Raw genomic sequence first — 445,735 nt, 5'->3', positions numbered from 1 at the left:
CTGGGCGTGGAGTTTCGGTCCGGCGACCTCGGCGGCTTCCTGACGGCCGCCGGGGCCGACGGCACGGTCGAAAGTCTCTACGCCGGCCTAACCTGCTTCTTCCGCTAGGCCGGGACGGCCGCTATGGGCCGGCAATGACGATTCTGATTGCGATCACCGGCGGCTCCGGCTCGGGCAAGTCGACCCTGGCGGAGACGGTCGCCGCCGCCCTGCCCCCCGGCACCGCCGTGCTGATGCGCGAGGACTCCTACTATCGCGACGCCGCCTCGCTGCCGGGCTTCGACGCGGCGACCTTCGACTTCGACGACGTCGCCGCCCGCGACCACGACCTGCTGCGCGACGACCTGCTCCGGCTGAAGGCGGGCAAGCCGGTGACCGCCCCGGTCTATTCCTTCCTCCACCACGGCCGCGAGCCCGAGGGCGAGCCGATCCCCGCGGCACCGGTGGTGATCGTGGAAGGCACCCATGTCCTGTGCACCCCGGACGTGGCCGCCCTGTTCGACATCCGGGTCTTCGTCGACACCCCCGCCGACATCCGCTTCATCCGCCGCCTGCTGCGCGATCAGACGGAGCGCGGCCGCACCCCGGCCTCGGTCATCGACCAGTATCTGACCACCGTACGCCCCGGCCATGAGCGTCTGACCGAGCCTTCACGGACCCGGGCCGACTTCGTCATCGCGGACGCGACGGCCGCCGTTCGGCTGGAGGATCCCCAGGCCATCGTGCGCCTGGCCGCCCCCCTGCTGGCCCACCCCCTGCTGGCGGGCCTCGCCACTAAGCAATTCTAACAGGGGTCTATGCGGTTTTCGCGAGACAGCCTTTCGCGCTACAAAGACGTCGATGAGCGACAAGACTACCCCAGAAACACCGGCTTTCGGCCTGGACGATCCGCGCGTCCTGACCATCGTGCGCGAAGCGCGTCGGCACTTCATGGCCGAGGGCTATGCCGCGACCCGTATGGAGCCCATCTCACGCGGCGCCGCCGTCTCCACCGCCACCCTGTACGGCTTCTTTCCGTCGAAACAGCATCTGTTCAGCGCGGTGATCGCGGATGCCTCCGGCGACTTCTCGGCCCAGATGGAGCATGTCAGGGTCGCCAACGGCGGGGCGCGCGAGCAGCTGACGCGGTTCGCCACCGCCTATGCCGGCTTCATGGGCGACCCCTTCGTCCGCTCGGTCTTTCGTCTGGTCATGGCCGAGCGGCCGCGCTTTCGCGATGTGGCCCAACAGTTCTTCGACAAGGGCCGCAGCGACTTCGGCCGCCCCCTGATGGCGGCGCTCCAGACCTTGACCGACCGCGGCGAACTGAAGATCGAAAAGCCGTCCTGGGCCGCCGGACAGCTGATGGGCATGATCGAACATCCGGTCTTCTTCATGCCGCTGGTCACCGGCGACGAGGTCCAGGCCGCCCGAAGCCCGGAGCAGATCGCGGCCGACGCGGTCGAGACCTTCCTGGCCCGGTACGGCGTCTGAGGATCAGGGCTGAAGCCGGGTGCGCGCCCAGCGGTCACCGTCCCGTCGAAACTGCAATCGGTCGTGCAGCCGGAACGGCCGGTCGCGCCAGAACTCGACGGTCTCGGGGATGACCCGCCAGCCGGTCCAGCGCTCGGGTCGCTCGACCTCCTGCCCCTCCAGCCGCGCCGTTTCCCGGGCCACGGCCGCCTCCAACGCCTGGCGACTGTCGAGAGGCCGCGACTGGTCCGAGGCCCAGGCCCCGACGCGGCTCTCGCGCGCCCGGCTGGCGAAATAGGCATCGGCCTCGGCCGCGGTCACGGGCTCCACCGCACCGCGGATCCGCACCTGCCGGCGCAGGCTCTTCCAGTGGAACAGCAGGGCCGCCACCGGACGATCGGCCAGCTGCAGACCCTTGGCGCTTTCGCGATTGGAATAGAAGGTGCAACCACGCGCATCGACATCCTTCAGCAGGACCATGCGGCTGTCCGGCGCGCCGTCGGCGTCCACGGTCGAAAGGGCCATGGCGTTGGGGTCGTTCGGCTCGTGCGCCCGCGCCTGCGCCAGCCATTCGACGAACAGGCCGATCGGCTCGTCCCGCTCGAAGATCGTCTCGTCGCCATTGGCGGCCAGGGCGGCGGCATAGTCGCGGGCGTAGTCCTCGCGAGTCGGACTGGACGGGATCACCGAACTGGTCATCCACGGAATATAGCAAGCGTCGCCGGAACCCGCACGGTTAACCCGTCCTTGACCATGACGCGGGCCTATTGGTCGCATGACCGCGCCCGGCCTGACCCTGACCGAAGCCTACGCCGTCCTGGGCCTGCGGGATCCGGCGGACCGGGCCGATCTGACTTGCGCGTTTCGTCTGGCCGTCAAGAGCGCGCGCCCGGACCTGGCCGGTGGCGACGAACAGCGCTTCCGCGAGGTCATCGCAGCCTACCGCCTGATCCAGAGCCAGACGAGCCGGCCCGCCGCCCTGCCCGCCCCGTCGTTGCGTGCCCCGGCCCCGCCTGTGGTCGGGCTGACACCGATGCAGGCCCTCGCGGGCGGTGAGGTGACCGTGCATCTGGGTGGAAGGACGCTCAACGTCCATGCCCCCGCAGGCCTGCGCACGGGCGACCATCTGCGGCTGAAGGCGGCCGGTGCCGACGGGTCCGATCTGCATCTGCCCGTCCTGGTGCGGCCCGGCGACGGTCTGGTCGTCCTCGGCGATGATCTGCACATGCGCTGGGGGGCCTCGCCCCGCCTTCTGGCCGATGGCGGACGGGTCGAGATCGAGACCCACGCCGGTCTCCGCTCGGCCTGGCTGACCCCCGGCCTGCAATCCCCCGTCCGCCTGCGGTTGCGCGACCTGGGCCTGCCGGCGCGCGGCAATCGCCAAGGCGGCCATCTGTTCGTGACCCTGTTCCCGTCGGAGGACGTGCCGTCCGCTGCGGAGGATCTGCTGGCGCGCTTCACCCGCGTGTGGACGCCGGACCGGCTGGCGGCTTGAGTTGCACCGATGCATCAGGAAATGCATACTCTATGCAATCTTTGATGCGAGCCTGGTATGAGGACCACGATCACGATTGACGATGCCCTGCTGGCTCGAGCCGCGGAATATAGCGGTCTGGAGGAGCCGTCGGCGATCATCCGGCATGCGCTGCGCGAGTTTGTCTCGACCGAGGCATCGCGGCGTCTCGCCAAGCTAGGTGGAACCATGCCCGATTTCGAGGCCGGCCCTCGCAAGCGCTATTGGGGCGTTGAGGAAGATTGACGTTCGTCCTCGCGGACACTTCGGTCTGGGTCGATCATTTTCGGTCGCGCGACCCCATGCTCGACCAAATGCTGGCCGATAGCCGGGTGCGTATGCATCCCTTCGTGATCGGCGAACTGGCGATGGGCAGCCTTCCACGGCGCCCCCAGGTCATGCAGCAGCTCTATGATGTTCGACGGATCCGGAGCGTGTCCGAGGAAGAAGTCTTGCATCTGGTCGAAAGTGGCCCCCATCACGGGACGGGCCTCAGTTGGATTGATGCTCATCTCCTGGCAGCGGTTCTATTGGTCGAGGATTTGTGTCTCTGGACCCGCGACCGACGCCTGAATCAGGCCGCAGCCCGCTACGGGCGGGCCCTAGCGCCTCACCACTGACATGTCCCACAACACCTTCGGCCATCTGTTTCGCGTCACCACCTGGGGGGAGAGCCACGGCCCGGCCATCGGCTGCGTCGTCGACGGCTGCCCGCCGCGGATCCCCCTGACCGAGGCCGACCTGCAGCCGTGGCTGGATCGGCGCAAGCCCGGCGGCAGCCGTTTCGTGACCCAGCGGCGCGAGAGCGACACCGCGCGCATCCTGTCCGGCGTCTTCGACGACGGCGAGGGCCCGGTCACCACCGGGGCGCCGATCGCCATTCACATCGACAATGAGGACGCTCGCTCCAGGGACTATGGCGAGATCGCCCGCGCCTATCGCCCCGGCCATGCGGACATGACCTATCAGGTCAAATACGGCGTCCGCGACCCGCGCGGCGGGGGGCGGTCATCGGCGCGCGAGACCGCCAGCCGCGTCGCCGCGGGGGCCGTGGCGCGCAAGCTTCTGGGGCCCGGCATCGCCATCCGCGCCGGCGTCGTCCAGCTGGGCCCTCACAGGATCCCGCCGGAAGCCGTTGATTTCGGCGCGGTCTATGACAATCCGCTGTTCGCCGCCTCGGCCGGGGTCGTGCCGGCGTGGGAGACCTATCTGGACGGCGTGCGCAAGGCCGGCTCCTCCATCGGCGCCGTCGTGGCGCTGGAGGTCACCGGCCTGCCCGCCGGCTGGGGCGCCCCCCTGTACGGCAAGCTCGACGCCGAGCTGGCCTCCGCCCTGATGTCGATCAATGCGGTCAAGGGCGTGGAGATCGGGGCCGGCTTCGCCTCCGCCGAACTGTCCGGCGAGGACAATGCCGACGAGATGCGTCTGGGACCGGACGGAGAGATCGTGTTTCAGTCCAACCACGCCGGCGGCGTCCTGGGCGGCATCTCGACCGGCCAGCCGCTGACGGCGCGCATCGCCTTCAAGCCGACCTCCTCGATCCTGACGCCGCGCCGGACGGTGACCCGCGACGGCACCGAGACCGACCTGCGCACGACCGGCCGTCACGACCCCTGCGTGGCCCTGCGCGGCGTGCCGGTGGTCGAGGCCATGGCCGCCTGCGTCCTGGCCGACGCCTTCCTGCGCCATCGCGCGCAGGTCGGCTAGCCCGGGTCATATTCCCTTCACCCCGATGGGCTTAGGTGGCCAGATGATCCGATTGATCCAGAAGACCTCCGTGCTCGCCGCCGTTCTCGCCGGCGCGCTGACCCTTCAGGGCTGTCTCGTCGGGGCGGTCGTCGGCACGGCCGGGGCGGTCGTCGGTGGCACCGCCAAGGCGACGGGGGCCGTCGTCGGGGCCGGCGTCGACGCCGTCACGACGTCCGATGAGGAAACCCGCGCGCGCCGCGAGCGCGAGCAACGCGACTACGAACGCCAGCAACGCCGCTGCGAACAGCGCCGCGCCAACGGGCAGAGCTGCTGAGCTAGCGCACGCCGATGTATTTGTGCGTCTGCACGCTCAGCCGCCACTGCGGATGGCGCAGGCAATAGTCCAGCGCCGCCGCCGTATTGGCGACCTGATCCGGCCCGTCCATCGGCTGCAGCCAGAACCGCTCGAACACCAGGTCCTCGAACCGCTCGGGCATGGCCAGGGGCTGGGGATAGACCAGTTTCAGCTCCTGACCCGAGGTCTGGACGACGGGGGCCGCCGCCTTGGGGCTGACGCAGATCCAGTCGACGCCCGTCGGGACGTCCAGCGTCCCGTTGGTCTCGACCGCGATGTCGAAACCCCGGTCGTGCAGGGCGGCGATCAGCGCCGTATCCAGCTGCAGCAGCGGTTCCCCGCCGGTGCAGACCACCAGCTTCGGATCCCCGTCGCGCCCGATCCAGAACGAGGCGACGTGGCCGGCCAGCGCCCCGGCATCGGCGAACTTCCCGCCGCCGTCGCCGTCCGTGCCGACGAAAAGGGTGTCGCAGAACGAACAGACGGCCGTCGCCCGATCCTGCTCGCGCCCGCTCCACAGATTGCACCCCGCGAACCGCAGGAAGACCGCCGGTCGCCCCGCCTGCCCGCCCTCCCCCTGCACGGTCAGGAAGGTCTCCTTGACGGCATAGGTCATCGACCGGCCGCCCAGTCGCGCCAGCCCGCCGCCCGCAGGTCGCAGGCCGGACAGTGGCCGCAGCCATAGCCCCAGTCGTGCCTGTGGCTCCGGTCGCCGCGGTAGCAGGTGTGGCTGTCCTCGACGATCAGCTGGACCAGCGGATCGCCGCCGATCCCGTCGGCCAGGGCCCAGGTCTGGGCCTTCGTCAGCCACATCAAGGGGGTCTGGATCGGCACCGCCTTGTCCAGCCCCAGCGACAGGGCCCGCTCCATCGCGTCCATGGTCTCACGCCGGCAATCGGGATAGCCGGAGAAGTCCGTCTCGCACATGCCGCCGACCAGAACCTCCAGCCCCCGCCGGTCCGCCAGCGCCGCCGCCGCGGTCAGGAAGATCAGATTGCGTCCCGGCACGAAGGTGGTCGGCAGGCCGCGCGCCCCGACCTCGATCGCCCGGTCGGTCGTCATCGCCGTCTCGCCGATGGCTCCAAACCCCGTCAGGTCGACGACATGGTCAGGCCCGAGACGATCGGCGAGACCGGGCAGCACGCCGGGCAGGCCCGTCCGCACATTCAGCCGCGCCTCCATCTCGACCGCATGGCGCTGGCCGTAGTCGAAGCCCACCGTCTCGACCCGATCGAACCGTTCCAGCGCCCAGGCCAGGCAGGTCGCGCTGTCCTGACCGCCCGAGAACAGGACGAGGGCGCTACGGGGGGAAAGGGTTTGGGTCATGGCAGCCCTGCGGTCGGCCACGGCCGCGCGCATCGTGATTGGTATTCGGTTTTGGAGGTTCGACGATCTTACACCAACCGGCCGAGGGCCGCAAAAGGATTGGTTCCCGCCTCGCGGTGCGGCAGCCTGCCGCACTTAACGATTCCGAAGAAGATTTTGCCCTACAACTCGGCCGGTAGCACGGAGTAACGGCAGTATGCCGACGATCGAGGTCCTTGCGGAGCGGGTCGAGCCAGTCTCGTCCACTGTTCCGACCGCCGAAGTGTTCGCTCGTTTCCGCGACGAGCCGGATACGCTCGTCATCCCGGTCGTGGACAACGACCGCCCCGTCGGCCTCGTCGAACGCAACGCCTTTCTGCTGAAGATCGCCGGGCCCTTCGGCCACGCCCTCTACGCAGCCCGCCCCGTCGCCATGATCATGGATCCCGAGCCCGCCGTGGTCGAGGCCGGGGTCAAGATCGACGCCTTCTGCGACATCCTGCTGCGGTCGGGGCCCGGGGCCCTGATGCGCGGATTCATCGTCACCCGCGACGGCCGCTATCGCGGCGTCGGCACCGCCATCTCCCTGCTCCAGGCCGTCAACGACCAGCAGCGCAGCCAGAACCGCGCGCTGGAGGACCAGGCCCGCGCCCTGACCGACAGCCGCACCCAGGCCCTGGCCTCCGCCCGGGCCAAGAGTCAGTTCCTGGCCATCATGAGCCACGAGCTGCGCACCCCCATGAACGGCGTCCTGGCGGTCGCCGAACTGCTGCGCCGCCAGCCCCTGACCGACGCCGCCCACGCCCACGTCCAGACCATCGTCGATTCTTCCGAGACCCTTCTGCGGATCCTTCAGGACGCGCTGGACCTGTCTCGCGCCGAGGCCGGCGAGCTGGAGCTGACACCGGTTCCCACGCCGCTGCGCGCCTTGGTCGATGACATCGAACAGATGTGGGCTCCGCGCGCGTCGCAGGACGGCGTGCGTCTGCTGGTCGGCTACGAGGGTGACACCGAGCTGACCGCCGACCTGGACTGCGTCCGCATGAAACAGGTGTTCAACAACCTGATCGGCAATGCGCTGAAGTTTGCGCGCAACGGCGTGGTCGAGGCCCGTCTGAAGGCCTGGTCCAGGGACGGCATCGTCCATATGGAGGCCCGCGTCCGCGACGACGGCCCCGGCGTCGACGCCGACCGCGTGGACGAGATCTTCGAGCCCTTCGTCCACGGATCGGGCCCCGACGGGGCGGGTCTGGGTCTGTCGATCTGCCGCCAGGTGATCGACAACATGAACGGCCGCATCTGGGCCGAGAACAACAAGGGCCGCGGCGCGACCTTCGCCTTCGACATCTCCGCCCCCCTGTCGGCCGTCGCCGTGGACCATCCCTCCAACGTCTCGGCCATGGCGGATCTGGAGCTGCAGTCCAATCCGCACATCCTGATCGTCGACGACAACGCCACCAACCGCGTCGTCGCCCAGGCCCTGTGCGAGATGTTCGGCTGCTCGTCCGAGACGGCCGAGGACGGGCTGGAGGCGCTCGAGGCCGTCCAAGCGCGCCCCTTCGATCTGGTCCTGATGGACATCAAGATGCCGCGCATGGACGGCGTCCAGGCGACCAAGGCCATCCGCGCCCTGGGCGGCCCGGTGCGCAACATCCCCATCGTCGCCCTGACCGCCAACGCCGACCCCGACGACGCAAAACACTATCTGTCGATCGGCATGGCCGCCGTGGTCGAGAAGCCGATCAAGCCGGAGCGCCTGCGCATGGCCATGAACACGGCCCTGACGGAGCCGGCGGACATCGAGACCGCCCTTCCGGCCCGCCGCGGCCGCGCCGCCTAGGTCGAGCGGTCACGTCAGCCAGGGCGGCGGCGCATGTCGCATGGTTGGCGCACGTCGGACCGTCACCGGCCCGCCGCCCGTTCGTCAAGCGCGCTGAGGATGGTGATCTTCTGCCAGATCTTACGACCCAGGTCGGTGCACAGGCCCTCTACGTCATTGACCGCCGCGACCACCTGCGGGTCCTGCGTCCGCGCGGCGTAGAGGGCGGCCAGCTTTCCGATCAGGGCCAGCATCTCCGCGCAATAGTCCAGATATCGGGTCAGCAGGAACTGATCCATCGACCGGACCGGCGACGCCGCCGTGGTGGGGGCTTGCGACAGGACGACGGTCGGGTCCTTGGTCAGCTGGTGCATGTCGATGACATGGGCCAGGGACCGCAGACCATGCAGCGCCTCCAGCGTCCGCTTCCGCTTCGCCCGCGCCTCGGCGTTGATCAGAAACCACAGGGCCAGGGCCCCCAGGATGGCCAGGTTGACCAAGGCCTCCAGCCCCGCCGCCAGCCCCAGCGGATCGAAACGCACACGCTGAAGCCCGCCGGGCGGCAGGGCCAGCAGCCGGTCCAGCCCCGGTGCCCCGCCCAGCCACCAGAGCTCGACGCCTGTCGCCACGATGGCCAGGATCACCAGGCCGGTGAACGCCCGGGTCACATAGAAGGGCCGGGCGATGGCCGCCGCCTGGTCCGCCGTGCGACGGGCCTCGACGACCAGCTCGTGCGCCACCCCGCCCAGGCCCGAGTTCGGGAACCGGGCGTCGACGCGGGCCTGCAACCGCTCCAGCGTCCGCACGACCTTATCGGCGTTCAACGTGGCCATGGCCGACCGTATCGCGTCAGCATGACAAGACAACCGCTCCCTGGCGTTAGAACCAGCCGGCCGCCTTCAGCACGGGGCGATAGGTCCGGCTGACCGGCGTCGTCAGGCCGCCGAGAAGGCGGATTTCCCCCCGGCCCCGGTGCCAGCGCACCGCCTCCACGGCATCGGCCGCCACCCACCAGGACCGGTGAACGCGCCAGCCGTGCGCCCGTCCCAGTTCCTCCAGCGCATCGGCGAACCTCAGGGTGATCAGCTCGGCTCCGGCGTCGGTGTGGACCTTCAGGTAATGGTCGTGCGCCTCGATGGCGATCAGCCGCGCCGTGCGGCACCGGGCTGACAACCGCCGGCGGAAGGCCGCCTCGGCCTCCGGCAGGGGCGGGGCGATGATCATGCGCGTCTCGACCCGCGCGGCTGCGCGCCGCCAGACCAGGGCCCGCACGATCATCACCGCCAGAAGGATCGGTCCGACCTGCACCAGCAGCCCCCCATAGCCCCCCAGACGAAGGGCCCGCCCATCAGCAGACGCTCGGTGGTCATGACGAACAGGGTCACCAGCGGCGTCATCGCCGCCGAAACCACGACGGTCCGCGTCCAGGCCCCGGGCAGGCGGCGCTTCAGCAGGTCGTCCGCGACGAAGCCGATCACACCGCCCCCGACCATGCAGATCATCCAGTAAAGGTAGCGCGCGGCGATCGGCACATGGTCCGAGGAAAAAGGCCCCAGGAATCCCATCAACAGGCCGATCGCGACCAGGATGGCGACGTCGATCCCCCATCGCCGCCCGGCCTCCCTCCCGGTCCGTGTGTCCGCCCCAGCGCCCATATCGTCCCGTTCGCGCAGCCCCGGCGCCGTTCACGAAGGCAGGCCTAGCCACCCCGGGCTCGGCTCGCAATGGCGTTCGGCGACACCGCTGAACAGGACACGCCGATGACCACCGCCGACACCCTCCCGCCGACCCGAAACCGGTCCTGGCTCACCCGGATCGGCTGGACCCTGGTCGCCATCCTCTGCCTCGGGATCGCCGCCTATTCCGCCCGTTACCTGCTGGACCCGCCCCGGACGCCGGCGCAGGCCCTGGGCAATCCGCTGGGCGTGCCGTGGCTGGTCATCCACGTCGCCGGCGCCGTCACCGCCCTGCTGGTGGGTTCGTTTCAGTTCCTGCCCGCCCTGCGCAGAGGCTCCAGCCCGCCGCACCGGTGGACGGGACGAGTCTATGTCGCCGGATGTCTGGTCGGCGGGAGCGCGGGCCTGATCCTGGCGCCGGGGTCTTTCGCGGGCCCGATCGCCACGGCGGGCTTCGGAATCCTGGCCGTCCTATGGATGGCCTTCACCCTCATGGGCGCGGCGGCCGCCATGCGGGGCCGAACTACCGCGCACCGGCGATGGATGATCCGGTCCTGGGCCCTGACGCTGGCCGCCGTGACCCTGCGGATCTACCTGCCCCTGGTCGCGATCCTGGGTCTGGACTTCCTGCCTTGGTACCGCGCCATCGCCTTCCTCGCCTGGGTGCCGAACCTGATCGCCGCCGAGCTCTGGCTGCGACGCAAGCCGGGTCCGGACTAGGCGGTGGCCTCCGCGGGATCGGCCAGGGCCTCCTCATCCTCATCCTCATAACCGACCAGTCGCAGCGCCCGCGCCCTCAACCCGTTGATTTCCGCCCAGCGCAGCAGCCCCTCCTCGCGGCCGTGGGTGATCCACAGCTCCTCGGGCCGGACCTCCTCGAAGGTCTGGATCAGCTCGGGCCAGTCGGCGTGGTCACTGATGACCAGAGGCAGCTCCACCCCCCGCTGCTTGGCCCGCGCCTTGACCAGCATCCAGCCCGAGGCGAAGGCCGTCACCGGATCGGCGAAGCGCCGGGCCCAGCGGTCCTGGATGGCCGACGGCGGCGCGATCGCCACCTCCCCGCCCAGGGCGTCCTTCTTCAGCCCGGTGGCCGGCAGGATCGGGCCCAGGTCGACGCCCTCGCGTTCGTAGAGCCGGTTCAGCCGCTCCAGCGCCCCGTGGACATAGATCGGCCGCTCCCACCCCGCTTCGCGCAATAGGCGAATGACCCGCTGCGCCTTGCCCAGCGCATAGGCCCCCACCAGGTGCGCGCGCTCGGGGAACTGGCCCAGCGATTGCACCAGCCGCCCCACCTCCTCGGCGTCCGGCGGATGGGTGAAGACCGGCAGGCCGAAGGTCGCCTCCGAGATGAAGACGTGGCACGGGACCGGCTCGAACGGCAGGCAGGTCGGGTCGCGCCGGCGCTTGTAGTCGCCCGACACCACCATGGTCAGGCCTTGCCAGGTCACCACCGCCTGGGCCGAGCCCAGCACATGGCCCGCCGGCACCACCCGGATCTCGACGCCGTTGTGCGAGGCCGTCGCGCCATAGGCCAGGGGCTGGCGCAGCACGGTGAAGTCCTCGCCGTAGCGCTCCGCCATGATGGCCAGGGTCTGGTCGGTCGCCAGAACCGCCCCGTGGCCGGCGCGCGCGTGATCGGCGTGACCGTGCGTTACCACTGCCCGGTCGACCGGGACGTTCGGGTCGATGTAGAAATCTCCCGGCGGGCAGTACAGCCCGGCCGGCGTGGGCCTCAACAGGTCTTCGGGTCGGATCATGGGGGCGATATGGGCATGCTGCGGGGCTTGCGCGCCAGTCCGCGCCCGATAAGGACGGTCGAATGAGCGATCTGTTCCTGACCGACATCCTGCCGCAACTGGCCACGGGGGCCTCCCACACCCATGCCCTGGGCTTCGCCTATGCGGGCGTCGAGGGCGATCGCGTGCGCCTGCGCACGCCGTGGCGCGCCGATCTGGTCGGCGATTCGGAAACGGACATCTTCGCGGGCGGGCTGGTCACGACCATGCTGGATCATGTCGGCGGTCTGGCCGTCTGGGTCGCCATGGGTCGGTACGTGCCCATCGCGACCCTGGACCTGCGGGTCGACTATATGCGCGCGGCCCGCCCGCGCGTGGATCTGCTGGCCGAGGCCCGGTGCTACAGGCTGACCCGCACGATCGGCTTCGTGCGCGCCTGGGCCTTCGAGGACGACCCCGCCGATCCGGTCGCGGCCGCCCAGGCCACCTATGTCATCAACTCCAGCGACGGTCGCCCGACCCGCTCCAATCTGGCGTCACCGGAGGACGCGGCGTGACCGCCCTGCTCGACACCCTGCCCTATGCCCGCTTCCTGGGTTTGCGGACCGAGCAGGAGGGCGAAATTCTGACCGTGATCATGCCCTTCGCCGACCATCTGATCGGCAATCCGATGCTGCCGGCCCTGCACGGCGGCGCCACCGCCGCCCTGCTGGAGATGACGGCCATCGCCCAGATGGCCCTGGTGTGGCCGCGTCTGCACCTGCCGCGCCCGATCACGGTGACCACCGCCTATCTGCGCTCGGGCAAGCCGCGCGACGTCCATGCCCGGGCCCGCATCTCGCGTGCCGGCCGCCGCGTCGCCCATGTCCTGGCCGAGGCCTGGCAGGAGGATCCGGCGCATCCGATCGCCAGCCTGACGGCGCATTTCTCGCTCGACGACAACCGCGACTTGCCATCCTGAATAACTCATGGTTGCATTCTGCGTGGCCTTCCGCCACGGGGGAACGATCATGACGAACCATGCCACCGGCGCGGCCCTGGCCGAGCGCCTGTACGCCGCCGAGGCCGCCATCGACCTGGCGCTGAGCGAGACCGCGCAGCTGGCCGCGATGTTGCCCACCGCGCGCGCCCAGGCCTACCTTTCGGCCGTGACCGGCCAACGGGCCTTCGACGGTGCCGCCGCAGCGATCGGAGCCCTCACCTCGGCCCGCTCCAGCATCGTCGACACGCACAATGTCCTGGCGTCCCTGGCGCGTCGGCTGGGCCTGGAAACCCTGGCGGCGGGCGGGTTGGACAAGCCCGAGGATCGGCCCCCGGTGGGCGGCGAAGGCGCGCGGGGCCAGCGCATCAATATGGTTAATGAAAGACTACCGCCGGCCTAGAAGCCGTGTTAAGCCTTTGTACATTGTTGTTTCAGTCAGGGGTTACATATGGACAAATCTCAAGTCATCACCAGCGTCGCGGGCGATCTCAACGCCACCGAAAAGGCGATCGACGCGGCCATCACGGCCTCCACCACGCTCGTGCAGTCCATGATCGGGGCCCGCACGCTTCTGAAGGTCTCGCCCGTCTCGGGCGCGGTCGCTCAGGCCAAGGCCATCGAAACGATCGCGGCCCTGTCCACGGCTCGTGAGGCCATCGTGGCCTGCCATGCCGAGCTGCAGAAGGACCACCGCCGCCAGGGTTACGGCGTCTACAACGCGGGCGGCCTCGACAAGCCCGACGACTGGGAGACCCCGATCGGATCGGAAACGCGCGGCCTTCACACGGTCCGCGTCGCCTGATCTAGCGGGCCGAATGCGAGGGCACGATTTCCCTTCGCGTTAGACTCAAATCATAATCGCCCCCGTGCCTAGTCGCGCGGGGGCGATTTCATGTTGGATACCCTTTACGGAAAAGCTGTCCTGGCAGTGACCGTCATGGTGGCCGTCTTCGTCTTCCTGAAGGGCGGCGAAGCCGAACGGCTGGCGATGGGCGGCTATCTGCTGGCCTGGCTCGCCAGTGTCCTGGTCCAGGACGATGGCCGACTCTTCCAGGATTTTCAGTGGAAGCTGTTCCTGATCGACATCGCGGTGTCGGCGTTCTTCGGCTTCATCGTCTGGCGCTATGCGCGGACCTGGGCGGTTTGGGCCACGGCCCTGCAGTTGCTCACGGTCATGAGCCACATCGTCTACCTGATCGACGTGCGGCCGTCCGTCGCCGCCTTCTATACCGTGCTCAACCTGGTCAGCTACGGCATCATCCTGTCCATCGCCGTGGGCACCTTCTGGGCCTGGCAGGAGCGACGCGCCGCGGGGCTGGAATAGGCAAATCTTCCTAGGTATAACGGCGTCCAGTCCTAGGAGCGCGACCCCTTGCCCCTCTCCCACGCCCGCCTTTGGGCCGCGCTCGATGCCCTGGCCCAGCGCGAAGGGCTATCCGTCTCGGGACTGGCCAAACGCGCCGGCCTCGACGCCACCGCGCTCAATCCGTCCAAGCGATTCGGCCCCGGCCGCCCGCCTCGGCCGCGCTGGCCCTCGACGGAAAGTCTGAACCAGATCCTGGAGGCGACCGGCGTGTCGCTCGGCGCCTTCGCCGCGTTGGCCGGCGACGCCCCCGACCCGGCCCGGACGATTCCCCTGCTGGGCCTGGCCCAGGCCGGGGCGGACGGGTTTTTCGACGACGCGGGCCTGCCGACCGGCGACGGGTGGGATCAGACCGACCTGCCCGCCCCGCGCGACAGTCTCTTCAGCCTGGTCATTTCCGGCGACTCCATGGCCCCCCTGTATCGCGAGGGCGATCGGGTGCTGGTGGATCGCGATCGGACGGACGTGCGCAAGGGCGACCGCGTCGTCGTCCGCACCCTGTCCGGCGAGACCGTCGCCAAGGAAATCGCCGGCCTGGGCGCCACGGCCGTCACCCTCGCCTCCATCAACCCCGCCTACCCCGATCGCGTCGTTGCGCGCGCCGACATCGACTGGGTGGCGCGCATCCTCTGGGTCAGCCAGTAGGTGCGAAAAAGCCGCCCCTCTCGGGACGGCTTCGTCGGGATCATGCGGCCAGCGACGGACCGCGATGCCTGATCCTAGTATTGGGTGACGTAGTTGGCGTTGACCCAGCCACCGCCCGCGATCTGCACCCACTCGCCTTGCGAGCCGACGGCGGTGAAGGGCTGGCCCGCCGACAGGGTGCCGGCCTGGCGATAGTTGGTGCCGGGGCCGCTGCGGATGCGCAGGTTGGACGAGGCGCGGTACTGGGCGCCCGACGAGCTGGCCTGACCCTCGGCGCGCGCGCGTTGCTGGTTGCAGCCGATATACGACCCGGCGGCGGCGCCGGCACCGGCACCGGCGAGGGCCCCGAGGCCGCGTTCATTGCTGGAAATCCGGCTGCCGGCCAGGGCGCCGATGGCGCCGCCGATCAGGGCGCCGGCCGTCTGACGGCCACCGGGGGCGTCGCAGCTGGTGATGCCGTTCGACTGCTGGGCCTGGGCGGCCATCGGGGCGGCGGTCATCAGGGCGGCCAGGGCAGCGGCCGTGGCCAGGGACGTGTTCATGATCTTCGACATGGGCTCTCCAATACATCGAGGTAGGTCGATGGATGCAGAATGCGCCACGCCACATGAAGGCTCCCGGAGCTTGGCCGTTATTTTCGGTTCATCTTCCTCCCCGTTCGCCGTCAGGCGAATGGGGAGGTGGATCGGCGGCGATCCGCCGACGAGACGGAGGGGGCGACCGGGTTTCGACGAGAGAGCACCCTTACCTCACACACCGTCTCGCCCCCTCCGTCACGGCCCTGAAGAAGGGCCGCGCCACCTCCCCATGCCTGCGGCACGGGGAGGAGACTATTTCACCAGTTCCCCGTTCGCGCCTGCCTCGATCAGCTGGATCGTCTGCCCCAGCCCGTAGATCGCCGCGAACGAGCCGAAGCGCGGCCCCTGGGACGCGCCCAGCAGCACCTCGTACAGCGCCCCGAACCAGCCGCGCAGAGGCTCGAACCCATGGTCCTTGCCCACCGCATAGACCTCGCCCTGGATCAGCTCGCCGTCGGTCGTGTCGGCCGGCAAAGCCTTCAGCCGCCCGGCCAGGTCCAGCAGCGCCGCCTTTTCCTTGTCGTCGGGCCGCCGATACGACTTCGTCGGCTTCACGAAGTCCTCGTAATAGTTCAGCGCCCGATCCATCAGCCCGTCCAGCACCGGCTCACTGTCCGGGGTCGCCTCCGGCAGGTATTTGGCGAAATAGGCCCACAGTTGCGCCTTGGTCGAGGCATTGGCCACGCCGACCAGGTTCAGCAGCAGGGCGAACGACACCGGGCTGGCCACCTTGGGCGGGGCGCCGGCGTGGATCGCCCAGACGGCATTGTCGATCCGCTTGGCCGGCTCCTGCGTCCGATACAGGTCGATGGCCCCTAGATAGTCGTCGATGGCCCGCGGGATGACGTTGAAATGCAGGCTCTTGGCCGACTTCGGCGACTGGAACATGTACCACGACAGGCTCTCGGGCGTGCCGTAGCGCAGCCACTGTTCCATGGTCAGGCCGTTGCCCTTCGACTTGGAGATCTTCTTGCCCTCGACGTCGAGGAAGAGCTCGTAGTTGAACCCCTCGGGCGGCACCCCGCCCAGAGCGCGGCACACCTTGGAGCTCTCGCGCACACTCTCGATCAGGTCCTTGCCCGACATCTCGTAGTCGACGTCCAGGGCGGTCCAGCGCATGGCCCAGTCGGGCTTCCACTGCAGCTTCACATGGCCGCCCGTGACCGGCAGTTCGGTGCGACCCCCCGCCGGGTCGTCGAACACGATCGTGCCCTTCTCGACGTTCCGCTCCAGCGTCGGCACCTGCAGGACGTGGCCCGTGACCGGGCTGACCGGCAGGAAGGGCGAATAGGTCTCGCGCCGCTCGGGTCCCAGCGTCGGCAGCATGATCGCCTGCACCGCCTCGAAACGCTCCAGCAGCGTCAGCAACACCGTGTCGAACCGGCCGGACCGATAGGTCTCGGTCGAGCTCATGAACTCGTAGTCGAACCCGAACCCGTCCAGGAACGCCCGCAGCCGCGCGTTGTTGTGGGCCCCGAAACTGTCGTGCGTCCCGAACGGATCGCGCACCCGGGTCAGCGACAGGCCCAGATCCTCGCGCAGCATCTCCGCGTTCGGCACCCCCTCGGGCACCTTGCGCAGCCCGTCCATGTCGTCGCTGAACGCGATCAGCCGGGTCGGCCAATGATCGCCGGTCAGGGCGCGGAAGGCGTTGCGCACCATGGTGGTCCGCGCCACCTCGCCGAAGGTCCCCATGTGCGGCAGGCCCGACGGCCCGTAGCCGGTCTCCAGCACCACCGGCCGGGACAGCGCCTCGAAGGTCGCCAGCGCATCGTCCGCCTTGCCGGCGTCGATCAGCAGCCTGGCCGCCGCCCGCTCGGCGTCCGACAGCCGCTTTTTCAGCACATGGTCCAGAAGGGCCCGCGCCTGTTCGAAGGGCCAGGACCGGGCGTCGCGCGCGAGGAGTTCGAGGTTCTGCAGCATGGGCGCGGGTTTGCCGCCTCAACGCCCCGGGGTCAACGCAGGCGGCAGATCAGCGGTCCCGGCCGAGCGCCCACCACACCACCGCGATGCCGGCGGACACGATCAGGGCGTCCTCGATCAGGCCGCTCTTGGTCTGGCCGATCTCCGCCATGGCGCGCTTGCGCCCCGACAGGGTCAGATAAGCCATCGGCACGGCCGTCCCGATCGCCAGGGCCGCCCCGGTGCGTTCGTGGCCGCGTGGCGCCAGGGCCCCGCCCGCGATCCCGGCGCTCATCACCCGCGCCAGCAGACCCAGGAAGACAGTCCGGTCCGGGGCCGACTTCATCTTGTCGCCGTAAAGCTCCCCCGCCCCCATCGCCAGGGCTCCGGCGGTGAACAGAGGCTTGTCGAGCAGCCACAGTTTGCCGGGCGTCCGCCGATGCGCCAGATGCGCGCCCGCCAGGGCGGCCATGGGGGTCATGGACCGGGCGCTGGCCACGGCGCCGATGAGGATGGAGGGGACGAAATCGAGAATGGGCATGGGGGCAGAATGTCCGAAGCGTCGTTCGGTTCGCTTCTCAAAGCCAGATGATCTTGGCCCAGCAGTCGATCAGGCCCCCGCTGAAACGGCCGTGTCCCTCACGGCCTCACGCCAGCCGCTCAGCCCCCAATGAGAGGTCTTGGTCAGCAGCTCGACCATATTGACCGGCTTGGCGACGCAATCGTCCATCCCCGCCTCGACGTAGGTCTGGATCTGAGCGTCCAGGGTATTGGCCGTCAGGGCGATGATCGGCGTGGCCGCGACCGGCCCGTCCAGAGCCCGGATCCGCCGCGTGGCCTCGACCCCGTCCATGACCGGCATTTGGATGTCCATCAGGATCACGTCCCAGTCTCCGCCGGCGGCGGCCTGCACCCCGGCGTGGCCGTCGTCGGCGGTCTCGCAGACGATGCCCATGGTCGCCAGCATGGCCCGGACCAGGGTGCGGTTGCTTTCATTGTCGTCCACGTACAGGGCCTTGAGGGCCATGGACGATGCATGACTCCCGGCCGGATCCGGCTCGGTCGCAGGCAGGGCCGCAGCGGGTCCGCCGTCTCTATCAATCTCGGTCGCTTCACCCATGGGATCGGCAATCATCCGGTTGACGACCTCCAACAGGCTCTGGCCGGCCGCGTGGATCCGCCAGGCCTGGTCCGTCGACTCCTCAGCCAACCCGGCCTCGGCCAGGAGACCTGAGAAGCCGATCACGGCGTTCAGCGGCGTGCGCAGCTCATGCGACATCTCGGTCAGGAACCGCTGTCGAGCGTCGGCCATCGTAGCCTTCTGCTCGGCCGCGCTGCGCGCCATTTCCGCCTCGACCCGGGGCGTAACGTCCTGTTCGTTCAGCAAGACGCAGGGCCTGCCGGTGACCGGATCGGGCACAGGACGTGCATCCATATGATGCCAGCGCGTCCCGTGGCGGGTGACCACGACCCGTAGCCCGGCCACCGCAGCACGACCGGCGGCGGCCAACAGGGCAAGCCCCTCGGCGCGATCGGCGAAGCGGCGCGCGAAATCGTCCTCCCCGTCGCCATAAGCGCGGAAGGCCGCGGGGTTGGAAAACAGCCGCCGTCCGTCGCCGTCGAACAGGCTGATCAGGGCCGACGCATGCCTGAGAGCTTCCGCCGCCCGCTTCTCCTCGGCGGGAATATCCTCGGGGGACGCCTCGAACAGCAGCATCGTCGCGCCCTGATCGTCCGTCAGGGCGGAAACCGTCGCCTGGGTTGTGACTGGCTGCCCGTGAGGGAAGAAGGTCCAGCGCTCGCTCACCGTCTCACCATGGGCGGTGCGGTCGACCAGTCGGCGGATGCGGGCCTTGATCGCCGGGGACCGGGCCGAGAAGTCGCGAGCTGAAAGGATATCGAGACTGGCTGCCCCAAACAGGGCCAGGGCCGCAGGATTGGCATAGGGCTTTCGCCCCGTCCGCGGGTCGTAGAGCCAGACCGGCCGGTTCAGCCGGTCCCACGCCCCCGCCCAGGGATGATCCGCGATGCCTGACACTTCGCTCATGGATTACCGGTGCGCCTGGAATCTGAACGTCTGCTTAAGCAACCGCATCTTCCGTAATTCTACTCAGCGCTGGCCGGACGTCCGCCGAAAAGACGGGTTCTCAAGTCCGCCACGCGGCGCCTGACCTTGACCCGAGCCAAAGGGCATGCGCCCTGCCCGCGCATATGAAGACCGCCGATTTCGACTTCGACCTGCCCGAGGACCGCATCGCCCTGCGCCCGGCCGACCCGCGCGAGTCCGCCCGCCTGCTGGTGGTTCGGCAGGGCTCCCTTTCAGACCATCATGTCTCGGACCTGCCGGGCTTCCTGCAGCCCGGCGACGCCCTGGTGTTCAACGACACCCGCGTGATCCCCGCCCGGCTGTCGGGCGTCCGCGAGCGGGTCGGACCGGAGGGCGAGACCCTGACCGTGGCCGTCGAGGCCACCCTGCATCACCGCGACGCCCCCGACGTCTGGTCCGCCTTCATGAAGCCGGGCAAGCGGATCAAGGCCGGGGACCGCATCGTCTTCCAGACCCTGGCCGCGACGGTCATCGCCAAGGCGGACGACGGCCTGATCGCCCTGCGCTTCGACGTCGCCGGTCCGGCCCTCGACCAGGCGATCCAGGGGGTCGGCGTCATGCCTCTGCCCCCCTACATCGCCGCCAAACGGCCCGAGGACGACCGCGACCGCTCGGACTACCAGACCGTCTTCGCCACCCACGACGGCTCGGTCGCCGCCCCCACCGCCGGCCTGCATTTCACCCCCGCCCTGCTGGACGCCGTCCGCGCCCGGGGCGTCACCACCTACGCCGTGACGCTGCACGTCGGGGCCGGCACCTTCCTGCCGGTCAAGGCCGACGACACCGCCGACCACCGGATGCACAGCGAATGGGGCGAGGTGTCGCCTAAGACCGCCGCCGCCCTCAATGCCGTCCGCGCCGCCGGCGGCCGTATCGTCTGCGTCGGCACCACCTCGCTGCGCCTGCTGGAGTCGGCCACGACGCCAGAGGGCGTGATCCAGCCCTTCCACGGCGACACCGCCATCTTCATCACCCCCGGCTACGCCTTCCGCGCCGCCGACGTGCTGATGACCAATTTCCACCTGCCGAAATCGACCCTGTTCATGCTGGTCAGCGCCTTCGCCGGCTTGGACACGATGAAGGCGGCCTATGCCCACGCGGTGGCCGACGGCTACCGCTTCTACTCCTACGGCGACGGGTCCCTGCTGTTCCGGGGGTGAGATCAATGGCTTCTCCCTCCCCCTCGGGGGAGGGTCGTCGATGCGCAGCAGCGACGGGGTGGGAACGGCCGGCGACCCTCACCTAGGCCTGCGGGGCCTTGCCCTGCCGCCCCCACCCGGCCTCGCTGCGCTCGGCCCCCTCCCCCGCGGGGGAGGGAGAGGTTCGCGCTTGACCTCCCTGCCCTGCCGTCGTGATCTGCGCCTCCCTAAAGTTGCCCGGATCCCGCCCATGTCGCGCCTGTTCGCCACCGCCTGCGCCGCTGCTCTCCTGATCTCCGTAGGCGCGGTCTCGGCCCAGACGCCCCAGACAGGCCCCGGTCCGACGACGCCGGACATCGGCGGCTTCCCCGACAGCCCGCCGATCCCGGCCCCGAGCCAGGCCACCTATCCCGGCACCATCGGCTACGAAGTCGATGCCACCGACCTGGATCGTCGGATCGTGTCCGTGCGCCAGACCATCCCGGTCCAGCCCGGTCCCCTGACCCTGCTCTATCCGAAATACCTGCCAGGCAACCACGCCGACTCGGGCCCGATCCAACTGCTGGCCGGGCTGACGATCACCGCCGACGGCCGGCGGGTCGAATGGCGCCGCGACGCGGTCGACCCCTATGCCTTCCACCTCGACGTTCCCGCCGGCACGACCCAGATCGAGGCCGCCTTCCAGTGGCTGACGCAGTCGGACAACGCCAACTGGCGCGTTGTTATGACGCCGTCGATGATGAACCTGCAGTTCGAGAAGGCCCTGCTCTATCCGGCCGGCTATGCGGCCACCGGCATCACCTTCGCCCCCTCCGTCCGCCTGCCGCAGGGCTGGCAATATGGCGTGGCCCTGGAGACGGCATCGTTCGAGAACGGCCTGGCCACCTTCGCTCCCGTGTCGCTCTACACCCTGGTCGACAGCCCGATGTTCGCCGGGGCCCACTATCGCCGGATCGACATCGATCCGACCGGCGAGGACGTGCATCTGAACATCGTCGCCGACGAAGCCGACAACCTCGCGCCCACCGCCGAGCAGCTGGGCCACTACGAGGCCATGGTGACCCAGGCCGACCGCCTGTTCGGGTCGCGCCACTACGATCGCTACGAGTTCCTGCTGGGCCTGACCAATCAGATGGGCGGCATCGGGCTGGAGCATCACCGCTCGTCCGAGAACACGCACGCCCCCGACTTCTTCACCGCCTGGGGCAAGTCGGCCGGATCCAGGGCCCTGCTGCCACACGAATACGCCCACTCCTGGAACGGCAAGTTCCGCCGCCCGGCAGACGAGCTGACCGCCAACTACAATGTCCCGACCGAGAACAGCCTGCTGTGGGTCTATGAGGGTCAGACCGAATACTGGGGCGACGTCCTGTCGGCCCGCAGCGGACTGCATACGAAGGCGCAGGCCCTGATCCTGCTGGCCGACCGCGCGGCCTTCTACCAGAACCAGCCGGGTCGCCAGTGGCGCAATCTGCAGGACGCCAACAACCACAACCTGCTGGGCTATCGCGTGCCCGGCCAGTGGACGTCGTGGATGCGCGGCACCAGCGACTATTATGACGAGGCGGCCCTGATCTGGCTGGACGCCGACACCCTGATCCGAGAGCGCACAAACGATCGCCGCTCGCTCGACGACTTCGCCCGCGCCTTCTTCTCGCCCGAGAGCACGGACGGCGACTGGAGCCCCCACGGCTACACCTTCGCCGACGTGGTCGCGGCCCTGAACGCCGTGGCTCCCCATGACTGGGCCACCTTCCTGCGCGACCGTCTGGACGCCGTGGGCCCGGACGCCACCGCCCCGCTCGACGGCCTCGCGCGCGGGGGCTACCGCCTGACCTATGTCGAGGAGCCGAACGCCGACGAGAAGGCGGTCCATTCCAACTGGGGCTCGGACTTCCGCTACTCGCTGGGCTTCTCGCTCAGCGGTCCCAACCAGAGGATCACCGCCATCCAGTGGGGCGGCCCGGCCTATGCCGCCGGCATTGGCGCCGGCTGGGATCTGATCGCGGTCGGGGACCAGGCCGCGACGCCGGAGGTCCTGCGCGACGCCGTCACGGCCGCCAAGGACGGCACCACCCCGATCCGCCTGACGCTGAAGAGCGGCACCCGGATCCGCACCCTGGACCTGCCCTGGACCGAGGGCCTGCGCTATCCGCGCCTGGAGCGGGTCGAGGGCACGCGCGACCGGATCGGCGACATCATGACGGCGCGCCGTCGCTAGAGTGTCGTCGCCTCCCCCTCGGCCGTACCGAGGGGGAGGCGTTCACGCCCCTAGGCCTTGAGCAGACCCAGCAGGGCCTCGGCCGCCTCGCGCGACGAGCCCGGGTTCTGGCCGGTCACCAGCTTGCCGTCGACCAGCACATAGGAGCCCCAGTCCGGACCCTTGGAATAGTCGCCGCCGTTGGCGATCAGCACGTTCTCGACCAGGAAGGGCACCACGTCGGTCAGGCCTACGGCCTCTTCCTCGGTGTTGGTGAAGCCCGTCACCTTGCGCCCGTCGACCAGCGCCTTGCCGTCCGCGGCCTTGACCGACTTCAGCACGCCCGGCGCGTGGCAGACGAAACCGGTCGGTTTGTCGGCCTGGGCGAAGGCCTCGATCAGGGCGATGGAGTCCGCGTCATTGGCCAGGTCCCACAGCGGCCCGTGTCCGCCCGGATAGAAGACGGCGTCGAAATCCTCGGCCTTGACCGACGACAGCACGACCGTCGACGCCAAGGCCGCCTGGGCCTCGGGGTCGGCCTTGAAGCGATGGGTGTCCTCGCTCTGGGCGTCGGGTTCGTCACTCTTGGGGTCCAGCGGCGGCTGCCCGCCCTTGGGCGAGGCCAGTACGATCTCGGCCCCGGCGTCCTTCAGCGCATAGTAGGGCGCCGCGAACTCCTCCAGCCAGAAGCCGGTCTTCTTGCCCGTGTCGCCGAGTTGGTCGTGCGACGTCAGCACCATGAGGATATTCATCTGCGGTCTCCTGTTGAGGGCGACAGATGGGGAGGCCGCACCGCTCCTGCAAAGCCGTGCGAAGACCTTTCCGGGGCTCCAGACACGAAAAGGCCCGGCGGTTTCCCGCCGGGCCTTTGATCTCAGCAGGGCTGAGACGTCGCTTACTTGATCTGGACGGTCGCGCCGGCTTCGGTCAGCTTCTTGGCGACTTCGTCGGCGTTCTGCTTGGAGACGTTCTCGACGACGTTCTGCGGAGCGCCTTCGACCAGGTCCTTGGCTTCCTTCAGACCCAGGTCCGAACGCACGCCACGGACTTCCTTGATGACGTTGATCTTCTTGTCGCCGCCCGAGACGAGCACGACGGTGAATTCGGTTTGCTCTTCGGCGGCTTCAGCCGGAGCAGCGGCACCGCCACCGGCGGGCATCGCCATCGCGACCGGAGCAGCGGCGCTGACGCCCCACTTTTCTTCCAGCAGCTTGGACAGTTCGGCGGCTTCGAGGACGGTCAGCGAGGACAGGTCGTCGACGATCTTGGACAGGTCGGCCATGGTCAGTTTTCCTTCGGAGGATTGGGTTGGTTAGAGAGGGTTTGCAGAGATGGAAGAGAGGTCGCTTACGCGGCTTCCTTGGTGGCATAGGCGTTGAACACTCGGGCCAGTTGGGCAGCCGGGGCTTGCACGACGCCGGCGATCTTGGTCGCGGGGGCGTTGAGCAGGCCGAGCAGCGAGGCGCGGATTTCGTCGAGCGTCGGCAGTTTGGACAGGCTGTCCACGCCCTTCGGATCGACGACGGTGTCGCCCATGAAGCCACCGACGATGACGAAACGGTCATTGCCCTTGGCGAACTCGGTCGTCACCTTGGCGGCCGTGGCGGGGTTGTCGGCATAGGCGATGCCCACGGGACCCTTGAACAGGCCGTGGTAGTCGCTGCCGTCGTCCGCCTCGAGCGCCTTCAGCGCCAGGCGGTTCTTGACCACCTTGAACGATCCACCGGCGGTGCGCAGACGGCCCCGCAGGTCTTCCATTTCCGCAACGGTCAGGCCCAGGTTGTGGGCCACGACCACGCTGCCAGCCTCGGCGAAGACGCCTTTCAGCGACTCGATCGACTCGGCTTTTTGTGCGCGATCCATTGCGGTCTCCAGTCTTGAGGTTCGCCGCCGGGCTTATTCCCGACGTCGAGACGACCCATGCGCCACGCGTCGCCGCGAAGCGTTCAGGCCGGGTAGCAATGTCCGAAGGAGGCTCTGACGGGGGTCCGTCCCGGAATCCCGGGCCGACCGTGCGTCGTCTGCATCCCCATCTCCCCACGGCGCTGGAGGGCTCTCCAGCATTTATGGCAAGGGTGGCCCCCTCGCCCCGAAGTTCTCGGACAGGACCGTCGGGACCGGGGTCTCGACGGGAAGTGGCGCTCTATACATGAGCGGGGCGGGAAATCAACCGACGACGCCGATGTCCGTCCTGGAAAAGTCGTTGCCCTTGAAAAGTAGAGGCACATTCAGACGACGAGCGCAGGCGTAGGCGAAACAGTCGCCCATATTCAGCGCCGCCGGATGCCGTCCTTTTCCAAATCGCTCGAAGGCTTCGACGGCAAGCCGTTGCTCCGCCATGCCGATGGCCACCAATTCCGCGTCTATGGCGTCAACAAGGGTCTCGACCATCATCGACGCCTGCTGGATTTCCCGATCAGCCTCACGGGACAGCGCCCTGACAGTCTCCCACACAGCTATGGCGGACGTGTAGGCGTGGCTGGCCGAGATCATCTGCTCCAAGAGAAGGTCGCGCTCCGGCTCTCCCAACAGGACAGCGCAGAAGGCTGACGCGTCGATGAACATCAGTCCCCGGATAGTTCATCAAAGAAGGCCTTATCGGCTTTCAGTCCCGTGCGCGGCCAGGCATCGACTTCATTGAGAAGGGCACTAACGCGCGCGCGCTTTTCTGCGACTTCGCGCCCCTGACGTGCAAGCTCCCCCTCGACGGCTAGCCTGACAGCCTCTGTCAGACCAACCCCACGCCGCAGGGCAAGCTCCCGCACCAGCGCATCGGTCTCCTTATCTCGGACGTGAAAGGCCATGGCGTTTCTCCGGCTAGCCAAAGCCTAGCTTCGTCTAGCCGAACGAGCAATACGCAAGAAAAAAGGGCGGCGACCCTGCGGTCGCCGCCCTCATATCCTATCGACCGAAGTCGATGGATCAGGCCGAGATGGAGGCCGGATCGATCTTGATGCCCGGGCCCATGGTGGACGACAGGCTGATGCGCTTGACGTAGGTGCCCTTGGCGCCGGTCGGACGGGCGCGTTGCAGGGCGTCGACATAGGCGCGGACGTTGGCCTCGAGGGCTTCCTGGGTAAAGGAGGCCTTGCCGATGCCGCCGTGAGCGATACCGGCCTTCTCGACGCGGAACTCGACCGCACCGCCCTTGGCGTCCTTGACGGCCTGGGCGACGTTCGGGGTCACGGTGCCGACCTTGGGGTTCGGCATCAGGCCGCGCGGGCCCAGCACCTTACCCAGACGACCGACCAGGGCCATCATGTCCGGGGACGCGATGACGCGGTCGAAGTCCATGAAGCCGCCGTTGATCTTCTCGTACAGATCCTCGGCGCCCACGATGTCGGCGCCGGCGGCCAGGGCTTCAGCAGCCTTGGCGTCCTTGGCGAAGACGGCGACGCGAACGTCACGGCCGGTGCCGGACGGCAGGTTGACCACGCCACGGACCTGCTGGTCGGCATGGCGGGGATCGACGCCCAGGTTGACGGCGATCTCGATCGACTCGTCGAACTTGGCCGAGGCATTGGCCTTCACGGCCGCAATGGCGTCGGAGACGGTCATCAGGGCCAGGGTGTCGGCGTTGAACGCCTTCATACGCTTGGTGGGCTTGCTCATGGTCAGGCCTCCACAATGTTCAGGCCGATGGCCTTGGCGGAACCTTCGATGATGCGCGCGGCGGCATCCAGATCGTTGGCGTTAAGGTCCTTCATCTTCTTCTCGGCGATCTCGCGCAGCTGGGTGCGGGTGATCGAACCGACCGTCTCGCGGCCCGTCAGCTTGGCGCCCGAGGTGATGCCCACGGCCTGTTTGATGTAGTGGGTGGCCGGCGGGGTCTTGGTGACGAAGGTGAAGCTCTTGTCCTGATAGACAGTGATCACGGTCGGCAGGGGCGTGCCCTTCACTTCCTTCTCGGTGCGCGCGTTGAACTCCTTGACGAAGCCCATGATGTTCACGCCCCGTTGACCCAGTGCGGGCCCGATCGGGGGGGAAGGCGTGGCCGAACCGGCCGGCACCTGCAGCTTGATATAGCCCAGAATCTTCTTGGCCATTGGTCTCTCCTGTGAATGACCCCGACGCTAGTCGGGACCGGTGAGCCGTGGTGCGGCATGGCTGCCTCCCACGGATTTGTCCCGAGGCCGGAGCCACGGGAGGCGCGCGTGTAGCAGAGGCGGCTAAGGGAGGCAATGCGCCTCTCCCTCCCCGTTCGGGGAGGGTGGTCGAAGCGCAGCGGAGACCGGGCGGGGGCGGCCGGGCGACCCGGACTCCGACCAGCAAAAAGGCGGCTCGTCGCCGAGCCGCCCCCACCCCGTCGCTTCGCGACACCCCTCCCCCGCAAGGGGAGGGAGACCGCCCCTCCTGCTTAAGCCGCGTTCTTCTCGACCTGGCTGTATTCCAGATCCACCGGCGTCGGCCGGCCGAAGATCGACACGGCGACGCGCAGGCGGGCGGCGTCCTCGTCGACGCTCTCCACCTGGCCGTCGAAGCTGGCGAAGGGTCCGTCGATGACCTTGACGGTCTCGCCGATGTCGAAGCGGATCGTGGGCTTCGGACGCTCGACGCCCTCTTCCACGGCCCCGATGATGGCCTGGACTTCGCGCTCACTGACCGGCAGCGGCTTGGTGCCGCCCGCGGCACCCAGGAAGCCCGTGACCTTGGGCGTATCCTTGACCAGGTGATAGGCGTCGTCGGTCAGCTCCATCTTCACCAGGACGTAGCCGGGGAAGAATTTGCGCTCCGAGTTGACCTTGCGGCCGCGGCGGATCTCGACGACGTCCTCGGTCGGCACCAGGATCTCGGAGAAGCATTCCTCCAGATCACGCTGCTTGGCCTGGTCGCGGATATGCTGGGCGACCTTCTTCTCGAAGTTCGAATAGGCGTGGACGATGTACCACTTGTGCCGCGGGTTCGAGGCGACTTTGGTGTCGGGCGCTGCATCCGTCATGGGCGCGTCTCCTTGTTGATTATTGGCCGATGGCGAGGATGATGGTCGACAGCCAGCCCAGGGCGGTGTCGACGGCCCAGAAGAAGACGACCGCGATGGCGACCATGATGAACACCATGACCGAGGTGATCCAGGTCTCCTTGCGGCTGGGCCAGACGATCTTCTTGGCCTCGGCCTGCACCTGATTGATGAACTGGCCGGGCGAGGTCCGCTTCTTGGGCGCGGGGGCGTCCAAGGTCACGGTCGAGGCGGCGGCGGCGTTCGCGATCTGCGGCTTGGCCCGGGCGGCCGGGTTGCCGGTGCGACGGCCGGGGAACTGGGGCTTGGCCATGATCGCCTTAAGGGTCTCGTTTCGATATTCGGTCCTGTCCCCGCAGATGGGGAAGCCCAGGCTGCGAGGACAGGGGGGAAATGGCAGGAGTTGGGGGATTCGAACCCACGACCCCCGGTTTTGGAGACCGGTGCTCTACCAGCTGAGCTAAACTCCTATGTCCGGACAAAACTAAAACGCGCCGGAGGGGCGAACCCTCAGGCGCGTTGGCTTCGCCAGAGCGGGGGCTTTAGCAAGCGGCGACCGTCGAAGCAAGACCGGGCAGCGCCCGGATCGGGCCTCCGGACCCGGCGCGTCGGAGAAAGGCGTTCTTAACCTCGGACCCGTATGAAGAAGGCCTCAAAAATGGGGGCCCTGCCTTGCTCCGTGTCCTCTCGAAATTTGGAACTCTGCGGCGGCTCTTGAAAGATCGACGGGGCAATGTCGCCTTGATCTTCGCGCTCGTCGCACCCGCGATCATCCTGCTGGTCGGCTTCGGGATCGATCTCTCTCGCTATCAGGCCCTGCGCTCCGTCACTCAAGATGCCGTCGACGCCGCGGTTCTCGCGGGCGCCGCTTCGGGGATCCAGGAGCTCGACGCGCTGGAGACCCTCGTCACCCAATACCTCGAACCGAACCTGAACCAGGGCGGCCAACGGATCAACGCGGGCTACACGGTCGCCGTGACCCAGGAGCCCGGTCAACGCCTGCAGGCGGTGCTGACGGGCGAGGTCGACACGCTGTTCGGCAGCGTCTTCAACATTCCGCGTCTGCCGCTGGTGGTCGATGCTGTCGCCGAGCGCGGGGCCGCCGACGGCGTCGAACTGGTCATGGTGCTGGACAATACATGGTCGATGTCGGCCTCGGCCGGTTCCACGACGCGGATCAACGCCCTTAAGTCCTCGGCCCGTATTCTGACGAACGCCCTGATGACCACGGACGTCGACAATGTGAAGTTCGGGGTGGTCCCCTATGCGGAATACGTCAACGTCGGCACCAGCAACCGATCCGCGTCCTGGATCAGCGTTCCGCCTGACTATTCGTCCACGTCCACGCCGTCACCCCGGGTCTGCACCCAGGTGCCCGTCACCACCACGACCTGCACCGGCGGCGTGCGCGGCACATGCACCCGTTTCAAGGATGGGGTGCCGGAATCCTATGCCTGCTGGACCACGCCGCAGACCTGCAGAACCACCCCCGTCACCCCGGCGCAGACCCGGGAAAGCTGCACGGGGGGCGGCAGCCCCGTCACGACCCGCTATAGCTGGTACGGCTGCGTCTATTCCCGCAACACCGGCACGCTGCGTCTGAACGACACCCGCCCCGAAACAGTCTACAAGGGCTTCCTGGGCACCAGTCAGACCTGCCTCAATCCGATCCAGACCCTGACGGATCAGAAGGCGACGGTGCTGACCACCATCGACAACCTCGTGGTCAACGTGGGGTCTTACCGACCGGAAACCCACATTCCGTCCGGCTTGATCTGGGGGGTGAACGTCCTGTCGCCGACACAGCCCTTCATCGAGGGCGCGGCGTACAGCCCCGGCAACCGCGCGCCCCGCAAGATCCTGGTGCTGATGACGGACGGGGAGAACACCCTTCGTTTTAACCCCGGCGATGGTCGCCACCTGACGCTGTCCACCAACGCCGCAACGGCGGCGACGCAGAAGAGGGCGACCAATGACGATGTCGCCAGCATCTGCGCCTATGCGAAGAGCAAGGAAATCGAGATCTTCACGGTCGGCCTGGCCGTCGATACAGAGGCCGCCCAAACCTTGCTGAGCGACTGCGCCAGCGACAGCGATCACTATTTCGACGCCACCGACGCGACCTCGCTGGAAGCGGCCTTCACCGGGATCGCCGCCTCGATCAACGCGGTGCGTCTGGTCGAATAGGCGGCCGCTCCGTCAGTGATCGTGGTGGGCCGCGACGGCGTCTCGCTCGTCCTCGGCCTTGACCAGCTGCTTGAAGATCAGCTTGTCGATCCGACGGTCGTCCATGTCCACGACCTCGACCTCGAACCGGCCCAGTTGCAGGATCTCGCCCTCGTCCGGCACGCGCGACAGGTGGTGCAGCACCAGCCCGGCGACCGTGTGGAAGCCTTCGGCTTCCCCGAAGTCCTCGCCCAGTTCGTCGGCCAGCTCGTCCAGATCGGTCTGGCCGTCGACCAGCCAGCTGCCGTCCTCGCGCATGCGGATCAGGGCTTCCTTGGCGTCGTGTCCCTCGTCGAAGTCGCCGGCGATCATCTCCAGCAGATCGGTGGCCGTGACCACGCCCTCGAACGCGCCGAATTCGTCGACCAGGAAGGCCATGTGGACCTTCGACGCCTTGAGGATTTCCAGCGCCTTCAGCACCGAGGTCGACTGAGGGATGAAGGCCGGGGTCTGGACGTGCTTCTCGATATTGAACTCGCCGTTGTCCAGCAGGCTGTCCAGAAGATCCTTCTTGTGAACGACGCCCAGCGGATTATCGACGTCGTTCTCGCGCGCCACGACGATGCGCGAATACGGACAGGTGCGGACCTCCTCGCGCAGGACCGCCTCGGAGTCGTCCAGGGCGACCCAGAACACCTCGTGGCGCGGCGTCATGGCGACCCGGATCGGGCGATCCCCCAGACGCAGGATCTCTTCGATCATGGTCTGCTCCTCGGGCTCGATCAGACCGGCGGAGGTACCCTCGGCGATCATGGTCTCGACCTCCTCCTGGGTGACGTCGGACCCGTCGCGATCCCTGACGCCCATGATCTTCAGGATGCCCGAGGTCGAGGCGGTCAGCAGGACCACGAACGGATGCAGCACGATCGCCACGGTCGAGATCGGGGCGGCCATCTTGGCCGCGATCGATTCGGGGAAGATCAGCGCCAGCCGCTTGGGCACCAGCTCGCCGACGATCAGCGACACATAGGTGATGCAGATGACCACCAGCAGGGTCGAGAAGATCTCGGTATAGGCCGCCAGGGCGGGAAAGGCGGCCTCGAGGATCAGGTCCAGCTCACCCGCGATCGCGGCCTGACCATAGGCACCGGCCAGAATGCCGATCAAGGTGATGCCGACCTGGACGGCGGACAGGAAATGGGTCGGGTCTTCCGACAGCTTCAGCGCCGCCCGCGCGCCGCGGTCACCGCGTTCGGCGCGGCTCTGGAGCTTGGATTTCCGGGAGGAGACGACCGCCATCTCGGTCGCGGCGAACAGGCCGTTGAGCACCACGAGGAGCAGAACGACGACGATGGCGATGAGTAACATCTTGAGGGGAAGCAGAACCGGCGCGGCGCGACAGTCGGCGTCCGCCCCCCATCGTTAGCCGAAGACGGCCGCTTTCGCCATGATTTCCTTGGGCGGGAGGATCAGCCGGTCCGGCCGGCCTCGACCGAGCCATAGGCCCCACGCGGCGAACCGCCCGCCCCGTCGGCCGTCGCGCAGGCCGAGACCCCGATCAGCGTGCCGATGAACAGACCGATGTGAAGCGCGCGCCGCATAGGGTTACCGAGATCCTAACGTTGGTCCTGACCTACACACCGATTTGCCGCCCGCGCGCAACCGTTCCCTCGTCGCGATCGCGGTCTCGCGGAACGGTCAAGGCGGCTGGGGGTTGGCTCAGTCCAGTCCTGAGAGTTGTGTTGATGATCCGCCTGTCGCTTGCCTCCGCCCTGCTCGCCTCCGTCGCCCTCTCGGCCTGCGACACGCCCGAACCGGCCCAGAGTCCGCCCACGACGCCGCCGACCCAGGCCAGCGCCCCGGCCGGGGCCTCCGGACCCCTGTCCGCCCAGGCGATCGAACGCGCCGTCTGGACGCCGGCGGAGGACCCGGCCGCGCCCGCTGGCGCCGCCGCCAGCGCGCAGGCGCCGACCGCCCCCGGCGACGAAGGGGCGGCCGCGGCCGCGACCACCCCGCCCCGCCCCGAGATCATCCGGGCGCAGATCCTGCTGGAGCGCGCCCGCTTTTCCCCCGGAGCCATCGACGGGCTGGGCGGCGACAACACGTCCCAGGCCGTGGCGGCCTTCGAAGAGGCGAACGGTCTGCCGGTCGACGGCAAGCTGGACGATCAGGTATTCGCCCGGCTGATCCAGGGCGCCGGCACGGTCATGACGACCTATGCCATCACCGCGGCCGACATCGCCGGGCCGTTCGAGCCCAATATCCCGACCGACCTCGTGGCCCAGAGCGAGCTGAACGCCCTCTCCTACCGCACGCCGCTGGAAATGCTGGCCGAGCGGTTCCACGTCACCGAGGGCCTGCTGACGGCGCTGAACCCCGGGGTGAATTTCGCCCAGGCGGGCCAGACGCTCGTCGTGCCCGCCGTGGCCGAGCAGCCCCTGCCCGCCGCCGTCACCCGCATCGCCATCGACAAGGCCGAAGGCTCGCTGCGCGCCTTCGGCGAAGACGGCACCCTGCTGGCCTTCTATCCCGCCACCGTCGGCAGCACGGCCCGCCCGGCCCCCACGGGTCGCCTGACCGTCGTCGGCGTCGCGCCGGAACCCAACTACACCTACGACCCCAGCCGGGTCAGCTACGACCGGGGCGACAAGCGGGTGGTGGTCCCCGCCGGGCCGAACAATCCCGTCGGCTCGGTCTGGATCGACCTGTCGCGCGACACCTACGGCATCCACGGCACGCCCGAGCCGTCCAAGATCGCCAAGACCGCTTCCAGCGGCTGCGTCCGTCTGACCAACTGGAGCGCCGAACAGCTGGCCAAGGCCGTCAAGCCGGGCGTCGAAGTGATCTTCAGCTAGGCTCCGCCGGCCCCAGCGCCGTCCCGCCCCAGAAGCCGCACTGATGCCGGTCGTGGAAGGTGGCATCGACCCGGTCGCCGGTCGGGTCGAACACCAGGACCGGCCCGCCACCGTCCGACACCTTCGGCCAGCGGGTCTCGAAGTCCGGATCGTGACCGAGGCCGGCCCAGAGGCCCATCATGCGGTCGGACAAAGACCGCTGGGCCGGGGTCCAGCGCCGGGTGTCGGTGAAGATCCACGACGTCCCGAACACAGAGGCCAGCTCGCTGGCGTGATAGGCCCCCATGTCCAGACCCGTGACCCAGTCCGGCAGGATGAAGGGCACCGCCCGGTCCGCGAACTCATAGCCGTGCACGGGCACGTGCCGCGCCAGCAGCCGCCGCAGGGCATCGGCCGGACAGGCGAACCGGCTGTCGGTGAAGCTCTGGGCGATCGTCGCGGCCGGTCCCTCGGCCCCGACCGGATAGCGGTCCAGCGCCCGCGCGCCGGCCTCGCCGTACAGCCAGTGCGTCTCCTTCGCGTAGCGATCCATGTCGCGCACCTCGACGGCGAACAGCCGTCCCTCGTCGGTGTTCGATCCGACGATCACCGGCACCCGGGTGAAGGCCCCCTGTGCGAAGGCCTCGGGCGGGCTCAGCGGCACCAGGGCGTCGCCGTACACGGGCCCCCAGGATCCCGGCCCGTTGATCCCCGACCGCGTCGAGGCCCCGCGCGCGATCCGCCAGGCGGGCGTCCGGCGCAGGCACGCGGCCGCATCCGGCCCCGGACATCCCAGATTGGCGGCGAACGACGCGCCCGGCCCGGCCTGGTCCGCCGCCGCGTTCAGCGACGAGGGCTCCAGACAGGGTCCGCTCTGCAGGATCACGCGGTGATACAGCCCCTCCGACCCCGGAGACGCCATCAGATAGCAGGCGCTCCACGCCCCCGAACTCTCGGCGAACAGGGTCACGTCCCCGGGGTCGCCGCCGAAGGCCGCGATATTGGCCTGGACCCAGCGCAGCGCCGCCTGCTGGTCCATCAGGCCCCAGTTGCCGCCCACGCCCTCGCCTTCCGACCCGAACGTCGGCAGCGCCAGCCACCCCAGGGCCCCGAGCCGGAAATTGACCGTGACGACGACCCGGTCCTGCTCCACCGCCAGCCGGCTGGGGTCGTAGTTGGCCCCCGCCCCGATGGTGAAGGCTCCGCCGTGCAGATAGACCATGACCGGCTTCAGGGCCTTGTCATCCCGGACGTGATCCGGGACGGGTCCATAGATGTTGACGAACAGACAGTCCTCGGACCCCACCACCAGCCCGCCGCCCCCGCCCAGGATCGCCTCGCGCCCCAGGGCCTGGGTGCAGTCCGAACCGATGCGCGTCGCGTCGCGGACACCGGTCCAGGGCTCCGGGGCGCGCGGTCCTCGCCAGCGCAGATCCCCGATGGGCGGCGCGGCATAGGGCACCCCCAAGAAAGCGCGGGTCCCCGCGCCCTGCACGCCGCGCACGACCCCGGCATCGGTCTGTACGGAAACGAACGATCGATCGGCGGCGAACCGGACGTGATCCACCGTGCCCGGGTGAGTCGCGCAGCCGCCAACGAACACGACCAGAAGCAGGCAGAATCGCAGGAACATTCGGCCTTCTAGACCAAACCCGCGCCGGCGATCCATGCGGTCATCTAGTAGCGGCGGGGACCCGGGTAGTAGCCGTAGTCGCCCCGCTGCGGCACCCGCTCATAGCCATAGCGGCCGTCGCGATTATAGCCGCCGAAGCCGTAGCCGCAGGGGTCGTCGCGCTCCGACAGCTGATTGCCCAGCAGGCCGCCGGCCAGCGCCCCGATCGCCGCCCCCTGCTCGCGGTTGCCGTCGCCGGCGATGGCCGCCCCGGCCAGGGCCCCCAGCGCCGCCCCGCTGGCGGTGGCGTAGCGCTGATTCTCCGCATAGTCCCGCTCGCAGCGCGAGGCGTAACCGTCGGTGGTGGCGCAGGCGCCGAGCAACAGGGTCGCGCCGGTCACAGCCGACAAGGTCAGAATGGTCTTCATCGCGAAGGCTCCTTCAGAAGGTTGGAAGCCGAACGTCGCCCACAGGGCCCCGTTCCCTGCCCTACCGCCCGGACGGCCCGGTGAAGGGCTGGTGGACGGCCTGGAACACCGGCAGGTCCTGGCAACGCCCGGCATGGGCGATCAGGCCCGGCCAGGTCTCCCACGCCAGTCCCGGCAGCATCGCCGTCGTCAGGGCCGCCCGGGCATGCAGCACGGCACAGCCCAGGGCGATGTCGGCATGGGACAGGGTCCCTGACAGCCAGGCGCCGGTGATCGGGGAACGGCGGGCCTCCAGCACCTCCAGCGACCGCCGCACCTGGGTCCGGCAGCGCTCCAGCCAGATGGCCGACGTCGCCTCATGCAGGACCGACTCGTAGAACAGGGCCACAACCTTGTCGGACAGACCCATGGCCAGGCCGGTGTCGTAAAGCGCCTGCCGCCGCGCCGGACCCGAGCGCGGGATCAGGGCCTCTCGGCCCTCGTCCCGCACGCGCTCGTCCAGCCAGTCCAGCACATAGGCGCTCTCGACCACCACCGAGCCGTCCTCCAGCACCAGGGTCGGAACGCGGCTGAGCGGATTGAACCGCGCGATCTGGTCCGCCTCGCCGAACGTCGACCACGGCCGATGCTCGAAAGCGAAGCCGTACAGCGTCAAGGCGATGCCGACGCGCCGGACATAGGGGGAGTCGTACTGGCCGATCAGGATCATGGGCGGCGCCTCCACCCGCCATTGTTAGCGGCCCCGGCGCAAAGAAAAAGGCCCCCCGGTTCGCACCGGGGGGCCTCTTCCAACTCAGTCCGCGCTCAAGCAGCGAGGCTCCGCGAGCCTCGCGTTAGCGCGCCATCGCCTTAGGCGATGATCTTGGCCACGACGCCGGCTCCGACGGTGCGGCCGCCTTCACGGATGGCGAAGCGGAGCTTCTCTTCCATGGCGATCGGGGTGATCAGCTCGACGTTCAGCTCGGCGTTGTCGCCGGGCATGATCATCTCGACACCTTCCTTAAGGTGCACGATGCCGGTCACGTCCGTGGTGCGGAAGTAGAACTGCGGGCGGTAGTTGGTGAAGAACGGGGTGTGACGGCCGCCCTCTTCCTTGGTCAGGATGTACGCTTCCGCCAGGAACTTGGTGTGCGGGGTGATGGAGCCCGGCTTGCACAGCACTTGGCCGCGCTCGACGTCCTCGCGCTTGGTGCCGCGCAGCAGCACGCCGACGTTGTCGCCCGCCTGGCCCTGGTCCAGCAGTTTGCGGAACATTTCCACGCCGGTGCAGGTCGTCTTCTGGACCGGACGGATGCCGACGATCTCGACTTCCTCACCGACCTTGACGATGCCGCGCTCGACCCGGCCCGTGACCACGGTGCCGCGGCCCGAGATCGAGAACACGTCCTCGACCGGCATCAGGAACGGCAGGTCGACCGGACGCTCCGGCTGCGGGATGTAGGCGTCGACGGTTTCCATCAGGGCCAGAACCATGTTCTCGCCGATTTCCGGGTTCACGCCGTCGGTCGCGGCCTTGGCCGAACCCATGGTGATCGGAATGTCGTCGCCCGGGAACTGGTAGGACGAAAGCAGCTCGCGCACTTCCATCTCGACGAGCTCCAGCAGCTCCTTGTCGTCGACCAGGTCGACCTTGTTCATGAACACGACCAGGGCGGGCACGCCGACCTGACGGGCCAGCAGGATGTGCTCGCGGGTCTGGGGCATGGGACCGTCGGCGGCCGACACGACCAGGATCGCGCCGTCCATCTGGGCGGCGCCGGTGATCATGTTCTTCACATAGTCGGCGTGGCCGGGGCAGTCGACGTGGGCATAGTGACGGTTGGCCGTCTCATATTCCACGTGGGCGGTGTTGATCGTGATGCCGCGGGCCTTTTCTTCCGGCGCGGCGTCGATGTCGGCATAGGCCATGGCCTTGGCCCCACCGGCCTTGGCCAGCGTCATCGTGATCGCCGCCGTCAACGTCGTCTTGCCGTGGTCCACGTGACCGATCGTGCCGATGTTGCAATGCGGCTTGTTACGTTCGAACTTTTCCTTGGCCATTCTCTTCTCTCCGTCCCCTGAGGTGAGGGGGCATATCCTAGGGTGTCAGGGGGTGTCCGGACGGACCAAAGTCCGCCCGGGATGTGGGGTTTAGGCGGAATATTTCTTGATCACTTCGTCGGCGACGTGCTGCGGCACCGGCTCGTAGTGGTCGTATTGCATGGTGAAGGCCGCGCGGCCCTGCGACATGCCGCGGAGCGTGTTCACATAGCCGAACATGTTGGCCAGCGGCACGAAGGCGTTCACGACGGTGGCGTTGCCGCGCATGTCCTGACCCTGGATCATGCCGCGGCGGCCGTTCAGGTCGCCGATGACCGAACCGAGGTAGTCCTCGGGAGTCACGACCTCGACCGCCATGATCGGCTCGAGCAGCTTGGGCGCGCCCTTCTCCTTCAGTTCGCGGAAGGCGGCGCGAGCCGCGATTTCGAACGCCAGCACGCTGGAGTCGACGTCGTGGAACTTGCCGTCCGTCAGGGTCGCCTTGAAGTCGATCAGCGGGAAGCCCGCCAGCAGACCGGAATCCTTGATGGAGTTCAGGCCCTTTTCGACGCCGGGGATGTATTCCTTGGGGATCGCGCCGCCGACGATCGAGTTCTCGAACACGAAGCCCGAGCCCGGCTCGCCGGGTTCGAAGGTCAGCATGACGCGGGCGAACTGGCCCGTACCACCGGTCTGCTTCTTGTGCGTGTAGTCGATGTCGACCTTGCGACCGAGCGATTCACGATAGGCGACCTGCGGCGCGCCGATGGTGGCCTCGACCTTGTAGGTGCGCTTCAGTATGTCGATCTTGATGTCGAGGTGAAGCTCGCCCATCCCCTTCAGGATGGTCTGGCCCGACTCGTGGTCGGTCGAGACGGTGAAGGAGGGATCCTCCGAGGCCAGCTTGGCCAGGGCGACGCCCAGCTTCTCCTGGTCGGCCTTGGTCTTGGGCTCGACCGAGATCTCGATCACCGGTGCCGGGAACTCCATCTTCTCGAGGATGACCGGCGACTTCAGCGGATCGCACAGGGTGTCCCCGGTGCGGGTGTCCTTCAGGCCGGCCAGGGCGACGATGTCGCCGGCATAGGCTTCCTTGACGTCCTCGCGGTTGTTCGAGTGCATCTGCAGCATCCGGCCGACGCGCTCGCGCTTGTCGCGCGACGAGTTCAGCAGGTTCTGGCCGGTTTCCATCTTGCCCGAATACAGGCGGCAGAAGGTCAGCGAGCCGACGAAGGGGTCGTCCATGATCTTGAAGGCCAGGATCGACAGGGGCTCGTCGTCCGACGCCTTGCGGACGATCGGCTCTTCCGTCTTGAAATCGATGCCCGGCGTCGGCGGGATGTCCAGCGGCGACGGCAGATAGTCGACGACGGCGTCCAGCAGCGTCTGCACGCCCTTGTTCTTGAACGCCGAGCCGCACAGGATCGGATAGAAGGCGCCGGTCAGCACGGCCTTGCGGATGCATTTCTTCAGCACTTCGGTCGAGGGCTCGGTGCCTTCGAGATAGGCTTCCATCGCCTCGTCATCGAGCTCGACCGAGTTGTCGATCAGGTACTGGCGGGCCTCGACGGCCTTGTCCATCAGATCGGCCGGGATCTCGCCGACGGTGAAGTTGGCGCCCAGGGCGTCGTTGTCCCAGATCACCGAGGTCATGGTGACCAGGTCGACCAGGCCCGACAGGCTGTTTTCCGAACCGATCGGGAACTGGATCGGCACAGCCTTGGCGCCCAGACGGTCGCGCATCGACTGCACCGAGGCGTCGAAGTCGGCGCCGATCTTGTCCATCTTGTTGACGAACACGATCCGCGGAACGTTGTACTTGTCGGCCTGGCGCCAGACGGTCTCAGTCTGGGGCTCCACGCCGGCGTTGCCGTCCAGCACGGCGACGGCGCCGTCGAGCACGCGCAGCGAGCGTTCGACCTCGATGGTGAAGTCCACGTGGCCGGGGGTGTCGATGATGTTCAGGCGCTTGCCCTGCCAGAAGGCGGTCGTGGCGGCCGAGGTGATCGTGATCCCCCGCTCCTGCTCCTGGTCCATCCAGTCCATGGTCGCGGCGCCGTCGTGGACTTCGCCGATCTTATGGTTCTTGCCGGTGTAGTACAGGATCCGCTCGGTCGTCGTCGTCTTGCCCGCGTCGATGTGGGCCATGATGCCGAAGTTGCGATAGTCCTGGAGCGCGTGCGTGCGGGCCATAAAGCGTGCCTTGAAATTTTTTCAGGGCGCTGGAGCCGCGCCCTCGGGAGATGTCGGTGTTCGGATAAGCGAACGCGGGCGATTTAACTGAAACCGCCCGCGCCGGATAGGCCTAGATAGTGTCGCGGTGAGACGCTTTGAAGGCGCCTACCAACGGTAGTGGCTGAAGGCGCGGTTGGCTTCGGCCATCTTGTGGGTGTCTTCGCGCTTCTTGACCGCGGTTCCGCGGTTGTTCGAGGCGTCCAGCAGCTCGGCGGCGAGCTTTTCCGTCATGGTGTTCTCGCCGCGCTTGCGGGCGGCGTTGACCAGCCAGCGGATGGCCAGGGCACGACGACGGTCGGGGCGAACCTCGACCGGGACCTGATAGGTGGCGCCGCCGACGCGACGCGACCGGACCTCGACCGACGGCTGGACGTTTTCCAGGGCGGTGTGGAAGGTCTGGACCGGCTCGAAGTCCTTCTTCTTGTCGGCCAGGATCTCGAACGCGCCATAGACGATGTTCTCGGCCACGGCCTTTTTGCCCTCGTACATGACGTAGTTCATGAACTTGGTGACGATCAGATCCTTGTATTTGGGATCCGGCAGGACTTCGCGTTTCTGGGCGCGGTGACGACGTGACATGAGGTGGGCCTTCTAAATCGTTCTTGGGAAGCCAGGCGGAGCCGGCTGAATCTGGGGAGGGTTCGCTTACTTCGGACGCTTGGTGCCGTAGTGCGAACGGCGCTGCTTGCGGTCCTTGACGCCTTGCGTGTCGAGCACGCCGCGCAGGATGTGGTAGCGCACGCCGGGAAGATCCTTCACGCGGCCGCCGCGGATCAGGACCACCGAGTGCTCCTGAAGATTGTGGCCCTCGCCGGGGATGTAGCACACGGCTTCGTAGCCGGACTTGGCCAGGCGGACCTTGGCGACCTTACGAAGCGCCGAGTTCGGCTTCTTGGGGGTCGTGGTGTAGACGCGGGTGCAGACGCCGCGGCGCTGGGGCGAGCCTTCCAGGGCCGGCACCTTGTTACGCACGGGCTTGGGCTTGCGGGGCTTGCGGATCAGCTGGTTGATCGTAGGCATCGTAGGGACGGTCTCGACTTCTGATGGAGGCGTGTGCCTGTCGGCCGGGGCGCCTCGGTTTCCTTCTTTTGAACGCCTCCGACGAAGACGCCCGGGATCGTTCGAGACCGGATCGCGTCCAACCAAACGAAAAAACCGGAACGCGCGCTTTGGGCGTTCCGGCGGGCACAGCCCGTCCGTTCAATTGTCACGATCAGGGTCGGCCAGGAGAAAGGCCTGCCTCGAAAGTCCGGCGCGTTTACGCTCGCGAGCCCCAGGGGTCAAGAGGCTCAGAAAGCGCGTTGACTTCCAAGGCGCGCTGAGTATGTTCCGCGCCTCTTATTTTCACGGCTTCCCCGCCGTCGCAAAGGTAATTTCCGATGGCCAAGCCCGCCTCAATCAAGATCCGCCTGAACTCGACCGCCGACACCGGCTTCTTCTACGTCACCAAGAAGAACGCCCGCACCATGACGGAAAAGATGGTCGTCAAGAAATACGATCCCGTCGTGCGCAAGCACGTCGAGTTCAAGGAAGGCAAGATCAAGTAGCAGGCTTGGTGGGCTAACGCGCCGTCGCGCGGCTTGAGCCCAGAACGAACTGAACGCCCGGCTGGAAACAGCCGGGCGTTTTGCTGTCGGCTCTAGGCGGCGCGGGCGATGACCCGGTCGCGTCCGGTGGCCTTGGCCTCGTAGACGCCTTCGTCGGCGCGCTTCATCAGGGCCTCGGGCGTATCGCTGGCCCGCGTCGTCGTCGCCACGCCGATGGAGATGGTCACGGTCAGGTGCTCCTTGCCGCCCATGACCCGGAACGGCGTCGAACCGACGTCGCGCCGGATGCGCTCGGCGATGCGGCGGGCGTCCTCCATCCCGGTGCCGGGCATGACCACGACGAACTCCTCGCCCCCCAGGCGGCAGGGCAGGTCCACGGCCCGGACATTGGTCGCCAGGCGCACGGCGAACTCGCGCAGCACCTCGTCCCCGGCGTCATGACCGAAGCCGTCGTTGACCGCCTTGAAGTGGTCTATGTCCATCACCAGCACGGAGACCGGCTCGCCCCCCAGCGCCGCGCGCCCGACGAAGGCCTGCAGCTGGCCGGCCATGTAGCGACGGTTGTGCAGCCCGGTCAGGGAGTCGGTGACCGCCATTTCCAGGCTGTAGTCCAGCTTTTCCTTGAGGAAGTCGGTATAGCGCTTGCGCCGGATCTGGGTCCGCGCCCGGGCGGACAGTTCCTCGGCGTCGACCGGCTTCATCAGGATGTCGTTGACCCCCAGTTCCAGGGCCTTCACCAGTCTCGGCCGGTCGGCGGGGTCGACCACCGCCAGGATGGGCAGATGCCGGGTGGGCTCGGCCGATCGGACCTGGGCGATCAGGCGCAGGCCATCGAATGTGGTCGCCGCCGCATTGACGATCATCAGATCGATCGGAGTCTTGGAGGCGATCAGGCCGGCGGCGGCGTCGCGCTCCATCACCGGCCGATGCTCGCGCATCAGTTCCTCGGCGATCCGCTCCGCCTGGCGTTCGTTGTCGTCGACGATCAGCACGCGCCCGCCGGACCCGCGCAGCCGCCCGGCCCCGTCGGTGGTGACCCCCAGCCGCTTGCCGCTCTCCTCGCGCTCGCGCAGCTCGTCCATGACCAGCTTCAGCCGGGTCAGGGAGCGCACGCGGGCGAACAGGATGACGTCGTCCAGCGGCTTGGTGACGAAGTCATCGGCCCCGGCCTCCAGCCCCTTGATGCGGTCCTCGCGGCCGTCCAGGGCGGTCACCAGCACGATGGGGATATGACTGCTGGCCGGGTCGGCCTTGATCCGGCGACAGGTCTCGAACCCGTCCATGCCGGGCATCATCACGTCCAGCAGGATGATGTCGGGCTTTTCCGATGCCGCCAGCCGGATGGCCGTGGCTCCGTCCTGACAGGTCAGAACGTCATAGTATTCCAGCGTCAGCTTGGCCTCGAGCAGGCGGACGTTGGCCTCGACGTCGTCCACCACCAGGATACGCGCCGTCATAAGCTACCCCACCAGGACAGGCTGACCGAGGTGCTTGCGCACGATCTCGAGGAACGGCATCACCGAGATGGGCTTGGAGATATAGGCCTCGCACCCGCCTTGCCGGATTCGCTCCTCATCGCCCTTCATGGCGAAGGCTGTCACGGCGATGATGGGGATGTGGGCCAGTTCCTCGTCGTCCTTCAGCCATTTGGTGACCTCCAGACCACTGATTTCGGGCAGCTGGATGTCCATCAGGATCAGGTCGGGCATGTGCAGACGCGCCAGGGCCATCGCCTGCAGGCCCTCGCGAGTCTGAAACGTCTGATAGCCCTGGGAATCGAGCAGATCATGAAAGAGCTTCATGTTCAGCTCGTTATCCTCGACGATGAGGACTTTCTTGGACATCATCACCTGGTCTGATCGCCTCGACTGACGCGCCCAGGGCGCACGGAGGCTTTTCGCCTTCTTCGGTTTCGATTGTGCCGACGCAGTCTTAAGTTGGCGTGAAGCCGGAAACCCAAGCGTGGCCATAACCGCCCTTTGTCGAGAATGCCTGTGGACCGGGGCGGACGCCGTGACGCGCTGCCCGGCCTGCGGCTCGCCGCGCGTCCGGATGGACCCCGAACTGTCCAGCCTGTCCATCGCCCACCTGGACTGCGACGCCTTCTATGCCTCGGTGGAGAAGCGCGACCGGCCCGAGCTGCGCGACCGGCCGGTGATCATCGGCGGTGGCGTACGGGGCGTGGTCTCCACCGCCTGCTACATCGCGCGCCAGTCGGGCGTCGGCTCGGCCATGCCGATGTTCAAGGCGCTGAAGGCGTGTCCGGACGCCGTCGTGATCCGGCCGGACTTCACCAAATACGTCTTCGAGTCGCAGCGCATCTTCGGCATGGTCGGCGAACTGACGCCCCTGGTGCAGACCCTGTCGCTGGACGAGGCCTGGATCGACCTGTCGGGCACCGACCGGCTGAACGGCGGCCCACCGGCGCTGCAACTGGTCCGGCTGCAGCAGCGGATCGAGGCGGAGACCGGCTTGACCGTCTCCATCGGCCTGGCCCCCAACCGCTTCCTGGCCAAGATCGCGTCCGAACTGGACAAGCCGCGCGGTTTCTCGGTGATCGGGGCCGCGAACGCCCAGGCCCTGCTGGCCCCCAAGTCGGTGCGCATCCTGCCCGGGGTCGGCCCGGTCTTCGGCAAGACCCTGGTCAGCGACGGCTTCGCCACGGTGGGGGACCTGGCCGCCGCCGATGTCCGGGCCCTCGTAAAACGCTACGGCGAAACCGGTCTGCGGCTTCATGACCTCGCCCACGCCCGCGACGCCCGATCGGTGAACCCCGAGCACGACCGGCGCGGCATGAGCGCGGAAAACACCTTCAACACCGACCTGACGACCGTGGAGGATCTGGAGGCCGAGCTCTGGCCGCTGTGCGAGAAGGTCGCCTCCAAGGCCCGGCGCGACGGCGTCGCCAGCCGGGTCGTGGTGCTGAAGCTGCGGCGGACCGACTTCAAGATCGTCACTCGCCGCACCACCCTGCCCGATCCGGTGCAGACGGCGCGCGCCCTGTTCGCCATCGGCCGCGACCTGCTGAAGCCCGAACTGGGCCGCCCCTATCGGCTGATCGGCATCGGGCTGGCCGACATCCAGGACGCCGAGGACATGCCCCCCGCGCTGTTCGACCGGGGCGAGGCCCGCACCCTGAAGACCGAGACAACCATCGACGCCCTGCGCGAGAAGTTCGGGGCCGGGGCCGTGGTGGCGGGACGGGCGTTGAAACGCCCTTAAGGGACCATCGGGCAGACTGGCTGCATGTCCGCCCTTCTCGACAAGATGCGTCGCCGCGCCGGCCGCTGGCTGGATGTTCACGCCGCGCCGATCCGACCCGAGCGCGGTGTCTTCAGCCTGTCGTTCGACGACATCCCCGCGACGGCCTGGACCGAGGCGGGGCCGATCCTGGCCGAGCATGGCGTCACCGCCACATATTATGTCTGCGGCGGGCTGGAGAGCGGCACCAACCTGGACCTGCCCCAGTTCACCACGGCCCACCTGCAGGCCCTGTTCGCCGCCGGACACGAGGTCGGCTGCCACACGCACAGCCACGCCAATGCGCTGCGCCTGTCACCGGCCGCCTATGCCGCCGACCTCGACCGCAACGCCGCCTGGGTGGCCGAGCGGCTGGACGGCCACCGGATGCAGACCTTCGCCTGGCCGTTCGGCGACGTGGCGCGGGCGACCAAGGCGGTCGTCGCCGACCGGTTCGCCCTGGGCCGGGGGATCCGCGACGGGGTCAACGCCGGATCGGCCGACCGCGCCAACCTGCAGGCCATTGGGCTGGAAAGCCGCCGGTTGCCCGCCTACGACCTGGAGGCGCTGATGGCCGAGACGGCCGAGCGGAAGGGCTGGCTGATCGCCTACGGCCACGACGTGATGGACGGGCCCACGCCCTACGGCTGCACCCCCGACGACCTGGACCAGGTCATCCGGCTGGCCAAGGCGGCGGGGCTGGAGATCGTGCCGGTCGGCCAGGCCTGGGCGCGGACACAGTGATCCTTCTCCCCTTGCGGGAGAAGGTGCCCCGAAGGGGCGGATGAGGGGTACGAAGACGCAGACAAGGTGATTGGAGCAGACGGCAACCGGCCGGCACCGGGCGTCACCCCTCATCCGACCTCGCTTCGCTCGGCCACCTTCTCCCGCAAGGGGAGAAGGGACGTTAAGCCGCCTCCGCCATCTCCATCGCCGCTTTCCGCTGTTCCGCCCACGGGATCAGCGTCGCCCGCGGCCAAGCCACCAGCCAGGAGCTGGGCGTGTACTCCCCACTTTCGATCAGCGCCTTACGCGTCGGCGACGAGGCGCTCGCCCGCTCCGAATGAATCGGCGCCGGGCCCTGATGGACGATGAAGGCCCCGCCCTTCAGCGGGTTCAGCCGCAGATAGGCCAGGCGAGGGCTGATCGTCTCCAGCGGCGGATCGTAGAACCAGCTCGAACCGATCATGCCGGCCAGTTCCGGCCGCGTCTTGCAGATCGCCGCCGCCGTGGCCCAGGCCCGGTCCCAGCCGGCTTCGTTGAAATCGGCCAGCTGGCGGCTCTCGGTATGGACCTCCAGCCAGGGCCGCTTCCAGCCCTGGGCCCGGATATAGGCCATCAGCGGCGACCAGCCGTGGCCGTCGCGCCCGTTCCGCACCACCTGCCCCGGCCCCATGGGCGAGGACAGGTCGATGGTCTGGGTCAGGGCCCCGGGCACGCTGAGCCCCAGGGCCATGCGCACGTCCTTGGCCCAGTGATCGGCGTCATAGGCCGCGTCCGTCTCGGCGGACGCCGCCAGGAACTCGGCCAGCCGGTCCAGCCAGTAGGGATAGAGCTCCATCACCTCGCCCGGCAGGGCCGCCGCCCTCGCCCGCCCCGGCAGCTCCAGCGCCCAGGTCGCCACCAGGGCACGGCGCATGGCGTCGGTCGCGTCCGCGCCCAGCGCCCCACCCTTTAGCGAAATTTCGGCGGCGTGGGCGGGCAGGTCGAAATTCCAGTGCGACGCGGCGGCCACCGCCGGACCCACGGCCTCGACCGAGGCGATATCGACCCGCGTCCGCTCTTCGGCGGTCAGTCGGGCCCGGACGGCGTTGAACGCCGCATGCTGGTCGGGAGAGAGCGTTTCCATTGGGCCACGATGCCACACGCCGGTTGGCGAACCTTTAAGGGCTGGCGAGGTGTCGCAGCCCCGCGCTAAACCCGCCCCATACCCCCATCTGGAGCCGCGCATGTCCATCACCGCCCGCCTGACCGAACTCGGCATCGCCCTGCCCCAGCCCGCGGCGGCCGTGGCCAATTACGTGCCGTTCGTGCGCACCGGCAATCTGGTCTTCATCTCGGGCCAGCTGTCGAACGACGCCTCGGGCGGGATCAAGGGCACGGTCGGCGAGGACGTCACCCCGGAACAGGCCAACGCCGGAGCGCGGCTGTGCGGCATCAACCTGCTGGCCCAACTCAACGCCGCCCTCGACGGCGACCTCGACCGCGTCGTGCGCATCGTCAAACTGGGCGGCTTCGTCCAGGCCGGCCCGGGCTTCACCGCCATTCCCGCCGTCATCAACGGCTGTTCGGACCTGATGGTCGAGGTGTTCGACGACGCCGGCCGCCACGCCCGCTCGGCCGTCGGCGTCTATCAGCTGCCCCTCGGCTTCGCCGTCGAGGTGGACGCCATCGTCGAGGTGCGGTGAACCCCCAGCCCGACTTCACCCTCCAGGTCCACGACAGCCTCGCGGACATCGGCCGCGAGGCCTGGGACGCCTGCGCCGCCCCGACCGGCGATCCCTTCGTCAGCTATGATTTCCTGCACGCCTGCGAGGCCTCGGGCAGCGCGGTCCCGTCGCAGGGCTGGGGCCCGCGCCACCTGACCCTGCGGGGCCCGGACGACGCCGTCCTGGGCTGCATGCCCCTCTATCTGAAAGGCCACAGCCAGGGCGAATACGTCTTCGACCACAGCTGGGCCGACGCCTATCAGCGCGCCGGCGGCCGGTATTATCCCAAGCTGCTGGGGGCCGTCCCCTTCACCCCCGCCACCGGCCCGCGCTTCCTGCATGCGCCGGACACAAGCGAAGGCGTCGTCCGGGCCGCCCTGATCCAGGGGGCCGTGGCCCTGACCGAGCGGCTGGGCGTCTCCTCGCTGCACGTCAACTTCCCGACCCGGCCCGAATGGTTCGCCATGGGCGAGGCCGGCATGCTGCGCCGCCAGGACATGCAGTTCATCTGGCGCAACGAGGGCTACCAGACCTTCGACGACTTCCTGGCGGCCCTGTCCTCCAACCGCCGCAAGACCATCCGCCGCGAACGCCGCGACGCCCAGGCCGGCCTCGACATCCGCGTCCTGACCGGCTCCGACCTCACCGAGGCCCACTGGGACGCCTTCTTCGAATTCTACCAGGACACCGGCGAGCGCAAATGGGGCCGGCCCTATCTGACCCGCGCCTTCTTCTCCATGATCGGGGAGACGATGGCCGACCGCATCGCCCTGGTCATGGCCTTCCGCGACGACACTCCTATCGCCGGAGCCCTGAACTTCATCGGCCGCGACGCTCTGTACGGCCGCCAGTGGGGCGCGCTGGAGGAGGTCCCCTTCCTCCATTTCGAGCTCTGCTACTACCAGGCCATCGAATTCGCCATCGCCCACGGCCTGTCCCGCGTCGAGGCGGGCGCCCAGGGCGAGCACAAGATCGCCCGCGGCTACCTCCCCTCCCCCGTCCACTCCGCCCACTGGATCGCCGATCCGGCCCTGCGGGCACCGGTGGAGCGCTATCTCGAGCAGGAACGACCGGGCGTGGAGGCGGAGATCGCGGCGATGACCGAGGAGCTGTCGCCGTACAGAACTTGACGTCGGCTGCGCTGACACCGCGCCGAACCTGTGCTATTTCGGGTGAATGGCTTTCCCAGCGACGGAAGCGACAATCGCCGAAGCCGAGCGTTCCATCGGCCGCAGTTTGCCGCCGGATCTGCGAGCCCGGCTCGCGCGGTCGAACGGCGGGGACATCACCATTGCCGACGATTCCTGGTCTCTCATTCCGGTGCGGGATGTCACTGACCGCAAGCGGCTTTCCCGCACCGCCAATGACATCGTGCGAGAAACCGAGCAGGCTCGAGCGTGGCGGAACTTTCCGAAGGAAGGCTTCGCCGTCGCCTCGAACGGGACCGGTGACCTGCTGATCCTGATTCCCGGCTCTCTTGACGTGCACCACTGGTGCCATGAGACCGGAGCCGTGGCTGCGGTCACTGTTGACTGGATATAAGCGAGCGCGAAAGCTGGCTGGTTCCGCAAGACCCTGTCGACGCAACGCGCTACCCTTCCGAATCCCATGCCCATCCGCCGCCTCCCCCCCGAGACCGTCAACCGCATCGCCGCCGGCGAGGTGGTCGAACGCCCGGCCAGCGCCATCAAGGAGCTGGTCGAGAACGCGCTCGACGCGGGGGCGACCCGGATCGAGGTCCAGGCCGACGGCGGGGGCCTGTCGCGCATCCTGATCGCCGACGACGGCCACGGCATGGCCCCGGACCAGCTGGCCCTGGCCGTCGAACGCCATGCCACCTCCAAGCTGGAGCCCGACGACGCCGGCGACGTCGACCTGCTGCGCATCTCGACCCTCGGATTCCGCGGCGAGGCCCTGCCCTCGATCGGCTCGGTCGCCCGGCTGACCATCACCAGCCGCAGCCCCCGCGGCGACGCCCACCAGATCACCGTGGAGGGCGGCGACACCCGCCCCGTCGCCCCCGCCGCCTTCCCGGGCCCGCACGGCGCCCGGGTCGAGGTCCGCGACCTGTTCTATGCCACCCCCGCCCGGCTCAAATTCATGAAGTCCGAGCGCTCCGAGGCCATGGCCATTTCGGAGGAGATCAAGCGCCAGGCCATGGCCCATGAAGGGGTCGCCTTCACCCTCGACCTCGACGGCCGCACCACCCTACGCCTGCCCGCCGAGCATCCCGGCGACGAAGGCCGGCTGAAGCGTCTCGCCGCCCTGTTGGGCCGGGATTTCGAGGCCAATGCCCTGCTGATCGACCAGTCGCGCGAGGGCATCCGCCTGTCGGGCTACGCCGGCCTGCCCACCTATTCGCGCGGCAACGGCGGGCACCAGTATCTGTTCGTCAACGGCCGCCCGGTCCGCGACCGGCTGCTGCAGGGGGCCCTGCGCGGGGCCTATGCCGACTTCCTCGCCCGCGACCGGCATCCGGCGGCGGTGCTGTTCCTCGAGATCGATCCCCTGTTCGTGGACGTCAACGTCCACCCGGCCAAGGCCGAGGTCCGGTTCCGCGACCCCCAGATGGTGCGCGGCCTGATCGTCGGGGCCCTGCGCCACGCCCTGCACGCCGCCGGCCACCGCGCCTCGACCACCGTGGCCGACAATGTGCTGGCGGGCTTCACCGCCCACACCGGCGCGGCCTTCAGTCCGACCTCACAGACGTCGCAGGGCTTCGCCGGCGGCTTCAGCGGCTGGACCGGCTGGGACGGTCCCGCCGCCGCCGCCCAGGAGATCCCCGGCCTGTCCGAACGCTCGGCCCGCGTCGAGCCGGGCGGGTTCGATCCCTCGACCCTCAACCCCCGACCCTCGCCCCTCCAGCCCGACCCCATCGACCAGCCCCTCGGCGCCGCCCGGGCCCAGCTGCACGGCACCTATATCGTCGCCCAGACTCGCGACGGCCTGGTCGTCGTCGACCAGCACGCCGCCCACGAACGCCTCGTCTATGAGCGGATGAAGGTCCAGATGGCCCAGGGGTCCGTCACGCGTCAGGCCCTGCTGACCCCCGAGGTGGTCGAGCTGGACCCCGCCGAGGCCGACCGCGTCCTGGCCCGCGCCGATGAGCTGGCGGAGCTGGGCCTGATCGTCGAACCCTTCGGCGGCGGAGCCGTGCTGGTCCGCGAGACGCCCGCCCTGCTGGGCGACACCGACGTCCAGGGCCTGATCCGCGACATCGCCGACGACCTGGCCGAGCACGGCGCCGCCCTGGCCCTGTCCGAGCGGCTGGGCGAGGTCTGCGGCACCATGGCCTGCCACGGCTCCGTCCGCGCCGGCCGCGTCCTGTCCGCACCCGAAATGAACGCCCTCCTCCGCCAGATGGAGGTCACGCCCCACTCCGGCCAGTGCAACCACGGCCGCCCGACCTATGTGGAGCTCAAGCTCAACGATCTGGAAAAGCTGTTCGGGCGGCGGTGAGGGGCGGGATGGCTCGCTGGTGAGCCGAGCGCGGCATGGGCGGTCTGCCTGAAGACGCGCCATTCCGTTCGCCGTACCAATGTCCGCTTTCAGGAGATTACCAAGGACCGCTCTGGACCCAAAGCGGCCGTAATCGGAACCAAAAACCCGCGCCATAGTTTGACAGCATGTTGTCGATACGGAAGCGCATTGCCATATGCACATTCACAAACCGGATGTCCGAGCGCTCGCGTTGGCGATCTTCGCCGCCAACGGTCGCTTGATCAGCGCGGGAAACGAGCTCGTTGCGCCAATGGGTCTGACGAGTGCGTGGTGGCAGGTGCTCGCCGCCCTGCGCTACTCGCCTATGCCGCTCCCTGCCGCCTCGATCGCCCGCAACATGGGCCTGACCCGGCAGGCGGTGCAGAGGATCCTCGATCTCCTGGCTGAGCATGGGCTCGTCGCCTTCAAGGCCAATCCCCATCACCAACGCGCGAAGCTCGTCGTCCTCACCCCGACCGGAACGGCGGCCGTGACGGGCGCGGAGCAGGCCGTCGCCCCGTTTGATCAGGCCATCGCGGACAGGGTCGGGGCTGAGCGTATTCGAGACGCCATCAAGACCCTCGAGGAGATGAACGCCGTGATCTCCGAGCTGCTCGACCGGCCCCTCCATTCCAACTCTCCCCACTCCAACTCCGATCAGGAAGACCCATCATGATCCTCGTTACAGGCGCGACCGGCGGCATCGGCGGCGAAATTTGCAGGCTGCTCCATGAGGCCGGCACCCCATTCAGGGCGATGGTCCGCAAGCCGGAGCAGGTCGCCAAACTGAAAGACAAGGGATTCGAAGCCGTCGTCGGCGACTTCGATCGCCCGGAAACCTTGGCCCCTGCGATGCGAGGCATCGAAACGCTGTTTCTCCTCACCGCGCCGAACCCCAAACAGGTCGAGCAGGAGACGTCCGCGATCGATGCGGCCAGGTCCGTTGGAATCCGTCGGATCGTCAAACTGTCCGCGTCCGACGCCAACGTGCGTTCGTTGATCCCATGGGCGAAATCGCACGCCCTAATCGATCACCACCTGCGTGCATCGGGGGTCGAATGGACGATCCTGAAACCCACTGGCTACATGCAGAACTTCCTTTGGTATAAGGAGCCGATCGCCAGGGGCTTCCTGCCGCACGTGGCCGGCAAGGGGTCGGTCTCCCTGATCGATACGCGCGATATCGCGCGCGTCGCCGCCACCGTTCTCAGCGAGGACGGTCACGCCGGCGCGAGCTATTTCCTCACCGGTCCCGAGACACTGGACATGCGGGAGGCCGCAGAGCGCCTGTCCGGGGTGATCCAGCGCAAGGTCCGCTATGTCGATCTGCCGACCCCCATCTATCGCGCCATCCTTCGCGTGACCGGCAATTCACGCTGGATGGCGAACGGCCTGATTGTGCAGTTCTCCAACATGGTCGCCCAGCATCACGACATCGATCCGACGGCTGAGATCGAGCGCCTGACCGGCGTTCCCCCACGCAGCTTCACCGACTTCGTCCGCGACCATCGTCACGAGTTCCTGGCCTCGCGCGCCTAGTTTTCTTGCGTCTTCATCTCGCCGTCTTCAGCAGAGTCTCATCATGCCTCGTCGATCGTCCAGCGACCTGAAAAGCTTCCTTGCGGAACTCGTCGATCGCTACCCCGGGCAACCGGAGTTCCTTCAGGCGGTCGATGACGTGGTGACCGAGGTCTGGCCCCTGGTCGAGGACACCAAGGCCTATCGTGACAACGAAATTCTGAGGCGGATCGTCGAACCCGATCGGATCGTCAGTTTTCGGGTCGTGTGGCAGGACGATCGGGGCCGGCCGCGGGTCGAACGGGGTTGGCGTGTCCAGCATTCGAACGCGATCGGCCCGTACAAGGGCGGACTTCGGTTCTCCCCGAACCTGACGGAAGGGGTGCTGAAATTTCTGGCCTTTGAGCAGACCTTCAAGAACAGTTTGACGGGCCTGCCGCTCGGTGGAGCCAAGGGGGGCGCGACCTTCGCCCCGCGCGGCAAGTCGGACGCCGAGGTCATGCGGTTCTGCCAGAGCTTCATGACCGAACTGCATCGCTACATCGGCCCGAATGAAGACGTCCCGGCGGGCGACATGGGCGTGGGCGCGCGCGAGATCGGCTATCTGTTTGGGCAATACAAGCGACTGGCGAACCGGTTCGAGGGTGCGCTGACCGGCAAGGGCCTGTCATACGGGGGCAGCGAAGTCCGGTCGGAGGCGACCGGGTGGGGCACCGTCTTCTTTCTCAAGGCTGTGCTCGAGCGCGCGGACGACGGACTGAAGGACAAGACCGTGTCGATTTCAGGAGCCGGCAACGTTGCGCTTCACGCCGCGCAGAAGGCCGTCGAGGAAGGCGCGAAGGTCGTGACCCTGTCCGACAGCGAGGGTTTGCTGCACGCCCCGGACGGGTTCGACCCAGAACTGCTCGAGCGGGTCATGACGCAGAAGCTCGAGCGGCGCGGCCCGCTTTCCGCCGTCGCCGAGGGATCAAAGACCCTCGAATTCCACAAGGGACGGACGCCCTGGGGTGTCGAATGCGATATCGCCCTGCCGTGCGCCACCCAGAACGAGCTCGACGGCGATGACGCCAAGAAGCTGCTGCAAGGGGGCGTCCGCTATGTCATCGAGGGGGCGAACATGCCCTGTACGCCCGATGCCGTGGCCGCCTTTCGAAAGGCCAAGATCGGCTTCGGGCCGGCGAAGGCCGCCAACGCAGGCGGGGTCGCCGTGTCCGGTCTGGAGATGGCCCAGAATTCCGCCCGACTGTCATGGGACGAAGCGCGCCTCACCTCGCAACTGGAGGACATCATGGTCGAAATTCATGACCGCTGCGTCGCCGACGGTGAAGATCGGAACGGCCATGTCGACTACGTCCGAGGGGCCAATATCGCCGGCTTCCGCAAGGTGGCCGATGCCATGGTGGCCCAGGGGGTGGTTTGACTTGCTAGACGGAGTGTCCTTGAGCAGAGCGGTCAGCGCGGCGCGCTTTGCGGTGAAGGCTCGATTTTCGCCCCGACGGCGGGCTCCGACCATTCGCACCTGCGTCGAAGTCAGAATTCGCTCTACACTTACGTTATGAACTCCGTCCTCTTCGTCTGCCTCGGCAACATCTGTCGCTCGCCCCTCGCCGAAGCCGCCTTGCGCGCCGAGGCGGAGCGTCTGCGCCTCGACCTCACCATCGAGTCCGCCGGCACCGGCGACTGGCATGTCGGCGAGCCGCCCGACCCCCGCGCCCAGGCCGTCGCCGCCCGCCACGGCCTCGACATCTCCGCCTACCAGACCCGGCAGGTGACGCCGGCGGACTTCCGCCGCTTCACCCACATCGTCGCCCTCGACCACGACAACCTGTCGAACCTGCGCCGAATAGCCCCCGCCGACGCCACCGCCGCGCTCAGCCTCCTGCTCGACCACGTCCCGGGCCGCGAGGGTCAGGCCGTCACCGACCCCTGGTTCGGCGACGCGGCCGGCTTCGACGTCACCTGGGCCGAGGTCACGGCGGCGGCGGCGGGCCTGGCGGGGCGGCTGACCGATCCCAACCCTCGTCCGGTCGCGACGGCGTGATGCGCTAGGGAAGCACTCGCAGAAACAGCACCCGCGCCGCCCCATAGTCCCGCGCGTCCAGCCGCGCATAGCCCGGCGTCTCGATCTCCGGCTCGTCCGAGCCCCGCTCCAGCACCAGCAGGGCTCCCGGCTTGAGCCAGCGCCCCTCGATCAGCCGGGCCAGGGCCTGCTCCCCCAGCCCCTTGCCGTAGGGCGGGTCAACGAAGGCCAGGTCGAAGGCCTCGCCATCCGATCCGGGGCGGGGCCCCAGATCGATGGCGCTGCGCCGGTGCACGCGGGTCGTGCCCAGCAGGCCATAGGCGTCGGCGTTCTCGCGGATCACGCCCCGCGCCGTCTCGTCGGTCTCGACGAACAGGGCGAAGGCCGCCCCCCGGCTCATCGCCTCGAACCCCAGGGCACCCGATCCGGCGAACAGGTCCATGACCCGCATCCCGGCCAGGGGCTCGGCCCAGGCGGCGTGCTCCAGCACATTGAACACGGCCTGGCGCGCCCGGTCCGACGTCGGCCGCGTGCCCTGCCCTTCCGGCGCGACGATGGCCCGGCCCTTCAGTCTTCCAGATACGATCCTCATGGCCTGCCTCTGGACCGGAATACCGGGTCAATGCAACGGTGGGTCATGTCGCTTGATCCTGCGCCCATGCGGTCGGTTTCCCTCGCCCTCCAGGCGGCGCGACGCTCACCGATGATCACCGGCCCCGCGGTGAATCACCCGTGGCGCAGGCTGGCCAGTTTCATCGGCCTCGCGATCCTGCTGCTGCTGGTGTCCAGCGTGGTCTTCGGCATCATCGTCCTGATCGTGCCGGATTTCGGGGCCTTGGTGCGGTGGTCCGGACCGCTGCCCGACACGCCCATGCGGCTGGTCGACGAGGCCTGGTTCATGCTGGCGATCGGCTCGGTCCTCGGCCTCCTGGCCCTGGCCCTCCTCTCCGCAGCGGCCATCACCTACCGCCTGCGGCCTACCGATTTTCTTTGGCCCGGGCGGCCGTTCAACCGTCGTGATTTCGGGATCGGCTTCCTTGCCATGGCCTGTCTCGGCGTGATGCAGATTCCGTCCTACATGATGTCGGGCGAGCCGTGGTCGCCGCCGCTGTTCGATCCGCTCTATGCCGACTGGACGCGGCTGGCCTTCGTGATCGGGGCGACCGTGGGCCTGCTCACCGCGGCCGCGGCCGAAGAGGTGGCCTGTCGCGGCGTGCTGCTGCGCCTCTCCGGCCAGGCGACCCGGCATCCCCTGATCCTGTGCCTCGTCAATGGCGTGCTGTTTTCCGCCCTGCACGGGGATCCGGACCCCGTCGCCTTCGTCTCGCGCGCTCTGTCAGGGGCGGTCTGGAGCTGGGCGGCCCTGCGGCTCGGCGGACTGGAGTTCGCGATCGGGGCGCACCTGGCCAACAACCTGATCATCACCCTGTTCTGGGAACCCCTGTCCGAGATGGAGGTCGGCCAGGACTCGGCCTGGACCGCGCTCGTGCCCGAATTGATCGTGGCCGTGGTGATCGTGGCCATCACCGAGCGGCTGGCCGGTGCGCGCCGCTTTCCGGACCTATCCCCGCGAGGGGCCGCGTGACCCACCGGGCTTGCCCCCGGCGCGCGGGCCGGCGGCGCGAGGCCCGCTCGCCCCGTCACGCGGCTTGAACTCGCGCTTGGGCCCGGCCTTGCCGGCCCTGTCCCCGTCGCGGGCCCAGGTGGCCGACTTCGGCCCGATCATCTTGTCCTCGCGTGGCTTGAACACCCGCGCCGGCCGTTCGGCGTCGGCCGCGCCTTCGCGGGGCGTCCACGCCTTCTTGGTCGAGGGGCCGCGCGGGTTCGGCGGGGCCGCCTTGGCCCAGCCGGCCTTCTTGGGCGGACGGTTGGCGCGTTCGGCGCCTTCGACCTGGGCGACCCCGGCGGCGCGGACGCGGCTGGGCTTGCGCGACGGGTCCGACATGGCCGAGCCCGAAGACCCCGTGACCTTGGGTGCCCCTGTCCGGCGGCCGGGGATGGGGGCCGGGGTCGCGACGGTGTTGCCCTCAGGCAGGTTGTCCGGGCGGATATGGTCGCCCAGCAGTTCGCGGATCACCCGGGGACCGACCTCCTCGACCGAGCCGACGGCCAGGGTGCCCAGCTGGAACGGCCCATAGGCCAGGCGGATCAGCCGGTTGACGGTCAGGCCGACCGATTCCAGCACCTTGCGGACCTCGCGGTTCTTGCCCTCGGCGATCTGGACGCTGATCCACAGGTTGGCGGCCTGGCTGCCGTCCTCCTTGGTCGTCGCCTTGTCGATGGTCGCCTCGACCGGCCCGTAGCGGACGCCGTCGACCGTGACCCCGTCCTTGAGCTTGTCGAGGTCCGCCTGCGTCACCCGCCCGCGCGCGCGGGCCCGGTACTGACGCACCAGCGCCGTCTCGGGCAGCTCCAGCGCCCGGCTCAGCTCGCCGTCGTTGGTCAGCAGCAGCAGGCCTTCGGTATTGATGTCCAGACGCCCGACCGAGATGACCCGCGGCAGGCCGCTAGGCAGGGCGTCGAACACGGTGGGGCGCCCCTGCGGATCGTTGTGCGAGGTCAGCAGGCCGACCGGCTTGTTGTAACGCCAGACGCGCGTGGCCTGGGCCGCCGCGATCGCCTTGCCGTCGACCGTGATGACGTCGTCGCGGGTCACCAGGGTCGCCGGCGTGTCCAGGATGCGGCCGTTGACCGCCACCTTGCCCAGGCCGATCAGCCGCTCGACCTCTCGACGCGAGGCGATGCCGGCCCGGGCCATGGCCTTGGCGATCCGCTCGCTGCGCTTCGGTTCGGCGAGGGCTGCGGCCTTCGCATCCCTCGCACCGGGCTTGCCGCCCGCGCGGGGCGGCTTGGCCTTGGGTTCGGGGCGCGCGCCCTTGTCGGCCGGATAGGCGCGGCCGCTGCCCGAGCCCCGGCCGCCCGAGCCCCGGCCTTCCTCGGAACTCTTGGTGCTGGACTGGAACAGGGCGGCGGAGGCCGAGCCCGGTCGCGCGGAGCCGCTTTTGGGGCGGTCCCCGGGCTTGTGCGCCCTCGGGGCTTGACTGGGGCGGGGCTTCTTGTCGTTGTCGTCGGGATGGCGGGCCATGATGAGCGGTTCATGCGCATGGCACTGGACCTTGCGCAAGCGGCGGCGGACGCCGGCGAGGTCCCCGTGGGGGCCGTGATCGTCGACGAGACCACCGGACAGGTGGTCGCGACGGGGGCCAACGCCCCGATTTCCGGGCACGATCCGACCGCCCACGCCGAGATCGTGGCCATCCGCCGGGCCGCCGTGGCCCTTGGCAATTATCGTCTGACCGGCCTGACCCTCTATGTCACCTTGGAGCCCTGCGCCATGTGCGCGGGCGCGATCAGCCATGCCCGAATCGGCCGTGTGGTCTGGGGGGCCGACGATCCCAAGGGCGGCGCCGTGATCCACGGGCCGCGCCTGTTCGACCAGCCGACCCTGCACTCCCGGCCGCTCGCGGAGGGTGGCGTCCTGGCCGAGGCGTGTGGGGAAAGGCTGCGCGCCTTCTTCCGAGCCCGACGCGCCGGAACGCGCGACGCCTGAGCCCGTTACAGTCAAGCCTGACGTCGCCGTCGCCCGGAGTTGCCATGAAGATCGTTCTCGTTCCGCTCGTCCTCGGCGGTCTGACCCTGCTCGGGGGTTGCGGCGAAACCCGCGAGGCTCCGGACAGCGCGGACGCGGTCCAGCAGCGCGCGGTCGAGGCTCAGACGGCGCGTCGGCGGACGGGGGCGGAGTTGCAGGACCGGGCCCTGAACCGCGTCATCCGCACCGTCTATCTGTGTGACAACGGCGAACGTCTGACGGTCGATTTCGACAATCCGCGCGCCATGGCCACGGTCCGCAACTCGCACGGCGAAGCCGCCGACCTGTTCCAGGAGCGCGCCGCCGACGGCATCTGGTACCGCGCCGGAGCCACCGAGCTGCGCGGCAAGGGCATTCTGGCCACCTGGACCGCCGACGGCCGCGCCGACACCCAGTGCCGGGCAATCGACTGAGGGCGGCATCCACCTCGGGCTCGTAGCGCCCGATCACGACACATTGCGAGCAACCTTAGGTTCATATATCGTCGATCTCTAAACAGGGGACGATGATGTTGAAACGCTTGCTTACGCTCGCTTTGGCCGGCGTTTTGTTCAACCCAAGCTCGGCGTCCGCCGAGCCGGGCGGAAGTTTCGAACGTCATGCTGCGGCCAGCTGCCCTGCCGCAGCCGGCGCGTATGGTCGCTTCTTGGAGGGGGACCTCAGGGCACGCGAGTGCGCGATCAACGCCATGCGCCTCTCCCTTCTCACCGCACCGGCTGAGCCGACGCCTGATTCAGACTACCGGACCTACAGGACCCAGGCCGAAGAGCTGATGCGCTACTACGAGCGACGCGCTCAACGTCAGCAGACCTTCCTGGATGGGGGATCGCTGATCACGCTGATCGGGGCGGCCGGTGCCTTCCAGGGCAACATCACGCAACAGACCCGCGAGGCGTGGGCGGTCGCCGCCTTCACGCCCAGCATCATCTCGCAGTTCAACGTCTATGAGCCGACCCGCGAGCTGTTTCACGGCGGGGCGCTGGCCGTTCAACTGATCACGCGTCGCTATGAGCGTATGTTCGAAACCCTCGACATCTTGAAAAAGCCGCCTGAGGGCCTGAGTTGCGCGCTTTATTCCTCTCTCATGTCGGAGATCGCTGGGGCGCGACAGGCGGCGAAGGCTCCGGTCGTCTATGATCCGGAGGGCGTCCTCCTGGGTGAAGTCAGGCGGATCAACGACGCCTGTAACGCCTTGGCGGCCCGCCGAAACACGATCATCGTTGTGGCCCGAATAGCGACGGATCGGCGGGCGCGGCTGGGCCGGGATTACGCTTGGGATCTGCTGACGCTCGACAACGCGCTCGTGGCCAAGGATCAGCAGATGCGGAGTACGCCGATCCAGACCTTGACCGCTCTGGTCAGCAGTCCCTTACGGGCGGTGGACTTCGCGATCACGGGCGAGAATGCGCAGAACGGGCTCAATGCACTGAAGACCCAGGTCGCCTTCGCCGGCATGAACCGTTCCCTGATGGCGTTGGATATTCCGGGCCTTCCAACACAAGGAGCCGTCGGTCCGATTGCGCCCTTGTCCGAACGGGCGCTGGCGCTCGACACCGCCGGCGCACCGACCGATCTCAAGGACCATATCGGACGCCTCCGAGCCTTGAGCGGCGCGCTGGAGGCAGCCCAGTTCGAGCAGAGCTACTATGAACGCGCGTCTTCCGTGCTGGGCCAGGCGATAAGCTCGGATCACCTGACCTTCGCCTATGACGCCACGACCAACACGACGGTGGTGAAAGTCGGACCCCGACCGGTCGAGGCCGGCGCGATCGCCAGCAGTTCCACGGGGCAGTCGGTACCGGGTGGCGGCAGCTAGCCCCTATCCCGCATCGCCACTCGGCAGCTGCAGACGTCCGTCCAGGATAGCGCACCCCTGGTCTGGGACATGACGGGCCGACGGGCACAGGACTTGATCACTTGGATCACCGAAGACCGCGCGGCTCCGTGCCGACGATCGACGGCGGTCGGGATCAGCCGGCCCCCTCCTCGATAAGGAAGGCCCGGATGGGGGTCGGGTCCTCGAACCGCCGGGTGAACGCCTGCCCGATCCCGTGCGCGAGGATCAGGGTGATCCCGCCACCTTCCGCCTTCTTGTCGCCCGCCATCCGCGCCAGCAGGGCCTCGGCCGAGAACACGCCCGCCTGCGCCAGCCGCGTCGGCAGCCCGGCCGCCGCGACCACGGCCTCGACGCGTTCGGCCTCAGGCGCCGCGCACAGGCCCTGGGCGACCGAGAAGCGGAACGCCATGCAGCAGCCGAGGGCCACCGCCTCGCCATGCGCCAGGGCGGCCTCCTCGAAGCCCAGCTCCGCCTCGATCGCGTGGCCGAAGGTGTGGCCCAGGTTCAGCAGGGCGCGCCGACCGGCCTCCCTCTCGTCCTCGCCGACGATGGCCGACTTGATCTCGACCGAACGGATCACCGCCCGGGTCAGGGCCGCCGCATCGCCCGTCGCCCCGCTGGCTCCCTCACCGGCAAGCCAGTCGAAGAAGGGCGCGTCGCAGATCAGCCCGTGCTTCAGCACCTCGGCCCAGCCGGACCGCAACTGCACAGGCGGCAGGGTGGCCAACACGTCGATGTCGGCCAACACCAGGCGCGGCTGGTGGAAGGCGCCGACCAGGTTCTTGCCGCGCGGGGTATCGATCGCCGTCTTGCCCCCGACGGAGGAATCCACCTGGGCCAGAAGCGTGGTCGGCACCTGAACGAAATCGATGCCGCGCATGTAGAGCGCCGCCGCCAGCCCGGCCAGGTCTCCGACCACGCCGCCGCCCAGGGCCACGATCACGTCCTTGCGGTCCAGGCCGGTCGCCAGAAGCCGGTCCATTAGCCGTTCCAGCTCGGCGAAGGATTTCGACCCCTCCCCGGCCGGCACGGCGACGATCTCCGTACGGATTCCGGCGGCGTCCAGCACAGCCTTCAGGGCCGGTCCATGCAGGGCGGCCACCGTCTCGTCGCTGACGATCACGGTGCGGCCCCGGGCGAAGGGCGCGATCCGCGTCCCCGCCTCGGCCAGCAGCCCCCGCCCCACGACCACGTCATAAGGGGCGAAATCGCCGCCGGAGACCGGAACAACCGTCGTCATCTCGTCTGCTCCGTCGCCCAATAGGCCTCAAGCGCCGCCAGGATAGCGTCGACGGCCTGGCCATGGGCCCCGGCCCCGACATCCACGGTCACGTCGGCCGTGGCATAGAGGGGGTAGCGGACCTCGGCCATGGCGGTCAGGGCTAGCAGCGGGTCCTTGCCGCGCAGCAGGGGCCGGGTGTCGCGCCGTTGAACCCGCGACGCCACCACCTTCAGCTCGGCCCGGAGCCAGACCGAGGTCGCGTTCGCCTTCATCAGGGCGCGGGTGTCCGCATTCAGGACCGCCCCGCCCCCCGTGGCCAGAACGATCGGTGGCCCCTCCAGCAACCGGCGCATGACCCGGGCCTCGCCGGCGCGGAACTCGGCCTCACCCAGCTGGGCGAAGATCTCCGACACGGTCATCCGCGCCGACTGCTCGATCGCGTCGTCGCCGTCGACGAAGGGCAGGCCGACCCTCTGGGCCAGCCGACGCCCGACCGTCGATTTGCCCACGCCCATCAACCCCACCAGGGCTATGGTGCGGGTCGGCCGGGGAATCGGCAGGGCGCCTGAGGCTCGGGCGCTCACCGGACGGTCGCGCAGGAAGGAGAGGCGGAAACAGACATGATCGCTCCGATCTCTACACGATGGCGAACGCTCCGCCACCGCAACGCGACGCCGGATTCGGCATGACCACGCCCCAGGTCGAGGCCTTCCTGGAAATGATGGCCGTGGAGCGGGACGCCTCGCCCCACACCCTGTCCGCCTATGCCCGCGACCTGGCCGACGCCGAGGCGCATCTGGGTGAACCGGGCCTGATGCGGGCGGACGAGGCAGGCATCGAACGCTGGTTCGCGGGTCTTTCGGCTCGGGGCCTGTCAGCGGCGACGGCGGCGCGGCGGCGCTCGGCCGTGCGACAGTTCTACCGGTTCGCCCTGGGCGAAGGCTGGCGCAGCGACGACCCCTCGCGCCGGCTCGACGCACCGAAACAGGGTCGGCCCCTGCCCCGCACCCTGACCCGCGAGGAGGTCATCGGTCTGTTGACCGCCTCCGCCGCGCGCGACGGGGCCGCGGGTCTGCGCATGATCGCCCTGGTCGAACTGGCCTATGCCTCAGGGCTCCGGGTGTCCGAACTTCTGGCCCTGCGCGTCGAGGCCGTGCGCCGCGACCCGGCCTATCTGATCGTGCGCGGCAAGGGCGGCAAGGAACGGCTGGCCCCCCTGAACGCCTCGGCGCGGGAGGCGGTGAAGGCCTGGCTGATCGCGCGCGACGCCGCACGGCCGGACAAGGCCCCGGACAACCCCTGGCTGTTCCCGTCCGGCGCGGCGTCCGGCCACCTGACCCCCCGCCGCTTCGCCCAGATGCTGGACCAGGCCGCCCTGGACGCCGGGATCGACCCGGCCCGCGTCAGCCCCCATGTGCTGCGCCACGCCTTCGCCACCCATTTGCTGGAGGGCGGCGCCGACTTGCGCGTCGTGCAGACCCTGCTCGGCCACGCCGACATCGCCACGACCCAGATCTACACCCACGTCGCCACCGACCGCCTGACCCAGGTGGTCCAGCGGCACCATCCCTTGGCGAAGGACGACTGAACCCCCGCTTGCTCCTGGGCTTCGACGCCTCTAGGTTCCGCCGCCTTGTGACAGGGCGCGTTGTGCCCCTCCGACCGGACGCCTCATGGCCACCCATTACCTCGAATTCGAAAAACCGATCGCCGAGCTCGAGGCCAAGATCGAGGAGCTGGGGCTGCTCGCGGCCACCTCCGGCTCGTTCGAGACCGAGATCGACGGGCTGAAGCGCAAGGCCGACCAGCTTCGCAAGAAAACCTACGCCGCCCTCGATCCGTGGCAGAAGACCCAGGTCGCCCGTCACCCGCAGCGCCCGCATTTCATCGACTATCTCGAGGCCCTGTTCACCGACTATGTCGAGCTGCGCGGCGACCGGCAGTTCGGCGACGACCAGGCCATCCTGGGCGGCCTCGCCCGTTTCCGCGGTCAGGCCGTGGTCGTCATGGGCCATGAGAAGGGCCACGACACCGCCACCCGCCTGACGCACAATTTCGGCATGGCGAGGCCCGAGGGCTATCGCAAGGCGGTCCGGCTGATGGACCTGGCCGACCGGTTCGGCCTGCCGGTCCTGACCTTCGTCGACACGGCCGGGGCCTATCCGGGCCTGGGGGCCGAGGAGCGCGGCCAGGCCGAGGCCATCGCCCGCTCGACCGAACGCGGCTTGATCCTCAACACGCCGATGATCGCCACCGTCACGGGCGAAGGCGGGTCCGGCGGAGCCATCGCCCTGGCCGCCGCCAACCGGGTGCTGATCCTGGAACACTCGATCTATTCGGTGATCTCGCCGGAGGGGGCCGCCGGCATCCTGTGGCGCGACGGGGCAAGGGCCAAGGACGCCGCCAACGCCATGAAGATCACCGGGCCCGACCTGCTGGCCATGAAGATTGTCGACCGGGTAATCCCCGAGCCGGTCGGCGGGGCCCATTCCGCACCGGAAGCTGCCATGCAGTCCGTCGGCGACGCCGTGTGGGAAGAGCTGCAGGCCCTGATGCCGCTGTCCCCGGCCGAGCTGCGCAAGCAGCGATCGGACCGGTTCTACGCAATCGGTCGAGCCTAGCCCTCGATCTCGGCGCTCGTCCGGCCGCCGCGCGTCTGCTTCTTCCACAAGGCGGCGTACTCGCCCCCGACCCGGGCGACCAGTTCGTGGTGCGCGCCGCGCTCGACGATGCGCCCGGCCTTCAGCACCAGGATCTGCTCGGCGTCGGCGATGGTCGACAGGCGGTGGGCGACGACCAGGGTCGTGCGGCCGGCCTTGGCCTTGCGCAGGGTCTTCTGGATCGCGGCCTCCGTGCGGCTGTCCAGGGCGCTGGTCGCCTCGTCGAGGATCAGAAGGCAGGGGTCGGCCAGCAGGGCGCGGGCGATGCCCACCCGCTGACGCTCCCCGCCCGACAGCTTCAGGCCGCGCTCGCCCACCCGCGTCTCCATGCCCTCCGGCAGGCCGGCGATGAAGTCCGACAGCTCCGCCGCCTCGGCCGCGGCCCAGATGGCGGCCTCGTCGGCGTCCGGCCGGGCGAAGGCGATATTGACCCGCAGGGTGTCGTTGAACAGCGCCACGTCCTGCGGCACCAGGGCCACCGCCCGGCGCAGCGAGGCCTGGGTCACGTCGCGCACATCGGCCCCGTCGATGACGACCCGCCCGGTCTGGGGATCCAGCAGCCGCAAAGCCAGTTTGACGATGGTCGACTTGCCCGACCCCGAGGCCCCGACCAGGGCGGTGGTGGTGCCGGGCGCGACCTGGAACGACACATCCTCCAGACCATTGGCCCGGGCGTCGTGGCGGAAGGAGACATCCTCGAACGCCAGCGCTCCGCCGCGTTGATCCACGGGCCGGATCAGGTCGGGCGCGCCCGGCGAATCGGCGACCTGTGGCGACTGCCGCGTCACCTTCAGCATCTCCTCCATGTCGATGAAAGACTGGCGGATTTCCCGATAGGCGAAGCCCAGGATGTTCAGCGGGGCATACAGGGAGATCATGATCAGCACCGCGGCGGTCACGTCGCCCGGCCCCATCCGCCCGGCCGCCGCCTCGAACCCGGCCATGACCGCCATGATCCCCAGACCGACGTTCATGATCAGGGCCTGGACCGTGTTCAGCAGGGCCAGAGAGCTGTTCGCCTTCAGCGCCGCCGCATTATAGACGCCCAGCGCCCGGTCATAGCCGTCCGCCGCCCGGGTCTCGGCCCCGAACGACTTGACGGTCTCATAGTTCAGCAGGGCGTCGACCACCTGACCGGCCGCCTCGGTGTCCGCCGTGTTCATGGTCCGGCGGTGCTCGATCCGCCAGTTGGAAATGGCGAAGGTCAGGGCGGTGTAGAGGACCACAACCACCACCGCGACCGCCGCGAATCGCCAATCGTATTTTCCCCCCAGGACGGCGGCGGCCAGCACCAGCTCCAGCAGCGTCGGAACCAGGTTGAAGGCCAGGATCCGCAGCAGGAAGTCCACCGAGCGGGACCCCCGGTCGACGGTCCGGGAGAGGGCTCCCGAGCGCTTGGTCTGGTGGAAGTCCAGCGACAGGTTCAGGGCGTGGGCGAAGGTCTCGGTGGCGGCGCGCCTCTGGGCCGCCTGGCGAACCGGGGCGAACACGACGTCGGACAGCTGGGGTGCCGAGGACGACAGCAGCCGCACCAGGGCCCAGCCCACGGCGAAGGCGGCGAAGCCCAGACCGACGGAGACGCCGGCCGGCTGGTCGCTCGCCAGGTGATTGACCGCCGCCCCCAGCACCAGGGGGGCCAGCACGCCCAGCGCCTTGCCGAGAATGGTCAGACCGATGGCGGCGAACAGCCTCAGCCGCAACTGCGGCGCGCCCGAACGGCCCACCAGCCGGATCAGGTCCATCAGGGCCGGAAGGGTCTTGGGGCCGTCCACCGGCTCGGCGGCGACCCCCGCCGCCTGCGCCTTGGCCTCGATCGAGCCTCTGCGTTGTCCCGATCGTTCGCCACGTGCCATGGCCCGCATATGGACTGCGTCGCCCGTGGGCGAAAGCCACCCTCAGGCGATGGGGCCGAACACCTTGGCGAAACTGGCCTTAAGGGCGGCATCCGCCTCGTCCAGACCGGCGATGACGCCCAGATCCAGCAGGCTGGTCACGCCGTGTTCGGCGATGCCGCAGGGCACGATGCCGTCAAAATGGCTGAGGTCCGGCTCGATGTTCAGGCTGATGCCGTGGAAGCTGACCCATTTGCGGACCTTGACGCCGATGGCGGCGATCTTGTCCTCGCGCGACCAGCCGGGGCCGCGCTGCTCGACCCAGACCCCGACCCGGCCGTCCCGCACCCCGGCCTCGACGCCGAACTCTGCCAGAGTGCCGATCAGCCAGGCCTCCAGACCGCGCACGAAGCCGCGCACGTCCCGGCCGCGCGCGTTCAGGTCCAGCATGACATAGGCCACCCTCTGACCCGGCCCATGATAGGTGAACTGCCCGCCCCGCCCGGTCCGGTGCACCGGAAACCGGCCCGCATCCAGCAGGTCCTCGTCCCGGGCCGAGACCCCGGCGGTGTAGAGCGGCGGATGTTCGAGCAGCCAGACCCGCTCGCCCGCCTCGCCCGCCGCGATGGCGGCGACCCGGGCCTCCATCTCGGCGACGGCCTGCGCGTATGGAACGTAGCCGGACGCGACCACCCATTCGACCGGGCGGCCGTCGGCGCGAATCAGAGAGGAAACGGTGGCGCTTAACGGCTCGGCAAGCATGGTGACCCCAATGTGCGCCCGAGGGCCGCCAATGCAACAGCAGTCAACAGTACCCTCCAGCGTATTCGGAGTCCCCTTGTCCCAGATCGAAGCCGTCGACGTCGAACTGTCCGTCGTGCTGGGCCGATCGGTGCTGCCTATGTCCCAACTGCTGAAGATGGGCCGTGGGGCGGTGATCCCGCTGGACGCGTCCGAGCACGACGAGGTCTGGATCCTGGCCAACAACCACCCTGTCGCCCGCGGTCAGATCGAGATCAACGACGACCGTATCGCCATCACGGTCACCCGGGCGGCGGATGTGTATGATTTCATGGCGGGAGCGGCTTAGGTTAGGCAGTAGGCAGTAGGCAGTAGGCAGTAGGCAGTAGGCAGTAGGCAGTAGGCAGTAGCGGGGGTGACGCTGTGGAGACTGTCAAAAGCTATCGCGATCTCAAGGTTTGGCAGCGGGCCATGGATCTGGCCGTTGCAGCCTACGAACTGACCCGAGGGTTTCCGCGGGACGAGCAGTTCGGTCTGACGTCGCAAATTAGGCGCGCCACGGTGTCGACGGCAGCCAACATCGCCGAAGGTTATGGGCGTTCGACGAAGGGTGCTTATCTCAGCTTTTTGCGAATAGCTCAGGGATCGCTGAAGGAGGTTGAAACCCACTTGATCCTGGCCACCCGCGTCTCCGTCTGCACGGAAACCGCCACCAAACCTTTGCTAGAAGAGACAGACGAGCTTGGCCGAATGCTCCGTGCCCTCATCGTTCGCCTGGAACAGCACGTCGATCGGTGAGCCTTGCTTCTACTGCCTACTGCCTACTGCCTACTGCCTTCCTCTATCCCCCTTCCCTTCCCCCGCACTCTCCGCTATCAGCCCCGCTCCGATGCGAGCGGTCGTGGCGGAATTGGTAGACGCGCAGCGTTGAGGTCGCTGTGGGGCAACCCGTGGAAGTTCGAGTCTTCTCGACCGCACCATCGTTAGCGCGCCAGGCGACGTGGACTTCGGTTCGCCGCGCCGGCGCGTGAATGACGAACAGGGGCTGGTCCTTCCAGCCTCCGGAACAGGACAGAATACGGCTGCTACCGAGCTGATTCACATCGAGAGAGGGAGGCCCCCCGCGTGAGCGAACGAACCGCCACTCTCGACCCTGTCGTCAACGAAGACCACGAGGCGCTGGACGAGGACTACGTCCTGACGGCGTCCTTCGTCGAAAAGGTTGTGGACGCCGCCGATGACGGCGACGGCCTGCGGCTGCGGTCGCTGCTGGAAGACCTCCATCCCGCCGACGTGGCCGACCTGATGGGCTTCCTGACGGCCGAACACCGGGGCGTCGTGGTCCTGTGGCTGCCGCCGGAACTGCTGGCCGAGACCCTGCCCGAGCTCGACGACGGCATCCGCGAAGAGGTGCTGGAGCGCGTCGCCCCCGGCACCCTGGCCGAGGCGCTGCAGGAACTGGATTCCGACGACGCCGCCGCCGTGGTCGAGGATCTGGAGGACGACCAGCGCGAAAAGGTTCTGGCCGCCATGCCGGCGACCGACCGCGCCGCCATCGAGAACTCGCTGGGCTATGCCGAGGACACCGCCGGCCGCCTGATGCAGCGGGAGGTCATGGCCGCCCCCCTGTTCTGGAGCGTCGGCGACACCATCGACCACGTCCGGGCCCAGGGCGAGGACCTGCCCGAGCTGTTCTTCGACATCTATGTGGTCGATCCCCACAACAAGCCGGTCGGCGGCATCCCCATCAGCGGACTGCTGCGGGCGGCACGGACTGTGAAGCTGTCGGACCTGATGGAGCCGGTCAACGGCATCGCCGCCGACACCGACCAGGAAGAGGTCGCCTATATCTTCGAGAAATATCACCTGATCTCGGCCCCGGTCGTGGACGCGGCCGGGCGGCTGGTGGGTCAGATCACGGTCGACGACATCGTCAACATCATCCAGGAGGAGAACCGCGAGGACATCCTGCGCCTGGCCGGTGTGTCGGACGAAAGTCGCGGCGCCGGGGTGTTCGGCGTGGTCCGCTCGCGCATTCCTTGGCTGATCGTCAACCTGGGCACGGCCATCTTCGCCTCCCTGGTGATCGGCCAGTTCGCCGACGAGCTGGAGGCCCTGGTCTATCTGGCCATCCTGATGCCGGTGGTGGCCTCCATCGGCGGCAACTCGGGAACCCAGGCCCTGACCGTGGCCGTGCGCTCGCTGGCCTCGCGCGAGCTGACCTCCGCCAATGCGCCGCGCATCCTGGGTCGAGAGGTGACGGTGGGCCTGTTCAACGGCGTTTGTATCGGCACGCTGCTGGGCGGCGTGGCCTGGGTCTGGTTCCGCGAGCCCCTGCTGTCGCTGACCATCGGGCTGGCCGTCCTGATCAACCTCGTGGCGGCGTCGCTGGCCGGCACGCTCGTCCCCCTGGCGCTGGATCGGCTGGATCGGGACCCTGCGGTGGCGTCGCCTGTGTTCGTCACCTGGATCACCGATACGGTGGGCTTCCTGTCATTCCTCGGCCTCGCGGGCGTCATTCTGATGTAGGACAGTGGCCGCGGCGCCGCTCTTGCTCCTGCTCCGGCAGGGCGAGCGCGCCCTGTCTCGTTTTGGGTCATAGCCAGTGTCCGACGCCATCAAACCGACCATGAAGGTTTCCCGCGAGGGGATCGTCCTGATCAAGAGCTTCGAGGGCTTTCGGCCCCGGGCCATCCGCCGTGAAAACGGCGGTTGGGTGATCGGCTATGGCCACACCCGGTCGGCGCGCGAGGGGGCCAGCGTCTCGGAAGCGGATGCGGAGCTGCTGCTGCGCTACGATCTGCTCCCGGTCGAGAAGACGGTGAACGAGGCCGGCGCGGCCGTGCTCAACCAGCATCAGTTCGACGCCCTGACCAGTTTCGCCTTTTCGGTCGGCGTGGACCGTTTCCAGACCTCCGACGTGCGGGCGCTCCTGAGCACGGGCGCGATCGTCCAGGCCGCCGATGCCCTGATGGGCTGGCCCGAGCCTGTGCTGCCGCAGGCGGGCCTGCGCCGACGCGCGGCCGAGCGGGCCCTGTTCGTCGCCGATCCCGACGCCCCCGTCGCCGTGTCCGACCTGCTGGCCGCGCCGGTCGGCGAAGCCCAGGCGACCGATCCCGTCCCCGCCCAAGACATGTCCGCCCCGCCGGCTCCAGCCCTCGCGGCTTCGGTGGAGGCTGCGCCCGAACCTGCAACTGACATCGCCACCGATCCCGAGCCCGAACTCGAACGCGTGCCGGAGCCCGTGCCATCGGTGGATCCGCGTGCCGCGGCCGTCTCCGCGCTGCTGGGCGAGGTCGAGAGCCAAGGCCTATCTCTAGAGCCCGCCCCGCCCAGCGTCCTCGCTGTCGTTCCGCTTCCGCCGCAGGCCGAGCCGCCCCCCCCGGCCGCCAACGACGCGCAGGCGGAAGAGCCCCCCTCGACCGAGCCAGAGCCGGTGGTCGAAGCGATGGAGACGGCCCCCGAGCGCCCGCCCGAGCCGGAGTACGAGCCACAGGCGGAACCGCAACCGGCCCCCGAAGCGGAGCCCGAGCCGGAGCCTGCGGAAGCGTCGGCACCGAACGACCGGACGCTGGACCCGCCCGCGACCGAGACCGCGGAGCTCGCGGAAACGACCCGGCCGGCCCCGACCATCGAGACCCCGGCGCCGCAATCGGCGATCAGCCCCTCGACCCTGTCGGCCCAACGCTACGCGCCATACAGCGCCGCCATGGTCGGCCCCCTGCCATTCCTGGCCCCGGCCCGGAGCCAGACGCCCGTCGATGCCCAGCCCTCGCCCGTGCCGCGGACGGAGCCGACCCAGACCGAGCGGACCGTCGAGACCCTGCCGCCCGCGCCGCCGGCCCTCGCAGAGGCCACGATCATCCAGCCCTTCGCGCCCCCGACGGACGTCGAACCCCTGGTCTTGAGCGCGCCGGAGGATGCGCCCGTGTCCGCCATGACCCGTGAGGCCTGGACGATCGAAGAGCGCCAGGAGGCCGTCGAAACGACCGAAGGCGGGCTGTTCGGAGAGGACCTGACCTTGACCCTGGGCGGGGCCCCGATCATGCGGCATGGCGACATCGAAGTGGCGACCCCCGCGTCGTTCGACTGGAGCGAGACCGGAGCCTTCATCATCATGGGCGCCGTGGGTCTGACCGCCTTCGGGGCGGCCATGGCGGCCTTCCGGTTGGCCTCCGAACAGACGGGCGGCAACGAAACCACCATCATCGCCTGGGTCCTGGCCGTCATCGGGGCCGGTTGCGTGGGCGTGTCGTCCTTCAATCTCTACCGCCGCTGGGGCCTGCCGGGCGGCGACAACTAGCCGGTTGGCCAACCCCGGCCGGCGGTGCTAGGCCGCTGGCATGAGCATCCCCAACGCGCCCCAATCCATGGAATTCGGCCTCGGCGAAACCGCCGACGCCATCCGCGACACCACGGCCCGCTGGGCCGCCGACCGGCTGGCCCCCCTGGCCGCCGAGATCGACGAGACGAACACCTTCCGCCGCGACCTGTGGCCCGAAATGGGCGATCTGGGCCTGCACGGCATCACGGTCGAGGAGGAATGGGGCGGCCTGGGCCTGGGCTATCTGGAGCATGTCGTGGCCATGGAGGAGGTCTCGCGTGCCTCGGCCTCGATCGGCCTGTCCTACGGGGCCCACTCCAACCTTTGCGTCAACCAGATCCGCCGGTGGGGCACGGACGACCAGAAGCGCCGCTATCTGCCCAAGCTGATTTCGGGCGAACATGTCGGCTCCCTGGCCATGTCGGAGGCCGGCTCCGGCTCCGACGTCATCTCGATGCGCACCCAGGCCCGCAAGGTCGGCGACCGCTATGTGCTGAACGGCACCAAGTTCTGGATCACCAACGCCCCGTCCGCCGACACCCTGGTGGTCTATGCCAAGTCGGACCCCGAGGCCGGGTCCAGAGGCGTGACCGCCTTCCTGATCGAGAAGGGCATGAAGGGCTTCAGCGTCTCCAAGAAGCTGGACAAGATGGGCATGCGCGGCTCCGATACCGCCGAACTGGTGTTCGAGGACTGCGAAATCCCGGAAGAGAACGTGATGGGCCCGGTCGGTGGCGGGGCCGGCGTGCTGATGAGCGGCCTCGACTATGAGCGCGCCGTCCTGGCCGCCGGACCCCTGGGCATCATGCAGGCGGCGCTGGACGTGGTCCTGCCCTACGTCCGCGACCGGAAACAGTTCGGAAAGCCGATCGGCAGCTTCCAGCTGATGCAGGGCAAGATCGCCGACATGTATGTCGCCCTGAACAGCGCCCGCACCTATGTCTATGCCGTGGCCAAGGCCTGCGACGCCGGCCTGACCACCCGCTACGACGCGGCGGGCGCGATCCTGCTGGCCTCCGAGAACGCGGTGAAGGTGTCCCTGGAGGCGGTCCAGGCCCTGGGCGGAGCGGGCTACACCAAGGACTGGCCGGTCGAACGGCTGGTCCGCGACGCCAAGCTGTACGACATCGGTGCCGGCACGAACGAGATTCGCCGCTTCCTGATCGGTCGGGAGTTGCTGGGGGCGTAAGGAACCTCGCTGGCCGGTGACGGTTTTTTCGCGGGAAGGAGCCACCCATGCCCGCAAGATCCGCCGCCCAACAGAAGGCCGCCGGCGCCGCCCTGTCCGCCAAGCGCGGCGACACGCCCGAGTCCGAACTGAAGGGCGCGTCGAAACAGATGGTCGAGTCGATGAGCGAAAAGCAGCTTGAGGATTTCGCCCACACCAAACGCAAGGGGAAACCCGAGCACGTCGCCGAGAACTGACCGCTCGAAAGCGTCACCCTCCAACGCTAGGGTCACGCCATGAGCCTGACGGTGACCTCGACCGGCCGACCGATCCGCTTCTCCGACACGCTGGAGCGGCTGGGCTCGCATGGCGGCGAGAAGCTGTTCATGGGCGAGGTGATCGAGGCCTTCGGAGAGCGGGCGTTCGGGGCGGTCCTGCTTCTGTTCGCCATCGTCAACATGTTGCCGTGGCCCCCGGGCGGCACGACCCTGACCGGCGCGCCCCTGCTGTTTCTGTCGGCCGAACTGGCCTGGGGCCGCGATACCTTGTGGCTGCCGAACTGGCTGGCGCGGGCCTCGGTCGCCCGCGCCACGTTCCAGAAGATGAGCGGCCGGCTGATGAAGTTGATCCGGTTCAGCGAGGCCCTGACACGTCCCCGGCTGTATTTCCTGACCGGGCGGCTGGGCCAGGGGCTGATCGGCCTGGCCTGTCTGATCCTGTCCGCGATCCTGGTGCTGCCGGTGTTCGGGGGCAATCTGATCCCGGCGATCGCGATCGGCTTCTTCTCATTGGGGATCATGCAGCGGGATGGCCTGGCCGTTCTGCTGGGCTGGATCACTACCGGCATCACGATCGCCGTGCTGGTGTTCGCCTGGCGTCTGGTCGTGGCCGGCTTCCAGCTGGGCTTCGACTGGTTCGGCCGGATCCTCTAGACATGGCGCAATGGTAAGTAGCACCCGTCACACGACGCGCCTAAATGTGGTCCGTCTTCTGCAGAGCGCCGCCTGATGCCCGACTACGACTATCAGAGCGACGCACGGCCTTTTTCCACCGTGCTCGACGACATCGGCGCCAAGACGGACGACAAGCTCTATCTGGGCGAACTGATCAACGCCTTCGGGGAGCGCGGCTTCGGGGCGCTGATGGTCTTCTTCGGCCTGATCAATGCCATCGCCTCGCCCATTCCGGGCTCGACCACCCTTCTGGGGGCGCCGCTGCTGGTGATCTGCCTGCATCTGGTGACGCGCCGCGACCAGTTGTGGATGCCGGCCTGGGCGCTGAAGACCAGCCTGCCGCGCAGCAGCTACCGCGCCACCATCGACAAGGTCAGGAAGCCCCTGATCCAGATCGAGCGGCTGTCGCGGCCGCGCTTCAGCATCATGAGCAGCGAGGTCTCCGAAGTCCTGATCGGCATCGTCACCAGCCTGCTGACCGTCATCATCATGCTGCCCCTGTTCGGCGGCAATCTGTTCCCGTCCCTGTTCGTGGCCCTGTTCGGGTTCGGCCTGATGCAGCGGGACGGAGCCCTGATCGGCGCAGCCTGGCTCGGCGTCGCCGGGTTCTGCGTCTTCGTCTGGGCGGCGTGGAGCCTGATCGTCTCGGCCACGACCTTCTCGCTGCAGTGGATCCAGCAGGTGTTCTAGCCGGCAAAAAGGGCCGCCGGATTGCTCCGGCGGCCCTCATTGTCTGACCGCGTTACGGCCGGACCGATTGTCAGTCTGAAAAGATCAGACCCGGACCTCGCCAGAGGACCAGCAACCGGTCACCGCACGGGTATGGGACAATGAGATCACTGGATCACCTCCTTTCGACTGTTAAACAGGGAGGCGTAAGCTAGGACAGCTTCTGGGTTTTCGCAAAGCCCGATGGCGCTTTCGTGATCGGCCGCGGGCTCGGGCCTAAGGCTGCGGCTGGGCGTGGGGCGCGAGCCCTTGCATCACGGACCGATTGATGTCGATCAGGGTCTCGAAATCCTCCTCACCCCGCATCACGGCCGACGAGTGGCGGCTGACGAACAGACTGATGGAGATGATCTGGGCCCGCATGGGCTTTGCCAGAGCGTTGTCCGGATCGGAGCAGTCGGTCGCCAGCGTCGACCAGAGCCGGCGGTTCCAGTCCAGGGCGTCGATGCGGGTCTTCAGATCGGATTCGTCGACGGTGGCCGCATGCATCAGCGCCCGGGTGACCTGACCGAACAGCCGGTACTCCAGCTCTCTCGGGGTCTCTGTCCGCGCGGACGCCTGTGCATAGGCCTTCAGCATCCGATCAGGCTTTCTTCATAGTCGACCAGTTTCCTGGCGGTCATCAGAGCCTTGTAATATTCGCGCGCCAGAACGTGCCGGGACACGGCGACGCAGTCGTTCAGCACCGCCGGGTTGCGGGTGGCACCCATGAACTCCGACAGACGGGTGACGAACTCGTCGTAGACCTTCGGTGCCGATGTTTCGTCGAGGTACATCATCATGACCGGGAAATAGATCCGCTTGGCGGGGGTCGTGACCTCGGACAACTGCATGATGTCCTTCTCGCGCAGGACGGAGGCCTTGTTCTGCAGGATGAGCACGCCACGGCGGTCGCCGTTCTGGACGACCGCGCCGTTGAGAACGAACTTTTCCCCGGGCTTCAAAGACAGCTTCAACGGCATCGGTGGGCCTCCCCCTGCCCGCAGTGTGTGATTAGCTTCGCGGTGACTGACGCACGCTAAAGAAACGTGGTTAAGCATGTGTTCGCTCGGCGCGGGTCCGGCGCCTGGATGCGGGCGTTATGGGCGGCCGACCTCGGAACACGGTCCATGCCGCGACGTTCATCCCGCTGCAGACAGGAGAGCAAGCCATGACCGACAGCGACAGCGGCCGGGACGATCAGGACCAGTCCGAAACCTTCGACGAGGACAATATCGACGCCTCGGAAACCGGCGGCGTCACCAATGAGTTCAAGACCTTCGAAGAGATGCCGGACGTCCTGGACGTCACCTCGGCCGACGGCGATGCCGACGAGGAAGACTTCGATGAGGACGACGCCGATCTGGAGGAGGATCTGGGCGCGGATGGCGTCGAACCCGAAGCCGACGCCCAGTACGGCGCGGACGGCACCCGGATCAATGAGATCGACCTCGGCGCCGACACGCCGGGGAACGGCGAGGTCGAGCTGGTCTACGCCGGCCTGATGGAGGACGTTCAGGGGGCTCAGGCCAGCGCCGGCCACTGGGAGTCCAAGACGCTCTCCGACGACGATATCGAGGACCTGGGCTATGCGCCCGAAGGAGAAGACCAATGACCGATGCCATCCCCGCGCCCCACGCCGCCGACGACGACGCCCCCGGCGAGCCCCGCGGCTCCGACCACGACGTCAACACTCCCTTCGCGCGCCGCATCGACCCCAGCGAAGACGCCCATGACCACCTTGAAGAGAAGCACGGCAATGCCGAGGATCGGCAGGAGGCCCTGATCGACGAAGGCGTGGAAGAGACCTTCCCGGCCAGCGACCCGGTCTCCGCCAAGCGGATCACCTGAGACAAACGCGACGTTGTGAAACGGCCGTGTCATCGGCTAGGCGTGGCGCGAACCCACGGAGCATTGGATGACACGGCCGACCGACCGGTTCGAGGGTACCTCGAACTATATCGCGACCCAGGATCTGAGGATCGCCGTCAACGCCGCCGTGGCGCTGGAACGGCCCCTGCTCATCAAGGGGGAGCCGGGCACCGGCAAGACGGTCCTGGCCTATGAGATGGCGGAGGCGCTGAAGGCCCCGCTTATCACCTGGCACGTCAAGTCCACGACCAAGGCCCACAACGGACTGTACGAGTATGACGCCGTCAGCCGTCTGCGGGACAGCCAGTTGGGCGATCCCCGCGTCCAGGACGTGAAGAACTATCTGAAACCCGGCAAGCTGTGGGAGGCCTTCACCAGCCCGGTCCGCCCGATCCTGCTGATCGACGAGATCGATAAGGCCGACATCGAGTTTCCCAACGATCTGCTGCAGGAACTCGACCGGATGGAGTTCTTCGTCCAGGAGACCGGCGAGACCATACGCGCCGCCGTCCGCCCGATCGTGGTCATCACGTCCAACAATGAGAAGGAACTGCCGGACGCCTTCCTGCGCCGCTGTTTCTTCCACTACATCCGCTTCCCCGACGACCAGACCATGCAGGCCATCGTTGAGGTCCACTTCCCCGGCATCAAGCCGCGGCTCGTTTCCGAAGCCCTGAAGACCTTCTACGAGATCCGCGACACGCCCGGCCTGAAGAAGAAGCCATCGACGTCCGAACTGCTGGACTGGCTCAAACTGCTGATGGTGGATGATGTCCAGCCCGAGACCTTGCGCGAACGCGCGCCCAACAAGTTGATCCCGCCGCTTCATGGTGCCTTGTTGAAAAACGAGCAGGATGTGCACCTGTTCGAACGCCTCGCCTTTCTCAACCGCCGAGAAGGCTCCCGGCCCGGCGGCTGATGGGGACGTCACGACGCCGTCAAAGACAGACGGCACAGGTGCGGTTACCGCGATTTCACTGGATCGACCTTGGCTTTGGTTCAGGATGAGGGCTGAAAGGACTGCCGCCATGCGCCTGCCCCTGATCGCCAGCCTTGGCGCGCTCGCTGTCCTCGCGGCGGGCTGCGACGGCGAGAACGGCGTTCACATCTCGAGCCGCACAGGCGGGTCGGACGCTCGCGGCGTGCTCAAGGTCGTCGACACGCTGCAGTGCCCCGAAACCCTCGGCGTTCTGACCCGCAAGGGCACCGCCCAGGCGGGCGGCACCGTCTGCATCTACAGCGGGCCGCGCGGGGCTGAGGTGTCGCTGCATCTCGTCGCCCTGGGTGAGGCCGATCCCGTCGAAAAGGTCCTGACCCGCTTCGAGACCCTGCTGGCCGCCGCCATGCCGCGGACGGTCGCCGATCTGAAGGTCTCCCAGGACGCCGAAGACGCCCGCATCGCCGCCGACGCCGCCCTGGTCGACGCCGACGCGGCGCGCGTGGCGGCCGATGCGGCCCTGGTCGAAGCGGACGCCGCCGCGGCGGCGGCCCGATCCGCGGGCCCGGATCGGGCCAGCGTCCGCCTGCCCGGCGTCGCCGTCGAGGCCCAGGGCGACACGGCCGATGTCCGTCTGCCCGGGCTGACCGTCAACGCCGACGGCGACCGGGCTTCCGTCCGCATCGGCAATATCAGCATCAACGCCGACGATTCGCGGCAGAGCGTGGACGTCGCCTCCAGCGACGAGAGCGTCAGCGTCCAGGCCCACGACGATGCGGCCCGGATCCGTACCCAGGCGCCCGGCGATGCAGTCCGCACCACCTACCGGCTGACCGACAGCCGCCCGTCGGACGCGGGGTGGCGGATGGTCGGCTATGAGGCGCGCGGACCGGCCGGTGGTCCCATCGTCGTCGCCACGGTCCGCTCCAAGGAACGCGACAGCGACGGCGTGTTCGACTCCGCCCGCGACCTGGTGACGCTGAACGTCGGCGAATAGTCGCCGTCGCGCTTGATCCCGCCGGGGGGATGGGTCACCTGACCTGCCGTTAGCTGTTGGACACTCCCGTCTTGGACGACCTGTCGAAGCCCGCCCCGACCCGGTCCCGTCGCGCCGCCACCTCGGCCCCGCGCGCATGGCAGCGCATGCTGTCGGGCCGGCGCCTGGATCTGCTCGATCCCTCCCCCTTCGACATCGAGATCGAGGACATCGCCCACGGCCTGGCCCGCGTCGCGCGTTGGAACGGCCAGACGATCGGCGAGCACGCCTTTTCCGTGGCCCAGCACAGCTGCGTGGTCGAGGAGATCGCCGCCCACATCAAACCGGGCCTGGATCCGAAATGGCGCCTGGCCGCCCTGCTGCACGACGCGTCGGAGTATGTGATCGGCGACATGATCTCGCCGTTCAAGGCCGCTCTGGGCGTCAGCTACAAGGCGTTCGAGGCTCGTCTGGAGGACGCCATCCATGTCCGTTTCGGCCTGCCCGCGCGCACGCCCGCCCCGGTCAAGGCCCTGATCAAGAGCTCCGACAAGGCCTGCGCCTATTTCGAGGCGACCCAGCTGGCCGGATTCACGAAGAAGGAGTCGCTGGGCTTCTTCGGCAGACCCCCGCCCGGCTACGATCTCGTCATCGAACCCCTGTCCGCGCCCGTGGCTCAGGAACGCTACCTGGACCGCTATCGCATCCTGGCCGAGGCCACCGGCATCCTGCCGGGCCCCGACGCCTGGCATACGGAATAGACCATGTCCTGGGGCGGTGAACACGGCGTGCGCATCAGCCTGTCCGCCGTGGTCATGGCCGTGCGCGAGGGCCGGCTCTGCGTCCTGACCACCGAGGACGCGGACGGCGAACTGGCCCTGCCCTCTGGCCCCTTCGATCCGGCGCAGGACCGGACGTTCGAACGCGCGCTGCGCGCCTTCGTGACGGCCCAGACCGGGTTCGGTCTGGGCTTCGTGGAACAGCTGTACACTTTCGGCGACGCCGGCCGGGGCGCGCCGCGCGCCACGCCGGGGCCCGATCTCCGCCGCGAGATCTCGGTCGGCTATCTGGCCCTCACGGCGGACGCGGTCGATGTGGCCCCGCCGGGCGCGCGGTGGACGGCCGTGCTGGACATCTTTCCCTGGGAGGACCGGCGCCAGAGCGGAACCCCCGGCGCGCTGCTCGCGGCGGTCCAGGCCTGGGCGGCGCCGGAGCCGCGACGCCTCGCCCGCGGCGACTCGGTGTTCGCCTTGAGCCCCGCGGCGCGCTGGGACGAGGGTAGCGTGCTGGAACGCTATGAACTTCTCTATGAGGCCGGTCTGGTCGCGGAAGCCCTGCGCGACGGCGTGGACGCCTGCCCCCTGGCGCTGGGCGACCGGAGCATGACGTCCGACCACAGGCGCATCCTGGCCACCGGTCTGGGCCGGCTGCGGAGCAAGCTGCGGTACCGCCCGGTGCTGTTCGAACTGATGCCCCCGACCTTCACCCTGTCGACCCTGCAGGCCGCCGCCGAGGCCGTGGTGGGCCTGAATCTGCACAAGCAGAACTTCAGACGCGGTGTCGAACGCACCGGTCTGGTCGCGGCCACCGGCCTGATGTCGACCGGAACCGGCGGGCGTCCGGCCGAACTGTTTCGCTTCACCGCCACCGAGGCCCAGGACGGTCAGGCCCCGGGCCTGGCCCTGCCCGCTCTGCGTTAGCCGATCGCCTCATATTCCGGCTTGCGATGCCGCCTTCGCGCCATTAGAGAAGCCCCTCGCTTTCGACCGAGCGTCCTACGGCCCCGCGGAGAGGTGGCAGAGTGGTCGAATGTACCGCACTCGAAATGCGGCGTGCCTGGAAGGGTACCGTGGGTTCGAATCCCACCCTCTCCGCCACCGGCCCCAGCCTGACTGATGGGCCCGTCACTGGCCGAACTTTGATCGTGTTCCGGCTCCTGACTCCTTAGCGATTTCAGGAGCGGCGGACGCCGCCGCGTCGATCGGGTCGACAGCCGGACCTCGACGATCCATGGAAGCGTATGCCTCAGCTTCAATCGACCCATCGCGCCGTCGACGCCCAGCACGTGGTGGACGTCGCCCTCGCCCGCGCGGCGGAGGGGGGCCTGGACCACCTCACGATGCGCGATGTGGCCGAGGCCATGGGGCGCAGCACCACGATCATCGTCAATCTGTTCGGAGCCAAGTCCGGCCTGATCAAGGCGGTCGGCGAAGAGGCGATGCGGCGCGATCAGGCCTTTCATCGCGCCTTCTTCGACACCTTGCCCGGTCTGCCCCTCAGTCGCGACAATCTGCTGAGCCTGATCCAGCGCTATCTGCGGCTGCGCGCTCATCCCGATGCTCAGTTCGTGCGCATCTGGGAGGCCTTGCTGGTGAACCCCGGCGAGGCGCAGCGGGACCTGATGGGACGGTGGGACGCGATGCGCCGGGCCGCCTGGGAGGAACGGCTGGCGACCCCGGAGCTGGCGGCGTTCGCCGGGCCGCTGATCTCATGCCTGACGATCGAACAGTTCTACGCCGGGGCGTTGCTGGGAAGGGCGGATTATGAGGTGATCGCGGCGGAGGGACTGGGGGCCATGGTCGATCGGATCCTGGGGCGCCCCGAGGGCGCGGCGGCGACCACGCTTTGGTACCGGGACAACCTGATCCTGCCGAAGGCGCCGGCCGACCAGCTGGATCCGGACTCGATGCGGTTCCGGCTGCTCGACATAGCGGCCGACCAGATCCTCGCCGGCGGCCTGGCCGCGATCACCAACCGATCCGTCAGCGTCGTGGCCGGCACCTCGACCTCGACCATCGCCTATCACTGGCCCGATATGCGCGGATTCGTGCGCGAGGCGGTCTGGCACAGCGTGTTCCGGGACATGCCGCGCTATCTGGCCGGCCAGCGCCCCCAGGGAGATCCGGACAAGGTCGATCTGGACAGTTGGGCGCGGGTGATGGCGCCGACCGTCTCCATCCTCCCGGCCGAGGAGGGCTTCTATGTCAAATATGCTCGCCTGATCGCCAGCGTCTGCATTCAGGCCAGGCGCGACCCCTCGTTCCAGGATCTCGCCATGCTGCTGCGCGGTCCGGAGGGCGGCGGCACCTATTACAACAGCGCCGGCGTGTGGCCGAGCGACATGGCGCTGACCCGGCTCGCCGCCACCCGTTTCGCCCTGTGGATCAAGGGCGCGGCCCTGACCTCATCCGCCGTGGGATCGGCGCTGACCACGATGGATCTAAAGGCGGCGGCGATGAGCTTGGTCGACCGGCGCTATTGACAGAACATGTGTTACCGCCGCGACAGGTATGGCCCAAGCCCGGGTCCGCCGGAAAGAGTTCTGACAAGCGTCATAAAAGCATAGTTTGCACGGTCTAAGGCCAAGGTCGTCATCGAACAGTTGTTATTTCAGCTCGCGGGGACGGCGTCGGTCATTCTCCCCAATGTCCGCGCCGCCCTGACAATCGGCTGGAAACGACCCGGTCGATGACGTCCCGAAACGCTTCGGCCCGCGAGGGAGGGGGTGTCCCCGCGCGTCGCCCGATGGATGGTCAATATGCAACGTCTCCTCTTCGGCGCGTCCAGCGCCGCCCTCGTCATGGCCGCGGCCCTCCCGGCCTCGGCCCAGACAGCGTCGCCCGGTCAGGACACTGCGGTCGACGACATCATCGTCACCGCCCAGCGTCGCGAACAGGCGAGCCAGGACGTGGGCATCGCCCTGAACGTCCTCAGCGGCGAAGACCTCAAGGAAAAAGGCGTCTCGGTCGTCAACGAGATCGAGAACATCGCGCCCAACGTCGAGGTCGACAGCCAGTTCGGCGGCGGTCAGCCCCAGTTCCGCATCCGCGGCATCGGCGCGACCCAGTATTCGGCGAACAACACCTCGTCGGCCGGCGTCTATGTCGATGAAGTCGCCCATCCCTATACGATCACGACCCAGGGCGCGCTGTTCGACCTGGCGCGCATCGAGGTCCTGCGCGGGCCGCAGGGCACCCTGTACGGCCGCAACACCACCGCAGGGGCGGTCAACATCATCACCAACGCCCCCACCGTCGACTACCGAGCAGGCGTGACCGCCGAATACGGCAACTATGATCGCTACATGGTCGAAGGCTATGTCTCGGGACAAATCGCGCCGGGTCTGCGCGGCCGTCTGGCCGCCGTCACCGAACAGGGCGGCGGCTGGCAGTTCAGCCGCGACACCGGCGAGACACTGGGCGACCGGGACAAGAGCGCCGTCCGCGGCCGGCTGAGCTGGGATCTGGGTCCAGACGCGACGGCCGACCTGACCGCCTCCTACATGGTCGACAAGTCCGAAGGCCTGGGCCTGCGTCTGCGCGGCCCCTATGCCCCGGCCACGCCCGCCCTGGGACCGACCATCCCGACCGACACCGCCTGGGGCGTCACGGGCTGGTCGCTGTCGCCCGCCCTGGCCGCCGTTTCGGGCCGCAGCGTCGGCGACAAGCCGGGCCGCGACAACGAAGGCTTCGACGCCAACCTTCAGGTCAAGGCCGACCTGGGCTGGGCCGATCTGACCTCGCTGACCGCCTATCAGACCTTCAGCCGGTCCGAGTACAACGACTGGGACGGCACCCGGTATCAGGAGTCCGACGTCTATTTCTACAACGACCTGAGCGTCGTCTCCCAGGAGCTGCGGCTGGCCTCGACCGGCGAGGGCCGGTGGGACTGGCTGGTCGGCGTCCACGCCGCCGACGAAACCATCGACGGCGGCTTCTACACCCAGTTCCGCGCCGTCCCCACCCTGATCAACACCCCCTACACCCAGCATGTGCAGGCGGCGGGGATCTTCACCCACAACAGCTTCGCCTTCACGGACCGGTTCCGCCTCATCGCGGGTCTGCGCTACGAGTACGAGGTGCGTGAACTGAAGACATCGGGCACCACCCGCGCGCCGACCCGTCCCGGACCGAGCCTGGCCTACGACAACGACCTGTCCGAAGTCAGCGGTCGCCTGGGCCTGGAGTACGATCTTACCGACAGCGCCCTGCTGTACGCCAGCCTGGCGCGGGGGGTGAAGTCCGGCGGCTTCACCACCTACAACGCCACCTCGGCCACGCCTTTCCGGCCCGAGATCGTGCTGGCCTATGAGGTCGGGCTCAAGTCGGACTGGTTCGACAACCGCCTGCGTCTCAACGGTGCGCTCTTCTACTACGACTACACCGACCAGCAGATTCAGGGCATCGAGTACGACCGCATTTCCGGCCGCCTGGGCAAGATCACCAATGTGCCCAAGTCGAAGATCTACGGCGGCGAACTCGAACTGGCCTGGACCCCGATCGACGGCCTGACCCTGACGCAGGGCTATGGCTACAAGGACGGCGAATACTCGGAGTTCTTCGCCATCAACGACGCCGCCACGGCCGCCGCCAACCCGGCGAACGGCCCATGGGACACGATCATCGCAACCGACCGCTCGGGCGAGCCGCTGCAGTTTCCGAAGTTCACCTACAGCGGCTCGGTCGCCTATGACTGGGCCCTGGCGGGATGGGCTCTGCGCGCCGAGACGAGCTACTACCAGCGCGACGACATCTACAACGCGTCTTCGGCCTCGGTCCTGGCCGGCTACACGGTGTGGAACGGCAGCGTCACCGTCGGGCCCGAGGACGCCGACTGGCGTGTCAGCCTGTTCGGCAAGAACCTGTTCAGCGAGCACTATGACGAGACCCGAAACGGCTTCAACGGCTCGGCCCGTCCGACCATGTCGCCCAACCCGCCCCGCACCTGGGGCGTGCGCCTGAGCTACGAATACTGACCACACGGGGCCCCGACCGCCGGGCGGTCGGGGCCATCGCCTTTCAGGAGCAGGAGTTCCCATGTTGAAGTCGTCGCGCCGGCTGGCGGCCGCCGTCCTCGCCCTGTCGGTCCTGACCGGTCCGGCCCTGGCCGAGCCCGAGGTCGACCGCGTCTTCACCATCGCGGTGATCCCCGACACCCAGAACTATACCGACTTCACCCATCAGCGCGCCGCCGGCTTCCCGTTCGACGCCCGCGACCTGATGATGGAACAGATGCGCTTCGTCGCCGCGAACGCGGTCTCGCGCGGCGGCGACATCGTCTTCGCCACCGGCGTCGGCGACGTCTGGCAGCACCCGACCCTGGCCATCGACCCCGATCACGCGGCGCGCGGCTTCAGCCCCCGCCCCCCGGCCGCCGGCGCGGAGAGCGCGGGCTGGGCCGAGGGGGTGCGGCAGGGCGAGATCCCCGCGGCGATCGAGGCCTATCGCCTGCTGGACGGCGTCCTGCCGTTCGCGGTCGCGGCGGGCAATCACGACTATGACGCCCAGTGGTGGGACGAGTCCTGGCCGCAGGACCTGACGGCCCCCCCGGGCGATCTGCGTCGCCTCGGCATGATCCACATCGGCGGGCTGACCGCCTTCACTGACGCGTTCGGGGCCCGATCGTCGTTTTTCCGGGACCGACCCTGGTACGTCGCCTCCCACGACGAGGGGGCCGACAGCGCCCAGATGTTCGAAGCCGGCGGCTATCGGTTTCTGCACATCAGCCTGCAGATGGCCCCGGGCGACGCCAGCCTGAAATGGGCCGAGACCGTGATCCATGCCCATCCCGGCCTGCCGACCCTGGTGACGACACACGACTTCATCGACAAGACCGGCCAGCGCCGCGCCCACCCCGTCGTCGACCTGAACGCGCTCGACCCCTTCGACAACAGCGCCCAGGGCCTGTGGGACAAGCTGATCGCGCGCAATCCCCAGATCTTCATGGTGCTGAGCGGCCACCACAACGGCCAGGCCTTCCGCGCCGATCCCAACCGTCAGGGCGGCGCCGTCTACCAGATCCTGTCCGACTACCAGGACCGCAACCAGAGCGCCCTGGACGCGGGCATGGCGACGCCCCCGGGCGTCGGCGACGGCTGGCTGCGCCTGATGCAGTTCGATTTGTCGGGCGAGGTTCCGACGGTGCGGGTCCGGACCTATTCGACCCACTATGACCGCTACGCTTCGGAGACGCCCGACTACGCGCGCTGGTACCGGCCGCGCGAGCAACCCCAGATGACCGACGAAGCCTTCGTGGCCGCCGACGACTTCGTCATCCGGATGGACGATTTCCGCGATCGCTTCGGTCACGGAGCGGCCCGATGACGACCAGCCCCCTCAGCCTGCACCGTCGCGCCCTCATCGGCGGCCTGGTCGCCGCGCCGACCGTCCTGCGGTTCGGCCTGGCCCGGGCCGAGGGCGCTTCCCTGTTCCCCCTGGGCGTCGCCAGTGGCGATCCCGCTCCCGACGGCTTCGTGCTCTGGACCCGACTGGCGGTCGATCCCGTCGCCCCCGACGGCCTGGGCGGGCTTGGCGCGCCGATCGAGGTCCAGTGGGACGTGGCAGCCGACGAAGGCTTCCGCCGCATCGTTGCCACCGGCCGCGTCACGGCCCGGGCGGACGAGGCCCACAGCCTGCATGTCGAGGTCGAGGGTCTGCAGCCTGGCCGGCCCTACTGGTACCGGTTCATCGCCGCCGGTCAGCAGAGCCCGACAGGGCTGTCCCGCACGACGCCGGCCCCCAACGCCGACGTCGATCGGCTGAAACTGGCCGTCGCCTCGTGCTCGAACTGGGAGTCCGGCTATTTCAGCGCCTACGGCCACATGGCCGACGAAGCGCCGGACCTGACCCTGTTCCTGGGCGACTATATCTATGAGTACAGCCGCACCGGCGAGCGCGCGGCGTCGAACGTGCGCAGCTACGGCCTGGAGGACGCGACCACCCTGGCCGGCTACCGGAACCGGTACGCCCTGCACCGGACCGACGCCGACCTGCAGCGCCTGCATGCCGCCGCCCCCTGTCTGGTGGTCTGGGACGACCATGAGGTGCTCAACGACTATTCCGGCGTCTGGTCCTCGGACCCCGCGGCCGCGACCGCGGACTTCCTGCAACGCCGCGCGGCGGGCTATCGGGCCTTCTACGAAGCCATGCCGATCCGCCGGACCCGCCTGGACGCCCGTCTGCAGATGCCGATCCATCGCAGCGTCCGTTACGGCCGCCTGGCCCAGTTCTTCATGCTGGACGGGCGTCAATATCGGTCCCGCCAGCCCTGCGTCGAAAGCGGGGTCGCGCGCGGCCAGATCGTCACCGACGCGACCTGCGCCGACCGGCTGGATCCATCGCGCACCTTCCTCGGCTTCGACCAGGAACGCTGGCTGTACGACGGCCTGGCCCGGACGGACGCGGCCTGGACGATCCTGGGTCAGGATCTGATCATGGCCGGGCTCCGTTTCGAGACCGGCGGCGACACCCGCTACTGGACCGACACCTGGGACGGCTTCCCGGCGGCGCGCGATCGGATGACCCAGGCGCTGTCGACCCTGCGTCCGCGCAATCCGGTCGTGCTCGCCGGCGACTACCACTCGTTCTGGACCAATGACGTCAAGCTCGACAGCCGCGACGAGTCCTCGCCGACGGTGGCGACAGAGTTCGCGGGCACGTCGATCACGTCCGGCGGGCCGCCCTACGACGGCCTGATGGCGGCCATGAAGACCAATCCGCACATCAAGTTCTTCGACAGCCGCGTCCGAGGCTACATCTCCATGGACCTCACGCCCGAGCAGATGACGGCCCGCTATCAGGCCATCAGCGACGTGCGCGATCCCTCGGCCTCTGTGTCGACCCTCAAGACCTGGGTCGTGGAGGACGGCCGTCCGGGGGCCCAGGCGGCCTGACCCGCATTGGTGCCAAGGTGTTCGTGCGGTCGCTCGAACGTGTCTGAGGCTGCCGCGGAGATCGTCGGCGTCGCAGCAGGCCGTCGTCGGGTCCTCGTCCGGTCGGCCGTGAAGTTTCGGTGTCAGGGGTTCTATGCGGCTGAGGATCGCTCGCGCCCGGACGTTGTCTGAGAAGGATCGTCGAACCCGCCGAGAGACTTTGTATGACAAATCATCACCCGACCGTTTCCCGGCAGCGACGCAGTGTCTCCGTCCTGGCCCTGCTGGGGCTGGGAGCGGGCGTGTTGGCGCCGGGCGCGGTCGAGGCCCAGTCCGAGGGCGCGCGCTGGCTCGCGGGAGATCACCACGTCCACAGCCGGTTCAGCGCCACCTACACCCCCGACCCGGCCGACCCGACCGCCCTGCCCCGCCCCACCCTGGGCGGCGACGGGCCGCATACCATCGTCCAGAATGGCGCCGCGGCGGGCCGGTTCGGGTTGCGCTGGATGGTCTCGACCGACCACGGCGGCCCCGGCCACTCGGTGATCAACGCCGAACAGGCCTATCCCGAGTTGCTGGCCTCGCGCCGCGAGACCCCCGGCGTCATCCAGTTCTACGGCATGGAGCTGGACACGCCCGGCAGCGAACACTCCAGCCTGATCATTCCGATCCACGACGGCGAACGCGAGATGCTGCGTCGGATCGAAAGCACCTATGGCACCCGCGAACCGTTCCCGGCGAACCCGGGGCGCGACACCCGCGCCGTGATGCTGGAAGCGCTGCGGGCCATGGACGCGATGGAGCCCCGCCCCATCGTCATCGCCAACCACCCGTCCCGCTCGGCCGAGGGCGTCGGGGTCTGGGGCGAACACGATCCCGTCTCGCTGCGCGCCTGGCACGACGCCGCCCCCCGCGTCGCCATCGGCATGGAGGGCGCTCCGGGGCACCAGGCGACGGGGATGAAGCCCGACGGCGCGCGCGGCATCTATCGCCGCTCGCCCACGATGGGCGGGTTCGACCAGATGACGGCCACCCTGGGCGGCGTCTGGGACGCCATGCTGGGCGAGGGCCGCCGCTGGTGGATCACCGCCACTTCCGACTCCCATCGCAACCACAGCGAGGGCGGCGACGACTTCTGGCCGGGTGAATACTCCAAGACCTATGTCCACGCCGTCGCCGCGCCGGATGCGATCCTGGCCGGGCTGCGGTCCGGGCGCGTCTTCGTCACCACAGGCGATCTGGTGTCCGAGCTGGACGTCACCGCGACCCAGGGTGAGCGGCAGGCCCAGATGGGCGGGTCGCTGACCGTGCCGGCAGGCAGCGACGTGGCGGTCACCGTGCGCCTGCGCGATCCGGCCGGGCCGAACGCCTCGGGCCGGACGGCACAGGTGCGGCGCGTCGATCTGATCGTCGGCGACGTGGAAGCGGCCACCCCGGGCGCGGCCGCCGAACGCCATCCGTCCACCCGGGTCGCACACCGCTTCGCCCCATCGGAGGGCGTGGTGGACGGCGACGTCTGGACCTTCCGGCACACCCTTCGCGATGTGCGCGGCCCCCTGTATCTGCGCGTTCGAGGCACCGCGGGCGACGAGCTGGAGCCGACCCCCGACCCGGCGGGCGAGGATCCCTGGTCGGACCTGTGGTTTTACGGCAATCCGGTCTTCATCGTCGTGGCGGACTAAAGGGCGAACTTCAGACCGAGCGAGAAGGAGCGTCCCGCCCGCGTGACCTGAAGCAGGCGGCTGGGGTCGCCGTCGTAGGCGACGTCGACTGCGTCGGTCAGATTGCCCCCCTCGACGAAGGCCGTCAGGTCCGGCCGCAGCCGCCACGAGGCCGACAGGTCGAGCACACCGGCGTCGCCGACCACGAAGGCCGTCACCCCGCCTCCCTGCAGGTCCGCGACCGAGCGGAACCGGGATCGCCAGGTCCAGGAGACATGGCCCTCGAACGGGCCGCGCTCGATGAAGGGGCTGACCGACCAGGCGTAACGCGACACCCCCTGAAGGTCGGTCGTGACCCCGGTGGTCTGGTTGCGGCTGCGGGCCTCTGTGACGGTCGCGCTGGACCACACGCCCAGCCCCGACGACAGCCGCCGGCTGAAGCCCAGTTCCAGGCCAGAGACGGTCGCCCGTCCGACGTTGCGCGGCCGCGACATCATCACCTCGGCGACGACCGGCGCGCCCAGCCGGGTCGCGAAGGTCAGGCGCTCGACCTGGTCCACCACCAGCACATAGTCGTCGATCGTCTTGTGAAAGACGGCGGCGCTGAAGGCTCCGAAACCGTCGAAATAGCGCTCCAGCGAGACGTCGAAACTGGTCGCCTGATAGGGCTTCAGATCGGGATTGCCGCCGACCCCGGTGAAGATGGTCGCGGGGTCGGGCGCGTCGATCTCGGCCTGGCCGCGTCGATAGATGGCGCTGACCAGCGTGCTGGCGGGAATCGTGGCGGCGCCCAGGTCGGCCAGGGATGGGCGGGTGAGGCTGCGCGCCGCCGCCAGCCGCAGCAGGGTGCGAGGCGTGATCTGGATGGCCAGGTTGGCGCTGGGCAGCCAGGCCTGGCTTTCATCCTGCGAGGAGAGCGGGCGCACCTCCAGCGCGCCGTTGGCGTCGACGCCCAGGATCGAACCGATCACCCCGGTTCGCGCGCCCACTATGCGAAGACCCAGATTGCCCGAGGCCGAGCGACCGAGCACATCGGTGGAGACATCCAACCGCGCGTAGAGCGCCGCGATGGACTCCATCACCTGATAGGAGCTCTGCAGGTCGGTGCCCGTGGGCTGGAGGTCATCCGCATAGAAGATCACGCCGTCCCGCTCGCCCGGAATGACGAAGGCGGCCCGAAACCGGTCGAAATCCGCCGCCGTCCAGGGGCCATCGCCGTCGCGGATCACGCCGGAGAAGGCGTTCGCCGGAACCCGGACCCCGAAGAAGCCCGCATCGAGGTTCGCGCCGGGACGGAGGGCGGCGTCGCGATCGCGCCGCTGATAGTCCCGGTCCCGGTCGCTGAACTGCCCGCCCAGCTCAAGCCGCTCCACCCTCAAAGGCCCCAGGGCGATGGCGACGTCGCGATCGGCTGCAAACAGACCGGTGACGTCGTCGTCCAGGACATCGGTGGCCCGGACGCCATAGCGCGCCCAGGTCAGGGCCGAGGCATCGGTCAGGTCGAAATCGGTCTCGAGCCGCGCGACACGCCGGGTCTCCAGCGGGTCGTCGCCGAAGTCGAAGCCGTAAGCCTGGCCCTCGGCCGTCACCGCCGCGATCCGCTGGAGCGGCACATCGAGCCGCGAGAGCGCACGGGAATAGCTGAGCCGGGGCCGCAGCCGCCAGGCCCCCGCCCGGGCCTCCAGCGACAGGCTGGCGGCGACGTTGTCGTGCGTCTGGGACGACATCTCAAGGTTGTTGCTGATCCGGCCGTTATTCAGGGTCGCCGCCGTCAACACCCCATCGCTCACGCGCACGCTGTCGGGCACCAAAGAGCCGTTGCGCAGCCGCTCGCCGAAATCATAGACGATCCGGTCCTCGCGGATGGCATTGGTGAAGCGGGACACCAGGGCGTCGAAATCCACCGTGACGGCGTCGTTCGGCCGCCACTGGGCCCCGACGAAGCCGCTGATCCGGTCCCGATCCTCGCGCTCCAGCGTGGTGCGCAGATCGTTCGGCACCGCGACGGTCACGCCGCCGATCTCCATGTCCCGATAGCGCTGGGTCTGGAACCGGTCGAACTGGACCTGCCGCTGCTGGCCCGCCAGTCCGGCGACGAGGCCGAGGTCGCGCGCGCCGTTGCGCCACCGGCCCGACAGGGTCGCATCCGGCGACAGGGCCCCGGACCGCGCTTCGTAGTGGCCCGCCAGCTGGCCGCTGACGAAGTCCGGTCCGCCCAGGCCCCGGATGGTGCGGATGTCGATGTTCGACCCGATGCCGCCGTCGACCAGATCCGCCGTCGCCGTCTTGGTCAGGGTCGCGCCCCCGAGCAGGTCGGCCGACAGGGCGCGAAAGCGGAACTGCCGGCCGCTCTGGGTCGAGTTTCGGATATTCTCGTTGAAGGCCACGGGGGCCCCGTTCAGCGTCACCGACTGGAACAGGGGGCCCAGCCCCCGGACGCTGACGAACTGCCCCTCCCCGACCTCACGCTCGATCGCCACCCCGGGCACGCGCTGGAGCGCCTCGGCCAGATTGGCCGCCGGAAGTTCGCCGATCCGGGCGGCCGACACCGAGTCCTGAATGACGTCGGCCTCTCGCTTCTCGTCCAGAGCCGTATCGATCCCGAGAGCGAACCGTCCGGTGACGATGACCGGTTCCAATGTGGTCGGTTCGTCCCTGGGAGACGGAGGCGGCTCTGGCCGCTCCGGCTCGGCCCAGACCCGCACGAACCGCCCCTCGATGCGATAGCGCAGGCCTGTGCCCTCGAGCATGGTCCGCACCGCCGCCTGCCAGCTCCGGGCCCCACGGACGGCGCGGCTGCGATAGGTGCGATCGGGCGGGGTCGCGAAGCCGACCGCGCATCCGGCGCGCACGCACAGCTCGACCAGCGCCGTGCCCACCTCGCGGGACGGCATGTCGTAGGACGTGCGTGTCTGGGCCCCGGCGGTGCCGGGCGTCGCGACCGCCAGGATCGCGGCGACGGACACGGCGAACGCGGGATGGAGCGACATGCCTGTGCTGACGTGGGCGCGACGCCCTCCGCCGCACCCTGTCCTCTATTCAGGCCTCATGACAGGCGTGCGAACCTCTTGTGCCCGGACCTCCGTGCGGTCGGCGGACACCGCGACGAGCGTGACCGGCAGCAGCCGATCGATGCTGGCGACCACCGACCCCGGCCCCTCCAGCGGCACCACGGCCGTCACCCGCATGCGCGCGACAGCCGGGTCGGCGACCACGAGGTTCTGCGTCGTGTAGCGCGACAGATCGGCCAGAACGTCCGACAGGGGCACGTCGAGATAGATCCGTCGACGCGCGCGCCAGTCCGCGGCGGTCGTGGGGTCGAACCGCGGTTGCGGCTGCAGCGGCCGTCCGGCGGTGAAGCGCATCGCCTGCCCCGGCGCCAGACGCGCGGGCCCGCCCTCCGCGCCGCGCGGTTCCAGCGTGATCGACCCGTCCAGCAGGGCGACGTGGGCGCGGCCCTGGATCAGCGAGGTCGTGAACCTCGTCCCCGTGACGACCACGGCGCGATCCGCCAGAGCCACTTCGAAAGGACGGTCGGCATCGTGGGCGACGGCGAAATAGGCCTGCCCGGCCTCCAGTTGCAGGCGACGGGCCGAGGCGCTCATCTTCACCCGGATGCGGGTGTCCGTGTCGAGCGTCACGCGCGATCCGTCGGACAGGGTCACATCGCGGATCTCGCCGACGGCGGTCGAAATCACCTGGGCACCGGCCAGGGGGTCGGACATCGCCGTCCACAACGAGGGCAGGAGCACGACGGCGGCGGCCGCCGCGGCGACCGCGCCCAGCGCAGGAGGGGCCCAGGTCCAGCCGCGGGCGCGCCGGCGACGCTGCGCCCGCGCGGGGATGGCGGCCAGTTCGGCGGTGAAGGCGCTCTTCAGGCTGCGGGTGTCCGCGACCAGCGCCTTCAGCGTCTGATACGAGTCCAGGTGCGCCGGATCCTCGTCCAGCCAGGCTACGAAGGCCGCCAGTTCGCGCGGGGTCACCGACGGCCGGCCGAGCCGCGCCAGCCAGGCCTCCGCCGTGCGGGGTCGCGGTCTGAAAAGGGCAAGAAGGCGGTCACGCATAGCGGCAGGAGACCCCTCCCAGGGCATGCGGCCTGTCGCATACTCGCGCACCGCTTGTCTTCTCAACGACCGAAACCCTCGCCACCTCAGTCATCCCGCGCCGATTTCAGCCGGCGAAGGGCTTCGGCCACATGCTTTTCGACCATGCTGACCGACACACCAAGACGATCCGCTATCTGACGATACGTCAAATCTTCGAAACGATGCAGCAGGAAGGCGTCGCGGGTCTTCGCGGGCAGACTGCGGATCACGGCGGCGGCCTGGGCCAGGTCCTGGCGCGCGATGGCGCTGCGATCGGGGCTGGGGCTGTCGCTCGCCAGGGGTTCGCCCGTGGCCTCCATGTCGTCTGGGCTCAGCGGGGCCTGGCGCGCGCGGACGCGACCGGCGCTGCGCCAATGATCCCCCATCAGGTTGCGGCAGATGACGAAGAGCAGCGGACGGGCATCGACGTGATCGGGTTGGTGGCCGGCGCGGGCGAACCGCACGAACCCCTCCTGTACGATGTCCTCCGCCTCCTCCGGCGAGGCGCCGCGCCGTGCCAGATAGGACACCAGTTCGGCGCGCAGCCGGGAAAGGGCCACGCCGGTCATGCGAAAGCGCTCGTTCGGTGCCAAGCGCGAACGAAAACGCCCCCTCGCAAGGAGGGGGCGGTTCCAGTCTGGCGGGTGGTCGGTCTCAGAAGGTTGCCCGGAGGCCGAGGTTGTAGCTCGGGCCGTATTCGTGGACCTGGAACGGACGGGTTTCCTTGCCGAAATAGACCGCCTGACGCTCGTCCATGATGTTCGTGCCCTCCGCGAACACCTGGAAGGTGTCGTTGATCTGGTAGGAGGCCCCGAAGTCCAGGGTCCCGAACCCGTCGGCCATGATGGCGGAGTTCTCGTCGATCACGGCGTTGGAGCCCGGGCTGATGTTGCCGTTGGCGGCGAAGTCAGAGCGATAGGTATAGCTCAGATGCGCCTCGAAGGGACCCCGTTCGAAGAAGGGGTTGATCGAGAAGCTCTCGTCCGACACGCCTTGCAGACCGGCGGTGGTGAAGACGCCCGGGGTGGCCTCGATCTCGGCCTCGCTGCTGGTGAAGGTGGCGCTGGCCGACAGACCCAGGCCCCAGTCCAGCTTGTAGGAGAAGCCCATCTCGAAGCCCTCGATCGTCGCGTCGCCGATGTTCTGGGGACGGGTGATCTGCAGGTCGGCCGTCAGGGTCTGGCCCGCCTGGGTGGCGAACAGGATCTGTTCGGTCCGGGCGATGCCGCCGATGAAGTTCGAGATGTCCTTGGAGAACACCGCCCCGTAAAGGGCACCGAAGTCGTTGAAATACCACTCCAGCGAGGCGTCGTAGTTGACCGAGGTATAGGGCTGCAGCTCCGGATTGCCGCCGACGCCGACCTTGGCCGAGGCCACGGCGGTGTCGAGGGCCGTCTGACCGTTCAGGAACACCTGGGTGATCAGCGAGCTGTTCGGGACGACCGCGGTGCGCAGGTCGGCCAGCGACGGCCGGGTCAGGGTGCGCGAGACGCCGAGGCGCAGCAGGACGTCGTCGCGCAGTTCGAAGTTCAGGTTCAGGCTGGGCAGGAACTCTTCGTACGAACCCTCGAACGTCTGCGGGTTGACCACGGTGGTCACGGCACCGGTCGCGGTGCGGCCGGCGGTCAGCAGGGTGCCCTTGACCAGGGTGTCGGTCGACACCCAACGCAGGCCCAGGTTGGCGTCCATCGGCACGGGGCCGAAATCGACCGAGAAATCAGCGCGACCGTAGAGGGCGGTGATCGTCTCGTCGACGCCATAGGACTGCTGCAGGTCGGCTCCGGTCGCGACCAGGTCGTCCGACTGGGCGTTGGTGTTGCCGGACTCGTTCGGGATCACGAAGGAGATGCCGTACAGTTCGCGATCGTAGGTCAGGCCCTGGGGATACAGGTTGGCGATCGACTGGTTGAAGGCGTTCTTCGGCAGCTGTTGATCCAGGTAGTTCGCGGTATTCACGTCGATGCCGGGGCGGGCCGTCAGGACCCGGTCGCGCCGCTGATAGTCGCGGCTGCGCTCGGTGTACTGGCCACCGAACCGGATCGTTCCCAGCTCCACCGCGCCGAACCGCGCATCCAGATCGCGCTGGAGGTTCAGCAGGGCGGTCGTGTCGTTGTCCTCGGAGTTGATCGGACGCGTGCGGTAGGTGGTGGCACGGGTCGAGGTCGGGCTGGACAGGTCGAGATTGGTCAGCAGCGAGGCGTACTCGCGGTTCCCGACCGGATCGTCGCCGAAATCATAGCTGTAGGTCAGGCCGGCCGGGTTCTCGGCGGTCGCGCCGCTGATCCGCTGCAGCGGCACCGGCAGGAAGGAGATGGCTTCGGAATAGCTGATGGAGGGCGTCACGGTCCAGCCGAGCACGTCCCAGTCCGCCTGCAGTTTGACGAACAGGTTCTCATGCTGCTGCTCGGAATACTCGGCGTTGCGGTCGATGCGGCCGCCGTTGATCTGGCCGGCGTAGAGGACGCCGTCCACGACGCGGGCACTGGAGGCGACGAAGCGCGTCGTGAAGTCGGACCGGCCGCCGAAGCCGAAGCTGAGGCGGTCCTCGTCGATGACGTTGTTGAAGCGCGAGTACAGGGCGTCGGCCCGCAGGGCGAAACTGTCGGTCGGCTTCCAGGACAGGCCGGCCATGGCGCTGAGGCGGGTGCGCTCTTCCTGCTCCAGCGTCATCTGGATCTCGTTCGGCACGGAGACGGTCGCGCCGTTGATGACGCGGTTGGTGTAGCCCGTGGTCTGGACGCGATCGAACTGGACGTGGCGGGTCGCCAGAGACACGCCGCCGACGACGCCGAAGGTACGCTCGGCATTGCGCCAGCCGGCCGAAATGGAGCCGTTCGGCGTGTGTTCCTCGGTCCGCTCCTCATAGTGGGTGAAGGCGCGGGCTGTGGCGAAGGGCTCGGTCGCCAGGGCGTCGGCGGTGCGGATGTCGATGTTGGAGCCGATGCCGCCGTCGATCAGGTCGGCCGTCGGGGACTTGGTCACGACGATGGCCGAGATCAGGTCGGCCGGGATGACGCGGAACTGGAACTGGCGGCCGCTCTGGTCGGAGTTGCGGATGTTCTCATTGTAGGCGATCGGCGAGCCGTTCAGGGTCACCGACTGGAAGTTCGGGCCCAGGCCCCGGACGCTGACGAACTGGCCTTCGCCGGCTTCGCGCGAGATCGACACGCCGGGGACCCGCTGCAGGGCTTCGGCGATGTTCACCGCCGGGAAGTTCCCGATGTCGGAGGCCGACACCGAGTCCGAGATCGAGTCGGCGCGGCGCTTGATCGCCAGCGAGTCGGCCAGGCTGATGGCGAACGAGCCGGTGACGACGACCTCGTCGAGGGTGGTCTCCTCGTCCTGGCGCGGCGTCGCCTGCTGGGCGGAGACGGTGCCGGCGCTGAGGGCCACGAGCGCGCTGCCGCACAGAAGGCTGGTGACGAGGCGCATGCCGGTCGCGGCGCGCACCGGGCTGGTGGTCGATTTCATCGTGGATCTCCGATTGGCGTCATCGGCGACGGCTCGTCCATAAGACGACCCCGTGCACCCCCTGCAGCGAACAACGACAGCCCTCCGGCAGCCCTCAGCGCGCGCGACACGGTTTCATGAAAACTTCATCGCCGCGCAGCGGCGGCCCGACCGGGGCATCCATACGCTCACCGGTTGACAGCGCTGTCATCCTCCCCGGATATAGGTCTAGGCTTACGGCCAACAACCATCGGGCGGACCACCGCCTGGGATCAACGTCCAGGAACGCAAATGACGACTCTCCGGAAGGTCGGCCTTCGGGCCTTGCTCATGGCCGGCGCGACCTGCGCCTTGGCCGCCTGCGCGACCGCGCCTGTGTCGGCACCCGACGGCACGGCGCCAGTGCCCGACGCCACCACGCTGGTGCCCGTCGTCAACCCCAGCGCCTGGCCCAGCGTCCCCGACGCCGGCCTGGTCGACGCCGAGGTCGAGGCCCGCATCACGACGCTGATGGCCGGCATGTCGCTGGAGGAAAAGGTCGGCCAGACGATCCAGGGCGATATCGGATCGATCACCCCCGAGGACCTGCGCCGCTATCCCCTGGGGTCGGTCCTGGCCGGCGGCAACTCCGGGCCGGGCAACAACGACCGTGCGCCACGCGAAGCCTGGCTGGCCCTGGCCCAGGCCTTCTACGAGGTCTCGACCGAGGCCCGGCCGGGCCACACCCCGATCCCGGTGATCTTCGGCGTCGACGCGGTCCACGGCCACAACAACGTCTTCGGCGCGACCATCTTTCCGCACAACGTCGGCCTGGGGGCCGCCCGCGATCCCGACCTGATCCGCCGGATCGGCGAAGCGACCGGCAAGGAGTTGGCCGCCACGGGCGTGGACTGGACCTTCGCCCCGACCGTGGCCGTGGCGCGCGACGACCGCTGGGGCCGGGCCTATGAGAGCTATTCCGAGGAGCCCGAAGTCGTCGCCGCCTATTCCCGCGCCGTGGTCGAGGGCCTGCAGGGTCCGACCGGCGGGGACGTCGGCCTGCAGCCGGGCCGGACCGTATCCTCGGTCAAACACTATCTGGGCGACGGCGGCACCGACGGCGGCCGCGACCAGGGCGACACCCGGGTGTCCGAGGCGGAACTCATCCGCATCCACAACGCCGGCTATCCGCCCGCCATCGCGGCGGGAGCCCTGACGGTCATGGCCACCTTTTCGGGCTGGAACGGCGAGAAGGTCACGGGACACCACGGCCTGTTGACCGAGGCGCTGAAGGACCGGATGGGCTTCGACGGCTTCGTCGTCAGCGACTGGAACGCCCACGGCCAGGTCGCCGGCTGCACCAACGACAACTGCGCCCGGGCGTTCAACGCCGGCATCGACATGTTCATGGCCCCCGACAGCTGGCGCGGCCTGTACGACAACACCCTGGCCCAGGCGCGCTCCGGCGAGATCACGACGGCCCGGCTGGACGACGCGGTGCGCCGTATTTTGCGCGTCAAGATCAAGGCCGGACTGCTGGACAATCCCGCGCCGAACCAGCGGGCCGGGGCCGGCGACTATTCGGTCTTCGGCTCGGCCGATCACCGCGCCCTGGCGCGTCAGGCCGTGCGTGAATCGCTGGTCCTGCTGAAGAATCAGGAGGGCCTGCTGCCGCTCCGGCCGGGCGCCCGCGTCCTGGTCGCCGGCGACGGAGCCGACGACATCGGCAAACAGGCCGGCGGCTGGACCATCAGCTGGCAGGGCTCGGGCAACACCAACGCCGACTTCCCGAACGGCCAGTCGATCTGGGGCGGCATCTCCGAGGCCGTCAAGGCCGGCGGCGGCCAGGCGACCCTGAGCGCGGACGGCAGCTTCACCACCCGCCCCGACGTCGCCATCGTCGTCTTCGGCGAGGATCCCTATGCCGAGTTCCAGGGCGACCGTCCGAATCTCGATTTCGCGCCCGAAGCCCCGCTCGAGATGCTGCGCCGTCTGAAGGCCCAGGGCATTCCGGTCGTCTCGGTGTTCCTGTCGGGTCGTCCCCTGTGGGTGAACCCCGAGCTCAACGCCTCGGACGCTTTCGTCGCCGCCTGGCTGCCGGGCAGCGAGGGGGGCGGCGTCGCCGACCTGCTGTTCCGCGCCCCGGACGGCGGTGTCGCCCACGACTTCACCGGCCGGTTGTCCTTCTCCTGGCCGCGCCGGGCGGACCAGTACCGGCTGAACCGCACCGACCCGGACTACGATCCGCTGTTCGCCTTCGGCCACGGCCTGTCCGTGCGCGACCAGGGCAATCTGGCCACCCTGTCGGAAGACGCGGGGGTCGCCGCGGCGGTGGGCGCTTCGGACGTCTTCTTCACCGCCGGACGCGTGCCCGCGCCCTGGGGCTTCGACCTGCGCGACAGCGCCGGCAGCCTGCGCGCGGATCAGGGCCGGAGCCCCGGCGGCGTGCTGTCGGCGACCGTCGCCGACGTCACGGCCCAGGAAAGCGGACGTCTGCTGACCTGGTCGGGGGCCGGGGAAGCCTCCTTCTCGGTCCAGGGCCCGCCGGTCGATCTGCAGCGCCAGGCCACGGGCGACATGGCGGTCGCCATCCGCTTCCGCGTCGATACGCCTCCAAGCGCGCCGGTCCAGCTGTCGGCCGGTTGCGGCGTCGGTTGCCGGGGTGGGGTCGACATCACCTCGCTGCTGGCCGGCGGCCAGGCTGGGACCTTCCGGACCATCCAGGTCAAGCTCAGCTGCCTGCGCGACGCGGGCGTGGATCTGTCGAAGACGGACGAACCGCTGATCCTGACGACCTCGGGTCGCCTGGCCCTGGCCATCGAGGACCTGCGCCTGGTGTCGAATACGGGCGAGGCGGTCTGCCCGGGCTGACGCCCGGCAGACCCCTTCGGTCAGGCCGCCTGGGCCGGCTGCCGTTCGCGGCAGTACCGGTCCAGGAAGGCCTCGTGCGTCGGCAAGGCGGCGACCGCCTTGTCGATGTTGCGCTTCAAGTCGCCAAGGGCGCCGGCCAAGGCGGCATCCGGCATCAGCCGGGCCATGTGGTGATACTGACGGGGCTGCATCCCCTGCCCCACCAGCACCTGAAGCCAAGAGGCGACGCGGAACAGGTCGTCCTGGGCCTGATAGGCCTGGGCCCCCTCGGCGAACAGGGCCAGTCGTGCCTTCAGCGTCTCCGGCACCTCCATCTCACGCTGGCGCTGCCAGAACGGCTCTTCGCGTTCGTTCAGATGGTAGTGGAGGATGATGAAGTCGCGGATGCCTTCCAGCTCGGCTCGCGACTGGTCATTGTAGCGCGCCACCACCGCCGGGCTGATGCCGTCGAACGGAAAGGCCTGCATCAGTCGCGTCAGGGCCGTCATGATCAGATGGATACTGGTCGATTCCAGCGGCTCGACGAAGCCGCTGGCCAGGCTCAGGGCCACGCAGTTGCCCTCCCAGGCCTTCAGCCGCCGTCCGGTCCGGAACCGGATCAACCCCGGCTCGATCAGCCGATCGCCCTCGATCGACGCCAGCAGCCGCGCCCGCGCCTCGTCGTCCGACAGGAAGTCCGAGGCATAGACCAGGCCGTTGCCGACGCGGTGCTGCAGGGGGATGCGCCAGCGCCAGCCCGCATCGTGGGTGATCGCCCGCGTATAGGGCACGGCCGGGCCGGTCGAGGTGGTCTGCACCGCCAGAGCCCGGTTGGTCGGCAGCCAGTGGCCCCAGTCCTCGAACCCGACACCCATGGCTTCGCCGATCAGCAGGCTTCGAAACCCCGTGCAGTCCAGGAACAGGTCGCCGTCGATCCGTTGCTGGTCGGCCAGGATCAGGGCGGCGATCAGCCCGGTCTCCGGATCGCGCTCGACCCGCTCGATCCGGCCCTCGCGGCGCACCAGCCCGGCCGCCTCGCTACGGCCGCGCAGGTAGCGGGCATAGCGGCCGGCATCCAGGTGATAGGCATAGTTGATGCGTGATTCCGGCCCGGTCGCGAACCGGCCCTGGGCCGCCGCCTGGTGTTCGAAACAGTAGTCCCCGAGGTCGCCGGCGATGCCGCGATCCTTCGCCTCCAGCCAGAAATGCTGAAAATCGCCCATCCAGGTCGATTTTCCGACGTCGCCGAAGGAGTGGATGTAGCGGTCGCCCGGCCGGGTCCAGCCCTCGAACGAGATGCCCAGTTTGAACGTCGCCCCGGTGGTGCGCATGAACTCGGCCTCGTCCACCCCCATCAGGGCGTGGAAGGACCGAACGGTCGGGATGGTGGATTCGCCCACGCCGACGGTGCCGATCTCCTCGGACTCGACCAGGGTGATGTCCAGCAGCGAGCCCAACTGTCGGGTCAGCACCGCCGCCGCCAGCCAGCCCGCCGTGCCGCCGCCGGCGATCACCACTCGGGTCTTGCGCGGTTCGGTCATGGCCGTCTCCTACCGGTTCAATTTCTGAAGGACGCGCGCCCGCAGCCGGCGCGCCGAGCGCTCGTCCAGCGGCGCCAGATCGCCCCGCGCGGCCTCCGGCAGGTGACGCGCCGCCGCCTCCCCCGGGCCGAAGACATAGTGGTCGAACAAGGCCCGCCAGGCCTGTTTTTCCGGCTCCGGCCGGTCGCGCAGGCTCAGCATCCCGTGCAGCAGGGTGGTCATCGGCGGGTCCATGAAGGCCGGCACCGCGTTCCACCAGTAGTTGACCATGGCGTTGAAGGGGTCCAACGCCTCGACATTGTGCCACCACAGGGCTGGGTAGAATAGGACGTCGCCGGGTTCCAGCTCGGCGATCTCGCCCGCCGCCGCCGCCGCCGCGAACCGGGGATAGCGCTCCAGGTCCGGCGCTCTGAGGTCCACCAGGCTGACCACCTGCCCGCCCGGTGTGGGATCCATCGGTCCGGGATACAGGTTGCCGATCTGATCCGGCGGAAACAGGGTGAAGCGACGGCGACCGACCAGACAGCAGGCCAGGTTGTTGGACAGGTCGAAATGGGTCGCGGCCGTGGTCCGGTTGCCCAGCCATATGCTGACGATGGCCGGATCGCAGCCCTCGGCCGGCGCGGGGAGATCCAGGCCGTTCTCGGCCCTCAGCCCGGGCAGATAGGTGTCGAGATCGGTGGACCCGACATAGATGGACGGCGGGGCCTCGACCGCCATCTGATCGGCAATCGCGTCCAGACAGGGCCCCAGCGGCACCTTCCGCGCCTCGAAATTCATCCCCGTCATGTCGCCGGTGTAGAAATAACGCCCCTTGATCTCCGGTCCGGCGGTGTAGGCGACCACGGGCAGACCGGCGTCGAACCGCTTGAGATAGTCGATCGCGGCTTGCGCCCCCTGCCGGCCGGCGACGGTCAAGGGCCAGTCGCGGGCCAGACCCCGCAGGATGACCGGCGTCTGCTGGGCCAGCAGGTCGTCCAGCGGCAGGGGCCCGGTCGGCGGGGTCTCGACCACCCGGGTGCGCCGCGTGATCACCGCGCCACCTTCCGCGCGTCCTTCATCTCGACCAGACGTCCAAGATTGGCCAGAGACGAGACCACGTGAATGGCCAGTGTCAGCCATCCGCCCCGATGCAGCCGCTCCAGGGCGGGGCCGTCCAGGGCGGCCAGACGATCTCGGCTGACGGTGAAGATGTCCTCGAGATCATAGCGGACACCGGCCGCGGTGGTGACGTCGATAGCGACCGGCTCGATCAGACCCGCCGCGTCGAGGGCCTCGAACATCGGCCCGACGGCCTTCAGCCCTTCATAGATGTCGGCCAGGGCGACGGTGATCGTGTCGAGATAGGGCGTCGCGCCGCCATGGCGGCGGAACACCGCCTCGCCCTTCCCTCCCGCGTCAGCGATGCGCGGGTGGTCCAGGTCGACATTGATGTTGGCATCGGGCTCCGAACCCGGGGTCTGGGCGCTGCGCAGACCGATGGAGAAGGGCCCGCGCCGCTGGATGGCCGGCACATAGCGCGCGCGCCATTCGGACCCGTCCAGAAAGAGGTTCTCGTCGCGGTCGAGGCCGAGCAGAGCGACGGCCTGGGGCGCCCCCTGAGGGTCCTTACGAAACAGGATGACGTATTCCCGCTGCAGCGCTTCGAACTCGGTGGGGAAGACCAGAACCTGATTGATCGCGTCGCCGAAGGCCGCGCCATAGCCCGGCGCGACGCGCAGGTCGGCATGGTCGAGATTGTTGAGCAGGACGATGTTCGTCACGGGACGCTTTCTCGCAAACCCCGATGATGATCCGGGTCCCCGCCGGGGACAATCAGGAAGTCATCAAAAAAGACGGGGCCGCCGACGCGCGGCGACCCCGATTTTCCGTTCGTGAGACTAGAACCGCATGCGCGCGCCGAGCAGGTAGCGCGGCTTCAGTTCCTGGGCGAAGAAGATCTGCTTCTCGTCACGACCATAGGTCCGCACCGTCTCGCTGGTCATGTTGATGGCCTCGAACGAGATGGCGACGTTGTCGGTCAGGTCGTAGCTGACGTTCATGTCCAGGGTGCCGAAGGGGGCGGTGAAGACCGGGTTCCGGTCGTTGCCACCCCGGTTGGTCTGGGTCAGATACTCGTCGCGCCAGTTGTAGGCGAGCCGGGCCGAGACGCCGTAGTTGTCGTAGATCAGGGTGACGTTGCCGCTGTTGCTCAGACCCAGCAGGGCGAACTGGTCGATGCTGGGGTCGGCCCCGACATCGATGTCCACGTCGCCGTTGACGATCGTATAGGAGCCGGCGATGCCGATGCCGCTGTCGCCGTAGAAATACTGTCCGGCGAGCTCGAAGCCATTGATGTTGGCTTCACGGTTGTTGACCGGCTGGGCGACCGAGAACTGGTAGAACGGGTCGTTCGCGTCACCGACGATGTCGACGGCGGCCAGGGTCGTGTCGACGAAGGCCTGATTCAGAGACCGGTTGGGACCGGTCCGCTGTGCTTCGAACTGGGCGGAAGCAGCGGCGACGTTGCCGTTGTTCTGGATCAGCAGCGCCGTATAGGTGAACAGGTTCACATCGGTGATGTCGGCGCTGAGGTTGGTCAGCTGGGTCCGCGCGGTTCCGGACCGACCGGAGACGCCCGAGGACGGGTCGCGCAGGTCGAACAGGCTGCGGGTGAAGGTCCCCTGACCGATGAAGTTACGGACCTGCTTGTCGAAGAAGCCGACCGACACATAGCTGGACGGCGCGAAATACCATTCGGCCGAGAAGTCGATGTTGTCCGACAGCAGCGGCTGCAGGTCGGGGTTGCCCGAGTTGCCGGTGGCGACGCCACCCAGAGCGATCGGGCGACCGGGCGCATTGACCGTGGTGGCGGTGAACAGGTTGCCGTAATCGGGCCGCGCCAGGGTGCGGCTGAACGAGGCGCGCAGCTTGACGTTGTCACGCGGCTCGATCGAGAAGTCGAGGGACGGCAGCCAGTAGGCATAGTCGCCTTCGCCGCTGACGGGCTGGACCTGCGAGCCGACGATCCGGGTGAAGTCGTTGTCGGCCGCCCAGACGATGGCGGTCGGGATGGCCACCAGGGAGGTCGAGGTCACGTCGGTCTGCTCGTACCGGATCCCGGCCGTCATGTTGACCGGCATCATGCCGACCTCGCCGGCCCAGGTGAACTGGCCGTAGGCCGCCCAGGTGGACTCTTCGACCGTGTTGAAGTCCTGGCCGGTGACGGCGGAGGCGTTCCCGGCCTCGGCGACGTTGTTGAACGGGTTCTTGTCGCGAGCGTAGACCGGCGACAGGGCGTTCAGCAGATCGACGGCATTGCCGCGGAAGGCGACCAGCGATGCGCCCGTCGAGCCCGGGTTGAAGGTGTCGAACTTGCAGGTCAGGCAGAACTCTTCCAGCAGCCCGGCGGCGAAGCGCTGCACGTCGCCCGGATTGGTGATGCCCCAGTCGCCCAGCGTCTGCTGCGTCTGCGTCCGCTGGCTGGTCATCGACGAGTCGATGTACTCGGTGCCGAAGTCGAAGCGGCTGCCTTCACCGAAGTCGTAGCCGGCGTCCAGGCGGATCTCCTTGACCTCCTGCTCCTGCTGCGAGGCGTTGGTCCGTGCGATCTGGGTGCCGACGTCGGCGAGGTCCAGGCGACCGTTGTTGTTGCCGCGCGCATCGTTGATCGTGATCGACTGCACCGGGATGTCGCCGCTGAAGTCGACCGAGTGGGCCGCGATGACGGGCGCGCCCATGCTGACCAGGGTCGAGCTGGAACCGTTGGGGGCGTCGGGCGTGCTCTCGGCCGTCGAGATGTGACCGTCGAGCCGGACCGTGAACCGGTCCGTCAGTTCCCACTCGGCGTTCAGGCCGAAGGATTCCAGCGTGTCCTTGGTGGCGCGGAACTGCTGTTCGAAGCCCGCGTCCTTCGGCGAGCTGAGGGTTTCCTGCAGAAAGACCGTGGTGGCCACGGCCTCGTTGTCGTCGAACCGCACCTGACCGAAGGGCCGGTTGAACCAGTTGCCCTGGTCCGTCCGCTGCTCGGTCGTGCTGTTCTCGGCGTAGAGGGCATCGGCGGTCAGCGTCAGGTTGTCCATCGGCCGCCACTGGAACACGGCCTGGCCGTTGATCCGCTCGCGCTCCGACTCGGAGAAGTGGTAGCGGCTGTCGTTCGGGAAGGCGACCAGCTGGTTGGTGGACGGGGCGTTCGTCACCTGGGTCTGCGCGTTCACCAGGCCGTTCGCCGGGTTCAAGAAGAAGTCCCGCGTGCGGATGTTCCAGGCATTGGTGGTCGAGCTGACGGCGGCGCTTTCGCGCTTCTGATAGCTGCCGAACAGCTGCACGCCGAACGTACGGTCCTCGTCGCGCCAGCTGACGATGCCCGAGGTCTCGGGCGTGATCTCCTCGCCCCCGTCGACGCTGGAGTCATGAACCGCCTTGACGCCGAAGCTGCCGTTCCAGCCCGCTTCGCGATTGGCGAGCGGCGTGCGGGTGACGACGTTGATCGTGGCGCCGATGCCGCCCGAAGGGATCTCGGCGCGGCCGGTCTTGTAGACTTCCAGCAGGCTGACCGCCTCGGAGGCGATGTTGGAGAAGTCGAACGAGCGGCTGGTGGCGGTCGAGAAGTCGACGTCCTGGTCCCCGCCCACGGCGACGACGTTGGCCGTCGGCATCTGGCGACCGTTCAGGGTCACGAGGTTGAAACCGCCGCCGAAGCCGCGAACCGTGACTTCCGAACCCTCGCCGTTCACCCGGTTGATCGAGACGCCGGACACGCGCTGCAGCGATTCCGCCAGGTTGGTGTCGGGGAACTTGCCGATGTCTTCGGCCGAGATCGCGTCGACGACGCCCGACGAGTTCCGCTTGATGTCGATGGCCCGGTCCAGGCTGGCCCGGATGCCGGTGACGACGATTTCGTCGACGGTGCTTTCCTGGGTGGCGCTCTGCGCCGGGCTCTGGGCCTGAGCGTGTGCCAGTGCCGGAAGCGCGAGGCCGCTCATCAGCGCAATCGCCGACGTCGAACGCCCAAGCGTCTTCAAGATCGAAATTCCCCGCATGATTTCCCTCCGCAACGGCTGTGCCGTCATCATTATTGAGCAGCGAACGCGCCGCCCCCGCCGTAGAACTCTCAGTGTTGTCCTACGCTGTCAACCCATATGATAGCGCTACCTTAACGCTGCGATCGATTGTGTGGCCGAGAGCACCCAGTCGCTGGATCGGCCGATGAAACCGGCTAAGGTGATCCGATACCCTTCAGGAGCCGGGCCGCTTTGATTGAAACCGTTTCGCGCACCACGATGCTCGATGTCAGTCGGCGGGCCGGCGTATCCACAAAGACCGTGTCCCGGGTCCTGAACGGCGAACCCAACGTCACCGAGCGGGTCCGCGAGAAGGTCCGGGCCGCCGCAGAGGCCTTGAACTACCATCCCAACGTTCTGGCCCAGGCCCTGGTCCGTCGCCGCTCGCATCTGATCGGACTGGTCTACGAGAACCCTTCGCCCAGCTATGTCGTCGAGCTGCAGATGGGTGTGCTGGAGCGGCTGCAGGACGAACGATACCGACTCGTCGTGATCCCGGTGTCGTCGGTGGCGCGACGCGAGGCCGAGATCGTCGGACTGCTGCGCTCCGCCGCCCTGGACGGGGTGGTTCTGGCCCCGCCGGCTTCAGACAACCCCCGCATTCTGAGCGACCTGGCGGCGGCGGGCATCCGCTTCGCCCGAATCGCCCCCACGGCCGATCCCGGGGCGGGCCCCGGCAACTGGGTCGACGACGTGGCCGCCGCCCGGGAGATCGCCGAACACCTGATCGACCTCGGGCACCGCCGCATCGCCGTGATCACCGGCGATCCCACCCATGCCTCCAGCACGATGCGCATGGAGGGCTACAGACTGGCCTTCGCGGCGGCGGACCTTCCCGTGCTCGACGCGTTGATCGAACCGGGCCTGTTCACGCGTCAGAGCGGGTACGACGCGGCAATGCGCCTGTTGGACGGGCCCGAACGCTTCACCGCCATCCTGTCCCAGAACGACGACATGGCCGTCGGCGCCCTGATGGCGGCCCGCGAACGGGGCCTGGACGTTCCGGGAAATCTGTCCATCGTCGGCTTCGACGATTCGGAGGTCTCACGGACCAGCTGGCCCGCCATCACCACGGTGCGACAGCCCGTGTTCGAAATGGCGGTCTCGGCCGCGGACATGGTGCTGGCCCAGCTGGATGGCGGCGCGGTGCGCATGCGCCACGACCACCCGCATCAGCTCATCGTCCGCGGCTCGTCCGCCCCTCCGGCCGCTTGATTCGCTTTCACAGCCGGCGCTCGATGCGCAGGACCAGGACGGCCCCGGCCACCGCGAGGGCGGCGGACAGGCCGAAGACGGTCGGCAGGCTCCAGCCGACACCGTGCAGCAGCAGGATGCCCGCCAGGGGGGCCGCGACCTGGGGCAGGGTCACCGCGACGTTCATGATCCCCATGTCGCGCCCCACCGTCATCCGGTTGGGCAGGACCTGCGCGATCAGAGCCGCGTCCGCCGTGGTGAAGATGCCGAGGCCCAGACCATAGACGATCTCCCCCACCAGGGGCCCGGGCCAGTCGGGGGCCAGGGCCAGGATCGCCATACCGGCCGCGATCAGCAGGCCGCCGGAGGCGACATAGAACTTTCGGCCGCCCCATCGATCCGATGCCAGACCGGTCGCGAACCCTGCCAGCAGCGCCACCCCGGTCGCGACGGCCAGCAGCACGCCAAGGACGGCCTCGGGACGCACGCCCGGCAAGGCGGAACCGATGTCGCTCGGCCCCTGGAGATAGACGAGCAGGTAGAGAGCATTCAGGGCGATCGCCGTCTGAATCAGCAGCCGTGAGCCGAAGGCCCTGAGAAAGTCCTTCTTGCTCAGCGCCGAGAACAGGGGGCCGGACGCGTCGCGCTTGGCCGGATAGACGCCGACCTCGCGCAGCGACCAGAACAGGACGGGAAGCACCAGGCACAGCATCGCCGCGGCCACCATCAGATAGCGGCTTCCCGAATCGCTGAGCGCCACGGCGATCACCAGCGCCGCGAACAGATTGGCCGCCGGATAGGCCACGCCGACGAAGGCGGAGACCAGTCCTTTCTGACCGTCCGGCACACGGTCCGCGAAGATCGACTGAAGCGGCGCGAACATCATGTTGAAGAAGATCTGGAACGCGATGAGGGCGCAGATCAGCTGCCATCCGGTCTGAGCCAGATAGACGCCCCCATAGCTGAGCGCGGTCAGGCCGGCGCCGAACAGGATCCAGGGCTTGCGCCGGCCCCACCGCGTACGGGTCCGATCGCTCAGCGCGCCAAAGATGAAGTGGGACAGCGCAGCCGTCGCCGCACCCAGCACGGCGGCCTGGCTCAGCAGCAGGGCGGCCGAATCCGCGCCGACGGCCCCCGCCTTCAGCGGCAGCAGCACGCCGAGCAGCGGGACGAAGCCGATGAAGGCCCCGACCTGGGCCAGGGTATAGGCCGCGATGAAGCCAGGCCCCACCCGCGTCCGACCGACCGCGCTGGATACGCTCATCGGAACGGGTCCGGGGCGGTGCGATTTGGGAGGCTGATGTCCATCGACATGTCGAGGTCATGGCACGGGCGCGCCGGATTGCCAAAGGCGGTTTTCCACGTGCTTTCACGGGGTTCGACTCGCTGCAAAGCAGGCCTATGGTCGGGCCAGCGTGTTGGAGGAGGCAGGATTGGAGCAACGAGTCGCCCGACGGCGTGGCGGGGGCAAGACGATCATCGATGTGGCTCGGCTGGCCGGCGTCTCACCGATGACGGTCTCGCGCGTCGTCAATGGCGAGGTCAACGTGCGGGACGCCACCCGCCATCGGGTCACCGAGGCGATCCGAACCCTCGGCTATTCCCCCAATCCCGCCGCGCGCAGCCTGGCCAGCGCCGGTTCCCTCAGGATCGGCCTGCTCTACAGCAACCCGAGCGCCGCCTATCTGAGCGAATTCCTGCTGGGCAGCCTGGACCAGTGCAGCCGCAGCGCGATCCAGTTGATCGTCGAGAAATGCGATGCCGAGGACAGCGAACAGGCCGCCGTCGATCATATGGTCGTCTCCGGGGTCGATGGCGTGATCCTGCCGCCGCCCCTGTGCGACTCGCGCGCGATCGTCAGCGGCCTGGCCGCCGCCGGTATCCCGACCGTGGTGGTGGCGACCGGCCGTCCCCTGGCGTCCGCCTCCGCCATTCGCATCGACGATCACACGGCCGCCGCATTGATGACCCGTCACCTGATCGCCAAGGGTCACTCCCGGATCGGCTTCGTCCGGGGCCATCCGAACCAGACCGCGAGCGAGCTGCGCTATGACGGCTATGTCGCCGCCCTGGCCGAAGCCGGCCTGCCAGTGGATGCCGCGCTCGTCGTCCAGGGCTACTTCACCTACCACTCGGGCCTGGAGGCCGCCGACGCCCTGCTGGATCTCGCCGACCGTCCGACCGCCATCTTCGCCAGCAACGACGACATGGCGGCGGCGGCCGTGGCGGTGGCGCACCGTCGGGGCATGGACGTGCCCGGCGACCTGACGGTCTGCGGCTTCGACGACACGGCCTTGGCCACAACCCTGTGGCCGGAGTTGACGACCATCCGGCAGCCGGTCGCCGAGATGTCGCGTCGGGCCGTGCTGCTTCTGCTAGAAAACATACGCCGAAAGGCCGAAGGCAAGCCCACGCCATCGGTCATCGAGGTGATGGATTTCACCCTCGTCCAGCGCCAATCCGACGGGCCGCCGGTTGGGGTGACGCACGGCGTGCGCTCGGACCAGCGACTGGGGACCACCGCGTCCGCCTCCTGACGGATCGCGTGTCGGGCCCGCCAAAGGGTTGCCAAGGCGCGAGATTGCCGGTCAAATGTCCGACAAATGATCAGCACACCTGTCCGTCTCGCGCTCACGACCGTCCTGGCCCTGGCCGCCGGAAGCCCGGTCCTCGCCCAGACCGCGCCGGCGCGGTTTGAGTCGTTCACCTATGCCGGGGCCGATCCCGCGACCTCGTCTCCTTTGGCGACCGGGTCCTATCGCAACCCGATCCTGACCGGCTTCTATCCCGACCCCTCGGTCACCCGGGTGGGCGAGGACTACTATCTGGTCACCTCGACCTTCAGCTATTTCCCGGGCATCCCGGTCTTCCACAGCCGCGACCTGGTCAACTGGACCCAGATCGGCAATGCGATCGACCGGCCGGACCAGTTGGATTTCGCCGCCCTGGGCCTGTCGCGCGGCGTGTTCGCCCCGACGATCGAGCATCATGACGGGACGTTCTACATCCTCAACACCTGCGTGGATTGCGGAGACAACTTCCTCATCACGGCGACCGACCCGGGCGGTCCGTGGAGCGACCCGGTGTGGCTGCCGGATCTGGTGGGCGGCATCGATCCCTCCCTGTTCGTCGACCAGGAAGGACAGGCCTGGATCCTGAACAACGGCCCGCCGGAGGGGGAGCCCCTCTACGAAGGCCATCGCGCCATCTGGATCCAGCGCTACGATCTGGAGCGCAAGGCCACCTTGGGGGCCCGCAAGGTGCTGGTGAACGGCGGCGTCGACATCAGCACCAAGCCGATCTGGATCGAGGGACCGCACCTGACCTTCCGCAACGGCTGGTACTATCTGACCTGCGCCGAGGGCGGCACGGCCGAGGGCCATTCCCAGGTCGCCCTGCGCTCGCGCTCGCCCGACGGTCCGTTCGAGGCGTTCGAGGGCAACCCGATCCTGACCCAGCGCGGCCTGCCCGCCGACCGCCCCGATCCGATCACCTCGGCCGGTCACGCCGACCTGGTCCAGACTCCTGACGGCGACTGGTGGGCCACCTTCCTGGCCGTGCGCCCTTATGGTCCGGACCAGTACAACACCGGCCGCGAGACCTTCCTTCTGCCCGTCGACTGGTCCGGCGAATGGCCGATCATCACCGTGCCGGACCAGGTGATCCCGTGGCAGGCCCCCCGCCCGGCCCTGCCGGAGACCCCGGCCCCCGCCGTGCCCACCAGCGGCCCGTTCACGGTGGTCGACGCCTTCGACGGCCCCGCCCTGCCGCCTTATTGGATGATGATGCGCAACCCGCGCGAGACCTGGTACGACCTGACCTCGACACCCGGCGCGCTGAGCCTGTCGCCCCGCCCGGTCGACCTCGGCGACAACGGCAATCCCTCGTTCCTCGGCCGTCGTCAGCAGCACCAGTCCGCCACCGCCGAGACGAAGCTGGTTTGGACCCCGACGAAGGACGGCGACCGCGCCGGCCTAGTCGCCCTGCAGAGCGACGAGTGGTGGTATTTCCTTTCGGTCGGCCAGGAAGACGGCGACCTGGTCATCCAGCTGCGCCGCCGGGCCGGCCCCGGAGAAGCGGCCGACGGCGTGGTGCTGGCCAGCGCGCCCCTGGCGGACCCGTCGGCCGCGACCCGCCTGAAGGTCACGGCCCGACGGGACCGCTACGACTTCGCCTATGCGGCCGAGACCGGCGACTGGACCGACCTGGCCACCGACGTGGACGGCACGATCCTGAGCACCCGCACGGCCGGCGGCTTCGTCGGCGTGGTGTTCGGCCCCCACGTCCGGTCAGGACACTAGTCCTCGTTGATCGGCAGTTTGGCGGCGTCGTAGTTCTGGCCGAAATCGAGCACCAGGGCCGGGCCCAATTCGACCGTATGGTCCGCCGTCGCCAGATGGACCGCCAGATTGGTCGTGCCCTCGGCATAGTCCTGACGCGCGACGCCTGACGCATAGACCATCTTCCAGGAGGGTCCGATCTGGCCGGTCGCCTCGGCGATCGCCGTATAGGGCGCTGTCGCCTGCTGGACGCGGATGGGGAGTGGACTGGTTGTCTGACCGGGCGCCGGCGTCGCCAGGCGCGCCCAGACCGCCAGCAGAATAGTGTCGCCCTGTTTGATGGCCCCCCGGATGGTCATCTGGCCCGCGGTCGTCCAGGGCTGCTCGGCCCGGCTGGCCCGGACGGACACCGCGCGCTCGCCCAGGACGCCTTCGGCGCGGCGCGGGCGCGGCTGGGTCTCGACGCCGTTGATCTGCCAAGACGTCACCGGCGGATTGTTGATGATATACTGGACGATGTCGTCGTCCTGCGGCGCGGGTGCCGCCAGGGCCGTGCCGGTCAACAGCACGGCGGCGATCAGTCCGATCGTGACACGCATTCTTTCCTCCCTTGTCCGAGCTCTCTGCGGCATCGCGTTGACTCGGTTGCCCGATTAACTCAGACAATTGCAAAACAGAAATCAAGAGGGAACGCCGTGCGCTCTACCAGCCTCAGGACCGGCTCGCGTCGCCGGACCCTTGCCGCAGCCTCGGCTCTTCTGGCCCTGGCACCCGTCGCCACGGCCCAGACGACCTCGATGCCGGCGCTGCGGCTGAACCAGGTCGGGTTCGAGACGACCGGGCCCAAGGCGGCAACCCTGGTCGATACCCGGACCACCCCCCTGCCATGGACGATCTCCGACGCGTCCGGCTGGGTCGTCCTGACGGGCGAAACGACGGTCGTCGGACAGGACCCGACCTCGGGCGATCACGCCCACGTCCTGCGCTTCGAGGCCCTGCGGACGGCCGGCGCCTACAGCCTGTCTGCGGGGGATCACACCCGTCGAATCCAAATCGCCGACACGCCCTTCGCGACGCTCAAGCGCGATGCCCTGGTGTTCTTCTACGAGAACCGCAGCGGCATTCCGATCGAGGCGGCCCATGTGGCTCGGCCCGACCTGGCCCGGCCGGCCGGCCACGCGCCCGACCGGGCCACCTGTCTTTCCGGCACCGATACGCGCGGCAACGTCTGGCCCGGCTGCGACTACACCCTCGACGTCAGCGGCGGCTGGTACGATGCGGGGGATCACGGCAAGTACGTCGTCAACGGCGGCATCTCGACCTGGACCCTGCTGAACGCCTGGGAGCGGGCGAGCCTCCGGGGGCTCGCCGACCCCTACCCCGACGGGGCGGCCGACATTCCCGAGTCCGGCAACGGCGTCTCCGACCTGCTGGACGAGGCGCGCTGGGAGGTCGAGTTCCTGATGCGGATGCAGGTGCCGGTGGGCGCCCGGCTGCAGGTGCCGGTGGGGCTGTTCACCCGCGACCAGCCGCTGACCTTCACCGAGATCGACGCCGGCGGGCTGGTGCATCACAAGGTCCACGACGTCAAATGGACGGGCCTGCCGATGGCTCCGGCCGACGATCCCGAGGCGCGTTTCCTGTATGCTCCGAACACGGCGGCGACCCTGAACATGGTGGCGGTCGCGGCCCAGGCCGCGCGGCTTTGGAGGACGATCGATCCCGCCTTCGCCGAGCGCGCCTTGACGGCCGCCCGACGGGGCCTCGCGGCGGCCAAGCGCCACCCGAACCTCTATGCGGTCGGCGATTTCAACGGCGGCGGCAACTACGGCGACGACGCCCTGGACGACGAGCTCTACTGGGCCACGGCGGAGCTGTTCGTGACCACGGGCGATCCGGCCCTGCTGGACGATCTCAGGGCCTCGCCCTTCTTCCTTTCCGCCCCGACGGCAGGCCCGCGGCCCACCGGCGACATCGGCTGGAACAGCGTCGGGGCCCTCGGCACCATCGCCCTGGCTCAGGCCGCCGATCGCCTGCCGGAGGCCGAGCGCGAGGCGGCGCGGCAGTCGCTGATCACCACCGCGCGGGCCTATCTCGCCGACGCGCAGGGCCAGGGCTACGGCCACCCCTTCACCGGCCCTGACTACAGCTGGGGGTCGAACGGCAATCTGATGAACCGCGCCATGGTGCTGGGTCTGGCCCATGACTTTACCGGAGAGGCCGGCTTCCGTAACGGCGTGACCGCCGCTCTCGACTATCTCCTGGGCCGCAATCCGCTGGACCAGTCCTATGTCACCGGCCACGGCGATCGGCCGATGCGGAACCCGCACCACCGGTTCTGGGCCCATTCGGCCGATCCGGCCTACCCTGCCCCGCCCGCCGGCGTCCTGTCCGGCGGTCCGAACAACACGGCCATGAGCGATCCGGTGGCCGAGACGATGCGCGGCCAATGCCTGCCCCAGACCTGCTGGCGCGACGACATCGCGGCCTTCACCCAGAACGAGGTCGCCATCAACTGGAACGCCCCCTTCGTCTGGGTCACGGCCTTCCTGTCGCCGACCTAGCCGGCCTTCTTCGACAGACCCACCAGCTGCCGCAGCTTGGGCGTGACCATGGGGATGGTCAGCATGGTCGATCCCACGGCCATCAGCAGCAGGGCGGTGAAGGTCTCATTGGTGATGATCTGCCGGTCCAGCAGGATGTTGGCGAAGATGATCATGATCAGGGCCTTGGTCTGCAGCAGCCAGCCGATGATCGAGGCCTCGCCCTTTTCCCATTTCAGGATCCGACCGGCCAGGCCGACCCCGGCCAGCTTGCCCGCCACCGAGGCGACCAGCAGCAGGGCCGCGGCTCCGAGCACCGCCACCCCGCCGACGCCCCACTGGGTCCGCAGGCCCGTCGACAGGAAGAAGACCGGCATGATGGCCAGCAGGACATGGTCGCGGAACAGGTCCATGCGCTTGCGGTCGAACCACTCGCCGTCCAGCACCGCCCCCGACAGGAAGGCCCCGACCATATAGTGCAGCCCGGCCCAGTCGGCCGCGAAGCCACAGGCGGCCAGCCAGATCAGGGCGACGTACCAGCGATCCCGCTCCGGCAGCCGCTTCATCAGGGCCCGGATGGCCCAGGTCGCCACCGCGAACCCGACCAGGAAGCTCGCCTGACGCCCCACCCGCTCCCAGTCGAGCAGGATCAGGGCCAGCACGCCCCAGATGGCGATGTCGTCCAGGCTGGCATAGCGCAGCACCCGCTGTCCCAGCGGCTGGCGCAGCACGTCCAGTTTCTCGAGAAACAGCACCAGGATGGGCAGGGCGGTAACCGCGCAGGCCATTCCGATTCCCAACACCACCTGCCAGGGCTGCCCGTTCGGGCCCGCCCAGCCGGGCCACCGCAGCATCAGCACCGCCGCCACCGCCCCGAAGGCCAGGGGCACGGCCAGGGCCAGGCCCGCCGTCACCCCGGTCTCCCCGCGCCGGGCCCAGGCCTGTTTCAGGTCCAGCTCCAGCCCGGCGATCCAGACGAAGATCATCACCGCCCACCAGGCGATCCCATTCAGGGCCGAGATGACCTGCGGATTGAAGACGAAGGCGTAATAGGCCGGAAACACCGCCCCCAGGATGCCGGGTCCGAGCAGGATGCCGCAGATGATCTGCACCACCACCAGAGGCGCGTAATAGTCGGTCCGCAGCCCACGCCACAGCAGATAGGGCACGCTGAAGATCAGCAGCAGGGCGATCAGAAAGACCTCGGTCGTGGTCATGGCGTGCATTGGTTTTCCCCCCGGCTCGCTTCTGTTTCAGGCATCCGGCGGAGACGAATCTCTGGCGTGTGAGCTCAGTCGCCCAAGGTGGCACGCGTGTCGGCGGCCGTCACGCGCAAGGACAGGCTCATCGTCTCGCCCGGCTCCAGGACGACCAGACCCTCGGCCTCCGGGGCCGCCACGTTCAGCGCGTCGGGGCGATGGGTCACCGGCTCCAGGGCTACGAAGGCCTCGCCGAGCGGCGCGAAGACATGCAGACGCGACGCCGGGCTGGACAGGCGCACCGTCCGGTCCGACCCGATCACCTCGGCCACCCCGGACCAGTCCTCATAGGCATTGTCGACGAAGGGCACGGCCGAGCGTGCGACGCCCTCAGCCCAGTCCGTCACCTCGGCCGCGGGCACCCGCCGCTCCGGGATCAGGCTTTCACCGACCCACACCGAGGGCGCCGTCAGCCGCACGACGTCCTCGGCCGCCGTCGCGAAATAGGGATGCAGCCCCACCCCGGCCGGCATGGGCGTCTGATCTTCGTTGCTCAGGGACAGGTCGATCCGAAGACCGTCCTCGTCCAGGGCGATGGTCTGTTCAGCCCGCCACGCCCAGGGCCAAAGCCCTGCCTTCTCGTTCAACGCCAGCCGCACGGAGCCCGCGTCCCGATCGACCACCGTCCATTGCGCGCGCCATCCTTGACCATGCAGCGCGTGCGGCTCGAACCCCGGCGTCGCTCCCAGATCGATCTCGCGCCCCTGCCAACGGAAGCGGCCCTGGTCGATGCGGTTGACGAAGGGCACCAGCGGAAAACACCCTGTTTCCAGAGGGCCGCTCGGTTCCGCCGGCGAAGGCCGAAACACCGCCCGGCCGCGCCAGTCCAGCCGCCCGATCGACCCGCCGAATTCGGGAAAGACCGCGGCGGTCCAGTCCCCGGCCGAAAGCGCGATCACCATCGGAACAGCGACGGAGCCAGACCTGGCCGATCCACGGCCACGCGGTACAGCCCGCCCAGGGTCGGCTGTTCGCCGCGCTTGTCGCCGTTCCCCAGCCAGGCTGTGGTGCAGTAGAGTGTCTTCAGGTCGTCGCCGCCGAAGGCCGCCTTGGTCACGGTCATGACCGGCAGGTCGATCTTGCCGATCCGCGCCCCGCTTGGGCTGAAGCGGGCCACGCCCCAGCCGTTGAACAGGCCGACGTGCAGCACGCCGTCGGCATCGACGCTGGGACCGTCGGCGAAACCTTCCTCCGTCTCGGCGAACAGCCGCCGATTGCTCAGCACGCCGTCGGCATGGTCGAAGGCATAGACGCGCTTTTCGATGGTGTCGTGGTGGTACAACGTGCGCCCGTCCGGACTCAGGGCCGGACCATTGGTGACGCAGTAGCCGTCGTCGTGCCGGGTGATCTCGCCGGCGTGATAGCGGTAGAGTGCACCCGACAGCGTCGCCTCGCTGTCGTCCATCGAGCCGAACCACAGCGATCCATCCGGGGCCACGAATCCGTCGTTCAGCCGGTTCTGCGGCCGGTCCGGCTCGACCGCCATGACGAAGGTGAACGTCCCGGTCGCGGGGTCGAACCGGTGCAGCCCGGTCCGCACGCCGCAGACCAGCGACCCATCCTCGGCCGGCAGGGCGAAGCCGATCTGGTCCGGCGCGTCGAACGAGACTTTCGACCCGTCATCCACGCCATAGCGGTGCAGCTTGCGGCCCTTGATGTCCACGAACCACACGCAGCGCTCGCGCGCCGACCAGACCGGGCCTTCGCCCAGTTCGGCCTGCACGTCCCAGATCAGCTCCGGTTGCCCCAAACCCATCAGCTCCAGCTGTAGGCGGTCTTGTGCTGGGTGAAGAACTCGGCCGCCGTATAGCCCTGCTCGCGCGCCCCATAGCTCGACTTCTTCGATCCACCGAAGCCGACGTGATAGTCGACGCCGGCGGTGGCCAGGTTGACCATGACCATGCCGGCCTTGGACCGGCGCTGGAAATCGCGGGCGTATTTAAGCGAGGTCGTGGCGATGCCCGCCGACAGGCCGAACTCGACCCCATTGGCGATGGCCAGGGCCTCCTCATAGTCCTTGACCCGAATGGTCGAGGCGACCGGGCCGAAGACTTCTTCGTTGTTGATCTGGGCGTTGGCGTCGGTGTCGGCGATCAGGGTCGGCTGGACGTACCAGCCGGGATTCTCAAGGTTCAGCCGCTCGCCGCCGGTGACGATCCGGCCGCCGGCCGCGCGGGCGATGTCGATGTATTTGTAGCTGGTCTCCATCTGGCTCTCGCTGACCGCCGGACCCATCTGGGTCGACGGATCAAGGGCGTCGCCGACCTTCAGCGCGCGCACCTTCTCGCCCAGGGCCTGGACGAAGCGGTCGTGAATGCCGTCCTGAACGATCAGACGGCTGGAGGCGGTGCAGCGCTGGCCGGTGGCGAAGAAGGATCCGTCCAAGGCGATGGCTACGGCGCGGTCCAGGTCGGCGTCGTCCAGCACGATCAGCGGGTTCTTGCCGCCCATCTCCAGCTGCACCCGGGCCTGGCGCTCCATGGCCCCCTTGCCGACGCCGTGACCCACGGTCTGGGAGCCGGTGAAGCTGATGCCCTCGACGTCGCGGTGGGCGACGATGGCGCGGCCGACGTCGCCGTCACCGATCACCATGTTGACCACGCCCTTGGGCAGGCCGGCCTCGTGCAGGATGGCGATCAGGGCCTCGGCCGTGGCCGGGGTCGGGCCGGCCGGCTTGATCACGACCGTATTGCCGAAGGCGATGGCGGGAGCGATCTTCCAGGCCGGGATGGCGATGGGGAAGTTCCAGGGCGTGATCAGGCCGAACACGCCGACGGCCTGGCGATACGTCTGGATCTCCACGCCCGGACGCGTCGACGCCAGGTTCTGGCCGTGGATGCGAAGCGCCTCCCCGGCGAAATATTTCAGGATGCGGGCGGCGCGCGCCGTCTCGCCGATGCCCTCGGCCAGGGTCTTGCCTTCCTCGCGCGACAGCAGCCGACCGACGGCCTCCTTGCGGTCCATCAGGATGTTGGATGCGCGGTCCAGGATGTCGGAGCGGACCTCGGGGCTGGCGTCCGACCAGGCCGGGAATGCCGCCTTGGCCGCGGCGACGGCGGCGTCGACTTCGTGCGCGCCGCCCTTGGGCGTGCGCGCCACCAGTTCGTTCGTGTTGGAGGGATTGTGACTTTCGCCCGTTCGATCGGCGTTCACCTTCTCGCCGTTGATCCAGTGGGACAGGTCCAGCGTATCGGTCATGGGTTCAGCCTTGTCGTGAATATGGGGCGGCGAGGGAGCGCCGCCCCTTCAAATGTCGGACGATTAGATAGGGTCAGCCCTGCATGTCTTCCAGTTCCTTGCCCTTCGTCTCCTTGATGAAGGCGCGGACGAGGAAGATGCTGATGACGGCGGCGGCGGTGTAGAGGGCGTAGGTGCCGACCAGGCCGATGCTCTCGGCCATGCCGGGGAAGCTCTGCACCACCAGATAGTTGGCACCCCACTGGGCCAGGCCGCAGATGGCCAGGGCCGACCCGCGCATCTGGTTGGGGAACATCTCTCCCAGCATGACCCACATGACCGGGCCCCAGCTGAAGTTGAAGAAGATGACGTACAGGTTGGCCGCGACCAGGGCCGTCAGGCCCGCGGTTTCACCGAGGGCCAGATTGCCCGCCGCATCCGCCGTCGCGCCGCTGAAGGCCCAGGTCATGGCCCCCAGGGTGACGGCCATGCCGACCGAGCCGATCAGCAGCAGTGGCTTGCGGCCGATCTTGTCGATCACGGCCAGGGCCGCCAGCACCGCCGCGATGGACACCGCGCCGGAGATGATGTTGCGCTCCAGGGCCACCGCTTCCGACACGCCGGCCAGACGCCACAGCGTTTCGCCGTAGTAGAAGATGATGTTGATGCCGACGAACTGCTGGAAGGTTGCGAGGATCAGGCCGGCCCAAACGATCGGGCGGAACAGGGTCTTCTTGGACATGACGTCGGCGAAGCTGGGGCGATGCCCCTCGGTGAAGCTGCCGCGGATCTCGCCGATCTTGCGCTCCGCGACGTCGGCCCCGAACAGCTTGGTCAGCACCTTGCGGGCCGCCGCGTCCTTGTTCTTCATCACCAGATAGCGCGGGCTCTCCGGGATCAGGAACAGGGCCAGCAGGAAGACGACAGCCGGGGCGGCCTGGGCCAGGTACATCCAGCGCCAGGCGCTGGTCCCGCCGATTTCGCCCAGGCTGCTGCCGGCCTGCTGGGCCAGGAAATAGTTGACCAGGAAGGCGGCCGTCAGGCCGGTGATGATCATCACCTGCTGGACCGTGCTCATCCGTCCGCGGATGTTGGCCGGAGCCACTTCCGAGATGTAGAGCGGCGACAGCACGCTGGCCGCCCCCACCGCCATGCCGGCGCCGAAGCGTGCGGCGACGAACAGGGTGTGGGTGTCCGTCAGACCCTGGATCAGGGCCCCGATGAGGAACATGACGGCGGCCACGATCATGACCGTGCGGCGTCCGATCAGGTCCGCCAGCCGGCCCGCGAAGAAGGCCCCGAAGGCGCAGCCGATCAGCAGCGAGCCGACGGTGAAGCCCAGCCCATTGGCGTCCAGATTGAACTGCGCCTGCAGGCCGGCCTGTGTGCCGTTGACCGCACCACTGTCGTACCCGAACAGCAGACCGCCGATCGTGGCGACGGCGACGATGGCGATGATGAAGCCCAGATTGACGCGATCAATCCCCGCGAGGTCGGGGCCTGTGCCCCCGGTCGGTCCTGCCATGTCTCAAATCTCCCCTTGGGCTCTCCCGGCCCGTTGTTACGCTCGTCGCGTCAGCGCCAGCCGGCGTCGACGAAATACTCGTGCCCGGTGATGAACCGCGCGTCGTCCGAAGCCAGGAACATGGCCATGGCGGCGATGTCCTCCGGCAGGATCCGACCTTTCAGGCACTGGGCCGCCACGATCTCGGCCTCCCCCTCCGGGGTGTACCATTTCTCCTGGCGCGGCGTTTTGACGTTGCCGGGCACGATACAGGCCACGCGCACGCCGTCTACGCCCAACTCGCGCGCCAGGGCCCGGGTCATGCCTTCGATCCCGGCCTTGGCAGTCTCGTAGATCGACAGGTCCGGCAGCCCCAGATGCCAGCTGATCGAACCCAGGTTCAGGATCACGCCCGCTCCGGCGGCGCGCATGGCCGGGGCCACGGCCTGGGCGGCGAAATACAGGTGCCGCAGGTTCACCGAGATCCGGTTGTCCCAGTATTCCGGCGTGACCTCGGCCAGGGTGTGGCGGTCGTCGTTGGCCGCATTGTTGATCAGGACCTCGATCGGCCCGTGGTCCGCCGCGATCCCGGCCAGGCACGTTTTCAGCGCCGCCAGATCCATCAGGTCGCATCGGCGGTACTCGGGGGCCGGGAACAGCAGCGACAGCCGGTCGCGCAGGGCGATGGAGTCCGCATCGGCCACGTCAAGAAAGACGACCCGCGCGCCCTGGCGGGTGAAGGCCTCGGTCAGGCCGGCCCCGATGCCGGAGCCGCCGCCCGTGATGACGACCAGCTTGTTCTTCAAAGACGGATAGACAGCCTTGCTCACGCGGGCACTCCAAGCAGACCGCGCGCGGCCAGGTTACGCATCAGGCCCGAGATTCCCAGCGTCCAGGGCGGGGCCTGTTCACTGGTCGTGACCGTGTTTTCAAGAACGCCCAGGCGCGCCGAGGCGACCCGCACCCGATCGCCCATATGGTGGGTGAACCCCTGCCCCGGCGCGTCGCGATCCTGGATCGGCGCGAACATGGTCCCGAGGTAAAGCGTGAAACCGTCCGGATACTGGTGGGCCGCGCCCACGGTCTGGCCGATCAGCTCCAGGGGATCGCGGCTGATCAGGCTCATGGAACTCGAGCCCGTCATGACGAACCCGTCCTCGCCCCGGACCTCAAGCGAAATCTCGGCGGCGCGGACGTCGTCCATGGTGAAGCCGTCGTCGAACAGCCGGACGAACGGACCCAGGGCCGCCGAGGCGTTGTTGTCCTTGGCCTTGCCGAGCAGCAGGGCGCTGCGGCCCTCGACGTCGCGCAGATTGACGTCGTTGCCCAGGGTCGCCCCGACCGGACGGCCGTCGGGCGCGCACAGGATGACGACCTCGGGCTCCGGATTGTTCCAGGCGCTGTCGGCCCGCACCCCGACGAAATCGCCCCAGCCGACCGAGGACAGCACCGGGGCCTTGGTGAAGATTTCGGCGTCCTTGCCGATGGCGACCTCCAGATACTGCGACCACAGGCCGTCGGCGATCAGGATGTCCTTCAGCTTCAGGGCCTCGGCCGAGCCGGGTCGCACCGCCGACAGATCGGCACCGACGCGTTCGGCCAGCTGGGCGCGGATTTCGTTGGCGCGATGGGCGTCGCCCCGGGCCCGCTCCTCGATCACCCGCTCCACCGCCGACACGGCGAAGGTCACGCCCGAGGCCTTCACGCACTGCAGGTCCACGGGGGACAGCAGATGGGTCCGCCCCCTGGAGGCCGGGTCCCAAGAGACTTCGAATGCCATCTCGTCCAGGGGTCCGAGGTCCTCGCCGGCGGCGATCGAAAGGTCGGTCCGGGCCGCTGCGTCGGCGCTGGTCGCCGCGAAGCGCGAGATGTCCAGCACACGCCCCTCGCGCACCAGCACGGGGGTGGGCCCGGCTGGCAGCTCGATACGACCCAACAGCAGCGCGTCGCGCCAGTCGGCCGGCAGATAATCGGTTACGGCTGTCATCGTCCCCCGCCAGAGCCTTGGTTAGCTCGGTCCTTCGTTGGTAGCGCTATCATCTGGGAACCCGGTACCGTGTCAAGCGGGTTCACCCGATCTCAGGCCGAAACGGTCAAGGTTGCCGTTTTCAGCTCGCGGGAGTTCGGACCCGCGCTGAGCGTGAAGGTGCCGGGCTCGACGATCCGCTTCATGTCCTCATCCCACAGCCACAGGTCGCGGGGCGCGATCTCGAACGACACCGTGGTCCGGGCCCCTGGTTCCAGGGTGACGCGCTGGAAATGCTTCAGCTCCAGCACCGGCCGGGTGATCGAGGCGAAGTCGTCGGTGACATACAGCTGCACCACCTCGTCGCCGGCCCGCCGTCCGGTGTTGGTCACATCGATCTCGACCCTGACGCGCTCGTCCCGCCCGATCGTCGCCTTGGCCAGGCGCGGGGCGGAGATGTCGAAGGTGGTGTAGGACAGGCCGAAGCCGAACGGATACAGCGGGCTGGTCTGGTCGAACAGATAGCCACGCCGCGAGGTCGGCTTGTGATTGTAGAAGATCGGCAGCTGGCCGACGTTGCGCGCGATCGACACCGGCAGCTTCCCGCCCGGGTTGACCGTGCCGAACAGGACGTCGGCGACCGCATGGCCGGTCTCCTGGCCCAGGTACCAGCCCTCGACGAGCGCGTCCGCCTCTTCCGCCAGAAGATTGACCGACAGCGGGCGGCCGTTCAGCAGCACCACCACCGTCGGCTTGCCCAAGGCGAAGATGGCGCGGGCCAGGTCGTTCTGCTGGCCGATCAGCTCCAGCGATGCCCGGTCGCCCAGATGTTCGTCGGCCCAGGCCTCGCGGCTGGTCTGTTCGTTGTCGCCCAGCACCATGACGATGGTGTCGGCATTGCGGGCCGTGGCCACGGCCTCCTCGATCAGCCGGGCATTCACCTCGGGCGAGACCAGGTCGACGGCGTCGGCGCTCCACGACCGGCTCTCCGTGATGCGCACGGCCTCGGCATAGTCGATCTGGAACCGGCCCTGGGCCGCCGCCTGCAGGCCTTCCAGCACGCTGACGACATGGCGCGGCACATCGCTGTAGCCGCCGATCGGCGTGTCGCGCGCATGGGTACCCAGCACCGCCATCCGGCGGATCCGCGAGGCGTCCAGCGGTAGCAGGCCCTTGTCGTTCTTCAGCAGCACGATCGCCTTCTGCGCCGACTTGCGGGCCAGGGCCACGGCGTCCGGCGTGGCGGTCAGCGCCTCGGCCCGGCTCGGATCGACATAGGGGTTTTCGAACACGCCGGCCTGGAACTTCAGCGTCAGCACCCGACGCACCGCCGCATCGATGGCGGCGATCTCGATGCGTCCGTCACGGACCATCTCGGGGAACTTGATATAGCCCTCGCCGTCCGGCAGCTCGATATCCACGCCGGCCTCCAGGGCCCGCGCCGCCGCCTCTTCGATGGTCTGGAACATCTTGTGACGGGTATTCAGCTCGCGCACGGCGAAATAGTCGCTGACCACCGCGCCCTTGAACGCCCACTCGCCGCGCAGCACGTCGTGCAGCAGCCAGCGGTTGGCATGCGACGGCAGGCCGTCGATCTCATTGTACGACGCCATCACCGACATCACCGGCAGCTCGGTCACCGCCCGTTCGAACGGCGGGAAGAAATTCTCGCGCAGGGTCCGTTCCGAAATATTGGCCGGTCCGACATTGGTGCCGTTCTCGGGCTGGCCGTGGCCGGTCATGTGCTTCAGCGTGACGAACACCTTGTCGGGCGCCAGCGGCAGGGTCGTGCCCTGGAAGCCGCGGATCGCGGCCAGCCCCATCTCGGCGACCAGGTGTGGATCCTCCCCATAGGTCTCCTCGATCCGGCCCCAGCGCGGATCGCGCGCCACGTCGACCACGGGAGCCAGGGCCAGTTGCGCGCCCCGGGCCCGCATCTCGCGTGCAGCGACCGAGAAGCACTGCTCCACCAGCGCCGGATCCCAGGTGCTGGCCAGGGCGATCGACTGCGGGAAGCTGGTCGCGCCGCGCGCCACATAGCCGTGCAGCGCCTCTTCGTGCAGCAGCAGGGGGATGCCCAGCCGGGTGTTCTCGACCGCCCAGCGCTGGGCCGCATTGACGTAGTCCGCCGTCTCCGCCCCGGTCCGGTTGACCGCCTCGGCCGCCGCCCCGGCCGCGCCGTTCTCGCTGGGGTCGACGCCGCGCTTGTCCTGCGGCCGGGAGATCTGGCCGAGGCCGTTGGGGAAGGCCGTAGTGGCCTTGGCGGGATCGAAATCGCCGGCCGCGTTCTGGATTTTGCCCTTGAACTCCCAGATGCCGATCATCTGGGCGACCTTCTCCTCGACCGACATCCGGCCCAGCAGGTCCTCGACCCGCCGCTCGATCGGCTGGCGCGCATCGCGATACAGGGCGTCGGCCGCGGGCTTCGACGTGTCCTGGGCCTGGGCCACGCCCCGGGTCGCGGCAATGGCGACCAGAGAGGCGAAGCTGGCCAGCACGCTGCGGCGGCCAAGCGTCAGGGTTTGGTGGCGTGGTTCGGTCATGGTTCGTCCTCCCGGCTCTCGCAGTGTGCCCCGCGATGATAGCGCTACCACAAGGATAGACAGGGATGACGAGGGGGGTCAACGGGGATCGTTGGTCCTTCAGAGGACTCATCGTAATCAGGCGCATGACCGCGCCCGATCCCCGCCCGATCCCTGACGCCCGCCCCCGTGCCGGCACCGAACGGCTTCACGGCGCGATCGCCCGCGACCTCGGCGTCGCCATCGTCTCGGGGGTTCACAAGCCGGGCGACATCCTGGGCAACGAGATCGACCTCAGCGAACGTCTGTCCGTCTCGCGAAGCGCCTACCGCGAAGCCATCCGCATCCTCGCCGCCAAGGGTCTGGTCGAGAGCCGCCCCCGGACCGGGACGCGCGTCCTGCCGATGGACCGGTGGAACCTGCTGGATTCGGACGTCCTGTCCTGGTTCTTCGCCTCGGAACCCAGCCCCGCCATCGTCGACGGTCTGTTCGAGCTCCGGATGATCGTCGAACCCGCCGCTGCCGCCCTCGCGGCGCTGCGCCGCACCCCCGAACAGGTCGTCCTCATGCGCCGCGCGCTCGAGACCATGGCGCTGAAGACCCTCAAGACCGAGGCCGGTCAGGCCGCCGATCGGGACTTTCATCAGCTGATCCTGGCGGCGACGGGCAATCCGCCCCTGATCAGCCTGGCCTCGACCATCGGGGCCGGGGTGCGCTGGACCACCCTGTACAAGCAGCGCAAGCGGACCCTGCCGCCGGACCCCATGCCCGAACACTGGGCCGTTTTCGCCGCGATCGAGGCGAGCGACTCCGATCGGGCGCGCGCCACCATGCAGGCCCTGGTGGCCCACGCCCTGGAGCAGACCCGCAGCGCCTCGGCAAAGCGCGGGGCCCGTATTGCGAAAGCGGACCCCTCCGGCTAATTGTCTGAGTATTCTCAGCCAAAGATGATTTGATGTCCAAACCGCTCCGTTCCCGCGCCTGGTTCGACAATCCCAAGAACCCGGACATGACGGCCCTCTATCTGGAGCGCTATCTGAACTACGGCCTGACCCTGGAAGAGCTGCGTTCGGGTCGGCCGATCATCGGCATCGCCCAGACCGGGTCGGACCTGGCTCCCTGCAATCGCCACCATATCGAGCTGGCCAAGCGGGTCCGCGAGGGCATCCGCGAACAGGGCGGCATCGCGCTCGAATTCCCCGTTCACCCGATTCAGGAGACCGGCAAGCGGCCGACGGCGGGTCTGGACCGCAACCTGGCCTATATGGGTCTGGTCGAGCTGCTGTATGGCTATCCGCTCGACGGCGTCGTCCTGACCATCGGCTGCGACAAGACCACGCCGGCCTGTCTGATGGCCGCCGCCACCGTCGACATTCCCGCCATCGCCCTGTCGGTCGGCCCCATGCTGAACGGCTGGCTGAAAGGCGAGCGCATCGGCTCGGGCACCATCATCTGGAAAGCCCGCGAGATGATGGCGGCAGGCGAACTGGACTACGAGGGGTTCATCAACCTGGTCGCGACCTCGGCGCCGTCGGTCGGTTACTGCAACACCATGGGCACGGCCTCGACGATGAACAGCCTGGCCGAGGCCCTGGGCATGTCTCTGCCCGGCTCGGCCGCCATCCCGGCCCCGTATCGCGAGCGGCCCCAGGTGGCCTATCTGACCGGCAAGCGCATCGTCGAAATGGTGCACGAGGATCTGAAGCCGTCCGACATCCTGACCGCCGACGCCTTCCACAACGCCATCGTGGTCAACTCGGCCATCGGCGGCTCGACCAACGCCCCCATCCACATCACCGCCCTGGCCCGCCATTCGGGCGTCGACCTGCCGATCGAGGCCTGGCAGACCCACGGCCACGCCGTGCCCCTGCTGGTCAATCTGCAGCCCGCCGGCCAGTATCTGGGCGAGGACTTCCACCAGGCCGGCGGCGTGCCCGCCGTGGTTTCGCAGCTGATGGGTCAGGGCCTGATCCGCGAAGGCGCCATGACCGTCAACGGTAAGACCATGGGCGAAAACTGCCGCGACGCCCAGATCCTGCTGCCCGACGTCATCCGCACCATGGACGCGCCCCTGGTCGAGGATGCCGGTTTCCTGGTTCTCAGCGGCAACCTGTTCGACAACGCCATCATGAAGACCAGCGTCATCGCCGCAGAGTTCCGCGAGCGCTACCTGAACAACCCCGCCGATCCGAACGCCTTCGAGGGTCCGGCTGTCGTGTTCGACGGACCGGAGGACTACCATCATCGCATCGACGACCCTGCGACAGGCGTCACCGAGCGCAGCGTCCTGTTCATGCGCGGGGCCGGCCCGCTGGGCTATCCGGGCGCGGCCGAGGTGGTCAACATGCGGCCGCCCGCCCACCTGATCCGCGAGGGCGTCCACGCCCTGGCCTGTATCGGCGACGGCCGCCAGTCTGGCACGTCCGGCTCCCCCTCGATCCTGAACGCCTCGCCCGAGGCGGCGGCGGGCGGCAATCTGGCCCTGCTGCGGACCGGCGATCCGGTGCGGGTGGACCTGAACACCTGCCGCGTCGATGTGCTGATCTCCGACGCTGAACTGGCCGACCGCCGCGCCGCCCTGGACGCCGCCGGCGGCTTCCAGATCCCGCCCTCCCAGACCCCCTGGCAGGAGCTGCAGCGCGCCAACGTCGGTCAGCTGGGGACCGGGGCGGTCCTGGAACCGGCCGTCAAATACCACCGCATCATCGACAAGTTCGGCAACCCCCGGGACAACCACTGAACGGGGGGGCCGCCTCAGGCGGCGGAGGTCAGCCCCGCCGGTGCCGCCCACGGTGGCACCGGAAGCCCCTTGCCGGCCAGGAATTCGGGGTTGAACAGCTTGGACGCATAGCGCGAGCCGGGGTCGCACAGGATGGTCACGATCGTCTTGCCCGGCCCCATCTGGCGCGCCAGCCGCACCGCGCCGGCGATGTTCACGCCCGCCGACCCGCCCAGCGACAGCCCCTCGTGCACCACCAGGTCGAACAGCAACGGCAGGAACTCGGCGTCTTCGATCCGGTAGGCGTGGTCGGGCGTGAACCCGTGCAGATTGCCGGTGATCCGCGCCACCCCGATGCCCTCGGTGATGGACGACCCCTCGGCCGTCATCTCGCCCTTGGTGAACCAGTTGAACAGCGCCGCCCCGGCCGGGTCCGCCAGGGCGACCTGGATGTCGGGGTGCCGCTCCTTCAGATAGGTCCCGACCCCGACGATGGTACCACCCGACCCGACCGCGCTGACGAAGCCGTCGATGCGCCCGCCGGTCTGGTCCCAGATCTCCGGCCCGGTGCCGCCATAGTGGGCCTGGCGGTTGGCGATGTTGTCGAACTGGTTGGCCCAGATCGCCCCGTTCGGCTCGGTGTCGTTCAGCTCACCGGCCAGCCGCCCCGAATAGTGGACGAAATGGTTGGGGCTCGAGAAGGGCGCGGCGTCCACCTCGATCAGCCGGGCCCCCAGGGCGCGGATGGCGGACTTCTTCTCCTCCGACTGGGTGCGGGGAATGACGATCACCACCGGATGACCCAGCGCCGCCCCGACCAGGGCCAGACCGATGCCGGTATTGCCCGCCGTCCCCTCGACGATGGTCCCGCCGGGCCTCAGCGAGCCGTCGGCGCGCGCGGTCTGCACGATCGACAGGGCCGCGCGGTCCTTGACCGACTGGCCGGGGTTCAGGAATTCGGCCTTGCCCAGGATCTCGCACCCGGTCGCCTCCGACAGGCGGTTCAGCCGGATCAGCGGCGTGTCGCCGATGAGGTCGATGATGGAAGTCGTGGTCATGGCGCTCTTCGGGCGAGATCAGGCGGCGGACTGGAGCCGTCGTCCAAGGTGGATGCCGCACTCGACCTTGTCCACGCCCGACCAGCGTCCCGAGCGCGCATCCTCGCCCTCGGCGACGGCGGAGGTGCAGGGCCAGCAGCCGATCGAGGCATAGCCCTGGTCGACCAGGGGGTGGCGCGGCAGGTCGCGCGCGGCCGCATGGCGGGCGACGTCCTCGGAGCTCCAGGGAACCAGCGGGTTGATCCGCAGCTGGCCGTCCAGCACCTCGAAGGCCTCGAGTTCCCGCCGCGTCCCGGCCTGATAGCGTTTGCGCCCGGTGATCAGGGCGTCGAACCCCGCCGCCGCCCGCGCCAGCGGCAGGACCTTGCGCAGGTCGCAGCAGGCGTCGGGGTCGGCGCGCCACAGGGTGTCGGTCGGGTCGATCGCGGCCCGTTCCTCGGCGTCCGGCACGACCAGCCGCACATCGGTCAGGCCCAGCCGCGCGCTCAGCTGGGCCCGGTACTGCAGCGTCTGCAGGAAATGCATACCCGTCTCCAGGAACAGCACAGGCGTCTGCGGCCGCGTCCCGGCGATCAGGTCCAGCAGCACCGCCGCCTCCGCACCGAACGACGACAGGGCCGCGACCTTCAGGCCGGGCACGGCGAAGGCCGCGCGCAGAATCTCGACCGGCCCGCCCTCCCCCACCTGGGCGTTCAACCGAGCCGCCAGCGCGTCCGGATCGGCCCGCGCCACCGTCGCCCGCCGCCGCCAGGCCGGCACCGCCGCGTCCGCGGCCGGCTGATAGACGACGTCGAACGCCGCCAGCATCCGCGCCCAGGGCTCCGGATCGTCGCCGACCGGCCGCTCGACCGCGTCGAAACCCGACCGTTTCAGATGCCGCGCCTGGTCCGGCAGGACATGCCCCGCCGCCACTAGTCGCCCGGTCCAGCCCCGCTCGCGCAGGATCGACGCAAGGGAAAACCCCCGCCCGTCCCGGAAGGCCGCGAACTCGAGCACCAGGGTCTCGACCCCGACCACCGCCGCCTCGACCTCCTCCAGCGGCGTCGAAACGGGCAGCCTCAGCCCCGGAACCGTCGGTTCAAGCAGCTGCATCGAGGGTCTCATAGATGGCCTGACGAAACGGATCGGCCCCGACGCGGCGCACCGTGTCAATGAACCGCTCGCCCTCCGTCCGGATGACCAGATAACGGTCCAGCGCCCGCTGGATCGCCGGGGCGACCTCATCGGCCGGCAGGCTGCGCCCCACGATCTCGCCCAGGGCCGCCTGTTCGTCGGGCGAGCCTCCGACGGTGATCTGGTAGTATTCCTCACCCTTCCGGTCGACGCCCAGCACCCCGATGTGGCCGACGTGGTGGTGGCCGCAGGCATTGATGCAGCCGCTCATGTTGATCCGCACCGGGCCGACCTTTTCCTGCCAGGCCAGGTCCGCCAGCCGTCGCGACAGGTCCTGGGCCACCGGGATCGAGCGGGCGTTGGCCAGGCTGCAGTAGTCCAGCCCCGGACAGGCGATGATGTCGGTGACCAGATCGGCATTGGCCGTCGCCAGCCCCGCCTCCCGCAGTGCCCGCCATAGGGCCGGGGTGTCGTCCAGCCGAACGTGGGGCAGGACCAGGTTCTGCTCATAGGCCGCCCGCACCTCGTCGAACGAGAACCGCTCGGCCAGGTCGGCCACCGTCTCCATCTGAGCCGCCGTGATGTCGCCGGGCACGCCGTCGACGGGCTTCAGCGAGATCACCACGCTGGCATAGCCCGCCTGGCGATGGCGGCGGATGTTGTTGCGGCTGAACCGGGCGAAGTCCGCATCGGCCAGCACCGCCCGGTCGAACGCCCCCGAGGTCTTCGGCAGGTCGGCAAAGGTGGGCGGAGCGAAATAGGCGCGGATGCGGTCCATCTCGGCGTCGGGGATGCGCAGGTCCTCCTGCCGCAGCGTGGCGAACTGGCGCTCGACCTCCTCGCGGAAGGCCTCGATGCCCAGCGACGCGACCAGGATCTTGATCCGCGCCTTATGGATGTTGTCGCGCCGTCCCAGCAGGTTGTAGGCCCGCAGGATGGCCGTCAGATAGGCCAGGATCTCGGACCCCGGCACGGCCGTGGCGATCTCCTGCCCCAGATGCGGCAGCCGTCCCTGACCCCCGCCGACGAAGACCTGGAACGCCGTCTCGCCATCCGCGCCGCGCACGATCCGCAGGCCGACGTCGTGAGTCCGGATCGCCGCCCGGTCCTTCTCGGCCCCGATCACCGCCACCTTGAACTTGCGCGGCAGGAAGCTGAACTCCGGATGGATGGTCGACCACTGGCGCAGGATCTCGCACCACGGCCGGGGATCCTCGATCTCGTCGTCGGTGGCCCCGGCGAAGACGTCGGTCGTGACGTTGCGGATGCAGTTGCCGCTGGTCTGGATGGCGTGCATCTCGACCTCGGCCAGGTCTTCCAGGATCGCCGGCAGGTCGCTCAGCGCCGGCCAGTTGAACTGGATGTTGGTCCGGGTGGTGAAATGGCCATAGCCCTTGTCATAGGTCCGGGCGATGTAGGCCAGCCGCCGCATCTGGGGCCCGTTCATCACCCCGTAAGGCACCGCGACCCGCAGCATATAGGCGTGCAGCTGCAGATAGACCCCGTTCATCAGCCGCAGCGGCTTGAACTCGTCCTCGGTCAGGGCCCCCGAGACCCGCCGCTCGACCTGGTCCCGGAACTCTTCCACCCGCTCGCGCACCAGCGCCGCGTCGAACTCGTCGTAGCGGTACATCAGACGGCCGCCCCGGTATCGGTGCTCAGGCTGTTGCCCACCGTCGGCCCCGCCGCCCGGATGGATTCCTTCAGCCGGTCGCGCCCGCTGAAGGCGTGCCCGGTCACCTCGACCAGGTAGGGGTTCACGAACACCTCGGGCCGAGCCGCCGCCCTTGCCTGGGCCGTTTCGGCCTCGGCCGCTTCGAACACCGCCGCCTCGGCGACCGACTCCACAGGCCGATCGTCCTCGCCCAGATAGATCACCCGCCCGTCGCTGAGCCGGTTGGCCGTCACGATCCTCACGCCGCCACCTCGGCGCGCACGTCCAGCTGGGCGGCGCTGAAGGCCGCGCATTCGCCGACGAACAGCAGGGCCGGCCCGGTCAGGTTCGCCCGCGCCACCAGCCCGCCCAGATCGTCCAGCGTGCCGGTGATGACCCGCTCGTCGGGACGGCTGCCGTTTTCCACGATGGCGACCGGCGTCGCCTGCGAACGACCGGCCGCGATCAGCGACGCTGCCGTCTCCGCCGCCCGGCCCGCGCCCATATAGATGGCCAGGGTCTGGTTCGGCCCGGCCAGACGCGCCCAGTCCGGCGCGATTCCGCCCGGCTTCTCCTGTGCCGTGACGAAGGTCACCGACTGGGCGTGATCGCGGTGGGTCAGGGGAATGCCCGCCGAGGCCGCGCAGGCCAGGGCCGCCGTCACCCCCGGCACCACGAACACCGGCACGCCAGCCCGCCGCATCGCCTCCAGCTCCTCGCCGCCGCGCCCGAACACGAAGGGATCGCCGCCCTTCAGCCGCACGACGCGCTGGCCAGCGCGGGCCTCCTCGATCATCAGGGCCTCGATCTGGTCCTGCGGCACCGAATGGTCGCCCCGCGTCTTCCCGACGTACAGGCGTCGCGCATCGCGCCGGGCCCGCGCCAGCACCGCCTCGGGCACCAGCCGGTCGTGGATGATGACGTCGGCGTCCTGCAGCACGCGCAGGGCCTTCAGCGTCAGCAGCTCCGGATCGCCCGGCCCCGCCCCGACGATATGGACCACGCCCGCCTCGGGGGCGGCGACGTTCAGCAGCCGCAGCATCTCGCGCCGCGCCTCGGCGGGCTTGCCCACCGCGACCAGGTCCGCCGCCGTGCCCCGAAAAGCCCGCTCCCAGAACCGTCGCCGCGCCAGGAAGTCCGGCACCGTCGTCTTTACGGTGTCGCGCAGCTCCCCCGCCAGCCGCGCCAACGGCCCCAGGGCGGCGGGCAGGATGGCTTCGATCTTCGACCGCAGGTCCCGCGCAAGGATCGGCGCCGTCCCACCGGTGGCGATGGCCACGACGATCTGGTCCCGGTCGATGAAGGCGGGCGTCTGGAAATCGCCCAGGGCCGGCCGGTCCACCACATTGACCTGGGCGCCGGCGCCGCGCGCGATCTCCGCCAGCCGCGCCGCCTCCGCCTCATCCTCCACCGCGATGAAGACCAGCCGGGACCCGGACAGGTCGGCGGCGTCCGGCATCTGCTGCCGGGCTTGAGGCCCGCTCAGAGGCAGCGACGCCGCCTCGGGCAAGCCTTCGGGCGCGAACCACACCACCTCGGCCGGGCTGCCGACGAACAGGCGAAGCTTGGCCAGGGCCGCTTCGCCGCTGCCGATCACGACGACGCGGGTGTTTTCCAGGGGGATCGACGCAAGAAAGACGCGCATGGGACGGCTCCGCGCCAGTCTGCGGGCCGCAGTCCGGCGTGGCCGACCTATCGACCTGTCCGATCCAGCTTCACAAATCAGATTGTCTTCGCATCACCGATAGGATTTCTAGGGGCATGGCCAGACCGCTCCTTCCCCTCAATGCCCTGCGCGCCTTCGAAAGCGCGGCGCGGCACCTGAACTTCACGCGGGCGGCCGACGAACTGTCGGTCACGCCGGGCGCGGTCAGCCAGCAGATCCGGTTGCTGGAGGACACCGTCGGCGGTCCCCTGTTCAAGCGCGAGGCCAAGGGGCTGCAGATCACCGACCTGGGTCGCGCCGCCGCCCCCCTGCTGCGCGAGGGGTTCGAACGGCTGATGGACGCCTCGGCCCTGCTGCGCGAACCGCCGCGCCGCCGCCAGATCTCGGTCAGCGTCGCGCCCTCGTTCGCCGCCAAATGGCTGATGCCGCGGATGGACGACTTCCACGCCGCCCATCCCGAGATCGAGGTCTGGATCTCCGCCGACATGGAGCCGGTCGACCTGACCGAGGGGGCCGCCGACCTCGCCGTCCGCTACGGCCCCGGCAACTACGGCGGCCACGTGTCGCAGCTGCTGATGACCGAGACCGTTTTGCCCGTCTGCGCCCCCCGCCTGATGCAGGGCGACCACCCGGTCCGCGCGCCCGCAGACCTGGTCCACCACACCCTGCTGCACGATGTCTCGTCCGACGCCGACCCCAGCCGCCCGGACTGGGCCATGTGGCTGAAGGCGCGCAAGGTTCGCCACCCGGACCCCCGCCGCGGATCGCGCTACAATCAGAACAGCCTGTTGATCGAGGCGGCCATCGCCGGGCGCGGCGTGGCCCTGGCCAAGCGCACCCTGGCCCAGGCCGATCTGGCCGCCGGCCGGCTGGTGGCCCCCTTCGCCGACGGCTCGGAGGCGGTGGGTTTCGCCTACTACGTCATCATGCCCCGCGACCGCCCGGCCTCGACCAGCACCAACGCCTTCATCGCCTGGCTCAAGCGGCAGGCGATCGATCACGACAACAACATGGACACGCTGTAGACAGCCCCATGATGAGCCGTCAGGTTTTCTATCGTCGGCGGGCAGCAATGCTCGTTCGACGCTGCGGCCAAGGTCGGGCAGTCAGCATGCCCGACCGAGGGCCGACCGTGCACGCTGACCTGATCCACACCCCCACCCTGCCCGACGCGCCGTCCCGCACCGACGCCCACCTGCGCCGGTTGGAGAGCGAGGCCATCGAGATCATCCGCGAGGTCGCCGCCACCGCCCGCAACCCCGTCATGCTGTATTCGATCGGCAAGGACTCGGGCGTCATGCTGCACCTCGCCCGGAAGGCCTTCTTCCCCGCCCCCATCCCGTTCCCCCTGCTGCACGTCGACACGACCTGGAAATTCCGGGAGATGATCGCGCACCGCGACACCATCGCCGACCTGTATGGCGTCAGGCTGATCGTGCATGTGAACCCCGACGGGGCGGCGCGCGGCATCGACCCGATCCGCTCCGGCGGCGAGACCCACACCCGCGTCATGAAGACCGAAGGCCTGAAACAAACGCTGGAACAGCACGGCTTCGACGCGGCCTTCGGCGGGGCCCGCCGCGACGAGGAAACCTCGCGCGCCAAGGAGCGGATCTTCTCGGTCCGCAACGCCCACCATGCCTGGGAGCCGCGCCTACAGCGGCCCGAGCTCTGGCGGCTGTACAACACCCGGATCGATCCGGGCGAATCCCTGCGCGTCTTCCCCCTGTCCAACTGGACCGAGCGGGACGTCTGGGAATACACCCGCGCCGAGAACATCCCCGTCGTGCCCCTCTATTTCGCCGCCCTGCGTCCGACCGTGATCCGCCAGGGCCAGATGATCGTCCGTGACGACGACCGCATGCCCCTGCTGCCCGGCGAGACCCCCGAGCTGCGCCGCGTCCGCTTCCGCTCCCTGGGCTGCTATCCGCTCAGCGCCGCCATCGAGTCCGACGCCACGACGCTGGACGACATCATAGCCGAGCTGAACGCCAGCCGCGTCTCCGAACGCCAGGGCCGGCTGATCGACGGCGAGGGCTCCGCCTCGATGGAGATGAAGAAGCGCGAGGGCTATTTCTGATGGACGGCACGGTCTTCGCCGTCCGGCCGCCCGCGCCGCACCCGGTGCGCGACCTGCTGCGCTTCCTGACCTGCGGCTCGGTCGATGACGGCAAGTCGACCTTGATCGGCCGGCTGCTGTTCGACCTGGGCCAGGTGCCCGAGGACCAGCTAGCCACCCTGGCGCGCGACTCCCGCCGCTTCGGCACCGACGGCGACGCCGCCGACTATGCCCTGCTGCTGGACGGCCTGGCCGCCGAGCGCGAGCAGGGCATCACCATCGACGTCGCCTACCGCTATTTCTCCTCGCCCCGTCGCAGCTTCATCGTCGCCGACACCCCGGGCCACGCCCAGTACACCCGCAACATGGCCACCGGGGCCTCGACCTGCGACCTGGCGGTGATCCTCGTCGACGCGACCAAGGGGCTGTCGGACCAGACCCGCCGCCACAGCCGCATCGTCGCCCTGTTCGGCATCCGTCAGGTCATCCTGGCGGTCAACAAGATGGATGCGGTGGGCGGAGACGCCGGAGTCTTCCACGCCCTGGAGGCCGCCTATGCCGAGGTCGCGGCCGAACAGGGTCTGACCCGCGTCACCGCCATCCCGATCAGCGCCCGGCACGGCCACAACCTGGTGCACCGCTCGGCGACCATGCCCTGGTACACCGGCCCGACCCTGATCGAGGCGCTTGAGGTGGCCGACACCCAGCCCGCCGGCCACGACGCCCCCTTCCGCCTGCCGGTCCAGTACGTCAGCCGCCCCGACGCCAGCTTCCGGGGCTACAGCGGCTCCATCGCCTCGGGCCAGATCGCGGTCGGCGACGCCATCGTCGTCGCCCCCTCCGGCCGCATGGCCAGCGTCGCCCGCATCGTCCGCGCCGGCGACTGGGCCGAGACCGCCCAGGCCGGCGACGCCGTCACCCTGGTGCTGGACCAGGACATCGACGTCGCCCGCGGCGACGTCCTGGCCCTGCCCACCGACCGCCCCGCCGCCGTCGACCGGTTCTCGGCCCGGCTGCTGTGGATGGACGAGACCCCGCTGGACCCGGATCACGCCTATCTGCTGCGCCTGGGCACGGCCGTGGTGCCCGTCCGCGTCTCCGCCGCCGAGGGGCCCGCCAGCCTGGCCATGAACGAGATCGGCGACCGGCTGATCCACGCCACCGGCCGCATCGCCTTCGACGCCTTCGCCGATCATCCCGGCACCGGCAGCCTGATCCTGATCGACCGCGACACCCATGCCACCGTCGCGGCCGGCATCGCCCTGGCTCCGGTCGATCAGCCCAAGGACATCCACCGCGTCCCCGCCGCCGTCGATCGCGCCACGCGCGAACGCTACAACGATCATACGGGCGCCGTGGTCTGGCTGACCGGCCTGTCCGGCTCCGGCAAGTCCACCATCGCCGCGGCGCTCGAACGCCAGCTCCATGCCGCCCAGGTCCGCACCGTCGTGCTGGACGGCGACAACCTGCGTCACGGCCTGAACCGCGATCTGGGCTTCACCGACGCCGACCGCAGCGAGAACGTCCGCCGTGTGGCCGAGGTCGCCCGCCTGTTCGCCGACACCGGGGTGGTCGCCATCTGCGCCCTGATCTCCCCCACCCAGGCCCAGCGCGACCAGGCCCGAACCATCTGCGCCGACGGCCCCTTCCTGGAGGTGTTCGTCGACACCTCGCTGGACCTGTGCCGCGCCCGCGATCCCAAGGCGCTGTACGCCCGCGCCGACGCCGGGGCCCTGAAAGGCATGACCGGCCTCGCCTCCCCCTATGAACGGCCCCAGGCCCCCGACCTGACCCTGCCGACCGCCGACCTCTCCCCCGACGCCGCCGCCCGCACCATCCTCGACCGCCTGGCCGGCCTGGGGGTGATGAAGGGGGGCTGATCGCAGGGTGCGGGCGCCCACGCGAAACCTCTCCCTCCCCTTTATGGGGAGGGACCGCGAGGCTTCAGCCGAGCGCGGGTGGGGCCGTGTGAAGGTTGCGCACTCACGGAACAGCCCCACCCGGGCTCCGCTGCGCTGCGCCGTCCCTTCCCATGAACGGGAGGGGAGAAATCCAATCAGTAGCTCGCCCGCAGCGTGAAGCCGATCGACCGCTCGTCCCCGGGATCGCCGATGACCAGTCCTGAGTTGCCCGTCTGCACCGTGACGAAGCGCAGATACTCCTCGTCCAACGCGTTCTTGACGAAGACCGAGGCCTCCCACCCCGCGTCCGACCGGAACCCGGCCCGCAGGCTCAGCAGGCCGTACCCCTCGATCTCGGTGAAGCGCGAGACCGCCGCGTCGGAGTTGTAGGTCGAGCGATAGCTGGCATCGGCCCCGGCGAAGACCTCGCCCGCCTGCCCCAGCACCTGGCCCGGCCGATGCAGTTCGCCCCCGACGGAGAAGGCCCAGGGCGACACCCCCGGCAGGTCCTGACCGCTTAGGTCGCACGCCGCCGTCGAGGTCCCGATCCGCTCCAGCGGGCAGGGTCCGTTGGTGAACGACGCATATTCCCCGTCCGTCCACGACACATTGGCATAGACGTCCACCGCCTGGTTCGGCCGCGCGTTCAGGTCCAGTTCGACGCCCCGAATCTCGACCTTTTCGACATTGGCCAGATAGCCACGAAGGGCCCCGGGTCCGGCGTCGACGACATTGGCCTGGAAGTCCGCGATGTCGGTCGCATAGGCGGCCAGATTGGCCGTCAGCCGTCGCCCGAAGGCCTGGGTCTTCAACCCCAGTTCCCAGGTCTTGACCTCCTCCGGCCGGACCTCGGCCGAGGCCAGGGCGGGCAGGCCGGCGGCCGTGGTGGGCAGGCCCGACATGTTGATGCCGCCCGATTTGAAGCCCTGGGCATAGCTGACGTAGGTGAGGACGTCCGGCACCAGTTCGTAGGACACGGCCAGCTGGCCCGACACGCTGCCGTCCGAGATCTCGGCCGCATAGGTCTGCGGGCGAGCGATGCCCAGCCGACGCGAGATCAAGGTCGGGTCGGTCGTGACCAGCCCGCCGGACACGGACAGGGCATAGCTGCCGGACTTTTCCTCCTGGGTGTAGCGCAGCCCCGGCGTGATCCGCAGTCGGTCGGTCACGTTCCAGGTCAGCTGGCCGAAGGCGGCATAGCTGGTCGTCTCGATCGAGGACACGTTGACCGCGGTATAGCCGTCAAGAAGCGCGTCGGGCGTGCCCGCGGGCAGCAGCCAATAGGAGGCGTCGCGGCCATACTGGGTGACGCCGTCGGTCGAGACCGTCTGGTTGAAATAATAGAGGCCCGCCACCCAGTCGATCGTGCGTTCGCCGGTCGACGACAGGCGGAACTCCTGGCTGGTCTGATCCTGATGCGACGGATTGTTGGACTTGGGCAGGATGTCGAGGCCCGTATAGTCCCGGTCGTTCGCCGGCTCCCAGTCCCATTCGCGATAGGCGCTGATCGAGGTCAGAACCGCGCCGACGAAATCATAGTCGACGATCAGCGACCCGCCCGCCTGCCACTGGTCGGCCTGGATGTCGCCGTCGATATCGACCCGCCGGTCATAGGGATTGGTGCTAGGCGGGGCATAGCCGCGACCGGCGGCTAGGGCCGGATACTGGGACGCGGCGGGCTTCAGCGTGGTGCCGACCCGTACGAACACCTGGGTGCAGCACTCCAGCAGCTGGCGGTTCCAGTCGCCATAGGCCCGCACCGTCAGGGCTTCGGATGGCCGCCACAGCAACTGGCCACGGACGGCGACGCTGTGCTGGTCATTCTGGTCGCGGCCCAGGCGGACATTGTCCAGCGTGCCGTCACGCCGCGTCGAGACCACCGACAGCCGGCCGGCCAGGGTGTCGCCGACCAGCGGCCCGGTGACCGACCCCTTGGCCTGGATCAGGTTCAGACTGTCCAGCGTGATCTCGGCAACCCCGCCCGGGGTGAAGGACGCATCGCGCGTGGTGATGTTCAGCGCCCCGGCCGTGGTGTTCTTCCCGAACAGCGTCCCTTGCGGGCCCCGCAGGATCTCGATCTGCTGCAGGTCGACGAAGTCCAGCGTCGCCGTCGCCGGGCGGGCGTAATAGACCTGGTCGACATAGATGCCGACGCCCTGCTCCAGCCCGTCGTTGGCCAGGCCATAGCTGGCTCCGAGGCCGCGAATGGTGATGGCCGTGTTGCGGGGGTTGGTCGACAGCAGTTGCACGCTCGGGGCCTGCTGGGTCAGCTGGCCCACGTTGTAGGTGTTGGTCTTGTCCAGCTGTTCGCCGCCGATCACCGTCAGGGCGATCGGCACGTCCTGCGCCCGCTCCTCGCGCCGCCGCGCCGTCACCACGACGTCGCCCAGCTGGGCGAATGAGGGCTGGGGCGGGGTCGCCGGTGGCACCTGGACCTGCGCCTGCGCCGCCACGGGGGACAGCGAGGCCAGCAGCCCCAGCGCAGGCAGATAGGCGCGGCGCGAACGGTCCCGGCTGTTCGGACTTCGTCTCATGCGATCATTCCCCTGTTTCAGAGCTGAAAGCCTAGGAGAGAGCGGAACGGGCAACGTGCGAAATCTTCGGCGCGACCCCATAGAAATTCTATTGGTCACTGTGTGGTGCTTCTACTGTTGGCTCGCTTTCAATGTCGGAAACGCCATTGAAATAAGGGGTCTGCGCAGCTAAGCTTATGATGGCTGACCGTCCGTACGGAACCCTTACGTCGTCCAAGGCCGTAGCGATCTTTTCATCGACACCGCGCCTCCCGGTCACGCCCATGCCAGAACGCTCCATCAACAAGCTGGGACACCGCATCGGGGCGCGGGGCGGGCGGACGCGCACGGCAATCCTGGACGCCACCCGCCGCCTGCTGGAGCGCCGCCACCTGGGCGAGCTGCGCGTCGCCGAGGTGGCAGCCGAGGCCGGGGTGTCGCCGTCCAATTTCTACACCTATTTCAAGACGGTGGAGGAGCCGGTCCTGGCCCTGTGCGAGGCGGCTGCGGTCGATTTCCAGCCCCTGTCGCGCCATCTCGACGGCGACTGGTCGGCGGACCAGGCGTTCGCCGCCGCCCGCGCCTACGTCGTCGACGTGCTGATGATCTGGCGCGACCACGGCCCGGTCCTGCGCATCGAGCACATGCTGGCCGACAAGGGCGAGATCGGCTTCGTGGAGGCGCGCGTGCGCCGTCTGCGCCGGGTTCACCTGTCGCTGGAGCGGCGCATCGCCGTGGCCCATGCCACCGGCTATCACGCCCAGGGCCTGGACCCGCGCCTGGCCTCCTATGAGGTCGCCAACCTGGTCGAATCCGTCGCCGCAGGCTTCGACCTGATGCGCCGGGGAGACACGAAATCCGACGCCATCATCGACACCACCGCCCACATCGTCGTGAAGCTGGTCACCGGGCGCTGAACTACGACCAGTTTTGACGCAATTCGGTGTTACATTGACGGCTCGATCGCGGTCTTTGCCATTGTCGATTACACCACCCCGTCCCCGAACGGGTCGGACGGGTCGGACGGGTCGGACTGTGTTTTTTCGACCGCCCGTCCCTACCCCCCCAGCGGCCCGTACAGCCAGGTCAGCCAGATGCCGATGGCCAGGAAGGTGCCAAATGGCAACCGGTCGCTGCCCGATACGGTGCGTCGCGTGATCAGCAGGGTCAGCACCACGCTGATCCCGGCCGCGCAGGCCCACAGCAGCACGCTGGGCAGGCCCATCCAGCCGACCCAGGCCCCCGCGCCCGCGAACAGGATCGGATCGCCCCCACCCAGCCCTTCGCGCCTGCGGATCAGCCGATACAACGCGGCCAGGGCCCACAGCGTGCCGAAGCCCGCCACCGCCCCGATCATCTGATCCACCGGCCAGGCCCGCGCCATCAGTGCCGTCGCCACCAGCCCGGTCCCGATCAGAGGCAGGGTCAGCTCGTCCGGCAGCCAGAAATTCTCGGCGTCGATCAGGGCGATCAGCAGCAGCTGCCAGCCCAGCACGGCCGTGGCCCCGATCGTGACCCACCCGGCCTCGGCCCCGAACAGTCCGGCCCAGACCCCGATGGCCCCCGCGCCGCACTCGATCAACACATAGCGCGGCGACACCGCCGCCCCGCACGTCGCGCACCGCCCCCGCTGCGCCAGCCAGCTGACCACCGGGACCAGGTGCCAGGGCTTCAGCGGGGCCTGGCAGCTCATGCAGTGCGAGGGCTCGAACACGATGTCCTCGTCGCGCGGCAGGCGCACGGTCACGGCGGCGATGAAACTGCCGACGATCAGGCCCAGCAGGCCCATGAGGATAGCGATGACGACGGGGGCGGACACGACGCCCGCTTAGCCCGGTTCGGGCCTCAGCCGCCACCCAGGGCGACGGCGACGCGATAGGTCACGAGGGCGCCGAGATAGGCCAGGGCGAACATGTAGACGATCATAACCCACATCCACTTCCAGCTGTTCAGCTCGCGCTTCACCACGCCCAGGGTGGCGACGCACTGGGGCGCGAAGACATACCAGGCCAGGAAGCTGAGGCCGGTCGCCAGCGACCATTGCGCCGCCAGGGTCGCCCCCAGAAGACTGCCCGCGGCCTCCGGATCGCCGATCGCATAGACGGTGCCCAGGGCCGCCACCGCCACCTCGCGCGCCGCCATGCCGGGCACCAGGGCGACGACCATCTGCCAGTTGAAGCCGATCGGCGCGAACAGCGGCTCCAGCGCATGGCCGATCATCCCGGCGAAGGAATAGTCGATGGCGGGCCCCACGGCCCCCTCGGGCGGATAGGGGAAGGTCGAGAGGGCCCAGACCACGATCATCAACGGCAGGATGATTCGGGCCGCGCGGGCCATGAAGATGCGCGCGCGGATCCACAGGTTGATGGCCACAGACTTGGCGTCGGGCGTCTTATAGGCCGGCAGTTCCATCATGAAGGGCTCCACCGCCCCCCGCCAGAACACCTTGCGGATGACGAAGGAGACCAGAAGCGCGCTGATGATGCCCGCCGCGTACAGGCCGAACATCACCAGACCCTGCAGGTTGGCGAAGCCCCAGACCGTCTCGTTCGGAATGAAGGCGGCGATGATCAGCGTATAGACCGGAATCCGGGCCGAGCAGGTCATCAGCGGGGCGACCATGATGGTGGTCAGCCGGTCGCGCTTCGAATCGATCACCCGCGCCGCCATGATGCCCGGAATGGCGCAGGCGAAGCTGGACAGCAGGGGGATGAAGGCCCGGCCGTGCAGCCCGGCCCCGCCCATGATCCGGTCCATCAGGAAGGCCGCGCGGGCCATATAGCCGAAATCCTCCAGCACGATGATGAACAGGAACAGGATCAGGATCTGCGGCAGGAAGATTAGCACCGACCCGACGCCTGAAATGATCCCATCGATCAGCAGGCTTTGGATCAGTCCGTCCGGCAGCACCGTGGCCACCAGCTCGCCCAAGGCGGTGAAGCCCGCCTCGATCACGTCCATCAGCGGCCCGGCCCAGGTGAAGACCGCCTGGAACATCACGAACAGCAAGACCATCAGGATGGCGAGCCCGGCCACCGGATGCAGAAGGACACCGTCGATCTTGCCGGTCAGGGTGTCCGGCCGCTCGGGGGGGCGCACGCAGTCGCGCATGATCTGTTCGGCGCGCCGATGGGCCCCGCGCAGGGCCTCGGCATCCGGGGCGACCCAGGCCTCCCCCGCCGAGACCCAGCCGGGCCCCGCCGCCGTCTCGATGCCCTCGACCAGTTCGGCGATGCCGCGCTTGCGCGTCGCCACGGTGGTGAAGATCGGCAGGCCCAGCTCGGCCTGCAACCGCTCCAGATCGATCCGCAGCCCCTGACGCTGGGCGATGTCGTACATGTTCAGGGCCAGGACCATCGGCCGTCCGACGGCCTTCAGCTCCAGGATCAGCCGCAGCACCAGCCGCAGATTGGTCGCATCGGCCACGGCCACGATCACATCGGGTACGGCCTCGCCCTGAAGCCGGCCCAGCACGGCGTCGCGGGTGACTTCCTCGTCCGGGCTGCGGGCGCGCAATGAATAGGTACCCGGCAGGTCCAGAACCGACATCGACCGGCCGGATGCGCCCAGAATACGCCCCTCCTTCCGCTCGACGGTCACGCCGGCGTAGTTGGCCACCTTCTGGTGGGCCCCCGTCAAGGCATTGAAGAGGGCTGTCTTTCCGCTGTTCGGATTGCCGACCAGGGCGACCCGGACGGGCCTGACGGCAACGTCCATGCCTATTCGGCGGCTTCTGCGAACAACTCGAGGGTCAGGCCCCGGGCCTCGCGGCGGCGCAGGGCGACCCGCATGTCATCGACCTTAAGCGCCATGGGATCCTTGCCGATCGCGCCTTGATGCAGAAGCTGGATCACCGCGCCCTCGACCAGGCCCAGCTCCAGCAGGCGGCGTTCCAGCTCGGCACCGTGTTCGTCGCGGGCATCCGCGCCGACCCGGGTGAGGACGCCCTTGTCGCCCAGACGGGCTTCAGACAGGGAAATGACGTTGCTCATGACGCTCGCCTTGTCGAAGACCCTCTGTGAGTCTCCGCTACCTGCGAACGCTTATCAGACGCGCTAGCGGTTCGTCCAGCGGCAAGACGACGCGAGCGCCGACGCGGCGCGGCACCGGCCGCCAGCCTACTCCGCCGCGGCGGTGATGCGGTCGTTGGCGGTGGCTTCCTGGGCCTCCCACTCCTCGATCTTGCGGGTCGTGTACTCCGGCGAGCGGGTGAACCGCGCCAGCGCCCCATAGATCACCGGCACCACGAACAGCGTCAGGGTCGTCGCGAAGATCGCGCCGACGAAGATGACCACGCCGATGGTCTGGCGGCTGCCCGCCCCCGCCCCCTGCCACAGCGCCAGCGGCAGGGCCCCGAACGAGGTGGCGATCGAGGTCATGATGATCGGCCGCAGACGCAGGGCCGAGCTTTCGATGATCGCCTCGCGGATCGACCGCCCCTGGTCGCGCAGCTGGTTGGCGAACTCCACGATCAGGATGCCGTTCTTGGCCGCGATCCCGATCAGGATGATCAGGCCGATCTGGCTGTAGATGTTCAGACTGGAGCCCGCCATCAGCAGGCCGAACAGCCCGCCCGCCGCCGCCAGCGGCACCGTCAGCATGATCACCGCCGGGGTGATCCAGCTCTCGAACTGGGCCGCCAGGGCCAGGAACACCAGCAACAGGGCGAAGACGAAGGCGATCCCCACGGCATTGCCCGCCTCCTGCTGGTCGCGCGCCGCCCCCCCGTACTGGATGGCGACCACGCCTTGAGGCTGCTGCGCGACCAGATCGTCGAAGAAGGTCACCGCATCGGCGATGGTCGTTCCGGGGTTCAGGTCGGCGCTGATGCTGATGGCCCGCTGGCGATCCAGACGACGCCGGTCCGGCGTATCGCCCGCCAGCGTCGTCTCGACGACCGACGACAGGGGCACCAGACTGCCGCCTCCCGTCGCCACATACAGGGTCTCCAAATCGGTGACGTTGGTGCGGTCGGCCCGCTCGGTCTGCAGGATGACGTCGTATTCCTGTCCGCCGCGCAGATAGGTGGTGGCACGCCGTGACCCGAACATGGTCTCGAGCGTCCGCCCGATCTCCTGCGACGAAACCCCCAGGGCCGCCGCCTGCTGCGGATCGACGTCGACCAGAAGGCGCGGCGAGTTGGGCTCATAGTTCAGTCGCGGGCGGGAAAAGCCCGGATTCTCCAGCGCCGCGGCCAGAACCGGCTGAAGCCACGCATAGATGTCGGCGTATTCGGCCCCCGTGACGATCATTTCGATCGAGTTGGAATTCCCGCCGCCGCGCTGGAAAGCCCCCGGGGTGGATGCGTTCACCTGGGCGCTCGTCTGGCTCCGCAGCTTGCCGTTCAGTTCCTGAGCGATCTCGTCAGCCGTCCTGTCCCGCTCGGACCAGTCCGCAAGGTTCAGAACCGCATTGCCGGAGTTGAAGCCGCTCCCCCCGAAACCGGGAGCGGAGATCAGGAAGTTGGCCGCCTCGCCGTTCTCGAGATAGCCCGCCATGATCGGCTCCAGGCCGAGCATGATCTGGCGCGTGTAGTCGAAGCCCGCCCCTTCCGGGCCCTGGACCCGGACCTGGACGCGTCCCCGATCCTCGGCGGGAACCAGCTCGTTGGGCAGGGTCAGGAACATCAGCCCCGCGCCTCCGCCCACGCCCAGCACCACCAGGGCCACGGCGATGACGGCGGCCCGCTTGCCGACCAAGGCCCCCAGCGAATTCTCGTAGGAGTGCTTCAGCTTGTCCATCGCCCCATCGACCTTGCGCGCCATCCAGGTGCCGCCCTCGGCAGGCCGCAGGATCTTGGACGCCATCATCGGCGTCAGGGTCAGGGCCAGGAAGGCCGAGAAGGCGATGGCCGCAGCGATCGCCGCCGCCAGTTCGACGAACAGACGGCCGACGTAGCCGGGCAGGAACAGCAGGGGTGCGAAGACGGCCAGCAGGACCAGGGTCGTGGCGATAACGGCGAAGAAGACCTGGCGCGTTCCCCGCTCGGCGGCGACCAGCGGCGGCTCCCCATGGTCCAGGCGGCGCTGGATGTTCTCGACCACCACGATCGCGTCATCGACGACCAGGCCGATGGCAAGCACCAGCGCCAGGAGGGTCAGCAGATTGAGCGAGAACCCGAGCGGCGCCAGCACGATGAAGGTCGCCAGCAGGCAGATGGGCGCCACGATCGACGGGATGATCGCCGCGCGCAGACTGCCGAGGAACACGAAGTTCACGAAGGCCACCAGGGCCATCGAGATCCCGATGGTGATCCAGACCTCGTCGATCGCGTGTGAGGTGAAGACGGAGTTGTCCGAGCCGACCTCCAGCTCGGTGCCTTCCGGCAGGCTGGGCCGGACGGTTTCGATCAGCGCTTCGACGCCGCTGGAAATCTCGAGGTCGTTGGCCTGGGACTGGCGGGTGACCGCGAGGCCGATCTGGTCCAGGCCGTTGCCGCGGAACAGGCGGCGGTCCTCCTCGGGTGCCTCCTCGACGCGTGCGACGTCGCCCAGGCGGGTGACGTACCGGGCCACCGGCTGAAGGGCCCCCGTCGCCGTGGCGCCCGTGGTGCTGGCCGCGAGCGCCGCGCCGCTGCCGGAAGCGACCGAGGCCGCTCCGGTCGTACCGATCGGCAGGTTGGCGAAATCCTCGGCCCGCGCATAGTTTCGCGCCACGCGGACCGTATAGTCCTTGGCCGCGCCTTCCAGCGTCCCGGCGGGCAGTTCGACGTTCTGGCTCGACAGCGCGTCCTCGACGTCGGAGACCGTCAGACCGCGCGCCCCCAGGGCATCGGCATCCAGCCAGATCCGCATCGAATAGCGCTGCTCGCCATAGATATTGACGGTCGCCACCCCGGGAACCGTCGCCAGCTGATCGACCAGATAGCGGTCCGCATAATCCGTCAGCTCCAGCCGGTTCATCGTTTCCGACCGGAAGAACAGGATCATGATCGGCTGGGAGTCGGAGTCGGCCTTCGCGATCTGGGGCGGATCGGCCTGGTCGGGCAGCGAGCCCTGGGCCCGTGAAACCCGGTCGCGCACGTCATTGGCCGCGACGTCGATGTCGCGATCGAGCGCGAACTCGACGTTGACGTTCGACCGTCCGTCGCGACTGGTGGAGTTGATCCGCTCAACCCCTTGGATTCCCGCCAGCTCCTGTTCGATCGGCTCGGTGATCCGGCTCTCGATGACCTCGGCGGAGGCCCCGGCATAGCTGGTCGAGACCGAGACGGTCGGCGGATCGACATCGGGCAGTTCGCGCACCGGCGTGACGAAGAAGGCGGCCAGGCCGACGACCGACAGCACGATCGCCGCCACCGCCGCGAAGACCGGGCGGCGGACGGCGAGGTCGGAAACCATCATCGCGAGCCGCCCTGCGCTGCCGCCGGGGCCGTGCCCGAGGTCGGGGCGGCCCGCGCCCCGGCCACCGTCACGGGTGAGTTCGGCTGGATCCGGTTCAGGCCGGACGCGACGATCCGCTCCCCGGCGCGCAGGCCCGACAGGATCTCGACGAATCCGTTCTCGACCACCCCGGTCTCGACCTCGACCCGCTGAGCGGTGGATCCCTCCTCGCCTCCGGCGATGCGGTAGACGAAGGCACCGTCGCCCTCATACTGGATCGCCGCTTCGGGAACCGCCGTGCTCTGGCGCTGACCCTGCTGCACCGCCACGCGCACCAACATGCCGGGTCGGATTCGGTAGCCGGGATTGGGGAACTCCGCCCGCGCGATCACCGCGCGGGTCTGTTCGTTGATCCGGGTATCGATCAGAGCGATACGGCCCTCGAACGGCTGGTCCCCGAAAGCGTCCGCCGTGGCGGTGATCGGCAGTCCTGTCCGCAGCACGTTGATGTAGCGCTCCGGCACCGGGAAATCGACGCGGATGGTATCGATGGCGTCCAGCGTCGTGATCACGGCGCCGGGGTTGATCAGCGTCCCGGCCGTCACGCTGCTGAGCCCCAGCACGCCGCTGAACGGCGCTCGGATCGACCGGTCGCCCTGACGCGCCTCCGCCGCCTGCAGCGAGGCGCGGGCGCTGGCCAACTCGGCGCGGTACTGCTCGACCATCATGCGCGGGGCATACCCCTGCTCGCCCAGGGTGGAATAGCGTTGGTACTGCTGCTGCGCCAGGCCGACCCGGGCGCGCGCCTCGATGATTCCGGCTTCCTCCTCGCGGGCCTGCAGCTCGACCAGAGGCGTTCCCGCCGTGACGCGCTGACCGTCCTGGAACAACACCCGCGTGATCAGTTCGCTCGAGCTGGAGGTGATGTTGACCGAACGCTCGCCCCTGGCGACGCCCAGGACGTCGATCTGGTCGCTGAACGATCGCGTCCCGACCACGGCCGCCGCAACGGCCTGAGCCCGACCACCCGGGCCGCCTGGCCCACCGCCGGGTCCGCCGGTCTCGTCCTCGGCGAAGGCCACGCGCAACACGGCCGCCACGATCATGAGGCCGAGCGCCACGGCGGCGATCACGAGGAAGAAATGTCGTTTGATCACGCGGGCATCGACTCCAAGGACGTTCGCCGCAGCCCATAGACGGTCCGCACAGCGTGGCAACTCAAAGAGTTTGTAACGCAGCCGGTTCCGGTTTCCGTCGCGGTCTTTCGTCGCCGTATGGACACTCGCCGGAGCTTTTCACCGTCCAGACGAAGCCGTCGGCTAAAACCGCCGCCAGACACCGATCATCGGTCCGGACGAGGCCGGCGCCTCGCGACCTGAGGTCGTCGTTCGCCACCCCGCCTGCAGGCTCCACGCGCCGGCATGGCGGACCACCGAGGTCTCGTTCTGCACCCAGCGCGACCCGCGCCGATCCGTCTGACCGGCATAGACCTGATTCAAAACCATCCAGCGCTCGCCGAAATGCCGGCCGAGGGTCAGGTCCATCCGCGTCTCGTCCGGAAGCCCGTTCCGCATCCTTCGCGCCAGTTGCAATTCCACGAACGTGTTGCGCGGGGTCAGCCAGGCCCGCCAACGGGACGCCGGCCGTTCGGCCCCGAACGACCAGCCCCCGGCCACCCGTACCTCCACCTCGTCGTCCCCGACCCCGGGCGCGGCATAGCCGGCATTGCGCCCCTCGCCGCCTCGCGCATAGCTGCCCTGCAGGCTGATCGCCCCGGCGTCGTTGCGCCAGACCTGCCAGACCAGGCCGGCCTGCAACGGTCCCCGACCCTCGTAGTCGACGAACGCATCCTCCCCGGCCTGCCAGTCGCCCTTGAGCTGCAGGGTCAACCGGTCGGTCAGGCCGTATTCGGCGAACCCGCTCAGGGCGTCGTCACGCCGCTCTGCCGGCAAGGGTCGCCGCACACCATCCGGGTCAAACCCCTGCTGCGCGCGCATGCGCTCGGCCTTGACGATCACCTGTGCCCGCTTCTTCTTCTGGGTCCAGGCCCCGGCGTTGGCCGACGACGACGCCACCGTCGCGAGCACCACGCCCGCGAGGCAGCGCCTGAACATCAGGCGTCGTAGCCCGGAGATTTCCGGTCCAGCAGGCGCAGCGCCCCGGGCCAGGCCAGGCTGGAGATGAAGCCGATCCCCCGCCCCTGCTCCCTGGTCTCGGCCTGGGCCGCGTCGGGGGCCAGCAGCACATGCTCGCGTCCACCGGACAGGGCCGCCACCTGCTGGGCGCAGGCCCGTTCCAGGAAGAACATCCCGACCCAGGCCGCCGCCGCCGTCGGCCCCACGGCCAGGGTGCCGTGATTGCGCAGCAGCATCAGCGGCTTGTCCCCCAGATCCGCCACCAGCCGCTCGCGCTCGTCGTGGTTCAGCGCCAGTCCCTCATAGCCGTGATAGGCGACCTGATGCTGCAGCAGGCAGGCGTTCTGGCCGATCGGCAGCAGGCCCTCCTGCTGCGCCGCCACCCCGACCCCCGCCACCGTGTGCAGGTGGATGACGAAATGCGCGTCCTCGCGCGCGCCATGGATGGCGGAGTGGATGGTGAAGCCGGCCGGGTTGATGAAGCTCTGGGTCTCCTGAACGACGTTGCCGTCCAGATCGACCTTGACCAGGGACGAGGCCGTGATCTCCTCGAAATAATAGCCGTAGGGGTTGATCAGGAAATGATGCTCCGGTCCCGGGACCCGGGCGGAGATATGGGTGAAGATCATGTCGTCCCAGCCATGCAGCGCCACCAGGCGATAGAGGGCCGCCAGATCGACACGGACCTGCCATTCCTCGGCTGAAACACGCGATTTCAAGGACGATGCGGCACCGTCGGCCATGGTCTGCTCCCAGTTCAACAGGTCACCAAACCCTCGCGTCAACCAAAGGTCGGGTCAAGGCACGTCCGGTTGATCCCATTTAACCAAGTTTTCATCCCGCATGGTCAAGCTTGTCGCTGTTCGGAGACCGTCCGATCGGAGCCCGCCGTGACCGCTGCCGTTCGCCTTCAGGCCTCCCCGGATTCCGACGCCGATGCGCTGACGTCGGCGTCGAACCTTCTGCAACTCGCGCGCGGCAAGACCGCGGATGATCGTCGCCGCCTGCTGCAAGGCATCGCCGACCTGTGCAACGCCACGCCGCCCGGCGCCGAGGCTTCTCCGTTGCTCGGCGAGATCTTCATGATCATCGCCCGGCAGGCGGAACAGGACATCCGCAAGGTCCTGTCGGAAAGCCTGGCTTCGACCGCCTGGGCCCCGCCGGCCCTGATCACCATGCTCGCCCTGGACGCGATCGAGATCGCGCGCCCCGTCATCGCCGCCAGTCCGCTGCTGAAGGACCAGGATCTTCTGCGCGTCCTGGTCGAGGCGACCCTGGAGCATCAGATCGAGGTCGCGCGCCGCCCCCGGATCAGCAGCGCGGTGGCCGACGCGATCATCGACCGGGGCGATCCGGCGATCCTGACCGCTCTGGCCGGTAACCGCACGGCCCAGATCAGCGAAGCCGCCCTCGGCCGCCTGATCGCGCAGTCCCAGCGGATCGCGGCGCTTCGCGCCCCCCTCACCCGGCACCCGCGCCTGAACGAAGCCCTGGCGACAGAGCTGTTCCTGTACGTGGGTCAGGCGCTCCAGGAAGCGATCCGCGAGCGATTCCAGATCAGCGAGGCGCGGCTCGCGGCCGCCGTCGACGCCGCCGTGCGGCCGCCGCTGGCCGAACCCATCGGGATCGACGACGCGCTGGTGATCGACCACGAAGAGATGGAGCGGCGGCTCGTCGAGAAGCTCGATGCCGCCGGACAGCTGCGCCCGGGCTTTCTGATCCGCGCGATCCGCGAAAAGCGTCTGAGCCTGTTCCAGGTCGGCCTGGCCACGCTCTGTGGCTTCAGCCTGGACCAGGTCCGCGCCGCCATCGAGCGCCGCGATCCCGAAGCCCTGTTCCTGCTGTGCGCCGCCGCCGGCATCGATCGGGCGGTCTTCTCGGCCGTCGTCCAGGAGATCCGGGCCTTGAGCGGCGGTTGGCCGGGGCATGGCGACGGCCAGGACCAGCCGCGCCCCGCCTTGAGCCCCTCGGCCGCGGCGCGCGCGTTTCGCGCCCTCATCGGGGGCGCTGAGGCATGACGGTCACGCACGGCGTTTGACTCCGCCGCCCGCCTCGGCTTGCGTGTGACCGTGACCACCTCCGCATCCCCTCCCCGGCTGACCTTCTGCGCCAGCGACCGGCCCGAGGCGCAGGAGGCCCGCCGGCGGCTGTCCGCGCTCTACGGATCGGTCGACGAGACAGAGGCCGATGTCATCGTCGCGCTCGGCGGCGACGGCTTCATGCTCGAGACGCTGCACACCAATCTGACGCGCCGCACGCCGGTCTACGGCATGAACCGGGGATCGGTCGGGTTTCTGATGAACGACTACGAGGAGGAGGGTCTGCTGGACCGGATCGCCTCCGCCGGCCGCGCCGTCATCCATCCGCTGCAGATGGACGCCTGGACCGAAAGCGGGGCGGTGCACACCGGCCTGGCCATCAACGAAGTCTCGTTGCTGCGGCAGACGCGTCAGTCGGCCAAGCTGCGCATCAGCGTCGACGGCAAGGTCCGGCTGGAAGAGCTGTCGTGCGACGGCTGTATGGTGGCGACCCCGGCCGGGTCGACGGCCTACAACCTGTCGGCGCACGGCCCGATCATCCCGCTGGACGCCAGCATGCTGGCCCTGACCCCGATCAGCGCCTTCCGGCCCCGGCGCTGGCGCGGGGCCCTGCTGTCGCATCGCGCCACGGTCGAGTTCGAGGTGCTGGAGGCCGACAAGCGCCCGGTCAGCGCCGTGGCCGACAATCTGGAGATCCGGCGCGTGGCGAAGGTCGTCGTCAAGGAACGCCGGGACGTCGACCTGACGATGCTGTTCGACGCCGGCCGCTCGTTCGAGGAACGGGTCCTGGCCGAACAGTTCATGGCTTAGAACAAGGCGGTGACGGGTTCTTAAGGGGCAGCGTGCAATCTGTTTCCACGTCGCCCGCAGGAGTTATTCGTGAGCAACCCGGCTCAAGTCACCAGCCCGCCCAATCTGCTCCGCGCCAAGGTCGGCGGCGGCTTCAGCGGCATCAACGCCGACGCCATCGCCCGCGCCGAGGAGGCCCTGAAGGCCATGTCGGGCCAGTTCGGCCAGTGGCTGCAGGACGAGGTCACCAAGCTGGACGCCGCCCAGGCCCGCATCCGCGCCGAGGGCTACGACGCCCAGACGGCCGAAGGTCTTTATTTCCGCGCCCACGACCTCAAGGGTCTGGGGGCCACCTATCAGTATCCGCTGGTCACGCGGCTGGCCGGCTCGCTATGCCGACTGATGGATGATCCCATCAAGCGCATGGAGGCCCCCATGCTGCTGATCGACGCCCATATCGACGCCATCCGCGCCGTCGTTCGCGATCAGATCCAGACCGACGACCACCCGACCGGCCGCGTGCTGGCCGAGACCCTGGAAGCCCAGGTCGCCGCCCACCGCGCCGCCTAGTTCCTAGGCCGCGTTGGCCGCCACGATCCGCGCCGGCCCCTGCGCCGGTCGGTCCAGCCGTTCCATCAGATAGGCCAGGTCGTCGCGCGATGTGTTCGGCCGCTGGGTCAGGAACCGCTCCAGCATCCGCTCCCTGAAGGCTTCGCCGGACGTATCGACACCTTCGGCCGACAACTGGCGCCAGGTGTCGACCCCGGCGCGCACGGCCTGAAACAGACGCGGCGGCAGTCCCGCGCGATCGTAGATGGCCCGCAACCCCAGCGGCCCGGCGTCATGCACCATCAGCCAGACGCGCGCATGGGGCGTCGCGGCCAGTTCGGCGATGCCGTGTTCGAACAGGGTCATCTGCCCCCGCGCCAGAGCCCGCAGCAGAAGCGATCCGGTCAGGGCCCGGCGGGTGTTCAACTGGCTCACGAAGGTGGCGATGTCCGCGGCGCCGGCCGCCTGATCGATCAGATCGATGGTGGCCCGCTCGCGCGCGAAGGTCGACAGGCGGATGGCGGTTTCAGGGGCCACCGCATGGCGCGACACCAGATGCGCGCGCACCGCTTCGCTGGCCACCGCGATCAGCCGCTCGGTGATGTCCAGGGGCAGGACCTCGCGATAGGCCAGGGCGTTGACCACCTCCGCCGACGCGCCGAAGCGGTCCACCACCCGGCTCATCGCCGACGCGGACAGATCGGCGTTGTCGTTGGAGGCCAGGGTCCGGACCGACTGCTCGCAGCCGTCCGTTGCCAGCGCCTCGGCCACGTCGCGCGAGACCCGGGGCCGGGCCGCCACCGCCACCTGGCGCGCGGGCGAGCCGGCGCGAACGATCGCGATCAGGTCGTCATCGGTGAAGACAGGCGAGGCGCCGATGACCGGCAGGGCGATGGAGTCGACATCGGCCGCCAGCAGTCGCGCCACGTCGTGGGGCAAGAGGTCGGAGGCCTTCAGCGTCACGGCCAGGGCGCGACGCACCAGTTCCGCCGCGTCCTTGGCCAGGACCCGCATGATCTTCTGCGCGGCCTCGCGGTCGGACTCGTCCAGGGCGATCCGATCCATGCTCCGGCACAGCTTGTGCGCCGCCGACGCCCGTTCGTCGACGTCGGTCGCCTTGATCAGGCGCCGGATGTCGAACTCGGTCAGGCGGGCGCTGTAGGCGGTCATGTCAGCTCGGGAAAGGCGGCGGATGATCCTCAGAATGCACACGCATGCTTAACGCCCGGTTTACCATGCGCGATCAGACGCCGCGTTCGGGCTCCGGCCCAAAGGCTCCGCCGAAGCCGGCGCTTTTGCCGCCGCCGTCCTGTCCCAACAGCAGGGCCAGCAGGCCCTGGTCCTGTTTCAGCCGGTCCATCCGCGCGGCGATGGCCATGTCCTTGTCGTCCAACGCGGGCAGGCCCGGGCCGCCCGCGCCCTGGGCCGGGGCCCCCTCGCCCGCCGTGCGCTGCAGATTGGCGTGGACTTCGGCGATCGTGGCGGGCCGGCCGTCGCGATAGAAGATCGACCGGTTGGCCGAGGCCGCCTGGGGGAACAGGGCGGCCGCGCTCGCCCCCGGCCGGGTCGCCATGGCCTCCATGATCTGGGCCGCGCCGGCCGGGCCCAGAAAATGCGCGGCGTACAGATCGCCTGCCCCCGGCTCGCGGCCCGTCCGCCCCCGCAGATAGGCGGCGTTGGAGGCCGTCAGCTCGCCCGCCATGGTCGAGGCCGCCTGGGGGTCGAACCTCAGGTCCAGCACCACATTGCGCGCCGATCCCTCGACCCGCCAGCGTCCGTCCGAGCCGCGGTGGATCAGATCGGCATACTGGCCGTAGCCGTGCTGCGCCCCATGCTGTTTTACCGTCGCCAGCCAGGTCTGCTCGATGAACTGGAACAGCCCCGCCGCCGACGAGGTCTGCGCCTTCGCCGACGGATTCAGGGCGCTCTCGCGGCGCGCCGTCTTCATCAGAAAGTCGAAGTCCACGCCCGTGGAATGGGAGGCACGACGGATCGCGGCCTCTACCCCTCCCGACGATGGAATCGCTCCAACGGACATGGGTCAAGGCTCGCGGGTCGCGGTTAATCGAACGTTAACGTCGGTTAACGGCCTGTGGCCAACCGCCGGTCGGTCCAACCTGATCGATGATCACCCGGAAATCTCTGTTTTCTGTCGCCACAATCCCGCCGTCAGAGGGGCGCGTCATCGCCTCTGGGCAGCTGGGGAGCGGCTTAGAGAGGGAGAACGACCATGATGATGCAAACCGCCGGCGGACCCCGACTGGTCCATCCGATCGACTTCGGCGAGCGCAAACGTCCCCTGCCCCGCACCACCTGGATCGCCATCGGCCTGGTGACCCTGGCCCATGCCGGACTGGGCGTGGTGCTCTACAACCAGCGAGCCGACCGCGCGCCTGTGGACATCGATCCACCGGAGCGCATCGTCCACACGGTCATGGTTCGTCCGGAGCCGCGCCCCGAGCCGCGGACCAGCCCGACCCCTCCTGCACCGAACCCGCCCGTCAACCGGACACCCGCGCCGCCGGAAAGCGTCGAGACCCTGCCGACCGTCATCTCCGACATCGCCACGGCCAGCCCCGGACCGGTCATCACCACCACCACGGTCGTCGCTCCGGGCACGGCCACGGGCACCGCCTCGGATCCTCTGGAGGTCGCGCCGGCCGGCCCGCCCGTGATCGCCTCGCCGCGCTGGATCCGCCAGCCCAGCGCGGCCCAGCTGACCCGCGCCTATCCGGATCGCGCTCTCCAGCAGTCGGTCTCCGGCTTCGCCCAGCTCAGCTGTCTGGTCCAGGCCGACGGCAGCGTCAGCGGCTGTGCCATCGTGTCCGAAACCCCCGGAGGCTACGGCTTCGGCCGCGCGGCCCTGGGTCTGTCGCGCCACTTCCGGATGAGCCCGCGCACGGTCGATGGTCAGGCCGTGGACGGCGCGCGCGTCGCCATCGGCCTGCGCTTCAACCTGCCGGACGCATAAGCCGTCTCGGATCGAAGGCGGCGTCCGGCACGCCGCCTTCGATCCCTTCGACCACCGCCCTGGCCACGCGCGGGGCCAGCAGCCAGCCGTTGCGGCGCGGGGCCAGGGCGACGTGCAACCCGCCTCCGAGCGCACCGGCCAGCGGCAGACCGTCCGCCGTGGCCCCCCGCACCCCGACCCGCCATTCGACCGGGCCCTGAAGCGAGCGCCCGGTCAGGCCCTGGGCCATCGCCAGCAACCGCTCGGACGCCGCCGGATCGACCGCGAGATCGCGCGCCCCCTCGGCCATCGTCGCCCCGATCAGCGTTCCGCCGCCGCCCGGGGCGACATAGCCCTGCGGTCCGCGCAGCACCCGGTCCGTCAGGCGCTCCGTGGTCCAGCCGATCTGGCCCTTGATCGGCCGGATCGCCCCGATCAGCGTCCTCGCCGCGTCCGGCAGTCCGGCCAGACTCATGGCCGCTCCCATCGCCAGCACGACCTGCCGCGTCCCGATGTCGCCGGTTGAGGTCCGGATTCGCCAGCCGGCGTCGACCGGGTCCACCGCCTGCGCCTCCGCCCGCAGGATCCGGCCGCGAAGCGCATCGATCAGGATCGCCATCGAAGCCCCCGCGTCGATGCGAATGTCGGCCGGGACCGCCACGCCCTGCGGCCGCCGCTCGGTCGCGAAGCCCAGGGCCCGCAGGCGGGACTCGACCCCGTCCGGATCAGGCCCCCGCCATTCCGCCGCGGTCAGATCCAGGCCGATCCTCGTCCGGGCCGCGAAGTCGGGCCACAGGGCGGCGGCCTGCCGCAGAAGCGCCCCCCGCGCCGCGTCGCCGCCGTCCAGCAGGGTCTCGAACCCCGGCGCGATCATCCCGGCCGCGACCGCCGAAGCATTGCCCGCCCCCGGATCGACCACCCACACGTCGCGCCCGCGCGCCATGAGCTCGACGGCCACGCTCAGCCCCAGCACGCCCGCGCCGACCACCAGGATGTCACAGGAAATATCCGCCACGGCCCGTCCTTCGGCCCGACGCGCGGTGATTTCAAGTCGCGCGCGCGCCCGCGTCCCTGTATCTGCCGAAGCGTGCAGACCCTGGATCCCCTGACCCCCGCCGCCCCGCCCGGAGCCCTGGCCTCGCCGGCCGTGGCGCGCAATACCGACGCCATCCTGGCCGTGCTGCGCGCCCACCTGCCTGAGCGCGGCCGGGTGCTGGAGATCGCCTCCGGCTCGGGCGAGCATGCCGTCGCCTTCGCCCGCGCCCTGCCCCTGACCAGCTGGACGCCCAGCGACCCGTCGCCCGAAGCCCGGTCCAGCATCGCCGCCTGGGCCGCCGACGCCGCCCTGTCGAACCTCGGCCCCGCCCTCGACCTCGACGCCGCACAGCCCGACACTTGGCCCGCTGTCGATGTCCAGGCCATCGTCTGCATCAACATGATCCACATCAGCCCGTGGGCGGCGAACGAGGGTCTGATGGCCGGGGCCGGGCGCGTCCTGCCTGATCCCGGCGGCCTTCTGGTCCTGTACGGCCCGTTCCGCGAGGCCGACGTGCCCCTCGCCCCGTCCAACGAAGCCTTCGACGCCAGCCTGAAATCGCGCGACCCGGCCTGGGGCCTGCGCGCGGTCGAGGACATCGTCGCCCTGGCCAAGGCGCACGGCCTGCACCTGACCCGCCGGGCCGAGATGCCGGCCAACAATCTGATGCTGCTGTTCCGGCGCGTGGGCTGACCGCATGGCCTTCTCCCGCCTGTATGACGGTCCCGAGCCCAGCCGCATCAACAAATGGCTGGGCCAGACCGGGGTCTGTTCGCGCCGCGAGGCCGACGCCCTGATCGCCGACGGCCTGGTCTCCATCGACGGCGCGGTCGTGACCGATGCCGGCCGCAAGATCGAGCCGGGCCAGACCCTGACCCTCAGCGACCGGGCCGAGACCGCCCTGGCCGCCGGGGTCACCATCGTCATGCACAAGCCGCTGGGCTACGTCTCGGGCCAGCCCGAGCCGGACAAGATCCCGGCCGTCCGCCTGCTGACAGAGGCCAATCGCATCGGCGAAGGCCCCGTCCCCGCCGCCGACGCCTCCCTGCCCCCCATCGGCCGTCTGGACGAGGATTCGCGGGGCCTGCTGCTGCTGTCCTCCGACGGGGTGGTGGCCAAGGCGGTGATCGGGCCGGAGTCCGATCTCGACAAGGAATATCTGGTCCGGGTCGCCGGCGACGTGACCGAGAAGAAGCTGAAGATCCTGCGCCACGGCCTGATGCTGGACGGCCGCCAGCTGCGCCCGGCCTATGTCAGCCGGATGGAGAGCTTCCGCCTGAAGTTCATCCTGCGCGAGGGCCGCAACCGCCAGATCCGGCGCATGTGCGCCATGGTCGATCTGGACGTCATCGACCTGATCCGCGTCCGCATCGGCCCGCTGAAACTGGACAACCTGCCCGAGGGCCACTGGCGCATGCTGACGGCCGAGGAGCGGGCGGCGCTGCTCGGCTGAGGTCGGTGCCGGACTCGTAAAAGAGAGTCCGACCCGTCCGACCCGTTCGGGTCGGACTGGTCCGGAGGGTCCGCTTCGGGGACGATGGTGGCTCGATTGTCAAAGACCCGGTCCACAGCCTAACCGACTGCTGCGTCAAAATCGGTCGTATATGGATCGGTCGCCTTGGCCCGGCGCGCCGGGATGACCATCAGGCCTGAGGCATCGCCGCTCTCTCCAGGCTACGACGCGACCGGACCCTCGGCGCGTTCAAGCTGCGCGGCCTCCACGGCCCGGAACGGCTTCATCTGATCGTCCAGAGCTCGCCGGAACGCAGGACGGGCCTCGGCGCGGGCGACATAGTCGGCGAGGGCGGGAAAGTCGGCGACGATCGTCGTGTGGCGCAGATCGCGCAGCACATGGGTCATCAGGATGTCGGCGGCGCTGAAGCGGTCGTTGGCGAACCACAGCCGGTCCCCGAGCGCGGTCTGCACATCGCCCAGCCGCTTGCGCAGGAAGGCCTCCGCTTCCGGCCGGCGTTCCTTCGCCCAGCTCTTGTCGGCATGGAACAGGTCGATCCCGGCCAGTTCGGCGACGAAGGGCTCGACGCTGTTCATGGCCGCGAACAGCCAGGTCATGACCATGGCGCGACCGGCGTCGTCGGTCGGCATCAGGGCCTCAGCGTTCTGCGCGATCCATAGCACGATGGCCCCGCTCTCGAACATCTCGACCGTGCCGTCGCGATAGGCCGGAACCTGGCCGAAGGGCTGCTGGGCGCGATAGGCGGGCGTCGCCTGGTCCTCGAACCCGATCAGCCGATCGTCATAGGCCAGCCCGGCCTCCTCCAGCGCCCAGCGCACGCGGAGGTCGCGAACAGATCCCTGGGCGAAGGGCGGGACCCATTTGAAGGCGGTGACCTGGATCATGACGGCTCCTCACAAACTTGACCGATAGTTTGATATCAATGTATTTGGGGATATGTCAAACGTGCCCGAGGCTTTCGCGACGACCCTGCACATCCGCGACCACTGCCTGTGCCTGCACGCCCAGCGCGCCGCCCGCGCCCTGGCCCGCCGGTTTGACGACGCCTTTCGACCCTTCGGCATCACCAGCGGGCAGTTCTCGCTGATGAACGGGCTGAACCGACCCTCACCGCCCAGGATCGGCGCGGTCGCCGAGCTGCTGGCCATGGATCGGTCGACCGTGACGGCCGCCCTGAAACCGCTGGAGCGGGCCGGCTGGGTCAGCGTCAGCGTCGACGCCACCGACCGTCGGAGCCGGCGCCTGGCCCTGACCGACGCCGGGCGGGCCGTCCTCGCCGAAACCACCCCCGTCTGGATCCGCGAGCACGCCGTCGTGGAAGCCGAGCTCCCCGGCACCGGAGACGCCCTCCGGACCGGTCTGAGGGCCCTGACATGACCGCGGCCGTCACGCCTTTGAACGCCTTCCAACCCTCCGAAGCAAAGGATCCCCCCATGCCCGCCGAACAGAAGATCATCCCCTGCCTGTGGTTCGACACCCAGGCCGAGGAGGCCGCGACCTATTATGTCTCCGTCCTCCCCAACTCGCGGATCGAGCGGATCGTCCGCGCCCCCGCCGACTATCCGGGCGGCAAGGCGGGCGGTGTCCTGCTGGTCGAGTTCACCCTGGCCGGCAACCGCTACACCGCCCTGAACGGCGGCCCCTATTTCACCTTCACCGAGGCCGTCTCGCTGCAGATCTACACCGACCCGGCCGAGACCGACCGCCTCTACGCCGCCCTGTCGGCCGTTCCGGAGGCCGAACAGTGCGGATGGGCCAAGGACCGCTACGGCTTCAGCTGGCAGATCGTGCCGGTCGGCTTCGGTGCCCTGATGAGCGACCCCGACCCGGCCGTCGTCGCCCGGGTCTTCGCGGCGATGATGGAGATGAAACGGCTGGACATGGATGCGCTGCGGGCGGCGGCGCGGGGGTAGGTCGTCAGCCCTCCAGCGGCACCCAGTCGTCGAACCGCACTGACACCGTCGGCAGCCCGCCCGCTACGAGGGTCTCGCCGAACGGCACCCGCCCCACCCCGCGATAGGCCCCGGTCTCGGGCAGGGTCAGCACATGGGTGACGCGGGCGTTGACGTCCACGACCCAGTATTCGGCCAGCCCATAGCGGGCATAGGTCGCGCTCTTGCGGCCCAGATCATAGCCCAACGACATGTCCGCGATCTCGATCACCAGCGGCACCGCCGCCGGATCGGCGGGCTTCAACGGCGACGACCGGGCGATGACGTAGAAGTCGGGTTGCGGCGCATCCGTGGGTGCCAGATGCAGCGTCCCGTCCGGAATGATCCGCCACTCCCGCCCCAGCGCGGGCACGAGCACCCGCACGATCTCGTCCTTGAACGTCAGATGCGCCTCACCCTCGGAGGCCATGTCGATGATCTCCCCGTCCAGGATTTCCAGCGAAGCATCCGGCGCGATCACCCCGGCCTCGATCATGCGATCCACGTCGTCGACCGTGAACCGGTGACGACCGCCGTCCGTGCGAGGGAAGAAGGCGGGGGCGTTCATGGGGTCAGACTAGCGGAAAACCGGGGTGGGTGCCATCGCAGCCCCCTGGATCGGGTCATGCCCGGCCACCGATTACCGGTTCAAAGCATTGTCCCTTCAGGCTCACGCGCGGAGGCCCGACATGAACGCGATGAAGATCCTGCAGTCGGTGGAGGAGCTGCTCTACGAGGTCATGTCGTGGCTGCTCTTCTATCCGCGCACCCTGCTGATGACCCTGCGCCACCCGTTGCGGACGATGCACTATTCGGACGCGGAGCAGCGCGACAAGCCCGAGAAACAGTATCTGGAAACGCTCAGCCCGCCGCTGTTCCTGGTGCTCAGCATCCTGCTCGCCCATGGGCTGGAGCTGCTGTTCGGGGTCGGCCCGACCGACGAACCGAATGCCGCCAGCCGCTTCATCACCGGCAATGAGCAGAACCTGCTGGCTTTCCGGGCCCTGATGTTCAGCCTGCATCCCCTGGTTTTCGCGTGGGCTTTCCTGAAGCTGTCGGGTCACAGGATCGACCGCGAAAGCCTGCGCCCGCCCTTCTTCGCCCAGTGCTATCTCGCCGGAGCCACCTCGATCCTGGTCAGCCTCGGCACCCTCGGCGTTCAGGAGCCGTCGCTGTGGAGCACCCTAGCCGGCATCGTTCTGATCGGGGTGATCACCCTGTGGTACATCGCCATCCAGCGCCTGTGGCTTGCGGCCGTCCCGGGGCTGAGCCGCTGGAAGGCCTGGGCCTGGGCGATCGGGCTGTACCTGCTGACCACCGGCCTGGTGGTCACGGCGAACGCCTTGGTGGAATAGGTCTCCTTCTCCCAGAGGGAGAGGGAGGGCCCCGCCGACGCGGTCTCCACCCCCGGCCAGGCGGCGAACACCTGCTCCGCCGTCGGCGAGTGGAGGCGGTTGCGGGAGCAGAGGAAGAGGAGGTTGGTCACCATCAACCGCTACCATTGGGAGGGCAACGCCGATAAGGACGAAACCATGCCTGTGTCCTTCATCTGCGCGACTTGCGGTCAAACCCATGAAGGTTTTTCCGCCCTGGCGTTCAAGGCTCCCGCGCCGTGGGATTGGGCGAGCGAGGAAGAGCGGGCTGCGAACTGGAAACTCCAGAGCGATTTCTGCCGCTTCAAGGACGTCGACTTCTATGTCCGGGCGGTGCTGGCCCTGCCCATAATCGGCAGTGATCAGACGCTAGAGTTCGGCGTCTGGTCCACCCTGAGCAAGGAGAACATCGACCGCTATTGGGACAGCTTCGAGGATGACGACCAGTCGAAGCTTGGGCCGATGTTCGGCTGGTTTTCGAATGCAGTCCCCGGATATCCGGAGACCATGGGGCTGAAATGCCAGGTACTGCCCCAAGACCACCGACAGCGCCCGCTGATCGAACTGGAGCCGACTGACCACCCGTTGGCGATCCATCAGCGCGAAGGGATTACGATGGAGCAAGCGACGCGTTACTACCACGCGCACATGGCGCGAAGCTGAGCATCCCCCTACAGCGGAATATTATCGTGCTTCTTCCACGGGTTCGTCTGCACCTTCCCCTTCAGCGTCCGTAGCGCCCGGATCAGCCGTCGCCGCGTGCCGTGCGGCATGATCACGTCGTCGATGTATCCCAGTCCCGCCGCGACGAAGGGGTTGGCGAAGCGTTCCTTGTACTCGGCCTCGCGCGCCGCCAGGGCCACCGGGTCGCCGGCCTCCTTGCGGAAGATGATCTCGACCGCGCCCTTGGCCCCCATCACCGCGATCTCGGCCGAGGGCCAGGCGTAGTTGACGTCGCCGCGCAGGTGCTTGCTGCTCATCACGTCATAGGCACCGCCATAGGCCTTGCGCGTGATCACCGTCAGTTTGGGCACCGTGGCCTCGGCATAGGCGAACAGCAGCTTGGCCCCGTGCTTGATCAGGCCGCCGTATTCCTGGCGCGTGCCGGGCATGAAGCCGGGCACGTCGACGAAGGTCACCAGCGGGATCGAAAAGGCGTCGCAGAAGCGCACGAACCGCGCGGCCTTGCGGCTGCTGTCGATGTCCAGCACCCCGGCCAGGACCTGGGGCTGGTTGGCGACGATGCCGACCGACTGGCCGTCCAGCCGGCCGAAGCCGCAGACGATGTTCCGGGCGAAGTCCGCCCCGATCTCGAAGAACTCGGCTTCGTCGACCGTCTTCAGGATCAGCTCCTTGATGTCATAGGGCTGGTTCGGATTGGCCGGCACCAGGGTGTCCAGTGACGCCTCGTCCCGCTCCGGATCGTCGTACGACTCGCGCACCGGCGGCGTCTCGCGGTTCGACAGCGGCAGGAAGCCGATCAGGCGGCGGACCTCGGACAGGGCCTCCAGGTCGTTCTCGAACGCGCCGTCGGCGACGCCCGACTTGCCCGCATGCACTCGCGCCCCGCCCAGGTCCTCGTGGCTGACCACCTCGTTGGTGACCGTCTTCACCACGTCCGGGCCGGTGACGTACATGTAGGACGTGTCCTTCACCATGAAGATGAAGTCGGTGATGGCGGGCGAATAGACGTCGCCCCCGGCGCACGGCCCCATGATCACGCTGATCTGGGGGATGACACCACTGGCCAGGGTGTTCTGCAGGAAGATGTCGGCATAGCCCGCCAGGCTCTCCACCCCCTCCTGGATCCGCGCCCCGCCGGCGTCGAACAGGCCGATGATGGGCGCGCCATTGGTCAGGGCCATGGTCTGCAGCTTGACGATCTTGGCCGCATGCGCGCCGCTCAGGGACCCGCCGAAGACGGTGAAATCCTTGGAGAAGACATAGACCAGCCGGCCGCCGATGGTGCCCCGGCCGGTGACCACCCCGTCGCCGGGGATGCGCTGGGTCTCCATGCCGAAATCGTGGCTGCGATGCTCCACGAACATGTCGGTCTCTTCGAAACTGTCCTCGTCCAGCAGCACCTCGATCCGCTCGCGCGCGGTCAGCTTGCCCTTGGCGTGCTGGGCCGCGATGCGGGCGGGGCCACCGCCCTGCCGCGCGGCCTCGCGACGGATTTCCAGCTGTTCGAGAATGGCTTTCATGGGAGACTCCTTGGGCCGAGGCTTAAAGCGCCCGGAACCACCGGTCCAGCAGCACCGCCTCCGCCCGGCGCGCCTCGGTGCGGTCGGCGTTGTCGGCGTCGATGCCCCACTGGCGTTCCTGGAAGGCCTCGTCCAGCCGGCTCAGGTCGAAGGCCGCCTGCCCCGACAGCGCCCCGCGTTGCAGCGCCAGCCCCAAGATGGCGCTGCCCAGCAACGGCACCGCCGTCGCCAGCCCGGTCAGGGCGAAATCGTCCAGTTCCAGCGCCAGATCGCGCACCCGGGCGATGCTTTCTGGCGGCTGCGGCCGGTGGATGATCCCCTGCGTCGCCTCGACCTGGACGCCCAGCTCTCCAGACGCCCAGTCCCGCCAGGGGGCCCATTCGCGCGCCTGTTCGGCGACCAGGTTGCCGGGGTGTTCGGCCAGGTAGCAGAGCAGGTCCGAGCCGACATAGGCCGCGATCTCGTCGGCGACGGGTTCGCGCGTCTGGCTGACCCGGTCGATGGCGGTGGCGGCCAGGCGGGTGGCGGGCATGGTGCCGGGGTCGATGAACTCGCCCTGCGCCGCCCATTCGTCGGCCACCATCCGCGCGGCGGCCTCGGTCGGCAGGACGATGCGGGCATGGGCCGGCGTCTTGGGGGCGCGCCCGTCCAGCAGGACGACAAACCCCTCGCCCTCCGACGCGACCGAGGCCTCGGTCCAGAACCGCTTCAGCCGCTCCTCGGATTCGCGGAACCCCTTCTTGGCGGCGACCCGGGGGTCCAGCGGCGGGATATGGCTCATGCGATGGCTCTCTCGGCGGTCTGGGCGGCGAAACGGTTCAGGGCGGCTTCCAAATCCTCGAAATCGGCGGCCACATGCGGGGCTCCGGCGGCGATCTGTTCCTCGACCGTGTGGAAACCCCAGGCCACGCCCTGGGCCCGGACCCCGGCGTTCAGGGCCATGCGAATGTCGTGGCCGGTGTCACCGATCATGATGGCCTGCGCCGGATGGGCCCCGGCGGCGGCCAGGGCGGCATGGATCATGGCCGGATCGGGCTTGCCCGGCCCGTCCTCGGCGCAGTGGGACGAGACGAACAGCTCGGCCCAGCCTGCCCGCGCCAGGTTGCGCGCCACGCCGCGCCGGTTCTGCCCCGTGGCCAGCGACAGCCGCCAGCCGTCGCGGTGGAGCCGGGTCAGCAGGTCCATGGCCCCGTCGTAAAGAGGCTCCTCATGGCCGGCGTCGAACATGCGTCCGAAACTGGCGCGGAAGGCCTCGGTGAACCGCTCCAGCTCGTCGGGGCCCAGGTCCGGCTCCAGCACCGCCAGGGCGTGCGGCAGGCTCAGGCCGACGATCTGGCGCACCCGGTCGTAGTGGGGGTCGGGCAGGCCCAGGTCGCGCGCCGCCTCGGTCGCCGCCTGCAGGATCGAGGCCCGGCTGTCGACCAGGGTGCCGTCGATGTCGAAGATGGCGAGGGGTCTCACCGCTGCCGCCTCACCCCCGCGAACGGGTCGTGATCCGCCTCGCCCTCGTCGAAGCCGAAATGCTGGAAGCCGGCGCGCAGCTCGGCGCTGATCGGGGCCTCGACCACCAGGGTCCCGCCGGACGGATGGTCCAGCTCGATCCGGCGCGCGTGCAGCTGCAGCTTCAGCGGCCCGCTCAACTGGTTGGAGGCCTCGTCGCCGTATTTGGGATCGCCCAGGATCGGATGGCCAATCGCCTTCATATGGGCCCGCAGCTGGTGCGTCCGCCCGGTGAAGGGCCTCAGCGCCATCCACGAGGCCCGCATGCCCGCATGGCTGATCACCGCGAAGGCCGTCTCGGCCGGCTCGGCCCCGGGGTCCTTGGGGTCGGCCGGGCGCATGATCTCGTAGTCGTTGATGCCCGACTTCTTCAGATGGACATTGATCTGCCCCTCCGCCGGCTTGGGCAGGCCCATGACCAGGGCCCAGTAGGTCTTCTTGGCCTGACGCCGCGCGAAGGCCCCCGCCAGCCGCTTGGCCGCCTCCGGCCCCTTGCCCAGCAGCAGCACGCCCGAGGTGTCGCGGTCCAGCCGGTGCACCAGCCGCGGCCGGTCCATGCCCTCGCCCCAGGCCGACAGCAGCCGGTCGACGTGGCGCGTCGTCTTGGTCCCGCCCTGCACCGCCAGGCCCCAGGGCTTGTTCAGGGCGATGACCAGGTCGTCCTCATAGATCACCATCGACTTGGCGAAGGCCACGTCGGCGGGGGTCAAGGCCATGTGCTCGCCCGGCGGCCGCACGATGGGCTCGGGGATCGGCGGCACCCGCACGGCAGCCCCGGCCGTCAGCCTGCCCTCGGGCTTGATCCGGGCCCCGTCGACGCGGATCTGGCCCCCGCGCGCCATCTTCTGCACCTGGATGTTGGACAGGTGCGGCCAGCGCCGGCGGAACCAGCGGTCCAGGCGGATGCCGTCCTCGGCCTCGGCGACATACAGGATCTGGGCCTCGCGCGCCCCGACCGGCCCCTTGGGCTCGGGCGCAACCGGTGCGGTCTCGGTGGGGTCGTAGCTCACAGGGTCGCTCCAAACGCGCGCCGGGCGACCATCAGCCCGACCATCAGGGCGACGATCGCCAGCACGACCGACAGGCCAACATAGGCCGCCGCCAGCCCATAGTCCCGCCGCTCGATCATCCCCACCGTCTCCAGCGAGAAGGCGCTGAAGGTGGTGAACCCGCCCAGCAGGCCGACGGCGGCGAACACCCGCAGCGTTTCCTGCCCGGCCCCGGCCCGCAGGCCCAGCCAGCCGACCAGCAGACCCATGGCCAGGCCACCGAAGACATTGACCGTCAGGGTGGCCCACGGCCAGGCGCTGCCTGGGAACATCCGCCCGGCCGCCAGCCCCACGCCATAGCGCGCCATGGAGCCCAGGGCCCCGCCGATGGCGACCAGCAGAAATCGTGTCATGATCGGGGGCTTATAGCGCGCAATCGCCGAAAGCGAAGGAGGCTGCATGCTCGATCTGACCCTGGCCATCGTCCACCACCTGCTGGTGTTCGGACTGGCGATCATGCTGGCCATGGAACTGGCCTATCTGCGGGCCGAGCCCGTTCCGGTGCCCCGCCTGTCGCGGCTGGACGCCGGCTATGGGGCCTTGGCCGTCCTGGTCGTGGTCGTCGGCGTCGCCCGGGTGCTGTGGGGGGCCAAGGGCTGGGTCGCCTATGAGGTCAATCCTTACTTTTGGGCCAAGATCGCCACCTTCACCGCGATTGGCTTGATCTCCGCCCTGCCCACGATCCAGTTCCTCAAATGGAGCAGGGCGCTGAAGGCGGACCCCGGCTTCCGCCCGCCCCTCGCCGAGGCCGCCCGGGCCGCCCTGTGGGTGCGGATCGAGGTCCTGCTGCTGTTGCCCCTCGTCGCCTTCGCGGCGGCGATGGCCAGAGCCTGACCAAAACGTCACTTGCTCCGCCGCAGGGTTAACGGCGATACCCGAGCTTCGCGTGGTGAGGGAACGGCGTCGGACAATCGACGCAACGCGCCTAAGCTTCACGGTCAAGGCCTCAGGAATCGAAGACCGCTGCCATGTCGCATGACGATCAGACTCCCCCGGTGGTCCCGAACCTGACCATACCGGTCTCGCCGCCCGCCCCGCCCGCCGGCGCGGCGGACCTGCCCGACCGCACCCCGCCCCCGCCCACGCCGCCCGCCAATCCCAATCCGACCGTGTCGGACGACGGCATCCTGCGCCCCATTCAGGAAAGCGACTATTTCACCCTGGATCCCGTCGCGATCCGGGTCATCTCCGCCAATATCGACCAGTACTACAATCAGGCCCTCGACATCTTTCCGTTCTGGGAGACGGAGAACAAGCCCGACCGCTTCCACGTCCTGTTCAGCCGCCAGATCGAGGAGCGGTTCCCGGCGGACGCCGACATCCGGGGCAGAATCTATGGCTACGGCCGGCGCGTGTTCGATGCGCTGCGAACCCATGTCATCACCAAACGCCTGACCCAGGCCGGAGCCCTGATCGCCTTCGCCGCCCTGGCGGTGCTGGGCCCGGACGTGTTCGCCGAATGGACCGGCGGTCAGCCCCAGGGTCTGGGCCTGGCCGTTCTCGGCATGCTGATCACCGTCGGCCTGTTCTTCGGGGTCTCGTCGATCCTGTTCATCCAGTACCGCTTCCGGCTGGAGAACGACTCCTACGAGCTGTCGCGCGAGATCGTGCAGCGCACGCGCGAGCTGCAGAACCTGTTCACCAACGCCCGCGCCCTGTCCGACCAGGCCGAGACCCAGTTCGCCACCGACGGCAAGGGCTGGGGCGAGCGCGCCCTGTTCCTGACCCGGCTGGTGCTGTGGATCGGCGCGCGGATGGAGTACCTCGAGAAATACGCCCAGATGGAGCTGTGGCGCGTCCGGCGCGAACGCTACTGGATGCGATGGGTCGGCCGGATCAGCACGCCGCTGCTGCTGTTCGTCTGGCTGGTCGTCTTCGCGGTCTGGCCGGCCCCGGACGCCAACGAAGGCGGCTTCCGCGTGCTGCAGCTGGTGGCGCTGGGCTTCGGCGTGCTGGTGTCGTGGCTGTCCTACTACCGCTGGCAGACGCCGACGGCCGCGGTGAAGGACAAGCTGGGGGTCGACGGCTGGGTGCGCTACGCCTCGCTGGACGTCGACAACACGGTCGGCGATCAGGTCCGGCGCGACAAGGAACGGCTGGTCGAATACCGCGCGCTTACTCGCGGCCGCTGAGGCTGTAGCGGACCTCGCGGGCGTCGTAGGCCTCGACGTCGTCCGGGGTCTCGCCGCGACCCAGGCGGATCTCCAGCTGGGTCGAGGTCGGCGACGGTCCCTGGAAGTTCAAACCCACGCCGACACCGGTGCTGGTGCCCGAATAGCGGTAGCGGCCGTACCGTCCCGAGCTGGAGCCGACACCGACCGAGACGCTGGGCCGGAACCCGCCCGCGCTGTCCGGACGCCCGTCGATGTAGCGCTGGGTGACCGCGAACCAGTCGTAGCCCTGCTCGATCGTCAGGTCGGCCGCGCGCAGCAGGGCCATGTCCGCCACCGGCCCCGGAGCCCCGACGCCGTTGTAGCTGACGCGGTAGCGGTCACGCTCGATCCGCTGCTCGGCATAGCCCTGTCCGCGTGGTCCCTGCTGCGGCCCATACGGGGCCAGACTGGCGCAGGCGGCCGTCGAAAACAGCACCGCCGCCAAGGCAGAGACCCGAATTAACGCATTGTATTCACGTCGCTTATTCATGTTCTCTTCACAGTTCAGTCAAAGGAAGCGCCGGAACCACGTTCTTGGATCGATTTGCGGCCGCAAGGCTTATGCGTCGATGCAGACGTTCGAAGCCGGATCCATTTTGGAAAGCCTGAGCGCCCTCCAGGGTTCCGAACTCGTGGCCAACGGCTGCGTCAACCTGATCGCGCTCGACGCGATCCGCGACCGGGCCGGACCGCTTTGGGACCGCAAACAGCAGCTGGTCTGGGATTTCACAGAAACCAAACTTCGCGACCGCCTCGGCCCGCACGACCTGCTGGTCAGGGTCGACGACACGACCTTCATGGTCGCCGTGATGACCGACTATGCCACGGCGGCCCAGGCCGTCTGTCTGCGCGTTCTGGAGGAGATCCTGCTCCATTTCATCGGCCGGGTGGATCGGGCCGACGTCAGGCTCCGGCGCGTCGACCGCATCGAGGGCGACGAGGTCGTCAGCAGCGCGCTGGATCCGTCGCGGATTCCGCGGCTGGAGGACACCGCACGCGCCGCCGTGTCGATCGCCCCGTCTTCGGCGCGGGAGCGGGAACTGAACCCGCTCTTCTTCACATCGATCTCGGGCCGCGACCTGCGTGTGGACTTCTCGCCGCGCCCGGTGACCAGCCTTCAGCACGGCGTCCTGACCGCCATTCACCTGGCCCGCACCATCGTCGATGTCCGCTCGGACACCGTCCTGACGGGCAAGGACCAGGACGGCCTGACCGACGGCGATCTGATCCGGATCGACAAGGCGACGCTGGACTACGCCTGCCTCTTCAACATGGGCGATCACAGCGCCGGCTATGTCGCCCTGATCATCCCGGTGTCCTACCGCTCCCTGCTCAACCGGCGCGGGCGGGAAGCCTTTTCCCAAGCCGGAGCGGGTCATCTGGCCATGAAGACGGGCAGCCTGTTCGAGATCAGCGATCTCGACCTCGGCACGCCCCCCAGTCGGATGGACGAGGCGGTCGCCGTCGGCCGCACCCTCTGCCGGGGCGTGATCGTTCGCCTTCCGGAACAGCCGGGCTCGCTGGCCCCGTTCACCAATGCCGGTTTCGCGGGACTGACCGTCCCGCTGGCCCGGCACGGGGCGGAGGCGGTGAAGGCGCTGCGTCAGGCCTCCTCGCGCAGCGACGTTCTGAAACGGGCGTTCCGCGCCCTGATCGCGCTGGATGCCCCGCCCCGCAGCATGGCGCAGCTTCAGGGTCTGGGGTTCACCCATGCCAGCCCGGCCGTCGACGTCGAGCGCGGGGCCCTGCTCAGGACAGGTTGAGCGCCTGGGTCAGGGCCTGAAAGTCGTCGGGCATTTCGGCCGTCACCGTCCGCTCGCCGCCCTCCGGATGCGGAAAGGTCAGCGACGCCGCATGCAGCATCAGCCGCGGCGCCGCCTGCCCCGCCGCCGTCAGCGCCCCGCCGTAGCGGACGTCGCCGATCAGCGGCCGTCCGATGTGCGCCATATGCACCCGCAGCTGGTGCATGCGCCCGGTGTAGGGCTGCAGTTCGACCAGGGCCCCATCCTCGCTGGCCTTGAGCGTCCGATAGCGGCTGCGCGACCCCTGGGCCCCCTTGGTGTCGAAGGCGGCCACCCGCATGTAGCTTTCGCGGCCGATCTCCTGACGCACCAGCGGTACGTTGATGTCACCCTGGGCCGGGTCGGGCGCGGCCGAAACCAGGGCCAGATAGGTCTTCGTCAGCCGATGCGCCTGGATCGCCTTGCCCAGGAAACTCGCCGCCGGCTTGGTCTTGGCCGCCAGGATCACGCCCGACGTATCGCGGTCCAGCCGATGGACCAGCTCCGGCCGCTTGCCGTTCGACCGGGCGAAGGCCCAAAGCAGGTCGTCCAGCGTATGCGCCTGGATCCGCCCGCCCTGGCTCGACAGCCCCGCCGGCTTGGCGAAGGCGATCACCGAGGCGTCCTCGAGGATCACCCACGACCGCACGGCTTCGATCTCTTCGGGGGTCAGGGAGACGGGGGTTCTTAGGGTCACGCCCCGCGCTTAGCGGAGGCGGTCGCCTTTGCCCACCGTTCGCGCAGCCGCAGCGGCGTCATTCGTCAAGGCGCCCGTCGCTCGAATCTAGGATCCGGTCTGCGCCTTCGCGTCCCGCATCGCCGCCCACCGTGCCAGCCGCGCCTTGACCTTCTCCTCGTGCCCCTCGCCCTTGGGCGCATAGAAGACGCGACGCTCCATCTCGTCGGGGAAGAAGTTGGCGCCCGAGAACCCCTCCTCGGTGTCGGGGTCGTACTGGTAGCCCTTGCCGTACCCCAGAGACTTCATCAGCTTGGTGGGCGCGTTGCGGATATGGGCCGGCGGCATCAGCGAGCCGGTCTCGGCCGCCGCCCGCTTCGCCGCCTTGAAAGCCTCATAGACGCCGACCGATTTGGGCGCGGTGGCCAGGTGCACCACCGCCTGGGCCAGGGCCAGTTCGCCCTCGGGTGAGCCCAGGAAGTCGTAGGTATCCTTGGCAGCATTGGCGACCAGCAGCGACAGGGGGTCCGCCTCGCCGATGTCCTCGACCGCCATCCGCACGATCCGCCGCGCCAGATACAGGGGGTCTTCGCCGCCGTTCAGCATGCGCGCCAGCCAGTAGAGCGCCGCGTCAGGATCGGACCCGCGAACCGATTTATGCAGCGCCGATATGAGGTTATAGTGCTCTTCTCTGGATTTGTCATAAGCCGGAGCCCGCCGCTGCAGCGTCGCCGCCAGGGCCTGGACGTCCAAAGGCTCGGGCGGCAGGGCGAACAGGGTCTCGGCCATGGTCAGCAGATACCGCCCGTCGCCGTCGGCCAGGGCCAGCAGGGCCTGGCGCGCCTCGGGCGTCAGCGGCAGGGCCAGCCCCTCCTGCGCCTCCGCTCGAATCAACAGTTGATCCAGCGCTGTATCGTCCAGCCGCTTCAGCACGAACACCTGGCTGCGCGACAGCAGGGCCCCGTTCAGCTCGAACGACGGGTTCTCGGTCGTGGCCCCGACCAGGGTCACCACCCCCTCCTCGACGAAGGGCAGGAAACCGTCCTGCTGGGCCCGGTTGAAACGATGGATCTCGTCCACGAACAACAGGGTCGACTGCCCCGCCGCTCGCCGCATCCGCGCCTGTTCGAACGCCTTCTTCAGGTCGGCGACGCCCGAGAACACCGCCGAGATCTGCTGGTACTGATAGCCCGCCGCCTTGGCCAGCAGGCGCGCGATCGTGGTCTTGCCGGTCCCGGGTGGGCCCCACAGGATCATCGAGCCCAGCCGCCCGGCCTCGACCATGCGCCGGATCGGCCCGCCCTCGCCCAGCAGATGATCCTGGCCCACCACCTGGTCCAGCGACGCGGGCCGCAGCCGGTCGGCCAGGGGTGCGTCAGGGGGGTGGATGCCGGAGGCCTCGAAAAGATCGCTCATGACGCTATGTAGGAGACTGACGCAGCCGGACAAAGGACGGACGATGGCTGACCCCAATCCCCCGACCCTCATGGGCGGCGTGATCCCCTATCTGACCATCCCCGCGCGCGGCGGACAGGCGGCGGTCGAGTTCTACCGCGCCGCCTTCGGGGCTGAGGAAGTGTTCCGCAATCTGGCCGAGGACGGGGAGCGTCTGCTGCACAGCCGCTTGCTGATCAACGACGGCCTGGTCATGCTGTCCGACGAGTTCCCGGAATACGGCAACGAGACCGACGTCGTCCCGCGCGGCGTGGCCCTGCATCTTCAGGTCGACGACGCCGACGAATGGTGGAACCGCGCCCTGACCGCCGGGGCCGTGCCGATGACGCCCCTGGCCGACCAGGTCTGGGGCGACCGCTACGGTCGGGTCATGGACCCCTTCGGCCACGTCTGGTCCATCGCCGCGACGATCGCGCCCTAGCGGACCCGCCCGGACATCGGCCGCCCCTGGCGCAGCAGCGACACCTCGGACCCGCGGCTCGCGTTCTGGACGGCGGACAGGTCGCGCACGGGGCGTCCGTCGATCTGGGTCACCACGTCGCCGGGCCGGAAGCCGTTGGCGCGGAAGGCATAGCTGTCCCGCGTCAGGTCGATGACGATGGCCCCGCTGGCGAAGGGGTCGCCGCCCAGGCGGTCGGCCAGGGCCGGGGTCAGGGCCGCCACGCGGGCCCCGGCGAACGGTCCCTGGGCGATGGTCTGACCGTTGCCCGCCGCATCGCCCGGCAGGGTCTGGACCCGGGCATTCAGTGTCTGGGCCCGCCCGTCGCGCACCACCGTCACGGCCACGGCATCGTTGGGGTCCTTGGTGCCGATCCGGAAGTTCAGCCCGCCCTGGTCGTTGATCTCGGCCCCGTCCACCGCCGTTATCACGTCGCCCTGGCGCAGGCCGGCCCGCGCCCCCGGCCCGCCGGCATAGACGTCGGTGACGATCAGCCCCTGCGGCCGGGGCAGGCCCAGGGAACGCGCGATCTCGGCCGAGACGCTGTCGCCCTTGACCCCCAGCCAGGGCCGGACCACCGCCGTCGCGCCGCCCAGGGCCGAGTCCACCACCCGCCGCACCATCGAGGCGGGCACGGCGAAGCCGACGCCCGACGACGACCCGGTGCGCGAGAAGATGGCCGTATTGATGCCGATCAGGTCGCCGTCCATGTCCACCAGCGGCCCGCCGGAGTTGCCCGGATTGATCGCCGCGTCGGTCTGGATGAACGATCCCGAGTCCGAAATGCCCGTCTCGGTCCGGTTCAGGGCCGAGATGATGCCGTTGGTCACGGTCTGGCCGACGCCGAACGGATTGCCGATGGCCAGGACCAGGTCGCCGACCTGCTGCTCCTCGCGGTCGTCGATGGCCAGGACCGGCAGCTGTTCCGTCACGCCGGTCAGGCGCAGCACGGCGATGTCCGACCGCTCGTCGGCCAGGATGACCTCGGCTGGAAACTCGCGCCGGTCGTTCAGCACCACGCGGATCTGCTGGGCCCCCTCGATGACGTGGTTGTTGGTCACGACGATGCCGTCCGACCGCACGATCACCCCCGAGCCCGCCGATTCCGCCACCCGCTCGCGCGGCATGCCGCCGCCGAACATCTGAAAGAAGGGATCGGCCTGGACCCGCTGCACGGTGCGGGCCGAGATGTTGACCACCGCCGGAGCCGCCTCTCGCACCACCGGCGAGAAGCTCTGTTTCATGGTCGAAACGTCGGTCGGCGGAGTTCGGGTGGTCGGCTCGGCGAAGACCCCGTCCTGGGCCTTGGTGGAGTTGGCGTTGCCGCAGGCGGCCAGCGCCAGCGCCGCGGTCAGGGCGAGGGTGGAGGTCTTCATGGCATTCCAGGGATCGATCATGGTCGGCCCAGCATATCGGCTCCGCTTTCGGGCCGCATCAAGGCAACGGCATACAGTCGCCCGCGATCCGATCGGAAAAGCACGCACACCGGGAGCGACCTGTGTCTCCGGGCGTTGACTTGGCCGAGCCACACCGGAGATTCCCATGAGCCAGACCCTGAAGACCACGTTCGCCACCCGCCGCGAGGCCGAACTGGCCGTCGAACATCTGGTCCAGCAGCACGGCCTGGAGCGCACCGACATCTTCGTCGCCCCCGAGGGCGGTGAGAACTCTGCGGGCGAAGACATTTCCGGCTCGGACCGCGCCGCCGCCGAACCCAGCGTGGAGCCCCGCACCGACGCCGCCCTGAACGGTCGGATCGAGGTGTCCGTCGATCTCCAGGACGACGATCAGGTCGCGGCGGTCCGCGAGGTGTTCCAGGACATGGGTGGCGCCGAAGGGTGAGTTCGACGATGCCGCCGCAAAAACCCGTCGTCACCCTGCTGGGGGATTCGATCTCGGCCGGCTACGGACTCCAGCCGGACGAGGCCCTGCCCGCGCGGCTGCAGGTCGCTCTCGCCGATCTCGGCCAGACCGTCGAGGTGGTGGGGGCCGGTATCGACGGCGACACGACCCTGGATGGCCTGGCCCGGATGGACATCGCCGTGCCGATGCAAACCGATCTCTGCGTCGTGGCCCTGGGCGCCAACGACCTGATGCAGGCGCGTCCGCCGGCGCAGATCGCCGAGGCGCTCGGCTCGATCGTCTCGCGGCTGCAGGCCTGCCAGACCGAGGTGCTGCTGTGCGGGATGCGCGCGCCGCCGTGGCTGTCCGACTATGCCCCGGCGTTCGACGCCGTCTTCCCGACGGTCGCCGAGCGCCATGCGGTGCCGCTGTATCCCTTCCTGCTGGAGGGCGTGGCCCTGGATCCCCGCTTCAATCAAAGCGACCGGATCCATCCGAACGCCGAGGGCATCGACCTGATCGCCCGCCGCCTGGCCCCCGCGGTCCGCGACGCCCTCGTCGAAGCCAGGGCTGGGGCGCGATAGCTGGCCCGCCCCGTCTATCCCGACACGCCGGACGGCCGCTATTTCGTCGTCCGGGGTCGGCTGTGGCGAAAATCCGATCCGTCGTTGCCGGAGAACGAACGGGCCCGGCTCGTCTCCGAACTGATGAAGGGACGGTCCGCCGTCCGTCAGGCCCGCAAGACCGACGATCCCGCGGCCATGGTCGAGGCCCGAAGACAGGTCGACGCGGCCAAGGTCGCTCTGGGCGAGCGCGGCCCGGTGTGGTGGACCGACGGCAGCCCCGACCTCAACCGCCACATGGCCCGCACCACCGTCTATGCCGACTGGTTCGCCGGACTGGACAAGGATTAGCCGAGGATCTCGTAGTGGATCGGTTTGAAGGCATGGTTGTTCGACTGCAGCGCCGAACAGGCGGTTATGCCGATGATCAGGTCCATACAGGCCTCGAACACGGTGAAGTCACCGGCCCGGCTCAGCGGCGGCTCGACCGTCAGCGCGCCCGTGGTGCCGTCGACCGGCACGTTCATGAACACGTTGAAGGCGGTGGGGATCTGGTCCGGCCCGATGCCATAGGGCGTCAGCGCCTCAACCAGATTGCCGAAGCAGCCCCGGTGCGGATCGGTGTCGCCATAGATGATGCGGAAGGTGTCGGCCGAACAGGGCGTCAGCAGGAAGTCGTGGCGCCCGACCTTGTCCTCCTCGATCCGCAGCATGACGTTAGACCGGTTCGAGTACAGGGCGTCGCCGGTCGTCAGATAGATCTTGCTGGCATAGTCCAGCGTCCGGCCCGAGGAGATGACCTCGCCAATGTCGTGGCGATTGAAGGCCAGAAGGTCGCTGACCTGCTCGCCCCGCGGATCGATCACCTTCAACCTCTGGCCGGCCTTCAGCTCGAATGCGGTGCCCGAGCGCGGCGGGATCTCATGCGGCATGGCGGGTGCCCTTGGCCTGGCTGTCGAACGGGCAGGACCAGGCGGGGTCGACCGCGCGGCCGCTGTACTGGCGGGCTTCCGACGTCTCGCCGTGGCGCGCCAGCATCGGGTTGACGCTCCCCGCCAGGGTCACGTCGCGCTCGAGGATACTGGCCCGCAGCTTCTCATAGGTGCCCGCCTCGCGCAGCAGCTCGAACTGGCGGTGCAGGTTGAAGACCACGGCCGGGTTCTGGAAGCGGCGCGCCGGCCGGCTGGCCCCCGGGTGCATGCCGACCGCGAAGAAGGCCTCGCCGCCGAAGCTCAGCGAGAAATGCGGGCTGTCCGGATCAGGATTGACGCTCGGGTCGTATGCGACGCCGTTGAAGGCGTCCTTGTCCGTCAGCGACTGGATCCGCGCCCACATGGCCCGCTCGAACCCGACCTCGTCCAGATCGTCCGGCCCCTCGAAGATCACCACGAAGCTTTGGAACAGGGTGGGATCGACGGTGAATCGGCGCGCCGCCCCGAACAGGCCCGGATGGATGCGCAGATCGTCCCAGCCGGAGGTGATGTCGCGGGCGACGACGATCTCCATCTGGCTGCGCGCCAGGGCGGACTTGGCCCCCACGCAGGGGAAGGCCTGGTCGCGCACGAAGGTCTCGAAGGCGCGGGCCAGGGGGTGGTCATTGGGCGTCACGGCGGCGGTCACACGGCACTCCGATTGGTCAGGAAATGGATCGAGCACAGGCGCTCGGGATCGGTCCAGGCCTCCACCGTCGTCCACCCGGCGCGGGCGGCGAGTTCGGAGAAGGCCTCGATCGTGTATTTGTAGGAATATTCGAGAACGATCGGCGCGCCGGCCGGCAGGTTGAAGTCCTGCCCGCCGATACGGACGGTCAGATCCCGCAGCGGATAGAGGGCGGCTTCGATCCGGGCCAAGGCGGCGTTATAGGTCGCCTCGTGGCGGAAGTCGGCGATGTCGAGCGCCGTGCCCAGCTCCCGGTTCATCCGCGTGACGATGTTGAGATTGAAGTCCCACATCGCCCCGCCCGGCGCATTGTAGGCGGCGGCCATCAGGGCCGGATCCTTCACCAGATCCACGCCGGCCAGGAAAAAGGCGTCCGGGCCCAGCAGACTGTGCATACGGCGGAGGAAGGCCTCGCTTTCGTCCGGATGCAGGTTGCACAGCGTGGTGCCGAGGAACAGGCCCACCGTCGGCCCGTCGCCCACTCCGTCCGGCAGCACGACGTCCTGAGTATAGTCCGCCACCAGGGGCAGGACTTCGATCGCGGGATAGTCCGCCCGGATCGCCTCGGCGGCCTCCACAAGCTGGGCTTCCGAGATTTCCAGCGGCACGTAGCGCTTCAGCCCGGGGATGGTGTCCAGCAGGCTGCGCACCTTGACGCTCGCGCCACTCCCCAGTTCCACCAGGGTGACGTCCGACCCCAGGGTCTCCCCCAGCCTCGGCCCGCAGGCGTCCAGGATCGCCCTTTCGGCCCGAGCGACATAATAGCCGTCCGAGGCCACGATCCCCTCGAACAACGCCGCGCCGACATCGTCGTACAGCCATTTGCTGGGGATCCGGCGGGGTGCCTGCGACAGGCCTTGGACCACGGACGCCTCGAACGCCCGGTCGGCAGCTTGGGGATCGGCATCGAACACGTCGGCTAGGTCCTTGAAGGCGGAGGTCAGGTCGAGGCCGCCGGATTGGACTATCCGAACGCGAACTGCCCTGGATCGTTGCCGCCCAGGATGTATCCCTCGTCGCTTCAGGCCGAGATCATATAAGGATATCTTTATATGATTGTTGACACGGCCGCAGCGGAGGGCTCTGATAAGGCTTGTCGTGGTCTGCGCGTCGTCCTCGGGCGGCGCGGAGCTAAGAGGGAAGCCGGTTCGATGCCGGCGCTGCCCCCGCAACTGTAAGCGGCGAGCCGAAGGTCCATTTCGTGTCACTGGGGTCCGCCCCGGGAAGGCCGGACCGGAAGCCGTGACCCGTGAGCCAGGAGACCTGCCCCGACAGATAACGTCCTCCGGCGGGGTGTCCGGTCAGGTCGCATGAGCGCCGCGACGGGACGAGTCCGCGCGAGCGGTCGCGCGTCCCTGCCCGCTGTCTCGCCACAGCACCACGGCAGAGACCATGCTCCAGACCGCATTCACCTTCGCCATCCGGCGCACCGCGCTCGACGAGGATTATCGTCCGGCCGAGAGCACGCGGATCACGACCAACTTCGCCAACCTGGCCCGGGGCGAGCGCCGGCAGGACAACCTGCGCAACACCTTGCGGATGATCGACAACCGCTTCAACTCGCTGATGCATCAGGGCAATCCCCAGGGGGACCGTTACGCGGTGAAACTGGACATCATCTCCGTCGAGATGACGGTGTCCGCGGAGACCAACGACGCCTTCCCGCTGATCGAAATCCTTCAAACCCTCATCCTCGACCGACAGACGGGCGAGCGGATTGAAGGCATCGTGGGCAACAACTTCTCCTCCTACGTGCGCGACTATGATTTCAGCGTGGTCCTGCCGGCGCACCTGAAGGCCCATCCGGACACAGGCGCGCCGGAAGACTTCGGCGATCTGCACGGAAACCTGTTCAAACACTTCCTCAAATCAGCCGCCTACCGGGACAGTTTCGCCAAGCCGCCGGTCATCTGCCTGAGTGTGTCGAGCAACAAGACCTATAACCGTACGGGTGATGAGCACCCGGTGCTGGGGCTCGAGTATGGGAACGACGAAGTCTCGCCGACTGATCGGTATTTCTCGAAAATGGGGATGAAGGCCCGCTACTTCATGCCCAGGAACAGCGTCGCGCCCCTGGCCTTCTACCACGTCGGCGCGCTGACGGACGACTACACCGATCTCGAGCTGGCCAGCACGATCAGCACGATGGAGACCTTCCAGAAGATCTATCGTCCCGAGATCTACAACGCCAACGCCCCGGCCGCCGAGCACTACCGGCCGAGCCTCGAGTGCCAGGACTATTCGCTGACCCGCATCGTCTACGACCGGGAAGAGCGCAGCCGGCTGGCCGTCGAACAGGGCCGGTTCGTCGAGGAGCGCCTGATCAAGCCCTACCGCGCCGTGCTCGACCGATGGTCGGCCGACTTCGCGGCCTGATCCGTCCAGATTGACCAAGGTGAACACCATGCCAACGCTTCTCCCCACCTCCAACGCCGGCAGCCTGCCGAAGCCGTCCTGGCTGGCCCAGCCCGAGACCCTCTGGTCGCCCTGGAAGCTGGAAGGGGACGATCTGATCGCGGGCAAGCAGGATGCCTTGCGCCTATCCCTCGACGATCAGCGCCGGGCCGGAATCGACATCGTCAGCGACGGCGAACAGACGCGCCGGCATTTCGTCACGACCTTCATCGAGCATCTCGACGGCGTCGATTTCGAGATGCGCAAGACCGTTCGCATCCGCGACCGCTATGACGCCAGCGTGCCGACCGTCGTCGGGGCCGTCAGCCGCCCGAAGTCGGTCTTCGTCGAGGATGCGAAATTCCTGCGCGGGCAGACCGCCCAGCCGATCAAATGGGCCCTGCCGGGTCCGATGACCATGATCGACACGCTCTATGACGACCACTACCGGAGCCGCGAAGAGCTGGCCTGGGCGTTCGCCGGGATCCTCAACCAGGAGGCCCGGGAGCTGGAGGCCGCCGGGGTCGACATCATCCAGTTCGACGAGCCCGCCTTCAACGTCTTCTTCGACGAGGTCAACGACTGGGGCGTCGCGGCCCTGGAGAAGGCGGCCGAGGGGCTCAGATGCGAGACGGCCGTCCACATCTGCTACGGCTACGGCATCCAGGCCAATACCGACTGGAAGCAGACCCTGGGCTCGGAGTGGCGGCAGTATGAGCAGGCCTTCCCCAGGCTTGCGCAGTCCAGCCTCGATATCATCTCGCTGGAATGCCAGAACTCCCGCGTCCCGATGGACCTGATCGAACTCATCCGGGGCAAGAAGGTGATGGTCGGGGCCATCGACGTGGCGACCGATACCGTCGAGACGCCGGAACAAGTCGCCGACACCCTGCGCAAGGCGCTCCAGTTCGTGGACGCCGACAAGCTGTATCCCTCCACCAACTGCGGCATGGCCCCGCTCTCGCGTCGCGTGGCCCGGGGCAAGCTTGAGGCCCTGGGCGCGGGCGCGGCGATCCTCCGCAAGGAACTCCTGAGGTGAGGCCCACCGATCTCGGCGGGGTCGAAGCGGGCGGCGGCGACCTTTCGACCGCCGCCCGCGCCGGCCCTAGAACGACCGGCGCACCGTCACGCCCACGGTGCGGGGGGCGCCGACTGCATAGCCCAGCCGCGCCCGACCGCCCCGCTCGCGGTCGAACGACAGCAGCGGGTTTTCGTCGAAGGCGTTGTTCACATAGACGATGGTCTCAAGCCCGTTGTCGAACTCGATCCCGGCCGACAGGTTGAACAGCTCGTAGCTGGGCAGCTCCAGATCGACGATCGTGGCATTGGTCCCCGGAGCACCACCGAAGGCCAGACCGGACACGAAGGACCGCGGATTGTTCTCCTGATCGCTGGCCTGGGTATAGCGGCTGCCGACGTGCTGGAACGAGGCGCTCACATAGGCCGGAAGGCCGCCGCCGACCTCGAAGCTGTAGGTGCCCGTCAGCGACAGCTGCAGCTCGGGCACCGACGGCAGACGGTTGCCCTCGCGGATGCCCCCGATGACCGCCCCGGTGCCGTCCCGGACGGTGGAGTCGAACTCGGCCTGGACATAGCTGCCCGCGAAACCGACCTCGAAATTGTCGGTCAGCAGGGTCGACAGCTCCAGCTCCACCCCGGCGGTGTGGGCCTCGGGCACGTTGAAGACGATCCGCGACGAACAGGATCCGGCGTCCAGCGTCGTCTGCAGGTTCTCGATGTCGGTATAGAACACCGCCGAGTTCAGGCTGACGGCGCCGAAGCGCGACTTCACCCCCGCCTCATAGTTCCACAGCGTCTCGTCTTCATAGGCCTGGAAGCCCCCGAAGATGGCGGCGTCGGAGGGGCTGCACAGCGGGATGTTCAGCGGATCGTTGACCCCGCCCAGCCGGAAGCCCTGGGCCGCCTGGGCATTCAGCGTCACATTGTCGGACGCCTCATAGCTGAGCAGGACGCGCGGGGTGAAGCCGTTGGACTCGGTCGTGTCGGTGCGGCGATCGCCGTTGGCGAACAGGCCGCCGGAGGTGAAGCTGCGCGTTTCCGAGAAGTCGTAGAACCGGCCGCCGCCGGTCACCGTCAGCCGCCCGAAGGCGTAGCTGGCCTCCCCGAACACCGCCGTCTGCTCGATATCGTAGGGCAGCAGCGCGTTGTAGGGCGAGTTGGGCCCGAACCCGTTCCGCGCCCCGGCTGCGGTTCCCGCCCCCAGGGTGGCGTCGGTCGCGGCGTCGTAACCGGGCGTCGGCAGGGTCTGGGAATAGACCCGGTCAACCTGGGAATAGAACAGACCCACCAGCCACTGGAAGGCGCCGTCGCTGGTCGAGGACAGGCGCAGCTCCTGCGAGAACTGCTCCAGGGTCGTGCTGTCGAGCAGGTTCGACGGCAGCAGCACGGCCGAGGCCGGGAAGCCCAGATCGACCGACACCGAACCCGACAGGGCGCTGGCGTCGCGGCTGACCAGGATGTCGCGGTCGATATAGCTGGTGACCGAGGTCAGTTCTGCCGCTCCGAAATCCACCGAGGCCGTCAGGTCGGCCAGCAGGGTCTCGTCCTCGAACGACTCGTCCAGCAACAGATACTGCTGGCGTTCGTCGAAGGTGACGGCCGGGCGGGTGGTGGTGAAGGGGTTGGCGAAGAGGCTGAACACCTCCTGGCGGTTGAAGCCTTCGGTCTCGATCTTCTGATAGACGAGGCGCGGGGTGATCGAGAGGGTGTCCGACGGTTCGAACAGCACCGCGATCCGGCCGCCGCTGCGGCTGCCGCTGTTGACGTTCTCGTCGATGCTTCCGCCCGGGCGCAGGGCGTCGATGAAGCCGGCGTATTCGGTGTGATAGGCCACGGCCCGCACCGCCGCCCGGTCGCCCAGCGGCAGGTTGATCGCGCCCTTGACGTGGCCGCCGGCGTCGTCTTCCTCGACCATGTTGACGTTGGCCTCGATGGTGCCCTCGGTCACCCCCAGCGTCGGCTGGTTGGTGATGTAGCGGACCGTGCCGCCCACCGATCCCGAGCCGAACAGCGTGCCCTGCGGGCCCCGCAGCGTCTCGACGCGGTTCAGGTCGAACAGGTCGAGATCCGGCGTGAACAGCGACAGCGAGATCACGCTCTCGTCCAGATAGACGCCGACCTGCTCCTTCACGCCCGGCTGGTCGCGTACGACCTGTCCGGCGGAGACGCCGCGCACCGAGACCTGGCTCTGGCCCGGTCCCAGGTTCTGGATGGATAGACCTGCGACGTTTCTCGACAGATCTTCGAGCGTCACCGCGCCCGAGCGCTGGATGTCCTCTTCCGTCTGGGCGTTGATCGAGAACGGCACGTCCTGAATGGTCGAGTTGCGCTTGGTGCCGGTGACGATGACCTCGTCCAGATTGGTCTCGTCCTGGGCGGTCTGAGCCAGGGCCGCGCCCGCCGAAGCGGTCATGGCCATGACGCACGCCGCCGACAGCAGGGTCGCACGCACGCTTCTTGAAACCGATATCTTACGCATAGCCGTCCTCCCGAGTTTTCTTGTTCTCCGAAGCTAGGCCGCGTTTCGCGGATCGCTCAAGGGCCGTTTGTCGCGCGTAACGCGAATTTCTGTCAGCCGTCGTCCGAATGCCACGCGACGGCCTCAGTCCTCGTCGGGGGCCCCCAGCGGAAAATAGCCGCGATACGGCCGTGCCTCGTCCAGCGCCCGGGCATAGGACGGACGGGCCAGCAGCCGACGGCGATAGGCCCACAGATGGGTCAGCGCCTCAGGGATGGGATGGGTCCAGTGCGCATAGAGCAAGGCGGGTGCCGCGCCGCAGTCGGCCAGGGAGAACGTTCCCCCGACCGCCCAGGTGCGGTCCGCCATGACCCGGTCCAGCCAGCCATAGGCGATCTCGAGCCTGGCGCGCGCCTCCGCCACGACTGTCGGCCCCCGGGACCCCTCGGGCTTCAGGGACTCGTAGATGACCCGCTGCTGATGGGCCTGCACGTGGTTGTCGAACACCCGGTCCATGAACCGCGTCTCCAACGCCAGATCCGCATCGGCCGGGATCAACCGCGTCGACGGGTCGATCTGGTCCAGCCGCTCGATGATGATCGAGGTCTCGGCATAGTGGCGATCGCCGTCCTTCAGCACCGGAAACTGTCCGAAAGGCCAGGCGGCCTTCAGCTCCACCATCGCGGCGGGGTCCTCCAGCAGACGCTGCTCGAACGGCAGGTCCTTCTCGTAGAAGGCTACGATCGCCTTCTGGCAGTAGGACGAGAAGGGGTGGCTATACAGAACCAGGCCGCTCACAGGCGCTTCTCCATCCAGCAGTTGCAGCGGGCATAGGGCGTCGGCTGCGGCGGCAGATCGACGAAGCCGAACCGGCGATACAGGGCGATGGCATGCGTCTGGGACGTGTTGGTCTCCAGATACAGCCGCAATGCCCCGGCTCCCCGCGCATGATCCTCGCACGCCTCCAGCAGCCTGTGGCCCAACCCCAGGCCGTTGGCGGACGCCGCCACCGCCATCTTGCCGACCTCATAGCCGCCGTCCGGCATGCGCATCAGCGAGCAGCAACCAATCGACTCCCCGTCCCGCTCGACCATGAAGATGACCCCGCCTTTCGCCAGGACCGCCCCCTCCGGATCGTCCAGCACCAGCCGATCCTTCGCCTCGAGGACGTAGCCCCCCTCAAGGATCCAGTGCTCGTTCAACGCCACCCAGGCGGCGGCGTGGTCGGGCCGATAGGGGACGATGTCGATGTTCATGCCCGCAACCTGCAACAGGACCGGCCAAAGAAAAAGGGCGACCCGGCTGCCCGGATCGCCCCCTTGCGGTCAGCGGTGGCTGACGCCTAGTCTTCGTCGGTCTCGTAGACGGCGACCGGGCCGGAATCGAGGCCCTTGGCGTCGACGTCGCGATCGACGAACTCGATCACGGCCATCGGGGCGTTGTCGCCGTGGCGATAGCCGGCCTTCATGATGCGGATATAGCCGCCCTGACGATCGGCGTAGCGCGGTCCGATCGTCTCGAACAGCTTGCCGACCTGGGTCACGTCACGGACGTGGCTGATGGCCTGACGCCGGGCGTGCAGATCGCCCTTCTTGCCGAGCGTGACCAGCTTCTCGACGAAGGGGCGGAGCTCCTTGGCCTTGGGCAGGGTCGTGGTGATCTGCTCGTGCTTGATCAGCGACGCGGCCATGTTGGCGAACATGGCGGTGCGATGGCTGGCCGTACGGCCGAGTTTACGGTGGGCGGCGCCGTGGCGCATCGGGGTCTCTCCTACTCCGGTCCTGGTTTCCGTCTTACCGGACCCGTGACCGCATTATTCTAACCGCTCCAAAGACCAACAATCGGTCCGGGCGGAGGGTTGAAACTAGATCTGGTCGTCGAACTTCTTGGCCAGATCTTCGATGTTTTCCGGGGGCCAGTTCGGCACGTCCATGCCGAGCGACAGACCCATGGAGGTCAGCACTTCCTTGATCTCGTTCAGCGACTTGCGGCCGAAGTTCGGGGTGCGAAGCATCTCGCCCTCGGTCTTCTGGATCAGGTCGCCGATATAGACGATGTTGTCGTTCTTCAGGCAGTTGGCCGACCGGACCGACAGTTCCAGCTCGTCCACCTTCTTCAGCAGGGCCGGGTTGAACGGCAGGTCGGGCTTGCCCTCGGCGGCCTCGACCACCTTCTTCGGCTCGTCGAAGGTGATGAAGATCTGCAGCTGGTCCTGCAGGATGCGCGAGGCGTAGGCCACGGCGTCCACAGGGCTGACCGCGCCGTTGGTTTCGACTTCCAGCACCAGCTTGTCATAGTCCAGCGACTGGCCCTGACGGGTCGGCTCGACGCGATAGGCGACGCGCTTGACCGGCGAATAGAGGGCGTCGACGGCGATCAGGCCGATCGGGGCGTCTTCCGGACGGTTGAACTCCGACGCCACATAGCCCTTGCCGTTCTGGACGGTCAGTTCCATGCGCACCGACGCGCCGTCATCCAGCGTGCAGATGACGTGGTTGGGGTTCAGCACCTCGATGTCCGACGGGACCTCGATCTGCCCGGCGGTCACGGCGCCCGGTCCGGTGGCCTTCAGCGTCATGCGCTTGGGGCCCTCGGCATGCATGCGCAGCGCCAGCTGTTTGATGTTCAGCACGATGTCGACCACGTCCTCCCGCACGCCTTCCAGCGAGGAGAATTCGTGCACGACGCCGTCGATCTGGATGGCGGTCACGGCCGCGCCTTGCAGCGACGACAGCAGAACCCGGCGCAGGGCATTGCCGAGCGTCACGCCGAAACCGCGTTCGAGAGGCTCGGCCACCAGGCGCGCCTTGCGCTGGGCGTCGGAGCCGAGCTCGATCTGCGGCTTCTCGGGACGGATCAGCTCTTGCCAGTTACGTTCGATCATGGGTGTCCCTTAGATACGGAGTTCGCCGGCCCCTCGCTCCTCGTCAGGTGCGTCCAGGGCCGGCGGAAGATGGGATAGGCGGCGGAGGTCGCTTAGACGCGGCGGCGCTTGGGCGGACGGCAGCCGTTGTGCGGCATCGGCGTGACGTCGCGGATGGTGGTGATGGTCAGGCCGACCGACTGCAGGGCGCGGAGCGCGGACTCACGCCCGGAACCGGGACCCGAGACGTTGACTTCCAGCGTCTTGACGCCGTGTTCCTGAGCCTTCTTGCCGGCGTCTTCGGCGGCCATCTGGGCGGCGTAGGGCGTCGACTTGCGCGAGCCCTTGAAGCCCATGTGACCCGCCGACGACCACGAGATCGCGTTGCCCTGGGCATCGGTGATCGTGATCATGGTGTTGTTGAAAGACGCATTCACGTGGGCGACGCCCGAGGTGATGTTCTTGCGCTCGCGCTTCTTTACGCGACCCGGTTCCTTGGCCATGTGTCTGTCTTACTTCTTCTTGCCGGCGATCGGCTTGGCGGGACCCTTGCGGGTGCGGGCGTTGGTGTGGGTGCGCTGGCCGCGGACCGGCAGGCCCTTGCGGTGACGCAGACCGCGGTAGCAGGCCAGGTCCATCAGACGCTTGATGTTCATCGACGTCTCGCGGCGCAGGTCGCCCTCGACGGTGTGGTCCTTGTCGATGGTCTCGCGAATCTGCAGGACCTCGGCGTCGGTCAGCTGGTTCACGCGGCGCGAGGCCTCGATGCCCACCTTGCCGGTGATGTCCTTGGCGGCGGCCGGGCCGATGCCATGGATATACTGAAGCGCGATTTCGACGCGCTTGTTGGTCGGAATATTGACGCCAGCGATACGGGCCACGAAGATCTCCAAGTACGCGCAAACCGGACGCAACAAACGCTCCGGTCAACAGACCAGGAGCGTGGCGCCCTTCGCGGGAAGCGCGCCTTATACAGGCGATTCAGATTGCGTCAACGCCTGACCGGAACGGAACCGACATTCACGCCCTACTGCCGGCCGAACAGGACGACGACGGTCGCGCGGCTGCCCTGCACCGTACGGCCTGACGCGGTCGAGGGCGGGCGGAAGCGGAAGTGGGTCTCGGCCACGCGGATCCCCGCCGCGCCGAAGCCGAACCCCTGGGGGCTCTCCGAGACGATGCGGCACCCCTCCAGCCGCGTGTCGGCGCGGATCGCGCAGTTGACCGCCGCCCGGCCCGGGACCCGCTGGCGGCGCGCCTCGGGCGGGACCAGGGCCAGGATCTCGCCGTTGGAGGCCCCGCGCAGAATGATCGGGCCGGAGCCCGAGCCCGGTCCGTCCCCCTCCCCTTCCCCATCGCCCGTTCCGGTCCCCTGCCCGCCCTGGCCCTGGCCGGGCGTGGGGCCGGGCTGGTCCGAGGCCCCGACGATCAGGGCGGGGGCTGGGGCCGGTTTCGGCGGGGCCACCAGTTCCGGACGCGGGACCGGCCGCGGCGAGACCCGCACGACCGACGGCGCGGCCGGGGCTCCGCCTCCAGCGTCGGGCGCGGGCGGTTCGGGCGGCGGCGGCGGGGGTGGCGGCGGCGGTAGGCGCACCAGCTCCACCGAGATGGGGGGATCGGCCAGCACCGGCACCGGCGGGTCCCGCAGGCTGCCGACGGCGAACAGGACGGCGTGCAGACCGGCCACGACGCCGATGATGCCGGCCTGCTGCCATCGTTGGGCGGAGTGTCGGGAGGCTGGGATGATCGTGGCTCCGGCGAATCGCCGATCAGGGCAAGGCTTGGACGCCCCAACGTAGGAAGGGTCCACACCGATCCCTAGCGCAGCCACGGCAACGCCGGCTGGCGTCGACCGTCATCCTGCGTTCATCCCGAGGTCAGGCGCGCGCCAGGGCCCCGGAGATGGCCGTCGCTACGGTCTCGATCGAGCCCATGCCGTCCACCTCGGTCAGCAGCCCCTTGTCGCCGTAATACGGCAGGAGCGGCGCGGTGTTGCGGTTGTAGGCGTCCAGCCGGACCTTGAAACTCTCGGGGTTGTCGTCGGGACGGCCCTGGTCGGCGAACCGCTGCGACACGCGCTCCAGCAGGGCGCTGTCGTCGACCTTCAGCCGGACCACGGCGTCGATCTTCTTGCCCAGCTTGGCCAGCATGGCGTCCAGGGCCTCGGCCTGGGCGATGGTCCGGGGGAAGCCGTCGAAGATGGCCCCGCCGGCGTCCTCGGCCTCTTTCAGCCGCGCCTCGATCAAAGCGATGACGATGTCGTCGGCGATCAGTCCGCCGTTCGACATGATCTCCTTGCACTGCTGGCCCAGCTCGGAGCCCGAGGCGATCGCCTCGCGCAGCATGTCGCCGGTCGACAGCTGCACCATGCCGCGCTGTTCGACCAGACGCTTGGCCTGGGTGCCCTTGCCGGCCGCGGGGGGCCCGAACAGGATCAGGTTCATGCTCGGTGCCCCTCCCCGGGCCTTGTCATCACGAGCGGCGAGCGGGTGTCGGAGCACCCCGACCGCCACGACCGCCACGCAGCTTGGCCTTCTTGATCAGGCCTTCGTACTGGTGCGCCAACAGTTGCGACTGAATCTGCGCCACCGTGTCCATCGTCACCGAGACCACGATCAGCACCGAGGTGCCACCGAAATACAGACCCTGTCCGAAATTAGCCGAGACGATCTCGGGCAGCAGACAGACGGCGGTGATGTAGGCGGCGCCGATCACGGTCAGACGGGTCAGGACGTAGTCCAGATATTCCGCCGTCCGCTTGCCCGGCCGGATGCCGGGCAGGAAGCCGCCGTATTTCCGCAGGTTCTCGGCTGTGTCCTCGGGGTTGAACGTGATCGAGGTGTAGAAGAAGCAGAAGAACACGATCAGCGCGGCGTACAGCAGCATGAACAGCGGCTGGCCATGCGTCAGCTGGGCCGCCACTGTGGGCAGCCAGGCCAGCCAGGCCGGCAGATTGGCCGTGGCCGCGAAGTTGGCGATGGTCGACGGCAGCAGCAGCAGCGACGAGGCGAAGATCGGCGGGATGACGCCGGCGGTGTTGACCTTCAGCGGCAGGAAGCTGCGCTCGCCCCCGGCCATCCGGTTGCCTTCCTGACGCTTCGGATACTGGATCAGCAGACGACGCTGGGCCCGTTCCATGAAGACGATGAAGACCACCACGGCCACGACCATGACCAGGATGAACAGCAGGGCGAAGGCCGACAGCTGACCCTGCTGGGCCAGGCCCAGCAAACGGCCGATCGTGCCTGGCAGGACCGCCACGATGCCGGCGAAGATGATCAGCGAGATGCCGTTGCCCACGCCGCGCGCCGTGACCTGCTCACCCAGCCACATCAGGAACATGGTGCCACCCGTCAGGGAGACGACCGTCGTGGCGATGAAGAACAGCCCGGGGCTGTCGACCAGGTTGGCCTGGGCGTTCAGCCCGACCGCGATCCCGAAGGACTGGGCCAGGGCCAGGACCACGGTCAGGTAGCGGGTGTACTGGTTCAGCTGCTTGCGGCCGCTCTCGCCGCCTTCCTTCTTCAGCTTCTCCCACGGCGGATACACGCTGCCCATCAGCTGGACGATGATCGAGGCCGAGATATAGGGCGTGACGTTCAGGGCGAAGACCGCCATCCGCTCGACCGCGCCCCCGGAGAACATGTTGAACATGTCCAGGATGCCGCGCTGGCCGTCGGGATTGTTGAAGAACTGGAGGAAGGCCTCGGAGTTGATCCCCGGGATCGGCACATAGGTGCCGATGCGATAGACCAGCAGGGCGCCCAGCGTGAACAGCAGGCGCTTGTGGAGCTCGGTCGCCTTGGCGAACGAGCCCATATTCATATTGGCGGCGAGTTGTTCGGCGGCCGAAGCCATGTGTCGTACCCCGACTGATCAGAACGCGGCGCACCGGACGCGAATCCGGGGCCACCGTCCAGATAGGCGAAGGGCGGCCTCTTAGCGAGACCGCCCCCCGAGCTTTATTGTTATGCTTTGGCCGCGGTCCGCGTGGTGCGGGCCGAGATCTTGTTGGCGTCGCCACGCGGCGCCTTGGCGGGCGGAGCCTTGCCCTTGGCGGCGTTGCGCTTCTCGACGCGCGCGGCGGCCTTAGCTTCGGCGGCGATCCGCTCCTGCACGACCGAGCCGCCGGCGGCTTCAATCGCCTTGACGGCACCGGCCGAGGCCGACCAGACGACCAGCGTCAGGGCCGACTTCAGCTCACCGGTGCCCAGGATGCGAACGCCGTCCTTGGTGCGGCGGATCACGCCGGCGGCGACCAGGGCGTCGCCCTTGATCTCGCCCGAGGCGTCCAGCTTGCCGGCGTCGATCGCGTCCTGCAGACGCCACAGGTTCACTTCGGCCAGCTTAAGGGCGTTGGGATTGTTGAAGCCGCGCTTGGGCATCCGCATGTACAGCGGCATCTGGCCACCCTCGAAGCCGCCGATGGCGACGCCCGAACGGGATTTCTGGCCCTTGACGCCGCGACCGGCGGTCTTGCCCTTGCCCGAACCCGGGCCGCGGCCGACCCGCATGCGCTTCTTGTGCGCGCCTTCGTTGTCGCGGATTTCGTTCAGTTTCATGTGCCTGATCCTTTCGGGTTCTAGCGCCCGCTGCGGACAGCGGACTCGGCTGGTTTGTCTCGGTCTTCTCCCGCCCCGTCCGGGGAGGGTGGTCGGCGGAGCCGACCGGGTGGGATCGGCAAGGCGTGCCGGACCCAAATCTCTAAGGGAGGCGCGCTATAGCGGCTCCCCCGACAGCAGTAAAGGCGGCTCGCCGAGCCGCCCCCACCCGGTCACCCGAGGGCGACCTGCCCTCCCCCGAGGGGGAGGGAGATACGAACGGCTTACTTCTCGACGATCTCGGTCAGGTGAGCGACCTTGGCGATCATCCCGCGAACCGAGGGGGTGTCTTCCAGCGTGGACTCGCGGCCCATGCGGTTCAGACCCAGGCCCACCAGGGTGGCGCGCTGGTCGTTCTTGCGGCGGATCGGCGAACCGGTCTGCTTGACGGTGACGGTAGCCATATTCAGCTCTCCACGGCTTCGGGCGCGGCCTCGATGGCCGAGGCGCCGTCGTTGCGGCGGCCCATCAGGTCGGCGACCTTCTTGCCACGCTTGGAGGCGACCTGACGCGGCGAGGACTGGACTTTCAGCGCCTCGAACGTCGCACGGATCATGTTGTAGGGGTTGGACGACCCGGTCGACTTGGCCACCACGTCGGCGACGCCGAGGGTTTCCAGGACGGCACGCATCGGCCCCCCCGCGATCACGCCGGTCCCGGGAGGGGCCGCGCGCATCATGATCTTGCCGGCGCCCCAACGGCCGGAGCCGTCGTGGTGCAGGGTGCGATTCTCGCGCAGGGGCACGCGGATCATGGTCTTCTTGGCTTCTTCGGTCGCCTTGCGGATGGCTTCCGGCACTTCGCGCGCCTTGCCGTGACCGAAGCCGACGCGGCCCTTGCCGTCGCCGACGACCATCAGGGCCGCGAACGAGAACCGGCGACCACCCTTCACGGTGGCGGCGACGCGGTTGATGTGCACCAGCTTCTCGACGATGTCCGAATCCGGACCGTCGACGGCGGGTGCGTTGCGGTTGTCGCGACGGTTGCGGTCGTTGCCGCCTTGTCCGCCGCCACGTTGGGGTGCTTGGGCCATCTGTCGGTCCTTAGAAGTTCAGGCCGGCTTCACGCGCGGCATCCGCCAGCGCCTTCACCCGTCCGTGATAGATGTAGCCACCGCGGTCGAAGACCACGTCCTTGATGCCCTTCTCGATGGCCCGCTCGGCGACCAGCTTGCCGATGGCGGCAGCGGCCTCCTTGTTGGAGCCCTTCGAGGTGCCGGCCTTGTCGCCTTCCAGCGACGAGGCGGAGGCCACCGTGACGCCCTTGAGGTCGTCGATGATCTGGGCCGAGATGTTCTTGTCCGAGCGGTGCACGGACAGGCGCAGGCGACCATTGCCCATCGCCTTGAGGCGGCGACGGTTGCGGTCGGTACGGCGCGCGGCTTTTTGCTTGAGGGTCGTTGCCATGGCTTACTTCTTCTTGCCTTCCTTGCGACGCACCTTCTCGCCGGCGTAACGGACGCCCTTGCCCTTGTAGGGCTCGGGGGGACGCAGCTTGCGGATGTTGGCCGCCAGTTCACCGACGACTTGCTTGTCGGGGCCGGAGATCTTGATCTCGGTCTGTTTCGGCACCGCGAAGGTGACGCCGGCCGGGGCCACAACGTTGACTTCGTGCGAGAAGCCCAGCTGCAGCGACAGGTCGTTGCCCTTCATGGCGGCGCGATAACCGACGCCGACCAGCTCGAGCGTGCGCTCGAACCCGTCGGTGACGCCGACGACCATGTTGTCGACCAGGGTCCGCGACAGACCCCACATGGCGCGCGAGCGCTGGGTGTCGGCACGGGCGTGGAGCGTCAGCTCGCCGTTCTCCTGGCGCACCTCGATCTCCTCGGCGACGGTCCAGGACCGCTCCGCCTTGGGACCTTTGACGCTGACGGTCTGGCCGTCGATGGTCACCGTGACGCCCTTGGGCAGGGTGATGGGACGTTTTCCGATACGGGACATCTTTAGTAGACCCTGCAGAGGACTTCGCCGCCGACGTTGGCGTCGCGGGCTGCGGCGTCGGACATGACGCCCTTCGAAGTCGAAAGGATCGAGATGCCCAGGCCGTTCTTGATCGGCTTCAGGTCGGAGATCGCGGAGTAGACGCGGCGGCCGGGCTTGGACACGCGTGCGATCTCGGCGATGACCGGCTGGCCGTCGAAATACTTGAGCTCGATCTCGAACTGCGGGAATTCACCGGGGTTTTGAACCAGCGAATAGCCGCGGATGTAGCCCTCGTCCTGCAGCACGTCGAGGACGCGCTGACGCAGACGGGAGGCCGGGGTGAGCACTTTCGAACGCTTGCGCATGGCCGCGTTCTTCATGCGAGCGATCATGTCGCTCAGGGGATCGTTGATCATCATCTTGAAATCTCCCCTTACCAGCTGGACTTGGTCAGACCCGGGATCTGGCCCAGGTTGCCGAGTTCACGCAGGGCGATCCGGCTCATCTTCAGCTTGCGATAGAAGGCCCGCGGACGGCCCGACACTTCGCAGCGGTTGCGGATCCGGACGGCCGCCGAGTTGCGCGGCAGTTCAGCCAGCTTCAGACGGGCGTCGAAACGCTCTTCCAGAGGCAGGCTCTCGTCGTTCGCGGTCGCCTTCAGGGCGGCCCGCTTCGAGGCGTATTTGGCGACGAGGGCTTTCACCATCTCGTTGCGGTTCACGGCGCTTTTCTTAGCCATTGTGCTTTTCCCTTCCCGCTCAGTTCTTCACGAACGGGAACTTGAACTCGGTCAGAAGCGCGCGCGCCTCGTCGTCGGTCCGAGCCGTGGTGCAGACGATGATATCCATGCCCCACATCTGATCGATCTGGTCATAGTTGATCTCCGGGAACACGATGTGCTCCTTCAGACCCATGGCGTAGTTGCCGCGGCCGTCGAAGGACGTGGGCTTCAGGCCCCGGAAGTCCTTCACCCGCGGCAGGGCGATCGTGATCAGACGGTCGAGGAACTCGTACATCTGGTCGCCGCGCAGGGTGACCTTGCCGCCGATGATCATGCCTTCGCGCAGCTTGAAGCCGGCGATGGAGGTGCGGGCCTTGGTCGGGACCGCCTTCTGGCCGGCGATCTGGGTCAGATCCTTGAGGGCCGCATTGGCCTTCTTGGAGTCGGCCACGGCTTCACCGATGCCCATGTTCAGGACGATCTTGTCCAGGCGGGGCAGCTGCATCGGGTTGGTGTAACCGAACTTCTCGGTCATCACGCCCTTGATGCGCTCGTTGTACTCGCCCTTCAGGCGCGGGGTGTATTTGGTGTCGGCCATCAGATGACGTCTCCCGTGGTCTTGGCGAAGCGAACCTTCTTGTCACCTTCCATGCGGAAGCCGACGCGGCTGGCCTTGCCGTTGGCGTCGGCGATCGCGACGTTCGACAGGTGAAGCGAGGCTTCCTTGTTCTTGATGCCGCCCTGGGGGTCACCCTGGGACGGACGGGTGTGGCGCTGGACCATGTTGATCCCGGTCACCATGACGCGGTTTTCGGTCGGCATCACCTTGGCGACTTCGCCGGTGCGGCCCTTGTCCTTGCCGGTCAGGACGACGACGCGGTCGCCCTTCTTGATCTTGGCGGCCATGACTACAGAACCTCCGGAGCCAGCGAGATGATCTTCATGTGGTTCTTGGCGCGCAGTTCGCGAGGAACCGGGCCGAAGATCCGCGTGCCGACGGGCTCGTTCTGCTTGTTGACGATGACGGCGGCCGACTTGTCGAAACGAATGACCGAGCCGTCCTTGCGCTGGATGTCCTTGGCGGTGCGCACGACGATGGCGCGAACCACTTCACCCTTTTTCACGCGGCCGCGCGGAATGGCTTCCTTGACCGAGGCGACGATCGTGTCACCCACCGAGGCGTAGCGGCGCTTCGCGCCACCCAACACCTTGATGCACATGACCCGGCGAGCACCCGAATTATCGGCCACCTCCAGGTTAGTTTGCATCTGGATCATATGATCAGATCCTTCTGATTACTGTGCCGAGGCCGGAGCATCCTTGGACAGGACCTCCCAGCGCTTCAGCTTGGATTTCGGGGCGCACTCACGAATGCGGGCGACGTCGCCTTCCTTGAAGGCGTTCGCTTCATCGTGGGCATGGTACTTCTTGGACAGGCGCACGATCTTTTTCATGACCGGGTGCAGCAGCGTGCGTTGGACGACGACGACGACGGTCTTGTCGCCCTTGTCGGACACGACCACGCCTTCGAGAATACGTTTGGGCATGGGGTTTCCTTACGAAGCCGAACGCTTCTCACGCAGAAGCGTGGAGATGCGAGCGATGTCTTTGCGGACTTCACCGACGCGGTGAGTCTTTTCCATCTGACCGGTGGCGGCCTGGAAGCGCAGGTTGAACTGCTCCTTCTTGAGCGACAGCAGCTGGTCGCCCAGCTGGTCGTTCGTCTGGGAGCGGAGATCGGCGATCTTGGTCATCAGGCAACGTGCTCCACGTGCGAGACGCCGGCGTCCAGGCGGGTGACCACCTTGGTGCGGACCGGCAGCTTGGCGGCGCCCAGACGCAGGGCCTCGCGCGCCACGTCGTCGGCAACGCCGTCGATTTCGAACAGGATCCGGCCCGGGTGGCAACGCGCCGCCCAGTGATCCACGGCGCCCTTGCCTTTACCCATCCGGACTTCGGCGGGCTTGCCCGAGACGGGAACGTCCGGGAAGACACGGATCCAGACACGGCCCTGACGCTTCATCTGGCGGGTGATCGCGCGGCGGGCCGCCTCGATCTGACGCGCGGTGATGCGTTCCGGCTCCAGCGTCTTCAGGCCATAGGACCCGAAGTTCAGCGAGAAGCCGCCCTTGGCAGCGCCATGGATCCGGCCCTTGAAGGCCTTGCGGTACTTGGTTTTCTTCGGTTGCAGCATGACTTAGCCCTCACGCCCGCGACGCTGACCGCGGTCGTTACGACCGCCGCGATCACCACCACGGCCTTCGTTCGACGACGGACCGGCGGCTTCCAGAGCCCAGCGCTTGTCCTGCGCCATCGGATCGTGCTCCAGCACCTCGCCCTTGAAGACCCAGGTCTTCACACCGATGATGCCGTAGGTCGTCTTGGCTTCGATGAAGCCATAGTCGATGTCGGCGCGCAGGGTGTGCAGCGGCACGCGGCCTTCGCGGTACCATTCCATCCGCGCGATCTCGGCACCGCCGAGACGACCCGAAACGTTGATCCGGACGCCCTTGGCGCCCAGGCGCATGGCCGACTGCATGGCCCGCTTCATGGCGCGACGGAAGGCGATCCGGCGCTCCAGCTGCTGGGCGATGTTCTCGGCGATCAGCTGGGCGTCGGTTTCCGGCTTGCGGACCTCGACGATGTTCAGGTGAACCTCGCCTTCCGTCTGGGCCGAGATGTCCTTGCGCAGCTTCTCGATGTCAGCGCCCTTCTTGCCGATCACGACACCCGGACGGGCGGCGTAGATCGTCACGCGGCACTTCTTGTGCGGACGCTCGATGATGATGCGCGAGACGCCGGCGGCGTTCAGGCGCTCCTTCAGCCAGGTGCGCAGCTTGATGTCCTGGTGGAGCAGGCGCGCATAGGCGGGGCCGTCGGCGAACCAGCGGCTGTCCCAGGTCCGGTTCACGCCGAGGCGGAAACCGATCGGATTGATTTTCTGACCCATCAGGCGGCCTCGCCGGCTTCACGGACCACGATGGTGATCTCGCTGAACGGTTTCAGGATGCGGGACGAACGGCCACGAGCACGGCTCGCGAAACGCTTCATCACCAGGTTCTTGCCGACGAAAGCCTCGGCCACGATCAGGGAATCGATGTCCAGGTTGTGGTTGTTCTCGGCGTTCGAAACGGCCGAGTACAGAACCTTGCGGACGTCGTCCGAGATGCGCTTGCGGCTGAATTCCAGCTCGTTCAGAGCCTTCTGGACCGGCAGGCCACGGATGGACTGGGCGACCAGGTTCAGCTTCTGCGGGCTGATGCGAACGTTGACCAGCTTGGCGCGGGCTTCCGTTTCGCCGACGCGGCGGGTGTTGTTGGTCTTTGGCATGTTACTTCCGCTTCGCCTTCTTGTCCGCGGCGTGGCCGGGGAACGAACGGGTGGGCGAGAACTCGCCCAGTTTCATGCCGACCATGTCCTCGTTCACGTGCACGGGAACGTGCTTGTGACCGTTGTGGACGCCAAAAGTAAGGCCCACGAACTGCGGCAGGATGGTGGAGCGGCGCGACCAGGTCTTGATCACGTCCTTGCGGCCGGACGTCGAGACGGCGTCGGCCTTCTTGAGCAGATACCCGTCGACGAACGGGCCTTTCCAGGAGGAGCGAGCCATCTTTAGCGAGCCTTCTTGAGGTGGCGGCTACGGATGATGAAGCGATCCGTCGCCTTGTTCTTGCGGGTGCGCGTACCCTTGGTGTCCTTGCCCCACGGCGTGACCGGGGTCCGGCCGCCGGAGGTCTTGCCTTCACCACCACCGTGCGGGTGGTCGACCGGGTTCATGGCGACGCCGCGAACGTGCGGACGGAAGCCCATGTGACGAACGCGACCGGCCTTGCCGAGGTTCTGGTTCATGTGGTCGGCGTTGGAGACGGCGCCGACGGTGGCCATGCAGCCATCCAGCACCATCCGCAGTTCGCCGGACCCGAGGCGGATCTGGGCATAACCCTGATCGCGACCGACCAGCTGGGCGTAGGCCCCGGCCGAGCGGGCCAGCTGGGCGCCCTTGCCCGGCTTCATCTCGACGCAGTGGATGATCGTCCCCACCGGGATCGAGCGCAGCGGCATGGCGTTGCCCGGCTTCACGTCGGTCTTCTCGCCGGCCACGATCGTGTCGCCCGCCTTCAGGCGTTGCGGCGCGACGATGTAGGCCTTTTCGCCGTCCTCATAGGTGATGAGGGCGATGAAGGCGGTGCGATTGGGGTCGTACTCCAGCCGCTCGACGGTCGCCGTCTGGAACTTGCGACGCTTGAAGTCGATCTTGCGATACAGGCGCTTGGCGCCGCCGCCGCGGAAGCGAACGGCGATACGACCGCCCTGACCACGTCCGCCCGACTTGGTCAGGCCTTCGGTCAGCGACTTCTCGGGACGGCCCTTGAAGAGCTCCGAGCGGTCGATCAGCACCAGGGCGCGACGGCCCGGCGATGTCGGATTGTATGTTTTCAAGGCCATCTGTTTAGAGCCCCGTCGTGACGTCGATCGACTGGCCTTCGGCCAGCGTCACGATCGCTTTTTTGATGTCGACCCGACGGCCCATGATGCCGCGGAAGCGCTTGGTTTTGCCCTTTTGGACCAGGGTGTTGACCTTCAGGACGTTGACCTTGAACAGGCTTTCGACCGCAGCGGCGATCTCGTCCTTGGTCGAGGTCCCGGCGACGCGGAACACGACCTTGTTCTGCTCCGACAGGATCGTCGCCTTCTCGGTGATGATCGGCGACAGGATGGTGTCGTAGTGTTTGGCGGTTGGAGCGGCGGCCATTACGCGGCTTCCTTCTCGGCTTGCTCGCGACGCGAGGGCTTGTAGTCGGCGTAGGTGGCCTCGATGGCCTCCACGGCGGACTTCGTCAGCACCAGCTTGTCAGCGCGCAGGATGTCATAAACGTTCAGGCCGGCGTTCGGCAGGACGTGGATCTGCGGGATGTTGCGCGACGCCAGGGCGAAGGTTGCATCCACTTCCGGTCCGGCGATGATCAGCGTCCGGGTCCAGCCCAGCTTGCCGAAGGTCTCGCGCAGGGCCGAGGTCTTGGCTTCCTTGACGGTCAGGGCGTCGACGACGACCAGATCGCCGGTCTTGGCCTTAGACGACAGGGCGTGACGCAGGGCCAGGGCGCGGACCTTCTTGGGAAGGTCGAAGCCGTGATCGCGAACGATCGGGCCGAAGGCGCGCGAACCGCCGACGAACTGCGGGGCACGACGCGAACCGTGACGAGCGCCGCCGGTGCCCTTCTGCTTGTACATCTTCTTGCCGGTGCGAGAGTTCTCGTTCCGGGTCTGGACCTTGTGGGTACCGGCGCGGCGCTTGGCCAGTTGCCAGTTGACGTAGCGGGCCAGCAGGTCGCCGCGGATGTCGGTGATGCCGAAGATGACATCCGACAGCTCGACGTCGCCGGCCGACTGGCCGTCAAGGTTGATGCTCGAGAGTTTCATGCTTCACCGCCTTCGACGGTTTCGACCGCGGCCGGCTCTTCAGCGGGCGTTTCGGCCGGAGCGGCTGCGCTGCCACCCTTGGTCTTGAACGAGCCGGGGAACGGCAGGTCGGCGTGCGGCTTCTTGTGCGCGTCGCGGACCTTGACCCACGAGCCTTCGTGGCCGGGGACAGCGCCCTTGACCAGGATCAGGCCGCGCTCGGCGTCGACACGGACGATCGTCAGGTTCTGGGTGGTGATCGTCTCGTTACCGAGCTGACCCGCCATCTTCTTGCCCTTGAAGGTCTTGCCCGGGTCCTGGCGTTGGCCGGTGGAGCCCAGCGACCGGTGCGACACGGACACACCGTGCGACGCCCGCAGACCGCCGAAGTTCCAGCGCTTCATACCGCCCTGGAAGCCCTTGCCGATCGTCTCGCCCTGGATGTCGACCTTCTGGCCGACGACGAAATGGTCAGCCGACAAGGTCGCGCCGACGTCGATCAGCGCGTCGTCCGAGACATGGAATTCCATGACGACGTGCTTGGGCTCGACTTCTGCATTCGCAAACGTCGTGCGTTGTGCCTTGTTGGTGTTCTTTGCCTTTTTGGTCCCGGCACCCAGCTGCAGGGCGACGTAGCCGTCCCGCTCCTGAGTGCGTTGACCGACGACCTGACAGTCGTCGAGCTGGAGCACAGTGACCGGAACGTGCGCGCCGTCTTCGGCGAACACGCGGGTCATGCCCAGCTTCTTGGCGATCACGCCCGTGCGCATATCGGATCCCGCCTTTGTTTCTTTAAATCTTGATCTCGACGTCCACGCCGGCGGACAGGTCGAGCTTCATGAGCGCGTCCACGGTCTGCGGGGTGGGGTCGACGATGTCGAGGACACGCTTGTGCGTGCGGATTTCAAACTGCTCGCGCGACTTCTTATCGACGTGCGGCGAACGGTTCACGGTGAACTTTTCGATCAGGGTCGGCAGCGGGATCGGACCACGTACAGTGGCGCCCGTGCGCTTAGCCGTATTCACGATTTCGCGCGTCGAAAAGTCGAGGACGCGGTGATCGAAGGCCTTGAGCCTGATGCGGATGCTTTGATCCATATCGGTCGTATTTCCCAAGCAGGCGAACCTGCGTCCCTGTGAACCATTTCAAAGACCGGAGGCCTTCGGGCACGAATGCCCTCAGAGTACGCACGTCCGCAAAAACGATCGGCCCACGCAGTCGCCCGCGAGAGCCGTTGAAGTCCTTGGTCGCTGCAAAGAACAGGTCCGAGGTCGTTCCTGCGAACCGCGTCTGCAGCCTGAGCTGCACTGCCGGTCCAACAAGAGTTGGCGCTTATGACGATTGAGTCTGGTTTCGTCAAGCGCGCTGAACCGTCCCGGACCGGTTTCGGTGGAAAAACGGCCCGGGGGGTTCCACGCACCCGGGCCGTCTCCCGCCAGCACGCCGATCGGGGGATCAGGTGCCGATGCGAACCCGTCCGCCGCCCATGACGGACTGGGAGACCGAGCCGGTGACCCGGCCGACGGTGACGTCGCCGCCGCCGACCAGGCTGGCGTCCAGGCTGGCGACCGTCCCGGTCACCGTCACATTGCCCGAGCCGGCGATGGCGGCTTCCAGCGGTCCGGCGTCGCCCTGGATGACGATGTCGCCCGAGCCGCCGATCGAGGCCTCGACCGAGCGGGGCCGGCCGCCGTTGACGCGCACGTCGCCGGATCCTCCGATGGCCGCCTCGACCGCACCTGTGGCCGTGGCCACGATGACGGTGCCCGATCCGCCGATGGAGGCGTCCAGATCGCCGGTCGCCCCGGCCGTGACACGGCCCGATCCGCCGATCCCGACCTCCAGGCTGCCGGTCGTCCCGACGCGGATATTGCCGGAGCCGCCGATGGAGAGGTCGGCGTGGCCCGGGGTGTTGGCCACCGTCCAGTCGCCACAGCCCCCGGCGCCCAGTTCGATGGAGGTCGCGCCCCGGCCGATGGCCCCGTAGATGGCCGAGTCGCGGGTCGAGACGTCCACGACGCGCGGCGTCCGCACGACGATCAAGGGCGCCGCGGACAGGTCCAGCCGATCCTTGCCGCGGATGTCGACCGAAGCGCCCTCCCCCGGCTGGCGGGCGGTCGGCGGACCACTGCGGCAGTTGCGAATGGGATCGCGCCCCAGTTGACCGTCGATCCGGGTCTGATTGCCGACGCGCGTGACCGTCGGCAGGGGCAGGCCGCCGCTACCCGGCTCGATCTCGACCGCGACATCGGTGCGGTCCTCGACGATCACCACGACCCGCGCCGCGGCCCGGCGGATGTGCACCTCGGGCCCCTCGGCGGCCGAGGCGGGGACGGCGGCCGACAGGGTCGCGGCGAGCGCGGCGGCCAGGGCGAGGGCGGCGGTGGCGGTCTTGGTCATGTGGTTCCTCCCAGATGTTGGGTGAAACCTGATCCCCTCCCCCCACGGTGTCATTTTAACTCGACGTCATGACGCCGATTTAATCCGCCCGGCCTGTCGATTCGCCGGTCTCTCGCGCGTCTGTCGGATGTCGTGCAGGATCGGAGCGTCCGATCAGGCGACCGAAACCCGGAGGCTGACCCCATGCAATACGCCCTTCTGATCCACGAACCCGAGGCCGAGTCCTATCCGGACGGCGAGGCCAGCCCGGCCTGGAAGGCCATCCTTGAGGCCCACACCCAGTACGGCATGCAGATGGGGGAGGCTGGCGTCTTCGTCGGCGGGGCGGGGCTGAAGTCGGCGACGACCGCCACCACCGTCCGGGTGACGGCGTCCGGCCGCACCGTCCACGACGGACCCTTCGCCGAGACGCGCGAGCAACTGGGCGGGCTCTATATGATCGACGTGCCCGATCTGGACGCCGCCATCGACTGGGCCAGACGGCTGCCGATCGCGGGCAACGGCGCGGTCGAGATCCGCCCGATGCTGCCGCCCCCTCCCATTCCGGACTGAGCTTGAACCTGCTGGAACAGACGTTCCGGCAGGCCGGCGGCCGGGTGGTCTCCGCCCTGGCCGCCGCCTTCCGCGACCTCGACCTGGCCGAGGAGGCCTTCGCCGAGGCCTGCGCCCGGGCGGTCGAACGCTGGGGCGAGGACCCACCCGCCGACCCGGCCGCATGGCTTTATACCGTGGCGCGTCGCTGGGCGCTGGATCGGTATCGCCGCCGCGCCACCGCCGCCGCCTGGCGTCCGGACGATGCGCCGCCCGAGCCCACGCCCGAGGATCATGCGATGGCGTGCGACACGCCCCTACCCGACGAGCGGCTGCGGCTGATCTTCGTCTGCTGCCACCCCGCCGTCGCTCCCGAGGTGCGCGCGGCCCTGACGCTGCGCACCGTCTGCGGCCTGTCCACCTCGGAGATCGCCGCCGCCTTCCTGATCGCCGAGCCGACCCTGGCCCAGCGGCTGGTCCGGGCCAAACGCAAGATCGCCGAGGCGGGCGTGCCCTATGACGTGCCGGCGCCCGACCGCTGGCCCGAGCGGATGGACGCCGTCCTGTCCACCCTCGAGATCGCCTATGCCCAGGCCCATGCCGATGCGGCGGGGGCCGGGCCCCACGCCGATTTCGCCGGCGAGATGCTGAACCTGACCGGTCTGCTCGCCCGTCTCGCGCCGCACGATGCGGAGGCCCAGGCCCTGGCCGCCACGGTCCGCCATGCCGAGGCCCGCCGCCCGGCCCGACTGGGTCCCGACGGGGCCATGGTGCCCCTGACCGAGCAGGACCCGGCCGACTGGGACGCCAGTCTGATCGCCGAGGCCGACCGGTTCCTGTCCCGTTCCGTCACCGCGTCCCATGCGGCGCGCCGAGCCCCCGGCCCCCGCGCCCTGCAGGCGGCGATCCATGGGGCCCATACCGAGCGGATCAGAACCGGCCGAATCGACTGGCGCTCCATAGTCGACCTCTATGACCGCCTGGTGCAGGTGCGTGACGACCCCGTGATCCGCACCAACCGCGCGGTGGCCCTGGCCGAGGTCGAAGGCCCCGCCGCCGCGCTCGAGGCCCTGCTCGGTCTCCAGATCGACGGCTGGCTGCCGCTCCATGCCGCCCGCGCCGAGATGTTCGCCCGGCTGGGCCGAGACACGGACGCCCGGCAGGCCTACGACGCCGCCCTGGCGTTGGGGCCGTCGCCCGCCGAGGCCCTGTTCCTGACGGCGCGTCGCGACCGGTTGGGGCCGGGCTTCGCAGGGCGCGGAGACGCTGCTAAGCCTGTCGCATGAAGCTGATCGCCCCTGCCCTCGCCGCCCTGGCCCTCGCCGCCTGCGCCACGGCCCCCGCGCCGACACCCGCTCCGGCGGCCTACTCCACCCAGGCCGAGTATGACGCCGGACAGGCCGCCTATCTGGCCTGGAACGGTCAGCGCCGCGGCTGGACCACCACCGCCTCCGGCCTGCAGTACCGCCGCGAGGGCCGCGCCCGTCCCAACGGGACCCAGCCGTCGGCCACCGACACGGTCAAGGTCCACTACCAAGGCACCTTCATCGACGGCCGCACGTTCGACAGCTCCTACGATCGGGGCGAACCCGCCGAGTTCCCGCTGAACCGGGTGATCAAGGGCTGGACCGAGGGCGTCGCCCTGATGCGCGTCGGCGAGACCTGGCATTTCGCCATCCCGGCCAGCCTGGGCTACGGCGAACGCTGGGTCGGCGGCGACGAACTGCCGCCCAACTCGACCCTGCTGTTCAAGGTCGAGTTGCTGGAGGTCGCACCGGCCCGCTGACCCTCCGCGACCGGAGGGAATGCCGACGCTTGACGATCCGGCCGCACCGGCGCGATGTGCGCCCCTGTTCATCCCCGGAATCGCCACACCCATGAAGCGCCTCGCCCTCTCCGCGTGCCTCGCGACCCTGCTGCTCGCCTCGGGCACCGCCGTCGCCCAGATCGCCCCGTATCCGGGCCATCCCGCAACGCCCCAGCCGATCCCGGCGGTGGTCGACCGGGCCTGGCCAGGCGTGGTGCGGCTGGAGGTCGACGCCACAGACCTGAACCGTCGCATCTATCAGGTGCGCGAGACCATTCCGGTCGAGGGCGCGGGGCCGATGACCCTGTTCTTCCCGCAATGGCTGCCGGGCAACCACGGGCCGGTCGGGCCGATCGTCCAGCTGGGCGGTCTGATCTTCACGGCCAATGGCCAGCGCGTGGAGTGGGTGCGCGATACGCTCAGCCCCTACGCCTATCATATCGAGGTGCCGGCCGGGGCGACCGAGGTAGTCGCCACCTTCCAGCACCTGTCGCCGACGACGAGCGCCCAGGGCCGGATCACGATGACGGCCGAGATGCTGAACGTGCAGTGGGAGAAGATGCTGCTGTATCCGGCCGGCCGCTTCCACCGGAACATCACGACCCAGGCCAGCATCACCCTTCCCGAGGGCTGGCAGTTCGGCACCGCGCTGGAGACGGAGTCGTCGGCCGGGGCCACCACCACCTTCAAGCCCGTGTCGCTGGACGTGCTGGTCGACAGCCCGATGTTCGCGGGTGAGCACTATCGGCAGATCGACCTGGATCCGGGCGGCCGCTCGCCGGTGCGGCTGAACATCGTCGCCGACGAGGCCTCCAACATCGCTCCGACCGACGACCAGATCGCCATCCTGCGGACCCTGGTCGATCAGGCCGACTATCTGTTCGGCGCACGGCACTACGACCACTACGATTTCCTGATGGCCATGACCGACCGCCTGGGCGGGATCGGGCTGGAGCACCACCGCTCGTCCGAGAACAGCGTCGATCCCGAGTTCTTCACCTCGTGGGAGTCGAAGCTGGGCGACCGCGACCTGCTGGCCCACGAATACACCCACTCCTGGGACGGCAAATACCGCCGCCCGGCCGGTCAGGACGTCGCCAACTTCAACCTGCCGATGCAGAACACCTTGCTTTGGGTCTATGAGGGTCAGACCCAGTTCTGGGGCAAGGTGCTGGCCGCGCGCTCGGGCCTGCACAACCGCCAGCAGGCGCTGGACGCCCTGGCCATGGACGCGGCCACCTATGACAACACGGTCGGGCGCGAGTGGCGCGCGATGCAGGACACCGTCAACGATCCGATCATCCAGCAGCGCAGTCCGCTGGGCTGGCGGGCCTGGCAGCGCAGCGAGGACTACTACGTCGAGGGCCAGCTGATCTGGCTGGATGCCGACACCCTGATCCGCGAGAAGACCAACGGCCGCCGGTCGCTGGACGATTTCGCCAAGGCCTTCTTCGGCATGAACGACGGCGACTACAGCGCCAATCCCTATACGTTCGACGAGGTGGTCGCGCGGCTGAACGGCGTGGTCGAGCACGACTGGGCGACCTTCCTGCGCACCCGCCTGGACGGCCACGGCCCGGGCGCCCCGCTGGATGGCCTGACGCGCGGCGGCTACCGGCTGGTCTACACCGACACCCCAAGCGACTATCAGAAGACTCTGTTCACGGAGTATGGCCGCAACGACTACACCTATTCGCTCGGCTTCCAGACCAGCGCCACCAACCAGATCGGCAGCGTGATGTGGAACAGCCCGGCGTTCGTCCAGGGCCTGGCCCCCGGCATGCAGATCATCGCGGTCAACGGCCAGGAAGCCTCGGCCTCGCGCCTGTCCAACGCCGTCACGGCGGCCAAGGGCACGGACGAGAAAATCGAGCTGATCGTCAAGGACGGCACGCATTTCCGGACCGTGACCTTCGACTATCACGACGGTCTGAAATACCCGCACCTGGAGCGGATCCAGGGTACCCCCGACCGGCTGGGCGACCTGTTCACCGCCCGACGTCGATAGACCCGACAGCGTCCGGTCGAGCCGTCAGATCGGCTCGACCGGGTTGGCGGCCCAGGCGTGGCGCAGGCGCTCCATCAGCGCCGGCTGGCCGTGATAGGCGTGGTCGTCGATACCCGTGACCGGACAGGCCGGGGTCGCGCTGTTGCAGATGAAGGCGGCGTCGAACTGGGTGAGGTCGGCGACCCGGACCGGCTCCGTGCGCTCACCTAGCCCCACCGCCGACACACCTCGGGCGATCAGGGTCTGGGCCACGCCCGCCAGCATCGGGGCCTGAGGCCAGACCACGGTGTCGCCGGCGACGAAGCCGACGTTCCAGCTGCTGCCTTCGGAGATCACGCCGTCCGCATCCGCGAACAGGGCGTCGTCGAAGCCGTCCGTCTGCGCCAGCCGCCGCGCCCGGATCAGCCCCATGTTCGCGGTGTGTTTGATGTGGGGCACCTCGCGCCCGTAGGTCTGCACCTGCAGACGCAGACTCTCGGCCAGGGGCGGCGGCGGGGGCGAGACCGTGGTCATGACCTTCGGCACACCGATGCTCGACGGCATCCGGGGCCGAATGTCTGGCGAGAACAGGCTGAGCCGCACCCAGGCCGCGTCACGCTCGGACAGAGCCGCTCGCAAGATCTCGCGTAACCGGCCCTCACCCACCGCTGCGCCGAACACCTCGCGCGACGACGCCTCCAGCCGCGCCAGATGCAGGGCCAGGCCCCGCACGCCGCCGTCCTCGAGCCGAAACGAGGTGTAGGCCCCGTAGTTGACCGTCGCGAGATAGTGGAGATCCTCCTCGCTGGCGGGCCGGCCGTCGATGAGAAGGGTGGTCATCGCTCCCTCTCCCAGAGGGAGAGGGCTTGAGCACACGACGGCGCAGCCGGCGTTCTTGTGCGAAAGGGTGAGGGGTTACAGTGGGAACGGGACGCACCGGAACCCCTCACCCTTTCGGCTAAGGCGCATCGCTGCGCTCTGCGAGCCTCAAGCCCTCTCCCTCTGGGAGAGGGATTACTCCTCGCCACCCTCATCAACCTCGGCAACCTCGTCGACCCCGCCCGTGTCCGCCAGCCGCTCGACCGACACGACCCGTTCGCCCTCGGCGGTGCGGAAGATGGTCACGCCCTGCGACGAGCGGCCGACGATGCGGACCTGGCTGACGCGGGTACGGATCATCTGGCCGCTGGAGGTGACCAGCAGCAGGTCGTCGCTCTCCTCGACCGGGAAGGCGGCGGCCAGGCGCTTGCCGGCGCGCCCGCCCAGCCCGTGGGCCGTCAGCCCCTGCCCGCCCCGACCGGTGCGGCGGTACTCATAGGCCGAGGACCGCTTGCCGAAGCCGGTCTCGGTGACCGTCAGGATGAACTGTTCGGCGGCGCCCAGCTCGGCGATGCGCTCGACCGACAAGGCAGCGTCGCCGGTGCCTTCGACCTCGTCGCCCTCCTCCTGAGTGACTTCGACAGCCGTGTCGTCCTCGCCCTCAGCGACGCCTTCGGTGGCGCGGCGCATGGCGTTGGCGTGCTTCACATAGGCGGCCCGCTCGTCCGGCGTCGCATCGACCCGGCCCAGCACGGCCATGGAGATGACCACGTCGTCGCCCTGCAGCCGCACGCCGCGCACGCCGGTCGAGTCCCGGCCCTTGAACACGCGGACGTCGTCGGCCCTGAAGCGGATCGCGCGGCCGCCCGACGTGGTCAGCAGGACGTCGTCCTCGGCGGTGCACAGGGCCACGCCGACCATGTGGTCGCCGTCTTCCAGCTTCATCGCGATCTTGCCGGCCCGGTTGACGGTGGCGAAGTCGCTGAGCTTGTTGCGGCGCACGTCGCCGGAGCGCGTCGCGAACATGATGTCGTAGTCGCCCCAGGTCGTCTCGTCCTCGGGCAGGGGCAGGACGTTCATGATGCTGTCGCCCGGTTCGATCGGCAGCAGGTTGACGAAGGCCTTGCCGCGCGAGGTCGGCGCGCCCAAGGGCAGACGCCAGACCTTCAGCTTGTAGGCCTTGCCGTTGGTGGCGAAGAACAGCACCGGCGTATGGGTCGAGGCCGAGAAGACGCCGGTGATGGCGTCCTCGTCCTTCATCGTCATGCCGGACTTGCCCTTGCCGCCGCGATGCTGGGTCCGATAGGCGTTCAGGGCGACGCGTTTGACATAGCCGCCGTGGGTCACGGTCACGACCATGTCCTCGCGCGGGATCAGGTCCTCGTCCTCCAGTTCGAAATCGCCCTCGCCGATGACCGTGCGGCGCGGGACGGCGAACTGGGTGCGGATATCCAGCAGGTCCGCGCGGATGATCGCCAGGATGTTCTTGCGGTCCGACAGGATGGTCAGGTGGCCCTGGATCGTGTCGGCCAGGCCGCGCGCCTCGCTGAAGATGTCGTCGCGGCCGAGGCCGGTCAGGCGGCTGAGCGTCAGGCCCAGGATGGCGCGGGCCTGTTCGTCGGTCAGCTTCAGACTGTCGCCGTCGATCAGCACGCTGCGCGGATCGGCGATCAGCTCGACCAGGGCGATCATGTCGCCGACAGGCCAGGCCTTGGCCTGCAGCCGCTCGCGCGCCTCGGCCGGATCGGCCGACGAACGGATGATGTGGATGACCTCGTCGATATTGGCCACGGCCACGGCCAGGCCGACCAGGACGTGGCCGCGGTCGCGGGCCTTAGCCAGCTCGAACTTGACCCGCCGGACCACCACCTCCTCGCGGAAGTCGAGGAAGACCTCCAGCATCTTGCGCAGGCCCATCTGCTCGGGCCGACCGTGGTTCAGGGCCAGCATGTTGACGCCGAACGAGGACTGCATGGCGGTGTAGCGCCACAGCTGGTTCAGGATCACGTCACCCGACGCATCGCGCTTCAGCTCGATGACGATGCGCATGCCGGCGCGGTCGGATTCGTCGCGGACGTCGGAAATGCCTTCGAGGCGCTTCTCGCGCACCATCTCGGCGATGCGCTCGATCAGGGTCTGTTTGTTGACCTGGAACGGCAGCTCGGTGACCACGATGGCCTCGCGGTCCTTGCGGATCGTCTCGACCGAGGCGACGCCGCGCACCACGACCGAACCCCGCCCGTCGCGCAGGGCGTTGCGCGGGGCCGTGCGGCCCAGGATCTCGCCGCCGGTCGGGAAGTCGGGACCCGGCACGATGTCGAGGATGGCGTCGTCGGACATCTCCGGATCGTCCAGCAGGGCGATACAGGCGTCGACGATCTCGCCGAGGTTATGGGGCGGGATGTTGGTGGCCATGCCCACGGCGATGCCGCCCGCGCCGTTGACCAGCAGGTTCGGGATCCGCGCCGGCAGGACGACGGGCTCCAGCTCCTTCTCGTCGTAGTTGGGCTGAAAATCGACCGTGTCCTTGTCGATGTCGGCCAGCAACGCCACGGCCGCCGGAGCCATCCGCGCCTCGGTGTAACGCATGGAGGCCGGCATATCCCCGTCGACCGAGCCGAAATTGCCCTGGCCGTCGATCAGCATCAGCCCCATCGAGAAGGGCTGGGCCATGCGGACCAGGGCCATGTAGACCGAGGCGTCGCCGTGCGGGTGGAACCGGCCCAGCACGTCACCGACCACGCGCGCGCATTTCGAATACGACCGGTCCGGCGTCATGTTCAGGTCGTGCATCGAATACAGGATGCGGCGGTGAACCGGCTTCAGACCGTCGCGCGCGTCCGGAAGGGCGCGGCTGACGATCACGCTCATCGCATAGTCGAGGTAGGAGCGTTTCAGCTCGTCCTCGATCGAGATCACGGAGATGTCGCCACCCGGATCGAAGGGGCCTCCCGAGGGGGCAGGCAGGGGCGCGTCGTTGTCGAAGCTGTCGTCAGTCAAGGAAATCTGGCTTTAAATGGCCGGAATCGGAACGTGATCCGCTGCGTGGTTTTCTAGCATCCGGGGGGCCTCAAAGCAAAGTTTGGCGGGCCTTTTCCGGGATCGGGCCTCATCCGTGACAGGACGAAAACGGCCCGTCGGCCCAGAAGGAGACGTCGCGTCCTCAGGCCTTGGCGGCTCCGGCGCGCAGCCCCCGCTCGGCCAGGGCGACGACGGCCACCCCGCCCATGGTCAGGGCCGACCCCGCCAGGATCTGCGGCGTCAGCACGTCGCCCATCCACCCCCAGCCGATCGCCATCGAAACGACCGGCGTGGCCAGGAAATAGGGCGTCACCCGCCCCGCCTGCCGCTTCTGCACCAGCCAGAACATCAGGCTGGTGGCGATGACCGAAGAGATCACGCCGGCCCACAGCAGACAGGCCCAGATCAAGGGCGTTGCCTCCTGGATCGCCTCGACCTGACCGGTCTCGGTGAAGGCGGAGCCCGCCGCCAGGGTCGGCAGGGCGAACAGGGCCAGCAGACCCTGCATCTTCAGCGGCGGGATCGAGGTCGTGCGCCGGGCGATCACCGTCGTCATGCCCCAGCAGGCGCTGGCCGCCACCCCGAGGGCGATGGCCTTCCAGTCCTGGACGGCATGGGCATCCAGCGACATCCAGGCGACCCCGGCCAGCGCCAGCACCAGACCGGCGATGCTGAAGCGCGTGAGCCGTTCGCCCAGAAGCATGAAGGCGAACAGGGCCGTGAAGGGGATCCACAACTGGGTCGCCACCGAGACCGGTCCGACGTCCTGCGCCAGCCAGAAGGCCAGATAGATCAGCCCGTAGTGCAGCGGCCCGCCCAGGATCACGATGATCGCCAGCGACTTCCAATTGGGAAACGGGGGCCGCACGAACGGGATCAGACATAGGGCGGCGATGGCGAACCGTACCGCCCCGGTCATCAGCGGCGGCAACACCTCGGTCGCCACCTTGGCGGCCGCATTGTTGGCCCCCCAGATCACGACGATCGCGACGATCGCCCCGATCTCGAGCAGGGTCAGCGGGCTGTGGGGCTTGTCGGGAATCGCGGACACCGTCGCCTCATGGCACGATCCCGCCGGCAAGGCGCGTCACACTGGGTGACGGGGCGTTTCCGTTGACATGTACATATCTCAGCCGCAACCTGTGCATATGCTGGAGATCACGGCCACGGATCTGAGAAAGGACCTGTTCAGGGTCCTTGACCGCCTTGCGGCGGGCGAGGAGGTGCGCGTGCGGCGCAAGGGGAAGATGATCCACTTGAAGGCCGCGCCCCCAAGCGACCACGCGCTCACCGAGCACCAGAGAAAGTTTCAGGCCGGGCTGGATCGCGGGGTGCGCGAGGATTGGGCCGACTACGACGCCGGTGACATTCTCGACGGACGCCATATCGAATGGACGCCTGAGGACACCTGACGCTGGCTATCCATCTCGACACCCATGTGCTGATCTGGCTATCGCAAAGGCGCGCCAGGGTGTTGGGCACTCACGCATTTCAGCTGGCTAGCCGGCACGACTGGATCGTCTCGCCGGCCGTCCTGCTTGAGCTCGAAATCCTGCACGGAATCAAACGGCTCAAGGTAGCGCCTGACCAGGTCTTCGAGGCGGCACGAGAGATCGGCGATCTGACGCTGTCTACTGCGGCGTTCGACAAGGTTGTCCGCGACGCACGTGGCTTGGCCTGGACCCGCGACCCTATCGACCGGCTGATCACGGCACATGCCATTCTGGACGGCGCAAAACTCCTGACCGCCGACCAAACTATCCTGGCCCATTTCAAGGACGCCGTCTGGGACTGACGACGTCCTTGAAGGTCGCTTAGAACGGAATGTCGTCGTTCAGGTCATAGCTCTCGCGCGGACCGGACGGCTTGTTGGCCCCGCCGGTCGAGAAGCCCGATGAGTAGTCGTCGTCATTGGATCGGCCGCCGCCGCCTTGCGACGCGCCGCCACCGCCGCCGTCGCGACCGCCCAGCATGGTCAGTTCGCCCTTGAACTTGCCGACGACGATCTCGGTCGAATATTTCTCGACCCCGTCCTTGTCGGTCCATTTGCGGGTCTGGAGCGCGCCCTCGATATAGACGGTCGAGCCCTTTTTCACATAGTTTTCAACGACCTTGACAATATTGTCGTTGAAGATCACGACCCGGTGCCATTCGGTCTTCTCTTTGCGCTCGCCGGAGGACTTGTCGCGCCAGGTCTCGGACGTGGCGATCGACATATTGGCGATCCGGTCGCCGTTCGGCATCGACCGGATCTCGGGATCCCGGCCCAGGTTGCCGACCAGGATGACCTTGTTGACGCTTCCCGCCATGATTTTGGTTCTCTTTCTGCAATCGCGACCGCACGGGCCAGCCCTGTGCGATCGTTAACACTTGTTCTGTTTTCGTTCTAGCCCGCCGGGAAGGCCGGCGGGGCTTGTTCTTCGATGATGCTCAGACCGTTGGTCTCGCGCTCGATCGCCTGAGGAACGGCCAATCGTCCATCGCCGGTCCGGGCCAGGGCAAAGAAGCGCACCCCGTCCAGTCTGGAGCCATAGGACACGCCGCGACCGTCCACGAAGATGAATCGGCCCTGATAGGAGCCCGTCACCTCGCGCGTGCTGCCGCCCAAGCGCAGGAACCGGACTCGCATCTCTTCCAGGCGAGCCGCGCAGAACTCGATCTGGGTCTGGTCGCGCGCCACCACGTTGAACACGGGTTCGCCGTCTGCGGGAAGGGTCAGGGCATAGCAGACGCCCGGATCGTACGGAGCCTTGACCTCCTCGGCGCAGCCCGCCGCGGCGGCCCCCAGCAGGATCGAAAGGGCGACGACAGCGCGCATCAGTTCAGCCCCGGGAACTGGCAGTTGCGATCCTGTTCGGCCAGGATGCGGAACCGGTTGTTGTCCGTCGACTGTTCGACCCGCCGTGGCACCAGACGCAGCGTCAGGCCGCCGTGCTGGCCATACTGGGCATCCCCCGGTCCCACGCAGGTGCCGGCGTACAGCGCCTGGACGCACTGGTTCAGGCTCATGTTGCCCGAGATCTGGCGCCATTCCGAACCGGTATGACGCAGGCAGGGCGCGCCGGAGACGCGCTGCGGCGGCGGTGCGCGCTGGGTGCCGGCCTCTTCCGGCGGCCCCACATCCAGGGGGCCCAGGTCCTGGTTCAGGTCGGCGACCTCAGAGGTGGGCAGTTCGGGCGGCGGGGCGAAGGAGGCCGTCGGGGCCGCCGCCAGGTTGCCGCTGGCGTCCAGGCCGACATCCAGACCGTCCGTCGCCAGGCCGTTGCGTTGGGCGCATTCCGCGAGGGTCGCGAGGCCGACGAACTGGCCGTCGACGAAGCAGCGCAACTCGCGGGTCGGCTCCAGCGAGGGGGCGTCGGCCAGATCCACCTGCAGACCGGCGGGGCGGTCGACCGGGGGAGCCTGAGTCTGTTCGCGACCGCTGCCGAACATCACGGCCAGGAAGATGGCCGCCAGGATGGCCACGCCGGCACCGATGGCGAGGATGACCCGGTTGTTGTTTGGAGACTGCATGGCGCGGGCACTCGCGGGGGCGGGACGTCGAGGGCTCAATAACCCCGCCCGCCCCCCATGCGTCAACCGCGAAGGCGGGTTGGGGTCAGCCGCCGGTGAGTCGCGCCAGCGCCGCCTGATAGTTGGCGATCTGGCTGGTCAGATAGGCGGGAACCGGACCGCTCGCCCCGCTGGCCGTCTTGGGGGCCAGGCCACGGTAGGCGTTGCGAACGACCTCGAGCGCGCCCGACAGCTTTTCGCCGGCGGTCTTTTTGGCGGCGGCGTCGGTCAGCGTCAGGTTGGACGGCAGTCCGAGGCCGAACGTCTGCACCGTCTTGTCGGCCGAGGCGATGCCGATGTAGCCGGGCGACAGTCCCAGACCGGCCAAGGCATCGCGCCCGGTTTCGCCGGTGGTCAGGATGGCCCCCTGCTTCCCGTCCTTGGCCGTGATGGACAGGCGCTGCAGTCCACCGGTCGTGGTGTTGACCTCGCCTTCGCGGCCGGTGACGGTGCCGCCCTCGGACACGACCGTCACCTTCAGCTTGTTGTTGGAGGCGACCGAGATCTTGCGCGCCAGAGTCGCGAGCGTGTCCTTGGCGTCGATGGTGACCGCCGTCGCCCGCCCCCCGTCGGCCGGGCTGATATAGAAGCGATCCCCGACCCGCAGGGACGTCGCGGCGGTCAGCAGTTTCGAATCGGTCTGAGCGATCTCGCCCTGCGGCAGACCCAGTCGATCCAGCACGCTCGCGCCGTTTTTGGCGACCGCCAGGGTCATGGGCTTGGCCTGACTGCCTTCGCCGGACCAGGTCCGTGTGTATTCAACGGCTCCAGTCTGCGGGTTGAGCCGGGTCAGGAAGGCCGTGGTCGGATCGGTGTCCTTGGCCGCGGCCGGGCGATCCGCGATACCGGTGATCCACACCTTGCCGTCCACCACCTTCACATCGGCGGCCGAGTCCTCGCCCGCGCCGCCATACCAGCTGAGCCGGTCCGTGGCGCTGTCGACCAGATCGGTGGACAGGCTGGCGACGAACACGTCCTTGCCGCCGGAGTTGGCATTGGTCGTCTGGCCGGCCGCGAGACCGCTGTCGCGGCTGGTCCCCGTCAGGATGATCTTGCCCTCCGACACCGACAGGCCCGCGATATCGCCGGAGATCGCTCCGAGGTCGCGGGTCGTGGCGAGGGTGGGGACACCCGAGGCGTCCAGCGTGAACCGTCGCACTACCGCCCGGCCGCTCTCGACGCCGGCGGTATAGAGGTTGGAGCCGTCCACGACGACGGCATCGACCGCGTCATCGGCGGCGGTCCCGAACTGGGTCTGGCCGACCCCTGTCGATACGATGGCCGCCAGCGGATAAGGCGCGCCCCCCTTGAAAGCCTGGACGTAGCCGTCCCAGCCGCCGATCGCGGTCGTTCCCGGCACGCCGGATCTCGCTCTTCCGCCGATATAGACGAGTCCGTCCGCCCCGAAGGCCACGCTGGTCGCCTCATCCGCGGCGCGAGCGCCCCGGCGCTGGGTCCACTCTTCCTGACCGTCCTTGTCGAAGACCGTGACGAAACTGTCGGCGACGCCGGCTGCATCGCCCGGTTTGCCCGCGTCGCCGGTCGAGGTGTTCAGGGCCCCGGTCACGGACCCGGCGACCGCCACGCTGCCGTCCGTATTGATGGCCAGGGCGAAGCCGCTGGCGGTCGCGGCCGCGCCCAAGGTGCGGGTCGCCACCAGGCGTCCGGCGGTGTCGTATTTCAGCAGGGCCACGTCCTGCGCGCCCTTGATCGGCTGGCTGCCCGGTCCCGCGGAAACGTCCGCCACGAGCCACAGAGACCCGTCGGGCGCCACGGCGCTGGCGCGCACGGCGGTCACGCCCTCGGGCAGCTTCTCCTGCGACAACCGTCCGGCCACCCACTGGTCCTCGCCGAGATTGCCGGCCGTGGGCGCCACGGCGGTCCCGCCGTCGCTCTGGAACTTCAGAAGCTGGTTCAGCTTGCCCGCCGTTCCGGCGGACTGCACGACGTAAACCGCGTCGGAGGTCGCCGGCGCGGTAAAGCCGACCGTCTCGGTAACGCTCCCGCGAATCGCCAGAGCCCATTGATCCGGACGCGCCGGCAGCGTGATGGTCTTGCCGCCCGCCGTGATCGTCCGGGGCTCCGCCTTGATCAGGTCCCGGCCGAACCGGGTCTGGACGCCCGCATCGGCCAGCTTGCCGTTGATCAGGCCGGTCACCGCGTCCAGGGTACGGGGCGTGCTGCCGAGCTCGGCCAGGTCGATGGCGACGTTTTTCGTGGTGGCCGATGTTCCGGTGCCCACCTTGATGGTGATGTTGAACCGCGTGTCGCCCGCGAAGGCGTCGACGGGACTGCTGACCGACCCCTCGTGGATCGGTCCCGTGACGGAGTTGGCGCTGTCGCGCGGCACGGCGGCCGTGGTCTTGGAGACGCCGCTGGAAATCCCCTGCACCAGGCGGAGGGCCTCGAATTCCGCCTTGCTCAGATAGGTGCTAATTTCGGCCAGGCCGGCGTCGAACCGCTTCTGGATCTGGGCCAGTTCGGTGGCCGACACGCCTTTGACGCTCGACCGCTCGGTGAGCGCATTCAGGCCTTCGAGCCCCTTGTAGAGCGCGAAGAGCTTCTTGTAGTCGGCCGAGGCGCCTTTGACGTCCAGCTTGGCGGCGTCTTCATCGATGAGTCTGCGGCTGGCCAGCGTGGCTCGCAACAGGGCGTCGGGCTTCAGCTCCGTCGCCCGGGCGGCCAGGCTCCACGGCGCCGTCGGCTGGGTCTTTCTCGCCTTGGCCGCGGTCGCGGCAGCCGACTGCGAAGGCTCGTAGGCACCCCCATACAGTCCGAGCAGATAGGTGTTCGAGATCGCCACGCGGTCCTCCGGAACGCACCCTGTCAGGTCGAGCTCAACGGGGCGTTAAGATCCGGGTCAGGAACGAAGGTCGGCGGACCGTGTTGTCACCCTGCCAGACAGGAGCAGATCGATGACCTTCACACTGCCATTCATTGGTTCCCTGCTCGCGCTGTACGGTTTTGGCGCGAAAGCCCATCGGCCGCGCGCCCGCCGCGCCCTGATCGAGATCGGGCGCGCGTCAAACAGCCGTCTCGCCTGATCAGTTCTGGAACAGCGACAGAATGGCCTGGGGAGCCTGGTTGGCGATCGAAAGGGCCTGAACGCCCAGTTGCTGCTGCACCTGGAGCGCCTGTAGGCGCGCGCTCTCCTTGGCCAGATCGGCATCCACGAGATTGCCGATCCCGGTTTCCAGGGAGTCCATCAGTTTCGATACGAACAGATTGTGGCTTTCGATCTGTTTGGCCTGAGCCCCCAGTTCGGCCAGGCCCGAGCTGACGGTGGTCAGCGCCGTGGTGACGGCGGTCAGCGCGGCGTCGGCGCCGGCCTTGGTCAGAAGGCTCGGCCGGACGCCGGGGACCGCGGGCGCGCTTTCGTCAGGCACGGTCGCCGGGTCGTCCACCACCGCCGGGGTTCCCACGGTCGAGAGACCCAGCCCTTCGAGGCTGAAGTTCTGACGGTTCAGCGTGATGAATTCCTGGGCACCCGCGTTCGCGAGGAAGCTGAGGGGCGTGAGAGCCGCCGGGGTCGCCGGGTTCACCGCGACGCCGTTGACCTGGCCGTTCAGAATGTTCTCACCGTCGAAGGTCGCATTCTTGGCGAAGGACTGCAGCGACTCCAGCAGCGACTGGAATTCGTCGTTGTAGGCGGTCCGGGTCGCCAGGCTGGCTGACGGGTCGGCGGCGGCGGTCGCTTTCTGCCGAAGCTGCACCAGCAGGTCCGAGATCGATTCGCCGGCGGCGAGCGAGACGTCGGTGATCGAGGTCGCACGGTTCAGGCTGGTCTTGACGGTGTCGTAGGACCCGAGATCGGCGCGCTGGTTCTGGGCGACGGCCCACACGGCGGCATTGTCCTTGGCCCCCTGGACTTTCAGACCCGTGCTGATCCGGTTCTGGGCCAGCTCCAGACGCTCATTGGTCCGGTTCAGGTTCTGCAAGGCGACCAGCGCCGAAGCATTCGTGTTGACACTCGACATCGGGTCTTCGCCCCCCATAATTCTAGGGGAACTTTATGATCCGAGTCGTATCCGTATGGTTAATGCGCGATGACTGCGGACACGCAGGTCAGGCGGCGGTGTCGGCGACCATGCCCTTGGCGTAGGTGTCCGAGGCGCTCAGCCGGACGAGTTCCTCACGCGGAAACTGCCGGACCACCTCGCCGGTGACGCTGTCGAGGGTCTTGTAGACGAAGGTGCCGCGCGCGGGGCCCTCTTCGATGACCAGCCGGTAGCGGTCGGCGCGGTCGGCGGCCGGATCGGTCCGGACGGACGATGGATCGACGCCGGCGGCGAGCGGCGACGTCGCGAGGATGGGGGCGACGCTCAAGCCGACGGGCGATGGCCGCGCATTGGTGTCCATGGCTCCCTACGCCGGAAGGTTCGGCGTCTCCTGAGAAGATGCGTCGGGCGGGACCGAGGCCCCGCCCTCCGCGATTGTCGCCCTTAGCGGAACAGCGACAGCAGGACGCTGCTCGACTGATTCGCGATCGACAGAGCCTGCACACCCAGCTGTTGCTTGGTCTGCAGCGCGGTCAGGCGGGCGCTTTCCTTGGCCAGGTCGGCGTCGACGAGGTTACCCACGCCGGTTTCGATCGCGTCCTGGATCTTGGACGTGAACGTCAGCTGACGGTCGAGCGACTTCGACTTGGTGCCGAAATCGGCCAGGGTCGCCGTGAAGGCCGTGATGGCCCCGTCGACCACGGCACCCAGGCCGGTCAGCGTCGTCAGTTCAGCAGCCGTAGGGGCGGCGTAGTTCGCCACCGTGACAGCCGTCGCCGAAGCCACGGTCGTCGCCGCCGCCGCGGCGGTTTGCGCCGCCGTGGGCGCGGTCGAAGGCGCACCCTGTTTCAGCACGAACGTATTGGCGGCCTTGGTGCCCGTCATGACGCTGACGGCGCTGTCGTCAGCCACGGCGCTGAACAGGTTCACGCCATCGAAGGTCGCGCCGGCCAGCGACTTGGTGATTTCCGAGCCGAGCGCGTTGTAGTCAGCCACGTAGGCCTTCAGAGCGTCGCCGGTCGCCGTGCCGATGGCGACGGCCAGGTTCTTCTGCTCGGTCAGAGCGGCCACGATGGTCTCGCCGGCGGCCTGAGCCACGTCGAGGATCGATTGTCCGCGCTGGATGGAGTTCTTCACCGAGCCCAGAGCGCTCGCCTCGGCCCGTTGGCCGGTGGCGATGGCGAAGATGGCGCCGTTGTCCTTGGCGGACGAAACGTTCTTGCCGGTGTTGATGCGGCCCTGGGTGACGTCCAGGTCGCGGTTGGTCTGGTTCAGGCTCTGCAGCGCAACCATGGCGCCCGAGTTCGTATTGATGCTGTTGGCCATTTTGGCCTCCTTTTGTCTTCGACATGTCCGACGCCATTTTGGCTGCCGGGAGCATTTTGCTCGACAAGGCCGAAGCAAACGCCGGGCCAGCCCACATCCCGCAGCGATCGCACTCAAGATACTGGATTATCTACGGTACTTTGGCTTAACCCTGCCGACACCCGGCAGCAATTGCACGACAGCGAGGTGGACCGGCAGAAACTGCCGGGCGCCCGGCACGGATTGCCGGGGGTGTCACGGCGGTCAGCAGCGGGCGCGGGTGACGGGGCAGGAGCGCAGGATCCAGCCCGATCGGTGTGGTCCATACAGGGTTAGGGAAGGCGCTCGGCCCCGGGCCTTGCCGTGTCAGGCGGCGGTGTCGGCGACCATGCCCTTGGCGTAGGTGTCCGAGGCGCTCAGCCGGACGAGTTCCTCGCGTGGAAACTGCCGGACGACCTCGCCGGTGACGCTGTCGAGGGTCTTGTAGACGAAGGTGCCGCGCGCGGGGCCCTCTTCGATGACCAGCCGGTAGCGGTCGGCGCGGTCGGCGGCCGGGTCGGTCCGGACGGACGATGGATCGGAGCCGGCGGCGAGCGGCGACGTCGCGAGGATGGGGGCGACGCTCAAGCCGACGGGCGATGGCCGCGCATTGGTGTCCATGGCTCCCTACGCCGGAAGGTTCGGCGTCTCCTGAGAAGATGCGTCGGGCGGGACCGAGGCCCCGCCCTCCGCGATTGTCGCCCTTAGCGGAACAGCGACAGCAGGACGCTGCTCGACTGGTTCGCGATCGACAGAGCCTGCACACCCAGCTGTTGCTTGGTCTGCAGCGCGGTCAGGCGGGCGCTTTCCTTGGCCAGGTCGGCGTCGACGAGGTTGCCCACGCCGGTTTCGATCGCGTCCTGGATCTTGGACGTGAACGTTAGCTGGCGGTCGAGCGACTTCGACTTGGTGCCGAAATCGGCCAGGGTCGCCGTGAAGGCCGTGATGGCCCCGTCGACCACGGCACCCAGGCCGGTCAGCGTCGTCAGTTCACCAGCCGTCGGGGCGTTGTAGTCAGCGACAACCACAGCCGTCGCCGAAGCCACGGTCGTTGCCGCCCCACCAGCCGCCTTCAGGGTGAAGGTGTCGGCGGCCTTGGTGCCGGTGTTGACGTTGATGGCAGGGGTCGTCGCGCTGAACAGGTTGACGCCGTCGAAGTTCGCGCCGGCCAGCGACTTGGTGATTTCCGAGCCGAGCGCGTTGTAGTCAGCCACGTAGGCCTTCAGAGCGTCGCCCTTCGCCGTGCCGATGGCGACGGCCAGGTTCTTCTGCTCGGTCAGGGCCGCGACGATCGTCTCGCCGGCGGCCTGAGCCACGTCGAGGATCGATTGTCCGCGCTGGATGGAGTTCTTCACCGAGCCCAGAGCGCTCGCCTCGGCCCGTTGGCCGGTGGCGATGGCGAAGATGGCGCCGTTGTCCTTGGCGGACGAAACGTTCTTGCCGGTGTTGATGCGGCCCTGGGTGACGTCCAGGTCGCGGTTGGTCTGGTTCAGGCTCTGCAGCGCAACCATGGCGCCCGAGTTCGTATTGATGCTGTTGGCCATTTTGGCCTCCTTTTGTCTTCGACATGTCCGACGCCATTTTGGCTGCCGGGAGCATTTTGCTCGCGGAGGCCGAAGCAAGGGCGAGGCCAGCGGCGTTTCGGGATCGGTCCGAAATCAAACGACTGAAAAAGCTACGGTACTTTGGCTTAACCCTATGACAGCCCCGGCAGAATCTGCTGCCGCCCGGCGCGAACCGGCAAAAACTGCCGAGCAGGCGGCAGAATGTGCCGGACGCCGGGTCGCGAAGGACACCGCAAACGCGATCCGGTCGGTTGATGGTCGCCGCGATCAGAAAGGGGGGATAGACGCCCTCTGACGGGGTCGGGACAGGCCGGCTCTATCGAAAGCTCATCGGTCGCGTCCCCGCGGCAGGCGGACCCGCAGCTGGGCCAGCAGGGCGATCAGCTGTTGAGCCGTCGGCGCGACCAGATAGAGGACGAGCGTGAGGCCCAGCAGGGTCATCAACCCGACGGCCAGACGCGGCAGGGCCTGGGGTTCGCTCCGGGCGATCGCATCGTCCAGCAGTCGCCAGAGGCCGAAGCTGGCCAGGAACACATACAGCCTTCGCCACAGCCAGCGGGCCTCGGCCAGCGGGGGCACGGTGGGCTCAGTCATCGGCGTCGTCCTCTTCAAAATGGGGGCGGGTCCAGGTCCAGTCCGGACCGGCCGCTAGCGCCCCGTCGCGACGCGTCAGGCGCTGCGGCAGGTCCCAGGCGTTGCCGTCCAGAAGCGGCGGCTCCTCGCGCTCGAAAGGCGTCTGATGGCGGGCCATGGCTCAGCCCTCTGCCAGGATCAGGACGACGCCCGCGCCGCCCGCGCCGCCGGGGCCCCCGGCCGTGACCCCGGCCCCACCGCCCCCGCCGCCCCCGCCGAACGCGCCGCCGGATCCACCCGCATGGCCGCTGCCCGAGGCGGACGCCGCGCCGCCCGCGCCCCCGCCCCCACCCAGCGCGCGCCGGGGCGTGGCCGCCGATCCGCCCGCCGCCCCGACGCCGCTGCTCGCCGTCCCGCCCGTCGCGAGGGTCAGGAGGGTCGATCCGTCGCCGCCCGCGCCGGCCGGCCGCATCGTCCCGGCCGCGCTCAGCCCCCCGCCGCCGCCGCCGGCGTTGCCCGGGCCGGATAGGCCTTGGCCCGCGGACGCCGGACCGGCGGTGGCCGAGGCCCCGCCCGCATTGGCTGGGATCAGCCCAAGGCCCGCGGCCCCGCCCGCCCCGCCACTCGCTCCGGCCGCGCCGGCTCCCCCGCCCCGCGCGGTCAGAAGATCGAGCCCGGCGGCCGAAACGCCGCTGACCTGTCCGGCGGCCCCGGCGGCACCGCCCGCCCCGACGACGACGGTCAGGCCGGCGGGGAGGTCGGCCGTGCTCCAGCGGCCGATGCTCAGACCCCCGCCCCCGCCGCCCCCGCCGCCCGCCCGATCGCCCGAGGCGGCGAAGCCCCCGTTGCCGCCGCCCCCGCCGCCGCCGACGGCCGTGATCGTCAGCATCCGGGCCCAGGTCGGCGGCGCATAGGGGGTCGAGCCGGTCAGGAGCACCGCCTCCGTGCGCAGCGCCCCGCCGGGAAGGACGACGCGGCCGTCATCGGGTTCGACCCGCAGCGCCTCGCGCCAGGTCGATCCATCGGAACTGACCTTGAGGCTGAGGGCGTCGTCGCCGATCAGACCCAGCTCGGCCCGACCTGAATAGCCGCGCTGGAACAGCAGCGACACCACATCGCCGGCAGCGTCCTTGTTCAGAACCAGCCGCAGGGCCCCCGTGCCGCCCTCGGCTGCCGGTCGGGCCGTCAGCAGGGCGCTGTTGATCCGGGCGGTCAGGGGATTGCCGGCATCGGCGGTGGCGTTGAGTCCGAGCCGCGCCAGGTTCTGCACCGCCCCGCCGGACAGGGTCGGGGCCGACCAGGTGGCGCCGGTGCGAACCACCAGCTGGCCCTCGTCCTGCACCACGACGACCATGCCAGGCGGGACGGCAACCCGGGTCCAGCCCCCGAACTCGGCCCGCACCAAATCACCGTCCGACCCGTCCGACCAGTCCGACCCGTTCGCCCCGGGGGGCAGGATATAGAGGTCGCCGTCGGCGGCATCGGTCGGCTGGACCGCGACGGTGCGGCTGACCACGGCGGCCTGGATCAGACCGTCGAGCCGGGTCAGGGCCTCGTTGACGGTGACGTGTTTCTGAAGCTGGCCCGCCGCCACATAGGGCAGGCCGAGCCGAGCGCTTTGACTGGTAGCCATCGAAATCTCCGTTGGAAAACGAAGATCACAGTGCGGCAGGGCCGATCCCGGGCGAGTTCGACGGGTCGAAAAACCCGAGGCCGGTTGATTTAATTGGAGATTTCAGCGCGAACGCGGACAACTCGACGCTGCGAAACCGACAGGAAGGCGATCCGGAGAGGAGAATGCGGGGAGACCAATGGAAGGGCTGGGAGGCCTCCCCGCGGATCGGATCGTGGTTGTCAGGACCAGGGATCGCGCGAGGCGACCCGAACGATCCGATCGGCCCTAGCTACGAAGCGTCCGACGAGGCGGATGCATCAAAGGGGCTGCAATTCGCCCGTCGCGACCACGGGGCCCACGGGGGTGTCGGGCGCGGGCGTATAGCCGGGAGCCTCCAACGAGATCGCCACGGCCGTGGCCGTCCCCGCCTGATCCGCCAAGAGGGCGCTGAGGGTCCGGCGGCTGGTCGTGGAGCCGTCGATGGCGCCGACCAGTTGAACCCCACCCTCGGGCTTGACCAGCCACAGATGCGGCACGCCGGTTTCCCGGCTGAGCGCGGTGGTCGGGGCGATGAACAGTTTGCCGGTCGCGGTGTCGTAGGCCAGGGCGACCACGGGCGCCCCCCCTTCGGTCAGGGCGACGGTCGCCACACGGGTCACGCCGCCCTCGGGCGCGGCCTGGACGATCGGAGCCGGCGCGGGACGCGCGAGCAGGATGGCGACGCCCGCCACGCTGGCGGCCAGCAGGGCCGTCGAGGCCACCGCCCAGGTGCGCCAGAAGGCGACGCGGCCATTGTCGTTGACGGCGGGGGCGATGGCTGCCACCACGCGGGGCCAGACGCGCGGTGACGGCACCACCGGCGCGATCCCGGCGGCGAGGCCGGCGAGATGCTCGTTCCACACCTCGACCTCCGCGGCGAAGGCGGGATCGGACGCCGCGCGGGCGCGCGCTGTCCGTTCCTCGGCGTCCGGCAGGACGCGAAGGGCCAGTTCGCCGGCAAGAACACGGGCGTCGTCGGCGGCGGGTTCGTCGATAGGGGTATCGGTCATGTTTCGAGGCAGCTCCTCAGCCGCAGCAGGCCCCGCCGAATCCAGCTCTTCATCGTGCCCAGCGGCACATTCTCACGGCTGGCCAAGGCGTCATAGGTGACCCCTTCCAGAAAGGCCGTGCGGATCGCCGTGCGAACCCGGTCCTCCAGCGTCTCCAGACAGACGTTCAGCCGACCGACCTCGTCCGTCGTCTCGAGCACGTCCGACGCCAAAGGCGCGGCATCGGCCAGTTCATGCGCGTCCTCGACCGGCGCCGAACGCCGCATGGGGGCGGCCGACCGAAGCCGATCGATCGACCGGTTGCGCGCGATGGTCACCAGCCAGGTGATCGGACTGGCGCGCGTCGCATCGAAGGTCGAGGCCTTCCTCCACACGGTCAGATAAGTGTCCTGCAAGACGTCCTCGGCCAGTTGGCGGTCAGCCAAGATACGCAGGCAGACGCCCAAAAGCTTCGCCGAGGTGGCCTCGTACACCATCTTGAACGCCTGGCGGTCACCCTCACCGGCCCGGCCCAGCGCCAGCGCCAGCTCTTCGCGCGTCAGCATCGCATTCATGAAATCGTCCGGAAGCCACAGCCCCGGCGACTAGGGCCGGGGCCGGTGACTTCGTCAAGCTGAGCCATTGGCCTAATCATGCAGATAGACGATGCGTCGCTTCTTGGGGTCGGCGCGCAGGGCGGCGAGGTGGGTTTCGTGATCCCCCGACGCCCTGGCCTCGCGCTCATTGGCCTCGACCCAATGGGTGGTCTCGATGTCCTTCTGCAGGGCCTTGGCCGCCATCAGGTGGGCGGGAAACAGGGTGTCGACCACGGCACCGGCAAAGGGCACGGCCGCCGTGGCGGTATCGCTGACCAGATAGGCGGCCATCCGGGCCATGGTCGCGGGCGAGGCCTTGGCCCGCAACGCCTGGAGCATCAGCCAACCACCGGCCCCGACCGTATAGGCGTCCCCGACGACCGGTATCCAGGTCAGCAGGCCGTCCAGGCCGATGCCGAACGGTCCCAGGCCCACGGCCCGGTCGGACAGCTTCTTGATGCCCTCGACATTGGACCAGATTTTCTCGATATCCCCGATCGACCGTTTCGCCATTCTGCCCTCCCCAAGCGCATGGTCAACGCACCACAACGACCCGCGTTCACCCGCAAACGCAAGCTCCTCGCGAAAGGCCGTCCGTGTCCCGCGCCAGACTCATCCTGACCGTGACCGGATTGCTGCTGCTGTGCGCGCCCGCGGTGATCGCGGCCGCGGCCCTGAGCGGGATCGGACACCGGTGGGTGGACATCCTGGCCCAGTTCGTCGCCTCGGCCATGCTGGGCACCGTCCTGGTTGGGGCGATGGCCGTGATCCTGCGGCTGTGGGTGGCGACGGCGATGTCCGCGGCCATCGGGGCCCTTTTGCTTGTGGCCGGCGCGCCCCAGTGGTTCCCGCCGAAGGGAACGGCCGCGCCCGACGCGGCGGCCTTCAGCCTTTACTCGGCCAATGTCTGGATTGGGAACCGCGACGTCGCCGCGCTGGCCCGATCCGTGGCGGCGGCGGATGCCGACGTCGTCGTGCTGATCGAAGTGGGCGAACCCATGGTCGGGGGCCTGGACCGGGTCCTCGGCGCCTATCCCCACCGCTGGACCGGACCGATCCGCCCGGGCGGCCGCGCCTCCCGCCAGGCCTTCGCCTCGCGCTATCCGCTGCGACCGGTCGCCGGCGTCGCCACCCAGATGGACTCCCGGGGCGCGGTCGTGGAGACGCCGGCCGGCCCGGTCACCGTCGTCGGAGTCCACCTGACCCGGCCCTGGCCCTATCGGATCCAGTGGGAGCAGATTCGTCAGGCGCAGGGTGTGGCCGGCTGGCGCGCGGCCTATCCGGGCCCCCTGATCGTGGCCGGGGACTTCAACAGCGTCTCCAGCGCCCGCGTCGGCCGCCAGATCCAGGCCGAGACCGGGCTGATCCCCGCCCCCGGATGGCCCGGCACCTGGCCCACCGCCCTGCCCTCGGCGGCGGCCATGACCATCGACCAGGTCTATCGCTCGCCGGACCTGGCCCTGGTCGAGCGGCGGCTGGGGCAGCGGAACGGCTCGGATCACCGGCCGGTCATCACCCGCTTCGCCCGGGCCGCGCCGCCACCAGCCGGCTGAGCCGCTCGGCATGGCCGTCGAACGGGAAGTCGGCGGCGACCCATTCGTCTTCGAAGGCCTTCAGGATCCGGCCGGTCTCGGGGCCGGGATCGATGCCGAGCCGTGCGAGGTCGCGCCCGCCCACCGGCAGGCGCGGGACAGGCCAGCCGGCGACCAGGGCTAGGGCCCCTGCGGCGTCCGCGCCGTCCGCTTCGGCGCGCGCGCGCATCAGCCGGTCCATGACCGCCTGCCGCCCGAGGCGATAGACCCCGGCGCGCAGACCCTGGGCGGGCGTCGAGGGCGCGATCGGCCCCTCGGCCGCCGCGCATAGCCGAGCCTCCATGGCCCGGGGCAGGCGTAGGCCCTGGGCGATGGCGGCGATCCGCTCAGGCTCATCCGGCAGCAGGGCCGACAGGCGCAGGACGGGGTCGTCGCTGATCCCGACCATGGACTCGAACGCCGCCGAGGCGGCCACCGCCGGGATCAGCCGGTCCAGCACGCCGGTCGTCCGCATTGCCCGGACGGCGGGGCGAGGGTCGGGGGCGGCCAGCAGTTTCAGCAGTTCCTTGGACACCCGTTCGGCCGACAGGCGTGCCAGACCCTCGGCCTGCGCCGCGCACGCCGCCAGGCCCGCGGGGTCCGGTTCCGCCCGGCCGTACCAGGCGAAGAAGCGGAAGAAGCGCAGGATGCGCAGATAGTCCTCCTCGATCCGGCGGTTCGGGTCGCCGACGAAGACGACCCGGCCGGCCCGGGCGTCGGCGACCCCCTGCCCCGTCGGATCGAAGATCGCGCCGGACCGGTCGGCATAGAGGGCGTTCAGGCGGAAATCCCGCCGCGCCGCGTCCTCGGCCCAGTCGTCGGTGAAGGCGACCACGGCCCTGCGTCCGTCGGTCTCGACGTCGCGGCGCAGGGTGGTGATCTCATAGGGGCGACGCTGCGAGACCGCCGTGACCGTCCCGTGCGCCAGGCCGGTCGGGACCACCTTCAGCCCGGCCGCCCGCAGCGCCGCCATGGTGTCCTCAGGTTTCAAACGCGTGGCGATGTCGATGTCGTCCACCAAGCGGCCGACCAGGGCGTTGCGGACGCAGCCGCCCACGAACCGGGCGCAGTCCGGGCCGCCGGCCGCCTCAAGCGCCGCCATCACCGCCACGGTGGCGGGGGACGTCAGCCAGTCCTGCCCGGACAGGACGGTCACGCGGCGTCCTCGGCGGCGGCGGCGGGCAGGTCCGCCTCCTCGCCATACAGACGGTGCCGCAGACCGCGAATGATGCCGGCGGTCGCACCCCAGATGTAGCGCTCGTTCCAGGTCATGGCCCAGAACCAGCGTTTGACGCCTTCCGGGGCCTCCAGGTGATCGCGGCTGTGGTTGGCCGGGTCCATCAGGAAATCCCAGGGGGCCTGGAAGATCTCCGCCACCTCGTCCGGCGAGGCCATCAGGGCGGGCTGGGCGGTGATCCAGCCGATTACCGGGGTCACCAGATAGCCGGTGCCGGTCTCATAGGGGTCGGACAGGCCCAGGACCTCGACCAGGGCGGGGTCCAGGTCGACCTCCTCGCGGGCCTCGCGCAGCGCCGCCTGCACGGCGGTCTCGCCGGCGTCCAGCCGCCCGCCGGGAAAGGCGATCTGGCCGGTGTGGCGCGCCAGGCTGTCGGCGCGCCGGGTCAGGAGCACGGACGCCCCGTCCGCGAGGGCCAGCACGGGGATCAGCACGGCCGCGGGCTTCAACGGCCCCTCGGTCCAGCGCGACGCCCCGGGGTTCAGGTCAAAGTCCGAGCGTTCGGCCACCGACCCTGCCCGCCAGCCGTCGGCCGGCGACAGGGTCTCGACCAGACGGCTCCTCAGCGACGCCAGGCTCATGCCGCGCGCCTCAAGCGACGCCCGCGCCGGGCGGGCCCAGGGCGAACCACGTGCCTCCGGAGGCCACCATCAGCCGGCCGTCGCGCTCCTCGGCCGCCTCGACCAGGTCATAGAACACGCTCCGCACGATCCGCGCGTCCAGCCCCTGGCGCACGTGCAGGCGAGGGGCGGGTTCGCCGGTGTCGGGATCGGTCTCGACCGTGATCGGATGCTCGGGCCCGGCCCGCACCGCGTCGCCGACGTCGGTGGTGAAGACCAGATCGTCGCCGTCCCGCACCAGCGTCACGGCCCGGAACGGCAGGTCCTCGACGGTGATCTTCAGCTTCTCGCCCGGCGTGACCAGGTGATAGCCGTCGGGGTCCAGGCGCAGGACGGTCGAGAACAGCCGCACCAGCTCGGCCCGCCCGATCGGCGAGCCCTCGTGCATCCAGGTGCCGTCGGCGCGGATGACGATGTCGATGTCGCCGCAATGGTCCGGGTGCCAAAGATGCACCGGCGGCAGGCCGCGCCCCCCCGCCTCGGAAACGGGTGCCTGTCTTGCCGCCTCGGTCAGACCCGCCAGGCCCGTCGCTGTGTCCGATCCGCTCATGCGACAGACTTAGGCCGCGTCGCGACCCGGCGAAAGACGTCTAGGCCGGCAGCGCCAGACCCTCGGGCGCGGTCGCGGTGATCCCCAGCCACAGCACCCGCCCGGGATCGGCCGGGCCGGGCAGTTTCACGCCCTTGGCGATCGCGAAGCCGAACCGCGAGAAATACGGCAGGTCGCCGACCAGCAGCACGCCGGCGACGCCCAGGGCCTGGGCCTGCCCCAGGCACATGCCGACCAGATCGGCGCCCAGACCCCGCGCCCGGAGGTCGGCGGCGACCGTGATCGGCCCCAGGAAGACCGCGTCCAGACCGCCGACGGTGATCGCCCACAGCCGCACGGATCCAATCAATCGTCCGTCCTCGCGGGCCACATAGCCGGCCGCCAGGCTCGCCCCTTCCCGGATGCGCTCGGCCGTCTTGGCGAACCGGCCCGGCCCGAAGGCGGCCAGCACCAGCCGATCGACCGCGGCCGCGTCGGCGGGGGTTTCCGGCGCGATGCGGAGGACGGGTGTGGTGGCAAGCGACGCGGACATGGCGCGGGCGCTTAGGGGCAATGGGGGGCGGGATCAAGCGCAACACGTCCTTCCCCCATTCTTCATGGGGGAAAGCGGCCCGTCGATCGCGCAGCGATCCAGGGCCGATGGGGAAGTCTTGCTTGCCTTGGCAGAAGAAAAATCAGCTTCCCCCATCCGTCCTGTTCGGCCTGCGGCCGAAGACGGACGGCTTTCCCCCGCAAGCGGGGGAAGGACTACGCATCATCCCGCCTTGGAGAAGTCCGGCGCGCGCTTCTGGCTGAAGGCCATGAAGGCCTCCATCGCCTCGGGGCTCGACATCTGGGAGCCGAAGGCCTCGCCTTCGCGCAGCATCAGGGCCCACAGAGCCTCCGCGTCGCGCATCAGCTGCTTGCTCTTGCGGATCGAGTTCGGTGCCCGGGTCGCCAGCCTGGCGGCCAGGCCCGAGGCCACCGCATCGACATCGGCGGCGGGCACGGCGCGGTTCGCCAGGCCCCAGGCCAGGGCCGTCCGGCCGTCGATCGCCTCGCCCAGGGCGAACATCTCGAACGCCCGCTGATGGCCGACCACACGCGGCAGCAGCAGCGACGAGGCCGCCTCAGGCGCGAGGGCGAGGTTGATGAAGGGCACCGACAGCAGGGCGTCCTCGGCCACCACCACCAGGTCGCAATGCAGCAGCAGGGTCAGGCCGATCCCGACGGCCCGGCCGCGCACGGCCGCGACCGCCGGCTTGTCCAGCTCGGCCAAGGCCTTCAGGAAGTGGAACACCGGCGCATCGACCACCTGGCCCCCGCCCGACGCCCCGATGGCGATGAAATCGGCGATGTCGTTGCCCGCCGAGAAGCTGTCCCCTTCGGCCCGGAACAGCAGGACGCGCACGGCGTCATCGGTCCGCGCCCGCTGGGTCGCCTCGGCCAGCACCGCGTACATGGCCTGGGTGATGGCGTTCTTCTTGTCCGGGCGGTTCAGGGTGACGGTCAGGACGCCGTCGCCCAGGGTGACGCGGACGGCTTCGGACGCGGTGGGGTCGCTCATGCGGGGGTCTCCGTTTCGATCAGGCTCCACCAGTCGACTCCGTGGGCGTCACGATCCCGACGCGCGCGGCCCTGACCGGCCAGATAGTTCAGATGCGCGATCGCCTCGCCGGTGGCCATGCCCAGCAGGCCGCCGTCCACCGGGCGCGCGAACAGGGCCCCGAAGCAGTCGACGGCACGCGACGGCGTGCGCAGGGTCCGCTCCAGCCGCGTCAGCGATACCCGGTGGCCGCGCTTCAGCGCCTCGATCCGCGGCAGGACGCCGGTGAAGGGCTCGCCGTGCCCGGGCAGGACCAAGGTGTCCGCCGGCAGCAGATCTCCTAGCCGCTCCAGCGACGTCATCCAGTCGTGCAGCGGGTCGGCCAGAGGTTCGGTGGGCCAGACGGAGATGTTGGACGAGATCCGGGGCAGGATCTGGTCGCCCGCGATCAGCACGCCGTCCGAGCGACGCCACAGACAGGCGTGCTCCGGGCTGTGCCCATTGCCGATCACGATGGTCCAGACGTCCCCGCCGATCGACAGGGTCTGGCCTTCGGAGAGCCGCTGATACCCGGCCGGCAGGGGCGCGACCCCTTTGGCGAAGCGGCCGTAGGAGGTCCGATAGTGCTCGACCTGATCCTCCGACCAGCCGGCGGCGCGCCAGAAGATCGCGCCGGCCTCGGGGGCCGGACCGGTGTCCGAGACCAGCATCCGGCCGGTGACATATTCCAGCTGGGTCATCAGCAACGGGGCGTCGAAGCGCTCGCACAGCCAGCCGGCCAGGCCGATGTGATCGGGATGCATATGGGTGCAGAGGACCCGCGTGACCGGTCGCCCGCCCAGCGGCCCCGCCAGCGCCGCCTCCCAGCCCGCCAGCGCCTCGGAGGTGCGGATACCGGTATCGACCACGACCCAGCCGTCGCCGTCCGCGATGGCATAGACATTGACGTGATTGAGCTGCATCGGCAGCGGCAGCCGCAGCCACAGGACGCCCGCAGCCGCCTCCACGGCTTCTCCCAGCAGGGGTGCTGCGCCCATGGGATAGACCAGCCCGCGCGGAGCCTCCGCACCGGGCTCGATGCCGCCTTCGCTGATGCTGACGCCGTCGGCCAAGTCCGTCTCCAATCGCAACGCGCCGACCTTAAGCCCGGGTGGCCGTGCGCGTCCAGCGTCCGCAGCACGTCGGGGGGCGACCGGCCTTGACCTCGCCACGGGGCCCCGCCAAGGCTTGGGGCACCCCCCACGCGCTCCAGGAGCCCCTCGTGTTCAAGTCATCCTTCATCGCCGCAATCGGCGCGGCGATCGCGCTTACCGGCTTCGGGGCCGCCCCGGCCGCCGCCCAGTCCGAAGGCTCGCCCCGGCCGAGGGCGGCACAGCCCCCGGCAGAGGCCGCCGCCGCCGCCGCCGGCCGCACCCGGCGCCAGGGCCGCAACAGCGCCCCGGCCGCACCGACGCCCGAGGAAAATCTCGCCGCGGCCCAGGCCTTGGCCACCGGTGCGGGCCTGGCCTGTCAGGCGACCGAGGCCACCCTCTCGCCCCTGATGTCCGGCGAGTCGCGCGTCTATGAGGCGGCCTGCGCCACGGGCCCGGGCTATATCCTGATTGCCAGCACGCCGCCCCAGGGGTTTGACTGCGTGCAGCTCGCCGCCACCCAGGCGCGTCTCGCCGCCGCCGCTGCGGCCAATCCGGCCGCCGCCCCCGCCCCGGCCACGCCCGGCGCGCCCGCGACGACGGACATTCGCTGCGCCCTTCCCCAGAACCTCGACGTGCTGCGGGTCATGGTGGACTATGCGCGCGAGGCCAACCTGCCCTGCGTGCCCAACGAGGGCAATTCGCTGAGCAAGCAGATCGACGGCGAGGAACTGTATGAAGTGGGCTGCGACGGGGTCGACGGCTACCTGCTGCAGAAGCTGAAGGCCGGCGGCTGGAAAGCCACCGAATGCAGCCGGATCCTCGAGGCCGCCCTGGCCTGCCAGTTCACCACGCCGGCCGAAAAGGCCGCGTCGCTGAAGGCGCGTTTCGCCGGCAATGCCGAGGCCGCCGCCTGCGACGTCACCCAGTCCCGTTACATGGGGACCAATGCCAACGGGTCCTTCTACGAGGCCAAATGCGCGGCCGACAACGGCATTATCGTCCGCATGGACAGCGCCTATGCGGTGCAGCGCGTCTATCCCTGCGAGGTCGCCCAGCGCATCGGCGGCGGCTGCACCCTGACGATCGTGCCGCCCCTGCCGGAGGGCACCGTCAGCGCCCCGGCCCAGTAAAGCCGGCAGACGCCCCATAAAGGAGGCCCGGCGGCATCGCGCTCGCCGGGCCTTCTGCGTTTTGGGCTGCGGCGGCGGTGGTGCCTTGCCCGATCCGGCGACGCCGCCTAGCGTCCCGGCGATGCGCATCGCCACCTGGAACGTCAACTCCGTCAACGCCCGCCTGCCGACCGTCCTCGCATGGCTGGAGGGGGCGAAACCCGACGTCGTCTGTTTCCAGGAGATCAAGACCGTCGACGACAGGTTCCCGCGCGAGGCCTTCGAGAGCCTGGGCTACAACGTCGAGACCCACGGTCAGAAATCCTACAACGGCGTCGCCCTGCTCTCGAAATACCCCGTTTCCGACGTGCGACGTGGGCTGCCGGGCTCGGACCTGCTGGCGGAAGGCGTCGAGGACCAGGCCCGCTATATCGAGGCCCTGATCGAGGCCCCCCGCCCCGTCCGCGTCGGCGGCCTGTATCTGCCCAACGGCAATCCGATCGGCACCGAGAAGTTCGACTACAAGCTGCGCTGGATGGCCCGGCTGAACGCCCATGCCCGCGCCCTGCTGGCGCAGGAGGAGGCCTTCAGCCTGTGCGGCGACTACAACGTCATCCCGACCCCCGACGACGCCAAGTCACCCGCCGCCTGGGTCAACGACGCCCTGTTCCAGCCCGAAAGCCGCGCCGCCTTCCGCGCCCTGAAGGGGCTCGGATTGTACGAGGCGGGGGAGCTGGGCCGCCAGCCGCCGGGAACCTATACCTTCTGGGACTATCAGGCCGGGGCCTGGCAACGCGACCACGGCATCCGCATCGACTTCCATCTGTTGTCGCCCCAGGCCGCCGACCGGTTCGTCAGCGTCGAGACCCACCGCGACGCCCGCGACATGGACAAGCCGTCCGACCACGTTCCGGTCGTGATCGACCTGGCCGACTGATGGGCGGGGCCCGAGATGGCTGAGACCCTGCGCGTCATCCTTTTGGTGGCCCTGGCGGCGGCCGCCCTGACCACCGGCGCCCTGACCCTGAACTGGTGGATGGAGCCCGACCGCCGCCTGCGCCGCGCCATGCTGAAGTCGCTGGGGACCGCGCCCGAGGTCGAGGCCGTGTCCGCGTCGGAGGGCCGGGCCGCCGGACTGGACTTCGACGGCGGTCAGGTGGCCGTGCTGTGGGACCGGGGCGCGCACGGCCTGGTCTATGCCTTCGACGAGATCGAGGGGGGCGAGCTGATCGTCGACGGCCATGTCGTGGCGCGGGTGCGGCGCGGCGAGGCGCGCAAGGCGCTGGACGTCCTGGCCCCCGACGCCGAACAGGTCACCCTGCGCCTGCTGTTCGCCGATGCCCGCTATCCGGAGTTCGAGCTGGCCCTGTGGAACGCCATGGCCTCGGGCCAGGCCGGATCGCCGCCCGAGGCCATGCGCCTGGGCCGTCGCTGGCTGTCGCACCTGGAAGCCCTGCTGAAGTAGCGACCGGTTTTGCTTTCTTCGCGCCGGGGGAAGGCCTAAACCACGCCCTCCGCATTTCCCTGTCTATGATCGCCTTAAGGAGCCCGCCGTGGCCCGCCTGTTCGACGCCTATATCGTTGCCGACTGGACCGCCGCCGAGGGCAAGAAGCTGGGCGACAACTCGGTCTGGATCGGCGTGGCCAAGCGCGACGTCCGCTTCCGCCTGTATGGCGAGACCCACAACGTCGCGACCCGGGCCGAGGGCGAGGCGCTGCTGAAATCCATCCTGGCCGACCACAGGAAGCGCGGCGACCGGGTCCTGGTCGGCGTCGACTTCTCGCTGGGCTATCCGGTCGGCACGGCCGCGCGCCTGGGCCTGAAGGACACGCCGGCCTGGAGCGCGATCTGGAAATTCGTCGCCGCCAACATCGTCGACAAGGCCGACAACACCAACAACCGCTATCAGATCGCGGCCAAGATGAACCGGCTGATGACCGACGCCGCCTGGCCCATGTGGGGGGCCCCGGCCAAACAGGCGCAGCGCTGGCTGACTACGACCAAGCCCCCGGTGGGCTCCGGCGCGGACATTCCGGAATACCGGGCCACCGAACTGGCCATCCGCGGCGGCAAGCTGCAGCCCAAGTCCAATTGGCAGATGCACGGGGCCGGTGCGGTCGGCGGCCAGACCCTGGTCGGCATCCCCATGGTGCGCCGCCTGCTGGAGAGCCTGGGCGCGTCCGCAGCCGTCTGGCCGTTCGGCACCGGCTGGCGGGCGCTGGACACCGCCGACGTCGAGCCCCTGTCGGTGCTGGTGGCCGAGGTCTGGCCGTCGATGTGGCCGACCACGCTCCAGCCCGGCGAGTTCAAGGACCAGGCCCAGGTCCGCACCACTGCCGAGGCCCTGGCCCTGATGGACGAGCGCGGCGACCTGTCCAAGGCCTTCGGCCCCAAGAAGGGCACCGACGAGGCCCTGATCGCCCAGGTGCAGGACGAAGAAGGCTGGATCCTGGGGGTCTAGATCCAGGCTTCCCGAGCCAGGGCGCCCTGACCCCTACAGCGTATTCAGCGGCAGTTTGAGATAGCGGCGACCGTCGGCTTCGGGCGGCGGCAGGGCTCCGGCGCGGATGTTGACCTGCAGGGACGGCAGGATCAGTTGGGGCGCGCCGAGCGTCGCATCGCGGGTCTCGCGCATCGCCGCGAAGGCGTCCTCCGACACCCCGCCGCCAAGATGGATATTGCCGTCGCGCTGCGCCGCCACCGTCGTCTCGAACCGGTAGTCCGACCGGCCAGCCGGCAGATAGTCGTGGCCGACGAACAGGCGGGTGCCGGGATCCAGGGCCAGCAGCCGCTGGATCGAGCGGTAAAGCGTCCGCGCATCGCCGCCGGGGAAGTCGGTCCGGGCCGTGCCGTAGTCCGGCATGAACAGGGTGTCGCCGGTGAAGACCGCATCGCCTATGCGATAACTGACGCAGGCGGGGGTGTGGCCGGGGGTGTGCATCACCTCGACCGTCAGGGCGCCCAGGGCGAAGACGTCGCCGTCGGCATAGAGGTGGTCGAAGACGACCCCGTCGGGGGTAACGTCCCCGGCGTCGAACAGGGGCGCGAAGGTCGCCTGGACCTGGGTGATGTGGGCCCCGATGCCGATGCCCACCCCCTCCGCCGCGCGCAGGTGATCGGCGGCGGTCAGGTGGTCGGCGTGGGCGTGGGTCTCCAGGATCAGGGCCAGGGTCAGGTCGGCCTCGCGCAACGCCGCCATCACCGCCTCGACCGAGCGGGTCGAGGTGCGGGCCGCGGCGGGATCATAGTCCAGGACTGGATCGATGATCGCGGCCAGCCCCGTCTCGGGGTCGCTGACCAGATAGGTGACTGTATGGGTCGCGGGGTCGAAGAACCCCCGGACGTCGGGACGGTGAGCCATGATGCGCTCCTTTCAGAGCTCCTATATATTAGGTATTGCTTATTTAGCAAGTTTGAATATATTGCCCGGTATGATCGATGTTCAAACCCTCGGACTGGACCGTTTCGAAGCCAGCGCCGGCGAGGCCGCCGCGCTGCTGCGCGCGCTGGCCAATGAAAAGCGGCTGATGATCCTGTGCCAGCTCGGCGATCGGGAGATGTCGGTCGGCCAGATGCTGCCCCTGGTGGGGCTGTCGCAGTCGGCCCTGTCCCAGCATCTCGCCAAGCTGCGGGACGAGGCGCTGGTCGACACCCGGCGCGAGGGCACGACCATCTTCTATCGCATCACCGAACCGGCGGTCCTGAAGGTGATCGCCGTCCTGGCCGAGATCTACTGCCCCCCTCTCCCCCCGGAAAAGGCCTGACCCATGACGACCCTAACCCCGCTGAAGCCCGCCGACGTCGCGGCGCGCCTGAAGGCCCACACCGCCGTCCTGATCGACATCCGCGAATCGGACGAGTTCGCCCGCGAGCATGTGGCGGAGGCGATCCATGCCCCCCTGTCCGCCTTCGACCAGGTGCCGCTCAAGCTGCCGGACGGCCGCGACGTGATCTACACCTGCCGCACCGGCAACCGCACGGGCGTCAACTGCGCCCGTCTGTCGGCGCGGGTGCCGGGAGAAGCCTTCGTGCTGGAGGGCGGCCTGGACGCCTGGAAGGCTGAAGGGCTGGCGACTCGGGCCGACAAGACCAGGCCCATCGAGCTGATGCGCCAGGTGCAGATGACGGCCGGCGGTCTGGTCCTGCTCGGCGCGGCCCTAGGGCTGATGATCCATCCCGCCTTCTGGGGGCTGTCGGCCTTCGTCGGGGCGGGCCTGTTCGTGGCCGGGGCGACGGGATTTTGCGGCATGGCCCGGCTTCTAGCCGTCATGCCCTGGAACCGCGCGGCCCTGAAGGCCGGGTGATCCCGTGACCACCGCCCTGCTGCCGCTGATCCTGGCCACGCTAAGTGGGGGCGTGGTCGCTCTGCTGCTGACCCTGTTCGGCGGCGGCGGTTCTGTCCTGGCCGTGCCGCTGCTGCTGTATGTGGTGGGGGTCGCCGATCCGCATGTCGCGATTGGGGTCTCGGCGGCCGGTGTGGCCCTGAACGCCCTGACGGCTCTGTCCGGCCATGCGCGGGCCGGGCGCGTGCGCTGGCCCTGCGCCCTCGTCTTCGCGGTCACGGGCGCGGCCGGGGCCTGGGTGGGATCTTCGCTGGCCAAGATGATCGACGGCCATCAGCTGCTGCTGATCTTCGCCGTCGCAATGGCAGCTGTGGGGTTGTCCATGCTGCGCCCCAAGGCCGTGATCGAGCGGCCGGAGCCGACCCTGAGCTGGGCCATGTCGCCCCGGATCGGTCTGGCCGGGGCCGGCGTCGGATCGGCGGCCGGCTTCTTCGGCATCGGCGGCGGGTTCCTGATCGTCCCGGGGCTGATGGTCTCGACCGGCATGACACTGGCGACCGCCCAAGCCACCTCCCTGCTCAGCGTGGCGGCCTTCGGCGCGGCGACCGCCAGCAACTATGCGCTGTCGGGCTGGGTCGACCCTACCCTGGTCGCGGCCATGGCCGTCGGCGGAGTCGGTGGGACGCTGGCGGGTCTGCCGCTGGCGAAACGGCTCGGAGCCAATGCCCCGCTGGGTAACCGGCTGTTCGCCGGCCTGATCCTGGTCGTCGCCGTCTATGTGGCCGTGCGGGCTATCGGCGGCTAGCCGATCAGCGCCCGCGCCGCCGCCCGGGCCTCGTCGGTGATCGTGGCCCCGGCCAGCATGCGGGCGATCTCCTCGCGGCGGGCGTCGGCGTCCAGGGCATCGACCGTCGTGGTGGTCACCCCGGCGGCATCGGCCTTGCGAACCTTCCAGTGGGCATGGCCGCGCGCGGCGACCTGGGGGCTGTGGGTGACGACCAGGACCTGGGCCCCGGTGGAGAGGCGTTTCAGCCGCTGGCCCACGGCCTCGGCCACGGCCCCGCCGACGCCCTGATCGACCTCGTCGAAGATCATCACCGGCTGGCGCTGGTCCGCGCGGCCGGCCAGGGCCGCCTTCATGGCCAGGGCGAAGCGGGCCAGTTCGCCGCCCGAGGCGATGGCGTCCAGCGGCCCGAACGGCGTGCCCGCATTGGTGGCGATCTCGAACCGGGCGGTCTCGACGCCCAGCGGCCCCCGGCGCCCCTCGGCCACAGGCTCCAGCGCCACGCGGAACCGCGCGCGGTCCAGTTTCAGCGGCCCAAGTTCCTCCATCACCGCCTTCGACAACCGTTCGGCGGCGGCCTCGCGGCCCGAGCTAAGCAGCGACGCCGCGACGTCGTAGTGCTCGCGCGCCACGGCGGCCTCGCGACCGGCGGCCGTCATGGCCTCGGCCCCGTCCTCGATCAGGCGCAGCTGTTCGCGCAGCGAGATGCGCAGCGTCGGCAGGGCGTGGACCGTGGTGTTCAGCTTGCGGGCCGCGGCGCGCAGGGCGAACAGCCGCTCCTCGGCCTTGTCCAGGCGACCGGGCTCGAAATCGAAGGCATTGGCGGCGGCGTCGACCTCGGCGATGGCCTCGGCCGCCTCGACCATGGTGCGGTCGATGGCCTCGGCGGCGGCGGTCAGGCGGGTCAGCACCGGATGGTCGGCCTCGACCCCGGCCTGGGTGGCCCGCTGGCGGGCATGTTCGACGGCCCGCAGCGCGGCCGACAGTTTCTGGCTCAGCTTGTCGCCGCCCAGGTTGATCCGGGCGTCGGCCAGATCGGCGACGGCCTTTTCCGCCGCCCCCAGCACGGCCCGTTCGCCGGCCAGCTCGGTTTCCTCGTCCTCGCGCGGATCCAGGGCGTCGAGGTCGGCCAGGTTCAGGGTGATCTCTTCAGCCCGTGTCGCCGCATCGGCCGCGGCCGCACGCAGGGCCTCCAGCTTCGCCTCGGCCGCCTTCAGCCGCTCCGACGCCGCCGCCACCCCGGTCAGTTGCGGGGCCAGACCGCCGTAGGCGTCCAGCAGGCCGCGATGGGTCTTCCAGTCCAGCAGGCCGACCGTCTCGTGCTGGCCGTGGACCTCGACCAGCCGCGCCCCGATCTCGCGCAGCGCGGCGACCCCGGCAGGCTGGTCGTTGACATAGGCCCGGCTGCGTCCGTCGGCGGAGACGACGCGACGCAGGATCAGGTCCTCGCCCGGCGTCACGTCGAACCCCTTTTCCTCGATCAGGGCGATCAGGTCGGCGTCGTCCGGAGCGGTGAAGACGGCCGTGGCCACGGCCTGCTTGGCCCCGGCCCGCACCAGCCCCGCCTCCCCCCGTCCGCCCAGGGCCAGACCCAGAGCGTCGAGAATGATCGACTTGCCCGCCCCGGTCTCGCCGGTCAGCACGGTCAGGCCGTCGGCGACCTCCAGATCGAGGACGTCGACCAGCACCACGTCGCGGATCGACAGACTGGTCAGCATGCCGAGGCCGGCATGAGGGAATGGCGAATCGTCATCGCGAACAGTCTAGACTAGAACAGGGAGGGAACGGTCAGTCTGTGAATCCCGCATGCTTGCGCAGGGCCGCATTTATCCGCGACTGCCAGCCGGGCCCGCCCGCCTTGTAGAAGTCGATCACCTCGGCATCGAGGCGAAGGGTGGTCTGGACCTTCGGCGACGGCTTGCGGGGTCGACCCGGTGAACGTGGGGATTGGGCGAGAATGTATTCCGGAAGGACTTCATGCCCCAGCCTGGCCCGCGCTATCATGTCGTTGGTCAATTCAGGCGCGTCATCTTCGTCGAGCACGAAATCAAGCGGCGCTTCCGCCACTCCGCCGGCTTTCGAATAGTCGTCGCTCACGGTCATTGGCCTTCCTCAAGCTGATTGGCCGGGTCGCGCCATCGCGAAGGGTGAACACCAGGACGTGCACGCGGCCGTCGAGCTGCTGATAAGCAATCCATCTTGGCTCGCCATAATCCCTTCGGACATCCGCAACCACGACCGCGTCATCCAAACCGATCCGGGCCGCCGCCTCGAGCGACACGCCATGTTTGGCAATGTTCGCCGCGTCCTTCTCCGGGTCGAACGCGATCATTTATGTAGCTACAAAAACGATCAAGTTCAAGCCTGACCTCAGCCCGGAACGATCCGCTGCAGCCAGCTTTCGCGCGGCGCGGCCGGCGCCGTGCCCGGGCTCTGGCCCTGCTCGGTCAGCAGCGCATAGGCTTCCGAATACCACGGGCTGCCGGGATAGTTGTAGCCGAGCACCGACCCGTTGCGCTCCGCCTCGTCCTTCAGACCCAGGCTCAGATACACCTCGACCAGGCGATACAGGGCCTCGGGCGTGTGCGAGGTGCGCTGGAAGGCCTCGTTGTCGATCACGGCCTTGTAGCGGCCGATGGCCGCCAGCGGCTGGCTGGCGCGCTGGTAGTAGCGACCGATGGACATCTCCTTGCCCGCCAGCTGGTCGTTGACCATGTCGATCTTGACCGTCGCATCGGTGGCATAGGACGAGTTCGGATAGCGGCGCGCGACGTCCCGCAGCCCCTCGAGGGCCTGCTGCGCCTGACCCTGGTCGCGGCCCACGTCGACGATCTGTTCGAAATGACAGGTCGCCCGCATGTAGAAGGCATAGGCGGCCGACGGGCTGCCGGGGAACAGGGCGATGAACCGGTCCGAAGCCGCGATCGATTCCGCATAGTCCCCGCCCTGATAGTGGGCATAGATCTGCATCAAAATCGCCCGACGCGACCATTCCGAATACGGATGCTGGCGTTCGACCTCCTGGAAATAGTCGACGGCGTCGGACCAGCGGCCCGATTGCAGCCGCGTATAGCCGGTGTTGTACAGCAGCTCGACCGGCCGCTCCTCATAGGCCAGGCGCGGTCGATTGGCTCCGCCATTACAGGCGGACATGGTCAGGGTGACGGCGGCGGCCATCAGGACCAGGCCGCCCCGACGAAGGACGGACGAAGACCGGGAGAAAGTCGGCAAGACAAACCTCATCACACGACGCCCGAACGGCCGATCTGGCCAGTCGGAATCCAAGACCGCGTTCCCTATCACCCCCCGGCGAACCGCGCCATGCACCGAGATCGGCACGTCACGGCTTGCTACGGCCCCATGCGCTGCTAAAGAGCGCGCGATACGGAACAGACGTCATTGGCGGTTCGATGACGGCGAAAGGATGACCGGATGAAGCTGCTCGCTGGCAACTCGAACCGGACCCTGTCCCAGGCCATCGCCGACCACCTCGACATGCCCCTGACCAAGGCCCAGGTGAAGCGGTTCGCCGACAACGAGGTGTTCGCGGTCATCGAGGAAAACGTGCGCGGCGAGGACGTCTTCGTCATCCAGTCGACCAGCTATCCCGCCAACGACAATCTGATGGAGCTGCTGATCTGCATCGACGCCCTGGTGCGCGCGTCGGCCAAGCGGATCACGGCGGTCATGCCCTATTTCGGCTATGCGCGGCAGGATCGGAAAACGGGCGGCCGCACGCCCATCTCGGCCAAGCTGGTGGCCAATATGATCACCCGCGCCGGGGCCGACCGGGTCCTGACCATGGACCTGCACGCCGGCCAGATTCAGGGCTTCTTCGACATTCCGACCGACAATCTGGTGGCCACGCCGGTGCTGGCCCTGGATGTGAAGGACCACTACCAACGCGGCAATCTGATGATCGTCTCGCCGGATGTCGGCGGCGTGGTGCGCGCCCGGTCCCTGGCCGAGCGGCTGAATGTCGATCTGGCCATCGTCGACAAGCGCCGCCCCCGCGCGGGCGAGAGCGAGGTCATGAACATCATCGGCGACGTCGCCGGCCGCGAATGCATCCTGTTCGACGACATCGTCGATTCGGGCGGCACCCTGGTGAATGCGGCCAAGGCCCTGATCGAGGCGGGCGCGACGTCGGTCTCGGCCTATATCAGCCACGGCGTCCTCTCCGGACCCGCCGTGCAACGCGTGACGGACGGGCCGCTGAAGGAGCTGGTGATCACCGATTCCATCGAGCAGCCGCACGAGGTGTCGAGCTGTTCCAAGATCCGGACCGTTCCGATCGCGCCGCTGATCGGCGAGGCTATCCGTCGGATTGCGAACGAGGAATCGGTTTCCAAACTTTTCGACTGATTGGCACGCTCGCCTCAAATCCGCCGGGGGCCTGCTATTGAGTCGCGACCGGGAAAGCTGCGGAGGATCTTGCATGCGTCTGTTTTCGAGCCGGGGGGCATCGACCCTGGCGGCCCTTGCCGCGGCGAGCGTCCTGGCCGGTTGTGCGTCGAACAAGGCGGCCGAGGAGGCGGAGGCCGCCCGCATCGCTCAGGAGACGGCCGCCCAGGCCATCCTGACCAAGCCGGTCTCGTTGAACGACAGCGTCATCCAGTCCGCCGCCATCTATCTGGGGTTCACTCGGGACATGGCGACGCTGCGCGGGGGGTTCGAGAGCCCCGAGGCCATCCTGGCCGCCATGCAGCGCGGCGCGACCTACCAGCCCGACCAGATCTCGCGCGGGCTGGTCGCCTATGCCTCCGTCCTGGCCCTGCAGTCGCCCGAGTTCGTGGCGGGCGTGCGCCAGTTCGCCCTTGATCGTGCGACGCGGGATCAGGCCGTCGCGCGCATCGTCGCGGACCCGACCTATGCCTCGACCCTGCCGGGGGCCGACGCCGCCGCCGGATTGATCATGGGCGTGCTGGATGCCGACATCGCCGCCCTGCGCACGGCCGCGGACTCGATCGAGAACGACGCCTACGCCATCCAGGCCGACGGCCGCCAGGGCTGGGCCCGCCAGCCGGTGCCGGACCGCGAGGCGCGGATCCAGTCCGTGAAGGATCTGTCCGGCCGCACCATGCTGGCCAATGCCGCCGACGCCGCCCGTCTGGCGAGCGCCGCCGCCTCTGGATCCGGGCTCGAGGTTTCGGCCCCCCGGCTGCGCCAGCCGCCCTATCCGCCGGCCGTGTCCAGCGCTCTCGCCCTCGCGGCATTGGCGGCGCTGGATGCCGCGGGCGAGAACGCCATCGCCAACACCGACGCGCTGCAATACGATCGCGCCAGCCAGGACTGTTTCGCCAGTTCGAAGCTCAATCTGTACCAGTGCCTCGCGGCCTCGCGCCCCAGCTATGAGGTCGAGTTCTGCCTGGGCCGCCACGTGGTCCGGGACCTGTCGACCTGCGCGCGGGGCACGGCCCTGCCCGCGGGCGTCATCACGGTCGACGCGCCGATGCAAAGCCGGGTCGCGGCCCCGTCGGCCGCCCCGACGCCGTCGCTCGCGCCGCCGCCTCCCTCTGTCCCTCGCCCGACCATCACACCGCAGTCGCTGCCGGCTCCCGCCGCGCCGCCCCCGGCGTCCCCGGGCACGGCCGCCAGCCCGACCCAGCGCCTGAACGCCGCGCCCCCCGCGCCTTAAATTCGCACTCGCCTCTCAGGATTAACGATCGGACAACCGGGCGCGACGCGATATAGACACAGGCGCGCAACCAGCGCCGTGTATCGTACCCGGGGGACCGTTCATGCGTCTGGCATTTTCGCAGCGCGCTGCGGCGATCATCATGGCCGCGGCGGCCGCCGTCCTGGTCGGGTGCAGCACGCCGGAGCCCGCGGCCGTCGTCGTGGCGCCCCCGCCGCCACCGCCCGTCAGTCTGAACGAAGGCGTCGCCCAGGCCGCCTCGATCTATGTGGCCTTCATCCGCGACGTCGGCACCATCCAGGCGGGCTTTCCCGACGCCGCGTCCATTCAGACCGCCATGCACAAGGGCGCGGCCTACGATCCCGCCACCCTGTCGCGCGGCATGATCGCCTACGGCTCGATCCTGGCGCTGCAGTCGCCGGAGTTCGTCGCCGGGGTCCGCACCTTCGCCGTCGATCCCACGATCCGGGCCGAGGTCGTCGCCAGCATCATCCGCGACCCCGCCTATGCCGCCACCCTGCCGGGGGCCGATGTCGCGGCCGGTCTGATCATCGCCACCCTGGGCCAGGATATCGCCGCCCTGACGACCATCGCCGATGCGGTGGAGGCGGACGCCTATACCATCCAGGAACGCAGCGATCCGCGCCGCCGCTGGGCGACCGTGCCGATCGTCGACCGGGCCGTTCGGCTGGAGACGGCCAAGACCATTTCGGCCGGCCAGATGCTGCCCTCGCCCGACGAATCCGCCCGACTGTTCGCGGCCGCCAACAGCGGCACGGGGCTGAACCTGGCCCCGGCGACGACGGCCCCGCCCTATACGCCGGCCGTCGTCCATTCCCTGGCCATCGCCGCACTGGCCGCCCTGGGTGCCGCCGGCGAGGACGCGCGCGCCAACACCGAGGCCCTGTCGATCGAGACCAATGCCCAGTTCTGTCTGGATATGTCGAAGCTGAACCTGTTCCAGTGTCTGGCCGCCTCGCGCCCCAGCTATGAGGACATGTTCTGCGTCGGTCGCCACATCGTCCGCGACCTGGCGACCTGCACGGCCCAGGCGACGGTGCCCGTGGTCACCCCGGTGGCAGAGCCCCTCACCGCCTCTGTGGCTCCGGTCGAAGGCGTGGCCCTGGACGCCGCGACCGCCTCGATCGCGGCCACCCAAACGGGCACGCGCTAGAGCCCGATCGCCCCTCCTCGGCGCAGACTATCCGCCGGAGGTCGGCTTTCGTTCGCGGACGCGGTTGCGCAAGGGGACGCTTGCGTGTAATGACCCGCGCTCTTGAATTCGAGGGTCCAGGACCCCGCCGCGCGGCCGTTAGTCTGCGCAGGCGTTTTTGTTATTGAGGCGAGCCAGATGGCCGAGATCATTCTGAACGTGGACGTTCGCGAGAACACCGGCACCGGCGGCGCGCGCGCGGCCCGTCGCTCGGGCGCTGTTCCGGGCATCCTGTACGGCGGCGGCAAGGCCCCCGTCGCCATCTCGGTCAACGAGAAGGATTTCCGCAAGAACCTCTACACCGGCAAGCTGCTGGGCCACCTGGTCACGCTGAAGTACGGCGACGAGAGCCAGCCGGTCATCGCCAAGGACGTTCAGTTCGACCCGGTGTCGGACCGTCCGCTGCATTTCGACCTGATGCGCGTCGAAGAGAACCAGACCATCAAGATCGAAGTGCCGATCCACTTCATCAACGAAGACCAGTGCAAGGCCTTCCGTCAGGGCGGCACGCTGGAGATCGTCCGTCACTCGGTCGAGATCATGGTCCGCGCCGACCACATCCCCGAGGACCTGGTCGTCGATCTGGCCGGCCACAAGCTGGGCGACACCATCCGCTGGTCGGACGTCAAGGTGCCGTCGGACGTGGAAGCCACCATCACCGACCGTGACTTCGTGATCGGCGCCATCAAGGTCTCGTCGGCCGCCATCGCCGCCGACCAGATCGAGGAAGCCATCGCCGAAGAGACCGCCGTGGCCGAAGCCGCTGCCATCGAGGCCGGCGACGTTCCCGCCACGGAACAGGGCGACGAAGACGCCGCCGCCGAGGGCGACAAGACCGAAGCCTGATCCACGGATCACCGCCGAACATTGGCCCGCCCGGCTCCGGCCCGGCGGGCTTTTGTTTGCTGGCGGGCCTCGCATCGGATAATCTGGGTCTATGGATGGCAATGCACACGCGGGCGGCAGTCTCCCTGGAAGCGGCTTCAAGGAAGTGCGCAGAAGGGTGATCGACCTGGACGCCCCGGGAGTCCGCGAGGAAATCGCGGCGGCTGTCGATCGTATCAACGCTTCCGAAGAGGAAGCATTCATCATGGCCGAGATGGAGCTGAATACCATTGAGGTATGGAACATGATCCCGGAATGAACCGCGGCCAACTTCTGATCGCTGTGTTATCCGGCGACTTCGGCAAGCCAAGACCCGCAGTCCTGGTTCAAAGCAGTGCTCTCTTCGACGCCGAGAGCCTGCTCATCTGCCCGATGACATCGGAAGTCGAAACGGCGTCGCGCTTCCGGCCCTTGATCCATCCAACAGCCCTCAACGGTCTTCAAGAACCTTCCGTGATCATGACCGAAAAGGTCACCGCCGTGCCGCGTCGCCGATGCCGAGAGCGGATCGGAGAGTTGACGCCTGAGCAGATCGAAGATCTCGACACTGCCCTGATGTTCGTCTTGGGCCTCGATTGACTGACCATGATCATCATCGCCGGCCTGGGCAATCCCGGCCCCAAATACCAGCACAACCGCCACAACATCGGCTTCATGGCCGCTGACGAGATCGCGCGCCGCTGGCGGTTCGGACCCGAGCGCGCCAAGTTCCAGTCGGTCATCCGCGAGGGCGAGGTCGAGGGCACCAGGGTGCTGCTGATGAAGCCCCAGACCTTCATGAACAACTCGGGCAACGCGGTCGGCGAGGCCGCGCGCTTCTACAAGATCGCGCCCGGCGACGTCATCGTCTTCCATGACGAGATCGACCTGGCCCCCGGCCGGTTCCGGATGAAGAAGGGCGGCGGGGCGGCGGGCCAGAACGGCATCCGCAGCCTGATCAGCCAGCTGGGTCCGGACTTCCGCCGCGCCCGCATGGGGGTCGGCCATCCGGGCGAGGCCCATCTGGTCATGCCGCACGTGCTGGGCGACTTCCACAAGGCCGAGCAGCCGTGGCTGGAGGCCCTGCTGAACGCCTGTGCCGACGCCCTGCCCTTCGCCGTCGCCGGAGACGACGAACGCTATCAGGGCGAGGTCCTGCGCCTGGCCCCCGCCCCCAAGTTCAGCCCGCGTCAGGCCGCCCAGGCTGCGAAGGGCGAATAGCCGCGCTTCCCATCGCGCGCGCGTTCCGCTAACGCCCCGTCGTGACCCGTTCTCAGGCCGAATCCTGGTCGATCGCGCGCTCGCTGGCCTTCCTGGCCGCGACGTTCGCCATCGTGTTCGGAAGCCTGCTGCCGTTCGCGGCCTATGCGGCCTCGACGCCCGGCCATCCGATGGTCGTCTGCTCGGCCGAGGGCCCCAAGACCATCTCCATCGGGGTGGACGGTCAGCAGGACCCCACCAAGGGCATGTCCGGGGTCAAATGCGCGGCCTGCGTCATGGCCATGGCCGTGGACCTGCCCCAGCCCCCCGTCCTCCAGACCGTCCGCACGGCCACCACCTATCCGGCCTCGCGCTTCGTCACCCGCGATCCGGCCGCACCGCCCCCGGCCCGCGCCCCGCCGCGACCGCCCTCGACCGCCCCGCCCCAAGCCTGAACGCACGCCCTCAGCCCGCCCGCCGCACGTCGCGCGCGGGCGCTTTCTCGCGTCTTTCAGGACATTTTCATTCATGCGACTTCTCGCATCGGCGGCTTCGGCCGCCCTGCTGTGCCTGCTGGCCAGTCCGACCCTCGCCCAGTCTCCTCAGGACGGCCCCGCCATCGACTTGGGCGAGGTCATCGTCACCGGGGCCCTCAATCCCGAAGATCCGCCCGTCGTCGCCGAGGCGCGCCGTCGGCTGGCGCGCACACCGGGTGCCGTCGCCGTCGTCTCGTCCGAAAGCCTGGAAAGCCGCTATGCGCCGAACCTGGCCGACGTCCTCCGCGACGTGCCGGGCGTCTATGCCCAGAAGAAATGGGGCGGGGATGTCCGCATCTCCATCCGCGGCTCGGGCATCGGCAACGCCAACCACCTGCGCGGCCTGTTCGTCTCCCAGGACGGCATCCCCTTCAACGAGGCGGACGGGTTCGGCGACGTGCAGATGGTCGATCCCCTGCTCGCCCGCTTCACGGAGGTCTATAAGGGCGGCAACGCCCTGCGCTTCGGCGGCTCCCTGCTGGGCGGGGCCGTCAACCTGGTCACGCCGAACGGCCGCACCTCGGGCGAGACCGCCAGCGTCCGTGCCGACATCGGCTCCTGGCGCACCGGCCGGCTCCATGCCGAGGTCGGTGGCTTCCATGGCGACTGGGACGGCTTCATCGGCGTCACCGGGGCGACGGCCGAGGGCTGGCGCCGGCACTCGGACGGCCAGCAGCAATACGTCACGGCCAACATCGGTCGCACCTTCGGCCAGGACCGCGAGGCCCGGCTGATCGTCCAGGGGGCCTATGTCCATCAGCAGATCCCCGGATCGCTGACCCTGGACCAGGCGCTGAACACCCCGGTCACGGCCGCCGCCGCCAATGTCGCCAACGACTACCAGCGCGACTACGCCTCGGTCCGCACCACCCTGTCGACCCGCTGGCGGCTGTCGCCCGACCTGCTGTTCGAGGGCTCGGTCTATGGCACCTGGAAGGACCTGCACCACCCGATCTTCCAGGTCATCGACCAGCAGAGCCGCAACTACGGGGCCTTCGGCCGGCTGGACTGGGAGGGTCGGCTGTTCGGCCTGCGCGCCGATGCCTTCGGCGGGGCCTGGGTCCGGGTGGGCGATCTGGATGCCCAGCAGTTCGTCAACGTCCGCGGCTCCAGCGGCAATCGCACGGCAAAGGCGCGCCAGAACGCCGAGGCGCTGGACGTCTTCGCCGAGGGCCGACTGTTCGTCACCGACAGCGTCGCCGTCGTCGCCGGCGGCACCTGGGGTCGGGCCGGGCGCGACTACCAGACCTTCGCCCTGCCCGGCGTCACCTCGACCTTCAACCTGACCGCCGGCAAGACCTATGAGTGGTTCGCGCCCCGGATCGGACTGCTGTGGGAGGGCCCGTCGGGGGCCCAGGCCTATGCCAACGTGACCCGCTCGATCGAGCCGCCCAACTTCGGCTCCCTGTCGCCCACGGTCGACGGATTCGCCGCCATCGAGGCGCAGGAGGCCTGGACCGGGGAGGCCGGACTACGCGGCCGCACCGCGCGCTTCTCATGGGACGTGGCGGTCTATCGCGCCGAGCTCGAGAACGAGCTGCTGAACTTCATCGTCAACCCGGCGCTCGGCATCCCGGCGGCGACGTTTAACGCCGGTCCGACGGTGCACCAAGGGATCGAGGCGGGGCTGGACTGGCGGTTCGCGCCCGGTTGGCGACTGCGCCAGACCTATACCTTCTCGGACTTCTTCTTCGAGAACGACCCGGCCTATGGCGACAACGCCCTGCCCCTGGTCCCGCCGCACCTCTACCGGATCGAACTGCGCTACGACCACCCCGCCGGCTGGTTCATCGCCCCGGCGGTGGAGACGACGCCCTCGGACACCTGGGTCGATTACGCCAACACCTTGAAGGCCCCGGGCTACACCGCGCTCAACCTCGGCCTGGGCTGGACGATCGACGAGACGACCAATCTGTTCGTCGACGCCCGCAACCTGCTCGACGAGCGCTACGTCTCCAACTTCGGTGCCGTGACCGACGCCCGTGTCGCCTCGACCGCCGTCTTCTGGCCGGGCGAGGGCGTCGCGGTCTTCATGGGCGTCAGGATGGCCTACTGATGACGACGATCGACACCACGGGGGCGGCTCCGGCCGCTCCCGGCCTCCTGTCGGGGGCCTATCGCACGGTCTGGCGCTGGCATTTCTACGCCGGCCTGCTGGTGCTGCCGATCCTGATGGTGATGGCCCTGACCGGAGGCCTCTATCTGTTCAAGGGCGAGATCGACGACGCCGTCTATCGCCCCATGGCCCAGGTCACCCCGGCCGTCCGTCCGCTGGCGCCGGATCGTCTGCGCGCGGCGGCGGAGACGGCGACCGGCGGCACGGCGACCCAGATGCTGGTGCCGGCCCGCTCCGACCGCGCGGTCCGCTTCGCCGTCACCATGCCCGACCAGAGCAAGCGGACCGTCTTCGTCGATCCGTCCGATGCCCGGGTCACCGGCGTCACCCCCTTTGGCGGGGTGATGGAGACCGTCAAGCGGCTGCACAGCCTGGCTTTGATCGGCCCCTGGGCCAATGCGCTGGTCGAGATCGTGGCCGGCTGGACCATCATCCTGGTCGCCACCGGCACCTTCCTGTGGTGGCCACGCGGGCGGAAGGTCGGGGTCGTCGCCGTGACCTCCAACGACACCGGCCGCCGCCCCTTCTGGCGCGACCTGCATGCGGTGACGGGCCTGTACGCCGGGGGGATCATCCTGTTCCTCGCGGTCACCGGCATGCCCTGGTCGGTGGTCTGGGGTCATCAGGTCGGCGACTGGATCAAGTCCAGCGGCCTGGGCCGCCCCACCCCGCCCCCGGCGGCCAGCCCCTGGGCGCACGCCGCCCATGTCGACGCCCCCGCCGGCGTCGGCTGGACGATGGAGGGCATGGTCATGCCGACGCCCCCCGCCCTCGCCCCCGCCAGCCTCGCGACCGTCGTGGCCACCGTCGAACAACAGGCCATGCCCAGGCCCTGGCTGGTCTCCATCCCCGCCGACCCCGGTCTGGCCGTCACCGTGGCGCGGCAGGTGACCCGGGTCGAGGACACCCGCACCCTCTATGTCGACGGAGCCACCGGCGCGGTGCGGGCCGACATCGGCTATCGCGACTTCGGCGCGGGGGCCCGGGCCACCGAATGGGGGATCGCCGTCCACCAGGGCACGCAATATGGGCAGATCAATCGCTACGTCATGCTGAGCGGCTGCCTCGCCATCTGGCTGCTGGGCGTCAGCGCCCTCGTCATGTGGTGGAAGCGTCGCCCCAAAGGCCGCCTCGCCGCCCCCGTCGCCCCGCCCGGACCGCGCGCCAAGGTCGCGGTCCTGGCTATCGTCCTGCCGCTCGCCATCCTGTATCCCCTGACCGGGCTCAGCCTGGTCGTCGCCGTCGTTCTGGACCGCCTCGTCCGGGTACTCAGCCTTCCGAAGGAGCCTACCACATGAAATCCCAGACCCTGATCGCCCTCCTGCCGCTCGTCGTCCTGACGGCCTGCGGAAACGCCGACACCGAGCCGACGCCGGTCAACAGCGGCACGCCCGTCGCGGCCGCCGATGCCGTGTGTCGCCCGACGGCGAACGGCCGCAAGGTGACGGCCTGCTACCTGACCCTGACCGCATCCACGGATGACACCCTGCTGTCCGCCTCGAGCCCGGCCTCGGCCCGCGCCGGCCTGCATGAGAGCAGGATGGAGAGCAATATGATGATGATGCACCCGATCGAGGGCGGTCTGCCGATGCGCGCGGGCGTTCCCGTCGCCTTCGTTCCCGGCGGAAACCATATCATGCTGAACGACGTGGCGTCGCCGCTGGTCGATGGCGACAGTGTTGCGCTGACGCTGACCTTCGACAAGGCCCCGGATCTGACCGTCACCGCCCGGGTCGGCCAACCGGTCGTGGCGGACGCGGGCTCCGCCGGCTGATCGGCGAGCCTGACAAACGGTCGCGAACCGTCTAAAGGCTCGCGCCTCACACCGCCTCAGGAATACCATGGCTCTGAAAGTCGCGATCGTCGGCCTGCCCAACGTCGGCAAGTCCACCCTGTTCAACGCCCTGACCAAGACGGCGGCGGCCCAGGCGGCCAACTATCCGTTCTGCACCATCGAGCCGAACACCGGCGACGTGGCCGTGCCCGAGCCCCGGCTGGAGGCCCTGGCCGAGATCGCCGGCTCGAAGGAGATCATCCCCTCGCGCATCACCTTCGTCGACATCGCCGGCCTGGTGCGCGGCGCGTCGAAGGGCGAGGGTCTGGGCAACCAGTTCCTGGCCAATATCCGCGACTGCGACGCGGTGGCCTTCGTCGCCCGGTGCTTCGTCGACGACGACATCACCCATGTCGAGAACCGCATCGACCCGATCAGCGACCTCGACATCATCGAGACCGAGCTGATGCTGGCCGACCTCGAAAGCCTCGAGAAACGGGTCGTCAACGTCGAGAAGAAGGCCAAGGGCGGCGACAAGGAGGCCCAGCAGACCCTGCGTCTGATCAACGACGCCCTGGTGCCGCTCCGCGCCGGCAAGCCCGTCCGCGTCGTCAAGGTCGACAAGGAGGACGAGAAGCCCTGGCACATGCTGCAGCTTCTGACCTCCCTGCCCGCCCTCTACGTCTCCAATGTCGACGAGGCCTCGGCCGACAAGGGCAATGAGCTGTCCGACCTGGTCGCCAGGCGCGCCGCCGAGGACAACGCCAATGCCGTCGTCATCTCGGCCAAGATCGATTCCGAACTGGCCGTGCTGGACGCCGCCGAACAGGCCGAGTTCCTGGAAAGCCTGGGCCTGGCCGAGCCGGGCCTGAACCGCCTGATCCGCGAGGCCTATACCCTGCTGGGCCTGCAGTCCTATTTCACCGTCGGCCCCAAGGAGGCGCGCGCCTGGACCATCCCGGTCGGGGCCACCGCGCCCCAGGCGGCGGGCGTCATCCACACCGATTTCGAGAAGGGCTTCATCCGCGCAGAGACCATCGCCTTCGACGACTATGTCGCCCTGAAGGGCGAGGCCAAGGCCCGCGAGGCCGGCAAGCTGCGCGCCGAGGGCAAGGCCTATGTCGTGAAGGACGGCGACGTGATGAACTTCCTGTTCAGCTAGGGCCGGGACAGCGGAGGGAGCGTCTCCTCCCCGTCGCCGCTTGGCGATGGGGAGGGGGACCGCGAAGCGGTGGAGGGGTTCTTAAGGGAGCACCGTATCTGAGGTGAAGAACCCCTCCGTCACGGCGCAAGCGCGCCGTGCCACCTCCCCATCGCTTCGCGACGGGGAGGAGACCCTGCGACGGTCCGCCATCGGGTCGGAACCAGACAACGGCAGTAGCGCGGTAAGCGGACCCGCGCGCGCGCCCTAGCCGATCGGCAGTGTCGCCGGGGCCGTCGCCGTGTCGCCCAGTGTCGTGCACTGGTGCAGCACCGTGGCCGGGCCGGCGCGGTCCAGCCACCGCATCGTCAGGGTGTCGGTCGACACGGACATCTTGACCCGCTCGCGCCGGGTGGCCCCTTCGGCGGCGCAGTCCAGGGTTGCGACATAGCCGTCGGTAACCTCTTCCACGGCCGCGATGGCACAGCTGTTCTCATAGCCTTCGAAGCGTAGCGGGGTGATCTCGATCGGGCGGCGCTCGCCCTGCGGCGCGGCGCACCAGGACACGTCCGACGCCCATCGGCCGACGAAACTGACCGGGCCCCGCCCGGGCAGGGTCAGGGTGCCCGGGGTCCCTTGAGGCACCGCATCGTCGATCGGAATGCCCTGCGCCGGCTCTGTCGGTGGATTGACGGTGCGGGCCTGGTCGCAGGCGGACAGAGCGGCCAGGGCGAGGCCGGAGACGAGCAGGAGACGGATCATCCGCCCTGAACGCTCCGGCCACGGCCGAGGTTCACATGCGCTGGACTACTGGCGCGCGGCGTCGCTCTGGGCGCGGATGGCCCCGAACTCCGAGGTGGGCTTCCAGGTCGGCCATTCCTCGCTGTTGGCCAGCTGCAGACCCAGTTTGTAGAGCAGGGTCAGGTTCTCGACCGCCGAGCGCAGATCCCAGTCGGCCGACCATTCGTCCGACGGCTGATGATAGTCGGCGCCGAACTTGGCGGTCCAGGCGGCCTGACCGGCCTCGATGCCACCTTCGTCCCAGTCGACGCCGTGCCAGGTCATCAGCGCCGGCACGCCCATGCGCACGAAGGGGAAGTGGTCTGACCGGGTGTAGAAGCCCTGCTCCGGCTGGCGATCGTCCGTGACGACCCGGCCTTCCTCGGCGGCCAGCACCGCCAGATTGTCCTCCAGCGTGTTCTGACCCTTGCCGAAGATGGCGACGTCGCGGGTCGGGCCGGACAGGGGCAGCATATCGATGTTGATGTCGGCGACCGTCGTCTCCAGCGGATAGACCGGATCAGCCGCATAGCCGTAGGAGCCCAGCAGACCCATCTCCTCGGCCGCCATATGGGCGAAGACGATCGAACGGTCGGGCCGGGGCGCGGCGGCCATCTGGCGCGCCATTTCCAGCACGCCGATCGTGCCCGAGGCATTGTCCCAGGCCCCGTTGAAGATGTTGTCATCGGTGGTCGAGACGGGGCCGACGTGATTCTCGCCCACGCCGACGTGGTCCCAGTGCGCCGAATAGATGATCGTCTCGTCCGGATGGGACGTGCCGGGAATGCGCGCCAGCAGGTTGTGGGTGACCAGGGTGTCGATGGTCTCCTCGGCGGCGACCGACAGGGTCAGGCCGAGGTCGATCGCCTTGAACGTCCCCGAACCGGTCGCGGCCATGGTGGCGGGGGTGACCCCGGCGGCCATCGCCCACGGCATCGCCGCCGCATGGCCCAGGCTGCCCGTGAACTCCAGGTCCGCCGCGCCCGGCGTCAGCGTGCGCTGGCGCAGGCCCGCGCTCATCGTCCGCTCCAGCATCGCCGGGTCGGTGATCAGGGTGATGACGCCCACGGCCCCGCGGCGGAAGGCCTCGTCGGCCTTGTACCAGCCGTTTGAATAGGCGGTCGGATAGGCGCCGTCGAACCGCGCCGTCACGGCCTCCTCGATGGGCTCGCCCGCCAGGACGACCACGACCTTGCCCTTGACGTCGATGTCGCCCCAGTCGTCCCAGCCGCGCTCCGGCGCATTGATCCCGTAGCCGGCGAACACCAGGGGGGCGTTGCGGATGTCGGCCTTGCCGTCGTTGGTCGCAGCGCGCACCAGGATGTCGGTGCCGACCGTCATCGGATGCACCGTGCCGTCGGGTCCCGTCCAGCTGACCTTGGCCGCGCCCTCGACCGGGGTGTAGCGCTGCAGCGTGACCGGCTGCAGCCACTGGCCGTCCGGACCGCCGGGCTCCAGCCCGATCGCCTCATACTGCTGCTGCAGCCAGGCCAGCGTCATGCGCTCGCCCTCAGTCCCCGGATAACGGCCCATGAAGTCGTCCGAGGAAATGTGGCGGATATCCTGCGAAATCCGTTCGGCCGAGAAGTCCTGGGCGGAGGCCAGGCCCGCCGAAAGCATCACGGCCGCAGCGGCCACGCCGCCGAGCAATCCACGCATGATCATGACTTCTCTCCGATTTTTGAGCTGCACTCTAGAAGCGGACAGGCCGGCGTGCGCCTTACGATTTTGTCATGATGCGACGGTGGGGGCGTCGAGCGCAGGCCTCATGCCCTTTCGCACGATGAGCCCGATCGAAGTCGTCGCATAGCCCGCGATCGAGACCTTGAGGTGTGGATCATCGCGATAGGGCGGCAGGTCGAGGTATTGATCAAGGGGCTGATCCCCGGACGACCAGTCGATCTTCAGCACGGTGTGGCCTTGACGTTGCAGCCGTTCCGTCAAGGCCTCGATGTCCCGTCGCCGGAACAGGACCGTGCCCTCATGATCGACCGTGGCATCGTTGGACGAGACGTTGAACTCGGTCGTGTGGACCGCCCAGCCGCCGGGGACCAGGCAGTCGAGCGACCGTTCGATAAAGGCCAAGCCCTTTTCGATCGACCCCAGGTGCTCGAGCGCGCAGGCGGACCAGCAGAAATCGTAGCCGACGAGATCGGCCGCCACGGCGTTCATGTCACAGGGCCGATACTCCACGTTGCGGTCGAACACATCATCAGGGCAGACGTCGGGATAGCGCAAACCGTCCTTGCCGCCTGCGTGCTGGCGCGTGGCCTCCCAGCCCGCCTCGACCCGGCCATCACTGGCCAGATCTGTCGCGGTCACCGCAACACCCATCGAGGCGAACAGGGCCGTCAGCCGCTCTCGACCCACTCCGAACCCCAAGCCGCGACGCCCGGGTGAGCAAAGGCCCCTCTCCCAGAGCGCCTGCGCGATGAAGACGAATTCCCAAAGCTTGCGGTGATACCGCAGGCCCTCGTTCAAACGCATCGCCCAATATGAGAAATAGGGCTGTTCGAAGCTCTGCTGCCGGCACAGGGCGCCCTCGGCGAACACCCCGACTCCCGGCCCGCCGCTCGCTAGAAGGGGCGGCTGAGCCAGCCAGAGCGCAGTGTCAGGGCGGTTGGCCTGGTCGAGAACCAGACGGTGCGCCTTTTGAATCTCCGTAATCTCCCGGACCGCACGCTCCAAGGCGGAAACGCGATCAGGCATATGGCGCAACTGGGCGACGAGCCGGACGCATTTGCGGAAGACACTTGCCGGCAAGCTCAAAGGGGGCGCTCGACGATCACGCGACCCACCTTAGCCAGCCCTCACCACAACCATAAGACATCAACCTTCACCGCAGGAGTCAGGGCGGGGTTCGATTGCGGGCGATGGTCCCTATTGTCGCTCGGCACTGGTCTGGGCTCGCACGGTGGCGAACTCCGATCCGGCTTTCCACTGAGGCCAGTCGCGGCTGTTCACCAGCGACCGCCCCAGGGCCAGATAGAGATCCAGGTCTTGGATCTGCCCCGCATAGTCCCAGTCCGCCGACCATTCATCGTCGGCCTGATGGTAGCGGTTGGCCCCATAGGCGTCGCGCTCCGCCGTCCGCTCGGCGATCGGCTCGTCGATGAAATCGCCGGCCGAGTCGACATAGGCCATGGGCACGCCGCGCTTGGCGAGCGGAAAATGGTCCGACCGGAAATAGCTTCCCGAGGCCGGGTTGGCGTCGGGCTGGATCACCCGACCCTGCGCCTCCACCAAGGGCAGCAGACGGTCGTCCAGATCCGACTGGCCATAGCCGATAACCCCCATGCCCTTCACCCGTCCGTAGACATTGGCCGAGTCCATGTTGATGCCGCCGACCGTCGTCGCCAGCGGATAGATCGGATTGGCGGCATAGTATTCCGAGCCCAGCAGGCCGCTCTCCTCGGCGGTGAAGCTGATGAAGACCACGGACCGCTCCGGGGCCGGGCCGCTGCCCAGCACGCGCGCCAGTTCCAGCAGGCCGGCCGTGCCCGAGGCATTGTCCACCGCGCCGTTGAAGATGGCGTCGCCATTGGCGTCGGGCGTCCCGACCCCGATGTGATCCCAGTGGCCGGTGTACAGGAAGGTCTCGTCGGGCCGCGTCGAACCCGGCAGGCGGGCGATGACGTTGTGGGTCTCGATCGTTTCGGCGGCGACGTCGAAACCGACGTCCAGCGCCGCCCCGGTCAGGGCCACGGGCTGAAACTCACGGCTGCGCGCCGAGCGTTTCAGCGCCTCGAAGTCTAGGCCTGCGCGCTGGAAGAGATCGACCGCCAGATCGCGCTGGATCCAGGCCTCCAACGGCACGCGCTCGTCGGCGTCGGCGCGCACGATGTCGAAATTGGCCCCGGACCAGCTGTTGCGCACCGTGGTCCAGCCATAGGAGGCCGGCTCGGTCTCGTGCACGATGATGACGCCCGCCGCCCCCTGACGCGCCGCCTCCTCATATTTGTAGGTCCAGCGGCCGTAGTAGGTCATGGCCTTGCCGCCGAAGGTGTCCAGCGCGGGCTCTTCGAAATCGGCGTCATTGACCAGGACGACCAGGATCTTGCCGGTCATGTCCTGGCCCTTGAAATCGTCCCAGTCGCGCTCCGGCGCATGGATGCCGTAGCCGACGAACACCAGGGGCGCGTCCGCCAGGGCGACGCGATCCTGGCCCGGCCGCCGGGTCGAGACGACGATCTGCTCGCCCTGGGTCAGGGCCTGGCTCCAGTCGCCGACCGTGACCGAGGCCTGGACGTTCGAGGCCGTGAACCGGTTCAGCGCCACCGCCTGGGTCCAGCTGCCGGCCTCGCCCCCGGGCTGCAGCCCGGCCGCCGCATACTGCTCGCTGAGGTAGGCGATCACCTTGTCCTCGGCCGGCGTCGCGATCCCCCGCCCCTCGAAATCATCGGCCGACAGGACACGGATATGCTCGGACAGGCGGGCGGCGTCGAACGGCGAGGTCTGGGCGAAGGCGGTGGGCGAAACAGCCAGGGCCGCAAGGGCGACGACGATCGGGGACAGACGCATGAACGAACCTTTGCGCGAGAGACGACCTGGAAGTTAGGCCGCGTTCGCCGAGGTGTCGATCCGTTGTCGCCTTACGGGACCACCGGATCGGCCGCCGGCCAGTCCGACTCTCCGCGCCGCGTCAGCGTCATCTCGAAATTCTTCCGCTCCGGCTGCCCCGGCATGACGAAGGCCCCGATCTCGCGATAGGTCGTCGGCGTCACCTCGGCGGTGAACCGCTGAACGCCCGGTCCGGCAGGCACCTCCCAGACATAGCCGGTGTCCGTCAGGGTGAGGGGAAAGGTCCCCGAGTAGCCGTCGGAGTAGGCCCGGATCTCGTAGCCGCTGGCGGCGCTGTTCCATGAGAGCACGGCAAAGGCATTGAAGCCGGTCGAGCCGTCGGCGTTGTAGCCCCGCCCCTCGACCACCAGAATATCGCCGCCCAGCATGGGCCCGATCCGCTCGGTCTGCGTCACCGAATAAGGCCTGCCCTCAGGAGAGGTCCCACTGGCCTGCCCCGTCCAGACCCCCCGCATGAAGGCCAGTTTTGCCATCGCCTCGCGCTGAGGCGCTGGCGCTTGGGCTTGGGCTTGCGCTTGGGCTTGCGCTTGGGCTTGGGCTTGGGCTTGGGCTTGGGCTTGGGCTTCCGCTGGACCGATGGCCGCAGCGGTTAAAACAATCGCGATCGACAGACTGGTGAAACCACGCATCGTGAACCTCCATTGCTTTGCGTTACAAAGCACTTTCTCTGTGGTTCTGCAAGGCACGAAAAAGCCCGCCGGACGGATCCGGCGGGCTGATCGTTTCTGACGGTGCGGGACGCCTAGTGGGCCACGCCCTGCCAGATCTTGCGATAGCTGGCGTAGGTCAGGCCGGCGAAGACGGCCAGGAAGGCCAGGACGGCCATGCCCGACTGTTTCCGCTCGGTCGCCTTGGGGTCCGAGGACCAGGCGATGAAGGCGGCGACGTCCTTGGACATCTGATCCACCGTGTTGGGCGTGCCGTCGTCGAAGGTCACCTGCCCGTCGCTGAGGACCTGGGGCATGGCGATGAAGCCGCCCGGCGGCACATGCTCGGGATCGCCGTCCCAGAACGGCGTCATGTCGCCGGCCATATAGGGATTGTAGTACTGGCCGTTGCCGACCCGCAGACCCGCCGGCGGCTCCACATAGCCGCTCAGCAGGGAGTAGATATAGTCCGCCCCGCCCTCGCGCGCCTTGGCCATGACCGACAGGTCCGGCGGATAGGCACCGCCGTTGGCGGCGGCGCCGGCCGCGCGGTTGGCCCAGGGGCTGGGGAACTTGTCCGCCGCGATGCCGGGCCGCATGATCGCGTCGCCGGTCTCGGTATCGATGTCCGCGATCTGAGCCTCGGCCGCCAGCGCCCGGACATAGCCGTTGGCCGCAGGGCTTTCGGCCTTGGGATCGTAAAACGGCCCGCCCTTCTCGCCCAGGGTGCGGAAATGCATCAGGTCCATGCTGTGGCAGGACGAGCAGACCTCCCGATAGACCTTGTAGCCGCGCTGCAGCTGAGCCTGGTCGAAGGTGCCGAGCGGCCCCTCGAACGAGAAGTTGCCGGAGCGCGGGTGTTTGGACCCACCCTCGGCGAGCGCCGGCGAGGCCGCCCCGATGGCGAGGGCGGCGGCCGCGAGAACGGCCAGTGTACGAACAGACATGTTCATCGCGATCAGCCCTTCTTCTCGGCTTGAGCAGGAACCGCGCCGCTCATCACGTCCGGACCCGACAGGACCGGCTCGGAGATCGACGCCGGGATCTTCAACGGCGTTTCCCGAAGCCCGACGAGGGGCAGGATGACGGCGAAGAAGGCGAAGTAATACAGCGTCGCGAGGCGGGTCAGCCACAGGTAGCTGTTCAGCTGGCCGTCGACCAGGAAGAAGCTCGGCATGCCCGGAACGACCTGGGCGTCCGGCAGCTGCGCCCCGCACCAGCCCAGCAGGAGGCCGTTCACGACGAAGATCATGAAGAAGACCTTCATGGTCGGGCGATAGCGCATCGACCGCACCTTCGACGTGTCCAGCCAGGGCAGGACGAACAGGATGCCGATCGCGCCGAACATGGCCACCACGCCGCCGAACTTGTCGGGAACCGCCCGCAGGATCGCGTAGAAGGGCAGCATGTACCACTCGGGCACGATGTGGGCCGGCGTCACCAGCGGATTGGCCGGGATGTAGTTGTCGGCGTGGCCCAGGGCGTTCGGCATGAAGAACACGAACACCGCGAACATCATCAGGAACACGATCAGGGCGAAGCCGTCCTTGACCGTATAATAGGGGTGGAAGGGGACCATGTCCTTCTTCTCGCGGTCCTTGGGGATCAGGATCCCGACCGGATTGTTCTGGCCGGCCGTGTGCAGCGCCCAGAGGTGCAGCACGACCACGCCGAAGATCACGAACGGCAGCAGATAGTGCAGCGAGAAGAAGCGGTTCAGCGTCGCATTGTCGATCGCCGGGCCGCCGCGCAGCCAGATCAGGATCGGCTCGCCGATCATCGGGATGGCCCCGACCAGGTTGGTGATCACTTCGGCGCCCCAGTAGGACATCTGGCCCCACGGCAGGACGTAGCCCAGGAAGGCCGTGGCGATCATCAGGAAGAAGATGATGCAGCCCAGGATCCAGATCATCTCCCGCGGTGCCTTGTAGGAGCCGTAGTAGAGACCGCGCAGCATGTGGATGTAGACGGCCACGAAGAACATCGACGCGCCGTTGGCGTGGACGTAGCGGATCAGCCAGCCCCCGTTGACGTCACGCATGATGCGCTCGACCGAGGCGAAGGCCATGGCCGTGTTCGGCTGATAGTGCATGGCCAGGAAGATGCCGGTGGCGATCTGGGTCACCAGGCAGATGCTGAGGATCGCGCCGAAGGTGTACCAGTAGTTCAGGTTCTTCGGCGTCGGCAGGGCCAGATAGTCGGCGCCGAAGCGCACGATCGGCAGCCGGGTGTCGAGCCACTTCTCGACGCCGGTCTTGGGAATGTAGGTGGATTCGTGTCCGCTCATCGTGTTCGTCCTCAGCCGATCCGAATGGTGGAGCCGGCGGTGAATTCATACTCCGGCACGACGAGGTTCAGCGGCGCGGGCCCTTTGCGGATCCGGCCGGACGCGTCGTAGTGCGAGCCGTGGCAGGGGCAGAACCAGCCGCCGTAGTCGCCGCTGCCGAAGGTCGGGATACAGCCCAGGTGCGTGCAGCTGGCCAGGACGACCAGCATGGCTTCGTGGCCCGGCTTGGTCCGCTCGGCGTCCGTCTGCGGGTCCTTGAGATCGGAGGCGGTGTTGTCGGCGACGACCTTCTGAAGCTCGGCCGCGCTGCGGTTGCGCAGGAACACCGGCTTGCCCTGCCAGGTGATCACGACCTGCATGCCCTCCTGGACCTTGGAGGTGTCGAACTCGGTGGTCGACAGCGCCAGGGTGTCGGCGGCCGGGTTCATCGAGTTGATCAGCGGCCAGGCCACCATCACGCCCGCGCCGGCGGCCGCGGCACCGGCCGCGATATGAATGAAGTCCCGGCGGGTGGCTTCACCCTCCGGTGCCCCACCCTGGGGCTGGTCTGCGTTCACGACCGTTTCGGCCACGGGCTCACCTTCTGAAAAAGCCCAGGCGCGGCCCGCCAATCGACGTCCGCGCCCGGGAGGGTTCGTATAGCGCACTGGACGAAATCTAGCCCGGCCCCGCTTTGCGGCTCATCGCCGCAAGATGCTGACGCTGATGATAAGCGATCGCATTCAGGACCGCGACAAGGCTCAACCCCACGCGTATGAGGGCCTTAGAATGCGTCTCGCCCTTTTTCAACCGGCCATCCCGCAGAACGTCGGGGCCTGTATCCGTCTGTCGGCCTGTTTCGGGGTCGGGCTGCATGTGATCGAGCCCACAGGCTTTTCCTTCGACGACCGGGCGATGAAACGCGCGGCCCTCGACTACGGCCCCCTGTCGCACATGACGCGGCATCCGGACTGGGACGACTTCCAGTCCGCGCGCGGGCCCGGCCGGCTGATCCTGTTCACGACCAAGGGCGCCTCGCCCCTCACCGACTTCGGCTTCCGGTCCGACGACACCCTGCTGTTCGGCTCCGAGACCTCAGGCGTGCCCGAGGCCGTCCATGCCTGCGCCGATGCCCGTGTCTTCATCCCGATTCGGCCGGAGACCCGGTCCCTGAACCTGTCGGTCAGCGCGGGCATTGGTCTGTTCGAGGCCCTGCGGCAGACCCGTCGGGCGCTCAGCGAGCCTGAGGGTTGAGCTGGATCATCCGCAGGTTCAGCGCCGAAGCGATGGTCACCCAAGTCAGATAAGGCAGCAGCAGCAGGGCCGCGAACGGCCGCAGGCCCCAGAAGACCGCGATGATGGCCAGCAGCGACAGCCACAGGAAGGCCACGTCGATCAGCGCCAGATCCATCCGCCGGCGCCCGAAGAACAGGAACGACCAGCCGGCGTTCAGGCAGAGCGACACGACATAGAGGCCGAACGCCAGGGGCGACGATGTGCCCACCGTCTCCCACACCAGCCAGCCGGCCCAGGCGTTGATCGAGAACAACAGGCCCCAGACGATCGGGAAGGCGAGGTTCGGCGGCGTCCACGACGGCTTGTTCAGGTCGGCGTACCACGCGCCCGGCTTGAACAGGCTGCCGCTCGACGCAGCGGCGAAGTTGAGGCCGACGAAGACGGCGATGGCGATCCAGGCGGGCTGATCCATCATTCATCCTTAGCGCGGAGGGCCGAGGCCGCCCACCCCGGGCGGGACGTCAGACCAGGGACCTGATGCACAGCGCCACAGCGACGACGAGCCCCAGACCCACCGGATAGGCCAGGCAACCGACCGCGCGAACGAGGCTGGAACGGCGTAGGGTGAACACGGGTGGCTGGACCATGGTGACGCCATTGACGGCCCTGCGCCGCGCCGACCAGCCGCGATGATGTCGCAGGCCCCCGACGGATCGGCACCCGTGGCCGCGCTTGCCCTGCGGCCTGGCCGGTGTTCCTCTGTAAAATCCAAGGAGACGCGCGTGGAATATATCCTGCAGAATGCCCTGCCGATCCTGCTGGCGACCGCCGCAGGGCTCCTGATCGGGCTGGGCTTCCGCCGCGCGACGGCGTCGGCCGGCCGGCTCCGCCTGGGGCCGGAAGCCCCCCTCAGCCTCGGAGACCTGGTCGTCATCGCCCTGGCCCAGGCCTGGCTGGCGGCGATTCTGGCCGGGGCGCTGATCCTGGCACCGTCCGAGGCCGGGGCCTGGACCATGGCCGTCGGCAGCGCCGTGGTCATCTGGGTCGGTTTCGTCGTCCCCGCCACCGTGGTGAACCACGTCCACCGCGGCCTGCCGAAGCTCGCGCCCGTGGTCGATGCCGCGTACTGGCTGATCGTCATGCTGGTGCAGGCGGTGGTGCTGAAATCCATCGGTCTGACCGCACCGACCGGCTGAACTGTTCGCCTGCCCCGACGTCGGCCATGATGCGCCGGCCACCCGCCCCGCCGGAGACGAAGCCCCCATGTCGCTGTACCAGGTCGTCTATGCCTCGCGCCCCTTCGGCTATGACCAGGGCATGCTGAACGGCATTCTGGCGGACGCGCGTCGGTGCAATGAACGCGATGGCATCACCGGCTCGCTGATCTGTCGCGACGACCTGTACCTTCAGCTGCTCGAGGGCCCGGCCGACCTGGTCACCGCCGCCTTCGCACGCATCGCCCGCGACGACCGGCACCTGGAGGTCCGACGCCTGCTGGCCGGACCCACGGCCTCGCGCCTGTTCCCGACCTGGGCCATGCGCCACGATCCGGCCCGGTCCTGGATGTGGACCCGGGACCAGGTCGCCGCCGGCGTGCCGGAGCGGGCCAGCCGCGACGAGGTGCTGGCGGTGTTCCAGCGTCTCGCGGCCGACCCGGGCTGAACAGGTCAGTCCGGCATGGTCGCGGTCGCGAGTGTCGCCAGACTGGGTCGTTCGCCGGCCCTCGAGGCGGCGACCGCCTCCGCGGCCCGCATGACGCGCAGGATATTCTCGCCGGCCAGTTTGCGGATGTCTGCCTCGGTCCAGCCCGCCGACATCAGGGCCGCCAGGATGCGCGGATAGGCGTCCACGCCCTCCACGCCGGTCGGCAGGGCGGATACGCCATCGAAGTCGCCGCCCAGGCCGACATGATCGACCCCGGCCACCTCCCGCACATGCTGGATATGGGCAACGACGTCGTCGATCGTCGCATTGGGCCGGGGATGGGCATCGGTCCAGGGCTTCATCGCCGCCTCGAGCGCTGGCATATCCGATGGGTCGAGGCCCCGGCGCTCGATTTCGGCCTGCACATCGATGCCCCATCGGCGGTTCGCTTCGCTGACGAAGCCTGGGACGAAGGTCACCATCACCACGCCGCCGTCCTCGGCCATCTGAGACAGCACGCTGTCGGGCACGTTGCGGGTATGGTTGGTCACGGCCCGCGCCGAGGAGTGGGAGAAGATGACCGGGGCCTCGGACACGCGCATCGCGGCCAGCATGGTCTCCTCGGACACGTGGCTGAGATCGACCAGCATGCCCAGCCGGTTCATTTCGCGCACCACCGTCTCGCCGAACGGCGACAGCCCGCCCCATTTCGGCGCGTCCGTGGCGCTGTCGGCCCAGGTGGTCGTTTTCGAGTGGGTCAGGGTCATGTAGCGCACCCCGGCCTGATGGAACTCGCGCAGCAGACCCAGCGAATCGTCGATCGAATAGCCGCCCTCGATCCCGATCAGGGAGGCGATCCGGCCCGCGCCGTGAATGCGGACGACGTCGTCCGCCGTGGTGGCCAGCTCGAACGTGTCGGGATGGGCGGCGACGATGCGACGGACGGTGTCGATCTGTTCGAACGTCTCCCTGGCCGCCTCGGTCGGAGCCAGGGTCGCGGGCACATAGACGGACCAGAACTGCCCCCCGACGCCACCGGCCCTGAGGCGCGGAATGTCGGTGTGCAGCGCCGTCGTGGCGTCCAGGTTCGTGCCGAGGTCCACGGCATGCGGATCGTTGCCGAACCCCTCGCGCAGCGCCCAGGGCAGGTCGTTGTGCCCGTCGATCAGCGGCGTGCCTTCCAAAATGCGCCGCACGTCGGCCTCGCCCTCCTGCGCCGATGCGGGGAGCGCCAGGGCCAGCAGGGAGACGGCGAGGAGACAGGGGCGGATCATGTCGAGCTCATCGAGAACGGACGCCGAGCGAAACGGCGAATGGACGAAATAGACGTCGCCTGCCAATGGCGACCCCGCTGCATTCATGGCACGTTGCCGCCCCCTCCCCCATTAAAACCTGGTCATCCTCCATGCCCTCCGGACTTGCCGCCCTGCTCGACGACGTCGCCGGTATCGCCAAACTGGCGGCGGCGTCTCTGGACGACGCCAGCGCGGCCGCAGGCAAAGCCGGAGCCAAGGCGGCCGGGGTCGTCGTCGACGATGCCGCCGTCACCCCCCGCTACGTCGTCGGCCTGACGCCGGCGCGCGAACTGCCGATCATCTGGAAGATCGCCAAGGGATCGCTGCGCAACAAACTGCTGATCCTGCTGCCGGCCGCCCTGCTGCTCAGCGCCTTCGCCCCCTGGGCCATCACCCCGATCCTGATGCTGGGCGGGGCCTATCTGGCCTTCGAGGGCGCCGAGAAGCTGATGGAGGCCTTCGGCGGTGGCCATCACGGCGAGGTCGAGGAGGCCGTCGGCGATCCCGTGACGCTGGAGGCGACCAAGGTGTCCGGCGCGATCCGGACCGACCTGATCCTGTCGGCCGAGATCATGGCCATTTCGCTGGCGGACGTGGCCGATCGCCCGATCCTGACCCAGGGTCTGGTTCTCGCGATCGTCGGCCTCGCGATCACCGCCGGGGTCTATGGGGTCGTAGGGCTGATCGTGAAGATGGACGACATCGGCCTGCACATGGCGCAGGGCACCTCGGCGTCGATGCGCGGCCTGGGTCGCGGACTGGTCAAGGGCATGCCGATCGTGATGTCGGCCATCGCCACCATCGGCACCGCCGCCATGCTGTGGGTCGGCGGCGGCATCCTGATCCACGGGGCGCACACCTTCGGCTTCGTCTGGCCGGAAGACACCATCCACCACGCCGCCGTCGCGGTCGGCTCGGCCCTGCCGTTCGCGCGCGGGCTGGTGGAATGGGTGATCACGGCGCTCGGCGCGGCGATCGTCGGCATTCTGGTTGGTGGCGTGATCGCCGTGGTCGTGCATCAGATCAGCAGCCTGCGTCGCAAGCCCAGCCCTGATACGCCCGGCGCGCACTGAGCCGCGGGGTGACGCCGGGGTCGAACCATGGTTGATATCCGCCCCATGAGCCACGCCCCCGCCTTCGACGCCGACCCGCTGGACCTGAAGAAGGTCGAGACCCGCGCCTGGTTCGAGGAACTGCGCAACCGCATCCACGCCCGGTTCGAGGCGCTGGAAGACGCCGCACCGGCCGACCTGTTTCCGGGCGAACCGGGCCGTTTCGTCCGCACCCCCTGGTCGCGGCCCGAGGGCGGCGGCGGCGTCATGGGCATGATGCACGGCCGGCTGTTCGAAAAGGTCGGCGTCCACGTCTCGACCGTCCACGGCGTCTTCCCGGCAGATTATGCGAAGACGGTCCCGGGCGCTCAGGACGATCCCCGCTTCTTCGCCACCGGCATCAGCCTGATCTGCCACCCGGTCAGCCCGCGCGTGCCGGCGGTGCACATGAACACCCGTTTCATCGCCACGACGAAGAGCTGGTTCGGCGGCGGGGCCGACCTGACCCCGGTGCTGGACGTCGAGCGCACCCAGGAAGCCCCGGACACCCTCGCCTTCCACGCCGGCATGAGGGCCCCCTGCGACGCCCACGACCCGGACTGGTATGCGAAGTACAAAGACTGGTGCGACACCTATTTCTTCCTGCCGCACCGGAACGAGATGCGGGGCATCGGCGGCATCTTCTACGACCATCACGACAGTGGCGACTACGATCGGGACTTCGCCTTCACCCGCGACGTGGGCACCGCCTTCCTCGACACCTACGCCGCCATCGTCGAGCGCCGCATGATCGAGGCCTGGACCGACGACGAGCGCGAGGAACAGCTGATCCGTCGCGGCCGCTACGTCGAGTTCAACCTGCTCTACGACCGCGGCACCATGTTCGGCCTGAAGACCGGCGGCAACGTCGAGTCGATTCTCAGTTCCATGCCGCCCGTGGTGAAGTGGCCCTAGGAAAGCCGGGGCGCGCTCACAGACCTGCCAAGGCACGCACCTCGTCCAGCAGCACACGGATGCGAACGGAGGCGGCCTTTACGGCCGAACCTGTCGCCTCCGTCCCAGGCTCAGCCTCGACATAGCGGAAGATCACATTCCATGCCGTCAGCTGCGTCAGAAACTCGATGTCTTCAGGCCACTCGATTTGCGAGCCGAGCATCTGTCTGAGATGCAAAAGGTCGTGTGTCCTCGGTGGGCGGACGGCGCCATGCACGAGGGCTGCCTTCAGGGCCTTCTCCGCCGCCTGCTGCAGGTGAAAGGCGGCGACGCCCGGCAGATCGAAGATCCTGGAGGCGACCTCGTGATCCTGCTCGGCGAGCGCCAGCCATTCCGCGACGATGTCCCTAGCCGTTGCGGGCATAGACTCGGAGACCTTCGTCATGGACGATCTCTGCGAGGGTTCCGATCAGATGTTTTCGCTCGGCATAGCGGGACGCCGACGTCACCACGATATCGACGGACCCGTCATAGGCGCTTCGGGCTTCCCCGATCGTTTGCGCGGTATTCAAGGTGGCCGCCTTCGCGTCGTCGACCACCACATAGAGGTCGATATCGCTGTCCGCCCGCGCATCACCGCGCGCGTGGGAGCCAAAGAGATACACCTCGACCGGGTCGAACTGGCGGACCACGCCGTCGATCAGCGTCTGCGGGACCTCGAACGTCATGGCTGAGCCTTAGCACAATCGCCGTGACTGGTCTGCAAGCCCGCGAACGGCGGTTCAGATCCCGCTACCCTCCGCCTCCACCGGGGGCGGGGTCAGCATCAGGAAAGCGCGAATCCAGGCGGTCAGAACCGCGCGGTCGTTGGCCCCGCCCAGGCTGGCCACCGCCGCGTCGGCCTGGGCCTCGGGGATGCGGGTGCCGCGCCGGCTCTCGACCAGGGCGGCGGCATAGGCGGGCTGGAACTCCGGATGGCACTGGAAGGACATGGCGTCGTCCCAGGCCAGTCCGGCGAAGGGGGTGAAATCGCTGGCGGCGATCACCCGCGCGTCGGCGGGGGGCCGCAAGACCTGGTCCTGGTGCGAGACCGGGATGGCGATCGAGGCCGCCTTGGGGAACATCCAGGGTTCGTGCGCGGTCACCGCGTAGCGGTGCAGGCCGATGCCCCAGCCCTTGTCCGATTTCTCGACCGTGCCCCCGAAGGCGTGGGCCATGGCCTGATGGCCGAAACAGATGCCGACCAGGCGGGTGCGCCCCCGCGCCGCCCGGAGCCAGTCGATCAGCGGCGGGATCCACGGCAGGTCGTCATAGACCCCCGCCGCCGACCCGGTGACGATGGCCCCCTGGAAGGCCTCCGGATCGGCCGGCAGCCGTCCGGCCTGGACGTCGAACCGCGCCGTCGGCACGCCTCCGCCCAAAAGGGCCCGGAAGCGGGCGGGATAGTCGTCGAAAGCGTCGGCCAGGGCCTCGGGCGGCTTGCCGGTCTCCAGGATGGCGATGGGTTTCATGGTCGCCATATGGGGATGATCCCCGATGGCGGCACAAGGCCAATCGCGCTAGACGCCGCGCATGACTGATACCGATCCCCTGATCGACGCCGAGATCGACGCCGTGCCCGTCGTTCTGATCAACGTCTTCAAGGTCCAGCCCGACAAGCAGGATGCCCTGATCGAGATGCTGGCCGCCATGACCCGCGCCCAGGTCGGGCTGCCGGGCTTCGTCTCGGCCACCCTGCACCGGGGCCTGAACGGCAAGACGGTGGCCAACCATGCGGTCTGGCGCTCGGTCGAGGACTGGAAGGCCATGACCCGCAACCCGGCCGTGGCCGCCGCCATGAGCCCGATCATGGCCATCGCCACCTTCGAACCCAACCTGTACGAGGCCGGCGAGGTCATCGAATAAGGCGCGGTCAGACCCGCCACACCTCGGGCCGCGCTCCGGCCCCGCCCAGGGTGCCGGCCACCCAGCCGCAGACTTCGGTCGCCGCCGCCTCGGTCCCCGACGGCGCATTGACGATCACCATGGCGCAGCCGTTCATCGTCATGGGGTTGATCAGCGGTCGCAACCGCGCCTCGGCCGCCAGGATCGGGGCCTGCGCGCCCGCCGCCAGCCGGCGCAGGAAACCGTCGAAGGTCTCCATGTCCTTCAGCGGCGTCCAGATCGCCACCACCGCCGTCGGATCCGCCCGCACGATCGTGGCCCCCGCGTCCGCCGCCCGGTGATAGTCGTCCGGCCGCTCATAGGGCGGATCGATCAGCACCAGCGGACCGCGCTCCGCCCGCGCGGCCGCGACCGCCAGATCATAGCCGTCGCCCACCGCGCTCGATGCCGTGTCGAAGGCCGCGAGACTCGCCTTCAGCAGATCCGCGACCTCGTCCCGCAACTCGAACCCGGCGTAGCGGTCCCCGGCCCGCAGCGCCCGGGCGATCAGGACCGGCGAGCCCGGATAGTCTCGCACCCCTCCGCCCGGATTGAGCGCCGCGACCTCGGCTGCCAGGGCCTCGATCAGCGGCGGCCGGTCGAGCGCCGTCATCAGCCGCTCCACCCCCGCCTCGGCCTCGCGCGACCGGGTGGCGTCGCCCGTCAGGTCATACAGCCCCGCCCCGGCGTGGGTGTCCAGCACCGCCACTGGTCCCTGCGCCTGCCGCGTCTTCAGCAGCCACAGCATCAGGGCGTGCTTGACCAGGTCGGCGAAATTGCCCGCGTGGAAACTGTGGCGATAGTTCATGCCGCCTGCGTCACCTTCCCGATGCTCCGGGTCAAGAGGAACCGGTGGTTCCTCGCGACGTTCGCCCAATCCCGAACACGGACGCGCCATGCCCAACCCCACCCTGACCGACAAACAGCGCACCCCGCCCGCCGCCGTGGCCAAGGCCGCGGCCCAGGGGCTGAAGCTGCGGGAGGAGCACGGCCGCGGAGGCACCGAGATCGGTCGTCGCCGCGCCCGCCAGCTCGAGAACCGCGAGCCCATCAGCGAGCGCGACATCAAGGCGATCTATTCCTATTTCGCCCGGCATACGGTGGACAAGCAGGGCAAGGGCTGGGCCGACGCGGACCGGCCGTCGGCGGGCTATATCGCCTGGCTGCTGTGGGGAGGCGAGCCCGGCAAGGCGTGGATCGACACGCTTCACGCCCGCCTCGACGATGCGGCCGACTGATGGTCGATACCCTCGCCCCGGTCCTGGAGACCCAGGTCCCCCAAGGCCTGACCTATGCCAGCGACGCCGAGCCAGGCCTTACCCGGGTGCGGTCCGGCACCGGCTTCTCGATCCGTGACGCCCAAGGCAAGGTGGTCCGGGACAAGGCCGTTCTCGACCGCGTCCGCATGCTGGCCATCCCCCCGGCCTGGACCCAGGTCTGGATCTCCCCCAAGGCCACCGGCCATATCCAGGCCACGGGCCGCGACGTGAAGGGCCGCAAGCAGTACCGCTACCACAACGACTGGAGCACCCACCGGTCGGGCAACAAGTTCGACAAAATGTCGGCCTTCGCCAAGGCCCTGCCCAGGCTCCGCGCCCAGGTCGAGCACGATCTCGCCACCCGGGGCCCGACCCGCGAGAAGGTCCTGGCCACGGCGGTGCGCCTGCTGGAGATCACCCTGATCCGCATCGGCAATCAGCAGTACGCCAAGGCCAACCGCAGCTATGGCCTGACCACCCTGCACAAGCGCCACCTGGCCGTTGATGGTGCCGGACTGTCGTTCGCGTTCCGGGGCAAGAGCGGCGTCGATCACAAGGTCAGCGTCCGCGACCGTCGCCTGGCCACGGTCGTCCGCTCGCTGCGCGAACTGCCGGGCCAGCAGCTGTTCAAATATCGCGATGCCGAGGGCACGCTGGTTCCTGTGACGTCGGACGACGTCAACGCCTATATCCGCGACGCCATGGGCGATCAGTTCTCGGCCAAGGACTTCCGCACCTGGGCCGGCACGGTCTCGACCGCCCGCGCCCTGCGCGACACCGAGGCTCCCACCTCGCCGACCGACGCCAAGCGCAAGATCACCGTCTGCGTGAAGGCCGTGGCCGGCCTGCTCGGCAACACCCCCACGGTGTGTCGCAGCTCCTATGTCCATCCCACGGTGTTCGACCTGTTCGAGACCGGCCAGATCGCCAGCGTCCTGCCGGGACCCGACACCAAGGGGTTCGAGGCGGCCCTGATCAAGGTCCTGAAGGCCGAAGCCTAGGCCCGGTCCCAATAGGCCAGGGTCGTCGGCCCGACGGGCGAGCCCGCCACCTCGACCCGGGCCAGGATCGAGGCGCGAAACGCGTCCGCCTGGGCATCGCCGACCAGCAACCGCAGCGAGGCGATGATCCGGGTGATCCGCAGATGGTTATGGTCGCCGCCCGTCAGCCAGTGATCGTTCCGCGCATAGAAGGTGGCCATCCGCTCGGTGGCCGCCGTCAGGGTCGCCTGCGCCGGCCCCGAATGCCGGATCGCCGCGATGTCGGCCTCGGTCAGGACCGGGGCGCTCGGCTGGGCCCCGGACCGTTCCCGCAAGGGGAACAGCCACTGGATGAAGTCGTGGACCCGCTCGATCCGCGCATCGTCGAAGGAGAGCACCTCCGACGCCGTGCGGCCGGCCCCGTCCGCACCCTCGCCCGCCAGAAAGGCGACCAGCGGGCTCATGCCGACCGCCTCAGGCCGCCTTGTCCCAGTTCAGGATGACCTTGCCCGACTGGCCCGACTTCATCGCCTCGAAGCCTTCCTCGTACCGGTCGAACGCCATGCGGTGGGTGATCAGGGGTTCCAGGTCCAGCCCGGCCTTCAGCAGGCCCAGCATCTTCCTCCACGTCGTGAACATCTCGCGCCCATAGACACCCTTGATGGTCAGGGCCTTGAGGATGATCGCGCCCCAGTCGGTCTCCATCGGCTTCGACGGAATGCCCAGCAGGGCCATGCCGCCGCCCATGATCAGGGTGTCGACGCACTGTTTGAAGGCGATCGGCGAGCCCGACATCTCCAGCGCCACGTCGAACCCGACCTTCAGGCCCAGCTCCTTCATCACGTCGTGCAGGTCTTCCCGGGTGGTGTTCACCGTGCGCACGCCGGGCGCGACCTTCTGGGCCAGCTCCAGCCGGAAGTCGTTGATGTCGGTCAGGACCACGGTCCGGGCCCCGGCGTGCCGCGCCACCGCCGCCGCCATCATGCCGATCGGACCCGCGCCTGTGACCAGCACGTCCTCGCCCAGCAGGTCGAACTGCTGCGCCGTGTGCACGGCGTTGCCGAACGGATCGAGCATCGAAGCGACCTCGTAGGAAACGTCGTCCGGCAGTTCGATCACGTTGAAGGCCGGGGCCACCACGAACTCGGCGAAGGCCCCCTGCCGGTTCACCCCGATGCCCCGGGTGTGCGGGTCGAGGTGGAAATGCCCGGCGCGCGCGGCCTCTGAGTTCAGATCGATCACGTGCCCCTCGGCCGAGACCCGCTGGCCGATCTTCAGCGGACGGTTCACGTCCGAGCCGATGGCGACGATCTCGCCCGAGAACTCGTGGCCCGTGATCATGGGGGTCGGGACATTCTTCTGAGACCACTCGTCCCAGTTCCAGATATGGATATCGGTGCCGCAGACGGCGGTGCGGTGGACGCGGATCAGCACGTCCTCCGGCCCCGCGACCGGGATCGGCGCATCGATCAGCTCAAGCCCGATGCCGGGACCGGTCTTCGCCAGGGCTTTCATCATATAGGTCATGGGGTCTGCTCCGTAGGGTCGGCCGGGTCGTCGAACACTTGGACGGTGAAGCCCGATCGCGGCTCTGATTGGGCGTCCCGCAGGACGCCGAGAAGGATGTCGAAGTCCGGCCCCATCGCGGCGGCCGAAACCGTCGCATGGGTCCACTGCAGCAGGGTCGGCTTGGGCCAGTTCGCCACCAGAACATCGAACAGGGCGTCCAGGTTGCGCCCCATCCAGTCCGGCGTCGCCGCGACCTGTTCAATGGCGGCGTAGAAATCCGCGCGGCTGAGGACCGATCGACCGTCGATCCGCACCACGTGCGTCGGCTCCGTCACGTCAGATCACGCCCAGTTCCCGACCGGCGGTGGTGAAGGCCGCCACCGCCTGATCGATGTGATCGAAGGTGTGGGCCGCGGACATCTGGGTGCGGATCCGCGCCGCGCCACGCGGCACCACCGGGAAGGAAAAGCCGATCACATAGACGCCCAATTCCAGCATCCGCGCGGCCAGGTCCTGGGCCAGTTTGGCGTCGCCCAGCATGACGGGGATGATCGGATGTTCGCCGGGCAGCAGGTCGAAGCCCGCCTCGGTCATCGCACCCCGGAAACGGGTGGCGTTGGCCTTGAGGCGGGCCCGCAGGTCGTCGCCCTCTTCACCCTGGGCGATGCGGATCGCCTCCAGCGAGGCCCCGCAGATCGCGGGGGCCAGGGCGTTGGAGAACAGATAGGGCCGGGCCCGCTGCTTCAGCAGCTGGACCACCGCCGCCGTCGCGCAGATGAACCCGCCCATGGCCCCGCCCAGCGCCTTGCCGAAGGTGCCGGTGACGAAGTCGACCTTGACCCCGTGGTGGGCATAGGAGCCCCGCCCCTGCGGCCCCAGGAAGCCCGTGGCATGGCAGTCGTCGACCATGACCAGGGCGCCGTACTGGTCGGCCAGGGCGCGGATCTGGTCCAGCCGAGCGATATAGCCGTCCATCGAAAAGGCGCCGTCGGTGGCGATGATGATGTCGCGCGCGCCGTCGGCCCGGGCGGCCTTCAGCTGGGTCTCCAGGTCGGCCATGTCGGAGGTGGCGAACCGGTAGCGCTTCGCCTTGCACAGCCGCACTCCGTCGATGATCGAGGCATGGTTCAGGGCGTCCGAGACGATCGCGTCCTCGGCCCCGAACAGGGGCTCGAACAGGCCGCCGTTGGCGTCGAAGGCGGCGGCGAACAGGATGGCGTCCTCGAACCCCAGATAGTCGGCGATCGCCCGTTCCAGCTGTTTGTGGATGTCCAGCGTGCCGCAGATGAACCGCACCGAGGCCGTGCCCGCGCCCCGCAGTTCCGAGGCGTTGTTCGCCGCCGCCACCACCCGTTCGTCGCCCGCCAGGCCCAGATAGTTGTTGGCGCAGAAATTGAGCACCTTGCGGCCGCCGACCTCGATCACAGGCCCCTGGCGGGAGTGGATCACCCGCTCGGGCTTGGTCAGGCCCTGGGCCTCGATGTCGGAAAGCTCGGCCGCAACGCGGTCGTGAAAGGTCGCTGTCTGCATGCCGCGTCTTACCCCCTCCCCCCGGCCGGGGAAAGGAGTCAGGTCGTAGCGGAAGCCGCGACGGGGGCCGGGGCCTCCGCCGGATCGGCGTAGGCGCGATAGGGATTGACCCGGATCCGGACCCCGCACGGCTGGAAGGCCATCGCCAGGGTCAGGGGCTTGGGATCGCCGGCCAGGCGGACCGCGATCTGGGCCACGGACGGGCAGACTGTCTGACCGGCGCTTTCGTCCGGCACCACGGTCCAGGCGACGTCGAAATAGGCACGGCCATTGGGGGCCAGGGCGACCGGCGTCGACGTGTTCGGGTTCGGGTCGATCCGCAGGGTCGTGATCGGCTTCTCCTTGCCGTCCAGCAGGCTCAGGTCCGGATAGCCGGACAGGCCGCAGACGGCCGGGCCGGTGTTCAGCACGCTGACGATGCCCAGACGGTTGCCCGCCCCGGCGTCGCCGCCCGCGGTTCCGAGCCGAAGATTCGCGGCCAGGCACGGCGTCGGTTCGGCCGGGGGCGTCTGGCCAGGCACAGGCAGGTCGGGATTGGCGGACGGACGGCTGCACCGTTCCATCACCGCCACCCCGACGTCGCCGTTCGGCCCCAGTCGGCTCAGCGTCGCATTTTCCTGGCCGTCGCGGGTCGCGATCCACCACTCCATCCCGGATCCGGCATAGCGGGCCCCGCTGCCGGACGGCACCAGGCGCAGGGCCGAGGCCTTGCCCTGATAGGTCAGCTGGGCCGTGGCCGGGTCCGGATACTGCAGGCGGACGGTCTGGCCGCTCTCGCAGTCATAGGCGAGGGTCGGGGCGCTCGACTTGGGAGGGGCGCCGGGCGCGGTCGCGACCTGGGTGGGGGGCTCGGTCGGGGTCTCGGGGGCGTTGCAGGCGGCGACGGCGAGCGTTCCGACCAGGCCGAGCGCAATGAGACGATAGGCGGACATGACGACTCCCGAGGACTGCGAGGGGTAGCGGCGCGTCTAACACGAAAGCGCGCCAGATTCCGATTAAGGCGGCGATGCTCTTTCGATCGCCGGCCTAGGCGGCGACGAGATGCTGCAGCACCCGCTTTTCCAGAACCAGCAGGGCGCCGGCCTGGTTGGTGCGCATGACAAGTCCTTCGGCGAGCGGCTTGACCGCCTGGAACAGGCCGCCGGCGCATTGCAGGAAGGCGGGCCGCCCGCCACCCCCGATCCCGTGCAGCGCGCAAAGCTGTCGCCAGTCGTGAACGAAGTCCTCGAGCAAGCGGTCGAACCGGGCTGCGCGGGCCGGCCCATCGGGGGTCCCGGTGACGACGACCACCTCGGCCCGCAGATCGTCGATCAGCAGCTGGACCTCCGCGGCGGGCATCACGGGCGGGCGCTGCTCGGCCTCGGTCAGGAGGGGCGGCCGCGCCTCGGGCTTGAAGCCGAGGGTCGGCCACTGCGCCCGCGGTGGCGGCGGCTCGGCGCAGGCGAACCGCCAGAAACCTGCGGTGCCGGTGGTGTCGGCGACCAGATGGATGCGCTCGACCTCGGCCCGGTTCTCCACATGGTGCCGCCGCCAGTTGTCGAAGATCCAGGCTTCGCCCTGGGCCATGTGCACCGCCTGGCCGTCGCAGTGGAAGCGCACCTGCGGCTGGGTGAAGACCGGAATGTGGAGCCGCACCCGGTTGTGCCAGTGATAGTTGATGTCGGCGTGTTCGGGCACGCCCGTGCCGGGGGCCAGGCGCATCAGCCGCGACCGGCTCCAGACCACGCCGAACCCGGCCAGGACCTGTCGCAGATAGGGCATGCCGTCCAGCCAGGGCGTCGCCTGCATCGGACCATGGACCGAATCCGTCTCCGCCCCGCCGGTGGTGATCAGGCGGGCGGCGCTGTTGCCCGGGATGCGATCGGGATGGGGGACCCAGGCCTGGGCCGGCAGGGCCGCCACCTCGGCCTGAAGCCGCGCGACATCGAACAGGACCGGCAGCTGATAGAAGGGTTTCGCCAGTTTCATGGCTCAGGTCCTGTCCGCGATCACGGCGTCGCCCAGCGCGTCGCGCAGCGGTCCCAGCCAGGGTTCATAGTGTCGCCACTGGGTCAGCCCCTCGCGGCCGATCGGGCGGCGCACCTGTTCCGAACTGGGGGTGCGCACGCCCCGGCGGGTCTCGTGGAAGGCCAGGCAGGCGGGTTCGAACGCCAGGCCGCAGTGCGCTAGCAGGCGTCGCACCCCGCCCTCGAGGTCCTCGACCACATCCTCGTACGGCACCCTCAGCACGCGTCCGGGCAGGACCGTGTCCCAGTGCCGCATCAGGTCCAGGTAGGTCCGGTAATGGCGGGCGATGTCCTCGACGCCATAGGTGAAGCCATGGTGGGTCGTGCCGAACAGCTGTTTGAGATTGCTGAAACAACAGGCCATCGGCTCGCGTCGCACATCAAGGATGGTCGCTCTCGGCAGGATCAGATGAATCAGGCCGACGTGCCAGAAATTGTTCGGCATCTTGTCGATGAAGAAGGGTCGTTCCAGGCGGCGATAGGTGCGGGTCTCGTCCAGGAACCGCGCGCCCAGCGCCCGGACCTGTTCGGCGCTCAACCGGCCCAGGGCCTCGGGCTTCAGCGGCAAACCGCAGTCGGGATCGGCCCCGAACAGCTCGGCGGCGTACCGGCCGATCTCGGTCAGCTCCCGCGTGCCCTCCACGGCGGAGTGGGAGGCGAGGATCTGTTCGATCAGGGTCGAGCCCGAGCGCGGCAGGCCCAGGATGAAGACCGGCGCCGGATCCGCCACGCCCCAGCCGGCGCGGTCGGCGAAGAACGCCGGGCTGAACACGGCCTTCAACCGCGCGGCGCAGGTCTTCTCGACCTCGGGGCGGTGGCGGCCCTCCGCGCGGCGCAGGGCGTTGCCGCGTGCGTAGCAGGCCCAGGACCCGGCGTAGTCGCCCTCGTCCTCGAGCGCCTTGCCCAGGGCGAACGCCAGGTAAATCCGATCCAGGGTCTGCAGGTCGGGGCGGGCCTCGGCCACGCGGAGACGGGCGACGTCGTCCTGTGAAAAACGCAGGGTCTTCAGATTGGCCAGGCTGAACCAGGCCACGCCATAGTCGGGACGGGCGGCCAGGGCGGCGCGATAGTCCGCCACGGCCTCGGCCTGTCGCCCCATGATCTTCAGCGCATTGGCCCGCCACATCCGCAACTCGGCGGCCTCGGGCCCGGGAGCCAGGCCGTCCAGAAGCCGCGCGTACAGGTCGATCACCGGCGCGTGGTCGCCCAGGGCGACGCAGGCCGCCGCGAACAGTTTGAGATAGTCCCGGTGGTCCGGATCATGGGCCAGCAACCGCTCGGCCTGATGCCGCGCGGCCAGCGGCGTCTGCCGCTGCAACAGGACCATCCCGAGGTCCAGCCGTGCGGCGTGATAGTCGGGGGCCTGCACCAGGGCCCGCTCCAGCAGGCCCTCGGCCTCTTCCAGCGCCTCGGCCTCCGTGCAAATCCGCGCCAGCAGCCGCAGCGCGCCGACATTGTCGCCGTCCCGGTCCAGATAGTCCCGCAGGACCGCCTCGGCCGGGGCCCGATCGCCGTCGGCCAGCAGGCTGCTGGCGACCACGATCTCCGGCGGCAACTGCCTCAGCCGGGCGAGCTGCCCGCCGGCCCGGGCCGCCTGATCGGCTTCCCCCCGCATTGCATGAATCTGTTCCAGCATGTCCCAGCAGGCCGGAAGGGTGGGGTTGAGCCGCAGCGCCGCCTCCAGGGCCGCGACGGCCGCCGGCGCATCGCCCGCCATCACATGGCAGTGGCCGCGCTCCTGATGCAGCCGACTGAAGCGGGGATGCGTCGCCTCCAGCCGCGCCAGGGTCGCCAGGGCCTCCGGGATCCGCCGCTGCTGGCGCAGACCGCGGGCCGTCTGCAGCAGGGCGTCGCGCGTCGGAGCCTCCGCCTCCGCGACGGTCATCGCGCGGCGCCGCCGCGCAGAAAGGGCTCCAGCCAGGCAGGATCCGGCTGGTCGGCGTCGTAGTATTCGAAGATCAGATGGATGCGGTCGGTTTCGCCTTCGTTTCGGACCCAGTGCGGACCCAGGTTGTCAACCTCGACCGCCTCGCCCTGCGGGAAACGGTGCGCCTGTCCGCCGAAGAAGGAGACGACCCCGGGGTTGGTGGTCAAGGGCAGGTGGATCTTGTGCGGCCATTTTGCGGCGGGATTGGCGTCGACGTGGGGGTGGATCACCCCGCCCGCCGGCATCCGCGCCAGCATGACGCGCGGAAAGACGCCGCGCGAATAACCGTAACTGCGCACGGCTTCGGCCAGCACCGGCTCCAGCAGCGCCCGCCAACGGGCCCAGGCGGGGCGGTCGTGCGACCCCCGCCAGTCGCGCGGGCTGTCGATGAAGCGAAAGACGATGTGGCCCGTCCCGCCCAAGGCCTCGAACTTGTTCGGCTTGTCGGCGTTCTCCGCCGCCCAGACCGGCTCGGGGATGGCCAGGACGGCCTGACGCAGGGCGGCGATGTCGACCGGCCCCAGCGGACGGACGCCGGTGGTCTTGCGCGGATTGGCGGCGGGCTGAGCGACAGCGGCGGTCATCGTCCCCCCTCGAACGCATAGCCGAACAGCTCGAGATCCAGGGCGTAGCGGGCGGCGACGCCGTCGATCAGGGTCTGGTCGTAGTAGCGCCGGTAGTCGCCGTGCTGGCTGCTGTTGACCCGGTCCAGCGACCGCGAGGCGATGCCGATCCGGGCGCACAGGGAGTCGTAGGATCCCTGCATGTCCTCGACCCGCCCGACGGCATCGGTCAGCAGGGCCTTCCCGTCCTCGTCCACCAGCAGCGACGCCTGCGGCTGGAACAGGACATGCTGTTCCGGGGGCTCGATGAACAGGAAATGCCGCATCACGGCCTGCGGCCGCTGCGTGAAGTCATCGCCGCCGCGCAGCATGAAGGCGCAGTACGACACGAACCGGTCGAACGGATTGCGGACGAAGGCGAACTTGAAATAGGCGGCGAAGGCCGCCTCGCCGAGATGGGGCCGCACCTGGCGCAGCGGCAGGTGCCCGTGCCGGACGGTCGCCAGATCCGCCCAGGGGAACCGTTTGTCGACGAACAGGCCGACCTGTTCGAGGTCCTCGTCGCCCATCTGTTCGCGCAGCGCCTGGCGCACCGCGTGAGTGCCCGTCTTGGGCACGGCCGCGAAGATAAAGCGGTGGCGGTGGGAGACGATCATGGATCCGCATACAGAAAATGGGCGTCCCTCCGCGTGGCGAGGAGGGACGCCCAGTCTAGGCCGGCGTTCGTGTCAGAACGTGTAGCTGAGCCCGGCCATATAGGTCGTTCCGCTTTGGTTCTGGTTGTAGAGATACTGGCTCTCGCCCCAGAACTGCGTGTCCTTCTCATTGGTCAGGTTGACCGCGTCGAAGGTCAGTTGCAGCCCCTCGGCGAGATTGATGAAGGCCGCGGCGTCGACATAGGTCGAGGCCTCGAAGCCGCGCGTGCCGGCGTTCATCGGGTCGTCGTTGTAGCCGCTGAACCAGGTGTCGCGATGGCTCATGGAGGCCCGGGCACCCCAGCGGGTCGTCTCATAGTAGACCGTGGCGTTGTAGCTTTCCGGCGAGAAGCCGGTCAGGGCCTCATCGGCCTCCACCTTGGTGTAGTTGGCCGTCACGCCGAAGCCGTCGAAGGGCGCCGGCAGGAAGGTCAGCTGGGCCTGCATCGTCAGCTCCAGCCCCGTCAGGGTGTTCGAGCCCTCCCGATTGATGGGCATGCTGAACTCGTCGACGATCGTGCCCGCTGTCGCGCCGGGAATGGTGCTGAACGGGACGCCCGTCTCGCTGAAGGGCACGTTCTCCAGGTTCACGGAGTCGATGTAGTTGGTGATGTCCTTCTGGAAGACGCTGAGCGCGAACAGGCCGACGTCGCCGAAATAATATTCCAGACCCAGGTCATAGGCGTTGACCTTGTAGGGCTCCAGATTCGGGTTGCCGCGCGAGGCGGTGATCTCGCAGTCGTTGACGAAGCCGCCCGGCAGAGGGGCACCGTCCGGCAGGCTGGGATCGCAGTGGTCGCCCGACGCAAAGGCGCTGCCCTCGGCCGCCATCGAGCCCAGGCCCGGACGGTTCAGGTTCTGGGTGGCCGAGAAGCGGAGCAGGACGTCGTCGGCGATGTCGAGCACCGTGTTCAGCGCCGGGAGCACACCCTCATAGCCGCCCTCCACGTCGGACGTGCCCAGGTAGGCGTAGCTGTCGCCCTGGATCCAGCCGACGCTGCGGGTGTCCGTCGAGTAGCCGCGCAGGCCGATGTTGCCGCGGAAGCGCTTGCCCATCACTTCGCTGTCCCAGTCCGCCTGGACGAAGCCGGAGACCGTCTCTTCGGTGGTCTCGAAGACGTTCTCGATGTCCTGCAACGCGCCGCCGGTGCCGTCCTTGTTCGGACCGAAGCGGTGGTATTCGTTGTATTTGGCGAAGGCGCGGTCGTAGTTGCCGACCAGCCAGGAGCCGAACTCGTTGGTGTAGACGTCGGCGATGTCGGCGACCGACGTGCCGCGCGTCTTGGTGCGCGTGCCGTTGACGTTGTCGTCGTAGAAGGTGTCGCGGCCGTCTTGACGGAACTTGTGGTAGGCGACGCCGGCGCTGAGGGTCCAGGTGTCGTTCAGCAGGAACCGCCCGTTCAGCTCGCCCTCGTGCAGTTCCGATTCATTGTGGAAGCCGCGGTAGTAGAACGAGTCCATCGCGTAGTTGGCCGGGTTGGTGGCGTCGAAGCCCGGATATTCGAACGTGGCGGAGCGGCCGTCGGCGCCGTAGTTGGCGATCAGATTGCCCTTGGCGCGCATGTACAGCTTGTCGTCGTACGGCGTCTCATAGGTCGACTTTTCGTAGCCGACATGACCGTCCAGCGTCAGGCGATCGCTGAGGTCCCATTTGCCCGTCAGAACGATCTGATTGAACTCGTTTTCGTTGCGCGACCGGCGATGTTCACTGCCGAAGGTCGTGCCGGTCACGTCCGTCATGGTGACGTAGTTGTTGGCGTCCCAGGCGATGTCGTTGACGATCGACGCCGTCCGAAAGACGGACGGCCAGGTCGCGTTCGCGGCCGTGTCGAAGGCCACCGAACCGGTGGAGTTCAACGGACGCGTGGCCAGATGCAGCTCGTTGCGTTCGGTGGTGAACTCCCCGTGCAGCACGTCGAGGGTCAGTTCCATGGTCGACGTCGGACGCCACTGAACCGCGGCGGTCAGGCCGAGCCGCTCCTGTTCGGCATTCCAGGAAGAGATCCGATTGCCGTCGGCGAAATACAGGTCCCCGGACACAAACTTGGCTTGTTCTGCCGCGCTCAGGCGCGAGATGTTCAGACCGCGCGTGACCAGAGACTGCAGGGTCGCCGCATTGGGCCGTGCGAAGTTGTAGGTGTTGTGGCCCTGTTCCGTGGTCTCACGGTGGCTGTAGGCCGCCGACAGGGAGACGCCGAAGACATTGTCCCAGTTCTGGCTGATCAGGGCGGCGACGCGCGGCTGGGCGTCGTCGGTATATTCGTTGGTGCCCACCTTGGTCGTGACAGCCCCCCGGAAGCCCGGTTCAGCGTCGAACGGGCGGCCGGTGAACAGGCCGACCGTGCCGGCCATCCCGCCTTCCTTCTGCGACGCCTGGAAGGTCTTCTCGACCTCGACGCGCGAGAACAGTTCCGAGGCGAAGATGTTGAAATCGAAGGCGCGATCGCGCGAGCGCTGACCGCGGCTGTCCTGGGCCGAGTCGACGTTGCCGAGCACTTCCATGCCGTTCAGCTGCACGCGGCTGAAGTCGGCGCCCAGGCCCCGCAGCGAGATGCGGCGCCCTTCGCCGGCCTCGCGGGTGATCTGTACGCCCGGCAGACGCTGCAGCGACTCGGCGAGGTTCAGGTCGGGGAATTTGGCCATGTCCTCGGCGACGATCGCATCGACGGCGATGACCGAGTCCTGTTTGATGTCGCGGGCATCGCCCAGCGAGCGGCGGAACCCGGTGACCACAACCTCATCGAGGTCGGTCACGGGCGCGTCCTGGGCCGATGCGGCCGTAACGCCGCCACCGGCGACCATGACCGAGACCGTCGCCAGCAGGATGGGTTTGAGCTTGGGCCGGATGGGCCCGGCGGCGTTAGGCTTCGACATGTGAGTCCCCCGACAGATGGTGCGAATGAGCGGCTCGATCAGCGAGGGGCTGAGGCTTGCCGCCCACACACCACCGAGTGGGGAAGCCTTAGGTTTGGGCCATGGCAGGCGTGTGACAGTTTGAGGCGTTTATGTTGAAATGTGTGGGTCTGTGTGGGAATGGGGAGGGGCGTGCTTTTGAGTGACGCCCGCTTCTGCGCTTTGCGATCGCCCTATGAATCGGTGCAGCATGTCCAACCGTATCTTTTATGCGCCCGACGCCGTTCCAGATGGCGTGCGACCAGCATGTTGAACTGTGTGGTTGTGTGTGGGATTTGCGGTTGATAGGAGGGCGAATGAGCATTTCAGATCTCCAAGACCTCAAGCAGCTGAGCCAGGGTGCCCGGCTGGCCGCCATCCTACAGCTGCTCGAAGAGCGGACCTTCTGGCCGGTCTCGGAGCTGGCCGACCGCTTCGAGGTGTCTGAAGAGACGATCCGCCGGGACGCGCGGCAGCTGGAACGGAGCGGCGTGGTCCAGAAGGTCCATGGCGGTCTGTCGGCGACCAACAACAAGATCGAGGCACCCTATCGCCTGCGTCTGCGCGAGAATGCCGAGGCCAAGCAGCGCATCGCCCAGACGGCGGCGACCCTGGTGACCGAGGGCATGACGCTGTTGCTGGACTCGGGCACGACCTGTCACTGGCTGGCGCGAAGCCTGGCCTCGGTGCGCAACCTGACCATCCTGACCAACAGCGTCGAGATCGCCCACGAGGTGCTGGGCAACCCCGGCCATCGCCTGCTGTTGGCCAGCGGGCAGATCAATACGACGCACCACGCCGCCTTCGGTCCGGAGGCCAAGAGCTTCTGCCAGCGGTTCGCGCCCGACCTGACGGTGCTGTCGATGGGGGCCGTCGATGCCGAACGGGGCTTTCTCGACTTCGACCCGGACGAGGCGGCGTTCAAACAGAGCCTGCTGCCCCAGGCGCGACGCGTCGTCGTGCTGGCCGATCATACCAAGTTCGCCAAGTCCGGCTTCATCCAGGTCGCGTCGTTCGCAGACGTGCAGGATCTGGTGACCGACCTGGACCCGCCGCGCAGCGCCGTGGACGCCGCCTCGCAATCGGGCACGAAGGTCCACGTCGCAGAGGCCGCCGTCGCCGTTCGTCCCCGATCGCGTGCCGGTCTGGTCTAGGGCCGGCCTTCGCCAGACTTCGCGTGCGTGACCCCTTCAGGAGCCCGAGACGCATGACGCAGCAGGATCGCCGAAGCTTCATTCGCGCCATGATGGCCAGCGCGGGGGCCGCGGCCGCCTTCACCCCGGCGATCGCCCGGGCGCTCGACATCCCGGCCGATCGCCGGACGGGCACGCTGATGGACGTCGGCCATGTCGTGATCCTGACGCAGGAGAACCGTGCCTTCGATCACTATTTCGGCGCGATGCGCGGAGTCACGGGCTTCGGCGACCGCTTCGCCATCCCGGCCCCGCCCCTGCCCGAGGCCCCGGACCGGACGGTGCTCGTGCAGCCCAACGAGACCCCCGGCGCGTCGCCGGCCCTGATCGCGCCGTTCCGGCTGGACACCGCCGCGGACTTTCGCCTGTACCGGCCGCTGGGCACGCCGCACGGCTTCACCGACAGCCAGGCGGCCTGGGACAACGGCCGGATGGGGGCCTGGCCGCGCTTCAAGCAGAACCAATCCATGGCCCATTTCACCCGCGCGGACCTGCCCTTCCAGTACAGTCTCGCCGAGGCTTTCACGCTGTGCGACGCCTATCACTGCGCCCTGCACCTCAGCACCAATCCCAACCGGCTCTATATCTGGACCGGCACCCACGACCCCCTGGGCCGGGCCAACGGTCCGGCGATCGACAACGGCTACGACAGCCTGGACGCCGACCCCCTGCAGCATGGCGGCTATCTCTGGACGACCTATCCCGAACGGCTGATGGCCGCCGGGATCGGGTTCCAGATCTACCAGGACATGGACGACAACTTCACCGACAACCCCCTGGTCGGCTTCCAGACCTATCGGCGGGCGCACGGGGCCGCTTCCGCCGCGGCCGCCCTGCTGACCCGCCGGACGATGACGACCCGGACGCTCGACGACCTGCGCCAGGATGTGGTCGACGCCCGCCTGCCGGAAGTCTCCTGGATCGTCTCCTCCGCCGCCATGTCCGAGCACCCCAGCGTGTCGACGCCGCTGCAGGGGGCCGACTACACGGCGCGGGTGCTCGACGCCCTGACCGCCAACCCCGAGGTCTGGGCGCGGACCGTGCTGCTGGTCAATTTTGACGAGAACGACGGCCTGTTCGACCACATGCCCCCGCCCGCTCCGCCGGCGCGGTCGGGGGACGGCGGCACGCACGGGGCGACAACGATTCCGGCGGACGACGAATATCACACCCGGTCGCGAACGGCGGCGGATGCAGCCTATCTGGGTCGCCCCTACGGCCTGGGGCCGCGCGTGCCGATGTATGTGATCTCGCCCTGGAGCAAGGGCGGGCATGTCGCCTCGGAGGTGTTCGACCACACCAGCATCCTGCGCTTCCTCGAGGCCCGTTTCGGCGTCCACGAACCGAACATCAGCGCCTGGCGACGCGCGGTGTGCGGTGACCTGACCTCCTGTTTCGACTTCAGCGCGCCGGAGAGCGAGGCCTTCATGGCGGCCCTGCCGCCGACCGAGGCCCTGTCGGTCCGGGCCGCCGCGCTCGAAGAGGTCCACCCCCCGGTGCCCGACCAGGCGGCGGCCCCGGTTCAGGAAACGGGTCAAAGGCCGCGACGCCCGACTCCCTACGCCCTGGACGCCCGGCTGAAGCGCGGCGGGGGCGGAGCCGCCCTGATGCTGGTCAACCGCTCGTCGGAACGCGCCGCGGTCTTTCATGTCTATGACATGAGGCGGCTGGACGAAGGCCCCGCCCGCTATACCGTCGGCGCCGGTCGGGACCTGACCCATCCGCTTTCCGATCAGGACGCGGCCACCGATCTCTTCGTGCTGGGCCCCAACGGCTTTCACCGCCGCCTGACCGGCCGCTGCGACCGGTTCTGCGCCGGGCTCGAGTCCAACCCGGCCGCGCCTGCGCTGTCGATCAAGAACCTGACCGAGTCGGATCTGACGATCGACCTGACCGACCGGGCCTATGGCGTTTCGCCCGCGATCGTTCGGTTGGCCGCCGGGGAGGTGCGACGGCTCGCGCTGGACCTGTCGTCCAGCCACGGCTGGTACGACCGGCAGTTGTCGGCCGAGGGTCAGACCTGGCGCATGGCGGGCCATATCGAGGATGGCAAGCGGTCCTATTCCGATCCCGCCGCGGGCGGCCCCGGCCCCCTGCGGGTGGCCCAGGTCTAGGCGAGGACGGACAGGCGCTCAGGACACCTGGATATCGACGCTGATCCGCACCGCGTCGTGGCGCCAGTATTCCTGGTCGAACTCAACCACCCGCCCCCGGGCATCGAAGCTCGTGCGCTGGACCGCGAGGCCGGGCAGGCCGGACTTCACCCCCAGGGCCTCCGCCTCGTAGCCGGTCAGGGCGCACGGCTGCATCCGCACCTGATTGCGGGCGACGGACAGGCCGTAGTGGCTCTTGAGGATACTGGTCAGTGACTGATCCAGCGGAAAACGCAGCAGGTCCGGGGCCATGGCGGCGTCGACGACGATCCGCTCGACCAGCACAGCCCGCTCATCCACATGGCGCCGCCGGTGGAGGCGGTAGAGCGATGCCCCCACTGGCCGGGCGAAGACTTGGGCCAGCGGCGGGTCGGCGGCGATGGTCTCGACCGAGATGACCTCCGTCGACGGGCGTCGCGCCTGCGCCTCGACATAGGCCATGAACCCCTCCCAGCGGGTCGGGTCATAGACCACCGGCGGGGGCGAGACGTACCAGCCGCTGCGGTCGCGGCGGTAGATGACCCCTTCGGCCTCCAGCTGGAACAACCCCTGGCGGACGGTGCCCCGCGCCATGCCCAGGGCCACCTGAAGATCCCGCTCGGACGGCAGGCGATCCCCGAACCGAAGCTCGCCCCGGGCCATGCGCGCGGCGACGTCGTCGCGCAGGCTCATGTAGTGGGGCCCCTCGGACTTCGAGCCGGGCTCGGGCTTGACCATGCTGCTCCCGATCCTCCGCGTTCCGGCGATCCGACACCTCCGTTGTGCCTACGGCGTCATGCGGTTGCCAGCGGTCTTTCACGAAACCTTCCTACAGCACACAGTTCCAATCTGGTACAGACCAGATTGGCTGTGAGACACGCTGCCGAGCCGCCACCGTCCGAAGCGTCCCCCGCCGTCCGCGCCGCATCCTTTTCGCGAAAGCCCGCCATGACCGTCTCGCTCCGACACCTTGCCCTGGCCGCCGCGCTTGCCGCGACCACGGTGCTCAGCGGCACCCCTGCCGTGGCTCAGACGCGGGACGCCCCGCGCGTCGGACATGTGATCATCATCGGCGTGGACGGGCTGAGCCCCGACGGGGTCATGACCGCCGACACCCCCGTTCTGCGCGAGATGATGCGCACCGGGGCCTGGAGTCTGCATGCGCGCGGCGTCCTGCCCACCACCAGCAGCGCCAACTGGGCCTCGATCCTCAGCGGCGCCGGGCCCGAGCAGCACGGCGTCACCAGCAACGACTGGCGCGTCGGCGAGTTCGGCTTTCCCACCTCGGTGACCGGATCAGGTGGTTTCTTCCCCTCGATCTTCCAGGTCATCACCGACCAACATCCGGACTGGGACGTCGGCTCGATCTATCACTGGGACGGGTTCGGCAATCTGTATGACCACCGCTTCGTCGACTACGACGCCCGCGGCGCCGACGAGGACAAGACCACCGCCCTGGCCGTCGACTACATCAAGGCCGAGACGCCCGAGTTCCTGTTCGTCCATCTGGACCACGTCGACCACGCCGGCCATGAGTTCGGTCACGGCACGCCCGACTACTATGCCTCGGTCAGCAAGGCCGACGCCCTGATCGGGGCGATCCGCCAGGCCGTGGTCGACGCCGGCATCGCCGACGATACGGTGATCCTGGTCACCTCCGACCACGGCGGCGTGGGCAAGGGCCACGGCGGCGAGAGTCTGGCCGAGCTGGAGATTCCATGGATCGCGTCGGGCCAGGGCGTCGCTGCAGGCCAGCAGCTGAACCTGCCGATCAACACCTTCGACACCCCCGCCACCGCCGCCTGGCTGCTGGGGGTCGAGATTCCCTACGCCTGGCTGGGCCGGCCGGTCCGGCCGGTCCTGGCGGGCGAGGCGATGCCGGTCCAGGCCTATCGCACCAGCAGCTTTTACGCCGCCCCGGTGATCGAGCCGGCGGGCGACGGCAATGCGCCTCCCGGTGGCCTGTTCGTCGATGGGCCGGCCCGGATGACCCTGCGCAATCCGAACCCGGTCGGCGAGATCCGCTATACGCTGGACCACACCATCCCCACCTCCCAGTCACCGCTGTACGCCGGCCCGGTCGAGATCACCCGCAGCACCATCGTGCGCGCCACATTGTTCGTCGACGGCCAGCCGGCCAGCGTCCCGGTGAACGGCTATTTCCGTATCCTCGATCGCGCGGGCGCGGAGACGCGCGGCCTGACCCACAGCATCTACCTGCTGCCGGAGTCGCCCGTGCGCCTGCCCGACTTCTCTAGGCTTGAGCCGGTCGCGACCGGCGCCTCCCACGAGTTCACCATCGACGGCCTGACCCTGCCGCGCGAAGACGCCGTGGCCGTGGTCTTCGATGGCCAGATCCGGATCCCGACCGCCGGCGACTACGACTTCTTCCTGGCCTCGGACGACGGCAGCAAGCTGTATGTCGACGGCCAGACCGTGGTGGACAATGACGGCGACCACGGGGTCATCACGGCCACCGGCCGCATCGCCCTGACCGCCGGCCAACACGCCATCCGGGTCGAGTATTTCAACGGCGGCGGCGGCTCCTGGCTGGGGGCCTATTTCCAGGGCCCCGGCATCCCGCGCCAGTTCATCGATCCCAACCTGCTGACCCCCCGCTGAGCCGCCTATGACCAGGCCACAAAACGCCGAGACGGTCGTCGAGACGATCTTCGCCCTGTTCGACCGGTCGGGCGGCGACCACTATGGCGAGGCGGTGACCCAGCGCGAACACGCCCTGCAGACGGCCCACCATGCCCGGGCCGCCGCCGAGCCGGACGCCCTGGTCGCCGCCGCCCTGCTGCACGACATCGGCCACCTGCTGCAGAAGCAGGGGCAGGACGCGGCGGACCGGGGGATCGACGCCGTGCACGAGCGGATTGGGGCGGCCTGGCTGGCGCAGGGCTTCGGCTCGGACGTCACCGAGCCGGTGCGGCTGCACGTCGAGGCCAAACGCTATCTCGCCGCCCGGGAGCCCGGCTATGCCGACGCCCTCAGCCCCGCCTCCCGCCAGAGCCTGGCCCTGCAAGGGGGACCGATGAGCGAGGCCGAAGCCGAGGCCTTCGCGGCGATGCCTCACTTCGAGCCGGCCGTTCGGCTGCGGCGCTACGATGAACTGGCGAAGGTGGAGGGCGTGACCCTGGCCCCCCTGACCGCCTATCGCGATCTCTTGCTGCGCCTGGCCGCGCCCGGCTGATCGTCCGGCTTGGCGCGACCTGAGCTTTGGGGGGCGTCGAAGATCCGGTCAGGCCGTCGCGGATCGCATGCCGAAAGCCCGTCATCCAGCCGTCGTGAGGCTGGTCTAGACCACAGACGTGCAGCTGGAACAGGACGGGTGATGCAACGGCTAAGGCTCTGGCTGGCACGGGCGAACCCCGTCGTCTTCGTCCTGTTCGCGGGCCTCGCGGGCTTCTGCGCCTATTTCTCCATGTACGCCTTCCGCAAGCCGTTCACGGCGGCCACCTTCGACGCCGTGGCTGGGTGGGACTTCGGCCTGGACTACAAGGTGGCCCTGGTGATCGCCCAGGTCGCCGGCTACGCCCTGTCCAAGCTGATCGGGGTCAAGGTTATCGCCGAGATGCGGCCGGAGCGTCGTGCCTTGGCCATCGTGGTGCTGATCGGCCTCTCCTGGCTGGCCCTGATCCTGTTCGCCGTCGTGCCCGCGCCCTGGAACGTCGCCGCCCTGTTCCTGAACGGCCTGCCGCTGGGTCTGATCTGGGGCCTGGTGTTCGGCTTCATGGAGGGACGGCGCACCAGCGAGGTGCTCGGCGCGATCCTGTGCGCCAGCTTCATCCTGTCGTCCGGCGTGGTGAAGTCCATCGGCAAGGCGCTGATGGACGTGGCCAGCGTCAGCCCCTTCTGGATGCCGGCGGCGACGGGCCTGATCTTCATGCCGCTGCTGGCGATCTCGGTGCTGGCGCTGGCCGCCCTGCCCCCGCCCAGCCCGGCCGACGAGGCCGAGCGCGTGGCGCGTCGGCCGATGATGGCCCGGGAGCGCAAGGCCTTCCTGTCCGCCCACTGGCCCGCCCTGATCCTGCTGGTCGCCGCCTATGTCATGCTGACGGCCTTCCGCGACCTGCGCGACAATTTCGCCGCCGAGATCTGGCGCGCCCTCGGCTATGGCGACGCGGCCTCGGTCTTCACCGCCAGCGAGGGCCCGGTGGCGGTCCTGTCCCTGGTCTCGATGGGGGTGCTGATCGCGGTCAAGGACAACGGCCGCGCCCTGTTGATGATGCACGGCGTGATCCTGGCCGGATTCGTCGTCCTGGGCCTGTCCACCCTGGCCTTCCAGCAGCATCTGCTGTCGCCGATCGCCTGGATGATCGCGGGCGGGGCGGGGCTGTATCTGGCCTATACCCCGTTCAACGCCATGCTGTTCGACCGGATGATCGCCTATTCGGGCACGGTCGGGACGGCGGGTTTCCTGATCTATCTCGCCGACGCTTCGGGCTATCTGGGCAGCGTCGTCCTGCTGCTGGTGCGCAATTTCGCGGCCGTGGAGCTGCCGTGGCTGCCGTTCTTCGTCGGGGCCGCCTACGCTACCAGCATCCTGGGAGCCGTTCTGGTGCTCTCGGCCGCCGTCTTGTTCGTTCGGAACTACAAGGGCAGGTCTGTCCGCCCGGCGACGCGGGGCGAGCTCCTCGGCGACCGGCCTTAGCGCCGGACAGGCCGAAGGCTCGGTTCAGCCGATCGCGGTCAGAACGCCCCGGGACTCAATCTGCGCCAGAGCCTGGGTAACGGCGGCCGCGAACCGCATATCGCCGGCCAGGCTCGGCGGGACGACGCCCGAGCGGTCGATCACCGCCTGGACGCGCGCCTCGACCGTGGCGGCCCCCGCCAGACAGTCCCGCAGCCGATCGGCAAGCGGATCATCGACCACGAAGGTCTCACCGGTTTCGGTGACCCCCGCCTGCCAGCGGATCCAGCCCGCCACCGCCAGGGCCAGGGCGTCGATGCCCTGATTGGCGGCCAAGCAGTCGGCCATCGTCGCCAGCAGGCGCTGCGGCAGTTTCTGCGACCCGTCCATCGCGATCTGGCGGGTACGATGCTGCAGGGCTTCGTTGCGAAACCGGGCCATCAGGGCCGCCCGATAGGCGGGAATATCGAGGCCCGGCGGCGGGTTCAGCGTCGTCTGCGCCTCGTCCCACAGCCGCTCGACGAAGGCGGCGAACGCGGTCTCGCCCACGACCCGATGCACGAAGTCATGCCCCGCCAGACCGCCCAGATAGGCGATGGCGGAATGGGCCCCGTTCAGCAGGCGCAGCTTGGCGTCCTCCCACGGGGCGACGGCGCCGGTCAGCTGCACGCCCAGGGCCGCGAAGTCAGGCCGGGGCCCGGCGAACCGGTCCTCGATGACCCACTGGGTGAAGGGCTCGGTCTTGACCATGCCGGCGTCCTCGACGCCCAGCCGCTCAGTCAGGGCCGCGATGTCGTCCGGCGTCGTGGCCGGCACGATGCGATCGACCATGGTGGCGGGGAAGGCCCCCTGCTCCGCGATCCAGGCGGCCAGGTCCGGATCGATCCGTTCCGCCAGACCCAGCACAGCCGCCCGCACCCGCGCGCCGTTGTGCGGAAGGTTGTCGCACGAGATCACCGTGAAGGGGGGCAGGCCCCGGCGACGACGCTCGGCCAGGGCCGCGACCAGGAAGCCCGGGGCGGTACGGGGCCGGGCCGGGTCGGCGATGTCGGCCAGAATGTCCGGATCGGTCTGGATCAGCGCACCGGTCGCGGGATCGAGGCGATAGCCTTTCTCCGTCACCGTCAGGGTGACGAGGTGGACGTCGGCCGAGGCCATGGCGACGACCACGGCACCCGGGTCTTCGGGGGCGACCAGGACGCGCCGGACCGCGCCGATGATGCGCACCGTCTCCGCCGAGCCGTCCCGGACCCGCAGGCTGTACAGGCCGTCCTGAGGCTGCAGCTGATCGCGTACCCCGGGCGAGCGCAGCGAGACTCCCAGCACGCTCCAGCGCCGGTCGCCGCTGCGCAGGGCGTCGTCGAACACCACCGCCTGGTGGGCGCGGTGAAAGGCCCCGATGCCCAGATGGACCACGCCGGTCGTGACCGCCGCGCGATCATAGCCCGGGCGTTCGACCTCGGCCGGCAGGCCGGCCAGGGTGGCGTCGGACAGGCGCGGGCTCACAGACGGTAGGCCGCCTTGACCAGGTCGTAGGTCAGGGCGCGGGCCAGGTCGTGCGCCTCGTCCTCCTCCAGCCGGTGCTCGACCACCAGTTTCGCCAGATGGCCGCAATCCATGCGCCGGGCCACGTCGTGGCGGGCCGGGATGGACAGGAAGGCGCGGGTGTCGTCGTTGAAGCCGACGGTGTTGTAGAAGCCCGCCGTCTCGGTCGCCTGTTCGCGGAACCGGCGCATACCCTCCGGACTGTCGTGGAACCACCAGGGCGGACCCAGTTTCAGCGCCGGATAGTGGCCGGCCAGCGGGGCCAGTTCGCGGCTGTAGGCGGTCTCGTCCAGGGTGAAGAGGATGATGGTCAGACCGGGCTCGGAGCCGAACCGGTCCAGCAGGGGCTTCAGCGCCGTGACATAGTCGGTGCGGGTCGGGATGTCGGCCCCCTTGTCGCGGCCGAAACGCTCGAACACCGGGCCATTGTGATTGCGGAAGCTGCCGGGGTGGATCTGCATCACCAGACCGTCGTCCAGGCTCATCCGCGCCATCTCGGTCAGCATCTGGCCGCGGAACAGCTCCGCCTCGGCGGGCGAGACCGGGCCGGTCGCCACCTTCGCGTACAGGGCCGCCGCCTCCGCCTCGGGCAGGTCGGCGGTGAAGGCGGTGGGATGGCCGTGGTCTGTCGAGGTGGCACCGTGATCAGCGAAGAAGGCGCGCCGCCGCCGGTGCGCCGCCAGATAGCCGTCCCAGCGGCTGATGTCCTCGCCGGTCAGGGCCCCGAACCGCACCAGATTGTCGTGGAAGCCCTCGAAATCCGGGTCCAGCACCGGGTCGGGCCTATAGGCGGTGATGACCCGGCCGGACCAGCCCGAGGCCTGGATCGCGGCATGGTGCTCCAGCGGGTCCAACGGGCTCTCGGTCGTGGCGATCAGCTCGATATTGTAGCGCTCGAACAGGGCGCGCGGCCTGAAGGCCTCGGTCTTCAGGGCCGCGTCGATGACGTCGTAATAGTGGTCCGCCGTCTCGGCCGACAGGCGGACCTCGAGCCCGAAGGCCTCGGCATAGACCCAGTCGTGCCACTGGCGCGACGGCGTGCCCCGGAACAGATGATAGCGCTCGGCGAAGCGCCGCCAGATGGCCCGGGGATCGGTCTCGACCGGCCCCCCATCGGCCCGGGGTACGCCCAGGTCCTCCATCGCCACGCCCTGGCTGAACAGCATGCGGAAGACATAGTGGTCGGGCGTGATCAGCAGCGCGGCCGGATCGGTCCAGTTCTGGTTCAGGGCGAACCAGGACGGATCGGTGTGGCCGTGCGGGCTGACGATCGGCAGGCCGGCGACCTCGGCATGCAGGCGGCGCGCCACGGCCCGGGTCTCCGGATCGGCCGGAAACAGACGGTCGGGATGCAGGCGCAGCGGCTGGGTCATGACGGCTCGGCGGGCAGGACCACCGGCGCCAGGCGCGGCGTCAGCAGGTGGATGACGAGAAGCGCCATCAGATACGCCCCGCCCGCGAACAAGAGAAGGGGCACATAGCTGCCCGTCGTCTCCAGGGTCCAACCGGCGAAGGTGGCGATGAACATGCCGCCGACCGCGCCCCCCGCCGCCCCGAACCCGACCACCGTCGCCACCGCGCGCTTGGGAAACACGTCCGAGACCAGGGTGTAGAGATTGGCCGACCAGCCCTGGTGCGCCGCCGCCGCCAGGCCGATGATCCCGACCGCGACCAGCAGATTGTCGGCGAAGACGGCGATCGATATCGGCGTCACGGCCAGGGCGCAGATCAGCATGGTCATCTTGCGTCCGGCATTGACCGACCAGCCGCGCTTGATCAGGTGCGACGACAGCCAGCCGCCGCCGATCGAGCCGACGTCCGCCAGCAGATAGACCGCCACCAGCGGCGGGCCGAAGGTCTTGATGTTCAGACCATAGGTCTTGGCGAAGAAGTCCGGCAGCCAGAACAGGAACAGCCACCAGACCGGATCGGTCAGGAACTTGCCCAGCAGGAAGGCCCAGGTCTCGCGCCGGAAGGCGATGGTCGACCAGCCGACCTTGCCCGGCGGATCGACCGGGTCGCTCTCGATATGGGCCAGCTCGGCCGGCGACACCCTGGGGTGGTCCTGGGGCCGGCGATAGATCAGCAGCCACAGCGCCAGCCAGACGAAGCCCGTCAGCCCTGTCAGGATGAAGGCCCACTCCCAGCCCAGGGTCAGGACGATCAGGGGCACGAGGATGGGCGTCACAAGCGCCCCGACATTGGAGCCGGCGTTGAAGATACCGGTCGCCAGGGCCCGTTCCTTCTTGGGGAACCACTCCGAGACCGCCTTGACCGAGGCGGGGAAACCCCCGGCTTCGCCGAGGCCCAGGGCGAACCGCACCACGGCGAACTGGATGGCGGACCGGGCCCCGGCATGGGCCATGGCCGCCAGACTCCAGATCACCACCGCGATCGCCAGGCCCCAGCGGGTGCCGATCACGTCGAGGAACCGCCCGAAGGCCAGCAGGCCGATCGCATAGGCGGCCTGGAAGGCGACGACGATGTTGGCGTAGTCGATCTCGCTCCAGCCCAGTTCGGTCTCGAGCACCGGCTTGAGCACCCCCAGGACCTGGCGATCCACATAGTTGATGGTGATGGCGAAGAAGAGCAGGCCGCAGATCAGCCAGCGGTAACGGCCGATCCGGCCGGTCGCCCCGGCCGTGGCACCGTCGGTAGATGCGTCGGTCATCGTCCCTCCTTCGTTTCCCTAACCGGGCGCGCGTCTGGCGGCGCGCCTCGGTCGATCACCAGCTGTGCATGGAGCCGTCTTCAAGGCGGTTCACCGGCAGATAGGCCGGGCGGTACGGATGTTCGGCGGCCAGGGCCTCGTCGATGTCGACGCCCAGACCGGGGGCCTCGCCCGGGTGCAGGGCCCCGTCGGCGAAGCTGTAGGCATGAGGGAAGACCGCGTCGGTCTCGGCCGTGTGGCGCATGTATTCCTGGATGCCGAAGTTCGGGACCGACAGGTCGAAATGCAGGGCCGCGGCCATCGACACCGGCGACAGGTCCGTCGCCCCGTGACAGCCGGTCCGGACACCATACAGGTCGGCCAGGGCCGCGATCCGGCGCAGGTGGGTGATGCCGCCGGCATGGACCACGGTCGCCCGGATATAGTCGATCAGCTGTTCCTCGATCAGCTGTTTGCAGTCCCAGATGGTGTTGAATATCTCGCCCACGGCGATGGGCGTGGTGGTGTGCTGGCGAATCTGGCGGAAGGCGGCCTGGTTCTCGGCCGGGGTCGGATCCTCCAGCCAGAACGGGCGATAGGGCTCTAGGTCCTTGCCCAGCCGCCCGGCCTCCATCGGCGTCAGGCGGTGGTGGATATCGTGCAACAGGTGGACGTCCCACCCCAGGGTCTCGCGCGCCGCCTCGAAAAGGGGCGCGACCGAGCGGAGGTACTTTTCGCTGGACCACAGGTTCTCGGTCGGCAGGGCGGCGTCGGCGGGCTCGTAATAGCCGAAGGTCTTGGACACGCCGTAGGTCGAGGCCAGGCCGGGCACGCCGGACTGCAGGCGGATGGCCCTATAGCCCAGGTCGGCATAGCGCTTCGCCTCCGCCACCGTCTCCTCGACCGTCACGCCGTTGGCGTGGCCATAGACCATGACGTTCTCGCGGCAGGCTCCGCCCAGCAGCTGGTACAGGGGCAGGCCGGCCGCCTTGGCCTTCAGGTCCCACAGGGCCATGTCGACGGCGGCGATGGCCGACATCGTCACCGGCCCGCGCCGCCAGTAGGCCCCCTTGTACAGGTACTGCCAGGTATCCTCGACGCGGTGGGCGTCGCGTCCGATCAGCAGGGGCACGATATGGTCGACCAGATAGCTGGCGACCGACAATTCGCGGCCGTTCAGGGTGGCGTCCCCTACGCCGGTCAGACCGCCCCGGGTTTCGAGCTTCAGGGTGACGAAGTTGCGTCCGGGGCAGGTCGTGATGACCCGCGCGGCGGTGATGGTCAGGTCCGACACCCGATGCTCCCCAAAAGCGGCGGTAGACCCGCCGTCCGGCCTCTGGACAACCGCCCGGGCCCTGTCATGATAGCGCTACCAGAAACCGTTCGCCGGGCGATGTCAACTCGTCCGCGCAAGCGTGGATAGAGCCCGGATACGGGCCGTGGGAGGACCGATGACGACGCGTCTCAACGCCTGGATTCTGCTGGCCGTCCTGGCCATGGCCGTCTGGCTCACGCCCCCGTCGGCGCGGGCCGAAGACGGCTATGACCTATGGCTGCGCTACCGGCCCCTGGCCGAGCCCGCCGCCCGCGCGGCCACGCCCCTCGCCGCTCGCATCGTCGTCGAGGGCGACGGCGAGACCCTGCGTCTGGCCCGGGCCGAGCTTTCGCGGGGTATCGCCGGCCTGCTGGAGCGGACGCCCGAACTGTCGTCCGACCTCGCCGACGGGGCCCTGGTCCTCGGGCCAGCGAGCGCCCCTCGCATTGCCGCCTTGGACCTGCCGGTCGCCGACCTCGGTCCAGAAGGCTATCTGATCCGCAGCGCCCGGATCGACGGTCGCGCCGTCACCGTCATCACCGCCAACAGCGAGGTCGGGGTGCTGTACGGCAGCTTCGAATGGCTGCGGCGGCTGCAGCTGGGCGAGCCCCTGACCGAGCTCGACGTGCGCGCGGCGCCCAAGGTCAAGCTGCGGGTGCTGAACCACTGGGACAATCTGGATCGGACGGTCGAGCGCGGCTATTCGGGCCAGTCGATCTGGGACTGGCACACCCTGCCCGGCTATACCCAGACTCGCTACGTCGACTACGCCCGCGCCAACGCCTCGCTGGGCATCAACGGAACGGTGCTGAACAACGTCAACACCAACGCCCTCAGCCTGACCGCCCCCTATATCGAGAAGGCCGCGGCCCTGGCCGATGTGTTCCGGCCCTATGGCATCAAGGTCTATCTGTCGGCCCGGTTCAGCGCCCCGATCGAGATCGGCGGCCTGCCGACCGCCGACCCGCTGGACCCCGCCGTGGCCGCCTGGTGGAAGGCCAAGACCGACGAGATCTACGCCGCCATCCCCGATTTCGGCGGCTTCCTCGTCAAGGCCAATTCCGAGGGTCAGCCGGGGCCGCAGGACTACGACCGCACCCACGCCGACGGGGCCAACATGCTGGCCGACGCCGTCGCGCCGCACGGCGGCGTCGTGATGTGGCGGGCCTTCGTCTATTCGGCCGAGGACACCACGGACCGCGCCAAACAGGCCTATGCCGAGTTCGTCCCGCTGGACGGCCGCTTCCGCGACAACGTCATCGTCCAGGTCAAGAACGGGGCCATCGACTTCCAGCCGCGCGAACCCTTCCATCCGCTGTTCGGGGCGATGCCCGAAACGCCCCTGATGATGGAGTTCCAGATCACCAAGGAGTACCTCGGCTTCGCCACCCATCTGGCCTACCTCGGCACGATGTATGAGGAGACGCTGCAGTCGGACACGCACCGGCCGACGGCGGGCACCTCGGTGGCGCGGATCGTGGACGGAACAGCCGAGAACCATACCCTGACCGGCATGGCCGGGGTGGCCAACATCGGCACGGACCGCAACTGGTCGGGCAGCCATTTCGACCAGGCCAACTGGTATGTCTTGGGCCGCATGGCCTGGGATCCGGACACCCGCGCCGAGCCCGTCGCCCGCGACTGGGCGCGCCGGACCTTCACCCCCGATCCGCGCTTCGTCGAGCCTGTGGTGGCGATGATGATGGGCTCGCGCGAGGCGGTGGTGGACTATATGACGCCCCTGGGGCTGCATCACCAGATGGCCACCGGCCACCACTACGGCCCTGGCCCCTGGGTCGCCGACCTGGACCGGCCCGAGTGGAACCCGGCCTATTACAACAAGGCCGACGCGGCCGGGATCGGCTTCGACCGCACCGCCAGCGGCAGCGACGCGATCGCGCAGTACGCCCCCGCCGTCGCGGCGCGATATGGCGACCTCGAGACCGTCGATGAGCGCGATCTGCTGTGGTTCCATCACGTCGGCTGGGACCATCGCATGGCCTCGGGACGGCCGCTGTGGGACGAACTGGTCCTGACCTACGATCGCGGCGTGGCGAAGGTGGGTGACATGCGCCGGAGCTGGGCGACGCTGGTCCCCTATGTTGACTCCCGCCGATTCGACGAGGTCTCCCAGTTCCTGGCCATTCAGGAGCAGGAGGCGAAGTGGTGGCGCGACGCCAGCGTGGCCTATTTCCGCACCTTCGCCGACCGGCCCCTGCCCGCCGGGGCGGCGGAGCCGGAGCACGACCTCGACTACTACAAGGCCCTGTCCTTCCCCTTCGCCCCCGGCAACTGAGGTCGGGTCGCGCCGACCGTCAGCTCAGCGCGGCTTCGCTCGGGTCAGGGACCGTTCGATGGCGGCGCGCAGCGGCTTGGGCTTGAACGCCGCGTCCCAAGGCGTCGGGCGCTTGGCGGCCCCGTCGGCGCGGGGCCATAGGCCCTGCAGCCACGAGTAGTGGTCGGCCAGGCCCCATAGCATGACGGTGCGGGTCTGGGGATAGTCCAGCATCAGGTCCAGATAACGCTCGGCCAGGTCCGCGACCGCGCGATCCCGCACCTCGAAATCCAGCGGCAGGTTCTTGTCGTGGACGTCGAACTCGGTGATCTCCAGGTCGAATCCCATGCCGACGACCTCGTCGAGGAAGACCCGCCACTCCCGCTCCTGGGCCGTGTCGAAGCCCACGGAATCGTCGGTGTTGCCGGAGCCGATATGGCTCTGGACGCCCAGGGCATCGACCGGCACGCCGCGCTTGCGGAACCCTTCCAGCAGCCGCAGGACCCCGGCCCGATGGGCTTCATGGCCCGCTTCCCAGCTCATATAGTCGTTGTAGCAAAGCCGCGCCTGAGGCGCGGCCTCGCGCGCCGTGTGGAAGGCGACGTCGAGCACCTCCTGCCCCATGGCGCGCGACAGCGAGGTCTCGCGCAGGGCCCCGGTACCCGCGTCGACCGTCTCATTGACCACGTCGAACGACACGACCTGAGGATAGCGGGCGGTGACCCCCCGGATATGCTCGGTCAACAGCCGCTCGCCCTCGGCGGCCGGTCGCGCGCCATAGTCGTAGTCGGTCAGCCAGCGCGGAAACCACTGCGGGTGATGCCACAGAAGGGTATGGCCGCGCAGCGCCATGTCGTGCTCGGTCGCGAAGGCGGCGATCTGGTCCATGCGGTCGAAGTCGAACCGCTCGGCGTCGGGACGCAGGGCCGCCCACTTCATCTCGTTCTCGGCCACCAGCCCCCCGCAGTCGGCGATCAGCAGGGCCTGATAGGCCGGATCCTGCAGCGAACCGCCCAGTCGTCCCGGAGGAGCCATGCCGGCGACCGAGCCGAACAGCAGGCCGCGCGCGGCGGCGAGGTCGCGCAGGGACGGTTGATCCCCCTGCGCCCAGGCGGGCTTGACCGACGCCAGACCGGCGCTGGCAGCGGCGCCGGCCAGCACGGCGCGCCGGGAGGGAGTGCCGAAGGCGGAGGTGCGCGTCATGGGGTTTGCCTTTTTTGATCTACAAGGAGTCGGAAAGGGCCGGCCGGGAGGCCTGATCCGTCGAACAGGTTCACGGTCGGATTGTCGGCCCAGGCGTAGCGGACCTGATCCGCCGCGGTCCCGGCGGGGACGGCGATCCGCACCGTCGCCCCGTTGGGGCGAGCGTCGGCGAAGCGGCAGGCCGAGCCGTCCGCCCCGCACAGCTCGAAGCCCAGCAAACCTGCCCCGCCGAAGGCGACCAGGCGGCCTTCGACCCGGTCGAAATGGACCACGACCGCGTCGCCGTCCCGGGTCGCATGCGCCGCCTCGGGCCCTGACGGAGCGATGTCTGACCCATAGATCTCGGCGCGCGCCGCCCGCGCCAGACGACGGCCCAGCTCCAGCTTCTGACCCGGATGGATGTCCCAGCGGTCGCCGAGGTCGATGGCCACGGCCAGGGCCGCGTGGTCGTCGGCCAGCACCGCCGTGCGGGTCCGGTCCCGCAGCTCGGCCCAGCCCGACGCCGCGGGCTCGGCGCGCGGCTCGCCATAGTTGGCCAGAGAGACGATCAGGAAGGGCAGGTCGGGCTGGTCGAACCGGTCCCGCCAATCGGTCATCCAGCCGGCCAGCAGCCGGTCATAGGCCTCGGGGTCGCGGCCGGTGTTGGATTCGCCCTGATACCAGAGCACGCCCTTCAGACCGACGCCCTCCAGCGGCGCGATCATGGCGTTGGAGATGGTCGTGATCCCGGCCAGGGCTTCCCACGGCGGGCGCGGCGCCGGACCGAAGTCGCCGGCCCCGCTGGTATAGCGCCAGCCGGCTGTATCCAGCGGGATCGACGTGCCGTCGGCCAGGACCAGGGCCCGCTTGTCCGCCGGTCCGTACAGGCCGCCGTTGGCATAGGTGTCCAAGACATTGACGATGACGGCGTTGTCGCCCGCCTTCAGCACGCCCGCCGGGACCGGATAGAAACGATCGCCCGAACCCGACGCGCCGATGGCCGTGCCGTTGATCCAGGTCTGGTCCGCCTCGTCGACATTGCCGAGCGTCAGGGTCGCGCCCTGGGCCGCCTGGGCGGCGGTCAGGCCGACCCGCGCCCCGTACCAGAGCATGCCGTTATAGGCCGCCAGCTCCGGCACGCCCCACGTCTCCCAGGCGGTCATGGCGGGAACGGGCGACCAGGCCTCGGTGGTTTCGGTCCAGGGCCGGCTGCCCGCCTTCGAGGTCCACCAGGCCTCCCACACCGCGCCCCACCGGCTCTGGGCCCCGGCCGGATCGGTCGCGAACTGGTCGAGGATGGACAGGCTTTCGTCATAGCCGCCCTGGCCGCGGATCGCCTCGGCGCCCATCCAGGCCTGGATCGTCGACCCGCCCCAGGCGGCGTTGATCAACCCCATCGGCACATCGTGGTCGCGGCGCAGGTCCTGGGCGAAGAAGAAGCAGGCGGCCGAAAAGTCGGCGACGGTCGCCGGTGCCGCGGCGACCCAGGACACCGGCTGGGCGAAGTCCGGCTGGCGCGTCGGCGCATGAACGGTGGGGATCGTCATCAGCCGGATGCCGTCGTCGGCGGAGGCCCCGATCTCGCGCGGGCTGTTCAGGGCCCGGCTGACCGGGACCACCATGTTGGACTGGCCGGAGCACAGGAAGACGTCGCCGACCAGCAGGTCTTCGGCTTGATCGGTGCGATCGCCGGATCGCGCGGTCAGCACATGGGGACCACCGGCCGTCATGGCCGGGAGTTCCGCCCGCCAGCGGCCAACCTGACCGGCCGTCGCACGGGTCGTCCGGCCGGCCAGATCGACAGTGACCGCCTCCCCCGGCCCGGCCTGTCCCCAGACGGTGATGGGTCGGTCGCGCTGGATCACGCCATGGTCGGAGAACGGTGCGGCGAGAAGGTCCTGCGCCCCGACGGGCGCGGCCGTGCCCAGCCCCATGACGGCGAGCACGAAATCACGGCCGGTCCGAGCGGTCATTGTCGTCCTCCCATGAGCCCCGCCGTTGACCGACGATGATAGCGCTAACACGAGCCTAGGCCGGGCTCCGGCACCCGGTCAACTCGCATTCGGGTTCGGAGCGCCTGAATATTGTCTGAGTATTGCCAGGCGCTGTTTCGCGCGTCATCGATCGGTTCGGACGTCCTGGAACAGCCCTTGAGGTGACCGATGCGCGGCTTGGTGATCGCCCTTCTCCTGCTCGGTGCCCTCGCGACCGGATCGGCCGCCCAGGCCTGCGACCGCCCTGTGTCGGTCTGCGCGACATCCAGCATTGGAAGCTTTCCCCTGATCACCGGCGACCGTCCGGCGACGCTGCTGGTCGAGCCCGGGGCGGACACCGCTGTGACGCTCGCGGCCGACAACTTCGCCACCGATCTGGAGCGGGTCAGCGGACACGCCCCCGCCCGGATCGCGACGACGGCCGGGGCCACAGGCGATCTTGTGATCGTCGGCGTGCTGGGCCAGAGCACTGTGATCGACGATCTGATCGCGCGCGGCCGGATCGAGACCGGCGACATCGCCGGCCAGTGGGAAGCCTTCCGCCAGATCGTCGTCGAGGCCCCCTACCCCGGCGTGGAGCGCGCCCTGGTGATCGTCGGAGCCGACCGGCGGGGGGCGGTCTTTGGCCTGTATGACCTGTCGGAAAAGATCGGCGTCTCGCCCTGGCATTGGTTCGCCGACGTGCCGGTGCACCGCCGGTCCGACGTCTTCGTCACCGCCGGGGCGCGCCGCGACCAGCCTGGGGTCCGCTATCGCGGGATCTTCATCAACGACGAGGATCCCGGCTTCGCCACCTGGGCCCGGACGCGGTTCGGCGGGATCAACGTGGAAATGTACCAGCATGTGTTCGAGCTGATCCTGCGCCTGCGTGGCAACTATCTGTGGCCCGCCATGTGGGCCCCCAAGGCGTTCAACGCCGACGATCCCCGCAACATGGTTCTGGCCGACGCCATGGGGGTGGTGATGGGCACTTCCCACCACGAGCCCCTGACCCGGGCCCAGGACGAATGGCATCGCGACACCGAGAGCGGCGTCACCGGCGGCCGCTGGGACTACGCCGCCAATGGGGAGAATGTGCGGACCTTCTGGCGCGGCGGCATCGAGCGGATGATGTCGCGCGGCGACGGCCGGCCGTTCGACACCCTGGTCACCATCGGCATGCGCGGCGACGGCGACGAGGCCATGGCCGAGGGCACCGCCATCCCCCTGCTGGAACAGGTCGTCGCCGACCAACGGGCCATCATCGCCGACGTCACCGGCCGTCCCGCCAGTGAAACCCCGCAGGTCTGGGCCCTCTACAAGGAGGTGCAGGACTACTACGACCACGGCATGCAGGTGCCGGACGATGTCTTCCTGCTGTTCGCCGACGACAACTGGGGCCAGATCCGGCGACTGCCGACCGGGGATCGCGACCGCGCCGCGGGCTACGGCGTCTACTACCATTTCGACTACGTCGGGGCGCCCCGGAACTACAAATGGCTGAACACGGTCCAGATCGAGAAGACCTCGCAGCAGATGGATCTGGCCTGGCAGAGCGGGGCGCGCAGCCTGTGGATCGTCAATGTCGGCGACATCAAGCCGATGGAGTTCCCGATCAGCGCCTTCATGCGGCAGGCCTGGGATCCCGAGGCGATGACGCTGGAGGCACTGGAGCGCTATCCGCGCGACTGGGCCGCCGCGACCTTCGGACCGGAGCATGCCGCCGACATCGCGGACCTGGTGACGCGCTACAGCCAGTATGCGGCCCGGCGGAAGCCGGAGCTGATCGACCCGGCCACCTTTCCCCTCGGCCTCATGAGGCCGGACACCCTGGACGGCGGCGACTTCGGCCGCAGGGTGGCGGAATGGGAGGCGCTGGAGGCCCGCGCCGAGGCCGTGCGGGTCCAGCTGCCCGAGACGCATCAGGCGGCCTATTTCCAGCTGGTTCAGCACCCGATCCGGGCCCTGGCCACCCTTTATGACCTCTACTACTCGGTGGCCTGGAACCGCCGTCTGGCGGCGGTCGACGATCCCCGCGCCAACGCCTTCGCGGACCGGGCCGAGGCGGCCTTCCGCGAGGACGCCGCGATCACGGCCGAATACCACGCGATCAGCGACGGCAAGTGGGACGGCATGATGCTGCAGACCCACATCGGCTACACCTCCTGGCAGCAGCCGGAGTCACAGGAGATGCCCGAGGTGATCCGCGTGGCCGCGACCGCCACGCCGAGGGTTGCAGCGGTCTCGGCCCCGGCCGACGCCGCCGCGTCCGGCGACCGGATCACGATCGAGGCACCGGACTTTTCTCGCGCCGTCGGGGGCGCGGGCCTGACCTGGCGCGTCATCCCGAACCTCGGCCTCACCGCCGGGGCGGTGACCGCCTTCCCCCAGGGCCGTCCCCCCACGACCGAGGCGGACGGGGTCCGGCTGGAGTATGACTTCACCCTGGCGCAGGGCGGCGACCTCGAGGCCCTGCTGGATCTGGTGCCGACCCTCGATACGACGGGGAAGGCCCGACTGGCCTTCGGCGTCTCCCTGGACGACGGCCCGATGATCCCCCTCGTCGACAGCCTGATCCCCGCCCCCAATGCCACCACGACCCAGGAACAGCGCGACTGGAACCAGGCGGTCATCACCAACGTCCGCACCCTTTCGACGACCTTCCGGTCGGTCGCGCCCGGCCGCCATACGCTGAAGATCTGGCGGCTGGACGACAATGTGGTGCTGCAGCGGATCGCGCTGCGCTGAATGGTCTGACAATTTGCCTTGGCGGCGGCTCTGCGGCTATCGGTCGCTGGCCGGGGGATTCATCGCCGCCTGACCAGAAGCGATCGACCTCGGCCCGGGAGGGGAACCGACATGCTGAGACGGGGCAATCTGCGCTGGTGGATCATCGGCCTGGTGATGCTGGGCGCGATCATCAACTACCTCAGTCGCAGCACGCTGGGGGTCGCCGCCCCGACCCTGACCACCGAGCTCGGGGTCACGACCCAGCAGTATTCGTGGATCACCGGGGCCTTCCAGCTGGGCATCATGATGCAGCCCTTCTGCGGCTATGTCCTGGACACCCTAGGGCTGAAGACCGGCTTCGCCCTGTTCGCCGCGGCCTGGTCCCTGATCACCATGGCCCATGGCCTGGCGAATTCCTGGCCGGCTTTCGCGGTGCTGCGTGGCCTGCTGGGTCTGGCCGAGGGATCGGCCAATCCAGCCGGGATGAAGACGGTCTCCGAATGGTTTCCGGCGCGCGAGCGGGGGTTGGCGGGCGGGGTCTTCAACATCGGGGCCTCGGTCGGCTCCATGCTGGCCCCCCCGATCGTGGCCTGGGCCATCCTGACCTACGACTGGCGCGCGGCCTTCTACATCAGCGGGGCCCTGGGTCTGATCTGGGTGGCCTTGTGGCTGAGCTTCTACCGCTCGCCCGACACCCATCCCCGCCTGTCCGCCGAAGAGAAGCGGCTGATCGCCGAGGGTCGCGAGGCCCATCTGCAGGCCGAAGACGCCAAGCCTTCGCCGCTGCGGATCCTGCGCAACCGCAATTTCTGGGGCATCGCCCTGCCCCGCTTCCTGGCCGACCCGACCTGGGGGACCTTGGCCTTCTGGGTGCCGCTGTATCTGACCACGGTGCGCGGGTTCGACCTGGCCCAGATCGCCATGTTCGCCTGGCTGCCCTTCGTGGCCGCCGACCTGGGCTGCCTGTTCGGCCCGACCCTGGCCGCCTTCCTGCAGAAGCGCGGCCTCAGCCTGATCAACGCCCGGCGCACCGCCTTCACCGTCGGGGCCGTGATGATGATCGGCATCGGCTTCGTCGGCTTCGTCGACAGCCCCTATGTGGCCATCCTGCTGCTGTGCCTCGGCGGGTTCGCGCACCAGACCCTGTCGGTCACGGTCATCACCATGTCCTCGGATCTGTTCCGCCGGAACGAGGTGGCCACCGTCACCGGCATGGCCGGGACCTGCGGCAATTTCGGCGTGCTGGTCTTCTCCCTGCTGATCGGCAGCCTGGTGGCGACGGTCGGCTATACGCCCTTCTTCGTCGCCCTGGCCGTCCTCGACCTGGTCGGCGCCGCCCTGTTGTGGACCCTCGTCCGCGATCCGGGCAGGACGGGCCCGGCCGACGGCGCGGCGATCGCCCAGGCGACGCCATGACCCCGATCCGCAATCCGATCCTCAAGGGGTTCAATCCCGATCCGTCGATCTGCCGGGTCGGCGAGGACTACTATATCGCCACCTCGACCTTCGAATGGTTTCCAGGGGTTCAGATCCACCACTCGCGCGATCTGGCCAACTGGACCCTGATCACCCGGCCCCTGAGCCGGGCCAGTCAGCTGAACATGCTGGGCGCGCCGGACTCATGCGGCGTCTGGGCCCCGTGCCTGACCCATGCCGACGGGCTGTTCCACCTGATCTACACCGATGTGAAACGCTATGGCCGCACCTCGGTCGGTGGCGCGAGCGGCGCGTCCCTGCGCGACTTCCACAACTATCTGGTCACTTGCCCGACCATCGACGGCGACTGGAGCGATCCGATCCACCTGAACAGCAGCGGCTTCGACCCCTCGCTGTTCCACGACCGAGACGGGCGCAAATACCTGCTCAACATGCTGTGGGACCACCGCGCCGGGGCCAACCGGTTTGCCGGTATCGTGCTGCAGGAATATTCGCCGACCGAGCGCCGCATGATCGGCACGCGGCGGACCATCTTCAGCGGAACGCCCCTCGGACTGACCGAGGCTCCGCATCTCTACTGGCGGGACGGCTGGTACTATCTGCTGACCGCCGAGGGGGGCACCGGCTGGGGCCATGCGGCGACCCTCGCGCGGTCGCGCAGCCTGGAAGGCCCCTACGTCCTCCACCCCGACGGTCCGTTGCTGACCGCCCGCGATCGGCCTGACGCCCCGCTGCAGCGCGCCGGCCATGCGGACCTGGTCGAGACTCCGGAGGGCGACACCTATGCGGTCTATCTGTGCGGTCGCCCCCTGCCCAACCGGGGCCGCTGCGTGCTGGGGCGCGAGACCGCGATCCAGCGGATGGTCTGGGGCGCGGACGGCTGGTTGCGGACCGAGACCGGCGACGCCCTGCCCGTGATCGAGACCCCTGCGCCCGCTCCGCACGACGCGCCCCCGCCCTTCGTCGTCGAGACCGACCGGTTCGACGGGCCCGCCCTGCCGATCGCCTTCCAGTGGCTGCGCACGCCCTGGCCGGACGAGATCTTCTCCCTGTCCGACCGGCCCGGATGGCTGCGCCTGCATGGGCGCGAGAGCCTGGGCAGCCATTTCCGCCAGGCCCTGGTGGCCCGGCGTCAGCAGGCCTGGTCCTATTCGGCCGAGACGGTGATGGCGTTCGATCCCGAACACTATCAGCAGGCGGCCGGGCTGATCTGCTACTACGGGACCGCCAATTTCCACTATCTGCACGTGACCCACGACGAGCGACTGGGGCGGTGCCTGCAGGTCATGTCGGCCCTCCCGGACCAGGCCCAGGCCGATGCCTTCACCGCCCCGGTCGCCATCGGCGACGGGCCCCTGGCCCTTCGGGTCGAGGTCGATCAGGAACGCCTGCGCTTCGCCTGGAAGCTGGAGCAGGACCCGACCTGGACCTGGCTGCCCGAGGTGTTCGACGCCAGCATCCTGTCGGACGAGGCGGCCGCGGCCGGCACCGCCAACTTCACCGGAGCCTTCGTCGGCATGGCCTGCCAGGATACGTCAGGGACGGGCCGGCCGGCCGATTTCGCCCTGTTCCGCTATGCCGAGCGCGCTTTCCAGAGCGATCCTAGCCCGGTCTGAATTGCGGCACCGAAAAGCCGCACCCCCGCGAGCATGTTCGCCCCACTGTCAGGCCACATTGACAATTCCAAATGTCGGACATACCAATGTGATGTGAGCGCTACCATCTAGAGTGGCGCCGCGAGGAAGCGTTCTTCGGCCGGTCGTTGGCCCGCCGCAACCGACAGCCCCTGGGGAGGGATCATCGACATGTTCACGCCGCACAAAGCGCGCGCCCGCCGCAGCGCCCTGCTGCTCGGTGCCACCCTCCTGACCGCCGTACCGGTATCGGCCCTGGCCCAGACGCCGTCGCCGGCCCAGGACGCCACCGTCGTCGACGAGATCATCGTCACCGGCTTCCGCAGCAGTCTGGCTCAGTCGACGACCGCAAAGCGCAATGCGACCGGGTTCACCGATTCCATCTTCGCCGAGGACATCGGCAAGTTCCCGGACCTGAACCTGGCCGAGTCGCTGAACCGCATTCCCGGGGTTCAGCTGACGCGCGAGATCAACGGCGAGGGGCTGAACATCTCGGTGCGCGGGCTGGGCACCAACTTCACCAAGGTGCTGCTGAACAGCGCCCAGATCTCGGTCGCCTCCTCGGGCCGGACGGACTCCCAGAACCAGAACCGGGAGGTCGATCTCGACCTGTTCCCCACCGAACTGTTCACCCGTCTGGACGTCAACAAGACCCCGATGGCCTCGACGCTGGAAGGCGGCGTCGCCGGGGTGGTGAACATGCGCAGCGCGCGTCCGTTCGACAGCGAGGGGCCCAACTTCACCTATTCGGTCCAGGCCAACTACGGCACCCAGTCCGAAGAGGTCAGCCCCCGGCTCGCCGGCATCGTCTCCAACACCTGGGAATTCGATAATGGCGGCGGCTTCGGCGTGCTGCTGGGCCTGGCCGCCGTGCGCAACAAGAGCCGCACCGAGGGGTTCGAGACCATCGGCTGGACCAACCCCAACCTGAGCGACGCCCTGTGCGGGTCGCCCTCGGTCCCGGGGCCGCCCGCGGGCAATCCCTGCAATCAGCCGTTCGGCGGCAACGGGTTCAACCTGCCCGGCACGGTGCCGGTCAACGCCGGGAACGGCCTGGTCGCGGGCACGGTCATCGACTCGGCCTTCCTTCTGGCCCGCAATCCGGGCACAAGCCTGACGGCGCTGGGCAACGGACTGATCCCGCGCCTGGGCCGCGACTCGCTGAGCGAGGGAAACCGCGACCGCGATTCCGCCCTGCTCTCGCTCGAGTTCCGGCCGTCGGAAACCCTGCAGTTCTATGCGGATCTGCTGTACGGCAAGGCCGACCGCCAGTTTACGCGCTCGGACATCAACTGGGTCGTCCGCAACTCGAACTTCATGGTGCCCCTCGGCGTCAAGGTCGATGCGAACAACGTCGTCACCAGCGGCACCTACGCCAACTCCCAGTTCTTTCTCGAGGTGCGGCCGTACCACGAGGAGCTGGACTTCTATAACGTCAACCCGGGCATGATGTGGCAGCCGACCGACTGGCTGCGGATCGACGGCCAGTTCAACATGAGCAGGTCGGAGTTCCGGCGCGAAGCCCCCACCCTGCTGATCAACACCCCGCTGAACACCGGCCTGACGGTGACCTACGACAACACCGGTGGCGACTATCCCTCGATTGTTTCCAGCCGGGATCTGAACGACCCCAACCTGGGCTGGACGTTCGTGGGCGGCCGGTTGAACGTCCAGAACGAGTTGCGCGAGACCGAGACCAAGGGCACGCGCTGGGACTTCACCGTCGGCCGCGAGGAAGGCATCAACTTCCGCTTCGGAGGTGCCTACGACGACGTCAGCCGCACGATCGACGCGCGCGACAACTCCCAGCGGTGGCAAAATTTCGTCTGCGGTGGCGGCGGCGCGGGCAGCGGCCCGACCGACACCCTGCCGACCACCAACCCCGCCTGCGACGGCCGCGCCGGCTCGGCCGTCCTGGCGTCCCAGTTGGCCTCCTACCTGCGCCCGGGCGAGCTCGGCTTCGTGGCCCTGGACGTCGATCGGTTCTTCAGCGACACGAATTTCGACGCCTACAGCTCCGCGGCCCCCTCAGTCTCCTCGGCCGCGACCGGCGCCAGTTCCGGCACGATCGATGAATCCACCATCGGGGCCTATATCGAGGTCAACGGCATCACCCAGCTTCTGGACCGCGACATGCGGTTCAACGCCGGGGTGCGCTATGCCACCACCGACCAGGACATCACCGGGCCCCAGACGATCAACGGGGTGACCTCTTTCCTGACGTTGAACCAGACCTATGACGAGTACCTGCCCGCCTTCAACGCGGTGTGGGAGGTGCTGCCGGACGTCACGCTACGTTTCGCCGGCTCGCGGACCCTGACCCGTCCCAACCCCTCGGCCATGCTGCCGGGGACGACGTTCAGCGACCCGTCCGCCCAGCAGGCCAACCAGGGGAACCCGAACCTGACGCCCTATCTGTCGAACAACTTCGACTTCGGCGGAGAGTGGTACACGGGCGGCGAGGGCTATTTCGGCATCGCCCTGTTCACCAAGTCGGTGACCGGCTTCACGGTCCAGGGCACCAACACCATCCCCTTCAACCAGCTGGGGGTCGCCTTCAACGAGCTGACGGCGCTGCAGCAGCAGGCGATCACCAACCGCGGCGGCCCCGACGTCGCCACGGTCACGGTGACGCAACAGGTCAACGCCAACGGCGTGCTGGAGATCGAAGGCTTGGAGCTGACCTGGGTCCAGCCGCTGGACTTCCTGACCGAGGGGCTGGGCTTCACCGCCAACTACACCAAGATCAACCAGTCGGGCTCGGGTACCGGCGCGCCCGCGGTGGCGGTGGGCATCTCGCCCTCGACCTACAACCTGACCGGCTACTACGAGCGCGGCCCCGTCGCCCTCCGCGTGTCCTACAACTACAACGAGGCCCAGATCAGCTCGGGGCCGAACCAGAACAGCGTACCGGTGGCGCAGCTGCGCACCGACGCCCGGGGTCAGGTCGATCTGCAGGCCAGCTACACCCTGGACTGGCTGCCCTCCTCGCCGCGCGTCACCCTCGACATCCAGAACCTGACCGACGAGCCGCAACGCTCGACGTTCGAATACGACAACGCCGCCTTCACCTACTACGAGCCTGGCACCAACATCCTGCTGGGCATTCGCGGACGGTTCTAGATCGATCCCGGCTGTTTTCCTGAGGCCACACCTGGGGCGGCCGCCGAAAGGCGGACCGCCCCTTTTCTACAGGACGCGATCACACCACGGCGGATCCAGCCGTCGCCGCCCGCGCCGCGACCCCTTCGACCACCGGCGACAGCCGGCGCCAGGCCGCCAGAGCCTGACCGACCACCTGGTCCATGTTGTAGTAGCGGTAGGTGGCCAGACGACCGACGAAGGTCACGTCGGGCCGCCCGACCGCCAGGGCCTCGTAGCGTTTGAACAGCGTCTGGTTTTCCGCGCGGGGGATCGGATAGTAGGGATCCCCCTCCGCGGCGGGATATTCGTAGGTAATGCTGGTCTGGCGGTGGGTCTGCCCCGTAAGGTGCTTGTATTCCGTGATCCGCGTCCACGGCGTCGCTTCGTCCGGATAGTTGACCGTGGCCACCGGCTGGAAGATCTCCTGATCGTGCGTCTCGTGCTGGAAGCGCAGCGAGCGGTACGGCAGCTTGCCGAAGCGATAGTCGAAGAACTCGTCGATCGGCCCGGTGAAGATCAATCGGTCGTACAGAACCTCATCCACCACATCGCGATACTCGACCCCGGTCTCGATGTGGATCAGCGGGCTGTCCAGCATATTCTCGAACATGCGCGTGTAGCCATGCTTGGGCATGGCCTGGAAAGTGTCGGTGAAATACCGGTCGTCGGTGTTGGACCGCGTGGGCACGCGGGCCGTCACCGACTTGTCCAGCTCCGAAGGGTCAAGACCCCACTGCTTGCGCGTGTAACCCCGGAAGAAGGTCTCGTAGAGCTCGCGACCGATCGCATTGACGACCACATCCTCCGACGTCTGGATCCGCTCCACCGGCTCGGCGCGGCTGGCCAGGAAAGCCTCGGCTTCGGCGTCCGACTGCAGGTCGGCCCCGTAGAGCATGTTCAGCGTGGTCCGGTTGATCGGCATCGGCACACGCTGGCCCGCGACATCGGCCAGCACGCGGTGCTCATAGGGCCGCCATTCGGTAAAGCGCGACAGATAGTCGAAGATGTCGGCCGAGTTGGTGTGGAAGATGTGCGGTCCGTACTGATGGATCAGCACGCCCGCTTCATCCAGCTTGTCGAAGGCATTGCCGCCGATGTGGGGGCGACGGTCGATCAATAGGACATGCTTGCCCTCGCTGGCCAGCCGCTCGGCCAGAACCGAACCCGCGAAGCCCGCCCCGACGATCAGGGCGTCGTAGTGCGAGCGACGGATCGAGGGCCAGCGGGTCGGTGCCGCCGCTGCGGTGGGTGACGACGTCCCGCGCTTGCGCGCCGCCGCATCGACCAGGGCCGCCATGCGAAGCTGGGTCTGATCCCACGACAGGGTCGACAGCGCCGTGTCGATCTCCGCCAGCCAGGCCGGGTCCGCGTCGCCCTTGAGCGCCAGCATCGTGTCGCAGCCGGCGACGAACTCTTCGGCCGTGGCGGCGATGCGGACGGCCTGCAGGTCGCCATAGTGGCGGATGACGTCGCGGACGGGGGTGGAGACGACGGGACGTCCGGCCGCCAGATACTCCGGCGTCTTGGTCGGGCTGATGAACCGCGTCGATTCATTGATGGCGAAGGGCATCAGGGCCACGTCCCAGCGCGCCAGGCAGCCGGGCAGCTCATCGTAAGCCTTCTGACCCGGATAGGTGAGGTTGGGATGCTGGGGCAGGTCCTCCGGCGCGATCTTGGCGATCGGGCCGACCAGTTCGAAATCCCACTCCGGACGCGCCGCGACCACGCGCGAGATCAGGGCCAGATCCATACGCTCGTCGATCACGCCGAAGAATCCCAGCCGCGGCCGGTCCCTGTTGCGATCCGCCGGCAGGGCCCGGGCCTTGGCGAAATGGGCCGTGTCCACGCTGGACGGGAAGGGATGGATGTTGCCGTGCAGCCCCTTCTTGGCCTCGTACAGCGTATGGCCGCCGGTGAAGACCACGTCGGCCGAGGCGAACAGCTCGCGCTCCAGCGTGGTCAGCTCGGGCGGGGCGAAGCGGAAATTGGCCAGCTCGTCCATGCAGTCATAGACGACGGCTGCCGCCGCGACATGACGGGCCACGGGCACCATCATCGGCGTGTAGTACCAAAGCACCGGACGCGCGATGTGATGCGCCGCCATGGCCTCGTCGAGCAGCTGGCGCAGGGCCGCGGTCCGCGCCGGGCCTTCCAGTCCGTCCGCGATCCGGGGCGTCGCCACGATGACGCCGGTGGCGGCGCAGACGCGCAGGTCGACCCCCATTTTCGTTCCGGCCTCGACCGGCAGGGGCTCCTCGAACACCATGACGGTGCGGGTCGCGGCGAAGCGCGACATCAGGTGCTGGGGCCGCTGGAAGACGAAATTCCAGCGCAGATGCGACAGGCAGACGATGGGATCGGTCCGGCGGGCGTCCGTCAGGTCGATGACGCGGGATCCAGCGGGATTTGTGACGGGTGCGGGCAAGCGAATAGCCTCTTTCTTGGATGAGGAAGTGTCGGGGACAGGCGGTCGGGGTTCGAGCGAAGCGCGGGCGGGCGGCTCGAGCGGATGGCAGGCCGGGTATTCCAAACGGGCGTCACGGTCCCACCAACCGGGACCGAGATCCGGTCCGGTGATCACGCCATCGCGGGCTACTGCCTGGAGCGTGGCGGCCAGTTCGGTGGGTCGGGGACGGCCGTCTTTCGACAGGTCGAAGGCCCCGGGTTCGTAGCGACCGTTCTGCTCGGTCAGCAGGCTGTCCCAGTCGTAGCTGCCCAGCAGGGCCCAGGCGGTGACGGCCTCGACCGGAACGCCCGCGCCGCGGGCGGCCAGCGCGGCCGACCAGGCGGCATGGAACCAGCGCTGCTGCTGCTGGACGGAAGACCCGAGATGACACTCGGTCACGGCGAGCGGGAGGCGATAGCGGTCCCACAACTCGGCCAGGCTCCGCTCCCAGCCCGAAGGCGGGGGATGCAGCACCCGGACCGCCTCGACGTCCGCATAGGCCAGGCGACCGTTGCCGCCATGGACGCGCGCCGGATAGCGTTCGAGCCGCTCGTCCAGAAAGCGATCACTGGTGACATAGTGGTTCAGCCCGATGAGACCGGGGGGACAGGGGTCCGTCGCCAGGCTCTCGAGGCGGCCGACCTGTCCGTGTCCGACCAGATGCGCCCACAACGAATGGTCTTCGACCACCCGGCCGCACAGCAGGTCCCAGGTCATCAAGCGCCGGTCGTTGTCGAAGGCGGCCTGTTCGGCGCAGGCGGCGGTCGAGAAAGTCCGGCCGAAATCCTCGGTCTGGACCAACCGCGCGTCGGGGACCGACTTGCGGATCGCGCTCATGGCCGACCGGGTCGCCTCGATCTGGTTCAGCAGGGCGATCCAGAACGCCGTGTCGCTGCGACCATGGGGGTACCAGTGACCATAGAGGGCGCTGAACCGCGCGGTCGTGAGCGGCTCGTTGACCGGGGTCCAGTCCGTGACCCATGGATAGCGTTCGGCGACACGGCCGGCGAAGGCAGCGAAAGCCTCCGCGAAGCCGGGATCGAGCAGATCCGTCCAGGAAGGACCCGACCCATGGTGAAGAAGCCCGACGATGGGACGCAGACCCAGGTCGCGCAGACGCGTCATGCGCGCGTCCGTCCAGGACCAATCGAACACGCCCGGCTCGGTCTCGACCCGCTCCCAAAGGATCGGATAGCGCAGGGCGCTCAGTCCGAGCGCGGCGAAGGCGTCAAGGTCGTCGATCCGGTCGTGGTGACCGGTCAGGCGCGTCTGATCCCGCCAGACGTTTCCGACGCGGTTTACCGTACACTCATGTCCGCCCCAAAGCTGCAGCGGCGTGATCATGCGCGCAAAAGAGGCGTGGTCCGCTGCTCGGTTTGAACGATCCGGGGCAAATCACTGGTCGTGACCGAAATGCACGCCATTCCGCGCACGATCCGACGATCCAGAAAGCTCGTCCTTTCGGCCCCGATCGCGTGATTTCCGTTCTTCATATCAGTCACCTCTACGAACAAAGGTCCGCAAGGCGCTGATTGTTCCTGTGTCGGCTAGTCGTCATTGCTGACGCCCCACGGGAGGGCCGGGAACGCGGTCCCCGAGGCCGAAGCCCCGGGCTGGTCGCTCACCAGAACCGGCCGCGTCCGTCACCCCAGCGCGCCTCGCCGAAGGGTCTCGGGCGGTCGATATAACGCCCGTAGGCGTCGTACCAGCCATAGCCCTGAAGGAAGCGGTCGTAGCCGGCTGGGCCGTATTGGTGGGCGCTGTAGGGATCACCGTAGGCCCCGTCCATCTCGTCCCACCAGGCGCGCGGATAGGCCGAGCGTTCGCACGTGTACGCCGCGCCGAATGGCGCGAACCAGTCGGGCGCGTAGCGGTCCCGGTAAACCCGGCGATAGACCGGCTGACACAGGCTGGCAGACCAGACCCGGTTGCCGGAGGCCGTCAGCTGCGCCCGCGGCTCCGGCTGGAAGACGGCCTTCACACCCACGAAACTGTTGTCGGTGACGACGGCTCGACCCGAGGCCAGGGCGACCCCCGTCTCGGCCCGAACCCGGCTGTTGGTCAGATTGACCTCGCCGTTGTAGAGGACCACGCCCTTGTCGGACTTGCAGATCTTGGAGTTGTCGATGGTGACTGACGCGCCCTCGATGGCCACGCCTTCGACATAGCCGCAGATCTTGGTGTTGCTGATGTCGACCCGCCCGTAGTCGCGGCGCGAGCGGACGACGACGCCGATGGCGCGGGGACCGTAGTTGTTGGGGCTTTCGGCACCCACCAGGGTGGTCGAGGTGATGCGCGAGGGATCTCCGGCGCCCGGCGTCAGGTCGATCCCCGACTGGGCCCCCGTGACCACCGTCTCCCAGGTCGTCAGCGTGGCCCCGTCGGCCACGATGGCGGCCGAGAGCGTGCGGGCGTCGATGACCACGTCGCGCAGGTCGACCAGGCCTCCGTCCGAAAGGATCGCCGCCTCGTCGCCGGAATGCCGCATCCCGGCCCGGCTCATGATCACCTGACCGCCGTAGTTGACGATACAGGCCGCCTCGCCCCCGTTCGGCGAGGTCAGGACCAGATCGCGCAGCTCCAGCCGCACACCGGAGGCTACGGTGATGCAAGGCAGGCCGTCGGGGGCCTGAAGACTGGCCGAGGGGTTCTCGCTCCAACGCCGGGGGTCGAAACCGCCTTCGCCGATGATGGTCAGGGGCTTGTCGACATTGATCCAGCCGACGCAGGCCCCGCCGCGGGCGCGGATGACCAGGGTGCCGCCGGGGCGCACGCGGTGCACGGCCGCCTCCAGCGCTCCGCTGCCGGGGTTGCCGCCGCAGTCGATCAGAACGACCTCTTCGGACCCGACCGGGCGGTGGATCGGCGGCGGCGCGCCGCGCCAGCCGGGATAGCGCTGGCCATAGCTCCAGCGGCGATGGGTGCGCGCGCGCTGGCGGCTGGGCGGATCCAGCAACAGACCGAAGTTCGGCCGGGTCTGGCCTTCGACCCGGGCGGCGGTCTGGGCCTCGACTGCGGGGGCGGAGGACAGGGCGAGGGCCAGGGCGGAGGCGGCAAGGATCAGCGTCTTCATCGGTTCAGCCCCTCCTAACGGCGCTGCGAGCGGGAAACTTGAGACAGGACGGCCTGCAGCCGAGAGGCCGAGGGGCCGAAGCCCGCCAGGGCCGAGTCGATGCGGGCGGCGACCGCCTCGGCCTTGTCCTGATCGGCGACCCCGGCCACGCCGAGCGCGAAATAGGTCGAGATCGCGAACTTGGCTTCCGGGGATCCCTGTTTGTCGGCCTGGGAGTACCAGTGGAAGGCGCGGGCATAATCCGGCGGCACCCCGATTCCCTCGGAATACATCACCGCCAGCACCAGCTGGGCCTCGGACGAGCCGTTGACGGCCGCCAGCTGGATGGCGCGGACCATCTCCTGATACGACAGCCGCGACTCCATGTCGTGGCCGAGCATCGCCTCCAGCGTCTGGATCTGCCGCGCGCTGAGGGCCGCCGGAGCGACGGCGACCGTTTCGGTGACGCCGAGGTATTTCAACGCCCGGCCGACGTGGACGAAGGGCAGTTCGGTCATGCGACCCAGGGCATATTCATAGGCGTCGCCGCGCGGCCGGCTCTCGTCCGAGAACGGCACGCCCGAGGCGGGCGCGTCGTTGGGATAGAATTCGAACGGCGGCACCCATTGGCGGGCCTTGGCCTCCACGAACGTCCCGTAGCGCGAGCGACCCGGCGAGGAGCGCTCGAAATCCTTCAGCAGCACATAGGAACCGACGTCGCCGGTCTGGGTCGCGAGGTAGTTGTACAGATAGGCGTCCACGTCGTTGCGGGGGAACAGGGCGGTCGCCGAATGATAGCCGCCCCGGCGGGGGTTCGCCGAGCCGTTCGCGTTCTGGCCGATGGCCTCGCGCGCCTCTCGATTGTCCGACGGCTCGCCGAACGGGCCGTAGAGGGAGTCATGCAGCCGGGCCAGGGTGCGATACCCCTCGGCGTCCTGGGTCGACAGCACATAGATCATGCGGTCGCGGACGGCGGCCTGTTCGTCGATCGTCATCTGGCTCAGCTGACGGTCCAACCGCTGATAGGCGACGTGGCGCTCCCAGGCCCGGCAGTCGTCATAGCGCGACTTGGAGCGGAAGCCGCCCCAGCCGCCGCGATTGACTCGGTTGATCGGGGCATAGCCCTCGTCATTGGCCAGGGCCAGGCCGGTCCAGACCGCGCTCTCGATCGGGTCTTCGATATTCTTGTCCGTGGCGCGCACGGCGGCGTAGCGAGACCCCAGCTCGAGCTGGGCGAAGACGTCGCCCCGGAAGGCGGCGCGGCGCAGGGCGCGAAGCCCGGCCTCCTGGGCGTTGAACTCGGACCCGGTCACCAGCTGCGGGCGGGGACATTGGTTGGCCGCCGCATTGTCGGCGCGCTGCCAGAACGCCGGGACGTTCTCCCCGCATCCGGCGAGACCGACGGCCACCAGACCGAGGACCGCCACGACAGGCGCGGCGGTCGTCACACCGCGGGTCCGACGAGACGAGCGGTGGTCCTTTCTGGTCTTGCGATCGTCCATATGCACACCCGTTCTGCGGAGCGGACAGCCCTCTGCCCCCGTTAACCATTTCCGAAACCAGCGTTCCGGTCCAGTGACGATGCAGTCATGGTTAACACCGTTCCATGACAAAGCGTTGCCATACCGCCGCACAAATCCGTCGCTGCTAAGCTTAAGGCCTGAAAAACATGGGTTTATGGTCTGACGGCGCTTAAACCTCGCCCACCGAGGCCCGCGGCCCTATATTTCGCAGCTCTCCTGCATCCGTCCGTCAGAGCCCTCGATGTCCTATGTTGCCCGCCAAGACCGCCCCGCCGATAAGGCCAGCGCCTATCTGGAGGTCGAATCGGAGATTCTGGCGGTGCTGGACGGCGAGCCGAACCGCGTCGCGCGGATGGCCACGGTGGCCTCCATGCTGGCGGATGCGTTCGGCGACTATTTCTGGACCGGCTTCTATGTGGTTGATCCAGATCGAAATCGCGAGCTGGTGGTCGGGCCCTATCAGGGGACGCTCGGGTGTCTGCGGATCGCCTTTGGGCGCGGAGTCTGCGGCACGGCGGCCGAGAGCCGTCAGACGCAGATCGTTGAGGATGTGCACGCCTTTCCCGGCCACATCGCCTGCGACGGACGGTCGGAAAGCGAGATCGTCGTGCCGGTGTTTGACGCCGCAGGCGACCTGATCGCCGTCTTCGACGTGGATGCGACAACCCAGGCCGCGTTCGATACGGTGGACGCCCAGGCGCTGGAGCGGCTGATGGCCAAGGTTTTCGGAGACGGCGCATGAACGATCGGGTCATCGTGGTGACCGGCGGGCACGGGGTGCTGGGCCGGGCCGTGGTCGAGGCGGCCCTGGCGCGCGGGCTGCGGGCGGCCGTGATCGACCATGCCAGCGGTGGCTCCGCCCCCGGCGAGGCGCTGGAGATCGGCGGCGTGGACCTGACCGATGCCGCCGCGGCCGAGGCGGCCATGGCGCGGGTCGTCGAACGGTTCGGGGCCATCGACGCCCTGCTGAACATCGCCGGCGCCTTCGTCTGGCAGACCACGGACGACGCCGCGCCCGCCTGGGACCGGATGTTCGCCCTGAACCTGACCACCGCCCTGAACGCCAGCCGCGCCGCCCTGCCCCATCTGAAGCGCTCGACCGAGGGACGGATCGTCAATGTCGGATCGGCGGCGGCGCTGAAGGCCGGGGCCGGCATGGGGGCCTATGCGGCCTCGAAAGCGGCGGTGCACAGCCTGACCCAGGCCCTGGCCGAGGAGTTGAAGACCACGTCGGTCACCGTCAATGCCGTCCTGCCTTCGATCATCGACACCCCCGCCAACCGGGCGGACATGCCGGATGCGGACCCCGCCCGATGGGTCGCGCCGGCCGACCTGGCCGAGGTCATGCTGTTCCTGGCCTCGCCGGACAGCCGGGCCATGACCGGGGCCCTGATGCCCGTGACCGGTCGTGTCTGAGATGAGACTGACCCGCAGCGTCCTGTTCCTGCCCGCCTCGAACGCGCGCGCCGTTGAGAAGGCGCGTGGCCTGGCCTGCGACATCGCCGTGCTGGACCTGGAGGACGCCGTCGCGCCGGACCAGAAGCTGGAGGCCCGGGCGGCGGCGCTGGAGGCCGTGCGGGCCGGGGGCTTCGCCGGACAGGTGGCGGTGCGCGTCAATGCCCTGGGCACCCCCTGGGGCGAGGCGGATCTGGCCGCCCTGACCCGTCTGTGCGCGCAAGGCGCCCGGCTGGACTGGATCGTCGCCCCCAAGGTCGAGGATGCCGGCACCGTCGACGCCTATGAGGCCCGGATGCACGCGGGCGTGACGCTGTGCGCCATGATCGAGACGCCGCGCGCCCTGTTCGCCTTGCCCCAGATCGCGGCGGCGGGCGGGCCATTGGGGGCCCTGATGCTGGGGGTTAACGACCTGGCCAAGACCCTGGGGACGGGGGCGACGCCGGACCGCGAGCCGCTGAAGCCCTGGCTCGCCGCCACGGTGGCGGCGGCCAAGGCCCACGGGCTGGCGGCGATCGACGGCGTGTTCAACCGGCTGGACGATCCGGACGGTCTGGCCGCCGAGTGCGCCCAGGGCCGGCTGTACGGTTTCGACGGCAAGAGCCTGATCCATCCCAACCAGATCGCGGCAGCCCACGCGGTTTTCTCGCCCAGCGAAGCCGAGGTGGAAGCGGCGCAAGCGATCGTCGCGGCCTTCGCCGCGCCGGATGCTGAGGGTCGGGGAGCGATCCGGGTCGACGGGGCCATGGTGGAGCGGCTGCATCTGGTCCAGGCGCAGGCGCTGCTGGACCGGGCGACGGCCTGTCGCTAGAGGCTGGCGCTTCGCAGAAAGCCCTCGCTTGACCCCATCCCCCTCCCCGTCCGCCGACCGGAAACGCGCCTGGATCTGTGCGCCCGGGATCTGGAAGGTGCCCTTCCTCGCGACCTTTCTGGACGATCTGGCGCTGGTCTCCAACCCTGTCGCCCCGGTGGAGGCGGTCGCGGGCTGGGGCCTGAAGCCCACGTCGAAGGTCGGCCGCGCGCGGGCGGCGCGGGAAGGCCTAACCTATCTGGCGCTGGAGGACGGGTTCCTGCGGTCCATCGGCCTGGGCGAGACCGGGGCGGCGTCGGTCAGTCTGATCGTGGACGATCTGGGCATCTACTACGACGCGACGCGGCCCTCGCGGCTGGAGCGCTGGATCGAGACGGCCGATGATTGGTGCGACGCCGCCCTGCGGACGCGAGCGCGGGCCCTGATCGACCGGATCGTCGCCACGGGGATCTCCAAGACCAATATGGGCGGGCCCCTGGATCGGTCGATCCTGCAGGCAAGGCCGCGCATCCTGCTGGTCGACCAGACCGCGGGGGATGCCTCGATCGCCTTCGGCCTTGCGGGACCCGAGAGTTTCGCGTCCATGGTGGCGACGGCGAAGGCCGAGCATCCGGACGCCCAGCTGATCGTCAAACGGCACCCGGCGGTGGCGGCGGGGCGCAAACACGGCTGTATCGCCGAGGCGGACCTGGCCGGGGTCACCCTGCTGGACACCGACGTCCGGCCGGCGGACCTGCTGGCCGAGGTGGACCAGGTGTGGTGCGTGACCTCGGCCCTGGGGTTCGAGGCCTTGATGCGGGGCCTGCCGGTGCGCTGTTTCGGGGCCAGCTTCTATTCCGGCTGGGGCCTGACCACGGACGCGGTCCAGACCGGGCGACGGGGCGTGGCGCGCGATCTGGAGACGGTCGTGGCCGCCGCGATAATCCAATACACCCGCTACGTCGATCCAGTGACGGGCCGGCGCTGCGAGGTCGAGGCGGCGCTGGAGCGGCTGGTGGCCCTGCGCGACCGGGCCGAGCGGCTGGCCGGGGACTGGGCCGCCGTCGGCTTCTCGCCGGCCAAACGGCCGCCGATCCGGCGGCTGCTGAACGGGCCCCGCACCCGGCTGACGTATTTCGGGAACCCCGAGAAGGCAGCCGACCACGCTCGGGCGAGCGCTGGCCGGCTGATCTACTGGGCCGGCAAGGAGACGCCGCGGATCGCGGCCGTGGCGGCCCGCACCACCATGCCGGTGGTGAGGATGGAGGACGGATTCATCCGTTCGCGCGGCCTGGGGTCCGACTTCTTCGGGGCGTTGAGCGTCGCCCTGGACGACCAGGGCGTCTATTACGACCCGACCCGACCCTCGCGGCTGGAGACGCTGATCGAGGGCGGAGCGCAGGACGCGGCGATGCTGGCCCGGGCCGCGCGGCTGCGGTCGCGCGTGGTCGAGGCGGGCCTGTCGAAATACAATCTGTCGGGGGGCGCGGCGCGACCGGACTGGCCCATTGACCGCCGCAAGGTCCTGGTCGTCGGCCAGGTCGAGAACGACAAGTCGATCCTGAAGGGCTGCGGCGACATCCGCACCAACTCGGGCCTGGTGGCGGCGGCGCGGGCGGACTTTCCGGACGCCTTCCTGATCTATCGCAACCATCCGGACGTGATGAGCGGCAACCGGCCGGGCATGCTGGACGCCTCGGCCATCGAAGCCGTCGACGCCACGGCGGATGGGCTGGACATCGTCGATTGTCTGGACGCCTGCGACGTGCTGGCGACGCTGACCTCCCTGTCCGGATTCGAGGCCCTGCTGCGCGGCAAGGCGGTGGCGACCTATGGTCGGCCGTTCTACGGCGGCTGGGGCCTGACCCACGACGCCATGATCTTCGAGCGGCGGACGCGGCGGGCCGGCCTGGACGCCCTGGTGGCGGCGGCGCTGATCGAATACCCGATCTACGTCACGCCCGAGGGCTGGCCGTGCGAGGCCGAGGATCTGGTCACCGCCCTGATCGCGGCGCGGAACGACCCGCCCCCGGCCGCGCCGGCGAACCAGATCGCGCGTTGGTGGAAGGGGATCAACGCCAGTCTCGACCGACGCGCCCCACCGGCCTATTGAGAGCGTCCCCAAAGGATACGCACGACCCGTGACCCACGCTGTTATCGCCGCCACCGGCCTGTTCACCCCCGAACAATCCATCTCCAACGCCGAACTGGTCGGGGCCTACAACGCCTGGGCCGAGCGGTGGAACGCCGAACACGCAGGCCAGATCGCCGAGGGCGACGTCGCCGCCCTGACGCCCTCGTCCGAGGCCTTCATCGAGAAGGCGTCGGGCATCAAGAGCCGCTTCGTGCTGGACAAGGCCGGCGTGCTCGACCCCGAGCGGATGGCTCCCAACATCCCCGAGCGGTCCAACGACGAGCTGTCGATCATGGCCGAGATGGCGGTGAAGGCGGCGCGTCAGGCGATCGAGGCCTGGGGCAAGCCGGTGTCCGAGATCGGCGCGGTGCTGTGCGCCGCCTCCAACATGCCCCGCCCCTATCCGGCCCTGGCGGTCGAGATCCAGCAGGCGCTGGGCATCGAGGGCTTCGGCTTCGACATGAACGTGGCCTGTTCCTCGGCCACCTTCGGCATCAAGACGGCGGCCGACTTCATCGCCGGCGGCTCGGTCAAGGCCGTGCTGATGGTGAACCCCGAGGTCTGTTCCGCCCACCTGAACTTCAAGGACCGCGACAGCCATTTCATCTTCGGTGACGTGGCCACGGCGGTGATCGTGGAGTCGTCGGACACCGCCGGCCCGGGTGGCTGGGACATTCTGGGCACGCGGCTGAAGACGGTCTTCTCCAACAATATCCGCAACAATTTCGGCTTCCTGAACAACGCCGCGCCCGAGGGCATCGGCGCGCCGGACAAGCTGTTCATCCAGCAGGGCCGCAAGGTGTTCAAGGATGTGGTGCCGATGGTGTCGGACATGATCGTCGACCATGCGGGAGATCTGGGTCTCGACCCGACCGAACTGAAACGCCTCTGGCTGCACCAGGCCAACATCAACATGAACTCGATGATCGGCCGCAAGGTGCTGGGCCGCGATCCGACCGAGGCCGAGAACGTCATCATCCTGGACGACTATGCCAACACCAGCTCCGCCGGGTCGATCATCGCCTTCCACCTGCACAACGACGGGTTTGTGGCGGGCGAAACGGGGCTGATCTGCAGCTTCGGCGCCGGCTATTCGGCCGGGACGGTGTTCGTCCGCAAACGCTAGCGCCCGGCGAACAGGGCGGTGTCCAGGCTGTAGAGGCCCGGACCCGTCACGATCAGGGCCGCGAGGACCAGCATCAGCAGGGTCTCGGGCAGGTCCAGATAGCTGGACAGGCGATAGCCGAACGAAGTGCCCTCGACCGATTTCGACGCCACGGTGATCAGGGCGACGGTCGAAATGACGAACAGGACCAGGGCCGCGAGGCTGGTCAGCAGCCCCATGACCAGCAGGGCCCCGAAGACCAGCTCGCAGACCGATACGAAGCGGGCGGTCTGGCGCGGGGCGGCGATCCCCGCCTCCACCATGGTCTTGGCCATCTTCAGAGCGCTGTCTCGGGTGAACAGCTTGTAGAAGCCGGACAGGAAGAACATCAGCCCCACCACGACCCGCGCCGCGAAGACCATCACATCCACCGCGTCAGGAAAGCCGAAGCCGAGCGCCGGGTACAGGTCGATCATGGGCATGTCTCAGGAGAGTTGAAGCCGCTTCAATGCCTTCCGCGATCCCCGGTTGCCGAACAGATCACAAATAGATGAGCCATCGAACACCGGCATAGCTTGCGCTTTTGGTTGCGGTCTGTGACGTATCCGCCACCAGACGCCGAGCGGCACGGAGTCCTCCCATGAACCAATCGCCCGCCAAAACCCCCGGTTTCCTTGAATCGCTCGCGCGTGACGTGGCCATGGTGCTGAAGTCGCTCGGCGGCTCAGCGCATCAGAACGTGGTCATCGATTGCGTCGCGGCCCTGAAGCGTCAACGCGGCGAGCCGGTGACACAGGACCTGCGCCAGTCCGTGGTGGAGGCGTTCGAACGCTATTCCGAATGGTTCACGCGGCCGTTCGGCGACGGGTCGATGCGCTGGGCCCTGGTCGCGGAACCGGGCTAGGCTTTAGCCGGTCGCCCTCCCCATCCTAGGGATGGGGAGGGAACGCGATATCCTAGAAGCGGCGGACGTAGCTGACGCCGTAGGTGTCGACTTCGCCACCGTTGTCGTCGGTGAAGTCGCGACGGGTGATGTCACCCCGGATGCCGTTGACGCCGTCGAAGAAGTAGTTGGCGCCGACGCCGTAGTTGACGCTTTCGCCATCTTCGGTGGCTTCGAAACCGGCCACGTCGGCCTTGATCTGGGTCGTGCCGTAGCCGACGCGGCCAAACAGTTCGAGGTTCGGGCTGAGCGGCAGGTAACCGACGGCATAGGCGGCGGCATCATAGTCATGCTCGAGCGAGCCGTTGACGCCGCCGACGCTGAAGTCTTCGTCGCGCACGCCGACGGAGGCTTCGCCTTCCAGGCCGAAATTCGGATGCAGGCGGGCGTCGAGGCGGGCGGTGATCGCGCCGAGATCGCCGTCGTCGCTGTCCAGTTGCGTGTAACCGATCGAGCCGGAGTAGGTCGGGCCCTGAACGCTTTGCGCAGCTGCGGGCTCGGCGAACACAGTTAGAGCAGCGGTTGCGAGAAGAAGGTTACGCATTGTTTCTTGTATCCTCTAGATGTGGGACGACATGTCCCTGCCCCATCCAGCGAGAGCTCAAGTAGGTATTGCTTTCGACCGTTCCATGGCTGGATCGTTACAGAACCGAAACTGTGGGCGGCGAAGCACAGACAGCGTTAGACTTGCCGCCTTCTTGCCTCAATCGGCCGCAGACAGGATCAGGGCCGCCATTCCGTTCAGAGGCGTAGCGATGCCGTGGGCCTTGCCCAGCCGGGCGATGACTCCGTTGCGGGCGTCCCATTCCATCGGTCGGCCCGCCAGACGGTCGGCCAACAGGGAGTTGACGGAATCCGGCGGGGAGGTCTCGGCCCGTTCGACGACCCAGTCCGGCAGGTGATCGCCGAGGTCGGCCCCGACCGCGCGACCGACCAGGACGCATTCGCGGACCATGCCTCGCATGAGCGCGCCGATGCCCGCCGCACGCACCACGCCGCCGGGCCGGCCGGTCAGGGCATTGACCGCCCCGGCGCAGTTCAGGGCCAGCTTGGTCCAGGCGACGGTGGTAAAATCTTCCGTGGTGGAGGCAACGATGACGCTGTCGGCGAACAGGGCGACGAACGCCTCGCCCGCCGCCCCGACCGGCACCACGATGGTCCCGTCGCGGCGGTGACGGATCCGGCCGGGGGCGCTGCGTTCAGCGGGCACATCGATGACGACGGGCAGAATACGGTCGGCCGGCAGATAGGGGTTGAAGCGTTCGACATGCTCGACGCCGTTCTGCAGCACGGCGACCCGCGTCTCCGGCCCGACCAGCGGGGCCAGCCATGCGCCCGTGCCCACGACATCATAGGCCTTGGTGGCGATCAGCACCCAGTCGACCGGGGCGGTGATCTGAACAGGGTCGGTGACGACCCTGGGCCGGGCCTCGATGACGGAGCCGTCCGGTGTCTCGACGACCAGCCGGTCCAGCGGCGTGCGGGCGCACAGGGTCACCTCGGCGACGCGGGGGCTGCGCGACAGCCAGGCGGCGACAGTGCCGCCGATGGCCCCGGGGCCGATGACGGCAAGCCTCATAATCCCTTCTCCCCTTGCGGGAGAAGGTGGCCGAGCGCAGCGAGGTCGGATGAGGGGTGACTCCCGCTCTTGCCGGTGTGGGCCTGCTCGACCCATCTCTTCCGCATCCTCGTACCCCTCATCCGTCAGCCTTCGGCTGCCACCTTCTCCCGCAAGGGGAGAAGGTTTGCCCTCACCGATCCTTCTCGCGCTCGACGCTGAGGGCCGCCTGGGCCGCCGCCAGCCGGGCGATCGGCACGCGGTAGGGGCTGCAGCTGACGTAGGCCAGACCGACCTGTTCGCAGAAGGCGATCGAGGCGGGGTCGCCGCCGTGCTCGCCGCAGATCCCCATCTTGATGTCCGGACGCACCGCCCCGCCCCGCTCGGCGGCGATGCGGATCAGGTCGCCGACGCCTTCCTGGTCCAGACGGACGAAGGGGTCGGTCTCGAAGATGCCCTTGTCCATATAGGCCTGCAGGAAGCGGCCGGAGTCATCGCGGCTGATGCCGAAGGTGGTCTGGGTCAGGTCGTTGGTGCCGAAGGAGAAGAACTCGGCGTGTTCAGCCAGGTCCCCGGCCCTCAGGGCAGCGCGGGGCAGTTCGATCATGGTGCCGACGAGGTAGTCGACGCGGTCGCCCGCCTTGTCGAACACGTCCTTCGCCACGCGGTCGGTCAGTTCGCGCAGGTATTTCATCTCCAGACCCATGGCGACCAGGGGATGCATGATCTCGGGGATGGGGGCCTCGGCGGCGGTCTTCTTCACCTCGAGCGCCGCCTCCAGGATGGCCCGGACCTGCATCTCGTAGATTTCGGGATAGGCGACGCCCAGGCGGCAGCCGCGGTGGCCCAGCATGGGGTTGGTCTCGTGTAGTTCCTTGGCCCGCCGCTTCAGCTTGGCGGCGTCGATGCCGGAGGTGGCGGCGAGCGCGTCGATGTCCTCGTCCGTATGCGGGATGAACTCGTGCAGCGGCGGATCCAGCAGGCGCACCGTGACCGGCAGGCCGGCCATGATTGTGAACAGCTCGACGAAGTCGGACTTCTGGAACGGTTCGATCTTGGCCAGGGCCAGGCGACGGCCGGCCTCGTCGTCGGCCAGGATCATCTCGCGCACGGCGGCGATGCGGGCCTCGTCGAAGAACATGTGCTCGGTGCGGCACAGGCCGATGCCCTCGGCCCCGAAGCCGCGCGCGGTGCGGGCGTCCAGCGGGGTCTCGGCATTGGCGCGGACCTTGAGGCGGCGGACCTTGTCGGCCCAGGCCATCAGGGTCTGGAAATCGCCGGTCAGCTCGGGCTCGATCATGGCCACGGCCCCGTCCAGCACCTCGCCCTTGGAGCCGTCGATGGTGATGATCTCGCCGGCCTTGAAGGTGCGGCCGCGGGCGGTGAAGGTCTGGGCCTTCTCGTCGATGTGGATCTCGCCGGCGCCGGAGACGCAGGGACGGCCCATGCCGCGCGCGACCACGGCCGCGTGGCTGGTCATGCCGCCGCGCGCCGTGACGATGCCGCGCGCCGCGTGCATGCCGTGGATGTCCTCCGGCGAGGTCTCCTCGCGCACCAGGATGACGGCGTCGCCCAGCTGGTTCAGCCGCTCGGCCTCGTCGGCGTCGAAACAGACCTTGCCGGTCGCGGCGCCGGGGCTGGCGGGCAGGCCGGCGGCCACGACGTGGCGGGTTGCGCTGGGATCCAGGGTCGGGTGCAGCAGCTGGTCCAGGGCCGAGGGCTCGACCCGGCTGATGGCCTCCTCCTCGGTGATCACGCCCTCGGCGGCCAGGTCGACGGCGATCTTCAGCGCCGACTTGGCGGTGCGCTTGCCGTTGCGGGTCTGCAGCATCCACAGCCGGCCCTGTTCGACCGTGAACTCGATGTCCTGCATGTCGCGGTAGTGGGTCTCCAGCTTGCCGACCACGTCGACGAACTGGGCGAAGACCTCGGGCATGGCCTCTTCCATCGAGGGGGCGGTCTCGCCCATCTCCTCGCGGCCCGCCAGGGTCAGGGACTGGGGCGTGCGGATGCCGGCGACGACGTCCTCGCCCTGGGCATTGATCAGGAACTCGCCGTACAGGCGGGCCTCCCCGGTCGAGGGGTTGCGGGTGAAGGCGACCCCGGTGGCCGAGGTCTCGCCCATATTGCCGAACACCATCGACTGGATGTTCACGGCCGTGCCCCAGCTTTCGGGAATGTCGTGCATCCGGCGATAGAACTTGGCCCGGTCGTTCATCCAGCTGGCGAAGACGGCCGAGACCGCGCCCCACAGCTGTTCGTGCGGATCCTGGGGGAACGGGGCGCCCAGCTCGCGCTCGACCACGGTCTTGTACTCGGCGACGACCTTCTCCCAGTCGCCGGCCGACAGATCGGTGTCGATGGTGACGCCCAGACGGTCCTTGTGATCGTCCAGGACCTCCTCGAAATCGTCGTGGCTCAAGCCCAGCACCACGTTCGAATACATGGTGATGAAGCGGCGGTAGGAGTCGAAGGCGAAGCGGCGATCGCCGCTGAGGGTCGCCAGACCCTCGACCGTCTGGTCGTTGAGGCCCAGGTTGAGGACCGTGTCCATCATGCCGGGCATGGAGGCGCGGGCGCCCGATCTGACCGAGACCAGCAGGGGGTTGGCGGCGTCGCCGAAGGTTTTGCCGACTACGGCCTCGACGGCCTTCAGGCCGACCGCGACCTGATCGGCCAGATCGGCCGGATAGGTGTTGCCATTCGAGAAATACTGGACACAGGCCTCGGTCGTGATGGTGAAGCCGGGCGGCACCGGCAGGCCCAGCCTGGCCATCTCCGCCAGGTTGGCCCCCTTGCCCCCCAGCAGGTTCTTCATCGACGCGTCGCCGTCGGCGGATCCGCCGCCGAAGCCATACACCCACTGAGTCATCGGTAGTCCCCTGCGTTCGAATGCCGTCGGCGGGTAGACCCCGCTCGGTTGACGCCCTGACTAACGCGCTGCGCGCGCGAAGGCGAGACCGGCCTGTAACAAAGCGTGAGGGGATGGACGGGTTTCAGCCGAAACTGCCGAAACCCGCCTTCGATCAAGCCAGGATGCGGACCTTGCGCTCGCGATCCCACTGGCGCGTGGCGGCCTGGACCACCCAGTCGTCGGTCCCGCCCGACAGGTCGATCACGCCGTCGTCCGGCTCGACCCCGGCCTTGTCCAGCAGGGGCTGGGCCTCAGGCGTGAAGCCGATGGCCTTCAGATGGCCGAAGGCGTCGCGGATGAAGTCGATGGCGGCGGCCTCCTTCAGCAGCTGGGCCGTCGCCCCGCCCGCCAGGACCAGGGCCACGGCGTCGAACAGGACAGACGGCGCCCCCGCCAGCTGGCGGTCGGCCTTCAGGATCGTCTCGTCCTCCAGCACCGCCCCGCCGACCTTGGGGGCGATGATCTGGACCGTGGCCCCCTCGGCCTCCGCCGCCGCGCGGACCTGGTCCACGATCGCGCCGTCCGAGCCATCGGCGACGACGATCCCGACCAGACGGCCGTTCAGCGTGTCCGGATATTTGCCGATGATGCGCAGGGCCGGGCTGTCGTCCATGTCGAACGGCTCCGACGCGGCCTCGGATGGCTTCGGCAGGTCCATGTTCAGCCCGTCGGCGACGCGCTGGGCCAGGCTGTCATCCACGTTCTGCAGATTGGCCAGCACGCGCAGCCGCACGTGTTCCAGCGTCACCTTGGACAGTTCGAACACCAGGGCGCTGGCCAGGTGGGCCTGTTCGCTGGGGTTCTGCGACCGGAAGAACAGCCGCGCCTGGCTGTAGTGGTCGGCGAAGGTCTCGGCGCGGATGCGGATCTTGGTGCCCTCGACCGGCTGCGGGAAGGAGCGGAAGCCCCCCTTCGGATCCTCGCGCGGACCGCCCTCCTCCCCGGCCTCGGCCAGGCTGTTGGGCTCGTAGTTGGCGCGGCCCTTGGGGACCTGCATCTGCATCTGGCCGTCGCGCTGCAGGTTCTGGAACGGGCAGCCCTTGGCCTGATTGATCGGGATCTGGTGGAAATTGACCGTGCCCAGACGCGACAGCTGGGTGTCCTGGTAGGAGAACAGCCGACCCTGCAGCAGGGGATCCTCGGAGAAGTCGATCCCGGGCGGGACGTTGGTCGGCAGGAAGGCGACCTGTTCGGTCTCGGCGAAGAAGTTGTCCGGGTTGCGGTTCAGCGTCAGCTTGCCGACGACGCGGACCGGATACAGCTCCTCGGGGATCAGCTTGGTCGCGTCCAGCACGTCGAACGGCAGGGCGTCGGCCTCCGCCTGCGTCAGCAGCTGGACGCCGAAGTCCCATTCGGGGAAGTCGCCGTTGTCGATGGCCTCGAACAGGTCGCGGCGGTGATAGTCGGGATCGGCGCCCGCGATCTTGACCGCCTCGTCCCAGCAAGTCGACTGGGTGCCGAGACGCGGCCGCCAGTGGAACTTGACCAGGGTCGGCTCGCCCGCTTCGTTGATCAGGCGGAAGGTGTTGACGCCGAAACCCTCGATCATGCGCAAGGATCGCGGGATGGTCCGGTCCGACATGGCCCACATGATCATGTGGGTGCTCTCGGGCATCAGGCCGATGAAGTCCCAGAAGGTGTCGTGGGCTGAGGCCGCCTGCGGATAGCCCCGATCGGCCTCCATCTTCACGGCGTGGATCAGGTCGGGGAACTTGATCGCGTCCTGGATGAAGAAGACCGGGATGTTGTTGCCGACCAGGTCCCAGTTGCCCTCGGTGGTGTAGAACTTGACCGCGAAGCCCCGCACGTCGCGCGGTGTGTCGACCGACCCGGCCCCGCCGGCCACGGTCGAGAAGCGGGTGAAGACCTCGGTCTGTTTGCCGACCTCGGTCAGGATGGCGGCGGTGGTGACGTCGGACAGGCTCTCGGTCAGTTCGAACACGCCGTGGGCGGCCGAACCGCGGGCGTGGACGATCCGCTCGGGGATCCGCTCATGGTCGAAATGCTGGATCTTCTCGCGCAGGACGAAGTCTTCCAGCAGGTGCGGGCCGCGCGGCCCGGCCGACAGGGTGTTCTGGTTGTCGCTGACGGGGACGCCGTGATTGGTCGTCAGCCGCGTCTCGGGCGTCGAGGCGGTCTGGTGAAGCTCCCCGGCATTGCCGAGGGTCGTGGTCGTGGTGGGGCGCTTGGCCATGGGGGAGGTCCTGACTGCGGGGGAGGTCGCGGTCGGAACGCGCGGGCAGACCCAGGGTCTCAGCTTGGCCGTTCAAATGCCCCCTGTGTCTGGCGCAGGACGTAGACCGCTCGGTGTTGGAGTTGAAGTTTCAGGCCCGTGTGCTTGCCCAGGGTGCTGGTTCATCACAAAGGGCACAACGAAGTCACGAAGGACACAACGGGTCCGGTGATGGGGGCACCAACCGGCCCGTCTTCGAGCAGAAATCGATGCGGCGTACGCCGCGATCAGGAATCCAGCCGGAAGACGATGCCCTGAACACGGCTCAGCTCGCGTCGTGTCCTTCGTGACTTCGTTGTGTTCTTTGTGATGAACCTCTTGAAACCGCGCCTGACGGCGAGAGGGTGCGCGGCTCAGAACCCATCCACCGCTCCGCGGTCCCCCTCCCATCGCCAAGCGGCGACGGGGAGGAGACGCAATGGCCTACCCCGCCACCTGACCGAAGTCCGCGACGCGGCCCATCACGTCCCGGACCTGGCCCAGCAGCTTCAGGCGGTTGTCGCGCTCGGTCGGGACGTCGGAGTTGACCATGACGTCGGTGAAGAAGGCGTCCACGGGGGCGCGCAGCCGGGACAGGGCCGTCATGGCGGCGGCGAAATCCTCGGTCTCCAGCGCCGTATTGACGGCGGTGCGGGCGACGTCGGTGGCGAAGGCGAGCGTCGTCTCCGCCTCGGGCTGGTCGGGCAGACCGGTCTGGACCATGCCGGTCGGCACCTCGCCCTTCTTGGCCTCGGCCTTCAGGATGTTGGTGGCGCGCTTGTAGCCGGCCAGCAGATTGGCCCCGTCGTCCGTGGCGAGGAAGGCGTCGAGCGCCTCCACCCGGCGGACGATGCGGACGAGGTCGTCATCGCCCAGGGCGAAGACGGCGTCCACGAGGTCGTGGCGCTTGCCCAGGTCGCGCAGGAGAACCTTCAGGCGGTCGGCGAAGAAGGCGAGAAGCGTTTGGGCAAGCTCCATCCATTCGCTGGACGGATCGGCACCGGCTCGAACTGTCAAATTTCTGACGTCAGCTAGGTCTAGCCCCAAAACAACGTGAGATCCGTCAGGGCGCTTCCAACCATTGGCCTCAAGCCGCTTTCGCGAAACTTGTACAGCGATCAGATAGTGAGCGCGCTTAATTGGAACAAGCAAACTAGCATTCCGCCCCACAACCAGCACCAATCGGATCACCCCCAGCGCCGCCCGCCGCAGCGCGAACGGGTCCTTGGAGCCGGTGGGTTTCTCGTCGATGGCGAAGAAGCCGACGAGGGTGTCGAGCTTGTCGGCCAGGGCGACGGCGACGGTCAGCGGCGCGGTCGGGACCGAGTCCGCCGGGCCTTGCGGCTTGTAGTGGTCGCGGACGGCGTCGGCGATCCGGTCACGCCTCCCTTCCCCCTCGAGGGGGGAAGGGTCGGGGTTGGGGGTGGAGGCACCCGTTGTCCCATGAGCGGATAAGACTCCGTCGGAGTCTTGGGGGGTCACCGGCGCCGCCGTGCCTCCACCCCATCCCAACCCTTCCCCCTCGAGGGGAAGGGCTCTCGCATAGTAGCCGCCCATGACGCCCTGCAGTTCCGGGAACTCGCCGACCATGGCCGAGGCCAGGTCCGCCTTCGCCAGCCTCGCCGCCAAGGCCGCCTCTTCGGGGTCGGCGCCGACCAAAGGGGCGATCTCGCGGGCCAAGGCGGCGATGCGGTCGACGCGCTCGGCCAGGGTGCCCAGCTTGGCGTGGAAGGTGACGCCCTTCAGCTTCTCGTTCCAGGCGTCGAAGCCGGTCTTGCGGTCCTCGTCCCAGAAGAAGCGGGCGTCGTTCAGGCGAGCCGAAAGCACGCGGCTGTTGCCGGCGGCCAGGGCCACGCCGCCGTCGGAGGCCTCGACATTGGCGACGACGATGAAGTTCGGGGCCAGGGTGCCGGTGGCGGGGTCACGCACGGCGAAATATTTCTGGTGCACCTTCATCGACAGGCGGACCACCTCGGGCGGCAGGGCGAGGAACTGCGGGTCCATGTCGCCCAGGATCGGCGTCGGCCATTCGGCGAGGCCGGCGACCTCGTCCAGCAGGCCGTCGTCGTCGACCAGCTCCAGCCCGCTCGCGTGACAGGCGGCCCGGGCGGCCGCGAGAATCTTCAGCTTGCGATCGGCGGCGTCCAGCAGGACGAACTCGGCCTCGAGCTTGGCGCGATAGTCGGCGAAATCCTTGACCGAAAACGGCCGGCCCGACCCCATGAAACGGTGGCCCTCGGTCACGTCACCGCTGGGTATCCCGTCGATCTCGAACGGCACCACGGCTCCGTCGAACAGGGCGACGATCCGCTTCAGCGGCCGGACCCAGCGCAGGGTGCCGGAACCCCAGCGCATCGACTTGGGCCAGGGGAAGGCGCGGACGATCTGGTCCACGGTCTCGGCGATGACGGCCGTGGTCGGGCGACCGGCTTCCTCGATCACGGCGAACAGGACGCCGTCGCGCTCGGTCAGCTGGTCGCGGGTCAGGCCGGTCTTGCGCAGGAAGCCCTCCAGCGCCTGTTCCGGTGCATTGGCACGGGGGCCCTTCAGCTCTTCCGAGCGATCCGGCGTGGCGGCGGGCAGACCCTCGATCACCAGCGTCAGCCGGCGCGGTCCGGCATAGGTGGTCAGCGCGTCCCACGTCAGGCCGGCGGCCTTCAACCGTTCGGTCGCCATGCGCTCGAGATCGCGCGCGGCGCCGCCCTGCATGCGGGCGGGGATCTCTTCGGAGAACAGTTCGAGGAGGAGTTGGGGCATCAGGTTTCGCTAGAGCCCTTCCCCTCGAGGGGGAAGGGTTGGGATGGGGTGGAGGCACGAGCCGTACCGGGAGGCACGTAGACTCCGCCGGCCTTGCTGATTTCGGCGACCACGGACTTGATGTCAGCCTCGACGCGCTTCGTCGGGATGCGAAGGACACGATAGCCTTGCGACGTCAGCCATTCGTCGCGCCTCAGGTCACGCAGCGCGACGTCGGTGAGGTCGTGGATCCCGCCATCCACCTCAATAACCAGTTTCGCGGAATGGCAGGCGAAATCGACGACGTAGGGGCCGATCGGGGCTTGGCGACGAAAGCGGATGTCGAGGTGCCGCAGATGGTCCCAAAGCTTGGCTTCGGTGCGGGTCGGTTCCGCCCGAAGCTTCCGGGCGCGGGCGACGCCGCCGGCCTTCATCTTTGGCGCGCGGGCAAAGCGGTCAATCAGTGGGGCATCGTCGGCAGATGCACGATCGGAGTCTCCCGGGCTTACCGGCGACGGGGTGCCTCCACCCCATCCCCGACCCTTCCCCCTCGAGGGGAAGGGAGACGTTGCGTCATCCTCGCCGGTCATGCCGAGGCACGCTCCTGCTCGACGTAAGCGACGGCACACGCCTTACACAGGTCCCGGATGCGGCCGATGTAGCTCTGGCGTTCGGCGACGGCGATGGCCCCGCGGGCGTCCATCAGGTTGAACAGGTGCGAGGCCTTCAGCACCTGGTCGTAGGCGGGCAGGACCAGGGGCTGGCCCTGGGGTCCTGTCATGGCGAGCAGGCGGGTCGACTCCGCCTCCATGTCCTCGAACCGGCGCTTCAGACCCTCGACGTCATAGCCGTGGAAGTTGGCCTCCGACTGTTGGCGCTCGTTCTCGAGGAAGACCTCGCCATAGGTCGTGCCGTCCTTCGTGAACTTGAGGTCGTAGACGTTGTCGACGCCCTGGACGTACATGGCCAGGCGCTCCAGCCCGTAGGTCAGCTCGCCCGAAACGACGTCGACCTCGAGGCCGCCCACGCCCTGGAAATAGGTGAACTGGGTCACCTCCATGCCGTCGCACCAGACCTCCCAGCCCAGACCCCAGGCCCCCACGGTGGGGTTCTCCCAGTCGTCCTCGACGAAGCGGATGTCGTGCAGGGCCGGGTCGATGCCGATGGCCCGCAGCGAGCCCAGATACAGCTCCTGCAGATTGTCCGGGTTTGGCTTCAGGATGACCTGGAACTGGTAGTAGTGCTGCAGACGGTTGGGGTTCTCGCCATAGCGGCCGTCGCCCGGGCGGCGGCTGGGCTGGACGTAGGCGGCCTTCCACGGCTTGGGCCCTAGCGCGCGCAGCACCGTCGCCGGATGCAGGGTCCCCGCCCCCACCTCGATGTCATAGGGCTGCAGGATGGCGCAGCCCTGATCGCCCCAATAGCGCTGGAGCGTGAGGATCAGATCCTGGAAGGCGAGCGGTTCGGTCACGGCACGTCTTTGGGCAAAGAGAAAGGCGGCGGACCCTAGGGCCCGCCGCCTCTGAACTCAACTCACCCTGAGGGTGGGATTACGACTGCGGCGTGGGAGCCGTGGCGTCGGTCTCGGCGTCCGTTGCGTCGTCAGTCTGGCCGTCGGTCGGGTTTTCGACCGGAGGCGAGGCCGTGGTCGTGGTACCCGCGGCCGGCTGGCCGCTGGGAGCGGTCGTCATGCCAGGCGTCGGGCTGGCACTGGTGGAGCCGGCCGGGGCCGTGGTCGTGTCGTCGGGCGTCGGAGCGGTCTCGCCCGTGGTCGTGGCCGAGTCGTTGTCCATGTCATCGCCGGTCATCGAATCGTCGGCCGGCGGCGGGGTCATGGCGTCACCGGCGGGAGCCGTCGGCGGGGCGGTCTCGCCCATCGGATCGGCGGCCGGCGGGGTGGCGGGGGTCGTCGATCCGCTGGACGGCGGCGTCGTCTGCTCGCCCTCGGCCGCATCGCCGGCGGCGACCTGGCTGGTGGCGGGGCTAAGGACCTGGTCGATGACGAAGACCGCGCCGTTGGAGGCGTCGAGGTCGGCGGTGGTCACCGTGGCTTCATCGACCTTGATCGACGATCCCGTGCCATCGAGTTCGACCTGGGTACGAGCGGCGGTCTCGACCCCACCCTTGGTGCCCTGGATCTGGCTGGAGTTCACGTCGGCGACGATCACATGGTACAGCAGCAGCTGACGCAGGTCGTTGACGTTGGCCGGGTCCAGCAGACGCGTGCGCTCGGCTTCCGGCAGGGCCGCGAAGGCGGCGTCGGTCGGGGCGAAGATCGAGATCGCGGACTGGGTCTGCAGCGTCTCGGTCAGCTGGGCGGCGTCGAGCGCCGACAGCAGGGTCGAGAACTGGCCGTTGGAGCGCAGCACGTCGACGACGGTGTTGCTGGCCGACGGCGTCGCGGCCTGGGCGGTGGTCGCGGCGTCGGTGGGCGCGGCGGCTGGAGCCGACTGTGCGGCCGGGGAGGCCGGAGTCGCGGCGGGAGCCTGGACGTCCTGGGCGAAGGCGGAGCCGGCACCGAACAACGCGATGGCGGCCGTGGCAGTCAGAAGGCGAGTGCGGAGCATGATCGTTTCCTTTTCAATGCTGCACGGACCGACGCTGAGAAATAGTTCGCGGCCCGCAACCGGATGTTACGAGGCTTAAGAAGCCCCATCCCGTCTACAGGTTCCATGTCGGCCATACCGCCGTTCAAACAAGGCAGACCGATCGGTTACTTTGTGACCATTGTCCGACCCAAGTCCAGAAGCCGCCGTTAACCAGCCTTATTGCTTAGCTGGAGGTCGCGTTGTCGCCCAGAAGCGTAGCCACGGCCCAACCAGCGCCGTTTTTACTGCGCAGCTTGTCAGCGGCGGAGGACGCGGCCTGGGTCGTCTCGAACAGGCCGAAGACCGTCGCCCCTGATCCCGACATCCGCACGAACCGCACGCCCGGCTGCGCGGCCACGGCGTCCAGAGCGTCGGCGATGGCGGGCTCCAGTCGGACGGCGGGAGCCTGGAGATCGTTCCGCGTCGTGGCCAGCCAGGCGAAGACCGCATCATCGCTCCAGTCGCGCGGCGGGGCGGGGCGGCCGGCATCGCCGCGGGGATCGTCGTCATAGGCGCGGTAGACCGCCCCGGTGGAGGACGGGCGACCGGGGTTGTAGAGGACGGCGGGAAAGGCCGGCAGGTCCGGGGCCTCGCTCAATCGCTCGCCCACGCCCTCGGCCCAGGCGGAGCGGGCGCGCAGACATATGGGGCCGTCGGCCCCGACGACCCGGGACAGGTCTTCGAGGGCGGCTGCGGGCAAATCGAGCTCCAGGGCCGCATTGGCCAGATGCAGGGCCGCGCCCGCGTCGGACGATCCGCCCCCCAGGCCGGCGGCGATCGGCAGCCGCTTGTCCAGGGTCACATGCAGCGGCAGGTCGGGCAGGCCCTGATCCGCGGCCAGAGCCCGCAGCGCCTTCACAATCAGATTGTCACCCGCTCCGTCCAGGTCGGCGGCGAAGGGGCCGGTGAGGGTCAGTCCCAGCCGGTCCGCGGGCGCGATCGAGACCACGTCCCCGACATCGGCGAAGGCCACAAGGCTGGACAGGGGATGATAGCCGTCCGGCTGGACCGCGCCGACGTGCAGGAACAGATTGACCTTGGCCGGAGCCAGGCGGGACAGGATCGCCAGGTCAGCCCCCGCCGGCTGCAGCGGGCGCGACGTCGGTCAGGCCCTGTTCCAGCTTGCGCTCGACCTCGGTCCGGCGTTCGGCGTCGGGGTCCAGGGTCAGGACACGGTTCCACTGGAACCCCGCCTCGCGCCGGCGACCGACCTGCCAATAGGCGTCGCCCAGGTGGTCGTTGATCTCGGCATTGGCCGGTTCCTTGGCCACCGCCTGCTCGAGGGTGTCGACGGCGATGTCGAACTGACCCTGGCGATACTGGGCCCAGCCCAGACTGTCTTGGATATTGCCGTCCTCCGGGTCGGCGGCATGGGCGCGCTGGATCATCGCGGCCCCCTCGGCGACCCGGGTGCCGCTGTCGACCCAGAGGTAGCCGAGATAGTTCAGGAAGGACGGATCGTCGGGCTCGGCCTGGAGCGCGGCCCACAGCTCGGCCTCCGCCTCGGGCACCTGCCCCAAGGATTCATGGGCGACGCCGCGCATGAAGCGAATGTTGGGCGTTTGGTCGGCGGTGTTCAGCAACGGCCCATTCAGCACCTCGAGCGCGGCGTCCCAGCGCTCCAGCTTCATCAACTGGCTGGCGATCAGTCCGGCGACGCGGCGGTCGGCGGGGGTGGCGGCCTGGGCCTGGCGGAAGGCGGCCAGGGCCTCCTCCGGCTTGTCTTCCTTGTCCAGGGTCACGCCCAGCGACACGCGGGCGGCCGCATAGATCGACGGGTCGGCGTCGGAGATCTGTTCCAGCGTGACCTGGGCCGGGCCCTCCAGATTGGCCTGGGACAGGGTGGAGCCCAATCGGTAGAGGGCGGTCGGATCGCGGTCGAGGCTCAGCGACAGCCGCAGATAGACGACCGCGAACTCATTGGACCCCTCCGCCGAAGCCTGCTGGGCCGCGACCGTCAGGGCCTCGGCCGCGCCCTCGCGGAAGCTCGGCAGCGCGGGCGCGCGACCGCGGGCGACCAGGCGGGCCCGGGCGGCGGCCAGGGCCGGGTCGCCGGCGCCGACGGCCAGGGCCGCGTCATAGACGGCCAGGGCCTCGTCGCGGCGGCCGCGCCGTTCGAGGAAACTGCCATAGGCGACGCGGAACAGGGGACCGGTCCGCGCATCCTCGGCCAGGACCTTGAAGGCGGCGTCGGCCTCGTCGTAACGGCGACGATGCTCCAGCAGCCGCGCCCGGTCGAACCGGCCCAGGACGACGGTCAGGGGATCGGCGGTCGGATTGGGTTCGGCCAGGGCCGTGTCCCAGTCCCCGGCGGCGGCGGCGATCCAGGGCGCGATGAGGGCCCCGGCGCGGGCGTGGGGGGCACCGATAGGGTTCGCCTTCAAGGCCATATTGGCGGCGCGCGCCTCGTCCGCGGCAAAGGCCTGGACCACCGAGACCAGGGCCCCGGCCTGGGTGATGACGGGCGAGGCCGTCGCGGTGGCGGGGGCGAGCCGGGCGGCCAGACCCAGATCTCCGGCCAGCAGGGCCGAGGTGAAGGCCTGTTCCTGAACGGTCGGCTGTTCCGGGGTCAGGGCCTCGACCCGGGCCAGGAGATCGGCCCCCTCGGCCGCCTCCCCCGCGCTGAGGGCGGAACGGCCCGACAGATACAGGCCGTAGGCACTGCGGCCCTGGGCGTCGCGGGGGGCCGGGGCCCAGACGCGCGGGATGGCTTCGATGGTGGGGACGGGGGGATCGGCGGGGTCGGCCTGGGGCTCCGGAACGATCATCGGCGGGAGCGAAAGCGGCGGGGCCACGATGATGGCGGGGCGCGGGGGCGCAGGCTCGGAGGCGGCGGGCGCATCCTGGGCCACCGCCGCGCCGGCGACAAGAGCGATGAGGGAGGCCGAAACGAGGAGGATACGCATGGCGATATAGGTCGCGGCTTTGCGGGCGCTCCGCAAGAGGGTTGGTGGCAGGGTGAGGGGTTACGCGCTCACCGGTTGGCCCCGTAACCCCTCACCCTTTCGCGCAAGACCGATCGCCTGACGGCTCTCGGGCGCTCAAGCCCTCTCCCGCTGGGAGAGGGAAGCAAACTTATCCGCCGTGGCCTCGGTCAGGTCGGCCAGTCTCTGGGCCGCATCTGGGATGGCCACGGCGCGGGCGGCGGCGCTCATGGCGACGAGGCGGCCGGGGTCGGCCAGGACGGCGGCGATGGCCGCGGTCAGGCTGTCGACCGTGACGGAGTCCTCCAGAATGACCTCGGCGGCCTGCACGTCGGTCAGCAGCCGGGCGTTCAGCCGCTGATGGTCGTCGGTGGCGATCTTCAGCGGGATCAGGATCGAGGGCATGGCGGCGACCGCCAGTTCGGCGCAGGTCGAGGCCCCCGCCCGGCCGATGACCAGATGGGCCTCGGACAGGCGAGACGCCATGTCGCGGAAGAACGGCGCGACCTCGGCCGCGATGCCCGCGTCCCGATAGATCCGTTGCGCGGTTTCGAGGGTTTCGGGCCTGGACTGCTGCTGGACCTTCAGGCGACCGCGCAGGGCCTCCGGCAGGGCGGCCAGGGCCCGGGGCGTGGTCTCGGACAGGATGCGCGCCCCCTGGCTGCCGCCGGTGACGAGGATCCGGATCGGGCCATCCGCGGGCGGGGCATAGGCGCGGTCGTACAGGGCGCGGATGTCGGCGCGGACCGGAGCCCCGACGACCTGGGCCCGGGCCTTCACCGCCGCGCTGGCGCGCTCCAGCGTCGGAAAGGACGAGGCCACGGCACCAACGCGGGGGGCCAGGATACGGTTGGTGCGGCCCAGGACGGCGTTCTGTTCGTGAATCAGGGTCGGGCGGCCCTGAAGAATGGCGGCGACCAGGGCGGGGGCGGACGGATAGCCGCCGAAGCCGACCACGACGTCGGCGTCCAGCCGGGTGAAGGCGGACCGGGCCTGCTGCACGCCGCGCACGATGGCGAGCCCCGCTCGAGCCAGGGCGACGGGTCCGGAGCCGGTCGCGGCGTCGAGCGCCAGACGTTCCTCGGCGGGAAAGGCCTGGGCATAATGTTCGCCGCGATGGTCGGTGGCCAGGACCACGCGCCAGCCGCGCGCCGCCATCTCGCGGGCCAGGGCCTCGGCCGGAAACATATGACCCCCGGTGCCCCCGGCGGCGACGACGCACAGTCTGCTCATCCGGCGTCTATCGCATCAAAAGACGGCCGGGGTGCGACAGGCTGGCCCCGGGTTCATAGGCTCCAGGTCGGCGCCGGGTCAGGGCCAGGGCGAAGCCCATGGTCACGCCCATGGCCAGCATGGACGAGCCCCCGTAGCTGATGAAGGGCAGGGTCATGCCCTTGGTCGGGATCAGGTTCAGGTTCACCGCCACATTGATCGAGGCCTGCAGGCCGATCAGCATGAACAGCCCGGCCGCCGCCGTCTGTTCGAACGGATCGTTCAGCTTCATCGCCCGGCGCATGCCGCGGATGACGATGAAGGCATACAGGCCGATGATCGTCAGGCTGAGCACCAGGCCGAACTCCTCGGCCCCGACGGAATAGATGAAATCCGTGTGCAGGTCGGGGACCGAGCGTTTCATCACCCCCTCCCCTACCCCGCGCCCGACGACGCCGCCGGCGCGGATGGCCTGGGAGGCGCGGTCGATCTGGTGGGTGTCCTCGATGCCGGGCGAGACGAACTTGGCCACCCGGGACTGAACGTGGGGGAACAGCAGATAGATGGCCGTCATGCCCGCCACGAACATGCCGCCCAGCACGGCGACCCAGCGCAATGGCACCCCGGCCATGAAGAAGACTGCCATGAAGGTGGTGGTGATCAGCAGGGTCTGGCCGATGTCCGGCTGGATCAGCAGCAGGGCCACGGTCAGGACGTAGAAGCCGAAGGCGATGGAGACGCCGGGCACGCCCTGGCCCTTCTTGCCTTCCGCGAACATCCAGGCGGCGAAGACGATCAGGCTGGGCTTGGCGAACTCACTGGGCTGCAGGCTGAAGAAGCCCAGGTTCACCCAGCGGGCCGCCCCCTTCACCGTGTCGCCGATGAAGGGCAGCAGGGCCATGACGACGATGGCCGCCAGCAGGGCCAGCACGGCGATGCGGCGCACCCCGCGCGGCGACAGCAACGACAGGATCAGCATCACCCCGATGCCCCCGCAGGCAAACACGATCATGCGCCAGGCGTAGTGGAACGGATCGGTGATCGACTCGTCCGCCAGGATGGCGGCGGGGCTGGAGGCGAAGCTGAGCGCCACGCCCAGAGCGATCAGGGTCAGGGCCGCACCCAGCAGCGCCCGGTCGACGGTCCAGAACCACTGGGCGATCGGGCTGGGGTCGTTCCGGGAGAACGGATGGCTGTAGGGCGCGGAGGCGTCGGTCATGGTTTCTCAATCATGAACCGAAGGGGTAGCGCCGAGGTTAAGAACCGCCTGGCGAAACGCCTCGCCCCGCACCTCGAAGTCCGGAAACTGGTCGAAGCTGGCGCAGGCGGGGCTGAGCAGGACGACCTGATCGCCGCCGGCAGCCCGGGCGTCTGCGGCGGCCAGGGCGACGGCGGTGGCCATGTCGCCGGCGATGACATGGGGTGTATCGCCCAGCGTCGCGGCGAAATCGGCGGCCGCTTCGCCGATCAGATAGGCCTTGGCCACGCGGGGGAAGAGGTCGCGCAGGTCTTCGATCCCGCCGTCCTTGGCCCGGCCGCCGGTGATCCAGAAACTGGTTGGATAGGACATCAGCGCCTGGCGCGCGGCGTCGGCGTTGGTCGCCTTGGAGTCGTTGACGAACTTCACAGTGCTGGCCTGGTCGGTTTGCCCGTCCAGCTGACCGACCGTTTCCATCCGGTGCGCCAGGCCGGGGAAGGTCATCAATCCCGCGACCGCCGCCTCGTGCGAGACACCGAGGGCCCGGGCGGCGGCATAGGCGAAGGCGGCGTTCTGGGCGTTGTGACGGCCGGGCAGTGAGCGGGCCGGGGCCAGGTCGGTGATGGCCACGCCGTCCGCGACCAGCCGGCCCCCGGTGGCATCCAGGATGATGAACCGGCCGGCTTCGAAGGCGGGCGTCTGGTCAGGTAGACGGGTCGCGAGCTCGGCCACGGGCACGCCGCCGGTCGGATCGATCAAAGCGGGCGGGGTGCGGGTGGTGATGGTGCTGACCCGCAAACGCCGCGCGTTCAGGGCGTTGACCGTGGTCCAGCCCCAGTCATCGTCCACCCCGATCAAGGCGACCTTGTCGGGTGACATGACCTGGAACAGGCGGGTCTTGGCCGCGACATAGCCTTCCATGCCGCCGTGGCGGTCCAGATGGTCGGGGCTGATGTTCGTCAGGATGGCGACGTCGGGGGCGAAGCGAGTGGTCAGGTCCAGCTGGTAGCTGGAGACCTCGATCACATAGACGGCCTGAGCGGGAGCGCGGACCTCCAGGTCCGCCGTCGGCGATCCGGACAAGAGCGGACCTGGAGGTCCGCGTTCCGCGCTGAAAGTCAGGGCCGGCAGGGCGAGCACGCCGATGCCGATGTTGCCGCCGATGTGGACGGTCAGGCCCGCCTGTTTCAGGACCCAGCCGATCAGGGCGGTGGTGGTGGACTTGCCATTGGTGCCGGTGATCGCGACGACCCTGCTCCGGGCCTCAGCCGGGAGGGCGGCAAGCGCCTGGGCGAACAGCTCGATGTCGCCCAGCACGGGAACAGCGGCGGCGCGGGCCTTGTCCACCGTCCAGTGGGGCTTCGGATGGGTCAGGGGCGCGCCGGGCGACAGGACCAGGGCGGCGAAGCCGGACCAGTCGGCGGTGGTCAGGTCCTCGACGACGAACCCTTCGGCCTCGGCCTGCATCCGGCCGGAGACGCCGTCGTCCCACAGGATGGGCAGGGCCCCGCCGGCCTTGAGCGCCCGCGCGGCCGTGATGCCCGACCGGCCTAGGCCGAAGACGGCGACACGGCGGCCCTCGTAGCCCGGGACGGGGATCATGACGAACAGCCCTTCCCCCGCCCTTCGCGGGGGAAAGCGGCCCGGCGCTCGCGCAGCGAGCCAGGGCCGATGGGGGATGTCTTGCCTTTCCCAACCCGGCTTACAGTCGCAAGGAAAATCCCCCCATCGGTCCTGTTCGGCCTGCGGCCGAAGACGGACCGCTTTCCCCCGCAAGCGGGGGAAGGGCTGAGGCCGGTCCCTCTCACCGCAGCTTCAGCGTGCTCAGCCCGACCAGGGCCAGCATGGCGGCGACGATCCAGAAGCGGATCACGACGGTCGATTCCGGCCAGCCCATCTTCTCGAAATGGTGGTGGATCGGAGCCATCAGGAAGATGCGTTTCTGGGTCGCCTTGAAATAGGCGACCTGGATCATGACCGAGGCGGCCTCGATGACGAACAGGCCGCCGACGATGCCCAGGACGAGCTCGTGCTTGGTGGCCACGGCGATGGAGCCGAGCGCGCCGCCCAGGGCCAGGGATCCCGTGTCGCCCATGAAGATCTTGGCCGGGGGGGCGTTATACCAGAGGAAGCCCGTGCCCCCGCCAATGATGGCGGCGCAGAAGATGGCCAGCTCGCCCGAGCCGGGCACGTGGTGAACGCCCAGATAGTCCGAGAAGATGAAGTTACCGACCAGGTAGCTGATGATACCGAACGCCGCCGCCGACATCATCACCGGCACGATGGCTAGGCCGTCCAGGCCGTCGGTCAGGTTCACCGCGTTCGAGAAGCCGACGATCGTGAAGGCAGCGAAGGCGACGTAGAACCAGCCGATATTCAGCAGCACGTTTTTGAAGAAGGGGAAGGCGATCGAGGTCTCCAGCCCCGGCGAGGTGGGCGACTGGGTCGTCCACAGCACCACTAGGATGCCGGCGATGACCGAGACGACGACCTGGGCCATCAGTTTCTGTTTCGAGGTCAGGCCGGCCGAGGTCTGTTTCGTGACCTTGGCATAGTCGTCGACGAAGCCGAGCACGGCGAAGGCGGCGGTCACGCCCGAGACGATCCAGATATAGGGGTTGGTCAGGTCGCCCCACAGGAACACCGCCACGGCGATGCCCGCCAGGATCATCAGCCCACCCATGGTCGGGGTGCCGACCTTGGACAGATGCGACACGGGGCCGTCGGCGCGGATCGGCTGACCCTTGCCCTGTTTGACCCGCATATAGGCGATGAAGCGGCTGCCCATCATCACCGCCACGATCATGGCCGTGGCCATGGCCAGGGCGACGCGCACCGTCTGATACTGGATCAGATTCAGCATCGGATAATCCTTCGCCGCGTCGCCGGCGTACAGATACAGCAGGTAAAACATCAGCGTCCCTTGTGCCCCTGACAGGCCCGGCGCGGCGCGGCCGCCATTAGACTTCCGCCCGCTCTAGCCGGGCAAGCGCTGCCGCCACAAGCGAAGCCTTGGACCCGTTCGACCCCTTGACCATGACGATGTCGTCGGGGCCGACCAGTTCCGCGGCGTGGTCGGCGAGATCGGCGGCGGTCTCGCTCCAGATGCCCCGGCGCGCCGGGCTCAGGGCCTCATAGAGATGACGCATCTGCGAGCCCGCGGCATGGACGACGTCGATGCCGGCTGCCTCGATCGCCGGGGCCAGGCCGGCGTGCAGGGTCACGGACTGGTCGCCGAGCTCCAGCATGTCGGTCAGGACGACGACGCGACGCCCGCCCCGCTGGACCGGCTTCGCACCCAGGGAGCGGAAGCCCGCCGTCATCGACAGGGAATTGGCGTTGTAGCTCTCGTCGATCAGGGTGAAGGCTCCGCCCGGGATGGAGACGGCGCGGGTCTCCCCTCGCCCCTTCAGCGGCTCGAACTGCGCCAGGGCCAGCAGCGCGGTCTCGACCGGCACATCCAGGGCGTCCAGCATCAGGATGACGGCCAGACTGTTCAGGCCCCAGTGGAAGCCGGACTGTCTCAGCGGGAAGACGTGCGACCGGCCATAGATCTCGGCGGAAACGCGGGCCCCGCCCTCGAAGGGCGTGAAGTCGACCAGACGGGCGTCGTGGGCGGGCTCCGAGCCGAAGGTGGCGACGCGGGCCCCGACGTGGAGCGCCGCCTGGTGCAGCAGGCCTTCCCACGGGTTGTCGCCGTTGATCACCGCCAGGCCCCCGGGGCCCAGGCCCTGGAAGATGGCGGCCTTCTCGCGGGCCACCCCGGCCTCGCCGTCGGCAAACGCCTCGATATGGACCGGGCCCACGGTGGTGACGCAGGCGGCGTGGGGCTGGACCATCTTCGCCAGCGGCCCGATCTCGCCCGGCGCGTTCATGCCGATCTCGAACACCGCCCGCCCGACCGAGGGGTGCATGCGGGCCAGGGTCAGGGGCACGCCGATGTGGTTGTTGTAGCTCTTGATCGAGGCATGAGCCGGACCGGCGAGGTCGAGGCCGGCCTTGATCGCCTGGGTGACGCTGGTCTTGCCGACGCTGCCGGTCACGGCCCCCCGGCGGATGTGGGGAGCCCGGTCGCGCGCGGCGGCTCCAAGCGCTTCCAGCGCCTTTAGCGTGTCGGGCACGACGATGTGTGGGCCACCCTCCACCGGACGTTCGACCAGGGCCCCCGTGGCCCCGGCGGCGAAGGCCGCAGCGGCGAAATCGTGACCGTCGCGCTCCCCCTTGAGGGCCAGGAACAGGTCGCCGGGTGCGATCTCGCGACTGTTGTAGGTCAGGCCGTCGGCGGTGAAATGACCGCCCTCGAGCCGTCCGCCCGTCGCGACGGCGATCTCTTGAGCCGTCCAGAGCGGCGGTGTCGGTTCAGGCATCCAAGCGCAAGGCCTCAGCGAGTTCAGTGGCGTCGTCGAAGGGGTGAGTCGTGCCCCCGACGATCTGCCCCTGCTCATGCCCTTTTCCGGCGACGACGACCACATCTCCGTCGCGCATCATGGCGGTGGCCTCGCGGATGGCGGCGCGGCGGTCGCCGATCTCCAGAGCCGAGGGGCAGCCCGCGCGGACCTGGGCCCGAATAGCGGCTGCGTCTTCGGAGCGGGGGTTGTCGTCGGTGACGATGGCGATGTCGGCCAGACGGCCGGCGATCTCGCCCATCAGGGGCCGCTTGCCCTTGTCCCGGTCGCCGCCGGCCCCGAAGACGACGATCAGCCGGCCGGTCGCGTGGGGGCGCAGCGCCTTGAGCACGGTCTCGAGGCCGTCGGGGGTATGGGCATAGTCGACATAGGCCTCACCCCGCCCGCCGCTGATCCGCTGCAGCCGGCCGGCGGCACCGGTGATCGACTCCAGGGCGGCGACCACGCGGGTCGCGTCCTCGCCGGCGGCGATGCAGAGGCCGGCGGCGACGAGAGCGTTGGAGGCCTGGAAGGCCCCGGCCAGCGGCAGCAGGATCTCGTGGACGTCGCCGCGGATGTCCAGGATCAGACGCTGCCCCTCGGGCACGGCGCGTCGTCCGACCAGGGCGAGATCGCGGCCGCGCTCCCCCACGGCCATGATGCCGAGTCCGGACATGATGGAGGCGGCGGCGAAGGTCGAATAGGCGTCGGAGTCGGCGTTCAGCACGGCGGTCCGGCCGCGCGGCAGCAGGGTCTCGAACAGGCGCAGCTTGGCGGACCGGTAGGCGGCCATGTCGCCGTGATAGTCGAGATGGTCCTGGGTCAGGTTGGTGAAGGCGGCGGCCTTCAGCGACACCCCGTCCAGCCGGCGCTGGTCGATGCCGTGCGATGAGGCCTCGAGCGCCAGATGGGTGACGCCGTCCTCGGCCAGGGTGGCCAGCAGGCGGGCGGCGTCGCCGGCGTCGGGGCTGGTCAGGCCGGGCGGGGTCAGGGCCGTGGTGGCGACGCCGGACTGCGAGACGACGCCGAGTGTGCCCATGCTGGCGGACTTGAGGCCCAGGCCGGCCCAAATCTGGCGACAGAAGGCGGCGACCGAGGTCTTGCCGTTGGTCCCGGTGACGGCGACGCAGGTGCGGGGCTGGGTGCCGTAGAAGCCGCGCGCGGCCAGGGCATAGGCGCGGCGCACGTCGCCGGACCGGACCAGCAGGGGCGCGGCGCCCTCGGGGGTGTCCTGCGGGGCCAGGACGGCCGCCGCCCCCTGGGACAGGGCCTGGGGGATGAAGGCGCGGCCGTCGGCGGCGGTGCCCGGCAGCGCGACGAACAGGGTTCCGGCCTTGACCTTGCGGCTGTCGGACGTGACCCCGGTGATGACCGGATCGGAGGCGACGTCGCGCTTCAGCAGTTCGGACAGGTGGATCGCGCTCACGGGACCACCGCCGCGACGGGGGGCGGGTCGAAGCGGCGCGCGAGGCCGAGGAAGGGGGCGATGCGGTCGGCCACGCGGCCGACCACCGGAGCGGCGATGGCCCCGCCCAGGCGCGACCCCTGGCTGGGCTCGTCGATCAGGACGAAGACGACGTAGCGTTGGACGTCGTCCGGGCCGTCGGCGGGGAAGACGGCGGCGAAGGAGCCCACGCCGTGGCCCGCGTCATAACGGCCATTGACCAGCTTGTTCGCCGATCCGGTCTTGCCGCCCACGCGCAGGCCGGGGGCGTCCGCCTGGCCGCCGGAGCCGCGCAGGACATTGGCCCGCATCAGCTGGCGCATCTCGGCCGAGGTCTCGGGCCGGACGACGCGGCGACCCTCTTCGCCCGTGCCGCCATGACGCAGCGACAGCGGCCGATAGATCCCGCCGTTGACGAGGGCCACGGTCGCCGCCGTCATCTGCAGCGGGGTGATCATGATGCCGTAGCCGAACGACAGGGAGGCCCGGGTCGAGTCGCTCCAGTCGCGCGGCGTGCGCGGGCGGGCGCTCTCCTTCAGTTCGAACGGGGCGGCGTCCAGCAGGCCAAGGCGCTGGAAATAGTCGCGCATCCCGTCGGACCCCAGCTCGACCGCCAGACGCGAGGTGCCGATGTTGGAGGAGTGAAGATAGACCTCTTCCAGCGACAGGATCTTGTTGGTGGCGTGGAAGTCCCGGATCCGGCGCTTGCCGATCATATAGGCCTCGGACGCATCCAGCAGGGTGTTCATGTCGGCCTGGCCGGTGTCGAGCGCGGCGGCGACGGTGAAGGTCTTGAACACCGACCCCATCTCATAGTGGCCCGAGGTGACGCGGTTCAGGGCCTGGTTGTCGCTCGCCGATCCCCTGCGGTTGGCGTCATAGGTCGGCCAGCTGGCCATGCCGAGGATCTCGCCGGTGCGGGCGTCGGCGACGACGCCCACAGCGCCCTTGGCCCCGGCGGCGGAGGCGACGGCCCCCAGTTCATTCTCCAGCACGCCCTGGACGCGCAGGTCGATCGACAGGGCGAAATCCTGCCCCTGCTGGCCCGCAGCGCGGATGTCCGAGTTGAAGGCCAGCTCGGCCCCGGACACGCCCTGCCCGCCCGTATCCGCGACGCCGATCAGATGGGCGGCCGAAGTGTTCAGCGGATAGACGCGCCGATCCTCCGGCTCGAACGAGATGCCGCCCAGGGCCAGGGCGTGGACCGCCTGGCGCTCGGCCGGAGTGAGACCGGGCTGCACGATCAGGCGACGATCGCCATTCAGGACCTTGCGCAGCTTCTTGGCGGAGACTTCCGGCAGGACCCGGCGGAGCTGGGTGAAGGCGGCGTCGCGATCCCAGACCTCGGTCGGATCGATGTAGAGGCCGTAGTGGACGATGTTGGTCGCCAGCAGCGCCCCGTTCCGGTCCGTCAGGTCGGCGCGCTGCAGCGCTCCTGCAATGGCCGCAGATCCCCCGGCGTGGCGCGGCGCCAGGACGGCCGCGTGAGTCGCCCCGATGGCGAGGGCGATGAAGACGGCCGAGAACACCAGCTGGAGGACGAAGATGCGGACCCGGGTGTCCTCCTCCGGGCGAGCGTCGGCATGGGCGCGTTCGAAAGCGTGTTCGACGAACCAGACCGCCTCGGACGCCCAGCGCAGCCAGGGCGAGACGGTCGAGGTGATCGGCCGTGCCTGACGCGCGGGCGTCGGCGCGGGCCGGTAGAGACGGTGATCCTGAACGCTCACAGCGGCGCTCCGTCGGTCGGCGCGGCCGGTGCGTCGCTCCTGGGGGTCGGCGCGGCGGCCTCCATCCGGGTCGGCGACGGCACGGGGGCCGCCGGGGGCAATGGTGCGGGCTTCAGGCCGGCCAGAGCCGACTCCTCGGCCTGGCGGGTCGCGTCGACGGGACCCAGACCGGCCCCACGCGACAGCGCCTCCAGCCGGCCGGGCTGCTCCAGACGGGCGGCCTCGGCGCGCAGCAGGCGGACGCGCTGGCCGGTCTCGGCGATGTCGCGCTCGAGCCGGCCGATCTCGGCGCTCTCGCGGCCGGCGGCGGCCTTGGCGACATAGACGGAGAAGACCAGGGCGGCGACGATGCCGACGCCGATGATCTCGATCCAGCGGATGCCGCGGACCTTCCAGTCGAACAGGGCCTGAAGCGGATTGCGGGTCATGCGGCGGTCGCCCAGACGGGGGCCGCGGTGCGGACGGCGGCGCGCAGCTTGGCCGAGCGGGCGCGCGGATTGACGGCCAGCTCAGCCTCGCCCGCCTCGCGCGCGCCTTTGAATTGCAGGGTGAAGCTGGGCTTGCGGGTCTCGACGGCCATGGGGGCGTGGCGCGAGCCGCCGGGGGCGTTGCCGCTGCGCTCGGTCAGGAAGGCCTTGACGATCCGGTCCTCCAGCGAATGGAAGGTGACGACGACCAGACGTCCGCCGGGGACCAGGGTGGCTTCGGCGGCCTCGAGCCCGGCGGTCAGTTCGCCCAGTTCGTCGTTCACGGCGATGCGCAGAGCCTGGAAGGTGCGGGTGGCGGGATGGGTGGGAGCGCCCCGACGGCCGCCGAGCGCCTTTTCGACCACGGCTGCGAGGTCCAGGGTGCGGGTGAACGGCTGTTCGATCCGGCGGCGCAGGATGGCGGTGGCGATCCGGCCCGACTGCCGCTCGTCGCCATACTGTTTCAGGATGTGGGCCAGGGGGCCGTGGTCCCAGGTGTTGACGATGTCGGCGGCGCTGTCGCCGTCCCGCGACATGCGCATGTCCAGCGGTCCGTCGCGCATGAAGGAGAAGCCGCGCTCCGCTTCATCCAGCTGCATCGAGGACACGCCGATGTCGAAGACGACGCCGTCGAGGCGGGGCTGGCCGCTGTCAGCGAACGCCTCGGCCAGGCCCGAGAACGGGGTCTGTATCAGAGAGAAGCGGCCCGGATGGTCGTCGGCCACAGCGTCGGCATGGAGTCGGACCGTCGGGTCCCGGTCCAGGGCGATGACCGTGGCCCCCGCAGCCAGGATGGCGCGGGTGTAGCCGCCGGCCCCGAAGGTGGCGTCGATGATCACCGAACCGGGCGCCGGGGCCAGGGCGGCGATCACCTCGTCCAGCAGGACCGGGGCATGGGGGGCCGGGGCGAGCGCGGTCATGCGTCGCCACCCAGCGGCCGACGACGGACGTCGCCGCGCTCGCGCATGGCCTTGCGGGCCAGTTCGCGACGCTCGTCCTTGCGGGCGTTCCAGCGGGCGCGGTCCCAGATCTGGAACCGGGGCCCGAGACCGACGATGACGACGTCCTCGCCGAGTCCGGCTTCCTGGCACAGGCTTTCCGGCAGGGTGATGCGGCCGCCGCCGTCGTAGGCCAGCTGTTTCTGCCCGCCGTAGACGGTCTCTTCCAGCGCGGTGCGCCAGTCGTCGCCGAACGGCAGGGCCTCGATCATGGCGACGTACTCGGCCATGAGCTTGTCGCCGCCGGCCTCGAGGCAATCGGACTCGACCGAGAAGAAGCAGAAGACGCCGTGCTCGGCCCCGTTGTCGGTCGTGCGGAATTCCTGAGGGATCAGGAGACGGCGCTTGCCGTCCAGCTGCTTCTCACTGGTTCCGAGAAACACGCCTGCCTACCGAGCCCCTTGCGGCCCGCTCCCCACTCATTCCCGCGCCCAATACGCCGACGCCGCCAATCCCCTGATCGCAGGAACGGGATAGCATGGGATTGGATGGGTCTCAATGGGATGATGAAGGTATCTTTAACCATGATCGGCGCGAAACGCATGCGTTAGACTGCATAGACCGTGAACATACACAGAACACGATAAGTATTAACACCCTGTGGGAAGTTTGCGCCGCGTTTTGGTCCAAGGGGTTAATCGGGCGCAGGAGGTGAGATGACCCCGCCAACGGGGCCGGCCACCGAGGCTCAAGCGGGCAGCGCCACGGCGCGTGCGGTAGCCGCGCCTGAGGGGAAGAATGCCAGACGGCCTGTAAGCCGGGTTCTGTCCCGCACCGAGGTGCGGTGACGATCATTCCTCTGGACCCCCCGTCGCCGGAGGGTTCTCGCGACCTACCCGGACGCCTCGGGCGGTGAACCCTGCGGCCGAAACCGCGCGACGTCCCTATTCGGTCTTGCTCCAGGCGGGGCTTGCCATGCCGTCCCTGTTACCAGCGACGCGGTGGGCTCTTACCCCACCCTTTCACCCTTACCCGCGTCGAGACGCAGGAGGTTTGCTTTCTGTGGCGCTATCCCTCGGGTCACCCCGGGCGGGCGTTACCCGCCGCCTTTTCACCGTGGAGCCCGGACTTTCCTCGACAGGGCGAACCCCGCCGCGACCGCCCGGCCGTCTGGCGAGGGGGTGATGCGCCCGGACGGCCTGGGGGTCAACCGCGAGATGCGGACGGAGCCAGCATGTGCTAGTCTGATTTCATGTCCACGGTTGTCCAGAAAACTCCGGGTCAGCTTGCGAACGAGGCCTTAGGCGCGCGCGAACGGCGTCTCGCCTGGGAAAGCGCCCGGCTGACCGAGGCTGATGAGGATTTTATGGCCGGCCGTTACATCTCGGGCGACGAGGCGATGCGCTGGCTCGAGAATGAGATTGCCGAAGCCGAGGCGGCCGAGGCGCGAGAAGCCGACTGAGCCTGGCCTATCGTCTCGACATCTCCGAGCAAGCAAGGGCTGACCTTGCGTCGGTGCGGCGATGGTTGATGCAGCCGGGAAGCGGGACGCGCGCCCATCGTCGCTACGCCGCCATAGTCAAGGCCGTTCGAGACCTTAAAACCCATCCAGATCGATGGCCGGAAGGTGATCACGACGCCGTCCGCGAGCGGCCGGTCGAAGGCCACCGCATCTACTACCGCGTCGTCGACGCCCAGAACGTTATCCGGATCATGCGCGTGCTGAGCCCCTTCCAGGATCGCGAGACCCTCTAGTTCAGCACGCCCGTCACGCTTTCCACCGTCGCCAGTTGGAGCACGCCCATCAGGGTCGCGCGGGTTTCGCCGTCGGCGATGCCGTCCACCCTCGAAGGCCGCCAGTGGCGCTGGAAGGCCTCGACCGTGATGCGGGTCTCGTCGGTATAGCGGCCGTCCGGCAAGGGTTCGTAGCCCAACCGGTGCAGACCGGCCTGGAGCACATGAACGCCCAGCCCCTCGTCGCCGACTCCAAGCGGTGGGCCGAGGGCGGCGATGCGTTCGGGTGCGGGCTCGAACCACAGACCCTGCCGGTGTTCGGCCAGGCGCTTCCAGGGAAACAGCTCGCCGGGATCTTGCTTGCGGGTCGGGGCGACGTCGGAGTGGCCGAGGATGCGGGCATCGTCGACGGCCCAGCGCGTCCGCACGTCGTCGATCAAGGCGATGACGGCCTCGATCTGGGCATCGGGAAACAGGCGATAACCGAATTCGTGGCCCGGATTGACGATCTCGATGCCGATCGAGACCGCGTTGATGTCGGTCTCGCCCTTCCACCAGCTCTGGCCGGCGTGCCAGGCGCGCCGCTCCTCCTCGACAAGGCGGAGGATCGAACCGTCCTGGTCGACAACGTAGTGGGCGGAAACCTTCGCGTCCGGGTCGCGAAGCCGGGCGATGGCGGCCTCTGCTGTCTGCATGCCGGTGTAGTGCAGCAGGATCATATCCGGCGGGGCGCGCCGCTGATCGAAATTGGGAGAGGGGGCCGCCGTGATCGTCACCATTGGCCCGTTATAGCCCTAGTGGTGCGGACGTTCCCAGCCGTAGGTGACCCAGGTGTCGCCGACCTTGGTGGCCTCGATCACATCGTCGGCGCGCCGGGACCTGACCGTCACCCTGCGGCGGGCGCGGACCGCCAGACCGGCGAAAAAGACCAGGACACTAGCGAAGAGGGCGATCACGGCGACAGCGGCGGCGGTAAACACCGCCAGAACGGCCCCGACCGTCAGGGCCGCAACGGCAGCGATCAATCCGCCCAACCACATGATCGGGGCGAGGATCCCGTGAGTGCGGCGGTTCTGGAAGCCGATCGAGGCGTAGCGGTCCTGTGTCATCACTGATCCTTTCGAGCGCTCTTCCGAACGCCTGAACCCCAATGTCGGTCCACAGAGGTGAACCGTCAATGACCGAGCACGTCACAGGCGAGTGTGTCGCGGTTTACAGAGGCTGATCGGCGAGGACCGAAGCCCCCTGCCCCCGCATCCGCTCCATCTCGACGCGGCCCAGGATAGCCTGGGTCTGCGGATCGGCCATGACTCCCCCCAGCGTCACCAGCGCGCGGGCGGCCTGCGTCTGGACGCCGAAGGCTTCGGACAGCGCTTCCCACGGCGATTTCGGCGTCGGGAACCGCTTGTAACGCACGGAGGCCCCTGCCGGGATCTTCGCCAGTTCGCGCGCCTTGCCGATCGCCTCGGTCAGGCCGCCCAGCTGATCCACCAGACCGAGCGTCTTGCCCTGGGCCCCGGTCCAGACGCGGCCACGAGCGATTTCGCGCGCGCGCTCGATAGGGAGGCGACGGCCGGTCGAGACGCGCTGCACGAACTCCTCATAGGTGCGGTCCATGGAGGCTGAGAAGGCCGCGCGCTGCGCCTGGGTGAAGCCCGAGGCGGGGCTGAAGGCGTCGGAATAGTCGCCGCCGACCGACAGGCCGCGCAGATCGACGCCGAACCGGCCCAGGGCTTCGGACACCACGAACTTGCCGCCGAACACCCCGATCGAGCCGGTCAGGGTCGAGGGCTGGGCCACGATCCAGTCGGCTTCCGAACTGATCCAGTAACCGCCGGAGGCCGCATAGTCGCCCATCGACACCACCACCGGCTTGCCGGCCGCCCGCGCCGCCCGAACGGCGGCCAGGATCTGCTCCGAGGCCTCGGGCGAACCGCCCGGCGAGGACACGCGGAAGACGATGGCCTTGACCGACCGGTCCTCGATCGCGTCGTAGATCGCCTCGGCCGTGTCGTCGGAGCGGATCGAGGACCCGCCGCCGAGGCCGGACGCTCGGCCCGTCCCCGTGATGATCGCCCCTTCGCCACCGACGATGGCGATGGCATCGCTCCCCGATCCGATCCGCTCGCCCTTGGATGAGGCGTAGTCGTCGAACTCCAGGATGCCGGCTCCTCGGCCCGCCCGGCGCTTCGCCTCGGCCTCGGCCTCCTCGACCTGACCGATCTTGTCGATCAGCTTCAACGACAGGGCCTGCGGCGCGGCATAGGGGCCGGCCTCGATCGTGGTCTTGAGGGCAGCGGCCGGGACCTTGCGGTCGAACGCGGCGTTGGCGATGGCCGAGTCGTAGATGGACGTCATCCACGCCGTCATCGCCTCGCGGTGCGGGCCGGTGTAGTCGGACTGTGTGAACTCGTTGACCGCGTTCTTGTATTCGTAGCGCTGCTCGAACTCGGCTCGGACGCCGTAGCGATCGAAGGCGCGACCCAGGAAGACCGAGTCGGCCGAGAAGCCGGTGGCCTGGAAGCTGGCGGTATTCTGCATCCACAGCTCCGAGGCCGAGGCCCCGATCATATAGCTGGAGATCACGGTGCCGACGGGCTGGAAGCCCTGGGAGTGGGCGATGACCGGCTTGCCGGCGGCGCGGAACCGGCGGACGGCCTGACGGATCTCGTCGGCCGAGGCAGGGCTGATGCCGGCCTCCGGGAGGCGGATCAGCAGCACCTTGACCTGGGCGTCTCGCTCCGCCTGCGCCAGGGTATCGACGATCTGTACCACCGACAGGCTGGATCCGCCGAAGGAAGCGAATGGATTGATCGGGGCCTGATCGGTCAGCCCCTGACGCAGGTCCAGCTCCAGGACGGCGTTGGCTGGCGTGGCCGGTTCGCGCGCCGTGGCTGCCGCGCCGACGATCAGCACGATCGGCAGGACGACGACGAACAGGATCAGGCCGGTGAAGACACCGAGCACGGTCAGGAAGAACTGCTTCATGGGAAGACGGCGATCCGGTCGAATGGCCACGATCGGCCAGGATGGAGCATAGAGGGTGGCAGGTTGCGGTCAAATGAAGGTCGGGTAACGGAGGCGTGGCCAATCGCGCGTGCGCGATTGCTGGCGGTGACCGAAATCCCTATATGAGCCGCCTGCGAGCGGGGGCCTATCGCCCCGCGTCACGATCGGACCGCACTCCCCATGCTGGTCACCATGATGAAGGCCAAACTGCACCGCGCGACGGTGACGCAGGCCGACCTGGACTATGAAGGCTCGATCGCCATCGACGGCGATCTGCTGGAAGCCGCCGGGATTTTTCCGAACGAACAGGTCGATGTGCTGAACATCACCAACGGCGCGCGCTTCACCACCTATGCCATCGAGGCTCCACGCGGATCCAAGGTCATTGGCGTGAACGGGGCGGCCGCGCGGCTGGTACAGAAGCACGACAAGGTCATCGTGGTGACCTATGGCCAACTTCCGGTCGAGGAAGCGCGTCAGTGGTCACCGACCGTGGTGCTGCTGGACGACGGCAATGTGATGAAGGCGGCGGCTTAAGTCCTTCTCCCTCCCCCTCGGGGGAGGGTCGTTGAGGCAAAGCCTCGAATGGGTGGGAAGGGCCGGTGACGCGGATACAGACCCGTGCACGCTGGCTTGGCCGCCCCCACCCGGCTTCGCTGCGCTCAGCCACCCTTCCCTGAGGGGGAGGGAGAGGGGTTTTGCTAGGCCCGCACCGCTCCACGCGCCGTCTCCACCCCCAGCGCCTTCAGCGCGGCGGCGGCGATGTGTTCGGCGTCCAGGCCGGCCTCGGCGTACTGACGCGCCGGCGCGTCGTGATCCTGGAAGACGTCGGGCAGATGCAGCGTGCGGATCTTGAGCCCGGCGTCCAGGGCCCCTTCGCCGGCGAGATACTGCAGCACGAAGGCCCCGAAGCCCCCCATGGCACCCTCCTCCACCGTGATCAGCGCCTCGTGCTCGCGCGCCAGCCGCGTGATCAGGTCATGGTCGAGCGGCTTGGCGAAACGGGCATCGGCCACCGTGGCCGAAATACCGTGCGCCGCCAGCAGGTCGGCGGCCTTCAACGATTCCTGCAGACGGGTACCAAACGACAGGATGGCGACGGCCGTGCCCTCGCGCACGATGCGGCCGCGTCCGATTTCCAGCGGCTGGGCCAGTTCGGGAATCTCGACTCCGATGCCTTCACCCCGCGGATAGCGGAAGGCCGAGGGGCGGTCGTCGATCTCGCAGGCGGTAGCGATCATGGCGGCTAGGTCGGCCTCGTCGGCCGCGGCCATCAGCACCATGCCGGGCAGGGCCCCCATGAAGCCGACGTCGAAGGTGCCGGCGTGGGTACAGCCGTCCGCTCCGACCAGGCCGGCCCGGTCCATGGCGAAGCGCACCGGCAGGGACTGGATCGCCACGTCATGGACGACCTGGTCGTAGCCGCGCTGCAGGAAGGTCGAATAGATGGCGCAGAAGGGCTTCATGCCGTCGGCGGCCAGGCCGGCGGCGAAGGTCACGGCGTGCTGCTCGGCGATGCCGACGTCGTAGGTGCGGGCCGGATAGGCCTGGCCGAACAGGTCGAGGCCGGTGCCGGACGGCATGGCGGCGGTGATGGCGACGATGGTCGGGTCGATCGCGGCCCGCTTGATCAGCTCGGTGCCGAACACCTTGGTGTAGCTGGGGGCGTTGGAGACGGACTTGTTCTGCTTGCCCGACACCACGTCGAACTTGACCACGGCGTGCAGCTTGTCGGCGCTGCTTTCCGCCGGGGCATAGCCCTTGCCCTTCTGGGTGACGACATGGACGACCACCGGGCGGTCGGTGATGGCGGCCGCGTTCTTCAGGATCGGGACCAGATTATCCAGGTCGTGGCCGTCGATCGGGCCGATGTAGTAGAAGCCCAATTCCTCGAAGAAGGTGCCGCCGGTGACCATGCCCCGGGCATATTCCTCGGCCTTGCGCGCCGCCTCGCGGAACGGGCGCGGCATGTGCTCGGCGACCTTTTTGCCGAACTGGCGGAAGTTCTGATAGGCGCCGCCCGAGACCTGTCTGGCCAGGTAGGCGCTCATGCCGCCCACCGGCGGGGCGATCGACATGTCGTTGTCGTTGAGGATCACGGTCAGCTGGCCGGTGGTCTCGGCGGCGTTGTTCATCGCCTCATAGGCCATGCCGGCCGACATGGAGCCGTCACCGATGACGGCCACGACCTTGTTGGTCTTCGCCTGCTGGTCGCGGGCGGCGGCGAAGCCGAGGGCGGCGCTGATCGAGGTGGAGGCGTGGGCGGCGCCGAAGGGGTCGTATTCGCTCTCGGCCCGCTTGGTGAAACCGGACAGACCGCCCCCCGTGCGCAGGGTGCGGATACGGTCGCGCCGACCGGTCAGGATCTTGTGCGGGTAGCATTGGTGACCGACGTCCCAGATCAGGATGTCCTCGGGCGTCTCGAACACGTGGTGAAGGGCGACGGTCAGCTCGACGACGCCCAGACCCGCGCCCAGATGGCCCCCGGTGGTGGAGACCGCGTCGATGGTTTCCGCCCGCAGCTCATCGGCGAGCTGCCGCAGTTGGGCGGCATCGAAGCCGCGCATGTCGGCGGGAATACGGACCTTGTCGAGCAGCGGAGTGACGGGCATCGAACGCGTGAACCTTGGCTTCTATTGACTTGGTTTCGACCGATCTGACGCCGGACGTTTCCTCTCAGGACCTGCGGTTTAGCACGAAGTCCACGCTGGCCTTGAGGTTTTCCGCGTCCGGACCGAACACATCAAGATGGCTACGGGCCTGATCGGCCAGTTGCGCGACGCGATGCCGCGCCTGATCGACCCCCAGCAGGGTGACGAAATTGGTCTTGCCCTGGGCCGCGTCCTTCTGGGCCGCCTTGCCCAAAACCGCCTCGTCGCCGTCGAAATCCAGCAGGTCGTCGACGATCTGATAGGCCAGGCCGATGTCGTGGGCGAAGCTGGTCAAAGCCTGGCAATGCTGCTCGCTGGCCCGGGCCACGATCAGCGGAATCTCGAACGCATAGGTGAACAGGGCCCCGGTCTTGAGCCGCTGCATGCGGGCCACCCCGTTCAGGTCGTCGCGCACGCCCAGCAGGTCGATCATCTGCCCCCCGGCCATGCCGCGCGCGCCGGACGCCAGCGACAGGCGGGCGGCCAGGGCGCAGCGGATGTTGGCGTCCTCGTGCGTGTCCTCATGCAGGATGATGTCGAAGGCGGCGGTCTGCAGCGCATCGCCGGCCAGGACGGCGGTCGCCTCGTCATAGGCGATGTGCAGGGTCGGTCGACCGCGCCGCATGTCGTCGTCGTCCATACAGGGCAGGTCGTCGTGGACCAGGCTGTAGGCGTGGACGCATTCCAGGGCGCAGGCGGCGCGCAGCACCGGCCGCTCGTCGATATCGAACAGCCGCGACGCCTCCATGGCGAAATAGGGCCGCAGCCGCTTGCCGGGCCCCAGCGCCGCATAGCGCATGGCCTCGGTCAGCCGGGACTCAGGGCCATCGGCCCGGGGCAGGAGCTCGTCCAGGGCCACGGTGACGAGGTCGGCGACCTCGGCGACGCGGTCGGCGACGGACTGGACGGGGGCATTGGCGGCCAGGCGCATCAGAACAGTCTCCCGCCGACCGGCACGTCGCGATCCACCCCGACCAGAACCACCTCGCCCTCCGCGTCCGGGAAGCCCAGGGTCAGGACCTCGGACATGAAAGGTCCGATTTGACGCGGCGAAAAGTTGACCACGGCGGCGACCTTGCGGCCCTCGAGCTGGTCGAGCGTATAGTGACGGGTGATCTGGGCCGAGGAGCGTTTGACGCCGATGTCCGGGCCGAAATCGATGGTCAGCTTGTAGGCGGGCTTGCGCGCTTCCGGGAAGGTTTCCGCGCGGAGAACCTGGCCGACGCGGATGTCGACGGCGGTGAAGGCGTCGTAGTCGATGCGAGGCGCGACCGCCGGGGTCATCAGCTGAACTCGGCCGGCTCGACGCCGCGGGCGGCCCCGTCGGACCCGACGACGATCTTCTCGACCCGCAGCTGGGCCGCCTTCAGCCGGGCCTCGCAGTGCGCCTTCAGCAGCGCCCCCTCTTCGTACAGGGTGATGGACTCCTCAAGCGGAGCCTGGCCCGACTCGAGGCGTGAAACGATGGTCTCGAGCCTGGACAGGGCGGCTTCGAAACTGAGATCGGCGGGTACGGAGGGCGTTACGTCTGACATTGCCTCGACCCTAGAGGCGCGATGCGCTCGCTTCAACGGGGAAGCGAGCGCGGTCTCCACGGATTGGCGATCGGGCGCGATTGATCCATTGTGCGAACGCACTGGAGCAACCAGCCATGGATCAGAAGCCAATTCGGCCCTTGCAGCCTCGGAACAGCGCGATGGGCGACGGTGAGGTGGGTGATCCCTTTGCCGCATTCCATGAATGGACGAGCGAGGCCGATCAGAAGGCGTTTGCCGCGCTGGCCAACGACGTTGGTTTATCATCTGCCGCATCCGGTGACGACAAAGCGGAGAATTAGGCTCTCTGGTAACGCCGCTGGGACCAGTATTTGAAGCCCTGGTTGTGCACCAGCTTCCAGCCGTCGGCCTTCAGGCGCGCGCCGACCATATGATTGAAATAGCCGTGGGCCAGGACCAGGACGTCCTCGCCGGCCTCGGCCCGGGCGATCAGCTTCTGCGCCGCGCGTTCGGCGCGGGCCTCGGCTTCGCGGCGGGTCTCCTGGCCGTCGTGATGGTCGAAGGCATGCCACCAGAAACGGGCGACCACGCCCCAGTATTTGGGCGGCAGCTTGAACCAGGACGGGAAATGCGGCGGCGGCAGGGGTGCCTCGATGAACAGGACATCGGAGGTGACCTCGCGCCCCGCCGAGATGGCCGAGGCGGTCTCCTGGGCGCGCTGGCGGGTGGAGGCGAAGATGACGCCCGCGCCCTGTGCGGTCTCCAGCAGCCCGCGCGGCGGGCTCTGACCGGCCAGCAGGCCGCCCAGCTCGTATTTCGCCCACCAGTCGCGGTACTGATCCGACGTGAGCAGGCATTTGCGCGACAGGGCCGGCTCGCCGTGGCGGGCCAGGGTGATGGAGCCGGGGCGGGTCGCGACCGCACGCGGCCGCGCCGGAGCGGGCACGCGCGTTTCAGTCGGGGGATGATCGAGGGTGTCTGGCATCATGGTGAGACGAAGTACGGGCGGATGACCGCCGTGGACCTTGCTTTATGCCTCCCCCAGGGCCCGGACGTGGGCGAGGGCCGAGCGGCCCAGTCCTTCAAGGTCGTAACCGCCCTCCAGCGAAGAGACAACCTTGCCGCCGCATCGACGACGCGCGACCTCCAGCACCGCCCGCGTCGCCCAGGCGAAATCCTCGGCCTCCAGGGACTGATGGGCCAGGGGATCGCGGCGATGGGCGTCGAAACCGGCGGAAATCAGGATCAGGTCGGGGGCGAAATCGTCGAGCGCGGGCATTAGACGGCCGGCAAAACCGGCGCGCCATGATTCGCGCGCGGCATGGGGCTCGACCGCCACGTTGACGATGTTGCCGACCCCGGTCTCCGACGGCGCGCCGGTGCCGGGATAGAGGGGCATCTGGTGGATGGAGCCGAGGAACAGGCTGTCGTCCGCCTCGAACGCGGCCTGGGTGCCGTTGCCGTGGTGGACGTCGAAATCGACCACGGCGATGCGGGCCATTCCCAGCGACTGGGCCACGCGGGCGGCGACGGCGACGTTCGAGAACAGACAGAACCCCATGGCCTGGTTCGGTTCGGCGTGATGGCCGGGCGGTCGGACGGCGGCGAAGGCGCGAGCGGTCTGGCCCTCCACCACGGCGCGCACGGCGTCGATCGCGGCCCCGGCGGCCAGGCGCGCGGCGCGCACGCTGCCCGGCGACAGGACGGTGTCGGCGTCCAGTTGGGCCAGCCCTTCCGCCGGAGACGCCTCGATCATGCGCCTCACATAAGCGGATGGATGAATGCGCTCGAGATCGGCGACCCCGGCCTCGGTCGCTGCGCGGCGATCCAGCGACAGGTCGGCGTCGTCGAGGGCGGCGAGGACCGCGGCCAGGCGCTCGGGCCGCTCGGGGTGCCCTGCGCCGGGGGCGTGGGCGATCATGTCGGGGTGAGTGAACAGGGCGACGGACATGGTCGCAGACTAGGCGCTCGCGCGGAGCGACGGAACGCGTTTCTGAGTGAAGCGCCCGGCTTCGGATGAAACGAGCGCTAGCTTGCGATGCGGGCGACCGGGCCTATCTGAGCGCAGGCCGCGGCTACGCGGCGAAGGAACTCCCCATGAAAGCCATTGGCACCACCGGCCCCCGGCCGGCCGACGATCCCGCAGCCCTGGTCGCGTTCGACGCGCCCGAACCCGTTCTGAAACCGCACGACCTGCTGGTCTCGGTCAAGGCCGTCAGCGTCAATCCGGTCGACGCCAAGGTCCGGGGCAGCCGCCAGCCCGAAGGAGGGGAAACGAGCATCCTGGGCTATGATGCCGCCGGAATCGTCACCGCGGTCGGCAGCGAGGTCAGCCTGTTCAAGGTGGGCGACGAAGTCTTTTATGCCGGCCAGATCGACCGTCCGGGCTCGAACGCCGAGCGTCAGGCGGTCGATGAGCGCATCGTCGGCCGCAAGCCCGCGAACCTGGGCTTCGCCGAGGCTGCGGCCCTGCCCCTGGTCGCCATCACGGCGTGGGAACTGCTGTTCGACCGGATGCACGCCAGCCGGGACGAGGACGAGACCCTGCTGGTCGTCGGCGGGGCCGGCGGCGTCGGCTCGGTGCTGATTCAACTGGCGCGGGCGATCACCAACCTGCGCGTGGTCGCCACGGCCGCGCGGCCCGAGACCCGGGCCTGGTGCCTGGAGATGGGGGCCCACGCCGTCATCGATCACAGCGGCCCCATCGACGAGGCCCTGACCGCCGCCGGCGAGCGGGCTCCGAAATACATCGCTAGCCTGACGCATACGACGGACCATTTCGAGGCCCTGGCCCGGGCCGTGGAGGTCCAGGGTGTGATCGGTTCGATCGACGACTTCAAAGGCCTGTCGGTCGAACTGCTGAAATACAAGAGCGCCGGCTTCGTGTGGGAATTCATGTTCGCGCGGTCGCTGCACCAGACGCCCGACATGATCCAGCAGCACCACATCCTGAGCGAGATCGCGCGGCTGGTGGAGGCGGGCCAGATCCGCAGCCCGCTGAGCGAGAACCTGGGGGCGATGACGGTCGAGACCCTGCTGGAGGGTCACCGCCGGCTCGAGAGCGGCACGACCATCGGCAAGGTCGCCCTGGACGCGATCTGAGGCTAAGGGGCGGACATGACCGACGTTGTGATCCGCCCCGCCCGCCCCGACGACGCCGCCGCGCTTGGTGCGTTGGGGCACCAGACGTTCCTCGACACCTTCGTGGCCGCCGATGGGTTCGCCATCCCCTACCCGGCCGCCGACCTGGCCGTGTTCATCGAGGGAAGCTTTGGCGTGGCTGCGACGGCGCGAAAACTGGCCGAGCCGAGCGCGGTTTGGTGGGTGGCGGAAGCGGCGGACGGGGCCCTGCTGGCCTTCGCCAATGCCGGGCCCAACACCCTGCCCCACCCCGACGCCCGGCCCAGCCACACCGAACTGCGCCGGCTGTATGTGAGCAAGGCGGCCCAGGGCCTGGGACTGGGCACCCGGTTGCTGACTCTGGCGCTGGACTGGATGGAGGCGAACAGCGACGGGGCCATCTGGATCGGCGTCTGGAGCGGCAATGTGAAGGCTCAGAAGCTGTACGCCGGGCACGGGTTCGAGAAGGTCGGCGAGTATCAGTACCCGGTCGGGACCTGGCTCGACGACGAGTTCATCCTGCGGCGGGGATAGGCTATGGTCGCCCTATGACCCGCGACGAACTGCTGGTGAAACTGCGCGAGCTGAAGCCTTGGCTTGAAGAACAGGGCATCGTCAACGTGCGCCTGTTCGGCAGCTATGCCCGCGACGAAGCGGGGCCGGACAGCGACGTGGATCTGCTGGTGGAGGTGGTGAAGCCGCTAGGGTTTCGCTTCTTCGGCGTGGAGCGCGAACTGGGAGATCGATTGGGCGCACGCGTCGAAATGGGCACGCGCGACGAGATGCCTCGTCTTCTGTGGAAAGTCGTGAGCAGAGACGCTGTGAATGTCTAGCGAGCGCGACCGCTTGTACCTGACAGAAATGCTGACGGCCGTGTACCGCATCTCCATGAATCTGGGGGACTTCACCGCCGATGAATGGGCAGACATCGAGCCCCTGGTCGCTGTGGTCTGCATGAACATGATCGTGCTCGGTGAGGGTGCCAACCAGCTGTCATCAGACCTGAAGGACAGAGAGCCCGACGTCCCTTGGGCGGACATTATTGGAATGAGGAACCGCCTCGCTCATGCGTACCTGCGGGTGAACCTGCACCGGGTTTGGGAAGCCGCGACAGATACAACGCCCCGCCTCCGAGCGCCTTTAGAGCGGTTGCTGGGCTCCCTCGGCCCGGAACCAGACTGATGCTCCTCCCCTTCTTCACCGCCCTGCGGCAGGCCAAGGTGCCAGTGTCGACCAAGGAATGGCTCCATCTGATGGAGGCCATGGACAAGGACGTGGCCGGGGGGCGGGTCGAGGACTTCTACCACCTGTCGCGGGCGGTCCTGATCAAGGACGAAAAACACTACGACCGGTTCGATCAGGTCTTCGGAACCGTGTTCAAGGGCATCGAGACCCTCGGGGCGGGCGATGAGCCCACGCTGGACGTGCCCGAGGACTGGCTGAAGCTGCTGAACGCCAAGTTCCTGACCGACGCGGAGAAGGCCGAGGTCGAGGCCATGGGCGGCTTCGACAAGCTGATGGAGACGCTGAAGCAGCGGATGGAAGAGCAGAAGGAGCGCCACGCGGGCGGGTCCAAATGGATCGGCACCGGCGGCACCAGCCCCTTCGGCCACGGCGGCTACAATCCCGAGGGCGTGCGGATCGGCGGGCCGGGGCAGCATGGCCGCGCGGTCAAGGTCTGGGAGAAGCGGGAGTTCCGCAATCTGGACGACACGGTCGAACTGGGCACGCGCAACATCAAGGTGGCGCTGCGGCGGCTGCGCCGGTTCGCGCGCGAGGGCGCGGCCGAGGAACTGGACATCGACGGGACCATCGACGGGACCGCGCGGCAGGGCTGGCTGGACATCCGCATGCGGCCCGAGCGGCGCAACACGATCAAGGTCCTGCTGTTCCTCGACGTGGGCGGGTCGATGGATGGCCATATCAAGCTGTGCGAGGAGCTGTTCAGCGCCGCCCGCACCGAGTTCAAGAACCTCGAGTTCTTCTACTTCCACAACTGCCTGTACGAGGGCGTGTGGAAGGACAACCGACGCCGGCACGGGGAGACCATCCCGACCTGGGATCTGCTGAACAAATACCCCGGCGACTGGCGGGCCATCTTCGTCGGCGACGCCACGATGAGCCCTTACGAGGTCACGATGCCGGGCGGATCGGTCGAACACTGGAACGAGGAGGCCGGGGCGGTCTGGATGCGCCGCGCGCGGCTGCAGTGGGACAAGTCGGTGTGGCTGAACCCCGTGGCCGAGCGCTACTGGGACTATACGGCGTCGGTGAAGCTGCTGAGCGAGGTCATGGATCAGCGCATGTATCCATTGACGCTGGACGGGCTGGACCGGGCCATGCGGGCGCTGACCCGATAGCGCGGCGCGCCATCGGGATGAACGACCAGACAAAAAAAAGGCCGCTCCAGACGGAGCGGCCTCTGCAGTCGATCGCGGCGTTGACCTAGTGCTTGTCAGCGTCCCGGACGGAATCCTTGATACCACCGACAGTGTTCTGGACCTTGCCTTCGAGCTGGTCGGCCTTGCCTTCAGCCTTCAGTTTTTCGTCGCCCGTCACCTTGCCGGCGGCTTCCTTGATGTTGCCACCGATGTTCTTGGCGGCGCCTTCGATGCGGTCATGATCGGCCATGAGAGACTCCTGACATTCGACGTCGCCCCAACGGCGACGGTCATGCCTGAAAAGCGAATGGCGACACCGGGCGTTCCGTATGGCCGCGCTTAGCGCCGCAGCCACTTCGCCACGGCCCAGGCGTGGGCGTCATGACGCAGTTCCGACAGGGCCGTCCGAGGGTGCAGCCAGACCAGTTCGTGATCGGCCTCGACCTTGCGGGCCGGGTCCAGCGCCAGCCGCTCGGCGATCCAGAAGCCTCCGAGGTTGTTCACCGGAGCCCCGTCCGACTTGCGAAAATACTGACCGGCCTCGGCGATCCGATCCAACGGGCGGACCGTCATGCCGGTCTCCTCCAGGAACTCGCGGATCAGGGCTTCCGGCTCCGTTTCGTCCCCGTCGATCGCCCCGCCCGGCAGGTCGAAATAGGGCGTGTCGCGCGTGACCCTGACGCAGGCGATCTTCTCGTCGTGGAAGACCAGGCCGAAGACCGCCGGGCGCAACAGATAGTCGGTGTCGGCATCGGCCCGGCCGAACTGAAGGGCCGGGGTCACAGGTCGAAGGCCAGACGGGCGCGAACGCCCTTGTGCGCCCCGTCGAACTCGACGGCGGAGCGCAGGCCGGACGCCATGGCGGTGATGATCTTGCCGCCCAGACCCGTGCCCTTGGGCTTGCCGTCGCCCAGGCCGGGACCGTCGTCCTCGACCGTCAGGATCGCCCGCTGCGTCGCGGGATCGGGCGCGAGAATGACGCGGATCTCGCCGGTCTGGCCGGGGGCATAGGCGTATTTGACGGCATTGGTGACCAGCTCGGTAACCACCACGCCCAGCGACACGGCCTGATCGGTGGTGACGCGCATCGGCTGCGCCTGCAGGATGATGCGCGGCGACGTTTCGTCGGGGCCGAGGGACTTGGACAGCTCGTCGACCAGGCCTTCCAGATAGGCCTGCATATCCACCGACTCCATGTCGCCGGAGGTGTAGAGGCGGCGGTGCACATGGGCCACGGCCTCGATCCGGGCCTGGGCCTCGCGCAGGGCGTTGCGGGCCCCGTCGTCGGCGAGGTGCCGCAGTTGCAAGGACATGAAGGTCGAGACCAGTTGCAGCGAATTGCCGACGCGGTGGTTGACCTCGCGCAACATGGCTTCGGCGCGATCGCGCGCCAGTCGGACCTCTTCCTGGGCCTCCTCGTTCTCGCGCTCCAGCCGCCGGCGCAGCAGGGCGTCTTCCAGGGCCGAGCGCAGCAGGGCCGTGAAGTCCTCGGACACGTCCTTGATCACATAGTCGGCCGCGCCGGCTCGCAGGGCGGCGACGGCGATCCGGCCTTCCTGGGCCCCCGTGACATAGACGACGGGTGGGGGCGCGGGGCGGTGCAGCAGGTCGGGCAGCACGTCCAGACCATCGCGGCCGGGCATGTAGTGATCGAGCGCGCAGATGTCGTAGTCGCCGGTATCCATGGCCTGGACACCCGCGTCGCCGTCGGCGGCCAGGGTCACCTCATAGCCGTGGCGGCCGAGTTCCTTCTGAACGAGCCGCGACAGACCGCGGTCATCGTCGATGTAGAGCAGCCGGATGAGCGGCTTGTCCGGCGTCATTCGATCTCCGGGGCCTGCATCACGGACAGAAACAGCCCCAGTTGGCGGATCGCCCCCGCGAAGCTTTCATAGTCCACGGGCTTGGTGATGTAGACGTTGCAGCCCAGGTCGTAGCAGCGCTGAATCTCGGTCTTGTCGTCGGTGGTGGTCAGGACGACCACGGGCGCGCGCTTCAGGCGCTCGTCCTTTTTGACCTCGGCCAGGATATCCGTCCCGCTCATGTCCGGCAGGTTCAGGTCCAGCAGGATCAACATCGGTCCGTTGGCGCGCACCTCCTCGCTGAACAGATAGTCGAGGGCGGGCTGGCCGTGGTCGAAATGGACGATTTCGTTCGAGATGTTGGCGCGCCGGATGTTCTTTTCGATCAGCTTGGCGTGGCCGTGGTCGTCTTCGACCATCACGATCTTGACGGGGTTGCTGCTCATAAGGGGTCTCCGGCGTCGTCGAGGATGAGGCGTTTGGGGAATTTGAGCCGGAATGTCGAGCCTTCGCCCAGGGCGGACTCGACATCGATCGAACCGCCCAGACGGCGAACGCTGTTGCGGACGAAGGCGAGACCCAGTCCCTCGCCCTTCTGGTCCTGACGCCCGGCCCGACGGAACAGTTCGAAAATTCGCTCGTGGTCTTTCGCGGCGATCCCCCGGCCGTTGTCGGCGATCGCATATTCGACCCAGCCGCCCGGAAGGTCCCGGCCCGTGATCTCGATCCGGCCCGGGCGGCCGGGCTGCAGATACTTGACCGCGTTGTCGACCAGGTTACCGACGATCTGTTCCATCGACAGACGGTCGCTCTCGATGGACACCATCTCGCCGACGACGAAGTCCGTCTCCGTCGCTTCCAGCTGATGGCGCACGGTATCGGCGATCCGCTGGGTCATGGCCCCCATGTCCAGCGATTCGGGCACCAGATTGCGGCGCCCCTCGCGCGACAGCTTCAGGATGGCGTTGATCAGCCTGTCCATTTTCTCGGTCGAGGCGCGGATGAAGCCGACCGCCTCGGGTATGTCCTCGCGCGCGGCGATCAGGGCGTCGCGCTCCACTAGATCCGGCGCCAGGGTCTCCACCTTGGTCATCTGCAGATCGATGGTTCGACCCGCCTGCTCCAGCTCGGCGGTGTAGCCCATGACGTTGACGAGCGGCGAGCGCAGATCGTGGCTGACGATATAGGCGAACCGCTGCACCTCCTCATTGGAACGCACCAGGGCGGCGGTGCGGGCCTTGACGGTTTCCTCCAGCCCGGCGTTGACGCGGTCGATGGCCGCCTGGGCGTCCTTGAGTTCGGCCAGGTAGCGCCAGGTCAGGAGGGCGACGATGGCGCCGAGCACCAGGATCAGCACGCCGGCCACCCCGTTGACGATCGCGGTCGTCAGCGCCGACCCTTCGGACTGGCCCCGTCGCTGCGCCAGTTCGCTGCCCAGCCGGCTGTCCAGATCGCCCAGCTCGGCCTCCAGCTGGCGCATCAGTTCCTTGCCTTCACCTTGGGCGATGCGGTCGGATGCGGCCTGGCGACTGGCGGCGCGCCCCAGGGCGATGACGCCGTTCATCTCCAGGATCTTGGCGCGGGACAATCGCGTCACGGTCGCGACGGTGGCCGCGCCCACGGGGTCGTCACCCAGTCGTTCGGCGAGCGTGTCGATCAGATAGGCGTTCGCCTGAACCGCTTGATCGTACTCCAGGCGGAACGCATACAGACCGGTCAGGACATAACCGCGCTGGGCCGTCTCCGCATCCTTGAGATTCAGCAGTAGGATCCTGCCGGCCCGGCGGGCCTGCCAGGTCGACTCCACGCGATCGTTGAAAGCCGCCGTTCGCTGGATCATCACGAAGGTCGTGACGTTCGCGACGAACAGCAAAAGAATAGCGGCCGAGAGTAGCAAAACGATCGATCGGCCCAGTGTACGCTGGCGCAACAACTGTGCGAATGCCGAGAAAAGGCGAGAAATCGAAGACATTGGGCAGGAGCTTTAGCGGAGCTGTATCGCCTGTCCAGCGAAGTCGTTCGCAGCGCAACACATCCGAGGATAAACCGTTACGATAACAAGCTATGCCGTTCCGGGGGAGGACGATCCTATGTTGTGGTGGTGGTGGATTATTCCGACGGCGGTGGCGGTGATCGGGGCCCTGATCCTGGTCGCCGGCCTTGCAAGCCTGTTCAAGGGGCGGTTTCTGGGCGGGCTGTTCGGGACGGCGGTGGGGGGCATCCTCCTCGCCGGGGCCCTGTGTGCCGCCCTGCTGGGCCAGAACGTCCAGACCTATTCGCGGCTCAGCTATGAGCGCCCGGTGGCCAGCCTGTCCGTCCGGCGGCTCGCCCCGCAGTATTTCGAAGCCACCGTCACCCAGCCGGCGACGACCGACCTGCCCGCGCGCACGGCCGTCTACCCGATCAATGGCGACGAGTGGCGGATGGAGGCGCAGGTGCTGAAGTGGAAGCCCTGGGCCAATGTCATGGGGCTGGACGCGCAGTATCGTCTCGATCGGATTTCGGGTCGCTACCAGGACATCGATCAGGAGCGGACGGGGGCCCGCAGCGTCCATGCCCTCTACAGCGAGGAACCCGGTACCGTGGCGGGTCTGCAGATGCCCTGGTCGTTAAGCGCTTGGGACGTGGCGCGAAAGTACCGGCGCTACGTCGACGCCGTCGACACGCTTTACGGCTCCGCGGCCTATATGCCGATGGCCGACGGCGGCACGTATGAGGTGTGGATCACCCAGTCGGGACTGATCGCACGGCCGACCAACGAAGCCGCGCGGGCGGCATCGGCCGGTGGATTCGTGCGGGTCGACTAGACGCTGCCCAGGGTCCGCAGTCTGGCCTTCGGGTGGACCTCGTTCTGGCTCATCACCACGGTCTGCCCCCGGAAGCGTTCGATGATGGATCGGACATAGGGACGGATCTGGGGGCCGGTCAGCAGGACGGCGCTTTCGCCCGACATGGCGGCGCGCTCGAACACGTCGCGGACGGCGCGGATGAAGTCCTGCAGCCGGCTGGGGGCCATGGCCAGCTGCTTGTCCTCGCCCCCGCCGACCAGGGCCTCGGCGAAGGCGTTCTCCCATTCCGGCGACAGGGTGATGATCGGCAGGGCCCCATCCTCGCCCTTGTACTGCCAGCACAGCTGGCGGGCCAGACGGGTGCGGACGTGCTCGACCAGGGTGGTGACCGATGATGAATGCGGTGCCGCCTCGGCCAGGCCTTCGAGAATGGCGCCCAGGTCGCGGATCGAGACCTTTTCGCGCAGCAGGGACTGCAGGACGCGCTGCAGGGTGGTGACGGTGACGACCGAGGGCACCAGTTCGTCGACCAGCTTGCGCTCCTCGACCCCCAGTTCCTTGATCAGCTTCTGCACCTCGGCATAGCTGAGCAGGTCGGCCATGTTCTCCTTGAGGATTTCCGTCAGGTGGGTGGTCAGCACGGTCGAGGGATCGACGATGGTGTAGCCGCGGAAGGTCGCCTCCTCGCGCAGGCTCTCGTCGATCCAGGTGGCGGGCAGGCCGAAGGCGGGTTCCTTGGTGTGCTCGCCGGGCAGCTCGACCTGGCGGCCGGCCGGGTCCATGGCCATCAGCGAGCCCAGCCGGACTTCGCCGGTGCCAGCCTCCATCTCCTTGATGCGGATAGCATAGCCCTGGGTCGGCAGGCGCATGTTGTCGAGGATGCGCACCGACGGCATGACGAAGCCGAACTCCTGGGCCAGGGCGCGGCGCAGGGCCCGGACCTGGTCGGTCAGGCGGCGACCTTCCAGGTCGTTGATCAGCGTCAGCAGGGAATAGCCGAGCTCGATCTTGACCTCGTCGATCGACAGGGCGGTGCCGATCGGTTCCTCGACGTCGTCCTTGGGCTTGGTGTTGACCGCCTCGTTGTCGATCGGCTCGGGCTTCAGCTTGGCCCGACCAAGCCGCCAGGCCATGTAACCCGAACCGATGGCCAGGGCGGCGAAGGGGATGATCGGCATGCCGGGAATCAGAGCCAGCAGACCGGAGGCGGCCGCCACCATGCCGAGGCTGACCGGATTGGTGGCCAGTTGCTGGACCAGGGCCTTGTCGGCCGAGCCCTCGACCCCGGCCTTGGAGACCAGGAAGCCCGCCGCGATCGAGATGATGATGGCGGGAACCTGGGTCACCAGACCGTCGCCGATGGTCAGCTGGATATAGGTGTTGGCCGCGTCGCCGATCGGCAGATCGTGCTGAAGCACGCCGATCAGGATGCCGCCGATGGCGTTGATGAAGACGATGATCAGACCGGCGACGGCATCGCCGCGGACGAATTTGGACGCACCGTCCATGGCCCCGAAGAAGGTGGATTCCTGTTCGAGTTCCTTGCGCCGCAGCTTGGCCTGTTCCTCGGTGATCAGGCCGGAGGACAGGTCGGCGTCGATGGCCATCTGCTTGCCCGGCATGGAGTCGAGCGTGAACCGGGCCGAGACCTCGGCGATCCGGGTCGAGCCCTTGGTGATGACCACGAAGTTCACAACCAGGATGATGGCGAAGATGATGATGCCGATGATGAAACTGCCGCCCATCATCAGGGCGCCGAAGGCGTTGATGACCTGACCGGCGGCGTCGTGGCCCTCATGGCCGTGGGTCAGGACCAGACGCGTCGAGGCCAGGTTCAGCCCCAGGCGGAACAGGGTCGAGATCAGCAGGACGGTCGGGAAGATGGCGAAGTCCAGCGGGCGCTTCATCATCAGCGCCGTCATCAGGATCAGCACCGACGACACCAGGCTGATGGCCAGAAGCAGGTCCAGCAGGAATCTGGGGACGGGCAGGATGAGGAGAAGGATGACGCCGATGACGCCGACGGCCATGCCGACTTCACCCCTCAGCAGCCAGCCCTTGACGTCGCCGCCCGTCGGACGGGCCATGCCGTCCTTCATCATCACCGGGGTGTCGGTCATGCGCGACCGAGGCGGGTCAGGGCCAGACGGGTGGCGTCGGCGATGACGGCGGCGTTCTGGGCATCCGACGTGTCGGGGGTGGCATGGTAGTAGGCCGCGACGATGACGGGCTCGCCCGAAGGCGGATAGAGGATGCCGATGTCATTGGTTGGGCCATAGCCCCCGGTGCCGGTCTTGTGCGCCACGCGCCAGCCGGCCGGGGCACCCCCCTTCAGCCGATCCGCGCCGCTGGGCGAGGCGAACATCCAGCCCAACAGCCGGGTCTGGGACTCCGCCGAAAGCGGCGAGGCCGCATCGAGGAACAGGCGCTGGATATTGGTGGCGGACTGCAGGGACTGGATCGTGTCCTTGATGCCGTCGACACGGTTCATCTCGGGCTCGAAGCGATCGACCGTGGTGCTGTCGTCGCCGAGGCCGCGGTAGAAGGCCCTCATGGGGTCGAGGCCGCCCAGCGCCTTGAGCAGCAGGTTGGCGGCGGGGTTGTCCGACACCTCCACCACCGCCTGCATCAGGCGCTCGACGCTGAGGCTGGAGCCGATGGCCGGTTCGGTCACCGGAGCGTGGCTGACCATGTCGGCGGCGGTCATGGGGATCAGGCGGTCGAACTGTTCGTGCCCCGCCTGGACGCGCATCAGCGTGGCGGCGGACAGATACATCTTGAAGGTCGAGCAATAGACGAAACGTTCGTCCCCGCGGGCGGTCAAACGTCGGCCGGTGCCCAGGTCGTGGGCGACGAAGCCGAGGCGGCCGCCGTTCGCCTGTTCCAGCGCGGACAGATCGAAGAGCTCCGGGGCGGGGGTGGGCGCCGCGACGGGGGACGTCGTCTGAGGGGCGCAGCCGATCAGGCCGAGCGCTCCCAGGCCGGTCAGGACGCTTCTGCGGTCCGCGACGGTCATCCTAGGCGGCGCTCGAGGCGTAGCCGGTCATGGCGATGCCGGTCTGGGGCGCGATGATCGATGTGCCCTCGTCGGCGTATTCGTTCAGCTTGTTCCGCAGGGTGCGGATCGAGATGCCCAGGATGTTGGCCGCGTGCGTCCGGTTGCCCAGGCAGTGGCTGAGCGTGTCGAGGATGAGGGTCTTTTCCATCTGGGCGACGGTCTGGCCGACATAGGCGCGCGAGACCGCGTCGGCCGTCTGGGCGGCCCGGGCGGCGACGCCCGCGACTCCCGCATTGTCCGCGAGCCCGCTCACAGCCCCCATCAGCGGCTGACCGTCCGGCAGGCGGATGGCCTCGGCGTCGATCTCGGGCCCGACGGCCAGCAACACCGCGCGGTGCATGGCGTTCTCCAGCTCCCGGACGTTGCCGGGCCAGCGATGCGCGGCGAGGGCCCGGCGGGCGTCCAGAGACAGGGGCCGGACCGGCACGCCGTTGGCGGCGGCGTATTTCTTGACAAAGTGATCGGCCAGGACGGCCACGTCGCCGGGCCGCTCGCGCAGCGCGGGCAGGCGCAGGTTGACCACGTTCAGGCGGTACAGCAGATCTTCCCGGAAGGTGCCCTCGGCGACGGCCTTGGCCAGGTTGCGGTTCGAGGTGGCGATGATGCGGATGTTGACCGGCACGGGCTTGGTGCCGCCGACCCGGTCGATGATCCGCTCCTGGATCGCGCGCAGCAGCTTGGCCTGGAGCCGGGCGTCCATCTCGCTGATTTCGTCCAGCAGCAGGGTGCCGCCGTCGGCCTCCTCGAACTTGCCGATGCGGCGGGCGACGGCCCCGGTGAAGGCGCCCTTCTCGTGGCCGAACAGTTCGGATTCGAGCAGGTTGTCGGGAATGGCGGCGCAGTTGACGCTGATGAACGGGCGTTCGGCGCGTTTGGAATGGGTGTGCAGATAGCGCGCCATCACCTCCTTGCCGACGCCGCTTTCGCCGGTGATCAGGATCGAGGCTTCGGAGCGGGCGACCTGATCCGCCAGTTTGATCACGGCTTGCATCGAGGGATCGGCCGAGACCAGAGGGCGGTCGTCGTCGGCCACGGCGGCCAGGACGGCGGCGATCAGATCGGCGTCCGGCGGCAGGGGAATGAACTCCTTCGCCCCGGCCCGGATGGCGGCCGCCGCCTTGTCCGCGTCGTTGTCGACGCCACAGGCCACGACCGGCACGTAGATCCGCTCCATCTCGTTCGCCGCGATCAGACCGGCGATGTCGAGATTGTAGTCGACCATCAGCAGGTCGGCCCCCTGCCCTCGCCGGAGCTGCTCCGTCGCCTGATCCGTGCGCTCGACGTGATTGACCTTGGCGCCGTGCGCCATGGCCATCTTCACCGCCGCCGCGAGCTGGCCCGAAAGCCGCCCAACCACCAGAAGCCGCATGGGTCTTCTCCTCTATTCCGTGCTGAGGTTCCGACGCCTAGGCGTTGGAATCCTCGGTCTTGATGATTTCCGTCATGGTCACGCCCAGGCGGTCCTCGACGACGACGACCTCCCCGCGGGCGACCAGACGGTTGTTGACGAAGATGTCGATGGCCTCGCCGACCTTGCGGTCCAGCTCCAGCACCGAGCCGCGATTCAGCTTCAACAACTGGGCCACGGTCATATGGGCCTTGCCCAGCACGGCCGAGATATTGACCGGCACGTCGAAGACCGTCGCCAGGTCGGCGGCGGACTTGTCCCCCCCGTCATCGACGGTAGCCAGGGCGGTGGAGTTCGCGAACTCCTCGAGGGCGAGGTCGTCGGCCATCATTGTTCACTCTCAAAGGCGGAGGGGGCGTTGGCGAGAGACTCGGCATGGCCGGCCTCGGCGGCGAGGGCGGAGCGCAGCGCGCTCGCCATCCTGTCCGCTGCGGCCGCGGGGTCGAAGTCGGCGCGGCCGTCGGCCCATTCCAGGCGGAAAGCCGCGACCGGCAGATCCGGCTCGTCGCGAAAGGCCACCAGCCCGGAAAAGCCCGCGTCGACGCAAAGGGCCTGGATCTTCTGGCGCGAGGCGTCGTCAAGGCCGGAGGCGCGCAGGACGAGGCGCGGCGAGGCGTCGATCTCCTGACCCAGGGTTTCCAGCGCTGACTGCAGCGGCCCGGTGGGCAGGTGATCCAAGGCCGCGCAGGCGATGACCCGGGCGGCGGCCAGGGCCAGATCCGCCGACTGCTCCCGGTGCTGGTGCGCCACGAGCGTCAGGGCCGGGGCGGCCGAGGCGACCGCCTGGGCGATGGTCGACAGCGCCATGGCGGCGATGCTTTCCACCTCGGCCAAGGCTGCCTCGCGGGCCTCCAGCCGGGCCTGGGCGACGAGGGCCTCGACCTCGGTCGGCATGTAGGTGCGCTTGGTGGGCCGGAAGGCCGAGGCCCGCACCACGGTCCCGGCGTCGTCGAACTCGGTATCGAAGACGAACGGGCGGCTGTTGAGGGGGGTGGTGGGGGTCATGTCAGTAGATCAGCTCGTCGTCGCCGGAGGCCCCGGCCAGCATGATCTCGCCCCGCGCCGCCAGGTCCTTGGCCACCTGGACCATGGCCATCTGGGCGGTGTCGACGTCCTTCAGACGCACGGGGCCCATGGATTCCATGTCCTCCCGCATGATCTTGGACGCGCGCTCGGACATGTTGCTGAAGAACATCTCGCGCAGGGGCTCGGAAGCCCCCTTGAGGGCCAGGCCCAGGGAGTCCTTTTCGACCGCGCGCAGCAGGGTCTGGACCCCGCCCGGATCCAGCTTGGACAGGTCCTCGAACACGAACATCAGGGCGCGGATGCGCTCGGCCGCCTCGCGGTTGCGTTCTTCCAGCGCCCCGATGAACCGGGCCTCGGTCTGGCGGTCGAAGCTGTTGAAGATGTCGGCCATCATCTCGTGGCTGTCGCGCTTGGAGGTGCGCGCCAAGTTCGACATGAACTCCGTGCGCAGCGTCTGCTCGATCTTGTCGAGGATCTCCCGCTGGACGGGCTCCATCCGAAGCATGCGCTGGACGCATTCCAGCGCGAAGTCTTCGGGCAGGCTGGTCAGCACCCGGGCGGCGTGGTCGGGCTTCACCTTGGACAGGACCACGGCGACGGTCTGGGGGTATTCGTTCTTCAGATAGTTGGCGAGGACCGCCTCGTTCACATTGCCCAGCTTGTCCCACATGGTGCGACCGGCGGGACCGCGGATCTCCTCCATCAGACCTTCGACCCGATCGGCGGGCATGAATGAGGCCAGCAGACGCTGGGTCTGTTCGAACGAGCCCAGAACCGCACCCGAGCTGGACAGGCCCGAGACGAACTCGACCATCAGTTCCTCGACGACGGCCGCGGAGACCGTACCCAGCGAGGCCATGGCCTGGGAGATTTCCTTGACCTCGTCGTCGTCCAGGCCCTGCCACAGCCGCGTGTGCTCCTCGCCGAGGGCCAGCAGGATCACGGCCGCCTTTTCAGGGCCCGTCAGCCGCTTGGCGTCGTCCACAGATGCTTTTTTGCTGACCATTCTGGCGGCCATCAGCCTTCATGCACCCAAGTGCGGATGATGGACGTCGACTCTTCGGGGTGTTTCTCGACGAAGTCCGCCACCTTCTTGATCGAGGAGGCCTTCACCTGCCCCTCGATGCGGGCGATATCGATTCTCTGCTCCATCTCGGACGGACCGGGGAGCTGGCCCATCGACGCGCCGACCGGCGAGGTCTGCAGCGCCGTGACCGCGATCGGGCTGCCCGCCGCCGCCAGTTGTGGCCCCGCGCCCGACGCGCTCTTCAGCAGCGGGCGCAGGACGAAGAAGATCAGCAACAGGGCGGTCACCAGCAGAACCAGCAGCTCCACCCCGCGCATGATGTCGTTCTTGGTGAAGTTCAGCAGCGGCGAGCCGCCGTCCGTCCCGCCGGCCGAAACCAGAGCGTCGCGGTTGAAGCGGACATTGGTCACCCGCACCTGGTCGCCGCGCGTCTCGTCGAAGCCCATGGCCGCCTTCACCAGGTTCTCGATCTGGGTGATCTCCTCCTCCGTGCGGGGCGCATAGGCCGGCTCTCCACCCGGTTCGGCGGCCGGGGTCAGCTTGCCGTCGACCGCGACCGCCACCGACAGCTTCTTGACCTCGCCGGGCTCTTTCACGGTGGTCGTGGTCGTGTTCGAGATCTCGAAATTGGTCGTCTCGGTGTTGGCGGTCTCGGTCGAGCCCGCCGGGGTCGCGGCCGGCGCGGCCCCGCCGGGGATGTTGTTGGTCGCCGTGGCCCCGCCGTCCGGAACGCCGGTGGTGTCCTGGGACTGGGTGCCGTTGGTCGAGGTCGATCGCACGACCTGGCCGTCGGGATCGTATTTCTGCTCCTGGGTGGTGGAGCGGCTCATGTCGATGTCGGCGGTGACCTGGACTTGGGCCGCGCCGGGGCCGACGACGCCCTCGACAAGATCCTTGATCCGCGCCTGCAGCTGGGCTTCGGTGTTGCCCTTGGCCTCCTCGGCGGTGGCGGAGCTGAAGCCCTCCTCGTCGTCGGCGGCGGCCAGGGTCTGATTGGTCTCGTCGACGACGGTGACCTTGTTGGGCTTCAGGTTGGGCACAGAGGAAGCGATGACGGCGCGGATCGCGCGGACCTGATCGCTCGACAGCTTGCGCCCGCCGAGACCGACGACCACCGAGGCTGTAGGATCGGCCCCGTCCTGCTGAAACAGTTCGCGCTTGGGCAAAGCGATCGCCACGCGCGCGGACTGCACACCGCGCATCGACATGATGGTGCGCGCCAACTCACCCTGCAGGGCGCGCTGTTCGCTGATCTGCTGCTGGAACTCGGTCTGGCCCAGCACCGACTGGGTGTCGAACAACTCGTAGCCGACCGAGCCCGAGGTCACGAGACCCTTGCCGGCCAGCATCAGCCGCGCCTCGCCCACTTGATCGCGATTGACCATGATCGTCGATCCGTCGCCGCGGGTGGTATAGGGAATGCCCGACTGTTCCAGCGAGGCCGTGATCTCGCCCGCTTCGCGCAGGTCCAGATTGGAATAGAGCAGCGCGTCCGGGGCCTGGCCGACGCGCATCATCAGGGCGACCAGCACGGCCGCCACGCCCGCGCCGACGCCCAGCACCATGGCGAGGCGGCCGATCCCGAATCTCTGCAACGCCGCCGTAAAGCCGCCCACCCAAACCGCCTTCAGAAAACCGGGTCCGCCCGATACTTCGCGGGAGCCCAGACCCCTCCGCTAGGCAGAAACTGCCGCCCCTGTGGTTAATGTCGGTTTAAGTTGCGGCCGCGCTTCGCGTTTTTTCTTCGAGAAGGGCCTGCAGGACTGCCCCCGCCCCGGACGGCAGGATGGCGGCGGCGTCGAATAACAGCGCCTCGATATCACGGAAGACCACCTCGGCCTGCAGGTCGCGGTTCAACAGGTGCCAGCCGTCGGGATAGAAGGCCGTGCGCAGATTGGGCGGCCGGCCGGCCTGGATCAGGGCGCGACGCATCGGCCCGGGCTCGATGATCTGGTCGTGGGCACCGTACATCAGGGTCGTGGGGATCCGCACCGAACCCAGCTGGCGTGAAGCGCTCTCCATCAGATCGACCAGGCCCGACAGGGCATCGAACCGGGTCGCGCGGATGAACAGGGGGTCCGCGCCGTTGGCGATCAGCTCGGCCAGGTTGTCGCTGGCCCGGATGCGCCGCACGGCCCAGCCGGGAGGCTCTACCGCACGGCTGCCCAGAAGCCGGGCGGCGGCCCACAGGCTCGCGCGGTTGGCGAGGCTCTGGCTGGACCAGCCCCAGACGGCGGGCGCCAGCAGGATCAGCTGATCGGCCTGTGGAGGCCGGTTCGAGGCGAAGGCGGAGATGGCCACGGCCCCGCCCATGCTCTCGCCGACCACGGCGAGGCGGGCGGACGGATGCCGGCCCCGCACCAGGGTGACGATGGTGCGCAGGTCCTCGGTCATCAAGGCCTCGCCGGCCCAGGTGCCGCGCCCGGGCGCCGCACCGAAGCCGCGCTGGTCATAGGCATAGGTGGCGATGCCACGCGCGGCCCACCAGGGTCCGGCCAGACGCCAGGCGTTGGCGTGGTCGTTCATGCCGTGCAGGGCGACCACCACGGCGCGCGGCTCGCCGGCGGCCGGGCCCCAATAGCGGCAGGGCAGCCGGGCCCCGTCCTGGACGATGAAGCCGTCGGACTGGATCCGCGGTCCGCTAAAATCGGCGGGGGGGACCAGGGGCGACTGCAGATAGGGGGCCGCGCAGGCCCCGAGGCCCAGCACCAGTCCCGTCAGCAGCGTCCGTCGGATCATGCCGTGAGGATGCCTCGGACTCTCTGGCGAAGATACGGCACGACCTCGGCCTCGAACCAGGGATTGCGTCGCAGCCAGGCGGTGTTGCGCCACGACGGATGCGGCAGGGGCAGGATGGCGGGACCAAAGTCGCGCCAGGCCCGGACGGTCTCGGTCATGTTGACCTTGACCCGGTCGCCCAGGGCCCAGACCTGGGCATAGCCGCCGACCAGCAGGGTCAGCTCCATCGCCGGCAGGGCCGACATCAGCCGGGGTCGCCACAGGGCGGCGCAGCGACGGGGCGGCGGATAGTCGCCGCCCTTCGGAGCTGTGCCGGGATAGCAGAAGGCCTGGGCGGCGACGCCGATGCGGGGATCCGCATAGAAGTCGTCGTACGCAACGCCCATCCAGTCGCGCAGACGGTCGCCCGACGGGTCGGTGAACGGCAGGCCGCTCTCATGCACCCGACGGCCCGGGGCCTGACCGCAGATCAGCAGGCGGGTCTGGGGAAAGACACGCACCACGGGGCGCGGGGTGTGCGGCAACTCGCCCATACAGGCGCGGCAGGCGCGGATGTCCGATAGGACGGCCTCGAGATCAGGCGAAGTCGTCATCGCCCTCGGGCGCGGGCGGCAGGATGGCCAGGGCCGCGGCGGTCTCGGCCTCGGTCGGCAGGCGCAGACGGGTCACACCGCGGAAATTGGTCGGGTCGACGACCTTGCCCTTCTTGGTGATGGTCAGGCGGCCCTGGCGCATCAGGTGCAGGGCCGTCGTCCGGACCTTGGGCAGGACGCGCTGCCACTGCTCGGTCTGGATATGTTTGGCCACGTCGGCCGGCTCGACCGACTTGCCGCCGACGCCCTTGGGGTCGGCCTTGGCCAGGGTTTCGAAAATTGCCGCTTCGATTGGATCGCTCATCGCGCCTATATGCTGCACTGCGAGATCAAAAAGAAGGCGTTGGACGGAATGGTTGAGAAGGTCACGGTCAGCGAAGGGGAATTTGCCGGTTGGCAGATGTACGACCTGCACGGCACCTTCGATCAGGTGGTCGGCCCCTTCTACTTCAAGCCGGACCCCGACGGACGGATGCGCTGCGCCTTCCGGGCCGAGCCCAAGCACATGAACGCCGGCGACCGGATGCACGGCGGCTGCCTGATGACCTTCGCCGACATCGCCCTGTTCCAGGTCGCCTATCAGGAGATGGAGGGCAAGAACGGGGTGACGATCCAGCTGGATTCCACCTTCGTGGACGGGGCCTATGTCGGCGAGCTGATCGAGGCGACCGGAGAGGTCGTGCGCGCCGGCGGGTCGCTGATCTTCGCACGGGGGCAGATCACGACGGGCGGGCGCACGCTGATGACTTTCAGCGGCGTGATCCGGAAATTCAACGCGCGAGGCTGATCAGGTGAGGAGCACCGGCACGCCGTAGTCCGCGAGCAAGTGATCGCCGGTCACGAGGGTCAGATTTTCGATCATCGCCTGGGCGACGATGACACGGTCGAAGGGATCGCCGTGGAGGCGCGGCAGCCGCTGGACCCGCAGGGCGTGAGCTGCTGACACGGGCAGCCACGAGGAGATCATCTCAATATCGGCGAGCATTTCGTCGTCGAAGGCCAATCGCCCGCTTGACGCCTTGGTCGTGATCTCGAGCAGCGAAGCGGTGCTGACGAGGATTTCATTGCCGTCGTCGCGGATCGCAGCAAGCACCGCGGGACGCAGACGCTCCGGGTTGGTCAGGAGCCAGATCACGATGTTAGCGTCGAGCAACAGCCTCATTTACGCTCGAACGGCTTGCCGTCCTCGGCGGCATGCGGCATCGGGACGGGGTCCTCTCCGTACCATTTGCGATGCATTTCGGCGTCGAACGCTGACTCCTCCCAGTCGTCGGAAAGGATCATTTTGCCGCGATACTTCCCGAATATGGCGGCGCGATCGACGGCGACCGGCTGGGTGACCGGGGCCAGGCGAACAAGCGGCTTGCCCGCCTTGGCGATGATGACCTCTTCGCCGGCCAGGGCGCGTTCGATCAGCTTCGACAGGGTGGTCTTGGCTTCATGGATGTTCGCGGTGACGGCCATGCGGATAAGCTAACCTAGCTAACCCCGTTTTTCAATCAGAGGCCGGCCTTGGCGGCTGGGCGAGCGCGGCAGGCGTCGAGCCAGCGGGCGAGGTGGGTGAACTCCTCGGGCGGCCGGTATTTCACCAGCCGGGCGAAATCGAGCCCGACCGCACCGACGATGTCGGCGATGGTGAACCGGTCCAGAGCGATGAACTCATGGTCCGCCAAATGGCGGTCCAGGGTCTTCATGAAGCGCTCGGCCGACAGGCGGTTGTAGTCCGCCACCTGGGGCTGCTGCGTCGCCTCCAGCACGGCCAGGGCCGGGTGGGTCAGGCGCACGTTCAGCATGATCGGATTGGCCAGATAGAACTCGCAGCGGCGGGTCCACATCTCGACGATGGCCTGTTCGCGCGGGTCGTGGCCGAACAGGTTGGGCTCGGGATACAGCGCCTCCAGATAGCGGCAGATGGCGACGGACTCCGACACCACCGTGCCGTCATCGAGCTCCAGGGCCGGGACGTGGGGCACGCCGACCTTGGCGCGGTAGTCGGGCGTCTTGTGGTCGCCGGACATGATGTCGACCTGGACGATCTCGACGTCCTCGATGCCCTTTTCGGCCATGACCCAGCGGACACGGCGGGGATTGGGGGCGCGGAAGGAGTCGTAGAGCTTCATCGCGGTCAGCCTTTGCGGTTCAGCCGAATATGGAGGCCGGCATCGCGCCCACAACCGCCGCCGTCATGGCAGTGGCCAGGAAACCGGCGAACAGGGCTTTCCACACCATGCCCAGGACCTCCTCCCGACGTTCGGGGATCAGGACGGACAGGCCCGTCACGGTGATGCCGACCGAGCCGATATTGGCGAAGCCGCACAGAGCATAGGTCATCAGCATGCGGGTCCGCTCGCTGATCTCGCCGACCGGGATCTCGCCCAGGCGGATGAAGGCCACGAACTCGGTCAGGGTCAGTTTGACGCCGAGCAGCAGCCCCGCCGGGCCCGCCTCGGCCCAGTCGACCCCGATCAGCCAGGCCAGGGGCATGAACATCCAGCCCAGCAGACGCTCCACCGTCACCGGCGCATCGAACAGCCAGAAGCCGCCGATCATCACGTTGACCAGGGCGACCAGGGCCACGAACACGATCAGCACGGCCGAGATGTTCAGCACCACCATCAGGCCGTCGGCCGTGCCCTTGACGATGGCGTCGATGGCCGAGTCGTACTTCAGGGCCGAGCCGTAGTCGGCGACCGCCCCGCCCTGCCCCGGCGTCTCCGGGATGATGATCCGGGCCAGCAGCACGCCGGCGGGGGCCGAGACGATCGAGGCGACCAGCACGTGACCCGCCGCATTGGGGAGGGTCGCCGAAAGGATCGAAGCGTAGGCGACCATGGTCGAGCCGGCCACGGTGGCCAGGCCCACGACCATCATCAGAAAGATCTCCGACCGGGTCAGCTTGTCCAGATAGGCGCGGATGACGATCGGGCTTTCGATCATGCCGAGGAAGATGTTGGCGGCCACCGCGAGGGCCGAGGCGCCGCCCAGCCCCATGGTCTTCTGGAACAGAAAGCCGAAGCCCAGCGTGATCCACTTCAGGATGCGCCAGTGCCACAGCAGGGCCGACAGGGCGGAGATCACCAGGATCAGCGGCAGGACGTAGAAGGCGAAGGTAAACAGGCCGCCCTCATTGGTCACGGCATAGGGCTGGGCCCCGCCGGCCAGATAGCCGAACACGAACTTGGTGCCCTCGGCCGTGGCCAGGGCCAGGCCGTCGACCGCGCCGGTCACCGCCGCCAGCACGCCCTGCGATCCGGGAATGGCGAACAAGGCCAGCACCAGCAGGGCCTGAACCCCGATCGCGCCCAGGGTCAGCCGCCAGGGAAACCGGGCCCGATTCTCGGACACCAGCCAACAGACGGCGACGATAACGACGAGGCCGAGCAGGCTCTGGAGGTTCAGTGTGCTGAACATCGGTGGTGGTCTCTCCCGGGTCCATTCCGGGCGGACCTGCGGTGTCGCTTGAACGCGACTGCGGCGCGGGCTGCAAGCCCCTTAAGCGGTGCCCTGCGCATCGATGGCGTCGGCGGCCTCGGCAATGGCCTGCCAGACACGGTCCAGGTCGGCGGCGTCGATACAGTAGGGCGGCATCACATAGACGGTGTCGCCGAGGGGGCGGAGCAGCAGGTCGCGCTCGGCGAAGAAGGCCTTCAGCCACGGCCCCCGACCGGACAGATAGCCGCCGCGCGCCTCGTCGAAATCGACCGCCGCGATGGTCCCCAGGCGGCGCGGGTTCGACAGGGCGGGATGGTCGGCGATGCGGTCCAGCCCCGCCTGCTGCGCCGCGCCGAGCGCCGCGACACGCGCCAGCACCGGCTCCTCGCACCAGATCGCCAGGTTCTCGGCCGCCACGGCGCAGGCAAGGGGATTGGCGGTGTAGCTGGACGAGTGAAAGAACATGCGCGCCCGGTCGGTCGAGCGATGGGCTTCGAAGATCGGGGCGGTGGCCAGGGTCGCGGCCAGGGGCAGGGCCCCGCCGGTCAGGCCCTTGGACAGGCACAGGATATCGGGCGACACCCCGGCCTGGTCGCAGGCCAGCAGGGTACCGGTTCGCCCCCAGCCGGTCATGACCTCGTCGGCGATGAACAGCACCCCGTGACGGGCGCAGATCTCGGCATAGGCCCGCAGGGTCTCGGCGGCATAGATCAGCATGCCGCCGGCCCCGAGGATCAGGGGCTCGACGATGAAGGCGGCCGGCCGGAGCTCCTGTCGGCACAAGGCGTCCAGGGCGTCGAGGCTGGCCTGTTCGGCCCCTGCAGCTGGGAACGGAACGGTCGCCACGTCGAACAGCAGGGGGGCATAGGCCTGGTTGAACACCCCGCGCTCGCCCACCGACATCGTGCCTATCGTGTCGCCGTGATAGCTGTGCTGCATCACCACGATGCGGTGACGGGGCTGGCCGATATTGGCCCAAAAGCCCAGCGCCATCTTCAGCGCCACCTCCACGGCCGTCGATCCGCTGTCGGAATAGAAGACGTGCTTCAGGGGCTCGGGGGTGATCTCGACCAGGCCGCGCGCCAGGGTCTCGGCCGGTTCATGGGTCCAGCCGGCGAAGATGATCTGGTCGAAGCGTTCGCTGGCCGAGCGGATCGCGGCCTGCAGACGCGGATGGCTGTGGCCGTGGGTGATGACCCACCAGCTGGAGATGGCGTCGATCACGCGGCGGCCGTCGGCGGTGTGCAGGCAGGCGCCCTCGGTGCGCATCACCTCGGGGATCGGCTCTTTCAGGCCGTGCTGGGTGAAGGGATGCCAGACCGGGCTCATGCGAAATCGCCGACGTCGAACCCGGAGGCGAAGCCGGTGCGAAGCGTCTCCGGCGTCAGGCTCTCGAGCCAGGGCAGCCGCCCCAGCCGCTTGACCCGACCGAAGCGGACGATGGCCTCTTCCGAACTGTCGTTCGCGGCACCGATGAAGGCGACGCCCAGGACCGGCGCGCCGCGCCCGCGTAGAACCTCCAGCGTCATCAGGCTGTGGTTGATGGTCCCCAGCGCGGTCGAGGCGCAGACCACCACCGGCAGGCCCCAGCGGGCGAAAACGTCGGCGAACAGGACCTCGTCGTTCAGCGGCACCAGCGCCCCGCCCGCCCCCTCGATCACCAGGGGGCGGTCGCAGGCGGGCAGGATCAGGGCGTCGGCGTCTATGCGGACGCCCTCCAGATCGGCGGCATGATGTGGCGAGGCCGGGGTCCGCAGCCGCCAGGCCTCGGGCAGGATACGGTCGTCGGGCAGGCCGGTCAGGGCCGCGACGCGCTGGGCGTCGGTGCCGTCCTCCAGCCCCGCCTGCACCGGCTTCCAGTAGCAGCCGTCGAGCGCCTGGGTCAGGGCGGCGGCTAAGACGGTCTTGCCGATGTCGGTGTTGGTGCCGGTGACGACGAACCGGCTCATGTCGCGAGCTCCAGCAAGGGCTGCATCGCCTCAACAAGCGCTTCCACGTCGGCCATCTCCACGTTCAGCGTCAGGGACAGCCGCAGCCGCGCGGTGCCCGCCGGGACGGTCGGCGGACGGATGCCGCGCACGTCGAAACCCCGGGCCTGAAGCGCCTGCGCCACCGCCATGGTGCGACCGTCGTCGCCCAGCACGACCGGGATGATCTGCGATCCGGTCGGGGCGATGCCCAGCCGGTCGGCGAGAAGGCCCCCCGCCTCGGCCATCAGCGTCGCCTGGCGCGCCTGACGAGTCTCGTCCTGCATCAGGGTCAGGGCCGCGCGGCAGGTGGCGGCCATCAGCGGCGACGGGGCGGTCGAGAAGATGAAGCCCCGGCCCCGGTTGATCAGGAAGTCGATCACCGTCCGGTCGGCGCAGACCAGGGCCCCCTCGCAGCCCAGGGCCTTGCCGCAGGTGCGCAGGGTGATGATGTTCTCCCGCCCCTCGAGGCCTGCCGCCAGACCGCGTCCGCCGGGGCCGAACACCCCCGTCGCATGGGCCTCGTCGATCAGCAGGAAGGCGTCGTGGCGGTCGGCGAGGACGGCCAGGTCGGCCAACGGCGCGCGATCGCCGTCCATCGAATACAGGCTCTCGACCGCGATCCAGACGCGACCGACGCCCCCGCGCGCGCGCCATTGCAGGATGACGACCTCGAAGGCATCGGCGTCGTTGTGGGGGACCGACACGGCTTCCGCGCGGCCGAGCCGCATGCCCTCATGGGCGCTGGCGTGGATCAGGGCGTCGTGGACGATCAGATCGCCCCGCTGCGGCAGGGTCGCCAGCAACGCCGCATTGGCCGCATAGCCGGACGAGAAATACAGGGCGGCGGCGCTGCCGAAGACGGCGGCGGCCTCCGCTTCCAGCGCCTCATGCTCCGGGTGATTACCGCGCAGCAGACGCGAGCCGCCCGACCCGACCGGCACGCCGCGCGCCAGGGCCTCGGCCACGGCATTGCGCAATGCGGGCGACGCGGCCAGGCCCAGATAGTCGTTGGAGGCGAAGTCGCGCCCCGCCCGCGGGGCGAGGCGTCGCAGGCGGTGGGCGTCCGCCAGGCCGTCCAGATGCGCGCGGTGCCCGTCCAGCAGGACCGAACGGGACCGCGTCGCCTCAAGCGGTGTCAGCGTCCAGCTCAGGACTGGCGCCGCACCAGTTTGCCGTAGTCGTCCATCAGGGTCAGCGACAGGTCGCCCGGCGTGAAGCTGTACTCGCCGATCGACTGGACCGGCGTGACCTCGGCGGCCGAGCCGGTCAGGAAGCACTCGCTGAAGGTCGACAGCTCTTCCGGACGGATGTGGCGCACGACGACCTCGATGCCCTTGGCCTGGGCGATGTCGATGACTGTCTGGCGGGTGATGCCGTTCAGGATGTGGGTCACGTCGGGGGTGTGGATCACCCCGTCCTGGACGAAGAAGACGTTCGCCCCGGTGGCCTCGGCGACATAGCCGCGCCAGTCCAGCATCATGGCGTCGGAGAAGCCACGCCGCTCGGCCGCGTTCTTTGACATGGTGCAGATCATGTACAGGCCGGCGGCCTTGGCCGTGGTCGGGGCGGTCGCGGGATCGGGGCGGCGCCATTTGGCCCATTCCAGCTTGATGCCCTTCTTTTTGACCTCGGGGTCGAAATAGCTGGGCCAGTCCCACACGGCGATGGCGACGTGGACCTTGTTGTTCAGGGCCGAGACACTGACCTGTTCGGGCCCGAGGTAGGCGACGGGGCGGACATAGGCGTCCTCCATGCCCATGCGGGCGCAGGTTTCCTTGCAGGCCGCGTCGATCTCGGCCACGCTGTACGGCAGGGAGAAGTCCAGCAGTTCCGCCGACCGCGCCAGACGTTCGGAGTGCTGGGTCAGCTTGAAGATTTCGCCGCCATACATACGCTCACCCTCGAACACCGACGAGCCGTAGTGCAGGGCATGGGTCAGAACGTGCGTTTTCGCTTCCCGCCAGGGCACGAAATCGCCATCCATCCAGATCCAGCCGTCACGATCGTCGAAAGGAACCAAGGCCATTGAACAACGTCTCCTGCGTAGATTTCCCGGTTAGAACGTCCCAAAGGCCTGAGGTCAACGCCGGGGCGCGTGGAATCGTGGGAGCAGAGGCATGAGTGCGGGTCGTTCGGGGCCGGTCGCCGGGGCGGGCGTGGGTCGCCATCTGCTGATCGTCGACGACGACGACCGGATTCGCGAACTGCTGAAGGAATACCTGGCGCGCGAAGGCTATCGCGTCACCGGGGCCGCCCACGCCGCCGCGGCGCGGCGGCTGATGGAGCTGATCGAGTTCGATCTGGTGGTGCTGGACGTGATGATGCCGGGCGAGAGCGGGCTGGAGCTGACCACCTGGGTGCGGTCCAAGGCGCAGCTGTCGAAGACGCCGGTGTTGCTGCTGACCGCGCGGGGCGAGGCAGCCGACCGGATCGACGGCCTGTCGCGCGGGGCCGACGACTATATGGGCAAGCCCTTCGATCCCAAGGAATTGAGCCTGCGCATCGACGCCATCCTGAGGCGGACCGGGGTCAAGCCGATCATGCCGCGCGAGATCCGCCTGGGTACCGCCATGTTCGATCTGGAGCGGCTGGAACTGACGCGGGATGGGCAGCCGATGCGGCTGACGGAGGCCGAGGGGCAGTTGCTGAAAACCCTGGCCCTGCACGCCCATGCCCCGGTCGAGCGGATGGACCTGTCGCCCGACACGGCCGACATCACCGGCCGCGCCGTCGATGTTCAGGTGACCCGGCTGCGGCGCAAGCTGGAGGCGGACCCGAAGAACCCGCGCTATCTGCAGACCGTGCGCGGCATCGGCTATATGCTGGCCCCGGACTGACGCCATGCGGCTGATCCCCTTCCCCGTCATCGCGCGCGTGCTGAAGCGGCGGCTGCCGACGACGCTGTGGGGCCGGTCGCTGCTGATCATCGTGCTGCCCATCCTGATCATGCAGGGGGCGGTGACCTGGGCCTTCTTCGACCTGCACTGGCAGACGGTCACGGCCCGGCTGTCGGAGGGCCTGGCCGGCGACGTGGCCTGGGCGGCTGAAAGCTATCGCGAGGATCCCACGCCGGCCAATCTGGCGGCCATCGCCGACCAGGGCGAGCGGTCGATGCAACTGTCCATCGCCATGCGCCCGGGCGCCACCCTGCCCGGCCCGGCGCGACGGGGCCCCATCGGCGTGATTGACCGGGCGCTGGAAGGCGCGCTGGCGAGCCGGCTGGATCAGCCGTTCTGGTTCAATACCACCCGCTATCCTGCCTATGTCGACATCCAGGTGCAGCAGCCCGACGGGGTCATGCGGATCATCGCCCCGCGCGAGCGGGCGGTGGCGACCCAGGCCCATATCTTCGTGCTGTGGCTGATGGTGGCGACGGTGCTGCTGATGGGCGTGGCCATCCTGTTCATCCGCAATCAGGTCCGGGCCATCGAGCGGCTGGCGGAGGCGGCCGAGGCCTTCGGACGCGGCGAGATGTCCCCGCGGTTCAAGCCGCATGGGGCCAAGGAGGTCCGGCAGGCGGCCGTCGCCTTCCTGGCCATGCGGGACCGGATCCAGCGCCATATCGAGCAGCGCACCGCCCTGCTGGCCTCGGTCAGCCACGACCTGCGCACGCCCCTGACCCGACTGCGGCTGGAACTGGCCCTGGCCCCGGCCTTCAAACGCTCGAGCGCCATGAAGGGCGATCTGGACGAGATGGAGCATATGATCGACGAATACCTGGCCTTCGCCAAGGGCGAGGCGGGCGAGCCGACCCAGGCCGTCGATGTGGCGGCCCTGCTGAAGGCGGCGGGCGAGGACGTGAAGCGCGCCGGAGCCGAGGTCGAGATCGCCGCCCCCGACACCCTGACCGCCTCGTTGCGCCCCATGGCCTTCAAGCGGGCCCTGACCAATCTGGCGGGCAATGCGGCGGCCCATGGCGAGCACGTACGGCTGACGGCGCGAGCCCTGACCTCCGGCGGGTTCGAGATCGCGGTCGAGGATGACGGACCCGGCATTCCCGACGACATGCACGAAGAGGCCTTTCGGCCCTTCAGCCGCCTGGACGCCAGCCGCAATCAGAACCGCAAGGGCGTCGGGCTCGGGCTGGCCATCGCGCGCGACGTGGCCCGGGGACACGGGGGCGACATCACCCTGGCCCGCAGCGAGCTGGGCGGACTGCGGGCGCTGATCCGGCTGCCGGGCTGAGGGCCGATCACATTTCGGCGCGGAGACTGGCGAAGAGGCCGCGCCGAGCGCATCTTCGAGACACACCGTTCAGGAGATGGTCATGCGCCGCCTTGTCTCGATTACCCCCTTCGCCCTCGCCTTCGGACTGGCGGTTTCGCCGGCCTCCGCCCAGACGCCACAGGTCAATGTGACCGTCGGCGGGGACCTGGTCGAGGCGGCAGAGGGTCTGGGGCAACGCGACGTGGACCTTCAGGTCGAGCGGCTGACCACCGTCGTGTCCCGCGAACTGGCCCGCCGGGGCGGTCTGGAAGGGGCGCAGGTCAATCTGGTGCTGACCGACCTCAAGCCCAATCGCCCGACCTTCGAACAGGTCGGAAATCGGCCCGGTCTCTCGGTCTTCGACAGCATCTCGATCGGCGGAGCCACGATCGAGGGCGAGGTCGTCACCGTCGACGGGCAGCGGCTGCCGGTTCGCTATTCCCGCTATTCCACCAGCCTGGCGGACGTCTACGGCTTCGGCACCTGGCAGGACGCCGATCGCGCCTATAGCCGGCTGGCCAGCAACCTGGCCTCAGGCCGGCTGGTGTCCCGCTAACCCCTTCGACCGTGCGACCGCCGCGGCGACCGCGGCGCGGGCTGCCGTGTTCAGATCGGGGTCCAGGGCCTCGAGCCCCGCGCGGGTCACGCCGCCGGGCGAGGCGATGCGGTCGATCAGGGCATCGAGCGCGGTCTCGGTGACGGCCCCCGCCCCCGCTGAGCGAAGAGCGCCGCGCGTGAGGCGGATGGCGGTATCCAGCGGCAAGCCCGCATCGGCTCCGGCCACCGCCAGCGCCTGGGCCAGGGCATAGAAGAAGGCCGGAGCGCAGCCGGAGACGGCTGTGGCCGCATCGATGAGCGCCTCGCCCTCAAGATCGACGGCGTCCGCGACCGGATCGAACAGGGCGTGGGCCAGGGCGCGGGCGGCGGGATCCGCCGACCAGATCGCCGCCACGCCCTGGGCCTGGGCCACGGCGGTCGTGGGCATGACGCGGACCACCGGGCGCCCCGGGACGGCGGCGGCGATGTCCTCGCCCCGGATGCCCGCCATGACGGACACCACGACGGTCGCCGGCGGAAGGGTGGACAGAAGCGGCGCGAGCGCCTGGCGCCAGGTCGACGGCTTGACCGCGATCACGAGGGCGGCCGTGCCCGCTGGAACGACGGGCTGGTCCGCCCGGGTCAGGATCGTCAGGTCGGGGGCGGTCCCCGTCAGCCGCCAGCCCTCGGCCATGGCCGACCCGAGCCGGCCGTGACCGAGAAGGGTGACCGCGCCGAGGACCACGTCAGGCCGTGCCGACGGTCTCGAACAGGCAGGAGTCGATCGCGTCCTGGGGCTTCTTGTTGCCGCGGATCATGAAGTCGAAGGCGGGATAATAACGGTCCGCCGCCTCGATCGCCGCGTCGATCATGGACGCGGCCTGGGCCAGGGTCGGGCGCTCGCCCAGCGGCAAGGCGAGTGAGTGGCGGAAGACGATCTCGCCGTCCTCGGCCCAGACCTCGAAATGCCCCATCCAGGTGCGCTGGTTGACCATCGACACCAGTTCATAGGCCGCGGTGCGGCGCGACTTGGCGGCGCGCAGATCGAGGGCGCAGCATAGCTGAAGGCAGTCGCCCTCGGGCCGCCAGGCGAACCACAGCTCATAGTCCTTCCAGTCCCCGGCGAGGGCGAAGGCCAGATCGCCGTCGTCCGTCCGGTCGAACGGCAGGTTCTCGGCATTCAGGACATGTTCGACAACGTCGAGGGGGTCAAACGGGACGTCGACGTCTTGTCCAACAGCATCCATCAGGAAAACTCGATCTCGCAGGAGGTCGGCCGCGACTCGGCAGCCTTAAGGCGACGGTAAGCGTGTTCGCAGATTCGGCTCAACCGGCTGCGTCCGGAAGACGAGTTCCATCTGTGGAGGTTCCCGTATCCGGCGCTGCAACCTTGGCCGCAGCAGCCTTCTGAAGCTCGGCCACCTCGGCGCGCAGGGCCGTGATCTGGGCCTTCAGGATGTCGAACTCGTCGCGACGGACCAGATCCATTTCGGCGGCCAGACGATCGGATTGGGCGCGGAAGGCGGCCTTGGCCTCGTCGCCGGCCGCCTGGGCCAGGCCCATGGCGCTGGTCGAGAGCTTGGCGAACTCGTCGAGGAAGGGGTTGCGGGTCTGCATGGTACGGCTCCGGCCCACGAAGCGGGCGTCGTTAAGGGAGGGTTGCCTGATATGGTGAACGAAACCTTACCGGACCACCCCTGATCCCGCCCAAACCGGGCCGAAACGTGTCACGCTCGCGCGACGCATCGACCCTTGCTAAAGGGCGATCCGAAACCGTTGCGGAGCCTCAGTCGTGCCCTTTCCCGAGTTCGACCCGGTCCTGATCCACCTGGGGCCTCTGCCGATCCGCTGGTATGCGCTGGCCTATGTGATGGGCATCGTCCTGGGCTGGGTCTATGCGGCGCGGATTCTGAAGAGCGAGCGCGTCTGGGCCCCCGGCAAGGCGCCCATCACCACGGTCCAGCTGGACGATCTGGTGCTGTGGATCACGCTGGGCATCATCCTGGGCGGGCGGTTCGGCTATGCCCTGTTCTACAAGCCGGAGCTCTATGCCCAGCTGTTCACCGGCGGGACGCTGGGCGAGCGGTTCGAGCTGTTGCAGCTGTGGACCGGCGGCATGTCGTTCCATGGCGGCTTCCTCGGCGTCTGCCTGGCCATCTTCTTCTTCGCCCGCAAGCACCAGGCCAATCTGCTGAGCCTGGGGGATGCGATCGCGCCGGTCACGACGATCGGCCTGTTGTTCGGGCGACTGGCCAACTTCATCAACGGCGAGCTGTGGGGCCGGACGACCGACGTGCCCTGGGCGGTCCGGTTCTGCAATGCGCGCATCGAGCAGCTCTACGGCTTCTGCCCCGCCGGCAACGAACCGCGCCACCCCAGCCAGCTGTATGAGGCGGGGCTGGAAGGCATCGTGCTGCTGAGCATCCTGTCGCTCGCCGTCTGGAAATGGCAGCTGCTGACCAAGCCCGGCTATGTCACCGGCCTGTTCCTGGTCGGCTATGGCCTGACGCGGGCTTCGCTGGAGACGGTGCGCCAGCCCGACGTGGGGCTGGACCAGCTGCCGTTCGGGCTGACCATGGGCATGATCCTGTCGATCCCGATGATCCTGATCGGGGCCTGGCTGATCCGCCGGGCCTGGATGCGTCCCCCCGTCGGGGCCACGGAGCCGGCGGCGGCCTGATGGCGCTGAAGGACAGGCTGGCGCGCGAGATCGCCCTGACCGGGCCGATGACGGTGGCCGACTACGTCACCCGCTGCCTGCACGACCCGACCGACGGCTACTATGCGACCCGGCCGGCCCTCGGCGAAGGCGGGGATTTCATCACCGCCCCGCTGATCAGCCAGATGTTCGGCGAACTGATCGGCCTGTGGGCGGTCGAGACCTGGCAGAGGCTGGGCGCGCCTGAGCGGTTCCGGCTGGTCGAGGTCGGGCCGGGCGACGGCACGCTGATGGACGACGCCCTGCGCGCCGCCCGGGTCGTCCCGGGCTTCCTGGAGGCGTGCGACCTGATCCTGATCGAACCCAGCGCCCCCCTGCGGGCGGTGCAGGCCCGGCGGCTGGCCCAGGCGGACGTCGCGCCACGCTGGGTCCGGACGTTGGGGGCGATCGAGACCGACGCCCCGGTCATCCTGATCGCCAATGAGGTGCTGGACTGTCTGCCGGCGCGGCAGTTCGTGAAGACGCAGGGCGGCTGGGCCGAGCGGCGGGTCGGGGTCACCGATGACGGGGGACTGACCTTCGGTCTGGTCGGCATCACCGGCGGCTTCGAACGGCCCGGCTTCGCGGTCGAGCCGGGTCAGGTGATCGAGACGTCGGAGCAGCAGGCGGCCTTCGGGCGAGACCTGGCGACCCTGGTGTCCGAGACCTCGGGGGCCGCGCTGCTGATCGACTATGGGCGCGATCGGCCGGGCGTCGGCGACACGCTGCAGGCCCTGCGGCGGCACGCGAAGGTGGACCCGCTGGACACTCCCGGCGAGGCGGACGTGACCCAGTGGGCGGACTTTCCGGCGGTGCTGGAAGCGGCGCTGCGGACCGGTGCGGACGTCACCGGCTGCCTCGGCCAGGGCGCGTTCCTGCACCGGCTGGGGATCGAGGCGCGGGCCGAACGGCTGGCCCGGGGACGACCCGAGGCGGCGGCGGTGATCGGGCGTCAGCTGGCCCGACTGACAGCACCGGACCAGATGGGCGAGCTGTTCAAGGCGGCGGCGATCTTCTCGCCGCGCCGCTTGGCCGTGCCGGGGTTCGAGACATGATCGACCGGCCCTCTCCCATCACCCATCCCCTGCTGGACCGGGCAGGCGTGAGGCACGGCTTCTTCACCCGACAGGGCGGGGTCTCGACCGGACTGTACGCGGGCCTGAACGCCGGCCTGGGGTCGGCGGACGATGCGGGGGCCGTGGCCGAAAACCGGCGGCGCGTGGCCGAGGCTATGGGCGGGGCGGCCGACGACCTGGCCAACTGTTACCAGATCCATTCGGCTATAACGCGAGTGGCGACCGGGCCCTGGGACGGCGAGCGGCCGGAGGGGGATGCGGTGGTGACGGCGACCTCAGGCGCAATCTGCGCCGTGCTGACAGCCGACTGCGCCCCGATCCTGCTGGCGGATGCCGAGGCCGGGGTGGTCGGGGCGGTCCATGCCGGATGGAAGGGGGCCCTGACCGGCGTGATCCACTCTGCCGTCACGGCCATGGTCGCCCTGGGAGCCCGCCTGGATCGGACGGTGGCCGTGGTCGGCCCCTGTATCGCCCCGGCCAGCTATGAGGTCGGTGCCGATTTCCAGGACCGGTTCGAACATCACGACGCCGGGGCCGGCCGGTTCTTCGCGCCGGGGGCCGAGGTCGACAAGCGGATGTTCGACCTGCCCGGCTTCGTGCTTTGGCGGCTGGACCAGGCCGGGGTCGCAGAGGCCGCCTGGACCGGTCACGACACCTGCGTGGACGCGGATCGGTTCTATTCCAACCGGCGGGCGCACCGGGCGGGAGAGCCGGACTTCGGCCGGCTGATGTCGGCGATCCGCCTGAGATGATACGGGTCGGCGTGACACGCGCGGTTCGCGTGTCTGGCGGCGGAACATTGGCGCAACGGGCGGGTTGAGCAGCGCAGCCTTCCAGGAGCCCCGGCCGTGCCGAAGCCTATGAGTCCCGTCCCGGGCGTCGCCCCTCTCGTCGGCGGCCCCACGCCTCGCCCCGAAACCGGCCGCCGCCTGAAACCCAGCCCCACCCTGATCGCGGCGCTCGCCTGCCGACGGATCACGGACGGCCCCGAGCACGTCATCCTGGTGACCACCAGCGAAGCCCGAGCCGACGACATCGGACGGGTCCTGGCCGCGATGGCGGGGGAGGCTGTGGAGGTGATGGCCCTGCCGCCCTGGGACTGCCTGCCCTACGATCACGCCTCGCCTTCGCGCGAGAGCCAGGGCCGCCGTCTGCTCGTGCTCGACCGCCTGGAGCGGGCGTCCGGCAAGGTCGTCCTGGTGGTGTCGCCCGAGGCTGCGATGCAGCGCCTGCCGCCCCGGACCGCATCGCAGGCGTCTTTCGATCTTCGTGTCGGCGAGCCGCTCGACCGCGACGCGCTCAAGGCCTTCGCCGATCGGACGGGCTATGTCGTGGACGACCGGGTGGATGAGCCGGGCGAGATCGCCTTTCTCGGCGAGGTGATCGATCTTTTTCCTGCCGCGGCGGACCGCCCGGTGCGCGCGTCCCTGGTCGACGAGCGGATCGAGACCCTGAAATGGTACGACCCGATCACCCAGCGCACCGAGGACGCGATCGACCGGCTCACGCTGCAGGGGGCTTCCGAGCTGCATCTTTCCGACGATGAGATCCGCGAACCCGGCATCGAACACGGGCTGGCGCGTGTCGCCGGCACTCTCGAAACCCTGTTCGAGCGTATGGACGCGGCGACCGTGCTGGTGGAAGCCGATGCGGCGCAACGCTGTGGCCGCTTCCTCGCTCAGGTGGCCGAGGCCCATGAGACGGCGCGGGTCTTCGGCGGGGCGGACGTCGCGCCCGCAGCTCCCTCGGCCCTCTACCTGTCGGAATTGGAGGCCGATGCAGCCTTGGCGCGCGGCGAGGCGATCGATGCCGGGGACGTCGCGGATCCCCTGCCCGCCTTCGCCACCGAACGTCGCCCGGGCAAGGCGCTCGCGGCCTATATCCAGGATCAGTCGATCAAGGGACGACGTATCGTGCTGAGCGCGACAGCGCCGGAGCTGCAGGCGATGCGGCGGCTTCTGGCCCGCCAGACGGTCGACGTCCCGTCCTCGCCGTCCCGCTGGGACGAGATCGTCGCGGCCGGCTCCGGAAGCGTCTCGACCTTCGTCGCCGATCCCTCGGCCGGCTTCGACGACGCGGACCTCGACCTCACCGTCCTGACGGCCACGGAAGTTCTGGGCGGACGTCTCGGGCCATCGCGCACGACCGCGCAGATCCTGTCCGGCGAGATCGAACTGCGGACGGGCGATGTCGTCATCCACGAGGACCACGGTCTGGGGGTTCTGACGGCCCTCGAGCGTGTGACGGTCGGCGGCTTCGAACGTGACGTCCTGAGACTGGCGTACCATGGGGGGACGACCGTCCTGGCTCCGGTCGAGGACCTGGGTCGGGTCTGGCGCTACGGCTCCGAGCCCGACGCCGTGACCCTGGACCGGATCGGCGCCGACGCCTGGCGCAAGCGGCGCGCCGAGGTCAGCGCCCAGATCGACGAGACCGCCCAGCGACTGGTGGTCCTGACCCGCGAACGGGATGAGGCGGCGGCCGACCCGGTAACACCGCCGGCCGCGGCCTATGCCGCCTTCGCCAGCCGTTTCCCCTTTCCCGAGTCGCCGGACCAGACCGCCGCGATCGCGGGCGTGCTCGACGACCTGGCCTCCGGGCGACCCATGAACCGATTGGTGTGCGGCGACGTCGGCTTCGGCAAGACCGAGGTGGCCCTGCGGGCAGCCGCGGCGGTTGCTTTGGCCGGACGCCAGGTGATGGTGGCCGCGCCGACGACGGTGCTGGCGCGCCAGCACTACGAGACCTTCCGACGACGCTTCAAGGAGATCGGGATCGAGGTCGCGCATCTGTCCCGGCTGGTGGACGGTGCCGAAGCCAAGGCGGTCAAGGCGGGTCTGGCGGACGGCAGCGTCCGCGTCGTCGTGGGCACCCAGACCCTGGCGGGCGATACGATCACTTTCGCGGATCTGGGTCTGGTCGTCATCGACGAGGAACAGAGGTTCGGTGCCAAGATGAAGGACGCGCTCCGCGCCCAGGCCCCGCACGCCCTGACCATGACGGCCACGCCGATCCCGAAGACCTTGCAGAGCGCCCTCGTCGGTCTGCTCGACGTCAGCGTGATCGCCAGCCCGCCTGCCCGCCGGCGCCCCATCCGGACCGCCCTGGCGGCCTTCGACGCCGCCTCCCTGCGCACGGCCCTGCTGCGCGAGAAGCGCCGGCGCGGTCAGGCCTTCGTCGTCTGCCCCCGCATCGAGGACCTGGAGCCGATGCAGGCCCGGTTGCAGACGCTCGTGCCCGAACTGTCGGTGACTGTCGCGCATGGCAAGATGTCGCCCGCCGAGGTCGACGACGCCATGGTGGGCTTCGCCGAAGGACGCGGAGACATCCTGCTGGCCACCAACATCATCGAGAGCGGTCTGGACGTGCCGCGGGCCAACACCATGGTGGTCTGGCGGCCGGACCGTTTCGGCCTGGCGCAGTTGCACCAGCTGAGGGGGCGCGTCGGCCGCGGGCGGATGCAGGGGTTCGCCTTCCTGCTGACGGACCCGGAAGACGAGGTGTCCGATTCGACCCGGGCGCGGCTCAGCGCCCTGGAGGCCTTCGACCGCCTGGGGTCGGGGTTCGCGATCAGCGCCCGCGACCTCGACATGAGGGGCGGCGGCGATCTGGTCGGAGACGATCAGGCCGGTCACATGCGCATGATCGGGGCGGCGCTGTATCAGCAGGTGCTCGAGCGCGCCGTCAGGCTCGCGCGCGGCGAAGAGGCGATTCCGCCGCCCGCTCCGCTGAAGGTCGACGAGACCGCCTTCATCCCGGAGGCCTTCATTCCCGACGCGACCCTGCGCATCAACCTCTACGCTCGGCTGTCGCAGGTGACGTCTCCCGCAGCCGTCGACGCGCTCGAGGACGAGATCGCCGACCGGTTCGGCCCGCCGCCGCCCGAGGTCGTGAAGCTGCTCGGGGCGGCCCGGATCGGGGCCATGGCCGCCGAGGCGGGGGTCACCGCCATCGCCTCGGGCCCCAAGGCGACGGCCTTTACCCTGGCCCGGGCCCAGGCGGTCCGGCTGCGGGAAAGCCTGCCGGCGGAAGGGTTCGGCCGTTGGTCCGAAGACCGGCTGGTCTTCGATGCGGACGACACGCCGCATGATGAGGCCTTCGTCACCTCGATCCTGACCCGGCTGGCGGCCTGAGGCGCGCCGGGCCGGGCCGGGTCGGACGCGATCCTGGATCAGCCCTCGGCTTCGTCCTCGACGACGCTGTTCTGGAAGTACGGCTCGACCGGGCCCTGAAGCTTGACGGTCAGGGCATTGCCCTTGCGGTCCACGGCCTTGCCGACGGCGAGCCGGACCCAGCCCTCGGAAACGCAGTATTCCTCGACGTTGGTCTTTTCCTCGCCCTTGAACTTGATGCCCACGCCGCGCGCCAGCACGTCGGCGTCATGGTGGGGGCTGGAAGGGTTGACCGAGAGGCGGTCGGGGGGCGTGTCGGACATGGTCGGGCCTTCAGAGGCGGAGGAAGCGGAGGCGGGTGATACCCTCCCCCGCTGTCGGTGCCAACTGTGCGCGGTGGCTACTGCACCGACTGGCGCGGCGCGGTGGGGTTCGACGGCGGCGGGGCCGTCGGGGCGGTCGGCGCGTACGGCTGGGCCCCCGTGGTCGCCGAGGCCTGGGCAGCGGCCGGGGGCCGGGGGTTGGAGCGCGTCGGCGTCGAGGCCTGACGCGCCGCCCGGGGCGCAGGACGGGCCTGGGGGGTGCGGTTGGCGGCGGGCTGGGCGGTCGGGGCCGCGGCAGCGGTCGCCGGGGCGGCAGGCGTCGCCGCTGGGGGCGTGGCAGGGGCAGCGGCGGCGGTCTGGGTCGGGGCGGGTGCCACGGCGGCGGCCGCGGCGGCGCGGGCGGCCAGCTGCTGGGCCTGGAAGCGACGGGCCAGTTTCTCCGTCAGCTCGCGGGCGGCCGGGGCCGGCATCTGGGCCATGATGGCGGACAGGCCGCGCGGACGCATGGCGGCGGCGATGGGCAGCCGCACGCTGTCGTCCAAAGTGGCGAAGACGGCGGCCGCCTCGCGCGGACGCATGGCGGCATAGACGGCCACCAGGCGATCGGTCTCGGCCTTCTGGCGCTCGTCGACCTGACCCAACAGGGTCTGGACCTCGGCCTTGATGGCATTCAGGGCCTGGACCTTGGCGTCCAGCTTGGCCTCGGCGGCGACCATCAGCGGCAGGGTCGTGGCGAAATCGGCGTCGCGGACGTCCAGCTCGGTGCGGCGGGCCGAAAGGGACTGGATGATGCGCAGCTCCGCCGGAGAGATGCCGGCCTGCTGGGCCAGCTGTTCGGGCGTCAGGGCGCAGACGGCCGGGGCCGGACGCGGTGCCGGGGGGGCGGCCGCCTCGCCGACGGCGGTGCCGGCGTCCTCGGCCCAGGCCTGGGCCCCGGCCAGCAGGCCCGGTCCGGCCCCCACGGCGCGCACGGCCACGACCCCGCCAATGGCGATGGCGATCAGGGGCAGGAGGCGCGGCAGCTTGGCCATTCAGGAGGCTTTCAGGAGTTAGGCGGCGAACAGGTCTTCGTCGAGACTAGCCTTGGCGCGGTTGAGGCTTTGCTTCGCAGCTTGGTTAGCGGTCATGGCCTGCAGGATGGCCTGAACATTGCCGGCACCGGCGGCGGCGGCCTTGGCGGGCGGGGCCATGCCATGGATCCGCTCGGCCAGGGCCGCCATGCGGAAGGCGCGGTCTTCGGGGTCTGGGGCGGCGGCGGATGCGGGCTTCTCCCTCCCGCTTGTCGGGAGGGACGGCTGCGCAGCAGCCCGGGTGGGTTCGAGCGGGGCAGCGTGATCTCTGCTCGACACGTCCCCACCCGCGCTCGCATGCGCTCGCGGTCCCTCCCCATGAAGGGGAGGGAGAACGCCGCGCGCGCCCTTGGCGATCAGCTGCTCCAGATCCGTCTTCAGCGCCCGCGCCTTGATGATCCGGTCGTGCAGCAGGTCGGCCTCCTCGCCCGAGGCGCGCAGGGATCCCAGGGCGCTTTCGGCCCGGCCGCAGGCGGCGTTCAGCTCGGTGACCGCGCCGGCGAAGGCCAGCTGACCCGAGCGGAGCTGGGTCAGCTTCTTCTCCAGCCGCACGCCATAGGCCAGTGCCGCCACCAGCAGCAGCATCAGGACAGCGTCGAGGATCATGCCGGTCATGTCAGCGTCGTCCCTTGGTCAGACTGTTGGCGGCCTCGACACTGATCGGACCCTCCACGCGAATGGCGATATGCTGGCCCTTGCGGCCCATCCGGCCGGTCGTCACCGGGATCGAGCCGCAGCGGATCGAGATGTCCGAATCCGGCGTCGCGTTCAGCATCAGGGTGTCGCCGACCTTCAGGTTCAGCACCGTCGACAGGGGGCAGGACTGCTCGTCCAGAACCGCGCGGACCACCGTGTCGGTGGTCCAGAGTTCCGTGGCAAGGTGACCTTCCCATATGTTGTCTCGGCCGAACTTCTCGCCCATGAACTGCTGCAGCAGCATCTTGCGGATCGGCTCCAGCGTCGCATAGGGCAGCAGCAGCTCGACCCGCCCGCCACGGTCCTCCATGTCGATCCGCAGCTTGACTAGGATCGCCGCGTTCGCGGGACGCGCGATGGCGGCGAACCGGGGGTTGGTCTCCAGACGGTCGAGGTTGAAATGGACCGGGGTCAGGGGCTCGAAGGCGGCGTTGGCGTCGGCCAGGATGACCTCGACCATCCGCTGGACCAGCACCCGTTCGATGGTGGTGTAGGGCCGCCCCTCGATCCGCAGGGCCGCCGTGCCCCGGCGCCCGCCCAGCAGCACGTCGACGATCGAATAGATCAGGTTGGAGTCGACGGTCAGCAGGCCATAGTTGTCCAGTTCCTCGGCCCTGAACACGGCGAGAATGGCGGGCAGCGGGATCGAGTTCAGATAGTCGCCGAAGCGGATCGACGAGATGTTGTCGAGACTGACCTCGACGTTGTCGGACGTGAAGTTGCGAAGCGATGTCGTCATCAGCCGCACCAGGCGGTCGAAGACGATCTCCAGCATCGGCAGCCGCTCGTAGCTGACGAGGGCCGAGTTGATGATGGCGCGGATGCCCGAGCGCTCGGAGCCGTCGTCGTCGCCCAGGTCGAAGCCCAGCAGGCTGTCGATCTCGTCCTGATTCAGGATGCGCTCGGATGCGGCCGACCCGGCGTCGCCGAAGGCGTCCGATCCGCCGAATGGATCGAGTTCGGTGTCTGCTAAGCCCGCGTCAGACATCGGCCTATTGAACCAGCATTTCTTCGATCAGGACCGCATCCACCTTGGACGGGGCGGCGATCAGATTGACCCGGCGCAGGATCTCGGCGCGCAGCTGGTAGCTGCCGGCCGATCCGGCCAGATCCTCGGGCCGCAGCTCGCGCAGGAAGCCCTGAAACATGTCCTGCATGCGCGGCATCTGGCCCTGCAGGGTGTGGGCCAGGTCGGCGTCGTGCATCTCAAGCGTCAGGCTCAGCTTCAGGAAGGTCGGCTTGCCGTCGGGCGACTGAATGTTCACCACCATGTCCGGCAGGGTGTAGAAGGTGATGCCGTCGGGGCCCTCGGCGATCTTGCCCAGGGCCGGATCCGCCTCGCCCTCGCCCTCCTTGGCCGCGCCGTGGCCCCCGCCTTCCTTTTTCTCGTCCTTCTTGGCCGCGCCGTGGTCCCCCTCGGCCGCCGCGCCGTGCTCGCCCTCGGCGGCAGCGGGCTTCGGCTGGAGCATGAAGAAGGCCCCCGCTCCCCCCCCAGCAGAACCAGCAGGGCGACGGGCGCGATGATGAACAGGAGGGGGAGCTTCTTCTTGGGCGGAGCCTCGCCCTCGGCCGGCACATCGGCCCCGTGGGCCACGGCCAGGGCCGTGGCGTCGTCTTTCGGGAGCTTGTCCTTCTTCTTGCCCAAACCCAGCATCGACGCGCCCCGGATGATCCCAACGTCCGCAATGCGACGCGTTTGGTTAACGCCAGGTGTAAATCCGGCAAGATTTGCCGGGTGTATCGGGCTCCTCACCGCTCAAACGCCCGGGGGACGGGGATTAACCGCGTTGGCACGGTCGTTGCGAGACCTGCCGCGAAGGAGCCCGCCCACCGTGGAAAACGCCGCCTACATCGGACTGTCCCGCCAGATGACGCTGCGTCGCGAACTCGACATCGCGGCCAACAACATCGCCAATGCGGAGACCACCGGCTTCAAGGTCGAGCAGTTGCTGCTCGGCACCGAGATTGGCCAGCGGGCCCGCAACGACGCCGTTCGCCCGAGCGTCAGCTTCGTGCTGGACAACGGCGTGGGCCGCGATTTCGCCCAGGGGGCCCTGAACGAGACCGGCCGGACGCTGGACTTCGCCATCGACGGCGAAGGCGTCTTCTTCAAGATCCAGGACGGGGCCGGCGAGGCCTATACCCGCGATGGCGCCTTCACCATCGACCCGACCGGCCAGCTGGTCACCAAGTCCGGCCTGCCCGTGCTGGGCGACGGCGGACCGATCGTCGTCGATCCGGCCCTGGGCCCGCTCAGCGTCGCCCAGGACGGCACTCTCAGCCAGGACGGCGCCCTGCTGGGCACGCTCGATCTGGCCCGGTTCGACAACCTGTCGGTCCTGTCCAAGGACGGAGACGGTCTCTACCGCAATGCCTCCAATGCCCCGGCGCTCGACGCGGCGGGCGTGCAGGTTCGCCAGGGGATGCTGGAGGGATCCAACGTCAACACCCTGGTCGAAATCACCAACCTGATCGAGATCACCCGCGCCTACGAACGCGCGACCAAGATGATCGACAACGTCCAGGATCTGTCCCGCCGCGCCGTCGAGCGGCTGGGCCGATCGAGCTAGGGAACACATAGATGCGCGCTCTCAGAACCGCAGCCTCGGGCATGGCCGCCCAGCAGCTGAACGTGGAGGTCATCTCCAACAACATCGCCAACATGAATACGGTCGGATACAAGCGCCAGCGCGCCGAGTTCCAGGACCTGATCTACCAGAACGTCGAACGGATGGGGGCCCAGTCGTCGGCCCAGGGCACGGTCGTCCCGACCGGCATCCAGGTCGGCCTGGGCGTCAAGGCAGGCAGCGTCTATCGCATCACCGAACAGGGCACGCCGACCCAGACCGGCAACGACTATGACATCGCCGTCGACGGCAAGGGCTATTTCCAGATCACCCTGCCGTCCGGCGAGATCGGCTACAGCCGCGCCGGAAACTTCTCGCTGAGCGCCGAAGGACAGCTGGTGACCGAGGACGGCTATGCGGTCGAGCCGGCCATCACCATTCCCCAGGACGCGATCGACGTCAGCATCTCCAAGAGCGGCCAGGTGCAGGTCATCACCGACGGCGCGACCGAGCCGGCCGTCGTCGGCCAGCTGGAGCTGGCGACCTTCTTCAACGAGGCGGGGCTGGAGGCGATCGGCGACAACCTGCTGCTGGAAACCGCCGCTTCCGGTCCGGCCACCGTCGGGACGCCGGGCGAGCCCGGGTTCGGGCAACTTCTGCAGGGCTATACCGAAGCCTCGAACGTCGATGCCGTGACCGAGATCAGCGCCCTCATCATCGCCCAGCGCGCCTATGAGATGAACTCCAAGGTCATCACCACCGCCGACGAGATGATGAGCGTCTCCGCCCAGGTGAAGGGCTAGGTCATGAGCATGCTGAGCCTGATCGCCGGTGTGGTCCTGCTGGCCTCCCCTGCCCTGGCCGAGACCGTGACGCTGAAGACAAATCCGGTCGACGCCGACGGCCGCGTCACCCTGGGCGACGTGTTCGACGGGGCCGGATCGTCGGCCAACTTCATCCTGGCCACCCGGACGGGGCCGTCGGTGGTGTTCGAAGCCGCCCAGCTGCAGGCCATCGCCTCCCGCAACGGCCTTGCCTGGGCCAATCCCCAGGGTCTGCGCCGCGTCGTGGTGCGCGAAGCCTCCCTGGCCCCGGCGACGGGGGGCAACACGGTTCCGGCGGCGGCCCACGCGGCCGTGGCACCGGCCATCCGCCCCATGGCGACCCCGCAGCGCCAGGCCCGCGCGGCCCGGGTCATCGCCCGCAACGACACGGTCGAGGTCGCCTATGTCGCCGGGGGCGTCACCCTGACCGTCACCGGACGCGCCACCCGCGACGCCGCCGAGGGTGACCGGGTGCCGATCCTGAACGTGGCCTCGGGCCGCACCATCGACGCCGTGGCCGTCGGCCCGGGCCGCGCCCTCGCGGGCCCGGAGGCCCAGGTCGCCGCCCGCAGTTCCGCCCAGTTCGCCTCGCGCTAGGAAGATCCGTCATGCGTAAATCCATCCTCGCCCTGACCGCCGCCGCCCTGGCTCTGGGGGGCTGTTCGACCGTGGTCGAGACGGTGCAGGGGCCGCAGCTGGCCCCCATCGGCTATCCGGCCCAGCTGGTGCCCGTCAGCCAGACCTATGCCTCCGTGCCCGAGCCACGCTCGGCCAGCGCCAATTCGCTGTGGCGCACCGGGGCCCGGGCCTTCTTCGGCGACCAGCGCGCGCGCAACATCGGCGACATCCTGACCGTCAACATCGACATCGACGACCAGGCCCAGACCTCGAACAGCACCAACCGGAGCCGGTCCAACGACATCTCGGGCGGGATCACCAACTTCTTCGGTCTGGAGAACAGCCTGGGCCGCGCCTTTCCCGGCGGCTTCGATCCCCAGAACCTGGTCGGCGTCGAGGGCCAGTCCAAAGCCAACGGCACGGGGTCGGTCAGCCGCTCGGAGAAGGTCAGCCTGACCATCGCCGCCGTCGTCACTGAGATCCTGTCGAACGGCAATCTGGTCATCCAGGGTCGGCAAGAAGTGCGCACCAACCGCGAGGTGCGCGAGCTGACCGTCGCCGGCATCGTCCGCCCCGAGGACATCAGCTCGGCCAACACCATCGCCCACACCCAGATCGCCGAGGCGCGGATCAGCTATGGCGGGCGCGGCGACATCAGCCGGGTGCAGTCCACCCCGGCGGCCCAGAGCCTGGTCGAGCGGTTCAGTCCGTTCTGATCCGGCCGGGTCAGCGACCGGCCGTCCGTCCGGGTTGAACCGTTAATGCGGCACCGCGTTATCGGATCAGACGCAAGGACCGGACGATGTTCAAGTTTCTGCTGCCCGCCACCGCCGCCCTGGGCCTGGTCGCCTTTACGGCCCAGTCGCAAGACGTGGCTTCGGCCGAAACCGCCGCTGCCGCCACGCCGGTGATGCAATGGAGCGTGCATCATGAGGGGGCCCTGGCCAAGCTGGCCTACGGCGTGGCGCACTCGGACCAACTGGCCCTGATGGTGTCGTGCCTGCCAGGCGACCGTACCGCGGCTGTCTACGGCGATGTGCAGCCAGAAGGCGCGCGCCTGATCCGGGCCAGCCTGCCGCAGGGGGTCGATCCCCTGAGCGACGGCGAAGCCGAGGAGACCCGCATCGCCCTGAGCGATCCGTCCCTTCAGGGCCTGGCCCGTCGAGGTCGGATGGCCGTGCGCGGCGACGCGGGCGTGTTCCAATTGTCGGCCACCGTACAGGAACGTCGCGCCATCGCGGATTTTCTGGCCTACTGCTCCGCAGGCCGCGTCTGAGCGGTCGCTGGACCGGACCCCACCCCTGATGCTGCTCGCCAGTCTCGCCGCCGCGATCGCCCTCCAGGCGGGATGGACGTGGACCCTGTACGACGGCGAGGGTCCGTTGGTCCTGGCCCACGAGATCCCCGACACGCCGCAGCTGAAAGCGACGTTCGAGTGCCAGCCGGGATCGGGCGTGGCGCGGCTGAGCCTCTACGGCAACGCCCTCGACGGCGGTTTCGCCAACCTGAGCGCGGGCCAGGCCTCTGCGGCGGCCCAGGCCCGGGTGGACACCGACCATCTGTCCCTGGCGCTGCGGACCGAGCATCCGGTCTTCGCCCAGTTCATCCGGACCGGGACGATCGACGTCGCCGTCGCCGGTGTGCATCGGCTGGTCGAGGTGCCCTCGGCGCACCGGGCCAAGCTTCGTCGCTTCGCCGAACTGTGCACCGGATGAGCCCCCGGACGCCCGGTCTGATGTTGTCCCTGGCGCTGGCCGCGATGACCGCGGCCTGTTCGACCGTCGCCCCGGAACCTGCCACGCCCGTCGTCGTGACCGCCGGCGCGTCGTCGCCACAGCCGATCGCCGGCTACGACTGGCACCTGACCACCCATGACGGCATCGCCCGCCTGGCCTATGGCATCGCCGAAAGCGACGAGTTGAAGCTGGCGTTCGAATGCGGCGCGGGATCGGGAACGCTGCAGGTTCTGGCGACCGCCCCCAGCGGCACGCGGCTGATCCTGCTCGAATCCGGCGGCGACACCGAGCGTCTGACCGCTCGGTCCGAACCCTCCGAGTTGGGCGAGGGCGACCTGCTGACGGCCGAGTCCCCCGCCGATGCCCCCGTGTTCCAGCGCTTCCGCCGACTGGGCTGGCTGGCCCAGTGGATCGGCGACCGGCGCGAGGCCTATGCCCCGCAGCCGGGTTCTGCGGCCGACGTCGACCGCTTCTTCGCCCTTTGCGACTGACGCCCGATCAGGCGGCGACGCCCACCCCGATCGGGCAGACCACGCCGGTCCCGCCGATGCCGCAGTAGCCGTTGGGGTTCTTGGCCAGATAGCCCTGGTGATAGCCCTCGGCGAAATAATAGGGCCCGGCTTCCGTGATCTCGGTCGTGATGGTGCCGCGCCCGGCCTGGGTCAGGGCCGTCTGATAGGCTTCGCGCGAGGCCTCGGCCTCGGCCTTCTGCCCGGCGTCCAGATAGTAGATGGCCGAGCGGTAGGTCGATCCGACGTCATTGCCCTGGCGCATGCCCTGGGTCGGGTCGTGCCCCTCCCAGAAGGTCTTCAGCAGCTCGGTGTAGGTGATCTTCGACGGATCGAACACGACCTGGACCACCTCGGTCTGGCCGGTCAGACCGGTGCAGGTCTCCTCATAGGTCGGGTTGGGGGTGATGCCGCCGGAATAGCCGACCGAGGTCACCCAGACGCCCGGCAGCGACCAGAATTTGCGCTCCACGCCCCAGAAACAGCCCATGCCGAAGAGCGCGGTCTGGAAGCCTTCGGGGTGCGGGCCCTTCAGCGGACGGCCGAGGACGAAATGGGTCTCGTCCGTCGTCAGGGGGGTGGACCGGCCCGGCAGGGCGGTCTCGGCGGTCGGCAGGGTGGTCTTGGGGCTCAGCATCGCGGTGATCCTTGAGAAGAGGGACATGACGGCCATATGGGTGCCCCGGCCCGTTTTGCCCATAGGGACGCTTGCCGCGCGCGCTCGCCTGTTCTATCAGCCTGCCCTCCCCGGGCGACCTCCCGGGACGTTTGCCTCGTGGTCAAACGGACAGGTGGCGGAGTGGTCGATCGCGCACGCTTGGAAAGCGTGTGTAGGTGAAAGCCTACCGAGGGTTCGAATCCCTCTCTGTCCGCCACCGCCCGCCATAACGTCTTGATTTCTATTGATTAAAATCAAGCTTGCGAGCGCTGCCCCAACTTGCGCCCTAACAACATGCTTTGGCTGACGCGACTGCGTGCGTCCGAAAAATCTGCGAATGGAAAAATCTGCGAATGCCTGTGTCGCGCGCGGACGCGGGCGTGGGGAAACTTCTCAAACCTGTCAACGGCAAGCGACCCGGCGCGTTTAAATCGATCTACTTTAGATCGAGGTCGGTTTCTGGTGTGCCAAATGCCGACGTCATGCAAAAATGTAGAGCGCGGTTGACGACGTCTATTGTCGCGCTCGTGCGCGCATATTGGTCGCGAAACGTCTCCCACCCGGGATTGCCGTTGAAAATGCCGAATCTGAACGAAGGCATCGAGACATGTTTAACAACGCCGAGAACTCAGTGGAGCAGCCATATTGGCTAGTCATTGGCGATAGCCACGTCGACGCAATTGTGGCCGGCACCAAACATCTTACCCTGCCTTGCAAATCCATCTTAGTGGGGGGTGCGACAGCAGTAGGAATGCGAAATCCAAACTCGGCGACGAACGCTCTGAGCCAGTTTCGAGATGCCGTAATCCCAGCGCGGAGCAACGCCATACCAGTGCTGCAGCTTGGAGAAGTCGATTGTGGCTTTGTTATTTGGTATCGCGCGGAAAAGCTGGGTGACAGCATCGAGGCTCAGATGTTGGCATCGATCAAGGCTTACTTCGGCTTCGTGGATGAGCTGCTTTGCGCCGGATATCCGACGGTCGTCGTGACTGGCGCGGTAATCCCCACGATCAGAGACGGCGAACTTGGCGTTGAGGTCGCCAAATCTTCGTCGCGAGGTTACTGCGACACAGGTCGAGCGGACCCGGCTCACCCTCGCATATAATGCGGCGCTGCGGCGGGAAACGATGAGTCGGGCGCTGCCATTCATCGATCTGACGTCTGATTTGCTTGATGAGGACCGAGGAGTCATCGCAGACGTCTGGCGTCACCCAGATCCCACAGACCACCACTTGAACCCAGAAACTGGGGGGCAGCTTTGAGCTCACCACCTGAACGCGCTGGCTCAAGCGGGCAAATTCTTCGCTGCTTTCCGTAAGGATGGGAATCACGATGCGCCTTAGCCACCTTCTTAAAAAACCGCTGGCGAGCATGGGCGTGAGGCCCCAATAATCGCGATGTCTAAATCGGACGGCGCATCGGAGATGTCAGCTACCCCCGTCCCTGAGCTCACGAGTAACGTCCGCTTCTGCGGATAACGTGCATGCCCATTCTCGACTCATAATCGACCGTTAGGGAGTCTGCTTTCGGGCGAAGTGAATCACCACCGCGTCTTCGCTCTAGCGGTCCGATCGATGTTGCGGCTCACGCCGCACCGCTAGGGTCGCCTATGGCTCGACCCCATCTTCCGGGCTGATATAAGCTCGCCAGATGGAAACTCTTCGCCACCTCGTTTTCGATATCGGGAGGGTTCTAATCCGCTACGAGCCGCATAGGGGGCTGATGGCGAGCATACCTGATGCCGACGACCGAGCATGGTTCCTGGACACCGTTTGCACCGAGGCCTGGAATTTGGAGCAGGATCGTGGCCGCCCGTGGGCCGAAGCGGAGGCGACATTGATTGCCGAGTGGCCGGACCAGGCGTCGCGCATCCGGGCTTTCCGCGCCAACTGGAGCCTGATGGTTCACGACCGCATCGCACCAACCGTCGCCTTGTATGAGCAGTTAATCGACGAAGGGCGCGACGTGACCTTGCTAACAAACTTTTCCTCGGACACCTTCGTCGAGGCGCAGAGAATGTTTCCCTTTCTGAGGCGAGCTCGCGGGGTAACCGTTTCGGGTGAGATCGGGCTGATCAAGCCTGATCCGGCAATCTTCGCCCACCACCAGCGTTCGTTCGGCCTCGATCCATCCGCGACCTTCTTCATCGACGACAATGCCGCCAATGTTGAAGCCAGCAGGAAAGCAGGCTGGCGAGCCGTGCAGTATTTGGACCACGACAGGTTGGTTCGTGAACTAAGGGACGCGGGCGTTGTTTGACCCTCACGCCCTGCCGCATCCTACTACCTAGACCGTTAGGCCGCTCATCTTCCGCGTGATTTCGAGAAAGGCCACTATATTCGACGTACATTAGTCTTCAGGATGGCGCCGGGCTTGCTCTTCTTCAAAGGCTTGCACCGTGGCTTCCTTCTCTTTCGGGTCGACATCCCCTGCGCCATCTTTGTCGACATCGGTAATCCGCGTGGGGCGGTCCACCCCCTTGGCCGCATTCGCCCAAAGCAATCCCAGCCCAATGATGACGAGGACCGCAAACACGGCCTGGAAAACGGAAATTTGCAGTCCCATTCCTCCTCAACGCTCGCTTTCAGGGCGGGTTGCGATGCTTAGGTAAGGGTATGCTGCTCCAGCCCGCAACAGTTCAAAACTTACGCTCTTGGCGGGATACAATCACCACCGCGCCTTCGTCCTTGCGGTCAGGTCGATGTTGCGGCTCACGCCGCACCGCTTCCCAACAATCTCACCACCGGGTTCGTGCCGTCGCCCCAAGGTCAGCAGCACCTCGCCGTCGGCACCCTTACAGACGTATTTGACGCCCCGGTTGAGATTTGCGCGGTAGTCTTCACCACCGGCCGTCGCGGTATTCAGGCCGCGACCGATTGCGCGGGTATCGCGAACCCCATCCTTCCACTGCGCTCCGCAACGCTTCAGAATTCGGCGGAGCCATCGGGACAGGTCGGGTAGGTAAGCTGGGCCATGTCATAGAATGTGGACGTGCTCGCCCTTGTCCGGTCCGCTTTCCCTTACCCACAAGCAGGCGAAGGCATGGCCGCGTGAGCGGATCAGCCGGGACAGGGCTTTGATCAGCCGCCGGGTGGCGGCCAGCCCGTCAGTCACACCCCCTTTTTCCCAATGCACGGTGGTCATGCGGTTGAAGGGCATACCGACCGCCGCAGCAAACCATGCCGCCTCCGCCAAATTGTCTTCGGCCGCGCTGGATATGGCATGTGACCAGCGGTCGGCACGGTTACGCGCACCACCACGGCCCGGAATGCTTTTGAAAGCTTTTACGCCCGCGTGGGTGGCCGGTGGTGACGCCGGGCTAGGCGCTGCGCTGTTTGAAGGCTCTGCGCCCCGCCCGGCTTCCCCGGACGCTTGTGTGTGCTCTCGCCGTTGGCCTGCACTCTTATAAGGATAGGAGGCCGCATCGCTGCTTGTGCTGTATTTTGCTGTAAGATCAGGCCGATCAATAACTTGGTCGCCCCCGCCAGCATCCTGTCGAACCGGCTTTCGGGCCAAAGTCAAACATGGACGCGACGGGACGGGGTGACACTGTGAACGGCGTTCACCTTCGCCGACGACGTGCGCAGCGATGGCGTTGCGTGGAACGGTGCAGATCATGGGAGGCGCTAGAAACGACTTAGGAAGCCACAGGAGCGCTCGCGACCACCGAAGGCGGAACATTGCCCCCGGTGGTTACGAACGGCCCCAGCGGCGTCCTATTCCGTTTTCATGTCCGCGTGAGGCAAAAGGCCCAGGTCACGCGCCGTGCTTTCCGCATCCCGCATGGCACCGGCGAGAGCCGGAAGGTCGCTGATTGCGATGCTGACGCCTCTGCGTGTCGGCCCTCGTGTAGGGACAGGCCCGGCGGCATAGTCAGTCCACGTTCTCAGGTCGGCGCGAGGCCGTCCGTTGAAGCTATCGAGCACCAAGCGCAGTACTGAATTGCTGCTCAGCGGCAGGCTCCAGATCGGTACGGGTCCGGGCGCGGTCATTGCGACACCCCCGGCCCGACCACTACCACCGGCCCCGCGAGCGTATAGCGGCCGACCCTCGCGTCGTCGGTGGCCTCCCATGTCGTGTGGATTGGAACACCGGCTAGGCGCAGCTTGCGAACATAGGCGCTCGTTCGCCTCGCCCAGCCCAGCAGTGAAGCCTCGCCAGACGTGAACCCGCGCGGTCCAACTCTCATCAAGAGCGTGAGCGTCTGAGCTTCGCGACCTTCGACCGTGATGGGGTCGGTCGCCGGTGGCAGGCAGACCGTCAGCTTCAGCTTGTCGGAACGGGTGCCGGTGGTATGTTCGGAACGCGCCGCGCCTCGCGAAGCATCCCGAACCCCGCCTGCCGTGTCACCGGCGGCGGGGTTCATCGTTTGTGCGGTCATGGTTCAGGCCGCCTTGCCCAGATTGTCGAAGAAGGCATCCAGGGCGTCCCGTCGGATCATGCGGCGACCACCGACCTGTAGGGACGGCAACTCACCGGTTTGCATGAGCTTGTAGAGGCGCGAGCGCGATAGGCCCGAATAGGCGACCGCATCCTGTACGGTAAGGGCGAGGGGTTGAAAGGTGGGCAGCATGTTCAATCCTGAGGATGTTCCGGCGGCCTATTCCGTCTGTGCCACGCCAGAGGACACTTAAAGGGTCGCATTCGGCAGCGGACCGTTGACGACAAGCCCGGTGGATCGTCGATTGGCCCATAGAACAGTTCAGAGAACCTGTTGCTCAGAATGTAGGACCGTGGGCGCTTTTCGCGAACGCCGGTTTTGGTTTCGACAGGATCGAAAAACCGGCTGATAAGACGTTCCATTTGCCTTTGGTCGCGAGACAAGGTCGCGCTCAGATGTCTCGCGCAAGCCCCTAGAGAGGTGTTAGGATTGCTTCGCATGTAGACCTTAGCGGCATCTACAATGGGCGCTGTCAGCGCCTTTCGAGCATTTACCGCACCCGTAGTGCGAGTCCTTTAACTCTTGAGAATGGGTGCCGCCTCAAACTTTGCCAATGCATATCCAGCAGCAGCAGCCATATCGAGAAGGTAACCGAGTTCGTCGTTGGATTGCGGAAGATTGTTGTCCTGGGGGCGCGCCCAATCCGAACCAAGTGCCTCAACTGCCTGCTCCGCAAGCAACTGCCATTCAGGCGCGACATGGGTGGAACTCAATAAGTGATCGATGCGAAGGCTTATATTCTCCAAGCTGCCCCGATAGTCGCCGACGTAATCGTCCAAGCCGTCATCACCTGCCCAAATGTGGGGCGAGTGAGGTCCCATCGCGTCGCGAGCATTCCAGCAGATTGGAGTGTCGGGCTCAGACGTAATGCCGTCGACGTGCTGAATGGTTAGGTAAGCGGCATAATATGCGTTGTCGTGATGCTCGACATAGGGCGGCTTACCTAACCCTCGTCTGCGTATAACTACGCGTTTGACGATCACTTTATCGCCGCGTTGGACATGAGTTGTAATCCAACCGCTATCTATGTCTTTCCCAGTAACGAACTGGGCGGCTTTCACATGGTCGCCATCAAAATAGTCTGCGTCCCAGGGAAATGCGATGCCGAACGGCGACGCCCCATCAGGCGCATGCCAAGTTTCGCTCGGAGGGAGGTTCTCATGTCGGAGATCGAAGTGGACCCCGTCAATCTCGCCGACGCGCGCGCCGTCTAGCAGTTCTTGAAGCTGCGTAACCCTTTCCCGCATACCCCTATAGTCGGGGCTGAGAGGATTAGGCAGCGCATCGACTGACGCCGGGCTTTCGCGGTCACTGCTCATGCTCCGCGCCTCGCCAGAGGAATCACCACCGGTTCAGCCGCACGCGGCTCACAAAACCTCGCCCAACCTTCCATGAGCTTCCGCCGCTTTTCAAGCGCATCGCCCCGGCGGTAAGCCCGTTCGGTCATGTCGCCGACGACGTTGGCCAGGGCTGCCTCCGCCAACTCGCGCGGAAAGGTCGAGATTTCGCCAGCCCAGTCGCGAAAGCTGGAGCGGAACCCGTGGGGCGTGACGTTGCTGCGGTCGATGCCCATGCGAAGCAGTAGGGCATTGAAGGCGGCATCCGACAGGATGGAGCCCGGTTTAATACCGGGGAAAATCGGGGCATCGGCCGCACCACCGGTGAGCGGCTTTACTTTTCTAGAACCGCTAGGGCGGCGGTGGTCAAAGGGACGCGATGCTCGCGACCGGCTTTCATGCGCGAGGCCGGAACCGTCCAGACCTTCGCGGCCGCCAGCCCTAACGCAAGACCGGGATTATGCGGGACAACTTGGGATAACGCTAGACCGTGAGCTCATACGGCCGTTGATTATTTTAGGCTATTTTATCAAACGCGGGATGCCGTCAGACGGTGGTAAATCGGACTCTCTGTCCGCCACGGCCCCGCGCCAAGATCTCTGAATCTCTACGCAAGCAGCGTGACCCCGGGCCGAACCGGCGCTGCCACGGCAGGAGCGAGCTGCCCTTGCCGGTCGGCGTGGTTCGCTGTTCCTGGCGTCTCGACTCCGCCGTCCTCGCCCTTTTGCGTCACCGTTCTGACCGAGGGTCCGGGGCTTGAAAGCTAGTGCGGAGGTGTGACGGACTGGCCCGCCGGATCGAAGAAGGTCTCGGCCAGGGTCTGGGTTTCGGGCAGGATGTAGACCACGCCGACCGTGTTCAGAAAGACAGGCTGAATGACGCCTTCAAAGAACTCCGGCGGAACGTTGATGCAGCCGTAGGAGATCCGGTTGTCGTCCACCGTGGCCGAGGCCAGACGCTCCAGGCGCCGGTCGGCTGCTCTGGCCGTGACCACCGGGTGCAGCGAGAGGGCCAGCCCATAGTCGATCCAGAGAATGCTCTTGGCCCCGAGGTTTCTGCCGATGGACGCCACGAAGCGACCCGCGGGCGTGACGCGCTGGTCCGGCATGATCGCGGAAAGGGGAAGGTCGCCGATGCCGGGGGGCGAGACATCCCCTCGGGCCAGGCCGAGCAGGATGGGCGAGACGCCGAGGACGTGGCCTTCGGCGTTGAAGGCCAGCACCCGGGCCCCCTTTTTGTCGACGACCAGGAAGGGCAGGCCCTGGTTGTCGGCGGTCTCCAGCACCCAGGCCTTCAGCTGGCCGACCTCGCTGGCAGCCATCGCCCCGTCGCTCCATGGCCCTGTCTCATGCGCGGAGACAGGGGCCGCGAAGCCCAGCGCCAGCCCCGCGACCGCGACCGCGACCGCGACAAGTCCGCGCGAACCGGCCCGCCGGCCTTGACGCTTCGAGGCGACGGACGGGACGGCCACGATCAGTTGCGATCCTGTTTCGGAGCGTAATATGGGACCGTCATGGGAACGACGGGGACGGGCCGGGGCGCGGGCGCGACCACGAGCGGGACCGACGGCCGGTCCGGCAGGAGCTCAGGCTGCGGCATCCTCACCCCGGAATCGACGACCTCCAGACCGAGACCAGGCTCCGAGACCAGGGGCCCTGTGACGACAGGCTGGAACTGTGGATACGGGGCCGAAAGGTCTGTCGGGCTCGGCGTCGGCGTGGGGGTCGGCGTCGGCGTGGGGGTCGGGGTCGGCGTAGGCGTGGGCGTGGGCGTCGGCGTCGGCGTCGGCGTGGGGGTCGGGGTCGGGGTAGGCGTAGGGGTCGGCGTAGGGGTCGGCGTCGGCGTAGGCGTAGGCGTCGGTGTCGGCGTCGGGGTCGGCGTCGGCGTCGGCGTCGGCGTAGGGGTCGGCGTCGGGTTTGGGGTCGGGGTCGGCGTAGGCGTAGGCGTCGGGGTCGGGGTCGGCGTCGGGGTCGGGGTCGGGGTCGGGGTCGGCGTTGGCGTCGGCGTAGGCGTTGGTGTCGGGGTCGGCGTAGGCGTGGGCGTCGGGGTCGGGGTCGGCGTAGACGCTGCGGAGATCGTTCCGGCCGTGCGGAAGGTCGAGACACAGCAGGAGCCTGCGAGGGCGTACTGGTCGGCCGCGGCGCCCGCCAGCGTATAGCCGCTGTAGGTGATGCCGACGTCGGTGCCTGGACCGGCCGAGTCGAACGTGGCGCTGGCCGTGGGACCGGTCACCAGGGTGACGCCGGCTGGAATGCCGGACTGCGCCGTGGTCCGGAAGCCGGCCAAGGTGGTTGCCGTCGTGCCGTCGGCGACGCGGCCGCCTTCGGGGAACAGCAGCATGCGCTGCGTCAGTGTGGTGGTCGCACCGGTCAGGGTGAACCGGGGCGAGAAGTCGGTCGGGGCGGCGTAGGAGACCGGATTGTAGAACAGGTTGGCCTGGGTGGCGGTGACGGTCACGGGCGGCGCGAGCGCGGCGAAGATGATCGTGCCCCCGGCCACGCCGGGTCCGGTGCCATCGGCCCCGGCGATGATGGTCAGACCGACCGGAAGGCCGAGGCTCTGCGCCGCGACGGCCGCGCCCCGAGTGATGGTCACCGCGTCGTCGATGTGGACGTCGTGACCGGCGCACAGGGCGATATTGCCGTCCGTCGTCGTGATCGCGTGGAAGACGTTCACGTCCTGACCGGCGTTCAGCAGCACGCTGCCGTTGACCGTGGTGATGGGGGCGTTGACGTTGATGTCGCCGCCGCAGCAGGCCACCAGATTGCCGTTGGTCGCCGAAATCGCCGCATTGATGTTGATGTCGCCATGGGCGGTCAGACGCAGGGTCGTGGGCGTGGACGAGGCGGTCCAGGCGATGGCGTCGTTGATGAAGATGTCGCCGTTACCCGGCTGGGAGGCCCCCGGTTCGGTGAAGGTGCTGATCTCGACGCTGGTGGTGACCAGCTGGGCGGACAGGGTCGCGCCGGAGATGCCGCCCCCGGTGCCGACGATGAAGTCGGCCGGATCGATCAGCCAGGTGCCCGTGACGCCGGACGGGGCCTCGGTCGTGATGCGGGTCCCATCCGCGATCTTGACGGTCGCCGCCGAGGTCTCGATGAAGCCGCCATTGCCGCCGCCGGGCGCGCTGGCGTCCAGAACGCCTGCGACCTGGGCCGTGCCGCTCTGCATGTCGCCCAGCAGCAGGATCACGCCATCGCGCTGGCCGAGGGTGCGGGCCTGGATCACGCCGGTGTTGTTGACCACCGTCCGCAGCAGTTGCCCGGCGCCCTGGGTGGTCATCACCACGCGGCCGCCGTCGGCCTGGAGCATGCCGCCGTTCTGGACCAGGGCGCCGGCGGCCCCCTGATCGACGACCACGCTGAGCAGCCCGTCGCCGACGACGTCCAGCGTCATGGCCGCGCCCGCCGCGAGGACGACGGTGCCCAGATTGGCCTGGATCAGACCCTGGTTGCTGACCTGGCCGCCGAGCAGGGCGACATAGCCGTCATCGGCGATGAGGCTGCCCTGGTTGACGACGCTGCCGGTTCCGGTCCCCGTGAAGCGATGGGTCCCGGCCATGAAGTCGGCGTCGCTGATCCCCAGGGTCGAGGCGACGAGCCCCCCGACATTGACCTGGGCCCCCGGCGCGAACAGCACGCCGTTCGGATTGGTCAGGAATACCTGGCCGTTGGACGTCAGGCTGCCGAAGATGGCCGAGGCCTCGTTGCCGACCACGCGGTTGAGGGCGATCGCCTGGGCGTTCGGCTGGTTGAAGACGACGCTGCCGCCTTGGCCGATCGAGAAGGTCTGCCAATTGATGGCGACGTTCTGGGACGTCTGGTCGATCGTCATCGTGCCCGGGCCGGTGACGATGCTCGCCCCCCCGGCGCTGACCGATCCGCCGGTGGGAAGGGTCTGGGCCTGGGCCGTTCCGCCGCTCCAGACGGACGCCGCGAGGATGAGCCCCGCCAGGGCGGTCGAGGCCGAGAGGGTGCGACGGTGGGCGCGGCCGGCGGCGGTCTGACCCTGGGCGCCTGAGGAATGAGGTCCGGTCATCGGAATGTCCTTGTCGGAAAAAGCGCGGGTAAGGGTTGGGGCGGCCATCAGAACAGTTTCACGATCTGGAACCAGGCGCGGTCGCCGTCGTCGGGGCCCGAGGTGGAGACCTGGTCGCCGAGGCGATGCGCATAGGTGACGCTGACCAGCAGGGCGTTGGGGGCGGACCAGATCAGCCCCGTCCCGACGCCGCTGCGACGGGCGTGGTTGGATCCCGAGAACCAGGGATCGTGGGCGAAATCCACTTCCCCACTGTCGACGAAACCGATCAGCTGGAGATGGCCCGGAAGGCCGGACGTCCATGCGTCCAGAGCCAGACGGGCTTCGATCGTGGCGATATAACCCTCGTCGCCGTAGGCCTCGCCTTCCGGATAGGCGCGCACGCCGTAGGCCCCGCCCAGCTCCATCTTCTCGGAGCTGTCCAGATTGTCGCCCGCCCACTGGCCGCGCAGTGCGCCGTGAAGAGAGAGCGGACCGCGGATCGTCTGCAGCCGGGTGAAGGCATAGGTCAGCTTGGTGAAGCCGCCCTGGGTGCGGGCAGTGTTGGCGTCGGCCGCGCGTACGACGGGGTTCTCGATGTCGAGTTCGCCCGAGGTCAGGGACAGCGTCCCCGTGTTCCAGCCCCCGCCGCCGAAGCGGTCGCGGACATCGCCGGTCAGGCCGATCGTGACCGCCCGGGTTTCCTTGTCCGAGACCTGGGAGACGACGCCGACCTCTTCGCCGAGCCATTTGGCATCGAAACCGGCGAGGGCGTAGAGGTTGGCATTGCGGGAGCGGATGAGCGGATAGCGGGCGAACAGGCTGAAGATTTCGGCGGTCCCCCCGGCGTCGAGCGCCGAGAATTCGCGACCCAGTCCATATTCCATATGGGTGTAGGCGACCCCGACGGTGGCCTCGCCGACGGGGACCTGCCAGGCGGCGCGGCCATAGGCCAGATCGTCGGTGGAAACCAGCAGGCGCAGGCTGAGCAGATCGCCGAAGCCGGTCGCATTGGCGAGGTTCACCGAACCGCCCAGCCGGTAAGCCCCCGTGTAGCGATTGCCGGCGTTGTCGGCTTCCAGACTGCCGTAGATCCGGGGCGCGCGCGCCAGATCGACCGTCAGATCCGACGTGCCGACCTCGGCGCCGGGCGATAGCGTCGATTTGACGATGACGCCGGGCGTGTCGGACAGCAGCAACAGGCGGCGTTCCAGCGGCGCGAGGGCGACCGGATCGCCCGGGTTCAGACCGGCGATCAGGCCGCGCACCTGACGGTCCGCCAGTCCGGACTCGTTGCGAAGATCGATGGCGCCGTATCGGCCCTCGACCACGGCGAGGGTGACGGTTCCGCCGACGACGTCCTGGGCCGGCAGATAGGCCTGGGCCAGGACATAGCCCCGCGCATTGTAGAAGCGCGTGATCCGCGCCGCCATGTTGCGGAGTTCGGGCAGCGTGAGGTCCAGACCGGGAGAAAACTCCGTCGCCGCCAACAACTCGGCTTCCGGGAACAGAGTCGCGCCCGAGATGCGCAGCGCATCGACACGGACGCGGGCGCCTTCTGCGGCGGCGTCGACCGGGGCTTCGGGTCGCTCGATACGGAAATCCGGCGTGGGCCGGATCGCGGGGGCCACAGGCGGGATCTGTTGGAGCTGACCCCCGACCGGTGGCTGCTGGGCTCTGGCGCCCTGGGCTGTGGCCAGGAGTGCCGCCACAATAAGACTTGAACGGAACATTGCCGCCTCGAGATACCGCCGCGAATTCAGGGCGTAACGGCTCTCACGCAGCAGGGAGCACGCACGTAGAAGGGCCGCTCGAACGAGGCCTCACGCACGAAGCTGCGGTACACGACGCAGTTGCGGGAAACTTGGAAATCACAACACGCAATCAATGCGCCGAATGATTTAAGAATAGATGAAGTTAAATAACCGGCCAAAACGTCGCACATCTACAGTTAACATGCCATTTACAGCCAGCTTATTTGCAGTGCAACTTCAGCATGGCCAAGTGAATATTCAGAAGAATGACCAGTTTGCTTGGAACAAAATCCGCATTCCGGTGTTACGGCCATGGGCCGGCCCTGGATCTAAAGCCCAGAAGCAACCCGAGCGAGGCATGATCCCGGACGCGGACATGTGGGCTCAGGCCGTCGCGATCGAGGGGGTACTGGCCTGCCGCTTGCTGACCATGGGCGGGGCAGACCCGAAACGAGACTCGGTACTGCGTCTCGTCCTCGATCGGTCAGCAGCGTGCGACTTCGTCGATGGCCCGGAGCAAGACCATGGCCGCAAGCCTCAAACCGCTGTCGACACACGTGTTTGCGCGCCTGGCGCTGGCGGCCCTCGCCGTCCTCGGCGTTCAGGCGATGGCGACCCTGCCCGCCTCGGCCGCCGACGGCGCTTCGACGCTCGGGGTCCCGCCACGAACGCCCACCCAGGCGGACTTCCAGACGGAGGACGCCTCTGACGACGCGCGCCGGACCGCCGACTGGATCGCCCGCAGCGGCGACAATCAGGGACGGCCCTTCATCATCGTCGACAAGCGGAACACCAAGGTCTTCGTCTTCGACGGCTACGCGGGTTTGCAAGGCGCGACCGTGGCCCTGCTGGGGCTGGCGGTCGGGGACGAGTCCGCCGACGGTGTCGGCAACCGCAAGCTGTCAGAGATCCGCCCGGAAGAGCGGACCACCCCCGCCGGCCGCTTCGACGCCTCCTTCGGGCTCAATCTCGCGGGCCAGGACATCCTCTGGATCGACTACGATACGGCCCTCGCCCTGCACCGGGTCCTGGCTGTCGGGACGCGCCAGCACCGCCTCGAACGACGCGCGGCAACCTCCGCTCTCAGCCGCCGCATCACCTTCGGATGCATCAACGTGCCCGTCGACTTCTACGAACAGGTGGTTCAGCGAGCATTCGCCGGAACCGTGGGGGTCGTCTACATCCTTCCCGAGACGAAGCCGGTCGGCGAGGTTTTTCCGGGTGTGATGGGCCGGATCTAGGCTCCCGGTCCGCCTGCCGGGCCTGCCCACTCGCTCACAAAGGCCGTGTCTTGCGTGGGTCTCAGACTGCACGGACCCGTCTGCGCCCGGGTGCCGTGAGCCATAGGCTTGGACGGCACCCGGGCGGGCATCGGATCACATCAGATAGAAGTCCCCCGCGGTGAGCGCCGCATGGTTCGACAGCGTCGCGATCTGGATCTGCGCCAGACCGCCGACGCCGTCCGCGTCGTAATACAGCGCGCCCTGGCCCTGATTGTAGATCAGATGCTGGTCGGCCGTCCGCGCCCTGTCGCCGAACACGAACGCGCCGGCGTCCACGATCGCGTTATCGGCGAAACCCGTGAAGACGGATCGATCCAGGCCGATGCGATCCTGGCCGGCCGAAAAGTCTGCGATGACGTCGCGGTTGGTCGAGCTGTCCAGGACGTCGAACACGAACGTGTCGGCTCCGGCACCGCCTTGCAGCGTGTCCCGGCCGCCCCTGCCGCTCAGCGTATCGTCGCCGCCACCGCCGGTCAGGACGTTGTTGTACTGGGAGCCGAGCAGGGTCACGGCCGCGGATGCGCCCGATGCGTCGGCGTTCTCGAAGCCGAACACCGACTTGCCGGCGATCTGGCTGGTCGAGGAGTTTCCCAGATTGACGAACGCGTCACCGAGCAGCACCAGGGTGTCGGAGCCCCCGCCGCCGCCGACGCTGAAGTCGGCCGCGTCGTAGACGATCCGGTCGTTGCCGCCGCCGCCATCCAGATTGTCCGCGTTCGCTCCGCCGTCCAGAACGTCGTCGCCGTCGCCGCCTTTCAGCGCATCGTTGCCGCTGCCGCCGATCAGGACGTTGTTGAACTGAGAGCCGGTCAGTTTGACGGCATCGGTCGAGCCCGAGGCGTCGGCGTTCTCGAACCCGAACGCCGACTTGCCGTCGACCTGGCTGGTCGAGACATTGGCGAGGTTCACCACCGCCCAGTTGCGCAGCACCAGGGTGTCGTTGCCGGCTCCGCCATTCACCGAAGCGTCGAGGACATCAAAGACGATCCGGTCGTCCCCGGCCCCGCCGTCGAGCGTGTCCCGGTCCGCGCCGCCGTCCAGAACGTCGTTGCCATCGCCCCCGTAGAGCGTGTCGGAGCCGGCGCCGCCGATGAGGGTGTCGTTGCCCGCACGCCCGTCCAAGATATTGGCGCTCGCGTTGCCGGTGATCTGGTTGTCCAGAGCATTGCCGGTGCCGTCGATCTTCGCAGCGCCGGTCAGCGTCAGGTTCAGATCATCGTCGACCATCGACGTCGTCACCCCGGCGCTGAAGGACACCGGTCGCTTCACGTCGTCGAGGGCATAGGCCCGGACGTAGTCCACCCGCAGGTCGGCGCCGTTGAAGGCGTCGGTGGGATTTCCGCCCCAGTCGCCGCCGATCGCCAGATTGACCAGCATATACATGGGCTGGTGCATGTCGGCGGGCGTGGGCATGGAGGCCGACGCGACGCCGTCGATGTACCAGGTCAGGGTCTCGGCGGTCCACAGGACGCCGTAGGTGTGGAAGCCGCTGGTCGCGGTGGGCACCAGGGTGGAGAAGCCGGTTTGGGTTTTCTCGTCTTTCGTTCCCGAATGGGCGGTCTGGTAGAGCGTGGTGCCGCCCAGCTGTTCGAAGACGTCGAGCTCGGACACACTGGCAGAGGGGGTCTCGGGCAGCAGCCAGAAGGCGGGCCATACGCCCTGACCGGTCGGCAGCTCCGCGCGGATTTCGAAATAGCCATAGGTCTGAGCGAACGAGGTTTGCGTCGTCAGCAGTCCGGACGTGTAGTCATAGCCCCAGAGCGCCGCATCGAGGGCGGCGGGCGTCCGGTCGGCGTGGATCGTGACCACCCCGTTCTCGACCTGGAAGGGATTGAGGCCCAGGGCACCCGCACCGGTCCCGGTCAGGAACGGATCGACATAGAGTTGCAACTCGTTGTTCGGGGCGAGGGTCCGGCTGCTGTAGCCTGTCCAGATGCTGTTTTGCGACCCGGTGGCGAACTGAGTCTTCCAGGTGCCGAGACCGGTGGCGGGGTTGACCAGGCTGAGCGTGTTGAACTCTTCGGCGAAGGACAGATGGTAGTTGGACAAGTCCACCGGCAACATGAAGTTCGACGCCGACAGGTTCGCGACCACCATATCCTTGATCAGGACCTGATCACCGTTGTCGTGTTTGATCAGCACATCCGACCCGGCCTGCGTCATGTGCGACTTGATCTCGGCGAAGGTGCTGTAGCCATAGCCGGTCAGCTTGATGAGGTCGGCTCCGGCCCCCTTGGCGGCGAAGCCGTAGACCACGTCGCTTCCGTCGCCGGCGTTGAACTGGAACCGGGTCGTGCTGGCGCTCTGGTCGGAAAGCACATCATTCCCTTGTCCGCCCTCCAGTAGGTTGCGCCAGCCCGTGCTGATGAGCAGGTTGTCCAGCCCATTGCCGACGCCGCTGAAATCGTTGCCCGCCATCACCAGGTTCTCGACGTTGGCGGTCAGCCGATAGTCGCGGTAGGCATAGACGGTATCGTTGCCGTCCCCGGTCTTCTCGACGACCGCGCTGTCGACGTTGATGACATAGTAGGTGTCATGGCCCGCGCCGCCCGCGAGCGCCGAGCGGAACCCGAGATCCTGAAGGGTGTCGTTGGTGGCGCCGCCGCTCAGGGCATGTCCCGCCGCTGTCCCAACAAGCTTGTTCGCGCCCCACGCCGACAAACTGAGCGCGCGACCATTAAAGTTGACGAGGTTTACTGTCATAATAATCCACCGGTTTACAACTGACTGTAAATCGACGGGTTCTAATCTTAGGTTTTCAGACGACCTTAATACGTACTAACCCTATTTAAGATCAGGAGACGCTATCGAGGCGTCCATCGCTGTCTATGCGCGTGGAAACAGCACCAGACCCGATTGCCGAAGGCGATTTCCAGCGCGCTTCCCAGGCGGTGCGGTCAGGTCCGGACGGCGGTTTCGCACGTTCCACTTTCGACAACGGATCCCCGCCGTCTGACCGAAGCGGCGACCCATTTTTCCGGGGTCGCGACCGTCAATCCGGCCGCCGGGCCGGTTGCGCTGAGGACGTGGTTATTCTATGCCTAAGGCATCGACGAACCACGTCAATTTAGCGGGTCCCGTCGCCCGCCCAAACGGTGGCGTCGCGCCAGATTTCGTTGGGGACCGACCACATGTTCGACGGATGGGTTCCGACACGCCCCGGGACGGAGGACGTGGCCAGCGCCGTTCGGGCCTGTCGCTCCCATCTGGTGGGCGCTGCCCTGTTCAGCGCCTTCGTCAATCTGCTCTACCTGACGCCGACCCTGTACATGCTGCAGGTGTACGACCGGGTCGTGCCGACCGGCGGCTACATGACTCTCGCCCTGGTCAGTGGGGTCGCCCTGCTGGCCTTGGCGACGCTGGCGGGCCTGGACTGGCTGCGCACGCGGCTGCTGATCCGGGCGGCGCTGGAACTGGATCATCGACTGGCACCCGGCCTGTTCGCGCGTTTGATGGCGCACAAAGGCCGGCCGCAGGGGGCTCAGGCCCTGCGCGACTTCGATCAGGTGCGCGGGGCTCTCAGCGGACAGGGTGCCCTGGCGATCATGGATGCGCCCTGGACGCCTCTGTACCTCGGCTGCTGCTTTCTTCTCCACCCGGCGATCGGTGTGCTGACCCTGGTGGGCGGACTCGTTCTGTTCGGGCTCGCCTGGGCCAATGAGCGCGACACGCGGACCCGTCTGACCGAAGCCTCCGACGCCGCCGTGGGAGCCTATGCTCTCCAGGAGGCCCTGGTCAGCCAGTCGGAACTGGTGCGCGCGCTCGGCATGCGGAAATCCAGCATCGCCGTCCAGGTCGATCGACGGCGCACGGCCATCGACCGACAGGTCGATGCCCAATTCACCGGGGGGCGATACTCGGGGCTGATAAAGTTCGTCCGTCTCACGCTCCAGTCCGCGGCGCTGGGGCTGGCCGCCTTTCTGGTGATCCGGGGTCAGATGTCGGCCGGCGCGATCATCGCGTCGTCTGTGCTCCTCAGCCGCGCCGTCTCCCCCATCGAGCAACTCGTCGGGGCCTGGCCCGGATTGGTTCAGGCCCGGAACAGCTGGCGCTCGCTGATCACGCTGTTTGCCGAGACGCCGGACCCCAGCCGTCTGAGGATGGAGCTGCCCGCCCCCCTCGGCCGCCTGGCGGTCGAGGGCGTTCGTGTGCAACTGCCGGGGACCAACGCCCCGACCGTCGGACCCGTCAGCTTCGTGCTTGAGCCCGGCCAGAGCCTGGGGATCATCGGCCAGAGCGGATCGGGCAAGACGACCCTGGCCCGCGCCCTCGCCGGCGCGCTGGAACCGACCCACGGCACCCTGCGGTTGGACGGAGCCGAATACCAGGCGCGCGACGGCGACGAACTGGCCCGTCACATCGGCTATCTGCCGCAGAGTCCGACCCTGTTCCCAGGATCGATCCGGGACAACATCTCCCGGCTCGCGACGGCGGGCGGTGCCGACCCTTCATCGGTCGATCGCGCTGTCATCGCGGCGGCGATGACCGCCGGCGTCCACGACCTGATCCAGCGTCTGCCCAACGGCTATGATACGGTGCTGGGCTCCGGCGGCGTCGGCCTGTCCGCGGGTCAGGCGCAAAGGCTGGCCTTCGCGCGGGCGCTCTATGGCGATCCCGTATTGATGGTGCTCGACGAGCCCAATGCCAGTCTGGATCAGGAGGGCGAGACCGCGCTGATGAATGGCGTCACCGCCGCCCTGGCGCGCGGGGCGGCGGTCGTGATCGTCTCGCACCGCATGGGCATCCTGGCGAATGTCGATCGCCTTCTCGCGCTGCGCGGCGGTGCCGTGCAGCTATTGGGCCCGCGCGAGGAGGTCCTGGCCAAGCTGAGTGGCGCGGCCCCCCGGGGTCAGTCCTCGTCCCTCCGTTCGGTGCCGGCCCAATGACGACACGTGCTGACGCCCTGGGGTCCCGCGCGCGCCCGGTCATAACCGGCTCGCCGCGGACCGAACTGATGGCGGGCGCGATCCTGGCGTCCGTCTTCTTCGTGGGCTTCCTTGGGTGGGCGGCCTTGGCGCCGCTGGATTCCGGCGCGTTTGCGCCCGGACACGTGTCCGTTTCTGGCAATCGGCAGGCCGTGCAACATCGCGAAGGCGGCGTGATCGCCAATCTGCATGTCTCGGAAGGCGACCAGGTCCAACAGGGGCAGGTCCTGATCGATCTCGCGAGCGGAGACATCATCGCGGCCGAGCGCGGGCTTTCGGGTCAGGTCTATGCGCTGTTGGCGCAACGGTCGCGCCTGATCGCAGAGCGCGACCGGCTTCCGATGGTCGCCGAGCCTGCGGAGTTCGCGCCCTTGGCGGGCGACGACCGCGCCCTGGCCGATGAAGCGCTGCGACTGCAGCGGCTGCAGTTCTCTGCCCGCGGCGCCGGCAGATCGACGGAGACCGGCGTCTTGCGGCAGCGGATCGGACAGCTTCAGGAACAGGTCGGGGGCTTCACCCGACAGATCGCGGCCAATGTCGAACAGCAGCGCCTGATCGGCGAAGAGCTCGATGGCCTTCGGGATCTGGCGCGACAGGGCTATGCGCCGCAGAACCGCGTGCGGGCTCTGGAACGCACAGCGGCCGCTCTGGAGGGCGAGCAGGGCTCGTTGCGGGCGCAGGTCGCGGGCACTCGGGAGCAGATCGGTCAGACCCGATTGCAGATGCTGGGCGTGACGACGGAGATGAACGAGGACGTGTCGGATCAGCTTCGCCAGATCGAGGTGCAGCTGAACGACCTGCGGCCCAAGCTCACGGCTCTGCGAGACGAGCTGGGGCGAAGCCAGATCAGAAGCCCGGCCACGGGTCAGGTGGTTGGCTTGACCGTCTTCACCCCCGGCGGGGTCATTCAACCCGGCCAGACGCTGATGGAGGTCGTGCCGGACGACGCGGCACAGGTGATCGTCGCGAACGTCAATCCGTCGGACATCGACAACGTGAAACTGGGTCTCGTCACGGAGGTGAAGTTTCCGGGGCTTCTGAACGGATCGGCACCGATCCTGAGAGGACGCGTGACCCGTCTATCCGCCGACAGTTTCACCGACGAAACGACCGGACAGAGCCACTACCGGGCCGAAGTGGTGGTTCCGAAACCGGAAATGGCCGCCCTTGGCCCGGCCGCGGCGAGGATCCGGTCGGGGATGCCCGCCGAGGTCGTCATCGTCCTGCAGAAGCGGACCGCCCTGGCCTATCTGCTGGAACCCCTGACTCGGACGCTCTGGCGTTCAGGGCGGGAGCAGTAGGCATCGTCGCGGGCGACGAGCTGACCGCGACCCATCGGATGGCCGGATGGACTGGCGGAATCGCCTGCCACGGCCGAGGCCCCAGACGGCGCGATCGCCTCCCGGGTCCTTCAGCCGTCAATGGGTCCGGCCAGCCTCAGAACAGCCAGCCGGGGTCGACGCCGGCGAACGCAGCCGGCGCGACGAAATGGTGCAGATCGGTCAGGTAGTTGTCCGACAGTTCGGCGTCGACGGCCGCGTCGTCCGCCAAGACCTGGCTGAAGACGCCCTGCGACGCTGACAGGTTTCGCAAGGCCGTCGGCTCATAGGCATATCCGGCGGGATCGATCTGAAGATCCGCAAGCTGCACGTTCTTGACCAGGATGGTCTCGCCCGTCGCCAGCGAGATCAAGGCATCCGACCCCTGCTGCCTCAGACTGGAGGCGATCCCGGCGGACGTGAAGGCAGAGACGTCGATGACGTCCCGCTCGCCGTCCAGACCGAAGTCGTTGATCGTGTCCGCGCCGGTCCAGCGTGTGAAGACGAACTGATCGGCCCCCTCTCCCCCGATCAGGGTGTCGTTGCCGCTGTAGCCGTTGATCGTGTCCGCGCCGGCCCCGCCATCCATGACATTGGCTCCGGTGCTGCCGGCCATGGAGTTGCCCAGGCTGTTGCCCGTGGCGTTGATGCTGGCCGCGCCCGCCAAGGACAGGCCCTCGATGTTGGCCCCGATCGTGTAGCTGACCGTACTGGTGACCCGATCCCAACCCTCGTTGACCCGTTCGACGACCACGTCCCCGACATTGTCGACAACATAGCGATCGTCACCGGCCCCGCCCGACATCGTGTCCGCACCCGCTCCGCCATCCAGTGTGTTGGCGCCGGCGTTGCCGATCAGGGTGTTGTCCAGGCTGTTGCCCGTGCCATTGACGTTCGCGGCTCCTGAGAGCGTCAGCCGCAGGTGGCCATCGCCCAGGATGGTGGAGACGGACGCGCTGATGTCCAAGACGATCGGCCGGAAGGTGTAACCGACGGCTGTGGCCTCGAAATTGGCGAGGGAGGTGCCGCGGACCAAGATGGTCTCCCCGGTGGCCATCGCAACCAGGACGTCGCTGCCCTGCTGCGTCAAACTCACGGCGATCCCGGCGGATTTGAAGGCGGAGACGTCGATCACGTCCTTTTCACCGTTCAGCCCGAAGTCGTTGATCACGTCCGCGCCGGTCCAGCGTGCGAAGGCGAACTGATCGGCCCCCTGCCCCCCGATCAGGGTGTCGTTGCCGCTGTAGCCATTGATCGTGTCCGCGCCGGCACCGCCATTCAGAACATTCGCGCCGCCATTGCCGGCCATGGAATTGCCCAGCCCGTTGCCCGTGCCGTTGATGCTGGCCGCGCCCGACAAGGACAGTCCCTCGATGTCGGCACCGATCGTGTAGCTGACCGTACTGAAGACCCGGTCCCAGCCCTCATTGACCCCTTCGACGGCCGTGTCCCCGACATGGTCCACGACATAGCGATCGTCACCGGCCCCGCCCGACATCGCATCCGCGCCCGCTCCGCCATCCAGCGTGTTGGCGCCGGCGTTGCCGATCAGGGTGTTGTCCAGGCTGTTGCCCGTGCCGTTCACGTCGGCGCTGCCGGTCAGGGTCAGGCGCACATAGCCGTCGGCCAGGGCGGTCGACACCGCCGAGGTGACGTGGAGCGGCCGGTTCATCTCATCGAGCGAATAGGCCCGGACGTAGTCCACCAGCAGGTCCGCGCCAGAGAAGCCCGGCGACGGGTTTCCGGGCCAGTCTCCGCCGATGGCCAGATTGACCAGCATATACATTGGCGAGTGCATGTCGGCCGGCGTCGGTACCGAGGCGGTCGCGATCCCGTCGATGTACCAGGTGATCGTCTGGGCGGTCCACAGCACGCCATAGGTATGGAAGCCCGTGGACGCCTGGGGCATCAGGGACGAGAAGCCCGTACGGGCCGGACTGCCTGCCGCCGAGGAATGCACGGTCTGATGGACACTGTCGTCGCCGACCTGCTCGAACACGTCGATCTCGGCCGTCCCGTTCCGGTTGGCCGGCAGCAGCCAGAAGGCCGGCCAGACACCCTGCTGTTCGGGCAGCTGGGCACGAATCTCGAAATAGCCGTAGGTCTGGGTGAACGACCCCGCCGTCGTCAGAAGACCGGACGCGTAGTCATATCCCCACAGGACATTCTGTTCGGCCGCAGTCGTCGGCCGAGCGTGGATCTGGAGTATGCCGGCATCGGCGGAGAAGGGGTTGAGCCCCAGAGGCGTCTTGCCCGACCCCGTCAGCAACGGGTCGACATAAAGCTGCAGTTCGTGGTTCGACGTCAGCGTCCGGCTGGAATAGCCGTTCCAGACATCCGTGGAACCGGACGTGAACGTCGTGGACCATCCCGTGGTGCCCGAGCCGGTGCGCAGGTTTACGGTGTTGAAATTGTCCTGATAGGCCGGCGTGCGCCAGTCCGTTGATAGCTCCAGCAGGAAATCCTGAGCCGACAGGTTCGACATCTGGACGTTGCGGATAAGGACGGCGTCATTGGCCGACAGCGTGATTTTGACGTCCGATCCGACCTGGGTCATCAGGGCGCTGACCTGATCAAAACGGGTCAGGCCGTATCCCACGAGCTGGATCCAGTCGTGGTTCGCGCCGGTGGCGGTGAAGTTATGGATGACATCATAGCCACCGCTGCGCGCCACCGAAAACCGGGTCTGGCCGCCGCCTTCATCGACCAACACATCATTGCCGGCTCCACCGACCAGAACCGACCGCAGACCGTTGACCGTGAGCAACATGCCCGAGTCATTGGCCACCCCGGTCTTCTGGTTGCCCAGGATCTTCAGCACCTCCACGCCCGTCGGCGCGACGAAGTCCGAATAGGCCGTGATCGTGTCGACGCCGCCTCCGGCCGACTCCACGACCCGCGTCCGGCTATCGATCACCACGTAGCTGTCGCCGTCCGCTCCGCCCGATAGTCGATTGCCACCGGCCATGTCCGCCAGCTGATCCGCGCCATTCGACCCGGTCAGGGTCGCACCGGGGGTCTGCGCCCTGAAGTAGGACGTAGGGCGCGGCGCTTCCGACATCACGACGCCGAAGTAGTTCCAATAAGACGGCATTCAAACCCCGATACTGTTTTACGAAGGTATTGAGACACTCATGGCAGTGCCCGCCTGATTCTGATTCAAGCAGGGGTAGCAAAATCCTCGACATTTCCACTAGATCACGCCGCTTGACCTGATTCAGCGCTGGGACAGTCACCGTCGGTTAGTGCGGAAATCATTTATATGATAGGCGGGCCAGGGCTAAACAGAGTTATGTTCGATTAAGTAGTCTGGGCGCCACACGCGTTTCCGCTTAGCTGTCTCAGCGTGGCTCGGCGGCGCGTAATTCTCTTGAAAATGTACCTAGCTCTGCACTTCGGAAGGTTGTGCAAATGCGGCCATGCTGCGAGGAGAACAGTCTAGGCCGGACCTAGGATGCGGGGTTCCGTCGGCGGCCGACAGGGGGATTGGGCGATGAAATACCGGACACTCACGCAGGACGACGTTTCGGGCGGAACGACGCAGCTTTCAGCATTGGCCCTGGGCTGCAGCCGGATCGGGTCGTTCAGCAATCCGACCCCGATGGCCGACATCAGGGCCACGCTGCGCCGCGCGCTTGAGCTCGGTGTCAACGTGTTCGACACCGCTGACGTCTACGGCCAGGGCGATAGCGAGCGAGAAATCGGCAAGCTTCTCAAGGGCCGTCGGGACCAGGGCTTCGTGGTCACCAAGCTCGGTTTAACCTTCTCGACCAAGATGAAGCTGCTGCGGCTGCTGAAGCCCATCCTGAAGCCGATCATCATGGCGCGGGGCGGCGGCGAGGCCGTCGCCGGTCAGCGCGGCGACAACATGTCCCGCAACTTCGACCCTGCGACCTTCGCCCCCCGACTGGACGCCTCGCTCGGCCGATTGGGCTTCACCTATGTGGACGCCCTTCTGCTGCACAGCCCGCCGGCGTCGGTCGCGGGCGATCCGGCGGTCGGCGCGGCTCTGGCCGCCCTGAAGGCCGCCGGCAAGGTGCGCCATTTCGGCGTGTCATGCGACGACCACGCCTGCCTTGAGGCGGCCCTGACGATGCCGGGCCTGACCCTGCTGCAGTTGCCGCTGGACGTGATCGACGCGATCCAGACCTCGCCTGTCGGCGAAGAGATCGCCCGACGGAGCATCGGCGTCCTGGCGCGAGAGGTGATCCGCTTCCAGCCGGGCATCGCTCCGCCGACGGCCGTCGCCAACGCCCTGGGCCGAAATCATGTGACTTCGGTCATCGTCGGGACCAGCAAGACGGCCCACCTCGAGCAGGCGGCCGCAGCCGTCCTCCAGGCCTAGGTCCGCTGATGCCCTCCTTCCGCAGCCTCGGCGTCGCGGTCCGCGCCGCCTCCTATGTTCCGCCCCTCGCCCTGCTGCATCATCTGCGACGTCGCGTGCGCGCCCGGCTGATCCCGCTGCGGGGGGCCGCCTTCGAGGTCACGCTTGAAACCGAGGCGTCGCGGCTGCCCCCCGTCGCCGCATCCCCGTCGGCGGCCGCAGCGCGCGCGGCCGAAACGGTCGCGATGTATTTCGCGGCCAAACAGGCCAAGAATGTACCCCAGTGTTTCGACGGCAAATTCACCTTCCTCAACCGCACGCACGATTTCGGCGGCGCGGACAAGGTCGACTGGCGCATCGACATGGACGGGGGTCGCTACCAGCTGTGGCGCGCCAACCTGTCCTTCATGGGCTATCTGAGCCCGGCGATCGACGCCGATCCGAAGCGCGGCCTGGCGCTGTCTGCGGTCCTTGCCCGGAGCTTCCGCCGGTTCGCGCGGTTCGACCGGTCCTCGGTCTTCAGCGACGCCTGGAACAGCTATCCGGTCTCCCAGCGTATTCTGGCGCTCGGCACGGCCCTGATCCGCTTGCCGACGGAGTTGCGCGGCACCGAGGACGCCCGGGTCACCGAGGATTTCCTCAGGTTCAACGTCGCCTATCTGCTGCGAAACCTCGAGACCGAGCTCGGGTTCAACCACCTGGAACGCAATCTGTCGGCCCTGGCGATCTACGCCCTGGCGTCGGGCGAGACCCCACCCGCAGTGCGCAAGGCGATCCTGGCCAATTTCGATCACGTCGTCGGCGAGACGATCGGCGAGGACGGCGTCCAGCTCGAACGCTCGCCCATGTATCAGGGCCTGACCATCCAGAGCCTGCGGGTGTTCCGGGAACTGGACATCTGGACGCCCGACCAGGCGGCCCTGATCGCGCGTCGACTGCAGGCGGCGGAGGCGGCCCTGGCGGCGATGACCCTGGGTGACGATCGCCCGTCGCTGATGAACGACGGCTGGTTCGATGAGGCCCCGCGCGCGTCGCAGATCCTGGGAGACTATAGGGTTCCCGGCTTCGTCGCCCTGCGTGACGCCGGATATGTCCGCCTGGCCCGGGACGGTGCCGTCGCCCTGTTCGACGCGGGTCCGATCGGCCCGGACGCCAATCCCGGCCATGGTCATCCCGACTTCCTGAGCCTGGAAATGACGCTGAACGGAGCCCGTCTCCTCGTCGACCCCGGCACCAGCGGTTATTCGGCCGATGCGGGTCGCCAGCGGGATCGCAGCTGGGACCAGCACAACGGTCCGTCCATCACCGGGGGAACGCCCGTAGAGTTCCTCGGCTCCTTCAAGGTCGGTCGGCGCGTCGCCGCCGTGCTCGACGCCGCGGACGAGACGGAAGGCGTCCAGCGCGCCGCCGGCTCGCTGCGGTTCGGCGATGTCGTGGTCCGACGGGACGTCTCCCTGACCGGATCGACCCTGACCCTCGCCGACCGGTGGGAGAGCGGCGCGGGCGAACGCGTCGCCCGTTTCCTCGTGCCGTCGGAATGGACCGCGGCCGACGTCGGGCCGACCGGCCTCACCCTGGAACGCGATGGCCAGACGGTCCGGCTCTCAGTCAGCGACGCCCGTCTGTCGATCGCCGACAGCCGGTGGTCCTGCCGGTACAATCTGTCCGAGCCCGCCCACGAGATCGTCGTCCGGCCGGTCGCCGACCGGGCGACGACGATGCTGACCTGGGTCTGATCCCTATTTGCGGTGGAGGGAATCCACGGCACCGCCCAGCAACCGCTCCAGCAGCCGAGGCCGGTAGCTGTCGCGATAGTTGCGGCGGGCCTCGGCGACCTCCGGCAGGGGCTTGATGGGAACGAAGGTGGTCGTCGGCTTGGTCGCGATCCCCTCGGGTCCGGCGCGCTGGATCAGCAGCGTCAGCTCGTTGACGTGCATCAGGAAATCGGGGCTCAGCGGCTGGGGACGGCCGGCCTGGATGGCCCGCGCCATCTCGGCGATGCCCAGCAGCTTGTCCTGGGAATAGATCTGCTTGCGGCGGATGTAGCCGGCCAACTTTTGTTTCGCCGAGAGGCGGGCGTTCTTCTGCGCCTCGACGGCGTGGCTCTTCCACTGCCGCAGCAGGGGCAGTTGCCGTCCGCCGACGCCGAAACGACGGCCGAGCAGCGGCTGTTCGCGGATGGCGTAGGCCTTCCGCGCGTTCAGGCTGACGGTTGAGAACCGTTCCAGAAACACGGGCGACTGATAGTGACGATAGCTGTCACCGGTGAGTTCGCCTTCTTCGCCGATGATCCGCATGCGGTGGTCGCGCGGGGCGACGAAGCTGCAGGTGACGCGAGCGGCCGCGCCGTTAGCGAAATTCAGACAGGCGACCGAATAGTCCGGCGTGTCGGCCGGATCCAACGGCAGGTCCGTCCGGTTCTGGACCAACAGTTTGGAGAAGGCGGTCACCGAGGTCGCCGGCCCGAACATCGCGCAAATCCACACCAGGTGGTAGCCGACGTGCTCGAACGTACAGCCCTCTTGCAGTTCCTCTACCAGGGGCCAGGGCGCACCGGTCGGACTGGTCACGGCACCGGCGTTCATCAGGTGGACCGGGTTGTCATCGAGCTCGGCATGCACCAGCAGCGGCTTGCCGATGGCACCGTCCAGAACCGCCTTCCACATGGTGCTGACCGAGTCCGAGAAGACGTTGCAGGGTGCACCGGTGAAGACGAGTCCTCTGGCCTCGGCCAGGGCGAACAGTTCGCGCGATTGGGCGACGTCAGTCGTCAATGGCTTTTCGGAATAGACGTGCTTGCCGGCCTCGAGCGCGCGCTTCGTCACCGCGTAGTGCGCGCCGATGTTGGTCAGATTGACGACCACATCGACCGAGGCGTCTTCCAGCAAGGCATCATAGGTCGGATAGACATGGTAGCCGTAGTGGCTTCCCACGACCTGAGCGCGCGCGGCGTCGATGTCGAAGACGCCGGCGACCTCCATCTCGGGATGGGCCCAGCGGGTCCGCATGTAGATGTCGAACACAAAGCCGCAGCCGACATAGGCGATCTTCACGGTCGCGCATCCCTCTTGATCAAAATCGATGAGCGCACGGTGTCCGAGCGAGGACGATCCCGGTTCGCTTCTGGCCACCCCACGCGGTCACTGTCTACGCGACGTCGAGCCTTGCGCAAATAGCCAATCCGGCAAGTAAGCCGCCCCGAGGCGCGACCCCGGTGAAGCGGCGATGATCGTTGAGAAGGAATGAAGACACACTTGCAGAGGGATGAGAGCGGATCGCCGAGCGTCTGGATGGACGGATGCGGCAATTTTGTTCCATGTCGAATGGAATGGATCACGAAGCTCCGTCAAAATCTGACATATGCTGAATTTCCCGTTCACCTTGATTATACATCAGGATTAAATCCCCCTCCGCCACCGTAGTTGTCAGTGTGGAGGTGCGCTATGAGAACGGCTATACTGGGCCTGGGTGCTATTGCGCTTATGATTTCGGGTTGCTCGACTGTAGGTCAGAGCGACATGTCGACGTCCCGATCTCTGACGTCCTCGCCCGTCCTGCGGGCCTCCGGGCCGTCGATCGCACCGCCCTTCGGCTTCACGCAAGCTTGCGGCACGACACCCGTCTGCGGCCCCCAGGCCCTGACCGTCGGGGCTGTTCATCGCGCCGCACCATCGGCTCCCTCGCGTCTCTCATGGGGGGACGACCGTCCGTTCTGGATGTCGCGCGTCGACGCCGCCAGGGTCCGGCCCTCCTTCCTGTCGTCGCCCGCGCCGCTGATCGTTGCGCCAAAACGGGATACGCCTCTTTCGATGTCCCGCGTCGTCGCCATCAATCGTGCCGTGAACAACGCGGTGCGGGGCGTGGAGCGCGTTTCCGCCATGGGCGGGATCGAGGGGTGGGTCCGTCCATCCATGACGCGATGGGGCCTGGTCGGCGACTGCAAGAATTTCGCCGTGGAGAAACGCGAAAGACTGATCGAGGCCGGAGTCTCCGCGTCCCAACTACGCTATGCCGTGGTCTACCGGCGCGACATCGGTCTCCACGCCGTGCTGGTGGTGCGCGTGAACGACAGGGACTACGTGCTGGACAACAGGTCCGTCCACGTCCTTCCCTGGCAAGACGCACCCTACACCTGGGTCAAGGTGAATGAGCCGGGCGAGGGCTGGAAACAGGTTCTCAACGCCGAATTCACGGCCGCCAGCCTCTCAGTGACGGCTCCCAACGTGCCGACGACGTCCGAAACGGCCCAGGGCCCGATCGCATTCGCCGCCGATCAACCGGTCTGATAATCGGACGGGCACTTTCAATCTTCGGGAGAGCCTGACTTCATAGTCACAACATCGCTGGTCGCGGTGCGGGATGATAATGTCATCTGGCAACGCAATAACGGACTGTGTTATCGGTAACCCCTCTCTGCGGTGTTATCGGACTGACGCGATATGTTTCTAAAACTTCTCCTTGGCGTTCTGGCGCTTCTGGTGGCCGCTTGTTCGACGGTCGCTCCCGGTCCCGCGATGCCGGCAGATGCGGCAGTGCAGCAGGCCGCGGATGGAGATTACCGTCTTGGATCGGCGGACAAGGTGCGTATCACGGTCTTCGGCGAGCCGACCCTGACGGGCGAGTTCGTCGTCGGCCCGGCCGGCGATCTTTCGCTTCCCCTGATCGGGTCGGTGGCCGCGTCCGGCCTGACCACGATGGAAGTGGGTCAAGCCATCCAGTTGAAACTGGCCAGCGGATATCTGCGCGATCCCCAGGTCAGCATCGACGTGCTGACCTATCGTCCGTTCTACATCCTGGGCGAAGTGAACCAGCCGGGCGAATATCCCTTCTCGGCCCGACTGACGGTCATCAACGCCGTAGCCACGGCGAAGGGGTTCACCTATCGGGCCAATCAGGGTCGGGTGTTCATCAAATCCGCGGGTTCCCAGGTCGAGCGGGAAGTCCCCCTCACCTCGGACCTTTTGGTCCAACCGGGTGACACGCTGAGGTTCGGGGAACGTTACTTTTGATTAAGAGCTTCACTCACGCTATGCGTGCTTTCGGCCAGGCGGCCTGAAGTTTGCTTGCATCATCGACAGTGAGCTGAAATGGGACACGGACAGAGCGCTATGGCAAAATCAAAACTTAAAAGTGTTGTGCTGGCGTTGGCGCTGGGTTCGTTTGCGACGGCAGGCCTGACTTCCGTCACGAGCCGACCGGCCGCGCAGTACGGCGTCGTCCAGCAAGACCTGTCGACCATCCTGGCCAGGGTCATCGACAGCCTTCCGGCGACGACGGATAGCGCCACCTATGAAGCTCAGTTGGCGGGCGCCATCGAAAGCTCGGGCGCCACCTGCCCCGAGGCGGAAGCCGCTCTCCTGATCCTCAAGGGGCGCACCGGCCTGACGCCCGCGGCGCTTCAGGCCATCCTGGCGCTGTCGACCACGGTCAGCGAAGCGGGCTGCCAGGTCGGGGTCGGATCGGTGCTGAGGGGCGGTTCGGGACCGAGCGCCTTCGGCAGCGGCCCTGCGTTCACCGGCGGCGGCACCGGATCAGACTACACACCGCTCTGATGGGCGGGCGGGCGGCTGTGACGCCGCCCGTTTCAAAAGACTTACATTGACGATGGGGGCGACTAAATGACGGCAAACACATCGCGATCGGTCGGACTGGCCCTGGCCATTTCGGTTTTCGGCGGTGGCGCTGCGGTAGCGCAGGATTACGCGCTGCGCCTCACATCCTTCGCGGAATTCGGGGCGTTTGAAGACTACAATCGCAACCGAAACGTCACGGTGCTCGAGCGCGACCGGCCCGAGTATGCGGCCATCGGTTTCCGCCGCGGTGCGTTCGAGTTCTTTCCGCGCGTCGAAACCGCGCTGAACTACGACGACAACGTCTTTGCCACCGACGCCCAGAAACAGTCGGATGTCTTCGCCACGATCGACCCGTCGATCACGTTCAACTCAACCTGGTCCCGGCACTCGGTCGATGGTGGGGCGGGCGTGAACCACCGCCACTATTTTGACTTCTCGTCCGAAAATCAGACCGGCTATTACGCACGCCTGAACGGACAGCTTGAAGTCGTGGGCGACAGCTATGTCCGTGGCGGTCTGTCGACGCAGCGCGCCTTCGAACCCCGGACCGCTTCGGGTTCGCCGACCAATGCCGTGGAGCCGATCGAGTTCGACTCCTCGGGCTTGTACGCCCGGGGGGTCTACCAGTTCGGGCGGATGAAGGCCGGGATCGGGGGCGACTATCGCGAAGTCGATTACAAGAACGGTCGCACGCCCACCGGGGCCGTCGTGTCCCAAGCCGACCGCGACCGCACGATCTCGAACCTTCGCGCCACGGCCGAATATGGGATCACACCCGACTTCAGCGTCTTCGGGCTCGTCGGCTACAGCGACAGCGATTACGACGTCGAGGGCGGGCTGGCCGTCTCGCGCGACTCCGAGGAGTCGAGCGTGATGGGCGGGGCCAGTTTCGACTTCACCGGACTGGTCAGAGGCGCGGTGGGCATCGGCTACAGCCAGCGGGACTATGATGCGGACGCCTATCCCGACATCGACGGGCTCAATTTCCGTGGCAAGATCGAATACCTGCCCACCCCGCTGACCACCATCACGGTCAGCGCCGCCCGCAGCGTTGAGGACAGCACCATCATCGGGTCGGGCGGCTACTTCGCCAGACGCGCGGAGCTGCGCGTCGATCACGAGCTTCGGCGGTTCGTCCTCGTGCGTGCCGGCCTCAGCTATGAGGAAGACCGGTACAAGGGTGCGGACCGCTCGGACGACATCACGGAAGCGGCTGTCGGCGGAACCTATCTGCTCAGCAACAGCGCGGGCTTAAGCGCCGACGTCGTGTATTCGAAACGCGTCTCCGATGGCGCTTTCGCCGGCCGAGATTACGACGCTTTGGGATTCCGCGTCTCCTTTGTGCTGCAACGTTAACAAACGTCGCCTATGACAGGCGCACCGCCCCTCCTCCAGGCCCCGAGTTGACCGCATGACAAGCATTGACGCCACGAAGGGCGTGCAAGATCAAAATCTGGCTGTGCGGCGCGAGGCGGAGCCCCTGGATTTCCGGGCGCTTCTCGCCATCATGCGCCGGCGCATCCTCTTGCTGGCGGTTGTGGTCGTGCTGGTCACGATCGCGGCGATCGTGGCCGCGTTGATGATCACGCCGACCTTCACGGCCAGCGCGTCACTCAGGATCGACCCGACCCAGCGCAGCGTGATCGAAAACAACGATCCGACGCAGAACAACCTCCCTGCCGAGGCGATCATCGAAACGGAGGTCTCCCTGATCACCTCGCGGCTCGTCGCCGAACAGGTCGTGCGCGAGTTGCGCCTCGATCGGGATGCGGAGTTCTACGAGGCTGAAGGCGGCGTGGCCGGGATCGTCGGCGGGCAGGCCGAAAAGAGCGCCATCGACGAGACCATCGACGCGGTCCTGAAAAAACTGACGGTCGAACGGGCGGGACAGACCTTCATGGTCAACGTTGCCTTCACGTCGGAAAATCCCCGCAAGGCCGCGACGATTGCCAACGAATTCGTGCAATCCTATCTCGACGCCTCCGCATCCCTGCGTCTTCAGAGCGTGTCCGCCCAGTCCGCCGGGCTGAACAGCCGCCTCAACGAACTGGGTCGCGAAGTGCAGCAGGCGGACGCCGCCCTCGCCCAGTATCGCAGCGCGACGGGCCTGGTCTCCGGCTCCGATGGGGCTCCCGCCGTGAACGCGGTCGACCAGCAGATCATCCCCCTGACCTCGGCTCTGGCGACCGCCGAGTCGGATGCGGCGGCCGCTTCGGCCACCGCCAACGCCGCCCGCGCGCAGGTCTCGCGCTCCGGCGTCGAGTCCGTCAGCGGCGTGCTGACCTCGTCCGTCATTGCCGACCTTCGTCGTCAGCGCTCGGAGGTCCTCCGCGACCGTGACGAGATCACCGCGAGGTACGGCCCTCTGCACCCCGACACCATTCGCGTCCAGCAGCAGCTGTCCGGCCTCGACCAGCAGATCCAGGCCGAGGCGCAGCGGATCGTCAGCGCGCTCGACAGCGACGCGCGCGCGGCCCAGGCCCGGGCCGCCGCCCTGCGCGCCCAGCTGAACAGCCTGCGCGGGCAGCAATCGTCCAACAGCCGTCTGACCGTCGAGGCCGATCGCCTGGCACGGGAGGCGGAGGCCAAGCGCAACATCTATCAGCAGTTGTCGACGACCGCCCAGCAGGCGAACCAGCAGCGCCAGCTCTCGGAGACCGACAGCAAGCTCATCAGTGCCGCCACGCCTCCGGCCAGCCCCAGCTTCCCGAACAAGGTCCTGTTCGCGGCGATGGGTCTGGTGGTCGGTGCCGTCCTCGGGATCGGTGCCGTCTTCATTGCCGAGGCTTTCGATGCCGGCCTTCGGACCATCGACGATGTGGAAAGCGCCCTCGGCGTTCCCTACCTCGGCTCCCTGCCCGAGATCGCAGCCAAGCAACTGGTGTTCCGCGGGCGCAAATCCCAGCCATGGGAATATGTCGTCGAGAAACCCTTGTCCGGGTTCGCTGAAGCCCTGAGAACCGTGCGTGGATCACTGGCCCTGCTGGATGTGGGGCGTCGGGTCCAGGTCGTGACGGTCACATCGGCCCTTCCCAACGAGGGCAAGACGGTGACCGCCGTATCGCTCGCGCGGGTCCTGGCGCTCAGCGGCGACAGTGTCCTGCTGATCGATTGCGACCTCCGCCAGAATGCGCTTCGGGACCTGACCGCGTCGGCCAATCCGAAAGTCGGGCTGGTCGAGGTGCTGACGGGCGAAGCCACTCTGGACGAGGCCATCGTTCGCGACTCCGTCGAGCGGTTGGACCTGCTGCCCCTCACGAAGGTGGTGTTCACGCCACGAGACCTGTTCAACACCGAGGTGATGGGCAAGCTGATCGAAAGCGTCCGGGCGCGTTACGACATGATCGTCATCGACTGTCCGCCGACCCTGGCCGTCGCCGACGCGCAGGCCCTGGCGGGGATCGCCGACGCGGTCGTCCTGGCGGTTCGTTGGGGCAAGACGCCGCGCGACGCCGCGCGCGCCGCCATTGGCCGGATCGAGCAAAGCGGGGGGATCATCGGCGGCGTGCTGCTGACGCGGGCCGATCTGAACGCCCGCAGCAGCTTCAGCCGCAGCGACCCGAGTTTCTACTACAAGGCCTACAAGTCCTATTACGTGGATTGACCGGCTTGCCGTCCCGCAGCGACCTCGACCGCATCGCGCGCTTGGCGACCCTGCGGCGTCGGCAAACCGCGGGCCGGGGCGCGGGGCGTGGCGGCGGGTCATGAAGGGCGGTCGAACCTTCGCCCTGATGCACGCCGCCAATGCTGTGCTCAGTCTGGCGTTCACGCTCGCCCAGACCCTGGTGCTGGCGCGCAGCCTTGAAACGACGGGCCTCGCGCAGGCCATCGCCGTGATGGCGATCAGCCTGTACCTGCTGCCGTTGAACCAGGCCGTCGCGCGCGCCAACTTCATCCTGCTCCGCCAGGGACACGTCGGCGGGTTTCAGGACGCCGGCGCGCCGGAGGCCGCGGCCGCCTACCGCATCAGCCAGGCGCTGTTGCTGGCCGCCAGCCTTTGCGCTCCCCTGCTCGTGGCGCCGGGCCTGGATCCCCGCGCCTGGGTGGCTCTGGCCGCGTTCGGCTATTTCTGCACGTTCTCGAACCTCTGGTTCTTCGAGATCCAGTCGGCCATGCTGGCGACGGAGCGGGCGATAACCTTCGAGATCCTCTCCTTCGTGCGCCGCCTCACCAATGTCGCGGCTCTGCTGTTCCTGTACGTTCAGAAGGACTTTCTGACCTTCGCCATCGTGCTGGCGGCGGAGACCCTGCTGTTTCAGGTCATCGCCGAGCGCCTGGTTCGTTCGCACAGCCGCATGTTCTCCAGCTGGAGCCTGACCAGCCGCGCGGCCGCCTTGACGCACGCCAGACAGGTCGGCGTCTCCTTCCAGGCCACGGCCGCCGAATGGTTCAGCCTTAACGCCGTCTATGCGGTTTTCACCGTCCGCTATGGCGTGGGTCCGTCGCTGGTCGTGCTCGACGCGGGCATGAAACTCCTGCGCGTCATGCTGACGGGCGTGCGCAACCTGTCGGAGATCGTCTTGCCCCAGGCGTCCCGCGCCGTTCTCGAAGGCAAGATCGGACGCGCGCGGTCGTTGGTGGCGGTCGTGCTGGGCCTCGGGGCACTGGCCGCGATCCCGGCCGCGGCCGTCGTCGCGCTGAAAGGCGATTGGGTGTTACAGTTGATCCTGGGACCGACCCATCCGGTGCCCGACGGCGTCGGCCCTCCCCTGGCCATCGCCATACTGGCCACGGTCGGTTTCCAGGCCGGGTCCCTGATCGTCGGGCATATCGGACGCAACCGAGACATCAGCCTGTTCGCCGGCGTCGCCGTGGTGGCGAGCATCGCTTCCGGGACCTGGATCCTGTTGGGATCCGGCTCGGTCGTCTCGGGACTCTATGCCTTCGCCGCGGCGCTCTCGGTGGCCTCTGTGGCCGGTCTCCTGGTGCTTGCCCGCACGTTCAGAGCCCCCGCGCCGGCGGCCCTTTCGGTACCCCTCGCATGACCTCGGCCCGCCTGACCCCCGCCAGCACGAAACTGCTCAACATCCAGGGGCTGCGCGCCGTCGCCGTGCTCCTGGTCGTGATCTACCACATGCGGCTGATGACGCCGCTGAACCTGTCCGGATCGTTCGAGTTCGGCCAGGGCGGGGTGGACATCTTCTTCGTCGTCAGCGGTTTCATCATGGCCTGGATCATCCGCTCAGCCAGCGAAGCCGACCCGGTCACGTTCGCTACGCGGCGTCTCATCCGCATCGTGCCCCTGTACTGGCTGCTGACCCTCCTTCTTTTCTTCGCCGCGCAAAAGGTCCCCATCCTGCTCAGCAACGGCGTCCCGACTTTGGACATGCTTTGGCAATCGCTGCTGTTCATCCCCTATCGGGCCCCTGACGGCGAGATCCAGCCGCTGGTCTACATGGGCTGGACGCTCAGCTATGAGATGTTCTTCTACCTCTTGATCACCGTGGTCCTCATTCTGAAGGTCAGGGCCAGGCTCGCGGTCGTGGCGTCGGTCCTGGTGCTTCTGGTCGTCATCGGCCTGATCACCCGGCCCACCCAGGCCATCGCCTTCGTGATCACCGATCCCCGCCTGCTCGAGTTCGTCGCGGGCATGGGCATATGCGCCTGGATCACCGGCCGTCCGCCCATCGACTGGGCGAGGCCGCGGCTGCGCTGGCCGGTGGCCGCGCTTCTGGGGGCGTCGCTGGCCATGATGATCGCCAGCGATGCGCTGTGGCCCTCCGCGCCCTATGTGCTCCAGTGGGGCGTGCCGGCCGTCATCATCGTCGCCTGCGCCTGCTGGCTGGAGCGCTGGGGCGTCCGCGCCGACTGGCCATGGCTGCTCGTGATCGGTGACGCCAGCTATGCGATCTACCTCAGCCATCCCTTCGTGGTGAAGGCGGCGGAGAAGGTGATCGAACGAGTGGGCAACATGCCGCTCGCGGCCCAGATCGTCGCCAACGTCGGCGTCCTGGTCATGGTCGGCCTGATCGGCGTGCTGATCCATCTGTGGGTCGAGAAGCCGCTGCTCAGGTGGCTCCATCAGCGGGTTCGATTCAAACGGCCCGACCCGGCCCCCGCCGCAGGAGCAAACCCATGATCGGTTCGATCGCCGACCTCACCGGCTCGGACCGGATCTATGACGTCGTCATCATCGGTGGCGGGGCCGCCGGCCTGTCGATCGCCGCCGCCCTGATCGGCTCGCCGCTTCGCGTTCTGGTCCTCGAAGCCGGCGGGCGAAAGCCGGACAAGACCGGAACGGAAGTCTTCGAGGGCACCGTGGCCGACGGCTCGGTCCACCCCTTCCTTCATACCTACCGCGTTCGCGCCATCGGCGGCGCGAGCCGCATCTGGGGCGGCCGATGCATTCCGTACGACCCGATCGACTTCGCGTCGCGCCCCTGGGTCGCCGGGCCGGGCTGGCCGTTCGGGCGGGAGGTGCTCGACCCCTGGTACAGACAGGCGCAGATCGCGATCGAGGCTGGAGCGTTCGACTACGACCCGGCCACCACCCTTCCGGACGATCAGGCCGAGTTCGCGCCGGGGCTCGACGGCGAAACGGTTCGCACGCGGCTGGAGCGTTTCAGCAAACCCACCGACTTCTGGCGTCGGTTCGGACAGGACATCACGCGGGCCAGCAATGTCGACGTGGTCCTGAACGCACCGGCGACGGCCATCCGGTTGGCCCAGGACGGCGCGACGGTCGACCATGTGGAGGTCGCCCTCCCGGACGGCGCGAGAACCCAGGTTCGCGGTCGCCAGGTGGTCGTCGCGATGGGTGGCCTGGAGTCGGTGCGCCTTCTGCTGGCCTCGAACGACATCCGGCCCGCGGGCGTCGGCAACGACCACGATCAATTGGGTCGCCACTACATGAGCCATCTGGCGGCGACCAGCGGCACGGTGACCTTCCACGCGCCCGCCAAGGCGATCCGATGGGATTATCAGAAGGACGCCGACGGCATCTATGTCCGGCGTCGCATCGCGATCACCGAGGAAGCGCAGACGCGGATGCACAGCCTGAATACGGTGTTCCGCACCCATCTGCCGGATCCCGCGGATCCCGGCCATGGCAACGCGATCCTGTCTGCCATGTACCTCGTCAAGGACCTGGTCCTGTATGAGTACAGCCGGAAATTCCGCGAGAACAAGGCGGGCCTGGGCCTGTACGGCCGACACCTGCTGAACGTCCTGCGTAACCCGTTCGCCTTGGCGGGTTTCGGAGAGGGCTGGGTCCGCAAGCGCATCCTGGCCGACCGCAAACTGCCGTCGGTCGTGCTGGGATCGCGGACGAACGCCTTCGCCCTGGAATTCCACGCCGAACAGGAGCCGAATCCGGAAAGCCGCATCACGCTGTCTCGAGAACGAGATGCCTACGGCATGCCGCGGATGTCGGTCGACTGGCGGACGACGGCGCTGGACATGGAAAGCCTGAAAGCTTCGTACGCGGCCCTTGCCGAGCGCCTGGAACAGTCAGGCGCGGGCCGTCTCGACTACGACCCCGACGAGGTCGTGGCCCAGGCCCGCAAGGAAGGGGCCTATGGCGGCCACCATCTGGGCGCCGCCCGCATGAGCCGCGATCCCCGCCAAGGCGTCGTCGACCCGGACTGCCGTGTGCACGGCGTGGACAACCTCTTCATCGCCAGCGGGGCCGTGCTGCCGACGTCCAGCCAGGCCAATCCGACTCTGACGATCGTCGCCTTGGCGCTCCGTCTCGCGGACCATCTGAAGTCTCGGGTCCCCTGAATTGTCCCTTCCGGCGAGCGCATAGAGTGGCAGGCGAAGCAGGTCATGGTCTGGATATGCGGAGACTGACAGCGGGTTTCAGGCGCGCCTCCCCGTCCGAACCGCGCTTGGGTGGGGTGGTAAAGGCGGGTCTCGTCGCCTTGCTGATCGGGGTCACGATCATCGGAGGTCTGGTCTCGCGAGACCAGTGGATCGCCTACAAGGCCGAAAGCTTTCTGCGCGAGCGAATCCGGCTGGATAGCGTCGATGCCGCGGCCGTCGCCCGGATCGAGGCGTTCGGCCGCGACTGCGTGATGGCGTGCGGCAGCCGCGTCGACATCGCCCGAGCGGCCGCTCTGGTCGTGCGCGGTCAGCGAGAGACCGATCCGGGGATACGCAGGGCCGTGCTGAACCAGTCCGTCACGCAACTGTCGGACATCGCGCGGCAGGATCCCGCCCTCGCCGAGGTCTGGATCTGGTGGACGCGCGCCCGCATCCTGACGGGCGAGGGTGACGCCCTGCAGATGCTGGAGCGCAGCTATCGGGTGAAGCCGTTCGACCGCACCCATGCCCTTTGGCGCATCAGCGTCGTCAATGATCGGTGGGCCGACGCCTCCCCCGGCCTTCGCGTCAAGACGCTGGATGAGGCGTTCTGGTATGGTTCGGTCTTCCCCCCCTTCGCCCGAAACGTGACGGCCGTGGTCTCCAACCCGTCCGCGCGCCTGGCGCTGACGCTGCGACGAAAGTCGAGGGTCGGACACGACCAGTCGCCCGAACGCACGCCGATCCCGTAACGCGCGTCGAGCCGGCGCACCTGCGCTCAGGCTCTCGACAAGCTCCGACTCGGTAACCACTTCCCTGTATGAGATAAGGCCGAGGCTTCATCTCGACTGCGAACATCCCCCGTCATGGAACTGCCGATCATCACCCATCGCCCTGCCCCATCGCGACGACCGGCAAGGACGGTCTGAATCGATGTTCGGGCGGAAGAAGAATGCCAGGAAATCGACGGGCGGACGTCTGGTCTATGCGATCGGAGATGTTCACGGGCGCGACGACCTCCTGGAGGCGATGCTGAAGGAGATCGATCAGGACAGCGCGCATGGCCTAGATGCCGTTGGCGACAAGGCCATCCTGATTTTTCTGGGCGACTATGTCGACCGGGGGCGCCAGTCCCGGGAGGTGATCGATCGCGTCATCGCGTTGCAACGGGAGGGCACCCACGAGGTGCACGCCCTCAAGGGCAACCACGAAGAAGCCTTCCTGCGCTTCCTGGAAGATGCGAGCTTCGGCCGGTCGTGGACCCTCCACGGAGGGGCGGAGACCCTGACGAGCTATGGCGTCAAACCCCCGGGGATGCGGGCCGACGACGAGGCCTGGACCGAGGCCCACGCGGCCTTCATGCAGGCTCTCCCGGCCGCCCATCGAACGTTCCTCGAAACGCTGGAGCTGAGCGCGAGCGTCGGCGACTATCTATTCGTCCATGCGGGCATCCGCCCTGGCGTCAAGATCGCCGACCAGACCGAGCACGATCTGTTGTGGATTCGACGCGACTTCCTCAACCATTCGAAACCGTTCGAAAAGCGCATCGTCCACGGCCACACCCCCGCGATGAAATCCGAAATTCAGAAGAACCGCATTTGCGTGGACAGCGCAGCCTATGCTTCGGGCGTGCTGACGGCGGTCCGTCTGCTGGACGGCCAGGAAACCCTGATCCGGGCGCGCAAACCGGCGTCGAATTGAGGTTAATTGCTACGTACAGCCGGCACCGGGCATCAGAGCCCTTCGGGCGGTTCCTGATCCACCCCGCCCGCATCGCCGTCACCCCGCCCTTTCAGGACCAGGGATAGGTTCGCCCTATCGTCCGGATCCTGTCTCTGCCGGGCCTGTGGACGCCGACGCGCGGATCGACCCCGCGGGCGACCAGGTCGTATAGGTCATGCGGGATAGAAAACCCTGTGCGACGCCGATGGCGACCGCGTAGAGCAACCCGGCCGAAATCCAGATGAACCGGGCAGGCTTGAAGCCGAGCAGGGCGGCCAGCGCGCTCAGGCAGACGCCGGCGATGGCGAGCACCGGCACGATCTGACCGAACGTCAGCGTCAGGGCGACCAGGGCCAGGAGAGCCGCGATGGCGAGGCTGTAGGGCAAAAGCCATTTCAGAAGGCGGTGGGACAGATAGCCGTACAGCGGCCCGATGGGCGCACGCTTCAGTTCGGGCCAGATCGCCCTGTGAACATTGATGGCCTGGCAGGCGATCCGAGACTTGCGGCGCATCTCGTCACCCAAGGCGGTCGCGCTTCGCTCCTCGACCCACAGATCATTCGCCGAGACGACCACCCGGCGCTGCATCATGAGTTGCAGGGAGATGAAGAGATCATCGATCAAATGGGCCGGTGCGGGCCGATACAGCGACCGCTCTATCATGAACATGGCACCATCGACGCCAATGACACCGATGGTTCTGGCCTCGATCTTCTTGACCGCTTCCTGCATTTTCCAATAACCGGCACCGCTGTTGCTGGTTATCGACTCTTCGGCGTTGACGTAGCGCAACCGCGCCGACACGGCACCGACCGCCTGATCCTTGAACTCGTTCACGAGCTTCGAGATGCTGTCGATGGGTGTCACCACGTTGGCGTCGGTGAAGACCAGGAACTGGCTTTCGGAGCGTTGCACCAGCAGGTTCATGCCGGCGGTCTTGCCCAGCCTTTCGGTGCCCACCACCAGATCGATCCGATCCTGGAAGGGCTTCAGGATCTCTACCGTTCGGTCCGATGCGCCGTCGACATAGATGTGGATCGTCGCATTGCCATAGTGGGCCGCCATGGCGATCAGGCTGTTCACCTTGTCCAGGATCACAGCCTCCTCGTTGTAAGCCGATACGCAAATGGCCACGGACGGCGGTCCCCCGCCGAGATCACGCGTGGCGGGGGCCCGCCGGGCGAAGGCCAAAAGGCTGAGCGGATAGGTCACGAAGGGATGGATCGCGAGCATCCCGAAAAGCATCGCCAATGTGGAAAGCGCGGTGACCATCACGCCTGCGATCTCGCCGATTGGCTCTGCAGCGCATAGGGCGCGGCGCACGCGCCGAACACGAGGCCGCCGAGCGCCGCGGCCAAGGCCGCCACGGCTGGAACGTTCAAGGCGATGTCGACCAGGCTGCAACCGACGATCAGAACGATCGAAGCCACCGCGGCGGCAAACTGAAGCCCGGTGGGCCGAGCGCGACTGGATATCACGAACGTCACAAGATAAGCGAGCGCGCCCCCGAACAGCACACTCATAACAGGTCCCGCCTCGAGCAAGAACTGGACGGGTGCCGAATGAGCCGCATTGAGATCCCAAAGCAGAGTTGCGTTTCCGGGTAGCAGAAGCATGGCATGGATACGGCTGAACGTCCCCATACCAAAGCCCCAGGCCGGCGCATCAGCCGCTACGGCTGAATAAATGCTGAAACTCATCATTCTCGTGTTCCAGTCGGCCTGCAACAGACCAAACCGTGAAAGCAGCGGCCCGCCGGCAGCTACGGCTACAATTCCCAGAGAGATGACAACCAAACCCGCGATCGCGAACCTTCCGAAACGCTGCGACGGCGTGTTGCGAAGGAGCCACGATCCCAGAAGCACGAGGACCAGGATGAAGGTCAGGGCAAACGCGGTCCGCGACTGGGTCCGCGTCAACGCCGCCAGGCACAGGACCAGGATCAGGCCGGCGAACGCCCCCAGCGACCAGCGACGCTGAACGACCAGCGCCTGAAGCCATCCGAAGGTCAGCAGCGCGAACACGCCGAATACACATCCGGCCACATTGGCGTTCATCAATGTGCCTGTGAACCGCTCGACGCGCAGGCCCTTGGCCACGCCGAAGACGTGCGAGGGGTCTTCCTGGAACAACCACAGACTGACCAAGGCATATCCACCCCCGAAGATCGCCATTAACGCGATGATCGAACGCAGCCGGCCGCGCTCGGTTGCCAAGATCGCAAAGGTCAGGAACACACCGCCGCAACCAGCCAGCTTCACCAGCTCAACGAGCGCCGAAGCCCGGCCGAACGGACTGGTGGGCCCGCCGATCCCAAGGATGAAAAGCACCCCCGCCAGCAGCATCAAGGCGAAGAGAACCGCAGCCGGGGACAATCGGGCCCAAAAGGCGGGCACGATGTCGCGGGCGCACAACACCACGATCACGGCGACGAGCGCCTGCAGGGTCGCGGCCACCGTCGCGAGCAGAGCGTTGTTCGCCCCGAAAACGATCAGGGGCACGACCAGAACCAACAGGGCCAAGATACAGAGAAGCCAGGGAACGGGTGACACCACCGCCGCCCTCGACACCCTGTTCACGAGCCCGCGCCCCATCGTAGTCCGTCTGACAATTAACAACCGGTGGTCACTATGCTCACACCATACCGGAAGGCCAATTCGGAGCCCGGGTCAACCCTGACGGCTTCAACGCATCATCGACTCTGAGCCGGCGTCCAGGTTTGGTAGCGCCGCCCCCGCAAGGCATCGAACACCCCGAGCATCGTCGCAACAAGCGCCACGTGCACCTCATACACCGGTGCCAGCAGCCGGTCCGTGAACTTCGACCCGACAAGCCCCATCGTCGCAACGAAGAGAACCAGCAAGACCGCCAGGGGCCACCACCCTGCGCTCAGAAAGAAGAGCAAGCCGGAGACCAGGCCGACGGCCAGGACAGGCCCACCCCACCATCGCAGAAGCCGATGGGAGATGTAGCGGTACAGGATCGCCGGCCCCTGATCCTTGACCTGCGGCCAGAGGTGAAGATGGCTGGCATAGGCACGCGCCGCGATCCGGCGTTTGCGCCGGAACTCATCCGCGCTGACGGTCGCGGACCGCTCATAGGCGTGTACGTCCCCGGCGCTGACCAGCCGGTAGCCGGCGAAGATCACCGACATCGAGACGATGAAATCATCCAGCAAGTAGGACGGCACGACCGGATACAGGCGGCGACGCGTGGCGAAGATCGATCCGTCAGCGCCCATGGTCGATCCGGACGCGGACTCCAGTTTCTTGATCGTCTCTTCCAATCGCCAGTAGGCGCCGCTGGTGCGGGCGGTCGGGCTTTCATCTTCGTTGGTATAGTGAAGCGTTCCGCAGACCCCACCGACTTCGGGGTCAGCAAAATAGGCGAGCATCGCCGCCACGCTTTCAGGCTGCAAGATGACGTTGGCGTCGGTGAAGATCATGACGTCCGTCTCGCACTGTTCGGCCAGTCGTCGCATCCCAAGCGCCTTGCCCGTGCGCTCCGTCGCGGCCACAACCTGGATGAGGTCGCTTTCGGCCTGAAGCATTTCAAGCGTCCGGTCGGTGCAGAGATCCACGTAACAAGCGAACTGAAGGTCAGGATAGACGGCGCGGATCGCGCGCAGGTTGGCGATCTTGTCCGGCAGGGATCGCTCTTCCTGATAGGCGCAGAACACCAAGGTCGCCGACACCGGCACCGCGCCCGACGCAAAATTCACAGGTCGCCGCCGAAGCAACTTTAAGCTGAGCGGATAAAACAGATAGGGATGCAAAAAAACGAGAGCGAGAATACTGGTTAACAATAAAAGTAAAACTGTCATCGAGTTCACTCGTGTCCAAGGCAACAATTGTTCGTTTCCGTCCAGAGCATCAATACAGCGACCGCCCCGCTCGGCACAATACTCTGCGCTGGAAATCGGGTTTGGACGGGTCTCTGCGGTGGAGGCGAGAGCGATGTCCGCGATGACCGGATAGTTGTGTGCGCCGACAGACGGGCCCCGTCGCACGGCCGTCATCTCCAGATCGGGCCCGAGGTAGATATGGTCCGGTGCGAGCACGGCGATCGGGAAGCGCACGCCGAAGGGCGACAAGACGTCAGGCCAGGTGGCGAACGCGCCGGTGACCCGCCTCAGCCCCAAGACCGTGTCGATGTGCGTCAGGGCGGCAGACCATTGCGAAACGTTGAAGTCGCCCGCGACCAATACGCGGGCGTGGGGCAAGGCGTCCAACACGCCGCGCAGCTGGCGGACCTGGGCTTTCTGAAGCCCGTCGGGCGCGGGATAGACGAGGTGGACTTCGTACAGGCGGATCGGTCCGGAGGCCGTCGCCAAGTCTGCCCAGAGATAGGACAGGACATCCCGGCGATCGGTCCAGCTGGCCTGGTGAAAGCCTGTGGCGGTGATGGCGGTTTTCGACAGGATGACCAGCCGACACCAGACGTTGCGGGCGTAGCAGTCGACGCGATAGGGGTAGGTGGTTTGCAGCGCCTCGACCAGGCGGAGTGCGGCGGGCCCCACCTCCTGGATGAGGACGGCGTCGGCCTGACTGCTCGCGATGTCGGCCGCCGCCTGCGCGGGTTCGGCCTTCATATCCTCCGCGTTCAGCGACACGAATCTCAGGGTAGTCGTCGCCTGAACGGGTTCGGTCGCCCGCTCATTGTCCCCCCAGGACCGGGCCAGCGTCACCGTCTGGCCGATCAGGCAGGCCAGGGCCACGATCACCAGAATGGCCCATGCCCGTCGACGATGGCTCTTGTTTCGTCGGCGAACCGCGAACAACAGAAGCGCGAGGCTGGCCAGCCAATAGACCGGATTGGCGTAGTTGAGCAGATCGAGCCGGCTCGACCAGGTTCCGAACAGCGCCAGCACGCCCAGAACCGACACACCCGCCAGGAGGATCACGACGGCGCTCCGCCCCCATTCGCGTACGGGTCGCCGGCGGCCCAGCCTGAACCCGCCGAGCCTGGGGTCATCATAAAGCGAGCGCAGATAGTGGCGGATCATCGCCACGTGGCTCCGCCGCATCCTCGAATATAGGCCACGGCGGCGGCGTCCAGGGGCGTGCGGCGCGGTCGGTCGCTGCGTCTCAGCCAGCGGATGAAGTCGGTAATCGCCGCGGGGACATCGATCTGACCGCGCGCGTAGAAGGCGATGTACGGGGTGAAGAACAGATAGTTCAGAAGGATCTGCGGAAACGGCATATGCATCCACGCGATGATGTAGCGGTTGCGCAATCGCATGGTCTGGACCGCCTTGACCGAACCGCGCCCCGAAGGATGCTCCAGTTCCGTCGCGACGATTTCTGGCGAGTAGCTGATTTTCCAGCCGTCGTTCACCAGCCGGAAGCTGAGTTCCGTCTCCTCCGAGCCATAGAAGAATTCGGGACTGAAGCCGCCGACGCGGGCGTAGGCGGCGCGCGAGAAGGCCGCGAAACCGCCGACGAAGCGGAAGGTGTCGAACGGACGGGTCAGGTCGACGTCCTTGCGGCTGTGCGGGATCAGGTCGCGGCGCGTTTCGTTCGTGTCGGCCAGGACCTTGCGGATCGTAAGGGCGCCCAGCTTCGGGTCCGCCTGGAACAGACGCATCAGGATGTCGGGGAAGTCGACGGTCTGGATAAAGACGTCGTCATCCAACAGTCCGATGATCTGACCGACGGCCGCGCTCATGCCCGCATTTCGCGCGATGACGCCGACATTGCCGCCCATACGGATCCAGCGGGCGAACCTGAACGGGGCCAGCCAGGCCCCGCGGTCGACATCGTCCGCGTTGTTGTCGACGAGCAGGATTTCGCAATCGTCGCGATCGGCGATCTTTTCCGCCAGATCGCGCAGGACATCCTGAACGATGGCGTCGCGGCTGTAGGTGAGGATGACGACCGACACCGCCACGGGCTGGACGGGATCGCGACCACAAGATCGGATTGATTCAGGCAGCGGATCCTGAGGCGCGGACTTTTTCACCTGGCGGTCTCGTTCATGGGATGCCTCGATCCACATTCATAACCAGATGCCGACGAAACGGCACCGCCGCTCCGGGCACCGATACCCGTCGTCACGCCTACTTTGTCTTTGAAGAGCCCCAAAGCCTTCAAACCACAAGGGCGGCGGTGATGCAACGCATGGCAGCATGCCCTCTGCTGCGATGCACCCAAGCCTCGGCATCTCACGCCAGCCCAACCGCTGCCATCCTGCAGGACGGGCGGAGAAAGCGGTCGATCCATCGCGCAAGCGCCTCTTACGTCTCGCCGGCCTGCATGCGTTTATACAAAGGAACCGCCGACGAACCGTTTCTGATCATGGACGGTACACCTCGACCCTACGCGCCCCGCAAAAAAAAACCGTGCATCGGCCGAAAGGCTCGATCCAAGGCGCGTTCATGCAATGGCTTCGAAAACCTGACGGATATCGTCGTTGTACTGGAACCGCGAATCCATCACCGCCACACAGTTCGCCTTGACCCTCGCGTAGTCCTTCCGGACCTCCTGGCGAAGAAAGCGGATCAACACCTCGGCGTCGGCCTCGCGCGCCCAGCCGATTCCGAGGCGGTCAGCGTAGATCGCCGTTTCCGACCCCGTCTCGGACAACTGCGGCACGCCGAAATAGCCACCTTCGTACAGTCGGTTGGGCAGCAGCCACTTACCGCTCTCGCTGTATTTGGACAGGTCGAAACACCAGTTCAGGTCGATCTTGTCATAGACGTCGTACAGCCCGGTCGGGAAAGCGTACTCGCCCGTGTAGACGACGTTGGAAATGCCGTCATAGCGCGCGAGAAACTCGGGCAAGGGGCAGTAGGTCGGCACGCCCGAGATCCGCACCGTGACCTCCGGAAGAGCTTCGGCGATCTGGGCCAGCAGTTCGGCCGAACGGGCGCAGCGCAGAGCGCCGACCCAGCCCAGGACCAGCCGGCCGTCCGGAAGGCCGGCCTTCGTCCGCTCCGGAGACGCCCATTTCGTACGAAGCCCCGGCTCGGCGGGCAGCATATCCAGGACGATCTTGTTTTCGAGCAACAGGGCCGGCCCGTCATATTGGAGGTAGGGCCGAAAATACTCGTTCAGGAAGCCTGGCGAGGTCACGATCAGCAGGCGGCACTGACCCAAGGCCCAACGCTCCACCCCCCGCATGATTTTCGCCGGCAAGGATTGGCGGAGCAGCACGCTTCGCACGTCGAAGACGTCGTAGACGATCGGACATTTGTACAGACCGACAAAACGCCCCGCGAGCGCGAGCAGCAGAAGATCGAGATTGCGCGCCATGATCAGCTCGGCATCGACGAGCTTGCGCCGCGCCCGGACCATCATGACAAAGGAGCCGATCATGACCATCAGCCGCCTGGCGTAATGGCCATCCTGGAGATTTCCGAGGTGGATGTTGTCCCACTCAGGCTGGTAGTCCTGGTTGTACCGCTTGCGGCGGAACGTCAGCCCCACCACGGACGCGCCGACTGCCTTCAGCTGCTTGAACCGGCGGATGACGCTCGAATCCGACGCATCGAACGCAAAATAGAGAACCTTGCTGGGGATCATGTCGGCGTCT

Annotated in this window: 440 protein-coding genes, 4 tRNA genes, 1 other RNA gene, 3 pseudogenes and 1 riboswitch (2 of these 449 only partly in view); of the genes and pseudogenes, 182 read left to right on the top strand and 266 right to left on the bottom strand. The window is 68.3% G+C overall.

Annotated elements, in window-relative coordinates; all coding sequences use genetic code 11:
• The 3 genes in view from BZG35_RS07780 to BZG35_RS07770 are tightly spaced (at most 52 nt apart) and all read left to right on the top strand, a layout consistent with a single transcriptional unit that may run on beyond the window.
• Window positions 1-108 carry the 3' end of a hypothetical protein gene (locus tag BZG35_RS07780; protein ID WP_077355122.1) on the top strand. The gene continues 501 nt to the left of window position 1, outside the view, so only the last 108 of its 609 coding nucleotides appear in the window; the start codon falls outside the window, past its left edge; the stop codon is at window positions 106-108.
• 26 nt (window positions 109-134) lie between these two features.
• Window positions 135-788 (top strand): uridine kinase, encoded by a 654-nt coding sequence (gene udk, locus BZG35_RS07775; protein WP_077355121.1) that lies wholly within the window; start codon window positions 135-137, stop codon window positions 786-788.
• Window positions 789-840: 52 nt separating this feature from the next.
• Window positions 841-1,473, top strand: coding sequence for a TetR/AcrR family transcriptional regulator (locus tag BZG35_RS07770; protein WP_077355120.1), 633 nt, complete (start codon window positions 841-843; stop codon window positions 1,471-1,473).
• A gap of 3 nt (window positions 1,474-1,476) precedes the next feature.
• On the opposite strand, the gene pdxH is transcribed toward BZG35_RS07770, so the two are convergent.
• On the bottom strand, window positions 1,477-2,151 hold the full coding sequence (gene pdxH / locus BZG35_RS07765) for a pyridoxamine 5'-phosphate oxidase (protein ID WP_077355119.1): 675 nt from the start codon (window positions 2,149-2,151) through the stop codon (window positions 1,477-1,479).
• Window positions 2,152-2,227: 76 nt separating this feature from the next.
• On the opposite strand from pdxH, the gene BZG35_RS07760 reads away from it, so the two are divergent.
• From BZG35_RS07760 to BZG35_RS07740, 5 genes are read left to right on the top strand one after another with little or no spacing between them, the layout of a single operon-like run.
• Window positions 2,228-2,947: a DnaJ C-terminal domain-containing protein gene (locus BZG35_RS07760; protein ID WP_077355118.1), complete on the top strand. Its 720-nt coding sequence runs from the start codon at window positions 2,228-2,230 to the stop codon at window positions 2,945-2,947.
• A gap of 57 nt (window positions 2,948-3,004) precedes the next feature.
• Window positions 3,005-3,211 (top strand): type II toxin-antitoxin system VapB family antitoxin, encoded by a 207-nt coding sequence (locus BZG35_RS07755; RefSeq protein WP_077355117.1) that lies wholly within the window; start codon window positions 3,005-3,007, stop codon window positions 3,209-3,211.
• Window positions 3,208-3,585 (top strand): type II toxin-antitoxin system VapC family toxin, encoded by a 378-nt coding sequence (locus BZG35_RS07750; RefSeq protein ID WP_077355116.1) that lies wholly within the window; start codon window positions 3,208-3,210, stop codon window positions 3,583-3,585. The genes BZG35_RS07755 and BZG35_RS07750 overlap by 4 nt, the downstream gene beginning before the upstream one ends.
• Window position 3,586: 1 nt before the next feature.
• Window positions 3,587-4,672: a chorismate synthase gene (gene aroC, locus BZG35_RS07745; protein ID WP_077355115.1), complete on the top strand. Its 1,086-nt coding sequence runs from the start codon at window positions 3,587-3,589 to the stop codon at window positions 4,670-4,672.
• A 43-nt stretch (window positions 4,673-4,715) separates the two neighbouring features.
• Entirely contained in the window at window positions 4,716-4,988 is a 273-nt protein-coding gene (locus BZG35_RS07740; protein WP_077355114.1) for a hypothetical protein, read from the top strand.
• A 1-nt stretch (window position 4,989) separates the two neighbouring features.
• On the opposite strand, the gene queE is transcribed toward BZG35_RS07740, so the two are convergent.
• Together queE and queC are read right to left on the bottom strand one after the other, a co-directional pair.
• On the bottom strand, window positions 4,990-5,625 hold the full coding sequence (gene queE / locus BZG35_RS07735) for a 7-carboxy-7-deazaguanine synthase (RefSeq protein WP_077355113.1): 636 nt from the start codon (window positions 5,623-5,625) through the stop codon (window positions 4,990-4,992).
• Entirely contained in the window at window positions 5,622-6,335 is a 714-nt protein-coding gene (queC, locus tag BZG35_RS07730) for a 7-cyano-7-deazaguanine synthase QueC (RefSeq protein WP_077357953.1), read from the bottom strand. The genes queE and queC overlap by 4 nt, the downstream gene beginning before the upstream one ends.
• Window positions 6,336-6,531: 196 nt before the next feature.
• Between queC and BZG35_RS07725 the strand changes: the two genes are divergently transcribed.
• A complete protein-coding gene (locus BZG35_RS07725) occupies window positions 6,532-8,154 on the top strand; it encodes a response regulator (RefSeq protein WP_077355112.1) in 1,623 nt (540 codons plus the stop codon).
• 62 nt (window positions 8,155-8,216) lie between these two features.
• On the opposite strand, the gene BZG35_RS07720 is transcribed toward BZG35_RS07725, so the two are convergent.
• From BZG35_RS07720 to BZG35_RS18205, 3 genes are read right to left on the bottom strand one after another with little or no spacing between them, the layout of a single operon-like run.
• On the bottom strand, window positions 8,217-8,966 hold the full coding sequence (locus tag BZG35_RS07720) for a hypothetical protein (protein WP_077355111.1): 750 nt from the start codon (window positions 8,964-8,966) through the stop codon (window positions 8,217-8,219).
• A 46-nt stretch (window positions 8,967-9,012) separates the two neighbouring features.
• Entirely contained in the window at window positions 9,013-9,441 is a 429-nt protein-coding gene (locus BZG35_RS18210) for a LytTR family DNA-binding domain-containing protein (RefSeq protein WP_253189308.1), read from the bottom strand.
• Window positions 9,411-9,788 (bottom strand): hypothetical protein, encoded by a 378-nt coding sequence (locus BZG35_RS18205; protein WP_253189307.1) that lies wholly within the window; start codon window positions 9,786-9,788, stop codon window positions 9,411-9,413. Before BZG35_RS18205 ends, BZG35_RS18210 begins: the two co-directional genes overlap by 31 nt.
• A 105-nt stretch (window positions 9,789-9,893) precedes the next feature.
• On the opposite strand from BZG35_RS18205, the gene BZG35_RS07710 reads away from it, so the two are divergent.
• Entirely contained in the window at window positions 9,894-10,529 is a 636-nt protein-coding gene (locus BZG35_RS07710) for a DUF2306 domain-containing protein (protein WP_077357951.1), read from the top strand.
• Here the strand turns inward: BZG35_RS07710 and BZG35_RS07705 are convergent.
• Window positions 10,526-11,566 (bottom strand): ligase-associated DNA damage response exonuclease, encoded by a 1,041-nt coding sequence (locus BZG35_RS07705; RefSeq protein ID WP_077355110.1) that lies wholly within the window; start codon window positions 11,564-11,566, stop codon window positions 10,526-10,528. The two genes, BZG35_RS07710 and BZG35_RS07705, sit on opposite strands and share 4 nt — an antisense overlap.
• 62 nt (window positions 11,567-11,628) lie before the next feature.
• On the opposite strand from BZG35_RS07705, the gene BZG35_RS07700 reads away from it, so the two are divergent.
• From BZG35_RS07700 to BZG35_RS07675, 6 genes are all read left to right on the top strand, one after another.
• Window positions 11,629-12,102: a PaaI family thioesterase gene (locus tag BZG35_RS07700; protein ID WP_077355109.1), complete on the top strand. Its 474-nt coding sequence runs from the start codon at window positions 11,629-11,631 to the stop codon at window positions 12,100-12,102.
• Window positions 12,099-12,506: a PaaI family thioesterase gene (locus BZG35_RS07695; protein WP_077355108.1), complete on the top strand. Its 408-nt coding sequence runs from the start codon at window positions 12,099-12,101 to the stop codon at window positions 12,504-12,506. Before BZG35_RS07700 ends, BZG35_RS07695 begins: the two co-directional genes overlap by 4 nt.
• Before the next feature lie 49 nt (window positions 12,507-12,555).
• On the top strand, window positions 12,556-12,927 hold the full coding sequence (locus BZG35_RS07690) for a hypothetical protein (RefSeq protein ID WP_077355107.1): 372 nt from the start codon (window positions 12,556-12,558) through the stop codon (window positions 12,925-12,927).
• 48 nt (window positions 12,928-12,975) lie between these two features.
• A complete protein-coding gene (locus BZG35_RS07685; RefSeq protein WP_077355106.1) occupies window positions 12,976-13,329 on the top strand; it encodes a hypothetical protein in 354 nt (117 codons plus the stop codon).
• Window positions 13,330-13,419: 90 nt separating this feature from the next.
• Window positions 13,420-13,851 carry a hypothetical protein gene (locus BZG35_RS07680; RefSeq protein ID WP_150125969.1) on the top strand — a complete coding sequence of 144 codons (432 nt, stop codon included), beginning with the start codon at window positions 13,420-13,422 and terminating at the stop codon, window positions 13,849-13,851.
• A 48-nt stretch (window positions 13,852-13,899) separates the two neighbouring features.
• Complete coding sequence (locus tag BZG35_RS07675) at window positions 13,900-14,535, top strand: helix-turn-helix transcriptional regulator (RefSeq protein WP_077355104.1); 636 nt, start codon at window positions 13,900-13,902, stop codon at window positions 14,533-14,535.
• A 74-nt stretch (window positions 14,536-14,609) separates the two neighbouring features.
• Here the strand turns inward: BZG35_RS07675 and BZG35_RS07670 are convergent, their stop codons facing one another.
• The 4 genes from BZG35_RS07670 to BZG35_RS07655 form a co-directional block, all read right to left on the bottom strand.
• Window positions 14,610-15,089 (bottom strand): SH3 domain-containing protein, encoded by a 480-nt coding sequence (locus BZG35_RS07670; RefSeq protein WP_077355103.1) that lies wholly within the window; start codon window positions 15,087-15,089, stop codon window positions 14,610-14,612.
• Window positions 15,090-15,365: 276 nt separating this feature from the next.
• Window positions 15,366-17,036, bottom strand: a complete 1,671-nt coding sequence (locus tag BZG35_RS07665) for a lysine--tRNA ligase (RefSeq protein ID WP_077355102.1) — start codon at window positions 17,034-17,036, stop codon at window positions 15,366-15,368.
• A gap of 49 nt (window positions 17,037-17,085) precedes the next feature.
• The gene (locus BZG35_RS07660) at window positions 17,086-17,556 is read right to left on the bottom strand and encodes a hypothetical protein (RefSeq protein WP_077355101.1); all 471 of its coding nucleotides are present in this window, start codon (window positions 17,554-17,556) and stop codon (window positions 17,086-17,088) included.
• 69 nt (window positions 17,557-17,625) lie between these two features.
• Window positions 17,626-19,062 carry a response regulator gene (locus BZG35_RS07655; protein ID WP_253189306.1) on the bottom strand — a complete coding sequence of 479 codons (1,437 nt, stop codon included), beginning with the start codon at window positions 19,060-19,062 and terminating at the stop codon, window positions 17,626-17,628.
• Between the two features lie 164 nt (window positions 19,063-19,226).
• On the opposite strand from BZG35_RS07655, the gene queA reads away from it, so the two are divergent.
• Together queA and BZG35_RS07645 are read left to right on the top strand one after the other, a co-directional pair.
• Window positions 19,227-20,282 carry a tRNA preQ1(34) S-adenosylmethionine ribosyltransferase-isomerase QueA gene (queA, locus tag BZG35_RS07650; protein ID WP_077355100.1) on the top strand — a complete coding sequence of 352 codons (1,056 nt, stop codon included), beginning with the start codon at window positions 19,227-19,229 and terminating at the stop codon, window positions 20,280-20,282.
• A gap of 229 nt (window positions 20,283-20,511) precedes the next feature.
• Window positions 20,512-22,482, top strand: coding sequence for a M61 family metallopeptidase (locus BZG35_RS07645; protein WP_077355099.1), 1,971 nt, complete (start codon window positions 20,512-20,514; stop codon window positions 22,480-22,482).
• A 50-nt stretch (window positions 22,483-22,532) separates the two neighbouring features.
• On the opposite strand, the gene BZG35_RS07640 is transcribed toward BZG35_RS07645, so the two are convergent.
• From BZG35_RS07640 to BZG35_RS07595, 10 genes are all read right to left on the bottom strand, one after another.
• Window positions 22,533-23,213: a type 1 glutamine amidotransferase domain-containing protein gene (locus BZG35_RS07640; protein WP_077355098.1), complete on the bottom strand. Its 681-nt coding sequence runs from the start codon at window positions 23,211-23,213 to the stop codon at window positions 22,533-22,535.
• Window positions 23,214-23,356: 143 nt separating this feature from the next.
• Window positions 23,357-23,743 carry a 50S ribosomal protein L7/L12 gene (gene rplL, locus BZG35_RS07635; RefSeq protein ID WP_077355097.1) on the bottom strand — a complete coding sequence of 129 codons (387 nt, stop codon included), beginning with the start codon at window positions 23,741-23,743 and terminating at the stop codon, window positions 23,357-23,359.
• 65 nt (window positions 23,744-23,808) lie between these two features.
• Window positions 23,809-24,324 (bottom strand): 50S ribosomal protein L10, encoded by a 516-nt coding sequence (gene rplJ / locus BZG35_RS07630; RefSeq protein WP_077355096.1) that lies wholly within the window; start codon window positions 24,322-24,324, stop codon window positions 23,809-23,811.
• A 303-nt stretch (window positions 24,325-24,627) separates the two neighbouring features.
• Window positions 24,628-25,026, bottom strand: a complete 399-nt coding sequence (locus tag BZG35_RS07625; RefSeq protein ID WP_077355095.1) for a type II toxin-antitoxin system VapC family toxin — start codon at window positions 25,024-25,026, stop codon at window positions 24,628-24,630.
• Window positions 25,026-25,265, bottom strand: coding sequence for a type II toxin-antitoxin system VapB family antitoxin (locus tag BZG35_RS07620; RefSeq protein ID WP_077355094.1), 240 nt, complete (start codon window positions 25,263-25,265; stop codon window positions 25,026-25,028). The genes BZG35_RS07625 and BZG35_RS07620 overlap by 1 nt, the downstream gene beginning before the upstream one ends.
• 118 nt (window positions 25,266-25,383) lie before the next feature.
• Window positions 25,384-26,073: a 50S ribosomal protein L1 gene (gene rplA / locus BZG35_RS07615; RefSeq protein ID WP_077355093.1), complete on the bottom strand. Its 690-nt coding sequence runs from the start codon at window positions 26,071-26,073 to the stop codon at window positions 25,384-25,386.
• Between the two features lie 2 nt (window positions 26,074-26,075).
• Window positions 26,076-26,507 (bottom strand): 50S ribosomal protein L11, encoded by a 432-nt coding sequence (rplK, locus tag BZG35_RS07610; RefSeq protein ID WP_077355092.1) that lies wholly within the window; start codon window positions 26,505-26,507, stop codon window positions 26,076-26,078.
• A gap of 311 nt (window positions 26,508-26,818) precedes the next feature.
• Window positions 26,819-27,400, bottom strand: coding sequence for a transcription termination/antitermination protein NusG (nusG, locus tag BZG35_RS07605; protein ID WP_013269213.1), 582 nt, complete (start codon window positions 27,398-27,400; stop codon window positions 26,819-26,821).
• A gap of 19 nt (window positions 27,401-27,419) precedes the next feature.
• Window positions 27,420-27,731: a preprotein translocase subunit SecE gene (gene secE / locus BZG35_RS07600; RefSeq protein WP_077355091.1), complete on the bottom strand. Its 312-nt coding sequence runs from the start codon at window positions 27,729-27,731 to the stop codon at window positions 27,420-27,422.
• 81 nt (window positions 27,732-27,812) lie between these two features.
• Window positions 27,813-27,888, bottom strand: a tRNA-Trp gene (locus tag BZG35_RS07595).
• Window positions 27,889-28,159: 271 nt separating this feature from the next.
• On the opposite strand from BZG35_RS07595, the gene BZG35_RS07590 reads away from it, so the two are divergent.
• Window positions 28,160-29,605: a pilus assembly protein TadG-related protein gene (locus BZG35_RS07590; protein WP_171981904.1), complete on the top strand. Its 1,446-nt coding sequence runs from the start codon at window positions 28,160-28,162 to the stop codon at window positions 29,603-29,605.
• A gap of 12 nt (window positions 29,606-29,617) precedes the next feature.
• Here BZG35_RS07590 and BZG35_RS07585 read toward each other — a convergent pair whose 3' ends face one another.
• Window positions 29,618-30,952, bottom strand: coding sequence for a hemolysin family protein (locus BZG35_RS07585; protein WP_171981903.1), 1,335 nt, complete (start codon window positions 30,950-30,952; stop codon window positions 29,618-29,620).
• 101 nt (window positions 30,953-31,053) lie between these two features.
• Window positions 31,054-31,185 (bottom strand): hypothetical protein, encoded by a 132-nt coding sequence (locus tag BZG35_RS18315; RefSeq protein ID WP_256364146.1) that lies wholly within the window; start codon window positions 31,183-31,185, stop codon window positions 31,054-31,056.
• A gap of 144 nt (window positions 31,186-31,329) precedes the next feature.
• Between BZG35_RS18315 and BZG35_RS07580 the strand changes: the two genes are divergently transcribed.
• Window positions 31,330-32,439, top strand: coding sequence for a L,D-transpeptidase (locus BZG35_RS07580; protein WP_077355089.1), 1,110 nt, complete (start codon window positions 31,330-31,332; stop codon window positions 32,437-32,439).
• Here BZG35_RS07580 and BZG35_RS07575 read toward each other — a convergent pair.
• The 7 genes from BZG35_RS07575 to rpsL all read right to left on the bottom strand — a co-directional run bounded on the left by BZG35_RS07575 (window position 32,432) and on the right by rpsL (window position 39,732).
• On the bottom strand, window positions 32,432-34,051 hold the full coding sequence (locus tag BZG35_RS07575; protein ID WP_077355088.1) for a carboxylesterase/lipase family protein: 1,620 nt from the start codon (window positions 34,049-34,051) through the stop codon (window positions 32,432-32,434). The two genes, BZG35_RS07580 and BZG35_RS07575, sit on opposite strands and share 8 nt — an antisense overlap.
• Before the next feature lie 44 nt (window positions 34,052-34,095).
• On the bottom strand, window positions 34,096-34,458 hold the full coding sequence (locus BZG35_RS07570) for a glycine zipper 2TM domain-containing protein (protein WP_150125967.1): 363 nt from the start codon (window positions 34,456-34,458) through the stop codon (window positions 34,096-34,098).
• A 61-nt stretch (window positions 34,459-34,519) separates the two neighbouring features.
• Entirely contained in the window at window positions 34,520-35,167 is a 648-nt protein-coding gene (locus BZG35_RS07565; RefSeq protein WP_077355086.1) for a glutathione S-transferase family protein, read from the bottom strand.
• A gap of 140 nt (window positions 35,168-35,307) precedes the next feature.
• Entirely contained in the window at window positions 35,308-36,498 is a 1,191-nt protein-coding gene (gene tuf, locus BZG35_RS07560; protein ID WP_077355085.1) for an elongation factor Tu, read from the bottom strand.
• Between the two features lie 90 nt (window positions 36,499-36,588).
• Entirely contained in the window at window positions 36,589-38,670 is a 2,082-nt protein-coding gene (fusA, locus tag BZG35_RS07555) for an elongation factor G (RefSeq protein ID WP_077355084.1), read from the bottom strand.
• Window positions 38,671-38,817: 147 nt separating this feature from the next.
• Complete coding sequence (gene rpsG / locus BZG35_RS07550) at window positions 38,818-39,291, bottom strand: 30S ribosomal protein S7 (protein WP_077355083.1); 474 nt, start codon at window positions 39,289-39,291, stop codon at window positions 38,818-38,820.
• Window positions 39,292-39,357: 66 nt separating this feature from the next.
• On the bottom strand, window positions 39,358-39,732 hold the full coding sequence (rpsL, locus tag BZG35_RS07545; protein ID WP_013269204.1) for a 30S ribosomal protein S12: 375 nt from the start codon (window positions 39,730-39,732) through the stop codon (window positions 39,358-39,360).
• 359 nt (window positions 39,733-40,091) lie between these two features.
• On the opposite strand from rpsL, the gene rpmG reads away from it, so the two are divergent.
• Window positions 40,092-40,259, top strand: a complete 168-nt coding sequence (gene rpmG, locus BZG35_RS07540; RefSeq protein ID WP_003164451.1) for a 50S ribosomal protein L33 — start codon at window positions 40,092-40,094, stop codon at window positions 40,257-40,259.
• A gap of 92 nt (window positions 40,260-40,351) precedes the next feature.
• Here the strand turns inward: rpmG and BZG35_RS07535 are convergent, their stop codons facing one another.
• Together BZG35_RS07535 and BZG35_RS07530 are read right to left on the bottom strand one after the other, a co-directional pair.
• A complete protein-coding gene (locus tag BZG35_RS07535) occupies window positions 40,352-41,716 on the bottom strand; it encodes a PleD family two-component system response regulator (protein WP_077355082.1) in 1,365 nt (454 codons plus the stop codon).
• A 3-nt stretch (window positions 41,717-41,719) separates the two neighbouring features.
• A complete protein-coding gene (locus BZG35_RS07530) occupies window positions 41,720-42,103 on the bottom strand; it encodes a response regulator (RefSeq protein ID WP_171982023.1) in 384 nt (127 codons plus the stop codon).
• A 118-nt stretch (window positions 42,104-42,221) separates the two neighbouring features.
• Between BZG35_RS07530 and BZG35_RS07525 the strand changes: the two genes are divergently transcribed.
• On the top strand, window positions 42,222-43,481 hold the full coding sequence (locus BZG35_RS07525; protein ID WP_077355080.1) for a DNA polymerase IV: 1,260 nt from the start codon (window positions 42,222-42,224) through the stop codon (window positions 43,479-43,481).
• A gap of 24 nt (window positions 43,482-43,505) precedes the next feature.
• Complete coding sequence (locus tag BZG35_RS07520; RefSeq protein WP_077355079.1) at window positions 43,506-44,243, top strand: polysaccharide deacetylase family protein; 738 nt, start codon at window positions 43,506-43,508, stop codon at window positions 44,241-44,243.
• A gap of 163 nt (window positions 44,244-44,406) precedes the next feature.
• On the opposite strand, the gene BZG35_RS07515 is transcribed toward BZG35_RS07520, so the two are convergent.
• A complete protein-coding gene (locus BZG35_RS07515) occupies window positions 44,407-45,348 on the bottom strand; it encodes a hypothetical protein (protein ID WP_077355078.1) in 942 nt (313 codons plus the stop codon).
• Between the two features lie 100 nt (window positions 45,349-45,448).
• On the opposite strand from BZG35_RS07515, the gene BZG35_RS07510 reads away from it, so the two are divergent.
• The 8 genes from BZG35_RS07510 (at window position 45,449) to BZG35_RS07475 (ending at window position 52,967) form a co-directional block, all read left to right on the top strand.
• A complete protein-coding gene (locus tag BZG35_RS07510) occupies window positions 45,449-45,907 on the top strand; it encodes a RidA family protein (protein WP_077355077.1) in 459 nt (152 codons plus the stop codon).
• On the top strand, window positions 45,904-47,058 hold the full coding sequence (locus BZG35_RS07505) for a GNAT family N-acetyltransferase (protein WP_077355076.1): 1,155 nt from the start codon (window positions 45,904-45,906) through the stop codon (window positions 47,056-47,058). The genes BZG35_RS07510 and BZG35_RS07505 overlap by 4 nt, the downstream gene beginning before the upstream one ends.
• 46 nt (window positions 47,059-47,104) lie before the next feature.
• Window positions 47,105-47,470, top strand: a complete 366-nt coding sequence (locus BZG35_RS07500; RefSeq protein WP_077355075.1) for an SMI1/KNR4 family protein — start codon at window positions 47,105-47,107, stop codon at window positions 47,468-47,470.
• A 66-nt stretch (window positions 47,471-47,536) separates the two neighbouring features.
• A complete protein-coding gene (gene mutL / locus BZG35_RS07495) occupies window positions 47,537-49,387 on the top strand; it encodes a DNA mismatch repair endonuclease MutL (protein WP_077355074.1) in 1,851 nt (616 codons plus the stop codon).
• Between the two features lie 196 nt (window positions 49,388-49,583).
• The gene (locus BZG35_RS07490) at window positions 49,584-50,084 is read left to right on the top strand and encodes a MarR family winged helix-turn-helix transcriptional regulator (protein WP_077355073.1); all 501 of its coding nucleotides are present in this window, start codon (window positions 49,584-49,586) and stop codon (window positions 50,082-50,084) included.
• On the top strand, window positions 50,081-50,947 hold the full coding sequence (locus BZG35_RS07485) for an SDR family oxidoreductase (RefSeq protein WP_077355072.1): 867 nt from the start codon (window positions 50,081-50,083) through the stop codon (window positions 50,945-50,947). The genes BZG35_RS07490 and BZG35_RS07485 overlap by 4 nt, the downstream gene beginning before the upstream one ends.
• A 43-nt stretch (window positions 50,948-50,990) precedes the next feature.
• Window positions 50,991-52,346 carry an NADP-specific glutamate dehydrogenase gene (gene gdhA / locus BZG35_RS07480; protein ID WP_077355071.1) on the top strand — a complete coding sequence of 452 codons (1,356 nt, stop codon included), beginning with the start codon at window positions 50,991-50,993 and terminating at the stop codon, window positions 52,344-52,346.
• A 135-nt stretch (window positions 52,347-52,481) separates the two neighbouring features.
• Window positions 52,482-52,967 (top strand): low molecular weight protein-tyrosine-phosphatase, encoded by a 486-nt coding sequence (locus tag BZG35_RS07475; protein WP_077355070.1) that lies wholly within the window; start codon window positions 52,482-52,484, stop codon window positions 52,965-52,967.
• Between the two features lie 4 nt (window positions 52,968-52,971).
• Here BZG35_RS07475 and rsmD read toward each other — a convergent pair whose 3' ends face one another.
• On the bottom strand, window positions 52,972-53,538 hold the full coding sequence (rsmD, locus tag BZG35_RS07470; protein WP_077355069.1) for a 16S rRNA (guanine(966)-N(2))-methyltransferase RsmD: 567 nt from the start codon (window positions 53,536-53,538) through the stop codon (window positions 52,972-52,974).
• A gap of 66 nt (window positions 53,539-53,604) precedes the next feature.
• On the opposite strand from rsmD, the gene BZG35_RS07465 reads away from it, so the two are divergent.
• On the top strand, window positions 53,605-54,531 hold the full coding sequence (locus tag BZG35_RS07465; protein ID WP_171981902.1) for a CPBP family intramembrane glutamic endopeptidase: 927 nt from the start codon (window positions 53,605-53,607) through the stop codon (window positions 54,529-54,531).
• On the opposite strand, the gene BZG35_RS07460 is transcribed toward BZG35_RS07465, so the two are convergent.
• Window positions 54,508-56,031: a pseudouridine synthase gene (locus tag BZG35_RS07460; RefSeq protein WP_077355067.1), complete on the bottom strand. Its 1,524-nt coding sequence runs from the start codon at window positions 56,029-56,031 to the stop codon at window positions 54,508-54,510. The two genes, BZG35_RS07465 and BZG35_RS07460, sit on opposite strands and share 24 nt — an antisense overlap.
• A gap of 12 nt (window positions 56,032-56,043) precedes the next feature.
• Here BZG35_RS07460 and tadA point away from each other — a divergent pair, with 12 nt between their 5' ends.
• The 3 genes from tadA to BZG35_RS07445 all read left to right on the top strand — a co-directional run bounded on the left by tadA (window position 56,044) and on the right by BZG35_RS07445 (window position 58,351).
• Window positions 56,044-56,496, top strand: coding sequence for a tRNA adenosine(34) deaminase TadA (tadA, locus tag BZG35_RS07455; protein ID WP_077357945.1), 453 nt, complete (start codon window positions 56,044-56,046; stop codon window positions 56,494-56,496).
• A 44-nt stretch (window positions 56,497-56,540) separates the two neighbouring features.
• Window positions 56,541-56,948: an MliC family protein gene (locus BZG35_RS07450; RefSeq protein ID WP_077355066.1), complete on the top strand. Its 408-nt coding sequence runs from the start codon at window positions 56,541-56,543 to the stop codon at window positions 56,946-56,948.
• 95 nt (window positions 56,949-57,043) lie between these two features.
• A complete protein-coding gene (locus tag BZG35_RS07445) occupies window positions 57,044-58,351 on the top strand; it encodes a hypothetical protein (RefSeq protein WP_150125966.1) in 1,308 nt (435 codons plus the stop codon).
• 154 nt (window positions 58,352-58,505) lie between these two features.
• Here the strand turns inward: BZG35_RS07445 and aroB are convergent, their stop codons facing one another.
• Entirely contained in the window at window positions 58,506-59,612 is a 1,107-nt protein-coding gene (gene aroB, locus BZG35_RS07440) for a 3-dehydroquinate synthase (protein WP_077355064.1), read from the bottom strand.
• Window positions 59,609-60,109 carry a shikimate kinase gene (locus tag BZG35_RS07435; RefSeq protein WP_077355063.1) on the bottom strand — a complete coding sequence of 167 codons (501 nt, stop codon included), beginning with the start codon at window positions 60,107-60,109 and terminating at the stop codon, window positions 59,609-59,611. The genes aroB and BZG35_RS07435 overlap by 4 nt, the downstream gene beginning before the upstream one ends.
• A gap of 170 nt (window positions 60,110-60,279) precedes the next feature.
• On the opposite strand from BZG35_RS07435, the gene BZG35_RS07430 reads away from it, so the two are divergent.
• Together BZG35_RS07430 and BZG35_RS07425 are read left to right on the top strand one after the other, a co-directional pair.
• Entirely contained in the window at window positions 60,280-61,182 is a 903-nt protein-coding gene (locus BZG35_RS07430) for a tyrosine recombinase (RefSeq protein ID WP_077355062.1), read from the top strand.
• Window positions 61,183-61,267: 85 nt separating this feature from the next.
• Window positions 61,268-62,215 carry an acetyl-CoA carboxylase carboxyltransferase subunit alpha gene (locus tag BZG35_RS07425; RefSeq protein ID WP_077355061.1) on the top strand — a complete coding sequence of 316 codons (948 nt, stop codon included), beginning with the start codon at window positions 61,268-61,270 and terminating at the stop codon, window positions 62,213-62,215.
• Here BZG35_RS07425 and BZG35_RS07420 read toward each other — a convergent pair.
• Together BZG35_RS07420 and lipB are read right to left on the bottom strand one after the other, a co-directional pair.
• A complete protein-coding gene (locus BZG35_RS07420) occupies window positions 62,212-64,107 on the bottom strand; it encodes an ABC transporter ATP-binding protein/permease (protein ID WP_253189304.1) in 1,896 nt (631 codons plus the stop codon). The genes BZG35_RS07425 and BZG35_RS07420 overlap by 4 nt on opposite strands.
• 42 nt (window positions 64,108-64,149) lie before the next feature.
• Complete coding sequence (lipB, locus tag BZG35_RS07415; RefSeq protein ID WP_077355059.1) at window positions 64,150-64,848, bottom strand: lipoyl(octanoyl) transferase LipB; 699 nt, start codon at window positions 64,846-64,848, stop codon at window positions 64,150-64,152.
• Window positions 64,849-64,924: 76 nt separating this feature from the next.
• Here lipB and BZG35_RS07410 point away from each other — a divergent pair, with 76 nt between their 5' ends.
• The 9 genes from BZG35_RS07410 to BZG35_RS07370 all read left to right on the top strand — a co-directional run bounded on the left by BZG35_RS07410 (window position 64,925) and on the right by BZG35_RS07370 (window position 71,962).
• Entirely contained in the window at window positions 64,925-65,176 is a 252-nt protein-coding gene (locus BZG35_RS07410) for a FliM/FliN family flagellar motor switch protein (RefSeq protein WP_077355058.1), read from the top strand.
• Window positions 65,177-65,250: 74 nt separating this feature from the next.
• The gene (locus BZG35_RS07405; protein WP_150125965.1) at window positions 65,251-65,625 is read left to right on the top strand and encodes a four helix bundle protein; all 375 of its coding nucleotides are present in this window, start codon (window positions 65,251-65,253) and stop codon (window positions 65,623-65,625) included.
• 97 nt (window positions 65,626-65,722) lie between these two features.
• Window positions 65,723-65,807, top strand: a tRNA-Leu gene (locus tag BZG35_RS07400).
• 145 nt (window positions 65,808-65,952) lie between these two features.
• Window positions 65,953-67,356 (top strand): magnesium transporter, encoded by a 1,404-nt coding sequence (mgtE, locus tag BZG35_RS07395; RefSeq protein WP_077355056.1) that lies wholly within the window; start codon window positions 65,953-65,955, stop codon window positions 67,354-67,356.
• A gap of 100 nt (window positions 67,357-67,456) precedes the next feature.
• Window positions 67,457-69,130 carry a lysozyme gene (locus BZG35_RS07390; protein WP_077357943.1) on the top strand — a complete coding sequence of 558 codons (1,674 nt, stop codon included), beginning with the start codon at window positions 67,457-67,459 and terminating at the stop codon, window positions 69,128-69,130.
• 40 nt (window positions 69,131-69,170) lie between these two features.
• Window positions 69,171-70,340, top strand: coding sequence for an isovaleryl-CoA dehydrogenase (locus tag BZG35_RS07385; RefSeq protein WP_077355055.1), 1,170 nt, complete (start codon window positions 69,171-69,173; stop codon window positions 70,338-70,340).
• 47 nt (window positions 70,341-70,387) lie between these two features.
• Entirely contained in the window at window positions 70,388-70,576 is a 189-nt protein-coding gene (locus BZG35_RS07380) for a DUF3008 family protein (RefSeq protein ID WP_077355054.1), read from the top strand.
• 39 nt (window positions 70,577-70,615) lie between these two features.
• On the top strand, window positions 70,616-71,251 hold the full coding sequence (locus BZG35_RS07375; protein ID WP_077355053.1) for an exopolysaccharide biosynthesis protein: 636 nt from the start codon (window positions 70,616-70,618) through the stop codon (window positions 71,249-71,251).
• Between the two features lie 75 nt (window positions 71,252-71,326).
• Window positions 71,327-71,962 (top strand): exopolysaccharide biosynthesis protein, encoded by a 636-nt coding sequence (locus BZG35_RS07370; RefSeq protein WP_077355052.1) that lies wholly within the window; start codon window positions 71,327-71,329, stop codon window positions 71,960-71,962.
• Window positions 71,963-72,217: 255 nt separating this feature from the next.
• Here BZG35_RS07370 and flaF read toward each other — a convergent pair whose 3' ends face one another.
• Both flaF and flbT read right to left on the bottom strand, forming a co-directional pair.
• On the bottom strand, window positions 72,218-72,580 hold the full coding sequence (gene flaF, locus BZG35_RS07365; protein ID WP_077355051.1) for a flagellar biosynthesis regulator FlaF: 363 nt from the start codon (window positions 72,578-72,580) through the stop codon (window positions 72,218-72,220).
• Entirely contained in the window at window positions 72,574-72,963 is a 390-nt protein-coding gene (gene flbT / locus BZG35_RS07360) for a flagellar biosynthesis repressor FlbT (protein WP_077355050.1), read from the bottom strand. The genes flaF and flbT overlap by 7 nt, the downstream gene beginning before the upstream one ends.
• A 188-nt stretch (window positions 72,964-73,151) precedes the next feature.
• Between flbT and BZG35_RS07355 the strand changes: the two genes are divergently transcribed.
• The 12 genes from BZG35_RS07355 (at window position 73,152) to BZG35_RS07300 (ending at window position 86,097) form a co-directional block, all read left to right on the top strand.
• Window positions 73,152-73,595 (top strand): hypothetical protein, encoded by a 444-nt coding sequence (locus BZG35_RS07355; protein WP_077357940.1) that lies wholly within the window; start codon window positions 73,152-73,154, stop codon window positions 73,593-73,595.
• Complete coding sequence (locus BZG35_RS07350) at window positions 73,592-73,831, top strand: hypothetical protein (protein WP_253189303.1); 240 nt, start codon at window positions 73,592-73,594, stop codon at window positions 73,829-73,831. Before BZG35_RS07355 ends, BZG35_RS07350 begins: the two co-directional genes overlap by 4 nt.
• Window positions 73,832-73,898: 67 nt before the next feature.
• Complete coding sequence (locus tag BZG35_RS07345; protein WP_077355049.1) at window positions 73,899-74,771, top strand: MoxR family ATPase; 873 nt, start codon at window positions 73,899-73,901, stop codon at window positions 74,769-74,771.
• A gap of 109 nt (window positions 74,772-74,880) precedes the next feature.
• Complete coding sequence (locus tag BZG35_RS07340; protein ID WP_077355048.1) at window positions 74,881-75,786, top strand: methyltransferase type 11; 906 nt, start codon at window positions 74,881-74,883, stop codon at window positions 75,784-75,786.
• 146 nt (window positions 75,787-75,932) lie between these two features.
• Window positions 75,933-76,526 carry a YfbR-like 5'-deoxynucleotidase gene (locus BZG35_RS07335; RefSeq protein ID WP_077357938.1) on the top strand — a complete coding sequence of 198 codons (594 nt, stop codon included), beginning with the start codon at window positions 75,933-75,935 and terminating at the stop codon, window positions 76,524-76,526.
• A 3-nt stretch (window positions 76,527-76,529) separates the two neighbouring features.
• Window positions 76,530-77,465 carry an NAD regulator gene (locus BZG35_RS07330; RefSeq protein ID WP_077355047.1) on the top strand — a complete coding sequence of 312 codons (936 nt, stop codon included), beginning with the start codon at window positions 76,530-76,532 and terminating at the stop codon, window positions 77,463-77,465.
• An 87-nt stretch (window positions 77,466-77,552) separates the two neighbouring features.
• Window positions 77,553-77,642, top strand: a tRNA-Ser gene (locus BZG35_RS07325).
• A 143-nt stretch (window positions 77,643-77,785) separates the two neighbouring features.
• Complete coding sequence (locus BZG35_RS07320) at window positions 77,786-79,027, top strand: TetR/AcrR family transcriptional regulator (RefSeq protein ID WP_077355046.1); 1,242 nt, start codon at window positions 77,786-77,788, stop codon at window positions 79,025-79,027.
• A 276-nt stretch (window positions 79,028-79,303) separates the two neighbouring features.
• A complete protein-coding gene (locus BZG35_RS07315) occupies window positions 79,304-81,520 on the top strand; it encodes a TonB-dependent receptor (protein ID WP_077355045.1) in 2,217 nt (738 codons plus the stop codon).
• 61 nt (window positions 81,521-81,581) lie between these two features.
• On the top strand, window positions 81,582-82,868 hold the full coding sequence (locus BZG35_RS07310) for a serine/threonine protein phosphatase (protein ID WP_077355044.1): 1,287 nt from the start codon (window positions 81,582-81,584) through the stop codon (window positions 82,866-82,868).
• Window positions 82,865-84,436 carry an alkaline phosphatase gene (locus BZG35_RS07305; protein ID WP_077355043.1) on the top strand — a complete coding sequence of 524 codons (1,572 nt, stop codon included), beginning with the start codon at window positions 82,865-82,867 and terminating at the stop codon, window positions 84,434-84,436. The genes BZG35_RS07310 and BZG35_RS07305 overlap by 4 nt, the downstream gene beginning before the upstream one ends.
• A 203-nt stretch (window positions 84,437-84,639) precedes the next feature.
• Entirely contained in the window at window positions 84,640-86,097 is a 1,458-nt protein-coding gene (locus BZG35_RS07300; RefSeq protein ID WP_077355042.1) for a phosphoesterase, read from the top strand.
• On the opposite strand, the gene BZG35_RS07295 is transcribed toward BZG35_RS07300, so the two are convergent.
• The 4 genes from BZG35_RS07295 to BZG35_RS07280 all read right to left on the bottom strand — a co-directional run bounded on the left by BZG35_RS07295 (window position 86,094) and on the right by BZG35_RS07280 (window position 93,632).
• Window positions 86,094-89,066: a TonB-dependent receptor gene (locus BZG35_RS07295; RefSeq protein WP_077355041.1), complete on the bottom strand. Its 2,973-nt coding sequence runs from the start codon at window positions 89,064-89,066 to the stop codon at window positions 86,094-86,096. The two genes, BZG35_RS07300 and BZG35_RS07295, sit on opposite strands and share 4 nt — an antisense overlap.
• A 45-nt stretch (window positions 89,067-89,111) precedes the next feature.
• On the bottom strand, window positions 89,112-90,140 hold the full coding sequence (locus BZG35_RS07290; protein ID WP_171981901.1) for a FecR domain-containing protein: 1,029 nt from the start codon (window positions 90,138-90,140) through the stop codon (window positions 89,112-89,114).
• Between the two features lie 86 nt (window positions 90,141-90,226).
• The gene (locus BZG35_RS07285) at window positions 90,227-90,730 is read right to left on the bottom strand and encodes an RNA polymerase sigma factor (protein ID WP_077355039.1); all 504 of its coding nucleotides are present in this window, start codon (window positions 90,728-90,730) and stop codon (window positions 90,227-90,229) included.
• Between the two features lie 85 nt (window positions 90,731-90,815).
• Window positions 90,816-93,632, bottom strand: a complete 2,817-nt coding sequence (locus BZG35_RS07280) for a TonB-dependent receptor (RefSeq protein ID WP_253189302.1) — start codon at window positions 93,630-93,632, stop codon at window positions 90,816-90,818.
• A 270-nt stretch (window positions 93,633-93,902) separates the two neighbouring features.
• Here BZG35_RS07280 and BZG35_RS07275 point away from each other — a divergent pair, with 270 nt between their 5' ends.
• Window positions 93,903-96,461, top strand: a complete 2,559-nt coding sequence (locus BZG35_RS07275; RefSeq protein ID WP_077355038.1) for an exo 1,3/1,4-beta-D-glucan glucohydrolase — start codon at window positions 93,903-93,905, stop codon at window positions 96,459-96,461.
• A gap of 20 nt (window positions 96,462-96,481) precedes the next feature.
• Here the strand turns inward: BZG35_RS07275 and BZG35_RS07270 are convergent, their stop codons facing one another.
• The 4 genes from BZG35_RS07270 to BZG35_RS07255 all read right to left on the bottom strand — a co-directional run bounded on the left by BZG35_RS07270 (window position 96,482) and on the right by BZG35_RS07255 (window position 102,945).
• Entirely contained in the window at window positions 96,482-97,981 is a 1,500-nt protein-coding gene (locus BZG35_RS07270; protein ID WP_077355037.1) for a tryptophan halogenase family protein, read from the bottom strand.
• A 9-nt stretch (window positions 97,982-97,990) separates the two neighbouring features.
• Complete coding sequence (locus tag BZG35_RS07265) at window positions 97,991-99,016, bottom strand: cupin-like domain-containing protein (RefSeq protein WP_253189301.1); 1,026 nt, start codon at window positions 99,014-99,016, stop codon at window positions 97,991-97,993.
• The gene (locus tag BZG35_RS07260) at window positions 99,013-99,744 is read right to left on the bottom strand and encodes a SapC family protein (RefSeq protein WP_077357934.1); all 732 of its coding nucleotides are present in this window, start codon (window positions 99,742-99,744) and stop codon (window positions 99,013-99,015) included. Before BZG35_RS07260 ends, BZG35_RS07265 begins: the two co-directional genes overlap by 4 nt.
• A gap of 117 nt (window positions 99,745-99,861) precedes the next feature.
• A complete protein-coding gene (locus BZG35_RS07255; protein ID WP_253189300.1) occupies window positions 99,862-102,945 on the bottom strand; it encodes a TonB-dependent receptor in 3,084 nt (1,027 codons plus the stop codon).
• 297 nt (window positions 102,946-103,242) lie between these two features.
• On the opposite strand from BZG35_RS07255, the gene BZG35_RS07250 reads away from it, so the two are divergent.
• Window positions 103,243-104,238, top strand: a complete 996-nt coding sequence (locus BZG35_RS07250; protein ID WP_077355034.1) for a LacI family DNA-binding transcriptional regulator — start codon at window positions 103,243-103,245, stop codon at window positions 104,236-104,238.
• A 7-nt stretch (window positions 104,239-104,245) separates the two neighbouring features.
• Here the strand turns inward: BZG35_RS07250 and BZG35_RS07245 are convergent, their stop codons facing one another.
• Window positions 104,246-105,481 carry an MFS transporter gene (locus BZG35_RS07245; protein WP_077355033.1) on the bottom strand — a complete coding sequence of 412 codons (1,236 nt, stop codon included), beginning with the start codon at window positions 105,479-105,481 and terminating at the stop codon, window positions 104,246-104,248.
• A gap of 169 nt (window positions 105,482-105,650) precedes the next feature.
• Here BZG35_RS07245 and BZG35_RS07240 point away from each other — a divergent pair, with 169 nt between their 5' ends.
• Together BZG35_RS07240 and BZG35_RS07235 are read left to right on the top strand one after the other, a co-directional pair.
• The gene (locus BZG35_RS07240; protein ID WP_077355032.1) at window positions 105,651-106,754 is read left to right on the top strand and encodes a LacI family DNA-binding transcriptional regulator; all 1,104 of its coding nucleotides are present in this window, start codon (window positions 105,651-105,653) and stop codon (window positions 106,752-106,754) included.
• A gap of 66 nt (window positions 106,755-106,820) precedes the next feature.
• Window positions 106,821-108,518 carry a glycoside hydrolase family 43 protein gene (locus BZG35_RS07235; RefSeq protein WP_077355031.1) on the top strand — a complete coding sequence of 566 codons (1,698 nt, stop codon included), beginning with the start codon at window positions 106,821-106,823 and terminating at the stop codon, window positions 108,516-108,518.
• Here the strand turns inward: BZG35_RS07235 and BZG35_RS07230 are convergent.
• Window positions 108,515-109,096, bottom strand: coding sequence for a hypothetical protein (locus BZG35_RS07230; protein ID WP_077355030.1), 582 nt, complete (start codon window positions 109,094-109,096; stop codon window positions 108,515-108,517). The genes BZG35_RS07235 and BZG35_RS07230 overlap by 4 nt on opposite strands.
• Window positions 109,097-109,192: 96 nt before the next feature.
• Here BZG35_RS07230 and BZG35_RS07225 point away from each other — a divergent pair, with 96 nt between their 5' ends.
• Complete coding sequence (locus tag BZG35_RS07225) at window positions 109,193-111,061, top strand: glycoside hydrolase family 9 protein (RefSeq protein ID WP_253189299.1); 1,869 nt, start codon at window positions 109,193-109,195, stop codon at window positions 111,059-111,061.
• On the opposite strand, the gene BZG35_RS07220 is transcribed toward BZG35_RS07225, so the two are convergent.
• The 8 genes from BZG35_RS07220 to BZG35_RS07185 form a co-directional block, all read right to left on the bottom strand.
• Window positions 111,058-112,257 carry a cation:proton antiporter gene (locus BZG35_RS07220; RefSeq protein ID WP_253189298.1) on the bottom strand — a complete coding sequence of 400 codons (1,200 nt, stop codon included), beginning with the start codon at window positions 112,255-112,257 and terminating at the stop codon, window positions 111,058-111,060. The genes BZG35_RS07225 and BZG35_RS07220 overlap by 4 nt on opposite strands.
• A 74-nt stretch (window positions 112,258-112,331) precedes the next feature.
• The gene (locus tag BZG35_RS07215; protein WP_253189297.1) at window positions 112,332-113,201 is read right to left on the bottom strand and encodes an aldose 1-epimerase; all 870 of its coding nucleotides are present in this window, start codon (window positions 113,199-113,201) and stop codon (window positions 112,332-112,334) included.
• Window positions 113,195-114,055, bottom strand: a complete 861-nt coding sequence (locus BZG35_RS07210; RefSeq protein ID WP_216351893.1) for an SMP-30/gluconolactonase/LRE family protein — start codon at window positions 114,053-114,055, stop codon at window positions 113,195-113,197. Before BZG35_RS07210 ends, BZG35_RS07215 begins: the two co-directional genes overlap by 7 nt.
• Window positions 114,055-115,497: an aldehyde dehydrogenase family protein gene (locus tag BZG35_RS07205; RefSeq protein WP_077355027.1), complete on the bottom strand. Its 1,443-nt coding sequence runs from the start codon at window positions 115,495-115,497 to the stop codon at window positions 114,055-114,057. The genes BZG35_RS07210 and BZG35_RS07205 overlap by 1 nt, the downstream gene beginning before the upstream one ends.
• Before the next feature lie 73 nt (window positions 115,498-115,570).
• Window positions 115,571-117,001 (bottom strand): sugar porter family MFS transporter, encoded by a 1,431-nt coding sequence (locus BZG35_RS07200; RefSeq protein WP_077355026.1) that lies wholly within the window; start codon window positions 116,999-117,001, stop codon window positions 115,571-115,573.
• Between the two features lie 50 nt (window positions 117,002-117,051).
• On the bottom strand, window positions 117,052-117,810 hold the full coding sequence (locus tag BZG35_RS07195; protein WP_077355025.1) for an SDR family NAD(P)-dependent oxidoreductase: 759 nt from the start codon (window positions 117,808-117,810) through the stop codon (window positions 117,052-117,054).
• A complete protein-coding gene (locus BZG35_RS07190) occupies window positions 117,807-118,967 on the bottom strand; it encodes a fumarylacetoacetate hydrolase family protein (protein WP_077355024.1) in 1,161 nt (386 codons plus the stop codon). The genes BZG35_RS07195 and BZG35_RS07190 overlap by 4 nt, the downstream gene beginning before the upstream one ends.
• Window positions 118,968-119,059: 92 nt before the next feature.
• Window positions 119,060-121,489, bottom strand: coding sequence for a glycoside hydrolase family 3 N-terminal domain-containing protein (locus tag BZG35_RS07185; RefSeq protein ID WP_077355023.1), 2,430 nt, complete (start codon window positions 121,487-121,489; stop codon window positions 119,060-119,062).
• A gap of 125 nt (window positions 121,490-121,614) precedes the next feature.
• Between BZG35_RS07185 and BZG35_RS07180 the strand changes: the two genes are divergently transcribed.
• Both BZG35_RS07180 and BZG35_RS07175 read left to right on the top strand, forming a co-directional pair.
• Window positions 121,615-122,391 (top strand): FadR/GntR family transcriptional regulator, encoded by a 777-nt coding sequence (locus BZG35_RS07180; RefSeq protein WP_077355022.1) that lies wholly within the window; start codon window positions 121,615-121,617, stop codon window positions 122,389-122,391.
• Window positions 122,392-122,423: 32 nt separating this feature from the next.
• Window positions 122,424-124,208: an IlvD/Edd family dehydratase gene (locus BZG35_RS07175; protein ID WP_077355021.1), complete on the top strand. Its 1,785-nt coding sequence runs from the start codon at window positions 122,424-122,426 to the stop codon at window positions 124,206-124,208.
• A 14-nt stretch (window positions 124,209-124,222) separates the two neighbouring features.
• On the opposite strand, the gene BZG35_RS07170 is transcribed toward BZG35_RS07175, so the two are convergent.
• The 5 genes from BZG35_RS07170 to cysG are packed head-to-tail and all read right to left on the bottom strand — an operon-like array spanning window position 124,223 to window position 129,657.
• Window positions 124,223-125,245 (bottom strand): cysteine synthase A, encoded by a 1,023-nt coding sequence (locus BZG35_RS07170; protein ID WP_077355020.1) that lies wholly within the window; start codon window positions 125,243-125,245, stop codon window positions 124,223-124,225.
• An 18-nt stretch (window positions 125,246-125,263) separates the two neighbouring features.
• Entirely contained in the window at window positions 125,264-126,337 is a 1,074-nt protein-coding gene (locus BZG35_RS07165) for a phosphoadenylyl-sulfate reductase (protein WP_077355019.1), read from the bottom strand.
• On the bottom strand, window positions 126,324-127,991 hold the full coding sequence (locus tag BZG35_RS07160) for a nitrite/sulfite reductase (RefSeq protein WP_077355018.1): 1,668 nt from the start codon (window positions 127,989-127,991) through the stop codon (window positions 126,324-126,326). Before BZG35_RS07160 ends, BZG35_RS07165 begins: the two co-directional genes overlap by 14 nt.
• On the bottom strand, window positions 127,991-128,275 hold the full coding sequence (locus tag BZG35_RS07155; protein ID WP_077355017.1) for a DUF2849 domain-containing protein: 285 nt from the start codon (window positions 128,273-128,275) through the stop codon (window positions 127,991-127,993). Before BZG35_RS07155 ends, BZG35_RS07160 begins: the two co-directional genes overlap by 1 nt.
• Window positions 128,272-129,657: a siroheme synthase CysG gene (cysG, locus tag BZG35_RS07150; protein WP_077355016.1), complete on the bottom strand. Its 1,386-nt coding sequence runs from the start codon at window positions 129,655-129,657 to the stop codon at window positions 128,272-128,274. Before cysG ends, BZG35_RS07155 begins: the two co-directional genes overlap by 4 nt.
• Window positions 129,658-129,773: 116 nt before the next feature.
• On the opposite strand from cysG, the gene gcvA reads away from it, so the two are divergent.
• The 3 genes from gcvA to cysC all read left to right on the top strand — a co-directional run bounded on the left by gcvA (window position 129,774) and on the right by cysC (window position 133,617).
• Window positions 129,774-130,703, top strand: a complete 930-nt coding sequence (gcvA, locus tag BZG35_RS07145; RefSeq protein WP_077355015.1) for a transcriptional regulator GcvA — start codon at window positions 129,774-129,776, stop codon at window positions 130,701-130,703.
• Between the two features lie 86 nt (window positions 130,704-130,789).
• A complete protein-coding gene (gene cysD, locus BZG35_RS07140; RefSeq protein WP_253189296.1) occupies window positions 130,790-131,758 on the top strand; it encodes a sulfate adenylyltransferase subunit CysD in 969 nt (322 codons plus the stop codon).
• Window positions 131,758-133,617, top strand: coding sequence for an adenylyl-sulfate kinase (cysC, locus tag BZG35_RS07135; protein WP_077355014.1), 1,860 nt, complete (start codon window positions 131,758-131,760; stop codon window positions 133,615-133,617). Before cysD ends, cysC begins: the two co-directional genes overlap by 1 nt.
• Window positions 133,618-133,793: 176 nt before the next feature.
• On the opposite strand, the gene BZG35_RS07130 is transcribed toward cysC, so the two are convergent.
• The gene (locus BZG35_RS07130) at window positions 133,794-136,172 is read right to left on the bottom strand and encodes a TonB-dependent receptor (protein WP_077355013.1); all 2,379 of its coding nucleotides are present in this window, start codon (window positions 136,170-136,172) and stop codon (window positions 133,794-133,796) included.
• A 263-nt stretch (window positions 136,173-136,435) separates the two neighbouring features.
• Between BZG35_RS07130 and BZG35_RS07125 the strand changes: the two genes are divergently transcribed.
• Window positions 136,436-137,068 (top strand): TetR/AcrR family transcriptional regulator, encoded by a 633-nt coding sequence (locus BZG35_RS07125; RefSeq protein ID WP_077355012.1) that lies wholly within the window; start codon window positions 136,436-136,438, stop codon window positions 137,066-137,068.
• A gap of 140 nt (window positions 137,069-137,208) precedes the next feature.
• Here the strand turns inward: BZG35_RS07125 and BZG35_RS07120 are convergent, their stop codons facing one another.
• The 7 genes from BZG35_RS07120 to BZG35_RS07090 all read right to left on the bottom strand — a co-directional run bounded on the left by BZG35_RS07120 (window position 137,209) and on the right by BZG35_RS07090 (window position 146,351).
• Window positions 137,209-137,970 (bottom strand): A24 family peptidase, encoded by a 762-nt coding sequence (locus BZG35_RS07120; RefSeq protein ID WP_077355011.1) that lies wholly within the window; start codon window positions 137,968-137,970, stop codon window positions 137,209-137,211.
• Window positions 137,971-137,996: 26 nt separating this feature from the next.
• Window positions 137,997-139,868, bottom strand: coding sequence for a ferrous iron transporter B (locus BZG35_RS07115; RefSeq protein ID WP_077355010.1), 1,872 nt, complete (start codon window positions 139,866-139,868; stop codon window positions 137,997-137,999).
• A 2-nt stretch (window positions 139,869-139,870) separates the two neighbouring features.
• Complete coding sequence (locus BZG35_RS07110; protein WP_077355009.1) at window positions 139,871-140,143, bottom strand: FeoA domain-containing protein; 273 nt, start codon at window positions 140,141-140,143, stop codon at window positions 139,871-139,873.
• Window positions 140,144-140,269: 126 nt separating this feature from the next.
• A complete protein-coding gene (locus BZG35_RS07105) occupies window positions 140,270-143,491 on the bottom strand; it encodes an efflux RND transporter permease subunit (protein WP_077357926.1) in 3,222 nt (1,073 codons plus the stop codon).
• Window positions 143,491-144,630, bottom strand: a complete 1,140-nt coding sequence (locus BZG35_RS07100) for an efflux RND transporter periplasmic adaptor subunit (RefSeq protein WP_077355008.1) — start codon at window positions 144,628-144,630, stop codon at window positions 143,491-143,493. The genes BZG35_RS07105 and BZG35_RS07100 overlap by 1 nt, the downstream gene beginning before the upstream one ends.
• A gap of 162 nt (window positions 144,631-144,792) precedes the next feature.
• Window positions 144,793-145,587, bottom strand: coding sequence for a hypothetical protein (locus BZG35_RS07095; protein WP_077355007.1), 795 nt, complete (start codon window positions 145,585-145,587; stop codon window positions 144,793-144,795).
• Window positions 145,587-146,351 (bottom strand): class II aldolase/adducin family protein, encoded by a 765-nt coding sequence (locus BZG35_RS07090; protein WP_077357924.1) that lies wholly within the window; start codon window positions 146,349-146,351, stop codon window positions 145,587-145,589. Before BZG35_RS07090 ends, BZG35_RS07095 begins: the two co-directional genes overlap by 1 nt.
• A 147-nt stretch (window positions 146,352-146,498) precedes the next feature.
• Between BZG35_RS07090 and BZG35_RS07085 the strand changes: the two genes are divergently transcribed.
• The 3 genes from BZG35_RS07085 (at window position 146,499) to BZG35_RS07075 (ending at window position 149,006) form a co-directional block, all read left to right on the top strand.
• Window positions 146,499-147,626, top strand: a complete 1,128-nt coding sequence (locus BZG35_RS07085; protein WP_077355006.1) for a DUF2336 domain-containing protein — start codon at window positions 146,499-146,501, stop codon at window positions 147,624-147,626.
• 51 nt (window positions 147,627-147,677) lie between these two features.
• Window positions 147,678-148,457: an NAD kinase gene (locus tag BZG35_RS07080; RefSeq protein ID WP_077357922.1), complete on the top strand. Its 780-nt coding sequence runs from the start codon at window positions 147,678-147,680 to the stop codon at window positions 148,455-148,457.
• Window positions 148,458-148,526: 69 nt separating this feature from the next.
• Window positions 148,527-149,006: an Hpt domain-containing protein gene (locus BZG35_RS07075; RefSeq protein ID WP_077355005.1), complete on the top strand. Its 480-nt coding sequence runs from the start codon at window positions 148,527-148,529 to the stop codon at window positions 149,004-149,006.
• A gap of 3 nt (window positions 149,007-149,009) precedes the next feature.
• Here the strand turns inward: BZG35_RS07075 and BZG35_RS07070 are convergent, their stop codons facing one another.
• Together BZG35_RS07070 and BZG35_RS07065 are read right to left on the bottom strand one after the other, a co-directional pair.
• The gene (locus tag BZG35_RS07070; protein ID WP_077355004.1) at window positions 149,010-150,155 is read right to left on the bottom strand and encodes a DUF2336 domain-containing protein; all 1,146 of its coding nucleotides are present in this window, start codon (window positions 150,153-150,155) and stop codon (window positions 149,010-149,012) included.
• Window positions 150,156-150,228: 73 nt separating this feature from the next.
• Window positions 150,229-151,023, bottom strand: a complete 795-nt coding sequence (locus BZG35_RS07065; protein WP_077355003.1) for a transglycosylase SLT domain-containing protein — start codon at window positions 151,021-151,023, stop codon at window positions 150,229-150,231.
• Window positions 151,024-151,215: 192 nt separating this feature from the next.
• Between BZG35_RS07065 and BZG35_RS07060 the strand changes: the two genes are divergently transcribed.
• Window positions 151,216-151,956, top strand: coding sequence for a TonB family protein (locus tag BZG35_RS07060; RefSeq protein WP_253189295.1), 741 nt, complete (start codon window positions 151,216-151,218; stop codon window positions 151,954-151,956).
• Here the strand turns inward: BZG35_RS07060 and BZG35_RS07055 are convergent.
• A complete protein-coding gene (locus BZG35_RS07055; RefSeq protein WP_216351892.1) occupies window positions 151,937-152,950 on the bottom strand; it encodes an FAD-binding oxidoreductase in 1,014 nt (337 codons plus the stop codon). The genes BZG35_RS07060 and BZG35_RS07055 overlap by 20 nt on opposite strands.
• Before the next feature lie 72 nt (window positions 152,951-153,022).
• Here BZG35_RS07055 and BZG35_RS07050 point away from each other — a divergent pair, with 72 nt between their 5' ends.
• Together BZG35_RS07050 and BZG35_RS07045 are read left to right on the top strand one after the other, a co-directional pair.
• The gene (locus BZG35_RS07050; protein WP_077355002.1) at window positions 153,023-153,664 is read left to right on the top strand and encodes a DUF938 domain-containing protein; all 642 of its coding nucleotides are present in this window, start codon (window positions 153,023-153,025) and stop codon (window positions 153,662-153,664) included.
• 4 nt (window positions 153,665-153,668) lie between these two features.
• A complete protein-coding gene (locus BZG35_RS07045; RefSeq protein WP_077355001.1) occupies window positions 153,669-154,424 on the top strand; it encodes a pseudouridine synthase in 756 nt (251 codons plus the stop codon).
• Window positions 154,425-154,645: 221 nt separating this feature from the next.
• On the opposite strand, the gene BZG35_RS07040 is transcribed toward BZG35_RS07045, so the two are convergent.
• Complete coding sequence (locus BZG35_RS07040; RefSeq protein WP_077355000.1) at window positions 154,646-155,329, bottom strand: glutathione S-transferase family protein; 684 nt, start codon at window positions 155,327-155,329, stop codon at window positions 154,646-154,648.
• Between the two features lie 61 nt (window positions 155,330-155,390).
• On the opposite strand from BZG35_RS07040, the gene BZG35_RS07035 reads away from it, so the two are divergent.
• Both BZG35_RS07035 and BZG35_RS07030 read left to right on the top strand, forming a co-directional pair.
• Entirely contained in the window at window positions 155,391-155,822 is a 432-nt protein-coding gene (locus BZG35_RS07035) for a MarR family winged helix-turn-helix transcriptional regulator (protein WP_371454826.1), read from the top strand.
• Between the two features lie 56 nt (window positions 155,823-155,878).
• The gene (locus tag BZG35_RS07030) at window positions 155,879-156,358 is read left to right on the top strand and encodes a VOC family protein (protein ID WP_077354998.1); all 480 of its coding nucleotides are present in this window, start codon (window positions 155,879-155,881) and stop codon (window positions 156,356-156,358) included.
• A 4-nt stretch (window positions 156,359-156,362) separates the two neighbouring features.
• On the opposite strand, the gene BZG35_RS07025 is transcribed toward BZG35_RS07030, so the two are convergent.
• Window positions 156,363-156,944: a Uma2 family endonuclease gene (locus tag BZG35_RS07025; RefSeq protein WP_077354997.1), complete on the bottom strand. Its 582-nt coding sequence runs from the start codon at window positions 156,942-156,944 to the stop codon at window positions 156,363-156,365.
• A 121-nt stretch (window positions 156,945-157,065) separates the two neighbouring features.
• On the opposite strand from BZG35_RS07025, the gene BZG35_RS17610 reads away from it, so the two are divergent.
• Complete coding sequence (locus BZG35_RS17610) at window positions 157,066-157,731, top strand: hypothetical protein (RefSeq protein WP_150125961.1); 666 nt, start codon at window positions 157,066-157,068, stop codon at window positions 157,729-157,731.
• A 123-nt stretch (window positions 157,732-157,854) separates the two neighbouring features.
• The gene (locus BZG35_RS07010; protein ID WP_150125960.1) at window positions 157,855-158,412 is read left to right on the top strand and encodes a DUF2199 domain-containing protein; all 558 of its coding nucleotides are present in this window, start codon (window positions 157,855-157,857) and stop codon (window positions 158,410-158,412) included.
• An 8-nt stretch (window positions 158,413-158,420) separates the two neighbouring features.
• Here the strand turns inward: BZG35_RS07010 and BZG35_RS07005 are convergent, their stop codons facing one another.
• Genes BZG35_RS07005 through crcB form a run of 5 tightly spaced genes read right to left on the bottom strand, consistent with a single transcriptional unit; the run spans window position 158,421 to window position 162,855 of the window.
• Window positions 158,421-159,953, bottom strand: a complete 1,533-nt coding sequence (locus tag BZG35_RS07005; protein WP_077354994.1) for an acyl-CoA carboxylase subunit beta — start codon at window positions 159,951-159,953, stop codon at window positions 158,421-158,423.
• A gap of 22 nt (window positions 159,954-159,975) precedes the next feature.
• Window positions 159,976-160,734 (bottom strand): ATP12 family chaperone protein, encoded by a 759-nt coding sequence (locus BZG35_RS07000; RefSeq protein WP_077354993.1) that lies wholly within the window; start codon window positions 160,732-160,734, stop codon window positions 159,976-159,978.
• Entirely contained in the window at window positions 160,731-161,414 is a 684-nt protein-coding gene (locus BZG35_RS06995) for an HAD-IA family hydrolase (RefSeq protein ID WP_077354992.1), read from the bottom strand. The genes BZG35_RS07000 and BZG35_RS06995 overlap by 4 nt, the downstream gene beginning before the upstream one ends.
• The gene (locus BZG35_RS06990) at window positions 161,411-162,463 is read right to left on the bottom strand and encodes an RluA family pseudouridine synthase (RefSeq protein WP_253189294.1); all 1,053 of its coding nucleotides are present in this window, start codon (window positions 162,461-162,463) and stop codon (window positions 161,411-161,413) included. The genes BZG35_RS06995 and BZG35_RS06990 overlap by 4 nt, the downstream gene beginning before the upstream one ends.
• Window positions 162,460-162,855, bottom strand: coding sequence for a fluoride efflux transporter CrcB (gene crcB, locus BZG35_RS06985; RefSeq protein ID WP_077357917.1), 396 nt, complete (start codon window positions 162,853-162,855; stop codon window positions 162,460-162,462). The genes BZG35_RS06990 and crcB overlap by 4 nt, the downstream gene beginning before the upstream one ends.
• A gap of 46 nt (window positions 162,856-162,901) precedes the next feature.
• Between crcB and BZG35_RS06980 the strand changes: the two genes are divergently transcribed.
• Both BZG35_RS06980 and BZG35_RS06975 read left to right on the top strand, forming a co-directional pair.
• Window positions 162,902-163,336, top strand: coding sequence for a DUF2214 family protein (locus tag BZG35_RS06980; protein WP_077354991.1), 435 nt, complete (start codon window positions 162,902-162,904; stop codon window positions 163,334-163,336).
• 134 nt (window positions 163,337-163,470) lie between these two features.
• A complete protein-coding gene (locus BZG35_RS06975; protein WP_077354990.1) occupies window positions 163,471-164,634 on the top strand; it encodes a hypothetical protein in 1,164 nt (387 codons plus the stop codon).
• On the opposite strand, the gene BZG35_RS06970 is transcribed toward BZG35_RS06975, so the two are convergent.
• The gene (locus BZG35_RS06970; RefSeq protein WP_077354989.1) at window positions 164,618-165,145 is read right to left on the bottom strand and encodes a hypothetical protein; all 528 of its coding nucleotides are present in this window, start codon (window positions 165,143-165,145) and stop codon (window positions 164,618-164,620) included. The genes BZG35_RS06975 and BZG35_RS06970 overlap by 17 nt on opposite strands.
• 79 nt (window positions 165,146-165,224) lie before the next feature.
• Between BZG35_RS06970 and BZG35_RS06965 the strand changes: the two genes are divergently transcribed.
• Window positions 165,225-166,418, top strand: a complete 1,194-nt coding sequence (locus BZG35_RS06965) for a hypothetical protein (protein WP_077354988.1) — start codon at window positions 165,225-165,227, stop codon at window positions 166,416-166,418.
• Here the strand turns inward: BZG35_RS06965 and BZG35_RS06960 are convergent.
• Together BZG35_RS06960 and BZG35_RS06955 are read right to left on the bottom strand one after the other, a co-directional pair.
• Window positions 166,405-167,133, bottom strand: a complete 729-nt coding sequence (locus BZG35_RS06960) for an RluA family pseudouridine synthase (protein ID WP_077354987.1) — start codon at window positions 167,131-167,133, stop codon at window positions 166,405-166,407. The genes BZG35_RS06965 and BZG35_RS06960 overlap by 14 nt on opposite strands.
• Before the next feature lie 87 nt (window positions 167,134-167,220).
• Window positions 167,221-168,528 carry a replication-associated recombination protein A gene (locus BZG35_RS06955; RefSeq protein WP_077354986.1) on the bottom strand — a complete coding sequence of 436 codons (1,308 nt, stop codon included), beginning with the start codon at window positions 168,526-168,528 and terminating at the stop codon, window positions 167,221-167,223.
• A gap of 43 nt (window positions 168,529-168,571) precedes the next feature.
• Here BZG35_RS06955 and BZG35_RS06950 point away from each other — a divergent pair, with 43 nt between their 5' ends.
• Window positions 168,572-168,988 (top strand): VOC family protein, encoded by a 417-nt coding sequence (locus tag BZG35_RS06950; RefSeq protein WP_077354985.1) that lies wholly within the window; start codon window positions 168,572-168,574, stop codon window positions 168,986-168,988.
• Here the strand turns inward: BZG35_RS06950 and BZG35_RS06945 are convergent.
• A complete protein-coding gene (locus BZG35_RS06945) occupies window positions 168,985-170,382 on the bottom strand; it encodes a Do family serine endopeptidase (protein ID WP_077357913.1) in 1,398 nt (465 codons plus the stop codon). The genes BZG35_RS06950 and BZG35_RS06945 overlap by 4 nt on opposite strands.
• A 166-nt stretch (window positions 170,383-170,548) precedes the next feature.
• Here BZG35_RS06945 and BZG35_RS06940 point away from each other — a divergent pair, with 166 nt between their 5' ends.
• The 3 genes from BZG35_RS06940 (at window position 170,549) to BZG35_RS06930 (ending at window position 171,762) form a co-directional block, all read left to right on the top strand.
• Window positions 170,549-170,848 (top strand): hypothetical protein, encoded by a 300-nt coding sequence (locus BZG35_RS06940; RefSeq protein ID WP_077354984.1) that lies wholly within the window; start codon window positions 170,549-170,551, stop codon window positions 170,846-170,848.
• An 8-nt stretch (window positions 170,849-170,856) separates the two neighbouring features.
• Window positions 170,857-171,432 carry an arylesterase gene (locus BZG35_RS06935; protein WP_077354983.1) on the top strand — a complete coding sequence of 192 codons (576 nt, stop codon included), beginning with the start codon at window positions 170,857-170,859 and terminating at the stop codon, window positions 171,430-171,432.
• Window positions 171,433-171,516: 84 nt separating this feature from the next.
• The gene (locus BZG35_RS06930) at window positions 171,517-171,762 is read left to right on the top strand and encodes a hypothetical protein (protein ID WP_253189293.1); all 246 of its coding nucleotides are present in this window, start codon (window positions 171,517-171,519) and stop codon (window positions 171,760-171,762) included.
• On the opposite strand, the gene BZG35_RS06925 is transcribed toward BZG35_RS06930, so the two are convergent.
• The 3 genes from BZG35_RS06925 to egtD are packed head-to-tail and all read right to left on the bottom strand — an operon-like array spanning window position 171,759 to window position 173,984.
• On the bottom strand, window positions 171,759-172,343 hold the full coding sequence (locus BZG35_RS06925; protein WP_077354981.1) for a DUF1989 domain-containing protein: 585 nt from the start codon (window positions 172,341-172,343) through the stop codon (window positions 171,759-171,761). The genes BZG35_RS06930 and BZG35_RS06925 overlap by 4 nt on opposite strands.
• Window positions 172,333-173,031, bottom strand: coding sequence for a guanitoxin biosynthesis heme-dependent pre-guanitoxin N-hydroxylase GntA (gntA, locus tag BZG35_RS06920; RefSeq protein ID WP_077354980.1), 699 nt, complete (start codon window positions 173,029-173,031; stop codon window positions 172,333-172,335). Before gntA ends, BZG35_RS06925 begins: the two co-directional genes overlap by 11 nt.
• Window positions 173,028-173,984 carry an L-histidine N(alpha)-methyltransferase gene (gene egtD, locus BZG35_RS06915; protein ID WP_171981900.1) on the bottom strand — a complete coding sequence of 319 codons (957 nt, stop codon included), beginning with the start codon at window positions 173,982-173,984 and terminating at the stop codon, window positions 173,028-173,030. The genes gntA and egtD overlap by 4 nt, the downstream gene beginning before the upstream one ends.
• Window positions 173,985-174,152: 168 nt before the next feature.
• Window positions 174,153-174,356: riboswitch (cobalamin riboswitch) on the top strand.
• A 106-nt stretch (window positions 174,357-174,462) separates the two neighbouring features.
• Here egtD and BZG35_RS06910 point away from each other — a divergent pair.
• Entirely contained in the window at window positions 174,463-175,446 is a 984-nt protein-coding gene (locus BZG35_RS06910) for a DUF1852 domain-containing protein (RefSeq protein WP_077354979.1), read from the top strand.
• Between the two features lie 28 nt (window positions 175,447-175,474).
• Window positions 175,475-176,503, top strand: a complete 1,029-nt coding sequence (locus BZG35_RS06905) for a methionine synthase (protein ID WP_077357909.1) — start codon at window positions 175,475-175,477, stop codon at window positions 176,501-176,503.
• 66 nt (window positions 176,504-176,569) lie between these two features.
• Here BZG35_RS06905 and BZG35_RS06900 read toward each other — a convergent pair whose 3' ends face one another.
• The 32 genes and pseudogenes from BZG35_RS06900 to BZG35_RS06745 form a co-directional block, all read right to left on the bottom strand.
• Window positions 176,570-178,963 carry a TonB-dependent receptor gene (locus BZG35_RS06900; protein ID WP_077354978.1) on the bottom strand — a complete coding sequence of 798 codons (2,394 nt, stop codon included), beginning with the start codon at window positions 178,961-178,963 and terminating at the stop codon, window positions 176,570-176,572.
• A gap of 123 nt (window positions 178,964-179,086) precedes the next feature.
• Entirely contained in the window at window positions 179,087-179,740 is a 654-nt protein-coding gene (locus BZG35_RS06895) for a glutathione S-transferase family protein (RefSeq protein WP_077354977.1), read from the bottom strand.
• Window positions 179,737-180,198 carry a GNAT family N-acetyltransferase gene (locus BZG35_RS06890; RefSeq protein ID WP_077357907.1) on the bottom strand — a complete coding sequence of 154 codons (462 nt, stop codon included), beginning with the start codon at window positions 180,196-180,198 and terminating at the stop codon, window positions 179,737-179,739. Before BZG35_RS06890 ends, BZG35_RS06895 begins: the two co-directional genes overlap by 4 nt.
• Window positions 180,199-180,284: 86 nt before the next feature.
• Window positions 180,285-180,701, bottom strand: coding sequence for a 50S ribosomal protein L17 (gene rplQ / locus BZG35_RS06885; protein WP_077354976.1), 417 nt, complete (start codon window positions 180,699-180,701; stop codon window positions 180,285-180,287).
• Window positions 180,702-180,806: 105 nt separating this feature from the next.
• Window positions 180,807-181,826 (bottom strand): DNA-directed RNA polymerase subunit alpha, encoded by a 1,020-nt coding sequence (locus BZG35_RS06880; protein ID WP_077354975.1) that lies wholly within the window; start codon window positions 181,824-181,826, stop codon window positions 180,807-180,809.
• A gap of 92 nt (window positions 181,827-181,918) precedes the next feature.
• The gene (rpsK, locus tag BZG35_RS06875; protein ID WP_013268944.1) at window positions 181,919-182,308 is read right to left on the bottom strand and encodes a 30S ribosomal protein S11; all 390 of its coding nucleotides are present in this window, start codon (window positions 182,306-182,308) and stop codon (window positions 181,919-181,921) included.
• Window positions 182,309-182,317: 9 nt separating this feature from the next.
• Window positions 182,318-182,686: a 30S ribosomal protein S13 gene (gene rpsM, locus BZG35_RS06870; RefSeq protein ID WP_077357905.1), complete on the bottom strand. Its 369-nt coding sequence runs from the start codon at window positions 182,684-182,686 to the stop codon at window positions 182,318-182,320.
• Window positions 182,687-182,832: 146 nt separating this feature from the next.
• Window positions 182,833-183,492, bottom strand: coding sequence for an energy transducer TonB (locus BZG35_RS06865; RefSeq protein ID WP_150125959.1), 660 nt, complete (start codon window positions 183,490-183,492; stop codon window positions 182,833-182,835).
• A 190-nt stretch (window positions 183,493-183,682) separates the two neighbouring features.
• Entirely contained in the window at window positions 183,683-184,249 is a 567-nt protein-coding gene (locus tag BZG35_RS06860) for an adenylate kinase (protein ID WP_077354974.1), read from the bottom strand.
• A gap of 28 nt (window positions 184,250-184,277) precedes the next feature.
• On the bottom strand, window positions 184,278-185,663 hold the full coding sequence (gene secY, locus BZG35_RS06855) for a preprotein translocase subunit SecY (RefSeq protein WP_077354973.1): 1,386 nt from the start codon (window positions 185,661-185,663) through the stop codon (window positions 184,278-184,280).
• Window positions 185,664-185,905: 242 nt separating this feature from the next.
• Window positions 185,906-186,367: pseudogene (gene rplO, locus BZG35_RS06850) on the bottom strand (50S ribosomal protein L15); the annotation flags it as partial.
• A gap of 263 nt (window positions 186,368-186,630) precedes the next feature.
• The gene (rpmD, locus tag BZG35_RS06845) at window positions 186,631-186,810 is read right to left on the bottom strand and encodes a 50S ribosomal protein L30 (protein WP_013268938.1); all 180 of its coding nucleotides are present in this window, start codon (window positions 186,808-186,810) and stop codon (window positions 186,631-186,633) included.
• A 2-nt stretch (window positions 186,811-186,812) separates the two neighbouring features.
• A complete protein-coding gene (gene rpsE / locus BZG35_RS06840) occupies window positions 186,813-187,439 on the bottom strand; it encodes a 30S ribosomal protein S5 (protein ID WP_077354971.1) in 627 nt (208 codons plus the stop codon).
• Window positions 187,440-187,449: 10 nt separating this feature from the next.
• Window positions 187,450-187,812 carry a 50S ribosomal protein L18 gene (rplR, locus tag BZG35_RS06835; protein WP_077354970.1) on the bottom strand — a complete coding sequence of 121 codons (363 nt, stop codon included), beginning with the start codon at window positions 187,810-187,812 and terminating at the stop codon, window positions 187,450-187,452.
• A 3-nt stretch (window positions 187,813-187,815) separates the two neighbouring features.
• Complete coding sequence (rplF, locus tag BZG35_RS06830; protein WP_077354969.1) at window positions 187,816-188,349, bottom strand: 50S ribosomal protein L6; 534 nt, start codon at window positions 188,347-188,349, stop codon at window positions 187,816-187,818.
• A 2-nt stretch (window positions 188,350-188,351) separates the two neighbouring features.
• The gene (rpsH, locus tag BZG35_RS06825) at window positions 188,352-188,750 is read right to left on the bottom strand and encodes a 30S ribosomal protein S8 (protein ID WP_013268934.1); all 399 of its coding nucleotides are present in this window, start codon (window positions 188,748-188,750) and stop codon (window positions 188,352-188,354) included.
• A 14-nt stretch (window positions 188,751-188,764) separates the two neighbouring features.
• Window positions 188,765-189,070: a 30S ribosomal protein S14 gene (gene rpsN / locus BZG35_RS06820; protein ID WP_077354968.1), complete on the bottom strand. Its 306-nt coding sequence runs from the start codon at window positions 189,068-189,070 to the stop codon at window positions 188,765-188,767.
• A 19-nt stretch (window positions 189,071-189,089) separates the two neighbouring features.
• Entirely contained in the window at window positions 189,090-189,650 is a 561-nt protein-coding gene (rplE, locus tag BZG35_RS06815; RefSeq protein WP_077354967.1) for a 50S ribosomal protein L5, read from the bottom strand.
• Entirely contained in the window at window positions 189,650-189,958 is a 309-nt protein-coding gene (gene rplX, locus BZG35_RS06810; protein ID WP_077354966.1) for a 50S ribosomal protein L24, read from the bottom strand. Before rplX ends, rplE begins: the two co-directional genes overlap by 1 nt.
• A gap of 2 nt (window positions 189,959-189,960) precedes the next feature.
• Entirely contained in the window at window positions 189,961-190,329 is a 369-nt protein-coding gene (rplN, locus tag BZG35_RS06805) for a 50S ribosomal protein L14 (protein WP_077354965.1), read from the bottom strand.
• Window positions 190,330-190,347: 18 nt separating this feature from the next.
• Window positions 190,348-190,599, bottom strand: coding sequence for a 30S ribosomal protein S17 (gene rpsQ, locus BZG35_RS06800; protein WP_077354964.1), 252 nt, complete (start codon window positions 190,597-190,599; stop codon window positions 190,348-190,350).
• 9 nt (window positions 190,600-190,608) lie between these two features.
• Window positions 190,609-190,806 carry a 50S ribosomal protein L29 gene (rpmC, locus tag BZG35_RS06795; RefSeq protein WP_013268928.1) on the bottom strand — a complete coding sequence of 66 codons (198 nt, stop codon included), beginning with the start codon at window positions 190,804-190,806 and terminating at the stop codon, window positions 190,609-190,611.
• On the bottom strand, window positions 190,806-191,246 hold the full coding sequence (gene rplP, locus BZG35_RS06790) for a 50S ribosomal protein L16 (RefSeq protein WP_013268927.1): 441 nt from the start codon (window positions 191,244-191,246) through the stop codon (window positions 190,806-190,808). Before rplP ends, rpmC begins: the two co-directional genes overlap by 1 nt.
• A 3-nt stretch (window positions 191,247-191,249) precedes the next feature.
• Window positions 191,250-192,002, bottom strand: a complete 753-nt coding sequence (rpsC, locus tag BZG35_RS06785) for a 30S ribosomal protein S3 (protein ID WP_077354963.1) — start codon at window positions 192,000-192,002, stop codon at window positions 191,250-191,252.
• Window positions 192,002-192,382, bottom strand: a complete 381-nt coding sequence (rplV, locus tag BZG35_RS06780; protein ID WP_077354962.1) for a 50S ribosomal protein L22 — start codon at window positions 192,380-192,382, stop codon at window positions 192,002-192,004. Before rplV ends, rpsC begins: the two co-directional genes overlap by 1 nt.
• 1 nt (window position 192,383) lies before the next feature.
• On the bottom strand, window positions 192,384-192,662 hold the full coding sequence (rpsS, locus tag BZG35_RS06775) for a 30S ribosomal protein S19 (RefSeq protein WP_013268924.1): 279 nt from the start codon (window positions 192,660-192,662) through the stop codon (window positions 192,384-192,386).
• Window positions 192,663-192,664: 2 nt separating this feature from the next.
• Window positions 192,665-193,498 carry a 50S ribosomal protein L2 gene (gene rplB, locus BZG35_RS06770; RefSeq protein ID WP_013268923.1) on the bottom strand — a complete coding sequence of 278 codons (834 nt, stop codon included), beginning with the start codon at window positions 193,496-193,498 and terminating at the stop codon, window positions 192,665-192,667.
• Between the two features lie 4 nt (window positions 193,499-193,502).
• Window positions 193,503-193,805: a 50S ribosomal protein L23 gene (locus tag BZG35_RS06765; RefSeq protein WP_013268922.1), complete on the bottom strand. Its 303-nt coding sequence runs from the start codon at window positions 193,803-193,805 to the stop codon at window positions 193,503-193,505.
• Window positions 193,805-194,473, bottom strand: a complete 669-nt coding sequence (gene rplD / locus BZG35_RS06760) for a 50S ribosomal protein L4 (protein WP_077354961.1) — start codon at window positions 194,471-194,473, stop codon at window positions 193,805-193,807. The genes BZG35_RS06765 and rplD overlap by 1 nt, the downstream gene beginning before the upstream one ends.
• Entirely contained in the window at window positions 194,470-195,222 is a 753-nt protein-coding gene (rplC, locus tag BZG35_RS06755; protein WP_077354960.1) for a 50S ribosomal protein L3, read from the bottom strand. The genes rplD and rplC overlap by 4 nt, the downstream gene beginning before the upstream one ends.
• Before the next feature lie 22 nt (window positions 195,223-195,244).
• A complete protein-coding gene (gene rpsJ / locus BZG35_RS06750) occupies window positions 195,245-195,550 on the bottom strand; it encodes a 30S ribosomal protein S10 (RefSeq protein WP_003164367.1) in 306 nt (101 codons plus the stop codon).
• A gap of 358 nt (window positions 195,551-195,908) precedes the next feature.
• Window positions 195,909-196,853 (bottom strand): GIN domain-containing protein, encoded by a 945-nt coding sequence (locus BZG35_RS06745; RefSeq protein ID WP_077354959.1) that lies wholly within the window; start codon window positions 196,851-196,853, stop codon window positions 195,909-195,911.
• Window positions 196,854-197,036: 183 nt separating this feature from the next.
• Between BZG35_RS06745 and BZG35_RS06740 the strand changes: the two genes are divergently transcribed.
• From BZG35_RS06740 to BZG35_RS06725, 4 genes are all read left to right on the top strand, one after another.
• On the top strand, window positions 197,037-197,405 hold the full coding sequence (locus BZG35_RS06740; protein WP_077354958.1) for a YciI family protein: 369 nt from the start codon (window positions 197,037-197,039) through the stop codon (window positions 197,403-197,405).
• A 2-nt stretch (window positions 197,406-197,407) separates the two neighbouring features.
• Window positions 197,408-198,670 carry an RNA polymerase sigma factor gene (locus BZG35_RS06735; RefSeq protein WP_077354957.1) on the top strand — a complete coding sequence of 421 codons (1,263 nt, stop codon included), beginning with the start codon at window positions 197,408-197,410 and terminating at the stop codon, window positions 198,668-198,670.
• Window positions 198,667-199,170: an FKBP-type peptidyl-prolyl cis-trans isomerase gene (locus BZG35_RS06730; RefSeq protein ID WP_077354956.1), complete on the top strand. Its 504-nt coding sequence runs from the start codon at window positions 198,667-198,669 to the stop codon at window positions 199,168-199,170. The genes BZG35_RS06735 and BZG35_RS06730 overlap by 4 nt, the downstream gene beginning before the upstream one ends.
• 91 nt (window positions 199,171-199,261) lie before the next feature.
• On the top strand, window positions 199,262-201,199 hold the full coding sequence (locus BZG35_RS06725; protein WP_077354955.1) for a M61 family metallopeptidase: 1,938 nt from the start codon (window positions 199,262-199,264) through the stop codon (window positions 201,197-201,199).
• A gap of 24 nt (window positions 201,200-201,223) precedes the next feature.
• On the opposite strand, the gene BZG35_RS06720 is transcribed toward BZG35_RS06725, so the two are convergent.
• From BZG35_RS06720 to BZG35_RS06710, 3 genes are all read right to left on the bottom strand, one after another.
• On the bottom strand, window positions 201,224-202,018 hold the full coding sequence (locus BZG35_RS06720; RefSeq protein WP_077354954.1) for an aminotransferase class IV: 795 nt from the start codon (window positions 202,016-202,018) through the stop codon (window positions 201,224-201,226).
• A 174-nt stretch (window positions 202,019-202,192) separates the two neighbouring features.
• Entirely contained in the window at window positions 202,193-204,964 is a 2,772-nt protein-coding gene (gene gyrA / locus BZG35_RS06715) for a DNA gyrase subunit A (protein WP_077357901.1), read from the bottom strand.
• 196 nt (window positions 204,965-205,160) lie between these two features.
• Window positions 205,161-206,069 (bottom strand): DMT family transporter, encoded by a 909-nt coding sequence (locus tag BZG35_RS06710; protein ID WP_077357899.1) that lies wholly within the window; start codon window positions 206,067-206,069, stop codon window positions 205,161-205,163.
• Window positions 206,070-206,166: 97 nt separating this feature from the next.
• Here BZG35_RS06710 and BZG35_RS06705 point away from each other — a divergent pair, with 97 nt between their 5' ends.
• Window positions 206,167-206,430 carry a hypothetical protein gene (locus BZG35_RS06705; RefSeq protein ID WP_077354953.1) on the top strand — a complete coding sequence of 88 codons (264 nt, stop codon included), beginning with the start codon at window positions 206,167-206,169 and terminating at the stop codon, window positions 206,428-206,430.
• Window positions 206,431-206,456: 26 nt separating this feature from the next.
• Complete coding sequence (locus BZG35_RS06700) at window positions 206,457-206,813, top strand: type II toxin-antitoxin system VapC family toxin (RefSeq protein ID WP_171981899.1); 357 nt, start codon at window positions 206,457-206,459, stop codon at window positions 206,811-206,813.
• Window positions 206,814-206,832: 19 nt separating this feature from the next.
• On the opposite strand, the gene ssb is transcribed toward BZG35_RS06700, so the two are convergent.
• The 4 genes from ssb to BZG35_RS06680 all read right to left on the bottom strand — a co-directional run bounded on the left by ssb (window position 206,833) and on the right by BZG35_RS06680 (window position 211,373).
• Window positions 206,833-207,327 carry a single-stranded DNA-binding protein gene (gene ssb / locus BZG35_RS06695; protein WP_077354951.1) on the bottom strand — a complete coding sequence of 165 codons (495 nt, stop codon included), beginning with the start codon at window positions 207,325-207,327 and terminating at the stop codon, window positions 206,833-206,835.
• A 77-nt stretch (window positions 207,328-207,404) separates the two neighbouring features.
• A complete protein-coding gene (locus BZG35_RS06690) occupies window positions 207,405-207,836 on the bottom strand; it encodes a hypothetical protein (protein WP_077354950.1) in 432 nt (143 codons plus the stop codon).
• Window positions 207,836-208,531, bottom strand: coding sequence for a hypothetical protein (locus tag BZG35_RS06685; RefSeq protein ID WP_077354949.1), 696 nt, complete (start codon window positions 208,529-208,531; stop codon window positions 207,836-207,838). Before BZG35_RS06685 ends, BZG35_RS06690 begins: the two co-directional genes overlap by 1 nt.
• 85 nt (window positions 208,532-208,616) lie before the next feature.
• On the bottom strand, window positions 208,617-211,373 hold the full coding sequence (locus BZG35_RS06680; protein WP_077354948.1) for a transcriptional regulator: 2,757 nt from the start codon (window positions 211,371-211,373) through the stop codon (window positions 208,617-208,619).
• A 112-nt stretch (window positions 211,374-211,485) separates the two neighbouring features.
• Between BZG35_RS06680 and BZG35_RS18310 the strand changes: the two genes are divergently transcribed.
• Window positions 211,486-211,614, top strand: a complete 129-nt coding sequence (locus tag BZG35_RS18310) for a hypothetical protein (protein WP_256364144.1) — start codon at window positions 211,486-211,488, stop codon at window positions 211,612-211,614.
• On the opposite strand, the gene BZG35_RS06675 is transcribed toward BZG35_RS18310, so the two are convergent.
• The 11 genes from BZG35_RS06675 to BZG35_RS06630 all read right to left on the bottom strand — a co-directional run bounded on the left by BZG35_RS06675 (window position 211,615) and on the right by BZG35_RS06630 (window position 219,802).
• Window positions 211,615-212,547: a flagellin gene (locus BZG35_RS06675; RefSeq protein ID WP_077354947.1), complete on the bottom strand. Its 933-nt coding sequence runs from the start codon at window positions 212,545-212,547 to the stop codon at window positions 211,615-211,617. It abuts the gene before it with no gap.
• An 88-nt stretch (window positions 212,548-212,635) separates the two neighbouring features.
• Window positions 212,636-212,929: a hypothetical protein gene (locus BZG35_RS18200; protein WP_077354946.1), complete on the bottom strand. Its 294-nt coding sequence runs from the start codon at window positions 212,927-212,929 to the stop codon at window positions 212,636-212,638.
• 83 nt (window positions 212,930-213,012) lie between these two features.
• Window positions 213,013-213,894 carry a flagellin gene (locus tag BZG35_RS06665; RefSeq protein WP_077354945.1) on the bottom strand — a complete coding sequence of 294 codons (882 nt, stop codon included), beginning with the start codon at window positions 213,892-213,894 and terminating at the stop codon, window positions 213,013-213,015.
• A gap of 345 nt (window positions 213,895-214,239) precedes the next feature.
• Complete coding sequence (locus tag BZG35_RS18195) at window positions 214,240-214,533, bottom strand: hypothetical protein (protein ID WP_077354944.1); 294 nt, start codon at window positions 214,531-214,533, stop codon at window positions 214,240-214,242.
• Window positions 214,534-214,616: 83 nt separating this feature from the next.
• Window positions 214,617-215,456, bottom strand: coding sequence for a flagellin (locus BZG35_RS06655; protein WP_077354943.1), 840 nt, complete (start codon window positions 215,454-215,456; stop codon window positions 214,617-214,619).
• Window positions 215,457-215,804: 348 nt separating this feature from the next.
• Window positions 215,805-216,071 (bottom strand): hypothetical protein, encoded by a 267-nt coding sequence (locus tag BZG35_RS06650; protein WP_077354942.1) that lies wholly within the window; start codon window positions 216,069-216,071, stop codon window positions 215,805-215,807.
• The gene (locus tag BZG35_RS17895) at window positions 216,064-216,228 is read right to left on the bottom strand and encodes a hypothetical protein (protein ID WP_171981898.1); all 165 of its coding nucleotides are present in this window, start codon (window positions 216,226-216,228) and stop codon (window positions 216,064-216,066) included. Before BZG35_RS17895 ends, BZG35_RS06650 begins: the two co-directional genes overlap by 8 nt.
• Window positions 216,229-216,231: 3 nt before the next feature.
• Complete coding sequence (locus tag BZG35_RS18380) at window positions 216,232-217,683, bottom strand: DUF2793 domain-containing protein (RefSeq protein WP_077354941.1); 1,452 nt, start codon at window positions 217,681-217,683, stop codon at window positions 216,232-216,234.
• Between the two features lie 299 nt (window positions 217,684-217,982).
• The gene (locus BZG35_RS06640; RefSeq protein WP_077354940.1) at window positions 217,983-218,714 is read right to left on the bottom strand and encodes an anti-sigma factor domain-containing protein; all 732 of its coding nucleotides are present in this window, start codon (window positions 218,712-218,714) and stop codon (window positions 217,983-217,985) included.
• The gene (locus BZG35_RS06635; protein ID WP_077354939.1) at window positions 218,711-219,268 is read right to left on the bottom strand and encodes a sigma-70 family RNA polymerase sigma factor; all 558 of its coding nucleotides are present in this window, start codon (window positions 219,266-219,268) and stop codon (window positions 218,711-218,713) included. The genes BZG35_RS06640 and BZG35_RS06635 overlap by 4 nt, the downstream gene beginning before the upstream one ends.
• Window positions 219,269-219,340: 72 nt before the next feature.
• Window positions 219,341-219,802, bottom strand: coding sequence for a DUF4112 domain-containing protein (locus tag BZG35_RS06630; protein ID WP_077354938.1), 462 nt, complete (start codon window positions 219,800-219,802; stop codon window positions 219,341-219,343).
• Window positions 219,803-219,885: 83 nt separating this feature from the next.
• Between BZG35_RS06630 and BZG35_RS06625 the strand changes: the two genes are divergently transcribed.
• On the top strand, window positions 219,886-220,842 hold the full coding sequence (locus BZG35_RS06625) for an endonuclease/exonuclease/phosphatase family protein (protein WP_077354937.1): 957 nt from the start codon (window positions 219,886-219,888) through the stop codon (window positions 220,840-220,842).
• Here BZG35_RS06625 and BZG35_RS06620 read toward each other — a convergent pair.
• The 6 genes from BZG35_RS06620 to BZG35_RS06595 all read right to left on the bottom strand — a co-directional run bounded on the left by BZG35_RS06620 (window position 220,802) and on the right by BZG35_RS06595 (window position 225,904).
• Window positions 220,802-221,962 carry a CCA tRNA nucleotidyltransferase gene (locus BZG35_RS06620; RefSeq protein ID WP_077357897.1) on the bottom strand — a complete coding sequence of 387 codons (1,161 nt, stop codon included), beginning with the start codon at window positions 221,960-221,962 and terminating at the stop codon, window positions 220,802-220,804. The genes BZG35_RS06625 and BZG35_RS06620 overlap by 41 nt on opposite strands.
• A 50-nt stretch (window positions 221,963-222,012) precedes the next feature.
• Window positions 222,013-222,678: a CoA pyrophosphatase gene (locus tag BZG35_RS06615; protein WP_077354936.1), complete on the bottom strand. Its 666-nt coding sequence runs from the start codon at window positions 222,676-222,678 to the stop codon at window positions 222,013-222,015.
• Window positions 222,679-222,688: 10 nt separating this feature from the next.
• On the bottom strand, window positions 222,689-223,267 hold the full coding sequence (locus tag BZG35_RS06610) for a DUF1285 domain-containing protein (RefSeq protein WP_171981897.1): 579 nt from the start codon (window positions 223,265-223,267) through the stop codon (window positions 222,689-222,691).
• Between the two features lie 40 nt (window positions 223,268-223,307).
• Window positions 223,308-223,799, bottom strand: coding sequence for a GNAT family N-acetyltransferase (locus BZG35_RS06605; protein ID WP_077354935.1), 492 nt, complete (start codon window positions 223,797-223,799; stop codon window positions 223,308-223,310).
• Window positions 223,800-224,021: 222 nt separating this feature from the next.
• Window positions 224,022-224,813, bottom strand: a complete 792-nt coding sequence (locus tag BZG35_RS06600) for an enoyl-CoA hydratase (protein ID WP_077354934.1) — start codon at window positions 224,811-224,813, stop codon at window positions 224,022-224,024.
• Window positions 224,810-225,904, bottom strand: a complete 1,095-nt coding sequence (locus tag BZG35_RS06595) for an MBL fold metallo-hydrolase (protein WP_077357893.1) — start codon at window positions 225,902-225,904, stop codon at window positions 224,810-224,812. The genes BZG35_RS06600 and BZG35_RS06595 overlap by 4 nt, the downstream gene beginning before the upstream one ends.
• 149 nt (window positions 225,905-226,053) lie before the next feature.
• Between BZG35_RS06595 and BZG35_RS06590 the strand changes: the two genes are divergently transcribed.
• From BZG35_RS06590 to BZG35_RS06575, 4 genes are all read left to right on the top strand, one after another.
• Window positions 226,054-227,055, top strand: a complete 1,002-nt coding sequence (locus BZG35_RS06590) for a hypothetical protein (protein ID WP_077354933.1) — start codon at window positions 226,054-226,056, stop codon at window positions 227,053-227,055.
• 121 nt (window positions 227,056-227,176) lie between these two features.
• Window positions 227,177-227,971, top strand: a complete 795-nt coding sequence (gene xth / locus BZG35_RS06585; protein WP_077354932.1) for an exodeoxyribonuclease III — start codon at window positions 227,177-227,179, stop codon at window positions 227,969-227,971.
• A gap of 15 nt (window positions 227,972-227,986) precedes the next feature.
• The gene (locus BZG35_RS06580; protein WP_077354931.1) at window positions 227,987-228,499 is read left to right on the top strand and encodes a hypothetical protein; all 513 of its coding nucleotides are present in this window, start codon (window positions 227,987-227,989) and stop codon (window positions 228,497-228,499) included.
• Window positions 228,500-228,587: 88 nt separating this feature from the next.
• A complete protein-coding gene (locus tag BZG35_RS06575) occupies window positions 228,588-229,496 on the top strand; it encodes a cobalamin biosynthesis protein CbiG (protein WP_077354930.1) in 909 nt (302 codons plus the stop codon).
• Between the two features lie 33 nt (window positions 229,497-229,529).
• Here the strand turns inward: BZG35_RS06575 and BZG35_RS06570 are convergent, their stop codons facing one another.
• Entirely contained in the window at window positions 229,530-230,396 is an 867-nt protein-coding gene (locus BZG35_RS06570; RefSeq protein WP_077354929.1) for an MBL fold metallo-hydrolase, read from the bottom strand.
• 70 nt (window positions 230,397-230,466) lie between these two features.
• Between BZG35_RS06570 and BZG35_RS06565 the strand changes: the two genes are divergently transcribed.
• Genes BZG35_RS06565 through BZG35_RS06555 form a run of 3 tightly spaced genes read left to right on the top strand, consistent with a single transcriptional unit; the run spans window position 230,467 to window position 232,123 of the window.
• Window positions 230,467-230,799 (top strand): helix-turn-helix transcriptional regulator, encoded by a 333-nt coding sequence (locus tag BZG35_RS06565; protein ID WP_077354928.1) that lies wholly within the window; start codon window positions 230,467-230,469, stop codon window positions 230,797-230,799.
• Between the two features lie 3 nt (window positions 230,800-230,802).
• Window positions 230,803-231,339, top strand: a complete 537-nt coding sequence (locus tag BZG35_RS06560; protein WP_077354927.1) for a rhodanese family protein — start codon at window positions 230,803-230,805, stop codon at window positions 231,337-231,339.
• A 4-nt stretch (window positions 231,340-231,343) separates the two neighbouring features.
• Window positions 231,344-232,123, top strand: coding sequence for a sulfite exporter TauE/SafE family protein (locus BZG35_RS06555; RefSeq protein ID WP_077354926.1), 780 nt, complete (start codon window positions 231,344-231,346; stop codon window positions 232,121-232,123).
• On the opposite strand, the gene recN is transcribed toward BZG35_RS06555, so the two are convergent.
• The 4 genes from recN to BZG35_RS06535 form a co-directional block, all read right to left on the bottom strand.
• On the bottom strand, window positions 232,120-233,820 hold the full coding sequence (recN, locus tag BZG35_RS06550) for a DNA repair protein RecN (protein WP_077354925.1): 1,701 nt from the start codon (window positions 233,818-233,820) through the stop codon (window positions 232,120-232,122). The two genes, BZG35_RS06555 and recN, sit on opposite strands and share 4 nt — an antisense overlap.
• A gap of 70 nt (window positions 233,821-233,890) precedes the next feature.
• The gene (locus BZG35_RS06545; RefSeq protein ID WP_253189291.1) at window positions 233,891-234,199 is read right to left on the bottom strand and encodes a BrnA antitoxin family protein; all 309 of its coding nucleotides are present in this window, start codon (window positions 234,197-234,199) and stop codon (window positions 233,891-233,893) included.
• Window positions 234,150-234,434, bottom strand: a complete 285-nt coding sequence (locus BZG35_RS06540) for a BrnT family toxin (protein WP_077354923.1) — start codon at window positions 234,432-234,434, stop codon at window positions 234,150-234,152. Before BZG35_RS06540 ends, BZG35_RS06545 begins: the two co-directional genes overlap by 50 nt.
• Before the next feature lie 38 nt (window positions 234,435-234,472).
• Window positions 234,473-235,345, bottom strand: coding sequence for an outer membrane protein assembly factor BamD (locus BZG35_RS06535; protein ID WP_077354922.1), 873 nt, complete (start codon window positions 235,343-235,345; stop codon window positions 234,473-234,475).
• 189 nt (window positions 235,346-235,534) lie between these two features.
• Here BZG35_RS06535 and BZG35_RS06530 point away from each other — a divergent pair, with 189 nt between their 5' ends.
• From BZG35_RS06530 to ychF, 12 genes and pseudogenes are all read left to right on the top strand, one after another.
• Window positions 235,535-236,467, top strand: a complete 933-nt coding sequence (locus BZG35_RS06530) for a ribose-phosphate pyrophosphokinase (protein ID WP_077354921.1) — start codon at window positions 235,535-235,537, stop codon at window positions 236,465-236,467.
• A gap of 73 nt (window positions 236,468-236,540) precedes the next feature.
• The gene (locus BZG35_RS06525) at window positions 236,541-237,740 is read left to right on the top strand and encodes a hypothetical protein (RefSeq protein ID WP_077354920.1); all 1,200 of its coding nucleotides are present in this window, start codon (window positions 236,541-236,543) and stop codon (window positions 237,738-237,740) included.
• A 103-nt stretch (window positions 237,741-237,843) separates the two neighbouring features.
• Window positions 237,844-238,914 carry a hypothetical protein gene (locus tag BZG35_RS06520; RefSeq protein WP_077354919.1) on the top strand — a complete coding sequence of 357 codons (1,071 nt, stop codon included), beginning with the start codon at window positions 237,844-237,846 and terminating at the stop codon, window positions 238,912-238,914.
• A 177-nt stretch (window positions 238,915-239,091) separates the two neighbouring features.
• A pseudogene (locus tag BZG35_RS06515) lies at window positions 239,092-239,727 on the top strand (50S ribosomal protein L25/general stress protein Ctc); the annotation flags it as partial.
• 163 nt (window positions 239,728-239,890) lie between these two features.
• The gene (locus BZG35_RS06510; protein WP_077354917.1) at window positions 239,891-240,097 is read left to right on the top strand and encodes a hypothetical protein; all 207 of its coding nucleotides are present in this window, start codon (window positions 239,891-239,893) and stop codon (window positions 240,095-240,097) included.
• Window positions 240,094-240,417 carry a type II toxin-antitoxin system PemK/MazF family toxin gene (locus BZG35_RS06505; RefSeq protein ID WP_171981896.1) on the top strand — a complete coding sequence of 108 codons (324 nt, stop codon included), beginning with the start codon at window positions 240,094-240,096 and terminating at the stop codon, window positions 240,415-240,417. The genes BZG35_RS06510 and BZG35_RS06505 overlap by 4 nt, the downstream gene beginning before the upstream one ends.
• Before the next feature lie 6 nt (window positions 240,418-240,423).
• Window positions 240,424-241,038, top strand: a complete 615-nt coding sequence (gene pth, locus BZG35_RS06500; protein ID WP_077354915.1) for an aminoacyl-tRNA hydrolase — start codon at window positions 240,424-240,426, stop codon at window positions 241,036-241,038.
• Between the two features lie 41 nt (window positions 241,039-241,079).
• Window positions 241,080-241,472, top strand: coding sequence for a DUF2946 family protein (locus BZG35_RS17595; protein ID WP_150125958.1), 393 nt, complete (start codon window positions 241,080-241,082; stop codon window positions 241,470-241,472).
• A 73-nt stretch (window positions 241,473-241,545) separates the two neighbouring features.
• Window positions 241,546-243,609 (top strand): TonB-dependent receptor domain-containing protein, encoded by a 2,064-nt coding sequence (locus BZG35_RS06490; RefSeq protein WP_077354913.1) that lies wholly within the window; start codon window positions 241,546-241,548, stop codon window positions 243,607-243,609.
• Window positions 243,609-244,967, top strand: coding sequence for a PepSY domain-containing protein (locus tag BZG35_RS06485; protein WP_077354912.1), 1,359 nt, complete (start codon window positions 243,609-243,611; stop codon window positions 244,965-244,967). Before BZG35_RS06490 ends, BZG35_RS06485 begins: the two co-directional genes overlap by 1 nt.
• Complete coding sequence (locus tag BZG35_RS06480) at window positions 244,964-245,443, top strand: copper chaperone PCu(A)C (protein ID WP_077354911.1); 480 nt, start codon at window positions 244,964-244,966, stop codon at window positions 245,441-245,443. The genes BZG35_RS06485 and BZG35_RS06480 overlap by 4 nt, the downstream gene beginning before the upstream one ends.
• A 67-nt stretch (window positions 245,444-245,510) precedes the next feature.
• Window positions 245,511-246,605, top strand: coding sequence for a redox-regulated ATPase YchF (ychF, locus tag BZG35_RS06475; protein ID WP_077354910.1), 1,095 nt, complete (start codon window positions 245,511-245,513; stop codon window positions 246,603-246,605).
• Window positions 246,606-246,851: 246 nt separating this feature from the next.
• Here ychF and BZG35_RS06470 read toward each other — a convergent pair whose 3' ends face one another.
• From BZG35_RS06470 to petA, 8 genes are all read right to left on the bottom strand, one after another.
• On the bottom strand, window positions 246,852-247,346 hold the full coding sequence (locus tag BZG35_RS06470; protein WP_077354909.1) for a hypothetical protein: 495 nt from the start codon (window positions 247,344-247,346) through the stop codon (window positions 246,852-246,854).
• A 45-nt stretch (window positions 247,347-247,391) separates the two neighbouring features.
• Complete coding sequence (locus BZG35_RS06465) at window positions 247,392-249,023, bottom strand: M28 family peptidase (protein ID WP_253189290.1); 1,632 nt, start codon at window positions 249,021-249,023, stop codon at window positions 247,392-247,394.
• A 72-nt stretch (window positions 249,024-249,095) separates the two neighbouring features.
• Window positions 249,096-250,073 carry a bifunctional 2-polyprenyl-6-hydroxyphenol methylase/3-demethylubiquinol 3-O-methyltransferase UbiG gene (locus tag BZG35_RS06460; RefSeq protein WP_216351891.1) on the bottom strand — a complete coding sequence of 326 codons (978 nt, stop codon included), beginning with the start codon at window positions 250,071-250,073 and terminating at the stop codon, window positions 249,096-249,098.
• Window positions 250,074-250,244: 171 nt separating this feature from the next.
• Window positions 250,245-251,885 carry a M28 family metallopeptidase gene (locus BZG35_RS06455; protein WP_077354908.1) on the bottom strand — a complete coding sequence of 547 codons (1,641 nt, stop codon included), beginning with the start codon at window positions 251,883-251,885 and terminating at the stop codon, window positions 250,245-250,247.
• Between the two features lie 71 nt (window positions 251,886-251,956).
• On the bottom strand, window positions 251,957-252,340 hold the full coding sequence (locus BZG35_RS06450; RefSeq protein WP_171981895.1) for a hypothetical protein: 384 nt from the start codon (window positions 252,338-252,340) through the stop codon (window positions 251,957-251,959).
• A gap of 347 nt (window positions 252,341-252,687) precedes the next feature.
• Window positions 252,688-253,545 carry a cytochrome c1 gene (locus tag BZG35_RS06445; protein ID WP_077354907.1) on the bottom strand — a complete coding sequence of 286 codons (858 nt, stop codon included), beginning with the start codon at window positions 253,543-253,545 and terminating at the stop codon, window positions 252,688-252,690.
• A 5-nt stretch (window positions 253,546-253,550) separates the two neighbouring features.
• Window positions 253,551-254,879 carry a cytochrome b N-terminal domain-containing protein gene (locus BZG35_RS06440; RefSeq protein ID WP_077354906.1) on the bottom strand — a complete coding sequence of 443 codons (1,329 nt, stop codon included), beginning with the start codon at window positions 254,877-254,879 and terminating at the stop codon, window positions 253,551-253,553.
• Between the two features lie 11 nt (window positions 254,880-254,890).
• Window positions 254,891-255,451 (bottom strand): ubiquinol-cytochrome c reductase iron-sulfur subunit, encoded by a 561-nt coding sequence (gene petA / locus BZG35_RS06435; RefSeq protein WP_077354905.1) that lies wholly within the window; start codon window positions 255,449-255,451, stop codon window positions 254,891-254,893.
• Between the two features lie 196 nt (window positions 255,452-255,647).
• Here petA and BZG35_RS06430 point away from each other — a divergent pair, with 196 nt between their 5' ends.
• Window positions 255,648-256,112, top strand: a complete 465-nt coding sequence (locus tag BZG35_RS06430) for a tRNA (cytidine(34)-2'-O)-methyltransferase (protein ID WP_077354904.1) — start codon at window positions 255,648-255,650, stop codon at window positions 256,110-256,112.
• Here the strand turns inward: BZG35_RS06430 and BZG35_RS06425 are convergent.
• Both BZG35_RS06425 and BZG35_RS18305 read right to left on the bottom strand, forming a co-directional pair.
• Entirely contained in the window at window positions 256,093-256,566 is a 474-nt protein-coding gene (locus BZG35_RS06425; protein WP_077354903.1) for a TspO/MBR family protein, read from the bottom strand. The two genes, BZG35_RS06430 and BZG35_RS06425, sit on opposite strands and share 20 nt — an antisense overlap.
• A 49-nt stretch (window positions 256,567-256,615) precedes the next feature.
• Window positions 256,616-256,741: a hypothetical protein gene (locus BZG35_RS18305; protein ID WP_256364143.1), complete on the bottom strand. Its 126-nt coding sequence runs from the start codon at window positions 256,739-256,741 to the stop codon at window positions 256,616-256,618.
• Between the two features lie 135 nt (window positions 256,742-256,876).
• Here BZG35_RS18305 and BZG35_RS06420 point away from each other — a divergent pair, with 135 nt between their 5' ends.
• Both BZG35_RS06420 and BZG35_RS06415 read left to right on the top strand, forming a co-directional pair.
• Window positions 256,877-257,290, top strand: a complete 414-nt coding sequence (locus BZG35_RS06420; protein WP_077354902.1) for a DUF1761 domain-containing protein — start codon at window positions 256,877-256,879, stop codon at window positions 257,288-257,290.
• A 67-nt stretch (window positions 257,291-257,357) separates the two neighbouring features.
• Window positions 257,358-257,756: a BLUF domain-containing protein gene (locus tag BZG35_RS06415; protein ID WP_077354901.1), complete on the top strand. Its 399-nt coding sequence runs from the start codon at window positions 257,358-257,360 to the stop codon at window positions 257,754-257,756.
• A gap of 5 nt (window positions 257,757-257,761) precedes the next feature.
• On the opposite strand, the gene BZG35_RS06410 is transcribed toward BZG35_RS06415, so the two are convergent.
• The gene (locus BZG35_RS06410; protein WP_077357885.1) at window positions 257,762-259,012 is read right to left on the bottom strand and encodes a dipeptidase; all 1,251 of its coding nucleotides are present in this window, start codon (window positions 259,010-259,012) and stop codon (window positions 257,762-257,764) included.
• Between the two features lie 131 nt (window positions 259,013-259,143).
• Here BZG35_RS06410 and BZG35_RS06405 point away from each other — a divergent pair, with 131 nt between their 5' ends.
• Together BZG35_RS06405 and hemF are read left to right on the top strand one after the other, a co-directional pair.
• Window positions 259,144-260,106: a DUF808 domain-containing protein gene (locus BZG35_RS06405; protein WP_077354900.1), complete on the top strand. Its 963-nt coding sequence runs from the start codon at window positions 259,144-259,146 to the stop codon at window positions 260,104-260,106.
• Window positions 260,107-260,151: 45 nt separating this feature from the next.
• A complete protein-coding gene (gene hemF, locus BZG35_RS06400) occupies window positions 260,152-261,039 on the top strand; it encodes an oxygen-dependent coproporphyrinogen oxidase (RefSeq protein WP_077354899.1) in 888 nt (295 codons plus the stop codon).
• 16 nt (window positions 261,040-261,055) lie between these two features.
• Here the strand turns inward: hemF and BZG35_RS06395 are convergent, their stop codons facing one another.
• The 3 genes from BZG35_RS06395 to BZG35_RS06385 are packed head-to-tail and all read right to left on the bottom strand — an operon-like array spanning window position 261,056 to window position 262,529.
• Complete coding sequence (locus BZG35_RS06395) at window positions 261,056-261,463, bottom strand: HEPN domain-containing protein (protein WP_077354898.1); 408 nt, start codon at window positions 261,461-261,463, stop codon at window positions 261,056-261,058.
• Entirely contained in the window at window positions 261,426-261,746 is a 321-nt protein-coding gene (locus BZG35_RS06390) for a nucleotidyltransferase domain-containing protein (protein WP_077354897.1), read from the bottom strand. The genes BZG35_RS06395 and BZG35_RS06390 overlap by 38 nt, the downstream gene beginning before the upstream one ends.
• 54 nt (window positions 261,747-261,800) lie before the next feature.
• Window positions 261,801-262,529 carry a GMP synthase gene (locus BZG35_RS06385; protein WP_077357883.1) on the bottom strand — a complete coding sequence of 243 codons (729 nt, stop codon included), beginning with the start codon at window positions 262,527-262,529 and terminating at the stop codon, window positions 261,801-261,803.
• A gap of 61 nt (window positions 262,530-262,590) precedes the next feature.
• Here BZG35_RS06385 and BZG35_RS06380 point away from each other — a divergent pair, with 61 nt between their 5' ends.
• The gene (locus BZG35_RS06380) at window positions 262,591-262,923 is read left to right on the top strand and encodes an antibiotic biosynthesis monooxygenase (RefSeq protein WP_077354896.1); all 333 of its coding nucleotides are present in this window, start codon (window positions 262,591-262,593) and stop codon (window positions 262,921-262,923) included.
• A 7-nt stretch (window positions 262,924-262,930) separates the two neighbouring features.
• Here BZG35_RS06380 and rlmJ read toward each other — a convergent pair whose 3' ends face one another.
• Window positions 262,931-263,749: a 23S rRNA (adenine(2030)-N(6))-methyltransferase RlmJ gene (rlmJ, locus tag BZG35_RS06375; protein ID WP_077354895.1), complete on the bottom strand. Its 819-nt coding sequence runs from the start codon at window positions 263,747-263,749 to the stop codon at window positions 262,931-262,933.
• 88 nt (window positions 263,750-263,837) lie between these two features.
• Between rlmJ and BZG35_RS06370 the strand changes: the two genes are divergently transcribed.
• Complete coding sequence (locus tag BZG35_RS06370; protein ID WP_077354894.1) at window positions 263,838-264,179, top strand: hypothetical protein; 342 nt, start codon at window positions 263,838-263,840, stop codon at window positions 264,177-264,179.
• Window positions 264,179-265,201, top strand: a complete 1,023-nt coding sequence (locus BZG35_RS06365) for a DNA topoisomerase IB (RefSeq protein WP_077354893.1) — start codon at window positions 264,179-264,181, stop codon at window positions 265,199-265,201. Before BZG35_RS06370 ends, BZG35_RS06365 begins: the two co-directional genes overlap by 1 nt.
• Here BZG35_RS06365 and BZG35_RS06360 read toward each other — a convergent pair.
• The 10 genes from BZG35_RS06360 to BZG35_RS06315 form a co-directional block, all read right to left on the bottom strand.
• On the bottom strand, window positions 265,198-265,644 hold the full coding sequence (locus BZG35_RS06360) for an opioid growth factor receptor-related protein (RefSeq protein WP_077354892.1): 447 nt from the start codon (window positions 265,642-265,644) through the stop codon (window positions 265,198-265,200). The genes BZG35_RS06365 and BZG35_RS06360 overlap by 4 nt on opposite strands.
• A gap of 10 nt (window positions 265,645-265,654) precedes the next feature.
• A complete protein-coding gene (tdh, locus tag BZG35_RS06355) occupies window positions 265,655-266,695 on the bottom strand; it encodes an L-threonine 3-dehydrogenase (protein ID WP_371454839.1) in 1,041 nt (346 codons plus the stop codon).
• 8 nt (window positions 266,696-266,703) lie between these two features.
• Window positions 266,704-267,024, bottom strand: a complete 321-nt coding sequence (locus BZG35_RS06350; RefSeq protein ID WP_077354890.1) for a barstar family protein — start codon at window positions 267,022-267,024, stop codon at window positions 266,704-266,706.
• A 1-nt stretch (window position 267,025) separates the two neighbouring features.
• The gene (locus BZG35_RS06345; protein WP_077354889.1) at window positions 267,026-268,219 is read right to left on the bottom strand and encodes a glycine C-acetyltransferase; all 1,194 of its coding nucleotides are present in this window, start codon (window positions 268,217-268,219) and stop codon (window positions 267,026-267,028) included.
• A gap of 38 nt (window positions 268,220-268,257) precedes the next feature.
• A complete protein-coding gene (locus BZG35_RS06340) occupies window positions 268,258-269,151 on the bottom strand; it encodes a DUF4232 domain-containing protein (RefSeq protein WP_077354888.1) in 894 nt (297 codons plus the stop codon).
• Between the two features lie 94 nt (window positions 269,152-269,245).
• Complete coding sequence (locus BZG35_RS06335) at window positions 269,246-270,187, bottom strand: aspartyl/asparaginyl beta-hydroxylase domain-containing protein (RefSeq protein ID WP_077354887.1); 942 nt, start codon at window positions 270,185-270,187, stop codon at window positions 269,246-269,248.
• A 3-nt stretch (window positions 270,188-270,190) separates the two neighbouring features.
• Entirely contained in the window at window positions 270,191-272,110 is a 1,920-nt protein-coding gene (locus tag BZG35_RS06330) for a tetratricopeptide repeat-containing sulfotransferase family protein (protein ID WP_077354886.1), read from the bottom strand.
• Window positions 272,107-272,736, bottom strand: a complete 630-nt coding sequence (locus BZG35_RS06325; RefSeq protein WP_077354885.1) for an aspartyl/asparaginyl beta-hydroxylase domain-containing protein — start codon at window positions 272,734-272,736, stop codon at window positions 272,107-272,109. The genes BZG35_RS06330 and BZG35_RS06325 overlap by 4 nt, the downstream gene beginning before the upstream one ends.
• The gene (locus BZG35_RS06320; RefSeq protein WP_077354884.1) at window positions 272,733-273,371 is read right to left on the bottom strand and encodes a sulfotransferase family 2 domain-containing protein; all 639 of its coding nucleotides are present in this window, start codon (window positions 273,369-273,371) and stop codon (window positions 272,733-272,735) included. The genes BZG35_RS06325 and BZG35_RS06320 overlap by 4 nt, the downstream gene beginning before the upstream one ends.
• A gap of 72 nt (window positions 273,372-273,443) precedes the next feature.
• On the bottom strand, window positions 273,444-276,284 hold the full coding sequence (locus BZG35_RS06315) for a TonB-dependent receptor (protein WP_077354883.1): 2,841 nt from the start codon (window positions 276,282-276,284) through the stop codon (window positions 273,444-273,446).
• A gap of 335 nt (window positions 276,285-276,619) precedes the next feature.
• Between BZG35_RS06315 and BZG35_RS06310 the strand changes: the two genes are divergently transcribed.
• On the top strand, window positions 276,620-277,456 hold the full coding sequence (locus BZG35_RS06310) for a DeoR/GlpR family DNA-binding transcription regulator (protein ID WP_077354882.1): 837 nt from the start codon (window positions 276,620-276,622) through the stop codon (window positions 277,454-277,456).
• 53 nt (window positions 277,457-277,509) lie between these two features.
• Entirely contained in the window at window positions 277,510-279,609 is a 2,100-nt protein-coding gene (locus tag BZG35_RS06305) for a phosphocholine-specific phospholipase C (RefSeq protein ID WP_077354881.1), read from the top strand.
• Window positions 279,610-279,627: 18 nt separating this feature from the next.
• Here the strand turns inward: BZG35_RS06305 and BZG35_RS06300 are convergent, their stop codons facing one another.
• On the bottom strand, window positions 279,628-280,365 hold the full coding sequence (locus BZG35_RS06300) for a UTRA domain-containing protein (protein ID WP_077354880.1): 738 nt from the start codon (window positions 280,363-280,365) through the stop codon (window positions 279,628-279,630).
• Between the two features lie 210 nt (window positions 280,366-280,575).
• On the opposite strand from BZG35_RS06300, the gene BZG35_RS06295 reads away from it, so the two are divergent.
• The 3 genes from BZG35_RS06295 to BZG35_RS06285 all read left to right on the top strand — a co-directional run bounded on the left by BZG35_RS06295 (window position 280,576) and on the right by BZG35_RS06285 (window position 284,284).
• Entirely contained in the window at window positions 280,576-282,249 is a 1,674-nt protein-coding gene (locus BZG35_RS06295) for an alkaline phosphatase family protein (protein WP_077354879.1), read from the top strand.
• A 7-nt stretch (window positions 282,250-282,256) separates the two neighbouring features.
• Window positions 282,257-282,823 (top strand): phosphonate degradation HD-domain oxygenase, encoded by a 567-nt coding sequence (locus tag BZG35_RS06290; protein WP_077354878.1) that lies wholly within the window; start codon window positions 282,257-282,259, stop codon window positions 282,821-282,823.
• 141 nt (window positions 282,824-282,964) lie between these two features.
• The gene (locus BZG35_RS06285; RefSeq protein WP_077354877.1) at window positions 282,965-284,284 is read left to right on the top strand and encodes a DUF5690 family protein; all 1,320 of its coding nucleotides are present in this window, start codon (window positions 282,965-282,967) and stop codon (window positions 284,282-284,284) included.
• A gap of 24 nt (window positions 284,285-284,308) precedes the next feature.
• On the opposite strand, the gene BZG35_RS06280 is transcribed toward BZG35_RS06285, so the two are convergent.
• From BZG35_RS06280 to manD, 4 genes are read right to left on the bottom strand one after another with little or no spacing between them, the layout of a single operon-like run.
• Window positions 284,309-285,769 (bottom strand): mannitol dehydrogenase family protein, encoded by a 1,461-nt coding sequence (locus BZG35_RS06280; protein ID WP_077354876.1) that lies wholly within the window; start codon window positions 285,767-285,769, stop codon window positions 284,309-284,311.
• Window positions 285,766-287,181, bottom strand: coding sequence for a glucuronate isomerase (gene uxaC / locus BZG35_RS06275; protein WP_077354875.1), 1,416 nt, complete (start codon window positions 287,179-287,181; stop codon window positions 285,766-285,768). Before uxaC ends, BZG35_RS06280 begins: the two co-directional genes overlap by 4 nt.
• Window positions 287,178-288,479: an MFS transporter gene (locus tag BZG35_RS06270; RefSeq protein WP_077354874.1), complete on the bottom strand. Its 1,302-nt coding sequence runs from the start codon at window positions 288,477-288,479 to the stop codon at window positions 287,178-287,180. Before BZG35_RS06270 ends, uxaC begins: the two co-directional genes overlap by 4 nt.
• Before the next feature lie 55 nt (window positions 288,480-288,534).
• On the bottom strand, window positions 288,535-289,743 hold the full coding sequence (manD, locus tag BZG35_RS06265; RefSeq protein WP_077357881.1) for a D-mannonate dehydratase ManD: 1,209 nt from the start codon (window positions 289,741-289,743) through the stop codon (window positions 288,535-288,537).
• A 166-nt stretch (window positions 289,744-289,909) separates the two neighbouring features.
• Between manD and BZG35_RS06260 the strand changes: the two genes are divergently transcribed.
• A complete protein-coding gene (locus tag BZG35_RS06260) occupies window positions 289,910-292,069 on the top strand; it encodes an alpha-glucuronidase family glycosyl hydrolase (protein WP_077354873.1) in 2,160 nt (719 codons plus the stop codon).
• Window positions 292,070-292,093: 24 nt separating this feature from the next.
• Here BZG35_RS06260 and BZG35_RS06255 read toward each other — a convergent pair whose 3' ends face one another.
• Both BZG35_RS06255 and BZG35_RS06250 read right to left on the bottom strand, forming a co-directional pair.
• Complete coding sequence (locus BZG35_RS06255; RefSeq protein ID WP_077354872.1) at window positions 292,094-293,251, bottom strand: endo-1,4-beta-xylanase; 1,158 nt, start codon at window positions 293,249-293,251, stop codon at window positions 292,094-292,096.
• Window positions 293,248-295,203 (bottom strand): sialate O-acetylesterase, encoded by a 1,956-nt coding sequence (locus BZG35_RS06250; protein WP_077354871.1) that lies wholly within the window; start codon window positions 295,201-295,203, stop codon window positions 293,248-293,250. The genes BZG35_RS06255 and BZG35_RS06250 overlap by 4 nt, the downstream gene beginning before the upstream one ends.
• A gap of 189 nt (window positions 295,204-295,392) precedes the next feature.
• On the opposite strand from BZG35_RS06250, the gene BZG35_RS06245 reads away from it, so the two are divergent.
• The 4 genes from BZG35_RS06245 to BZG35_RS06230 all read left to right on the top strand — a co-directional run bounded on the left by BZG35_RS06245 (window position 295,393) and on the right by BZG35_RS06230 (window position 304,127).
• On the top strand, window positions 295,393-297,951 hold the full coding sequence (locus BZG35_RS06245; RefSeq protein WP_077354870.1) for a glycosyl hydrolase 115 family protein: 2,559 nt from the start codon (window positions 295,393-295,395) through the stop codon (window positions 297,949-297,951).
• Between the two features lie 111 nt (window positions 297,952-298,062).
• Window positions 298,063-299,349 (top strand): MFS transporter, encoded by a 1,287-nt coding sequence (locus tag BZG35_RS06240; protein WP_077354869.1) that lies wholly within the window; start codon window positions 298,063-298,065, stop codon window positions 299,347-299,349.
• Window positions 299,346-300,986 (top strand): glycoside hydrolase family 43 protein, encoded by a 1,641-nt coding sequence (locus BZG35_RS06235; RefSeq protein WP_077354868.1) that lies wholly within the window; start codon window positions 299,346-299,348, stop codon window positions 300,984-300,986. The genes BZG35_RS06240 and BZG35_RS06235 overlap by 4 nt, the downstream gene beginning before the upstream one ends.
• A 189-nt stretch (window positions 300,987-301,175) precedes the next feature.
• Window positions 301,176-304,127 carry a TonB-dependent receptor gene (locus BZG35_RS06230; protein WP_077354867.1) on the top strand — a complete coding sequence of 984 codons (2,952 nt, stop codon included), beginning with the start codon at window positions 301,176-301,178 and terminating at the stop codon, window positions 304,125-304,127.
• Between the two features lie 79 nt (window positions 304,128-304,206).
• Here the strand turns inward: BZG35_RS06230 and glf are convergent, their stop codons facing one another.
• From glf to BZG35_RS06215, 3 genes are all read right to left on the bottom strand, one after another.
• Entirely contained in the window at window positions 304,207-307,938 is a 3,732-nt protein-coding gene (glf, locus tag BZG35_RS18135) for a UDP-galactopyranose mutase (protein ID WP_150125957.1), read from the bottom strand.
• Window positions 307,939-308,215: 277 nt separating this feature from the next.
• A complete protein-coding gene (locus BZG35_RS06220; protein ID WP_077354866.1) occupies window positions 308,216-309,667 on the bottom strand; it encodes a hypothetical protein in 1,452 nt (483 codons plus the stop codon).
• Window positions 309,668-309,681: 14 nt separating this feature from the next.
• Window positions 309,682-311,094, bottom strand: a complete 1,413-nt coding sequence (locus tag BZG35_RS06215; protein WP_253189289.1) for a tetratricopeptide repeat protein — start codon at window positions 311,092-311,094, stop codon at window positions 309,682-309,684.
• A 316-nt stretch (window positions 311,095-311,410) separates the two neighbouring features.
• Between BZG35_RS06215 and BZG35_RS06210 the strand changes: the two genes are divergently transcribed.
• From BZG35_RS06210 to BZG35_RS06190, 5 genes are read left to right on the top strand one after another with little or no spacing between them, the layout of a single operon-like run.
• On the top strand, window positions 311,411-311,911 hold the full coding sequence (locus BZG35_RS06210) for a GAF domain-containing protein (RefSeq protein WP_077354864.1): 501 nt from the start codon (window positions 311,411-311,413) through the stop codon (window positions 311,909-311,911).
• A complete protein-coding gene (locus BZG35_RS06205) occupies window positions 311,908-312,585 on the top strand; it encodes an SDR family NAD(P)-dependent oxidoreductase (protein WP_077354863.1) in 678 nt (225 codons plus the stop codon). Before BZG35_RS06210 ends, BZG35_RS06205 begins: the two co-directional genes overlap by 4 nt.
• 1 nt (window position 312,586) lies before the next feature.
• Window positions 312,587-313,435 carry a CoA ester lyase gene (locus BZG35_RS06200; protein WP_077354862.1) on the top strand — a complete coding sequence of 283 codons (849 nt, stop codon included), beginning with the start codon at window positions 312,587-312,589 and terminating at the stop codon, window positions 313,433-313,435.
• Window positions 313,436-313,463: 28 nt separating this feature from the next.
• A complete protein-coding gene (locus tag BZG35_RS06195) occupies window positions 313,464-315,527 on the top strand; it encodes a capsular polysaccharide biosynthesis protein (protein WP_253189288.1) in 2,064 nt (687 codons plus the stop codon).
• A gap of 28 nt (window positions 315,528-315,555) precedes the next feature.
• Entirely contained in the window at window positions 315,556-316,674 is a 1,119-nt protein-coding gene (locus BZG35_RS06190) for a beta-ketoacyl-ACP synthase III (protein ID WP_150125956.1), read from the top strand.
• On the opposite strand, the gene BZG35_RS06185 is transcribed toward BZG35_RS06190, so the two are convergent.
• Window positions 316,671-317,129: a DoxX family protein gene (locus BZG35_RS06185; protein WP_171981894.1), complete on the bottom strand. Its 459-nt coding sequence runs from the start codon at window positions 317,127-317,129 to the stop codon at window positions 316,671-316,673. The genes BZG35_RS06190 and BZG35_RS06185 overlap by 4 nt on opposite strands.
• 164 nt (window positions 317,130-317,293) lie before the next feature.
• Between BZG35_RS06185 and BZG35_RS06180 the strand changes: the two genes are divergently transcribed.
• Window positions 317,294-317,557: a hypothetical protein gene (locus BZG35_RS06180; protein ID WP_077354859.1), complete on the top strand. Its 264-nt coding sequence runs from the start codon at window positions 317,294-317,296 to the stop codon at window positions 317,555-317,557.
• A 52-nt stretch (window positions 317,558-317,609) separates the two neighbouring features.
• On the opposite strand, the gene BZG35_RS06175 is transcribed toward BZG35_RS06180, so the two are convergent.
• The 21 genes from BZG35_RS06175 to rnpB all read right to left on the bottom strand — a co-directional run bounded on the left by BZG35_RS06175 (window position 317,610) and on the right by rnpB (window position 345,073).
• Window positions 317,610-318,140, bottom strand: a complete 531-nt coding sequence (locus tag BZG35_RS06175; protein ID WP_077354858.1) for a porin family protein — start codon at window positions 318,138-318,140, stop codon at window positions 317,610-317,612.
• A gap of 159 nt (window positions 318,141-318,299) precedes the next feature.
• A complete protein-coding gene (locus BZG35_RS06170) occupies window positions 318,300-319,178 on the bottom strand; it encodes a 2-dehydropantoate 2-reductase (RefSeq protein WP_253189338.1) in 879 nt (292 codons plus the stop codon).
• Between the two features lie 169 nt (window positions 319,179-319,347).
• Window positions 319,348-322,026, bottom strand: a complete 2,679-nt coding sequence (ppdK, locus tag BZG35_RS06165) for a pyruvate, phosphate dikinase (protein ID WP_077354856.1) — start codon at window positions 322,024-322,026, stop codon at window positions 319,348-319,350.
• 154 nt (window positions 322,027-322,180) lie between these two features.
• The gene (locus BZG35_RS06160) at window positions 322,181-324,262 is read right to left on the bottom strand and encodes a catalase (RefSeq protein ID WP_077354855.1); all 2,082 of its coding nucleotides are present in this window, start codon (window positions 324,260-324,262) and stop codon (window positions 322,181-322,183) included.
• A 462-nt stretch (window positions 324,263-324,724) separates the two neighbouring features.
• Window positions 324,725-327,037, bottom strand: coding sequence for a glycine--tRNA ligase subunit beta (glyS, locus tag BZG35_RS18185; RefSeq protein WP_077354854.1), 2,313 nt, complete (start codon window positions 327,035-327,037; stop codon window positions 324,725-324,727).
• A complete protein-coding gene (locus BZG35_RS06150; RefSeq protein WP_216351890.1) occupies window positions 327,037-327,606 on the bottom strand; it encodes an endonuclease domain-containing protein in 570 nt (189 codons plus the stop codon). The genes glyS and BZG35_RS06150 overlap by 1 nt, the downstream gene beginning before the upstream one ends.
• Window positions 327,603-328,487 carry a glycine--tRNA ligase subunit alpha gene (locus BZG35_RS06145; RefSeq protein WP_077354852.1) on the bottom strand — a complete coding sequence of 295 codons (885 nt, stop codon included), beginning with the start codon at window positions 328,485-328,487 and terminating at the stop codon, window positions 327,603-327,605. Before BZG35_RS06145 ends, BZG35_RS06150 begins: the two co-directional genes overlap by 4 nt.
• Before the next feature lie 79 nt (window positions 328,488-328,566).
• A complete protein-coding gene (locus tag BZG35_RS06140; RefSeq protein WP_077354851.1) occupies window positions 328,567-329,583 on the bottom strand; it encodes a fasciclin domain-containing protein in 1,017 nt (338 codons plus the stop codon).
• A 205-nt stretch (window positions 329,584-329,788) separates the two neighbouring features.
• Window positions 329,789-330,673 carry a 4-(cytidine 5'-diphospho)-2-C-methyl-D-erythritol kinase gene (locus BZG35_RS06135; RefSeq protein ID WP_077354850.1) on the bottom strand — a complete coding sequence of 295 codons (885 nt, stop codon included), beginning with the start codon at window positions 330,671-330,673 and terminating at the stop codon, window positions 329,789-329,791.
• A gap of 1 nt (window position 330,674) precedes the next feature.
• On the bottom strand, window positions 330,675-332,510 hold the full coding sequence (locus BZG35_RS06130) for a tetratricopeptide repeat protein (protein WP_253189286.1): 1,836 nt from the start codon (window positions 332,508-332,510) through the stop codon (window positions 330,675-330,677).
• Window positions 332,511-332,645: 135 nt separating this feature from the next.
• Window positions 332,646-333,761, bottom strand: a complete 1,116-nt coding sequence (murG, locus tag BZG35_RS06125) for an undecaprenyldiphospho-muramoylpentapeptide beta-N-acetylglucosaminyltransferase (protein ID WP_077354848.1) — start codon at window positions 333,759-333,761, stop codon at window positions 332,646-332,648.
• 7 nt (window positions 333,762-333,768) lie between these two features.
• Complete coding sequence (locus BZG35_RS06120; RefSeq protein ID WP_077354847.1) at window positions 333,769-334,959, bottom strand: FtsW/RodA/SpoVE family cell cycle protein; 1,191 nt, start codon at window positions 334,957-334,959, stop codon at window positions 333,769-333,771.
• 6 nt (window positions 334,960-334,965) lie between these two features.
• On the bottom strand, window positions 334,966-336,540 hold the full coding sequence (gene murD, locus BZG35_RS06115) for a UDP-N-acetylmuramoyl-L-alanine--D-glutamate ligase (protein WP_077354846.1): 1,575 nt from the start codon (window positions 336,538-336,540) through the stop codon (window positions 334,966-334,968).
• A 202-nt stretch (window positions 336,541-336,742) separates the two neighbouring features.
• The gene (gene mraY / locus BZG35_RS06110) at window positions 336,743-337,852 is read right to left on the bottom strand and encodes a phospho-N-acetylmuramoyl-pentapeptide-transferase (RefSeq protein WP_077354845.1); all 1,110 of its coding nucleotides are present in this window, start codon (window positions 337,850-337,852) and stop codon (window positions 336,743-336,745) included.
• A 46-nt stretch (window positions 337,853-337,898) separates the two neighbouring features.
• A complete protein-coding gene (gene murF / locus BZG35_RS06105) occupies window positions 337,899-339,305 on the bottom strand; it encodes a UDP-N-acetylmuramoyl-tripeptide--D-alanyl-D-alanine ligase (protein WP_077354844.1) in 1,407 nt (468 codons plus the stop codon).
• Complete coding sequence (locus tag BZG35_RS06100; RefSeq protein ID WP_077354843.1) at window positions 339,298-340,749, bottom strand: UDP-N-acetylmuramoyl-L-alanyl-D-glutamate--2,6-diaminopimelate ligase; 1,452 nt, start codon at window positions 340,747-340,749, stop codon at window positions 339,298-339,300. The genes murF and BZG35_RS06100 overlap by 8 nt, the downstream gene beginning before the upstream one ends.
• On the bottom strand, window positions 340,746-342,431 hold the full coding sequence (locus BZG35_RS06095; protein WP_253189336.1) for a penicillin-binding protein 2: 1,686 nt from the start codon (window positions 342,429-342,431) through the stop codon (window positions 340,746-340,748). Before BZG35_RS06095 ends, BZG35_RS06100 begins: the two co-directional genes overlap by 4 nt.
• 59 nt (window positions 342,432-342,490) lie before the next feature.
• Window positions 342,491-342,922: a cell division protein gene (locus tag BZG35_RS06090; protein WP_077354841.1), complete on the bottom strand. Its 432-nt coding sequence runs from the start codon at window positions 342,920-342,922 to the stop codon at window positions 342,491-342,493.
• A complete protein-coding gene (gene rsmH, locus BZG35_RS06085; protein WP_077354840.1) occupies window positions 342,919-343,881 on the bottom strand; it encodes a 16S rRNA (cytosine(1402)-N(4))-methyltransferase RsmH in 963 nt (320 codons plus the stop codon). Before rsmH ends, BZG35_RS06090 begins: the two co-directional genes overlap by 4 nt.
• Window positions 343,878-344,342 (bottom strand): division/cell wall cluster transcriptional repressor MraZ, encoded by a 465-nt coding sequence (locus tag BZG35_RS06080; RefSeq protein ID WP_077354839.1) that lies wholly within the window; start codon window positions 344,340-344,342, stop codon window positions 343,878-343,880. The genes rsmH and BZG35_RS06080 overlap by 4 nt, the downstream gene beginning before the upstream one ends.
• Window positions 344,343-344,696: 354 nt before the next feature.
• Window positions 344,697-345,073: RNase P RNA component class A (rnpB, locus tag BZG35_RS06075), an RNA gene on the bottom strand.
• A 78-nt stretch (window positions 345,074-345,151) separates the two neighbouring features.
• On the opposite strand from rnpB, the gene BZG35_RS06070 reads away from it, so the two are divergent.
• Window positions 345,152-345,361 (top strand): hypothetical protein, encoded by a 210-nt coding sequence (locus tag BZG35_RS06070; RefSeq protein ID WP_077354838.1) that lies wholly within the window; start codon window positions 345,152-345,154, stop codon window positions 345,359-345,361.
• Window positions 345,358-345,654: a type II toxin-antitoxin system RelE/ParE family toxin gene (locus BZG35_RS06065; protein WP_077354837.1), complete on the top strand. Its 297-nt coding sequence runs from the start codon at window positions 345,358-345,360 to the stop codon at window positions 345,652-345,654. Before BZG35_RS06070 ends, BZG35_RS06065 begins: the two co-directional genes overlap by 4 nt.
• On the opposite strand, the gene BZG35_RS06060 is transcribed toward BZG35_RS06065, so the two are convergent.
• From BZG35_RS06060 to sppA, 3 genes are all read right to left on the bottom strand, one after another.
• Window positions 345,651-346,412, bottom strand: a complete 762-nt coding sequence (locus BZG35_RS06060; RefSeq protein WP_077354836.1) for an N-acetylmuramoyl-L-alanine amidase — start codon at window positions 346,410-346,412, stop codon at window positions 345,651-345,653. The genes BZG35_RS06065 and BZG35_RS06060 overlap by 4 nt on opposite strands.
• Before the next feature lie 15 nt (window positions 346,413-346,427).
• The gene (locus BZG35_RS06055; RefSeq protein ID WP_077354835.1) at window positions 346,428-346,742 is read right to left on the bottom strand and encodes a hypothetical protein; all 315 of its coding nucleotides are present in this window, start codon (window positions 346,740-346,742) and stop codon (window positions 346,428-346,430) included.
• A 103-nt stretch (window positions 346,743-346,845) separates the two neighbouring features.
• Complete coding sequence (gene sppA / locus BZG35_RS06050; protein ID WP_077354834.1) at window positions 346,846-348,621, bottom strand: signal peptide peptidase SppA; 1,776 nt, start codon at window positions 348,619-348,621, stop codon at window positions 346,846-346,848.
• 201 nt (window positions 348,622-348,822) lie between these two features.
• On the opposite strand from sppA, the gene panD reads away from it, so the two are divergent.
• On the top strand, window positions 348,823-349,179 hold the full coding sequence (gene panD, locus BZG35_RS06045) for an aspartate 1-decarboxylase (protein ID WP_077354833.1): 357 nt from the start codon (window positions 348,823-348,825) through the stop codon (window positions 349,177-349,179).
• Between the two features lie 164 nt (window positions 349,180-349,343).
• Here panD and dxs read toward each other — a convergent pair whose 3' ends face one another.
• The 4 genes from dxs to BZG35_RS06025 form a co-directional block, all read right to left on the bottom strand.
• Complete coding sequence (gene dxs / locus BZG35_RS06040; protein ID WP_077354832.1) at window positions 349,344-351,254, bottom strand: 1-deoxy-D-xylulose-5-phosphate synthase; 1,911 nt, start codon at window positions 351,252-351,254, stop codon at window positions 349,344-349,346.
• A gap of 64 nt (window positions 351,255-351,318) precedes the next feature.
• Complete coding sequence (locus tag BZG35_RS06035; protein WP_077354831.1) at window positions 351,319-352,224, bottom strand: polyprenyl synthetase family protein; 906 nt, start codon at window positions 352,222-352,224, stop codon at window positions 351,319-351,321.
• Window positions 352,224-352,577 carry a tRNA-binding protein gene (locus BZG35_RS06030; protein WP_077354830.1) on the bottom strand — a complete coding sequence of 118 codons (354 nt, stop codon included), beginning with the start codon at window positions 352,575-352,577 and terminating at the stop codon, window positions 352,224-352,226. The genes BZG35_RS06035 and BZG35_RS06030 overlap by 1 nt, the downstream gene beginning before the upstream one ends.
• The gene (locus tag BZG35_RS06025) at window positions 352,577-352,828 is read right to left on the bottom strand and encodes an exodeoxyribonuclease VII small subunit (protein WP_077354829.1); all 252 of its coding nucleotides are present in this window, start codon (window positions 352,826-352,828) and stop codon (window positions 352,577-352,579) included. The genes BZG35_RS06030 and BZG35_RS06025 overlap by 1 nt, the downstream gene beginning before the upstream one ends.
• Before the next feature lie 161 nt (window positions 352,829-352,989).
• Here BZG35_RS06025 and BZG35_RS17875 point away from each other — a divergent pair, with 161 nt between their 5' ends.
• On the top strand, window positions 352,990-353,130 hold the full coding sequence (locus BZG35_RS17875; protein ID WP_171981892.1) for a hypothetical protein: 141 nt from the start codon (window positions 352,990-352,992) through the stop codon (window positions 353,128-353,130).
• On the opposite strand, the gene BZG35_RS06020 is transcribed toward BZG35_RS17875, so the two are convergent.
• On the bottom strand, window positions 353,127-353,777 hold the full coding sequence (locus tag BZG35_RS06020; RefSeq protein ID WP_077354828.1) for a phosphoglycerate mutase family protein: 651 nt from the start codon (window positions 353,775-353,777) through the stop codon (window positions 353,127-353,129). The genes BZG35_RS17875 and BZG35_RS06020 overlap by 4 nt on opposite strands.
• Window positions 353,778-353,819: 42 nt before the next feature.
• Window positions 353,820-354,740: a histone deacetylase family protein gene (locus BZG35_RS06015; RefSeq protein ID WP_077354827.1), complete on the bottom strand. Its 921-nt coding sequence runs from the start codon at window positions 354,738-354,740 to the stop codon at window positions 353,820-353,822.
• A gap of 146 nt (window positions 354,741-354,886) precedes the next feature.
• On the opposite strand from BZG35_RS06015, the gene BZG35_RS06010 reads away from it, so the two are divergent.
• The 5 genes from BZG35_RS06010 to BZG35_RS05990 are packed head-to-tail and all read left to right on the top strand — an operon-like array spanning window position 354,887 to window position 358,269.
• Window positions 354,887-355,891 (top strand): zinc-binding alcohol dehydrogenase family protein, encoded by a 1,005-nt coding sequence (locus tag BZG35_RS06010; protein ID WP_077354826.1) that lies wholly within the window; start codon window positions 354,887-354,889, stop codon window positions 355,889-355,891.
• Between the two features lie 15 nt (window positions 355,892-355,906).
• Complete coding sequence (locus tag BZG35_RS06005; RefSeq protein ID WP_077354825.1) at window positions 355,907-356,443, top strand: GNAT family N-acetyltransferase; 537 nt, start codon at window positions 355,907-355,909, stop codon at window positions 356,441-356,443.
• Between the two features lie 14 nt (window positions 356,444-356,457).
• The gene (locus BZG35_RS06000) at window positions 356,458-356,742 is read left to right on the top strand and encodes a nucleotidyltransferase family protein (protein ID WP_077354824.1); all 285 of its coding nucleotides are present in this window, start codon (window positions 356,458-356,460) and stop codon (window positions 356,740-356,742) included.
• Complete coding sequence (locus BZG35_RS05995) at window positions 356,735-357,091, top strand: DUF86 domain-containing protein (RefSeq protein WP_077354823.1); 357 nt, start codon at window positions 356,735-356,737, stop codon at window positions 357,089-357,091. Before BZG35_RS06000 ends, BZG35_RS05995 begins: the two co-directional genes overlap by 8 nt.
• Window positions 357,091-358,269: a VWA domain-containing protein gene (locus BZG35_RS05990; RefSeq protein ID WP_077354822.1), complete on the top strand. Its 1,179-nt coding sequence runs from the start codon at window positions 357,091-357,093 to the stop codon at window positions 358,267-358,269. The genes BZG35_RS05995 and BZG35_RS05990 overlap by 1 nt, the downstream gene beginning before the upstream one ends.
• A gap of 85 nt (window positions 358,270-358,354) precedes the next feature.
• Here BZG35_RS05990 and BZG35_RS05985 read toward each other — a convergent pair whose 3' ends face one another.
• The 5 genes from BZG35_RS05985 to BZG35_RS05965 all read right to left on the bottom strand — a co-directional run bounded on the left by BZG35_RS05985 (window position 358,355) and on the right by BZG35_RS05965 (window position 361,932).
• On the bottom strand, window positions 358,355-358,540 hold the full coding sequence (locus BZG35_RS05985) for a CsbD family protein (RefSeq protein ID WP_077354821.1): 186 nt from the start codon (window positions 358,538-358,540) through the stop codon (window positions 358,355-358,357).
• Window positions 358,541-358,629: 89 nt separating this feature from the next.
• Complete coding sequence (locus tag BZG35_RS05980; RefSeq protein ID WP_077354820.1) at window positions 358,630-359,073, bottom strand: NUDIX domain-containing protein; 444 nt, start codon at window positions 359,071-359,073, stop codon at window positions 358,630-358,632.
• On the bottom strand, window positions 359,070-360,113 hold the full coding sequence (locus BZG35_RS05975) for a sensor histidine kinase (RefSeq protein ID WP_077354819.1): 1,044 nt from the start codon (window positions 360,111-360,113) through the stop codon (window positions 359,070-359,072). Before BZG35_RS05975 ends, BZG35_RS05980 begins: the two co-directional genes overlap by 4 nt.
• Window positions 360,110-360,538, bottom strand: coding sequence for a response regulator (locus BZG35_RS05970; protein WP_253189284.1), 429 nt, complete (start codon window positions 360,536-360,538; stop codon window positions 360,110-360,112). Before BZG35_RS05970 ends, BZG35_RS05975 begins: the two co-directional genes overlap by 4 nt.
• Window positions 360,535-361,932: an ATP-binding protein gene (locus BZG35_RS05965; RefSeq protein WP_253189283.1), complete on the bottom strand. Its 1,398-nt coding sequence runs from the start codon at window positions 361,930-361,932 to the stop codon at window positions 360,535-360,537. The genes BZG35_RS05970 and BZG35_RS05965 overlap by 4 nt, the downstream gene beginning before the upstream one ends.
• Window positions 361,933-362,182: 250 nt before the next feature.
• Here BZG35_RS05965 and BZG35_RS05960 point away from each other — a divergent pair, with 250 nt between their 5' ends.
• A complete protein-coding gene (locus BZG35_RS05960; protein WP_077354817.1) occupies window positions 362,183-362,899 on the top strand; it encodes a hypothetical protein in 717 nt (238 codons plus the stop codon).
• On the opposite strand, the gene flhA is transcribed toward BZG35_RS05960, so the two are convergent.
• The 10 genes from flhA to BZG35_RS05910 all read right to left on the bottom strand — a co-directional run bounded on the left by flhA (window position 362,896) and on the right by BZG35_RS05910 (window position 373,036).
• Window positions 362,896-364,983: a flagellar biosynthesis protein FlhA gene (flhA, locus tag BZG35_RS05955; RefSeq protein ID WP_077357873.1), complete on the bottom strand. Its 2,088-nt coding sequence runs from the start codon at window positions 364,981-364,983 to the stop codon at window positions 362,896-362,898. The two genes, BZG35_RS05960 and flhA, sit on opposite strands and share 4 nt — an antisense overlap.
• 14 nt (window positions 364,984-364,997) lie before the next feature.
• Window positions 364,998-365,897, bottom strand: coding sequence for a class A beta-lactamase (bla, locus tag BZG35_RS05950; protein ID WP_077354816.1), 900 nt, complete (start codon window positions 365,895-365,897; stop codon window positions 364,998-365,000).
• A gap of 1 nt (window position 365,898) precedes the next feature.
• Complete coding sequence (locus tag BZG35_RS05945) at window positions 365,899-367,308, bottom strand: sigma-54-dependent Fis family transcriptional regulator (protein WP_077354815.1); 1,410 nt, start codon at window positions 367,306-367,308, stop codon at window positions 365,899-365,901.
• 37 nt (window positions 367,309-367,345) lie between these two features.
• The gene (gene fliN / locus BZG35_RS05940) at window positions 367,346-367,678 is read right to left on the bottom strand and encodes a flagellar motor switch protein FliN (RefSeq protein ID WP_077354814.1); all 333 of its coding nucleotides are present in this window, start codon (window positions 367,676-367,678) and stop codon (window positions 367,346-367,348) included.
• A complete protein-coding gene (locus tag BZG35_RS05935; protein ID WP_077354813.1) occupies window positions 367,675-368,352 on the bottom strand; it encodes a flagellar assembly protein FlbE in 678 nt (225 codons plus the stop codon). Before BZG35_RS05935 ends, fliN begins: the two co-directional genes overlap by 4 nt.
• A gap of 1 nt (window position 368,353) precedes the next feature.
• Window positions 368,354-369,391 carry a flagellar motor switch protein FliG gene (fliG, locus tag BZG35_RS05930; protein ID WP_077354812.1) on the bottom strand — a complete coding sequence of 346 codons (1,038 nt, stop codon included), beginning with the start codon at window positions 369,389-369,391 and terminating at the stop codon, window positions 368,354-368,356.
• Complete coding sequence (fliF, locus tag BZG35_RS05925; RefSeq protein WP_077354811.1) at window positions 369,391-371,016, bottom strand: flagellar basal-body MS-ring/collar protein FliF; 1,626 nt, start codon at window positions 371,014-371,016, stop codon at window positions 369,391-369,393. Before fliF ends, fliG begins: the two co-directional genes overlap by 1 nt.
• 97 nt (window positions 371,017-371,113) lie before the next feature.
• Window positions 371,114-372,139: an alpha/beta fold hydrolase gene (locus BZG35_RS05920; RefSeq protein ID WP_077354810.1), complete on the bottom strand. Its 1,026-nt coding sequence runs from the start codon at window positions 372,137-372,139 to the stop codon at window positions 371,114-371,116.
• Window positions 372,136-372,732, bottom strand: a complete 597-nt coding sequence (locus BZG35_RS05915; RefSeq protein ID WP_077354809.1) for a uracil-DNA glycosylase family protein — start codon at window positions 372,730-372,732, stop codon at window positions 372,136-372,138. The genes BZG35_RS05920 and BZG35_RS05915 overlap by 4 nt, the downstream gene beginning before the upstream one ends.
• The gene (locus tag BZG35_RS05910) at window positions 372,716-373,036 is read right to left on the bottom strand and encodes a DUF3253 domain-containing protein (protein ID WP_077354808.1); all 321 of its coding nucleotides are present in this window, start codon (window positions 373,034-373,036) and stop codon (window positions 372,716-372,718) included. The genes BZG35_RS05915 and BZG35_RS05910 overlap by 17 nt, the downstream gene beginning before the upstream one ends.
• A 48-nt stretch (window positions 373,037-373,084) precedes the next feature.
• Here BZG35_RS05910 and BZG35_RS05905 point away from each other — a divergent pair, with 48 nt between their 5' ends.
• Window positions 373,085-373,519 (top strand): PaaI family thioesterase, encoded by a 435-nt coding sequence (locus BZG35_RS05905; protein WP_077357871.1) that lies wholly within the window; start codon window positions 373,085-373,087, stop codon window positions 373,517-373,519.
• Here BZG35_RS05905 and BZG35_RS05900 read toward each other — a convergent pair whose 3' ends face one another.
• The 8 genes from BZG35_RS05900 to BZG35_RS05865 form a co-directional block, all read right to left on the bottom strand.
• Window positions 373,520-373,894, bottom strand: coding sequence for a type II toxin-antitoxin system VapC family toxin (locus BZG35_RS05900; protein WP_077354807.1), 375 nt, complete (start codon window positions 373,892-373,894; stop codon window positions 373,520-373,522).
• Complete coding sequence (locus tag BZG35_RS05895) at window positions 373,891-374,196, bottom strand: type II toxin-antitoxin system Phd/YefM family antitoxin (protein WP_077354806.1); 306 nt, start codon at window positions 374,194-374,196, stop codon at window positions 373,891-373,893. Before BZG35_RS05895 ends, BZG35_RS05900 begins: the two co-directional genes overlap by 4 nt.
• A 35-nt stretch (window positions 374,197-374,231) precedes the next feature.
• Entirely contained in the window at window positions 374,232-374,852 is a 621-nt protein-coding gene (locus tag BZG35_RS05890; protein ID WP_077354805.1) for a glutathione S-transferase family protein, read from the bottom strand.
• A gap of 19 nt (window positions 374,853-374,871) precedes the next feature.
• On the bottom strand, window positions 374,872-376,143 hold the full coding sequence (locus BZG35_RS05885) for a NupC/NupG family nucleoside CNT transporter (RefSeq protein ID WP_077354804.1): 1,272 nt from the start codon (window positions 376,141-376,143) through the stop codon (window positions 374,872-374,874).
• 81 nt (window positions 376,144-376,224) lie between these two features.
• Window positions 376,225-377,493 carry an adenosylmethionine--8-amino-7-oxononanoate transaminase gene (locus BZG35_RS05880; protein WP_077354803.1) on the bottom strand — a complete coding sequence of 423 codons (1,269 nt, stop codon included), beginning with the start codon at window positions 377,491-377,493 and terminating at the stop codon, window positions 376,225-376,227.
• Window positions 377,490-378,113: a dethiobiotin synthase gene (bioD, locus tag BZG35_RS05875; RefSeq protein WP_077354802.1), complete on the bottom strand. Its 624-nt coding sequence runs from the start codon at window positions 378,111-378,113 to the stop codon at window positions 377,490-377,492. The genes BZG35_RS05880 and bioD overlap by 4 nt, the downstream gene beginning before the upstream one ends.
• Window positions 378,110-379,213 (bottom strand): 8-amino-7-oxononanoate synthase, encoded by a 1,104-nt coding sequence (locus BZG35_RS05870; protein WP_256364151.1) that lies wholly within the window; start codon window positions 379,211-379,213, stop codon window positions 378,110-378,112. The genes bioD and BZG35_RS05870 overlap by 4 nt, the downstream gene beginning before the upstream one ends.
• Before the next feature lie 68 nt (window positions 379,214-379,281).
• Window positions 379,282-380,160: a branched-chain amino acid aminotransferase gene (locus BZG35_RS05865; RefSeq protein ID WP_077354801.1), complete on the bottom strand. Its 879-nt coding sequence runs from the start codon at window positions 380,158-380,160 to the stop codon at window positions 379,282-379,284.
• A 91-nt stretch (window positions 380,161-380,251) separates the two neighbouring features.
• Between BZG35_RS05865 and BZG35_RS05860 the strand changes: the two genes are divergently transcribed.
• From BZG35_RS05860 to BZG35_RS05850, 3 genes are all read left to right on the top strand, one after another.
• Window positions 380,252-380,971: a response regulator gene (locus BZG35_RS05860; protein ID WP_077354800.1), complete on the top strand. Its 720-nt coding sequence runs from the start codon at window positions 380,252-380,254 to the stop codon at window positions 380,969-380,971.
• Between the two features lie 4 nt (window positions 380,972-380,975).
• Window positions 380,976-382,319, top strand: coding sequence for an ATP-binding protein (locus BZG35_RS05855; protein WP_077354799.1), 1,344 nt, complete (start codon window positions 380,976-380,978; stop codon window positions 382,317-382,319).
• Between the two features lie 82 nt (window positions 382,320-382,401).
• Window positions 382,402-382,896 carry a hypothetical protein gene (locus BZG35_RS05850; RefSeq protein ID WP_077357867.1) on the top strand — a complete coding sequence of 165 codons (495 nt, stop codon included), beginning with the start codon at window positions 382,402-382,404 and terminating at the stop codon, window positions 382,894-382,896.
• Here the strand turns inward: BZG35_RS05850 and BZG35_RS05845 are convergent.
• From BZG35_RS05845 to BZG35_RS05835, 3 genes are all read right to left on the bottom strand, one after another.
• Window positions 382,873-383,622: a pyrroline-5-carboxylate reductase gene (locus tag BZG35_RS05845; protein ID WP_253189281.1), complete on the bottom strand. Its 750-nt coding sequence runs from the start codon at window positions 383,620-383,622 to the stop codon at window positions 382,873-382,875. The genes BZG35_RS05850 and BZG35_RS05845 overlap by 24 nt on opposite strands.
• Before the next feature lies 1 nt (window position 383,623).
• Window positions 383,624-384,124 carry a YbjN domain-containing protein gene (locus BZG35_RS05840; RefSeq protein ID WP_077354798.1) on the bottom strand — a complete coding sequence of 167 codons (501 nt, stop codon included), beginning with the start codon at window positions 384,122-384,124 and terminating at the stop codon, window positions 383,624-383,626.
• Between the two features lie 79 nt (window positions 384,125-384,203).
• Entirely contained in the window at window positions 384,204-384,494 is a 291-nt protein-coding gene (locus tag BZG35_RS05835) for an accessory factor UbiK family protein (protein ID WP_077354797.1), read from the bottom strand.
• A 175-nt stretch (window positions 384,495-384,669) separates the two neighbouring features.
• Between BZG35_RS05835 and lgt the strand changes: the two genes are divergently transcribed.
• The 4 genes from lgt to BZG35_RS05815 all read left to right on the top strand — a co-directional run bounded on the left by lgt (window position 384,670) and on the right by BZG35_RS05815 (window position 390,784).
• Window positions 384,670-385,557 (top strand): prolipoprotein diacylglyceryl transferase, encoded by an 888-nt coding sequence (lgt, locus tag BZG35_RS05830; protein ID WP_077354796.1) that lies wholly within the window; start codon window positions 384,670-384,672, stop codon window positions 385,555-385,557.
• On the top strand, window positions 385,557-386,630 hold the full coding sequence (locus BZG35_RS05825) for a class I SAM-dependent methyltransferase (RefSeq protein WP_077354795.1): 1,074 nt from the start codon (window positions 385,557-385,559) through the stop codon (window positions 386,628-386,630). Before lgt ends, BZG35_RS05825 begins: the two co-directional genes overlap by 1 nt.
• Window positions 386,627-387,403 carry a peptidoglycan editing factor PgeF gene (pgeF, locus tag BZG35_RS05820; protein WP_077354794.1) on the top strand — a complete coding sequence of 259 codons (777 nt, stop codon included), beginning with the start codon at window positions 386,627-386,629 and terminating at the stop codon, window positions 387,401-387,403. The genes BZG35_RS05825 and pgeF overlap by 4 nt, the downstream gene beginning before the upstream one ends.
• Window positions 387,404-387,499: 96 nt before the next feature.
• The gene (locus BZG35_RS05815) at window positions 387,500-390,784 is read left to right on the top strand and encodes a DEAD/DEAH box helicase (RefSeq protein ID WP_150125954.1); all 3,285 of its coding nucleotides are present in this window, start codon (window positions 387,500-387,502) and stop codon (window positions 390,782-390,784) included.
• Window positions 390,785-390,822: 38 nt separating this feature from the next.
• Here the strand turns inward: BZG35_RS05815 and BZG35_RS05810 are convergent, their stop codons facing one another.
• The 5 genes and pseudogenes from BZG35_RS05810 to BZG35_RS05790 all read right to left on the bottom strand — a co-directional run bounded on the left by BZG35_RS05810 (window position 390,823) and on the right by BZG35_RS05790 (window position 394,506).
• A complete protein-coding gene (locus BZG35_RS05810) occupies window positions 390,823-391,086 on the bottom strand; it encodes a DUF3297 family protein (protein ID WP_077354792.1) in 264 nt (87 codons plus the stop codon).
• 77 nt (window positions 391,087-391,163) lie between these two features.
• Window positions 391,164-392,117, bottom strand: a complete 954-nt coding sequence (locus BZG35_RS05805) for a MotE family protein (RefSeq protein WP_077354791.1) — start codon at window positions 392,115-392,117, stop codon at window positions 391,164-391,166.
• Window positions 392,118-392,135: 18 nt separating this feature from the next.
• Complete coding sequence (locus BZG35_RS05800) at window positions 392,136-392,771, bottom strand: DUF6468 domain-containing protein (protein ID WP_077354790.1); 636 nt, start codon at window positions 392,769-392,771, stop codon at window positions 392,136-392,138.
• Window position 392,772: 1 nt separating this feature from the next.
• Window positions 392,773-393,840 (bottom strand): flagellar motor switch protein FliM, encoded by a 1,068-nt coding sequence (fliM, locus tag BZG35_RS05795; RefSeq protein ID WP_077354789.1) that lies wholly within the window; start codon window positions 393,838-393,840, stop codon window positions 392,773-392,775.
• Window positions 393,841-393,844: 4 nt separating this feature from the next.
• Window positions 393,845-394,506 (bottom strand): annotated as a pseudogene (locus BZG35_RS05790) (flagellar basal body-associated FliL family protein).
• 178 nt (window positions 394,507-394,684) lie between these two features.
• Here BZG35_RS05790 and flgF point away from each other — a divergent pair.
• From flgF to BZG35_RS05755, 7 genes are all read left to right on the top strand, one after another.
• Complete coding sequence (gene flgF, locus BZG35_RS05785; protein WP_077354788.1) at window positions 394,685-395,422, top strand: flagellar basal-body rod protein FlgF; 738 nt, start codon at window positions 394,685-394,687, stop codon at window positions 395,420-395,422.
• An 11-nt stretch (window positions 395,423-395,433) separates the two neighbouring features.
• Complete coding sequence (flgG, locus tag BZG35_RS05780) at window positions 395,434-396,222, top strand: flagellar basal-body rod protein FlgG (protein ID WP_077354787.1); 789 nt, start codon at window positions 395,434-395,436, stop codon at window positions 396,220-396,222.
• A 3-nt stretch (window positions 396,223-396,225) separates the two neighbouring features.
• Window positions 396,226-396,840, top strand: coding sequence for a flagella basal body P-ring formation protein FlgA (locus BZG35_RS05775; protein ID WP_077354786.1), 615 nt, complete (start codon window positions 396,226-396,228; stop codon window positions 396,838-396,840).
• An 11-nt stretch (window positions 396,841-396,851) separates the two neighbouring features.
• Window positions 396,852-397,577, top strand: coding sequence for a flagellar basal body L-ring protein FlgH (gene flgH, locus BZG35_RS05770; RefSeq protein WP_077354785.1), 726 nt, complete (start codon window positions 396,852-396,854; stop codon window positions 397,575-397,577).
• An 86-nt stretch (window positions 397,578-397,663) separates the two neighbouring features.
• Complete coding sequence (locus BZG35_RS05765) at window positions 397,664-398,137, top strand: hypothetical protein (protein WP_077354784.1); 474 nt, start codon at window positions 397,664-397,666, stop codon at window positions 398,135-398,137.
• Window positions 398,138-398,165: 28 nt separating this feature from the next.
• On the top strand, window positions 398,166-398,576 hold the full coding sequence (locus BZG35_RS05760) for a hypothetical protein (protein WP_077354783.1): 411 nt from the start codon (window positions 398,166-398,168) through the stop codon (window positions 398,574-398,576).
• The gene (locus BZG35_RS05755; RefSeq protein ID WP_077354782.1) at window positions 398,573-399,088 is read left to right on the top strand and encodes a hypothetical protein; all 516 of its coding nucleotides are present in this window, start codon (window positions 398,573-398,575) and stop codon (window positions 399,086-399,088) included. Before BZG35_RS05760 ends, BZG35_RS05755 begins: the two co-directional genes overlap by 4 nt.
• 7 nt (window positions 399,089-399,095) lie before the next feature.
• Here the strand turns inward: BZG35_RS05755 and msrA are convergent, their stop codons facing one another.
• Complete coding sequence (msrA, locus tag BZG35_RS05750) at window positions 399,096-399,743, bottom strand: peptide-methionine (S)-S-oxide reductase MsrA (protein WP_077357864.1); 648 nt, start codon at window positions 399,741-399,743, stop codon at window positions 399,096-399,098.
• A gap of 148 nt (window positions 399,744-399,891) precedes the next feature.
• On the opposite strand from msrA, the gene BZG35_RS05745 reads away from it, so the two are divergent.
• The 3 genes from BZG35_RS05745 to BZG35_RS05735 all read left to right on the top strand — a co-directional run bounded on the left by BZG35_RS05745 (window position 399,892) and on the right by BZG35_RS05735 (window position 402,023).
• Window positions 399,892-399,981 (top strand) — tRNA-Ser (locus BZG35_RS05745).
• Between the two features lie 390 nt (window positions 399,982-400,371).
• Window positions 400,372-400,869: a hypothetical protein gene (locus BZG35_RS05740; protein ID WP_216351889.1), complete on the top strand. Its 498-nt coding sequence runs from the start codon at window positions 400,372-400,374 to the stop codon at window positions 400,867-400,869.
• A 545-nt stretch (window positions 400,870-401,414) separates the two neighbouring features.
• Window positions 401,415-402,023, top strand: coding sequence for an HAD family phosphatase (locus tag BZG35_RS05735; protein ID WP_077354781.1), 609 nt, complete (start codon window positions 401,415-401,417; stop codon window positions 402,021-402,023).
• A gap of 90 nt (window positions 402,024-402,113) precedes the next feature.
• On the opposite strand, the gene BZG35_RS05730 is transcribed toward BZG35_RS05735, so the two are convergent.
• The 9 genes from BZG35_RS05730 to BZG35_RS05700 all read right to left on the bottom strand — a co-directional run bounded on the left by BZG35_RS05730 (window position 402,114) and on the right by BZG35_RS05700 (window position 411,190).
• Window positions 402,114-402,329 carry a hypothetical protein gene (locus tag BZG35_RS05730; RefSeq protein ID WP_077354780.1) on the bottom strand — a complete coding sequence of 72 codons (216 nt, stop codon included), beginning with the start codon at window positions 402,327-402,329 and terminating at the stop codon, window positions 402,114-402,116.
• A gap of 411 nt (window positions 402,330-402,740) precedes the next feature.
• Window positions 402,741-402,923: a hypothetical protein gene (locus BZG35_RS05725; protein ID WP_150125953.1), complete on the bottom strand. Its 183-nt coding sequence runs from the start codon at window positions 402,921-402,923 to the stop codon at window positions 402,741-402,743.
• Between the two features lie 829 nt (window positions 402,924-403,752).
• A complete protein-coding gene (locus BZG35_RS17575; RefSeq protein WP_150125952.1) occupies window positions 403,753-404,145 on the bottom strand; it encodes a hypothetical protein in 393 nt (130 codons plus the stop codon).
• Between the two features lie 3 nt (window positions 404,146-404,148).
• On the bottom strand, window positions 404,149-404,337 hold the full coding sequence (locus BZG35_RS05720) for a helix-turn-helix domain-containing protein (protein WP_150125951.1): 189 nt from the start codon (window positions 404,335-404,337) through the stop codon (window positions 404,149-404,151).
• A gap of 383 nt (window positions 404,338-404,720) precedes the next feature.
• Window positions 404,721-405,524, bottom strand: a complete 804-nt coding sequence (locus tag BZG35_RS17570; RefSeq protein ID WP_150125950.1) for a hypothetical protein — start codon at window positions 405,522-405,524, stop codon at window positions 404,721-404,723.
• Window positions 405,521-405,778: a hypothetical protein gene (locus BZG35_RS05715; RefSeq protein WP_077354777.1), complete on the bottom strand. Its 258-nt coding sequence runs from the start codon at window positions 405,776-405,778 to the stop codon at window positions 405,521-405,523. Before BZG35_RS05715 ends, BZG35_RS17570 begins: the two co-directional genes overlap by 4 nt.
• 527 nt (window positions 405,779-406,305) lie before the next feature.
• Window positions 406,306-406,863 carry a L,D-transpeptidase gene (locus tag BZG35_RS05710; protein WP_216351888.1) on the bottom strand — a complete coding sequence of 186 codons (558 nt, stop codon included), beginning with the start codon at window positions 406,861-406,863 and terminating at the stop codon, window positions 406,306-406,308.
• A gap of 152 nt (window positions 406,864-407,015) precedes the next feature.
• The gene (locus BZG35_RS05705) at window positions 407,016-409,580 is read right to left on the bottom strand and encodes a filamentous hemagglutinin N-terminal domain-containing protein (RefSeq protein WP_077357862.1); all 2,565 of its coding nucleotides are present in this window, start codon (window positions 409,578-409,580) and stop codon (window positions 407,016-407,018) included.
• Window positions 409,581-409,627: 47 nt separating this feature from the next.
• Window positions 409,628-411,190: a ShlB/FhaC/HecB family hemolysin secretion/activation protein gene (locus BZG35_RS05700; RefSeq protein ID WP_253189280.1), complete on the bottom strand. Its 1,563-nt coding sequence runs from the start codon at window positions 411,188-411,190 to the stop codon at window positions 409,628-409,630.
• A gap of 647 nt (window positions 411,191-411,837) precedes the next feature.
• Here BZG35_RS05700 and BZG35_RS05695 point away from each other — a divergent pair.
• The gene (locus BZG35_RS05695) at window positions 411,838-412,554 is read left to right on the top strand and encodes a L,D-transpeptidase (RefSeq protein WP_253189279.1); all 717 of its coding nucleotides are present in this window, start codon (window positions 411,838-411,840) and stop codon (window positions 412,552-412,554) included.
• 135 nt (window positions 412,555-412,689) lie between these two features.
• On the opposite strand, the gene BZG35_RS05690 is transcribed toward BZG35_RS05695, so the two are convergent.
• Window positions 412,690-415,299: a family 16 glycosylhydrolase gene (locus tag BZG35_RS05690; protein ID WP_077354774.1), complete on the bottom strand. Its 2,610-nt coding sequence runs from the start codon at window positions 415,297-415,299 to the stop codon at window positions 412,690-412,692.
• A 428-nt stretch (window positions 415,300-415,727) separates the two neighbouring features.
• Between BZG35_RS05690 and BZG35_RS05685 the strand changes: the two genes are divergently transcribed.
• Window positions 415,728-417,482, top strand: a complete 1,755-nt coding sequence (locus BZG35_RS05685; RefSeq protein WP_077354773.1) for a type I secretion system permease/ATPase — start codon at window positions 415,728-415,730, stop codon at window positions 417,480-417,482.
• Window positions 417,479-418,822, top strand: a complete 1,344-nt coding sequence (locus BZG35_RS05680; protein ID WP_077354772.1) for an HlyD family type I secretion periplasmic adaptor subunit — start codon at window positions 417,479-417,481, stop codon at window positions 418,820-418,822. Before BZG35_RS05685 ends, BZG35_RS05680 begins: the two co-directional genes overlap by 4 nt.
• A gap of 136 nt (window positions 418,823-418,958) precedes the next feature.
• Here BZG35_RS05680 and BZG35_RS05675 read toward each other — a convergent pair whose 3' ends face one another.
• On the bottom strand, window positions 418,959-421,934 hold the full coding sequence (locus BZG35_RS05675; RefSeq protein ID WP_077354771.1) for a family 16 glycosylhydrolase: 2,976 nt from the start codon (window positions 421,932-421,934) through the stop codon (window positions 418,959-418,961).
• A 399-nt stretch (window positions 421,935-422,333) separates the two neighbouring features.
• Between BZG35_RS05675 and BZG35_RS05670 the strand changes: the two genes are divergently transcribed.
• Window positions 422,334-423,185 (top strand): aldo/keto reductase, encoded by an 852-nt coding sequence (locus BZG35_RS05670; RefSeq protein ID WP_171981891.1) that lies wholly within the window; start codon window positions 422,334-422,336, stop codon window positions 423,183-423,185.
• An 8-nt stretch (window positions 423,186-423,193) separates the two neighbouring features.
• Complete coding sequence (locus BZG35_RS05665) at window positions 423,194-424,900, top strand: heparinase II/III family protein (RefSeq protein WP_077354769.1); 1,707 nt, start codon at window positions 423,194-423,196, stop codon at window positions 424,898-424,900.
• Window positions 424,901-424,903: 3 nt separating this feature from the next.
• Here the strand turns inward: BZG35_RS05665 and BZG35_RS05660 are convergent, their stop codons facing one another.
• Window positions 424,904-426,217 (bottom strand): Gfo/Idh/MocA family protein, encoded by a 1,314-nt coding sequence (locus tag BZG35_RS05660; protein WP_077354768.1) that lies wholly within the window; start codon window positions 426,215-426,217, stop codon window positions 424,904-424,906.
• Between the two features lie 756 nt (window positions 426,218-426,973).
• Between BZG35_RS05660 and BZG35_RS17870 the strand changes: the two genes are divergently transcribed.
• The 10 genes from BZG35_RS17870 to BZG35_RS05610 all read left to right on the top strand — a co-directional run bounded on the left by BZG35_RS17870 (window position 426,974) and on the right by BZG35_RS05610 (window position 438,181).
• On the top strand, window positions 426,974-427,450 hold the full coding sequence (locus BZG35_RS17870) for a transglutaminase-like cysteine peptidase (RefSeq protein WP_171981890.1): 477 nt from the start codon (window positions 426,974-426,976) through the stop codon (window positions 427,448-427,450).
• Between the two features lie 153 nt (window positions 427,451-427,603).
• Window positions 427,604-428,173, top strand: coding sequence for a polysaccharide biosynthesis/export family protein (locus BZG35_RS05650; RefSeq protein WP_077354766.1), 570 nt, complete (start codon window positions 427,604-427,606; stop codon window positions 428,171-428,173).
• A gap of 99 nt (window positions 428,174-428,272) precedes the next feature.
• A complete protein-coding gene (locus BZG35_RS05645; RefSeq protein WP_150125949.1) occupies window positions 428,273-428,716 on the top strand; it encodes a hypothetical protein in 444 nt (147 codons plus the stop codon).
• Window positions 428,717-428,782: 66 nt separating this feature from the next.
• Window positions 428,783-430,093 (top strand): outer membrane beta-barrel protein, encoded by a 1,311-nt coding sequence (locus BZG35_RS05640; protein ID WP_077354764.1) that lies wholly within the window; start codon window positions 428,783-428,785, stop codon window positions 430,091-430,093.
• 55 nt (window positions 430,094-430,148) lie between these two features.
• A complete protein-coding gene (locus BZG35_RS05635) occupies window positions 430,149-432,341 on the top strand; it encodes a polysaccharide biosynthesis tyrosine autokinase (RefSeq protein WP_077354763.1) in 2,193 nt (730 codons plus the stop codon).
• Window positions 432,342-432,441: 100 nt separating this feature from the next.
• Window positions 432,442-433,722, top strand: a complete 1,281-nt coding sequence (locus BZG35_RS05630; protein WP_077354762.1) for a hypothetical protein — start codon at window positions 432,442-432,444, stop codon at window positions 433,720-433,722.
• Window positions 433,719-434,816: an acyltransferase gene (locus BZG35_RS05625; protein ID WP_077354761.1), complete on the top strand. Its 1,098-nt coding sequence runs from the start codon at window positions 433,719-433,721 to the stop codon at window positions 434,814-434,816. The genes BZG35_RS05630 and BZG35_RS05625 overlap by 4 nt, the downstream gene beginning before the upstream one ends.
• A complete protein-coding gene (locus BZG35_RS05620) occupies window positions 434,813-436,459 on the top strand; it encodes a GMC oxidoreductase (protein ID WP_077354760.1) in 1,647 nt (548 codons plus the stop codon). Before BZG35_RS05625 ends, BZG35_RS05620 begins: the two co-directional genes overlap by 4 nt.
• Window positions 436,460-436,566: 107 nt before the next feature.
• On the top strand, window positions 436,567-437,232 hold the full coding sequence (locus BZG35_RS05615) for a hypothetical protein (RefSeq protein ID WP_150125948.1): 666 nt from the start codon (window positions 436,567-436,569) through the stop codon (window positions 437,230-437,232).
• Between the two features lie 181 nt (window positions 437,233-437,413).
• Window positions 437,414-438,181 (top strand): metallophosphoesterase family protein, encoded by a 768-nt coding sequence (locus tag BZG35_RS05610; RefSeq protein WP_077354758.1) that lies wholly within the window; start codon window positions 437,414-437,416, stop codon window positions 438,179-438,181.
• A 114-nt stretch (window positions 438,182-438,295) separates the two neighbouring features.
• Here BZG35_RS05610 and BZG35_RS05605 read toward each other — a convergent pair whose 3' ends face one another.
• The 6 genes from BZG35_RS05605 to BZG35_RS17565 all read right to left on the bottom strand — a co-directional run.
• Window positions 438,296-439,474 (bottom strand): glycosyltransferase, encoded by a 1,179-nt coding sequence (locus tag BZG35_RS05605; protein ID WP_077354757.1) that lies wholly within the window; start codon window positions 439,472-439,474, stop codon window positions 438,296-438,298.
• Complete coding sequence (locus BZG35_RS05600) at window positions 439,474-440,724, bottom strand: O-antigen ligase (protein WP_150125946.1); 1,251 nt, start codon at window positions 440,722-440,724, stop codon at window positions 439,474-439,476. The genes BZG35_RS05605 and BZG35_RS05600 overlap by 1 nt, the downstream gene beginning before the upstream one ends.
• Before the next feature lie 170 nt (window positions 440,725-440,894).
• Complete coding sequence (locus tag BZG35_RS05595; protein ID WP_171981889.1) at window positions 440,895-443,207, bottom strand: endonuclease/exonuclease/phosphatase family protein; 2,313 nt, start codon at window positions 443,205-443,207, stop codon at window positions 440,895-440,897.
• Window positions 443,204-444,163 (bottom strand): glycosyltransferase family 2 protein, encoded by a 960-nt coding sequence (locus tag BZG35_RS05590; protein WP_171981888.1) that lies wholly within the window; start codon window positions 444,161-444,163, stop codon window positions 443,204-443,206. The genes BZG35_RS05595 and BZG35_RS05590 overlap by 4 nt, the downstream gene beginning before the upstream one ends.
• A 413-nt stretch (window positions 444,164-444,576) precedes the next feature.
• Window positions 444,577-445,725 carry a hypothetical protein gene (locus BZG35_RS05585; RefSeq protein WP_077354753.1) on the bottom strand — a complete coding sequence of 383 codons (1,149 nt, stop codon included), beginning with the start codon at window positions 445,723-445,725 and terminating at the stop codon, window positions 444,577-444,579.
• Window positions 445,722-445,735: the 3' portion of a lipopolysaccharide biosynthesis protein gene (locus BZG35_RS17565; protein ID WP_150125945.1), read on the bottom strand. It continues 1,375 nt past the right edge of the window; only the last 14 of its 1,389 coding nucleotides appear in the window; its start codon lies off the right edge, out of view — the gene reads right to left on this strand; its stop codon occupies window positions 445,722-445,724. The genes BZG35_RS05585 and BZG35_RS17565 overlap by 4 nt, the downstream gene beginning before the upstream one ends.

This window comes from Brevundimonas sp. LM2 (genome assembly GCF_002002865.1).
Taxonomy (GTDB): domain Bacteria; phylum Pseudomonadota; class Alphaproteobacteria; order Caulobacterales; family Caulobacteraceae; genus Brevundimonas.
Note: the sequence above shows the minus strand (reverse complement) of the source record. Positions and strands in the feature narration are given on the sequence as shown.

Excerpts from the sequence above, each read along its gene's own strand:
- udk (WP_077355121.1), top strand. The coding sequence starts at position 135 with ATGACGATTCTGATTGCGATCACCGGCGGCTCCGGCTCGGGCAAGTCG.
- BZG35_RS07770 (WP_077355120.1), top strand. The coding sequence starts at position 841 with ATGAGCGACAAGACTACCCCAGAAACACCGGCTTTCGGCCTGGACGAT.
- pdxH (WP_077355119.1), bottom strand. The coding sequence starts at position 2,151 with ATGACCAGTTCGGTGATCCCGTCCAGTCCGACTCGCGAGGACTACGCC.
- BZG35_RS07760 (WP_077355118.1), top strand. The coding sequence starts at position 2,228 with ATGACCGCGCCCGGCCTGACCCTGACCGAAGCCTACGCCGTCCTGGGC.
- BZG35_RS07755 (WP_077355117.1), top strand. The coding sequence starts at position 3,005 with ATGAGGACCACGATCACGATTGACGATGCCCTGCTGGCTCGAGCCGCG.
- aroC (WP_077355115.1), top strand. The coding sequence starts at position 3,587 with ATGTCCCACAACACCTTCGGCCATCTGTTTCGCGTCACCACCTGGGGG.
- BZG35_RS07740 (WP_077355114.1), top strand. The coding sequence starts at position 4,716 with ATGATCCGATTGATCCAGAAGACCTCCGTGCTCGCCGCCGTTCTCGCC.
- queE (WP_077355113.1), bottom strand. The coding sequence starts at position 5,625 with ATGACCTATGCCGTCAAGGAGACCTTCCTGACCGTGCAGGGGGAGGGC.
- queC (WP_077357953.1), bottom strand. The coding sequence starts at position 6,335 with ATGACCCAAACCCTTTCCCCCCGTAGCGCCCTCGTCCTGTTCTCGGGC.
- BZG35_RS07725 (WP_077355112.1), top strand. The coding sequence starts at position 6,532 with ATGCCGACGATCGAGGTCCTTGCGGAGCGGGTCGAGCCAGTCTCGTCC.
- BZG35_RS07720 (WP_077355111.1), bottom strand. The coding sequence starts at position 8,966 with ATGGCCACGTTGAACGCCGATAAGGTCGTGCGGACGCTGGAGCGGTTG.
- BZG35_RS18205 (WP_253189307.1), bottom strand. The coding sequence starts at position 9,788 with ATGGGCGCTGGGGCGGACACACGGACCGGGAGGGAGGCCGGGCGGCGA.
- BZG35_RS07710 (WP_077357951.1), top strand. The coding sequence starts at position 9,894 with ATGACCACCGCCGACACCCTCCCGCCGACCCGAAACCGGTCCTGGCTC.
- BZG35_RS07705 (WP_077355110.1), bottom strand. The coding sequence starts at position 11,566 with ATGATCCGACCCGAAGACCTGTTGAGGCCCACGCCGGCCGGGCTGTAC.
- BZG35_RS07700 (WP_077355109.1), top strand. The coding sequence starts at position 11,629 with ATGAGCGATCTGTTCCTGACCGACATCCTGCCGCAACTGGCCACGGGG.
- BZG35_RS07690 (WP_077355107.1), top strand. The coding sequence starts at position 12,556 with ATGACGAACCATGCCACCGGCGCGGCCCTGGCCGAGCGCCTGTACGCC.
- BZG35_RS07685 (WP_077355106.1), top strand. The coding sequence starts at position 12,976 with ATGGACAAATCTCAAGTCATCACCAGCGTCGCGGGCGATCTCAACGCC.
- BZG35_RS07680 (WP_150125969.1), top strand. The coding sequence starts at position 13,420 with ATGTTGGATACCCTTTACGGAAAAGCTGTCCTGGCAGTGACCGTCATG.
- BZG35_RS07670 (WP_077355103.1), bottom strand. The coding sequence starts at position 15,089 with ATGTCGAAGATCATGAACACGTCCCTGGCCACGGCCGCTGCCCTGGCC.
- BZG35_RS07665 (WP_077355102.1), bottom strand. The coding sequence starts at position 17,036 with ATGCTGCAGAACCTCGAACTCCTCGCGCGCGACGCCCGGTCCTGGCCC.
- BZG35_RS07660 (WP_077355101.1), bottom strand. The coding sequence starts at position 17,556 with ATGCCCATTCTCGATTTCGTCCCCTCCATCCTCATCGGCGCCGTGGCC.
- BZG35_RS07655 (WP_253189306.1), bottom strand. The coding sequence starts at position 19,062 with ATGAGCGAAGTGTCAGGCATCGCGGATCATCCCTGGGCGGGGGCGTGG.
- queA (WP_077355100.1), top strand. The coding sequence starts at position 19,227 with ATGAAGACCGCCGATTTCGACTTCGACCTGCCCGAGGACCGCATCGCC.
- BZG35_RS07645 (WP_077355099.1), top strand. The coding sequence starts at position 20,512 with ATGTCGCGCCTGTTCGCCACCGCCTGCGCCGCTGCTCTCCTGATCTCC.
- BZG35_RS07640 (WP_077355098.1), bottom strand. The coding sequence starts at position 23,213 with ATGAATATCCTCATGGTGCTGACGTCGCACGACCAACTCGGCGACACG.
- rplL (WP_077355097.1), bottom strand. The coding sequence starts at position 23,743 with ATGGCCGACCTGTCCAAGATCGTCGACGACCTGTCCTCGCTGACCGTC.
- rplJ (WP_077355096.1), bottom strand. The coding sequence starts at position 24,324 with ATGGATCGCGCACAAAAAGCCGAGTCGATCGAGTCGCTGAAAGGCGTC.
- BZG35_RS07625 (WP_077355095.1), bottom strand. The coding sequence starts at position 25,026 with ATGTTCATCGACGCGTCAGCCTTCTGCGCTGTCCTGTTGGGAGAGCCG.
- BZG35_RS07620 (WP_077355094.1), bottom strand. The coding sequence starts at position 25,265 with ATGGCCTTTCACGTCCGAGATAAGGAGACCGATGCGCTGGTGCGGGAG.
- rplA (WP_077355093.1), bottom strand. The coding sequence starts at position 26,073 with ATGAGCAAGCCCACCAAGCGTATGAAGGCGTTCAACGCCGACACCCTG.
- rplK (WP_077355092.1), bottom strand. The coding sequence starts at position 26,507 with ATGGCCAAGAAGATTCTGGGCTATATCAAGCTGCAGGTGCCGGCCGGT.
- nusG (WP_013269213.1), bottom strand. The coding sequence starts at position 27,400 with ATGACGGATGCAGCGCCCGACACCAAAGTCGCCTCGAACCCGCGGCAC.
- secE (WP_077355091.1), bottom strand. The coding sequence starts at position 27,731 with ATGGCCAAGCCCCAGTTCCCCGGCCGTCGCACCGGCAACCCGGCCGCC.
- BZG35_RS07585 (WP_171981903.1), bottom strand. The coding sequence starts at position 30,952 with ATGTTACTCATCGCCATCGTCGTCGTTCTGCTCCTCGTGGTGCTCAAC.
- BZG35_RS18315 (WP_256364146.1), bottom strand. The coding sequence starts at position 31,185 with ATGCGGCGCGCGCTTCACATCGGTCTGTTCATCGGCACGCTGATCGGG.
- BZG35_RS07580 (WP_077355089.1), top strand. The coding sequence starts at position 31,330 with ATGATCCGCCTGTCGCTTGCCTCCGCCCTGCTCGCCTCCGTCGCCCTC.
- BZG35_RS07575 (WP_077355088.1), bottom strand. The coding sequence starts at position 34,051 with ATGTTCCTGCGATTCTGCCTGCTTCTGGTCGTGTTCGTTGGCGGCTGC.
- BZG35_RS07570 (WP_150125967.1), bottom strand. The coding sequence starts at position 34,458 with ATGAAGACCATTCTGACCTTGTCGGCTGTGACCGGCGCGACCCTGTTG.
- BZG35_RS07565 (WP_077355086.1), bottom strand. The coding sequence starts at position 35,167 with ATGATCCTGATCGGCCAGTACGACTCCCCCTATGTCCGGCGCGTCGGC.
- tuf (WP_077355085.1), bottom strand. The coding sequence starts at position 36,498 with ATGGCCAAGGAAAAGTTCGAACGTAACAAGCCGCATTGCAACATCGGC.
- fusA (WP_077355084.1), bottom strand. The coding sequence starts at position 38,670 with ATGGCCCGCACGCACGCGCTCCAGGACTATCGCAACTTCGGCATCATG.
- rpsG (WP_077355083.1), bottom strand. The coding sequence starts at position 39,291 with ATGTCACGTCGTCACCGCGCCCAGAAACGCGAAGTCCTGCCGGATCCC.
- rpsL (WP_013269204.1), bottom strand. The coding sequence starts at position 39,732 with ATGCCTACGATCAACCAGCTGATCCGCAAGCCCCGCAAGCCCAAGCCC.
- rpmG (WP_003164451.1), top strand. The coding sequence starts at position 40,092 with ATGGCCAAGCCCGCCTCAATCAAGATCCGCCTGAACTCGACCGCCGAC.
- BZG35_RS07535 (WP_077355082.1), bottom strand. The coding sequence starts at position 41,716 with ATGACGGCGCGTATCCTGGTGGTGGACGACGTCGAGGCCAACGTCCGC.
- BZG35_RS07530 (WP_171982023.1), bottom strand. The coding sequence starts at position 42,103 with ATGTCCAAGAAAGTCCTCATCGTCGAGGATAACGAGCTGAACATGAAG.
- BZG35_RS07520 (WP_077355079.1), top strand. The coding sequence starts at position 43,506 with ATGTCCGCCCTTCTCGACAAGATGCGTCGCCGCGCCGGCCGCTGGCTG.
- BZG35_RS07515 (WP_077355078.1), bottom strand. The coding sequence starts at position 45,348 with ATGGAAACGCTCTCTCCCGACCAGCATGCGGCGTTCAACGCCGTCCGG.
- BZG35_RS07510 (WP_077355077.1), top strand. The coding sequence starts at position 45,449 with ATGTCCATCACCGCCCGCCTGACCGAACTCGGCATCGCCCTGCCCCAG.
- BZG35_RS07500 (WP_077355075.1), top strand. The coding sequence starts at position 47,105 with ATGGCTTTCCCAGCGACGGAAGCGACAATCGCCGAAGCCGAGCGTTCC.
- mutL (WP_077355074.1), top strand. The coding sequence starts at position 47,537 with ATGCCCATCCGCCGCCTCCCCCCCGAGACCGTCAACCGCATCGCCGCC.
- BZG35_RS07490 (WP_077355073.1), top strand. The coding sequence starts at position 49,584 with ATGCACATTCACAAACCGGATGTCCGAGCGCTCGCGTTGGCGATCTTC.
- BZG35_RS07485 (WP_077355072.1), top strand. The coding sequence starts at position 50,081 with ATGATCCTCGTTACAGGCGCGACCGGCGGCATCGGCGGCGAAATTTGC.
- gdhA (WP_077355071.1), top strand. The coding sequence starts at position 50,991 with ATGCCTCGTCGATCGTCCAGCGACCTGAAAAGCTTCCTTGCGGAACTC.
- BZG35_RS07475 (WP_077355070.1), top strand. The coding sequence starts at position 52,482 with ATGAACTCCGTCCTCTTCGTCTGCCTCGGCAACATCTGTCGCTCGCCC.
- rsmD (WP_077355069.1), bottom strand. The coding sequence starts at position 53,538 with ATGAGGATCGTATCTGGAAGACTGAAGGGCCGGGCCATCGTCGCGCCG.
- BZG35_RS07465 (WP_171981902.1), top strand. The coding sequence starts at position 53,605 with ATGCGGTCGGTTTCCCTCGCCCTCCAGGCGGCGCGACGCTCACCGATG.
- BZG35_RS07460 (WP_077355067.1), bottom strand. The coding sequence starts at position 56,031 with ATGGCCCGCCATCCCGACGACAACGACAAGAAGCCCCGCCCCAGTCAA.
- tadA (WP_077357945.1), top strand. The coding sequence starts at position 56,044 with ATGCGCATGGCACTGGACCTTGCGCAAGCGGCGGCGGACGCCGGCGAG.
- BZG35_RS07450 (WP_077355066.1), top strand. The coding sequence starts at position 56,541 with ATGAAGATCGTTCTCGTTCCGCTCGTCCTCGGCGGTCTGACCCTGCTC.
- BZG35_RS07445 (WP_150125966.1), top strand. The coding sequence starts at position 57,044 with ATGTTGAAACGCTTGCTTACGCTCGCTTTGGCCGGCGTTTTGTTCAAC.
- aroB (WP_077355064.1), bottom strand. The coding sequence starts at position 59,612 with ATGACGACGGTTGTTCCGGTCTCCGGCGGCGATTTCGCCCCTTATGAC.
- BZG35_RS07435 (WP_077355063.1), bottom strand. The coding sequence starts at position 60,109 with ATGGGCGTGGGCAAATCGACGGTCGGGCGTCGGCTGGCCCAGAGGGTC.
- BZG35_RS07430 (WP_077355062.1), top strand. The coding sequence starts at position 60,280 with ATGACCACGCCCCAGGTCGAGGCCTTCCTGGAAATGATGGCCGTGGAG.
- BZG35_RS07425 (WP_077355061.1), top strand. The coding sequence starts at position 61,268 with ATGGCCACCCATTACCTCGAATTCGAAAAACCGATCGCCGAGCTCGAG.
- BZG35_RS07420 (WP_253189304.1), bottom strand. The coding sequence starts at position 64,107 with ATGGCACGTGGCGAACGATCGGGACAACGCAGAGGCTCGATCGAGGCC.
- lipB (WP_077355059.1), bottom strand. The coding sequence starts at position 64,848 with ATGCTTGCCGAGCCGTTAAGCGCCACCGTTTCCTCTCTGATTCGCGCC.
- BZG35_RS07390 (WP_077357943.1), top strand. The coding sequence starts at position 67,457 with ATGAAGGTTTCCCGCGAGGGGATCGTCCTGATCAAGAGCTTCGAGGGC.
- BZG35_RS07385 (WP_077355055.1), top strand. The coding sequence starts at position 69,171 with ATGAGCATCCCCAACGCGCCCCAATCCATGGAATTCGGCCTCGGCGAA.
- BZG35_RS07380 (WP_077355054.1), top strand. The coding sequence starts at position 70,388 with ATGCCCGCAAGATCCGCCGCCCAACAGAAGGCCGCCGGCGCCGCCCTG.
- BZG35_RS07375 (WP_077355053.1), top strand. The coding sequence starts at position 70,616 with ATGAGCCTGACGGTGACCTCGACCGGCCGACCGATCCGCTTCTCCGAC.
- BZG35_RS07370 (WP_077355052.1), top strand. The coding sequence starts at position 71,327 with ATGCCCGACTACGACTATCAGAGCGACGCACGGCCTTTTTCCACCGTG.
- flaF (WP_077355051.1), bottom strand. The coding sequence starts at position 72,580 with ATGCTGAAGGCCTATGCACAGGCGTCCGCGCGGACAGAGACCCCGAGA.
- flbT (WP_077355050.1), bottom strand. The coding sequence starts at position 72,963 with ATGCCGTTGAAGCTGTCTTTGAAGCCCGGGGAAAAGTTCGTTCTCAAC.
- BZG35_RS07355 (WP_077357940.1), top strand. The coding sequence starts at position 73,152 with ATGACCGACAGCGACAGCGGCCGGGACGATCAGGACCAGTCCGAAACC.
- BZG35_RS07350 (WP_253189303.1), top strand. The coding sequence starts at position 73,592 with ATGACCGATGCCATCCCCGCGCCCCACGCCGCCGACGACGACGCCCCC.
- BZG35_RS07345 (WP_077355049.1), top strand. The coding sequence starts at position 73,899 with ATGACACGGCCGACCGACCGGTTCGAGGGTACCTCGAACTATATCGCG.
- BZG35_RS07340 (WP_077355048.1), top strand. The coding sequence starts at position 74,881 with ATGCGCCTGCCCCTGATCGCCAGCCTTGGCGCGCTCGCTGTCCTCGCG.
- BZG35_RS07335 (WP_077357938.1), top strand. The coding sequence starts at position 75,933 with ATGCTGTCGGGCCGGCGCCTGGATCTGCTCGATCCCTCCCCCTTCGAC.
- BZG35_RS07330 (WP_077355047.1), top strand. The coding sequence starts at position 76,530 with ATGTCCTGGGGCGGTGAACACGGCGTGCGCATCAGCCTGTCCGCCGTG.
- BZG35_RS07320 (WP_077355046.1), top strand. The coding sequence starts at position 77,786 with ATGCCTCAGCTTCAATCGACCCATCGCGCCGTCGACGCCCAGCACGTG.
- BZG35_RS07315 (WP_077355045.1), top strand. The coding sequence starts at position 79,304 with ATGCAACGTCTCCTCTTCGGCGCGTCCAGCGCCGCCCTCGTCATGGCC.
- BZG35_RS07310 (WP_077355044.1), top strand. The coding sequence starts at position 81,582 with ATGTTGAAGTCGTCGCGCCGGCTGGCGGCCGCCGTCCTCGCCCTGTCG.
- BZG35_RS07305 (WP_077355043.1), top strand. The coding sequence starts at position 82,865 with ATGACGACCAGCCCCCTCAGCCTGCACCGTCGCGCCCTCATCGGCGGC.
- BZG35_RS07300 (WP_077355042.1), top strand. The coding sequence starts at position 84,640 with ATGACAAATCATCACCCGACCGTTTCCCGGCAGCGACGCAGTGTCTCC.
- BZG35_RS07295 (WP_077355041.1), bottom strand. The coding sequence starts at position 89,066 with ATGTCGCTCCATCCCGCGTTCGCCGTGTCCGTCGCCGCGATCCTGGCG.
- BZG35_RS07290 (WP_171981901.1), bottom strand. The coding sequence starts at position 90,140 with ATGCGTGACCGCCTTCTTGCCCTTTTCAGACCGCGACCCCGCACGGCG.
- BZG35_RS07285 (WP_077355039.1), bottom strand. The coding sequence starts at position 90,730 with ATGACCGGCGTGGCCCTTTCCCGGCTGCGCGCCGAACTGGTGTCCTAT.
- BZG35_RS07280 (WP_253189302.1), bottom strand. The coding sequence starts at position 93,632 with ATGAAATCGACCACCAGCCCGGTGCGCGCCGCGACCGGCATGCGCCTC.
- BZG35_RS07275 (WP_077355038.1), top strand. The coding sequence starts at position 93,903 with ATGACGACTCTCCGGAAGGTCGGCCTTCGGGCCTTGCTCATGGCCGGC.
- BZG35_RS07270 (WP_077355037.1), bottom strand. The coding sequence starts at position 97,981 with ATGACCGAACCGCGCAAGACCCGAGTGGTGATCGCCGGCGGCGGCACG.
- BZG35_RS07255 (WP_253189300.1), bottom strand. The coding sequence starts at position 102,945 with ATGAGCGGCCTCGCGCTTCCGGCACTGGCACACGCTCAGGCCCAGAGC.
- BZG35_RS07250 (WP_077355034.1), top strand. The coding sequence starts at position 103,243 with ATGCTCGATGTCAGTCGGCGGGCCGGCGTATCCACAAAGACCGTGTCC.
- BZG35_RS07245 (WP_077355033.1), bottom strand. The coding sequence starts at position 105,481 with ATGAGCGTATCCAGCGCGGTCGGTCGGACGCGGGTGGGGCCTGGCTTC.
- BZG35_RS07235 (WP_077355031.1), top strand. The coding sequence starts at position 106,821 with ATGATCAGCACACCTGTCCGTCTCGCGCTCACGACCGTCCTGGCCCTG.
- BZG35_RS07230 (WP_077355030.1), bottom strand. The coding sequence starts at position 109,096 with ATGCGTGTCACGATCGGACTGATCGCCGCCGTGCTGTTGACCGGCACG.
- BZG35_RS07220 (WP_253189298.1), bottom strand. The coding sequence starts at position 112,257 with ATGACCACGACCGAGGTCTTTCTGATCGCCCTGCTGCTGATCTTCAGC.
- BZG35_RS07215 (WP_253189297.1), bottom strand. The coding sequence starts at position 113,201 with ATGGTGATCGCGCTTTCGGCCGGGGACTGGACCGCCGCGGTCTTTCCC.
- BZG35_RS07210 (WP_216351893.1), bottom strand. The coding sequence starts at position 114,055 with ATGGGTTTGGGGCAACCGGAGCTGATCTGGGACGTGCAGGCCGAACTG.
- BZG35_RS07205 (WP_077355027.1), bottom strand. The coding sequence starts at position 115,497 with ATGACCGATACGCTGGACCTGTCCCACTGGATCAACGGCGAGAAGGTG.
- BZG35_RS07200 (WP_077355026.1), bottom strand. The coding sequence starts at position 117,001 with ATGGCAGGACCGACCGGGGGCACAGGCCCCGACCTCGCGGGGATTGAT.
- BZG35_RS07190 (WP_077355024.1), bottom strand. The coding sequence starts at position 118,967 with ATGACAGCCGTAACCGATTATCTGCCGGCCGACTGGCGCGACGCGCTG.
- BZG35_RS07185 (WP_077355023.1), bottom strand. The coding sequence starts at position 121,489 with ATGACCGAACCACGCCACCAAACCCTGACGCTTGGCCGCCGCAGCGTG.
- BZG35_RS07180 (WP_077355022.1), top strand. The coding sequence starts at position 121,615 with ATGACCGCGCCCGATCCCCGCCCGATCCCTGACGCCCGCCCCCGTGCC.
- BZG35_RS07175 (WP_077355021.1), top strand. The coding sequence starts at position 122,424 with ATGTCCAAACCGCTCCGTTCCCGCGCCTGGTTCGACAATCCCAAGAAC.
- BZG35_RS07170 (WP_077355020.1), bottom strand. The coding sequence starts at position 125,245 with ATGACCACGACTTCCATCATCGACCTCATCGGCGACACGCCGCTGATC.
- BZG35_RS07165 (WP_077355019.1), bottom strand. The coding sequence starts at position 126,337 with ATGCAGCTGCTTGAACCGACGGTTCCGGGGCTGAGGCTGCCCGTTTCG.
- BZG35_RS07160 (WP_077355018.1), bottom strand. The coding sequence starts at position 127,991 with ATGTACCGCTACGACGAGTTCGACGCGGCGCTGGTGCGCGAGCGGGTG.
- cysG (WP_077355016.1), bottom strand. The coding sequence starts at position 129,657 with ATGCGCGTCTTTCTTGCGTCGATCCCCCTGGAAAACACCCGCGTCGTC.
- gcvA (WP_077355015.1), top strand. The coding sequence starts at position 129,774 with ATGGCCAGACCGCTCCTTCCCCTCAATGCCCTGCGCGCCTTCGAAAGC.
- cysD (WP_253189296.1), top strand. The coding sequence starts at position 130,790 with ATGCCCGACCGAGGGCCGACCGTGCACGCTGACCTGATCCACACCCCC.
- cysC (WP_077355014.1), top strand. The coding sequence starts at position 131,758 with ATGGACGGCACGGTCTTCGCCGTCCGGCCGCCCGCGCCGCACCCGGTG.
- BZG35_RS07130 (WP_077355013.1), bottom strand. The coding sequence starts at position 136,172 with ATGAGACGAAGTCCGAACAGCCGGGACCGTTCGCGCCGCGCCTATCTG.
- BZG35_RS07125 (WP_077355012.1), top strand. The coding sequence starts at position 136,436 with ATGCCAGAACGCTCCATCAACAAGCTGGGACACCGCATCGGGGCGCGG.
- BZG35_RS07115 (WP_077355010.1), bottom strand. The coding sequence starts at position 139,868 with ATGGACGTTGCCGTCAGGCCCGTCCGGGTCGCCCTGGTCGGCAATCCG.
- BZG35_RS07110 (WP_077355009.1), bottom strand. The coding sequence starts at position 140,143 with ATGAGCAACGTCATTTCCCTGTCTGAAGCCCGTCTGGGCGACAAGGGC.
- BZG35_RS07105 (WP_077357926.1), bottom strand. The coding sequence starts at position 143,491 with ATGGTTTCCGACCTCGCCGTCCGCCGCCCGGTCTTCGCGGCGGTGGCG.
- BZG35_RS07095 (WP_077355007.1), bottom strand. The coding sequence starts at position 145,587 with ATGTTCAGGCGCTGCCTCGCGGGCGTGGTGCTCGCGACGGTGGCGTCG.
- BZG35_RS07090 (WP_077357924.1), bottom strand. The coding sequence starts at position 146,351 with ATGGCCGACGGTGCCGCATCGTCCTTGAAATCGCGTGTTTCAGCCGAG.
- BZG35_RS07070 (WP_077355004.1), bottom strand. The coding sequence starts at position 150,155 with ATGACCGCCTACAGCGCCCGCCTGACCGAGTTCGACATCCGGCGCCTG.
- BZG35_RS07065 (WP_077355003.1), bottom strand. The coding sequence starts at position 151,023 with ATGTCCGTTGGAGCGATTCCATCGTCGGGAGGGGTAGAGGCCGCGATC.
- BZG35_RS07060 (WP_253189295.1), top strand. The coding sequence starts at position 151,216 with ATGATGATGCAAACCGCCGGCGGACCCCGACTGGTCCATCCGATCGAC.
- BZG35_RS07045 (WP_077355001.1), top strand. The coding sequence starts at position 153,669 with ATGGCCTTCTCCCGCCTGTATGACGGTCCCGAGCCCAGCCGCATCAAC.
- BZG35_RS07040 (WP_077355000.1), bottom strand. The coding sequence starts at position 155,329 with ATGATCCAGGTCACCGCCTTCAAATGGGTCCCGCCCTTCGCCCAGGGA.
- BZG35_RS07030 (WP_077354998.1), top strand. The coding sequence starts at position 155,879 with ATGCCCGCCGAACAGAAGATCATCCCCTGCCTGTGGTTCGACACCCAG.
- BZG35_RS07025 (WP_077354997.1), bottom strand. The coding sequence starts at position 156,944 with ATGAACGCCCCCGCCTTCTTCCCTCGCACGGACGGCGGTCGTCACCGG.
- BZG35_RS17610 (WP_150125961.1), top strand. The coding sequence starts at position 157,066 with ATGAACGCGATGAAGATCCTGCAGTCGGTGGAGGAGCTGCTCTACGAG.
- BZG35_RS07005 (WP_077354994.1), bottom strand. The coding sequence starts at position 159,953 with ATGAAAGCCATTCTCGAACAGCTGGAAATCCGTCGCGAGGCCGCGCGG.
- BZG35_RS07000 (WP_077354993.1), bottom strand. The coding sequence starts at position 160,734 with ATGAGCCATATCCCGCCGCTGGACCCCCGGGTCGCCGCCAAGAAGGGG.
- crcB (WP_077357917.1), bottom strand. The coding sequence starts at position 162,855 with ATGACACGATTTCTGCTGGTCGCCATCGGCGGGGCCCTGGGCTCCATG.
- BZG35_RS06980 (WP_077354991.1), top strand. The coding sequence starts at position 162,902 with ATGCTCGATCTGACCCTGGCCATCGTCCACCACCTGCTGGTGTTCGGA.
- BZG35_RS06975 (WP_077354990.1), top strand. The coding sequence starts at position 163,471 with ATGTCGCATGACGATCAGACTCCCCCGGTGGTCCCGAACCTGACCATA.
- BZG35_RS06970 (WP_077354989.1), bottom strand. The coding sequence starts at position 165,145 with ATGAATAAGCGACGTGAATACAATGCGTTAATTCGGGTCTCTGCCTTG.
- BZG35_RS06965 (WP_077354988.1), top strand. The coding sequence starts at position 165,225 with ATGCAGACGTTCGAAGCCGGATCCATTTTGGAAAGCCTGAGCGCCCTC.
- BZG35_RS06955 (WP_077354986.1), bottom strand. The coding sequence starts at position 168,528 with ATGAGCGATCTTTTCGAGGCCTCCGGCATCCACCCCCCTGACGCACCC.
- BZG35_RS06950 (WP_077354985.1), top strand. The coding sequence starts at position 168,572 with ATGGCTGACCCCAATCCCCCGACCCTCATGGGCGGCGTGATCCCCTAT.
- BZG35_RS06945 (WP_077357913.1), bottom strand. The coding sequence starts at position 170,382 with ATGAAGACCTCCACCCTCGCCCTGACCGCGGCGCTGGCGCTGGCCGCC.
- BZG35_RS06940 (WP_077354984.1), top strand. The coding sequence starts at position 170,549 with ATGAGCCAGACCCTGAAGACCACGTTCGCCACCCGCCGCGAGGCCGAA.
- BZG35_RS06935 (WP_077354983.1), top strand. The coding sequence starts at position 170,857 with ATGCCGCCGCAAAAACCCGTCGTCACCCTGCTGGGGGATTCGATCTCG.
- BZG35_RS06925 (WP_077354981.1), bottom strand. The coding sequence starts at position 172,343 with ATGCCGCATGAGATCCCGCCGCGCTCGGGCACCGCATTCGAGCTGAAG.
- BZG35_RS06910 (WP_077354979.1), top strand. The coding sequence starts at position 174,463 with ATGCTCCAGACCGCATTCACCTTCGCCATCCGGCGCACCGCGCTCGAC.
- BZG35_RS06905 (WP_077357909.1), top strand. The coding sequence starts at position 175,475 with ATGCCAACGCTTCTCCCCACCTCCAACGCCGGCAGCCTGCCGAAGCCG.
- BZG35_RS06900 (WP_077354978.1), bottom strand. The coding sequence starts at position 178,963 with ATGCGTAAGATATCGGTTTCAAGAAGCGTGCGTGCGACCCTGCTGTCG.
- BZG35_RS06890 (WP_077357907.1), bottom strand. The coding sequence starts at position 180,198 with ATGAACATCGACATCGTCCCCTATCGGCCCGACCACGCCGCCGCCTGG.
- rplQ (WP_077354976.1), bottom strand. The coding sequence starts at position 180,701 with ATGCGCCACGGCGCCGCCCACCGTAAACTCGGCCGTACGGCCAGCCAT.
- BZG35_RS06880 (WP_077354975.1), bottom strand. The coding sequence starts at position 181,826 with ATGATCGAACGTAACTGGCAAGAGCTGATCCGTCCCGAGAAGCCGCAG.
- rpsK (WP_013268944.1), bottom strand. The coding sequence starts at position 182,308 with ATGGCCAAGGAACCGGGTCGCGTAAAGAAGCGCGAGCGCAAGAACATC.
- BZG35_RS06860 (WP_077354974.1), bottom strand. The coding sequence starts at position 184,249 with ATGAACCTGATCCTGTTCGGGCCCCCCGCGGCCGGCAAGGGCACCCAG.
- secY (WP_077354973.1), bottom strand. The coding sequence starts at position 185,663 with ATGGCTTCGGCCGCCGAACAACTCGCCGCCAATATGAATATGGGCTCG.
- rpmD (WP_013268938.1), bottom strand. The coding sequence starts at position 186,810 with ATGGCTACCGTCACCGTCAAGCAGACCGGTTCGCCGATCCGCCGCAAG.
- rpsE (WP_077354971.1), bottom strand. The coding sequence starts at position 187,439 with ATGGCCCAAGCACCCCAACGTGGCGGCGGACAAGGCGGCAACGACCGC.
- rplR (WP_077354970.1), bottom strand. The coding sequence starts at position 187,812 with ATGGCAACGACCCTCAAGCAAAAAGCCGCGCGCCGTACCGACCGCAAC.
- rplF (WP_077354969.1), bottom strand. The coding sequence starts at position 188,349 with ATGTCCCGTATCGGAAAACGTCCCATCACCCTGCCCAAGGGCGTCACG.
- rpsH (WP_013268934.1), bottom strand. The coding sequence starts at position 188,750 with ATGATGATCAACGATCCCCTGAGCGACATGATCGCTCGCATGAAGAAC.
- rpsN (WP_077354968.1), bottom strand. The coding sequence starts at position 189,070 with ATGGCTAAGAAAAGCGCCGTGAACCGCAACGAGATGGTGAAAGCCCTC.
- rplE (WP_077354967.1), bottom strand. The coding sequence starts at position 189,650 with ATGGCCGACACCAAATACACCCCGCGCCTGAAGGGCGAGTACAACGAG.
- rplX (WP_077354966.1), bottom strand. The coding sequence starts at position 189,958 with ATGGCCGCCAAGATCAAGAAGGGCGACCGCGTCGTCGTCCTGACCGGC.
- rplN (WP_077354965.1), bottom strand. The coding sequence starts at position 190,329 with ATGATCCAGATGCAAACTAACCTGGAGGTGGCCGATAATTCGGGTGCT.
- rpsQ (WP_077354964.1), bottom strand. The coding sequence starts at position 190,599 with ATGCCCAAACGTATTCTCGAAGGCGTGGTCGTGTCCGACAAGGGCGAC.
- rpmC (WP_013268928.1), bottom strand. The coding sequence starts at position 190,806 with ATGACCAAGATCGCCGATCTCCGCTCCCAGACGAACGACCAGCTGGGC.
- rplP (WP_013268927.1), bottom strand. The coding sequence starts at position 191,246 with ATGCTGCAACCGAAGAAAACCAAGTACCGCAAGGCCTTCAAGGGCCGG.
- rpsC (WP_077354963.1), bottom strand. The coding sequence starts at position 192,002 with ATGGGTCAGAAAATCAATCCGATCGGTTTCCGCCTCGGCGTGAACCGG.
- rplV (WP_077354962.1), bottom strand. The coding sequence starts at position 192,382 with ATGCCAAAGACCAACAACACCCGCCGCGTCGGCGAAACGGAAGCCCGC.
- rpsS (WP_013268924.1), bottom strand. The coding sequence starts at position 192,662 with ATGGCTCGCTCCTCCTGGAAAGGCCCGTTCGTCGACGGGTATCTGCTC.
- rplB (WP_013268923.1), bottom strand. The coding sequence starts at position 193,498 with ATGGCCTTGAAAACATACAATCCGACATCGCCGGGCCGTCGCGCCCTG.
- BZG35_RS06765 (WP_013268922.1), bottom strand. The coding sequence starts at position 193,805 with ATGGCCGCCGCTCCAACCGCCAAACACTACGACACCATCCTGTCGCCG.
- rplD (WP_077354961.1), bottom strand. The coding sequence starts at position 194,473 with ATGAAACTCTCGAGCATCAACCTTGACGGCCAGTCGGCCGGCGACGTC.
- rplC (WP_077354960.1), bottom strand. The coding sequence starts at position 195,222 with ATGCGCACGGGCGTGATCGCCAAGAAGCTGGGCATGACCCGCGTGTTC.
- rpsJ (WP_003164367.1), bottom strand. The coding sequence starts at position 195,550 with ATGGATCAAAGCATCCGCATCAGGCTCAAGGCCTTCGATCACCGCGTC.
- BZG35_RS06745 (WP_077354959.1), bottom strand. The coding sequence starts at position 196,853 with ATGACCAAGACCGCCACCGCCGCCCTCGCCCTGGCCGCCGCGCTCGCC.
- BZG35_RS06740 (WP_077354958.1), top strand. The coding sequence starts at position 197,037 with ATGCAATACGCCCTTCTGATCCACGAACCCGAGGCCGAGTCCTATCCG.
- BZG35_RS06730 (WP_077354956.1), top strand. The coding sequence starts at position 198,667 with ATGAAGCTGATCGCCCCTGCCCTCGCCGCCCTGGCCCTCGCCGCCTGC.
- BZG35_RS06725 (WP_077354955.1), top strand. The coding sequence starts at position 199,262 with ATGAAGCGCCTCGCCCTCTCCGCGTGCCTCGCGACCCTGCTGCTCGCC.
- BZG35_RS06720 (WP_077354954.1), bottom strand. The coding sequence starts at position 202,018 with ATGACCACCCTTCTCATCGACGGCCGGCCCGCCAGCGAGGAGGATCTC.
- BZG35_RS06705 (WP_077354953.1), top strand. The coding sequence starts at position 206,167 with ATGCTGGAGATCACGGCCACGGATCTGAGAAAGGACCTGTTCAGGGTC.
- ssb (WP_077354951.1), bottom strand. The coding sequence starts at position 207,327 with ATGGCGGGAAGCGTCAACAAGGTCATCCTGGTCGGCAACCTGGGCCGG.
- BZG35_RS06690 (WP_077354950.1), bottom strand. The coding sequence starts at position 207,836 with ATGCGCGCTGTCGTCGCCCTTTCGATCCTGCTGGGGGCCGCCGCGGCG.
- BZG35_RS06685 (WP_077354949.1), bottom strand. The coding sequence starts at position 208,531 with ATGCAGTCTCCAAACAACAACCGGGTCATCCTCGCCATCGGTGCCGGC.
- BZG35_RS18310 (WP_256364144.1), top strand. The coding sequence starts at position 211,486 with ATGACCTTCACACTGCCATTCATTGGTTCCCTGCTCGCGCTGTACGGT.
- BZG35_RS06675 (WP_077354947.1), bottom strand. The coding sequence starts at position 212,547 with ATGTCGAGTGTCAACACGAATGCTTCGGCGCTGGTCGCCTTGCAGAAC.
- BZG35_RS18200 (WP_077354946.1), bottom strand. The coding sequence starts at position 212,929 with ATGGACACCAATGCGCGGCCATCGCCCGTCGGCTTGAGCGTCGCCCCC.
- BZG35_RS06665 (WP_077354945.1), bottom strand. The coding sequence starts at position 213,894 with ATGGCCAACAGCATCAATACGAACTCGGGCGCCATGGTTGCGCTGCAG.
- BZG35_RS18195 (WP_077354944.1), bottom strand. The coding sequence starts at position 214,533 with ATGGACACCAATGCGCGGCCATCGCCCGTCGGCTTGAGCGTCGCCCCC.
- BZG35_RS06655 (WP_077354943.1), bottom strand. The coding sequence starts at position 215,456 with ATGGCCAACAGCATCAATACGAACTCGGGCGCCATGGTTGCGCTGCAG.
- BZG35_RS06650 (WP_077354942.1), bottom strand. The coding sequence starts at position 216,071 with ATGACTGAGCCCACCGTGCCCCCGCTGGCCGAGGCCCGCTGGCTGTGG.
- BZG35_RS17895 (WP_171981898.1), bottom strand. The coding sequence starts at position 216,228 with ATGGCCCGCCATCAGACGCCTTTCGAGCGCGAGGAGCCGCCGCTTCTG.
- BZG35_RS18380 (WP_077354941.1), bottom strand. The coding sequence starts at position 217,683 with ATGGCTACCAGTCAAAGCGCTCGGCTCGGCCTGCCCTATGTGGCGGCG.
- BZG35_RS06640 (WP_077354940.1), bottom strand. The coding sequence starts at position 218,714 with ATGACCGATACCCCTATCGACGAACCCGCCGCCGACGACGCCCGTGTT.
- BZG35_RS06635 (WP_077354939.1), bottom strand. The coding sequence starts at position 219,268 with ATGAATGCGATGCTGACGCGCGAAGAGCTGGCGCTGGCGCTGGGCCGG.
- BZG35_RS06630 (WP_077354938.1), bottom strand. The coding sequence starts at position 219,802 with ATGGCGAAACGGTCGATCGGGGATATCGAGAAAATCTGGTCCAATGTC.
- BZG35_RS06620 (WP_077357897.1), bottom strand. The coding sequence starts at position 221,962 with ATGGCGGCGCTTGAGGCGGCCGGCGGCCCGGACTGCGCCCGGTTCGTG.
- BZG35_RS06615 (WP_077354936.1), bottom strand. The coding sequence starts at position 222,678 with ATGAGCCTGGCGTCGCTGAGGAGCCGTCTGGTCGAGACCCTGTCGCCG.
- BZG35_RS06610 (WP_171981897.1), bottom strand. The coding sequence starts at position 223,267 with ATGAGCGGATCGGACACAGCGACGGGCCTGGCGGGTCTGACCGAGGCG.
- BZG35_RS06605 (WP_077354935.1), bottom strand. The coding sequence starts at position 223,799 with ATGTCCGCGTCGCTTGCCACCACACCCGTCCTCCGCATCGCGCCGGAA.
- BZG35_RS06600 (WP_077354934.1), bottom strand. The coding sequence starts at position 224,813 with ATGAGCGACCCCACCGCGTCCGAAGCCGTCCGCGTCACCCTGGGCGAC.
- xth (WP_077354932.1), top strand. The coding sequence starts at position 227,177 with ATGCGCATCGCCACCTGGAACGTCAACTCCGTCAACGCCCGCCTGCCG.
- BZG35_RS06580 (WP_077354931.1), top strand. The coding sequence starts at position 227,987 with ATGGCTGAGACCCTGCGCGTCATCCTTTTGGTGGCCCTGGCGGCGGCC.
- BZG35_RS06570 (WP_077354929.1), bottom strand. The coding sequence starts at position 230,396 with ATGGCTCACCGTCCCGACGTCCGGGGGTTCTTCGACCCCGCGACCCAT.
- BZG35_RS06565 (WP_077354928.1), top strand. The coding sequence starts at position 230,467 with ATGATCGATGTTCAAACCCTCGGACTGGACCGTTTCGAAGCCAGCGCC.
- BZG35_RS06560 (WP_077354927.1), top strand. The coding sequence starts at position 230,803 with ATGACGACCCTAACCCCGCTGAAGCCCGCCGACGTCGCGGCGCGCCTG.
- recN (WP_077354925.1), bottom strand. The coding sequence starts at position 233,820 with ATGCTGACCAGTCTGTCGATCCGCGACGTGGTGCTGGTCGACGTCCTC.
- BZG35_RS06540 (WP_077354923.1), bottom strand. The coding sequence starts at position 234,434 with ATGATCGCGTTCGACCCGGAGAAGGACGCGGCGAACATTGCCAAACAT.
- BZG35_RS06535 (WP_077354922.1), bottom strand. The coding sequence starts at position 235,345 with ATGAGGTTTGTCTTGCCGACTTTCTCCCGGTCTTCGTCCGTCCTTCGT.
- BZG35_RS06530 (WP_077354921.1), top strand. The coding sequence starts at position 235,535 with ATGAAGCTGCTCGCTGGCAACTCGAACCGGACCCTGTCCCAGGCCATC.
- BZG35_RS06525 (WP_077354920.1), top strand. The coding sequence starts at position 236,541 with ATGCGTCTGTTTTCGAGCCGGGGGGCATCGACCCTGGCGGCCCTTGCC.
- BZG35_RS06520 (WP_077354919.1), top strand. The coding sequence starts at position 237,844 with ATGCGTCTGGCATTTTCGCAGCGCGCTGCGGCGATCATCATGGCCGCG.
- BZG35_RS06510 (WP_077354917.1), top strand. The coding sequence starts at position 239,891 with ATGGATGGCAATGCACACGCGGGCGGCAGTCTCCCTGGAAGCGGCTTC.
- BZG35_RS06505 (WP_171981896.1), top strand. The coding sequence starts at position 240,094 with ATGAACCGCGGCCAACTTCTGATCGCTGTGTTATCCGGCGACTTCGGC.
- pth (WP_077354915.1), top strand. The coding sequence starts at position 240,424 with ATGATCATCATCGCCGGCCTGGGCAATCCCGGCCCCAAATACCAGCAC.
- BZG35_RS06490 (WP_077354913.1), top strand. The coding sequence starts at position 241,546 with ATGCGACTTCTCGCATCGGCGGCTTCGGCCGCCCTGCTGTGCCTGCTG.
- BZG35_RS06485 (WP_077354912.1), top strand. The coding sequence starts at position 243,609 with ATGACGACGATCGACACCACGGGGGCGGCTCCGGCCGCTCCCGGCCTC.
- BZG35_RS06480 (WP_077354911.1), top strand. The coding sequence starts at position 244,964 with ATGAAATCCCAGACCCTGATCGCCCTCCTGCCGCTCGTCGTCCTGACG.
- ychF (WP_077354910.1), top strand. The coding sequence starts at position 245,511 with ATGGCTCTGAAAGTCGCGATCGTCGGCCTGCCCAACGTCGGCAAGTCC.
- BZG35_RS06470 (WP_077354909.1), bottom strand. The coding sequence starts at position 247,346 with ATGATCCGTCTCCTGCTCGTCTCCGGCCTCGCCCTGGCCGCTCTGTCC.
- BZG35_RS06465 (WP_253189290.1), bottom strand. The coding sequence starts at position 249,023 with ATGCGTGGATTGCTCGGCGGCGTGGCCGCTGCGGCCGTGATGCTTTCG.
- BZG35_RS06460 (WP_216351891.1), bottom strand. The coding sequence starts at position 250,073 with ATGCCTGATCGCGTTTCCGCCTTGGAGCGTGCGGTCCGGGAGATTACG.
- BZG35_RS06455 (WP_077354908.1), bottom strand. The coding sequence starts at position 251,885 with ATGCGTCTGTCCCCGATCGTCGTCGCCCTTGCGGCCCTGGCTGTTTCG.
- BZG35_RS06445 (WP_077354907.1), bottom strand. The coding sequence starts at position 253,545 with ATGAACATGTCTGTTCGTACACTGGCCGTTCTCGCGGCCGCCGCCCTC.
- BZG35_RS06440 (WP_077354906.1), bottom strand. The coding sequence starts at position 254,879 with ATGAGCGGACACGAATCCACCTACATTCCCAAGACCGGCGTCGAGAAG.
- BZG35_RS06430 (WP_077354904.1), top strand. The coding sequence starts at position 255,648 with ATGCGTCTCGCCCTTTTTCAACCGGCCATCCCGCAGAACGTCGGGGCC.
- BZG35_RS06425 (WP_077354903.1), bottom strand. The coding sequence starts at position 256,566 with ATGGATCAGCCCGCCTGGATCGCCATCGCCGTCTTCGTCGGCCTCAAC.
- BZG35_RS18305 (WP_256364143.1), bottom strand. The coding sequence starts at position 256,741 with ATGGTCCAGCCACCCGTGTTCACCCTACGCCGTTCCAGCCTCGTTCGC.
- BZG35_RS06415 (WP_077354901.1), top strand. The coding sequence starts at position 257,358 with ATGTCGCTGTACCAGGTCGTCTATGCCTCGCGCCCCTTCGGCTATGAC.
- BZG35_RS06410 (WP_077357885.1), bottom strand. The coding sequence starts at position 259,012 with ATGATCCGCCCCTGTCTCCTCGCCGTCTCCCTGCTGGCCCTGGCGCTC.
- BZG35_RS06405 (WP_077354900.1), top strand. The coding sequence starts at position 259,144 with ATGCCCTCCGGACTTGCCGCCCTGCTCGACGACGTCGCCGGTATCGCC.
- hemF (WP_077354899.1), top strand. The coding sequence starts at position 260,152 with ATGAGCCACGCCCCCGCCTTCGACGCCGACCCGCTGGACCTGAAGAAG.
- BZG35_RS06395 (WP_077354898.1), bottom strand. The coding sequence starts at position 261,463 with ATGACGAAGGTCTCCGAGTCTATGCCCGCAACGGCTAGGGACATCGTC.
- BZG35_RS06390 (WP_077354897.1), bottom strand. The coding sequence starts at position 261,746 with ATGACGTTCGAGGTCCCGCAGACGCTGATCGACGGCGTGGTCCGCCAG.
- BZG35_RS06385 (WP_077357883.1), bottom strand. The coding sequence starts at position 262,529 with ATGAAACCCATCGCCATCCTGGAGACCGGCAAGCCGCCCGAGGCCCTG.
- BZG35_RS06380 (WP_077354896.1), top strand. The coding sequence starts at position 262,591 with ATGACTGATACCGATCCCCTGATCGACGCCGAGATCGACGCCGTGCCC.
- rlmJ (WP_077354895.1), bottom strand. The coding sequence starts at position 263,749 with ATGAACTATCGCCACAGTTTCCACGCGGGCAATTTCGCCGACCTGGTC.
- BZG35_RS06370 (WP_077354894.1), top strand. The coding sequence starts at position 263,838 with ATGCCCAACCCCACCCTGACCGACAAACAGCGCACCCCGCCCGCCGCC.
- BZG35_RS06365 (WP_077354893.1), top strand. The coding sequence starts at position 264,179 with ATGGTCGATACCCTCGCCCCGGTCCTGGAGACCCAGGTCCCCCAAGGC.
- BZG35_RS06360 (WP_077354892.1), bottom strand. The coding sequence starts at position 265,644 with ATGAGCCCGCTGGTCGCCTTTCTGGCGGGCGAGGGTGCGGACGGGGCC.
- tdh (WP_371454839.1), bottom strand. The coding sequence starts at position 266,695 with ATGAAAGCCCTGGCGAAGACCGGTCCCGGCATCGGGCTTGAGCTGATC.
- BZG35_RS06345 (WP_077354889.1), bottom strand. The coding sequence starts at position 268,219 with ATGCAGACAGCGACCTTTCACGACCGCGTTGCGGCCGAGCTTTCCGAC.
- BZG35_RS06340 (WP_077354888.1), bottom strand. The coding sequence starts at position 269,151 with ATGTCCGCCTATCGTCTCATTGCGCTCGGCCTGGTCGGAACGCTCGCC.
- BZG35_RS06335 (WP_077354887.1), bottom strand. The coding sequence starts at position 270,187 with ATGAAACTGGCGAAACCCTTCTATCAGCTGCCGGTCCTGTTCGATGTC.
- BZG35_RS06330 (WP_077354886.1), bottom strand. The coding sequence starts at position 272,110 with ATGACCGTCGCGGAGGCGGAGGCTCCGACGCGCGACGCCCTGCTGCAG.
- BZG35_RS06325 (WP_077354885.1), bottom strand. The coding sequence starts at position 272,736 with ATGACCGCCGCTGTCGCTCAGCCCGCCGCCAATCCGCGCAAGACCACC.
- BZG35_RS06320 (WP_077354884.1), bottom strand. The coding sequence starts at position 273,371 with ATGATCGTCTCCCACCGCCACCGCTTTATCTTCGCGGCCGTGCCCAAG.
- BZG35_RS06315 (WP_077354883.1), bottom strand. The coding sequence starts at position 276,284 with ATGTCGAAGCCTAACGCCGCCGGGCCCATCCGGCCCAAGCTCAAACCC.
- BZG35_RS06310 (WP_077354882.1), top strand. The coding sequence starts at position 276,620 with ATGAGCATTTCAGATCTCCAAGACCTCAAGCAGCTGAGCCAGGGTGCC.
- BZG35_RS06305 (WP_077354881.1), top strand. The coding sequence starts at position 277,510 with ATGACGCAGCAGGATCGCCGAAGCTTCATTCGCGCCATGATGGCCAGC.
- BZG35_RS06300 (WP_077354880.1), bottom strand. The coding sequence starts at position 280,365 with ATGGTCAAGCCCGAGCCCGGCTCGAAGTCCGAGGGGCCCCACTACATG.
- BZG35_RS06295 (WP_077354879.1), top strand. The coding sequence starts at position 280,576 with ATGACCGTCTCGCTCCGACACCTTGCCCTGGCCGCCGCGCTTGCCGCG.
- BZG35_RS06290 (WP_077354878.1), top strand. The coding sequence starts at position 282,257 with ATGACCAGGCCACAAAACGCCGAGACGGTCGTCGAGACGATCTTCGCC.
- BZG35_RS06285 (WP_077354877.1), top strand. The coding sequence starts at position 282,965 with ATGCAACGGCTAAGGCTCTGGCTGGCACGGGCGAACCCCGTCGTCTTC.
- uxaC (WP_077354875.1), bottom strand. The coding sequence starts at position 287,181 with ATGACCCAGCCGCTGCGCCTGCATCCCGACCGTCTGTTTCCGGCCGAT.
- BZG35_RS06270 (WP_077354874.1), bottom strand. The coding sequence starts at position 288,479 with ATGACCGACGCATCTACCGACGGTGCCACGGCCGGGGCGACCGGCCGG.
- BZG35_RS06260 (WP_077354873.1), top strand. The coding sequence starts at position 289,910 with ATGACGACGCGTCTCAACGCCTGGATTCTGCTGGCCGTCCTGGCCATG.
- BZG35_RS06255 (WP_077354872.1), bottom strand. The coding sequence starts at position 293,251 with ATGACGCGCACCTCCGCCTTCGGCACTCCCTCCCGGCGCGCCGTGCTG.
- BZG35_RS06250 (WP_077354871.1), bottom strand. The coding sequence starts at position 295,203 with ATGACCGCTCGGACCGGCCGTGATTTCGTGCTCGCCGTCATGGGGCTG.
- BZG35_RS06245 (WP_077354870.1), top strand. The coding sequence starts at position 295,393 with ATGCGCGGCTTGGTGATCGCCCTTCTCCTGCTCGGTGCCCTCGCGACC.
- BZG35_RS06240 (WP_077354869.1), top strand. The coding sequence starts at position 298,063 with ATGCTGAGACGGGGCAATCTGCGCTGGTGGATCATCGGCCTGGTGATG.
- BZG35_RS06235 (WP_077354868.1), top strand. The coding sequence starts at position 299,346 with ATGACCCCGATCCGCAATCCGATCCTCAAGGGGTTCAATCCCGATCCG.
- BZG35_RS06230 (WP_077354867.1), top strand. The coding sequence starts at position 301,176 with ATGTTCACGCCGCACAAAGCGCGCGCCCGCCGCAGCGCCCTGCTGCTC.
- glf (WP_150125957.1), bottom strand. The coding sequence starts at position 307,938 with ATGATCACGCCGCTGCAGCTTTGGGGCGGACATGAGTGTACGGTAAAC.
- BZG35_RS06220 (WP_077354866.1), bottom strand. The coding sequence starts at position 309,667 with ATGAAGACGCTGATCCTTGCCGCCTCCGCCCTGGCCCTCGCCCTGTCC.
- BZG35_RS06210 (WP_077354864.1), top strand. The coding sequence starts at position 311,411 with ATGTCCTATGTTGCCCGCCAAGACCGCCCCGCCGATAAGGCCAGCGCC.
- BZG35_RS06205 (WP_077354863.1), top strand. The coding sequence starts at position 311,908 with ATGAACGATCGGGTCATCGTGGTGACCGGCGGGCACGGGGTGCTGGGC.
- BZG35_RS06200 (WP_077354862.1), top strand. The coding sequence starts at position 312,587 with ATGAGACTGACCCGCAGCGTCCTGTTCCTGCCCGCCTCGAACGCGCGC.
- BZG35_RS06185 (WP_171981894.1), bottom strand. The coding sequence starts at position 317,129 with ATGATCGACCTGTACCCGGCGCTCGGCTTCGGCTTTCCTGACGCGGTG.
- BZG35_RS06180 (WP_077354859.1), top strand. The coding sequence starts at position 317,294 with ATGAACCAATCGCCCGCCAAAACCCCCGGTTTCCTTGAATCGCTCGCG.
- BZG35_RS06175 (WP_077354858.1), bottom strand. The coding sequence starts at position 318,140 with ATGCGTAACCTTCTTCTCGCAACCGCTGCTCTAACTGTGTTCGCCGAG.
- ppdK (WP_077354856.1), bottom strand. The coding sequence starts at position 322,026 with ATGACTCAGTGGGTGTATGGCTTCGGCGGCGGATCCGCCGACGGCGAC.
- BZG35_RS06160 (WP_077354855.1), bottom strand. The coding sequence starts at position 324,262 with ATGGCCAAGCGCCCCACCACGACCACGACCCTCGGCAATGCCGGGGAG.
- glyS (WP_077354854.1), bottom strand. The coding sequence starts at position 327,037 with ATGCCCCAACTCCTCCTCGAACTGTTCTCCGAAGAGATCCCCGCCCGC.
- BZG35_RS06150 (WP_216351890.1), bottom strand. The coding sequence starts at position 327,606 with ATGACCGGCGAGGATGACGCAACGTCTCCCTTCCCCTCGAGGGGGAAG.
- BZG35_RS06140 (WP_077354851.1), bottom strand. The coding sequence starts at position 329,583 with ATGCTCCGCACTCGCCTTCTGACTGCCACGGCCGCCATCGCGTTGTTC.
- BZG35_RS06130 (WP_253189286.1), bottom strand. The coding sequence starts at position 332,510 with ATGCGTATCCTCCTCGTTTCGGCCTCCCTCATCGCTCTTGTCGCCGGC.
- murG (WP_077354848.1), bottom strand. The coding sequence starts at position 333,761 with ATGAGCAGACTGTGCGTCGTCGCCGCCGGGGGCACCGGGGGTCATATG.
- BZG35_RS06120 (WP_077354847.1), bottom strand. The coding sequence starts at position 334,959 with ATGACCGACGCCTCCGCGCCCTACAGCCATCCGTTCTCCCGGAACGAC.
- murD (WP_077354846.1), bottom strand. The coding sequence starts at position 336,540 with ATGATCCCCGTCCCGGGCTACGAGGGCCGCCGTGTCGCCGTCTTCGGC.
- mraY (WP_077354845.1), bottom strand. The coding sequence starts at position 337,852 with ATGTTTTACCTGCTGTATCTGTACGCCGGCGACGCGGCGAAGGATTAT.
- murF (WP_077354844.1), bottom strand. The coding sequence starts at position 339,305 with ATGCCTGAACCGACACCGCCGCTCTGGACGGCTCAAGAGATCGCCGTC.
- BZG35_RS06090 (WP_077354841.1), bottom strand. The coding sequence starts at position 342,922 with ATGACCCGCAATCCGCTTCAGGCCCTGTTCGACTGGAAGGTCCGCGGC.
- rsmH (WP_077354840.1), bottom strand. The coding sequence starts at position 343,881 with ATGACCGCGCTCGCCCCGGCCCCCCATGCCCCGGTCCTGCTGGACGAG.
- BZG35_RS06070 (WP_077354838.1), top strand. The coding sequence starts at position 345,152 with ATGTCCACGGTTGTCCAGAAAACTCCGGGTCAGCTTGCGAACGAGGCC.
- BZG35_RS06060 (WP_077354836.1), bottom strand. The coding sequence starts at position 346,412 with ATGGTGACGATCACGGCGGCCCCCTCTCCCAATTTCGATCAGCGGCGC.
- BZG35_RS06055 (WP_077354835.1), bottom strand. The coding sequence starts at position 346,742 with ATGACACAGGACCGCTACGCCTCGATCGGCTTCCAGAACCGCCGCACT.
- sppA (WP_077354834.1), bottom strand. The coding sequence starts at position 348,621 with ATGAAGCAGTTCTTCCTGACCGTGCTCGGTGTCTTCACCGGCCTGATC.
- panD (WP_077354833.1), top strand. The coding sequence starts at position 348,823 with ATGCTGGTCACCATGATGAAGGCCAAACTGCACCGCGCGACGGTGACG.
- dxs (WP_077354832.1), bottom strand. The coding sequence starts at position 351,254 with ATGCCCGTCACTCCGCTGCTCGACAAGGTCCGTATTCCCGCCGACATG.
- BZG35_RS06035 (WP_077354831.1), bottom strand. The coding sequence starts at position 352,224 with ATGCGCCTGGCCGCCAATGCCCCCGTCCAGTCCGTCGCCGACCGCGTC.
- BZG35_RS06030 (WP_077354830.1), bottom strand. The coding sequence starts at position 352,577 with ATGACCCCGGCGGTCGCGCCTCGCATCGACTACGACGCCTTCACCGCC.
- BZG35_RS06025 (WP_077354829.1), bottom strand. The coding sequence starts at position 352,828 with ATGTCAGACGTAACGCCCTCCGTACCCGCCGATCTCAGTTTCGAAGCC.
- BZG35_RS17875 (WP_171981892.1), top strand. The coding sequence starts at position 352,990 with ATGGGCGACGGTGAGGTGGGTGATCCCTTTGCCGCATTCCATGAATGG.
- BZG35_RS06020 (WP_077354828.1), bottom strand. The coding sequence starts at position 353,777 with ATGATGCCAGACACCCTCGATCATCCCCCGACTGAAACGCGCGTGCCC.
- BZG35_RS06015 (WP_077354827.1), bottom strand. The coding sequence starts at position 354,740 with ATGTCCGTCGCCCTGTTCACTCACCCCGACATGATCGCCCACGCCCCC.
- BZG35_RS06010 (WP_077354826.1), top strand. The coding sequence starts at position 354,887 with ATGAAAGCCATTGGCACCACCGGCCCCCGGCCGGCCGACGATCCCGCA.
- BZG35_RS06005 (WP_077354825.1), top strand. The coding sequence starts at position 355,907 with ATGACCGACGTTGTGATCCGCCCCGCCCGCCCCGACGACGCCGCCGCG.
- BZG35_RS06000 (WP_077354824.1), top strand. The coding sequence starts at position 356,458 with ATGACCCGCGACGAACTGCTGGTGAAACTGCGCGAGCTGAAGCCTTGG.
- BZG35_RS05995 (WP_077354823.1), top strand. The coding sequence starts at position 356,735 with ATGTCTAGCGAGCGCGACCGCTTGTACCTGACAGAAATGCTGACGGCC.
- BZG35_RS05990 (WP_077354822.1), top strand. The coding sequence starts at position 357,091 with ATGCTCCTCCCCTTCTTCACCGCCCTGCGGCAGGCCAAGGTGCCAGTG.
- BZG35_RS05985 (WP_077354821.1), bottom strand. The coding sequence starts at position 358,540 with ATGGCCGATCATGACCGCATCGAAGGCGCCGCCAAGAACATCGGTGGC.
- BZG35_RS05975 (WP_077354819.1), bottom strand. The coding sequence starts at position 360,113 with ATGACGCCGGACAAGCCGCTCATCCGGCTGCTCTACATCGACGATGAC.
- BZG35_RS05970 (WP_253189284.1), bottom strand. The coding sequence starts at position 360,538 with ATGAGCAGCAACCCCGTCAAGATCGTGATGGTCGAAGACGACCACGGC.
- BZG35_RS05965 (WP_253189283.1), bottom strand. The coding sequence starts at position 361,932 with ATGATCCAGCGAACGGCGGCTTTCAACGATCGCGTGGAGTCGACCTGG.
- BZG35_RS05960 (WP_077354817.1), top strand. The coding sequence starts at position 362,183 with ATGTTGTGGTGGTGGTGGATTATTCCGACGGCGGTGGCGGTGATCGGG.
- flhA (WP_077357873.1), bottom strand. The coding sequence starts at position 364,983 with ATGATGAAGGACGGCATGGCCCGTCCGACGGGCGGCGACGTCAAGGGC.
- bla (WP_077354816.1), bottom strand. The coding sequence starts at position 365,897 with ATGACCGTCGCGGACCGCAGAAGCGTCCTGACCGGCCTGGGAGCGCTC.
- BZG35_RS05945 (WP_077354815.1), bottom strand. The coding sequence starts at position 367,308 with ATGCGGCTTCTGGTGGTTGGGCGGCTTTCGGGCCAGCTCGCGGCGGCG.
- fliN (WP_077354814.1), bottom strand. The coding sequence starts at position 367,678 with ATGATGGCCGACGACCTCGCCCTCGAGGAGTTCGCGAACTCCACCGCC.
- BZG35_RS05935 (WP_077354813.1), bottom strand. The coding sequence starts at position 368,352 with ATGACCCCCACCACCCCCCTCAACAGCCGCCCGTTCGTCTTCGATACC.
- fliG (WP_077354812.1), bottom strand. The coding sequence starts at position 369,391 with ATGGCCGCCAGAATGGTCAGCAAAAAAGCATCTGTGGACGACGCCAAG.
- BZG35_RS05920 (WP_077354810.1), bottom strand. The coding sequence starts at position 372,139 with ATGATCCGACGGACGCTGCTGACGGGACTGGTGCTGGGCCTCGGGGCC.
- BZG35_RS05915 (WP_077354809.1), bottom strand. The coding sequence starts at position 372,732 with ATGACGACTTCGCCTGATCTCGAGGCCGTCCTATCGGACATCCGCGCC.
- BZG35_RS05910 (WP_077354808.1), bottom strand. The coding sequence starts at position 373,036 with ATGAGCGATCCAATCGAAGCGGCAATTTTCGAAACCCTGGCCAAGGCC.
- BZG35_RS05905 (WP_077357871.1), top strand. The coding sequence starts at position 373,085 with ATGGTTGAGAAGGTCACGGTCAGCGAAGGGGAATTTGCCGGTTGGCAG.
- BZG35_RS05900 (WP_077354807.1), bottom strand. The coding sequence starts at position 373,894 with ATGAGGCTGTTGCTCGACGCTAACATCGTGATCTGGCTCCTGACCAAC.
- BZG35_RS05895 (WP_077354806.1), bottom strand. The coding sequence starts at position 374,196 with ATGGCCGTCACCGCGAACATCCATGAAGCCAAGACCACCCTGTCGAAG.
- BZG35_RS05890 (WP_077354805.1), bottom strand. The coding sequence starts at position 374,852 with ATGAAGCTCTACGACTCCTTCCGCGCCCCCAATCCCCGCCGTGTCCGC.
- BZG35_RS05885 (WP_077354804.1), bottom strand. The coding sequence starts at position 376,143 with ATGTTCAGCACACTGAACCTCCAGAGCCTGCTCGGCCTCGTCGTTATC.
- BZG35_RS05880 (WP_077354803.1), bottom strand. The coding sequence starts at position 377,493 with ATGAGCCCGGTCTGGCATCCCTTCACCCAGCACGGCCTGAAAGAGCCG.
- bioD (WP_077354802.1), bottom strand. The coding sequence starts at position 378,113 with ATGAGCCGGTTCGTCGTCACCGGCACCAACACCGACATCGGCAAGACC.
- BZG35_RS05865 (WP_077354801.1), bottom strand. The coding sequence starts at position 380,160 with ATGGCCTTGGTTCCTTTCGACGATCGTGACGGCTGGATCTGGATGGAT.
- BZG35_RS05860 (WP_077354800.1), top strand. The coding sequence starts at position 380,252 with ATGAGTGCGGGTCGTTCGGGGCCGGTCGCCGGGGCGGGCGTGGGTCGC.
- BZG35_RS05855 (WP_077354799.1), top strand. The coding sequence starts at position 380,976 with ATGCGGCTGATCCCCTTCCCCGTCATCGCGCGCGTGCTGAAGCGGCGG.
- BZG35_RS05850 (WP_077357867.1), top strand. The coding sequence starts at position 382,402 with ATGCGCCGCCTTGTCTCGATTACCCCCTTCGCCCTCGCCTTCGGACTG.
- BZG35_RS05840 (WP_077354798.1), bottom strand. The coding sequence starts at position 384,124 with ATGGATGCTGTTGGACAAGACGTCGACGTCCCGTTTGACCCCCTCGAC.
- BZG35_RS05835 (WP_077354797.1), bottom strand. The coding sequence starts at position 384,494 with ATGCAGACCCGCAACCCCTTCCTCGACGAGTTCGCCAAGCTCTCGACC.
- BZG35_RS05825 (WP_077354795.1), top strand. The coding sequence starts at position 385,557 with ATGGCGCTGAAGGACAGGCTGGCGCGCGAGATCGCCCTGACCGGGCCG.
- pgeF (WP_077354794.1), top strand. The coding sequence starts at position 386,627 with ATGATCGACCGGCCCTCTCCCATCACCCATCCCCTGCTGGACCGGGCA.
- BZG35_RS05810 (WP_077354792.1), bottom strand. The coding sequence starts at position 391,086 with ATGTCCGACACGCCCCCCGACCGCCTCTCGGTCAACCCTTCCAGCCCC.
- BZG35_RS05805 (WP_077354791.1), bottom strand. The coding sequence starts at position 392,117 with ATGGCCAAGCTGCCGCGCCTCCTGCCCCTGATCGCCATCGCCATTGGC.
- BZG35_RS05800 (WP_077354790.1), bottom strand. The coding sequence starts at position 392,771 with ATGACCGGCATGATCCTCGACGCTGTCCTGATGCTGCTGCTGGTGGCG.
- fliM (WP_077354789.1), bottom strand. The coding sequence starts at position 393,840 with ATGTCTGACGCGGGCTTAGCAGACACCGAACTCGATCCATTCGGCGGA.
- flgG (WP_077354787.1), top strand. The coding sequence starts at position 395,434 with ATGCGCGCTCTCAGAACCGCAGCCTCGGGCATGGCCGCCCAGCAGCTG.
- BZG35_RS05775 (WP_077354786.1), top strand. The coding sequence starts at position 396,226 with ATGAGCATGCTGAGCCTGATCGCCGGTGTGGTCCTGCTGGCCTCCCCT.
- flgH (WP_077354785.1), top strand. The coding sequence starts at position 396,852 with ATGCGTAAATCCATCCTCGCCCTGACCGCCGCCGCCCTGGCTCTGGGG.
- BZG35_RS05765 (WP_077354784.1), top strand. The coding sequence starts at position 397,664 with ATGTTCAAGTTTCTGCTGCCCGCCACCGCCGCCCTGGGCCTGGTCGCC.
- BZG35_RS05760 (WP_077354783.1), top strand. The coding sequence starts at position 398,166 with ATGCTGCTCGCCAGTCTCGCCGCCGCGATCGCCCTCCAGGCGGGATGG.
- BZG35_RS05755 (WP_077354782.1), top strand. The coding sequence starts at position 398,573 with ATGAGCCCCCGGACGCCCGGTCTGATGTTGTCCCTGGCGCTGGCCGCG.
- msrA (WP_077357864.1), bottom strand. The coding sequence starts at position 399,743 with ATGCTGAGCCCCAAGACCACCCTGCCGACCGCCGAGACCGCCCTGCCG.
- BZG35_RS05740 (WP_216351889.1), top strand. The coding sequence starts at position 400,372 with ATGTTTAACAACGCCGAGAACTCAGTGGAGCAGCCATATTGGCTAGTC.
- BZG35_RS05735 (WP_077354781.1), top strand. The coding sequence starts at position 401,415 with ATGGAAACTCTTCGCCACCTCGTTTTCGATATCGGGAGGGTTCTAATC.
- BZG35_RS05730 (WP_077354780.1), bottom strand. The coding sequence starts at position 402,329 with ATGGGACTGCAAATTTCCGTTTTCCAGGCCGTGTTTGCGGTCCTCGTC.
- BZG35_RS05725 (WP_150125953.1), bottom strand. The coding sequence starts at position 402,923 with ATGCCCTTCAACCGCATGACCACCGTGCATTGGGAAAAAGGGGGTGTG.
- BZG35_RS17575 (WP_150125952.1), bottom strand. The coding sequence starts at position 404,145 with ATGACCGCACAAACGATGAACCCCGCCGCCGGTGACACGGCAGGCGGG.
- BZG35_RS05720 (WP_150125951.1), bottom strand. The coding sequence starts at position 404,337 with ATGCTGCCCACCTTTCAACCCCTCGCCCTTACCGTACAGGATGCGGTC.
- BZG35_RS17570 (WP_150125950.1), bottom strand. The coding sequence starts at position 405,524 with ATGAGCAGTGACCGCGAAAGCCCGGCGTCAGTCGATGCGCTGCCTAAT.
- BZG35_RS05715 (WP_077354777.1), bottom strand. The coding sequence starts at position 405,778 with ATGGGCATCGACCGCAGCAACGTCACGCCCCACGGGTTCCGCTCCAGC.
- BZG35_RS05710 (WP_216351888.1), bottom strand. The coding sequence starts at position 406,863 with ATGGCTGCCAGCGAGGTCGGCCAGCTGAAGGCCTGGGTGCTGGAGACC.
- BZG35_RS05705 (WP_077357862.1), bottom strand. The coding sequence starts at position 409,580 with ATGACCGGACCTCATTCCTCAGGCGCCCAGGGTCAGACCGCCGCCGGC.
- BZG35_RS05695 (WP_253189279.1), top strand. The coding sequence starts at position 411,838 with ATGGCCGCAAGCCTCAAACCGCTGTCGACACACGTGTTTGCGCGCCTG.
- BZG35_RS05690 (WP_077354774.1), bottom strand. The coding sequence starts at position 415,299 with ATGACAGTAAACCTCGTCAACTTTAATGGTCGCGCGCTCAGTTTGTCG.
- BZG35_RS05685 (WP_077354773.1), top strand. The coding sequence starts at position 415,728 with ATGTTCGACGGATGGGTTCCGACACGCCCCGGGACGGAGGACGTGGCC.
- BZG35_RS05680 (WP_077354772.1), top strand. The coding sequence starts at position 417,479 with ATGACGACACGTGCTGACGCCCTGGGGTCCCGCGCGCGCCCGGTCATA.
- BZG35_RS05675 (WP_077354771.1), bottom strand. The coding sequence starts at position 421,934 with ATGCCGTCTTATTGGAACTACTTCGGCGTCGTGATGTCGGAAGCGCCG.
- BZG35_RS05670 (WP_171981891.1), top strand. The coding sequence starts at position 422,334 with ATGAAATACCGGACACTCACGCAGGACGACGTTTCGGGCGGAACGACG.
- BZG35_RS05665 (WP_077354769.1), top strand. The coding sequence starts at position 423,194 with ATGCCCTCCTTCCGCAGCCTCGGCGTCGCGGTCCGCGCCGCCTCCTAT.
- BZG35_RS17870 (WP_171981890.1), top strand. The coding sequence starts at position 426,974 with ATGTCCCGCGTCGTCGCCATCAATCGTGCCGTGAACAACGCGGTGCGG.
- BZG35_RS05650 (WP_077354766.1), top strand. The coding sequence starts at position 427,604 with ATGTTTCTAAAACTTCTCCTTGGCGTTCTGGCGCTTCTGGTGGCCGCT.
- BZG35_RS05645 (WP_150125949.1), top strand. The coding sequence starts at position 428,273 with ATGGCAAAATCAAAACTTAAAAGTGTTGTGCTGGCGTTGGCGCTGGGT.
- BZG35_RS05640 (WP_077354764.1), top strand. The coding sequence starts at position 428,783 with ATGACGGCAAACACATCGCGATCGGTCGGACTGGCCCTGGCCATTTCG.
- BZG35_RS05635 (WP_077354763.1), top strand. The coding sequence starts at position 430,149 with ATGACAAGCATTGACGCCACGAAGGGCGTGCAAGATCAAAATCTGGCT.
- BZG35_RS05630 (WP_077354762.1), top strand. The coding sequence starts at position 432,442 with ATGAAGGGCGGTCGAACCTTCGCCCTGATGCACGCCGCCAATGCTGTG.
- BZG35_RS05625 (WP_077354761.1), top strand. The coding sequence starts at position 433,719 with ATGACCTCGGCCCGCCTGACCCCCGCCAGCACGAAACTGCTCAACATC.
- BZG35_RS05620 (WP_077354760.1), top strand. The coding sequence starts at position 434,813 with ATGATCGGTTCGATCGCCGACCTCACCGGCTCGGACCGGATCTATGAC.
- BZG35_RS05610 (WP_077354758.1), top strand. The coding sequence starts at position 437,414 with ATGTTCGGGCGGAAGAAGAATGCCAGGAAATCGACGGGCGGACGTCTG.
- BZG35_RS05605 (WP_077354757.1), bottom strand. The coding sequence starts at position 439,474 with ATGGTCACCGCGCTTTCCACATTGGCGATGCTTTTCGGGATGCTCGCG.
- BZG35_RS05595 (WP_171981889.1), bottom strand. The coding sequence starts at position 443,207 with ATGATCCGCCACTATCTGCGCTCGCTTTATGATGACCCCAGGCTCGGC.
- BZG35_RS05585 (WP_077354753.1), bottom strand. The coding sequence starts at position 445,725 with ATGATCCCCAGCAAGGTTCTCTATTTTGCGTTCGATGCGTCGGATTCG.